Origin of the sequence: Marininema halotolerans, from assembly GCF_900116235.1 — a bacterium.
GTDB classification, from domain to species: domain Bacteria; phylum Bacillota; class Bacilli; order Thermoactinomycetales; family DSM-45169; genus Marininema; species Marininema halotolerans.
The window spans coordinates 57,672-457,888 of the sequence record NZ_FPAA01000002.1 but is presented as its reverse complement, the minus strand read 5'-3'; the positions used below and the strand labels follow the sequence as shown (position 1 = coordinate 457,888).

The following is a 400,217-nucleotide window of genomic DNA, read 5'->3' as shown; positions in this document are numbered from 1 at the left end:
GAGGTAGATCGGTCTGAGGTGTAAGCACAGCAATGTGTTCAGCTGACAGATACGAATCGGTCGAGGACTTCTCCTGCATTCATTCTTAAATGCTTTACTCCAATCCGGTTTTCAGGGTGCAACCCTGTATAGGAAAACCACAACGTTTTCCATCTGTCTGGTGACGATGGCGGAGGGGATCCACCCGTTCCCATCCCGAACACGGAAGTTAAGCCCTCCTGCGCCGATGGTACTTGGGGCGCGAGCCCCTGGGAGAGTAGGGCGTTGCCGGGCAACACACGAAGCACTCACATTGCGTGAGTGCTTCTTTCGTATAGTAGTTAATGGGTAGGAGTTCGCCACTTTTCCTATATAATGAATAGGTGAGTGCAACGAACAGTTTGTGATGCAGTGGAACTGATTCTATATGGATCGGTGTCTGCATTAATTCTATTCAGAAAGAAGGGGACTTTGTATGCTCGTCGTAACCACAGAGAATATCCCGGGTTATAGGGTTGTAGAAGTGAAAGGAAACGCATTTGGGCTGATCGTTCGTGCAAGAGGCATTGGTGGCGACATTATGGCAGGACTTCGTTCACTGGTAGGCGGTGAGATCAAGGAGTACACGAGCCTATTAGAAGATGCGCGTAGACAGGCGATTGATCGCATGATAAAAAATGCCAACGCGATGGGAGCGAATGCCATCGTCATGTTTCGTTTTGATTCAGGTTCCATGGGCAACATGGGTGAAGTTGTCGCATATGGTACGGCGGTGGTCGTAGAAAAGGAGTAGGGTGATGTTATTAAATTTGATTCACTATCTTCCTTTTCAACTGATTGTATTGGGGATTGCGCTGTTATTATCATGGTTCATCGATAAACGTCCCCATGCTGGTCATGATGAAAAGGTGCCGCCTGGATTTGAGTCAACAAATGAAGTGACAATCGATCCTGTCACAAATGAAAAACGCCGCGTGTATTATCATCCAGAGACTGGAGAGCGTTACTATCGCGTAGAGAAGGAATAGTAGGGTAACCATAAAAGAAAGAGTCGTTCCCTATAATGATTTTTTGGGGATGACTTTTTTATTTAAAATTTTTTGCGACTGCGTTTTGTCCATCAATTGATAAAAGAGTTTATTAGACGGAGAATTAATATTTTAGAAATTGGTGTATTTCATGGTTTGTGGTCACGATAGTCAAACCATGCCGCAAGGTACTTTTTTCTTAAATTATATCAAAAAACTTCCTCATCTACGTAAGTTTCCAGACTGAAAAATAGTATTGACACCGATTGCAACCCATGATAACATAGATCTTGTCGCCACTTATAGAGTGGTTGTAGGATAAGAACAATTCTTTCATAATATGACGAAATTTGAAATGAATTACTTGATTTTTTAGTAGATCGATGTTATGATTGTCATTGCGTCCGTTTAAAATACAAGCCATGAAAGTGATTTGGTGCAAACTGAATTATTTGGCTCATTTATTGGGCGGATGTTGATATCATATTCACATTTTTAAGGGTTATGGAGAGGTGTCCGAGCTGGCCGAAGGAGCACGATTGGAAATCGTGTAGGCGGTTACCTCCGTCTCGAGGGTTCGAATCCCTCCCTCTCCGCCATTCACGTTAGGTCAATTTTGATCTTGACTTAACCAGAGGCATCAGTTAAGATAGCTATTACTTGCGGTTCGGTAGCTCAGTCGGTAGAGCAGAGGACTGAAAATCCTCGTGTCGGCGGTTCGATTCCGTCCCGAACCACCATATTTGTGCCGGTGTAGCTCAACTGGTAGAGCAACTGACTTGTAATCAGTAGGTTGGGGGTTCAAGTCCTCTCGCCGGCACCAAATATGTTTTAGGGGCGTAGTTCAATGGTAGAACAGAGGTCTCCAAAACCTCAAATGCGGGTTCGATCCCTGCCGCCCCTGCCATTTAATCAATTGCTTCCTTTTCGAAACGCTTTTCTAGTTGAGTTAACTCACAACGTGCTCGATCAAGCCATTCTTGTTCCACATAATCATCTTTATCGGCTGGATCGGAAAATTGGCTAAAGGTACTGGTTATTAGACCAGCATCAGCGGTTGTGTCTGGACCTGTTTTGAAGGGATGTTTCAATACGAAGGGTTGTCCAATTTGTAGTTGTGCTTTACGAGTACCAATGCTTCCTGATAAGGCAATCACAGGGATACGTAAGTAGGTTTGATGACCTTGGGTTGTTTCCCAGTCGAGAACTTTGTCATAACAAGCATGATCATACTCATATCCACCACCAAGCACAAATCCTTCTTCATTCATCACACGGTCAATGGCGATAAAGGGTCCCTCCTGATTTTCTAGGGAGGAAGGTAGTTGTATCATGGTAAGTCCTCCTTTCGCCTTTAGTTTGTGACATTGGTCTCATCCTCATTCCATTACGGCGGCATAGCCAAGTGGTAAGGCAGAGGACTGCAAATCCTTTACCCCCGGTTCGAATCCGGGTGCCGCCTCCATAATTTGCTTGATTTTGCGGATGTGGCGGAATCGGCAGACGCGCTAGATTCAGGTTCACTCGTTTATTTTGCGAGGAGGTTCTGAATTTTTTTGTATAGTAGCGAGGGTCTATCGAAGCCTATACGCAAGCATTTTTAAGGGTTTTACATTTCGATTGTAACCGACATAAGATTCCCCTTGATATTACGCGGTTTTCGACACTTTTTGTAGAATCTAGCGTAACGTAGGTAACGAATCTTGTGCGTTTATACCGCCTCATAGTCGCTGATTGAAGAAAAAGACGCGATTAGGAGGCGGTTTTTTATGTCCAGAAAACGCAGAGTAAATACCATTCATGTAGGGGAAGATACCCAGGGCGGCACGATTTTGTCCCTTGAAGCAGAAGAGTTTGAGATTGCCTTGAAAACCTTTATTAGAAATTGTCGTATCAAGAATTTAACGGAAGAAAGTATTAAGTACTACCGTCAAGCAATTAATAAATTCGCGCAGGTTTGCGGTAAATCGCGACCTGTGGATATCACTCAAGAAGATGTGGAAAACGCAATTTTAAATATGCGCAGTAAGAAATTAAGTGACTCAGCTTTAAACTCATACATCCGCGGATGGCGCCCCTTTTTTAGGTACCTGCATGAACAAGCCTTCATCCCTGAGAATCCAACCGCGAACATTAAGTTGCTTAAAGCCGAAAAAAAGGTGATTCAGGCATTCAGTAAAGAGCAAATGAAGCACCTTTTATCCATTCCCGATAAAGAAACGTTTACGGGTTACCGTAATTTTTGTATGATGGAACTTCTTTTTGATACAGGAATAAGGGTATCTGAACTTGCAAGCATTAAATTGACCGACATCAATTGGCCTGAAAGATCGATTACGGTATTCGGCAAAGGACGTAAAGAGCGAAATGTCCCTTTCCAATTGACCGTAGAACGTCACTTAAAAGAGTATGTTAAAATTCGTGGACGCCTTGATCACGATTTTCTATTTATTAATATTGATAATAACCCTATTGCGGTTCGTTCCGTTCAAGATGAAATCAAAAAAGTTGGAGACATATCAGGTATAAAGGGTGTACGTGTATCTCCGCATACCTTCCGCCACACCTTCGCGAAATTCTACATTTTAAATGGTGGCGACGCCTTTTCCCTGCAACAAATATTAGGACACACCTCCTTGGATGTTGTGAGGCTGTATGTTTCACTGTTTGGAACAGATATCGCGGGTCAGCATCGAAAATTTTCTCCGCTTGACCGTTTAAATGATTAACATGCTCTCAGCGCTAACCAGAGCCCCGTCAAGCAACGATAGCGTTTTTGGCATATAACTTGTATCACCCTAATTTAAACTAAGCTTAAAACGATTCTCACAAGGAGTTTTGTCAGGAACTGTGCCGCAATCTGGTCTTACCCCCTTTACACTCGCGAAAGCGGGTGTTTTTTTTATGTAAACGCCAAACGTTCCTAAGTGAGAAAAAAACTTTCCCAAAAACACGAAAAAACCTAATCGTATTACGAACTAGATCAGTAAGAGCAAAAACCACTTACGAAAGGAGCCGCCATATGTCCGAAGTATACATTCGCACAGGAACGACACGATCGATGATGTATCATGAAATTTTTGATCTGTACCATCTGCGAAAAAAGCTAAATTCAATGACTCCTAGCAGATGAAGAGAAAATTTCCCAAAAACACGAAAAACCTGTGACTCGCTTTAAACATAGTCAGTAAGAGCAAAAAACAATGACACGAAAGGAGAGCCGCCATATGTCCGAAGTCTACATCCGCACAGGAACGACACGATCTGGTTTTATGTTTTATCCCGGAAATTAATTCGTCAAAAAACGCCAAACAGAAGTGGAAAGTCAAAAACTTCCCTTAAAACACGAAAAAACCTGAACTCATTTCGGACTTAGTAAGTAAGGAACGAAAACACTTGAAAGGAGGCACGCGATGAGCGAACGTATTTTTGTAAAACTCTATATTGATGCAGTTCACGCAGGAATGGTCGCAGACATGGGCGCAGATAATTGGCACACTCTTTGCGTACTTGCTTCGTTCATTGATAAAGACGGAACTTGTTATCCTTCGCAAGAGTACCTAGCTGATCGAATGGGGGTGAAGACAAGAGAAGCGGCTAACCGGCGAATAAAAGCTTTATGTGAATATCGGTGGGAAGGTAGAACTGTTGTGACGAAGGAAAAGGTTCGAGGTAAAGGACAGATGTTCGCGAATAACAAGTATTACTTTACTGAGGTATCTCCCTTTGCAATTAGATAATTAATGTATTTAAGAAAGTGATTTTTATGTACATTTTACCCTCTCGGATCTAAAGGTATATGTAGGGAGAAAGTGAGTTATCAGAACTTAGTATTTAATCGGGTTAATGTATATTTTACGAGTGTCGCATATTGCGGCACTTTTTTTAAAATCAAAATTGAGAAGGGGTTGGAAAAATGAAAAATAAATACCAAGGAAAGACTGACGAGCACCTTTACTTTAGCGACATCAGACGCTACTATGACGAAAATGGAGAAGAGCGTATTTCCGCACCAGCAGACACGCACAAAGTCATTAGCCTTGCGCAGAGTGAGGCTTATAAGCGAAAGGTTGCACTGAAAGATCGCGGTAAGGTGTGGGTTGCGTGCTACCATGAGCCTATCCGCAGTGTAGTAAAGAAATTAACGTTAATCGAGGCAGGGGCTATTATTAAGCTTCTGCCTTATTTGCGCTTTAAGAGTGAGGGGAGGTTGATTAATGAAGGGAAGCCACTGAAACAGAAGGATATTCAAAAAGTGTTAGGGCGCGGTAAGAAGGCGACAAGCTCTATTTTAAACAAGTTAAAGAAGCTAGGTATTATTGAAGTAGACAAAATCGAAACAAGTAATGAGTACCGTTTAAATAGTGGGTACCATAGTATGGGCTTTGTTGAAAAGGCACATTTTACGAAGTTATACCAAGTAAAGACACGAGAAATTATTGAGAACCTAACGATTAGTCAAACAGGCATGCTTTATAAATTACTGCCGTTTTTTCATTATGAAAGGTACTTTCTTTGCGCAAACCCTAATGAAAAAGATCCTGAATTTATTAGACTCCTGACCCGCGAAGACTTAGCGGTACTCACCGGACATAGTCGCGAAACTGTGTCAAGGATGATGAATGCTTTATGTGATGAAGGGGTGATTATGCAATTAAGTACAGCCGGAGTTGAAGCGGTTATTGTACACCCAGATGTCATGTTCCGTCTTAACAGTGAGACCGAGCACACTCGTGTTGTTCGCAAACAGTTTGAGCATTTACGCCAACATCACGAGCAAAGAAACCAAATTAAAAAGTAGACCGTGTGACGAAAACGAACCCTTTCCCCCCATTTTGCGTGACGAAAACGACCCCTTTGAAAAGTACCATAAACCGCGTCATTACAGGCTAAACTAGACTTTTTTGAGTAGATGTTCTCTTTTATCTTGTCAGTATTTCGTTAAGAAGCGAAACATGCCGGGTGGCTTCCAGCAGGCTTATCGGAGACTTTTCGAAGACTTTCCGCAAGTAAAAACTAGGAGGAATTACTTTATGAAAAAAGTTATCGTAGTTGGTGTAATTAGCGCAGTGTTGGCAATTGTCATGGTGTTTGCTGATAAACCGAACAGTGGCGTTCATGTGGCGCAAGATAGACCGGGTGGTAGCGTAATGGTGGCGCAGGATAGCCCTGGAGGACGTATTACCGCAAAAGACAGTATTCAAATGCGGCATAATGATGGGCATTAAGACGTTTAGTTTGTAGGATTTAAAGATTTTTAAATGCTAACTGCACGACGTAAGGAGTGCAATCTTTTGACTTTGTTTTTCGGGCGCCAAATAACAATGGTTGCCCTTATTTTTTTTATTTAACGAGAGGAGAAAAGTTATGAAACGATTAGAAGCGCAACATTACGAAGTCATTAAATATCTAGCGCTACCTATGAAAGGCGGTAAGTCAATTACGGAAATTGCTAAGATGTGGTCGGTAAGAGCCGCAAGACAGTACACCAATGATTAAACAAGCCATTATTCCAGGAGGAATTAAAGCGTCAAACCCTACAGAACGTAGCGAATAAACTGCCGGATGTTCTCGCAAGTGTGCACCATGAAGCATTAAACGGTAGTGCTAAACATGCTGAAATGTTATTAAATATGGCGAATGTACTGAAGAATAACGTTAAAGTTGAGCAGAGTACTAATCATTCCATCGAATTAAGAACAGATAATATTATGCAAGAATTTGAAGAGTATTTAAAGAAGGACGAAACTGATGACGGGAATACCGCGAGTGCTGGGAGTGATGACGAATGAGGATATTAGTGTGTGCGTGGTGTAGAGGAATGGTACGAGTAGAGGAGGTATCAGAAGAAGACGCGAAGAATGGATCGGTGGGTTATTTAACGGTGAAGAACGGAAGAGCGGTATGTAGTCCGAAATGTTTTGCAAAGTATAATTGCGCAGTGGATATGATTGAGTCGCGATTAGAAGAAGAGGAAGAGAATGAGGACGAGGGATAACGTAAGTTAGCGTAAGATGCCGCTGTAGTGGCGGCATTACATATAAAGAAAAAGATAAAAGACAAGAACAAAGTCAAAACATTGCACTCCTAACGTCGTGCAGTTGGCAAGTACAATTCTTACTTACTTATATATTTAACCTCGCGCAAAGAAAGGGGTAAACAAAGAAAGGAGAAGGAGAAAGACTTTATGAAAGAGCATATGGCGACATTCGCGAAGCATATCGTTATTGTTATCGGTAATCCCATCGCTACACTTGCGGAACTGGGGCTTGATGATTGCGGTAGTATTTACAGAACAGAAGAGCGATACTTACCGCGTGTGCTCGTTGATTGCGGAGTGTTTCCGTCTACATCTGCGGTAAGGAAGAATAGAACCGATCTGTTATTGACGTTAGATAAATTGGATTGGTTAACGTTTAGGATCGGTAAGAGATGCGTGGATATCGTTGTGGGCGAATAGTGGCGTAATAAGTGTATGTGTTACATTGCGATAGGGTTGCGTAATGGTAGCGATATATGGCGATAGATGGCGTTATTATATAGAGTGCTACTATAGGAAGGAATAGATTACGTGGGGTGGCGGTAGGGTGGCGCAATGGCGGCGGCTATTTAAAAGCGGGGGAGTATCGCTTAGTAATATGGGGGTACCTTTTATCGCGATAGGGGGTACTTAATTTGCCCGCTGTCCCCTTCTGAAGGACGGCACCCCTAAAATATTTCCGGGTGATTCGACATGACCGTACCTATCCTACTGTAGTGCTACCTTGCGTATGCATGATCCTATACAGTGATACAGGTTGAATTGCGGTAATACAGCGCGGGTATGCGGTAGGGTACGCAGGGGTAGCGGCAGGGTACCGCACCATATATCGTAAGGGATACGCATGGTATAGCGGTATGGTGGCGTGTGGGTAGCGCTGGTGTATATATGTAGGTGCTGTAGTATACCCACTATAGGTATGTGCGATGCTAGGTATGACGCGGGTTGTGCCCGATGCCGAATGTAGCTCAAGTAGATTGAACAACATTCATTATTAATCAAAACGTTTAAATATAAGTTGCTGAATTGCGATGTTATGGCGTAGGAGTGGCGGTAACTAACAAAAAAGGGCGACCCCCAGGCGAAGGGGCGAAATGGGGTGGGACTGGTGTGCGGAAATTGCGTGTTATAAAAATAATGTTTGTAAGGTTGAAGAGGTGCAATTGGCATAATAAATCACTTTCGAAAATAATAGGAAAAGCGATAGCTGCCCAACACATGGATCACATTTATTTATCCGGTCTGTAGAGAAATAATAAACGATCTACTAACCAATATACAAAAGAAAATATAAGAGATGTTAGGTAAATAGAATAGCCTCCATAAATACCAATAATAAATAATACTTTTATCTTACCAGATAATATAAGTAAAAAAAGTGGGGTTGCAAGTGCCCCCAGCCAACATAAACAAAAAGTATATAACGGATTATTATTTGTTAATTTTTCAGCAAAATAAGAGATACTTCCACCATATATTAATGACAACGGCAAAACTAAATAAAAATAAAATAAAATCAAAAAATTACCATTATTATTAAATAATAAAAAAAACAATAGAGAACAGACAACACTGGATATAAACTTTCTCGCTATTATATTCAAATCAATACAACCCCTTTTAAAATGTTATTACGATAATATCAACCACCAAAGAATGTAGAAGATTAATAAAGCTTTACACTAATATAGGATTAGTGTACCATAACTAATAAGATTTGAAAATATTAATAATGAGGTGATTATTATCAAGAAAATAATGTTAGTTATCTTTTTATTTTCATTTTGTTTGACAACTAATGAACCAGTCGTTTATGGAAATAATAGCGAAAATGAATTTAGGAATATTTCTATTAATCCAAATGTTTACAACATAAAAATAAAATGGGAGAATATAGGTGATAATTATAAATTAGACTTAGTTGTAGACAATAATAAAATTAAAGAATACTGGTCCGGTAAGGAAAATAATGTATTAATTGATAAATTGGAAGAAGATCATATATATAAATTTATATTAAAAGCATATGATAATAATGGGAAATTGATAAATTATGCTAAAATAAGCACTAAAACGCTAAAATCAAATAAATTAATGACAAAAAACAAAACATATATAAAGAGTAAATTAGATAAAAACAAAAAAATAAATAGCTTAAATTATCATATGGATAACGCATATATAAATAGTATCATTCAAAATAAATCAACCATATTGAGTTGGTATAATTTACCTAATGATAAAGAGAAGTATAAAGTTTATAAAAATAATAAGCTTATTGCAGAAGTGACAGGAAACAATTTTGTTGATAAAGACATAAGCTATACAAAAATAGATCGTTACAATATAGTTGGATATAAAAATATTCCACATAATGTTGTGGAAGAAAAAAACAAAAAATTAAAGTCAATTGGCGAATCTGTTAGCTCTACAGAGAAAAAAGAATTAAAGCATGAAAGAAAAGAACTTGGAATAATTATCAATCGCGATAATTCAAACAATAAAAACAAAGTAAAAAATAGTAAAAGCAAAATTAATAGGAGTCCTGATATTGAATGGCGTCCTGGATATATACTACAGTATACAACATTCATACCTTTAGAAAGCGCTCCTAATCCATATTGTACTATTATGGGAATTGATGGAGTTGATATTCCCTATTATTGCGCAGATTTTCTTGGTTCTCAAGGTTATGATAGTTTTCATGGTGATGGTAGGACATTTGATCCTTGGACATCAACAAAATTTAGAACCAGGTCAACTGCATATTTTAATTGGGATAATGAAACTGGTGAGATTGTTAAAAAAATAAAACATATTCCAGAGACTGGTGAGACTATAGGATATAAAGATGGTAAGGAAGTTGCTAGAGGTAAAGCACCTGAATCCGATATGAAAATTGAAGATGAAAGTTTCGGAGATGATTGGGCTTCTTTTAAAATGTTCTTAGCATCTAGTAATCCTTTAGTATTAGCTCCTGATATTGATGCATTTTACTATGCTAAAGTCCATAAAAATGGAGATGGTGAATACTATGGTGTTCATGATCAAGCGCCCTCTCACGAATTTTATATGGGAATTGATGCATCTGAATTTTCGTATCCTATCCACCAGCAGGAACATCAAGGGTTTAATTATTTATGGGCATTATGGCCAAGAACAGAGTGGCAAGTTAGCGTTGTAGATTGGGAAGCTACTGGGGATACTCAATATAGAGATGATGAAGAAATAGAAAACTCACAATGGAAAAATATTGGAGATGATAATATAGGTGAACGCTTTTCAAATGTGACTAATACGGTTGATTTCACCGGTGATGATTTTAAAGTGAAATTCTGGAGTTACAACGGAGATATAGAATCAACTTATGAGCTATATGAAAAAGACGAAGAGGGTAATCCGTCAGATTTTATTGGATCGTGTAAAGTGAAAGGTGTGCTTAGTGAGTGCGTATGGAATAATGTTAGTAAGTATATAGATGGAAGTAACAAAAAGGCAGAGTTGTTTTTAAAAAAGAAATCCGATGATAAAAGAACAGATAAAGTCAATTTCTACAGTAGGAGCTGGACAAAGATAGGGGAGGATTTGGATTTTTCATCAGAAAGTAAACGTGTATATTCTACAGGTGGAAGTTTTAAAGTGAAATTATGGTTATCCCCTTCCAATATAACCTCCGGTACTTATGCACTTTACGAAAAGGACGAAGAAGGTAATCCTTCTGATTTTATAGGAAATTGCAAAATTGATGGTAATCCGCAAGAGTGTACATGGGATAATATTGATAAGTTTGTAGATGGTAAAAATAAAAAAGCGGAATTGTTTATAAAAAAAATAGAGGGAAAAAATGATAAAGCAAAAGTATATTTCTATGATTAATTAATTAACAAATAAAATTAACTATTAAGAGTCGCTACTGTGTTGAATGAGCGGCTCTTTTACTTATGTGGGATATTTGTATGGGCTAAATAAGGAGTAACTATGAACGATAAACTAGAAAAATTAGCAGAATTAGAACACGAACAATGGGCGCGCTGGATAATCTTACACCGCAAAACATCGCAAGATGGCGCAGACAGATCGAAACACCATATTCGGATTTAACCGAGAAGGAAAAGGACTCTGATCGTAATTGGGCGCGGAAGGCGCTGAACTTGCTTGATGTATGAAAAACAGCCCTCACGGGCTGTTTATTAGTGGGTTTATATCACTGTTGTGTGGTATACTTTGTGTGCGCTGTATCTTTTTGCGGCTCATCGGTGGCACCCGATGGGTCGTTTCCTGTTTGAGGCGGAGTAATTAGCCCCAACTCTTTTAACTCCTCAGTGATATCTTGACCGGATTTATGTTTCCCAATTAGCTCGCTTGCTTGTGCCTTTGTCAATGCCCACTCGGTGGTATTACAACCAGTCATCCGGTGTAAAGCCATTCGCTGACGGTAGGTAGCTGGATTCTCTGGGTTTTTCATTGACCATTGTTTCTTGGACGAAGCCTCTTCTTTTATGTGTTTCCGTTCTTCATATATCTGGGCGACTGTTTTATGAAACCATTTTCCGTAATCCCAGCTCCCTCTTTCAAAGTTCTCTGGCATCGCCGCTTCTATCTCTGCTCTGGTTTCCCTCGTCCATTCATTTTCTGCGGAAATGTACAAGTTTCCACCACTCAAAATTTCACCCCATTCATCCCTTCGTACCTCTCTAAAAGGATGTATCACTTTTTCGACTGCACCTACAGTGGGAAAATCCGTCCAACTAATTCGAACGCTACTTCCCATACTAAAGTACTCCGATCTTACCGAGAACTTAGCACCAGGAAATTTGTCTTTCAATACCTTCCGCAACTGCTTTGCTACTTCTTTTGCGCCTATATAATCAGCCTCCTAGTGGTTTTATCCTTGGCCCGCGCATGTCATGGCGTGGCTTCCCTGGAATAATGACTAAAATTATTAGCCTCACCATCATTATATGACTAATTATATTAGCCGTCAAGTGGTTTTGACTAATTTATTTGGTCATTGACTATTTATTTTAGCCTGATTACAATGAGGGGAAAGGAGGAGGTGTGGGTGGTTATGCAAAAAGTAAAAATTCGATCAGGGTTGAAGGAATTTGCTGATAGAAGAGGTCTTTCTATTCGTCAAATTGCCGAAGAAATTGGAATGGCGAAAAGTTGGGAATCTGTTCGGCGATTTGCAAGTAATGAGAGTACAAAGTATTCCCGAGACATCTTGGAAAAGTTAATAAGTCGCTACGACTGCGACCTAGAGGAATTACTGATAGTGGAGAAAGTAGAACAAGAATAGAAAGTCGTCCTGTGATAGCGACGGCTCTGTTAATTGCAGTGGAATTTCTGGATTTATATAATAATAAAATGTAGTATTAAGAAGAGGGGATTGCATTGTCATAAATTTATGGTGAGGTGAAATAAGTGATATCTTTTTTAGTGGGTTTATATAAGAAATATCGATTGAAAACAATCTCTACGAAGGCTAATCTCCACTTGGTAAGTTTGAAGGTGAAGCATAAGACGTTGGACTTACTAATTAAAGACTTACCTAAATATCGCGACATCATTACAGATGAAGAGTATAAACAAATGGAACAAAAGCAGTTAGATCAAAATGAATATTTAAGAAAAGGGAATCCATTTGCGATAGATCTTAAAACCTTATCTTATTATGAGAAAGAAAAGGAATGGATTCAGGAAACAAAACAGTACCATGAGATATTAAAAAAATATACAGAGCTAAATGATAGCTTCAACTCGAAATTACACTTACTTGGGGAAGAAAAAGAACGGGTCAACCGTGAGAATAAAAAATATATGGATAGAGTAGGTCATTTTATAGAGGATGTATCCATCGCAAAACAAGATTACTTTACTGCCTCCATGAAGAAACGATTTGAGGCAAACTATTTAGAAGCCTACTCCTATTTAATGACGGAAAGAAATCGAAGGATGTGCGAGTCAGTGAGTTTCTCCAGGTATTCTCGAAACTCAGCGATAAAATATCCAACTGGAACAAGGAATACATAGATCGTGAACTCGAAGAAAATAGGAGCTTATTTGATGACATAGATGGAAAATCACTAGACGCACAACAGCGAATTGCTGTAGTCACGGATGAGGATAGTAATTTAGTGCTTGCTGGGGCGGGAAGCGGTAAGACACTAACGATATCGGGGAAGGTAAAATATCTAGTTGATAAAAAGAAGATTGCACCAGAAAAAATCCTGCTTATCTCATATACGAGAAAAGCGGCGGAAGAGATGACGGATCGCATTGTTAAGAAGCTTAATGTAAATGTACAATCTAGCACCTTTCATAAACTAGGTTTAGAGATTATCAAAGAGTATAGAGGTAATCGACCCAGTATTGCGGAAGAAAATGCTTTGTCAAATGCAGTAGAGCACTATATTGAAAAAGAGTTGTATCAGGATAAAAAACAAGTTGAACGTATTATCAAGTTTTTTAGTTATTACATAAACATACCTAGGGACTATAGTGATTTTAAAACTTTAGGGGAGTACCATGAACACTGTAAAAACTTAGAGTTTGTGCCCTTGAAGGAGAAGGTAAATAAAAAGGTATTTATAGATAATGCAAGTGATACACGTAAGAAAGAATTGAAAACATTAAAAAAAGAGAAAGTAAAAAGTATAGAAGAGGTTATGATAGCTAATTTCTTGTTCCTAAACAGTGTGGAATATGTTTATGAAGAGAATTATAAGCATAAGACAGAAGATGCGCGATTTAGACAATATAAGCCTGACTTTTATTTGCCAGAGTATGATATTTATCTTGAACACTTCGGATTATCAGAAGATGGTCGTGTTCCTTGGTTAAGTGGCGGAGAAGCACAAAAATATCTTGATGGTGTTAAATGGAAACGTAATTTGCATAAAGAGCACGGTACAAAAATGATTGAAACCTACTCTTATTACAACAAAAAGGGGATATTATTTACAAAACTACGTGAAGAACTAGAAAGTAATGGTATAAAGATGTATGAGATTGATTACCAAGAGATTTTTTCTATTATTTTCAATCAAGACCAGAAAGAAAAGCATTTTGGAGATTTTATTAAATTAATATCTACTTTTATTGGATTGTTTAAATCAAATGGATACACAGAAAATACTCTTTATGATTTTATAGAGAAGAATAAAAAGGAAGAGAATAACGCCTTTATTCGAGACAGAACGGACATATTTTTTAATTTCATTAAACCCATTTATATGCACTATGAAGATAAATTATCTGGCAAAAAAGAAATCGACTTCAATGATATGATCAATCAAGCAACTGAAATTATACAATCTGGCGAAGTGACACGGGACTACAAATACATCATGATTGATGAATACCAGGATATATCCCAAAGTCGTTTTAATCTAGTTCAAGCCATACAGGAACAAACCAGTGCTAAAGTGGTGTGTGTGGGAGATGACTGGCAATCGATTTATAGATTTGCCGGCAGTGATGTACAGTTATTTACGGAGTTTGGGAAATTCTTCGGGAATCACGAACTCATGAGAATTGAGAAAACATACAGGAACTCTCAAGAATTAATCGATGTAGCTGGTAACTTTGTTATGCAAAATCCTAGCCAGTTAATAAAGAACCTCACTTCATCTAAACAAGTAGTAGAAGAGAGCCCAATTAAAATTATTGGATTTGATAACAATATTCAGAAAGCCTTGGTGGATGCCATTGATCAAATCGTAACTAATTATGGTGAAGATGCGGAAATCATGTTACTGGGGAGAAATAAGTCTGATTTAGATAAAGTAATTGACTCCGCTGATTTTAAAAAGAAGTATGATCGGAAGGCGAATTTTTTTACTGTGGTATATAACAAATACCATGATGTGAAACTATTTTTTCTGACTGCTCACCGTTCCAAAGGACTTGAAGCAAGTCACGTTATTTTGATTAATGCTGACAATAAAATAAATGGATTTCCTAATAAAATGGTGGACGACCCCATACAGTCATGGGTACTCACTGATAGCGATGATTACTTATACGGTGAAGAGAGACGGCTCTTTTATGTAGCACTTACCCGAACCAAAAATGATTGTTATATCCTGACGCAAGAAGAGAGAATGTCTGCCTTTGTGCGAGAGTTAATCAATGAGTATAAGATTCCTTATCAATCCGTCACAAAAGGGAAAAGTGTCTTAAACAATCCTAATTGCCCGAGATGTAAATCAGGATATCTAACTCGAAAAGAAAAAACTAATTTTATATTCTGTACTAACTTTTCTGGTGGGTGTGATTATAAAGCCCACAATTCAGAGCTAATTGATAACCCGATACTCTGTGATTCATGTGGTGATTTTATGGTTGTTCGGAAAGGGCCAAGAGGCGAATTTTTAGGTTGTAATAACTACCGATTTGAAGTATGTAGCAATTCGAAAGACCTTCCAAAAGGATATAAGAAACGAAAAAGTGCTAAGGGATAGCTTGTAAATGAAGCTTTACGCTTTTACTTAGCAGTTAGAAGAGCAGTGACATTGAAGTTTCCTTTAATTTTTATCGTATCTGTAGTAATGATCGTGTGAGTAATGAATGGAGACGAAATCCTCAGCTGATGCGATATTTGAAACCATTATAGAATTGGTACGTATATGCTATAGCAGGTCAGATTTGAGCGCTTCATATGTTATAGGAGGAAATTAACTCTATGAAAAATCTACAGAAGGTTTGGTTACTTGGATTTATTATTGTATTGATGATGAGTGGTTGCGCTAATGCCACAAAAGAAGCATCTACAAGTCCAACGGGTAAAAGTGATCCCAAAAATCGCAAAGTCGCAATTAAAATTGAGGACATCCTTAAGGGAAAAGAAGGAGAATACGCAGGGGATGGTTACGATAAAAACAAAGTGGAGCAAGAACTCGACAAGATACCGAAGAACGCCTCCGATGAAGAGGTATTTAACCGCATCGTTGCTTTAGTTGGCGAAGACTTTCGTCCCGAGAAAAAAGCTTATGATGAGTTAGATCCTAAATATAATCGGGCAGGGAAAAAGCCAGGCGATGATGTTAAAAAACCGGAACGCAAACCTACAAATATAGCCATTCTGCTAGATAGCAGTGGGAGCATGTCTTCGCAAGTTAGCGGAGGACAAAAAATGACCGTTGCAAAGGAGGCGGTGCAAGAATTTGCTGACAAGGCTCCAAAAGAAGCAATGGTGTCATTAATCGCTTATGGACATAAGGGGAGCAACAGACAAGCAGATAAAAAGAAATCATGCAAGGCTATTGAAACATTGTACCCGTTAAGTACGATAAATAAATCTGAATTTAATACGGCCCTATCGTCCCTTAAGCCAACGGGTTGGACTCCTTTAGCGGGTGCGATCCGTCAAGCAAAAGATGCTTTTGCTAGCAAAGGGATTGATCAATCGGATAATGTTGTATTTGTCGTGAGCGATGGGTTAGAAACCTGCGGAGGGAATCCAGCAAAGGAAGCAAAAAAACTCGCAGAGGCGAACATTAAGGCAACGGTTAACATTATCGGCTTTGATGTGAATAATAAGGAACAACAACAATTAAAAGAAGTGGCTGAAGCGGGTGGGGGAGCGTTTTTTAAAGCGCAATCCAAAGAAGATTTACAAGACTACTTTAATAAGCAGTATGATGACATGTGGCAAAAGTGGATAGATTATAAAAACAATGCAATAGAAAATAATTTAGATCAAAATTCCGACAAAACAAGATCGCTATTAGATATACATGACAGTACAATTGATAAGATGGCAAATGAGTCAGATAGATTCCCAGATGCTATCACGTATATAAATAAAAATAATAATCTTAACAAGTTAGATTATTACAATTCAAAAAGAGGAATTGCCTTAGATTCGTTTTTTTCAAATAGATATGTTGAATTATCAGATAAGAAAAGCAAAAACTACATAGACTCATCTGATCAACTAGATAAAGACGTCAAAGACGGCCTTGACTCCGTAGAAGAAAACAGAAAAGACCAGTAACACTTATTCCCGAAACGGTGAGGGATTCTAAAATAAATGATTAGATAGAGAAGCCTTTCAACCTCTTAACTAGGGATGGAAGGCTTTATACTGTTTTTGAAGTTTTTCTCCTTTTAGAGATTAGATTACTGTATCTTCCAAAGTATATATCTGACACTCTCTCAACTCAAGAAAAACAGGGTTCTACGGGCTTTTAATATAATCCGAATAGTTTTGACATTAAGACAAAGAAAAATAAGCTTAGAAGGGTGCACAGAAGAAGTTTTTACAAACTACAACTCAATGCCTCCGTACACCCGATCCATTTCGTCTTGATTAAAACCGAGGTAGCGGTATGTCTCGCGCTCACTCGAATGGTTCAACGCTTTGGAGATGCGCTGTTTTCTCACCACTAATAAACCGCCAATATGCCCATGTCTTGCGCAGACTGTGGGTATTTATATTGTCTTTAATACCTGCTTTTGTTGCGGCATTCTTCAATGCCCGCCCAGCTTGTACGCTAGTAATCGGTTGATTCATCCCTTTTCGCGACTTAAATAGAAATTCTTCATCAGTCATATCATCAGTCAGAAAGTTGGATAGTTCGCGTTGTATGGCGCCATTCAATAAAAATTTCTTCGGTTTATTGGTCTTTTGTTCGCGGATGGAAAGATGTGTAGCACCACGCACGTCTCTGACTTTGAGCCGCAGGAGATCGGAGATGCGAAGCGCGCTATTGATCCCCATGACGAATAATAGGCGGTCACGTGGCGAGAGATGCCGTTTCATTGCGTTGATTTCTCTCTTGGATCTGATGGGTTCGACGGTTTCCATCATATCACTCGCTCCTTTAACACTATAGAGTTTATCATTTTTTACTAACTAGAGATTACGCCCAGAACCGCAGTTCCCTTACTTTATCGTGTTAGACGAACCGCATCATTACATCTAAGGATCGGAAGTATGGAAAGGTGCGGCAGTGACAAGTCGTAAATACCGCGTAGCCTACACATGGATGTTTCACAACTGGGAGCAAATACCGAGAGACGTACGAATGATTATTGAATCGGCGTTACCGCATTATTCGCTATATCCGACATCGAAAAGAACGTTTCAAGAGTTAAAAGAAGAGATAGCGCCATATACTGTTGAGGACGCGATGAATTTAAAGCGTTGGTAAGCGATAAATGTGATTAGGAGCGGAGGAGAGGCGGTTCATCCGTTTATTGCGCAAATGGCGGCACCCCCTGTATCGTAATTCGAGTAAATCAAACTTTTTTCATCAAAATCGTTGACTTTATCGTGCAAAGAGTGTAATATCAATCTTGCGACTTTGAGGCGCGCTTTTCTGGGGTCTAGCGCATAGCCTATCGGAAGCAATCGGAATTTGAAAGAATCTAGGCGCATAGGGCGAAAAAAGCGCATAGGAAAAACCCTAGAAACGTTGTCACTATGCGGATGTGGCGGAATCGGCAGACGCGCTAGATTCAGGTTCTAGTGGTCATTATGATCGTGGAGGTTCAAGTCCTCTCATCCGCACCAATATGTGCCCTTAGCTCAGCTGGATAGAGCGTCTGACTACGGATCAGAAGGTCGGGGGTTCGAATCCTCCAGGGCACGCCAAAAAACACCGAAATTCGGTGTTTTTTTATTGCTGGAAGTTCTCTGATGGCCTTGTATCATGAGTGTGTTGTTCATCGAAAAAATAAATGATGGGAAACAAAAGAGCAAACGTCGCAAACTAGACGTTTGCTCTTTTTTGCTATCCTTTACATGGAACATTTCGATTACGGAGAGACTAGGTGTTAGCTACTCATCGTGGGGGAATGGACGTGGGCGATAGAAGGCGACATCGGAAGAAAGGAATGGCGGCCGCTTGGAATAAACAAGTGGAGTCTGAACGTAATACCGAGGATTTTGTGTATAGCAGTTATCCCGATATGCTTCGGCCCTATTCGATTTCGTATTATCGTACCTTGGTGAATCACAAAACGTTACACGAAGTGATTTTACCGATCCTAGAAAAAGCCAAATTTTATAACGATGAAACGCTGCGCAAAGCGATGCCTGTCGAAGAAGTGGAGTTAACCCATGATGTGAAAAAGGCACGTGAAAAATTACTGCAGGGTTATGTTCTCGTATTACTGGAGAAAGGTTCCCAAGCGGGAGTGCTCATTCCTGCACCCATCAAGATAGGTCGGTCAGTCACGACGCCTGAGGTGGAATTTACGGTCCTCGGGCCCAAAGAGGCCTTTGTGGAGAGTTTAGATACCAACTTGGGACTTGTACGTCATCGATTGCCAATCACCGATCTGCAGGTACACCACTTTGAAGTAGGCGCTAATTCGAAGACCAATGTTGCGGTGTTATATATTGAAGGGATAGCCAACCAAAAAAATGTCAACATCGTAGAAGAGCGCATTGCTACCATGCACTATGATGAGGTGATGGATAGCTCTTTTGTGGCTCAGATGATTGCCGATAAACCCAATTCAATCTTTCCGCAACTATTGGACACAGAGCGTCCTGACCGGGTAGCGGGAGTACTGGTCGAAGGAAAAGTTGTCATCATGGTGGATGGATCCCCCCAGGCATTGATTGGACCCGCTACTCTCATGGAGTATTTTACGGCTGTGGATGATTATTATATGCCTTGGCAAATTGCTAGTTTTTTTCGTGTGATCCGACTGGTATCCACTTTCCTATCCTTTTTAGGATCCCCCTTATATGTGGCTGTTCTTACTTATCATTATGAACTTTTACCAACCGACCTGATGGGGGTTCTTATTACCTCAAGAGAAACGGTTCCCTTCCCTCCTTTTTTAGAGGCCGTTGTTCTCGAATGGTCGATTGAATTAATTCGAGAAGCGGGTGCGAGGTTACCCACAAAAATCGGTCTAACGATTGGGATTGTTGGCGGTATTGTTATTGGAACAGCCTCAGTAGAAGCAGGCTTAACTAGTAACATTCTATTGATCGTGGTTGCTGCATCGGCTTTAAGTACCTTTACCACACCCATTTATCAAATGGGAAACACCGCACGGTTTATTCGCTTTCCGATTCTTTTGATGGCTCAGCTTTGGGGGCTCCTTGGGGTCGCTCTTGCCTTCTTCTTTTTGATCACGCATTTATTACGACTGACTTCCTTAGACAACCCCTATCTAGAGCCCTTGTATCCCTTACGTATTACTGATTTTAAGGATAGTTTTCTACGGCTCCCCTTTATGTTCCAAGGAAAAAGGCCCATTCAGGTGGAGTCAGAAAATCGTCGACGTAATTCAGGAGAAGATGCCTCACATGGAGGTTCCAATGAATGAGCAAACAAGGAGAAGTCGCTCTTACTAATTTACAGAAACAACAAGATGAAAAGGTATCGGGCATCCATGTCTTTTTCCTGATTCACTCCGTACAATCGGGTGTGGGTGGACTAAGTTTTCAGCGTGAGATTACCGAAGTCGCAGGCCATGATAGTTGGATGGCTGTCCTCTTGGGCGGGGTACTTGTTAATCTTGCTATTTTTTTTATGTACTTAGCTCTTAAGAAGAGGGGGGAGGATGTCGTAGCCCTTCATCAACGCATACTGGGCTCGCGTCTAGGAATGATATTTAGTCTCATGTTTATGGTGTATTTTATATCAACAGGCGCGGCTGTACTACGTACCTATATTGAATTGGTGCAAGTGTGGGTGTTTCCTGAGATATCGACGTGGTCGATTAGCCTTGTGCTTATTTTATTAATCTATTACGTTATATCCGGTGGGTTTCAAGTTGTCGTGGGGATTTCTGTTCTAAGCGTAATCTTGCCTTTCTACCTATTACTGTTGCTGGTTTTTCCCCTCCAACATGCCGATTTCACTAATTTACTCCCGATTGGTCAACTATCTTTTAAGGAATTGATGGGTGCGACAAAGGCCATGACCTTTAGTTACCTTGGGTTCTGTACGCTATTAATGTATTACCCATTACTTAAAGACGGCCCCCGTACGCAAAAGTTTGCGCATATTGGTGCGTCATACACGACACTAATTTATTTTGTTGTCATTTTAATTTCTGTTGCTTACTACTCTGAAAAACAGCTATTAGCCAATGTATGGCCAACCTTTGGTTTATTTAAGATCGTGCGATTTCCTTTTGTTGAACGGTTTGAATACGTTGGTGTGGCGACATGGTCCTTTGTGATCTTGGATAATGTCTGTCTATTGCTTTGGGCGAGTCATCGTGTGTTAAAGCGTTTATGGCCGCAATCCCGCAGCATCCTTTTCATGGTCATCGTGTTGTCCCTCATTTTTTTGGAAAACATTTTGTTAACTGGACGAAGAGACATTGCCACCTTTAATCAGTGGGTGACTTATTGGGGATTGGGAATCAATTTTTTATACCTTCCATTGCTTTATTTACTAGGGCTTGCTAAGGGATGGAGGGGGAGGGCGACATGAAGGGTCAACGAATGAGAAGCTATTTATCCTATATGTTAGCAACCGGATTGATCTTGCTTCCTTTAGGGGGTTGTCTACAGACGAAAGTAATTGATAATCTCGATTATATTACTGCAGTAGCCTACGATTGGGAAAATGAAAAATATATTCGTGGCACTGTGGCTGTGCCGTTTTATTTACCCGACCGCAGTGTGAAAAATGCTACCTATCAAGAAGTGACCCAATTAAGTAAAGAGATGCGAGAGAAGATGAATAAACTGACCCCCAATCCGCTAGTAAGTGGCAAGTTAGAGGTAGGTCTCTTTGGTACGGAGATGGCAAGAAAAAAAGGAATTATGGATGTCCTTGATTCATGGCAACGGGATCCTTTTATTGGGCGACGTGCCTATTTGGCAGTAGTTGATGGCAATGCAGGGGATCTATTATTAAAAGCGATTAAGAAAAAGGAGATTGGAGAGTCGATCGCAAAGTTAATTCAACACAATATTGAGCATGGACGCATTCCGGATACCAACTTTCATCATTTCATCAATGTTTATTATCGCGAAAATGGGGATCCATGGCTTCCCTTGTTAACCTTGGAACAAAGAAAGCCAATGCTTAAAGGGATGGCTTTATTTAAGAAAGGAAAAATGAAAGGGAAGATCGAAACCATCCAGGAAATGGCGATATTCACCTTCATGCACTGGGATCGAACAGAATCAACTGGGGTGAAATTTGTTACGAAGAAGGGGGTAATGGGTTTTCTTCGGGTAACAGAGATTCACCGTAAAATTAAGGTTGTGCAATCAGGCAATATGCCCTCGGTTCATGTGAAATTAGATATTCATGGGAATCTCGAAGAGATTCATGGTGTACGACAAGCGACGGATAAGGTAATTCCGGAGTTAGAACACCTTGTAGAAAAAGAACTGCAGTATCAAGGTCAGAAGCTAATTCAGAAACTGCAACGCTGGAACGTTGATCCGTTAGGCTATAGTGAAGCGGCTCGAATACATGATCGACACTTCGATGCCAAGGCTTGGTCGAAGCAGTATCCACATATTAAGGTGAAGATCACATGTCGTGTTCACATCGATGAATATGGCATTGTGGATTAAATTATTTTTGTTGTGAAAAAGCCTTGACTTAAGGATACGCCTATTATAATATATATCTTGTCGCTGTTGATGAACCAGGCGACGTTGACAAAGACAGATCATAGAAATATGTGCCCTTAGCTCAGCTGGATAGAGCGTCTGACTACGGATCAGAAGGTCGGGGGTTCGAATCCTCCAGGGCACGCCAAAAGCACCGAGATTTTCTCGGTGCTTTTTTTGTTGTGTTGTTTGTTAGGGGTCCTTTGCTAACAATGGCCATACATTCGGGTCTTCTGCACCAAGATACCAGAGCGACCACCTGTGGATATGAGGGTGATCGTGCAGAATTAGTTGGAGCTTAGAATGGATACTCAGCGAGTCGGGAACACATCCCGTGAAGGGAGTAGAGGACTTAACCAATCGATAACAGGGATCTTCCCCATGCTTTGTTTGAAGTGGATGGGCCCCTGCTTGTTGCCATTGTTTTAGTTGATTATAAAGAAGAGGGAATTGACGATTCGTTTTGGACCAGTAGTAACCCTGAGCAGACAAGCTGATGGTGATCTTTTTGTCTGGAATTTCTTGTTCTGCTAGGGTAAGCACGTGTTCAAGCCAGTTCGAAGGAGCGGATGGTCCAGGCTCTCCCCAACTGTAATTCCAAGCCATTATTTTTACATGATCAGCAGCTTTGCCGATTCGCTTCCAATCTTGAGCACGTTGGGGTGCTGTTTCTCCTGGAGTAGAGGTTTTCGGGTGAACAGAAACAGCCAGAGAACGGTGATGTTGATGAAGGGAGAAGGCTAACTCTTCAATAAAAAGACAGAAATAGTCCCGATCTTTTTCGAATAGGGGTTGGAATTGAATCTCCACCCCATCAAAATGATTCCATTCTACCCATTGAGTAATATGATGGACGATTTTTTTACGCTGCTTGTCCGTCTTTAGAAGCGTATGCGTCATGGACGGGGAATTTACGTTTCCCAATACCGGGATAATCGTCATTTTTGATCGGTGTGCGGTTTGGATGACTCTTTTGCTGAGGCTTGCCCCTTTACGTAGATGAATGGTTCCATCAGGCGTTAAATCGTAGCCGAGGGGGTTAATCTCATCAATTTGGGTCGCATGTTTGGTCAAAAGGGTAGATGTCTTGTTACTCTCCCACCAGGGCAGCCAGACGGATAAATGCAATTTTCCTTTGAAGGAATGAGGGAGCGGGTGTTGTTTCCACCACAAAGAGAGTGGAGGTGGATTGGAGGACTGGAACATCGATGGCTGTGGTTGATGTGATTGACTCGGATTTCGCCAGTTATTGTGCAGGATTTGCTGAGTGTTAGGAGGTAGTTCGAGTGGTCTTTTTATGGAGTCCGTTGGCCCAAGAAACGGTGGCCTTCTTCCAGGTGTCCACCAATCGGCGGGGTTATCCGATTCATCGATCGCCATGTTAGGTGATTCAGGTCCACTCTCTTTGATGCGTGGATCATCTAGAGGGTCCGTAGGTAGAGCTCCGTGGGTGGAGATTTTTTGCGGTTCATATAGCTTGCTTGCTATCAAGACTCTTCCAACCCAAAAGCTCCCTCCTAGCAACAACAGGAAAAACAAAAGAAAAAATAATCGTTTCCACCACCCGATCAGCGTTAATCTTCTTTGAGCAGTCTTAGGGGTTTTTGTAGACTTCCGTCGAAGGTCAAAGTGGCTACGCAAAATACGTCCCTCCCTGGATGGGATACACCCTACGATACTTAATAAATCCATTGATTTGTATGTAGTAATTATATAAATAATTGAGTTGGAGTGTGCTTTTATTTTATTGTTGAATTAAATTGGAAATAAAAATAAAATATCCGAATTTATCACTATTTAAAGGGAGGTATTTGGGTATTTTTTATCGTATTAGTAATGGTCTGATGATTCTGGTTTCTATCAAGGGGGACAAACATGAAGAAGAATTGGTGGTTTTCTCTGATTCTGTTGGTATGCATGGTTGCGTTATCTAGCTTTACATCACCGGTCCAGGCGTGGGATCCGAATACAGATGCTGAAGAAAAAAGCGATGGGAAAAGTGGCTACTATTTTGTTGAGTTGAAAAATGAGCCCGTGGCTGATTATAAAGGGGATATTAAGGGATTAAAGGCCACCCGGGTAGCGAAGGGCGAACAATTAAATGCTCAGGAACCCAATGTAAAAGCATATGAGAAATACCTCTCTAATAAACGTGGACAATATAATAACTGGTTAAAAACAAAAGCAGGTAAAGCGAAGGTGGTTGAGAATTACTCCTTGACGTTGAATGGGGTAGCGGTAAAGGCGAATGGGGTTAATCCCGCAGTTTTAAAACAAGGTCCTGGTGTTAAGCGAGTCGTTAAAAGCATCCAGTATCGCCCAGCGATGAATGCCAGCCATGGAATTATTAATGACCGACCCATGTGGACCATGGGGTACAAAGGCGCTGGAGTGAAAGTAGCGGTGATCGATAGTGGTATCGATCAAGATCACCCGTTTTTAACAGATGATTCGTTAAAGATGCCTGAGGGTTTTCCTAAAGTGGGGAAGGATGAGTGGAAAGCTTTCACATCCAATAAGGTGATTGCTGCCCGTGTATTTAGTCCCGATGCCAATGCAACACCGAAAGCAATCGGAAGTCACGGTACGCATGTATCAGGAACGATTGCTGGGAAAAGTGGGTACAAGGATCCCAGTGGAGCAGCGAAGTCACGGCTTTCAGGGGTGGCGCCAAAGGCGTACCTGGGCAACTATAATGTGTTCCCATGTAATGGTTGTTCAGCTGAAAGCATTTATATTGCAGCAGCGATTGAAGCAGCCGTAAAAGATGGAATGGATATCGCAAACATGAGCTTAGGAGGACCTGCAGAGCCAGGATTTGATCTATTGACGGAGATCGTTAACGATGCGTCAGATGCAGGGATGACCATGGTATTATCTGCAGGAAACAGTGGACCAGGACCCATGACAATTGGCTCCCCAGGAACAGCGGAAAAAGCGATCACAGTGGCCGCGGTTGCCAACGGACATTTTATTGGACAATCGATTCAAATTCTTCAAGGTGGTAAGGAACAATCAGTGGCGGTAGCTAATGCTTCTCCAGGAGGGGCAGTCACGAAAGAGATCAAGGGTGAACGAGTAATTGTCGAGGACGGAGATGGCAAAGCCTGTTCGGGGATTGCTGGCGATCTCACTGGGAAAATTGCCGTCATCAAGCGAGGCGATTGTACCTTTACCATTAAAGCGTTTAACGCCCAAGAAAAAGGAGCAGCGGGAGTCATTATCACCAATAATGTGACAGGCGACCCCTCCGGAATGACCATTGAAGAAAAAGTAACCATCCCTGCTGTGATGGTTTCCCAAGAGGACGGAAATATGATTCGTCAGGGAGAAGATGTCTCAGTCAAGATGGCTCCGGATGCTTTACAAGATTTCAAAAGCGAAAATGCTAAAACCTTGGCGTCCTTCTCATCCCGTGGACCTACGGTGAACAATACACTAAAACCAGATGTCGCGGGTGTAGGTGTCAATGTATATTCGAGTGTGGTTGGAGGAGGGCTTGCTTCCTACAATGGTACATCCATGGCCGCCCCTCATGTTGCTGGAGCAGCCGCCTTGTTGAAGGAAGCACGCCCGAATTGGAAGCCCGAGGATATCAAGGCAGCCCTCATGGGGACCGGTCGTAATATTAAAGGTGGGGAAACGAAGCCATTAGAAGTAGGCGGTGGCATTATCAACGTCTTTAAAGCGTTGTACACTCCTGCGATGGCATATCCCTCTAGTTTGAGTTTTGGTTTGGTAGATAAAGAAAAAGAAAAAACCATGAAAATCACCCTCAAAAATACTACGAAAACAGAACAAACCTATCAAATTCGTGTAAATAAACACTTAGCAAAACTGAGCACGACATCTCTCCACCTGGCAAAAGGGAAAAAAGGAACCATTAAAGTAACCATTGCTCCTACGGCAGAGGAAGCCGGTAACGATCTACAAGGGTATATCCATGTACGTACGGAAGAGGGGAACAAGATCCGCATTCCGTTACACTATCGTGTTCAATAAATAGGAAGAGGAAATGCTCCTTGGTTTGGCTAAAACAGCCATCCAAGGAGCATTTTTTGTGCAAAAGCCTTATTACCTTTTATGCAAACCATTTTCTACCGCGTAGACAGCGGCTTGGGTACGATCTTCTAAACATAATTTCGCCAGAATGTTGCTTACATGGGTTTTGACGGTTTTGACTCCAATGTATAAGGTGTCAGCGATTTGTTGATTTGTCTTTGCTTGACCTAATAAAGAGAGGACTTCCCTTTCCCTTTCGGTGAGCTCCTCATAAAGGGGCTTTGTGGAGATTTCTTTCATACGATGAAGGATCTTTTCGGATACACGTGGTTCGATCGTTGCTTGGCCAATCGCTGCCTTACGAATGGCTTCAGCAATCTCCGGTGCCCGTGAAGTTTTTAAGATATAGCTGAACGCCCCGGCTTCTAACACGGGGAATAACTTATCATCATTGAGATAGCTTGTTAAAACAACGACTCGGGTATTTGGACTGACACGAGCAGCTTCCTTGGTTGCCTCAACACCGTCCATGTTCTCCATCACTAAATCCATCAACACCACATCAGGTTGCGTTTTTGAAAGGAGGGTAACGGCTTCATGTCCACTCGCAGCTTCACCGACCAGTTCTATATCGGGTTGTGTCATTAGGTAGGCAACTAAGCCGCGACGCACCATTTCATGATCGTCAACGATGAGTGTCCGAATTGTCATGGGATTGTTCCTCCTTATTCGTACAGGGAATGCGTATTTCCAGCCGGGTTCCCTTTTCTTTTACCGAAAGGATACGGATATCGCCTCCCATTTCTTGCGTGCGTTCACGGATCGTTGCCAATCCATAGGAAGACTTCTTGCGATCACTTTCAGAGAAGCCAATGCCGTTATCTTCAACAACCAGTGAAATCATTCCTGAACGGGATTGTAAGAGAATACTGCCATGGTTTGCGCCGCTATGACGAAGTAGGTTGGAGAGTGCTTCCTGAGTAATACGGAAAAGATGCTCTTCCATTCCCCGGCGGATGGATGGGATCTCCTCGAGCTCCCAATCCAGTTTAATGGAGTACTGATCCGTTAGTTCGGTAAGAAATTGTTCCAAAGCCGGTTTTAGTCCCTGGTTTTCTAAACCGACGGGTTTTAAATGGAGGAGAAGGGCGCGCATTTCATCTTGTGCTTTGACAGCGGTTTCTTCCATCATCTCTAACGGTTGCTTCAGTTCTTTCGGGAATCCTGAGCTGCTTTGCGAGACATTGACGAGGGCAGAGGCTGTCATGGAGATAGCAAAGAGCTGCTGACTGACCGAGTCATGGAGTTCGCGAGCTAAGCGCTGTCGTTCTTCGACAATGGCAAGTTGTTTCGATTGATCAGCTAATTCACGATTACGGGCTAATAGTTTTTGTAGCGTATCCACTTGGGTTTCTAAACGTTCAGCCATATGGTTCCATTGGTTGGCGATATCATCGATAATATCTGCGCCACTCTCTTGGGGAACACGGTGAGAGAGTTTGCCGTTGGCAAGAAATACTGCACCATCCCGTAAAGGTTGTAGATTTTTTTTTAGACGAGAGCTCTCGGAAAGTCCAAAGTAGAGTGCGGGAACGAGGGCTGATAGTATAAGAACACTGTGCATTAATAGAATAGACTGGGTGCTTCTTACTATGAGATATCCACCAATGGAAAGGAGGAGTGCTACGAAGTTGTTCAGCAAAAAGGCCCATAAAAGTTCCCAACGAAGGTTTTTTGTTCGTCTTCGTATCACATTACTTCCTCCTTATACACGGATCACACGGATCTCTCCACACATAATCGATAGATTGAGCACCAATCGTTTTGTAGCCTCTTCAAAATCAGGTGTTTGGGTGTTGGAGTACCGATAAAAGCCAGCATGTACGTTCTCGAGAACTTTTAAGCTTCCTGTTCGGACAAAAGCATCGATCTTAACAGGTACGTGGGAAGGGATATAGACCTGGATTTCACCAAACCAAGCATCCACTGAAAGAGTGACTTCTTCATCAGGAATGATGGCTTGTGTGAGGTTGAGATCGATGGATCCTGCACCCAACCAATATTCTTTATTTTCTAGGTGAAAGGGTTCTTTCCCGATGCGGATTTCCCCTAACATCATGTGATCGCCTCGGTGCGAACGATACTTTCTAGCGGTCTCTCGACACGCTCGATCGGCTTCATGGGCGGCATTGTCGTCATCATAGTGGTGAGCGTGATGAAAACCTCGTCTTCTTGCGTCACGAATCATTCGCCGCATCTTTCTATGATGGTCGCGATGATAACGGTGATCATAATGGCGATGAGGGATGTGATGGTGGAAGAGGAGCCGTAAACCAAAATAGATCATCGCAAGTGGCCATAAAATACTGGCGACAGTTTTCCAATGAAGAAAGGGAAGTTGGAGTTGATCTGCGAGGAAATTCCAACCGATGAGAAAAAGAACCGTTCCCCCAATCAGGGGTCCTAGATCCGGTGGTTGTTTACGAAAAAGAGGTCGCAATCCTTGGAAAAAGGCTGACGTTGCCAACACGAAGAAGATAACGGGCCACCAAGTGGAGAGCAATGTCGTCACATGGACTGGCAACACACCTACATTTTCCAGCAGAAACAATACACCGAGGGTGATAATGATACACGCGAAGAGTGAACCTTTATTAAAAAATAGTCTCATAGGTGTTGCGGTACCTCGTTAGCACGTGCACCGCGCCACTTCCTTTCTATAGTAAATGAGGACAGTACCAAAGAATGTAGTGGGGGTTTAAAGTGATCAGTTCCTAAATGATCGATCTATCGTTAGTTTAGAGGATTGTGAGTGTTTAGGAAAGGGACTACAGAAGGGATCCAACCTCCGTCTGGAGGCGGATCCGGTTGCCATAAAAAGACCCCGTAGAGAACGGGGTCTTTCTTTAAGAAGATATGCGAAAGGGAGCGTCGATGATCCCTCCGCCAAGGCATTCATCACCTTTGTAGAAAACGACAGATTGTCCAGGTGTGATAGCACGTTGCGGCTCATCAAAAAGGACGCGATAGGTTCCGTCTCCTTGCGGCTCGACGCGTACACCCTGATCCTTTTGACGATAGCGAAATTTAGCAGTACAGCTAAAGGGAGTATCGGGTGCCATTCGGTTGGTCCAATGTAGGTCACTTGCCATTAGCCCATCCGAATATAAGGCAGGATGATCATGGCCTTGTTCAACCAAGAGGACATTGCGAGCAAGATCCTTTCCGACAACAAACCATGGATCGCCAGATCCGCCCCCGCCAATGCCTAAGCCCTGACGTTGCCCAAGAGTATAGTACATTAAACCATCATGGGTTCCCTTACGTTCACCGGCTAATGTTTGCATTTCTCCGGGTTGGGCTGGCAGATAGGAAGAGAGAAACTCTTTAAAATCCCGTTCCCCAATGAAGCAGATCCCAGTCGAGTCCTTTTTATTGGCTGTTGGGAGGCCAGCTTCCGCTGCAATTTTTCGGAGTTCGTGTTTTTCCATATGACCAATTGGAAACATCGCTTTAGCCAGTTGGTCTTGTCCTAAGGTATATAGAAAGTACGTTTGGTCCTTATTTGCATCTTTACCACGCAAAAGCTGGTAGGTTCCCTCTATTTTTTTAACCTGGGCATAGTGTCCTGTGGCGATATAATCGGCACCGAGTTGCAACCCTTTATTAAGAAATTCACCAAATTTGATTTCCTTATTACACATCACATCAGGATTGGGTGTCCGTCCCGCTTTATACTCATCAAGAAAGTATTGAAATACCTTGTCGCGGTATTCCTTTTCAAAGTTTACGGAGTAATATGGGATCCCGATATGAGAAGCTACCCGACGAACATCCTCAAAATCTTCCGTTGCCGTGCAGTAGCCATTCTCATCGGTATCATCCCAGTTCTTCATAAAAAGACCGATCACGTCATACCCCTGTTCTTTAAGCAGAAGGGCAGCGACAGAAGAGTCGACACCGCCAGACATACCGAGGACAACGCGTGGTGCTTTTCCACTCATGGGAATTCACCTCTGAATACGAAAGTTCAATGGGGAAACCCCCATTCGTATGATTATACCACAGGTTCAGAATGGAAACCTATTGGCAACAAAAATGAAGCGGAGGAAGAAGTTTCGGTAGTAGAAATATCCTACCTGAGGCAGAGTGGAATTGGGTCAAGGGTAGTATGTTCATCAACCGGCAAATCTGTCACTATAGATAGAGGTCTGAATGATAACTAGATCCTAACGTGAAAGAAATGGGAGGATGGGCATTGGAGGAACACAAGAAAATTCCACTGTTTGACGAGTTTGGTCAACTAATTTGGACGGATCGTGAGGAATTTCGTCTTCGTGTCATACCAGAAAATATACAAGCAGAATGGGACCACCCAGAGAATTTGTATGCCTTTGCTGTCCAACTTTACCGGGATGGCTTTTTAAATGAGGCACTGCAGAGTGTGAATCGCGTATTGGAACTAACTGACCGCGGGGAAGAACCGCTTTTATTGAAGGGTTTAATTCTACAACGTTTTAAAAGTTATCCTGAGGCGGAAACGATTCTAAAAGAATGTATCGATCGATTCCCTGACAGAGGTGTAGCCTATACCTATCTAGCTCGGCTGTATGGTGAGGATAAAAAGATTGAAGATATGGTGGATGCCTTACACCAAGGGTTAAAAAGAGAACCAAACCAAGGGATGGCTCTTCGCATGTTGGCAAGTTCAACGTCGGATTCAGCACAAGCGGCCCGTCTTTTACATGAGTTTACTGAAGATAAAGAGGCGTGGTGGCCTCAGCTAGAATTAGGTCGCGTATATTTACAGGATAAAAGGATTGCGGAAGCCATCCAGCAGTTCCAATTCGCTTTGGATTCGACCCAGGGTTATCGTGAAGTTGAGGAGCTTCCTGAATGGGTAGAAGAGATGGCGCTTATGACTGTGACGACCCTGTTGTTTAGACATGGATTGCGTCAGGAGCTGATTCAAATTGCAGAGAAGTACTGGACTCCCCAGTTTCTTACTCCGTACGCAGGGTTGGATTATGTAGCGATGTTAGAGGAGAAGGGGGAGATCACCCTAGCGATTGATGTTTTGCAAAAGATGGTGAGTCATTGTGGAACGGAGTACCATCCGATCCTGGAACTTCGTATTCATCACTTGGATAAAAAGGCTAGACAATAACGGACATGCTCCCCTTTTATCCAAGGGATGAATCAACGGATTGCTTGCGTAACCCAAAGGACATCGTTATGATGAAAGGAGACCGTGGGGGTGGGGTAAGATGAGTAAGACGACTTACGAACTTGTTTTTGATCAACGTCTTCAAATTAGAAAACCACTACTTCATGTGGACTATGAGGAACTATCCCTAGAAGAACAAGAACAATTTGAATGGCTTTGCCAGGAGATCTGTGCAGAGATCCCTCCCCGTATTCAAGAATTAGAAGCCATTTATATGAAGTCTTTTGAAGTGCTTTATTTTGCAGAAGATGATGCGACATTTTTTCAGTTAACGACAGAAATGAATGAGTTATCCTGCCTCATTGCGGATTTAAATGTCCTTTTCCTTCATATTGAAGGAAAATTTATTCAAACAAGTGTTCATGCTTAAAAGGGAGCAACTTTACATAGATGCCAAAAAACGTGGGGATTCCAACCCCACGTTTTTTTATTGATCTTCTTCTTTGAAAGCTTCTCCTTGCTCGTTGTTTGTCTCCGTGTTATTGCGTAATTGTTTCTGTTCGAGGCGCGATAACTCGATATCAGTTAATTCCCCGCTCTGCTCGTAGGCGAACTGAATGCGATGATGTTCCTCATGATCGTTATCATCACGTTGCTTCTGATTTTTTTCTGCCATCGTCCTCACTCCTAAGCAATATTCGTGAGACGGGCTTTCCCGGCACACAACCTTAACCTAAGGAGATCAGCGGCTAATTATACACAGGATTACAAACGAATAGAAACTTGGTATTCGCGTAACCAAGTATCGGTCTGAACAAGCCGATCCAGGATTTGAATCCATTGGGTGATCTTTTGGCTGGGTGTGGCGGTGGCGTTTAATAGGTTTTGCAGAGCGCTTCGTTGGATGATGGATGTTAATGGTGAGTGGGTATCGTTAATGATTTCCTCCATCCGTGAGCGAAGTGCTGCTAGGTAGGTGGGATTGGTTGTAAAGGGGTATGCGCTTTTTTTGCGTTTGACAACGCCTTCAGGTAATACATCTGCGAAGGCCCGTCGTAGTATACCTTTTTCCATCCCATCGACGTTTTTCATTTCCCAGGGAATGTTCCACACATATTGTACAAGGCGTGGATCACAGAATGGAACACGTACTTCAAGTCCAGTTGCCATACTCATGCGATCCTTGCGATTGAGAAGGACGGGCAGAAAGCGAGTGAGATTGAGATAAAAAAGTTCTCTAATCCGTGCATCATGGGCACTTTCTCCAGGTAGCTTAGGGACTTCGGAGATCGCTTCTTCATATCGTTGTTGGAGGTATTCCTCCCGGTGAAGCACTTCGTTGATTTCAGGTGTGAATAGATCCATTTGATTATGGTTGGATTCCATGGTCACATTCCAGGGGAAGGTTTTTGCTTGTAATACTTTTTCATCATGGAACCATGGATAGCCACCGAAGACTTCATCTGCCGATTCTCCGGATAACGTAACGACCGCATTCTTTCTAATTTCCCGGAACAGCATGTAAAGGGAAATCTCCATCTCTCCCATTCCAGGAAGGTCATGCGCATGAATGGGGACATCATGATTGGCGATCAAATCAGGTGTATCCAACGTGACAGTATGATGGTTGCTTTGGGTATGCTTCACCATGCGCTCAATCCAAGGCGCGTCTAAGCTCTGATGAAGCGGGTCCGCTTGAAAGTCTCGGTCACTTCCTACGAAATCAACCGAATAGGTGTGAAGAGGTTCTTTTCCTTGTTCTCGGTATTCGCGAGCAGCCAGAGCAGTTAAACCACTGGAATCGAGGCCTCCGGATAACAGTGAAACGACAGGAACATCTGCAATCAGTTGTCGTTGAACCGTATCATGTAACAACTCTCGAATATGAAGGGTCGTTTTTTCTAAATCATCTTCATGGGGATGGCTTTCTAATTTCCAATAACGCTCTTCCTTTACCCCCGTAGCGCTGAAGCGAAGAAGGTAACCAGGGCGTACTTCATGGACATCCTGATATATTCCGTGACCCGGTGTACGAACAGGGACGGTGATAAATAGTTCAGCAAGTCCTGTGCGTCCGATTGCAGGGTCAATACTTGGGTGCGATAAAAGCGCTTTCAATTCGGAACCAAAAATAATCGAATCATTTCGTTGTGCATAAAAGAGGGGTTTTACACCGAGTTGATCACGTATGAGTACTAACTCTTGGCGAGCGCCATCCCAAATCGCAGCAGCAAAGATTCCGTTAAATCGACGGGGAGCCTCAGAACCCCATTCGATATAGGAACGAAGAACGACTTCAGTGTCGGAACGGGTCTCAAAGGTATGACCAAGGCCTCTAAGCTCTTCCCGTAATTCACGAAAATTATAGAGCTCGCCATTATATGTAAGGGCATATTCTGCGCCTCGTTCCCGGCGAACCATGGGTTGTACGCCTCCCTCAGGATCGATAACAATCAATCGACGATGAGCAAAAGCAACCCGTTGGCTTAACCAAAAGCCATCATTATCTGGACCTCTCCAATAGATCGAATTCGCCATTTTCTCTAAGGTAGGTTTCTCATTGGATAGGTCACGATTCCAATCAACCCAGCCGGTGATGCCACACATCGTACAACATCTCCTTTAACTAAACATTGGTAATGTTATCCATGGAGGATACCCATATACCGTAACGTTCGGCTTGTAAAAGAGCAAGTCGCATGCGTCCCTCTTTTTGGTGATGAGGAGTAAAAATAGGGGGATAGAGTCTGTTTTTTATTTATTTACGTATTATTAGAGAGTCGAAATAGATAACCCTATGAGGGGAGGAAACAAGAGGGTGATCAAGTTGTTCTTGTTTAGGGTCACTTCATGTCTGATGATTCATCCATCGAATATATATAATGGAATCACACGATCCATTGTACCGAGGAGTTATTTGGAGATAGGATTCTCAAACAACGTGATACCCTTTGCTTTAAAAGAGAATACCTGATTGATTTGTGCGATTGAGGGTAGTAAGAAGGTGGAAACTAAATTGGATGGAGTCATTTGGAGCAGGATGCAACAAGACTTGCTATCATTATGCGAAAATGCGAAAGATAGTGAAAATGAGTGGAAAGGTGGTAGATGATGCGTACGGTTCTCCGGTATAAATGGGTGGTGATTATGGCTTGGATTGGGATGACGATTTTAGCCATCACAACAATGCCCGACTTAGAGCGAATGACCCGGGAATCTGAACCTAAAATTCCAGCAGAATTTTCTTCGCAAGTTGCGAAAAATTTAAAAAAAGAGATGAACAATTCCTCGAAAAGCAGTAAGGATGTGGATGTACTCGCGGTGTTTCACTCGGATAACCCCTTGACTAAGAAAGAACAATCCGAGATCAAGGATGGCATTCATCAGTTACAATCGGACAAGGAATTGGGTGTAAGTAACGTCGTTACGCACTTTGATGAAAAAGAGCTGAAAGATCAATTTGTCTCTCAAGACCAAAGCACAGTAATGGCGCTCTTTACAGTTAACCGTAGTGGGAAAAAGCTTTCTGACGTCCGAGGGGATTTAAATAAAGCCTTGAAATCGGTATCGGTGGAACATTACCTAACTGGCAGTAAACTCATTCAAGATGATTTTGGTCAGACCACGTTAGCAGGGGTAGAGAAAACAGAAACGATTGCTGTTCTCTTTATTATTGTTGTATTGATTGCGGTATTTCGCTCGCCGGTGGCACCTGTCATTTCTCTTCTCTCTGTGGGGATTTCGTACATCACCTCCCTTGCTGCCGTTGCCCATATGGTGGAATGGTGGGGATTTCCCTTCGCTAACTTTACCCAAATTTTTTTAGTGCTTGTTTTGTTTGGCGTTGGTACGGACTATAATATTTTGCTTTTTGCCCGCTTTAAAGAGGAAATTGCCAAACGAAAATCAGTGGCGGAATCCATTGTGGTTACATATCAAACAGCGGGAAAAACTGTATTTTATAGTGCCATAGCCGTTCTTATCGGATTTAGCTGTTTAGCCTTTGCTCGTTTTTCTGTCTATCAGGCAGGTGTGGCCGTTGCAGTTGGGGTTCTTTTCCTCATGGGGTCTCTACTCACCATTGTTCCTTTTTTTATGTCCCTGTTGGGTATGAAAATGTTTTGGCCCATGAGACGGGTAAAAGGAAAAGTGGATAGCCGAATATGGCCAGCCCTTTCCTCCTTCTCCTTTCGACGCCCACTCGTAGGGCTACTCATTGTGGCGCTTCTCTCCGTGCCGATTCTGTTTTTCCATCAAGGGACCTTGTCCTACAATAGTTTGGATGAGGTGGATGACTCCTACGAATCCGTTAAGGGATATAACTTGGTTGCGAAGGAGTTTTCGCCAGGGCAAACCATGCCAGTGGAAGTGGTGTTGAAAAATGACGATCAAAAGCTCGATTCCCCTGAATCCCTTGCTTATATCGATGAACTAACTGATAACCTTGAACGTGTACCGGGTGTGGATAAAGTATATGGCCCTACTCGTCCTAAAGGGGTCCCCATCGAAGAGGCCTATGTTAATAAACAGACGAAAAAAACCAAAGAGGGACTCCATGACGCAGAAGATGGAACCGAACAGATCAAAACGGGTCTAGATGAAGCGGTTGCGAAAATGAACGCCGGTAATCAGGATATGTCCCAAACGGATCAGTTATATAAAGGAACCCTGGCTGCCCAAAATGGGGTTCACGAAGTAGGCAATACTACGAAGAAAATTCAAGTGGGATTAGATCAAGGAGCGGCTGGAGCGGCACAGATACAAGCGGGTCTTTCCGAGATGCATGATCGAATGCAAGCGTTGAGTGAAGGAACGGCGGAATTAACCAATTACTATCAACAATTGCAAGCGGGCTATCAAAAGATGGCAACAGGTTATCGTGCACTTCAGAAAGGAATCAATCCAGGTTTGAAAGCGGTAGTTGTCGCGCAACAGAAGATATTAAGTGAATGGAAAAACCCAACCGGTAGAAAAGACAAATTAGCTCGAATCGCTTTTAAGACAAGTACGGAAGGACTAAATATTGCTGTCAATCAATTAAGTTCAAAAATGATGCTGCTTAACCATACATTTGCGGATACCAATCAGAAGTTGGCTACCCTAAATGGAAAATTCGATAAAATTTCCACAGGACAAAAACAGATGGCTGATGGTCTTGGGAAAATGGAAGTGGAGATGGGTAAGCTATCAGCGGGGTTAAGAGAAGGAAGTGCTGGCGAAGCCAAAGTTACCAATGCCCTTGGTGAAATTGATAGGGGTTTGGGCCGCGTGGCCAATGGACAGAAGAAATTAAATGAAGGGCTCTATGCTATGAATGGAGATTTGAAGCAGTTACAAAAGGGGCTGAGTAAAAGTTCAAAAGGGTTGGGCGAGATCGATCATGGTCTTGAAAACGCGCAAGGATTTTTAGGTGAGGTGTCTGACACCCGTGCTTCCCATACCTTCTTCTTGCCAAAAGAACAGCGAGAGGGGAAAAATTTTCAAAAATCCCTCGATGCGTATATGTCCGATGATCGCCATATTATGAATTTCCGTGTGGTGCTGACGGATGATCCGTATTCTGAGAAAGCGATGAAGACAGCCGGGGAGATCGATCAGACGATGGACAGCAAACTGAAGAAAACACCCTATAGTGATTCGATATACGGGGTAGGTGGGCTTTCATCGCAAAATCGTGATTTAAATCAGTTATCCACGGAGGATTTTTCAAGAACTGCAACGTATATGATGCTAGGGATCGCATTGGTTCTTCTCTGGATTCTACGTTCGTTCTGGAACACGGTCTATGTAATTGCCTCTTTGGTCATTGCGTATTTTAGTGCATTAGCTGCCTCAGAGGTGATCTTCAGAGAAGGATTTGATTACCCTGGTCTTACTTGGTCAGCGCCATTCTTTTCACTTATCATGGTGGTTTCATTGGGAGTGGACTATAGCATCTTCCTGATGATGCGTTACTTAGAATATCGAAATTGTCACCCAGGAAAGGGGATTGTTGAAGCGTCTCGGAAGATTGGGGGCGTTGTTTTTTCAGCAGCCATTATCCTTTCAGGTACCTTTGCTGCGCTGTATCCCTCAAAAATTCTAACCTTGATGGAAGTCGCTACTGTGGTTATCATTGGATTGTTTATGATGGCACTTCTGATGCTTCCCCTTTTCCTACCTGCGATGATGTCGATTACCCGGCGTCTTAACGTAGATCCAGATGAGAAGAATCACCATCATCCAGAAGAACGAAGTGTTTCCTGATGGAGTCATGTTCAAGAATAGAAAGAATGGTTGCATCCTTTGGTATCGAGTGGGTAGACTACCTGTTAAGGATGACAACCATGGAAGGGCGGGAAGCCATGGCTTCCCGCTTTTTTATTTCACGATTAAATTTCCAAATGAATCCGGCATGAAAACGCGAAACAGTCTTTGCTTTCTATTTCAAAAGGATTATTATTAGGTAGGATTGATTATTTGCGGTAGAGAGAGATTCAATTTAATATGAAAAACCGCATGATATTAGGGGGGTTCAGTCTTGATCTTTAATCGTTCCAAGGATTCGGTGTTCTACCATACATTGGTGGAGGCAGCTAGCAATATCGTTGAAGCGATGCAACTTTTCCGTCAGAACGTGGAGACTTTGCAACACAAAGAAGACTATGCCGAGAAGTTGAAGGACTTAGAGAACAAAGGGGACGAGTTTACACATCTGCTCATTCGTGAGTTGAATTCTACCTTTGTAACCCCGATGGACCGTGAGGATATCAAAGAGCTGGCTGTAAAGCTGGATGATATTCTTGATGGGGTGGAGGCCTGTGCTTCCCGATTTGTATATTACAATGTCGAAAAAACGACCCCTTATTTATTGCAATTTGGGGAACTGCTCGAGAAGGTTGCAGAACACTTGCAGGAAGCTTTTATTGCACTACAAAAACGGGACTTCGCAACGATACAAAATCTTGTGGTCGAAATTAACCTGTTAGAAAATCAAGCGGATCGTCTGATGCGTCAATCGGTGGGTTCGCTATTTGATGAACAAAAAGACCCCTTTGAATTGATCAAGATGAAAGAGCTTTATGAAAAGCTGGAAGGTGTGACAGATAGCGCAGAGGATTTGGCTGATGTTCTGGAAAGCGTGGTTATGAAGTATGCTTGACCCGTTAGTTTTAATTATATTGGTTGTCGTTTTTGCCCTGGTATTTGATTTTACAAACGGGATGAATGACTCAGCCAATGCAATCGCTACTGTAATTGGTACACGGACACTCACACCAACAAAAGCGCTACTTATGGCAGGGGTTTTAAACATTGCAGGTGCTTTCTTTTCAACTGCAGTAGCAAAAGCGATCGGTACCAAAATCGTCGACGCTCAGGTGATCACCCAGTTGGTCGTTCTTGCTGCCCTGTTGGCAGCGATAATATGGAATTTAATTATGGCGCGAATTGGGATGCCGGTAAGTTCCTCTCATGGACTAATTGGTGCGTTGGTCGGTTCGGCTGTAGCTTTTAAAGGTTTTGCTGTCTTAAAAGTAGGGGGTCTGCTTGAAATTTTAGTAGCACTCTTACTATCCCCACTCATTGGGGGACTGCTTGCCTTTATAATCATGAAATGTATTCGGGCGTTGTTTGGGAACTCCAATCCATCCAAAGTAAAACGGATTTTCCGCCCTTTGCAAATTCTTTCCTCATCGTTAATGGCTTTTAGTCATGGTACTAATGATGCTCAAAAGGCGATGGGAATTATTACGCTATCATTGGTCGCTGGGGGATACTTGGATTCGGTCAATGTACCCGTCTGGGTAATGATTGCAGCAGGGGTTACGATGGGTTTGGGAACAGCGGTTGGAGGATGGCGGATTATCCGCACTATGGGGATGCGATTGGCGCATTTGGACACGCCCCATGGCTTTGCTGCTGAAACAGCCGCCGCTCTATTGCTTACCACGATCGCGAAAATTGGGATTCCGGTAAGTACAACTCAGACGATGACGGGTTCGATCCTTGGTGTTGGTACAGCGGAACGGGTAAAAAGTGTACGCTGGGGAATTGCAGGAAAAATTTTGTACGCATGGATCTTTACACTTCCAGGGACAGCCATCATGGCCTGGTTGTTTTATCAAGTATTAAAGGTATTAGAGTAGGACAAGCATCTATGAAAAAAGAGCACGCTTTAAGCGTGCTCTTTTTTCATATTAAATTTTGTTCTAGGGAATCGATCACTTTTTGCAACATCCACAAAGACACACACATAACCAAATGGTGTCTGTGGAATTTTCTCTTGTCCATCCAAATTTTAGACAGGTGGTTGATTCTAACAACACGATGTTGAACAGGCGAACGGGCTGTCCTATGCTGACATACTATGAATCAAGTGACTACAAAGGGATGGTTGGAGAATGTCGATTCCAAATTACTCCATCAACAATAGTACGGTGTATAATAATATTACTAACTTTAAAATCAACAGTATTACAGGAGGGATGGTATCGTTAGGAAATGGAATTAATGTAGGTGCTGCCAGTAGTGCAAATGGTGTCGGTGGTTCAACAGTGGTTGGCGATGGCAGCCGCAATATTGATTATGAGCTCAACCGAAACAACACCCAAGGTCCTTCTGGTTTTGAGGACTAACCACTTTATTACACGATGGGGTCTTCTACTTGCGCTTCTAACCCTAAGGATACCGGTTTTCCTATATCATAGGAAATATCGCCAAGCTTTTCAGATACTTCCTCGATGGATGTATCACTCTTCCAATATAAATGAATGAGCCGCAAGAGGGTGGCCGTTTCAGCCAAGGCATTTTCCCATAAAGTCATAAACCTTTCTCGATGACGTTCTGTTGGAACAGCCGGATGAAGCCATTCTCGTTCTTGTTCGTTGAGGTAATCTACACCATCACGAAGGGGACGATAGCGAAAAGGATAGATATACCCAAAAGTAAGTACCAATTTAATTCCCCAGGGATCGTAAAAGAACCTGAGGGCTTTTTTCATGTCATCATAGGCTTGACTCCAATCCTCAGGTCGCACACGTGCCGTTTCTTTTGGGAAGTGAATGCGAGCTATGTTGTGCATGGTGTTTACCCAGGATGATGGTAATTTTGAACCGATATCAATACGTGGCACCACCGGTGTTTTCCAGGTGCGAATATTTCCTAGCCGCTCAGCGAGAAGGGTATCAATAAATACCTCTAACTGCTGATGTTTATGTTTTCCTTCCCCGGAACGATAGACAATATAGGGGTGGGTATGTCGATCAAGCATATGATGTGTTAAAAATCCGGCAACATACTCCTCAAGTTCAGGTTGATTACCGGCTGCTTGAATCAAGTCGACAAGAAAAGGGCCACATTGACGTTTGTGGATCTCATTTCCTAGTTCAACCACATCGTTTCCAAATTTCCATGGCCAAAAATTATGGTATAAGAGAAAGTCAGGCCCCTGACAACCTAATTGAAAAGTACGAGGGTCGCTAGGGATGGGAAGGTCTGCCCGTTTTAACGCAGCATGACCAAAAATAATATGACTCCAGACGTTTGGCATGAAGGTCTCCTTTCTTCCATCAAGGGGCTGTTTTCGATTTCGATAGGGAGGGGCCCTAACTCCTTTTTTAGTGAATCGATTGGGAGTTGCGGTTACCCATGGTATAGTAAGATGGATAATCCTATCATAGCACGGAGGGATACAGATTGAAGGAATTACAGACGGCCATTGATGCGGCTCGTCAAGCAGGAGCGCTGATTCGCGAAAAAGCATTCGTTTCCAAACAAATTGATGTGAAGTCTTCTGCCTCGGATCTTGTGACCGAAGTTGATAAGGAAGCGGAGAAAATCATTCGCAGGTTCATTACCTCTCATCATCCCGATCATGTGATCCTAGGAGAAGAAGGTGTAGATGCAGGGGTGGTTGCTGCCAAAGAAGCGTTAACAAATCATCGTGTTCATGAACATCTATGGATTGTTGATCCCATTGATGGAACGACTAACTTCATCCATGGTTTTCCCTTCTTTTGCGTTTCTATCGCCTATGCGGTCAAGCAAGAAGTTGTTTTGGGGGTCATCTATGATCCGATAAAAGATGAACTGTTCACCGCAGAGAAGGGGAAAGGCGCATGGCTAAATGGGGAACCCATTCAGGTATCGAGTGAGAGGACGCTGGCTGAAAGTTTATTGGCCTCAGGTTTTCCTTCAGGCGATCCCGCTGGCATGAGACAAGTGAATACAGACGGTATTTTAAGGCTTTCTCCCCACGTCCGAAATATTCGTGCTGGAGGTTCAGCAGCACTACATCTTGCCTATGTTGCGGCGGGTCGTCTTACAGGTTATTGGGAGTTAGACTTAAATGCATGGGATTTAGCCGCAGGAGCGATCTTAATCACTGAAGCAGGCGGGATGGTTACTGATACGATCGGTAACCCCTATGAAATTGGAGTGCGACATATCCTAGCAACGAATGGATCGGTTCATGTTGCAGTGAAACAAGCCCTTGCAGAAGCAGGTGCCACTGGTTTTTAACAGGGTACATAGGAGGACGTAAAGATGGCAATTAATTGGCTACAAGAGACGGAAAAGAGACGGGAATTGCTGCTTCAACAATTAACGAAGTTATGTTCGATCGAAAGTGTATTGGATGAATCGACTGCTAACCCAGGAGCTCCCTTCGGAGAAAAAATCGCAGAGGCTTTATCCTATATGTTGAAGCTAGGGGAAGCAGCAGGATTTACTACAAAGAATATTGATGGATATGCCGGTCACATTGAAATGGGTAAAGGCGAGGAACTCGTAGGAGTACTGGCTCATTTGGATGTAGTTCCCACTGGGGATGGATGGATATCTCCCCCCTTTGAGCCAGAGATACGAGAGGGCAATTTTTTTGCACGAGGTGCCCAGGATGATAAAGGGGCAGCTATGGCCGCCTTTGTTGCAATGCAGATGGTTAAAGAATTGGATCTTCCGTTAAGCAAACGAGTGCGTCTTATTCTGGGAACCGATGAGGAATCCCATTGGCGAGATATGGATTATTACTTTGAACGAGAGAAAATGCCGGATATGGGCTTTACACCTGATGCGGATTTTCCCATTATCACTGCAGAAAAAGGCATGATCGATTTTACCTTGACAGGAAAAGTGGATACCAATGAAGCTCCAGCTGACGGATGGCTACTCGAATCCTTTGAAGCAGGTCAACGTTTTAACATGGTGCCTGATTTAGCACAGGCACAACTGCAAGGGGATGGGGATGTTTTTGAACTGAAGGAGAAGTATCAAGATTTCTTATTGTCCAACCGGATTCAGGGGTATGCCGAGGAGTCCAATGATCATCTTACCCTCGTCCTAGAAGGAAAAGCCCATCATGGATCCGAGCCTGAGGGAGGGCTCAATGCAGCACTGCGTCTGGCTGAATTTCTTAGCTCCATTTCGTTAGATACAACAGGTAGCCAATATATCCGTTTTATTGCAGAAAAATTGTGTGGCAGCTTTAAAGGCGAGAAACTGAACCTGGCTCAAAGTGATGATCGGGTCGGTCCTTTGACAGTAAACGGGGGGATCTTCCGTTATCAAATCGGTGGTGAACAGGGTGTCGGATTAAATATCCGCTATCCGATTTCGGGGGAACTAACAGCCATCCGACAGCAGATGGAGACGGAGGCCGAATCCTTTGGATTTACTGTGGAAGTGGTTGATCATAAGAAAGGGCACTTCGTGGATGAGGATCATCAGCTCGTTCGTACACTCTCTCGCGTCTATGAAGAACAGACGGGGGAGAAGGGAGAAACCATGGCGATTGGGGGAGCGACCTATGCCCGTGCCCTTGAAACCGGTGTAGTTTTCGGCCCACTTTTCCCAGGTCGCGAGGAGACGGCACATCAACGGAATGAATATATCGTGGTAGATGATTTGGTGAAAGCGACAGCCCTTTATGCTCAAGCGATTTACGAATTGGCGAAATAAAACAAAGTAAAAGTGACAACAGGTCAGAGACTTCGATCGTCTCTGGCCTGTTGTTGTATAATACGGGTCTTTTCAAGACGATCAAATAACTGTGATTCCAACTGTCCTTAATGGTCCTCCAGCGACTCTCCTTAAGAAGTTTGTTTTACTCACAGCCATAAGAAAATCCCCTAGGGGATCCGATTTAGTCGAATCGATAATCGGATTCTATGCATAATTGGTGAGTACGCCCATATCTCCTTTATCCACTAATTTATGAATAATCAACTGCCTGGGTAACTATCTTTTAATTAACTCAATTTAATGGTTGATACTTTGCTGTTTTTCGTTATATATTGTATATATAAAAAATTTATTTTATGATTTTTTACCATTAATATATCGAATGGATTATGAAATGATCATGGAGTTTTTTGCCCTATACGGGCTCTCTGATGGAATGGAATAAACATACCGATAACACAGAAAAAAGGCTGACACCTGCAACGTGTCCCACCGTATTTGCTGCATTGAAGAAGATGAACTGGCTATAGGAAGCGGATAACTTAACAATTTCAATTGGAGTTGGATGAAATGGAAAAACCTTTTTGCTATCGAACACAGGATCACACACTGATCCATGGAACAATCCACAGTGAACAAGGAGAACCGATTATTTTCCTTCATTACATGGGCGGAAATGAAGCGATTTGGAGTGGGGTGATTCCCTCGTTTACAAACGCCTATCGTGTGATCACCTTAAATTTACGGGGGCATGGAAAATCAGAGGATCCGGGTAAGGGGTACGACTTTGCAACCCTAGCGGATGATGTGGCTATGGCCCTGGATCACCTTGAGGTTCCTGCTGCTCACCTTGTGGGTAGCTCGTTAGGAGCGTATGTTGCGACGTCCTTCGCCGCCCGTTATCCTAAGCGTGTCCTCTCCCTTGCTAATTCGGAAGGAGCCCTACAAAATGATAGGGGCCCAGGTGGGAAGTTTACAGAGTCCAAGGAAGAGCGAATGGCGAAAATACGAAGGAGGAGTGAGACGATTTACCCCTCCAAAGCAGCATATATTGAGTATTTAAGGACGATGTGGCAACCCTGGAGTGAGTTGAAGGAGAAATCATTAGATGGACTTGAGCTAACACAAGGAGAAGATGGTAGTTTTACAACGAAACCCTCCTGGAATTCTTCGATGAAACTACTCGAATCTCTCTTTGATATTCGCTTGGAGAAATGGTATAGCCAGGTTCAATGTCCTGTGCTTTTTCTACCTGCAGAGAAAGAAGAAGGGCTTGAGGGAAAGTTGACATTCATTAAAGACAAGCTGGAGCCAATTCTTACCCGTAGCCAAATCACAGTCATACCAGGTACAACCCATGCGATGATGTTTGATCATTTTGAAGAGATGAGTCATGCCATTTATTCTTTTCATAAAGATGTCGCCAATAGATCAGTAAAAAAATAAATATTATCAATGGAGTTGGATGAAGTGGAGAAACCTTTTTGCTATCGAACTCAGGATCACACACTGATCCATGGAACAATCCACAGTGATCAAGGGGAACCGATTCTTTTCCTTCATTACATGGGCGGAAATGAAGCGATCTGGAATGGGGTGATTCCCTCGTTTACAAACGCCTATCGAGTGGTCACCTTAAATTTACGGGGGCACGGAAAATCAGAGGATCCGGGTAAGGGGTACGACTTTGCTACTTTGGCAGAGGATATCGTATTGGCTTTGGATCATCTGAAGATTGACGCAGCTCACCTTGTAGGAAGCTCCTTTGGATGTTCGGTAGCAACCGCATTTGCCGCTCGTTTTCCTGAGCGAACCCTCTCCCTGGTTAATTCGGAGGGTGCCATGCAAAATGACGCTGGACCTGGAGGAAAATATACCGAGTCAAAGGAAGAGTTTATGGAAGGATTAGCAAAGGGGGCAGAGGTGAATACCTACCCTAGCAAAGAAGCCTTTATTGCTACCTTGAAAAGGGAATGGCTTCCCTGGAATTCGATCAAAGAGAATTCTTTGAAAGGGATCGATCTGGCCTTGCAAAGCGACGGCACCTATGTTCGGAAACCATCCATTGCTTCTTGGTTACAGATAAAAGGTCATCAATTTGATATTCGGTTGGAAGATTGGTATGAAGAAATATCATGCCCCGTTCTATTTCTCCCAGCAGCAGAAGAAGGGGGTCTGGATGGGAAACTCTCTTTCATTAAAGAGAAGATACAGCCCGTTCTTTCTTCGAGTAAAATCGAAGTGATTCCAGGTACAACTCATGCGATGATGTTTGATCATGATCAGGAGTTAAGTGCAGCCATTCTCACGTTTCATAAAGAATGTGTCGGTCTGTCAATGATATAAGCACTGTTGATGCTGAATCGAGTGAATAAGGTGGACAAAAGTAGGGGGACTTGAGGTCCCCTACTTTTGTCCACCTTTACTTTTTTGATGATGATAGGTAGTGCCCCATATCAAGCGAAGAGATGTGAAACGTTTTTGAGTAAATGAGTAGGAGATTATCAAAATCCATGATCAATTACTTCTTTGATAGATAGTAAAAGAAGCGAATCAGTGGAGTTACCGGAGTGTCGAATAGGGGTTGGGTGGGACAATAAAATGAAGAATCATAAATTGTAAACTCCCATATATTATGGAAAAACAACCATTAAGATCGATAAAAGGAGATTGGACCAAGATTCTTTTGTCAGACGATCAATTTTGAATTTGACCAATTTTTATTCAATTCATATAATTCACATATAAACTCAAGGAGGTGATTCTCCCATGATGATCAAAGTAGAAAAAGGCGCAAGCTTGGCTGGCGTAGTGGTTGCTCTTCCAGGTTAATAAGATAGAAAAGTAGATACATGAACTCTCCGCAAATCTCCTGGCGATAGCCACGGAGATTTGCGGCACGTATTTATACGGAGAGCCATGGATCAAATGGGTTGGAGTTACGTCCTTTGCTTTGATAGAAAGGGCGATCCAAATAACTGGAGGAATACGATGAAGCCTAAATTTAAAGAAACGATCCCTGTATTCTGTTGGGGGAATGAGATACAGATTGGTGAGGAAGATGGCGTAGCAGGTATTATTCCTGATCCAAGTGGAAGCATCACCTTGTTGGTGCAGTCGATGAATGGGAAACATACATTGGATGATTTAGTTCAGATCGTTCAGAAACAATTTCCCGAAATTCCACGAGAAGATATTCTTACTTCGATTCAAGCATTGAATCAAGAAGGATACATTGAAGATGCGTCTATTGAACCCAGTCAATTGAAGGATTATGACCGTGAGCGTTACAAAGCCAACATTAATTTCTTCTCGTTGTTTACTTCGCTTGAGGAAAGTAAATATGCGATTCAAGAGAAGATCAATAACTGTAAGATTTCATTACTCGGTGTAGGTGGTTTAGGAAGCCAGATTCTCTATCACTTAGCGGCTTTAGGGTTTCATAATATCCGGGCCCTTGATTTTGATCGGTTAGAATTGAGTAATTTCAATCGGCAATTATTATACTCGGAGTCCGATGTGGGCCAACTGAAAACAGAGATGGCATTAAAACGAATCAATCAATTTAACCCCAATGTGAATCTATCCATTACAAACTGCAAAATTGGCAAACCAGAAGATGTCTATCAACATATCGAAGGAACCGAGTACGTCGTATGTGTAGCCGATAAACCTACCTTGTATATTCAAAACTGGGTGAATGAAGCGGTAGTGAAAGCGGGATTACCCATGGTATCGGGGGGAGTACTGAACACCCGAGGACGATTCTATAGTATGATTCCAGGTGAGACGGGTTGTGTACAGTGCCATGTGGACTCGAAGAAACACAGCGATCATCAGTTTGAACGGCAATTGAACTTTATGGAAGGGATGGACTTCCAGCGAAACAATGCGGCCATCAGTCCCAATGTGGCAATCTTAGCAGGGGCAATGGTCAATGAGTTATTGAAGCTTGTCACAGGTTTCCCAAAACCGATTGCGCTAGGCAAAATGATGGAGATCAACTTTTTTACATTAGACACCAAGGAAATTTCGCGCTGGGAGAAGAACTCCACTTGTCCGATCTGTCACTCAACTCGCAGTAACCGTGCAAAAACTACCTCTACCGAAGCAACACCCCTATAAAAATCGTGGGATAAGAAGAGAGAAGATCCCCTTCGTTTTCCGATTCCCAGGAAATAGAGTGGAATGTTGGGTGAGGAGGAGTGATTATGTATAATAGAATCGACACCTCCCTCACCTATCATTCTCATCCTTTGATTACACTCGGGTCGAAATAAAGAGAAAAGGAGTTGCACGGATGCAAATACCCCTTGTAATGAAAAATAAGAATTATGCGAAGTTACTAGCAGGGATGTCCATCAGTAAACTGGGAGATTCCTTTTTTTTGATTGCGCTTCCTTTGCTTGTTTATGATCTTACGAAATCCCCTAGTTTAATGGCTCTTGGATATGTATTGGAGATTCTTCCAATGGTGTTATTTAGTCTGTTTGGTGGGGCCTTAGCGGATCAACTCAGTAAAAAAATGATTATGGTAATGGGGGATATCACTTCTTCCTTACTTATTCTGATCATACCGTTAGCCAACAGCTTTGGCATGCTGGAGGTATGGATGGTTTATGTGGTCACCTTTTGTATTGCGAGTGTGAGTGCTTTTTATCACCCTTGTTTTGAATCGGTAATTCCTGAAGTATTACAAGATGAAAATTTGGTACAAGGAAACTCCCTGTTTAAACTTGTGGAAACCATTACAACGTTTACGGGGCCTTCCATTGCAGGGGTTTCCATTGCGTTGATGGGTACAGCCAATGTTCTTTATTTGGATAGTGCATCCTTTCTATTTTCAGCGCTGGTTATATCGAGGGTGATGTTACATAAAGTGGAGAGAAAATCAGGGATGCCCGCCATTATTCAGCCGATTAAAGAAGGGCTGCGTTATGTTTTTCAAACCAAGGTGATATGGCTGGGAACCTTACTCATTTTTTTAATCAATGTCGGCTATGGCGCGGTAGAAGCACTTTTTGTATTTTACTTAAAAGGGAATTTGCAGCTCTCGTCTACAACCATTGGGATGGTTTTTTCATGTCAGATGATAGGATCATTGCTTGCGATTTACTTGGCGAATCGACTCAAGCATATTCCCCGGGGCAATCTCATGATTTATGCCGGGTTAGCCATTGGGGTAGGTCAGGTGATGTTGGTAGCTTCCCAGTCATTGGTTATTGGGCTAATTCTCTGCCGAATTGTGATCCTTGGTTCCACTACTTTGCTTGCGATTAATTGGTTTACATTGCGACAAGAAGTGGTGCCGAAGAAACTCCTCGGACGGGTAATTAGTTCGACGCGTATGGTTTCGTTTTTAGCCGTGCCGATTAGTGGAATGGCTGCAGGTGTCGTTGCAGAATTTGTCCAAGTTGGGGTGATATTTTTTTCCTCAGGGATCTTTGTCCTCCTCTGTTCTCTGATTGCATTCAAGAGTATGCTATATCAGCGGAAAAGGAACGATGAAAGTCATCTTTCAACCGACCAACAAGCCGAATCACTCTGACAGATGATTCAGGGTAGCATAGGGCATTGGATCTGCAAGAGTGTGATAGGATCCTTTCCTTGCGATTTCTTCGGCGATGGCTTCTACCTGTGCATAAATCTTTCGTATAGGCCCAGAACCAAAGCTGACACGAGCAACTCCCCATTGCTCGAGTTCTTGGATACTTGGGGAATCGGGGCCCACTAAGATATTGATCGGACCATCAATTGCTGTGACAAAGGATTGAATGATTACAGGATCTTTAATACTAGGGATAAAGATCGAGTCGGCACCAGCAGCAAGGTAGGAAATCGCTCGCTGAATGGTATGATCGTAACGATCCGTTGGATCCCCAATGTGAGCCCAATAGGTATCAATGCGTGCATTAATTACGAGGGGGAGACCCAGTGAGTTGGAAAAGGTGCGAATCGCCTGGATTTTTTCGGACTGATGATCGATATCGGCTAACGTTCCGTTAACGAGGCCATCCTCAATATTGATGCCTACAGCTCCACAGTCAATAATGGATTGTATCGTTTCTAATAAGGGTGTGGGATGCGTACCGTATCCATTGACAATATCCGCGGTAATAGGTACAGATAGCGATTCTGTGATTCGTTTTATGATGGTTATAAATAATTCTTTAGGTACAAATTCTCCATCAGGGTATCCGAGGGAGGCTGCAATTCCGGCACTGGTTGTTCCAACTGCAGAAAACCCTTTGCGTTCAAAAATTTTAGCACTGGCAACATCCCAGGCATTGGGTAGTACGAGAATGTTGGGATCAAAATGAGATTGGCGGAAGGCCTGGGCTTTTTCCAGTTGACTGAGCATGTTTTTCGCTCCTTATGTGGTTACGGGGTTCTTTTTATAACTCTTCTTTTTTAAAAGTGGAAATCCTTTCTTAGCCCGATAGAATGAGGCTAGAAAACAGGAACAGGAATCATTTGCCTAATTACAATCTTCTGATATATTAAAGCTAACCCTTCAAGTTAATTGAAGGGTTATTTGTTTTATCAATATGTAAGGGATGACAGAGAGGATGTGAAGAGATGGAACTACGTAATGGGATTGAGCAGGTGATTGAGGAACATTATCAAAGTCCATCATTTTCTGGTTCGATATTAATCCGGGATGGAGAGCAAATTTTTGAAAAGGGATATGGGTATGCCAATCGAAGTGAGCAGATTCAAAATACGGAACGGACAAGATTTGGGATGGCATCGGGATGTAAAATATTTACTTCCGTTGCGATTGCTCAATTAGTAGAAAAAGGAATGCTATCCTACGAGACGTATTTAAAAGATTGTTTGCCGATTCCTTTTGAACAATTTCACCCCGATATCACGATTCATCATCTGTTGACGCATACATCTGGGATTCCTGATTATTTTGATGAGGAAGTCATGGATGATTTCGAAGAATTATGGCAATCAACGCCGATGTACTTAATCCAGTCGCCTAGTGATTTTTTACCGATGTTCAAAGATCAACCGATGAAATTTCAACCTGGGGAGCGATTTTCCTATAGCAATGCAGGCTACATATTGCTTGGACTGATCGTTGAACAATTGACAGGGTCCAAATTTACGGAGTATGTGGAAGAAAAAATCTTTAAAGCGAGTGGGATGGCCGATTCCGGTTATTATCGAATGGATCAATTACCAGAGGGTACAGCAACCGGATACATTGATCATCCAGAGGAGAAGACATGGAAGGCCAACATCTATTCGGTTCCGATCAAAGGGGGGCCTGATGGGGGAGCCTTTACAACTGTACGGGATATGGAGAGTTTTTGGAAAGCGCTTATTCAATATCAATTAATAGGAAAAGAGCATACCGAAGCGCTGTTGACACCTCATGTCCAGAGTAATGATCATGTTTATTATGGATATGGTGTGTGGATTGTGAAAAAAGAGGGAGAGGTCTTTAAATACCTGGTGTTCGGTAGTGATCCAGGTGTACGGTTGCGTTCGACTTATTATGTGAAATCAACCGTACAAAATCATATATTGGTCAATGTCGACGTGAGTTTACAACCAATCGCAAGCTGGGTAGATGATAGGGTCGCTTGTAAGCATATCCACGGTTAATTCTTACGTATCATAAACCCCTCCTCCTACAATTGGAGGAGGGGTTTATCCTATTCAATGGACTTCTTCCATTTTTTCCAGAAGGGGATGCGACCTTGTACATCATCAATGACGGAAGAAAAACCGGGGGCTAAAGAGAGAAAGAAGCCTGTACAATGATGAGCCTTTTGATATTCCGTATCTTCCATCAGGATTAAATGGGCTTTTTTGATGTGATAGTGAGGGACTGCAGGAAATAGATGATGAACTAAATGATAGGAATTTCGATGGGGGTGAATGAGTTTTCGCTCAAACCAGTTTCCAAAGGAGTTTCTGGATGCAAATAACTCATTGTCCGATTCAAGTCCAGCATGTTCAGCCATTTCAGCCCAATATTTAATAATTTGTAGCGTTGTGAAGAACGGAATGAACCAAAAGAAAATCAATGCTTGCCAAAAATTAAATACAATGGAACAAGTGATAATGACAGCCCAATAGATTCCACGAATGAAAACATCGAGACGAGGCTCATCCTTGGCATACATGGTGACTTTAAGCATCCCCATCAAGTAGATAGGTAAATGGATTAAAAAGATAGGACGTAAACAATGACGCAGTAAAAATTGCATGCGGTTTTTTGGAGGATGATCTAACCCAACCAACTGATATCGCTGAAAATCAGGGTCAATTTCGCTCCATAGATACTTGTGATGAATCATATGCCCTTTACGATAGGCGTGGTGTGAAATAAAGATGGGGAACGCAGCAAAAAAACTTGCTACCCATTTGTTTAATATCCGATTCTTAAAGAGCATGTGATGGCTGGATTCATGCATCATAATATCTAATCCACGCATGCGACTGCCGATCACGGTAATGCTGATCAGGTAGATCCAGTTCGAGGGATATCCATAATACATGGCAATCGCTAAGGAGATAATGAACCAATCAAGACCAATTGCAAAGAAGTTATACCAATTATTTCGTTTTTGTAAATGACGAATTCTCTTAACTAATTCAGGCGCAAAACGATATTTTTGCATCTCTTGATGAGAATGCAAGTGTTCAGTGGTCATACTCATGGTACGGCTCTCCCTCTTCCTCTATCAAGTCATTATTAAAACATCTGTTGATATGATGAAGTTGTACACGCCGCAAAAATATAGGCTATATGATTCACTGGTATATTCGTGCATTAGACCTCCTCATTGGATGTTGGTGGGTATCCTTTATGCATAAACAAAGTCGAGAGGTGCCATAAGTTGATCAATCCGTCGTTCAGTTGGTTGATAAGTCATCCGTCAATCCAGTCGTTTCAGCAAGTGAAATAGAAAAGCGGGTGGAGCAAGTAATTGAGGAGAAGGATAGTGATTCCATCGAGGGTGAAGCACATTTAAGAGGTGAAATACAGAAATAAAAGAATGTTCCGATCACTTAGAGTCTATCAACTTGACTACATCCCTCCTTCATTCCAAAGAGATGATGGTTTCTTCCAATATCATACACGAATGTTGTTAATAAATATAGATGTATTTATTAATAGTCAAAAAATAAATAATGTTATTTTTACTAGCATTGGAAGTGGGCGGTTTGAAAATACCAGCTACTACTTGTGATAGTTGTGTGCCCTAAGGAAAAACCTTGTCAATATATCATAATAAATATTGAATAATAAGGGTAGCATTTCTCAATCGAGATAGGTTATCATGGAGACTGGTAAAAGAAATATAGTTTTCTACATATGGGTTCACTAGGTAAATTACCGTGATTTTCACATTCATGCTGTTCGATCCATCCTTCTCACTATTACCATACCTTATAAGAAACAATGGTACCCCCATGAAGATTGCCCGTTTATATTGGTGATAGACCCCCCTTGTTACTCGACTTTTTTCCTCTAGAGCCTTTCCAACACTACTTGATTTTCCTGATTGTGTGACATTTTTAAGCAAGCGAGTCGACTTGCTCCATGAGAGATTGATCATAGCGATCTCATTCGGGTCACAGTCGATTAACATTCGGACAAACCCCAAGATCCAACCATCATTTTTTGAATGTTATTACAGATGAGTTGTAAATTTGTGTGTGACAAATGGTAGGGAAAAAATGGTGAAAGATCAGGTGATAGGAATCGTTGATATAAGAATTTTGGTTTTGTTTTTATTTAAATAAAAAACATAGCTTCTTTACGGATGATGATATTGAATCAGTGTATATTGGACATGGTGATAGGAGGGCTCAATGATGAAAAAGCACATCGTATTTTGTCTTCCTTATGCAGGGGGGGCATCCTCGTTGTATATTAAGTGGCGTCATCATGTGCATAGTGATGTGGAGTTATATCCCTTGGAGTATGCAGGAAGGGGAAAACGATTTTCGGAACCCTTCTATTCATCGATGGATGAGGCGACCTTCGATCTATTTCATAGGATAGCGAATGAAATATCCCCTGGGGGGTACTCATTTTTTGGACATAGTATGGGTGGATTAATTGCCTATGAACTGTGTAGAAGGATGATGAAAGAAGGGTATCCTCCGCCCTCCCATCTGTTTCTCTCAGGAGTAAAGGCGCCTGATCAGCCGCGTGGAAAATCGATTCATCATTTGCCAAATGAGGAATTTAAAACAGAGATTCAAGCGCTAAATGGAACGCCACAGGAAGTTATTCATCATCCGGAAATATTTGATATTTTTGCTCCGATCCTACGTGCTGATTTTAAACTGATTGAAGAGTATCAACTGATCGAAAAGGAATGGCACATATCGACGCCGATCACTGGAATTTACGGGACGGAAGATGATGTCGATCAAGAGGAATTAGCGCGATGGAGTGCCTTTACCACGGGTGAATTTCATCTCGAGGGATATCCTGGGGGTCACTTTTTTATTCATAATCACCACCAGGAGATTGTAAGGAGAATGTGTGAGAGAGTGGGAGTGAGATACGTAGTAAAAAGATAACCTATATCAGGGAGGTTCTCATGAATGCTACGACATTTCAGTCGATTCCTTTGACCAAAGAAGAAGCGTATTGGTTACAACAATGTTCAGAAGAGATGAGTATCAGTAGTTTTGCTGATTACGAGGGGAACACAGCAGGAAGCATCGATGAAGTCGTTCATCAGCACTATACCCTCCCTACTCCGTTGGCCCAAAAAATCATCGATGTAGGGAAGGGCTCAGACTATGGCATATTTCTCATTCTCATAAGTGGAATGGAATACCTTCTCTCGATTTATACCAGAAATGAAGAGGTATCATTAGGTACCCCTGTCTTAAAATCGAAATCAGGTGTATCTTTTCAAGATCACCCATTGATTCTGAGGCAGCTTATTACTAAGAAGATGAACTTTAAAGATTTATTACTGAGCGTACAACAGCATATGGTGGAAGCAAATAAGCATCAAAAGGCATCCTATGAACAGTTGATTAAAAAAATGAATCTCGATCCATCGGCACAAAATCCCCTCCATCCTCGAACGATTGTCTCCATGAAAAATATTCAAAACGTTGCTCTTGACTACCCTTCCTATGCAGATACAGTCTTTCAATTCAATCGAGAAGGTGAAGTGATCGGATACACCCTTTCCTATAAAGATCCAGCCTTGGGTGACCGAATTCATCGTGTAACGGAGCACTTTCATTGTCTGCTGGCGGCGATGTTAGCAGCGCCTGATCGCAACCTCTCTGAGATGAGTATTCTACCTGATTGTGAACGAGATCGCGTTCTTCAACAATTTAATGAAACCGAGTCCGATTATCCAAAGGAACAATCCGTGGCTGATTTATTTGAGCAGCAAGTGAAGAAGACGCCTGATAAAACGGCAATTGTTTTTCAAGACCGCACAATGACTTATTCGGAACTGAACGCAAGGGCGAATCGAGTGGCTCATTTGTTGGTAAGGAAGGGGATTAATGAGGGGTGTACCGTGGGGATTATGGTAGAGCGTTCCTTGGCAATGCCTGTTGGATTCATGGGGGTTGTAAAGTCAGGAGGCGCCTATTTATCCATTGATCCGGACTACCCAACGGAACGCATTACCCAGCTCTTGCAAAATGCCAAGGTGGATATTGTGTTAAAGACCCGCGATATTACGCGGGAGTTACCCAAGCATATCCAGACGATCGATATTGACAAAGCGATGTTAGAGGGTTCCCCACCTGATGAGGATAATTTAGAGCGATCCTATGACCCAGAAGGACTTATGTATATCCTCTTTACTTCAGGTACAACCGGTGAACCAAAGGGAGCTCGGTTAAAAAGACACGCTTTTGTCAATCTTCTCACTTGGTACGCTCACTATGCAGTGATGGAGAATGTGCTGTTGATGGCTCCGATGACCTTTGACACTGCACATAAAAATTTGTTCGCCCCGCTGATCGCAGGAGGGCAATTAACGTTAATGGATCCTGGAGTGCTTGATTACCATGCGATATCCGATGTGATATCCCACCACCAAATTACTACGATTAATTGTGCACCCAGTGCCTTTTATCCCTTACTTGATTATAATAAAAAATCAAATTATATAAAACTCTCTTCTATACAAAATGTATTTGTTGGGGGAGAGAGGATTAATATTAAAAAATTTCAACCTTGGGTGTTATCTCCCCACTGTCATAGCAAAATTATCAATACTTATGGGCCAACTGAATGTACCGACATTACGACCTTTTATCCTGTGAGCCATCAAGAAGTAAAGGAATTTGCACCCATCCCGATCGGCAAGCCGATCCCGAATACAAAAGTATATATCCTTGATCAGGGGATGAATCCACTTCCTGTTGGCGTAGTGGGTGAATTGTGTGTTGGAGGGATTAGCTTAGCGCAGGGATATCATCAAGCTCCGGAGTTAACTACGAGTAAGTTTGTTCATTTCCCTCATACCCCTGGGGAGAAAATATACCGATCTGGAGATTTAGCCCGCTGGTTACCAGATGGCAATATTGAGTTTGTTGGTCGTGTGGATCATCAAACCAAGATTCGTGGTTTTCGAGTGGAGCTAGGCGAAATTGAAGCGCACATGGTAAAGCATCCATTGGTGGAGGAAGTTGTAGTCATTGGCATGGAGGATGCTAGCGGGGCACAAACACTTGCCGTCTACTTTGTAGCAAATGCCCCATTGCCTTCACAACAACTCCGTTCATTCCTTGCAGAGCGGTTACCTGAATATATGGTGCCTGGCTATATCACTCAACTAAAGCATATGCCATTAAATCAAAATGGTAAGATCAATCGAAACGAACTACCTGCTATCGATGTTCAAGGAGGGGTACCTGCGTCTTCCTATATGCCGCCCCAAAGTGAGAGGGAAAGGCAGATCGCAAAGATATGGAGTGACGTTCTCCAAGTAGAGCAAGTGGGGTTAGATGATAATTTTTTTGAGTTGGGGGGGCATTCCTTAAAGGCAGCTTCCATTCTATTGAAAATGAAAGATCAATTATCAGTGACATTGCATTTGAGTGAGATTTTTAGACAACCCACGATTAGAGAACTTGCTCGTATTATTCCGCATTCCCAGCAACAAGAAAGGGTTACCATTCAACCGACCGCTGAAAAAGAGGATTATCCGGTAACTTCCCAACAAAAGCGTCTATTTATCCTTTGGCAATTGGAACGGACCTCCGTTGCCTACAATTTACCGACGGCCACATTGATTGAAGGGGAATTCGATATCAACCGCTTGCATCAAGGGATTCAACGGATGATTGAACGCCATGATTCGTTACGTACGAGCTTTTCCCTTAAAAAGAATGAACTGGTTCAAAGGATCCATCCCCCTACCGAGATGATGCTGGATTGTATCGATGTGGAGGAGGAAGCGATTAAGGATGTGGCGCAGGGTTTTGTACAACCCTTTGATTTAGAACAATGTCCGTTATTCCGGGTGAAGGTTTTACGAGTGGCCCCGCAAAAGCATCTCTTGTTAATCGATACCCACCACATCATCTTCGATGGGGCTTCGATGGAGATTTTCATGAAAGAACTTGTGGATCTGTATCAAGGAGAAAAACTGGCTCCCCCAAGGTTTCAGTATCGCGATTATGCCGTTTGGCAACATCGCATGAGGGAAGGCGAATCCTACAAAAAAAATGAAGCCTATTGGACGGATGTTTTTCAACAAGATGTGCCTGTATTGGCTTTACACACCGATTATCCACGCCATGCTGAGAGTGACTACCATGGAGAGCGGGTCACAATCGAGACGAGTCACGAGTTGACTGCACGTATCAGGGACCTTGCAACAGAACATGGAACGACCCTATATTCCACATTATTAGCGGCAATCAATGCACTTCTTTATAAATACACTGGGCAAGAGGATATTACCATCGGTTCACCACTGGCAGGGAGAAGCCACCCTGGCTTGGAAGAGATGGTCGGAATGTTTGTTCATACGCTTGTGATGAGGAATGCTCCGAAAGGGGGCGAATCCTTTGCTCAGTTGTTAGATGATGTCAAGGAGCATACATTGGAAGCTTTGGATCATGAAGATTATCCCTTTGAAGTGTTGGTGGATCAATTGGGTATCCAGCGGGATTCAGGAAGAAATCCGCTCTTTGATGTCTTTTTCACCTTAGAGAATGATGCGCGTGCGTTAAAAGCAAAAGGGTTAACTTTCCAACCGATGCCCCTTGAAACCGGTATGACTCAATTTGACCTATCGATCCATGCGTTTGAAAATGAACGAACCATTACGTTTGAATTTCAATACCGTACGGCACTTTTTTCGAGGGAATCGATGAACCGAATGACCCATCACTTTATTCAGTTATTGGAGAGCGTCACACGAGATAAAGCGACTCTCTTGGATGAAGTGTCGCTTCTTACCGAAGACGAAGAGAGTGAAATCTTGTGTCATTTTCATACGACTGCAGGGAGAATCCCTCATCATCTCACCCTTACCGATTTGTTTGCGAGGCAAGTACGGTTGACGCCAACTCAATTAGCTGTTCACTGTGAAAGCGATGTGCTTACTTATAGAGAGCTGGATGAAAGATCCAGTCAGTTGGCCGGTTTCTTAAAGCAACAAGGGGTATGTCACAACGATATTGTGGCGATTATTGCTGAGCCATCCATTGATATGATTCTAGGCGTGTGGGCGGTATTAAAAGCAGGCGGCGCTTATTTACCCATTGATCCTGCCTTTCCGAACGGACGGATCCAGTTTACTTTACAGGACAGCGGTTGTGAAAAAATCCTTATGCAATCGCATTTGAAGGGTCGTCTTTCCTTGGAGCAGGATGTCCTCACCTTTGATGATCAACGCATCGAGCAAGAAAGCGCTTCCTTCTTCACAGGGGAAAGCTCCCCAGAAGATTTGGCTTATGTGATGTATACCTCAGGGACTACAGGTCAACCAAAAGGGGTGATGGTTGAACACCAGCAGATCGTGAATCAGTTAGTAGGATTAAAGGATACCTTGCAGTTGGAAGGACCCCTTCATCATCTACTTCTAGCCAAATTCACCTTTGATGTATCGGTACAACAAATGCTTCTGCCGCTACTAACAGGTGGAGAGTTATTCGTTCCTGTAAAAGAAACGGTGATGGAACCGAAAAAACTATGGCGATATATCGAGGAAAATCAGGTGGATGTGATGGGCGCGGTCCCTGCTCATATGAGTGCATTGCTTTCAGATCTTGAGACACGACCACACCTCCACACGGTGATGGTAGCAGGAGAAGCATTTACCACGACATTGTACAAGCAGTTGCGAGAATCCCTACAGGTAACGAACATAATTAACCTTTATGGACCCACCGAGGCGACCGTGTACGCGACAAGCTATCGCTGCGATGGAGAAGTACAGGGAACGAGTCTGCCGATCGGGAAACCGTTGATTAATTATCACACATACATCCTTGATACGGCGCTACATCCTGTACCCATTGGAGTGATGGGGGAATTGTATATCGGTGGAAGGGGTGTTGCACGAGGTTATCGCAATCGACCGGAGCTCACTGCGGAACGGTTCATTGAAAATCCTTTTTTGACTGGGGAGAAAATGTATCGGACAGGCGATTTCGTGCGATGGCTACCCGATGGCAATATCGAGTACATCGGAAGAGCGGATCATCAAGTGAAAATGAAAGGAATACGGATCGAGCCCAATGAGATAATGGCCCACCTAGTAAAGCACCCTCGCGTGATGGATGCCGTCGTCATTCCGAAAAAAGAACCGAATAACGATGAGTATCTGTGTGCTTTTGTGGTGACGGATGAAAAAATGACCGTTTCGGAACTTCGTTCCTATCTGAAGGAGCAACTTCCGGTTTACATGATCCCGACTCACTTCGTAAGAATGGATCAACTTCCACGGACATCGAGCGATAAGGTGGATATGGCAGCTTTGAAGGGAATGAGGGATGTTCCTCTCATGCTCCAAGGTACCCCGTATGCCAAACCAACGACACAGATAGAAAAAACAGTGGCTTCGATATGGAAAGAGATTCTTGGGTTGGCGCAAATCAGTATACACGATCATTTTTTTGACTTGGGTGGCAATTCCCTCACCTTAATTCAAATGCGCCATCGTCTACAAGAAGAGTTGGATCTCGATATTTCCGTCGTCGAGTTATTCCGATACACGACCATTCAAAGGCTGGTTCATCATATCCAGGCACAAGGGAAACAAACCGATGGCAAGCAGGAGGAGAATGATCGCAGTATGGTGATGGAAGCGTCAAAAAACCGACTAAAACAACGAAGGAACATGAAGCGGAGGTTGACATGAATCATTCGACCAATGGGTTAGAGTTGGCAATTGTCGGGATGGCTTGTCGATTTCCTGGGGGAAGCAGTGTGGATGAATTTTGGCAACTTCTTCAGTTGGGAAAAGAGTCGATCTCCCATTTTACAGAGGACGAACTGCGGGATGCGGGAATCGATTTAGAGACCATCAGAAACCCCCAGTATGTGAAGGCAGGGGGCGTCCTCACTGATACGGAATGGTTTGATCAGCATTTGTTTAAGTACTCTCCTAAGGAAGCAGAATTGATGGATCCTCAGGTGAAGGTGCTCCATGAATGTGCTTGGGAAGCCTTGGAGCACAGCGGTTATTCCTCTGATGAACCTGAAGAATTGGTGGGCGTATATATCGGTAGTGGAACCAACCTGTACTGGATGAATTCGGTGTTTCAACAGGCGCAGGATTTTATCAAAGAGGCTACCTTATTGAATGGATCTCAGTTTTTTAGTACCCGTCTTTCCCACCAACTCAACTTAAAGGGACCCAGCTATACCGTGCAAACGGCATGTTCATCCTCCCTTGTCGCGGTTCATTTAGCAGCACAGGCGCTGCTAAGTGGGGATTGCGATATGGCATTAGCAGGAGGGGTATCGATCACATTACCAGAAAAGCGCGGATATTTTTATCAAGAAGGCTCTATTATGTCTTCGGATGGACGGTGCCGTCCCTTTGATGCGGGGGCAAAGGGTACGGTCAATGGGAATGGGGCGGGATTGGTCGTTTTAAAGCGATTAGATGATGCAATGGCAGCGGGTGACACCATTCATGCAGTGGTGAAAGGGACAGCGGTAAATAACGATGGAGCGGATAAAATTAGTTTTACGGCGCCAAGTGTAGAGGGACAAGCCCAAGTAATTAAGACCGCGCAACAGATCGCGGAAATCGAGCCGGAAAGTATTTCTTACGTTGAGGCTCATGGGACAGGCACAGTATTAGGCGATCCCATTGAGGTAGAAGGTTTGAAAGCGGCTTTTCAAACGAATAAAAGGAATTTCTGTGCCCTAGGTTCTGTGAAAGCGAATATTGGCCATCTTGATCATGCGGCAGGGATTGCGGGATTCATAAAAACCACTCTCTCATTAAAGTATCGTCAAATTCCTCCACATATCCACTTTGAGACTCCCAATGAGAAAATTGATTTTGTAAATAGTCCCTTTTTCATTAATCAACAGGCCATGGAGTGGAAAACGACCGCCTATCCATTGCGTGCAGGAGTTAGTTCCTTTGGCATTGGGGGAACCAATGCCCATGTCATCCTAGAAGAGGCATCAGCGCAAGGAGAATCGGACATCGGTAGAAGCCAACAAGTACTGGCTCTTTCTGCTCAAACCGAACCCTCATTACTCGCTCTAGAAGAGCGACTACATGCTTACCTCGAACAGCATCCCCATACGAAGTTGGCGGATGTGGCTTATACGCTATTACTTGGCAGAAAAAAATGTAAGTATAACCGCGTGTGGGTCGTCTCCACATTAGATGAGGCGAAGAAGCGTTTAGCAGAGAATCAACGAGTAACATCTCCCCCTATTTCCGTTGTGGATTCGACGCGTCCAATCACGTTCATGTTCCCTGGACAGGGTGCCCAATACGTAAATATGGGACAAGAACTTTATCAAGAAGAAGTGACTTTTCGTGCCGAGGTCGATCATTGTTGTGAACTATTCACCAAGTTACAAGGCGTTGACCTTAAAAAAATCCTGTATCCATCAAGTACTGACGAAAGCGATCAAAGGCTGATTGATGAGACGGTTTATACACAACCGGCACTGTTTATTTTTGAATATGCCTTGGCGAGAACCTTGATGAACATGGGAGTTCGTCCGCAACAAATGATTGGACATAGTGTAGGGGAGTATGTGGCGGCTTGCTTATCAGGGGTATTGTCGTTAGAAGATGCGATTCGATTGATTGCCATTCGAGCCAAACTGATGCAGGCGTTGGCACCGGGGAGCATGGTGAGTATCCATGCGCCAAGCCACCAAGTCATTCCGTTGTTAAAGGGGACCCTTTCACTCGCTGCTGAGAATGGACCTTCCCTCTGTGTTGTAGCCGGTCCCGATGAGGAGATGAAAGAGCTTCTTGAGACCCTTATGCAACATGGTTTGAACTATAAGCAATTGAGAACTTCCCATGCCTTTCATTCCCCAATGATGGAGCCCATATTACAAGCCTTTAGAGAGACAGCGATGACCATGGATTTTCATGAGCCTACTATTCCGTATATATCCAATGTGACGGGAACATGGGTGACTGCTGAAGAAGCAACCAATCCAGAGTATTGGGTGACACATCTTCGTCAGACAGTTCAATTCTCTAAAGGCGCGCGCCAACTCCTTGAGAATACCGAGCAAATTTTGATTGAGGTTGGACCTGGACGGACGTTAAGTACATTCATTAGAGAACATTTCCCTCCTTCGTCCAAGAGCATGGTGGTTACCACGATGGTGACATCCCGTGAAAAAAACGCTGACTATCGACACTTCCTTCAAAGTATTGCACAACTTCATGCAACTGGAGTGAAAGTAAATTGGAGACCCCTCTTTGCATCAGAGAGGCGATTCCGTATTCCGTTACCAACGTATCCCTTTGATCGAAAACGATTCCGTCTTACATCAGGGAATCAGGGTTCTTTGGGTCAACGAACGCAAGAAGGAACGACACATCATACTCAACCGATGGGTGTTATTCACGAAAATGGTGCAGAGGAAGGCAGACCTCTGTTAAATCCTGTTGAAGAGAAGGTGGTTGCTGCGTTTCAGGAAGTGATTGGTGTATCCTCTATCCAGCTCGGTGATGATTTTTTCGAATTAGGGGGGAACTCACTCACTGCGATCAACCTGGTCGCCCGATTGCAAAGGGACTACTCTCTTTCCATCAATGATCTCTTTGAAAACCCACGTCCAACGGATCTCGCGAAGCACATTCAATTGCATAACCCTGAACAGCGTGTGAATAAAGAGAAATTAAAACGATATTTACATGGAATAAAAGAGCGAATCCGTCCGGAACGATTGAGCCAACTTGAAGGGGAGAAGGCAAGTCGGTTGTATCATGAACGGAACCAATTCGATCAAGATAAGGATCTTACGAGTAGTATCACGTACACGGATATTTTACTAACAGGAAGTACGGGGTATCTCGGAGCCTACTTATTACGGGATTTATTGATGGATACTGCGAGCCATATCCATCTCATTGTGCGCGGGGAATCCATCGATCAAGCAACCAAGCGGGTGCATGAGGCGCTTAGCGGGACCCTCCATTCATCATGGAAGCAAACCTTCACCGAACGCATCACGGTATATTGCGGAGATGTAACCCAAATCGAACTCGGATTGGATCGGTCTACCTATGATGACTTAAGTCGTACTGTGCAATGCGTTATCCATTCGGCTGCCAATGTGAGCCATTATGGAAAATATGAGGATTCCTATCAGGCAAACACCTTGGCCACACAGCATCTGATCGATTTTGCTTCCCATAGGAACTTGAAAGATTTTAATCATGTATCCACCTTAGCGGTCGCTTCGGGTCAGATTCTTGGCGTGCAGGATCGGCTCTTTACAGAGTTTGATTATGATGTTGGGCAGCAGATCCGTAATCCCTATCCAAAAACAAAGTTTGAAGCAGAAAAGTTACTGATCCGAGCACGAGACAATGGATTACGGGTCAATATCTTCCGTGTAGGCAATATTGCCTTTGATTCTAAGACGGGAAGGTTTCAGAAAAACATTACACAAAATGCGATCTATTCGATGATTCAATCCTATGTAACCCTTGGACGGGTACCTGAAATGGAGCGGGATTTGGATTTCTCCTGTGTGGATGATGTTAGCCGTGCCATTCTGTGTCTATTCAATAAAAAAGAGATTCTCAATGATACGCATCATATTTGTAATCCACAGTGGGTGAGTATTTCTGACTTACTTACCTACCCTGATCTAGGGTTAACGATGAAAAAGGTTTCAATCGATGCATTTATTGACCATATCTTTACCGAAGAAAATAAACAACACTATGAATCTGCCATCTACACGATTCAGATGCATAGTATTGGCGATGAAGTTCCTGAAGTTGAAACGTTAAAAAGCCATACCCTTTTTCATATTCGTTCAGATCGAACGCAGTTGTTATTGGAAAAAGTGGGCTTTCAATGGAGCCCAATCGACGAAGAGGCGACTCGGAAAATGATTCAACATTGTTGGGATGTGGATCTCTTTGTAGGAGAGAAGGTTCATTAATAACCTGAAGACGTTGTGGGTGTTTAAAAATACGGAGAGAAAAGGTGTATAGGCGAAATGGATAACAACAGCCAACAACGCGAGGTTCAATACTATCCCCTGACTCATCCCCAAAAAAGAGTGTGGTATTTAGAGAAGACCTATCCAAATCAATCGCTTCACAATATTGGCGGGACGGTAAGAATCAAAGAAGCGGTCCATTTCGATCATTTGGAAAATGCGATTCATGGGTTTATCCAACAACATGAGGGAGTAAGGCTACGTTTTACCGAGTCGCAGGGGGATGTTTCTCAATACGTGCAAACCTATGAACCACAGCGCCTTCGATTTTATGATTTTAGTAGGAGGGATCATCCAGAAGAGGAATTCAAGCGATGGGTTGATCAAGAAGCAGCCAAGCCCTTTTCGTTGTATCATCATTCACTTTTTGAATGGGTGTTATTTAAGCTGGGGGAAAATGAAGGCGGTTACCTCATCAAAATGCATCATCTTATTTCGGATGGGTGGACGATGAATCTATTGACCCAGCAAATTTGTACCGCGTATCGAAAGTTAGTTGCAGGAGAAAGTCTTGATTTTGAACCTCAGGGGTCCTATCTTTCCTATATCCCACAGGAACAAACATATCGATCGTCTCAACGGTTCTTGAAAGATAAACAATTTTGGAAGGATAAGTTTTCGACCCTTCCGGCATCGATTCAACAAGCGCGTTTTGTTTGTGGTGAAGGTCAGCGAAAAACCTTTGTGTTGCCAAAGGGCCTTTCATCTCGTGTTAAAGAGTGGACATCGGTCAATCAAACGACTCCCTATCCATTTTTTGTCCTTCTATATCTTCTCTATCAATATCACAGAACGGGACATGACGACATCGTACTGGGGATGCCCTTACTCAATCGTTCGGGTAAAGAAAAAAGATTAGTGGGAATGTTTACGAGCACCATGCCCTTTCGATATCGGCTTCAACCAGAAAGTACGGCGACACAGATGTTGGCACAAATCGGGAGTGAACTGAAGCGTTGTTACTATCACCAGCGATATCCCTTTGATTTATTAGTGAAGGATCTGGAATTGAATAAAAAAGGATATCATCATTTGCTGGATACGGCCATCAACTTTTACAACACGGATTTAACCCGTGATATTGCAGGATCATCCATCGAAAATACAGAGTTTCATAATGGGAAACAACTATATTCTTTGCAGCTCGTGATCCGAGAATGGTCAAACACGGAGGATTTCCACTTGGATTTTGATTATAAAGTGGAAGAATACACAGGTGAGCAAATTGAGCAAATGTTCCTTGGAATGGTTCACCTCATGGAACAAATACTGGATCATCCTGAGGAGTCCATCCGTAATTTTACGGTTCTGTCTGAAGAGGAAAAAAGGAAGCTTTTGATTGACTTTAATGCAACAGATAGACGTGATCCACAGGAGAAAAACATGGTTCAACTGTTTGAAGATCAAGTGTGCAAAACGCCTGATAAAGTGGCGGTTCGATTCGAAGCGGCTTCATTAAGTTATAGCGAGTTAAATAGGCGTGCCAATCAGTTAGCAAGAGCCCTGCAACAAAAGGGTGTACAAATTGGAGATATCGTGGGTATATCCACGCACCATTCGATGGAAACCATTCTTGGGATATTGGCAGTATTAAAGGTAAGGGGGTCCTATTTACCGATTGATCCCGATTATCCGCTGGAGCGAAAGGAGCATATGCTTCGCGATTCGGGCAGTCGGATACTTCTGATCAACAAGGGGGGAAGGGATTCAATTCCATTGGTTGAGAACGTGGTGGATCTGGATACCCCTGGGTTATACGGGGGGGAGGATACCAATCTAGCCATCCCTTATCAGTCTACGGATGTAGCTTACATGATCTATACATCGGGGTCGACAGGGTTACCTAAGGGAACGATGATCGAGCAGAGTGGACTGGTTAACTATTGCACGTGGGCAGTGGATCAATATATTGGTTCGAGCCAAGCAGAAGTGTTTCCCTTCTACTCTTCGCTATCCTTTGATCTAACCGTTACTTCAATTTTTCCGCCTCTCATCAGTGGAAATGAAATAATCATTTATCCGCCGGATGATCAGGAGTATGTATTATACAAAATCGTACGCGAACAAAAGGCGACCATCGTGAAGGTAACCCCTTCCCATCTATCCTTGTTAAGAGAGGGAGAGCATACGGCTACCTCCATCAAAACATGGATTGTTGGTGGTGAAGATTTAAAGGTAGACCTTGCGAAGGCGATTCAGGATCGTTTTGGCGAGGATGTGCGGATTTTTAATGAATATGGCCCGACAGAGGCAACAGTGGGGTGCATGATTCATCAGTATGATCGAAAGAAGGATCAAGGCGCATCCGTCCCAATAGGAACGCCCGCATATAACACGCAAATTTATGTTTTGGATGAAAGACAACATCCCGTTCCCTCTGGTGAAGTGGGAGAGATCTATATTTCTGGTGTGGGTGTTGCAAAGGGTTACCGCAACCGAAGAGAGGAATCGAATGACCGGTTTATCCTGAATCCCTTCATGAAGGGATGGCGAATGTATAAAACCGGGGACTTGGCGCGATTTGTTGACAGGAATCATCTGGTGTATATGGGTCGATCCGATTCACAAGTAAAGATTCGAGGGTACCGTATCGAACTTGGGGAGATTGAACAAGCGTTGGTGTCCCATCCATGTATCGTCGATGCGGTCGTTGTATCCCGAGCTTCTGCAACAGGGACCCATAGTCTCTACGCGTATTATGTAGCGAAATATTCCGTTACGCCTTTGTTGTTGCAGAACTTCTTGCATGGACTGCTCCCAGATTATATGATTCCTCTGTTCTTTGTCTCTCTGGAATCGATTCCCCTCACGATCAACGGCAAGGTGGATCAGGAGCGCTTACCCGCTCCTAAAGTGGAGCAGGAAAATACAAAGCGTAGCGATACAGAGGGAGCAGCGCAAAGCGATCAAACAACGACCTTATTATCGATTATCCAGCAAGTATTAAATCGTTCCCAAATTTCAGTGATGGATAATTTTTACCATGTTGGTGGCGATTCAATTAAAGCGATTCAGATTCAATCGAAATTAAATCAAATGGGGTACACCATGAGGGTGCAAGATATTTTATCGCATCCTGTGATCAACGACATGGTGTACTATCTGAATGCCCGTGAACAAGAAGATTCCTCTCCATCGTATCCCTGTGTAGGACAGGCCCCCATACTACCTGCGGCTGCGTGGTTTTTTGCACAGAACTTTCAAGAAAGCCATCATTATACCCAGTCGGTGTTATTGAATGTGGGAGAAGCGTACGATTACGATTGCTTACAAATCGCGCTTCATCTCTTGGTTCATCATCACGATACCCTTCGTTTCAACTACGATTCAGAATTAAAACAGTTTTTCTATAATCCCCTTCATTTAAGAAATTCAGTGTCGTTAGACCGGGTCGATCTATCACATTTATCTTCCAATGAACAACTGGAGAGGCTCACACAGGTAGGGGAAGGCATTAAAGCAAGTTTTCAACTGCATAAGGATTTGCTTTTCAAAGCGTGTCTCTTTCATCTTGGTAATCAAGGGCATCGATTATTGCTAACGGCGCATCATCTTGTTGTTGACGGCATCTCCTGGCGCATTTTATTAGAGGATTTCTTTACCTTGTATGAACAGTTACGTCGACAAGAGCAAGTAACCTTGCCAGAGAAAACGGACACGGTCAAGCGATGGGGAGAAGTTTTAACAGAGTTTAGTCAAGGGGATGCACTGCGGAGCAAAGCTTATTGGCAATCGATCCGTCATAACGATAACAGGGATTGGATGGATTTTGATCACGGAGAGGATCGAATAGAAGATTGTGAGGTGCTTACCCATCAGCTAACGGTCACGGAAACCGAGCGATTGATACGAGAAGCGCCTGGGGCATATCGCACCAAAGTAGACGACTTGATGATCATGGCACTCGCTCTAACCCTGAAGGATTTACAATCATCGAATGAAGTCATTATTGAGGTGGAGGGGCATGGCCGGGAAGAAATTGATGCGACCTCCAATGTATCCCGTACAGTGGGTTGGTTTACTAGTTTTTATCCCGTTCACTTGGCCCCTGAAGGGAAAACGTTGGACATACAGATTAAAGGGTTGAAGGAACAATTGCGCGGAATTCCTGATTCAGGTTTAAGTTATGGTGTTTTAACTTATATGACGAATCAATTGCCAAGCCCTTTGCACAAGTGTGTACGGTTTAATTACTTAGGGGATTTTAGTACGTCATTCCTCCATCAAGAATTTTCCTTCGCAGAGGAAGACTCCGGAAGGGAAAGTAGCTCTTCCAATACTTTTCCTTGTCTGATCGATATCGTAGCCTATGTAATGCATCAGAAACTCTACTTATCCTTTACCTATAGTAGAAAGAAGTTTCTGCATAACACCGTCGTCGCGTTTAAGGAATTGTACCTGCAACATTTACAGAAATTGATTGATCATTGTTGCGCGAAGGAGCAACCTGATTTTACCCCGAGTGATTTTGAAACGACGACCCTATCCAGTGAAGAGCTTGATAGCATTTTTGATTGAAGGAAGAAAGGATAGGTGATCAGGGTGAGTGCAAGATATGTGTGGGTCTTTCTCATTGTGATCCTACCATTTCAATGGTTCATAGCAACTTCCACAGCTTTTGCTGCTGGAGAACAAGCGGCACTGTCCACGAAAGAAAAACACCAGATCGACGCCTTCATCGAAGAGCAGATGGATCAAGGGAAAATTCCTGGTTTAGCGGTGGTCGTGGTCAAAGGGGGACACGCTGTCTATAAAAAGGGGTTTGGGCTTGCGGATGTACAGGCGAATCAACCAGTCACCCCGCAAACGTTGTTTGAAATTGGTTCCAACAGTAAAGCATTTACGGCGGTCGCCATCTATCAGTTGGCGAATAAGGGCCTAATCGATTTAAATAAACCGGTGAGTCACTATCTCCCGTGGTTCCAGATGCGATATACCGGAGTGTATCAAGGCGAAAAAATAAATGGTAAGGTCCCCATTACGATTAGCCAACTGCTTCATCATACGAGTGGGATCCCCTTTCATACAATTGGGGACATTCCAATTGCAACCGATGGTGACGCCCTTGAACGAACCGTTAGAACTTTGGTGAATCAACCGTTAGATACTTATCCGGGAGAGAAGTTTTCCTACGCAACCATCAACTATGACGTACTTGGAATGGTGATCCAGCGTGTCACGCATCAATCCTTTGAAAGCTATGCGAAAGAGCATATCATCGACCCTTTTCATTTAAATCATACCTACTTGTTTCGAGAAAAGGCACCTGCACCAAACATGTCGACAGGTTATAAATTAGGTTTTTTGCATGCAAGGGCGTATGATGCCCCCATGTATCGCGGAAATACGCCAGCAGGGTATTTTATTTCCAATGCAGATGATATGGAGAAATGGCTACAGATTCAGTTGGGGAACAATCCCTTAAATAAGGAAAACAAAAAGGCCATACAACAGACTCATCACGTCGATCGAACCGTTGCCCCTGACGCCGATGGATCTTCCTATGCGTCTGGGTGGCAATCGTATCAGGATGGGAGCGGAGAATATTCCCACGATGGGAGTAACCCTAATTTTTCTTCTCATATGGTTTTCCGACCCGAGGAGAAGATGGGTGTTGCCGTCTTGGCTAACTTGAATTCCAGCTATACACATACCATTGGTCAAGGTGTCGCTAAGCTGTTACAGGGAAAGGAACCCACGTTTCATACTCGAGACATCTATAAGAATATCGATTCCTTTTCGTTTACGGTCATGGTACTGGTGATTCCTTTCATTTGTACAACCCTCACCTTCATTGGGATAACGTTGTATCAACTCCTTCGGAAACAGCGATATCTTGAAAAAAAACCGACAAAATTGGTTGGGGCTCCTCTTTTTTCCTGGATGTTTGCCTTGGTGGCAGGTGTCGGCCTCTATCAAATACCCACTGTCTTTTTCTCAGATTTATCCTGGGAATTTGTTAAAGTATGGGCACCTCCGACATTATGGCTGGCGGTATGGTCTGTATTTATCGCAATCTTGCTGTTTTGTCTCTATTTAACCTTGACGGCTATTTTTCCAGCGCAGAAAGAGAAAAGCTGGTTCCCTCTGATGGTGCTAAGTATCACCAGTGGCTTCGGTAATGCGTTAATTATCTTTATTGTGAACGAAGCGCTCAATCGAACGGACCAGTCAGGGAGTGACTTGTTTCTCTACTTTGTCTTGGGAATTATGATCTATGTGATGGCGCAAAAGGTCGTTCGCACCAAACTCATTCAACTCACCAATACCCTCATCTATGATAAGCGGATGAATTTACTCAATAAAATCTTAACAACCCCCTATGAACGAATCGAACAAATGGAGACGGAGAAAGTTCAGACAACCCTCAATAATGATACCGAGGCGATTAGTAACCATGCGGGTATTTTAATTACCGGGCTGACTGATTCAATTACTTTGGTATGTTGCTTAGTATACCTGGGGATTATCAATATCTATGGTTTGCTCATATCCATTGCGGTCATTTTGGCGGCAGCGGGACTCTATTATGTAGCAGGTCAATCCGCTAATAAACTATGGGAACAGACTCGGAATATTCAAAATGTATTTTTTAGATACATTAATGATTTGGTAGGTGGCTATAAAGAGTTGAGCATGGGTAAGGCAAAAAGGAATGAGTTTAAAGCGGACATGGAAGCGAGTTGCCTTGAGTATAAAGAAAAACGAATCCGTGGAGGATTAAAGTTTGCCAATGTTTTTATCGTGGGTGAATTGCTTTTTACCGTGGTAATCGGTGCTGTTACCTTTCTCTTCCCATTGCTATTTGATAGTGGGCAAAGTGAATCCTTGCGAAGTTATGTGTTTGTGTTTCTCTATATGACAGGTCCCATTCATAGCATTCTGAATGCGATCCCCAATGCAGTTCAAATGCGAATTAGCTGGAAGAGAATCAATGATTTTACCCACTCCATTGCGAACCTTCAGACGGAGCGTAACAGTGAGCACGTAAGAATGCTCCCTTCTCCTGATCTGAAACTAGAGTTGCAACAGGTGGAATTTCAGTATCAGGGTGAGCACGGGGAATCCTTTCATGTAGGTCCGATCAGTAGTTGTTTTATGTCTGGGGAAGTTAGTTTTATTACGGGGGGGAACGGCAGCGGTAAGTCTACCTTTGCAAAATTGATTACGGGACTCTACTCTCCTGCAAAAGGGGAGATTTACTTGAATGATCAGCGGATCGGGTCAGAGGATCTGGGCGAGTTGTTTTCTGCGATTTTTAGCGATTACTACTTGTTTAATAAAATGTATGGCGTTCCATTTGCGTCAAAACAACAGACAGTGGATCACTATCTTCGAAAGTTACGGATTCATGAAAAACTCACCATTGAAAATGGGAATTTTAGTACAACGAAGTTATCGACGGGGCAACGAAAGCGGCTGGCGTTGTTAATCAGTTATATTGATGAAAAACCGATCTATCTCTTTGATGAATGGGCAGCGGATCAGGATCCTGAATTTCGTCGATTCTTCTATGAGGAATTGCTTCCTGAATTAAAGGCGAAGGGAAAATGTATCATTGCGATCACACATGATGATCGATATTTCCACCTTGCTGACAAGGTGATCAAAATGGAGAACGGTAAAATCGTGGAAGAGAGTTGTCTGAATCAAGTGCCTTCAAATTATTGATAGGAAGAAAAATAGGGAGGATTGTCCATGTCCAAATTGGATAGGCAACAGGTCGAGGACATACTTCGTTTAACACCGATACAAGAAGGAATTTTATTTCATTACTTAAAGGATCCGACCAGTGAGGAGTATGTCGAACAGCTTTCCATTGAATTAATGGGGAATATGGACGAGGGGCATGTGAAGAAGGCCTGGGAGCTCGTGATTCAAACCAACGAAATACTACGGACGGTGTTTCGGTGGGAGAAAGTAAAAGCACCGGTGCAGATCATTCTCAAAGAACATCCTGTTCAATGGACCTTTCATGACGTACAAGAACATAGTGACTCGGAAAAAGAAGCGCTACTTACTAAGATTCAACAGCAAGAACGACATAAAAAGTTTGACCTACAAGAAGTCCCTTTCCGAATCTCCTTATGCCGTCTAGAAAAGGAAAAACATGTGCTTACCATTCATCATCATCACATTTTATATGATGGTTGGAGTAATGGGTTATTGTTAAAAGAATTTTGGGATGCCTATGCGTGTGTCTCCCAAGGGAAGACGTATTCCCTTCCTAGAAAGAAAACGTATAAGGAATTTGTGAAGTTTATTCAAGGACAAGACTCCGAACGCCAGCAGCATTTTTGGCAAAATTATTTGGCTGGATTTGACGCTCAACGATCGTTATTTGCTACCCCACTCAATCACGAAAGCAACAGAGAACGTAAGAATCGGGAGAAATCGATACGATTGGACAAGGAGCCCCTTGAACAATTTGCAAGAACCCATGAGGTTACCTTGGCTTCGCTTATCTATAGTGCCTGGGGGATTCTTTTACAAAAATACAAGAACAGTTCCGATGTCCTGTTTGGTACAACGGTGTCGGGACGCTCGGGTGCGTTTCCAGGAATTGAAGACCTTATTGGTCTTTTTATTAATACCATTCCGTTACGAGTCACCTATCAACAGGATGAAACGGTAGCAGAACTGGTCCAACGTATTCACCACACCTTACAAAATCGGTCCGCTATGGACAACACTCCGTTATCCGATATAAAAAAATATAGTGAATTGGATGAACGAAATACCTTATTTGATACCATCGTCGTCTTTGAAAACTATCCGTTGGATCAAGCGTTACAGCACCGTCATGGCGAACATTCAGCAGGGATGTCCTTTGGATCGTATTCCGCCACAGAAGTGACCCATTATGATCTTACCCTCAGTGTAATGGCCTTTGACGAGATCGAGATCGGTTTTAGTTATAACGAGGCGGTCGTGGATTCGGCTGTGATCAACAGAATGGTTACTCATTTACCAATGATTTTACATCAAATCGTCAACTACCCTGAGCGAGATCTTACCCAGTTGGAAATGATCACACCTGAAGAAAAAGATCAAATCCTATCGCACTTTAATCACACGGAGGTGGCTTCTCCCCATTCCTTACGTGTAATCGAACAGTTCGAGCAGCAAGTAAAGAAGGAGCCAAAGAACGTAGCACTGATGTTTGAGGGGCAAGGGATTACGTATCAGGAGTTAGAGCGGCGAGCCAATCGCCTCGGAAATACCCTCATTCATCGAGGGGTTAAACCGGGAGAAATAGTTGCCCTCCTCACCTCTCCATCGATTGAGATGATCGTTGGGATATTGGCAATTTTAAAAATAGGAAGTGCTTATCTACCGTTAGATCCAGCCTATCCCGATACTCGAAAAGCCTATCTATTACAGGATAGTGGGGTGCAGTATTTACTTACCCAGCAAACACTGGCTGAAGAGAGTCCCGTTATCAAAGAGATTCTCTCAACCGATCAACTGGTGATGATAGATGATCCGACTTCCTTTGCGAGGGAGGAGAGTCTTCCTGAATTCTCCTATGATGCTCGGGACTTATTCTGTGTTTTTTACACTTCTGGAACGACGGGACAGCCAAAGGGTGTCATGATCGACAATCGAAGTGTTCTTAATCTAGTGCATTGGTTTGGTAGAGAATATCAAGTGAACCACCATACTCATGTGCTTCAATTGTCTAGCTATACGGTGGATCCGAGTTTAGAAGATATTTTTGGAACCCTTCTTCACGGGGGAACCCTTCATATCGCAGAGCCGGATGTGCTGTGGAATCGACAAGCCTTCTGTGATTATGTCGATCAGCATCAGATTCATCTGGTAAACTTTATCCCGACAGTATTGAAGGAATTGCTACCATCGGATCGAAAGTTAGCCAGTTTACAGACGGTTATTTCCGGTAGTGAAAAATTAGATGATGGGATGAAGAATGATCTGATTCAGAAGGGATATCAACTGTATAACAACTATGGTCCAACCGAGACCACCGTGGATGCATTGAGTCAGCGTTGTACCGAAGCGAAGGTGTCCTTAGGAAGACCCATTGCCAATATGCGTTGCTATATCATGGATGCGCATCATCAACTGGCACCGATTGGTGTGGAGGGCGAAATCTACATTGCAGGTGCTGGAGTGAGTCAAGGGTACCTCAATCGACCTCACTTAACCCAAGAACGTTTTTTACAAGATCCTTATTATCCAGGTGAAAGGATGTATCGAACAGGGGATCTTGGAAAATGGTTAGCGGATGGGCAAATCGAATGGATCGGTCGGATGGACCATCAAGTGAAAATAAGAGGGTACCGCATTGAATTGGGGGAGATTCAAAACCAATGCTATCAGTATGAGTATGTGAAGGATGCTGTGGTGATCGATCTTCTCAATGATTCAGGGAAAAAAGTACTGTGTGCCTATATTGTAGGGGATCAGTTGATTGATGAGCGTCACTTCCGCGACGATTTATCATCGAGGTTACCCAGCTATATGGTGCCCACTCATATTATGCAATTGGATAGGCTCCCATTGACCGCCACGGGAAAAGTGGATCGAAGGGCATTGCCGCGTCCCATGAAGCGGATCGGAAATGAATATGTCGCGCCACGAAACGAAGTAGAGAACGAATTAGTTCAGATCTGGTCGACGGTATTAGGAAGAGCAGAAGAGGAAATTGGGATCGAGGATAACTTTTTTGAGCTTGGTGGCGATTCAATCCTCAGTATCCAAATTGCAGGGAAAGCGATGCAAAAGGGCATTCAACTATCGGTGAACCAGATGTTTCACTATCAGACCATTGCTGATTTGGCACGAGTGGTTCAGTATCAACAAATGGATGAATTGGAGGAAGGAGATACCCCTGAAGGGGAAGTGCCCCTAACCCCCATCCAAAAGTGGTTTTTTGAGCAGAAGATACCCAATATTCATCACTGGAATCAGGCAGTTTTCTTAGAGACACCTCCAGGTACCCAAGCGGAAGGATTGCGCGAAAGCTTTGCTACTTTAATTGACTCCCATGATAGTTTTCGCTTGCGCTATCGCAAGCAGAATGGGAGTTGGGTTCAGGCTTATTCGGCGACAGGGGACCATGGTCAACTTCATGTCTATGATGTAAGCAATCTATCGTCCCATGTTCGTGATGAAAGAATGAAGTCAACCATGGATCACCTGCAACGGAGTCTCCATATCGAAGAGGGCCCTCTCATTCAAGCTGCCTTTTTTTATGGGGGAGAAGAAGAAAGTGGTCAGCTCTTTATCACCGCCCACCATCTGATTGTTGACGGATATTCATGGCGAGTGATCCTGGAGGACTTGCATCATTTTTATGAACAATGGGAGAGACACGGGGCGATCACTCCCTCGCGCAAGACACTTTCCTTTCAGAAATGGTCGGAGCATGTGACCGATTATGCACAATCTGTTGGAATCCACGAGGAGATGAGCTACTGGTTAAAAGAGACAGAGACTTCAGTGGTAACCATTCCGGTGGATAAAGGAGAGGGCTTAAATTCGGAGGGTTCTGCCCACATCCTCTCCTGTTTGTTGAAAGAAGAAGAAACCCATCAATTGGTATATGATATTCATTCTTCCTTTCACACTCGGGTAGAGGAAATCTTGTTAACTGCCTTATCCTGTACGTTAGCGGAATGGACAGGGCAAATCCTCGTCGATTTAGAAGGACATGGACGCGAAAAGTTGATGCATGATCATGATGTTTCGCGAACCATTGGCTGGTTTACTTCCGTGTTCCCCTTGGTATTAGGGAAATGTCATGGAAAGGGTGATCTAGCTGCCCAAATTAAAGGGGTGAAAGAACAATTTCGTGGAATCCCCCGTGGGGGCATTGGTTATGAGATTCTCTATTACCTTGGCAAGGAAGATTTGCAAGAGCAATTAACATCCAAACCACGGGCACCCTTTAGTTTTAACTACCTGGGGCAGTTTGACCAACGTGCACAAAAGGATAGCCGTTTTACTTTAACGGATCTTCCTACTGGATCTTCCCGGGATGAAAAGGCGCTGCGTAGTCATTTAATTGAGATGGATTGCATGATTGTGAACGGGGAATTGCGGATGGATTGGAAGTATAGCATTCATAAACATGAAGAAAAGACCATCCAGCAGTTAGCGGATCGATACTTGGGTCATCTGAAACGGATCATGCAGTGTTGTATGGAACAAGAGAAGGTTCATTTCACACCCTCGGATTTTCCCTTAGCTCGGTTGCAACAAAAGGATTTGGATAATTGGATGGAACAATCTGTGGAGATTGACGATATCTATGCCTTATCGCCGGTACAACAAAGTATGGTTTTTCACCACATCTACTCACCAGAATCCTCTGTTACAGTGGAGCAGATCGTCTTTACGATCAAAAGTGAGTTGGATATGGAAGCGTTTGAGTGGGTCTGGCAACAAATCGCCGCTCGGCATGATAGCATGAGGGCTTCCTATCATTGGAAGGGCATGCAAGAGCCTATTCAATTGATCCATCCGACAGTAAACGTCCCCTTCTCTTTTATCGATTGGTCACGGCTGCAGGAAGATGAACAACAAAATAAATGGAATCACTTGCTCAAAGAAGATCGAAAACAAGGATTTGATCTCTCGATAGCGCCTTTGATGCGTATCTCGGTCGTCAAAAAGTCAGATGCCCATTTTGATGTGATCTGGACCCACCATCATCTGCAACTGGATGGTTGGTGTAACAGTATTTTATTGAAGGAAATCGGGGAGCTCTATGAGGGGTATCGCTCTGGTCAATCGATCGCATTACCGGAGGCCATTCCATTTAAAAATTATATGGAATGGTATCACCATCAGGATATGGAGGATGCAGAGAAATACTGGCGAGAATCCCTCAAGGACTTTCGGACCCCGATTCGCTTTAATAGTATTTTCCCCACAAAGGCCGTACCAAAGGAGGCATCCCCCTTTGGTTATGTAAGAGGGGATATTCCTGAAACGATTCAGCAACAGATGAAGGCGTATGCCAAGCAACACCGGATTACAGTCAATACGATTGTGCAAGGGGCATGGGCGTTACTACTTCACCGTTATTCAGGGGAAGAGGATATTGTTTTTGGAGCGACTTCTTCGGGAAGGCCAGCGGATTTAGAGGGATCCGAAGCGATGATCGGATGTTTTATGAATACCCTGCCGTTTCGTATCCATGCAACGGCTACGGAACCACTTTCCAGCTGGTTACAAGAGATTCAACGAAAACAAGCGCAGATGAGGCAATTTGAGTATACACCACTCGCGGATATTCGAAGCTGGAGTGACGCACCAAGAAACTCGGCATTATATGATCTCTATGAAAGTATCGTGATATTTGAAAATTATCCCTTCGATTTAGCATTAAAAGAAGGGTTGGGGACGTTGCAAGTGGAGTCCATGCAGGTAGAGGAACAATTGGATTATCCACTGACGGTTTATTGCAATCTGCAACCTCATTTTCATGTGAAATTGCTATTTGATTACCGGTATGTGGATCAAAAAGAAGCGGATCGCCTCTTAAGGCATTTGATAGAGATCATTCAAGAGATGATCCAAGCAGATCACGCCACCTTAGAGGAGATCTCCATGCTGACGGATGAGGAGGTGGATCAACTCATCCATAGGAACAATGAAACCGCGATGGATTATCCCAAGGAGGCTGTGTTTACAGATCTGTTTGCCAAGCAAGTACGTTTACATCCTCACCATCCAGCAGTCATGCAAGAAGAGCAACAGCTATCCTATGAGGAACTGAATATCCGTTCGAACCAGTTAGCACATCGGTTAATTCAGTTGGGAGTGGGTCCGGATGTGCCGGTGGGTGTCTATATGGAACGCTCCCTTGAAATGATGGTCGGAATTGTCGGCATTCTGAAAGCTGGCGGAGCCTTCCTTCCCATGGATGCGGAATATCCCAGTGAGCGTATTCACATGATGCTTGAGGATGGGAAGGTTCCCGTTCTTCTCACTCAGCAGCGACTACAAGGGAAGATTCGCTATGATGGAGCCATTCTCTGTCTCGATCCATATGGAATGGAGGAGAGAGTAGTTTCCCCTTCGCAACCCATGGAGCAACCGCGTCCAAGGATCGAACCGCATCAGTTGGCCTACGTCATTTATACCTCGGGTTCCTCAGGGAAACCAAAGGGTGTGATGATGTCTCACGAAGCGTGTGTCAGTCATGCCTTGGATATGATGGAACGATATCAGTTAACGCCTCAAGATCGAGTCCTGCAATTTTCTTCGATCAGTTTTGATATCTCCCTCGAACAAATGCTTTCCACCATGGCAGCAGGCGCGACTCTTGTGTTACGCGATAAGGAGATTTGGACTCCCTATCAATTTTCACAGAAATGTGAGGAGTACGGTCTTACTCTAGTCAACCTACCTACTTCCTATTGGGGAGAAGTGTGCCAGGAATGGTATCACCGGCCCGAGATCATTCCTAGAGAAAAACTTCGTTTGGTGGTTGTTGGGGGGGAACAGATGCCTCCTGAGAAAGTGGCTCTGTGGGAGAAGTTACCTTGTGACCACATCCTTTTCTTGAATGCTTATGGTCCTGCAGAAACAGCAATGACCAGTACCCTTTTTCATGTGTCAGGTCATGGAAAGAAGAGTGCAGACCTTCGCTTTATTCCGGTTGGGAAGCCATTGGCCAACCGCCGAATCTATATTCTAGGAGAGAATATGCAGTTGCTTCCCCAAGGGGTAAAAGGGGAAATTTGCATTGGAGGCATTCCGTTAGCGCGGGGGTATCTGGGCAATGAAGATCTTACAGCCCAGCAGTTTATCAATGATCCCTTTGTTCAGGGGGAAGGGGATCGTTTATATCGCACGGGGGATCTCGGTAGACTTTTGCCAGATGGAAACATTGAAGTGTTGGGGAGAAAGGATGCCCAGACGAAAATACGAGGGCACCGAATTGATATCGGTGAAGTGGAAGCGGTGTTAAATCAAAGTGATTGGGTCAGGGATGCGGTGGTGGTGGTAAAGGACGATGCAAGAAAGGATAAGATGTTAGTCGCTTATTACGTTTCCACGCCTCTCATGGACGAGGGTACACTGCATCTGAAGGAACAGACGCGTCAGATACTTCCAGAGTATATGGTGCCATCGTATTTTATCCAGTTACCAAGGTTACCGATGAGTCCTAATGGCAAGATCGATCGGAAAGAGTTAGAAAGCCGGGTGATTTCGAGAGAGACGACAGAGGTGTATGTACCACCTGAGAATGATGTGCAACAACGTCTTGTGAAGATTTGGGAAAAGGTATTGGGTGTTACAAGGGTAGGCATCGATGATTCATTCTTTGAATCGGGGGGGCAATCACTGAATGCGATTACCCTGGTCTCAGAAATTCATCGAGAATTTGAAGTGGAACTTCCCTTGATAAAGGTATTTGAAAGCCCAACAGTCAGGGAATTATCACTGCTTATTGAAGAGAATGTCGTTCTATACTCACGGTATGTATCCATTATGCCTGTTGGAAACCAAGCATATTACGAAAGCGCTGCCGCCCAAAAACGTCTTTACCTCGTTCATGAGATGAGTGAGGAACGTACAAGGTATAACATGCCAGGTGCAGTGATTCTGGATGGCGTGATTGATTACAAGCGCTTGGAAGAATCCTTTAAACAGTTGGTGGATCGCCACGATGGATTACGCACGTCCTTCTCTCAACAGGGAGAAAAGGTGATGCAACGGGTTTGTGAGGAGAACGAATTCACTCTTGAACCGATTCCGGAGAATGGGTCGGATGTTGAAGACTATATTCAAGCATTTATCCGCCCCTTTGAATTAGCGGTGGCTCCGTTGTTTCGAGTGGGTGTGGTTCAATTATCCGCTGATCAGGTTTTATTGCTGTATGATATGCATCACATTATCTCCGATGGCTTATCGATCAGTATCCTCATGAAGGAATTTGCATCCCTTTATGAAGGGTTGGAGCTTCCTGAGCAACCTCTGCAGTATCGAGATTTTGCTGCTTGGCAGAATCAAGGGATTGCAACAGGGGCGATCCAATCACAGGAGGATTTTTGGCTCCAAACCTTTGCAGGTGAAATTCCATTATTAGATTTGCCAACGGATTTTCTTCGTACAGAAAGAGGATCGATGGCAGGAGATGAAGTGGTTTTTTCATTGAAGAATGAATCTACGGTGAAACTTCATCGTCGGGCATTGGCTCAAGGTACGACGTTATTTTCACTCCTCCTGTCCGCGTTTCATGTGCTTCTTCATAAATATACGGGTCAGCGGGATATTGTTGTAGGAAGTCCAGTCGTCGGACGGCGACATGCAGCGCTTGAGAATATCGTCGGTATGTTCGTCAACACGCTGGCACTACGCAATCAAGTAGGGGCAGGGGATACACTGAATCAGTTCATTGATCAAGTAACGACCCATGCGATTCAGGCGCTGGAGAATCAAGACTATCCCTTTGAGATGTTGGTAGAAAAGTTAGATATTGAACGTGATTTTAATCGGAATCCACTCTTTGATGTCATGTTTGCCTTTGAAAATGTGGATCGAAATCGAATCCAACTACGTGATGTGGATGTACTTCCCTATGCTATGAAGGAGCATGCTGCCAAATTTGATCTCGAATTAAAGGTGACTGAGTTTGAAGGCGAACTAACCTTCACCTTGCAGTTTCGTAAAAGCTTATTTTTAAAAGAAACCATGGAGAGAATGGCCGGGCATTTGAAACGGATTCTTGTCATCATGATGACGGATCAGAATCCCTTTATCGATGAGATCGATCTTCTTTCACAAAGTGAAAGGAACTGGTTATCCCACATCAATGACACAACGAGGGATTATCCCAGTGAGAAAACCCTAAAGGATCTCTTTGAGGAACAAGTAGTCAGGCACCCTCGTCATACAGCGGTGGTATGTGGCACACAGAAGATAACCTATGAAGTGTTAAATCAACGTGCTAACCAGCTGGCGAATCATCTGATCACCCAGGGTGCGAAGACTGGGATGGTGATTGGGCTGATGGCTGAACCCTCATTGGAAATGATCATTGGGCTATGGGCGGTAATTAAGAGTGGTGCGACGTATCTTCCCCTCGATCCTGAACTGCCTGAAGAGCGAATTCATTGGATGCTGGAGAAAAGTCATGCGTCTTTCCTTTTAAAGCAAGGGGATGGACTCGCTATTGAATCCTTTGCAGGAAATACCATCATGATCGATCAGGAATGGATGGAACAAGGGAATATCGGGAATCCGGATACGAGAGTGCTTCCAGAAGATCCGATTTATCTGATTTTTACTTCAGGCACAACCGGAATGCCTAAGGGCGTACCCGTTAAACATCAAAGCCTGGTGAACTATCTCACATGGTTTTCACGTACGGCAGGTATTCGTACAGGGGATAAGACATTCCTACTCTCCTCAATTGCCTTTGATTTAGGGTATACCGCTCTTTATTCTGCTTTACTTAATGGTGGCGAACTCCACCTAGCACCAAAGGATTTCTATGTTCAACCACAAAACTTGCTTCCCTATCTTCACAAACATCAGATCAGTTATCTAAAGCTGACCCCATCCCTTTTTAGTATGATCGTCAATGGGATACAGGAAAATAGAGAGAACTTGCCCTTGGCGTTACGTTTAGTGGTTCTGGGTGGGGAAGAAATTAACCTAGCTGATCTAGTAACATTCCATCGCAGGTATCCTGAGGTACAATGGTTGAACCACTACGGTCCCACAGAAGCGACTGTTGGAGTGATCGCGCACCCCTTGCAGGTGAAAGAGGGGTTGCCACCAATGAAAGCCGTCATCGGAAAACCAATCGATAACCATCAGATCTATCTCTTGAATCCAGAAGGGAAGCCTGTACCAGTGGGTGTGATCGGTGAAATATGCATAGCAGGTGTGGGATTAACGGAGGGATATTTGGGTGACCATGATGGGTTCAATCACGAGCGCTTTGTAGAAGGCACCATTTGGGGACCAGAGCCGATCCGTTATTATCGAACTGGGGATTTAGGAAGATATACCGCGACGGGTGATATACAATTTATGGGACGGTTGGATCAGCAACTAAAAATTCGTGGATTTAGAGTAGAGCCGGAGGAAGTGGCCTCCGTCCTATTGCAACATGAAGGGGTTAGGGAAGCCATTGTGGTCGCAAAAAGGAACGATACATCAATGCCTCAATTGCATGCGTATCTAGTTGCCAACGAGAAACTAGACTCTCAAGCGGTGAGGCGATACCTTACCCAACGAATTCCCTATTATATGATGCCGGTCTCCTTTGTCCAACTGGAGCGCTTGCCCTTAACGTTAAATGGAAAAATTGATGTGCAAAAGCTATTGAGCCGATCCGATGAAGTGGCTACTTCTATGAAAAGTGAGGAGCCACTCGGTTATATCGAGCAGACGGTCGCTGATATATGGGAGGAAGTCCTTGGCGTCAAAGGCATCGGAGCTGATGATCACTTCTTCGCGTGGGGTGGAGATTCTCTCAAAGCGATGCTTGTGATTGCAGCAATTCAAAAGCGGTTACAGGTGAATTTGTTGCTGCGGGAAATCTTCTATGCTCCTACGGTGAGGGAGTTAGCACAATCGATTAAACAGGCAGCCCAACAGCGGATTTATTCCGAGTTAAAACCAATTGCAGATGGTGACACGTATGCTCTTTCCTCAGCCCAACAACGGTTATATACCTTGAACCATATGGATGGAATAGGGACCGCGTACCATTTGCCTCGGGTCATGGTAGTGGAAGGTGAATTGGATCATCACCGCGTTCAACAAGCTTTTGATAAGTTAATCCATCGCCATGAAGCACTGCGAACCTCCTTTGAAATCGTGAAAGGGGAAGTGCGACAACGTATTCATGCACAAGCAAATCTATCATTTCAATATAGAGATATGACACAGGAATGGATGCTAGATCCCACTTTTGAGATGGATGAAGGATTGCAGGAGATGGTGGAGCAATTTGTACAACCCTTTGATCTTAGTCAAGCTCCTTTACTCCGTGTCGAGTGGATACGGATCGCTCAAGATCGTCATGTATTAATGACAGATATGCATCACCTTATTGCCGATGGCTACTCGATTCAATTATTGATTCGTGAATGGATGGCATTGTATCAGGGGCAATCCTTGCCAGAGAATCGATACCAATACAAAGACTTTGCTTCGTGGCAAAATGAGTTCCTGCAGTCGGAAGGGTCCCAGGTGCAAGAGAAATATTGGCTCGATCATTTATCGGGTGAGTTGCCTGTATTAACGATGCCCACGGATTTTCCAAGACCGGTCCTGCAAAGTTTTGCTGGAGATCGTATCCTTTTTCAGGCTGGCGAATCCCTAAAGAACAAGATTGAAGAATTATGTATTGCCACGGATACGACGCTCTACATGGTGTTATTTGCAGCTTACAATACCTTGTTGGCAAAATACTCTGCGCAAGAAGAATTGATTGTTGGTTCACCCGTTCTGGGTCGCACGCATGCAGATCTGCAATCGATCATCGGCATGTTTGTCAACACCCTGGCAATCCGTTCGTACCCGGCAAAGGATAAGTCCTTTAAAGAATATGTGGCAGAGGTCAAAGAGAATCTACTACAAGCGTATGAAAATCAAGACTATCCATTTGACCGTCTGGTGGACCGGTTAGAAATGAAGCGTGATCCATCAAGAAACCCTGTTTTCTCTACCTTGCTTGCCCTGCAAGAATCATATAAAGAAGAGGAAGATGCGATTCCATTCAAAACGATCGAGTATCGTAATTCCATTTCGAAGTTTGATTTGAGTTTATATGGTGAGAAGGGAGAGCGGGATCTTCACTTTGAATTTGAATTTGCGACAAAATTGTTTACCAATCGGACCGTCCAACAATTATCACAGGATTACTTAGCGATACTGGAGGCGGTAACGAGGGATGCGACGATCACCCTCGATGCGATTCCGATTGAAGGATTATCGGTTGAAAATACAGAGATCGAAGAGGTTATATTTGACTTTTCATAACGAACCAGTAAGGGAATTTTTAAGATAGGTTCCAGGAGAACCTATGAGGCACTGAAAGTGCTATTGATAGGTGGTCCATAGCACGATCTGCGACGGATGAAGGAAGTGTGTATGAGAGGTAAACTTTCACACAGCGGGGTTTTAGCATAAATCCATTTGATGGAGCAAACGTAGCATTAGAAGGGTGATCGATCACTTGATAAGATAGGTGCACAGGAACGAAAAAGATAGGAGGTTAACGCGATGAATGCCCCCTTTATTACTTCCATACAAGTAGGTAAACCACAAACCCACTACACATGGAAACGTCCCTGGAAAAGTGGGATTAAAAAAGAGCGAATTTCGGGACCGGTTTATCTTGGGAATACCAATTTAGCAGGGGACGGACAAGAGGATTTAAAAAATCATGGGGGCACTGATAAAGCGGTTTTGGCTTACGGATTGGCCCACTATTCCCTATGGGACAAAGAATTAAGCGGGATGGATCTTGGTCCAGGAGGATTTGGTGAAAACTTCACGATTCATGGACAAACAGAACGAGACGTTTGTATCGGGGATGTTTTCCGAATGGGTGAAGGGGTGTTGCAGGTATCACAAACGCGAATGCCCTGTTGGAAGTTAGATGCTCGCTGGGAAATTGAAGGGCTGTCCACCCGTGTGAAGGAGACCGGACGAAGTGGTTGGTATTTAAGGGTGTTAAAAGAGGGGTTCGTTGAAGAGGGACAGCCTCTCCTTCTTCTGGATCGTCCCCATGAGGATTGGAGCATCGAGGGAGTGAATCGGCTGATTCACGATAAATCATCGCCATTAGAGGAAGTCGCTTCTCTTCTAGCATGCGATTCCTTGGCAGCGTCAATCAAAAGGATGTTAACCAAAAGAATGGAATCACAAGGATAAAGAAAATAAAAGAACCCCTGATCCATAAGCGAATCCATCAGGGGTAGAAATAAAATGTTACGGCCGTTCCACATAGTTGGCTCGGGGAATTAATATTCGATGGTGTTTTAAGGCGGCTTGCAGTTGATTCCAGTAGGTATCGATGGATTCAAGGTTTCTAGACAGTTGGGCACTTTTTAATTGTCGACGAAGCGGAGCGATCGTTTGACTGTAATAAAGATCCGCTTCTTTTATCCATTTTTTCCGAAGGGGGGTTTGCATCTGGGGTTGATTCTGTTTATTCCGTGATCGTTTTTTTACCATGAAAGAGCCTCCTTCAAGAAAAAGCCTTCTCCACTTTATGCGGAGAGGGCTTTTTTAGGTGAAGGGAAAGGCCTAATCAAAGCTCTTCATTGTCCTCTTTTAATATGGCGGCTTGACGTTTGTTGCGGTTGCGTAGGCGAATGAGTCGATAGATATGGCTGACAATCACTTTGAGAATGGCGTAAGTCGGAACCGCAAGTAACAGTCCGAGAAAACCTCCTAAACTTCCTGCCACGAGCAAGATCAGAATAATGGTGAGGGGATGAATGTTGAGTGTGCGACCCATTATTTGGGGAGAGATGAAATTGCCTTCAATTTGCTGGACGACAATGACCACGATTAAGACTAACCAGATCATCGATGAATCCATGGTAAGGGCAACGATGACAGCCGGTACGGTACCAATAAACGGACCGATAAACGGAATGATGTTGGTACACATCGTGACCAATGCAAGAAGCAATGCGTAATCAAGACCGATGATCGTGTATCCGATGTATACAAGAACCCCTACACAAAAACTGACAAAGACTTGCCCTTGAATATAGGAACTTACTGCGCTATCCATATCGTTAAGAATCTTTCGTCCTTCTACGCGCTGGGAAGGGGGGAGAAGACGCAAGAGTTGCTTTGGTGCTTCTTCTCCTTCTTTTAGCATGTAAAATAGAATAAACGGGACGGTGACAAAGACAACGATGATGCTGGTGATGATCCCAATAAAGTTAGCAATGTTGGAAACGATTGACGTGTAACTACTGCTTATATAATTGGTGAACTGGGTGATATATTGATTTAAATTATCTCCTTGGAGGGGGTTTTCCTGATTAATGTAGTTTTTAAGATAAGGATTACTGTGTAGATCCCGTTGTAGATTTTCTAAGTAAGCTTGCAGATTTTTCATCAGGTCCGGAATATTGTTCACTAACATCGTAATCTGTTTGGTTAAGGTGGGTCCCCCTAGGATCACAGCGAGGGTGACCAGACCAATCGCCATTCCATAGATCAATAAGATAGAGGCGACAGGTGGAATCTTTCTTTTTTCAAGGAGGCGCACAACAGGGCGGAATAAATAATATAAGACACCAGAAACTAAAAAAGGAAAGAAGAGTGTCTGAACTAAAATAACAATGGGACGAAAAACAAAATCGATTTTGGTGCCCAGATAGATAATGAGAAAGACCAGTATGATGGCATAGCCAAAACGAAACAGTTTTGATTGAGGCACGACTCCGTTCTCCTCTCATTGCTTGGTGGTTCCCTCTTACCAGTTTACACGATAGACAAAAAAAAATCCCGCTTACCTGTTAGGTAGTGGGAGTTTGTTTGATCGATTCCAATTGAGTCAATCGGTCGTACAACGAGCCCTCAAAGTTAGAACTATCGCCGTTCACACCATCGAAGGGGAGTTGCTGCGATTGATCGGGGTTTTCTGCGTGTGGCTCTTGCTGTGGTTGCTGATCCGGTGTTTCAGATTGCCCTGAATCATGGGAATTTGGCGGCTTTTTCTCGTTATTCTTTGGTTTTTCTTTGGGTTTTTCCTGCTCACTCCGATGATGCTCCGTTCGTGGTTGTGCTTTTTTTTGATGGGTGGAGTCTTTCTCGGAGGAAGTGCTTTTTTTAGTAGGTTCCTGTTCCCTATCATCCACTGTTGTAGGGGACTCTACTGAAGTAATTTCAAAACGAGAAGTCGTTACCGGCTCTTTTTTTGTATTCAAATGAGGTGCCGATGATTCGACTTTCGGAGGATTGGATGTAACTGGCGATGGCCTCTCTACTTTTTTGTCCTCGTGGGTTGGCTTATCTTCTGAGGATAAGCGTATTTTTGTCTTGATTAGGTTGGCGGTCACTTCTTCAGAAGAAGGGGATTGGGATGAAAGAAGATCCATTTCATACCGGGGTGCTTGTGCGATTTGCGGGCTTGTGAAGCCCGTCAAGACTAAGCCACCAACTAATCCTAGAACGGTCACACGATTTTTAGAGGGTTTTCGCTGGAGGGGGCTTGGGTTCATTTTCATGCCATTAACCTCCTTTCATCCAAGCTATCGACAAGGTTCTACATCGTTGTTTAGTGTAACAAAGATGAATGCGCTTGTCTGTAATTTTAAACGAATTTCTACGGATAATTTTCGCTATCAGGATTGAATACGGCGACGTAACTCTTTGAGCACAAGTTCCAATTGAACAACCAGTTGCTCAATCATTTCCAGTGTGGTTTCACATCCAAGGGTGATTCTCAAGCTTTGATGCGCCGTTTCGTCAGGTTGTCCCATGGCTTTCAGTACATGGGAGGGATCTCCTTTTCCTGCGCTGCATGCAGAACCACTGGAGACAGCGATGCCCGCCCGACTTAGTTCTAATAAGATGGCCTGTCCCTCCACTCGATCAAAACGAAGGTTAAGGTTATTAGGTAAACGTTTTTCGGGGTGACCATTGAGAGCCACGTCGGGAATTCGTTGTTGAATTTGTTCCCAAAGGTGATTTCGTAGTTGAGTTAATCGTTCTTCTCGCTCCGGTACTTCCTTTGCCGCCAGTTCTGCTGCAACCCCTAAGCTAATGATCCCAGTCATGTTGTGGGTCGCTGGACGAAGACCACGCTCCTGACCACCGCCAAATAAGATGGGATCAATTCGTACACCTTTACGAATATAAAGTGCCCCAATTCCTTTCAGCGCGTTCACTTTGTGTCCGCTGATGGAGAGAAAATCAACTCCCAGTTGATTAACATCGAGCGGCTTTTTACCAAAGTATTGAATGGCATCGGTGTGGAAGCGAATATTCTGTTCCTGTAATAGGGAAGCGATTTCCTTAATGGGCATTAACGTTCCGACTTCATTATTGGCTGCCATGATACTGACAAGGATGGTTTTCGGTGTAATGGCTTTTTTTACATCCTCAGGATCAACAGCGCCATCACGATCAACAGGAAGTATGGTAAGGTCAAACCCTTCGCGCTCTAATGAACGACAGGTATCAAGAACCGATGGGTGTTCGACCTGGGATGTGATAATGTGGTTTCCTTGTTTTTGAAGTCGACGAGCAGTACCAATAATTGCTATGTTATTCGCTTCAGTACCGCTACTGGTAAAGATAATTTCTCGTGGGGAAGCACCAATGGCGCGGGCGACTTGATTGCGAGCGAGCTCCAACATTTCATTAGAAAATGTTCCCTCATCATGTAAACTACTGGGATTTCCAAAGTGATCAAAAGCATCGATGATGGCTTTTCGCACTTCTGGGCGTAGTGGTGTTGTGGCCCCGTGGTCAAAATATAAGCGCTTCATGGGATCTCCTCCTTATAGTTTGCTCTCACAACCCATTATAGCGTAAGGACGCGGGTTAACACATCACTTTGTGAAATATATCCCATATAGAAAAACTTTTCATTGACAAATAGGCTATAATAGAGACAATTAAGGTGACGCTTTCGTGACAACTATGTGAAAGGAATCACATTATGAACCGGATCACAACGGACTATCTCGTAGTAGGAAGCGGAATAGCAGGATTAACTGCGGCGCTCACATTGGCAACGAAGGGCCGAGTGACCGTCTTAAGTAAAACTGTGTTGAACGATGGGAATTCGGCACGTGCCCAAGGCGGTATTGCTGCGGCAGTGGGTAAAGATGATTCGCCATCGTTACACCGCGAGGATACTTTGCGCGCAGGGGCTGGACTGTGTGAAGAGGATTCTGTGAACGTCTTAGTGAAAAATGGTGCCGATGCTGTCCGTCAACTGGATGCCTGGGGAACACCCTTTGATAGTGGAAGAGATGGATGGAATCTAGGGCGCGAAGGTTCCCATAGTGTCCATCGCATTCTCCATGTGTCAGGGGATGCCACTGGAGCAGCCATTATGGATGCATTGCTTCAACGTGCTGAGGAACATCCTCGTATCCGGCTTCTCGGGAACACACGAGCAGTAGATTTGGTGGTGGAAGAGGGAGAGTGTATTGGCGTCAGTGCTTTTTACGCTGGGAAAGCGGTTTTGTTTTTGGCACGAGCCGTTATTTTGGCGACAGGTGGTTGTGGCCAAATCTATCGCTACACGACCAATTCTCCTGCTGTGACGGGTGATGGTATTGCCATGGCTTGGCGAGCGGGAGCTCAATTGAGAGACATGGAGTTTGTTCAATTCCATCCGACGGCGTTAGCAATTGACGCCAATCCCATGTTTCTGATTTCCGAAGCGGTTCGTGGAGAAGGTGCTTTCCTTGTTAATGACAAGGGGGACGCTTTTATGTCACGAGTTCATGAATGGGGAGATTTAGCTCCTCGTGATGTCGTTTCACGGGCCATTGATAGTCAGATGAGAGCGGGACGAAAAGTGTACTTGGATGCAACTTGTCTTGGGGAGGCTTTTGCAACTCGCTTTCCTACGATTTATGAGCACTGTCGCAAAGCGGGAATTGATCCCTCTGTGGACTGGATTCCGGTTACCCCAGCTACCCATTTTGTCATGGGTGGAGTGTGGACGGATACCTTTGGAAGAAGTTCGATTCCACGCTTGTTTGCAGTGGGTGAGGCTGCATGTACGGGAGTGCATGGAGCGAACCGCTTGGCGAGTAATTCACTATTAGAGGGGACGGTTTATGCCCAACGTGCCGCTCAAGAAGCCCTTACTCTCTCTGCGCCAACCATTCTTCCCAAAAGGTACTCCATGCCGATTTGTTCCCGAGATGAAGGGAAAGAGAAGATATGGAAAGATGAACTTCGCCTTTTGATGTGGGAACATGCAGGGATTATTCGAGATAAAGAAGGTTTGCAGAAGGGACTTGAGAAGCTTACTCGGTTAGAAAGAAAAGTTCCAGTAACCTTTCTTGAGTGTCGGGATATGATCACAATTTCACGAACGGTGATGGAATCAGCACTCTGGCGTGAAGAGAGCAGAGGAGGCCATTACCGAAAAGATTATCCGCAGTCAAGTGCTCAATGGGCAACAACAAGAAGTTTGATGCAAAGGGGGCGTCAGGATGAATCCATTGTGGTTGCAGGAGATTGTACGTGATGCTTTGAACGAAGATATTGGTCAAGGAGATTTGACAACCGAAGCCCTCATACCCAAAGAAGCAAGGGGTCAGGCGGTATTTCTGGCAAAGGGAACCGGTGTAGTAGCGGGGCTTGAATCCGTTGTAGAAGTATACCAACAATTAGACCCCAACATCCGTTTGGATGTGGAACGGGATAATGGAGATCGCGTAGAACCTGGAACCGTGATTGCGCGTGCAGAGGGGAGTATACGTAGCCTTTTAATTGGTGAACGTGTCGCACTCAATTTTTTGCAACGCTTCTCCGGAATTGCAACCGTGACTCGTCAAGTGGTGGATCAATTAGAGGGGCTGTCTTGCCGTGTTTTAGATACAAGGAAGACCACCCCAGGTCTTCGCCTATTAGAAAAGGCAGCTGTATGTGCGGGCGGCGGGGTGAATCACCGCTTTGGACTGGGCCATGGTGTGATGATAAAGGATAATCATATCGCGGCAGCAGGTAGCCTTGCTCAAGCTGTGAAACAGGTACGTAGCCAATTGGGTCATATGGTTCAAGTCGAAGTTGAGGCGGATACCCTCGAGCAGGTGGATGAGATTCTCGCACTCGACGTGGATGCGATCCTGCTAGACAATATGGAGCCCACCCAGTTACGAGAGGCTGTTCGCCGCATTGATGGACGGGTGTGGACAGAGGCTTCCGGTGGGATTACGCCTGACACAGCCCGCGAGATTGCAGCGACGGGTGTTAACGGGATATCCCTTGGATGGCTTACCCATTCACCTGTCGCTTTGGATATCAGTCTTGATTTAATGATGGAGGAGGAGAGTAACCATGAGTGATTCTTTAATGACACTGACAACCAATCCTCAGTTACCGGATGCATATCGTAATTTATCCGATAAAGAATATAATGAGCGCATTCTAGCTGCGAAGGAAAAGCTTGGCGATGATCTCGTTATTATGGGACATCATTATCAACGGGATGATGTGATTCGTTTTGCAGATTTTACTGGAGACTCCCTCGAGTTGGCTCGCATCGCCGCACGGGAAAAACAAGCCAAATCGATTATTTTTTGTGGCGTTCATTTTATGGCTGAGTCTGCAGATATTCTATCTCACGATGGACAATCGGTGATCCTTCCAGATATGCGTGCCGGATGCTCGATGGCGGATATGGCAGATATTGACGAACTAGAGGAAGCATGGGAACTCATTCAACAGGATTTAGGTGATACGGTTCTGCCTGTTACCTATGTAAATTCAACAGCGGCGATCAAAGCTTTTGTCGGTCGCCATGGCGGGACGACGTGTACATCGACGAATGCAAAAGGGGTATTGGAATGGGCTTTTCAACAAAAAAAGCGGATTCTCTTTCTTCCTGATCAGCATCTAGGGCGAAATACAGCCTTTGCTATGGGGATTCCCCTTTCGCAAATGGCGGTGTGGAATCAAGTGAAAAATGAGTGGGAAGAACAAGCAGGCCCGATGGAGGATTGGCGGGTATTGTTATGGAAGGGGCATTGCTCAGTTCATACCAAATTCTCCGTCGAACAAATTAATCGTGTTCGGGAACGCGATCCAGAAGTAAAGGTAATTGTTCACCCAGAATGTACCTTTGATGTTGTGCAAGCCGCTGATTTAGCGGGGTCGACCAGCTATATTATTCAGCAAATCGATCAAGCACCTGCTGGCAGTAAGTGGGCGGTCGGTACAGAGGTGAATCTGGTACAACGGCTTGCGGATACGTATACCAATCAACAAATTCAATTGTTAAGCCAAACCATGTGCCCTTGTCTAACCATGAATCGAATTGATCGCCCCCACTTGTTGTGGACGATCGAAGGTCTAGTGGAGGGTCGCGTGATTAACCAAGTATCAGTAGACGCTGACACAGCCAAATGGTCACGGATCGCTCTGGATCGTATGCTTTCCATCGCTTAAATGTTGCATAAAAAAGACCAATACCCAATTCTGTCCCTTAGACAGAGGGTGTTGGTCTTTTTTTACTGTTCAAATTGCTGATGGTTTACGATTTTTTCGGAGTCCGCGTTGCCCAAAGTACCCAAATAATTAGCAAGGGCTGAAATAGAAGGCGGATCCACAAAGCGACAGGATTGGCCTCATTTTGCCCGGGAAAAGGAACCTGAGCGATGGCCGAGTAGATATTGGCTGGGAAAATCAGTACAAGAAAAATAGCTGACACCCAACCAGCAAGCCTTCGTGTACGAGGAATAAGTAACAGGATTGCCAACAACATTTCAAGAACGCCTGTCACCCAAATCGTTTCGTCACGTAATGGCATCCAAGAAGGTAACATATTTGCGTAATCATGTCCCTTGGTAAAATGGGCAATACCCCCATTGAAAAGGAGAATAGCAAATAAAACAAGCCCAATTAAACGAGGGATGGAGGTGCGACCAAAAGAACGGGCGGTGCTCACGACGGGTCTGCTACCTCTAATTCAACCTCAATGTTTCCGCGTGTTGCCTTCGAGTAAGGGCACACTTGGTGAGCGGCTTCCACTAATTTTTGCGCAGTGTCATGATCGACATCTGGAATGGTTACTTCCAGTTTTACGCCAAGTCCATAGCCATCATCGTCTTTTCCAATGGAGACATGGGCATTGACTTTGGTTTGACCGGCTTTGACACGTTCCTTGCGGATGACTAAGCCAAGCGCACTGTCAAAGCATGCTGCGTAACCTGCGGCAAATAATTGTTCGGGGTTTGTAGCTTCTCCACCAGGTCCACCCATTTCTTTGGGCATACGCAAATCAAGATCAATCACACCATCTTCAGACTTTACCTTTCCTTCCCGACCACCATGGGCGACAACCGTTGCAGTGTATAGGGGTTTCAAAGGGAACTCCTCCTTTTGGTATGTAGGATTTAAATGTCCTTGGATAACGCTTCTTCAATATCTTTCCCTAATGAAGAGGGTTTAGTCGTAGGCGCAAATCGTTTAATTACCTCGCCATCCCGTCCGACTAGAAATTTAGTAAAATTCCATTTCACGCCTTCTCTGATGAGGCTAGGTGCTTTTTTTGTGAGGTGACGAAAGAGGGGATGTGCATGTTCTCCCCGTACATCGGTCTTTTTAAACATGGGGAAGGTGACACCATAATTCACTTTACAAAAGGATTGAATTTCTTCCTCTGTTCCAGGCTCTTGTTTCATAAATTGATTGCTTGGAAAGCCCAGCACTTCAAAACCTTGATCCTGATATTGCTCATAAAGCTGTTGAAGTTCTTCATATTGAGGGGTAAACCCGCATTTACTGGCTGTATTAACGATGAGAAGTACGCGTCCCTGATAATCTGCGAGGGATTTTTCCTCTCCAGTGATTGTTGTCGCGTTAAAATCATAGACATTCATTGAGACAACCTCCAATCCTCGATTTAATTAGTGTGCAAATTAATTGTACACAATCTAAATGAGGGGTTCAAGATCGAAAAACGAAAGCCACTCATTTAATTTCGATTCGCGCCCTTTTAAAGGATAATACCCTATACAATGGAAGGGGATGATTGCCGAAGATCCTTCTGAATTCAAAACTTTGGTCGACACATATACGTCTTAGGTTGTATATTCGAAATAAGTGAATTAGTATATTTTTGTATAAAGACAAAATGAAATGAAGAATGAACAGGAGAATGACTCTTTAGCATCCAACATTACAGGGAGCGGCCCTCGAAGGGTGGACTCATTCGAGGCGGAGGAGTGCATATATGTCTTTAATTCCACGATATTCATTAGGGATGGAGTTGTCTGATTCCCTATTTAAATTGGTTGAAATTCGAAAAGGACTTCGGCAGACGCGACTCACTCAATACGTAACCCATCCGTTGTTACCGATGTGGTCTGGGGAGAGGGAGCTGGCTGAGCGTGAAGAGTTGATTCAATCCATTCGTGATGCGCTTAGAGGGCGCAAGTTTCGCACCACCAAGGTGCATCTTTCTTTAAGTAATCGACATGTTGTGACCGGAATATGGTATGTTCCAGAAATGAGAGCGGGTCGAATGCGCCGGTGGATTGAGAATAAAATTTTTTCAGAATGGGCGCTTCCCTTTGACGATCCCATTTTTGATTTTAAGACCATTGGCCATGTATGGTCGGACGGGGATCAACAAGAGGTGGTTATTGTAGCCACCTCTCGCCGCTATGTGGAAGAAGTGACGGATCTTGTCCGCTGTTGTGGTCTTGATCCCATTTCAATTGGACTATCTTGCCTTGATTTACAACGGTGGATGGATTTTTCGAATGAGACCACGAATCATAAATGGGCAGCCATTCATCTTTCTCGAACAGGGATTGAAGTGAGTCTTTTCTTTCATGGTTTACTTCAAGGGGGATGCTTTCTTCCCCTTTCAATGGAAGAGCATCTTTTGAATGTACCTGATCGTCCAGCGGTGGATCCTCTCACGCCAATGTTGACACAAGAACATCAAGTGGCTTCTTATGGGGATTCTTTATTAAATAATTTAAATAAGTTAGAACCCGAATGGCTTCAGGAGGAATTGTTGCAATCTTCCCGGAGTTGGATGTTATCAGGGGAAGGAGTCGATTTTGATCGCCTAGTGGATTACCTGCGATCCAAAAGCGATCGATCGATTCATTTGAGTCCTACCCCACAAGGGTTAATTAAGGACGAGACGAAATTACATGCATCAAGGTGGTTGGGTAACGCGTTATCGGTTCCTTTGGGAGCAGCGCTAACGGGGGTGAAATTATCATGAATTTAATGCCACCCATTCCACCGGGAAGACGCTATTTTCGAGTTGGATTAGTCGTCATCATTCTATGGTTGTTAAATTTGGCGTTAGTTGCAGGGTGGGTATGGAATGAGCAAGAGGATGTCAACGCTCGTATGGATAAGAAAGTAGAGCAAGGTCATGTGAAACAAGCTGAGGTACGAAAGCGTGTTCATGAATACCAACTGTTTATGAAAGAGTACGGTCCCACCCTCCAATATCGTGATTCAGTTGAAAAACTGGATGAAGCATCGATGATGTGGAGTGATTCTATCGCCATTTTGACGGATCACCTTCCTGGTGGGTCGCAATTGTTTCAAGCAAAAGCTGGACAAAAACAGTTAGACGGTTGGGCAGATTTTTCAACGCGGGAGAATGCCGTACAATATCTTGATGAATTAAAGAAAGATTCACGTGTGAAAGAGGCGTACTTGGATTGTCTGGGAAGTCATTGTGCAGACAAAGACCTTTTATCACTTAAGAAAAGTAAAGGGGCACAAGTTGCCCATTTCCATGTGATTTTACATGTTGGTGAAGAAGATGAGGCTCCAGCCAATTTACCAAGCAGCGATCAGACCCCTACCACCCCACCTCCTTCATCAAAAGAGGAGACGGGTCAAATTAACAAGGGAGGGGGATAAGCTATGAGGAAAGTACGTCCAATCGGATGGTATAAATCAGGGAAGACATTATTGTTAACCTGGGGTTTAGGCACTTTGTGTGTTAGCGGGATCGCCTTTGTATTTATTTATCCGTCATATATGAACATACAAGATGGCTTAAAAGAGATTTCATCGATGAAAGCATTCTATGCGAAACAGGAAAAGACATTAGTGGCTGACGCGAAAAGACCAGTAGCACCTGGATTTGAAGAATTAAAGGGTCTTCAATTAAAGGTGCCAGCAGATGTGGATTCTGCTCGGCTTCTTCACGATTTAAATCAAGCAGTTGATAAGACAAATGCAACTTGGATTGAGCTACGTACGGCTGATCGTCCCACGACACTAAAGCCTTTGGACACGGGAAAGGTAAAAGGTGAAACGACTCTTCTAGACAAAAAAGAAAAGGATGAACAAAACCCATCGCCATCACAAAGCAAAGGAGAGAAACCACCCCCCCTTGCCAATCGTCATCTGCAACGTGAGTGGGGAGATTTATACGTACAAATCAATAATTCAACGGACTTCTCCTCTTTATTAAAAGAGCTTGAGCAACTAGAGCGAATTATTGATGTGGAGGGTTTTGAATACATTGATCAACCGGCTGCTACGACGGGTAATGTACGTATTCGTTTTGCGTATTATGCATATAAGGATCCTGCGGTTACAAAGACTCTGCCTGAAAATGATCCCATTTCACCACCCGAATCAACAGATAAGTCAACAGATAAGTCAACAGATAAGCCACAGGAAACCCCCTCTCCCACTCTGAAAGAATCCGATAAGCCATCAAATGAAAAGAAGGATGACCCGATGAAGCACTAAAAGGAATACCTCTTATTAGTTGGGAGGGTGGAGAGAGATGAATCGTGACTGGCATGCGATAACGGTGCTTGTAAACAAGGATCATCCCCTGCCTACGAATTTTATTCCCAATGGGTTAATCCTTCCTCAAGTAATTTTTACGAGGGAAGAATACCATCCACGCCAGCAGTTACGGGGAGAAGCGGCCATTGCGCTGGAGAAGCTCTTTACCCATGCCGCGGTGATGGGGGTTCATTTAATTGCTGCTTCTGGATATCGCTCCTTTGAAACCCAGACAAAAATTTTTGCTCATCATGTCGAACAACTTGGAATGAAAGAAGCGAATCGAGAGAGTGCCCGTCCTGGAGAAAGTGAACATCAGACGGGATTAGCGATGGATGTGACCGCATCATCGGTTGACTGTAAGTTAGTACAAGAATTTGGGAGTACACGAGAAGGAGAATGGTTAGCGAAGCATGCTCACAAGAGTGGCTTTATCCTTCGTTACCCCAAGGGAAAAGAAATGGTTACGGGTTACATATACGAACCATGGCATCTACGTTATTTAGGAGAAAACCTCGCTTCACAAGTGAAACACCTTGGCCTTACCTACGAAGAATATTTGGATCGTAACAAGTAGACGAAAGTCCTGCTTTCTCTTGAAATGTAAAGAGCTGAGAATGGGATGGATCATCCATTCTCAGCTCTTTTCTATGCTGAACCGTTATCTTTGGGAGGATCTGCGGGATCAAAATCAGCGGTAAAATCAGCATCATTATAATCCGTATGAAATCCCCAGGAAGCGTTGGAATCAAAATCTGAGCCATGGTCAAAGCCGGGTCCAGCATGAGCTGAAGCAACTTCTTGCATCGTGACCGAGGCGGTTTCCCAAGCTTCCCACTCGTGATCTTGTGGGACACGGAAATTTTCAGAAGCAGCCAGTTTTCGTGCGCGTTGTGCCTCGCGCTCCAAGCGATGGGCCAGATGATTAAAGCGTGCCCGTACATTTTGTTCCATGCTTCCATTGGATTGTTGGCGACAGTAATTGAGGCAGTTAGGGCACATCATCCATTTGAGAGCCCCATCAACATAAATGTCGGCAAAAATAGCACCTGGATAAAATCGATCATGAACTTCGCAGAAGTCACAAAACATCTCATTTTGTCCAGTCATAAACCCTAATTTTAGACTGACTTCTCGTTTTTCAAACTCCTCGTCGATATCAGTCTTCTTTTTGGATTCGATAATCCGGAAAAATCCTTCCAACCGTTCTTTCACACGTAAACGGGATAACGGTTTCATCCCTTGTAAACGTCGCAATTGTTCTGTAATCTTTTCAAAGGCCGATTTCCATTTGTGCTGATGGTGGGTACGATCATCATGATGGTGGGTATCTTCTGTACGGTAAAGCGGAATGACCTCGGATGTAGCGGTATAGATCGGATCATCATTTTGATTTCGCTTTTGGTCAGTAGTTGAGGCGCTTGAAACATCGGGATCTTCACGATGGATAGAAGGTTCTGAATCCTCGGTGTCAGGAGTTGGATCCGGTTCATCTTCAAAGGTGTCATCGACAGATTGCGCTTGGTGATTTTGAGCAAGGAGTTCTTTAGCACGCTCAAGTTCTTCATGGGGAAGTAATGTTGCTCCTTCTTTCTCCACTCCACGAAAGATGCCTTCATCAATGGCTTGACGGAGGGCTTCCTCGCTAACCTGCAGTTCATCGGCCGCTTCTTCCAATGTATGAAGAGTCTCTATATCGGGTCGCATGGATTCGTCCATATTCTGATGCTGAAACGGCATGGGCGGTGCCCCTTTCTGTAATATCCATATTTTTATCTTTTCTCTTTCGTAGACGTCGTTCCTTCTTGATCAGCAAATATTCTAAAGGATATCGGCATTACAATGCAAATTGAATCATCTTTCTTGTCAACTAGACAAAATCCGACCTTTCCATGATATGTTATGATAAATACAGGTTGATTTCCATTGTTTCCTTTCACTAATGAGATTTTAATATTGGATTGTACTGTGATGGATATCCCTGATGTGTTGCCTTGGCTATGATCAAGCGCTGTTTTTAAGATAAATATTTCTGTTCTTGACTGAGGGGAAGAAGGTGTCAGGGTTGGAACTGATATTAGATAAACAATTTGCGTCAGCAATAGAGCATATGTCAGAGGGAGTCTGTATTACAGATCCTCGATTACCCGATAATCCGATTGTGTATGTGAATCCGGGCTTTACGCAACTGACCGGGTATACAGCAGAAGAAGCTTTGGGTAAGAATTGTCGTTTTCTCCAAAGTGAAAATACAGATACCACATCCATTGATAAAATACGTCATGCCATTCAACGACAAGCATCGGTTACATCGGTTCTTCTTAATCGGCATAAGAATGGGTCACTGTTCTGGAATGAATTGCGTGTCAATCCAGTTACCAATGAACACGGAGAGCTTATTCATTATGTAGGTGTACAAACGGATGTAACCACCCGTATTGAAGCCAAACGGGATATGTCATTAGCAGCGAAAGTGCAGCGAACCATGTTGCCTACTTCTACGGAAAATAGCCACTTTTGCTTGGAAACGATTTATCAACCGCATTCCTTTATCAGCGGAGATTGTTATGATTATTACTGGGATGAAGAGAAGAAAATCCTTTCAGGATATCTTTTTGATATTATGGGGCATGGTGTGGCAACAGCGCTTCAATCTTCGGCACTGCGCGTTCTTTTTGAACAAGCATCTAAGAAAAAACTATCCCTTGCAGACAAGTTGGCATGGGTGAATGACGCATGCTTACCTTATCTAGCTGATGAATACTTTTTTGCAGCGATCTGCTTTGAGATGGACTTTTCTCAGGGAATGCTACGATATGCTGTCGGTGGCGTCAATTATTTTCTAGCCGAGCGAGATCGAAGGCATGAGATGATTGGTACACCGGGAATGTTTCTTGGTATATTTGAAGGGATGCGATTTAAAGAAGAGTGTATTCCTTTTGCCAAGGGGGATGCTTTTTACTTCTTCAGTGATGGGCTCTACGAGAAAATGCCTTATCCCTTTACCTATGAACAACGTAACTTTGATGAAACCGTTCATTGGCTTAAAGCATTGTCACAGGAACCCAAACGAAAAGATGATGTCTCGGCTCTATGTATTCACGTGAAAGAGGGTAACTAACCAAACCCTACCGCTTCTATTGGCGCGGTAGGGTTTTTCCTGTGGGTTGCATCGTTTATTATGCTTGAGAAAGGGAATAAACCATCACATATCAAGTGAATTCTATCCACAATGAAGAGAGGAGCTCCCCCTCTTGGACTTACTAAATATCCCGCAAAAAAAAGAACGCTATACAGTGACCCGAGCTTGGGAAGAAGTGTCAAACGCCGGTTATTATCCTTATGTTGCTCGACTGCACTATGAAGATGAGAGTTGTGTATTTGATATGTGCTTGACGGCTCAAGAAGCGGATATCTATCAGAATGCTCGAACCCAATACGAAAAAATAAAAAGTGAACATCCTGATCCCCAAGTACACCGCCATTATATGGCTCAAAAATTCATTAGTCTTCATGAGCACTTTGATGAACAGATTCGTATGTATTACGGATTGCGAGATAATGATTCGCGAGCATTAGAAATGACAGAGGAGTATTGTCGTTTGCAAATCGAATATGGCGTGGTTACGATTCGTGCCTATGAGCAGGATCCATTCTTTTCGGGGGAACTGCCTCGGCATGTTGGTTATGAAGTGGCTCTTTCTATTTTAGAAGATTCAGGAAGATTTGAAGAAGCATTCATGTTGCTTCAACAAGTCAAAGAGGAAGGATGGCATGGAAATTGGCTTCACCGTGAGCAACAAATAGAAGAGCGTATGTGTAGATATGATGATGGAGAGATTGCATAGGAGTTATTTCCTATTGTGAATCCGGTTGGGCTTTGTTATGCTCCTCTGATAAAGTAGAAAAGTAAATGATTTTGAGGGAAGAAATATCGGGGGAGGTAAAAGGATGTATCAGGTGATTCTATTTGACGTTGATGGAGTGCTTTTGAGCGAAAAGCGTTGCTTTGATTCAACAACGCTTTCAATCTGGGAAATGTTATACAGTGATCAAGCTCTTGGATTACAGGGAGAATCATTCACGTCCACTCCCCAAGAAGAGGAAATCGAACAAATTCGAGCACAGGTTTTAGACCATGATCGCATTTTGACTTGGTTAAAATCCCAAGGAATGAATTCCAACTGGGATATGGTAAGTCTCCTATTTGGTTATCAACTCCAACGCCTATTGTATTTACTCCATCAAGAAAACCCGTCCTTTGTAGAAGACCTCCTAACCCGTCCGTTGAACAGGCGTTCATTGATGAGCATTGGTGATGCTGTCCGGCGTGCAGAGATTAAGTTTCAACCGGATTTTCCTGGCGTGATTCAAGCGTTACATACGCAAAAGGGGAAGTTAGATCTGTTGGCAAATCTGGATCGACTCGCATGGGAATGGTCTGGAATTGAGACAAAAGCTTTCTCGCATGGGAATTCGCTATGGAAATTAGGACGTGACATCTACCAAGAATGGTATCTTGGTGCGAAGCAATTTGAAAACGTTGAAAAAAAGAAAGCGTTCTATCCCGATAAACTTGGGTTTTTAGATCAGGAGATCCCACTTGCTGAGCCCTCAGCAATCAAAGAAATGCTCTCTGGGCTTCACCAATATGGTATCGCATTAGGGATTGGGACAGGGCGTCCAGATGTAGAGACCAAAGTCCCTTTGACAGCGTTAAATCTTTATTCTCATTTTGATCAAAACCGCATTGTTACAGCAAGTGATGTGCAACGTGCTGAAGAAGTTTATCCAGCATACTCTCCGTTAGGGAAACCCCGACCATTCACCTATGTAAAAGGGTATCTGGGTCGCCATGTTTCCGATGCGAAGTGTGTAGTTGCCCGTCTACCTGTAGCAGATGGAGAGAAGATCTTAATTGTGGGTGATTCCATCGCGGACCTCCTCGCGGCACAAGAGATGGGCTGTGATTTTGCAGCCACACTCACAGGTCCCAGTGGAAGTGAAGCACGAGGCAAATTTGAAGAGCTTCAAGCCGATTATATATTGGATAATGTGACGGATTTGTTGGATGTGATCCATTCTATCCATCACGCGCAACAAGAATCAAAGCCGGAAAATATTGATGCACAAGAGGAGCAGGATGGCGGAAAGAAAAATCCGCAAGAAGTGAACGTGAAAGAGACAAATGAACTGTGAAAAGAAAGATTCTTGTGATCAGTTTCCGTAATGATTGATATTATCGGATGTTTTCTGCATAATAAAAACGGGAAACGGTTGGTAACAGGGTCGCTCAGGATCCTGTTTTCACTCCGACTATCTACATACCGAGGAGGTTTTTTTAATGGCAAAATTTGAACTGCCGGCACTCCCTTATTCCACGGATGCGTTAGAACCGCATATCGATGCTCAAACGATGGAAATTCACCATGGTCGTCATCATAAGACCTACGTCGATAAACTAAATGCGGCGTTGGAAGGGCATGTTGAGTTGCAAAGCAAAAACATTAATGATTTGGTCGCGAACTTGGATCAAGTACCTGAAAGCATTCGTACTGCCGTTCGTAATAACGGTGGTGGGCATGCGAACCACTCACTCTTCTGGGAAATCATGAGCCCAAATGGTGGTGGCGAGCCGACTGGAGATCTAGCGACTGCGATCAATGATACCTTTGGAAGCTTTGATTCCTTCAAAGAGAAATTTGCTAATGAGGGCGTTGGTCGCTTCGGTAGCGGTTGGGCATGGTTGATCGTGAAAAATGATGGATCCTTAGCCATCACAAACACCTTGAATCAAGACAACCCACAGACGGATGGCCACACACCCATCTTGGGACTGGATGTATGGGAGCATGCATACTACCTGAAGTATCAAAACAAACGCCCTGACTACATTAACGCATTCTGGAATGTGGTCAATTGGGATGAAGTAAATAAGCGCTACCAAGCAGCGAAATAAGTTAAAAAGGAGGCTCTGAGGAGCCTTCTTTTTTTTTGCCTTCGTTTAAGAAAAATTTTCCTTACATAACAATCATTGATTGTTGTTCAATATCCTTGTAGCCCTTACAATATTCATTGTGCCATTGAGGCAACGCGAAACCCGATTACGCCGTGAAGGCCACAAGGAGGGAACAATATGAATAAGAAAATCGTAGCGACTAGCATTGCTGCAGCCGTTGGGATATCAGGAATGGTGTTTCCCTTTGGTTTTCTTAAGGAAGAAGCGGGTGCGTTAGGGACAAAGAAGAGTCATAAAAAACAGGTCCGTCAAACGAAGCGGAAACCAGTTGAGACGATAGATACAGATAAGAAACCGAAGGCGACGACTAAGAAAGATGATAAGGAAAAGAAAAAGCCAGTGAAAGTGGCTAGTGAATCCAAAGCAACAACAAAAAAAGTGAAGCATAAAGCACCTGTTGCAAAAAAAGCGACAGCTTCTGTTAGCCAAGAGGATATGACTTGGTTAGCCCGTGCCATTCATGGTGAAGCACGAGGAGAGCCTTACAAAGGCAAAGTAGCAGTTGCAGCGGTGATCCTCAATCGTGTAGATTCTTCTGATTACCCCAATACACCAAAGGGCGTTATTATGGAAAAGGGAGCATTTACAGCGGTATCCGATGGCCAGATTTGGTTGCAACCCAATTCAGAGGACTATAAAGCGGCAAAAGAAGCTGTGAATGGTTCAGACCCATCACTGGGAGCTACTTTTTACTTCAATCCCGAGACTGCGACAAGCAAATGGATCTGGAGTCGCCCTCAAATCACCAAGATTGGGAAACACATTTTCTGTAAATAAATGGGCAGGGAGCACGCGAAAGATGCGTGCTCTTTTTCCTTATTGTTGAAATTTTTGGGGACAGTTGGTTTGATATTGGCATGAAATGTTGTGGCTGTGGTACCATGAATCCATGTCCAGACAAAAGAAGCGGCACGATTGCCCGAAGGAATGGATGGATCGGTTGAAGTTGATGATAGGGCATAATGAGAAAAACCAGAGTGGGGAGGGAGAAACAGCGTGGAACGGGTTTTCATCATAACGATGGGCTTTGGTACAGGGCACAATGCTACTGCAGATGCACTGGCCCAGAGATATGGTCAAGCCAATGTGGCAACAAAAACCGTTGACCTATTGGAATTGACGTCTAGCTTCCATCCTCTCCTGCAGTCTGGTTACAATCAGTTATTGTCTCGTTTTCCGGCCTTATACTATTATCTATATAACCGAACCTTTCATAATCGCTTTGTTCGTTATGTTTCCTCTGAATTGATCGAGAAAATGGGATGGACGATTAGAAAAAAATTGAATCGGATGCTTGAAGAATTTAAACCCACTCATATTGTAAGTACCCATCCCTTTGGTTTTTTGATTTTGCCATCACGTTGGCGTCATCTGCCAACGGTTGGTGTCGTAACGGACTATGAAGTGCATGGGATGTGGTTGGCGGAAGCGCCTGATTTATTGTGCATTCCTCATCGTTTGCTTTCGGAAAAAGAGCGCAAACGATTGGCATGGAAAACGGGAAGTCGCATTATCGAGACAGGGATCCCTAGTGATGCGCTCTTTTACCAGCCAACTTCACGTACACAGGCCCGCATGGAAATTGGATGCCCCTCTGACCTACCGTTGATATTGATGATGGGTGGAGGGATGGGAAGTGGTCCCCTCCCGCTATTGGTTGAAGAATTAGCGCACGTAACTCCAACGATTGAAGTATGGGTGCTGACAGGAAAAAATGAGAAGTTGTATGAAGAACTCACTCAGAAATATGAGGGTACAAGCATTCGTATTTTTCAATATCGAAAGGATATCTCTCGATTAATGGATGCAGCTGATCTCTTAATTACCAAACCAGGAGGGCTTACCGTAACCGAGGCGATGGCAAAGGGATTGCCAATGTTATTATTCGAAGCATTTCCAGGTCAAGAAGCAACCAATCTTAATTATTTATTACGTGAACAAGCTGCATTAGCCATTAATACCGAATCGATTCGAAAAACAACGATGAAACTACTCTCTAATTCATACGAACGAAAAAGGATGTCGGAAGCCTTGATCAATTTGTCTGCTCCTGACGCTACACGCCATGTCGTGGATGAAACCCTTCGGTTAAAATCCTTGGATTCGGCGTTGTAATGGTCCACGAGAGTTAGAGGAGTCCTCGTGCTAGAGGGCTCTTTTCTTATGGAAAAAAGGGTTGATTCTCTTTCTCGGCGAATAACCTCGATATAGGACCGCTACCCAGTTGATTGAAGCTGAAGGAGGATGAATGAATGAAGCTGGTTTCATATGAGCATGTCCAAAATGGACTTACGATAAGCGCACAGGGCGCCTCCGAATGGAGACTGGGCTGGTTAGATCGGGAATGGATTGTGGATGTGGCTTTTGCTCAGGAGTGGGCCACTCTGAGCAAAGGAATTCCTTTGACAAAACTCCATCCAGCTACCATGAATGAATGGCTGGAGGCAGACTCGAAGTTAAAAGAACAAGTCATCCATATTGCAAAAGTCATTCAAGAAGAGGATCTCAGCGCATTAAAAGTGGAGGGAGAGCCCGTTGCTTTACCATTGGAGGCTGTAAAACTGCTCCCTCCAGTTCCTTCCCCCCCGACCTTTCGTGATTTTTATGCCTTTGAGCAGCATGTGAAAACGGCTCGATCCCGTCGTGGATTGGGGATGATCCCTGAATGGTATGAGATTCCTGTTTTTTATTTTTCAAATCCGCATACGATGCTGGGGGCGGATGCTGAGGTGAGTCGTCCGCAAAATTGTAGGGCGCTTGACTTCGAATTAGAAATTGCCTGTGTAATTGGACAACAGGGACGCAATTTTACCCCCCAAGAAGCGATGGAGGCCATTGCGGGTTTTAGCATCTTGAACGATTGGAGCGCGCGGGATATCCAAATGAAGGAGATGAAAGTGGGGTTAGGTCCTGCGAAGGGGAAGGATTTTGCAACCTCTATGGGACCTTGGTTGGTCACTCTGGATGAATTGGAACATCGACGAGACGGTGAGCACTGGAATCTTTCAATGACGGCCTCTGTCAATGGGCGTGAGCTCTCCAAAGGCAATGCCAACAGCCTTACCTTCTCCTTTGCTCAGATGATTGCACGTGCTTCAGAGGATTGTACATTGTATCCTGGCGATGTTATCGGTTCTGGCACAGTAGGGACAGGTTGTATTCTGGAGTTGGGTCCCGATGTCCATCGGTGGCTTGAACCTGGCGATGTCGTTGAACTTTCAATTGAAGGGCTTGGCGTGTTGCGAAATTCGATTGTTGAGTAAAAATTCCTTTGACAGTGGGAGGGTACCTGTTTCATAATAAGGACTAATTAAATTGAATATCTCGTTTGCGATTTCTTATCCAGAGTGGTGGAGGGACTGGCCCGATGAAACCCGGCAACCCATTTGTGACGCTTATGCGTGATAGATAGGGTGCCAATACCTGTAGCGTGAATGCGCTAAGTGATAAGGAGTGGAAGCCTAGATGATTGATGATTCGTCTATACAGCCCCTCCCTATCGAGGGGCTTTTTATGTGTGTTTTAAAGGGTCGCAAAATCGATCTCGAAGGGGCAAAACAACCATGGAGAAAATTGGTGTAGGATTGTTAGGGCTAGGTACTGTTGGGTGGGGTGTGTACCAAGCTTTTCATCATCGTCAACAGGTGATTACCAAAAAAACCAATCGATTGTTTGAGATTCGAAAGGTGTTAGTCAAGGATGTGGAACGGCCGCGCCAAAATCGAGATGTATTCCCTTTACTGACCGACGACTTTTCAGAGGTATTGGATGAAGAGGTGCAAGTGATCATTGAAGCCATTGGCGGCGTAGAACCTGCTCGCCGTTATATTGAGGAGGCGATTATGGCAGGTTGCCATGTAGTCACAGCAAATAAAGAACTGATTGCAAAGCATGGCGTTTCTTTAGAACAACTGGCGCATCGCCATGGAGTGAAATTGCTATATGAAGCGAGTGTTGCGGGCGGTATACCCATTTTGGGAACCATTCGACATTTATTACAAACTAATCACATTCATCGTATTACAGGGATTCTTAATGGGACGACCAATTTTTTGCTGACGGAGATGGAGAAAAAGGGAGTGTCCTATGAAGAAGGAATTGCTGTTGCTCAAGAGTTAGGGTATGCGGAGGCGGATCCATCCAATGATGTGGATGGTGTGGACTCGATGTATAAATTGGCCATTTTGACCCGTTTGGCTTTTGAAGTAACACTTCCTTTTCAGAAGATTCCTTATAAAGGGATTCGAGGGATCAAGGTAGGCGAGCTCATCCTAGCTAAAAAATTAGGTTATGCTGTGAAATTGCTCGCAGAAGTGGGGAGAGAAACGAATCAAGATACGGTTTCGTTACGTGTGGCCCCCATGCTAGTGCCACTTTCTCATCCATTAGCTACAGTTGAAGGTGTGTACAATGGGGTGCATATTGAAGCGGATGGGGTACAGGACATTACTCTTTTGGGGCAGGGAGCAGGCACTGAACCAACTGCGAGTGTCATGCTTGAAGATGTGTGTAACTTATTTCTTCTTCCACCTCCAATGGTTCAAGATGAACCAGAGGCAGTCATTTTGCCGGAGGAACCCTTTGGTGAACGATTTATTTATATGGAGTTTGTTGAGACCATCGATGAAGAAGTGGGGCAACAGATGCAAACAAGACTCGAGAAAATCGGGTTACCCCTTATAAAAATGGAAGCCATCACCTTGCCAGAGGGAGGCGGCGTTGCTTTGTTGTTTGAGCAATGGAATCCCATTTACCAAGGGATCTTGCTTGCAGAAATCGGTATCGAGGTGAAACGGATGTTGGATCGTCCAATTTATCAACAGGCTTCCAATCATGCGGAGACTCAGCGCTTCAAAAAAATTGGTTAAAAAACATAGAAGAAGCCCGGCTGAATATTCAGCCGGGCCAAGGGGGGACTAGCACAACGGTTATTGATTATATACCCCTTTTTCCAGGCTAAAACCTCTTTTTAAAAAATTTTTTTTGTAATTTCATCAGGTAGGGTAATTCCTTCGATACGGATATGTATATGTTCGGTATCTAACCCAGCCATATTGATTAGCGCTTCCCTGACATTATGGAGGGTAGTTTCCCCGATTTGAGGGATATTTTCCCCGTAAATGACCGATATTCGAAGGGATATGCGAATGGAGTTATCCTCTTGCATGTGGACAATGACGCCTTTACGGGAGGAGGCTTGTCCAAATTTTAAAGGATTGCGGTGGGTTTCGTTAATAATGCCAGTGACACCCTTTGTTCTCTCTACCGCAGCAGTAACGATGGTTTCTAGGGCTTCGGTTGTAATCGTATGGTTGGTGTCTGAATATGGAACCTGATTTGTGGCCATAAAATACCTCCTTTTCTTCATACGGTAATTCGTCATCCCCAATTGGATTTCCTTGAACCGGGTAGGGGTTTGTTCTCACTTCGGGTACAATGATAACAATCATACTGATAGAAAAGAAGTGGAAAATAAGGATGAGTAATATGAAGTTAAAACAGGGACAAGTGATTCGCCTTCCGATTCGCAGGATCGGGATCAATGGGGAAGGTGTAGGTTATTATCAAAAGCAAGTGGTATTTGTGGAAGAGGCAATTCCTGGGGAATATGTGTCAGCACGTATTACCGAGGTAAAAAAGAAATTTGCTCGCGGGGAAATTCTTCGAATACAAAAGCGATCCTCCCACCGGATTTCCGCCCCATGTCCCATTTATCGTCAATGTGGTGGTTGTCAGCTGCAACATATCGATTATCCAATGCAATTGCGTTTGAAACGAGAGCTGGTTGAGGAAGCTTTCTCTCGTTATGCAGATAGGACTCCTCTACCGATACAGGAAACGCTAGGAATGGAGGAGCCGTGGGCCTATCGTAATAAAGCGCAATTACCTGTTCAACGCCAGGGAGGAAGAATTGTCATGGGGATGTATAGTCCCTCCTCCCATCGGTTGATCGATATGAAGGGATGCATGGTGCAACATCCAGAGACCAACCAAATTCTTGATATCGCACGCCAAACACTAACGGATCTTTCTATATCCATCTATGACGAAGGAAAGCATCGAGGCGCCATTCGTAATGTGGTTGTCCGTTATGGATTTGAGACCAAAGAGGCACAGCTCGTTTTAATCAGTAAGGAACATCCCATACCCAAGGAAGATGAACTTCAGAAGGAGCTGGTTCGGCGTCTGCCTCAGCTTGTAAGTCTAGTAGTGAATCATAATCCACAACGAACATCCTTAATTTTTGGTGAGCAAAGCCGGGTAATTTGGGGACAGGAAACAATGGCCGAGGAATTGGGGGGACGAACTTATCATCTTTCCGCTCCGGCATTTTTCCAACTCAATCCGAATCAGACCTCCCGTTTATATGAGAAAGTGGCAACAGCTGCGGGATTGACTGGGAAGGAGACGGTGGTGGATGCCTATTGTGGCACGGGAACCATCGGCTTGTGGTTAGCCAATCAAGCGGCTCGAGTGATTGGAATGGATACCGTGGCGGAAGCCATAGCCGATGCAAAGATGAATGCCAAGGCCAATCATATTGACCATGCAGAATATCATGTAGGGGCAGCGGAGGATCTTCTTCCTCAATGGATAGCCGCAGGTTTTCGTCCGGATGTGGTGGTTGCAGATCCACCTCGAACAGGGTTGGGGGAGGCTTTTATCCAGACGTTACTTCGTACTCAGATCCCTCGTTTTGTCTATGTGTCATGCAACCCATCAACGTTAGCAAAGGATTGTTCGGTGTTATTAAAGGGTGGCTATCAAGTGCGTTCCATTCAACCAGTCGATATGTTTCCCCAAACGTCTCAGGTTGAAAGTGTGGTTGTCCTCGATTGGAAGAGGGATTCTTGACATAACCCGGAATGGATAACTTTAAGTCAATAACAAAGTTCTGGCTTCTTATCGTATCCGCACAAACCCCCTTCTTCAACAACGACGAAGGGGGCTTTCATTAAGGAAGAGTGCTTGCGTCAATGGGTGTTCATCGATACAATCGCTGTGAGATCTAAAATATCGCAGAGTAAGAAGGGATTTGCGATGGAGAAACGGTTGTTTATCCGGGGAAATGTGACGACACTGGATCGAGAAACGCCTTGTGTTGAAGCGATTTACACGGAAAATGGATTCATTAAAGCGTTGGGTACTACAGCAGAACTAACGATTCAATTGGGTCGTTCGGATGTTGAAAAAATTGATTTGGAGCAAAAGTATGTTTACCCGGGATTTACGGATAACCACCTCCATCTTTTAGGGCATGGCATTCGTTTATCCCATTTAGATTTTGCCAAAGAGACGAGCAAGCATCGACTGATGGCGATCCTGCAAAAAAAGGCGAAAACTATGCCCCCAGGTCAATGGATTTTGGGACTGAATTGGGATGAAAATCGCATGGAGGGGGGTCCTCCTCTGCGAGAGGAGTTGGATCGCATTGCTCCCAATCACCCCGTCATGTTGACGCGGACCTGTCATCATGTGCAAGCGGTGAATACCTGTGCAATTACTGCTGCGGGTCTAACCATTGATGCCCCCGATCCAATAGAAGGGGCGTATGGACGTGATGGGATGGGGTTATTAAATGGTCTGATCTATGAAAATGCATCCCAACCCTTTCGCCAAGCAATCCCCGCCAATTCCTTCGCAGAAAAAAGAAACTGGGCGCTTCTTGCAGCAAAGGATGTACTCGCTCATGGTATTACCTCTGTACATACCGAGGACGTACGAGAGGCAGGGAGCGTAGCCGAGCTATTGAAAATCTATCATGGGCTACTTGAAGAAGGGATGTATCTACGGAGCCATCATCTCATTTACCATCCCTATGTTGATGAATGGTTGAACATGGAAGTGCCTAAAGGAAACACAGAATGGTTTCAGATTGGAGCCATGAAGATTTTTGCGGATGGTTCCTTTGGTGGGAGAACCGCGTGGCTATCCACGCCGTATGCCGACGACCAAACAAATTATGGACTGCCCACCCATTCTCATGAGGAAATGACCCAATGGGTCAAAAAGGCTTATCATCACGGGATGCCTGTTGCTGTGCATGCGATTGGCGACGGAGCTGCTGAGCAATTTTTAGATGTGTTAGAAGCGGTTACTCCGGCGCCGGGAAGGGTTCCTTTACTGCCAAATCGATTAATTCACGCCCAGGTTCTCCACCCGTCATTGCTCCCTCGAATCCAACGCTTACCAGTGGTTGTTGATATTCAACCCCGCTTTGTTGCGAGTGATTTCCCATGGGTGATCAAACGGTTGGGCGAAGAGAGGCTACCCTTTTCTTATGCTTGGAAAAGCTTGTTATCCGCAGGAATTCCCTGTGGGGGTGGCAGTGATGCACCCATCGAACCCATTAATCCCTTATTAGGGATCCACGCGGCGATTACTCGACGTGATCCATACGATGTGAATCATCCTGGTTGGATTCCAGAACAGAAACTAACGGCACTTGAAGCGCTCCAACTGTTCACCTGGGGCGGGGCTGTCTCCATCGGGGAGCAAAAAGAACGGGGATCGATCACCCCTGGTAAGTGGGCGGATCTTTCCATCTTTGATCAGGATCTATTAGGGCCGGATCCCGATCGTCTGTTGCATACCCAGGCCATGATGACGGTAGTAAATGGTCGCATAGCCTGGCAACGCGAAGCATAAGGCATTCATTTATCGATCAAAAAAGTTACCGTCTAGAGACGGTAACTTTTTTGATCATGATTCAAGAACGTATGCGAGGGCATCCAGCGCTTGATCGGGTGTTTCTACCACGACTTGGGCGCGCTGAGCGAGCTCTTTCAGAGGATGAATCAATTCAGGGGGTCGAACGAGAATGAGTGGCTTTCCAGATTGGAGGGCGACCGCTGCATCCATCGCCGTATTCCATTGCCGATATTTTTCTCCGAATAAAGCGATCACCACATCGGCTTTTTCCATCCAGATGCGGGTACGAAGATTATTCATCTCCGATGCCACATGATCCCGATATTCCTTGGAGGGTTGTGCTCCTTTGATTGTTTCACCAATGGCATCCGAGCGATCATGGTTCTCCTGTGGCCCTTTAAAGGTAAGGGGAAGTCCACGCTCTTCTGCTTTTTGTCGGAGTTGATCACGCCAGTCATCATGAATTTGTCCGGCAAGGTATACAATGAGTTCCATTCAATCGTCTCCTCCTATGCGAATCCATTTCAGTTATCTATCATGGCGACCTTATCGACCATTGTACGGATTGCTCGACTGTAGAGCAAGGAAAGAGTGAGATCTTATTATAACTGCGCTGAATCATTCGTCATGGTGTGATCCGAGGCGGATGGATATTTAACAACCTTTGATCTTAATGCAAGGAGGAGGAGGAAGCAGATCGGAAGCAGCAAGAAGGCAGAAGTCGTTAGGCCCGCCACTTCACTATCCCCCCCTGATAAAAATAAGACTAACATGACCAATGGACCACCGATGACTTCACCAAAGGATGCCAGTTGTCCTTGCATGGAAAAAAGGGTGGCCCGCAGGTGTGGGGTATGAATGGACTCATTCAACCAGGCAGTAAAAAGCGGTTGATTCACCCCACGCAGGATAAAGGTGCTACAGTAGGCTGCTAAAGCGAAGGGGAGGGAGACGGTCCAAGCAAAAAGCAGAATGGTGCCCATCAATAGGAGATGGATGACCAATAAGACCCATCCTTTAGTTAACTTCCCGGTTCGTTGTAATTGGCGTCGTAGCCATTCCACCACCAAAATATTTAAGAGGAGGGAAACGGCGTTAAGCCCACCAAACCATAAGATTTCACCAGATTGACCAAACAACGGTAGCGTAAAGGAGTCCAATAAATGCTTTTGCCACAGTCGATCAAACCCTTCTCCATAGAGACCCATAAAGAGACTCATGATCAACATGATCGTGAGTAAGGAATGATGGCGCACCGTTTTTACTCCTTCTGTAAAAGTACCCATCATCCCCTGCCAGAGGCTTTTTTGCTGACGTGACTGAGGTTGAAACCCGGTCTCAGGAAAAAAAGCCTGAATGACAAGGGAGGTGATGATCAATAGCCCTCCTGCAATTCCAATGGGAAAAGCAAGGGATAGTTGCGCAAACAGGATGCTAACGCCGATTCCTAGGAAGGCGGCAACCTGACCAATTTGTGCACCGCGTAGATAGATCGACTCCATCGAAGCGGTTTTCATCTCATCGGCAATCCAAGCCCGATCGGCTCCACTTTGAAAGGTGTAACCGATGCCCCACAACACCTGACTAATCAGGATGGTTAGCAAAAGGGGGAATAAGCTTGTCAATAAAAAGGCGCATCCCATGAGAAAAAAACCGATGGCCATGGATAAGCGCCGGCTGTACAAATCAGCAACGATCCCTGTTGGTATTTCAAATAAGAAGACGGTAATTTCCAATACAAAACCAACCAGTAATAATTGTGTAGGACCTAAATCAACGGCTTTAATAAAATAGAGAACGGTTGCTGTACTCATCAAGCTAAAAGCAAACGCACCGATTCCCGTATAGAATAAATACATTGGATAAGCGGAAAAGCGCGGCATGTAAAATACAATCCCTTCGTGTTTGTGATCAACACAAGGGGTTCGCTCTGATGAAATGTTTTTGGCAAGCAGAAGTCAGAGAGTAGCCACAAGTGCCGAATGTTCAAGGGGAGCAGGGAAGTAATATAAGGGCACGTGTGTATTTAAGAGGTGTATTTGCATATTCTCTAGCAATAGACATTGCAGAAAAGCCTTCAATACGCCTGCTCCATTACATGACTGGATGATTTTTTAATAAAAAAAAATGGTTGGTTTGCTTCTGGCAATGATAATCCCTCATTTCAACTAATTTATTCTAGTATAGATTGATTTTATCATTATGGCAATCTTCGAAAAATGCAATGTGTCATTAGCACCTTCCTGCGAATAAGGAAAGAAGGAAGGAGGGAAGTAATCGTGAAACAAAATAACGAATGGTACAAAAATGAAAAGAAGAAATGGAATGAAGAACGTATCCATAAAGTCGCCTCTACCTTGTCTGAAAAAAACCCGGATGCGATTATTCAATGGGCTGTTCAAGAGTTTGGTTCAGGGCTTGCATTAGCATGTAGTTTTGGCTTCGAAGATGTCTCGTTAGTTCACCGCATATCTTGTGTGAATAAACAAGCGCGGATTTTTTACTTAGATACGGATCTTTTATTTAAGGAGACCTATGAGACACGAGATCGGCTTGCTGAAGCCTGTGGGGTTTCCTTTATTCGAGTAACCCCTGCCTATACATTAGCGAAGCAGGCACAACTATGGGGCGAAGAACTCTGGAAACGAGAACCGGATCAATGCTGTATGATTCGTAAAGTGGAACCCTTACGTCGCTACTTAGCTAGCTGTTCTGCGTGGATCACTGGAATTCGCCGGGATCAAGCGCCGAGTCGTGCACAAACAGAAGTCGTGGAATGGGATCGTCAGTTTGGTTTGGTTAAAGTTAATCCTCTTGCATATCATTCAGCGAAGGATGTATGGGAATATATTCATCAGCATCGCATTCCTTATAATCCATTGCACGAAAAAAACTATCCCAGTATTGGTTGTATTCCATGTACGCGATCCGTCAAAAAAGGGGAAGATCCGCGTGCCGGCAGGTGGTCAAGTTTTGGGAAGACAGAATGTGGGCTTCATCCCGGAGGAAGGGCAAACCGGAACAAAAAAGTCTGAAAAATCGGTAACAGGGGGATGAATGATGGTTTCTGTGCCTCACGGCGGAGAGTTAGTCCGTCGTTTATGCAGTGGGTTAGAAGAACAAGATGCGCGAAGAAGAGCGCAAGAATACCCTGCGATCACCCTGTCATCTCGAGGGCGATCGGATTTAGAATGCATTGGGACCGGAGTATTTTCACCCTTAGTGGGGTTTATGAACGAAACTGATTATCAAAGGGTACGGGACACGATGCGCCTTGCAGATGGAACGCTATGGAGTCTGCCGATCACTCTTCCAGTGTCCGAAGAGGAATTGAATCAGGTAGTCATGGGTAAGGAGGTTGCCTTAAAGGACTTAGCGGGCAATCTCTGTGGACTCTTAACCGTGGAAAGTATTTATAAGATCGATCCGATGAAAGAAGCACAGCAAGTATTTCGGACAGTGGATACGACTCATCCAGGTGTCGCTTACCTTTTAACGACTTCCCCCTGGATGGTCGGTGGTCCGATTACCTACCTGAATCCAACAGAACGCGGCCCCTTTTCCCAGTATTATACGGATCCACTGGAAAGCCGACAGATTTTTGCTGAAAGAGGCTGGAAGAAGGTAGTTGGCTTTCAAACACGGAATCCTGTTCATCGTGCCCATGAATACATTCAAAAATCGGCCTTAGAAACGGTGGATGGTCTCTTTTTACATCCGTTGGTTGGAGAGACCAAATCCGACGATATTCCAGCGGAAGTACGTATGAAGAGCTATGAAGCGATCTTGGAAGCCTATTATCCAAAAGAGCGTGTTTTTCTCAGTGTGTTTCCTGCCGCCATGCGATATGCAGGCCCTCGGGAAGCTGTTTTTCATGCCTTGGTTCGTAAAAACTATGGATGTACTCATTTTATTGTCGGGAGAGATCACGCAGGGGTTGGCGATTTTTATGGAACCTATGATGCGCAAGAGCTACTAAGCTCTTTCCATCCTGAGGAGTTAGGAATTACCCCCTTATTTTTTGAAAACAGCTTTTATTGCCGACGGTGTGCAGGAATGGCCTCCTATAAAACGTGTCCGCACCCAGATGAAGATCATGTCTCCTTATCAGGAACAAAAGTGCGTTCGATGCTGAAACAAGGAATTACCCCTCCTCCGGAATTTTCACGTCCAGAAGTGATTCGTGTTCTGATGGACGGGATGGGTCAGGGATAAGTGAAGATAGCATGAGCAGCGGACAGGAAAATCCCCCTGTTCGCCGTTAGCGCTCATGGAGTCAGATTGTCCATGTGGGTGAAATAAGGAGTAGTTTTCCAAAGGGAATTCGTGATATAAAGAATAGTAACAAGTGGCAATCAAACGCTGGGGGTAATTCATGAATGGAGGATCAAATGAAAATCGTAAAAATATTGATTCATGCGAGTACATGGTTTGCGCCTGTGTTATTACCGTTAGTGGTATGGCTTCTTGCGAGTGAGCAGGAGCTTAAACGACTGTCTTTGCAAGCCGTGGTATTCCACTTTGTCATCTCCGTATTGATAGGGATCTCATGGGTCCTATCCTTTATCTTAATTGGTATTCCGTTCTTAATCGGCTTTGGCCTAATCGCACTGATTATCCCGATTATTGGTATCATCAGGGCCATCCAGGACCAGGAGTTTCAATATCCAATCGTAAAATCCTTCATCCAATAAAAATAACCGCCTGCATCGCGCAGGCGGTTATTTTTTATCCTGATTTAAAATACTTTCTTCAACAATGGTGGAGTGAGTAGGGTGGTTAAGATGACCACAATAATGGTTGACGTATAAAATTCCTGAGCCAACAGTCCCCGCTCCAAACCGAGGGAAGCGATGATGAGAGCGACTTCGCCACGGGAGATCATTCCTGTGCCAATACCAAAGGAAGACCGTAGATTAAATCCGGTTAAGCGAGCCCCTAACCCACTACCGACTAACTTGGTTGCGACAGCAAGTACAGTAAGTCCAAGAATAAGACCAATCTGATCGCCAAGTCCTGTAAAAGAGACGGATAGACCAATGCTTACAAAAAATACAGGGACAAAAACAGCGTATGCAATTGGCTCTAACTTTTGCTCAACTTCATGCTTATAGGGGGTTTGAGAGATAGCTACCCCTGCGATAAAAGCACCAATGATTCCGGCAACACCCATCTCTTCGGAAAGAAATGCAAATCCAAAGCAGATAATTAAACCGGTGCTAATCACCATTTGTGTAACACGTAAGGTCACAAGCCAGCGCATGAGCCATGGGACGACTTTCCATCCCAAAAGAATGGCAATGAGGAAGAAGGCGATTTTCTTTCCGATCACTAAGCCTAAACTGACATCGCCTGCTCCAACAAAACTCATTAAAAATGCGAGTAAGACGACCACTAGCACATCATCGACAATAGCAGCACCGAGGATGGTGACACTTTCCTTTGTTTTTAGTTTGCCCATGTCACGCAGCGTCTGAACCGTGATACTAACCGATGTAGCAGAGAGTAAAAGGCCGATAAAAAGTGCAGAAGTATCTGAGATCCCAAGAACTTTTCCTGCTAAATAGCCACCGACCATCGGAAGAATAATTCCACCGATGGCAACTGCGAAGGAAGAACGGCGATTTTTATTCAGTTCATTAATGTCGGTTTCCAATCCGGCCAGAAACATCAGAAGAAGTACGCCAATTTCACTTAATTCCTTGATGGTATGGCTATTATCAATCCAGCCCAGTACGGCAGGTCCAATGAGGATACCGACCAACAGTTTACCCAAGACCGAGGGCTGCCCCAACCGAACACTTAGGTCCCCTGCCAGTTTGGTGCTAATCAGGATGATGAGCAATTCGAAAAATAGCAAGGCCTTCATCTCCTTTCCAAGGGTATTGTGTCCTAAAAAAGCATAAAAGGAGCCCTTGGTGACAGGCTCCTCCTAAGAAAACGTTACCTATGCAATTACGTATATTATACACCAAATCTGGGCAAAATGAAAGGCTTTTCAGTGATGAAGTCCTTGTCGGGAGAGCGTTCCCCATGCTTAGTAGGAGGGCTTAAGACAATTTATGTAGAGCGATTTCAGTATATGGGTGGAAGTTCAATAGGAACGGATCGTATATGATTTAATTTGTACGGGTCATGAATGATCAATTATTTTTGCGATAAAAAACGTCCGCGATGTAAGGAAAGGAGAACATGACCAATGAATATCAATGCCTATCTTTCGCGTATTGGCATTCAATCCATAGGAAGTCCCAATCTCCCCTTCTTAACACGCTTACAGGAGGATCATGTCCTTCATGTTCCCTTTGAAAATCTAGATATCATGGCAGACCCACCCGTCCCCATTCAATTATCAATACCTGCGCTGTATAAAAAAGTCGTTGAAAATGGGCGTGGTGGCTTCTGCTATGAATTAAATGGGTTATTCCATGAGCTCCTGCAAGCCTGTGGCTATCAAGTTTCTTATATTTCTGCACGTGTGAAGAATGAAGAAGGCTCTTTTGGCCCTCCATTTGATCATTTAGCGTTACTGGTTTACTTGGATCAACCTTATTTAGTCGATGTAGGTTTTGGCGATCATTATCGTTCTCCCTTACCATTAACGGGAGTAGTACACGAGGATATCAGTGGTTGCTATCGCATCATGAAGTTGGAAGGGTCAAAGGAGTATGAGTTGCAAAAGCAAAAGAATGGCGAGTGGGCAACCCAATACCGTTTTTCGGTTGAACCATGTTCATGGGAGTCATTTAACTCCATGTGTGATTACAAACAAACTTCCCCTCACTCTAAATTTACCCAGAAAAGGATCTGTACGATGGCAACCCATGAGGGTCGTATCACCCTCTCGGATAAGGGGATCACGATTACAAAAGGGAAAGAGAAGACGGAATACCCTTTTACCTCTGAGCAGCCATTGGAGTGGGCACTGCCGTACTATTTTGGCATCGCACTATAAGAGCAGCACTTTCTAAACTAGAAGGAGTGAATCATATTGGCAACGATCGTATTAATCAATGGAAGCATGAATCCTGAATCGACAACGAAACGGACACTACACTTATTTGCCAACCATTTTCAAAATCAGGGGCATGAAGCCAGTCTGATCTGTGTACAAGAAAGTAACTTACCCCTGTTTAGTTTTACCGTTCCACAGACGGAAACCATGCGTAACATCGCTGAGCAAATTAAAGCAGCCGACGCTTTTGTTGTCGGGTCTCCAGAATATCATGGTGGCTATACAGGTGCCTTAAAAAACCTACTCGATTATCAGGATGGCTCTGGATTTAAAGGGAAACCCATCGCTCTTCTTACAGTAACAGGGGGCTTGAAGTCCGGGACATTAACCTTATTAAGTTTGCGTCAAATCTTTCGCACCTTGCACGCCCATGTCATCCCAGAAGAACTTGCCATCTCCAGTAAGCATGAATTGGATCACAAGGGTCAGTTGAATGAAGAGGGTCAGGTTCGAGTTAAGGGAATGGTGGACGGACTCCTTCGTGAGTGCAATTGCCGATCACTCTGACGGGAGTGTAAATCGTTTGAACATGCCTCATACCTTGGGGTTAGGCATGTTCATTCGCGATATCACGCTTAACGTTGGTTCAAAGAGTGGTGAACCATGATCGATAGGATGGGGTTTTCGAAACAAGTAACTTTGTAAAGGAGGGGGGATGAGTTTTATTGTTTTGTGAAAATATTAGGTGAAATATAGGGGTAGACCATGTTGAACAATAAAAATAATTTATTATTTAAAAATAGAAACTATCGATATTTATGGATGGGTCAAGCTGGGAGTGTTATGGGGGATTATTTTAATCAAGTAGCGATCATGTCAACGGCATTGCATTTATCAAATTCCGTGTTATCCATCAGTTACCTTCTCATGTTACGTATGTTGCCCTCTGTCATAATCGGCCCCTTTATGGGTCCACTAGTGGATCGATTCCATAAAGTAAAGACCATGATAATAGCGGACCTGTTCCGTGGGATCGTCACCCTATCGTTTATCGTTGCTTTTTTAAAGGAAGAAATTTGGATCCTGTATGTTGGTTCATTTTTCATCGGTATACTCAGCTCTTTTTTTAATCCCGCCCGACAATCGGTACAACCTCTAATCGTGTCCAGGGATCGTATCGCAGAGGCAAATGCATGGTCGACTGCTACTTATAGCGTGATGACCATCGTTGGATCCATTCTGGGTGGAGTAGTATCGGCGATATTTAGTCCACTACTTTGCTTTATCCTTAATGGTCTTTCTTATTTTTGGTCAGCATGGTGCATCAAAGCGATCCAGTTACCTAAGAAGGGTAAGCCTGATCGACTTCCGTATCGACAAGCATTAATCGAAGGTTTTAAAGAAGCTACACAAAATCGAGTGGTTCGTTCCATCCTTTTAATCGGAATAAGTTGGGGGATTGCTGGTGGAGGATATCTAATATTAATCCCACTGTTAGGGAAAAATGTTTATCAGATGAACGGAATCGGCATTGGTTTGTTATATGGGGTAGATGGCTTGGGAGTATTGACAGGCGCTTATGTTGTAAAGGCATGTGTACGTGATCGACATCAACGGGCAGTGGTGTGGTATGGCGCTTCCTATATTGTACAGGCCGTCTTCTTTGCTTGTTTGACACAAACTTCAACCTTTTTCTTTGGTGTTCTCCTGTTATATGCCATGCGGATCTGTTCGGGGATCATAATTCCGTTGGATACGTATATGGTACAAACGTATACAACTGAATCCAGGCAAGGACGTGTGTTTGCTCTACACATGGCAACCTATGGAGGGGTTATGCAGCTCTCCTACATCGTGTCTGGAGTTGCCTATGAGAAATATGGAATCCCTCTTGTAGGTGTTGGTATCGGAGTCGTCTCCTTGCTTTGTGGCGCAAGTTGGTTAACACAATATTATCAAGGGAAGTTTACCTCCCCAAAATTAAGCATAAGGGAGGTTGTAAAATCATAAGAGGATATGGAAGATCGCGTTTGCCGACCCTCTTTTTTTAAGTCCATCCATAAATAAATGGATATAAATGGACATTTAATACAGCAAATAAAAGTGAATTTTTAATTTTTATTAACACAAGAGGGTCTTAAAATTTATTATATATATAACCACCGCAGCGGTTATGTTCGCTGCAGTGGTTATTTTTTATGGGGAAATTGACAGTCATTTTGTTCAGAAGTGACATTTATAGTAGTAGAGATCAGGTGAGAAGCGAGAAGCTTACTATTTCTAATGACGAGTAGTTCACGATAAGATGTGATTAATTCCTTAGTTAATCGCGGTTGGGCTTGAGTAGATAACTTGGATGATAATGAATGAGGTTACGATTAGGTGAGAAAGTTCGTTGAAGGGAATGGTTAGGTTGAGTAATGACAAATTTGTATTACAATTCACTCACGAAGAGGCACTCGTCCTCTTTGATTGGATTAGTAGATTGAATGAGTTGGAGGATTCATCAACAATTCAAGATCAGGCTGAAAAAAGAATTTTGTGGGATATCGAATCGATGTTGGAGAGATCACTACCAGAAGTGTTGGATCCGGACTATGAATCTCAGTTAGCGGCAGCACGTGAAAAGGTACGAGATCTTGAAGCATGACGGCAGATATCATGGGTCTGTTCGAGAAGAAAAGGATTCTATGAATCGTTTTTTAATCAACGATGTAGGGGTGGGAGCACTGTAAAAAAGCAGTGAGAGAAGATAGCGTCGCTATACTGGGTAAATATCGGTAAAGAGGAGAATCGGCGATGGAATATTTTGATCATGAGGAAATAGCGAGTGTGATCCTGTATGATTTACGGCTTTCAGAAGGGGAATTGATGATTTATGAGGGATGTATAGATTATGTATTAAAACACTGTACAGATGAACAGATTTGTGAAATAGCAGGTTGTGAAGATAAAGAAGAACTAACCATTTTTAAAAACGAATTGAGAGAATTGATAAAGAAGTATGTATGGCCACAATACTTACCAGATAAATACAAGAACGAATCTTAACAGCAAGTTTTTTCACCTGTGTATTCATTTGAGAATGCACAAGTGTTTCTTATGCGTCTACATTTGCCACGGATGTGGGGAATCCAATGTTTTAAAGAATACAAGGCGTATGATGCAAAAGTGACAACAAAAACCGATGGGTGTGCGAATAATATTTTAGGGAGAAAAAATAAGTCATAATAGATGAAATGTATACATAGTAACATGGCTTTTATTTTCAGTATTTGTAAGGGTCGTAGCTAATGAGAAAAGGGGGATCACATTATCTATTAAGCAGTTTCGTATGACAGATAGCCTGAAAACGAATCTTCTTTTTGGTGCAACAACCGATTGCTATCACCAATCATCAATTAGATTTTATGCTACTAGAGCTAGGTGAGTGTTTCACAGTTAATGAGGTAACAAAGGTCACTTTACAAATAAGTAATAGGAAGGAGAAGACAAGCGATGTTTTACCCATGCCCGTGTTGTGGTTATTTAACAAGAATTGAAGAAGAGCATGGAACATATGGTATTTGTCCCGTATGTTACTGGGAAGATGATGAATTACAGTATAGAGAACCCGATTTACCAGGAGGGGCAAATGACGAAAGTTTAAATGAAGCGCGTGTTCATTTTAAAAAATGTGGAGCATGTGCGCCTATGTTTGTAAATGATGTAAGAAAACCACTACCTGATGAAATCCCCATAAATAATAAAAAGTGAAAGGTGATTTTGTAAATGGATTATTTGAAGCATACAGAAATCGCTAGTGTGATCCTTTATGATTTAAGATGGTCTGAATCTGATTTGATGATTTACGATGATTTAATAGATTATGTAGTTGGAAAATGCACAGATGAAGAAATATTAGATATTACCGACGGGGAAAGTAGAGAGGTGCTTCTTTTTCTACAAAATGAACTTAGGGACCTAATAAAAAAGCATGTATTGCCGCAATACCTACCAGACAAATACAAGGACAAATCGTAACAGCAAGTATTTTTCATTAGCGAATGCACATAGGGAAGTGATTGGATGAAAAAGCGATTGGAGAATCTGCTTATTGAACTTTGGGCAGGGATCATCGTGGAGTATTCGATGGATCTCATGAAAAATAAAGTGGTTTTTCTTGTTGATACACTAGATAACGGGATTTTAACAAAATACGAAGCGGTCTTCGAAGAAATATTCTGTTTATGTTACATTAGGGAACCCAACCTATCAGGAGAGTATGTACCTTTTGAAGAAGGGGATATTTGTGAAATGGTTTCTATTCATTTCTCGCCAGAAGGATTAGGGAAAGAGGAACCGAGTGAGTGGGATATGTCTTATGTTAATCAATATAATCAATTCGCTAACTTTGCAATCGAACTACTTGATTCGTCTATGTTGTATATCGGATCGAAGTATATAACGATCAATGGGGAGAGGTTTGAAACGGATTCATTGGCTAAATAGTGATGAGTTTAACAGGGGATATCTCAATAAAGTAATTAATTGGAGAAAAATTTGAGAAATTACAGAAATAAATTCGTATCATATTTAAATACGAACAAAAAGAATAGAATAAAATTAGATTTAATTAGTATAAATTAAAAAATATCATAAATAAACGGAAGTGAAACGATAATTATATGGCACCGTTACGTAACCATATAATTATCGAAAGGAGATATATAAAATATATTTGAAAAAAGTAGGCATTAGATTTGAGAAAGATAATGACTTGTATTTCTCAAAAGCCGTATCAGATCAAGTTATTATAAATAATGGATATAAAGGTTTGAAAATACTTGATATAAATCTGCAGGATGTAAAGATTCTTGATATATTTGATGATATAACCATTCATCATGCTTTCATTAACCACTTAAATAAGGAAATTATCTTAGACTGTCCGGATAATAATTGTATAGTATATATTGATTTAACTTCTGGCTTTTTTAATATAATAAATAATAATAATCATAAATATAAATTCAGAGATGTATATTGTTGGTATGGTGATAATTTCATCTTATCCACTGAGGATGGTTCTCTAGTAAAGTTGAACAAAACAAATAAAGATATATCAAACATAAAAAAAATCAACTTACCATTTACATTTCAGGAGAGTCTTAAGGGGTACCGAGTATCCTATGATAATGTTATTGATTATAATCGTAAGGAAAAGAAATTGGATGTAATTAACTTTTTAGATAGAAACTATTTTTCGATTAAAATTCTTGACTATATGGATATTCATGACTTTGTAATCCGTAAAAATATAATAATTCTAGTTTCAGAAGATGAAATCCTAATCTGCAATGAGAATAAAATAATTCATAAGATAAGGCCTGAGAAACATTATATGTTTATGAGAGCAGTTTTTATAGAAAGTAAAGAATGTGACAGAATTATAATTACATCAACTGACATTAGAGACGTGCATACTAATGCCATGCATATTTTCGAGTTATCCCCATCATTTGATTAGACATTGGACATATGATCCTCAAAGGCATGTTACTTGCTCGAGGTTACTAGGAATATTTTGATCTCCAAAATTTAAATCAGCGATAATAAATAGTAGGATGTACGGATTAACAAGGGGCAGACTTCTTTGAAACCAAGATTGTTAAAATACGATTACTAATAAGGTTTAGAATTTAGGTATGGATAGGCTATAAGAATATATAAATAAGGCCTGTTCATACCTTTATAAATTAAAATCATCGGGGAAATTTATGAAAAATATAAGTTAAAAATTCATATCATGTTTCGATACGGAAAGAAAAAATGAAGTGAAGTTAAATTTAAATGGTTTGGGTTATAAAATATTTGAAATTAACGGAAATAATATCGTTGATTCTAAATCATTTTTTGAGCATGGTATCGTTAATCTACCTCAAGATCCTGTACTTTCAAAAGAAGTAAATCATGATGCATTATTAGATTCATTATTTGGTGGATTAGATGAAGGAGAATACAATAAGGTGGCTATATTTTGGAATGATGCAAACAACATGTTGGAGCATGGATTGGAAGGTCTACTGAGAATTATCACTGTGTTTCAAGTTTTGAAAGATCAAATAATGGATCCACGAACAGGTTTCTTTTCTAAGGAGACAGATCTTTTAATTTTCCTATTTGGTTCAGGAAAGAACTTTGACTAAGTGCATGATGTTATGTACTTTATTCTCTGATTTTAAATATATCATTCTGCCAATAAATTGGAGATCAGTCTCTTGATTAGAGATTATTTTTATTACTTATAAGAACCTTCACTAGCGAAGACCGGGTCATCCATATTTATTCTCTATCCTCGGGGGAAGAAGTAGATCCATAATAGCCAAAGTTTATGCTTGGGGATATCTACACGCATGCGTATTCAGCTAATGATTATGAATAAGTCAATCAATAAGGAAGATATATCTTAAATGTTTGTATCATTAAAGTAATACAAAAGAGGAATAAATTATAATATAATAGATTAAAAGGATAGTTTTTGAATGAATAACCTTAAATGGTTAGAAAAGTGGTACTTATCCCAATGTGATGAGGATTGGGAGCATATGTTCGGAGTGACAGTTTATACTTTAGATAATCCTGGATGGACCATAAAGATAGATCTTGAAGATACTGATTTAGAAAATAAAGTTTTTAGTTACTTGAGAATTGAGAGATCCGAGCATGATTGGGTGTTATGTAAAGTAAGAGAAAATAAGTTTATTGGATCAGGAGGGCCTCTAAACTTGGATGAGGTTATTTCTGTTTTTCGGAAATGGGCTGAGGAACAATCAGATTGAACCGATGATTGATTGTTCATAATTATTCGATGGAATATTGTAATCCGTGGTGATATCCACTAATTAAATAATCCATACGAGAATCAGATGGATAAATATAAAATCATGCACTGAAGTTCCCTTGTGTCAAAACTGCAACGTTTGTTAGCTGGCATGTTGAACAACTAGAAGGAAATGACTTTGAAAAGGTATTCAATGAGTTAAAGTAAAGGAAAATACCATGGGTGAAATTAGGAAATTGTACAAATATGAAATCCATCAGACCATAGACAACAATAATTTTATTGTGTGTATAAATAAAAATTTATCGAATGTATAAAATTATTTTTTTATTTATCATCCTATTTATAGGATGTTTTTTTTATTTTCATTCTTAATGTCTTGGTTATCAAGATGAAAAATAAAATATTATATAAATATTGCAAGAGTTGCTTTTGAAAATAAGTTTTCAAAAGTGACAACAAAAACCGATGGGTCTGCGAATAATATATTGTGGAGAAAAGATAGACCATAATAGATGAAATGTATACATAGTAACACATCTTTTAGTAAGTATTTGTAAGGGTAGTAGCTAAATGCAAGAAGGAGGATCATATCATCTATTAAGTAGGTTAGTAATGACAGATAGCCTAAAAACTAATCTTCTTTTTCTCCCATGAATAAAGGAATAATGCAATACACAAACGGATGTATATTTTTTGTTTAGGAGGAAAAGGGTTGAAAACGAAATGGAGATATATGATAAAAATCTGTTCGCTTTTGCTGTCCTTTACACTAATCGTTACTCCAGATACGGTGTTTGCAGCAAAAGAAGGATATTCCAGTGCTAGATATGGGATGTTATGGACAGGAAATGTAAGTACGGGTTTCTTTGACCAAGTGATAGATGGAATTAAGGGTTCGATTGATGATGTAAAGGAGTGGGTGAATACTGATGAAAAAGCGTCACGGCCACAGGAATTAACTCACTCTTTACCCGTTGTGAATAAAGTTCCAAAAGGGAAAAAACGTGCAGAACCCAAGAGGGTAAAAGAGATTATTGAGAATCGATCGGAAAAATCAAAATCGTACCGATTATCTGACGGTAGGGTGGAAGTAGAAATTAGTGAAGATCCTTTTCATTACAAGGATAAAAAAGGGAACTGGAAGAATATCGATGAAACCATTCGAAAAAGTTCCCAAGAGCCAGGATTTCAGTATGGAAACGAAACGAATACCTTCAAGACGTATTTTGGTAATCAAGCCGATCAATTTATGAAATTTAAGTCGGGAAAGTATGAGTTGAACTTTGGGTTAAATAAAAGCTCAGCGAAGAAAGTAAATCCCACAGTACACAAGAACAAGGTTTCATTTTCTAATGCTTTATCAAATGCCAAATTAGATTATGAGATTGAAAATCAATCTGTAAAAGAAAAAATATTACTGGATAAAATCCCTGAATCCAACGTTTTTACATTTCATTTAGATAGTAAAGATGTCGTAGCGAAGGAAGAAAAGGATGGTTCCATTTCTTTGATGAGTAAAGATGGAGATTATCCCGTCTTCACGATTCCAAAACCCTACATGTATGACAGTCACCCCAATGAGGATTCCCCTCATGGATACAATTGGAGTGACAATGTTACACAACGAGTCAAGCAAGTAGGCTCCGATTTAACGATTACTGTGACAGCTGATTCGAAATGGTTAAAAGATTCTAATCGGAAGTATCCCGTTACGGTAGATCCAACCATTATTATTCAGCCTACCCCTGAAAAGGGTATGGGGGGAAGCAAAGATGCGATGATCGATAGCGCTTCTCCTACGACGAACTTTAATGATTCATGGAAGCTTTCGGTTGGTTCGGACGCTAAGCAAACGTTGCGATCTTTAGTGAAGTTTGATCTAAGTGCCATCCCACAAGGTTCCATCATCGATGCTGCCCGGGTGCAACTTTACTATGACCAGCAATTTTGTAGCCAATGTTCTGGTTCCGAGGATGTGAAATTTTCCTTACACCAAGTAAAGCAAGACTGGGATCCCGCCACAGTCACCTGGAAGGAAGCTAAATCAGGAGAATCCTGGACAACAGCTGGAGGGGTGTTTGATGCGAAACCAGCATCCAGTACCTTCACGGTGGATAATACCGATTCAAAATATGCGTTCCCGAATGGTTCATGGAACCTATCATCTAATGAAAGTGGGGCCCAGGGCGGTAGCTATCATGTGAGTGCAAAAGGATCTGGCGCCGATTCTTTTACTTGGAAGCCCTACTTTTACGAAAGTGGAGACTATAAAGTCGAAGCCTTTAATGTGGGTGCCTTTGATCGAGCGACCAATGCGCCTTTTACCATTAATCATGGAGATGGGGCAACCACTAAGAAAGTTAATCAGAGGGATAGCGGGAAGACGTGGGTCAATCTAGGAACCTATCATTTTTGGCTAGGTGATACCCATAGTGTCGTTCTGAAAGATAACGCAGATAACTATGTGATTGCAGATGCCTTGCGGTTCACGAAAGAGGCCGTTGATGTTAGAAAGCCAGATGATAATAATCATTGGCATGACTTTGCGATTAAACAATTAGCTCAGAAATGGATCGACGGCACAGATCCCAACTATGGGGTACTAATTAAGGGGCAAAATGAAGCAGCAAAACTGGGTGGTGTTAACTATACCGCCAGTAACAACTACGATGAAAATGGTATTCGACCGGTACTTAAAGTGGTTTATGGTAAGCCCTCGGTCAATATGGATGAACCTACGACGATCCATGCCAATGGTGCAGAACTTCAATGGACCAAATATGATGGAGATGACTTTGTAGAGTATCAAGTGCATCGTAGTCGAAATCAAACATTCACCCCAGATGACAGCACCTTAGTAGCGCCGATACAAAATCAAAACACAGTTAAATTTCAAGATACAACAGCAGAACCTACCCCTGCTTATAACAGTCAACCCTTTGGTCAAGCTTATTTTTACATGATTGCTGTGAAAACCAAAGATGGCGAAGTGATTCCTTCACGCACGCAGTTAACACGGCTTCCTAAATCCGGTCAGACATTGAAAATATTTCAAAATGCTGAGGACACTACCCTTTCGAGTGCGCAGCCGACAAGTAACTTCGATAAAATAGGTGCGGAGCCTTGGGTAATGGCAGGAAGTAATAGTGGTACTTATGGTAATTCGCGATCACTATTTCGCTTTGATACCACATCAATCCCTGCCAAAGCCAAAGTGCTAAGTGCAGACCTCAATTTATGGGCATGGTACCAAAACAATACCGGAGGCACTGCAGCGACGTATCAAGCTCATGCTCTAAATAAAGCGTTCTCTGAAAGTGGAGCAACATGGAAGAGTAACGCAACCGGATACAGCAGTTCAGTCTTAGGTTCAGTGACCAAGATTACAAACGACCCCAAGTGGCATTCATGGGCAGTAACCAGTGCTGTTCAATCCTGGGTCAACGGTAACAACAACTACGGATTAATGGTCAAACATAGCAACGAGGATAGTTCAGCTACCAAGGAACGAGTGCTATTTACGAGTAGTGAATTGACTTCTGCTCCTCAGCTGAGACCGCAATTAAAGGTATTGTATATTGATAAAACTGCGGCAAACTCCTACTATGCTCCGAAAACCCCAACAAAAATGCTTGTAGGGTCTACGTATGATGTTGATATCACATTAACCAATGCAACGAACGATCCATGGCAGGGTGCAAAAGATCGAATCTCTTATCACTGGGCGCTGCCAGATGGTACGGACCAAACTACCAAAGATAATCAATTGGAAACGGAATTCAAGCCGCTGGATGCCAATGGAGATGAGGCAACCGATGCAGTCAATATCGCTCCAGGTGAAACGGTGACAGTACGTGCAAAAGTAAAAGCACCTGATCTCAGTGAAATTGGAAAGATTCGCGAAGGGTTCATGTTAAAGTGGGATCTGAAAAATGATGGGGAATGGTTATCTAAAAGTAGCTCCCCAGTCGCAACGCTCAATCAATATATTGTGGTGGAAGATCCGGATGGAGGCAAAAATCTAGGTTTTGAATCCAATCATACGGATTCACAGGACGTAGATACATCCAGTGAAGGGACTGCCAGTGTCAATCTTTACCGTGGGAATGCCAATCTATCCTATAGTTTATTTGATAATCCATCACGGGGCTTATCTACTGGGGTAGACCTAACCTACAATAGCTTGGATACTAGCGAATCGATTTTAGGAATGGGCTGGTCCATGTCTACGTCGAGTTTAGTACGGATGGGTAGCCCTTCTGATAACTTGGTAAAGGTAGATTCCCATGATCAAGTGGTGACGGGTGAAGTCAATCTGATCGATGATGACGGAACGAGCCAACAGTTTATCTTTGATCCCAAAACTAAGAAATTTGTCTCACCAAAGGGTTCTGACTTATACGTTCAATATTTAAGTAGTGGGACTGCGAACAAGAAATGGCTAATCACCGATGATGAACGAAATCAGTATTACTTTGATGATCAAGGCTATGTCAGTGAAATTGACGATTCAGGCGGAGAGTTTTTAAAGTATGCGTATGAAGAAAAGAAAGTAAATAATAAGCCAGAGAAGCTCCTTCGTTATATTACGGACTCTGCCAACCGCAAAACCCTGACGATTGAGTATACAGCGGATGCGAAAGTGGATCAGTTGATTGATGTGTCGGGTCGCGTTGTTCATTTTAGCTATGACCCAGAGGGTCACTTGGAAAAGTTTGTTGATGGTTATGGAAAGGCCGAGGCGAAAACTACGACCTTTTCCTACGATTTACTCTTTAAAAATGTAATTAATCGGGTGAAAGATCCGAGAGGCAATGAAACAAAATTCGACTATTATGTTGATGGAACCAATAAAGCCAAGGTTAACTCGATAACCGATCGCGATAAACAAACGGTGACATTCACATACAATGGAAATGAAAAGATTGAAACGGATGCGTTAGGTCATCAGACAAAATATGCAATGGACAACAATGGTATGCCTACATCCATTACCAATGCCAACAACCAAACGACGAAGTTTCAATATGATGCAGACCAGAATATGACGCGCATGGAGGCGCCCAATGGTGCAATAACGACGTGGAGCTATGACCAATATGGCAACGTATTGACGATGACGGATCCGATAAATAATGCGCTTTCTAACCCATCGGATCGGAAATCAGTAACCTATAAATATCAATATGCTCTGGATAATCATATTGCGGAATTGGTCAAAGAAACATCTCCTGAAGGACGTTGGGCCCAATATACCTATGATGCCTATGGCAATCCGCTCACCATTGAAGATGCAAAGGGAAAAACAACGTATGACTATTATGGGAATACGGGCCTCATTAAAACGATCACGGATGCAGAAGGGCGCGTTACCACTTATGGTGATGCCAATGCATCGAATTATGGGTACTCCGAAACGGGACAAGCCAAAATTGTAAAAGATGCCTTAGGTCAAGTGACCACCACCGAATATGGACCACGTGGTGAAGTGTTGTCCGTAACGGATGCTAAGGGAAACAAAACGACGACTACCTATGATATTTTTGGACGCATACTGTCGGCCAAAATTCCGAAGGATCAAGCGAAGGGTGAGTATATTCAATTGCCGGAACCCAAATATGACGGCAATGATAATATTGTGGAAAAAACCACACCCACCGGCGCTAAGTATCTTTACAAGTTTAACGAGAACGATGATTTGATCGAGGTAACAGAGCCGAAGGATAAATCTACCGATCCTGAAAAGAAAACAACCTATGAGTACGATAAGCTGGGTCATCTGCTGAGGGAGACAGAGCCAAAAGGGAACCTGACTCCTGATGATCCAAATGACTACGTGACCAGATATGAATACGATGATTTGTACCAACTGGTTTCCGTGAAGAACTGGAAAGGTGACAAAATCAGTTATGATTACGACAACGTCGGTAATCAGACGAAAGTCACAGAACCCAAGGGGAATTTAACTCCCAATGATCCAGACGACTATGTGACTACGATGACCTATGATTTGAATAATCGGCCGATTAAGGTGACCGATAGCGATCATAAGTCGAGTGAAGTAAAGTATGATGCGGATGGATTAATTACGCAATCCAAAGATAACGTAGGAAACATCAACTACAATCTCTATGATGAAGTGGGACAACTGATTGAAGAGCGGGACCCTCATGATGGAAACAAGGTTGCAGTAACGAAATATGAGTACGACAAAGTAGGAAATGTCGTCAAAGTGGATACACCCAAGGGCACGGATACGTTAGTTGTAGACGACTATGTTGAAAAAACGGTCTATGACAAGCTCGATCGTGTCAAAGAAGTCATTTTTCCACGGGATCCCCTCAGTGCAGATGCACGGGAATCGACGGAACAAAAAATGATTTACAACTATGATGAAAATGGGAATGTCGTATCCATCAGTACGCCTCCTTCTGAAGGGCAGAATGAACGGAATGTGACATCATTCAGTTACTTTGATAATGGATGGATCAAAGGTTCCAAGGATGATTGGAATCAGGAGACGTTCTATGATTACAATGCGGACGGGCAACAAACCGTACGGACAGTAAAGAGTGGGGATGAAACGGTTGCCCGGAAAATGATGTGGGATTTCTATCCAGATGGAAAAATCAAGCACATGGTGGATGATGGCTTACAAGCGAGTGGTAGCCAAGCGGATGCTGAGAAAAAGGACTTTGAGTACCGCTATGATGTGAATGACAATTTGATTCAAACCGATGACCACAGTAGTGATGCACCGACGGATACATTTAAGACCACGTTTAACGACCTGAACCAAGTCTCCCAACTGGATGAGATCAAGGATGGTAAGGTCAAACGAAGTGTCAAATATGCGTACGATGTGAATGGGAATGTGATCAAACAAGAACTCCCAGAGAATAACAATGAATACACCTATGATCCACTCGATCAATTAACGAAAATCAGCCATCAAAATTTAGTAGGTAATAAAAAGGCGCAGGATACCACCTATGCCTATACCGATAATGGCTTAGTAGAACGGGAAACTAAACCAAACGGTAACGTTACCAACTATTCGTATTATCCGGGTCAAATGCTTAAACAGATGCAAATGAAAAAAGCGGATGGGACCACCCTCCAACAACATGAACTTTCCTATGACCTAAATGGAAATATCACGCAGGATGCATATGTGGGTAAGGATGCGGATAACCATGCGATCAACGATGTATCAAAATATGCCTATGATGCACGGGATCGTCTAACATCCTATCAGAAGACAGGGACACACACGGACAGTGAAAGCTATGTCCTCGATGCCAATGATAATATTGTTAAAAAAGTAAAAAATGGATCGGTCACAAGCTACACCTACGACCGTAACCGACTCAAATCAGAGACCCAAGATGGAGTAGCTTCAACCTATCAATATGATGCGATGGGTCGTTTGGACAAGATTGTATCCGAAGGAAAGACCAAAGAGCAGTACACCTACGACCAATTTGATCGCACAATTGAGCATCAAAAACGAGTCAAAGATGGTTCTGCGCTTACAACAACGAAATTCAAATACGATCCGCTGGATCGAACCATAGCCAAAACCGAACAAGTCGGCACAGAAAATGAAAAAACCACCGCATTTAACTATCTGGGATTGACCGAACAGGTGGTATCCGAAGAAGTTGCCGGAGAAATTACCCGTTCCTATGCGTATACCCCTTGGGGTGAACTGCTCTCGATGTACAAGAAGGATGGGGATGAAACGTCCTATTATCAAGATAACGTCAATGACGATGTGGAACTGTTGACGGATGAAAATGGGAACATTCGGGGGACCTATGGGTATACCCCCTACGGTGAAGACGATAAACAAATGTTTACTGGCGTGGATAAGCCTGATCCGTCTCAGCCAGCCAAAGAAATGTACAACCCCTATCGCTATGGGGAGGATCGATGGGATCCGAACACCGAATCCTATGATCTTGGATTTAGAGATTACAAACCAAGTATCGGAAGATTCACCACGCCCGATTCGTTTACAGATTCAGAGGAACAATTGGAACTGGCGATGGATGGAGATAACTACAACCTTTACGCCTATGCTGCTGGCAACCCCGTAATGAATGATGATCCAGATGGACACTGGTCCCTCAAAGGAATCTACAAAAGTGTCAAAAAAGCAGTGAAAAAAGTCGCCCATAAAGTCAAAAAAGCAGTCGGATCGGCAGTAAGATCCGTAAAAAAAGCGGCTTCCCACGTGGTCAAAGCGACGAAAAAGGTATACCACTCCTACGTCAAACCCGTAGTGAGGTATGTGAAAAAGACGTATAATAGAGTAAAGGCCAAAGTCAAAAAAGCAGTGAAAAAAGCTGTAAAAAGAGTCCGGAAAGTCTACAAAAAAGTAAAGCATACGGTTAAAAAGACGTCGAAACAGATAAAGAAGAGTATCCATCAAATACGTAAACCGACAGCAAAAGATTTAAGTGAAGCGGGCCATACTGTCCTCGATGTAGCTGGGTTAGTTCCTGGTTTTGGAGAAGTTGCTGACGGGGTTAACGCTGGTTGGTATGCGCTAGAAGGAGATTATGTCAACGCGGGATTGTCTACGGCAGCGATGGTTCCTTTAATCGGATGGGGAGCGACAGGGGCAAAAGTTGGTGGAAAAGTTGCTAAAAATCTTTGCTTTGTTGCAGGAACCAAAGTGCTTACCAATGATGGCGATAAGCCGATTGAGAAAATCAAGGTGGGAGACAAAGTCCTCTCAAAGGATGAGAAGACTGGTAAAGTCGGCTACAAGAAAGTAAAGCAGCTCTTTAGACACCAAGCGGATGCGATCTACACCGTTACTGTGGGTAACGAGAAGATTCAAATCACTGCGGAGCATCCTTTCTGGGTCAAAGGGAAGGGATGGGTGAAAGCGAAGGATCTGCAACGGGGAGATCTTCTGGTAACAGATAAAGGGAAAGTTCTGCCTGTAAAGCGTGTCACGATGACACAGAAGCATGTGACCGTGTATAATTTTGAGGTAGAAGATTACCATACGTACTTTGTGTCGGATGACCATGTATGGGTGCATAATAAGTGTTCATTTGCAGACGAAATGTCACCTAGTGAGGCCAAGAGATATAATGAGTATTGGAGCAAGAGGAAGGCACCCCATTTAGGTACACCAGGAGAAAAATATCAGCATTATAGGTGGTACAATGGAAAATGGGAACGTTCTACTGTAATAAATGATCACCTAGGTAGACAAAAGTATCGAATTGATCATAATGATCATAGTATGCCCCAAGATCATTCTGCTCCTCATTTACATGAATTTGAATTTAAACCTGGATATTCATCTAAAGGTAAAGAAACCAGTTATCATTTTTGGGATTGAAATTAATGATCAAGCCCAACCTGAAAGGTTGGGCTTATTTACTACTCTAGAAGGAGAGATTGTATATATGGATAAAAATTTTTTGGATATAAAGGGAATAGGTCAATTCAAAGAAATTAGGTCTGAAAGAGAATTGAATGATCTACTTGATAATGTAGGAAGGTTTCACGATGGCTTAATAAAAGAAATTCATGTGTTAAATGATGCATTTATTTCTTCTGATTCATCAATATACTTGAACTTTCATTATAATTTACGTATGTTGATCCAAAGACAAATGAGCAATCCTTCTGCAATTGAATTTATACTGGGCAATGTGACAAATTTAAAACTACATAAATCAGAAGAGATATGGTCTTCATACTGTAAAGTATCAATAGATGAGACAAATTCCTCACAGCAAATTCTACTTGACCTTGACAATAATCGTTTTATTTGTTCGCGTTTGTTTTATCGAGATGCTTCAAATTGGATGGGTCCTGAAAGTCGGTTTGGTGAAGAGATACTTTTGAAATCACCTTTTAAAGTAGAAAAATTAGAGGGTGGATGGGTCATGTGTACTTATTGCACGGAGACTTGGCAACCCTATAATCGAACTATTTTAAAGTGTCCACGGTGTGGCGGAACTGATGAATGGCACGGCTCAAAATCTGGTCCTATGCCTTTATAACGGTAAGTGGTTGTATGGTGGTTTTCGTGCATAAGTAGAGTCTGATATATATAAATATGCCCAACGAGAGGTAAAATATAATTATTATATGAATTTTTAAATTAAAAATGGGTATTAGAAACAAAGAAGATACTTTCATAATGGTATTTTCTTGAGGGAGACTATGCCAATGAGGCCCTATCTACCGCACGATGGTTCCACTAGCCGGCAGTGCGGTGATTGCGAAAAAATATGGCACAAAGGCTGCTAGCCTATTACGGATGGTAGCTCGGCTGATCTTATAAACTCGGCCTAATTTTACTTCTACGAATGTAATCTTCCATGGATGCTTTAACACAAGGGTTATTCATTGTGAGTTTATTAGGCGGTCTACCTTTAAAGTGAATGATACTGATAGGTAGCTGTAAGCCGAGCCCCATCAAGGAATGAAGCAGACGTCCCTCATCGTGGATAACATCGATTGGAAGGCAAGTGCCACAGAGACAGGGCTTCCTCAACCAAAGATTGAAATCCCCCCCAGACAATGTTTAAACCAACAAATGGTAAGCGTTATTACGATACCCGAAATAGGAATGAAGATCATTCTATGTCTTATCCATGTCCATGCTGTGGATATTTAACAAGAAATGAAGAACAACATGGCACCTTTGGTATTTGTCCCGTATGTTACTGGGAAGATGATGATTTACAGTATAATAACCCAGATTTCCAAGGAGGGGCAAATATCGAGAGTTTAAATGAAGCCCGTGTTAATTTTAAAAAATGTGGAGCATGTGGGCCTAAGTATGTAAATGATGTAAGAAAGCCGCTAATTGATGAAATTCCATTTAATAAAAAAGGGAAACGTGATCAGTAGAGGTGATTATGTAGTAGCAATTTAACTATTCATGGCAGGTATACTTTTTAACAAAGGTATACCTGTCTTTTTTCGTCTAACCATTGTATTTGTTACTATAACGATGGTATATCCATTGAAGAGCCTGTAGAAGTGATTGAAATCGTATTAGATGGGTTTCGCGATAGAAAAGATGATTGAGTGGAGGAAGATATAGCGTATTATCGCGATCCATTGTTTGCTGGTGGTGAATACATAAAAGCTGGGTTAGTCTCCTCGAACAAATAGACAATACAAAAAGCGCGAAGTGCTAAAAGAGATTCTTAGTTTCTTGAGAGGGATCGCTTATTTAATTTACATGATAAGGTTACCGGAAAGAAACAATCGGTTACTCAAAGGGTAGCCAAAAAATCTTAGGAAGTTGGTGGAAGGTGAGTAACATGACTTCGGCAAATAGGATTGAAGTAATTGTAGATGTGGATAGTCTTGCGATGTATTCGAGCGGAAATATTGTGGGTGATATATTTATTACAGAAAAGATGAATAGCTTTCCAGATCAGTATTGGTTTGATTTTCCTATTATCATTCTAGGTTGGTGGAATAGGGCAGTGGAAAGGCTATCTAAAGCAAAAATAGGAAGTACAGAAATTCTTTATTTTATGGATGGTCCATTTCGAGTCAATGCTGCAAAAATTGAAAATAAGAAAGTGAAACTATCTTTTTTGAAATATGATAGGGTGGAGGTGTTCACCTCTATTGTAGACATGGCTTACCTGATCGAACAACTATTAAATGCCTCTCGTAAATTAATTAGGAAAATAAATAATAAAGGATGGTCGTCCGAAGATATTGAAGAGCTTCGAAGATCAGCAAAAAACCTGAAGGAATTGGCACTATAGACACCATGGTTGAAAATAGCATGCTCGAAATTCCATATGTTTTCCACCTTCCCACTTTTAGAATACAAAATGTGAGTGAAATAAATCAAAGGTGGTGTATTGGATGGAAATAAGTAAGTTTGTTATGTCCTATGATTTACACGACAGTAATGTAGAAAAGTACACATATTTGTCCCAGGAACATAAAGTTATTCTAGATATTGAATTATGCAATTGGAGACAAAGAGCTTTTCAAAAAGGGCAAAGTGAAATCACTATGAAAAGACTTATTTTTGATGACGTGGAAGATGTACAGATAGAACCTAGCAATTTGGAAATAAAAGATTTTGAGATATTGACTGTTGATACAACAATGAAAAATAGTAAGTCACTCAAAATGGTATTGCATGATGAAGGTATCATCATAGTCATGGTTATCATTGCAGGTCGTGTTTATTGGGAAAAGTAAGGGTCACCCAGGTGTTTTATAAGATAGAGTCACTGATCCAAAAGATTTAGGCGGTGAAGGTGGCTCAGAAAACGGGACAAGAATGGAGATAGGATATTTGATAAATTTATTTATAAATAATTACATTTAATTGAAAAAATTATAATAATGATGATTAGATGGATTTGAAAAGTGAACTTAAAGACATTTATTAAATAAAATATCTATTAAATGAAGTGATGAGTGATGCAGGAAAGGTTATTTAGTTATGGGAGTGTTTACAATGAAAAAAATCAATCTAGATGACTATATGGAAAATAATTTTTCTGGATTAAAATTGATGTCGCCTCTTTTTTATAACTATGAAATAGGATTAAGGTTTGAGATGAGTGAGGAAGGTATTAAAGAACAGGTATATAGCCGATCTATTTCTCTTTTAAATGAACTGTGCAAACAGGATGATGAACTTATAATAACTATATTTGTAGACAGCGTGGAAGATAATCCTCCTCCTGAAGAAGATGAGGTTATATCTTATTTTTACCGCCATACTAATATAGATAATAAAGAGGTGAAAATAGATAGAAAAACATTCCCTTATCGTTATTCTGAGCCCAGTGATACTGATTCTTGGACATTTCGATACTCTCTTCAATGTAGAACTAGTGATGTAGATATAAAAAATCTTTTAATTACAAATGCTAATCGAAGTTTCGATATTGAGCCATCATTGATAGGTAATATGTTTATAATAAACTCTTCTAAAAATATCATATTCTTTCTATATGATTATAGAGGTATGGATATCATATCTAAAAGTAAGAATCACCTTAAGGATACATTCATTAAATATAATGATTGGATTTTGGATTATGATAAGGATAGAATAAATTCGATATTTATTGATTGATATATTCAAACATCCGCTGCTAAATTGTCTGTAAGAAAGTATCTATAAGTTAATAGGTTGTTATGAAGATAGGGAGCAGTCTTTCCCATTTCCAAAATGAACTGTGAAACATGATATAAAAGTATGTATTGCCAGCAGAGTTACCGGAATACGTACCAGACAAATACAAGAACGAATCTTAAATCTAACTATCTTGCACCTGTGTATTCATTTATGAATGCACAGGTGTTTTCTTATGGAGGGATCCGTAATAAAGCATGATTGGCTTAATAAATGACTCCTTTTTAGGTCTTTTCAATATACGAAGGGATCAACGGTTTCACTTCGTCAATCGAGGAGGCAAAGCTGATGCTCTGAGAGGGATAGACACTAATGTATGGATGCCAATTGATTGCCCCAAAATATATTGAGCAGGTGCCCTTGCCCACCACTATAATTGAAGCCTCTGTCTGATCGTCCCTTAAGGATCTTCCATCCTTAAGGGACGATCTTTGCCACTGATGACATCAAGAGTGACGATATGGTTTAGATGAGGGAATTACCGAGAGCACCTAAATCACTATCATAAGGGCTTCGTTGACACTCCTTGGCGAAGGGGAGTTAGCGTGCTACAATCCTTTCTGGTTCGTGAGACTCTCACGTTTAATGCAGCTAGAAATGAAAGGTTTTACCTGTTGTACAATAAATAAACTCATGATAATTTAAAATGATAAAAGCAAGAAGTAGCTCATCTGAGAAAGGCGGTTCAAACCCAAGATTCCTTAGACTTTTAAGATGGGCGGCTGTCATGCTCCTACAACCATATCATTCGATTGGGTGGATTTTTGCTTTCGATCTGGATTGATAAGTGGATTTATATTCGATAATTATTTTAAATATCGTCGATATAGGGATATTATGTATATTACACAATAATATATTTTGCAAAGGGATTGAAATGATATGAAAAAGCGGTTTAAAATATTGCTGCTATTAATTTGTAGTCCACTTGTTATTGTGGGTGGTTTTCTCGGTTATATGACCATAACGGACTATGTTCCACCCAATTCTCTTTCTATTCCCATTGAGCATAATACCCATCAGCAGTTAGATGTGGGAGTCCCTTTCACAGTGACTTCTTTTAATATCGGCTATGCGGGTCTTGATAAAAAAGAAGACTTTTTTATGGATGGTGGAACGGATTCTCATGGCAGTAGTCAAGAACAGGTCATGAAGAATCTAGAGGGGATCACACAAGTATTAAAGAAAGAGAACTCTTCCTTCTTCTTTCTCCAAGAGGTCGATATTGATTCATCTAGAAGTTTTCATGTGGACGAGTTAGCTCATATAAAAAAACACTTGCCTAATAAAAGTGTAACCTTTGCACTCAACTATACCGTTCCTTGGGTTCCTGTGCCTGTTTTTGATCCGCACGGTTCTACCCAATCAGGGCTCGCCACTCTATCAGAGTACAAAACAACAAAGAGCACTCGCTTTTCGCTGTATGGAAAAGAAGCTTGGCCGCAACAGTTGTTTGATTTAGATCGTTGTATCATGGAAAATCGAGTTCCGTTGAAAAATGGGAAAGAATTACTTATGGTGAATGTTCATCTCTCTGCATACGACAAGGGTGGAAAGGTGAGAAAGCAACAACTTCAATTTCTCCAAGAGTATATGAACAAAGAGTATGCACGAGGAAATTACATCGTGCTAGGTGGCGATTGGAATCATCAAATTCCAGGAACGAATTCAAAACGTTTTAAAACCACAGAAGCTTGGCCGGATTGGATGCAAACCATTCCGAGTAATTTTGCTCCATCCGGCTTTAAATGGGTAGCTGATCCTACGATCCCTACCTCTAGAACGCTAGCCCGTTCTTATCAAAAAGGAGTAAACTTCCTATCCAATATTGACGGCTTTATCGTTTCCCCGAATGTTAAAGTAATGAACACTTATGGACACTCACTTGGATTTGAACATAGTGACCATAACCCGGTTACCACACAATTGGTTTTAAAATAAATCACTTTCGGCTCACGCCTGCTTTGGGCGATAAGTGGTTAATGTGTTGCTATCAAAGATCCTCTGATGATTACCCTGAAAAAGACTGCCTAATCAGCAGTCTTCCTTTATAGAAGGGATCCGCTTAAATTAAGCGGATCCCTTCTAGGTCTTCTCAATATACGAACGTATTAAGGGTTTTATTTCGTCGATGGGGATGGCAAAGCTGATGCTTTGGGAGGGGTAGACCACTAATGTATTGATGCCAATTGCTTGCCCAAAAATATTGAGCAGGGGTCCTCCGCTATTGCCAGGGTTGATGGCTGCGTCGGTTTGAATGACCCGGCTGAAGAAACGGTCGGCCATGCTTAATGGGCGGTCTTTGCCACTGATGACACCAAGGGTGACCGTATGATTAAGTCCGAGGGGGTTACCTATGGCAACTAAATCACCTATATTAAAACGAACACTGGGATTTTACTTTACTGTGATACAGATGCCTAGCCCATATCATTATCTCTCATTACAGTAATATGGATGTTGATTATAAGTGCCGTTGTGAATATGATCTCTAAAGGGTTAAAGATCACAAAAGGAAAAATCACACGTATAATGTTAAGTAAACTAATTTGTGAGTTGCATAATTCAATTCTGAACCCCTTCACAATGAAGGATAGGATAGAGGAGAGTCCTTTGGGTCAAGTAACTTACCTGATGGCAAAAGCCGGAGGGGACAACAGCATATCATAAAAAGCGGAGGGGGAACAGAAAACGTGCAAGACCCGAATACTAAAAAATAAAGGATCAAGACAAAGAAAAACCCTGGTAGTTTTTACAATGTCACGACAAGATCCACAGTGGGAAATTACAACGCCACACGGAATGAAACACTGGAAAGCTGGATGGATAGAGTCATCCAAGGTTTTGTGCTTTTAATCTTTACATATCGGGTTTAAGAGGCGTTGAGGTAGAAATTTCTCTAGGAAAAACACTATGGTGTAAATGGATGATCCCCGTCCCCGTTAGCCAGAAATCTTTCTCTATCATGGCGCTACATTGAGAGAGAGGATACAAATGGGAGGATTATTAATTTGAATCCTTTATTAATGCAAATAGTAAGGAGAACGTCAAATTGACGTCCTCCTTTTTCTGTTCAACTAGGTCATGGATGTTATATTCACTTACTTAAGGCTTTCTCAACTGCCTCTTCTTCTGAAACGGCTAGGACCATGGTATCTGTTCTATGGTTATATTCCTGTTGTAGTAATTCCTCTTTAGCATTTTTCCACTTGTTCAAAGTATCCTTGTCGACCATACATTTTACTTCACCTTGCCAAGATGTTATGCAGACTGCACTCCTTTTTGTAATATCCACGGAAAAGACCTCTTGATCAAGAATTTCCTTAAACATGAGTTTCATCCTCATTTCTCTCATAAAATTTGATTCGATCGGCAACAATTAAATTTGCAACTTTGTGCGGGAGAGTAATTTTACCCCTGCTGATAAATCCAGCTTTTTTAGCAGAAGGAATAATAATTCTGTTTCTTCTATCTGGTTCTCCAATTATTTTCTTTGACTCTTTGTTTCTCTTGAAGACAAAATCGAGTCCTAATTGGAAATAAGGGACTACATATTTTTCTGCTATGTAGCTGCGCTCACCGATCACCACATGTACTCCGATATCGTTAATATCAAAGTCATCATAATGATCTTTTAAGTCTTCATTCCTAACCAGGTATGTTAGTAGAAAAGAGAATGGCTCACCATCTAATTCAAAAATAAAGTGTTCTCGTCCAGGTGTTGATGTTGTCCTTTTCAGATAAGCAGAAAAATCCTCGTTTGATACATCAAGTTTCCAAAAAGGTGATATATAAGGGCGGTGCATCCAATCATGTAACACTTCAAAGTCATTGATAAGATCTAGTTTACGGATACTCATCGTTAACCCCAAATCATCAATATATTTGCTATGAAGTATTCTGTTTTTTTTCATTCACGTCAGATCCTTTGATAGAGTAGTTACTCGTAATTATAATTGAAAAGGATTATCATTATCAACAATAATTTATTTTTTTAAATAGGAATTAAAAAAATAAATTAATTAAAGGGATTTCTAAAATTACTGTACATTCTAATATATTCTATTTCTTTATCACTTCCAATTTTAGCATAGCATACGGACAACTTGAAGAATAGTTCAGCGTATTTATATTTAAGATAATTATTATTGAGCAGACCGAGAGCTTTTTCAAAATACTGGATGGTTTTTTCGTTATCATCTTTTTTATAAAACAAGTCTCCAATTTTTATTAATAAGTCAATATATTTTACACCTGTATAATCTTCTTTCTCACAAAGAGCATTTGCAGACTCATATACATCATGAGTATCCTCGGATTTATCTTGATTCAGCAACAATTCACCTAATGATATATGTAATTGAACTATTTTTGATGTATCAAACCTAACTGTTTTGCAAAGTTGAATTACGGAAGGATACAGATTTTCAGCCAATTCTAATTCGCCCATATCTGCAAATATATCACACATAAGCATGCATATATCTATGTATCTATCAAAACAAGAACAAAGCAAACAATAAGAAAGTCCTATCTTCGCACTTGAAATAGCATTCTTAAAATGCTTTCAAGTCCAAATCCATTGTTTTTTTTGTGAGATATGATCAAAATTAATCTCACGTTTCAAATTAGTGAAATGCAGTATTGATTAAAATTAGCCAATAAATTGATGACGGTGGCTTTGAGGTTGGATGCAAAGTATTGAGACATGAGATCATAAATGTTAATATCTCAAATTATAAAAGATAAAAATATTTTAATTTTGTAATTTGTAAATAATTTATATTGCATTTTTGCATTTTATTAAATTATAATTGGCCATATAGTTGGAGGGTTGGTATTGAATTAAGGGTCTAGAATTGGTTGAAGTAGAGTAATGCGTATCACATAATAACTGCGTGATCATTACTAAATATAGTAGGTGTGCATACTGGTAAGTGATTATCTAAAAGACGGGAAGAATAGGGAGTGATAGAAGCAACAAATGTGACGCCTGAGGCAACGGGGGGGCGTATCAATTTAACACGATCAAGCCCCCTTCATCGAACCCCAACGGAACGAGAGAAGGGAGTAAACGATTAAACCACGTGCTCACAACACTCTCTGGAGACACTTTTCGTGTGTATGATATAGTTTCATGTGGTTTTTAAAAAGACTTCTTAAAATATATTGATATTTTTATTTTACAAATCTTACTTAGAGTTGTATGCTTTAAATGATTATTAATGTTAAACATTGTCTTCATATACTCTATATTTAGAACTTCACTTCTGAAAAAGCCAAGAAATAGAACTAGCAAGAAAGTGTCAAGATCGGGATTATACTATGCTCAGTCTCTTTTTTGACAGTCTGAGTCATCCAGCAACTAAATTAAACGAAGGAGTGACTATGATAAAATGACTTACCCTCATTTAGGAGTCGGTATGCTCGTTCATAATTCCAAGACCTATATGGATTATCTTGATAAATTAGGTGATATATCAGACGTTTACGAGTTACTGTTAATTCAGTATATGAACGAGCCAGACGAGTTAAACAAAATGGCTGATCGACTGGGGAAACCTATAATTGCTCATACAACAAGGTTTTCTTTTGGAACAGACGCTCCAGTTGAAAGAAATTTATTAGATAACATGAATGATCTAATATTTAGATGTAAGGCAAAGTGGTGTGGAGATCATCTATGTTTTACTGGAGTTCCAGGTTTAGGTTCTGGTGGTTTGCTTCCTCCTATTATGAATGAAGAATCTGTTGATGTTTTTGTTCGAGGTATATTAGAAGCCAAAAAGGTGATCAATACACCATTACTAATCGAAAACGTAGTGCAATATTATCAAGTGGGAACTATGTCTCAAGCTCAATTCCTTAAAGATGTGGTAGAGAAGGCGGATATCGGAATTGTACTTAGCATGGAAAATATCAGTACTTCTAAGTCGTTCATGGAATCTGATTATTATGAGTTTATTGATACTATTCCTGTTGAGCGAATAGTTCAGATTCATTGTACAATTGGCAACAGCCAGGAACAGAAAGAGATGAAATCTGATATATTTGGCACTATTTATGACAAGCAAATGATGCAGTACGAAGCGCTGGAATATTTGGTTAAGAAGAGGGGAGTTAAGCCAAAGGCGTTTATATGGGAGTTGGAAACAGAAACTGATTCCCATCCAGAGGTCGAAGAATTACGTCAACGAATGGAATGGGCTAATTCATTGTTCTTTAAGAACAAAGGAGCGGGCTACTAATGGGTGTATTACAATTACAAACCTTTTTGACACGTTATATTAGAGATAAGTCGTTGCGAGAAAAAGTAAAATCACTGCCAATTGAAACCCGGTATTCCGAATTTGGCTTTTCCAAAGAAGAGTTAAAACTAGCTGTATCATTAGACTTCACTCAACTGGATCGTACAGTAAATCAATTAGATCGCGAGCGAAGGGCAAAAAGACGCGCTGATTTTGCTGAATTTACCACAGTTCTACAACAGGTAGGAGTATTTGATTCATTCTTTTCTTCATTCTGTAAACGTTACACAGATGGGTTTCTTACTCCAGATGTAGAGGCTAAGCGATTTTATGACCATGCTCAGCAATATATTTATGACAATCAATTGCCAGATATTCTTGCTGACCTTGCTACATATTCCTTCCAGGTATTCAATGTATCACAAGTATCTTTACAGGATCCATACAATAATATTTCATTAAATTTTGATAGACCATTGTATCTAAAACGTCCTTTTTCTATAAAAACAGTCTCATACAATTTAATTGACATTATTGATAATGATGAAATCAAGAGAATAGAAGATTTGGCAGTGATTCCGAAGAAACAGACAACGTATTTTTTTCAAAAGGATTATTTGAATGCCATAAGCTCAAATATATTTGAAATTGATGATCCTATTTTTTTTCGATTACTTGATAATAACTTAACTGGAAACGAGATTCTTAATAAAGCTGATTCCCTCGAGGAAATGGAAGAATGGAAAAACATGATTTGTGAAATATATGATCTCGAAATAATTGGAATGAGGGACTGAACAAAAAGTGCTATGAAAGGGGGTGAATATCATGAAAAAAGTTCAAACTCGGAACAACCAAGGAAAAGTTGAAAAAAACGCTGGTGGCAACTAAGTGGTAATTAATTGCTGAGAATCAGACATTGAGAGTGCTATAAGAAATGACGAATATAAAGTGCTATGAAAGAGGGTGAATATCATGAAAAAAGTTCAAACTCGGAACAACCAAGGAAAAGTTGAAAAAAACGCTGGTGGCAACTAAGTGGTAATTAATTGCTGAGAATCAGACATTGAGAGTGCTATAAGAAATGACCAATATAAAGTGCTATAGAAGGGGGTGAATATCATGAAAAAAGTTCAAACTCGGAACAACCAAGGAAAAGTTGAAAAAAACGCTGGTGGTAACTAAGTGGTAGTAAAAGCGGGAGATAAATCTCCCGCGTATTTTTTCTAAGGGGGGTTTTTAAAATTTGTGGAATCGTCGGCTTTCATATAAAGGGTGATCGTTATCAATCCTATGTAAAACTGAAAAAATGTACGGGCTCTTTAGTTCATCGAGGTCCAGACTCGGAAGGAATTTATTTAGATGACTTTATGGCTTTGGGTATGCGCAGATTAAGTATTCGCGATTTAGCCTTCGGTGAGCAACCGTATTATAATGAGCGAAAAAATGTTGTTGTCGTATTCAATGGTGAAATCTATAACAATGATCGGTTACGTTGTTGGTTAGAGAGCAGAGGACATACCATTGATTCTCAAAGCGATGGAGCCATTCTTCCTCACCTATATGAAGAAAAAGGGGAGCGCTTGTTTGAAGAATTAGATGGGATGTTTGCGCTTGCAATTTGGGATGCTGAAAAAAAAATATTGTTATTGAGTGTTGATTCAGCAGGAATAAAGCCTTTATACTATACGATTCAATCAGATAATGAGTTTGTATTCGCTTCAGAGATAAAAACAATTCATCAATTTGATAAAAGGCCGTTTGAGTTAGATCCCTCGGCGATAGGGAGTTACCTTTTATTTAAATCAATTCCAACTCCCTATACGCCGTATAAAAAGATCCGGAAACTAAAACCAGGCGAAGTTTTGATTTATAAAACACAAGATCAGAAATTGGTAAGAAAGTACTTTCAGCCACATGTATCAACCATTACAGATCCTTTTAAAGAATTTTTCTACGAACAAGTACGTACAACGATGTTGAGTGATGTAAAAGTTGGATGTATTGCTAGTGGTGGACTAGACTCTAATCTTGTCCTAAAAGCAATGGCAGAACAAATGGATGAACCTGTTCCCGTATTTACAGTCGGCTATCCTATAGAGACAGAGGACGATGAACGGATATATGCTCAGCAGATGACAAAAGAAGTAAACGGGCATTTTCATTCAGTCCTTTTAAATCCCTTAGAAGTTCCAGAAATGCTAGAAGAAGTAATCTGGCATTTGGATGAGCCTAATCAGGATCCAATTACCTTACCGTATTATGCCCTTATGAGAGAAGTCAAAGAGCACTGCAAAGTAGTGTTGACTGGGGATGGTTCAGATGAATTTTTTGGAGGATATAGTCGTTTTCACCATTGGGACAAGAATGTTGGATTGGATGTAACTCAGAGTCAGTATATTTCTGATCTGCTACTTTTCAGTGATACACAATTAAAAGAGATCCTAATTTTACAGAATAATGCTTGGGAGCCATATGCTGAACCAATACAACAACTAAATCAAGTTCGTTCTTTAAAAGGCGCCATGGAGTGGGAGCAGAAGTTTCGTTTACCAAGTTACCATCTCAATCGAGTAGACAAGCTATCCATGGCTTGGGGAGTCGAGGCCCGAGTTCCATTCCTACGACCCTCTATGATTGCGCAGGCTCGATTGCTTTCAACGGGAGATCTCCGTATAGATGGAGTGGAGAAGGTATGGTTAAAAGATCAAGCATCACAATTTATGCCTCGTTGGTTGATAGAACGTAAGAAGAAACCATTTACCTTTCCGATGCAAGGTTGGATGCGTGATCAATGGAAGAATTGGATTTATGAAACTTTGTTTTCTTCAAATTCCATAATTTGTAATTTTGTACATAAAAATTCACTATTATCGATTTGGAATATGCACCAAAAAGGTGCAGACTATAGCCATCATCTGTGGAGTTTTATTGTACTTGAAACATTTCTTCAATTACAGAAAGGATCGTTCAATTCCCTTTATCAAGATCAAAGGGCGGGATAGTTATGTTGATTTATAAACAAAGTACGTTTGTTCCCATTTATATCAGTGGGGTTACTCGAATTGCGGTTATTATTCCTGAGTATGAAATTATCCATGAAGGGCTTTCTCCATTGGAAATAGCCCGGAAAGTGTATTTAGAAAGTAGTTTGATTAATAAACCCACTAATAAATTAATATTTATTCATTCAATCAAAGATAAAAACCATTATATTGTCAAGTTTACTCAATATGTTCCGGAATTTGATCTTATTGACGAAAGCGGCGATTGTGGCAATGCTTTAGTTGCTTCTTACTTATTCTTGCGAGATAGAGGTGATATTGATAAGCTTGCAAAATTTACATCATTAAATACTGGGAAAGTTGTAGAAATAACCTACTTAGGCAGATATTCTAACCAGCATAGGGTGCAGATCTCATTTAAAGAACCTGTACGAACTATTAATGAGAATTTATTGAGTACGAATAAACCGATTTTGCAAATAAAAGATGGAGATATGGATTATAAAGTAACTGCTGTAAATGCAGGAAACCCATATATTTGGCTACGTGCGGGTGACTTGTCTCCACTGGATTTATTTGAATGGAGTCATAGGGAATATTCCTTATTGATGCGGATTAGATCAATAGTCCAGAGAGAGTTAGGAATTAACTGCCACTCTGTATTTCCTAAGGTAGCTGTTGTTGATAAACCAGTGTGTAAGTTTAATCATATACGAACTAGAATGATTACTGTACCTAGTTGGCATGGTAGATTTGCATTAACAGGTGTGACTAATTTAATTGCTGGATTATATACGAATGGTACACTTATGACTCAGGTTGGGAAGACTATGACGCCTTCACTTCCTTATTTCATAGAGATTCCAGGGGGAACGATACAGGCTACTGGGCATGTGAAAGGAGGAAAATTAGAATCTGTAAGTATATTACAAGAAGGATATAAAATTGGGGGAGTCAATGTGCCATGAATCTACAAGAAAAACAGAATTGGGGGATACCAAGCGATTTAATTCGCAGGGAGGCTATAATTTCTGAAAAGGCAGGTAGCTATCCCGAAATGAGTATTCAAACGCTTCTCAGAAAAGGGCTTATGGGGGTATTAATTCCTAAAAAATGGGGAGGGAAAGGGGGAAATATCCTTGAGATGACGAAAATCGCCCTTGTACTAGCAAAGGACTGCCCTTCATTAGCAACAATTTATATGTTTCATAATCAAGTAGTAAAGCGATTATTGGATTTTGGTACCTCTGAACAGAAAGAAAAATGGTTACCACTATTGGCTAATGAATGGGTGGCATCCTCTTCTTGGAGTGAACTGAAGGCGGGTGCAGATAAGTCAGAACTAAATACAAAGGCAAAATGGAAAGAAGGTAAATTAGTTTTGGATGGGAGCAAAGCCTTCTGTACTGGTGCTGGGTTCTCCTCTTTGTATACCGTGCTAGTTAGAACTGGGAATAATTCTGGAGAGGAATTAACTTTTGTCTTACTTTGCAAGGATGACAATGGGGTTTTATTTGGAGCCGATTGGGATGGTTTGGGACTACGTTCGACCTCCACTCGTGAAATTATTTGTGATAACTGTTTGATTTATCCTGATCGTATACTTGGAGGAATAGGGCGCGGAAGAGAAATGATGGAGATCAATCGAGCCAGTGCAATTCATCCTGGGATAATTGGTTTAGGAATTGCACAAAATGCTCTGGATATTTTGCGGGAGGAAATTAAGAATAAGCCTAAAATATGGGGTTTTCAGAATACGCGCTTCATATTGGCTGACTTCTATGCACGAATCCAGGGACTTGAATTGTTGATTTTGGAGGCTGCAAATCTTGCAGATCAACGGAATCCGCGTGCTTCACTATTAACCATGCAATCTAAGCTTTGGGCAGCACAACTATGTAAAGAAGTGACGAATGAGGTTCTCCAACTTTGTGGAGCACAAGGATATGTAAGGGGTCACAAAATAGAAAAATTGGTTAGAGATGCAATGGCGATCGGTATCATGGGCCCTACTACAGAGTTATGTAAAGAATTTATAGCGTCTTCTTGGTTAGGAGGAAATAATGAGTAAACATTGGGATGGTCTTATTTTCGGTGGAACTGCCTTTTTGCCTGAGCCCTTACACAATTCCTATATAGGTATAAAGGATGGATATATAACTTATATAGGTGACGAAAAACCTAACGTTTTGTATGAATGGGAGTATAACGCAGAGGGTTTAGCAATTTTCCCCGGTTTAATTGATACACATGTTCATTTTCGAACTCCAGGACTGGAACATAAAGAAGATTATTTTCATGGTACTCAAGCGGCTGCTGCAGGAGGAGTGACAACGATATTAGATATGCCTAACACTCGACCGCCATTAGAGTATCCACAACAGATTAGTGAAAAGATTGCCAAAGTGACGGGCAGTTCTTATGTAGATTTCGGTTTTCATTTTTTACTTACTAACCGTAATCTTCCTTTTATCAAGGATAGCATTTCTTCGAAATCTGTGGCCTCTGTAAAAGTTTTCATGGCAGGACATGAAACTGCCCATCACACGGTATATGATGAAGAGTATTTGACCAGTGCAGCTGAAATTCTTGCGGAAAAAGGTATAATGCTAACGGTTCATGCTGAGTATCAGCCGTTAATTCAAGGGAGTTCAATACCTATTTATGAAAATCGAGCTGCCGCAGTAGCAGCTGTACAAATGTTGATACGTATAGCTAAGAAAACAAAATGTGCGATTCATGTACTGCATGTGTCGACAATAGAGGAATTACAATTGTTATTTAAAGCTAAAAACGAAAATATCCCTATTACATATGAAGTAATCCATCCCCATTTAGCTTTTACTCATAACGATTATATGAAACTCGGAGAATTATTAAAATTGAGGCCGCCACTAAGAGAGAAAAAAGATGTTGAGTATATGTGGAAATCATTGATCAAAGGAGATATACAATATGTAAGTTCAGATCATGCTCCTCATACAATTAAAGAAAAAAAATCAGATATACCACCTGCAGGGATGCCTGGAGTACAGGAGCTATTACCCATGGTTTATACAGAATTGTTTCAGCGAACTAAAGATGTTACTCGGACATGTAGCTTGATAGCAAAATTATTAGGGGAGAATCCAAGCTATCTCTTTCGGATCGCCAATAAAGGGAAAATAGCTTTAGGCTATCATGCGGATCTTACATTTTTCGATTATAATAAAAAATGGAAATTATCTTCTGAAGTTCTTTACTCTAAATGTGGGTGGTCCCCATATGAAAATATGTATTTCCGTGGACTCGTAGTAAAAACAATGCTCCGTGGAAAAACAATTTACAGTGATGGACAGATGGTAGGGGATGCAATGGGTCACCCTGTCAATTTCAATTAGATTATTAAATTGATAAAACATAATATCGCTATATTACCATATTCATGTGATATATTTGTTAACTATCAAGAGAGTAGGTAAAGGTATGAATAATCAAATACAAGATTACAGTTTAAAATGGGATCTAGATGTCCTTTTTGCAGGTGGAAGTTCTTCCTCTGAGTTTCAGAATTATATAGAGTCCCTTGAAAGGGATATTAAGAAATTTGATGATCTTATAAACACTATTGGACAGCATTCTCTAAAGGAACTTAGTATATGGAAGGATATTCTTGATAGATGGCAAGATCTCTTATGTCGGCTAGGAGAAGCGGAATCATTTATCAGTTGTTTGACAGCTCAGAATATGAGAGATATGGGAGCACAGGGTCTAATTGGACGTTTGTCAATTATTGAAACAATGTATAGTGCTGTGTTGAAAAAGTTGGATCAGATATTTTTTCAGATGAATGAATATGAATGGAGGAATATGCTTGATAGCACTAAATTTTCATCAATTTCGTTTCCACTTGAAGAGAGAAGACAACGAATGTCAGAACTGTTAACGTTGGAAAGTGAAAACTTGGCTAGTGACTTAGCTATTGATGGTTATCACGCTTGGGGGGATATGTATAGTTCAATCGTTAGTCGAATAACCATTCCATTTTCAGAGGATAGAAGGACACATCAATTATCTGTTGGACAAGCAATGAATAAATTAGATAGCACTGATCGTACCATCCGACAAGAAGTGTTCCATTCACTAAATGATGCTTGGCAGAGAGAAGAGGATCTCATTGCGTCTATCCTCAATCACTTAAGTGGGTTTCGACTTAGTTTATATAGGCACCGGGGATGGGATTCCCCACTCAAAGAACCGTTAGATAATAATAGAATATCGGAGGAAACTCTTTTTACGATGTGGGAAGTTATCGATCAAAATAAAGAGAGTTTACTCAAATTTTTAGAGCGTAAAGCCGAGTTACTTGGGGTAAAAAAGCTGACTTGGTCTGATGTATACGCACCAATAAGCAAAAAAGAAATTTCAATAACTTATGATGAAGCTGTAAGTACTTTGTTATATAGACTTCAGCGTTTTGACCCAGAATTAGCAGATTTTGCTAAAGAGGCATTTAAAGAACGTTGGATTGAAGCAGAGAATAGACCTGAAAAACGTGGCGGAGCTTTTTGTACTTATTTCCCTGATAGTAAGCAATCACGTATTTTCACAACTTTTTCGGGTACCTCATCCGTGGTGAGTATGCTCGCCCATGAACTAGGACATGCATATCATCAATATGTTATGCGTAATTTACCCAAATTGGTACAAAGTTGTGGGATGAGTTTAGCTGAGACAGCTTCAACGTTTACGGAACTTATTGTTTCTGATGCTGCAATTGCCGAAGCGACTAGTAAGCAAAAAACTTTACTATTAGAAGAGAAAATAAGACAAGCAGTGTCCTCCTTGATCGGAATGCAAGCTCGATTCCTCTTTGAGACAAGATTTTACAACGAGAGGAAAATGGGATTTGTTAGTGTGAAACGGTTGAAGGAATTAACGGTACAGGCTCAACAAGAGGCGTTTAGTGATTCTCTTTCTGAGTATCATCCATGGCTTTGGGCATCTAGACATCACTATTATATTACACAAGTTCCATTTTATAACTTTCCATATACATTTGGATATCTGTTTAGTACAGGTCTGTATAAGAGATCTATGGATGATGGATTTACTTTTTTCAATAAATACGTGAATCTATTACAGGATACAGGTAACATGCAGGCAGAAAAACTTGCACAGAAATACTTAAACGTGGATCTGACTTCTCCTGAATTTTGGCAAAGCGGTATTGATCTAATTAAGAAAGATATTGATGATTTCCTAGAATTAACCGAGTAAAAATATGATAATGTGGATGGTGAAGTGGATGCAGTTTGATCTATTGCGGAGAAATTCATATTTCCGTTATCTTTGGTACGCCCAGTGGGGGAGTACATTGGGAGATTGGTTTAATCAGGTAGCTTTAATGCAAACTGTATTGATGCTAACTAATTCAATTTCTGCAGTTGGAATATTGTTACTTTGTCGTTCTTTACCTTATGTTTTTTTAGGACCTATATTAAGCCCTCTCGTTGACAAGTGGCCAAAGAAAACGATCATGATTGTTACCGACATCATTAGAGCTTTTCTTGTATTAAGTTTTATTTTGGCCATAAGCTACAAAGCAATATTTGTATTGTATATTTGTTCATTCTTATTTGGCGTGATGAGTGTTTTGTTTGAGCCTGCTAAACAAACACTTCTACCGTTAATCGTTGGCCGTAAGGATTTGGCTGAGGCAAATGCTTTTTCTTCTGCTACAAATGCAACAGTCAATATTATTGGAGCAATTTTAGGAGGAATAGTGTCATCTGTATTCAGTCCAATAACTTGTTTTGTTATAAACTCGCTATCGTTTCTATGGTCATCTCTATACATATACAAGATAAAATACCAAGAAAAAAGAGAATTTGAGGATTCGAAACAACCATACAAAAAACTACTAAAAGAAGGCCTAGTCGAAACCAAACAGAACACCTTGATTCGCTATATTATCTTGATTGGATTGTCATGGGGACTAGTTGGTGGAGGATACTATATTTTAATTCCTTATTTAGGTAACAATGTTTATCATTTGGGTGGACTAGGTATTGGTTTATTATATGCTATAGATGGGTTAGGAATTTTGTTGGGAACTTATTTTGTATCAAAACTGATCAAAGCCAATTTTAAAAGGGCTTTGATCAGTTTTGGAGTAGCATATGCATTCCAAGCACTGTGGTTTTTTCTATTAACACAATCCACTGACTTTTACTATGGAAGTGCCTTCTTATTTTTAATGAGATTTTGTGGAGGAATTATCATTCCTTTAAGCACTTATATGGTACAAGTGGGGACATCTGATGAGATTCGTGGAAGGGTCTTTGCCTTGTATAATTCTAGTTATGTAGGTATAATGCAAATTTCCTACTTCGGAACTGGCTATGCTTACGAACAATTTGGTTTACCAGTTGTGGGATTGATCAGTGGAGTCGTATCACTGCTTTGTGGATTGACATGGCTTTTTCAAGTGCAGAAAGGGAAGTTTTATTTGTCCGTCTCTAAATAAATCTAATTAGGGAATTGGTCTTACTCCTGTTATTCGGTCCATTGTTTATATTCGCCCCAGATACACCTGAGTTTTGCCAAACCCCTCCAAGCATTCGGAGGGGTTTTATACCTAGCCTAATCACCATGACATGGACTTGAGTCAATAAGTGAGACAGTAAAAAGTTAAGTCTAAGCGGTAGCGTGCTTGAGAAACTGCTCTTCAAAGGTTTGTGGCGTTTGGTAGTTTAATTGACTATGAATGCGTTGGCAATTGTACCAACCTTCAATAAATTGAAAGAGGGCATGCTCTTTTTACAGAAGCATTGGATCTCATCGCGAAATACTGGCCAGAGATGCATGACGAGCTACAATCTAACGTGCATCGAATTGTAATGTTGAGCCGCCAGGTCTTCCCTTTTTCTCATAAGCATCAAATATCGCCCACCTTCTACCCCAATCGATCCCATGAGATAATCTCCTCAAGAATAAACGTCGAGGAGGTTTTTTCTTTTGACCCGAACCGAGAAAAGAAAGGCATGGGAAGCACGTGTTGCGTCTTTTCAGGCAAGCGGGCAGAGTGTACCCCCGTGGTGTGCCGTTCACGAGATCAAAGAGCATCAACTGCGTTATTGGCTCAAGAAAGCGGAATCGATTAAGGCGACAGCCTTTTCCTCGCAATGGATGCCGATTGAAGTAGGTGAGCATGCAACTGGCGCGCTGACGATTCGGCTGGGCGCAGCCACAATCGAAGTGGAGTCTGGCTTTGACCCGGTCCTTCTCACAGATGTCGTCAAGGTACTAAGCGATGTTCACTAACACCCGCGCCCAGCGCGTCTACTTGGCTTGTGGGAGTACCGATTTACGAAAGTCCATCGACAGTTTAGCTGTCCTGGTGAAAGAAGGGTTTAATCTGGATCCCTTCTCTCCTTGTCTGTTTGTTTTCTGTAATCGCAAGCGGGACAAACTGAAGATTCTCCAGTGGGATCACAATGGGTTTTGGCTGCATTATCGGCGCTTAGAGCGAGGCACCTTTTCTTGGCCAAAGGAGGGGGCGACGACGCCCCTGATAATTAGCTCCCGGCAATTGCGATGGCTATTGGACGGTCTTCCGCTAGAGCAACGGCAAGCCCATCGTGCGGTCCATGCTCGCACCATTCTATGAAACGTTTTCATTAAAAACAAAGGCAAAACGTTGTGGTTTGTTGTAAAATCGAAGCATGAGAAAAACGACGGCGAAGACCCAACCCACCACCATCGAGGATTTACAAGAACGCTGCGCATCGCTCGAAGAGCAGAACACCTCGCTTGAGCAGCAAAATATCGAATTGGCAGCCAAACTGAAGTGGTTTGAGGAGCAATTTCGCCTCAGTAAACAGCGTCAGTTTGGCACTTCGAGCGAAAAAAGTGATTCGGACCAGCTGGAGCTGGATTTGTTTAATGAAGCCGAAGTGGAAGCCGATCCAGCGATAGCAGAGCCCACGGTGGAAACGATCACTTATCGCCGGAAGAAGACACCGGGTCAGCGGGAAGCCAAACTGGAAAGCCTGCCAACGGAAACGGTAGAGTACCGTTTATCCGAAGCGGAGCAGGCTTGTTCGTGTTGTGGAGAATCCCTGCATGAAATGAGCACCGAAGTGCGGCGGGAATTAAAGGTGATCCCGGCTGAAGTTAAAGTAGTCGAGCATGTTCAACATGTGTACGCCTGTCGTCACTGTGAGCGAACGGATGTACAGACTCCTATCGTGACTGCACGGATGCCAAAACCAGTATACCCCAAGAGTTTGGCTTCGCCCTCAGCGATGGCGTACATCATGAGCCAAAAGTATGTGGACAGTCTTCCTCTTTATCGGCAAGAGCAACAATTTGCTCGCCTTGGAGTAGCACTTTCGCGGCAGACGTTAGCAAACTGGATACTTTACGGAGCCCACACATGGCTCCATCTCTTCTATGACCGGATGCGTGATCACCTTCTGAAACGGGACATCTTGCATGCCGATGAAACGACGCTGCAGGTGTTGCGTGAAAACGAGCGATCTGCTCGAGCCTCATCCTACCTCTGGCTTTACCGCACAGGAAGAGAGGAAGCTGCTGCCGTCGTCCTTTATGACTACCGACAAACCCGGGCGAGTAAACATCCGCGCACGTTTTTGTCAGGGTTTAAAGGGTACCTCCAAGTGGATGGCTATGCCGGGTACAACGGCATAGCCGATGTCACCCTTGTGGGGTGCTGGGCCCATGCTCGGCGTAAATTTCGCGAGGCACTTCAAGCGCTTCCCGACTCGGCGGCCGCTTCATCGGTGACGGCGAAAGAAGGGCTCCAGTTTTGCAACCAACTCTTTGCCATTGAACGGGACACCAAGGATGTCTCCGATGACGAGCGTTACCGGATTCGCTTGGAATGCAGCCAGCCGGTGCTGGGGGCTTTTTCAGCCTGGCTTCGCACACAAATACCTAGAGTCCTACCCAAAAGTGCCCTGGGTCAAACGATCAAATACTGTCGGAATCAGTGGGAGCGATTAACGGCCTTTTTAGCCGATGGGCGATTAGAAATCGATAATAACCGAGGGGAGCGCTCCATCAAACCCTTCGAGGTCGGTCGAAAGAATTGGCTCTTTGCCAACACCGCACGGGGTGCTCAGGCGAGCGCTATCATTTATAGCGTGGTGGAGACAGCAAAGGAGAATCGCTTAAATCCCTTCCTTTACCTGATCTACTTATTTGAAAGGCTTCCGAACATCGATACCAATGAGGAGAGCCAATTCGATCAGCTGCTCCCTTGGTCGCCTGCCCTACCCGACACCATACGCGTCAAGAAGGATAACTAAAGCATACTTCAATCCCCATCTGGCTAACAGGTGGGGATTATTTGACGCTTACAAACACTGGATCTTTGAAGGTGCAAAATGGAACGGGATATTTGCAAGAAGTGACGTTTGAATTTAAAAAACCTGCTTCAGAAGAGGAGATTAATAAGGCACAGGATACTTTAGGAATTACACTTCCTTCTGATTTGCTGGAGTTTTATCGAATTAGTAATGGCGCGTATTTGTTTATATCAGATGATGGATTAGATCGTATAACAATTAACAGTACACAAGATATTGTTGATCGATTGGATGACTTCCCAGATTGGGCGAATGATTGGATTCCGATTGTTAGTTATTACGAACATGAATTTATGATGAATAGGAATGCCATTAATAATCAGAAAAACAACTATCTTTATGCAAGAGATTTGCTGGGCAAAGTGGAAGACGCTATGGACCTAGGAAGAAATTTCGAAATATTTTTGTCGCGACTGATTACTGCTCAAGGTGATGACTACTGGAAATGGCCGATTTATACGGCTGAAAATTTCTATAGAACGCATTCATAATGGTGAACATACAGGTTTAACTCTATGATTTCTGATATCAATGATTCAATCTCGTATGGTTGTTTTGCATCAGGTAGGGGAAGAAGGAAACCAAATTAACATCCAATAAAAAGACTGCCTAATTCCTCGGCAGTCTCCTATAGAAGGGATCCGCTTAAATTAAGCGGATCCCTTCTAGGTCTTCTCAATATACGAACGTATTAAAGGTTTTACTTCATCAATGGGGATGGCAAAACTGATGCTTTGGGAGGGATAGACCACTAATGTATTGATGCCAATTGCTTGCCCAAAAATATTGAGCAGGGGTCCTCCGCTATTGCCAGGGTTAATCGCTGCGTCGGTTTGAATGACTCTGCTGAAGAAACGGTCGGCCATGCTTAATGGGCGGTCTTTGCCACTGATGACACCAAGGGTGACCGTATGATTAAGTCCGAGGGGGTTACCGATGGCAACAGCCCATTCGCCAACTTCTGTGGTTCGAGAGGAGCCAAGGGAGAGAGGACGAAGGGGTGAGGGGGATTTTACCTGAAGGACTGCGATGTCCCGTTCGGCATCTTCCCAGATGACAGTTGCGGGAAGTGAGCGTTTAATATTGTAGAGGTGAATTTGGATTTTCTCGGCGCGCCGGATCACGTGTTGATTAGTGAGGATGTACCCTTGTGGGGAGATGATAAATCCCGATCCGAATTGATGACTGGGGTTTTCTGGTTCAGGAGGAGGTTGCATATCCGTCATAAATCGTTGCCAAAATCCCTGAGTACCCGCTCGTTGGGGTGGTTCTTGGGCGGAGATAGAGACTACGCTATTTCGGACGCGGCGAATGATGGGAACGAAGGTGTTGGCTGGGTGGAGGGCCGCAAGTGATTGAACGTCATGACGTTTTCCATTTGCTTTTCTCATGGGTGGCGGTGTAGGTTCGCCACTTTTGGGTTATTGGGATCCATACACCTTTCCTCCTCTGGAGGTTCTCGTTATACGGTTCGTATCATTGTATGGATATACCCTTGGCATGTTCGGGCTATTTTCTTGGGTTATATCGAGAAATCACGGTTGTTCACCCCGAGGGAGGAATCAAGTCAACTTAGGGTGTTTTTTTGTGTGGAAGGGAGGAGGTGGATGACCGGATAATCAGGGGAATGAGGGATTATCCGCTATCTTCTGTATCGAAAAGTGAATATGCTACAATGAGCAAAAATGAGGAGGACGTAATGGTTAACGCATATGGTGAAAGGGTTAATGAAGAACAGAAGGTGACCAGTCGATAGTGAAATATATATTTATAAGGAGAGAATATGAAAAAAGTTACTATAACGCTATTTATTATATTGATAATGAGTACATTAATAAGTGCTTGCTCAGATAAAAACACTGAAAAATCATTCAAATCAGAAAGGGAAGCTATACAGTATGGTATGAAGACGACCGCTAATATAACCAGAATCATTGGCGAATCGCAGTTCGTAAAAAATGAAAAAATTGTGGTTTATCTTATTAAAAGTGATGGTGATGATGGTATAAGTTCAGCGACTCTTACCCACAAGGGAAAAAGAGTAACCTGGACAACGAATGGCAATCCATTTGTAGTGAGGGATCGAAATAATGAAGACACGGAGGGGAGCATGGTTTTTAATAGTCCATCTGGCAGGAAATACGAACTTTATGCAGGTGTAGCCCATGGGCCACACCCAACTTTCAATACCCAGTATGAGAATGATGTCACACCCAATGTCGATAAGAAATCAAACATCTATTACTATGTAATGCTTCATCACGAAAAATAAGGAGGATGTTACCCAATATGTGAATGAGGAAGTATGGACCAGCTGTTTTCACTTGCCGCAATATGTGAAAGAAATCATAGGTGGGTAATGTTAACAAGGGAATATGATCCGGTTGACAATTGTCAACCGGATTTCTTATGCTGAAGAGACGTAGAAGGATGAGAAGAGGTGTTTTTGGATGTCCAAGAGGACACGTTCTGTACGGGATATGATACTGATTGCTCTTTTTACAGCGTTGATTGCCATTGCGGGTCAAATTTATATTCCCTTAACCGTTGTACCGATTACGCTCCAGACGATGATTGTTTTGCTTGCTGGCTCTGTATTGGGGGCGCGCAAAGGGGCTATGAGTATGGTGGTACTCATTTTATTGGTAGCAGTTGGTGCGCCGGTATTATCAGAAGGGAAAAGTGGACTACCTGCTTTGGTTGGCCCGACCGCGGGTTACATATGGAGTTGGCCCATCGCTGCCTTCCTTATCGGTTGGATCACTGAGCGAATCGCTCCTCAACTTCGTGTTTGGAAGATGGTGTTGGTTCATCTTTTTGCTGGCAGTATCATCATTTTTGCCTTTGGAATTAGCTGGCTTCATTTCATGGCGGGACTCGATTGGGGGAAGGCAGTTGCTGTGGGGTTGCTTCCCTTTATCCCGGGGGATGTAGCGAAGCTGTTGCTGGCTTCGTTTATAGCACCTGCCTTGTATCGTGCATACCCGATTATTCAACCTCGCAAGGCTTCATGAAAAAAAGCTCACCATCAGGTGAGCTTTTTTTGTGGGATTCCATTCAATTATGTGGGAAGGGTAGTGAAATCGGTGTGAGCGGAAAGGTGGCGGATAAAACGGTCGTTGAGGGGAAGGAGAATGTCTGTGGTCCCACGTTCAAAATGACCACTGCGATTAATTACCTTCACCCGGTTCGCAGAAATGCGATAATACTGTTTGGAAAACGCGGGGCGAATCCCCACCTCACTTAAAAAATCAAGGGATTTTGCATCGCGTTCTAATTCAAAGGGAATCATCCCGATTATATCGGTGAGAAGAATTTGATAGGAAGCATGTGGCTTTTGAAAAATAAGTTCTTGGGTGGTTAACGTGTATCGTAGTTGATCTTGTCTTTGATAAACTAGGAGTTCGCCGTGCATGGGTTTCACCTTAATAAATGGGGTGTTTGGCATGGAACCCCTCCTTTTACTCGTTCGGATATGTTTATACTTTAACATAGGGCATTGCCTGATTTCATATCCATTCATTTGCAATAGGAGGCCGCTCAGATGGAGAAGATGCAGACGGTAGGGGATGTACGCCAGCTGTTAAAACAGATGGGAACCGTAATCTACACAGGTGATGTGGAAGCGGATCGTGATTTAATGGAAGCGGAATTAGATGATATGCGAGAAATGGGTTTGCTTGATCAGGAAAGGTGGCTCTTAGCTAGGAGGGTATTGAGGCAATCAGCCAAAGGATGACGATTTCTTCGCCAGTGTACAGAGAGGGTAGAAGATGCTGGTAGGTTGTGGATGAGAAGTTTCTGTTTGACCATTCATCGAACCATACAGGGGTTAAACCAGATGCGGAGTGACATACTTCTAATAGATCATCATGCCGATGGAACGCATGTGGACTGTATGAAGAAACGATCCAATGTCGGACAGATTGGTGGGGCGGAAATGGCGAATCCTTTTTTGCGAACAAAATCAATTGATCACCTACAACAAGAAGGTCTTCAGGAAACGGGATTTAACCGAGTGCTAGGTTTATGGCACTTAACTGCGATTGGGCTCGGTGGGATTGTTGGCGTTGGGATCTTTGTATTGACGGGTACAGCGGCGGCTACCAAGGCAGGTCCTGCGGTTTTGCTCTCGTTTCTTATTGCGGGGCTAGCAAGTGCCGCTGCTGCCCTCTGTTATGCGGAGTTCTCGGGGATGATTCCTGTGGCGGGCAGTGCGTATACCTATAGTTACGCAGTGTTAGGGGAGTTTGCTGCATGGATTATCGGATGGGATCTGCTGTTGGAATATGCGCTGGTGGTAGGAGTGGTCGCCATTGGCTGGTCAGGCTACTTGCAATCCATCTTTGAGCAAATCGGGATTCACTTACCTCCATGGGCCCAAGGTGCTTCAGGGACGGGTAAGGGGCATGTGTTTGATTTGTTAGCCAGTCTCATTAGTTTAGGGATTGCTGCCTTATTAAGTATTGGCATGGAATGGGGGTCGAAATTTAATAGCTTGATGGTTTCGATCAAATTGGGCATTATCTTGTTGATTATTGGCGTGGGTAGTTTCTATGTGAATCCTGAGCATTGGCATCCCTTTATGCCCTTTGGTTTCAATGGGGTTATGGGGGGAGCAGCGTTGGTTTTTTTCGCTGTATTTGGGTACGATACCTTAACGACTGCGGCTGAAGAAGCGAAAAATCCTCAACGGGATTTGCCACGTGCGGTGGTGGTTTCCTTAGGAATCGCCTTAATTCTTTATGTAGGGATGTCCTTGGTGCTCACAGGCATCGTTGAATATTCTACCTTAAATAACGCGGCACCTGCGGCCAAAGCCTTTTCAGATATTGGACTGAAGTGGGCAACCTTTGTGATATCGGTTGCAGCTGTGGCGGGGATTACCAGTGTGCTCTTCTCCTTTATGCTTGCGGGTTCGCGTATATGGTTTTCCATGAGTCGCGATGGATTGTTGCCAAAGTGGTTCTCCCGTGTGCACCCAAAGTACAAAACACCGGCTCGTCCAACTTGGATTATCGGAGTGGTTACGGCATTCATTGCAGGATTAACACCGATCAATAAAGTGGCGGAACTCGCCAATATCGGAACCTTATTTGCTTTTGTGGTGATCTGTTCATCGGTAATTCTGTTGCGGAAGCGTCGTCCGGATATAGAGCGGTCCTTTCGCACACCGATGGTTCCCTTGATCCCCCTCATTGGCATTGGGTTTTCGATTTGGTTAATGGCAAGTCTTCCTGGAGTGACATGGGTACGATTTGTCATTTGGCTCGCTATTGGGCTTCTTATTTACCTCACCTACGGTCAAAGGAAAAGTAAACTTGCCCAAAATGAGCGCAGGTAACACACAAGAAGGCCTTCAGCAGATGCTGAAGGCCTTCTTGTGAAAATGACGATATTATTCTTCTCCTCGTATTAAGGGAAGTGTCGAACACCGGAAGGAACCCCCCGACTTAATAATCTCAGATAGGTCCACTTCGACAACGGTATACCCCCGCTGACGAAGCGCTTCATTCACACGAGGATTGACCGGTAGGCTTAAGATGGTGCGGTTGCCAATGGAAAGAATATTGGTACCTAAAGTAAATTGTTCGGTCTCATCGACTTCGATCAATTCATACCGACTCGCTAACCGCTGTAAATCCTCTTCTTCAAAAGCAGAGGGAAAGATAAGGGCTTCTGTAGGGGAGAGGATATTTAGAATGCAATCCAGGTGGAGGTATTTGACTGGGACGGAGAGAGGGAGGACTTCCATATGGGGAAGCTCTTGTTGGATTTCTGCCATGGCTCGCCGAGAGGTTCTACCGCTATCGCCAATCCAAACCGTGTCCCGATCAATCATCACGTCCCCGCCTTCAATACTCCCTGAACGGATAAATTGATAGGGAATTTGTTGATCGGTGAGCCATCGGGTTAAAATCTGTTCCTCCCCTTTACGGATCGACTCTTCCATTTGGGAGACAAAGAGGTGATTGCCAATGGTAAAGCCAATGTCCCGCGTAAATACTTGATCGGGGTAATCTCTGTCGGGTTCAAGTAAAATGACGTCGACATGATAACGCTGTAAGGTCGCTATTAATTCCTGATGCTGCTCCAACGCTAATTGAGTATCAATCCCATCTTCAATGTAACGGGTTTGCACATGGTTAATCACTTCATCAATTCGCATAAATTGAGGTGGACAGAGAAGCACACGTCGCAGGGGGGCATATTCACTCCAACAAGTTGCTGAGGGCTGGATATCGGTAATCATGGCTTCTTTCCTTCCTTTTAACAGTCTCTTGTTAACATGTGGGGATGTTATCCACTCTATTCCCATAAATGCATGAAGGGACACATGAGTGAATGGAGACAGGACAGAAAATAAAAGACTCCTTGTAACAAGGGGAATTTAGAAGGAAGCCCTTCAACCCTGTTACATAGGAGTAGCTACGATGGATACCATGATTTTCATCCCCCTGAAATCTTTTCTTTCTTTAGAAAGATTACGCTAGCGATAACCAGGGGTCAAGTGTGGATCATCAACAATATAAAAGCATTCCCCTTTACTTGTTGGGAATTGAATACCAAAGGGGTCGGTTTTGCTCATAGTGTTGGATCGATTCGTCCTTTTGTAATGTGATCGCAATATCATCCATGCCGTTGAGTAGACAGTGACGACGATAAGGTTCGATTTCAAAGGATGCAGCAAAACCATGGTGATCCGTGAGGGTACCTTTTTCTAAGTCAACCATTAAGGTAGCGGTGTGCGCAGATTCAATCCGTGAATGGAGTTGGCTCACGAGAGACTGTGGCAACGTGATAGGGAGGATGCCATTCTTAAAACAATTGTTATAGAAAATGTCTGCATAACTCGGTGCGATAATGACGTGAAATCCGGCATCGAGGAGTGCCCAAGGAGCATGTTCCCTTGAGGAGCCGCAACCAAAGTTTGGACCCGTCACGAGGATGGATGCCTTGTCATAGGACGGCTTATTCAGCTCAAAGGTTGGGTCAGGCTTTCCGTTCTCATCAAAGCGCCAGTTATAAAACAAGAATTGACCAAAGCCGGTTCGTTCAATTCGTTTTAAAAATTGTTTGGGGATAATTTGGTCGGTATCCACATTGGCACGATCCAGTGAAGCAACGATTCCTTGGTGTTGTCGGATGGGTTTCACCCTAATCCCTCCTCGATAGTCGGTTCCCATTGGCGAACATCGACAAAGTGACCCTTGATCGCTGCAGCGGCTGCCATCATTGGGCTGACTAGATGGGTACGTCCACCGCGTCCCTGCCGTCCTTCAAAGTTTCGATTGGAAGTGGAAGCACAACGCTCTTTATCGCCTAATGAGTCATCATTCATCGCTAAGCACATACTGCACCCCGAATCTCGCCACTCAAAACCCGCTGCTAAAAAGATGTGATGAAGCCCTTCTTTTTCAGCTGCACGTTTTACTTGTTGGGATCCAGGAACGACCATCGCCTTTACATGGGGGGAAACCTGGCGGTTTTTAACCACTTGTGCAGCTGCACGTAAATCTTCCAAGCGGGAGTTGGTGCAGGATCCGATAAACACGCGATCCACTTGAATGTCCGTGATCGGTGTCCCGGGAGTGAGTCCCATATAGTCTAACGCTCGGCGAACGGATTTTTGTTCGCTCTCGGTGGGGTAGTGCTCAGGAAAAGGCACCTGATTGGTTACTTCCGTTCCCATACCTGGACTGGTTCCCCAGGTGACCTGTGGTGCGATATCGCTGGCGTTCAAGATAACCTGTTGGTCGTAGATGGCACCATCATCGGTAACAAGCTGCTTCCAATCGGCGATCGCTTCTGAAAAAAGCTCTTCCGAAGGTGCTTTCGGTCTCCCGCGAAGATAAGAAAAGGTCGTTTCGTCAGGAGCAATCATGCCTGCCCGGGCACCTGCTTCGATGGACATGTTGCAGATAGTCATGCGCTCCTCCATGGATAGTTGCCGAATCGCTTTCCCGGTATATTCAATTACGGTTCCGGTCGCACCGGCTGTGCCAATCTTGGCAATGACCGCGAGGATGATATCCTTGGCCGTTACACCAGGGGAGAGCATCCCTTCGATACGAACTTCCATGGTTTTGGGTTTTTGTTGTTGAAGGCATTGGGTGGCGAGTACGTGTTCCACTTCGGAGGTACCGATGCCAAAGGCGAGTGCACCAAAGGCGCCATGGGTTGAGGTATGGCTATCTCCACAGACAATCGTCTTGCCGGGTAGGGTAAGTCCGAGTTCGGGTCCGATGACATGGACAATTCCTTGTTCAGGGCTATCCAAGTCATACAGTTGAATGCCGAATTCCTGGCAGTTTTTCACGAGGGCATCCATTTGTGCGACAGAGGTTCTATCGGTGATGGGTTGAGATCGATGAATCGTGGGCACATTGTGGTCCATCGTGGCAGTCGTCAGATCTGGACGGCGGACTGATCGTCCATGAAGGCGAAGGCCTGCGAAGGCTTGGGGTGATGTGACTTCATGGACGAGGTGGAGGTCGATATAGAGGGTGGCAGGCTTTCCCTCCTCTTGTTCAATCACATGCCGATCCCACACTTTTTCAAACAATGTGCGTGGTTTCATTCGTCCTCACCTCGGGGTACTAGATTTTCAACCTATCCTACTGGATGGTTAGTGATTTGTCTAAGATATATAATGTATGAAATCGATAGATACAGACTATGGGGTTGATGAAATGGAGATGCGACTTCTTGAATATGTTGTGGAAGTTTATCAACAGCAAAATTTCACACGGGCTGCGGCTCAGTTACATATTTCTCAACCCTCGTTAAGCCAACAGATTAAGAAGTTGGAGGAAAGATTGGGTGTGCGGTTATTTCATCGTGAACAAGGTGGAATTGTACCTACACTCGATGGTGTTCGTTTCATTGATCATGCAGAAAAGATCCTCCGCATGCGGGATGATCTAGAAAAGGAGATGAGTGAACGAAGCGAGGGGATGAGTCAAGAATTAACGATAGGGGCGCCTGCGATAACTGGGGGACATGTATTGCCACCGCTATTGCGAAAATTTGCGGATGCGTATCCACAAGTACGCGTTCGTTTAGTTGAGGAGTCACCTGAAGGGCTCGAAGAGATGACTGCCAAGGGATTGGTGGATTTATCGATTCTTTCCTTGCCGATTGAAGATACACGGTTGATCTCCGAGCCCTTGATTACAGAGCCTTTGTTACTTGCCTTGCCACCACAGAAGCAAAAATGGATGACAAGGGATGATCACTCCTTACTTTCAGGGGACGACGAGAAATTGCATCATATAAAGCCGGTCTCGCTTTCATTGGTAGCCGATGCACCGTTTATCTTACTGAAAAAGGGATATGGATTTCGCCGGATTGTCTTAGAGCTGTGTGCTGAACAGGGTTTTCAACCCCACATTGTATTTGAGACGAGTAGCATAGAAACAGCCCAATCCCTCGTAGCCCATGGGTTGGGGGTGACCATGGTCCCTGCGATGGTGATGCGAAGGAAAAGTGAACGGGATGCCCCCATTTATCGATCGCTTCAGCCCGAGCCCAAGCGGACCCTGGTTTTTGCCTATTTAAAGGGTCGTTACTTGAGTGTAGCCGCGCGTGCCTTCATCAATTTATTTTATGTGTTGGATAAGGAAGAATAAAAAAGAAACCTGCATGGTAGCAGGTTTCTTTTTTATTGAAACGAAGACTTAGTGTGCTCTTTCAATTTTGACCGAAGACAATTCTAACTCACCATTGGGATTAGCCATGCGGGTCCATTGGAAGGTCACTTTGTTTATGCCTGCGTGGTAGGACTCATAATATTGGCCAGCGCCTGCATCGGATGCAAAGGGTTTTCCTAGCTTTTGCGCCACATCATCATGGGTGACAGACAAGAGCTTGGCATCCTTTGTAAATAAAGAGTGAACCGTTCCCTGTTCGTTGAGACCAAAGGCAATCTTTCGTTTTTCATAGTTGAGGGTAAATTGATCCTGAGATTCTGGTTTTCCCCACTGGCTGATTATACTGCTTTTTTTCGATCCAAGACGAAAGGAACCACTGTTAACTGCTTTACCTTCCTTCGCCAATTTTATCGTTTGTTTCAATACATCCCCTTTTGCTTGGTGATCAGGGGAGGCGTGAGCCGTTGTGTGAAAGAGAGGGGATAACGGAGCCCATGCGCATACTGCGACTACCGCCAACAAAGCAATTAATTTTTTCTTCAACATTGATTCCTCCATTTTAATAATTATCGTCTCACTCGTAAATTTCCACATCACTTACCCACTCAAACCCCGAAATAGATTAAAATTCAATTAGATTTTTGGTAATAGGTGTTTTGTTTTTGGAGAATGCGTATCTTTAAAGGGTGTGTTCTTAGGGGGTCCATCTTTCATCAGGGCGGTGTGTGGGATAGGAACTTCTGCTTATGCGGAGGATAAAAAAGATAGGAGGGAATTGGAGTGCGATACACAGTTAAGCAAGGAAAGAAGATAGCGATTCACCCCCATGTACAGCATCATGCCAAGGGAACGCCTGGCATGACACAAGGGAAGCTGATCTTTATTGGAATTGCTTCCATTGTAGGTGCTGGCTTCTTTCTTGCGACGGGGACCATTTTCAATATCGCAGGTCCAGCGACCCTTTTTGGGTATTTGTTGGCATGGCTCTCTGTAACGACGGTGTTTGCTGCACTGGGGGAAATGGCAGCTGATGAGCCTGGCAAAGGGGGATCCTTTCGGGCTTATATCGGAGAATATTTAGGTAGAGGATACTCCTTTGTGGGAGGGTGGGTGTATTGGACAGCCGGCGTATTGATCATGTCCAGTGAGGTTACCGCGCTTGGACTTTTTACTCAACGTTGGTTTCCTTCGGTACCCTTATGGCTGTTATCATCCCTATTTTCTCTCTTGGCAGTCGGATTAAATTGGCTTGGATCTGAAAAATTTGGTCAAGCGGAATCCCTATTCGCTGTGATTAAAATTGTGGCGGTCATCGGCTTTATCGTGGCGGTGTTGGTGGTGGCTGGGGGAATGGTGTTTAGTGGTGAATACCTTCCCCAAACAAAGGCAGAGTGGTTTCCTCATGGAATCAAGGGGTTGTGGTCATCGATCATTTTAATTTACTTTACCTTTGGTGGTATCATTGCAACGGGATTAGCGGCAGGAGAAATGAAGGAGCCGGAAAAAATTCCGGGGGCATTTCGGAGAATGGTTCTACTGTTGTTGTTTCTCTACCTCATTCCGCTTACGTTAGTTGTTTTAACTGGTTCAACTGGAAGTTTGTCTGCACAACAAAGCCCGTTTATTACCGTGTTATCACGCTTATCCGTTCCTTATGGTGATGAATTACTGAACGGAATTATGATTGCCGCAGCCTTTTCTACAATGGTAGCGGCGATGTTTGCAAGTACTCGGGTTCTTGTGTCGTTAGCAGAAGATGGGGATGCCCCTCGTAAGCTTTTAACAAAAAATAAACGAGAGGTTCCCACATATGCATTATTAGCTAGCTCAGGGGGACTGGTCTTTGCGATTGGAATTTCTTTTTTCCTTCCCAAAGAGGTGTACGAACTGCTCTCTACATCCGCAGGGATTAACTTGGTTTTTCTTTGGATGGGAATCCTGATTTCCCATCACATCTATCGCAAAAAACAGAGAAAAATCAAAGGAGAAAACCATCCGATGTGGGGATATCCTTTACGAACCCTTATTTCTTGCATTATCATTGTTGTGGTTCTAGTCGGGATTTTTCTTGATCGAAAACATATGATTAGCCTTGGGTTTACCCTGGCCCTTATGATCCTCTTCACCTTCTGTTATCAAGTGATGAAGCGTAGGAAAAATACTGATAAAAAAACGATTCGTAACTAGGGAAAGACAGAATCCATCGAAATCGCCCTTGTCAACCAGGGCGATTTTCATATACGATTATAAGAACAAACGTTTGGATTGGGGGAGTGGAATGAATGGAAAATGGGTTGCTTCCCGATCGCTGGTTTCCTGTCCGTCCACGTACGCTGTTAACACAAGTCAAGGAAGAACGAATGCCTTTTTCTTGGTCAATTAATCCCTATCGCGGATGTGGTCATGGTTGTCATTTTTGTTATGCACGACAAACTCATACATGGCTGGGATTTCATACAGATGATAGCTTCCGAAATAATATTATCGTCAAAAAAGAGGCTGCCCAAATTTTGCGAGAAGAGTTGCATAAAGGGAAGTGGAAAGGCGGGGGAATTGCGGTTGGTACGGTGACGGATCCCTATCAACAGATCGAGGGGAAATTAAAAATCACACGGGAGATCCTACGTGTACTCCGTGAATACAGCGTTCCGATCAGTATCACGACGCGGTCACCGCTAATCCTTAGAGACCTGGATTTATTAAGGGATATGAAGATCGATTCGATCAACATCAGTATCAGTACACTTTCTGAGGAGGTTTGGAAGCAGACTGAACCTTCGTCACCGCATCCTAAACAACGGCTGCTGGCTGTAAAGAAATTAAATGAAGCCCGTATTCAAGCGGGGGTTTTCCTCGCCCCGATTATGCCGTACCTAACCGATCAGGATGAGCAATTGGAAGCAGTAATTCGCGAAGCAGGAGTCAATAAAGCACAGTTCCTCATCCCTTCGGTGTTGCGGCTGAAGCCGGAGGTGAAGGACTGGTTTTTTCGCCAAATCCATCGCTCATTTCCTAAGATCTACCCGCGTCTTGTTCGGTTGTATGAAGGAGGCTATGCCCCAGAAGAGTACGTGCGAGGGATCCGAGAGAAAGTCCTGCGGCTTGCTGAAGAGGAAGGGTTACCTACCACCCTGCGCAATCGACGAATGGACCCTACGAAAGATCCATCCAAACATGCTACGGTGGAAGCACCGGTACAACTAAGTCTTTTTTAAGATCTGCGAACGGGAATTCTCCTTATGATGAAAGTGAGCGTTTCTCTGTATCCCCTTGCGGGAATCAGGCATGGAACGTGCCTTCATGGAGAATGCGACGTTGGTCGATTCAATGAAACGAGAAGCTCTGCCATTTCTAATAGCGAGTAGTTCATTAAAACAACTCCCTTTTCGATTACGTTCAACCGTAATCGAAAAGGGAGTTGTTTTAATCTTCGATGCCTAAGACATCGGTATTGAGGGGAGTATAACCCATCTGGCGTGCGATTAAGACAATCTGTCCCTTATGATGAAATTCATGAGTGACGGTATGCATGAGAAGTTGTTGAGGGGAAATCGAGATGGACTCCGATTCATTACGCCATGGAATCGGTCTGACAATGGGTGTTTCCATTTCTATCGGCCCTCGTTCAAGAACTTGTTCAACATAAGCATCCGCTTCTGCAAAACGTGTGACGATCTCCTTCATGCCAATACCCATGCGATTTTCCTTGGGTGTAATCGGTTGCGTGGTTTTTAATAACACATAGGAACCCATCCAAGCATGGTAACATTCTGCAATATGTAATAAGAGATCTCGTACGCTTTCGCTGCCGAATGATTCATTTGTGCGGGTGAAGTCTGCCGGTTCGATTTGGGTACAAAATTCAAGGAGCACCTTGCGTGTCTCTTTTACCCAAAAATATTCCTTCGCATCCAAGCCAGGGTCCCCCATCCGCTTTTATAATGTGTGTATAAAGCTTTGTAGCGCGGTTTACGGTTTACAAGGAAGATCTAATTCTGTACGACGAGGGGCGTTAGCACGATATTGGAGTACTTGAATTCGTTGATGGGTCTTTAACATCCGCCAAATACGAACTTTAAATCGCATGCCGTCACTCCTTAAATAAAAGCAGAAATCAGAAGAATTTGTCGAGTCCAATGAAGTTGTTTTTAGTTTACTTCGAGAAGGTAATCGGCGCAATCAACCCTAGGGTTCAATTTAACAAAGAACCTTCTGACTAGTGTCATGGATAATAACTAGTCTTTGGTACTAGGTCATTAGATAGGGGAGGAGGGATCCTTTGACAATTTGAAATAAAAAAGGATAGATGCATAATAAGATCACTCGAAATATGAAGCAGTTAACTCATTGGAATGTCACGCGTTACTCCGCTTGAAACGGGGAGGAGGTGAAAAAATCCCTCCATCAATTTTGATGGAGGGTGAATGGCGACAACTTATGGTGAAGTGGTGGGGTTTCCAGTAGCAGGTGTGGAGGAATTCGGCTGTTGTGGTGTCATGTTACTGGGTTTATCTGGAATATCGCCTTCATAAGGTTTGCCATCGAAGGTTTGTAAAGGTAGATCGAGTTGCTTACGCAAGGTGAGGCTGACTCGGAGTCGTTCTTGCTCAGATACGTAATAATAATAGATTTTCTGGGCATTCTTCTGGTTGGAATTGTAACCGTGGAGAGTGAGTGTCTCTGTATTCTTTTTCGGAATGCTGCGATAGATGGACTGAAGTTCTAGCATCTCACTCAATTTCATATTGTGGGTGATATTATCCCCCACCGCTTTGAGGACGTCATCCATTTTACCGATCGAGTGAAAGCTCATCGATTTTTTCATCAGTGATTGAATAACTTCTCGTTGGCGGTCATTACGACCGGCATCTCCACGGGGATCCCCTTTACGCATCCGTACATAGGCAAGAGCTTCATGCCCGTTGAGATGAGCAGGTCCCTTTTTGAAATAATACTGTTTATTAAAAACATGCAAATTGAAATCAAAGGGGACATTGACATCTGTACCACCCAAGGTGTCGGTAATATCGATAAATCCATTAAAATTGATTTTTACATAATATTTGATGGGTGTATTTAAGTAACTTTCAAGGGTATATACGGTATTGGTCATGGGACCAACCCCCGCCTTGATTCCATAATAAGGAGCTGCATTAATTTTTGTTTTAAATCCGTTGGGAGTGTTGGCGATGCTTGCGTAGGTATCCCTTGGGATACTGATCATTTTCATTGATTTTTTTTTCGGGTTGATTGCTGCGAGAATCATGGTATCCGAACGCCAGTATTTATTAGAGGCGTCTTTGACATCGGTACCCACCAGAAGTACGGTAAAACTTCCTTGCTTAGCGAGATCCCTTTGTGCTTCTGCAGATTTTTTTCCTCGTTTTATAGGGTCATAAGAATCATGAATTGTCGTTGAAAGCTTAAAGAAGAAATAGGAGGCACCAAGTATCGCCACAATAAGGAGACTCAGTACAACCCATATCCAGCGCTTCTTTCTTTGTCTTTTTTTATGTTGCCGATGGGCACGTGATTGTTCGATGGGTAGACCCCGCCTTTCAGTTACTGAGCATTCTGTTTTTAAATCATAACCTTCTGTATAAACAGAGTCAAAGTCTTTTTATTTTTATTTATAATTAAATTTTAAAATAATAAATAATGCGTTAATATGGTAAATAGGTATTGTTAAAATGAAAAAAAAGGGTTACGAGTGATCGATGAGGAGCAAAAAACCACCCTCCATCAAAGCAATGGAGGGTGGTTTTTTAAATACATGATTATGGTGAAGAGGTTGAATTGCCAGTAGCAGGTGTGGAGGAATTCGGCTGTTGTGGTGTCGTACTACTGGATTTTTCTGAGGAAGAGGATCCGGGTTTCTCTGGAATCTCCTCTTCATAGGGCTTCCCATCGAGGGTTTGTAAAGGAAGATTGAGTGTTTTTCGTAGTTCCAGACTCACTCGTAATCGTTCACTGTCAGAGATGTAGTGATACCAAAGGCCCTGCGGGTTTTTATTGGAATCATATCCTTTAAAGTTGAGGGTTTCCATGTTCTTCTTCGGAATGCTGCGATAGATGGACTGAAGCTCAAGCATCTCACTCAATTTCATATTGTGGGACACATTTTTCCCGACGGCTTTCAGGATATCATCCATTTTACCGATGGAGTTAAAGCTCATGGATTGCTTCATCAACGACTGAATCACTTCCCGTTGGCGCTCATTGCGACCAGCATCACCACGGGGATCACTTTTACGCATTCGTACATAGGCGAGAGCTTCATGTCCATTGAGATGTGCGGGTCCTTTTTTGAAGTTGTAGTACTTATAGAAAAGCCGAATATTGAAATCGAAGGGGACATCCACATCCACTCCTCCGAGGGAATCAGTAACATCGATAAACCCATTAAAGTTAACTTTGACATAGTACTTGATCGGTGTGTTTAAGTAATTTTCAAGGGTTAGTACGGTGTTCGTCATGGGCCCAACCCCTGCTTTGACTCCATAATACGGGGCAGCATTGATTTTCGTTTTAAAACCGTTCGGGGTATTCGCGATGGAAGTGTAAGTATCTCTTGGAACACTTACCATTTTCATTGTTTTTTTCTTGGGATTGACGGCTGCTATGACCATCGTATCTGAACGCCAATATTTATTAGAGGAATCTTTCACATCCGTACCAACGAGAAGGACGGTAAAGCTTCCTTGTTTGGTTAGATCTTTTTGTCCTTTAGATGATTTTCCCTCACGACGTAGAGGATCGTAGGAATCATTTACGGTAGCTGAAATCTTATAAAAGAAATAGGAAGTACCCAGAATGGCGGCGAGAAGAACAATTAATAAAACCCAAATCCATACTTTCTTTTTTCGTCTCTTTTTGTTTATTCGATTGACACGTGACTGCTCGATAGGTCATACCCCACTTTTCAGTATCCAGAATTCTATTTTCAAATCATAACCTTCCCCCAAGCCGTAGTCAAAAAAGGATAATTGACTAAGGCTTGGTATTTTTTAAGGGTACTCCCATTAATTTTAAAACAAGGAAGTATCATGCTGATTATGGGGAAGTTTTTTTCTTTGATAATACCCAGAATATCAGTACACCACCGATGAGAAGGACTGCTAAAAGAATACCGCCAAGGGTGAGCCAGCCCTTAATATTTGGAACGTCAGCCTCGATAAAAATCGGATTCTTTTCCCCGGGTTCGATCTTCCAAGACAATGTTTTCCCGTCATTGGAGATGGAATCTGCATTGTTGCGATCTGGTTTAATAGGAAGAGAAACGGTAAGGTTTAAATTGACTTGGTGAATCAACCGTTGTGCAAGTGGATTATCGATGGACATATTGGCTAAGTCCACGTTTTTACGAAAGGTAATCCGAGAGGTTAAAAAATGGTGTTTGACGGTAAGTGGACCCTTTTTTTGATCATGGTTAAGGAAATCCAAGACACCTGCACTTGCGGTGGCATCTTCATCAGCAAATTTCTTTAACCATTCTTGCCCAGGTGGCTCTTTTGCAACATTCTTTACATCCTTCTCGGCGATCCACCCTTTTTGTCCATTTTCTTCCGTAGGTTTGACCGTATACCCTTCCGCTTCGACTGTTTTACGAAAGGAGCTGAGTTGGTCTGCTACCAGGGGGTTGGTTAGCACTTTCAGACGATACGTACCTGAGCCATCCATATTCAAATCAACATGTAGATCTGCATTTACACAGCCAGAAAAAACGATCATCGATACACATACCATCAGCATGATTGATAATTTCCGGAGTGCTCTCAGTAGGATCATCCCTTTCTTTTATCCATGTCACCCGATCTCATTTTGAGCAAAAAACATTTTCAGAAGAGCAAGATGCATTTGTGTGTGATTACATATCCACGTGGAAGCATGATAGAAGTGAGGTTTGTGAAGATAAAAGAACAGACAGGTATCCATGGTACTTAGTATTAAGCTTTCCCTAGGGTAACTCAAAAATTGCCCAAATGGAATGGAAAAAACGTTGACATCTACCTAATAGAGAAACGATAACTACCGTGAAAAAGGTTCAGTGATAAGAAGCTAGAGGGATAAGCGACATCAATTTAAAATCTAAATGGTCTACATAAGGGAGCGATTAGCAAAATAGAGGCACGCATTCCTTAAAAACGAGAGAAAGAATAATGATAATGGGAAGGGATGGTCAAGTCTTTTCATTGACAAAAGAAATGCGCATTCAGTATAGTGAAGGCATTCGAGCAAGGTTTTTTCTAATGGTGGAAATATATTTGACGATATAGAGAAGTGGAGTTAGCACAAGGGGGAACCCAATGGATTGGGAACCGATCAAACCATTGATCGCAAAAGTCGAGGTTTCATCGAAACCAGGTAATCAACCCGTTTCGGTTACGTTTATTCCAGAAGAGCTAGAAGTAATTGGTATCGGTACAGACGCAGTTGTTGTCCGCCATCACTCATTCCCTACAATTGCTTTTAAAGTATATGTAGAGGAAGAGATTGATACTTGCCAAGATGAGTATGAAGTATATCAAAGATTGCAAGGTTCTTCATTTTTTCCTACTTGTTATGATCGGGATCATCGTGTATTAGTACTGAGTTATGAAGAAGGACTTACTTTATATGATTGTTTAGTCCAGGGAATTCCCATTCCCGAAACGGTTTTGGAAGAAGTGGCTGAAGCACGACGCTATATAAAAGAGATAGGCCTTAATCCACGGGATATGCACTTGAAAAATGTACTTCTACAAGAGGGACATGCGAAGGTTTTAGACGTATCCGAATACAATCAACCCGGTGATGATGGGCGCTGGGATCATCTCGTTCAGGGATATGAACTATTCTATTCATTTTTAGAAGGACGACGGATTCCTGTATGGTTAATTGAACGGGTAAAAGGGGCATATTTGGATCAGATTGGAGAAGAATTCTCACTGGTGGAGTTTGGTCGATCCTTTCTCCAATTTTTCAGTCCAAGTAAGCGGTAATTTATTTGGGAGGCAACACATTCGCTTTAGAATGTGTTGTTTTTCTTTTTTTATCCAGGTAATCTGAAAAGAAAATATAGAGTGAGGGGAATGATTTAGATATGCAATTATTTCATTATCATTATTGGACAGAAAACGTGGAGAAAATGGAGAGATTTTATAAATCAATTGGCTTTACTGTAGCACTTCGAATTGGCTTGGTTGATGGAGATCCACAGACCTTTAATCCGCCATTATCCTGGGAGGATTTTCGCGATCGGGGTATCCATTTTCGTATTATTGAGATGCGAAAAGGGCAGGTAAATGTCACCTTTGGTATGGGAACAAGGGATCGTTTTGATCACATTGGTTTTTTAGTCAATGATAGGGATTATTCGTCCTTAGTTCAGAGGGCCCATGAGCTGGAATGGAAGGTGGATGAGAGCGAGCGACGCACTTTTATTCAAACTCCGTGGCGCTTTCGTATCGAACTACAGCAGCGAAGGGAATTTGTGCTAGAAGAAGAACCACGAATCGATTCCTGTACACTTATGCTCCCTGTTACAGAGAAGATCAGAGATCTGGCAACTTTTCTTGGGGTAACCCCTCTCGATACAAAGGCAGGAGAGATTCAAATGGTATCGGAAGACGGATGGTCACTTACTATCGTGAATGGACCCGTGACTCAATTGCGCTCGATCACTTTTTCCTCAGGGGCGGTTTCGGTGGCAGATCCAGTGGGGGTCGCGCTACATTCCATTTGAAGATCAGTGATTGAACACCCAGCGTATGGGTCTAATCGAACACCTCTTATGATTTTTCATAAAAGGTGTTTTTTGTATACGATTAGCCGTTTTATCATGTTAATTTGGAGTGATTTAATGCTTTACTTACAGAAAATTCAAGAAGGAATATGGTTCATTCCATCGAAAGGGTATTAAAGGATTTTGAAATTAGTATTTATCCTTTATTTACCTTTAGACAAATTGAAAGGGAGGAAGTGGGTTTGAACAAAGCGCGTATGGGCTGGATGGTTGTCGCATTAATATTCGTTTTATCCATTGTCACCCCGGCGGTTTTTGCTGCGAAGGGTCTTCCGATGACCATGGAGAAAAAAGGACTGAATCAATCCTTTCAAAATGCAGCAGATGAATATGATGTGCCTGTGTCCCTTTTGATGGCGATCGGATATGTAGAGACACATTGGGAACAGAATGATGGAAAAGCGAGTCAAATGAAAGGTTATGGCATCATGCAGCTCATGGATGATAAGCAAGGAACCCTTCGTTTAGCCTCTCGTCTAACTGGGGTGAATCAAGACACGTTAAAGAAAGATTCATCGGAAAATATCCGGGGAGCTGCGGCGGTAATCGACTCCTTTGCCAAGAAATCGAACAAGCCACGTCCGCAAACATTGGGTGAATGGTATGAAGTGGTAGCAGATTATGCCGGTTTTAAGGATCCCTCGGTGACACGGATGTTTGCAGATGATGTGTATGATGTCTTGCAAAAGGGCGTATCGCAAAAAGTACATGGCGAGGAGTTATCAATCCATTCGCAGACAGTGAAACCCCACCGAGGAAGTTTGGCACATATCGAAACGACAGCAGGTAAACCTGACTATGAATCAGCCGAGTGGGAACCTGTAGCGGATGGGAATTTTACCGCAGCCAACCGCGGTTCTGAAGATATTAAATATATCGTCATTCATACGACACAAGGCTCTTATTCATCGGCGATTAACTGGTTTCAAAATCCTAAATCAAAAGTAAGTGCTCATTTTGTCCTTCGTTCGAAAGACGGTGAAGTCACACAAATGGTTCACAATCGCAGCATTGCTTGGCATGCAAGGGATTATAATACCCACAGTATTGGCATTGAACATGAAGGGTACGTTGAGAAGTCGGGTTGGTACACGGATAAAATGTACCGTTCTTCTGCAAAGCTGACACGATGGCTATGTGAAAAGTATAAGATTCCAATGGATCGAAAACATATCATTGCCCATAGTGAAGTTCCTGGAACAACCCATACGGATCCAGGTTCGAAATGGGATTGGGATCAGTACATGAAACTGGTAAAGGAATGAATGAAATCTCCCCTGGTTAGAGGATCAAGTGTGTGGATAACCCCTGTTATCGTCGTTTTGGTTATGTAGTCTTGTGGGTTTGTCGACAGCCTCGATCCCCTTCATAGGGGATTTTTTGATGATTAGGGAACAATAAGAGAGGTTTGTGCACAGGTGGTTTATGGAATAAGTATGGGGTGAGAGATTGTTTGCGTAGAGGTGAGACACAGATGCCAGGATTGTTTAGTCCGTTGAAAGTAAAGGGAATGACGATTAAAAATCGCTTGATGATGTCCCCAATGTGTCAGTATAGTGTGGAAGCACGGGATGGGAAACCTGAAGAGTGGCATTATGTTCACTATGTCTCCCGGGCCATTGGTGGAACAGGGCTGATTATGATGGAAATGACGGATATTCATCCCGATGGCCGAATTACGGACCGGGATCTAGGATTATGGAGTGATGAGCAAATTCCTGCTTTTCAGCGTATTATTCAAGCGTGCCAAGGGTTTGATGCAAAGGTTGGCATTCAGCTTGCTCATGCGGGTAGAAAGGCAGAATCGGAAAGTTTATCTCCGGTGGCACCGTCGGCGATTCCTTTTAGTGATCGCTACCGAGTCCCTCATGAGATGAGGGAGGATGAGATTCAGGCGTTAATACAGGACTTTGGAAAAGCAGCTGAAAGGGCGGTACAAGCCGGTGCAGATACGATTGAATTACATGGAGCTCATGGCTATTTAATTCATCAATTTATCTCCCGATTGTCTAATCATCGGAACGATGCGTACGGGGATCCCAATCGCTTTGTAAGTGAGGTTATTCGTAAAGTACGTGCCTGTATTCCTGAAGAGATGCCGTTATTAATGCGTTTATCTGCAGTGGAATATGTAGCAGGGGGTTATCAACTCGACGATACGATCGAGCGGGTTCGCCTCTTTAGGGAAATGGGTGTGGATATGTTTGACCTCAGTTCGGGTGGTGAAGCACCAGGTGGACCTTCACCTGTGCAAGTGTCATCGACGGGTTATCAAGTTCCCTTTGCGGATGCTGTTCGTATGGCAGTCGATGTCCCAGTTATCGCCGTGGGTCATCTGGATGATCCACGAGTAGCCGATATGGTCATTCAAAATGAACTCGCTGATATCGTAGCGATTGGGCGAGGCATGCTACGGAACCCATATTGGGCGAATGAAGCGGCAATCACTTTAGGGAAAGGTCCCATTCTACCGCACCAATATGAGCGAGCGTTTTGATTGAATAAGAAGGGGACGGAATCCCTAACAATCCATTGATTTGAAAAGGAGAGAAACCTGTGAAGGACACCTGGAGCGCTACTACGATGGGGTTAGATATATTATTGATCCTGGTTGTACTGACACCGTTAGTGTTAGTGATCTGGGTCATTATCGTCGATCGCAACCAACAAGAACATTCAATTCTTCGTAATTACCCTTTATTAGGAAAGGCACGATACATTCTTGAAAAGATTGGGCCGGAATTACGGCAATACCTTTTTCAAAATGATACTGAAGGGAAGCCCTTCTCCCGACATCAGTATGAGACCATCGTCAAACGAGGGAAGTACCTGACGGATAAAATTGGTTTTGGTTCGGTGAAAAATTTTGAAGAGGGGGATTGGTATGTGGTCAACTCGATGTTTCCCCGTCAAATGGAGGAACAGCGAGTAGATCGTGAACAATCTCCCGTGACGACATCCATCTATCATATTGAAGATGATGGGCTGTTTTATCGGAAGGAACATCGTCAATCTGTCAAACAAGACCCGTGGTTGTTGCCGGATGAAGATGCAATTGTCGTGGGAAACGCATGTGTTCAACCCTGGCGAATTAAAGGGCTGGTTGGGATGTCAGCCATGAGTTATGGAGCCCTGGGTGAAAAAGCGATTACGGCTTTATCCAAAGGGCTAGGGTTGGCAAAAGGAACTTGGATGAACACAGGGGAAGGGGGATTAACGAAGTATCACTTACAGAGTGATGTGGATATCCTCATGCAAATTGGCCCAGGGTTATTTGGTGTAAGGGATAAAAATGGAGAGTTTGATTGGGGCGAATTAAAAAAGAAAAGTGAAATTGAGCAAGTACGTGCCTTTGAATTAAAGCTGGGTCAAGGGGCCAAAATTCGTGGTGGGCATGTGGATGGTGAAAAAGTTACCCCTTCTATTGCGGAAATACGTGGGGTAGAGGTAGGAAAGGATATCGACAGTCCCAATCGCTTTAGACAATTTGATGACCTCCCATCCCTGTTTGCCTTTATTAAAAAAGTGAGAGAAGTGTCAGGTAAGCCAGTCGGCATGAAAATTGTCGTTGGGAATCGAGAGAATGTAGCGTCCTTGGCACAGGCCATGAAAGAATCCGGGGAAGGACCCGATTTTATTACAGTCGATGGTGGAGAAGGAGGAACCGGTGCGTCTTATCAAGATTTAGCGGACGGTGTCGGCCTTCCTTTGCGTTCTGCACTGATGCTGACGGATCAGGCGTTACGGGAGTATGGTGTGCGTGATCGAGTAAAGATTATTGCATCTGGGAAGCTGATTACTCCTGATACGATGGCTGTGGCCTTAGGTTTAGGTGCGGATTTAATTCATGTTGCTCGTGGATTGATGTTTAGTGTGGGTTGTATACAAGCGCTTCGTTGTCATACCAACCGATGTCCAGTGGGGGTAGCGACAACGGATCCGAAGTTACAACGAGCGTTAGTCGTTGAGGAAAAACAATATCGTGTCGCGAACTATGTGATGTCCCTTCGAAAAGGCTTGTTTCGGGTAGCGGCATCTGCAGGGCTCACTTCCCCTGTGGACTTTGATCATTCCCATGTAGTTTATAAAGATCGAAGAGATCGGGTATTTCCGACTCAAGAGTAATTGAAATCAATTGCTAGCGTTTTTTTAAAAACCTGCGATCCTTTGACGCAGGTTTTTGTTGCGTGTAGAAAAGAGATCCATTTTAATAAAAAGGAGGATAGAGAAGAGGTGAATGAATGGATTTTGGAAATGTGTTGGTTCGAATAGGGATAGGTGCAACGACAGTGGACGCACGCTTAGAAAAGGCAGAATACATTCAAGGAGAAATTTTACGTGGATACATATTGGTTCGTGGCGGTAAATCCATTCAACATATTGAACGAATGTATCTTTATCTAGCAGCAACGACTGGGGAGATGATTGATCGCTTTTCATTGGAAGGGGGGTTTATGATAGCGCCAGGCGAAGAAAAGCGTATCCCCTTTGAACATCCATTGCCTTCGTACATACCAATTACGACTTCCCGTTCTGAATGGGTTCTTCGAACAGGGGCGGATATTGATATGGCAATTGACCCAAGCGATCAAGATCGTATTCGAATTCTCCCCTCACCCGAATTAAAACTGATGTTCCGCTTGTTAAAAAGTGGAGGATTTGAGCCGATATACTGTGGGGATAAAATGGTTAAGGAACATGGGAAATTTGTTCAAGTTTTCGATTATTCTCCGCCAGCTTCTTGGAAAGCCTCTATTCGGCAACTCGAATTAAAAGTGCTTGGTAACGGTTTTTTTACAATGGAGCTGATCAGAAGAGAACTGAGAAATGAACTAGAGACCCGTATTCCCGTTGCGGTTACTGAGGATGATATGAAGGATACGGGGGTAAGCCTTTTTCATCGTTTGATTGCCAGAGTGAAGGAAATAATATAACAAGGGCATAATCACGTAAAGTATCAGGAAGGAGTGCATTCCATGATTGAAAATCCAGGAGATGAACAAATCCGCCAACTTTTAAGTGAGGCGAAAAATATTGCCGTAGTTGGATTGTCAGCCAATCCTGAACGAACTAGCCATATGATTGCGAAAGCTCTTCAAGCGGTAGGTTATCGTATTTTCCCCGTCAATCCCACGTTAAGTGAGCCGGTCTTAGGGGAAAAGCCTTACGCATCGGTTAAGGAAATTCCAGAACCCATTGATATCGTCGATGTATTTCGGCGCAGTGAGCATTGTTATCCAGTTGCCCAAGATGCCGTGGAAGCAGGTGCCAAAACACTCTGGTTACAACAGGGAATTATTAATGAAGAAGCGGCAGCCCTTGCAAAAGAAGCGGGCTTGAATGTGATTATGGATCGGTGTATTAAGGTGGACCATGCGATCCTTCTTCGAGGAGGTAGGCAATAGAAGAGCCCTTTTTTTATTTGGGTGATTCGGGTTGACAATTTGGGTAATGGTGGAAACATAATATATGATACAAGGACCATAAGAAGTAGCCAAGTACCTATCTTTTTCATAAGGGGTGATGGCAGTGGAAACGATGAAACTCTCCACCTTGATCCTGACCGTCTCTCCCGAACTGTATGAATTGCTACGAGACGTTGAGTTAGATTCTGAGGTGATTGTTTCCAATATCCAGGCGATCAATCGTGAAGATGTGAGTGAGATTATTGTTCAGGCGATTGAGCATCATCATTGTCCCCCTTATCATTAAAGGATAAAGAATCGCCTCTATCGTAATACACGATAGGGGCGATTGCTGTTTAAAAATCCCCACAAAAATTGCTTGGCTAGTATCGACGCTTTTTCCTGAATCATGCTATACTGGCATTGGATTTTGGAGCTAGGTTGTAATTCAAGGGGGTACTTGAAGGTTATGCCTCAAGAGCAGACGAAAGATCTTTGCAAACTGACCCGGGATAAGCTGTCCGAGGCAAGTCGGATGTTGGAAGATTTCCTTGATTATGTTCATTTACCAAAGTTGATGGAAGAAAGTGAACAAGGAAAATCTCAAGAACGATTTCTAAAAGAATATCTTTCTGATTTACGACGGTTGTCCGTAACCTGTGAGCAGGGATATGAAAAAGTGAGTCTAGTCTTGCGAAGGGCTAAATTTAATGAGGATTTTGCGGAAAAGGTACTCAATGAAGTGGTTCACACATGTATTTACAATTTCTATTATCCCAAAAATGAGGTGTACGAAGAGGATGGACGTTATTCATACACCAATCATGATGCGATCCAATTTCGTGAAGAACCTCCACAATCCTTAAAAACGATTACCTTTCAATTATCCAAGCTATTTGAAGTGCTACGTGATGAATTAGAGTATTATGAGACCGATTATATTACACGAATTCGCATGCAAACCAAGCGTATAGGCAGCTCTTGATAATAAAAGATTATCCTTGAATAAACAGAAAATCAGCACAAAAAAAAGAGCAAAAAACCTGCTCTTTTTTTTGTGAAGTTCTTGTCGAAAAAACGTGACAAAATATGTCGAATAGGATAAAATCGAATCGTTGATGGGTCGGTACCTCAATGATCTTCATGCATCAGCAGGAAGAAAGAGGAGGAGGAATCGATATGAACGGTGTAGAGACAGTAGTAAATCCTTCGGATGAACAAGAAATGTTACACATGGAAGCAGAAAGTATGATGAATTCCAGAGTGTCGGAATGTTATGAATTAGCAAACGATTTTGTTGCCAATAACCAATATATTGAGGCGGCAGCTGCTGTTGAGGAATTGTTAATGATCGAACCTTCTCATCGTGAGGGTTTGGTATTAAATGTTCGTATTCAAGAGCTATTAGGGAAGCATGAAGGGATTCAGGCAGCCTATTTTAAGATGTTTGAGAATTATCCAGATCGACAAGTGGCTTATCGTGAATTTGGGCAGTTTTTGCGCTTAGCAGATCGCATTCCGAATCAAGTGGAAAATCAACTGTTGAATTGTTTAGCCATTCAGCCGCAGGATGGTTTTGCTCATGTCTTACTCGCGGATGTATACAGTCGGACGAAGCGTGTACGCCAAGCACTTCTTCACTTGGAAATTGCCGTTCGGTACCCGCTTGAGGATGAAGGTTTTCATGATTTAGTCGTTCGTCTGCTTCAACGTTTTCATGAAGAAGGAACAGATACCTCGATGGTTCGGCTTACATTGGTATCCAATGTAGGAAACCGAGGTCGTAGTCATTTTAAACGCGCGATGCGAGCGCAACAAAAGGGAGATCGCACTCGACCTGCCCTATCTCGAATGATCCAACGTGTATGGTTTAAAAGCCGAGCGGCGAAGTAATATAGGAAATACACCGGTTAGTAAGGAATCTTCAAAAAACTGAAGTCCTTATATCGACAAATTTCGAACATTATGTTATAATGAGACATGCAAGCAAGGCTGACCTCCTTGTTTGCTACCACGCTTCTTAACTCCTTAATCTTGACCCTCTTTCATGTGGCCAGGCAAATCCTGGTCTTTTTCTTTGTGTTGAAAAGGGTCATTTCTTTACGGAGTTCCCGATTACTTGTCGAATAAAACCTCCTTGGTGACAAATATTTTCTAAAAGGGTTCCTGATAGAAACCATAATAATGAAGGGAGTTGAAAAATTATCATGGTAAATCCTCTATATCTCGCATTTTTTCAACGGTATCATGAACAAGAATATTGGGAAGCACACGAAGTGTTAGAAGAGTTATGGCAAACACAAAGGGATAATCATTTTTACCACGGATTAATCCAAGTGGCAGCGATCATGCATCAACTTCTCCGAGGAAAAGTACGGGGGGCAAGGAAGCTAGCGACGACAGCCAAGGGGTATTTTTCTCCCTTTCCTTCTTATCATGAAGGCGTTGACCTCGGGAGTGTACGTCAGTGGCTTGACCATTGTTTACGTACATTACCTGAAAATATTTCGTTCATGGATCCGGAAGAAGTAAACAAGCTGAGTCTTTCCATATGCCCTTTACCCACACCAGGGGAATTAAGGCAAATCCATTGTACTTGAAAAGTTGAACCGTACAAGGGGTCAGTGACAAACACTGATCTTTTTTTCTATGTCCAGAAGGCACCTTTTTATCTCGAGCCCATAAAATATAACGATAGAAAGGATTCAAAGGAGGGTTCGGTATGAAAGGGCGCTGTTGGACACAGGAAGAGGATCGACTGTTGGCGGAAACAGTTCTCCAATGGGTCCGAGAAGGAGGTAATCAGCTGGATGCCTTCGCAGAGGTAGGGCGCATGATCAACCGGACTGCAGGTGCTTGTGGTTTTCGGTGGAACGCTGTAGTCCGCAAACGGGAAGAAGAAGCTTTCCGTCAAGCAAAGCAGGAACGGGTTGCGAGTCAATTAAAACGTAAGCGAGAAAATTATTTCTCGATGCGGGATGTGGTGAGTCAATTAAAGGAGTTTGAGGGAGAGTATCGTAATCAAAAAGAACAGCTACGTAGTTTAGAAAAAGTAAAGAAAGATAAGGATCGTCTCCTGAGGGAAGCTATCTTAGAGAATCGGCGATTACAGGAACATTGGTACTCATTCCAACAGTTTCAAGAGGAGATCAAGGATCGTTATACGCGACTGTTAAAGTTATTGGAGACTGCCCGTGTAGCTGAATATGAAGAGGATGAAGAAGGGGAGGAGCTCGAATCCTCTGGGAGTGCGGATGTTGTAAAAGGGAGGGCAACGGTGGATACGGAACGGGAAACCCATTCATAAGATACGTTAGAGTCGGAACAGGAAGAAGGTGCATAGCTTGTCCCGTTCCTGGAACGAAGAAGATGATCGGATGTTATTTTACTGGGTGATGACTTGTAAGCGATTAGGGATGTCTAGGAACAGGACTTTTGTGACAGCTTCCCAAAAATTGGGGCGGAATGAAGAGGAGTGTCTTTTAAGATGGAAGGATCTTTCCTCGCGCGAGGTGAATCCGCCTTCCTACCTCAATCAAAATTGGGCGGAGTTAAACGGCGAGCCCCTTTCTATGCGGGAGCGCGTACAACGGTTGGAAGATAAAATTCATGCCAGTCAAATGCAGGTCGAACAGCTTCTCAAAGAAAATCGCAAACTCCGTGAAGAGATGAAATTTTTTGAAATGTTGTTACTTGAGGAGTATCAGCTTTTAGTGACATTATTAGATAGGAAGAAATCAAAAGCGAAAATACATGGATTCTAAATCATAGAAGAGGACTTTTCGATGACTAATCCCCGTGTGGGATTTTTTGTTTTGCTTTGGTGAGTTGAAATGGGGGAAAATAGAAGTGGATTCATTCAATTGCCAACGTTTCCATGAAGATGGAGTGGCATCAGAAGGAGAGGATCGATGATGGAATGGAAAGAAATAACCACCCTGGATGAATGGCAAGGATATCTTGCTCAGTCAAAGGAACAACCCCTTTTAGTGATGAAACATAGTACGCGTTGTCCTGTGAGTGCCGATGCATGGAAAGAGTGTGAAGCGTTTATCAAGGGGGTTCCTTCTAAGGGAGTGAACTATCTGCTTGTGAAGGTGATTGAATCGAGGGAGGTTTCAAATCAGATTGCTCAAGATCTTCATGTACAGCATAAATCTCCCCAAACCATCCTGGTGAAAAACGGTGAGTCGATATGGAATACGTCCCATTGGCATATTACCAAGGATTCACTTACTGAGGCAGTAACCCCGTTATAAAAAAAAGAAACCCCCATCTGGGGGTTTTTGCTAGCAAATCAGGGCGAAGATCGTGGCTACAACAAGTAAGAAGAGTAAAAGCCGGCGTAGACCAAATCCACCGTATCCGTAACCATAAGCGTAGCTCATTGATTATTCCTCCTTTAAGAAATGTAATGGTTTCACAAGACAAAGGATCCACCCGTAAGGGGTAAGCAGGGTTCAAATGGGTGGGGTCGCCCTTCTTCTTGTGAGAAGTTCTAGGTTATTTCGACATGAAACCTAGCAAATCAATGCGAAGATGGTGGCGACAACGAGCAGAAAGATGAGGAGACGGCGCAGACCGAATCCGCCATAACCATAACCGTAGCCGTAGCTCATGGTTCCACCCCCTTTCAAAGGTATGTTTGGGAGAGGGTTGGTCTCTCCGCCCCCAGATGCGTTTCCTTCCTGGAGTAGTCTTCATGATCAGGGGTAGGAATGTAAGGAGGCTCCACAGTGAGCAGGATTGAGGGAAGTGTTTCGTGCGAGACGAACCACTACGCAGCAGAAGCTTGGAGGGAATGAGCTTTGCGTGTTATCGGCAGTGGTGACAGATTCTTTGCGGCGTCTTCCTTTTCACTCGGATGGTACAAATTATGCGGCAGGCATTTGATGTGTACAGGCGGATATCCCTGCCCGGGAAAATGGTTGTTCGTCTATGTCTTCCTCTTTAGTCCAATGCACCCACATACCAAAAAATTGTGGGGATGATTAAAAGAAAGAGAAGAAGTCGATTTAATCCTAAAGGACAGTCGACAACATACCCTCCTCTATCGCCACCATAGCCATCGTAACCACAGTTATCCCACACGATTCTCCATCCTTTCAATTGATGTGGCTTCGATCAATCATTTCTTCTCCATTACCTTATTCGATCATGGCTGGAATGGATAAGGAGATTGGCCCAATTTCGAATCATCCTGGACGCTTGCCCGCCCCCCCACTTGCATGCTGACATATGGTGGAGGGAGCGAAGCTAAGATCCCGGGGGGATGAAGATGGTGGGTAAAGGACCAAACCATAAGGAAATGACACAGTTGATTAATACGATGATGGGGCAAAACGTCTTAACAGAAAAACAGCTGGGTCAGATTTTAGAGGGTGCGAGGCGGGCAAATGAGCGGGGAGGAATGAGTTCTGTCCTCGACTATTTGATGAAAGTGACCCAAGCGGATGTCGATAAGGATGAGCTGACGGAGTTCGCTGATTCTGTTCGAACCAATCCTCAAGTGGGAATGGATTTGCTAAATGGGAAAAGAGGAATACCCAAAAATAAGGATTAAAAAAGACCGACGGGTTATCCCGTCGGTCTTTTTGATCGATGGGTATAACGAAGGGCAGAGGCGTGAAAATTACTGAGGAGAATAATTGGTAAAAAGGAGGATTAACCATGCAAAAGAAGAGAGGCAAAATAGGTGCACTACCGCTTCTGCCTGAATCTTACTGGATCAATTCAAATGAATGGCCTCGTTTTTCTTCATTAAGTGAAAATATCCATACACAGATCATTGTCATTGGTGGAGGCATTACAGGAATCACAACGGCATACTTGCTCGCGAAGTCAGGTTGTAAAGTTGTATTAATCGATGGAGATCGACTTTTCCATGGTACAACGGGTCATACCACGGCTAAAATTACAGCGCAACATGGTTTTATTTATCATGACTTAATCCGCCAGCTGGGGACGGAGAAAGCAAAGCAATACTATCAAGCGAACATGGAAGCAAAGAAATTTATCGAACAGCAGATTAAGGAAAAGAAAATATCCTGTGAATTTCGTGAGGAAAAAGCGTTTCTATATGCCATGAATGAATCCAGTCGAAGGAAGATTGAGCAAGAAAACCATGCATATCAGCGATTGGGGATAGATGGTCAAGCGACGGATCAGCTTCCCTTGGGCATCGACTCTTACGGGGCGGTTGTGATGAATAAACAAGCTCAATTTCACCCCCTTGCGTATCTAACGGAGTTGGTTTCGAACATGGTGAGGGAGGGGGTACAGATCTATGAGAATACCAAGGCCGTTGATATCGTCGAGGGGTCATCGCCAGAAGTCATCGTAGAAAACGGGAGAAAGATTACAGGAGACCAAATTATTATCGCTTCGCACTTTCCTTTTTATGATGGGGGTGGGCTTTATTTTACACGATTAAAAGCCGTACGTTCCTATGTATTAGCCCTCCGTGGGAAGACAAGGGATGTAGGGGGAATGTATATTAGCGCTGATGATCCCGTTCGATCCATCCGATCAGTTCATTGGCAGGATGAATCCCTAATTTTTGTGGGTGGTGAAAGTCATCAGACGGGGCAAGGCATCGACACGATGAATCATTATGAAGCCTTGGCACAGTACGCAGAAAAGATCTTTGGTGAGGCAACGATTGCTTATCGTTGGTCAGCACAAGACTTAACTTCCTTGGATCAGGTACCCTATATTGGATCGATTACTGCTGGAAAACCAAACATCTACATTGCTACGGGTTATCGAAAATGGGGAATGACTCAAGGGACAATCGCAGCTACTTTGTTATCGGATCAAGTGTTGGGTCGGGATAATTCATATACGGAATTGTATACGCCGTCACGATTCCGTGTAAATCCGAGCGTGAAGCAGGTTACTTTGCAAGGATTAGACGTAGCTGCCCATCTTCTGAAAGGAAAACTTGAAATTCCCACGGCTTCATTGACGGAGATTGGGAAGGATGAGGCTGCCGTAGTCGTGCTCGGAGGGGATCGAACGGGGGCCTATCGAGATAGGGAAGGGACACTTCATCTGGTGGATACAACCTGTACCCATCTAGGGTGTGAAGTGGAATGGAATGATGGGGATCGAACATGGGATTGTCCCTGTCATGGTTCTCGTTTCTCCTTTACGGGTGACGTGATCGAAGGGCCTGCGAAAAAACCACTTATGCGATTGGGTCATTTTGATGGTGACCGAGAGGTTATTTTTACACCTGAACTCGATGCTAAAAAAACAGGTGGTCAGGAAGACGCCGAATTGCCATCATCGTGATAGTCAGGGGAGTGAGTGGGTCTCCCTTATCTGTAGCTTTTAGAAAAAGTACCATGAGCATTTCCTTCGGCCATCAGACGAGGAAGGGAGTGCACGGATCCGGTGACGTTATAAAGATCGATGAAAAGTAAAAAACATGCCGCTAGGGTGAGCTACGGTCGACTACAAGATGACCGTGGCCCCCCTTGGGGGCATATCCTTTCATAGCTTTATGATATTTATAAAATATTAATCAAATACAAGGAAAAGGTTTAATGCTAACCGATACAATAAAGGTGGAAATTTTTATAGGGTTATCGTCTCATACATTTCTCATATCATACGTCTTTAATCAGATCGCTTTTGCCTTAGGACCATTGCTTTCCTAACATATAATCCTTCTAAAGGGTAGAGGAGTGCTTCGATTTATAATCCTACTATCCATGTGGGACTGGTAGTATTGGCATTATTATATTATTTTTTACATTCAGAAGGGAATCAATTTTTTTTGGAGAATATAATTTTTTAGTGTGAGAACCTGAGTGAACATCGATTTGCATTGTCTGAAGTGGTGTCGGTGTCGTGAATTTACGGCAGTGAGTTTGGGCTATGTGGTTCTTTCTATCTCTCTATTTTCATTAATAAAAGAAATAGAAAAATACCGAATAGAAATAACTATTCGAATCATCGCATTTATTGGCGGGTTGGCAGAGAATCGAGGGCTAAATCTTTCATTTTGCGGGAGACGCATATGATTAACAAACTACATCAAGCACGCGCTTTTATTGGTAACACGCCGCTAATCCAATTAGAGAATAAGCGTATAGAAATGTTTGCGAAGTTAGAGTATCACAATTTGATGAACAGTATAAAAGTACGACCAGCCTATCACATACTGAAAACTGCGATACAAAAGGGTGAAATTACGTCGAAAACGACAGTGATTGAATCATCATCCGGAAATTTTGGGATTGCACTTGCTGCGTTGTGTAAACAACTTCAAATTAAGTTTATCCCAGTGATTGATGCCAACATTAATAGTGCCTATGAAGATATACTCTACGCCCTTTCCTATCGTGTGGAAAAAGTGACGGAACGAGATGGGACAGGCGGCTATCTATTAAATCGCTTGCAAAGGGTAGAAGAGCTATTACAGAAAACACCTCATTCATACTGGCCTAATCAGTATGAAAATCCGCTTAATTATGAATCTCACTACTATGGATTGGGTAGTGAGATTGCTCATCACTTCGAAACCTTGGATTATGCGTTTATCGGGGTGAGCACAGGTGGGACGATTGCGGGGATTTCTCAACGTTTGAAGGAGAAATTCCCCCATATCAAAATCGTTGCTGTTGATTTGGTGGGGTCCGTCATTTTTGGTGGGCCACCAAAGATGCGTCATATTCCTGGTATTGGTGCAAGTATGGTGCCCAAACAAATCGAACGTGCGTTGATTGATGATGTGGTGATGGTGGAAGAACTCGATGCAATTAGGGGTTGTCATCGATTATTTGAAGAGCATGGTGTGTTTGCTGGTGGTTCTTCGGGGAGTTGTTATCACGCGATCCATTGCTATTTTTCTAAGATGGAACTGGCTCAGCGTCCAAAGGTGGTCTTTCTATGCCCAGATGGCGGAACCGCCTATGTCAAAACGGTCTATAACGACGAGTGGGTTGCACATTTACGACAAAAAGAGCATGTGACGAATTAACTGCAAAGTAGTTTCTGCTCGTTTTTAGCGATGGTTGCTGCTAATTGATCGTTATGAAAAAAAGGAGAAAACAATGCTTTATTTAAATACTGAAAACATTCAGTCCATTGGGATGGACTGGAGAGAAACCATCCACGTCATTGACCAGACGGTAAGGCATATCCAGCAGGGGGTTTATGACCAACCGATCAAACCCTATTTGCGATTTCCTGATCCTAGCAATCGGATTATCGCGATGCCAGCTTATATAGGTGCAGATATCAACATGGCGGGGATTAAATGGATTGCCTCCTTCCCCAAAAACATTGATCAGGGAATTCAACGTGCCCATTCCTTAACCATTTTGAATAATGCAGAGGATGGGCGTCCAGTTGCGATGGTAAATACAGCTCTTGTGAGTGGGGTTCGTACTGCATCCGTGACAGGTTTAATGATTCAAGAAGCGTTCAAAGTTCGTCCGTTACACCGGGTAAGTGTGGGGATTGTTGGCTTTGGACCCATTGGGCAGTTGCATTTGCAAATGATGACCTCACTGCTTAAGGAGTCGATCACAGAGGTTCGTTTGTATGATGTGCGAGACGTTGATCAGTCTGCAATACCTGCGGCGGTCTTGGATCGTACTCGCATAGTCAATACCTGGGAAGAAGCCTATGAAGGTGCTGATGTATTGATTACCTGTACGGTTTCTTCCAGGGGCTACATTGATAAACCGCCAAAGCAGGGTGCGCTACTCATAAATGTTTCGTTACGAGATTTCAAACCGACGATGCTAGACTACAATCTAGCCATCATTGTGGATCGTTGGGAAGAGGTATGTCGAGCCAATACAGATATTGAAGTCATGCATAAAGAACGGGGATTACAAAAAGAAGAGACGCTTTCACTTACGGATGTGGTGTGTAAGGAAGCCCTACAGAAGATTCCTGCTGATCAAGCGATTTATTTTAATCCGATGGGGATGGCTTCCTTTGATATCGCTATCGCAACGTATTATTACAGACAAGCTGGTGAAAAGGGTGTGGGTCAGACTCTTGTGTGAGGGTGTGATTGAAAATGAGTCAGGTAATCCAGGGGAGTCGGGGAGTTACAGATAATGATGTGATGACGACCTTAACGTTACTTCCCTCCGAGGCACTCTTGTTCCATGAAACCTATGAACAAAAACGATTGAATCGAGTGTGTCAATCGATGTTGGAAGAGGGTGTGATTCGCAACCCAGCACTCGCTATGAAGCTCCCTTCCGGTAAATATCTATTGCTTGATGGTGCTCACCGTGTGATGGCGATGAAGGAACTTGGCTGCAAGCGATTAGCCGTTCAAGTGGTTAGAGATGAGTGGGTGCGCTTAAGTGCTTGGAATCATCTTGTACCAAAAGGTGAATGGTGGAAATCGCTTTGCTGTGATCCATCGATCATCTGTGTAGAAATGAGAAGAGAAGGGCGCTTGCTTGCTTATGTGAAAGATACGGAGGGAAGGGAGGTTTTTCTGTACCCACGTGCTAGGGATCAACGCTTGATTACACACCTGACCGCGTGGCATCGGATTGTAAGCCAGTACCAACACGAGTGTATTGTGCAGCGGGTAGCGGATGGGGACGCGACACGAATGGGGGAGGGACAGATCTTATTCTCCTATCCGAAGTACACCTTAGACGAACTAAAATGGGTGGTGGAAAATGGTCATTTGATGCCCGCAGGCGTTACAAGAACGGTGGTCAACGGTCGACTTCTTAATTTGAACATTTCATTGGATCTCCTACAAGCCGAGTCCGTTGACCAAAGGCGTTGGGAGCAACTACAAGCAAGTTGGGCACGTCGATTGCGACTGTATACGGAACCGGTCTATATTTGCGAAGGCGGGGGAATCGATTAAATCGATGAAGTGACAGCCGATTGGTACAGTGGTTGGTGAGCGATTCGTCTCATGCCATTTTATAAAAGGGTGAGGGATCCTATTCATTATCAAGGAGGGTGTGAACAGCATGAGTACCCATGAAAAAATTCGTCATTATATCGAGAGTAATTTGGTTACCTTCGATGCTTCTGAAGCACCATTTACAGATGATGACAATATCTTTGAAAAGGGATTCTTAAATTCGATGTTTGCGATGCAGATGCTTACCTATATAGAAACGGAGTTCAACCTGACAGTGGACAATGATGATTTGGAACTAATCAATTTTTCCACGGTAAACAACATCGTAGGGCTTATTGAAAAGAAGCAAAGGGGAAGGTCCTCTGCATGAAAACGTTAACGGATGTACTTTCACAAGTGGAACAGTATGCCGCTGCGGAACTTCGGCCTCGTGCTGGAAGATTTGAAGCACAAGAAGCGATACCGCGTGAGGTGCTTCAAGGTCTTGCAAAGCATGGGATATTTGGTGCCACTCTTCCGACTATCTATGGCGGGCTGGCACTGGATCCGATCCAATATGGACAGCTGACTGAAATGGTCGGAAAGGCTTGTAATTCCGTGCGGGAACTGCTGACCGTTCATGTTTCACTTGTCGGAGAGTCGATCCTACGCTGGGGAACCGGGGAACAAAAGCAGTATTGGTTACCGAAAATGGCAACAGGGGAAGTCCTGGCGGCCTTTGCTTTAACGGAACCAGAAGTGGGCTCTGATGCGAATGGGATTGATTCATCCTATCGACAAGAGGGAGATCATTTTATCTTAAATGGTCGTAAAAAGTGGATTTCCTTCGGTGATTTGGCGGATCTCTACTTAGTCCTTGCATCCCGCGGAGATGAGATGACTGCTTTCCTTGTTGACTCTACCATGACAGGTGTCTCAACGACCAAGATGAGCAACTTGCTAGCAAGTAATGCGTCCCATCTCGCGGAAATCCACTTTCAGGATGTCGAGGTTCCTCTAGGGAACGTATTGGGGAGAGTAGGGGGCGGTTTTGCTTATGTGGTGAATTCAGCGCTGGATCATGGTCGGTATAGCATTGCCTGGGCAGGCGTTGCGATTGCCCAGGAAGCCTTGGATGGGATGGTGACTTACGGACGAACACGAAGGCAGGGGGGGCGGGTGATTGGTGCATACGCAGAAGTACAACAAATGATTGCAGAGGCGAGTGTCAATATTCACGCTTCCCGTGCCCTTTGTATTGCTGCTGGGCAAAAACGTAGGGATAAACATCCAGATGCGGTCATCGAAACGACAATGGCTAAATATTTTACCTCGAAAATGGCAATGAAGGTGGCGACCGATGCAGTACAAGTATTTGGCGGTAACGGTTTTTCTCGGGAATATCCAGTAGAGCGTCTGTTCCGTGAAGCAAAGGCGTTAGAAATCATCGAAGGAACTTCCCAAGTTCTTCAACCAGTCATTGCTCAGCATGCTCTTCGTACTTGTTACCAACAGGGGTGGTGGAGGGCGTGATGATTTATCCAATAGAACGGGATGACGTCAACTTTGAAAAAATGAAGGACCTCTATCAATCGTATCCTCGCCATCCAGTCATTCAGGGGATTTTAGCAGGTCATAACAATGGGCGTCTCTTTGTCGATCATCCAAAGAATCCGACCTGTGCGTTGCTATGGGCGGAACAAGAGATTTTTTATCTTCTTGGGGAGCCCAAGGAATCATTTGTAGCGGCCTTACCCACCTTTATCAAGGAAGTAATTGCCCCTGAAGCGATACGGATCGATGATCCATTTTTTCAGGTAGAGTTGTTGCCTGGGGGAAGGCACTCGTTACAGTGGCAATCCATCATCGAGGACCAGTTACAGGCATTTATCCCAAAACCCTATGATCGGGTGATGTTGACCTTTTCACCCGAACAATTTCGTCATCTTTCTTCCATTCCCATCCCGAATGGAATTCGGGTGGAGCGGATTACTACCGAGATGTTAACAACGGCTCCATATCAACAAGTTCGAGAGAGGGTTACTGATTTTTGGGTGACTTCCGAAGCGTTTATTGAGAAGGGCTTTGGTTATGTGGTGTGCCTTGAGGATGAGGTGGTCGGTTGTTGTTTGACTGCCTTTGCCACGGAGACGGATGTAGAGGTTGGGGTTGAGACCTATCATCGTGCCCACCGTGGAAAAGGATACGGGGAATTAGTCACCCGAGCTTTCCTCGAAACTTGCTTAGAAGAGGGGCGGATTCCTCATTGGAAAACCGAGGATTTCCGATTGCCGTCGATAAAACTAGCGCAAAAGGTTGGATTTATTCATCCACAAAGGGTACAAGCCTATGTGTTTTTGTATAACGAACGGGATAATTTCGTATTTACTGCCTATCACCGCCTGCGTTATACAGGGGATGATGTGAAGGCAGAGCATTATATAGATGAAGCCATGCGTCTTGGGAAACTAAAAGGGTGGCATCACTTTTTACTCGCCTGTGGCTATTCATTGGCAAAGAAGACGGAAAAATCATACTCCCATATGGTACGAGCACTTGATTTGGGTTGGCGGAACCTTTCGGATATCCGATATGATCTTGATCTGATTCATCTTCGTCATACGAAAAGGGGGCAAATGTTACTGGAAGCCTTTGAAAGGGACTTGGGTAACGAAAGGGAGGGGACATGATGACAAAGATCGTATGGATGTTCCCGGGAGTGGGTTCCCATTACTCGGGGATGGGTCAGTATTTTTACAAACACTTTAAAATTGCCCAGGAAACCTTTCAAGAAGCAAGTGATACGTTAGGGATCGATATGGTAAGCCTTTGTATGGATAAATCCCGTCGTCAGGATTTAAATACGTTGGAACATTCACAGACTGCATTGGTCACAACGAGTATGGCGGCGGTTCGTGTGTTTGAACAGGAGATTGGATTAACCCCCGATGCCATGCTTGGATATTCCCTCGGTGAGTATACGGCTCTTTGTGCATCCGGGGTGATCGCATTCGCTGATGGTTTGAAATTGGTACACAAGCGAGGATTGATCGTCAGCCAATATGCCTCCTCGATTGATGGCACGATGGCATGGGTCAACAACCTTGACCCCGAGAAGGTGGAACAACTTTGTACAGAGGTGACCCAAGCAGGAGAAGCGGTATATCTGTCTGCTTATGATACGCCGCAAAAGACCTCCATCTCAGGATCACTTGCGGGGATTCGTCTTGCGGGGGAGAAGGTGGTAGAGCGCGGGGGGATCCCCATCCCCCTGAAAATGAGTGGACCTTTTCACTCCCCATTGATGAAACCAGCGGCGGAGCGTTATCGCGAACAACTCGTAGGCATCAAGATACATTCACCGAAGGTGCCAGTGATCGCAAATCGGAATGGACTCCCTTATGGGGATAGAGAAAGCGTGTTGGACAATCTATCACGACAACTAGTGGAACCCGTGCGATGGCTTGATTCCCTTCAGTATTTACTTGATGGGGGGATGAGGATAGCGATAGAGATGGGTCCAAAGGATGTGCTCAAGTATCTACTTCATGCAGTTGATCCCCACCCGATGATCCTCAACTACGAGAAGGAAAAAGATGTACAGAAGACAAATGAGGCGCTTGTCGTACAAGAAACCGATTATAAAGATGTAATTACCCAGTGTTTAGCGATCGTCGCCGGCACACGAAATTATAGTACCGATTGGCTGGATTATGAGGATCGTGTCGTAGGTCCTTTTCATCAGGTTCAGCAACGCGTTGAAGAATGGACTCTCTCAAATACTTCCCCAACCAAGCATGACGTACAAGTCGCCCTACTAATGATGCGAGAAGCACTCAGGGCGAAGCGGATTCGCGAAGAGGAACGGGATCATCATTTGCAAAGGGCTCTGAAGAACAAAGTGTTTCAAACTCATGGATAAATTCGCAAGGGGAGATGCAGCAATGTTCCAAAGAATCGGGATCATCGGTGCGGGTACGATGGGAATCGGTATGGCCGTGGATCTGGTGTTGCATGGGCTCGAAACGGTATTAGTGGATGTTGAGGAGAAGCACTTGCAACGGGCAACGGCAGAGATCTTACAGACGGTGCGTTTTGCCCCGATGTTGAACAACAAGTACCCGCGAATGGCTGAAGATGATGTTCGGTCCTTGCTCCACACAACCACCCAATTACAAGACGTGGAAGACTGCGATTATATCGTAGAGAATGTACCGGAGAATTGGTCGATTAAAGAACCGGTCTATCTCCGCTTAGATGAGATTTGTAGCGAAGAGACCATTTTTGGTGTCAATACGTCATGCATTTCGATTACAAAGGTGGGTGGCATAACCAATCGGCCGGATCGAGTCATTGGTATGCATTTTATGAACCCGGTCTATATGAAGCCTTCTATTGAAGTGATTCGTGGGTACTTTACTTCAGATGAGACGGTGACAAGGGCAGAGTCGTTCCTGGCCCAATTGGATAAAGATGCGATCATCGTGAAGGATCAGACAGGATTCGTTTCGAATCGGATTTCCCATCTTTATATGAATGAAGCCGCTTGGGTTGTGATGGATGGTGTCGCCAACCCAAAACAAGTAGACGATCTCTTTAAAAAATGTTTTGGCCATAAAATGGGTCCGTTGGAGACTGCAGATTTAATTGGATTAGATACGGTGATGCATTCCTTGCACGTTCTTTTCGAGGAATATCAAGATACAAAATTCCGTTGTTGCCCCCTGTTAAAGAAGATGGTGCATGCTGGGGAATGTGGGCGTAAGAGTGGGAAAGGGTTCTATACGTATGCTAAATAAACGCTTTGGGGAGTGTAGCGGGATGGTAGAAACGACGGTGGAGCTAATCATTCATCACTACATTGCTGAACATGTGGACGAGACCTTTGATTATGATACCGAGATTTTTGAAGAGGGGTTAGTCAACTCCTTATTTGCCATTCAATTGATGACGTTTTTAGAAAAGGAGTTTGGAATCAAAATCACGATGGACGATTTGGATATGGACAACTACAAGTCCATTCATGCTATTGGAGAGTTTGTCCGCCGTCGGCAGGAGCGAGATGAGCGATGAGAGGGTATTTGACGTTATCTCAACAAGCAACCTATCACGCGTTTATTGAATTTGTATCTACCTATGTTGAACCCCAGGCGAATCGTTGGGATATCGAGCAAAGGATTCCCTCGGATGTGATTCGTCAATGTGCTGAGAAGGGATATCTTGGTGCAACGATGCCACAAGAGTATGGTGGACAGGGGTTTGATTATCTCACCTATGGGGCATTGACAGAGGCCATCGGGAGAGGAAGCATCTCTTTATCCGGCCTATTTAATGTTCATACGATGGTAATGGAGTCGATATTGAAGTGGGGTTCCCAGGAGCAAAAAGCAGATTGGCTACCGTTGTTGGCCGCTGGTAAAAAAATTGGAGCACTGGCGATGACCGAACCGAGTGCGGGCTCTGACTTAATGATGATGCAAACATCCTATCACCAACAAGGGGATCGATTCATTCTGAATGGTCAGAAGAAATGGATTACCTTCGGTGCAGCGGCAGATGTGTTTTTGGTTTTTGGGAAGCTAGCAGGGACAGAACCGATTGCTTGTCTGGTCCCGAAGGAGAGCCCTGGGCTCTCGATTACTCCGATTCGTGACATGCTCGGTTTTAAAGCCGCCCACCTGGCTACCTTGGATTTTGATCAAGTAGAAATTCCAGTCACTCATATGATAGGTCGTCCAGGGTTTGCCATCTCCTATGTTGCTCCCTATGCTTTGGAATTTGGGCGAGTTTCCATCGCCTTTGCTTCCTTGGGACTGCTTCGTGCTTGCCTTGAGACATGTGGCCCCTATGTAATGGAGCGGAAGACCTTTGAAACGGCGCTCATTGATCATGGCATGATCTCTCATATGATCACGGACATGGGAGTCGATTTGGAAGCGGCTACCTTGCTAGGCCTAGAAGCAGTGAAAGCAAAGGACAATCATTCGCCAGATGCTACCGAAAAGATCATGATGGCTAAGTATTTCACATCCCGCGCGGGCACCCGCCATGCTACCAACGCTGTGCAGATCATGGGTGCCTTAGGGTGTAATGAGCATCACGCCGTTGCCCGCTATTATCGAGATGCCAAGACGATGGAAATCGTTGAAGGGAGTAATCAGATCCACCAACGATTGCTAGGTAAAGAGTTTGCCAAAAGGGCCAAGCGTAGAATGCAAAGGTCAGAAGTGGCAAAAGAGGCGCAAGAAACCCGATGAAATCACTCGTGCATCTTTATTTTGAAGCCCAGGTAAAACGAACCCCCGATGCGGTAGCGGTGGTATTTGGTGAGCAATCCCTCACTTACAGCGAGTTAAACATCAAAAGTAACCAATTAGCCGCTTGCCTTCGAAAACAAGGGGTTGGACCAGAGACGATTGTGGGTGTGATGGTCGAACGTTCTCTCGAGATGATCATTGGTATCTTTGGCATTTTAAAGGCAGGGGGAGCCTATCTTCCACTCTCTCCTACTTATCCAAAGAAACGCCTCCAATATATTGTAGCGGATTGCGGGATGTCGCTTGTTTTGACCCAGAGTCAATTTCTTTCCATGTGGGAAGAGTCACTAAAGGCAGAAGTTTGGGCATTGGATGAACCGTCCTTGTACATGGGTTCAGGTGAAAATCTTCCTTGTTTAAATCATCCATCAGATCTCGTGTATGTCATCTATACATCGGGCTCGACAGGGACACCGAAGGGAGTCATGATCGAACATCGAGCGTTAGTCAATCGTCTTGAATGGATGCAAGAGGTCTATCCAATTACCGGAGACGATACCCTCCTCCAAAAGACCCCCTATACCTTTGATGTATCCGTTTGGGAGATCTTTTGGTGGGCGATGGTGGGTGCAAAGGTATGTGTTCTAGCTCCTGGGATGGAAAAATTTCCACAAGCGATCATCCAGTCCACTCTGAGGGAGCAAGTAACGGTGATGCATTTTGTTCCTTCCATGATGAGTGCCTTCTTACATTACATCGAAGGGAAAGATGAAATTCAACATCTAGCATCCCTGCAACGGGTATTTGTGAGTGGTGAAGCATTGCTATCCCAACAAGTGATGAAATTTAATGAACTTCTTCGTCAGACAAATGGTACAGATTTAACGAATCTCTATGGCCCCACAGAAGCCACGATTGATGTAACCGCCTATGATTGCCCGCCAGGCCTTACCCTGGAAGACAATATACCGATTGGTCGTCCGATTCGCAATATGGAGCTTTCCGTAGCGGACGAAGAAGGCAACCAACTTCCTCCAGGTCAAATCGGAGAGTTGTGCATTGCAGGGATCGGTTTGGCCCGTGGATATGTGAACAATCCTATCTTAACCGCTGAACGGTTTATTGAGAATAAAAAAGGGCAGCGAATCTATCGAACGGGCGACTTCGCTCGATTACGTACCGATGGCAATATGGAGTATCATGGCCGAATGGATCAACAGGTAAAAATCCGTGGACTGCGTATTGAATTGGGGGAAATTGAATCCTGTGCTATGGCTTGTGAAGGGGTGCAACACTGTGTAGTGATGGTACATAGGGAATCAGAAACGGTAATGAAGCTGGTTGCCTATTACGTGGCATCCGAGGATGTTCAGAGAACGGATTTAAAAAACCACCTTCGTCTACATTTGCCCGACTATATGGTGCCAAGTCGATATATCAAGCGTCAACGCCTACCATTGACGGAGAATGGGAAGGTGGATCGTAAAGCCTTGGCGTCTTTGATCGATACAGAGAGTAAAACGGGAGGAGGGGTCTCTTGATGACGGAGGCAAGGAAAATCCGAAAGGAAGAGGTCGAAGATGTCCTGGCATTGACGCCACTTCAAGAAGGATTGTTTTTTCATTATTTAAAGGAACCATATAGCAACATGTACTGTGAGGAACTTCGTCTTCATTTGTCAGGTGAAATCTCGAGGGTGTTGTTTGAGAAGGCCTGGCAGCAAGTGGTTCAGGCGAACGAAATGCTTCGTACGGTATTTCGTTGGGAGGGAGTTAAGCATCCAGTACAGATCGTACTCAAGCAACAGCCTCCTCGAATCCTGTTCAGTGAGGGTGAGGTGATAGGAGATGAAGAGGCGTATGATTTACAAAAGGTCCCCTTTTCTGTGGAGTTGTGCCGTTTGGGGGAGACAGAGTATGAGATGATTCTTCGTCACCACCATATTCTTTTTGATGGCTGGAGTAATGGGATCATCCTTCTGGAGTTTATGAATGCCTATCGTGCACTGGTACAGGGTCACTCGCCAACCGTACCTGACAAAGCAAAATTTAAAGAATTCATCCGTTGGCTACAAAGCCAGGACCGATCACAACAACAACATTTTTGGCAAACCTACCTTGCGGGATTTGAAAAGCCTGTTCCCTTATCAAGCACCCCGTCGACGGGATTAGCAGCGCGAACCTATACCCAATTCCTTAGTGAGGATCGGAGTGCTAGAATCAGAGAATTTACGAGCAATCAGGGAATCACCTTGGCAACACTGTTTTATGCCGCTTGGGGAGTCTTTTTACAGCGGTATCAAAATTCTCAGGATGTTCTCTTTGGTACGACTGTATCTGGGCGGGGAGGTACCTTTCCAGGTGTGAAAGAGATGGTGGGGCTTTTTATTAATACCCCACCGCTTCGCGTTACCCATCGCGAGGGGCAGAAGGTAATGGATTTGTTGCAGCAAGTCCATCAAGATCTACTGAAGCGGTCGGAGTATGAAAGTACTTCTCTCGTCGATGTCGATCATTCCTTTGACACCATCGTTGTGGTAGAAAATTACCCCTTGGATATTGAGCAATTGACTAAAGAAGATGAGATTTTAAGAGTGACCGATTATCACATGCATGAGCTAACGAACTTCGATCTTACGGTGTCCATTGAATGCTTTGCGTCAATGAAGTTAGTGATGATGTGGCCTGAGGGTGTTTTTGAGGAAACGATGGTATCCCGAATGTCGGATCATTTTCTCGGACTTCTAGACGAAATGATCGCGGATGATATGCAACTTGTCGCATCCCTATCCATGATGAGCCAGGAGGAACAGAGGGATTTGTCACAAGGGGGATTGCAACCGGAAGTAACCTACCCTGCGCTGACGATTCATGAATGCTTTGAGCAGAAAGTGAGGGAGAACCCTGAGGAAATCGCGCTAACTTATGGTCAGGAGCACATGACCTATCGTCAATTGCAGGAGCGAGTGAATCGAGTAGCGGGTTTCCTTCAGCAACGGGGTGTGCAACCTGATTCACTGGTTGGGGTGATGCTGGAACCCTCCTTTGATATGATCGCAGTTCTGCTCGGGATCTTGAAAGCGGGTGGGGCGTATGTCCCGATAGAACCGGACTTTCCTGAGGAGAGGGTTTCCTTCATCCTTGAGGACAGTGAAGCAAAGTGGTTGATTACTTCAAAGCAATTTCAGAAGAAGGCAACGTTTGCAGGGGAGCTTCTAACGATCGAGGACTTTTCTACTGGTTTCGAAGAAGAGGCTTTAAAGGGAACGGTTTTACCAGAGTCTGATGGGGATCCCTCCCATCTAGCTTATGTGATCTATACCTCAGGGACGACGGGTCGTCCCAAGGGTGTGATGATCGAACATCGTAATGTGATACAGCTGGTCATGCATCATCCCAGCCAGTTTCATTTTTCCAAGCACGATACGTGGATGTTGTTTCACTCCTATTGTTTCGATATGTCAGTTTGGGAGATGTATGGGGCGTTGCTACATGGTGGTCGGTTGGTCATTGTGCCAAAAGAGACCCTCCGCGATACCTATCAGCTTGTAAGACGAGTGGCGGAAGAAAAAGTAACCGTATTAAACCAAACTCCCTCTGCCTTTTATCTCTTCCAACAGGTCGTAGAGGAGTTTCCTGATCAAACCTTTGCGCTCCGCCTTATCACCTTTGGTGGGGAACGGTTGAAACCGGGTTTACTCCAGAGCTGGCGAAAGCGATCTCCTGAGACGGTGCTAGTCAATATGTATGGGATTACAGAAACAACTGTCCATGTCACGTATAAGGAGATTAGCGATAAGGAAATTCAAAGCAATCAAAGTGCGATTGGCGTCTCCTTGCCAACTTATGCATGTTATGTGCTGGATGCACAACAGCGCTTGATACCTCGGGGGATGCAGGGCGAATTATATGTAGGGGGCGGCGGTGTTGCCCGAGGCTACTTAAATCGTCCTGAATTAAATGCGACCCGTTTTATTGAAAATCCCTATCGCCCTGGGGAAAGGTTATATCGATCAGGTGATCTGGTGTGCTTATTGGAAAACGGTGAAATGGAGTATATCCGTCGAATCGATCATCAAGTGAAAATTCGTGGTTATCGCATTGAGACCGGCGAAATTGAGCATCACTTACAACAGCATACAGCCATCAAAGAAGCCGTGGTCGTAGCCATGAGTGATTCAGCGGGCAGTCAGGAATTGTGTGCCTATGTGGTCACCCATCGAGAGATTTCCCATGAAGCACTGCGTAAAAATTTGGGAGAGAAAGTCCCTACCTATATGATCCCTGCTTATTTTGTTTTCCTGAAGCAGATTCCTCTTACCGCCAATGGAAAAGTGGATCGCAAGGCATTACCACCCTGGAAGGAAGTTCAGCAGAATCACGGGGGACATGAACAAACCCAGGATGATGTGGAGTCCACTGTGGCAAAGGTATGGCAAGATGTGCTCGACTTGCAACATGTGGGCCTCCATGAAAATTTTTTTGATGTGGGTGGTAACTCGCTGAAAATGATTCGTCTATTATCACGACTTCGTAGCACCTTTACCAAGGAAATGACCATGACCACCCTCTTCCGTTACCCCACCATTGATGACCAGGCTAGTTATTACCGGGGAGGAAGGAAGAAAGTACTCACTCATTCAACGCCGATCCGATCCGATCACTGTGATGTGGCGGTAGTTGGCATGGCGGCTCGGATGCCTGGCGCCTCCGATGTAGGAGAGTTTTGGCGGAATTTGCAACAGGGAGTCGAATCGATCCGTGTATTTACGGAGGATGAATTACGCCAGGCGGGCATCCCCGAGGAACAACTGCAATCATCTAATTATGTGCGAGCAAAGGGTTATTTAGAGGATACCGATGCCTTTGATCATCAGTTCTTTGATTATGGGGTGAAAGAAGCCGAATGGATGGATCCGCAACTCCGCATTCTCCATGAATGTGCCTGGGAAGCGTTGGAGCATGCTGGGGAGTCTGAAGAAAGCCAGGGAGTACGGGTCGGTGTGTATGTCGGTGGCTCCCCTAACTTTCATTGGTTACGCTCGGTGGCTGGGAAGAGTACAAGTTCCCTCGATGAATTTCAAGCGATGTTGCTCAATGAAAAGGATGTCTTTGCGACCCGTCTCGCTTACAAACTCAATCTAACAGGACCTGCGGTTACCATACAAACGGCATGTTCCACTTCCCTTGTGGCAATAGAGAAGGCCTGGTCGGATCTGATTCATGGACAATGTGATGCAGCACTTGCTGGTGGAGTCAGTGTGACCTATCCCACCAAAGCGGGCTATTTGTATGAGGAAGGGATGATTCATTCGCCGGATGGTCACTGCCGCGCTTTTGATGAAGAAGCGGCTGGAACCGTCGGTGGCAACGGTGTCGGAGTAGTTCTGCTCAAGCGGCTAGCGGATGCCAAACGCGATGGTAATACGATCTATGCAGTGATCAAAGGCGCCGCTGTCAACAATGATGGTGCACGTAAGGCTGGATTTACAGCCCCTGGTGTAGAGGGGCAAGCTGCTGTGATCCAAGCGGCACAACAAATGGCTGGAGTAAAGCCAGAGGAGATTTCCTATGTTGAGACCCATGGAACAGGCACAACGCTCGGGGATCCCCTTGAAATAGAAGCCTTAACCCTGGCCTTTGGTGAACAAGAGCCAGGGCGTGTATTGATTGGATCGGTAAAGACAAATATTGGACATTTGGATGCAGCAGCAGGGGTTGCTGGGTTGATTAAGACCGTTTTAACCCTTTATCACAGGCAAGTACCCCCTAGCCTTCATTATCAGCATCCCAATCGAAGGATTGATTTTGGGAACAATCCCTTCCGCGTTAATACAACATTATCTTCCCTCGGTGATGGTGTGATTCGAGCTGGAGTTAGCTCCTTTGGAATGGGGGGAACCAATGCGCATGTGGTACTCGAATCGGCACCGGCACCCGAGTATTCGGTATCATCCCAGAAACGAGCGTGGCAGTTATTGACTCTGTCAGCGAAATCGGAAGCGGTATTGGAAGTGATGACGGAGAATGTAGCCAGCGATTTAGAAAAAGAACCGGATAAAAGGCTGGCTGATGTGGCGTATACCTTGCACGTCGGCCGGCAGGACTTCCCTTATCGTCGTGTGGTTGTAGCGAAGGATTCAGGGGAGGCCATTGCCCAATTACGTAGTGTGAAGGAAATGGCTCATGCGACCTCAACTCGTCCCGTTATGTTTCTCTTTTCTGGTCAGGGATCCCAGTATGTGAACATGGCTCGTGATCTGTATGATCGTGAACCTTTTTTTCGAGAACAAATGGATCGGGGTTTTGTGTTGTTAAGGAAGCACCTTCAGTTGGATGTGCCTTCGATCCTATATCCAAGTAAGGGAGAAGAAGATCAAGCAAACCAGCGGCTAAAAGATACAAAACTAACCCAGCCGATTCTCTTTTTGGTGGAATATGCATTGGCTACGCTTCTGATCCATTGGGGTGTTGTTCCACAGCGGATGATTGGGCATAGTGTTGGCGAATATGTGGCGGCCTGTGTGGCCGGGGTGATGTCGTTTGAGGATGCGCTTCATCTGGTAGCTGTTCGAGGGAAATTGATGCAATCACTCCCTACAGGAGCCATGTTGAGTGTGAATCGATCGGAGGAGGAGATAAAGGAACTGTTAAGGGGCGAGGTCGATCTTGCTGTAGTGAATTTACCGAGTGAGGTCGTTCTCTCAGGTCCGACAACGGCTATTGAAAGGTTGGATCGTATCTTATCTGAGCGTGGTGTAAAGACCAGGGTGCTATACACCTCTCATGCCTTTCATTCTCGTATGATGGACCCGATTCTTGCTCCATTTGAGAGAGAAGTAGAGAAGGTTCGCCTCTTCCCTCCCCAGATCCCCTACATTTCCAATGTGACCGGGACATGGATTGCCCATGAACAAGCCACTTCGCCAAACTATTGGGTGCAACATTTACGGGGAACCGTCCAATTTTCCAAGGGATTGTCGGAGCTTCTCAGTACAGCGCAAGGGGTCTGTCTAGAAGTGGGGCCAGGACGTGTATTGTCGACCTTTGTTCAGATTCATCCCCATCGAACCAAAGAACAGACTTCCCTGCACCTTCTACGTCACCCCCTTGACTTGGTGCATGATCAGGCTCATTTACTCAAACAAATTGGTCGTTTGTGGATGCTGGGAGGAGGGGTCGATTGGCGAGGGTATTATGGAGATGAAAAAAGGCAGCGATGTTCACTACCCACCTATCCCTTTGAGAAAAATCGCTTCCCCACGGATCCAAAGCAGTCGCCTTCACCTCAGAGTCATCGCGGAGAAAAACGGAGCAATATGGATGAGTGGTTTTACGTACCCTCGTGGGAGCGGAGTTCCCTCCCTACTTCCTCGTCAGTGCGAACAAACGAAGGCGAGCAGGCGGTTTGGCTTCTCTTTATCGATCACCAAAATCGCTTAGAAGCCCTCATGAAGCAATTACGATATCAAGGGAAGAGGGTCATTGTTGTACGCCAAGGGGAATGGTTTGCTCGTATAGCAGAAGATTCCTATACCCTTCATGGACAACAAAAAGCGGACTATCGAGAGCTTTTTGCGGATTTAGAACGAAGAGGCTCTCTTCCGCAAAAAATCCTGCACGCATGGAGCTGTCACCCAGTTGAGGAAGAAATATTGTCTGAACAACGGATGAATCAAGCAATGACTCACGGGTATTACTCTTTGCTCTATTTGGCACAGGCCCTTGGCAAGTATGAAGGAAAGCGGCAACTATATGTGCTGACCGAGGGTATGAGCGAAGTGACCGGGACAGAAACTGCCCTTGCTCCCGAACGAGCGACGATCTTGGGCTTTACTAAAATCTGTGGTCTGGAGTTCTCTTCTGTTAGCTGTCGCACGTTGGATATGGACCAAGGGTTATCAGAACCCTTTTTTATCCATGCGATTATCCAAGAGTGCCAAAGTGATGCCTCGGATTTAGTGGTGGCCTATCGTGGTCGCCATCGCTGGGTACCAACGGTTCAGCAAACTTTTCTTGAGCAGGCCGAGGAAAGAAGTCCCCGCTTACGTGAGGGAGGCACTTATCTAATTACAGGGGGACTTGGGGGAATTGGCTTTGCTATTGCTAGGGATCTGGCTCAGAAAGTGCCGGGTGTCAAATTGATCTTATTGGGACGCTCAGCGTTTCCAGCTCGCCAAGAATGGGATCGTTGGATAACAAAGCAAGAAGAGCAGGATGTGCATATGAGGACGGTTATTCATGCCATCCGTGAAATGGAAAGCCAGGGCGCCGAGGTGTTTGTTGGACAAGGGGATGTGGCACAAGAAGCCGACTTGCATCGCGTGCTTAGTAAGGCAAAGGAGCGATTCGGTAGTATCCATGGCGTCGTACACGCCGCGGGTGTTGCCGATTACCTAGGTATTCTTATGAATCGAGATAAGGAGAAAAATGATGCCATCCTCGCACCGAAGGTGACGGGTACATTGCTTCTGGACTCGCTGCTCAAGGAAGAACCCCTTGATTTCTTTGTCCTTTGTTCATCCATTGGCAACATTGCTTACCATATGAAATTTGGACAAAGCGGATATAGTGCTGCGAATGAATTTTTAGATGCTTTTGCCGTCTATAAAACTCTACGAGATGGGATTTATACCGTATCGATCAACTGGCCTGACTGGCAAGAAGTAGGGATGTCGTTGCAATCTGCAAAGATATGGGCCAAGCAATTAAACACCGATGTGCAAAAAGTGTTGGGGGATGGAGTGACCGTGGAAGAAGGGGTGAAGGTTTTCCAGCGTATTATCAGGCACGATCATCCCCAAGTGGTAGCATCTCCAGTGGATCTACATTGGAAATTAACTGAAGGGGTGAGGCATTATACGGAACTGCTGGATCAAGGGGGAAAAAATCAACCGAAACAAAAACGGACGGATCTTCTCGTCGACTTTGTTGCCCCATCCAATGAAATCGAGCAACAGCTAAGTGAATTAATACAACAGTTGTTTGGCTATGAGCAGGTGGGGATCCATGATAATTTCTTTGATTTAGGAATGAGCTCCCTTGATCTAGTACGTGTCAATACCAAAATAAAGGATTTGTTCCAATGTGAGTTACCCGTAGTCACCCTGTATGAGCATTCGTCGATTCATGCCCTTGCCCAATACTTGAGCCGTCGTGGGCACAGGGAAGAGTCGACGTCGTCTAGCCAAGAGATCGGCAAAGGAAAGGCCGTCATGAAAAATACATTGGCTCGCTTGAGTAAACGACAGTAGTTAAGGGAGGGAAAATCCATTGAGCCACCTAGGCGATCATGGGAAAACGGGGTTGGAAATCGCGGTTATCGGGATGAGCGGCCGCTTTCCAGGAGCGAAGCATCTTGATCAATTTTGGGAAAACCTGAAACAGGGTGTTGAATCGATTTCGCAGTTTAGTGAGGAGGAACTGATTGAGGCGGGGGTTGATCCCAAACAGGTAAAGAAGCCTAATTATGTAAAGGCCAAGGGATATCTTGAAGATATCGAAAAGTTCGATGCTTCCTTTTTCTCATACTCACCACGGGAAGCGGAGATTACGGATCCGCAAATCCGCATTCTGCAAGAAATTGTTTGGGAAGGACTTGAGATGGCAGGGGTTGATCCCAAAACTTATCCGGGACTTATTGGCCTATATGTGGGTGCCGCTACCAATTTTAATTGGATGAAGCAAACTCCCCTTCTCAATAGTAGTAGTGCCGCTGAGTTTTCCGAAGCAGGGACCTTGTGTTACAAGGATGCAATCTCCACGCTAACCTCCTACAAACTGGGGCTGAAGGGACCCTCCTTTACGCTATATACAGCATGCTCAACCTCTTTACTCAGTGTTCATCTGGCAAGTCGATCCTTGTTGACGGGAGAATGTTCCATCGCAGTAGCTGGGGGTGTACGGGTCTCTTATCCTACGAAGGAGGGTTACCTCTACGAAGAGGGGATGACGGCATCCCCTGATGGAAAGGTCCGTGCCTTTGATGCGGGTGCCAAGGGAGCAATTTTTAGTGATGGAGCAGGGGTTGTTGTGCTCAAGCGATTGGAGGATGCCCTGGAAGATGGCGATACCATTCATGCCATCATCAAGGGATCTGCAGCCAATAATGATGGCGAGCGCAAAGTGGGATATACTGCGCCGAGTGTTGAGGGACAAGCGGAAGTGATTCGAGCTGCCTATCGCTTTGCTGAGGTCGAAGCAGAGAGCATTTCCTATATTGAAACCCATGGGACTGCGACAGCACTAGGCGATACGATTGAGATTGAGGCAATTAAGCGCGCGTTTTCTGATACAAAACGAAAAGCATTTTGTGGGATTGGCACTGTAAAGAGTAATATCGGTCATTTAGATACAGCGGCGGGTGTCACGGGGTTAATTAAAACGATCCTTTCACTGAAACACCAACAGTTGCCGCCTAGCCTTCATTTTAACCAGCCAAATCCGAAAATCGATTTAGTAGATAGTCCCCTCTACCTTACGAAGGAACTTGCCTCATGGAGGACAGATGGAATCTATCCCCGTCGTGCAGGGGTGAGTGCCTTTGGATTTGGGGGCACCAATGTCCATGTAGTTCTGGAGGAAGCACCTACGATCACAAGTGAAACAACAGCGACGGATCAACATCTTTTGCTACTCTCTGCTCGTAGTGATAAAGCGTTGTCCCAGATGGCGAAGAATCTAGCTGCGTATTGTGCTGCGCATCCGGAAATTTCCCTAGCCGATCTTGCGTATACCCTGCAGGTGGGACGGCGTGAATTTCCTGTTCGTCGTTCCTTTGTGGTAAAGGATATAGCGGATGTGATCAAACAATTACGTTCGTCTCCTCCATCAATGGAATTCACTCAGGCGCCTACAGAGGGGCAGCCGGTTGCCTTTCTTCTTCCTGAGCATGCTGAGGAAGGGGTTAAACTGGCCCTCTCGCTATCGGATCGGGATCGGGGATTTCGTCACGAGCTAGAAGCGATTTGCAATCGGGCCTCTTCCCATGTCGGATGTAATCTTTTAGAAATGATTCGATCTGGGGAATGGCCTGTGACCCTTGAGGGGGTTGTTGTGATTGTGGTGGGTGTTGCATTAAGTACGTTTCTGGGCAAGTGGTTATCTACCCCATCCCTGATCGGTTTTGGTGTTGCTGAATTAGCAGCGGCTACCCTTGCAGGGGTGATGGAATTAGAGGGTGCATTGACCCTTGCGACTCTCCATCAGCCAGCGATGCTTGAACAGCAGGGACATTCCATCCAATACAATCCACCAACGATGCGTTTCCTGTCGAATCAAACAGGAGAGTGGATATCCCGTGATCGCGCTGTCGACCCGATGTACTGGGCAACGCTTGCCAGAACGATGCCGACTCAAAGCAGGAAGGACATCCACAAGCTCCTTAAGAATCATCTCGGTCTTACTATGGGAGAGAGTTTGAATCATCCTCAGTCAGAATGGGCATCCAAGGTGATGGTTTCACTGACGGAGGATGTACTATCTACACTGGGTCGTTGCTGGGAACAGGGGGCTGGCGTGAATTGGGAGGCGCTTTATGAAGGTGAACGACGCTTAAAAGTTCCCTTACCAACGTATCCCTTCGAAAAACAAAGGCATTGGCCGTCCAATGTTTCCGAGGGGATCAAGTCCAATCCCAATGAAATAGAGAAGCGGTCCGACATGGCTGACTGGTTCTATCAACCGGTATGGGAGAAAAAAACGTATCCTCACCATTTGCTAGAGAAAGGAGGAGGGTCTCCTGCCACCTGGCTTCTCTTCGTTGACAAAGAAGGAGTCGGGAAAAAAGTGGCAGCTGGGTTACAAGCTGAGGGACATCAGGTTGTCCTTGTATCGGCGCAAACATCCTTTGTGGATCATGGGCATGGAAATTATGGAATGGATGCAACGAAGGAAGAAGACTATCAGTCCTTGTTCAAGAAATTGCGTAAGCGAGGCGTGTTCCCTGATCGAATCGTTCATTTTTGGAATGTATCCCATGAGGATGAAGGGCTCACGTTTTTGGAGACAGGCTTTTACAGCATGATTCATCTAGCTAAAGCACTTAGCGCTCTCCATGTGATTCATCCCCTTGAAGTCACGGTTGTAACCAATCAGATGCAAAGGGTACGTGACAATGAACCAGTGTGTGCTGAAAAACAAACACTTCTTGCACCTGTAAAAGTATTGCCCCAGGAATATCCAAATGTTCGTTGCCGGAGCGTAGATATTGAGTTAACAGAGGTAGAAAAGACGCTTCCCCATTTACTGGCAGAATTACAGGGACCGATTATTGATACGGTGCTGGCATATCGAGGCGATCAACGATATATCAGTACGTTCAAAACACTACCGAAAAAAGAAGTTCAAGGTGCCTTGAAATTGGGTCCGACTGCGATTGCTCCGCAGCTTCGTGAACATGGCGTCTACCTGATAACCGGTGGGCTTGGCGGCATCGGCTTAAAGTTGGCGGAATACCTCGCCCGCTCGGTAAAGGCAAAGCTGGTGTTAATCGGTCGACATGGATTACCCCCACGGAGTGAATGGGAGCGAATTCTTACGACGCATTGCCAAGATGATCGATTGGTTATCCGGATTCGTGCCGTGTTAAAACTGGAATCTTTGGGGGCGGAAGTCCTTGTATTGGGGGCGGATGTTGCTGATGTAGGGGAGATGCGAAGGGCGCTTGATCTTGCTGATAAGCGTTTTGGTCACATTCACGGCGTGATCCATGCTGCAGGGGTGCTTCGCGTGCGTTCCGCTCAATGTGTGATGGCGACCATTACCCGGGAGGAGTGTGAAGAACAGTTTCGACCCAAAATCCATGGGTTGAAGGTGTTAGAGGAGTTGCTGGGTGGGCGTGAACTGGATTTTTGTCTCTTTGTTTCCTCCTTGTCTCCTATTCTAGGTGGGCTCGGGTTTGTTGCCTATGCTGGAGCCAATCTGTATATGGACGGTGTGGCGGATCGATGGAGCAATCGAGCAAACAATCGCTGGATGAGTGTCAATTGGGGGGACTGGCAATACACAGGCGAAGCCTATGAAAAGCCGATGTTGGGAGAAATGCTTGAACGCCTCGAACTCACTCCTGAAGAGGGAATCAAGACGTTTCAGTGTGTCCTTGCTCTTTCCCAGCGGCAGCGGATTATTATTTCCTCAGGGGATATGGAAAGCCGATATGAACAGTGGATTACGATGGAAGGTCAGCGCGAGCAAGCGTCACTTCTCGTGGATCCATCCTCGCAAACCTCGAGTCATCTCCATCAAAGGGGTCATCGAGATCACTTTGATCAATCCGAGGTTGAAGCAATCATTGTTGCGATATGGAAGGAGTTTTACCGTCAGGACGATGTAGATGTGACGCGGAATTTCTTTGATTTAGGGGCAACATCCCTGGATATGATCCAAATTCATAGCAAGCTTATCAAGCGATTAGAACGTCACATTTCCATTGATGTGATGTTTGAGCACGCGACTATTTACTCTCTTGCTACGTATCTAAGCAGTGGCGACGAAGGACCGTCGTTACAAGTTTCCTCTCAGCGGCAATTAAAGGGGACTGTGACGGGGGATATTGCCATCGTAGGCATGGCGGGTCGTTTCCCAGGTGCTCAGAATATCGAGGAATACTGGAACAATCTGATTACGGGTACCGAGTCGATTCGCTTCTTCAGTGAACATGAGCTATTGGAAGCAGGTGTGCCGGAAAGGGATGTGACCCATCCCAATTATGTCAAGGCAAAGGGTTATTTAGCAGGGGTGGATCACTTTGATGCGGCGTTCTTTGACTATACGCCCCGGGATGCGGAATTGATGGATCCACAATTACGTGTTTTCCATGAAGTCGCTTGGCACGCCTTAGAACATGCAGGATATGAAGGAGAGTCTTACCCGGGTCGTGTGGGTGTATATGCTGGTGCTTCTCCGAACCTTTACTGGCAGGTACTTTCCACCCTCGCAGAATCGAGGGAACCGTCGGGTCAATTTTTGACTTCCCTACTAAATGATAAGGATTCGCTGACGACTCAGATTTCGTATCGATTTAATTTGAAAGGGCCCAGCACCAATATCTTTACAGGGTGTTCCACCTCCTTAGTAGCGATTCATACAGCTGCCCAAGCGCTTTTGAATGGGCATTGTGAGATGGCCCTTGCTGGGGGGATTACCTTGGCGCTGCCGGATAAAGCGGGTTACCTCTACCAAGAGGGGATGCTTTTCTCCGCGGATGGTCATTGTAAGCCCTTTGATGAAAAAGCAAATGGCATGCTCTTTGGTGACGGTGTAGGGGTCGTGGTGTTAAAGAGGCTGGATGATGCGATAGCAGATGGGGATACCATTCATGGTGTCATGAAGGGAAGTGCCATCAATAATGATGGGAGTAACAAAATTGGCTACACCGCTCCAAGTGTTGAAGGACAAGTTGACGTGATTCGTACGGCCCATGAAGCTGCAGGAATTGAAGCGGATAGCATCTCCTATATTGAAACCCATGGAACAGCGACCAAATTGGGTGACACCATTGAGGCGAGGGCACTTGGGCAGGTTTTTGAGGAAAGGGAAAAACAAAGCCTTCCCATTGGCTCAGTAAAGTCAAATGTGGGTCATCTCAATGCGGCTTCTGGCGTTGCTGGATTAGTAAAAACCTTGTTAGCGATGAAGCATCGTCAACTTCCTGCGAGCTTAAATTTTGATGAACCCAATCAGGCGATTGACTTTGCGAACAGTCCTTTCTATGTCAACACAGCCCTACAAGACTGGCAAAGTAGGGGGGGCATCCTGCGGGCAGGGGTGAGTTCCTTTGGTATAGGGGGCACGAATGCGCATGTGGTCCTTGAGGAAGCACCTCCTCTTCCCCCGACTTCTCCAGGTCGTCCCTATCAAATCCTGACCTTATCCGCCAAGACAGAGCAAGCGCTGGATCGAATGACAGCGAACTTAGGTCAATATCTGAAGGAACATCCAGCAATCGATCTTGCCGATGCTGCTTATACTCTGCAGGTAGGGCGGAAGGAGTTTAGCTACCGGCGTGCTCTTCTTATCTCCACAGCAGAAGAAGGGGCAGAGTGGCTTCAGGATAGGGAATCCCGTAGAAGTCATGATCACCATGTGAAAGAGAAGCACCCGAAGGTGGCCTTTTTATTGGCAGGAAATGGTTCGCAATATGTCAATATGGGACGGGATCTTTATCTCAATGAACCGGTTTTCCGAGAAGCGATGAATCAATGTTTTGCAATCCTGTCGCGCTTGACAGGAAAAGATCTGCAAGAAGTGATCTATCCCCAGGTTGCAACGAGTGTCGAAGCAAAAGAGAAGCTGATGAAGATGGAATATTGCCAACCGCTGATCCTCTCTTTTGAGTATGCGCTAGCGACCTTATTACAGCATTGGGGGGTTGTCCCCTCTGCTCTTTTAGGCTACTCCTTTGGTGAGTATGTCGCTGCTTGCCTAGCTGGGGTGTTTACACTGGAGGAAGCGCTCCGTCTCATTGTCATCCGGGGTCGATTGATGAGCTCGTTACCGGATGGGAGCATGCTTTCTGTCCCCCTTGGCGAAGAAAAACTACAGCCAATGATCGAATCATTTTATGAGCAAGGGGGAGGCCCCTTATCCCTTTCGATCGTGAATGGACCCTCCTGCATTGTGGCAGGTACGCCTGAGACGATTTGCGAGTTTGAAAAGTGGTTACGTAATCAGCGGTTATTGAGCATGCGTGTCAACATTGAGGGAGCCGCCCATTCGCATCTTCTTGAACCGATTATGGATGAGTTTGCTGAACAGGTTCGTCAGCTACATTTGCAACCACCATCCACTCCATTTATCTCCTGTATTACAGGCACATGGATTACCGATGAACAGGCCGTAGATCCCGCCTATTGGGTACGCCATATGCGTGAAACCGTACGCTTTGACCAAAGTATTGAACAATTAAAAAGAGAGGGGATCCGACTCTTTGTAGAAATTGGACCCGGACGAGACCTGAGTGTCATGGTGCAGCGTTCTCTTAGTAACGACGAACATGCACCGAAGCTATTTAATACCACCCGTCCTGAGCAAACCAATTTAACGGATGAGCAGTATCTCCTCAATCAAATCGCTCACCTCTGGACGGTAGGGGTATCGATCCATTGGAAAGCCTTCTATGAAGGAGAGCAGCGTCGCCGTATTCCCCTTCCCACCTACTCCTTTGAGGCCGTATCCCACAAACTACAAGGAAATCCCTTTGATATCGGTAGCCAGCTTCCGCATGCGACAAAGCCGCAGCGGGCAGGGAAGAAAGCTGATTTAGATGAGTGGTTGTACGTCCCCCAATGGACCACGACGATGCCGCCACAACCGGCCACCCTTGTAGAGGAACGTTGGTTGATCTTTGCTGATCGTTGTGGAATTGGAGATAACATGGCGAGGGCGCTAAGGGATACGGCGGAGGTCCATGTGGTTTACCCTGGGGATCATTATGTGAAACAAGAGAACAAGGTGTATCAAATTAACCCAGCGAAACCTGATGACTATGCGTCCTTGTTAAAGGATACAGGCGTTCCGGCTCGGATTGTTCACTTATGGAGTGTGACAAAGGAGACGCGGGAGAGGGATCGTGACCAAGTAGCAAAGATACAGGAGAGTGGTTTTTATGCGCTCTTCCATCTAACGAAGGCCCTGAGTCAACACCAAGTGATCGATCCGATTACCTTATGTGTAGTAACCAATGGTGTGCAGTCCGTGACTGGAGAAGAAGAGCTTGTTCCTGAAAAGGCTCCCATACTGGGTGCCTCCATCGTACTGCCCCAGGAAGTTTCTTACTTGAATAGTTTCAGTATCGATGTCTCGCTTCCCCAGAAAGGGACTCAGCAAGAGCGTCGGTTGATTCAGCATCTGATCGCAGAAGCAAGGGTGGAAAGGGGTGAGGATAAAGCGATTGCCTATCGCGGCATGTCACGTTTTGTGCAACGGTATGTACCTCTTGTGACGAAGCAAGCAGAGGAAAAGGAGCTCCCTTTCAAACAAGGAGGCGTCTATTTAATCACAGGGGGACTTGGTGGGATCGCACTGATCCTTGCGCGTCATCTCGTGAACCAAACCCAAGGGACAATTGTTCTAACCTCTCGTTCGGGACTTCCACCACGAGAGGATTGGGATCACCACCTTCATGAAGAATCTACCCGAGCAGCAACGATTCGTCACGTGTTGGAACTCGAAGAGCTAGGTGGAAGAGTGGATATCCGGGCAGTGGATGTGAGTGACCGCGGGGGCATGGAAGAATTGGTTGTCGATGTGGAAGCTCGTTATGGTCCGATCAATGGTGTGATCCACGCAGCGGGGATCATTGGTGGAGATACCTTTAACCTGGTCAGAGAGTTAAGGGTGGAGGATTGTGAAGCACATTTTACTTCCAAAGTCTATGGTCTTTTGGTATTGGAAGAAGTGCTACGCGAAAAAAAGCTCGACTTTTGTCTGTTGATGTCCTCCATCTCTGCTGTTCTCGGAGGATTAGGATACCTTCCCTATGCTGCTTCCAATCGTTATATGGATGCATTTGTTAGCCATTTCAACCGTGAGGCAGAATGTCCTTGGCTGAGTGTCAACTGGTCAGATTGGAAGTACTGGAAGGAAGACGATAAAACGCTGCAGATTGGTGCTTCGGTTCATGAATTGTCCATGACACCAGAGGAAGGGGTGGACATGTTTAATCGTGCGCTCACTTGGCATCAAGGCGATCTTTTAGTCCATAGTCCTGGAGATTTACAAGCGCGTATTGATGAGTGGGTCCATTTGCAGTCGTTACAGGAGGGAGAGGAGGCGTTAGAGGATATAGAGTTCTTCCATCCTCGGCCCCCTTTGTTAACGGAATTAATCCACCCGCGTACAACGATGGAGGAAAAATTAGGTAGCATCTGGCAACGTGCCTTCCGAGTACAACCCATTGGGGTTCAGGATGATTTTCTCGAGTTAGGTGGCGATTCGCTGAAGGCGATTACGATTGTGTCACGCATTCATAAGGAGCTAAACGTAGAGATATCCGTGGCAGAGATGTTTAACCTATCTACCATTGCAGGACTGGCCAAGAAAATTGAAGATCGCGCAGAAAGTCAGTATCACGCGATTATGCCTGCGCCTAAGAAAGCGTACTATGAACTTTCCTCACTGCAAAAGCGGTTTTATATTTTACATCGTTTGCACCCCGATAGCACTTCGTACAATGACACATCCGTTATATTACTCGAAGGAAAAGTGGATAAAGATCGACTGGAGGAAGGGTTCCAACGCCTTGTCCAATACCATGAAATCTTCCGCACCACGATTGAGATGGTGGATGATGTACCCAAGCAACGGATCCATCCCCATGCCGAGGTGGAGGTTGCCCACTTTACAGCGATGGAGTCAGAAGTGGATGAAATGATTCATGGGTTTGTCAGACCCTTTGATTTTAATCACCCACCCTACCTGCGAATTGCTTTAATTCAATTGGAAGAGGAACGGTATGTTTTGGTGATTGATCTGCACCACATCGTTACGGATGGTGTCTCCTATGACATATTTGTTAGAGACTTTTTGACTCTTTATGCGGGGGAACAATTGATGCCGCTACGCCTCCAGTACAAGGATTATGCGGAATGGCAAAACAGTGAGGAAGAAAGAGATGCGATGAATCGGCATCGAGCGTATTGGATGGATCAATTTCTTGATGCAATTCCTAGTTTGCAATTCCCGCTAGACTACCCGCGTCCAGAAGCACAGAGCTTTAAGGGAAGCACCGTTTATTTTACCCTTGGGGAAAAGCTCACTCAAAAGATCCGCAAGTTGGCGATGGAGGAAGAGACGACGCTCTTTACCCTTCTCTTGGCAAGTTATTATGTCACCCTTGGTAAATATAGCGGCCAAGAGGATCTCGTGATCGGTACCCCGGTAACCGGGCGTCCCCATGTCGATCTACAACCGATTATTGGTGGTTTTATCAATATGTTGCCTCTGCGTAATATGCCGAGGGCCGAGCAATCCTTCCAGAATTTCCTTCATGCAGTTCGGAACCATGCGTTTGAAGCCTTTGAACATCAAAAATACCCCTATGAAGATTTAATTCTCGAGCTGGGTTTACAAGGGAACCTCAATCGCAACCCATTGTTTGATGCGGTGTTTGTACTGCAAAACATGGATACAGAAAAGATGGAAGTGGAAGGGCTTTCTGTTTCATCCTACGATTACGATCATCAACGGGCGCAATTTGATCTGTTACTTCGGGCCAACGAAGGGGATCAGACCATCGACATGGCGTTGGAGTATGCGAATGCCTTGTTTAAACGAGAATCGATGGAGAAGTTTTGCCAGCGGTTGATGGAAGTGTTAGAACAAATCTCTTCGAATGTAGAGATTCCCATCCGCGAAATAACAGTCCAACATGAATTGAAAGAGTTACAGCCAGTACGGACAGCAAAGGATTTTGACGATTTTAATTTTTAATCGCAAAACAAGGAGTGGTTGCGAACTATGGCAACGCGAATCGTCACAGAAGATCTCATCATTGCAAGCCATCAAAAGGACACCGAACGTCGCTACTGGCTGAAACAATTGGCAGGGGAGCTAGCGGATAGCCGATTTCCTTCGGATCAGGTGGTGGAATTGGAGGGAGTAGAAGGTTTTTCCACGATCCCCTTTGAATGCGATGAGGTTTTGTCGGATCGACTTGGAGAAATTTCCAACCATTCGGATATCCGGCTGTTTATGGTGCTAACGGCTGGATTAACGCTTCTTTTAAATAAATACACCGGGGTAGAAGATGTTCTCGTGGGTGCACCGGTCCACCGTCAACAAGAAGAGGCGGATTTTATCAATACGATCCTCATCCTACGTCAAAGGGTGAAGGAAGAGTGGGATTTTAAGCAACTTCTCATGCAGACACGTGACACAATCTCTGATGCGATGCAACATCAGAACTTTCCCTTAATCACACTGCGTGATCAGTTATCGAAAGAGCTGCCAGAGGGCCGTTCATTTCCCTTTCGAACAGGGATCGTCCTTGAGGAATTACAGGACATTCAGTACTTGGAACCTGCTGATTCTGAATTAATCTTCTCCTTTTGCCATAACAATGGTCGCCTTCAAGGAGCCCTTCACTATCAGGTGGAACGATTTCACGCTGATACGGTGGAACGTTTGGGACAACATTATATTGCCTTGCTTACGGAGGCAGTAAAACATCCAGAAGTACCTCTTATGGAGCTGGATTGGATCACTCCAATGGAGCAAAAACAGATCCAGCAGTTTAATGCGACCGAAGCGGATTATCCCCATGAAAACACCCTCACCCAGTTATTTGATCAACAGGCGTCGAAAACACCCGAGCGACTGGCGGTGGTATCAGAGGGGCGTTCCCTTACCTACGCAGAGCTTAAGCAACAGGTGGATCAAGTGGCCACTGCATTACACCACAAGGGGATTGGTTCAGGTCATATCGTGGGCCTATTGCCGGAACGGACGTCGGAAGCAATCATTGCTCTTCTTGGCATCATGAAGGCAGGGGCAGCCTATCTGCCGATATCACCCCATTGGCCAAGTCATCGTGTCCAGGAAATTCTTGAGGATTGTAAGGCTCCCTTGTTAATTACCTCCACCGAATTTCAGCATTTGCTTGCAGTCAAGGCAGAGGAAGTGCCCCTTGGCGGCCACTCAGCGGACCTGGCCTATGTGATTTACACCTCCGGTTCTACAGGGAAACCAAAAGGAATCTTGGTCGAGCATCGGCAAGTGGTTAACTTTACATGGGGAATGTGGAGAGAGATCTATTCCCATTATGAGGATCCCTTTCGGGCTGCGCTCGTCTCTCCCTTTGAATTTGATGCTTCCATTCAATTGCTTTTTGGAACCCTTCTATTCGGTCACACCCTTCATATCGTGCCAGAGGAAGCGCGATTAAATGGCGGATTACTCCTTGAATTCCTTCGTCATCATCAAATTGAAGTGATGGATGGGACCCCCACTCACCTTCGCCATATGATGGATCATTTGCAAAAGGGTGAGGGTCTTGCGCTTCGACATCTCATCATTGCCGGCGAAACATTATCGCCAGTGCTTGCAAAAAGTTTTCTTGAGGGATTTGCCGACAATCAACCACGGCTAACGAATGCCTACGGACCCACTGAGGCCACTGTTAATGCTAGTTCCTATTCCATCCCCTATGAAAACCTAGCCACCATGCAACGGGTGCCGATTGGGTCACCATTATCAAACTATAAGATCCTTGTGCTCGGTCCATGTAACCAACTTCAACCCATTGGCGTGCCAGGGGAATTATGCATCGTAGGGGATGGATTGGCCCGTGGCTATCTCCATCGTCCCGAGCAAAATCAAGCTAAATTTCAGAAGTATGGTGAAGATCGCATGTACCGCACAGGCGATCTTGCATGTTGGTTACCCGATGGGAATTTGGACTATTTGGGTCGAATCGATGATCAAGTGAAGGTGCGTGGTATGCGAATTGAACTAGGGGAAATCGAGAGCCGATTGCGTGCACACCCATCGGTACGTGATACCGTGGTTACCTTGCAACCAGTGAAAGATGAAGAGCCGTACCTTTGTGCCTATATGGTACTGGAACCCTCTTGTGACCTGACAGATATCCGTCGTTCCTTGGTCGCCGAATTGCCCTATTATATGGTCCCTACCCATTTGATTCCGCTAGAGAAGATTCCAGTGACCTCCAATGGAAAGATTGACCGAAAAGCCCTCCCTATACCAGGGGAGAACCCGTCGAATCATACTTTTGCAGCACCAGTGAATGAGATGGAGAGGGCATTGGCAACTATTTGGTGTCAGGTGCTTGGGATTGAGAAGGTCAGCATCCACGATACTTTTTTTGAACGAGGTGGAAATTCGCTACAGATAACGACGATGGCGGCTCATATCAAACGGGATTTGGGTGTGGATATTCCCTTGCGCGAAGTATTCCTAAAACCGACGATTCATGATTTAGCGAAGTTGGTTCAGTCAGTGAAGGAACGGAGTTTTACAGGAATATCGCCTCAGGGGAAACAAGAAAGCTTCCCCGTTTCCTCCGCTCAAAAACGCTTGTATGTGCTAAACCGGTTTGAGAACGTGGGTACCGCGTATAACCTTCCAGGCGTGTTACAGGTAGAGGGGCCCTTTTCCGTAGAAGGAGTAGAAGCGGCGATTCAATCTTTGATTGAGCGCCATGAATCCCTTAGAACATCCTTTCACTTTCAGAATGGACACCCTGTTCAAGTCATTGCAGATCCGTTTCCTTTTCAGGTAGAACGATGGGAAGGTATCGAAAATAAGGAGATACCAGGTGTAATTCAGTCCTTTATACGCCCCTTTGATTTGACAAAGGCACCCCTTATTCGAGTGGGACTAATTTCAGTGTGTGGTCAATCGAATCTTCACTATCTACTCTTTGATTTTCATCATATTGTTGCGGACGGAGTCTCCCTTGCGTTGCTAGAACAGGAGTTTATCCGTTTGTACAATGGTGAACGCCTTGCACCGTTGCCTCTGCAATATAAAGACTACGCGGTCTGGCAACAAGAGCAGAACGAGAGCAAGGCGATGAAGGAACAAGAGCGCTACTGGCTTCATCAAATGCGCGGTGAAGTTCCTGTACTAGAGCTACCAACGGACTTTCCTCGCACATTAAATAAACATTTTGCTGGGGATCGTTTGCATGTTGAAATCCCAAGCACGTTGACAAAGCAATTGAAAACCTTTGCTGACAACCATGGCGTAACACTGTATATGGTTCTTCTGGCAACCTATAATGTGCTTCTTCATCGCTACACGAAGCAAGAGGATATCATCGTAGGAACTCCTATAGCGGGTCGTTTGCACAGCGATCAGGAATCGATGGTGGGTATGTTTGTCAATACGCTGGCGATGCGTAATTATCCCACCGGGGATCAAAGCTTTATCCAGTTCCTCGATGAAGTGAAGAAACAGGCAATTGATGCCTATCAACACCAAGAGTATCCCTTTGAGGAGTTAGTCGATCGTTTGCAACTCGAACGTCATTCCAGTCACAATCCTTTGTTTGACACGATGTTATTTATGCAGAATTACACCCGACAACCAGGTGAAGTGAGAGGGGTAACCTTTACACCGTATCCCTTTACACACCATGCGGCAAAATTTGATATCACGCTGGAGTTTCACCAAGAGGAAGAGGATCTGTTGATGGCGGTGGAATATGCAACTGCACTCTTTAAGCGGGATTCCATGGAACGATTCGCAGAATTGTTTCTGAGGATATTAGCAGATGTGATTCAAAATCCCGATCAATCCTTACGGGAGATTAATTTGATCGATGAAGAAGAGAGGCACAAGGTACTTACTACTTTTAATCAAACATCCCGTGTTTGGGAAGATACCCAACTCGTCCATCAATTGCTAGAAGAGCAAGCGAGTAAGTATCCAGATAGCGAAGCGCTTGTTTCAGAGCAGGGTTCGTTAACCTACGAAGAGCTGAATGCGAGAGCAAATCAACTCGCGCGCAATCTTCGTGAACGAATCGTAGATACAGAGGGTCGTGTCGGGCTACTTCTGCACCGTTCACAGGAGTTGGTGGTTGCGATCTTTGCTGTACTCAAGGCGGGAGGGACGTATGTACCGATTGATCCAGAATTTCCGCAGGATCGTATACGCTTTTTGCTCAAGGATAGTGGAGCAACCATTCTATTAACCCAGAATGGTTTGCATGAAGAGGTTGATTTTGCAGGCGCCAGGATGGATGTAACTGATGAAGGATACTATCAGGGAGATTCTAGCAACTTATCTCCGATTACAAACACGGAGCACCTCGCCTATATCTTATATACTTCAGGGTCGACGGGTCAGCCCAAAGGGGTCATGGTGGAACATCAGAGTATACTCAATTTCATATATGCCATGCAACAGGATTACCCAATGACGGCCGCTGATACCTTTTTGTTAAAAACACCCTATACCTTTGATGTATCGGTTCCAGAGCTGTTTGGTTGGACGGTAGTAGGGGGACGGCTTGCCATTCTCAACGAAGGTGAACATCGTCATCCAAAGGCCATCCTACGCGCAATTAGCCAGTACCAAGTGGGGTTACTCAATTTTGTCCCCTCGATGTTTGGCGCTTTTCTACATGCAATTGGTGGGGATAGCGAAGCCCTGTGTCCACTTCACTATTTGCTACTCAGTGGGGAAGCTGTGACCAAGGATCTCGTCGAAGGATTTCATCGTTTGAATACGACGGTTCAGTTGGACAATCTTTATGGTCCAACGGAAGCGACGGTCTTTACCACAAGGTATCCTCTCAACAGGGTAGAGAATTCGGCCCGCGTCCCGATTGGTCAACCGATTGCCAATGTCGAGGTTTATATTCTCGATGAACAGGAGAAGCCGGTTCCGATCGGGGTAGTCGGCGAATTATACATTGCAGGAGCCGGCCTTGCCCGGGGGTATCTCAATAATGACGAGCTGACAGCAAAAAAATTTCGCCCCCATCCCTTTATTGAAGGAGAACGGATGTATCACACTGGGGACCTTGCCCGTTGGCTTCCAGATGGTAACGTGGAGTTTTTGGGACGAATTGATCACCAGGTGAAAGTGAATGGCTTTCGGATTGAGCTGGGTGAAATTGAAAATCGACTCTACCAAATCGAGGGGATCATCGAGGCGGTTGTTGTTGATCGAACTGATACGCTAGGCAATAAACAATTGGTTGCTTTCTATGTTTCAGATCGTATAATGGATCCTTCCGCTCTGAAAGCTCATGTGAGTCGCTTTCTACCCAGCTTTATGGTGCCAGCATTTTATCATCCACTCACCGAAATGGTGCGAACCTCGAGTGGAAAGATCGATCGCAATTCACTTTTGACGATTCCCGTAGAGGCTGAACAAGCGGATGTTGCTGTAACACAGCCACGTACCGATCTAGAGCGCAACCTTATCCGTTTCTGGAAGCAGTTGTTTAAGAGAGAGGCGATTGGGATTGATGACGATTTCTTTGAATTGGGTGGAAACTCATTAGCAGCTGTGGAGCTTGATCTCGCTTTAGAAGAGAAAGGTGTAGTTGAAGAGGCAGAACTATTGGTTTATGAACATCGCACCATTCGACTTCTTGCAGACTATCTGACGGGTAACCAAGTACAAAACCTGCGAGGAGAGGATGAATGATGGAATTTTGCTGGGGATTACCTGTCATTCCAACTCCTCAAACCAAGGATCTCTTGGATGCCTATATCGATCAGTCGAAGCGCGCAGAGGCGAACGGTTTTGATTCCGTACTCGTTTCGGTTGCACCGACCTCAGTCGATCCCTTCGTTGCCAGCACGTTAATCGGCATGAACACCGAGAGCATCAGAATTCTTGTCGCCCAAAATACAAACCAAATGCTCCCTACAGTGACAGCGAAGGCGGTCCATACGTTGAATCAGCTGATCGGGGATCGGGTAGATGTCAATGTGGTGACAGGGAGTGCCTCCATGGTACTCGCTCGTGATGGAAAACCGGAGCCCCATGGTGTTCGTTATCAGCGGACAAAGGAGTATATCGATCTTATTCAGCAGTTACGTAGGGGCGTTACGACTTATGCGGGAAGGTTTTATCAGGTAGAGAATAGCGATATCTATCCAAAGGAGAACCCGGAACATCGGGCCCGTTACTTTATCGCAGGCTCCTCGGAGGCAGCGATGCAGGTAGCTGCTGAGCATGGTGATGCGTATATTCTCTATGCCACGGATCGTAACACCCTTAAAGAACACTTTACCAAGGTGCAAAACTATGGAAAAGAATATGGTCACTCAGACATTCCATGTGCGGTACTCGTGGATATCATTGCCCGAGAAACTACAGAAGAAGCCTTTCAAACGGCAAATGAATTGCTTGAGAGAACCCCTACTACCCTAAAACGAATGACAAAATTGTTTTTAAAGAATGCAGACTCGGTTGGGCTCAGTCGCTACAAAAATCTGCGCAAAGAAGATGATTACTGGGTCGACGAACATTTGTGGGGTGGGCTGAGTGTCGTCAATCCATCCAATTCGGTATCAATTGTAGGAAGCTACCCAGATGTCATCGCTACCCTCCTTGATTTTAGAAGGGCAGGAGCGAGTTATTTTCTCCTTACCTCTCAAATGAGTGACACTGAGATTGAACGCATTGGTCAACACGTCCTACGCCCGTTGAAAGAGACTGCTATAAAATCTCCCGTCTAATATAACGACGACGGGAGAAGCATCACAGGTGAGATGCAAATGTCGTGTTCCTTTGAGTCACTAGTCCTTGTGCTGAACAATCACAAAGGATGATCTGGATGAGGAAGAGGAGGGAAGCCCGTGAGTAAAGAGATCAAATGCGTGGTATGGGATCTCGATCATACGATTTGGGAAGGGGTATTACTAGAGTCCTCTCATGTTACCTTGAAGCCAGGCATCACGGAAATTATCCATGAACTGGATCGGCGGGGGATTCTACAATCCATTGCAAGTAAAAATAATCGTGAAGATGCCTTGAAGAAGTTAAGGGAATTCGGGTTGGCGGAGTACTTTCTATACCCAGAAATCCATTGGAATGCCAAGTCCACCTCCATCGAAGCCATTCGCATCCAGTTAAATATTGGGCTGGATACCTTTGCATTTATTGATGATCAACCCTTTGAACGAGAAGAAGTGAAGAGTGTCCATGAGGAAGTACTCTGCATGGATGCAGTGAAGTACAGAGAACTCCTTCATCTGTCACGTATGCAACCAAAGAGATTGACAGCGGATTCCTCTCGGCGCCGTTTAATGTATATCGAGAATATGAAACGGCAGCAGGAGGAAGAAATCTATGAAGGGCCGAAGGAAGCGTTTTTATCCTCTCTCAAGATGAAATTTGTGATTAGTGAAGCACGGGAAGAAGATCTACAGCGGGCTGAGGAGTTGACCCTACGCACTAATCAACTGAACTCTACAGGGATTACCTATGACTATGATGAGCTTAACTTTTTTCGCCAAGACCCGAATCATCTTCTACTTGTATGCGAATTGACGGACCGATACGGTTCCTATGGAAAAATAGGATTGGCCTTGATTCATAAAAGAGCAGAAGCGGACTATTTAAAGCTCTTACTGATGTCCTGTCGCGTCATGTCTCGTGGGGTGGGTACGGTACTTCTAACCCATTTGATGCAACAGACAAAAAATGCTGGTAAACGTTTTTTGGCGGAGTTTTGTCAAACCGACCGGAACCGGATGATGTTTGTCACTTATCGTTTAGCTGGATTTAAAGAGGTCGATCAGCGGGGCGATATCTCGATCCTAGAACACCCACTAGAAAAGCTTTATCCATTCCCTTCGTATATGGATGTGCAAGTGCCCGAGTCTGTGAGTCGATCATGACAATCGATACGTTCAGAATCAATCGCACTGCCAAGAGGTAAACCTCACGCTTTTACCAACTGTGTTCAATAAAACAATAGCGGGGTGGTTTTAAATGGGGCAATGTACACCACTCGATATTACCCCTTATGTAAATAACCGGGGGGTGACTCAAGCGGATGTGGACCATCAGATTGGATTTATCACCACGGGTGGGTGTTCACTTCCCTTTGAGGAAATTCCAATCGAAGCCGGCTTGATTATTGAGGGAGTTCCCTTTCAATTCAGTTACACCGATGAGGGAGACAACATCGAACTAGAAGGACAAATCCTTCGCTTTTCTCCAGTGACTGCCCGTAAAATTCATATCCTCGGTGTCTCAACAAATGGGAATTTTTTTGACCGAATTCAGTTTCTTAGCGAAGAGAGACTGATCCACACAGATCGCCTCGCTTTAACCAACTTTATTGAGCGAGAGCCATTTTTCCCGAAAAACCGTGTGGCTTTGCAATTTACTTATATGAATACACGGGTAGGACCTAGGAATTCGCTACATCCTATTCTTTGGCATACGGCCCTTGATTTCGAGAAAGAACGTTCCTTTGACACGATCATCTTGGAGGACAACCCCTCCATGCATATCTTTGCGATTACATTCGAAGGGGGAGGCGATCATTAATGGGAGAGGTTACAGCCTATATCGATTCCAATAAAAATTGCTTTCACCTCGTATTAGCCGCGATTCTGAAGAGAAAGGGGATTCATCCCGACTATGCATGGAATCAAGCCGGTCTTTATTATGAAGACTTGGGAGACGAATGGAAATTAACGCCTTACTTTGAAAGTGTGGACAACTGTCTACATGGGGTACAGGTACGGTCTGAATCCTTTTCGACGAGTGATCATCTCATCGAGCGCCTGGATGCATTGTTAACACCCGAGCGGACGGTGGTCGTGGGGGTTGATATTTATGAATTACCCTACTGTCTGTACTATCAGGAAAAGCATGCGCCCCACAGTATAGAGATCTTACGGCGAGAAGATGGAAACTATCAGATTTGTGACCATTTTTTTCAATTTATTGATCCCCTCTCTCGTAGTGATCTGAAAAAGGCACTCGATTCGTATGAACAACATTGTTTGTTAAAAACCAACCTTCATTATCTTCAACTTTCTGAAAGGGAGTGGAAACTTCCTGACTTAGCGGATGCAATGACGGTGATGAAAAAAAATTGTGCGATGATGGAGGGGGTTTTACTGGAAGGAATGGAGCCGCTCGGATCAGGGATCTATGGCTTTCAAGTAATTGACCACTTAATGCATCGATTGGATACGATGTTGTCCATGGAAGAGGTAGTTGCGAAGGAGATCATGGAAGAGATGTATTGTAATTTGAAAGAAATTTCCCATTCCCGTGATAACTATGGTGCGTTTTTAAAGCGGATGGGATTGGAAGAATTGATATCGCCAATCGAGGAGGCGGGTCAATGTTGGAAGGCGGCGGCAAATATGCTATTGCGCGCCAAGGTAGCAGGAAACCATGAGGGGATGAAACCACGAATTTTTAAACGGCTCGAACGTGTGAAGGAACAAGAACGCTTAGTAGTGGAGCAGATCGGAAACTATCTGGCGGTTACCGGGAAGTAACATTGGTAGAAAGGCGGGATGTGTGATGAAAAGACATCTTATTACCCTCGCAGATCTTTCGGATCAAGAGCTACGATACTTAGTAAAGCGAGGCGTGGAATTTGCTCAGGGTCACGTGCAGACGAACCAGCCGTTGCTGGGGAATGTGATTGGCATTTATTTTCGTAAAACTTCTACCCGAACTAGAACCGCGTTCTCTGCAGCAGCACTGCGATTGGGCGCCCAAATTATTTCATATGGACCCAATGATTTGCAAGAAAATACGGGGGAATCGATTGATGATACAACACGCGTACTTTCACGAATGTTAGATGGGTTGGTTGCGAGAACCGCAGGAAGTCCTCAAGAAATGAAGACCTTTGCCTCCCAAGACCGGATGGCCGTGATCAATGCGATGAGTGCAGATGAACATCCGACGCAAGCGTTGACAGATCTCACAACGATGCACCAACACTTTGGTGAGATCAAAGGGCTTCGCGTACTATACCTTGGAGAAGGAAATAATTCAGCCGCTGCCCTCGCTCTCTCTTTGTCCCGATTTCCTCATACAACACTCCATCTGCTGACGCCAGCGGGATATGGCTTATCACCATCAGTGCTTGAACAGGCGCAATTTTATACAGGTGCCTCCCAAGCCAAGGTGATCGAAACACATGATCCCTCCCAACTACCCGATGAGGTGGATGTCATCTATACGACTCGGTGGCAGACAACCGGCACAAGTAAACAAGACCCAACTTGGCGCGATAAGTTTCGCCCTTTTTCCGTAACCGAAGCATTGCTCAATCGTTACCCCAGTGCAATTTTTATGCATGATCTACCCGCCCACCGCGGTGATGAAGTAAGTGCTGCTGTCCTAGATGGCCCTGCCAGTATTGCCTTTGATCAAGCTGAAAATAAGTTGCATAGTGCGATGGCAACACTGGAATGGTGCTTAGGGAAGGGTCAACGATAACCAAAAATATAGTGACTGAACTACTTGACCCTATACGAACCCATTCAACGCAGTGATAAGTAGGAGTGCCCAGGGTGTGGCGCTCCTATTGTTATGATCCATGCAAAAAAGACGGAAACATCCCTCATATTTAAGGAGAAAACTGAACTATTTATTTTTTAATTGATACAATAGAAATTGTCATTAGATAGATGGCGAAAATTTACTTCGTTATATTTTCATTACATGTAAATAAGTGAATAAAAGACGAAAAGGAGAAGGTTGAAATTGGCAAACAATCAACATGGTTACTTAGGGTACAAATACGTAAAACCTGGCGAAATCATTCCTTTCGGATCGTATCCGCAAACGGGGCAGGGCTTAGATAGAACACCGATAAAGTGGCGAGTGCTACAAAATTCAGACAACATGTTATTGATGGTAAGCGAGTATATTCTGGACTGCAAGCGGTATCACGGTGAATGCGTGGATATTACGTGGCGTGACTGTGATTTGCGCAAGTGGTTGAACGGTGAATTCTATCATACTGCATTTAATGCCACCGAACAGGCATTGATTAAGACAACGCATTGTACAAACAATGGAGAAGGTAGCTTCGATACGGAGGATCAGATCTTTTTGCTAAGCGCTACTGAGTTAAAGGATTTGTCGGATATACACGGCAAGGATATGCGGCGTGCAGTTGGAACAGACTTTGCAAAGGCAAAAAAAGCCGATGGATGTCGCTTATATGTATATGACAAAACGAACAAAGATAACTATATCATCAAGAATGGAGAAGAAGTTGGCTGTTCCTGGTGGTGGCTACGCACACGAGGAAACAAACCGTCTCGGGCGTATTTTGTCGGTCCACGATGGAGTATTCGCAGCTATGCGAATGTCAATTTAGCCCGTGACGGTGTTCGCCCTGCTCTAATGATTGAATTTCAGCGGGATTCGCTCTATGAATGAGTAAGGATCGATCGTTATTTGACATAGAACCAAATGGTTTCGTAAAATGAACATGAAACCATTTGGTTTCATGTTGCTCAAGTGAACATTCAAAGATCGAGGAGGATGGGTTTGATGATGGAGGAAAGCAAGGAATCATTACCTGAGATTCGGAAAAGCCTTTTGTTGAACGCTCCGATTCAGCAGGTATGGGAAGCGGTTGCAACTGCAGAAGGGATTGCTGCTTGGTTTATGCCCAACGATTTTCAACCGGTAATGGGATATCAATTTCATTTAAATGCAGGTCCCTTTGGAAATTCTCCCTGTCACGTTACAGAACTCGAACCGCCTCATCGCCTGTCGTTTCGATGGGGAAAAGACTGGACAATTACTTTTCTTTTAGAGGAGCAGGAAGCTGGGACGAAATTTACCTTGATCCATGCAGGGTGGAACATGGATGAAGTAACAGAGTTTGGAGAAACCCATCGTGTGGTTCGCGATCGGATGGATCAAGGGTGGGACAAGCTGGTTAAGAAATTGGCTGAGATGGTTGAGGGTGACGCTTAATATGGCGACACCTTTAAAGAAGCACGATGTTTTTCAAGCGATTGCTGATCCAACCCGTAGACAGCTTCTTCATGTGCTAGCTGAACAAGAGATGCCAATCACACAAATTAGTAACCGATTTCCAATGAGTCGGACAGCTATCTCGAAGCACTTACGGGTATTGGAAGAAGCAGGGCTTGTCCAAAATCGAAGAGTCGGACGAGAAAAGAGATACCGTATGCAAGCAGAACCATTGCTTGAGTTAAAGCGGTGGTTATCCTTTTATGAGCGATTTTGGGATAATAAATTGGTGGCTTTGCAGCGTTTTGTGGAGGATGGACAAGAGTGATTAGGTCTGTTGTGAAGGACTTGCTAACAACGTAAAAAAGAGCCCTTGTATCAGACAGGGCTTTTTTGTTATGCAATCAGACGAATTCATTGAAAAAAATTTTTACTTTTTCAATAGAAACGTTAAAATAGAAATACCTTGTCCTTAATCATAGGTTTATTTTGTGGTGATCAACTGTTGTCATTTTGTTGAAAGTCCTATTTTTTTACATGGAAGGATGGGTTTGATGGACGAAATGAATAAGGAATTGATGGCAATCGTTCTTCAAATGATTAAAGAAGTGTATCAAAAAACGATTCAATTGGAGGAAGTTCTCCATTCCGGAAGTGTGCAAATCCTTTCGCGTTCCTTTGATCCACTCAATGAAATGCTAAATGCGATTCAATATCCTCCTTCAAAAATAACATTGGTGTATGAGTTGATCCAAGTTTACTTGGAAGATGAGATGACATTGCAAGAGATTATGATCGGGATTGAAAATGGTCGGAAAGAAGCATTGGAAGAAGTGACGACTTAATTCATGTACGTTGAAAAGAGACTAGGAGTATCCTGGTCTCTTTTTTTTTGCTAGGTCAAGGGGAAGGGAATGAATGATTCTTTTGTTCAGTAATTAGAAAAGTAAGGAAGAGATCCATCGCTTTCGTATGAAAGGAGGAGGCGCGTGTCAGTGCGTAAAAATGGCGATGCATTCTGTATCCGTGGATTCGAATGGTTTTCAAAGTATGAAGGCGACGTTCTTTGCGAATGCACCAAGGAGAGAGAATGGTGACACCCAAACCAGACTCCACGGATTCTTTAATGACTTGCGTACTTCCGAATTCCAATATGTTCTTTGGTGAAAGATCCGTATCAAGGAAGAATTGATTGGCGACTTCCCTTGTACCCGAGCCTTCTTCACGAAGAAGCCATTGTTCATGCGCCAGTTCATGTACATGAATGGTTTCTTTATTAGCGAGCCAATGATTCGTTGGAACCGTGAGAAAAAGTTCATCCTCCGAAACCGGTTGGACTTCCAGTTCTGGGTGGTCCAGCCTTCCTTCAACAATACCGATATCCAACATTCGACGACGGACTTCTTCGCCAATTCGATAGGTATTGTGGATGGTTACTTTGGGGTGAATTTGGGGATAGTCTGCACAAAAGTTTGCGAGCATCGGAGGGAGTACATATTCACCAAATGTGTAACTGGCTCCTAAGGATAGGGGACCACTTGCGGATTGTGTTAGATCGTCAATTAGCCGTTTGGTTCGGGCATATTGATTAAGTATTTCTGACCCCTCCCGAAGGAGGATGTTCCCTGCGGGGGTTAGTTCCACCGATTTATTGTTCCTTTCTAAGAGACGAGCGCCATAGCGAGTTTCGAGGGCGCGAATTTGCTGACTGACAGCGGGCTGGGTTAAATGCAATTCCTCAGCAGCACGAGAAAAACTTCGTGTTTTTGCGACGGTGATAAAGATCCGTAATCCTTGTTCCATCATGGTGCCCCCTTAGTGGATAAGTAAATCTTATAATAAGCATTAAATTAATCAATTTTACTTATTATTTACATGCGTGTACGCTGAGATAAAGGAGTGTACGCGATGAAACGAATCCTTAGTCTTCCTCAATCGGATAGAGCAAAACAAACGACCCGGGAAAAGGTAATTCGGGGACTGCTTGGTGTATTCTTTACCTTGATTTTGGCGGCAGTATCTTTTCCGTTAGCGCGGTTACCCGGACTTGAAAAAGTGGGTCCTTTAATTGTGGCTTTGATTTTAGCAGCTCTCTGGCGCCATCGAATGGGTTACCCAGTGCAATGGGAAGCAGGGATCCGTTTTTCATCGGCTAAACTGTTACGCATCGCCATCATTTTATATGGCTTTCGTTTAAATATAGGCGAAGTATGGAATCAAGGGATGGGAATCATGTTACGAGACAGTCTGGTCGTAGCGGCTGGGATTGCCTTCGTGCTTTTTATTTCCCATCGCATGAAGGCGGATCGTGAACTCAGTGTGTTACTTGCGATTGGAACCGGAATTTGTGGAGCCGCAGCCATTGCCGCTGTATCGCCCATTCTTAATACAAAGGAAGAGAAAACGGCAACGGGAGTCGGTTTGATTGCATTGATGGGGACGCTCATGACGCTACTCTATACCGTATTGTATCCCTGGTTGCCCCTAAGTACTGAGCAATACGCCCTTTGGTCGGGGTTTAGTCTTCATGAACTTGCCCATGTCGCAGCAGCGTCCTCTCTAGCTGGCCCGGATGCCCTTTCGGTGGCTCTATTAACAAAACTGGGTCGTGTCTTTTTACTGATACCGGTTTGTCTATTTTTGCTCGCGTGGAAACGACGCAAGCAAGATCATCCAATTCAAGGATCCTTTCCTATTCCATGGTTTCTGGTTGGTTTTATAGGCGCCAGTCTGCTTGGTTCTTTCATCTCCATTCCACCCTTTTTGATGGATAAATTAACGGGTATGGGAACCTTTTTGTTGGCAGCAGCGATGGCGGGTCTTGGATTTCATATCCGTTTCGATACGTTGCGAAAACAAATTTCACGCCCCTTTCTTGCTCTTGTAGGGGGATCTTTCCTACTCTCCCTTTGGGCCCTATTGCTTGTGCTGTAAGTCATATTTTAAGCATAAAAAAACCCCTGTAACCTGTACAGGGGGGAGCCCATGTTTCTTACATTTGTAGGCTCGTCCATACTTCCAATTTGGTTTGAATTTTATTAATAACTTCGTTGGTAAATTCGGTTGTTGTGGAGCTTCCGCCCAGATCAGAAGTACGAATACCATCTTTTACGGTTTCAATGGTAGCCTCATAGATCGCTCGAGAAGCTGCTGGAGCCTGAGGATGATCCAAGTGGGTGAGTAGGGATGCACTGGCTAGGATCATCGCCATGGGGTTGGCTACATTTTTACCAAAGAGCCCAGGTGCAGTTCCATGAGGAGCTTCAGCCATAATCGTTTTTGGATTAAAGTCATCATCGAAGCTCATCAGAATGGATTCGGAACCTGCGATGGAACCAAAGAGTTGTAAAACCATATCACTGAGGCAATCGCCATCGCGGTTCAAAGCAGGGATGACTAAAGGATCGCCTGGGTTGTTCAAAAGAAGCGCATAGGTCGCATCGATCAATTGGGGTTCATAAGCCACATCAGGATAGCGTTTGCTAGCTTCGTCCATCTCTTCTTTTAGCATGCCTTCATAAATCGGGCTTACCGTGTATTTAGGACCGCCGAATACTTTGGCACGCGTCCGTTTAGCATGGCGGAAAGTGTATTCAGCCACTGCACGACAGGTTTTTCGGTCGATGGATTCTGTCCGATAAGAAACTTCATTCACGCCTTCACCTTCACGCCATTCCTTCGCACCGTATGCATCACCTACCGCCATACGAATCACAGAGATCGGAGCGAATGTACCAGCGATGGGGACCACTCCAGGAATACGACGTCCAGAACGGACAATCACTTTCCCGTCAATTTCTTTGCGCAAAATCGCGTTAGGGCTTCCTACATCCCCTTTAATTTCCGGGGTAATCGTAGCTGCTTTTAGTCCATAACCCGCTTCTTTCATGGCACGTGCAGCCTCGTGAACAACTTCATTTTTCGTTTTTCTGCGGTTTTCCAGACTCAAGTCAAAGTGCTTAAATGCAAGATCAAACCCGATCACGTCGGGGGAAAGGACTCGAAGGGCTTCTTCAAGTAATTCTTGTCCGGTTTGGTCCCCTTCAAGAACCACAATCATATTCTTTTCGTTCAACATAATCACCTCATGACATATTATCCTTCCTCATTATACAGGGAAGGTTCTTTACATACCACAGGATCGAAGATTCGGAAAGTAAAGATATATTATAAAGACAGAGGAATGGGTACAAATGGATGCAACACCCTAAGGTATAATAGAGGGTACTGAATCTCTGATTGTGATCAAGGAGTGATAGTATGAAAATAATTCCAGCCTTTAAGCGATGGGGATGGTTATGGGTAAGTGTCCTACTCATTGTGGTTTTCGGTGTGATCTACTTCATTAATTTTACCTCGGGTCCATCCTCTCAACCTAAGGATGCGTCCCAGGACAAAATGAATGAATCAAGCAAACAAAAGGATGACTGGATAGACAAAACCATTGATCGGATGACCTTAAAAGAAAAAGTGGGTCAATTATTTATTGTTGGTTTTCATAATGAAGAACAGCCGGCTTACGAAATGAATCAACAGGCAAAGCGTTTAATCCAACAAAAACATGTCGGTGGGATTATTTTATTTGACCGAAATATATCGTCACCACAGCAGGTTGGTAAGCTTGACAATCAATTACAGGAGACTGCTCGAGCCTCATCCTCTGGCATCCCCTTATTCATCTCTGTCGATCAGGAAGGCGGAGTAGTCGCCAGGCTTAAAAAAGGGGTGACGCTTTTTCCGGGAAATATGACGTTAGGTGCTACCCGTGATGAGAAATTAGCTTATCAATCGGGTAAAGTCATGGGGCAGGAACTACGAGCAATGGGAATCAATATGAATTTTGCCCCATCCCTTGATATTAATAACCGGCCTTCTAATCCCATTATTGGTGTTCGTTCTTATGGAAGTGACCCTGCTCTTGTCACAACGATGGGGATTGCTCAAATGAAGGGTTTTCAAGCGGGGAATGTGCTCTCGGCTATCAAACATTTCCCGGGCCATGGTAACACCTCGACAGATTCTCATATTGGTCTCCCCACTGTTGACCAGCCTTATTCTCGACTGGATCAAGTCGAACTGGTTCCTTTTAAAGCGGCGATAAAAGAGGGGGCGGATGTCATCATGTCCGCTCATATTACCTTTCCAGCCATTGATTCCACGCCAGGGTTACCTGGAACTTTATCCAAAAAAGTATTGACGGGTCTTTTGCGGGAACGTCTGGGGTATCAGGGGGTTATCGTTACAGATGACATGGAAATGGGTGCCATTGTGAAAAACTTTGGAGCAGCCGATGCGACGGTCCGTGCTGTAAAGGCGGGAGCAGATCTTATCCTCATTTCCCATGATCTTAAAAGACAGGAGCAATCCATTGATGCGGTGATCGATGCTGTTCACAAAGGAACCATTTCTGAGAAGAGGATTGATGCGTCCCTGCGACGAATCTTGAATTTGAAAGCAAAAAGATTTGATCAAAATGCGATCGTATATTCGCCAAAGGCTTCGATTGATGAAATTAATGATCAAATAGGAACTTCAGAGAATCATCAATGGGCACTACAAGTTGCGCAAAAGGGAAGTACGCTTTTGCGAGACAAGGAGCACGTGCTTCCGCTTTCGCCAAAAAAAGCACATAAACTGCTGGTTACTTCCCCGCTTGAGACGGACACGATGGCAAAAGCCCTACGAAATAAGGGGTTTGAAACCGTTGTACGTCCGTTAACACCGAAGATGGAAACAACGGGTATTTCCGAAGTCGTGCAACAGGCGAAGGGCGTGGATGCAATCATCCTCGGTGCTTTTCAATGGAAGGGGCATCCCGATCGTGTTCAGTTAGCACAAGCCCTACAAGAGACAGGGAAACCGGTTATTGTGGTGGGGATGGATACTCCCTATGATTTGATGGCGATGCCTGAAGTCAAAACGTACCTAGCTATGTATAGTTTTCGTCCTGTAGCGATGGAGGCGGCAGCCGAAGTGATCACAGGGAACATTCAAGCAAAAGGGAAATTGCCTGTCTCGATTCCAGATATGTATCCTGTGGGGACATCAAGCCTACCAACAAAATGAGAGACGATGGAACATCATTTCCATGTTTTAACGGGAGAATGGTTGGGTAAAACCGAAATACGGGAGGAGGAAGCCAGTTGATTATGGATATCAGCATTGCGGTTGTTGCTGTCGCATTTGTGGCACTTGTCATTGCGCTAGTCATGACATTAAAAAGGGTTATGAAAGTACTTGATTCTGTGGATCACACGCTTAAAGAGGTAGAACCTCAAGTGGAAGAAGTAATCGCACGAACCAAGAGAACGCTCGATGAAACCAATGCATTATTAGAAGACATCCGTGAGAAAAGCCGAAAAACGGATAGCCTTTTTCAAACGGTCGATCATATTGGAAATGGGCTTCAGGAATTATCCTCTACCCTCACCAGAACGGCAAGCGCTCAAAAAGAACGGTTAAGTAATGTGACCGCACTATTTAGTTCTGGATGGGATCTTTTTCGAAAACGGCGTTCGGAACGCTCATCAGAGCCACATCAACGGGTAAAATGAACATCCCTACACAAAAACGATCATATTGGAGTTGAGGATATGGGGAAGAATAGTGGTATGAGTGGGAAAGACCTATTTATCGGTGCTGTCATTGGAGGGGCTCTGGGTGCTGCCGCTGCCTTATTACTTGCACCACAATCAGGAAGGGAAACCCGACGGGACTTATCGAAGGGATTGGAAACGGCACGGGACAATTTTAAAGAGCAGGGGAGTCAAGTGTCAGGAAAAGCTATTGAAATGAAAGAAGCAGCAACGGATCGTTGGATTGACATTCGTGAATCGACTACAGAAGCAGCGAAGGATGTTGTATCAACGATGGAGGGCGTTGGGAAAAAGTTAGAGGAGATTGGTGAAAAAGTATCCAAGTTAAAATCTTAATTAAAAGGAGACGCCATCCTGTCGGGATGGCGTCTCCTTTTAATTAGGATTGCCTGTCCTAATCGCACTGTTGCTTACATATAGATGATGCAAAGAGGGTGAAGCAGGAGGCGGACAGATGAGCCGTGAAATGATTTATGCATTATTAGCAGCTGCTTGCTTTGGAATTGCTCCTGTGTTTGAAAAGCTGGGACTTGTTCGGACAGAACCGACGATGGCGTTATTTTTGCGTGCGTCTGTTACAACCATTTTAGTTACCGTATATCTCGGTTGGAATATCAGAGAGACCGGGTGGCAATTCCCTGATTCAAAATCGCTGATCTACGTAATACTAGGAGGGGTTTTTGGGGTGCTTTTTGCCCAGTATTTTTATTTTAAAGCGCTGGAGTTGGGTGAAGTAGGGAAAGTGATGGCGGTGGTAGGAAGTTTTCCTGTGTTGGCCTTTCTTTTATCGGTCATTATTTTTGGTGAATCCATCACCATGGGGAAAATTGGTGGAATCGTGCTAGTTGTTGCCGGAATATTTCTTCTAGGCGATTGACTGCAAATATAATGGTATGATGGCGAATGGTAGAGCATAATTAGCCACAGCATAGCCCAGGCAGTTCCATGAGGGTTGTGCTTTTTTTATGGACATGTTCTCCTAATCATAGGTAGGAATCGAATGAAAAATGATCGATCGATCTTTATATATGGATGGTTATTAAACGGTTTGGGGTGATTGTGCCCCGAAACGATGGAAGCAGGAGGTTGCCATGAGTGTGGAAAATACGCCGCGAAAGTCGATAACGGATGAGTTTTTGGCACGTCTAGAACAACATCGGCGGTACCTGTACCACATTGCTTATAGACTAACGGGTAATACGGAAGATGCGAAGGATCTTATGCAGGAGACGATATGGCAAGCCCATCGGAAATCGAATAAATATGTTTATGAAAAGTCTCTAAAAGCTTGGCTACGGACGATGATGACCAATCGTTTTCGTGATCAAAAACGGAAAAAAAGCTTGAAGCTGGTTGCGCTTGAAGATGCGTTTATTCAATCAGAACCTCATACAGCGCAAACCAAGTCGGTTGAGGAGCAGGTCGAAGAACGAATGATGTTAGAGCGCGTGAAGGATGAAATTTGCGAGTTACCGGATATCTATCGTCGGGTAATCGTGCTTCGTCACTTTAAAGGCTACTCCTATACTGAGATTAGTGAAGCATTGGACATACCTGAAGGGACGGTGAAGACCCAACTCTTCCGAGCACGGAAAATGCTGAAGGAACGACTCTCCAAAAAGTAAGGGGATCGGTCAATGTCTTGTAAAGATATGGATCGGTTGATCCAACTCTATGTGGATCAGGAGATCAATGAACAAGAACATGAGGAATTAAGGCATCATATCGCGGGTTGTGAATCCTGTCTAACCAGCTTGACAGAGATGGTTACCCTTGTCTCTTCTTTAGATGAGATTCGGCAACATGAGTTGTCGAATCGACCTGTGCCCTTCGTTAATCATTTTCTTAAATGGATGGTCGTTACGGCTGTGATCTTGTTATTTGTTACGGGAGGACCATCCTTGTTAACCCACCGTAATACGGGTTTAGATCAGGAAGCAGTAACCCTCGATGATGAAGTGGTTTTGCCATCGAAGATCACCGTTTTGGCAACAAAAAAAGAGGATCTTCATATTCCTGAGAGTGGCAATATTGAAGTGATTAGTCCTCGGCTTCAACCGCTAAAAAGTATAAAAATTGGAGGGCAGACCGCGTTGATCTATCCGAGCGCGATGCCTTTTTTAGCAGATAAAGATCAAAACTGGGTACGGAGCATGAAGCGTCTTGTCTTTGTGCATGTTCCTGATCAGGAGACATTAGAACATCTATTCTCTTCTGTCGGAATTGCTATGGAAGATAAGGATGCAAAAGGGATGGAAGAAACTACGTTTCCTACCTCCATTATTTTAACAACCGGCGATCATCCGAGATGGAGAACCTTTTCCTTTCCTGAAAATAAGCAAAAGGTCGTTCATTGGTTTGATAAGGTAGCATCAACTTCCACGATCCATTAAATTGTTCCGCGAGGAAGGATTTAATGGGTATTTTTATATTTTTTTCCTGGTTTTATTAACGCGAAAAACGGTGACAATCTACCAGAAGCTTGTTATAATGAACGGTAAAAATTTTGAGATGTTGGGAGACGAGATGAGTATGAGCGAAGAATTGAACAAGCTGAGAGCACAGATCGATGAAGTGAATGGAGAGCTATTGACCTTATTGAGTCGTCGGGCAGAATTAACCAAGCAAATTGGTGATGTCAAAGTAGCCCAAGGGGTAAACCGCTTTGATCCTGTCAGGGAGCGCGATATGTTGGATATGATTGTCGCATCCAACCCGGGTCCCTTTGATAACGATACAATCCGACATTTGTTTAAGCAGATTTTCAAAGCTTCTTTGGATCTGCAGCAACAGGATCATCAAAAGGTTCTTTTAGTTAGTCGGAAACGACAACCAGAAGATACAGTGGTAGCGATTGGAGATACCGTGGTCGGTGCAGGGGAAAAAACGATTGTAGCGGGACCTTGTTCAGTTGAGACGGAAGAGCAAGTGATGAAGGTTGCCCAATCCTTAAGCGAACAAGGCGTGTCATTGTTACGAGGTGGGGCATTTAAACCGCGTACATCACCCTATGATTTCCAAGGTCTTGGAGAAACCGGTCTAGCTATCCTGCGTCGTGCAGCGGACGCCTATGGGTTAAAGGTAATTAGTGAGATTGTGAATCCTAGTGATATGGAGATGGCTGCCCGCTATGTGGATGTCGTTCAGATCGGTGCTCGCAACATGCAAAACTTCGAACTGCTCAAAGCAGCAGGTGACTTAAATTTACCTGTATTCTTGAAACGTGGGATGTCGGCAACCGTAGAGGAATTCCTCTTTGCTGCGGAGTACATTGTTTCAAGAGGGAACTCCCAAGTAATCTTGTGTGAACGAGGTATCCGTACGTATGAAAAATGGACGCGGAACACATTGGATATCTCGGCGGTGCCTTTGTTAAAACAAGAAAGTCACTTACCCGTCTTTGTCGATATTACCCATTCGATTGGGCGGAGAGATATACAAATTCCGATTGCAAAAGCAGCATTGGCTGCAGGTGCAGATGGGTTAATGTTAGAAGTCCATCCAGATCCGGCAGTTGCATTATCGGATGCCAATCAACAAATTGATATTCCACAGTTTGAATCCTTTATGGATCAAATGTACTCCTCTGGTTTGGTTCAAAGAGAAGATAAACTTGTCCGAAGCTAATGTGAGTGGTGAATCGGCATAAATATGCCGATTCTTTTTTGTTATGAAGGACAAACTAGGAATGCCAGATGTGCTTCCGATTGATTGAGAACAGGATGTGTACGGAAGTGGTCCGGCAGAGGAATATATTACGAAGGATAAGGGTAGGAAATCCCATAGGCTGTTCATGGTACGGTGTATGAAGATATTTGTAATGACTTCCACCGTTTTGCGTGGGCTTCAGTTTGGGATTGATCACTAGGGCACTCTTGACTTGAAAGGTCCATGATAATTCTTGGATTCGTCAAGGATTTATCGGTTTAGTCACTAGGAAGAGGTTGTAATTTGTAATATCCTTATAAAAATATGACAGTAAGATAATGAACTATGAAATTAGGTGTGGATACAACATGGGTAAGAAAAAAGAGACCATTACCATTTATGATGTCGCTCGTGAGGCGGGGGTTTCCATGGCAACCGTTTCGCGTGTTGTAAACGGAAATCCCAATGTCAAGCCCATCACGCGCAAGAAAGTGCTTGATACCATTCAAAAGATGGGGTACCGTCCCAATGCGGTAGCTCGAGGGTTGGCAAGTAAAAAGACAACAACCGTTGGCGTTGTTATTCCTGATATCTCCTATGCTTTCTTTGCTGAATTGGCACGCGGCATTGAAGATATTGCAAATATGTATCATTACAATATCATCCTGTGTAATTCTGATTTGAAAAAAGAAAAAGAATTACAGTTAATTAACGCGTTGCTCGAAAAACAAGTGGATGGACTGCTTTTTCTTGGTGGTGAGGTAACAGAGGAACATCGTGAGACTTTTGCAGGTTCACAAGTGCCAATTGTACTGGCAGCAACCCGTGACGATGTCGACACGAAGCGCCCCTTCGTGACCATTGACCAAGTGCAGGCAGCAAAAGATGCTACGCATGTGTTGCTAAAAGAAGGGCATCAACGAGTAGGGCTGATTGGGGGTCCTTTGACGGACCCTATTATTGGATACCCCCGATTTTTAGGGTTTAAGGAGGCCTTAGCCGAGGCGAACGTAGATTTTGATGAGGAGCTAGTGCGCCTGGGTAATTTGCGCTATGATTCTGGCCTTCAGGCCGCGAAGGAGCTTCTTCAATTAGACGATGCACCGACCGCCCTCTTTGCTGTGAATGATGAAATGGCTGTTGGCGCGATCCATGCTGCCCAGGACTTAGGGAAAAAGGTGCCGGAGGATGTATCGATCATTGGCTTTGACAACATCTCCCTCGCCTCACAAGTGCGACCGCTTTTGTCTACGATTGCGGTACCGATGTATGATATCGGGGCAGTGGCTATGCGGTTGTTAACCAAGTATATGAATGATGAAGAGATCGAAAGCAACCAAGTGTTGCTCCAGTACCGGATTCATTTGGCGGATTCAACAACCTTGGCGGAAGTGGAATAGAAAAAATTACAACCGATAAAAAAAGAAGCCCCCACGCGATTCTTCGGGTGGGGGCTTCTTTTTTGTAAATCATCGATGGGATTTATGCATGAGTAACGATCGGAAGAATCAATGGTTGACGTTGTAACTTCCTACTTAAGTAGCGATCAAGGCGCTGTGAGATTTCGGCCTTCCAGCGATTTTGCGAAGTAATATTTCGCTCTAAGCAGGAGTCTAAGGTCTCTAAAACGATGGTACGCATATCATCAATCAGCTTTTCAGACTCCCTTACATAGACAAAACCGCGGGTGATAATTTCAGGTCCACCCCGTAAGATCGGTTTCTTCCGATCGACCGTGAGTAGGACAAGAACCAAACCACTTTCTGCTAATCGCCGTCGATCTTTAAGGACAATGCCGAAGTTGTTTTCAACGCCACTTCCATCAACAACGGTAAGGTCGAGGGGGATTTTTTCTCCTCGTCGTCCGCGTTTGCGAGTTAACTGCACGGTTTCCCCGTTTTCTAATACAAAGATATTGCGGGGGGGAATCCCCATGTCTTCCGCTAATTGTGCATGGGCGACCTGCATACGATGTTCCCCGTGAATGGGGATAAAGTAGCGGGGCTGAATTAACTGTAGCATGAGTTGCTGGTCAGTTTGACTCCCGTGCCCTGACGTATGAATGTCCACCTCGGGTCCATAAACGACCTCGGCTCCTGCTCTGAACAATCGATCAATGGTTCGGTAAACCTTGCGGGTATTACCGGGGATCGGTGCTGAAGAAAGAATGACCGTATCACCAGGGAGTAACTCCACAGAGGGGTGAGAGGCTGTGGATATCCGGGCGAGAGCAGCACGAGGTTCACCTTGACTCCCTGTACAGAGAATGACGAGCTGCTCTGGTCGATATTTTCGTAAATCCTTCGCATCGATTAACATGCCCTTAGGAATTGTCAAATGGCCAAGTTCTTCACTGATACGGAAGGCCTTGTCCATACTAAATCCAAGCACAGCCACTTTACGGTCCGTAATATGGGCGGCATCCACCACCTGTTGCAGCCGATAGACATTGGATGCAAAGGTGGAGAAGAAGATCCGTCCCTTTGCTTTTTGAAATAGGCGATGGATGGATTCACCGACGGTAGAATCAGAAGGAGTTGCTCCGACCCGTTCACTATTGGTACTATCCGAGAGCAAAGCTAGCACCTTTCCTTTACTCACCTGGGCAATCGCACCAAAGTCGACACCCGGTCCCGACGGAGGTGTCATATCAAATTTAAAATCACCCGTATGAACTACAGCACCTTCGGGCGTATGAACCACTACACCTAACGAATCGGGGATAGAGTGGTTCGTGCGGAAGAAAGAGATGGATATTTTATTAAATCGAATCGTTGAGTGATCGTGAACTTCCTTTAGTTTGACATTGCGTAATAGTCCGTGCTCTTGAAGAGCGGACCGAGCAAGTCCAATCGATAAAGGCGCACCAAATACGGGTACATTAAGGCGTGGAAGAACATAGGGCAAAGCGCCAATGTGGTCCTCATGTCCATGGGTAATGAAAATGCCTTTTACAAGCTCCTTATTTTCGAGCAAATAACGGATGTCCGGTAGGATGGATTCGACACCAGGGTGTTCTTCATCGGCAAATTTACGTCCACAATCAATGACGACGATTTCATCATCATAGCGTACGACGTACATGTTTTTTCCGATTTCTCCAAGGCCGCCCAGGGAGAAAATCGTTACAGAGTCGTTCAACTCACTCTTCACCTCCATAGGGCTTTATGTGTTCATCATCAGATACACGGGGTACCGATGATGGCTTAACAAGTAAGGCAGATGCTAAATACCATGATTCTTTTTTGAGAAGGAACCGAGTCAATTATGTAAGAAAACGAGTGAATGAGATTGGAGGATCCATTCAAATAAAGAGGGGTCCGCGTGAATCATGCTTCATGGAGAAGAATAGCACAGCCAGAAGGGGGACTCAAGTCCATCCGTGGTGGAATGATACCCTATTGTGGAATGATTCATTGAATGGAAAAGAAAGATGCCCGGAATAGGCGGGTATGGTATAGTGAATGGGAGATTTTGCAATAGAAAGGGTCGACCTATGGGACGCTATACTGAAGAAGTCGAAAAAAGACGTACATTTGCTATTATATCCCACCCCGATGCGGGTAAAACGACGCTGACTGAAAAGCTCCTTCTTTTTGGTGGGGCCATTCGTGAGGCGGGTTCGGTGAAGGGGAGAAAAGCAAATAAACATGCAGCATCCGATTGGATGGAAATCGAGAAGCAACGGGGAATCTCTGTAACCTCGAGTGTACTTGAATTTCAATACAGGGGTAGTCATATCAATATTTTGGATACACCGGGACACCAAGATTTTAGTGAAGATACCTATCGAACCTTGGCTGCAGCTGACAGCGCGGTGATGCTTATTGACTGTGCAAAAGGGGTAGAGCCCCAGACGATTAAGCTATTTGAAGCGTGTCGCATGCGGGGGATTCCAGTGTTTACGTTTGTAAACAAGTTGGATCGTCAAGGGAAGGACCCTTTAGAATTACTGGAAGAGATTGAAGAGGTACTAGGGATGCGTTCATGTCCAATCAATTGGCCAGTGGGTATGGGGGCTGATTTTTGTGGGGTATATGACCGCGAACATCAACGTATCTATCGGTATGAACGCGGTCAAGATTCCTATGTTCTTGAGACAGAGGGTGCCGATGACGAACGCATCCGTGAAGATGTGGGAGATGCGTTAGCGGATCGACTGGCAGAAGAAATCGAACTATTGGATGTTGCTGGCGATCCCTTTGACATGGATGCGATCTGGGCGGGTAAGCTTACACCCGTTTATTTTGGAAGTGCCGTGACCAATTTTGGGGTTGAACCCTTCTTGGAATCTTTCTTAGATTTAGCTCCCGCTCCTGGCGCTCGTGAATCCGATCAAGGGTGGATCGAACCTGATCAAGAGAAATTCTCTGGGTTTGTATTTAAAATCCAGGCAAATATGAACCCTGCTCATCGGGACCGAATTGCTTTCCTGCGCATTTGCTCAGGGAAGTATGAGCGTGGCATGGCGGTTAATCACGTACGGACAGGGAAAATGATTAAGTTGGCTCTTCCCCAGCAGTTTATGGCCCAGGACCGATCAGCGGTAGAGGAAGCTTATGCAGGGGATGTTGTGGGTCTTTTTGATACCGGAAACTTTCAAGTAGGGGATACCCTTTGTGAGGGGGGGAAATATCGCTTTGAACGGTTACCCCAATTTCCTCCTGAACATTTTATCCGCCTAACCAATAAAAACGCGATGCGCTATAAACAATTCCAAAAGGGTATCAACCAACTGGTCGAAGAAGGTGCGATCCAGTTGTATCGTACATTTATGGAAGGGATTGACGAACTATACATTGGTGCTGTTGGTGAATTGCAGTTTCAAGTGTTTGAGCACCGGATGAAAGGGGAGTATAACGTGGATCTCCTTATGGATCGTCTCCCCTATCGTTTTGCTCGATGGGTATCAGGTGAAGTGAAAGATCCATCCTCCCTTGTCTATCGTGGGCATACACGATGTGTGAAGGATTCTAGAGATCGCTTGGTTGTTCTCTTTACCTCTGAGTTTTATTTATCCACATTAGAGCAAGATCATCCCGAACTGACCTTTTTGAAATTGGCAGAGTAAGGGAAGTTGGGAGCTTCGTAAAAAAGGCTGAAACGGTTAACGTTTCAGCCTTTTCATGTTACAAAAACTTAAGACCTAATTGGGATCGTCCATCAGTTATGCTAAGAGATTCAAGGGAAATATTGCAGCGCTTGGTCAACGATGAGGGAATTTTTTTTGCTGATCTCATCACGGTTCGGTATGGGTCGAAAACGACGGTTTTGATCGTGAAGGGTGGTAGGAAGGTCATCTGGACCGATGTCTCCCCAGCGATCAAACCATTCCTGTGGAATATCGGCTTCTCCGAGAGGTTGATGGGAGAGTTCAGCCCATAGGTATGTCCAAGCACGAGGAACAACACGCCAAATATCGTATCCCCCTCCACCCACAGCGACTAAACGACCTTGACAATATTCATGGGCAAGTTCATGAATGAGTCGTGGGATTTCTTGATAGATATCCATGGTAGCAGCCAGATGGGTAAGTGGATCGTATCGGTGAGCATCACAGCCATTTTGTGAGATGATAATGTCGGGTTGAAAAGAGCGGGTGACTGTTGGAAGTACACGATGGAGCGTGTCCATGAAGGAGTCATTTTCCGTAAATGCCTCCAGTGGAATGTTGACAGTGGTACCGAGTCCGGCTTTTTTTCCACGCTCATATACATTGCCTGTACCAGGGAAAAGGCAACGTCCAGTCTCATGAATAGAAAGCGACATGACATTCGGATCATCATAAAAGGACCATTGCACGCCATCTCCATGATGAGCATCCGTATCGATATACATCACTCGGGCATCATAGTGCTTTCGTAGCCATGCAATCGCGACAGAGGCATCATTATAAATGCAAAAACCAGATACACGATCTTTAAACCCATGATGGAGGCCACCTGAAAGATTGAGGGCGTGATTGGCTCGTCCGGACATGACTGCTTCGGCGGCAGTAAGCGTTCCCCCCACAACGAGAGCAGCTGCTTCATGCATGCCAGGGAATACGGGATTATCCTGGGTGCAAAGGCCGTACTCTTCGAGTTCTTCTTGGGGGCGTTTTTTACTATTAGCATGTTTGATGACATCGATAAAGGTAGGATCGTGGGCGAGAGCTAATTCCTCGTCCGTTGCCATACGAGGGGGGATAATGTCTGATTCATTTAATAAGCCGAAGGAACGAATCATATCCAAGGTCAATTCTAACCGTTGGTTATTAAATGGATGCGTATCACTAAAACGATACTTTAGAAAATCATCACTGGTGATCATTACGGCTTGATTATTCATCAATGGTCTCCCCCAGCTTTACGTCCGTTCGTGGCCAAAGAACCTGATGACCAGCATGCTCGATTTCCTGAATTAACCCACGTAAATCCATTGCTTGTACACGATAAATCAGACGCAAACGCTTATTTTCCTCATGTTTAATAAGGAGGCTATGGATATTGACACGGTGGTCACCAAAGATTTTAGAGACTTTTGCCATGATCCCAATTTTGTCTTCCACAATGACATGGATTGGTTGGCTGGGATGATTCACATCAAAGCTTTCCATTAATCCTTGCAAGGTGTCTTTCTGGGTGAGAAAACCGACGAGTTCATCTCCTTTAACGATGGGAAGGCACTCAATGTCGTTATCTGATAGACGATGGGCGGCATCTTCGATACATTCTTCTGGGTCAGCCGTAATCACTGGTTGCGTCATGATCGTGGAAATGGGTTTATCAAAGGTATCTGAGCGGGTATTTGCTTCAAAAGAGGAAGCATACACTTGATGAAGATCATCATCGGTGATCACACCGATAAGACGGTTCTCTTGTGTAATAGGAAGAAAGGAACTTTGTTGATGGATCGCGAATAAACTTGCTTCACGAATGGTCATTGAGGGTGGAATGCTATGTATGTTTGTTTGCATAATCTGTTTGATAAGCATGATGGGTCTCCCTTAACAATGGATTTATAACGAGAGAAGTTCTACCCTGTATTATAGGTGGGGTTGGTCAGTCGGGCAAATCACCGATGAGCGATGTGCACGATCGGTGTCTATGTTATAATTTTTTGTACCTAATGAATTCGCTTACATTCAGAATTCAGTAAAAAAAGAGGAATCAACTTCTCGCAGGGTATTCTATCAGTCGCATGAGGAGGTATTCGAGATGAAAACGACGGAACTCATTGAAGCCATGACAACCGGTCATAATATGGAATCCTACGAACAAACCTATGCGTCTTTTCAATGGGAAGAAGGAGAAAAAGCTTTCTCTTGGTACAAGACAGGGAAGGTGAATGCCGCACACGAAGCAATTGATCGCCATGTTGAATCGGGTCGAGGAGAGCACCCTGCATTACTCTATTCGGATCCCGATCGTACCAATCAGTATACCTTCCGTGAAGTAAAGGAACAATCCGATAAATTTGGTAATGTCCTCAGAAAGTTGGGGATTGGTAAGGGAGAACGCGTCTTTATTTTTATGCCACGGACGCCGGAACTCTATTTTAGTTTCCTTGGTACTTTAAAGGTGGGTGCCATTGCAGGTCCTTTGTTTGAAGCCTTTATGGAAGGGGCTGTAAGGGATCGTTTGGTGGATAGTGAAGCGATTGCACTGGTGACGACCCCTGACTTATTATCACGTGTTCCCCATCACGAGCTCCCTGCCCTAAAACACATTATTTTAGTGGGCGGCGAAGCCGATGAGGCTCATGGATTTTACAGCTTTGAAAAAGAGATGGATGCTGCCTCTTCTTCCTTCGAGATCGAGTGGGTAGACAGGGAAGATGGAATGTTGATTCACTACACCTCCGGATCGACGGGAAAGCCTAAGGGTGTTTACCATGTACACAATGCCATGCTACAACATTATCAAACGGGGAAATGGGTGCTCGACTTACAATCCGAGGACATCTACTGGTGTACAGCGGATCCAGGGTGGGTAACGGGAACCGCCTATGGTATCTTTGCCCCATGGTTAAACGGGGTAACCAACGTTATTCGTGGGGGGCGATTTAGTCCAGAGGATTGGTATCAAACCCTTGCCAAGAATGGTGTGACCGTTTGGTATAGTGCCCCAACAGCCTTTCGGATGTTGATGGGGGCGGGTGAAGAACCCATCAAACAAGCTGATTTATCCAAACTGCGCCATGTGCTGAGTGTTGGCGAGCCGTTAAATCCGGAAGTGGTACGCTGGGGATTGAAAGCCTTTAATCAGCGGATTCACGATAGTTGGTGGATGACTGAGACGGGTGGAATATTGATTTCAAACTATCCAACGATGGAAATTAAGCCGGGCTCGATGGGTAAACCCTTTCCTGGTATTCAAGCGGCAATTATTGATGATGAAGGAAGGGAACTTCCTCCCATGCAGATGGGTAACCTCGCCATCCGTACTCCCTGGCCATCATTAATGCAAAAGATCTGGAAGAATAAAGCGAAGTATGAGGAGTATTTTCGCGTGGAAGGTTGGTATATTTCAGGGGATTCTGCTTATCGTGATGAAGATGGGTACTTCTGGTTTCAAGGGCGTATCGATGATGTGATCAATACCTCTGGCGAACGGGTGGGTCCTTTTGAAGTAGAGAGCAAATTGGTGGAACATCCAGCTGTTGCAGAAGCAGGGGTGATCGGAAAGCCAGACCCCATGCGTGGCGAAATTATTAAAGCCTTTATCGCCTTACGGAAAGGGTATGAAGCATCAGACGAATTGAAAGAAGAAATCCGTCTATTTGTGAAGGAAGGATTAGCAGCTCATGCTGCACCACGGGAGATTGAATTTAAGGATAAGCTACCCAAGACGCGTTCAGGGAAAATTATGCGTCGGGTGTTAAAGGCTTGGGAATTGGACCTTCCTACCGGCGATCTTTCCACGATGGAGGATTAAGAATAAAAAGACGGGCAATCGCCCGTCTTTTCTTATGTGTAGAAACGATTACCCATTAACCGGAAACACTGCTGACGGATTCAATTTATGAACGATCCTGTCCAGTGGATTTTTTTCTTGGAATAGCAGTCGCAGGGTCTGATTCCATTCCAGCTACATCGACTGCTGTCATCGTATATTCTCCAGGTGGACCTGTCCAAGAGAGTGAATTTCCACTGGGGATACTGGCTACGAGGTTCCCCTTTTCATAAATCCTCCAGCCAGCCACATTGCCTCCGCCTTCCCTCCATTGCAGATGAATGTTGCCAGAGGCGAGTGGGGAAAGGTGAACATGGGGAGGAAATGGGGTCTCTCCCCCCAACCTTGGATCCATTTTTGTCGGAACTTGATTCCCTTTATACCAGCGAGCAGCAGAAGATTCAGGTGCGAAGTGGGCTCCCCAGCGCTCTTGTACCAGGTCGGTGGGGGTGTGGGGATTGGCGATATAATCTTGATTCCCGATCTGGACAACATTTGCATGCATATGAAGAGGGCATTCTACAGTGGGTGCCTCTTCTTTCCGAACCCAATCTTTCTTGGTTTCGTGGGCCATCCGGCATGCTTCTGTTGCCTGTAGGCCCGATAATGTACAGGTCTCTACCTGCTCTAACGTATCAGGTGGGGGAAAGGTGGCGGTTTTAGTGATGAGATCGGGTCGTGCTTTTGTCATCGCCTGAAAAAGATGAGACCAAACTCGCTTGGCGCGTCGATCATCGGTGAGAGGATGGTTTATATCGTATCCGACCCATACACCAAGGGCGACTTGTGGCGTGGTCCCGATAAACCATAGGTCATGACCATTTTGTGTTGTTCCTGTTTTACCGGCAAGATCGTAACCGGGAGAACGGTACCCTACCCAACGCCCTGTCCCCTTCCGCATCACATCCCGCAACATATCAATTGTGAGAAATGAAGCTTCATGGGAATAGATGCGTTGGGGAGATGACGTATAGCGATAGAGGATGTTTCCAGAAGGATCCATGATTTGACGAATGAGGTGAGGGGGTTCCCATATACCGTCATGGGCAAGAGCCGCATAGCCACCCGTCATTTCTGCCACTGTAAATCCGCGTGTAAACCCTCCGATAGCCGAGGCTTCTCCATCTTGTGGCTTAATAGGAAAGTTCATTTTTTTTAGGGGAGTAAACGCTTCCTCCTTTCCTAGCTGGCGAAAAAGTTGAAGTGCAGGGATGTTAAGTGACCAAGTCAATGCTTGTCGAGCCGTGACAGGACCCTGATATTGGTTGTTATAATTTTTGTAGGTTTTTTCACTCCCATCCCCATTCATCGTTGTTAGTGGTTCATCCATGAGGGGTGTGCCTGGAGTAATTAATCCGGCTTCCAGTGCAGGAGCATAATCGAGTAGGGGTTTAATGGTCGAGCCGGGTTGTCGACGAGCGGATAGCGCATGATTGGTTTGTCCATTGGTAAAATCACGGCCACCTACAAAGGCAAGGATGCTATTATCCTTCGTATTCAGTACAACAGAGCCAACTTCCTCAAGGGCATTTTTAATGGTTCGTTTTTTTCCGCTGATTAATGCCGTGTATTGAATAGGATGGGCGTATAGCCGTGAGTTTGTTGCGGCTTGATTCATCGCGGCATCCAATTTTTGATCAATGGTGGTTTCAATTCGGAGTCCACCTGTTAAAACACGTTTGCGATATTGCTCCATTGTGGAGCGATAACGACCTTGTTTCGAAAGACTTTTTGCATCAAGTCCATCTTGTTTCATCAAGATTTTAGCAGCTTCCTCTTCCACCGCCGTCATCAAAAAGGGATGACGGCGAAAGGTGCTTTCAATGGGAGGATGATTGAGTGTAGGGGCAATGTTGGTAGCGACGGCTTGATCATAAACCGAAGGTTGAATGACACCGGTGCTTACCATTGACCGAAGAACTTTCTTCATCCGTCGTTCACCCGCAGCAAGGGTATCAGAATGATAGGGGTTATAAGCAGAGGGGCGTTGAATCATCCCTGCAAGGTAAGCGGCTTGAGGGAGTGTGAGATGATCAGCGTTTACACCAAAAATCTCCTTGGAGGCGGCCTGTATCCCCAATAGATTACGGTGATGTTCTCCCTGTCCGAAATATAGACTGTTTAAATAAAAGGTTAAGATTTCATTCTTCGTAAACATCCGTTCCATGCGTAGAGAGATCACCATCTCTCTTAATTTTCGTTGCAACGCTTTTTCGCGATTTTGTAACACCATGTTTTTTACAAGTTGTTGTGTGATCGTGCTACCGCCGCTTGCCATTTTCCCTTGAAACACATTATCGCGGGCGGCGCGGAGGATGCCACGTAGGGAAATGCCCAAGTGATCGTAAAATTCTCGGTCTTCTGTTGCAAGCAAGGCTTGAATAAAGAGTGGACTTACCTGCTGGATAGGGATTGTGCTCCGGTCAGCATCGGAGCGGAGTGCGCCGATCTTAGAACCATCAGCAAAAAAGGCATGGCTGGTTTGGGAGAGGTTATCGAATTGTTGAGCCGTCTCTTGTCGCGTGCGGATGGGTTCTTTCTTGGCAACCACAGCAAGGTATCCAAGAAGGCTCCCAGCCCCAACAAAGGAGAATAGGACTAACAGTAGGGAGAGAATCAGTACTGACCGTGAAAATACACGCCAAATACGATAGGGTAGGGAAGATTTATCCTTATTTTGTGGCGGTGGATGAGCCATAGCTTGATCAGCCTCACTTTCTCGGTTAATATGAAAACAGCAGGAAAACAAGAATGAAATAGGATTAGCGAAGATCAGGTAACAGTAGTTAATGGAGAGTGTCTGAAGAGAGCTGGTGGTTGGTGCAAACCAGTGAACTCCCATCTAACGAAATACAGCCTGTGAGCTCCGTTTATCTCAATGGGATAGATGGCGGGAACCCTTTCCCGTTATGCTGAGAAGTGGGAGGCATGAAGCCTTCAACAAGGGTGGTACCGCGGGTAATCGATAAACCCCGTCCCTTATTTTTGGGACGGGGTTATTTTATGGAATAAAGTGCTCTTTTAACAAAAAAAAGTGATGGGTAGGATGGTGACGGATATGGATAAGGAATTGAGTCCAGAAGTGAAACAAGAAGTGGAGCGGCAACTCGCGATACTCCAACGTGGCGTAGCAGAAATTTTACCTGCGGCGGATTTAGAGAAAAAATTGATTCGGTCAGTGACAACGAGAAAGCCCTTAAAGGTAAAATTAGGACTGGATCCGTCGGCTCCCGATATTCATCTAGGCCATACCGTGGTGCTTAATAAATTACGCCAATTTCAAGACCTGGGGCATCTCGTGCAATTGGTTATTGGGGACTTTACTGGCCGCATTGGGGATCCGACAGGGAAGTCTGAGACGCGAAGACAATTGACTGAAGACGAAGTAAAGGAAAATGCCCAAAGCTATGCGGACCAGTTATTTTTGATTTTGGATCGGGATCAAACCGAAATCCACTTTAATAGTAAGTGGCTCTCTCCCCTTGACTTTACCGCGGTTGTAGATTTGGCGGCAAAAACCACAGTAGCCAGAATGTTGGAGCGGGATGATTTTTCCAAAAGATATCATAGTGGACAGGCCATTAGCGTTCATGAATTTTTCTATCCTTTAATGCAAGGATACGATTCCGTTGCCTTAGAAAGTGATGTGGAACTCGGCGGGACGGATCAAACCTTTAATTTGTTAATGGGTAGACAACTTCAACCCCACTATGGGCAAGAGGAACAGGTGATCTTAACCATGCCGTTGATTGAAGGGCTGGACGGAGTGAAAAAAATGTCCAAAAGCCTTGGTAACTACATTGGGATCCAGGAGCCCGCAGCGGAGATCTACGGAAAGGCAATGTCGATTCCCGATGAGTTAATGGTGAAATACTATGAGTTGGTGACTAATTTTCCCCTCGATCAATTGGCGGCAGTGAAAAAAGGTCTAGCCGAGTCCACGCTTCATCCTCGTGATGCAAAAATGGCGTTAGCTCACCGAATCACGGCGATGTATCAAGGGAATGCAGCCGCGGATGAAGCCGAGGCTGGCTTTAAGCGAGTCTTTCAAGAGCGCTCGTTACCCAAAGATATCCCATCAAAAACCATTGCAAGCACAGATTTAGAAGATGGGAAGATATGGATTGTACCCTTGTTGGCGAAATTAGACCTGGTGGCATCCAATGGTGATGCCCGCCGGATGGTAAAACAAGGAGCGGTTAAGGTTGCTGAGGAGAAAGTAACCGATGTTGATGCTCGAATCGAAGTGACTGAAGGGATGATTATCCAAGTTGGTAAACGGAAATTTGCCAAGGTCATGATGGGTGAATAATCAAGCAAAGTGGGATCGCTTCAACCATTTGAGGCGATCTTTTTTTGTTGAATCGTAGCAGAATAGGACCAACAGCCCTCACCTTAAAGGAAGAATGTGCGTACCTTGTTGCATCCGTATGGGAATAGAAAGGGAGAAGCTGATGGGACTGCAGGATCGAAGAAACAAGAGAGCGATCTTGGATCATTTGGCAAAGCGCGCAACGACCGCTCAATTCACGCCAGAAACTAGGAAATTTAGCCGAGTCGCGTTAGCTCAAATGGTGCAAAAGTACCCGATTCTTTATTTAAAACCAAACCAAGGGTATCAAGGAATTGGCGTGCTGCGAATTACACGTGATGGAAATGGATTTATTGTTGAGAGCAAAAGTAAAAGCCGGATGGCGACTTTTGATTCGCTGTGGAACTATCTGTCTTCGTGGACAGCCCGCAACGGCTTTTTATTACAGCAGGGAATCGATAGTGTTACGCGGAATCGACGCCCTTTTGATGTTCGAATTCATATGCTAAAAGGAAACAATGAGTGGATGGTAGGAGGAATCGTGGGGAGAGTAGGTCCTGCTGGCGGAGTAACGGCTGGCATTATTGGAGGAGGGAAAGCTGTACCGCTTTCGACATTGATACGTTCACACTTGGTATGCCCACCTGAAAGTCATGAACGGATTCAGAGACAGCTAAATCAAGCTGGAAGAGCGGCGGCAAATGAGGTCGGACGGTTAATGCCAACGGATTTTGAATTTGCAGTGGATGCAGGTATTGACTCCAGAGGGAGGGTATGGATCTTTGAAGTCAATTATGTACGGCTTAATTTAAACCCTTTTCTCTTAGGAGATCCAGCGGCGTATCGACGGATTGTGGCCTATCGAAGAACATTTCGAAAAAAATTCCCCCAACGTCATCGACCTAGAACGTATAACAAGAAAGCGTTGAAAAGAATGCTCAGCAAGTATCGCTAAAATAAGCCGCCCAACAATGGGGTGGCTTTTGATTGGTGAAGTCAACAATATTAATTGTTAATTGATATTAAAATGGGCGATTTTTAGTCATTTGACAACCTTCCATGACAGTTCCCATGTACATAAGCTATCGTGGTACGTTATTTTGGAAGGAGCAGGAAATATGGGGAATGTGCAAAGACTATGTACACGTCTTGCCAATATCATTGGCGCAGATAGCCAAATACTTAACGGGACGTGTGTCGTTTTTAATCGTCGGACTTTTCGTTTAACCGTGGATAATGTGCAGGTACACGATCCCCTTGCCAACTTTTTTACCTTTGAACCCACTCGTAAAGCTGGACAAACACTCAATCTAGGAACGGTAGCGGTTCGTGATCGCGAGATCACCCCATTTGTAAATGTGATCAAAAGACAAGGTGGTATTGAGGTATCTGCAATTGGAAATAACGTTATTCTAGCCAATCCTGTCTTAAACAATGTCTATCTACAAAATGTGGGGAATCCCATCACCTTTGCTCGAAAAGTTCGTAATGCCCTTGATGTGCTACCGCAGGTAGCTAAACTTGAGCCACCTAAACCCACCCGTGCTTTTCAACTGTTATGCAATCGTTTTTCGCAAATTATTGGTGGTTCTCCCTTCATTAGTTTTAGTACCACCTGTGTATCCATTAGAAGTCGCTCGCTTACGACCACCATTCAAGGGGAGCCGACGGAGTCCATTATAGCAATTCCATCAATTTTTCGTTTTGAAAGTCCGAAAAATGGGATAGCTTTAAATGGAGGTACCATTGGCGTTTTAGAAAGGGAAGTAAACACCCTTCTTCAGGCCGTTCGAAGGCAAGGGGGTCTGAAGTTTTCCACATTGGATCGGCGATTCCTCTTCCAGGATCCACAGATTGTTACCCTTGATTTTATCAATAAAGGCAACCCACTTGTGTTTGCCCGCAAGGTCGCTCGTATTTTTAGTGCCTTGGGTTCAAGGTAGTCGATACGGGAGTACTTTTTCCAAACAAAAAAAGCCCCCTTCAAGTGTTACTCAAAGGGGGCTTTTTTTAAATAGGAACGCGCTTTTTATCCGATAGGATTAACGGCTGTAGAATTCAACGATTTGACGTTCGTTGATTTCAGCAGGTAGTTCATCCCGTTCTGGCAAACGAGAGAAAGTACCTTCCATCTTGTTCTCATCAAAGGTCAGGTACTCAGGTAGGAAGGAGCGTTCTGCCAATGCTTCTTTAACAATGGTCAGATTGCGGCTTTTTTCCCGGAGGCTGATTGCATCATTAAGGCTCACTTTGAAAGATGGACGGTCGACCTTTTTGCCATTAACCGTGATATGTCCGTGAACGACCAACTGACGCGCTTGAGAGCGAGTACGAGCAAAACCAAGACGGTAAACAAGGTTGTCAAGACGGGATTCGAGCAACTTCATGAAGTTTTCCCCATGAATCCCTTTCATTTTGCCAGCTTTATTAAAGAGGGTACGGAATTGTTTTTCATTCAAACCGTACATAAAGCGAAGCTTTTGTTTTTCTTGCAACTGAATACCATACTCAGAAAGCTTACGGCGTTGGTTAGCACCATGTTGCCCTGGTGGGTAAGGGCGTTTGAGTTCTTTACCGGTACCGGAGAGAGAGATCCCCAGGCGACGGCTCAATTTCCAACGAGGTCCTGTGTAACGTGCCATGTGAATTGGCTCCTTTCAATTTGCGTACTGATGCAAACAACCGGGTATGGCTGGTCGGCTCGGATTGCCTTCACTTTCCGGATAGCGACGAAAAGTGGGGCACTTGCAAAAAAAAATCGTTGCAAGGCTGACCAGTGAGGGTGATTCCATCACCGTTCGTTGCTGAGCTATCCTCGGGTTCCCCTAGAAAGGAACACGTTGAGTCATACAAAACTATATTATATCGGACATACAAAAAAAGTCAACCAAGCGTTATCGATCAACGAGGTTGTGCACGGAGGAAATATATCGGCATTCCTTGGGCCGTAAATTTCTCTTCGTACTCCGTCGGGATATTTTCCTTCACAAGGGGTGTTTCATAAAGATCCCGTGTCTGTTCTACAATGTGAAATCCATGGTTCGGTAGTTCTTCAAGTGAGAAGTCGAATAAATGTTCGTTGTCCGTCTTTAATTGTAAGTACCCATCCTGCTTTAATACCTGTCGGTAAATGGCTAGGAAGCTTCGATAGGTAAGGCGCCGCTTCTGATGGCGTTTCTTTGGCCACGGGTCGCTAAAATGCAGGTGAATGCGGTCCACTTCCCCAGGGTCAAACGCTTCGCCGAGATCCTTAACATCCATCCATAAAAAGCGGAGATTGTGAATAGAGGATGGAGGGTGTTCAAGGGGGTTGCTTTTTTGCAAGGCCTGGAGCAGAACTTCTTCAATTCGTTCGACTCCAATCCAGTTAATGTCTGGATATTGGTTATGAGCACGGGAGAGAAACTGCCCTTTACCTGTACCGAGTTCTAAATAAAGGGGATGATCGTTACCAAAGAGGGAGCGCCAAGATCCACGTAATTGGGTAGGATCTAACACGACTTGTGGGTGGTTTAAGATCATCTGTTTTGCCTCAGGATTCCGTCGCAGTCGCATGGTTGTCTCCTTGTTTATCAATTTTGCTTTTTAAATTTAAGCCATGACATCTCATGCGTCAACTCCATCGAATAGTCTGTTTGTAACGACAGGGAGAAATCTTGCTTCCCCTACAATGGAAGCTTGGGGTAGCTGACAGATTTGCATGGGGAGTATGAGAGTAGATGGGCTTGTTATACAAGAATGAGACGGGGGAGTTTTTATGGCAAGTGTAATTAGTAAAATCGGTAATGTCATGTTATTAAAGAAAAATGCATTAACATCCGCTCATGTTCCGGCAACGAAGTGGTTGGAATTAAACAGTTTGACCCACATGCTGAATCAATATCCTAGCGTATATGTGAAGCCCAACGATTGTGCAAGAGGAAGGGGGATCATTCGAGTGGATCGCCTGGGGGCAAAACACTATCGGGTACGTACGCGAGAAGGAGGGTCTAGCTTCCATTCAAGTACTTCCGCTGTTTTGGGGCAAATTCGTCGTGTCCAGATCAAACGCCGTTATATTGTACAACAAGGGATCGCGAGTCTGACGAAGGATGGAAATTTCTTTGATATTCGTGTACATCTTGTTCGAATTAATGGCAAATGGCAAATGGCTGGGGCTGTGGCAAAGGTTGCAACGAAGAGCCGGATTGTCACAAATCGCCATAGTGGGGGTACACCGGTTTCAGTCGATGAGATCTTAGAGCGTGGGTTAGGTTATCATGCGATGGAAAGACATCGAATGATGAAGAATATCGAATCCGTCTGCGTAGGGGCGGCTCGTACCATCGGTCGATCCTTTCCTAAATGGAGAGAGTTTGGTGTCGATCTTGGCATTGATGCAAAGGGGCATATTTGGATTTACGAGGTGAATATCACGCCTGGTTTGATGGTCTTTAAGCATGGGGATCTGCCTGCCTTTTACCGTGTGTTAAAATTAAGAAAGCAAGCCGGATAAGTATGGAATAGTTAGCGAAACGGTTCGCATTTTATAGGGGATAGAGAAGAGTTGCCTTTGATAAAAGGGGGCGTTTTAACGCTTCCTTTTTTCATGATTGACCAAGTGTGTTGGGCAAAGGAGGGGTGAAGCATCAAGGGGACTTCTGGGGAATTAATAACCCCAATGTCTGTAAGGGGTTGTGTGTACATATAGTCAAGAGGGGTCGATTTGCGAATCATTCAAGGAGGTGGGCAGATGACAACCATTCGTTCAACGAAAGAACTGGCTTTGATGAGGGAAGCCGGTAAGATTGTCGCGGAGTGTCATGCTTTATTGGCAGAAAACATACGACCGGGTGTTCAGACGAAGCAATTGGATCGCTTGGTCGAGGATTGGATACTCAAACGGGGGGCAAAGCCGAGTTTTAAAGGTCATCATGGTTTCCCTGGATCCATCTGTGTAGCGATTAATGATGTGATTTGTCATGGCTTTCCGACAGAAGTTCCTTTAGAAGAAGGAGATATCGTGACATTAGATGTCGGTGCACAATATCAAGGCTATCATGGAGATTCTGGCTGGACCTATACCATTGGAGAGGTAGCACCTGAAGTGGATCGATTGTTAAAAGTGGGTCTCGAAAGTCTACACCGTGGAATCGAACAGATTCGTCCAGAAAATCGAATTGGTGATATTGGGTGGGCGATTCAATCCTATGCAGAGGCAGAAGGGTATGGAGTCGTACGAGAGTTTACAGGGCACGCGGTTGGACAGAACTTGTGGGAAGAACCACCGATCCCTCATTTCGGTCTTCCGCATACCGGACCTAAGATTCAGGCGGGTATGGTGTTAGCAGTAGAGCCGATGATTACCGCAGGAAATTGGCGGGCACGGGTGGATGCAGATGGTTGGACCGCACGGACGGTGGATGGATCCCTATGTGTTCAGTATGAACATACCATTGCAGTAACGGAAGAGGGCTATGAGATCTTAACGAAGTTATAAAAGGGGGATAACGCCTAGGGACTGTCCCAGGCGTTTTTCATTTTTCTTTTGTATAATAAGGGAAAGGAGGGTTACACCATGATGAAGTGGCAGCGCGTTTTATTTTTTATTGTAGCTAGCTTATTGGTCTTATCAGCCTGTACGCCACAACCAAGCTTAGAAGATGATATCAACGCGGGTGTGAAAAAGGTCATCGATAGTGACGGGGGCGCCACAGGAAATGGACTTTTGCGGATGAGTTACGTGGCGAGTAATTTTAAATGGGACAGGCTATATATCTTTCCTCCTTATACTACAAAGAAGGCAATGAATAAATGTTTGGGCTTTGAATGGGAGGGACTAAGCAGTGGGATGGATGACGATCAATACAAATACCTCGTTTTTGTCAAAGGGGATGAGGTTGTGCGTACTGTTAAACATCACCGGAATAAGGGAGACTTTGACCCGATATCGAAGGGGCTGACTCCCAATACAGCAGTGTTTCTAGCCAATAAAAATAAAGAAGGCAATTGGGAGCTTAAACCAGCAGGTTCGGCGGATATCGGGAATTAAGCCTTGGGATCCATGTACATCAATAAAAGATGGAAGGTGGAAGAGCATTCGATATGGAGACGCACGTATACTTAATCCGTCATGGTGAAACCAAGTGGAATCAAGAGAAACGGCTTCAGGGGCATCTGAATATGCCCCTTTCTTCTGTAGGTAAAGAACAGGCCCAACGGCTAGGGAAGCGGTTTTTAGGGAAAAGGCTACAGGGTGTCTATGCAAGTGATCTTGACCGAGCCATAGAAACCGCCGTTCCCATCGCTGAAGGAAGTTCTCTTTTTGTTCAGACGTTTAACGATTTAAGAGAGCGGAAAATGGGAGAATGGGAAGGGAAGTTAATATCAGAGATTAAGGAAAACTACCCCGATGCCTGGGAGAGGGTGTGGCAACACGGGGATGAATTTGGCGTGGAAGGAACTGCCTCCACGCAACAGCGCATGCTCCATCGGTTAGAGGCGTTAGCAAAAAAACACCCGGGTGAAGCGATCGCTGTAGTGAGTCATGGTGGGGGGATTAATACGGTTCTTCACGCAATCAGTGAGGGGGCACATGGGCCGGGTCTTACCAAGATTGACAATACATCGGTGACACATCTGATCTACGATACATATACCGGCTGGAAAATCCATCGCATCGGATGCACCCATCATCTAGTCCATGAAGACTTCAAGTTTCCAGTAACGAAAGAAGTGACCCTTTTTCTTGTACGTCACTGTCAAGCAACCGACCAAGCAGCAGAAGCTACTTTAACTGCACAAGGACGGGAGCAAGCGAAGAAATTAGGGGCATTTTTAGCCTCCTTTAACCCCAAAGCGATTCTCGCGAGTCCCTGGAGGCGGACGATGGACACAGCAACCCCCTTAGCTCAACGTCTGGGTCTACCCATTCAAACTGATGAACGTTTGACAGAAAGAGTATTGGCAGCGGAATTACGAGGCGACTGGCTTGATCGCTTACGAGAGTCCTATGAAGACTTTAATTGTCGCTTGCCAGGGGGTGAATCCAATCAAGAGGCGATGAATCGAGGAGTCGCAGCTTTGACTGACTTTTTGGAACAAGGTTGGGATCGAGCAGTTATTGTCGGACATGGAGGGATCACCACTGTGCTTCTTTCCTACTTTAATAGGCTCTACGGATATACAGAATGGCAACAAATGAGTAATCCGGACGTGTTTAAAGTAACGCTTACCCCAAAACAAGCAAAGATAGAACGGATCTGGGACGATTCTATGTTGAGCGGATAACGGGTTGATGTCTATTTTTAAATGCAAGCGGGTATTGAAAAAATATGAAGTGAAACAAGGTGTCCCAATTGGGGGGATGCAAGTGAACATCCGAAACAAAAAGAATGGACCTTGGCTCCTCATTGTTTTCTACATTTTGACGCTTTCTTTAACTGTTATAGGGATGAACCGTTTTTTGAAAGTAGCCGAAGAGGTACAGGAGCGGGAAGCATGGGGTATCGACAAGATATGGATTGACGAGGCCAAGCAAATCGCTTCGCCAGAGTTAACGGCGATGATGAAAGATATTACAGAGTTGGGATCCGTTCCGTGGTTGTTAACGGGTACGGTACTCATCATTGGATTCTTCTTCATTCGTCGGCAATTTCGCTTCGCCATGCTGTTTGCGATGGGAATGCTGGGTACCTCAGTGGTAAACACGGTGTTGAAGGATGTTTACGAGCGTACACGTCCGACACCATCATTGATCGAAGTTCAGGGGTATAGCTTTCCAAGTGGACATACGATGGGAGCCCTTTCGTTTTTTGGACTGATACTCTATGTAACCATGAAAAGTACCCTTTCTTATCGAATCAAGGCGATGGTTGCTGGAACGTGTCTCCTCCTCATCTTATTAATTGGCTGGAGTCGTATCTATCTTGGGGCACATTATCTGACCGATGTTGTGGCAGGATATGTGGCAGGAACAATGATCCTCATCCACTGTATTGTGATTAACGAAATGGATGGTTATCTTCAACGGATAGCAACGAGAGGATAAGTTCCTTGAATACCCCATAGGGGTATGTTATGATTTTTGTATTAGGAATTTACAAAAGGAAAAAACCTTACACGATACCGGGGTCGGTTTTTTCTTTGATGAAATACATACCCTATAGGGGTATATGGAGGTGTGATGATGGACAAAAAAACGACGCTGCAAATCAGCGGGATGACTTGTGCGGCTTGTGCGAATCGCATTGAAAAAGGAATTAGTCAGATGGAAGGGATTGCGTCGGTTCATGTGAATTTAGCGACGGAAAAGGCTTCCTTACAATACGATCCAGACCAAGTGACCTTGTCACAGGTGGAAGACAAAGTAAAGGATCTAGGTTATGACACGGTAAAAGAGAAAATCGACTTATCGATTCAGGGGATGACTTGTGCATCATGTGCGCAGCGAATTGAGAAGGGCCTTAAACAATTAGCAGGTGTCAATTCGGTCCATGTGAACTTGGCTACGGAAAAAGCGCATGTTACCTATTCCCCTGGGGCGATTCAAAGGAAGGATTTGATCGCAAAGGTTGAACAATTAGGTTATGAGGCTACGATAAGAAGTGAGCAGGAAGATGAAACCAGTCCGAGCCAAACCAACAGCAACGTGAAGGGGCAACAAGTCAAGTTTTTGATCGCATTGCTTCTCTCTTTCCCACTCGTATGGACCATGGTTACTCATTTTTCTTTTACTTCATTTATCTGGGTTCCTGATCTGTTTAACGACCCTCGTTTTCAATTATTGCTGGCGACACCCGTTCAGTTTATCATCGGTTGGCAATTTTATCGCGGAGCGTATAAAGCATTAAAAAATGGCAGTGCCAACATGGATGTTTTGGTGGCACTTGGAACCTCAGCGGCTTATTTTTATAGCTTGATCCTTACAATACAAGGCTGGGGTCATGGATCTCACGGGGGGCCCCTTTATTTTGAAACCAGTGCAATCCTAATTACGCTCATCTTGTTAGGGAAGTTATTAGAAGAAAATGCGAAGGGTCGCACCACAGAAGCACTGAAGAAGTTGATGGGGCTGCGTGCTAATACAGCCACTGTACTTCGAGGGGATAAGGAAATGAGTGTGCCCATATCAGAAGTAGTGATTGGCGATCTGGTTATGGTGAAACCAGGAGAAAAAATTCCAGTGGATGGTGAAGTGCTTCGAGGGGTTTCTGCCGTTGATGAATCGATGTTGACGGGGGAGAGTCTACCGATTGAAAAGCGTCAAGGTGATCAGGTGATTGGCGCAACGGTAAATGGAAATGGAGCCCTACGGATTCGAGCAGAGAAAGTGGGCGAAGAATCGACTTTGGCGCAAATTATCCGGGTGGTTGAGGAAGCACAAGGATCAAAAGCGCCGATTCAACGGATTGCTGATCGTATTTCAGGTGTGTTTGTCCCTGTGGTGATCGGGATTGCGGTGCTCACTTTTTTAATTGGGTTCTTTGCCGTAGATCCAGGAAATTTTGCCAAAGCACTGGATCATACGATTGCGGTGTTGGTAATTGCTTGTCCCTGTGCGCTGGGTCTGGCAACACCGACTTCCATTATGGCAGGTTCGGGTCGGGCGGCGGAACTAGGGGTTTTATTTAAGGGTGGCGAACACATCGAAATTGCCCATCAAATGGATGTGGTGGTGTTTGATAAAACAGGGACGATTACCAAAGGAAAACCCGAGCTGACCGATGTCCATTCCTTTGAGATGAAAGAAGAGGATCTCCTTTATTGGATTGCCTCTGCCGAAAAGGAATCCGAACACCCAGTAGCTGAGGCGATTTTGCAGAATGTGAAGGAGAAGGGAATTCAACCCACCTCACCGGAGGAATTTATCGCAATCCCAGGGGAAGGTGTACGCGTAACGGTTTCTACGAAGGAAGTAATGGTAGGAACGCGCCGCTTGATGAAGCGATATGGAATTGAGATTTCCCAATCGGAACCAATCCTTCGTACCTGGGAGGAGGAAGGGAAAACTGCGATGTTGGTCGCAGTGGATCAGCGATTAGCGGGGATCATCGCCGTGGCAGATACGGTGAAGGAATCCTCTAAAGCAGGAATTGCACGCATAAAAGAATTAGGGCTGGAAGTTCGGATGCTAACGGGTGACAATGAACGTACTGCACAAGCCATCGCAGAGGAAGTGGGCATTCCTTCAGTCATCGCAGGAGTGCTTCCGGAACAAAAAGCAGCAGAAATTAAAAAATTACAATCATCGGGATATAAAGTGGCGATGGTTGGGGATGGCATTAATGATGCCCCTGCCTTAGTCACTGCAGATATTGGTATGGCTATGGGAACAGGAACGGATATTGCGATGGAAGCGGCGGATGTTACCCTCATGAAGGGTGATTTGCAAAGTGTAGCCGATGCATTTGCCATGAGTAAAAAAACAGTGAGCAATATTCGACAAAATCTATTTTGGGCATTGGCGTATAACGTCATCGGTATCCCTGTGGCTGCTGCGGGATTCTTAGCCCCATGGTTAGCAGGCGCTGCAATGGCATTTAGTTCAGTCTCAGTCGTCCTCAACGCTTTGCGATTACAACGGGTGAAGTTAAAATAAGACGATTGAATCAGGATTATATCAGTCAAAAGGGGGAGAGCTTTATGGAGAAGGATGAAGAATTGTGTGGGATGGATGGAAGCACCGAACGGAAAAGCCATCATTCCGAAAAGATGAAGAGCAATTTAACGGCGCGTCTCAATCGAATTGAAGGACAAATTCGAGGTGTCCGTCGTTTAATCGATCAAGATACCTATTGTGATGATGTCCTGACACAAATTGCTGCTGCGCAATCGGCTCTAAACAGTGTGAGTCGTCTCTTACTCGAAGGACATATGAAGCAGTGTGTCGTTGAGCGTGTCCGTGAGGGTGATGACGAGGTAATTGATGAATTGCTGGTCACCATACAACGACTGATGAAAAAGTGACAGTTTTGTGTGAATAAGTAGGCGCTCTTTTCCATTTGGAAGAAAATTAGTTTACAATGAAAGGGTGTCTCATTGTATAGTGAAGAGAAGAGTTTGCTACTGTGGGCAATGAAGGAGTGGAATGACGATGGCGAATGCGCACCCCTATCAGGTGCTTCTATATTATCATTATGTACCGATTGAAGACCCCGAGAAGGTTACCGATGAACACCTTCGTTTTTGTAATGAGTTGGGGTTAAAAGGACGGATTCTCATTGCTTCAGAAGGGATCAATGGGACCGTTTCAGGACCTGTGGAGGCAACTCAAGCCTATATGGATGCGATGCATCAGGATCCACGATTTAAAGATATGGAGTTTAAGGTGGATCCCCATGAAGGTCATGCTTTTAAAAAGATGCATGTACGGCATAAGAAAGAGTTAGTTACCTTCCGCGTCGATAAGGAACTGGATCCGAATCAACGGACAGGAACACGTCTTTCCCCTGAAGAGTTCTACCAAGCGATGCAAGATGATGAAGTAGTCATTCTCGATGGTCGCACGGGATATGAATTTGATTTAGGGCATTTTACAAATGCCATTCGCCCGGATGTCGACTCTTTTCGCGAATTTCCTCAATGGATTCGGGAAAATTTAGGGGATAAAAAAGATAAAAAGATTTTGACCTACTGTACGGGTGGAATCCGCTGTGAAAAACTGAGTGCTTTTATGCTAGAGGAAGGTTTTTCTGACGTATCGCAATTGCAAGGTGGCATCGTCACGTATGGTAAGGATGCGTCGGTAAAAGGAGATAAGTTTAAAGGCAAGTGCTTTGTTTTTGATGAGCGGATTTCTGTAACCATTAATCAGGTAAACGAAACGGTTGAAGGGCGTTGCTGTCATTGTAATCAGCCCACCCACCGCTATGTCAATTGTTCAAATAACGATTGTCACGATCTTCATTTCAATTGTGAAGAGTGTGCAAGGGAGTATGATGGTTATTGTAACCTGTGTAACGATCAAGCGCAGGCTGCGACAAAGACTGCTGAAGTGCAAGCATAACACCCGCGATCATGCGGGTGTTTTTTGTATGGGGAAAAGGGGGGCACCACAAAAAAATCCTTCCAGCTAAGCTAGAAGGAAAGATGGGGTCATCAACACGTATGGAAACAATTACTCTTCCTCTACACCACCATCAAAAAGAATGACATTGATCACTTTTGTTTCACCTGCGCGAAGACAAAAACGGCGAATGGCTGTTCCTTTATTAGGGAAGGAGTATTCTCCGATATAACAACCCGGGGCGAGATTACTGACAAAATACCTGCCAATTGCATTGGTGGTGACTATCCGTACCAATACCGGCTCAGTATCCTTTACGGATCCTTTTGGCGGACGACTTGGATCGGTAAAGATTTGAATACGCACGTTAAATATGGGTTCTAATCGTTCGTCCCGTACGGTTCCGCGTAATGCACCAAATAAGGGAGTGAGAAGAAAATCGACACGGGATGTTTGGCCGGGATCCGGGTTGGATGATTTTGCAGCGGATCCAAAATTAGGAGAGGAGACAGTGACTGAAACACGATCGGCTGTGAGCCCAGCCATTGCGAAATAACCCTCCCCATTGGTTACCGTTTCACTGACTAACACTCCCATGGAGTCAAGCGCTTGAACAGTCGTACCCGGGATAAATGCCTGATTTTGTTGATTACGTACTGTCCCTTCAATCTGAGCGGGATTTCTCCGTAGTGATAAATTGATGGTTTCCGTTTCACTGCTGGTTAATTCGCGTGTGGCAGAGGCGGTTTGATAGCCAGGGTTACTCGTTGAGATTGTGTACTCCCCAAGTCGAAGCTGGCTAAATCGATAAAATCCATTTTCATCGGTTTGCGTCGTGAATAGTAGGGATTGATTGAAGCTAAATAGATCCACTTTGACGTCGATAAGTGGCTGATTGGTTTGGTGGTCGCGTATGGTTCCTTCGATGGTGGCTAAGCTGACAGGTGTCGGCGTAAAGGGTGGCTCTGGTGGAGTCGGTGGAGTTGATGGAGTGGGAGGGAGATTGTCAGCTTGTTGTGGACTCAGGGCAGCATCGATTGTAATTGTGTCGCCTCGCGGAACATTTCCTGAGTTGGTCACTTCGTTAAAATTGGATTTATTAAAGACAAGGACATAGTTGGCAGGAAGTAACTGGGTAAATTCATATTGACCCTGGTTATCGGTGAGGATGGAGTCGATACTTACGCCAAAGGAATTAAAAGGTCGAATTTTTACACTGGCTTCAGAAAGAGAATTCGAAGTGGCCGCATTGGTAACCGTACCATCAATGGCTCCAGGTAAAGCGCTTAAAGCAAAGCTGAGACGAGTGGTTTGATTAGATGTAATGATCGCCCCGCCTAGTTGACTTTGAAATCCAGAGGCGGTGGCAATAGCGATATACGTACCCGGGACGAGGTCAGAAACGAGATATTCTCCTTGAGTATTACTCGGTGTCGCTGCGTTAAAACTTCCTTTGGGATCATAAAGGCGAATGGTAGCCCCTGGGATAGCAGCCCCAGAATCTAAGGCAGTGACAAAGCCGAATAAAGAACCTGGGTTAGGAATTAATGAAATGTCGGTTTGGGTTGTTTCACCAATGTTAAGAACGACTCCGATAGAACCTTCACCAAAACCACTAGCCGCTGCGGTTAAATTAAAACTACCTTCGGGGAGGCGGTTAAAGAGAAAGCGACCATCTCCACCACTGACCGTCTCGGCAAGGACAATGTTATCATTGCTATTATATAGGCTTAATTGGGATCCGGATATGCTTTGGCCCGTTACACGATTAACAACTTGGCCGGTTAGCGTTGAAGGCTGTTTTTGTAAGGAAATCGTTAAAGGGGTCGTCATATTGCGAACGACAATCGCTGAAGCGGTATTCTGCACAAAACCGGTAACGGTGATATTGATTAAGTAGCTGTCTGGGCGTAAATTATCAAAGAGGAAGGTCCCGTTGGATTGTGCCACAATCGCGCGTAGCAATTGATTATGGTTGTCAAAGAGACGGACTTGCAAGTTGTTACCAGTAATAGGGTTCCCTTGTTCATTAATTATGCGACCCGAGATGGCTCCAGGGAGGGGCGCAAGGGATACATTGGCTCCTGTCTCCATATTACTGATGACGGGAGCGCCGATGATTTTCGTCTCAAATCCATCCGCTGATGCGATGACATCATAATTTCCTGGGGTAAGATCCTGGAAGATATAATTGCCATATAGACTGGTGGTTACGGTTCCGATAATTCCCCCTTCACTGTCTCGTAGAAAGACCGTTGCACTGGAGATGGGATCCCCTGTATCCTCGTCACTAACATGACCGTTAATCTGCCCGGGATTGGGTTGTAGCGTAAAATTGACGCCTGTTAAGGTGTTGCCAGGAGTCAGTGTTACCGTATCAAATATGTTTTTATAGGATGGGGCACTGACTTGAATAATCCGTATACCTGAAGGTAATCCATCCAGAGTATAGTGGCCATCACTATCAGCAAAGGCAGTGGCAAGAATGGTTTCATTGAGATCCAGGACACGAATAACCGCTTGATTGATGGGATTCCCATTGGTATCGGTAATACGTCCTGTGATTCCCGCTGGTTCGGGTACGAGGGAGATCGCTACCGTCGTGGTTTGATCAGAATTAACAATGGCTCCAATCCGTTGGGTGATAAATCCAGGTTGGGTTGCGGTTAATATATAGTTCCCGGGAGCAAGCCCGGTGATAAAAAAATGTCCATTTGGATCGGTGACTAAGGTGACCAAAAAGATATTGTCCCCTGTGTACATTTTCACTAGGGTGCCATTGGTGGCGGGACTCACCGTTCCTTGCAGAGTACCGGGATTGGGTTGTAAAACGATCTGGGTAAGGGTCATAACATCGGAGTTGACGATCGCTCCGATAATTTGATTTTGGAAAAGGTTTGCATGGGCATTAATCGTATATTCGCCGGGTGGTAGTTCATTAACCATGAATACACCGTTTTCATCGGCAAGAGTATAGGCGATTAAAACGCCGTTTTTATCGGTAATGCGAAGAATTGCACCACTAAGGGGTGTGCCTGAAGTGGATAGGACGGACCCTTGGATGGAACCAGGATTAGGGAATAACTGAAAATTCAAGGTCTCTTCTTCTCCAGGTGTGAGGGTCACACTCCCGCCAGCGACTTGAAATCCAGGTGCACAAACAATGACATTGTAATTGCCAGGCGCCAATTGATTAAAGAGATACTGACCATTGATGTCACTAAAGGACATGGCCACCAAGGCACCTCCTGAATTGATCACACGAATGGCGTTGTTTCCTCCAGTGATGGGCGTTCCGTTGATATCAGTGATGATCCCTTGTATGGATGCGGGATTGGGAGACAATGAAAAATTGACGACGGTTTCTTGATCAGAGCGTATCGTAACCCCAGTAAAGTCCGTTTGATAGTCCGTTGCAAAAACGGTTATTACATAGGTTCCGGGACCGAGAAGTGGGATCGTATAACGCCCCTCCGAATCTGTTAGGCTACGAGCGATGATGGGACCGGTAGAAATGTCCGTGCGGACATTTAACCCTGCGCCAGCAATCGGGTTTCCAGCCTGATCGGTCACCCTTCCTACTAGAGTGCCGGTATTGGGCGTTAAGAAAAAGTTTTGCACAGTTTCTTCGAAGGGCTGAATAATGGCCCCAAGGCTGACACGAGAAAAGCCGTCGGCAATAGCAACCGTCGTATAGATGCCAGGAGCGAGGTTTCCTATTAAATACTTACCGTTTGCTTCGGTTATCGTCGAAGCGATGAGCGTGTCGTTAAGATACACTCGTAGGGTTACATCAGCAAGGGGGGTTCCCCCTGTGTCTAGTACGGTACCCGAGAGCGTGCCAGCAAGTTGATTCAATGTGACAGGGAGCGTGGTGGTTTGATTCGATTCGATAATGACTGAAAAGGTTTTGGAAGCAAACCCATCCATTTGAATGGTGACTGTGTACACACCTGGGAACAAGCCAGTCACTGAGAAACCACCATTGAGTGCTGATTGAGTTTCAGCCACTGTAATGCCTTCTTGGGAAACCACTTTGATACTTGCGCTGGCTAATGGGGAACCTGAATCGGCATTGGTAACAGATCCAGAGAGTAAACCTGCATTGGCTTGAAGTGCGAAATCAATGCGTTGGGAACTACCTGCTGCCACATCCACACGTAGAAATGAAGTGGAGAACCCTGCGATGCTAGCTTGGATCCGATAGGCTCCTGGGCTTAATGTGTTGATGGTATAGTTACCAGCGCCATTGGTTGTGGTGGTGCTAATCAGGATACTGGATGCGGTGTATACGGATACAAGTACCCCGGCTAATGTCGCTCCGCTATTGGCATTGGTGACTGTACCGAATACCGTTGCTGGATTGGGAGAGAGGGTGAAGTTATCGGTTTGGGTTTCATTGGCAGAGAGAATAATCGCTCGAGTCTCCGATTGGAAATTAGGGAAACTGACCGAGAGGGTATACGCCATAGGAAGAAGTCCAGTAAAGCTATAAAAGCCGGCAGCATCGGTGGTTGTTGAGTTCGTCTCAACACCTAGTGAATTGATTAACCGAACAACTGCTCCTTGTAAGGGTCCACTTCCCTGTCCAGTGACGGTACCGTTTACGGTTGCGGGTAAGGGAGAGACTAGCACATTTTGTGTGGTTCCAGTCCCTGCACTCACTTGGACTGTGGCGCTACCTAAGCTATAGTTTGTTAGGGTTGCTGTCACGGTATAGGAACCAGGTGTTATATTGGAGAATCCATAGCTTCCGCCACCATTGGATACGGTGGAGGCAACGGGGTTATTCCCTGCATCCAATAAGGTAACCGTGGCGCCTGGTAGGGGAAGGCCAGTTGCTTGATCGATAATGAGCCCAGAAATGTTGCCGGTGGTGGGTTGTGCATTGGATGTAATCGTAATTTGATCGGATGCAATGGGGGTATTTCCCCCTGTAAAACTATCGACGCCTGTGACGGTGACTTCATCGAGGGAGTGTTGTCCGGTTTGTTGTAAGGTGCCGGAAAAAGTGAATAACAGGGTGGCAGAGGCCCCTGCAGCAAGGTTACCAATGTTCCAACTAAGTATTTGGGTCAGGGGGGCATAGACCGCTGTGCCGATGGACGTGCTCGTAATCTGTACATTGCCTGTCTGCGCCGTCTTGAGGGGAATTTGGACAAAGATGGTGGTGGCTGTACTTTTGCCTGTATTGGTTACGTTGACTTCTTCTGTCCAGGTTGAAATCTGTCCAGCAGTAATGGTTGTAGGTCCGGAGACGATACGTTTTTTTACAGATAATTTAGCGCGCACATCTGCTTGATTAAACGTGAGTAAATCAGAAGAAGCATTCTGAAAGGCATATCCTTCATTGAATTGCAGGGAATCCTTATTGTAGTTATTGTTATTTGTCGCAGTGAAAAAGAGCGTTCGAATCTGTGTCGCTGCGGTGATCCCAAGAAATGAGAATAAGGTGGACGAAGCAATAAAAAAGTCAAGAAAATAGTCGGGATCCCCATCAAAATTCGAGTCCGCGACAGTGACTCGGGCAATATCATAGTTGATAATTGGTAGGCTAAAATTGGGTGTTCCTTTCCCATCGGTTCCTTCAGCGGGATCATTCCACGTATTGGGGATCGGATGGGTGTTTTTAATTAAATCTAACCGTTCGTTTAATCCATCAATTGCGAGTACCCATTCATAAGTGGCAGGATTGCCATCGGTTTCAAATAAAAGTCCCCAGGCAAATTGTGTAAATCCTGTTTTGAGGCGTGGATCGGCATTCAGGCGTAATCGAAAAAAAGCATGGGTTCCATCGAAGGCGTAGTAGGCTGCGGGAAATTGGGTGGTTCCTACAATATCTGTTTCCTTTGGATTAATATCCCCAATATGATCAAATAGGACGGACCCTTGAAAGGGGATGGGTTGAAACTGGATCGAACTTGGGAAAAGCATTCATGTTCACTCCCTATTGTGATAAACGGGTGGGTGGGTAATCGATACACTATATGTGGAAGTGCGAAGGAAGGTACAAGGGGGCGATAATCCAACGCACTCTTCTCATGGAAAATTCATTTGCCATTTCTGGGACATGTTCTATGATAAAGTCATTGATGTGAACGGAAGGGGAGAGATTTTATGTCCACCGTCGGCGTACATGAAATCGGTGAGATCATTCGTAAGATCAGAAAGGAACGAGGATTGCGAATTGACGATGTTGCCGATGAAAACATTTCTCCGGCAACCATTAGTAATTTAGAACGAGGCGTCCCCCATGTAAAACAAGAAAAACTAACCTATCTATTAGAGAAATTAAATGTATCCATGGAGAAACTTCCTCAGTTAATGCTTGGAGAACAAAAAAAATTGGAAGAATTACGGTTTCAGCTGAATGCAATTGAGTCCTTAAAACGGATTGGACAGAATCGTCAAGCACTCCTCGAATTGGAGAAAATTGAAAAGCCGGATGATCATCCCTATGCAATGGAAATTTACTGGCTCAAGGGTGTCTGCTATCTAAATGAAAAGAATCACCGGCGTGCTGAAAGAGAACTAACCAATGCAATCCGGTTGGCAGCACATAGTCCGTTAGCCCAAGCCGATAATATCGAAGCGTATACATTTAATGCATTAAGTATTTGTTGTTATTATCGAAATGACCTAGATGCAGCGTTGAAATATACCGAACATGGCCTTCAAGTATTTAACCCTAAGGGTGAACGTACATATATCAAACATATATTGATGCGAAATAAAGCCTTTTATTTGGAACGAATGGATCGTGTCATGGATGGGCTGAAAGTGGTAGAGGAGGTATGGGAGGATATCGACCATATCAAGAAGATGGATACCATTCTTGGCCTGTACTGTATCCGAGCGGAGTTACTTCGAAAAAGTGGATCCCTTGATGAGGCCATTTATTATGGAGAAGAAGGAATGAAATTAGCGGGGTTAAATGATAAACCCACCTTTGTTTTTGATTTTTGGGTGGTGTTAGGAAGCATATACACGATGAGAAAAGAGTACACAAAGGCGGAAAAATGCTTTCAAATTGGCATGACGATTCCAGAAGAGGATCGAGGTCATGGGAGTTATGTGCGTGCATGTATTCAAATGGGCTCCCTGTATATTGAACTGAAAAAATGGGTCGAAGCAGAAAAGATTTTAAAAATGGCCATTGATAAATCGGAAGCGATGAATAGCCCGCAAAATCTAACGGCATCCATCATATCCATGGGAAGTTGTCTCTTAAAACGAGGGAACATCACTGAGGCGATTTCCTATTTGCGTCGAGGAATTGAATTGGCACAACAATTTGACGATCACGAACAAGAATATCAAGCATGGTATCAGCTGGCGAAATGTTATAAAGAACGAAATGTTGAGGAATTTCAACGGTGTACAGTACAAATGTTTCAGGTACAGGATCAGTTGCTCGATCAAGAGGGGATTGGGGATGAAAAAATCGATGGTTCCCTTTCTTAATACAAAAGGATACAAATAATCCTTTTGCTTGTTGTCATACATAGGAGGTAAGAATATGGCTGTGTTATGGAGTGGAGAGACAATCATCGGGATTTTTAAAGAACGTCCCAATCGCTTTCAAGCAATCGTTGAAATTGAAGGGGTTCTCGAAACGGTACATGTACCCAATACGGGTCGGATGAGTGGTCTTTTAGCTCCAGGAACGGAAGTCTTATTAGTACGTTCAAATAATTCAAAGCGAAAGCATCGCTTTAGTCTTACCCTTATTAGGAAACAAGGGCAGTGGGTATGTGTCTATTCAGCCTTAGCCAATCGGGTTTTTGAGGATGGAGTACAACTTGGAAAAGTGAGGGGGATCGATGGCACTTTGCAGCGTGAGGTGAAGATAGGGGAAAGTCGGATTGATTTTACCTTCGAGGGAGAATTTTCTACTTTTATCGAAGTGAAATGTGTGACTTATGAAGAAGATGGTGTAGCAATGTTTCCCGATGCGCCAACTCTTCGGGGAAGAAAACATATCGGTGAATTGATCAGGGCAACAGAAGAAGGTAAGCGAGGGATGGTCGTCTTTATTATTTTTATGAAGGGGGTTACATACTTTACTCCCCTTGAAGCTGTTGATCCCCTTTTTGCAGAAGCGCTGAAAAAAGCTAAGCAGGCGGGAATTGAACTGCGTGCTTATGATTGTACCGTCAATCAAGAGGGAATTGAGCTTAATCAAGCGATACCAATTCGCTTATGAACCTTCGTATGGAATGATGGTCCTTGGGGAAGCTATGGGCGAAAAGGAGGCGTTATCATGAAACAGCAATCCCGGAGTCATAAAGAAGTTCGTCAAGGCAGTGGCGAGCAACAACGGATGGAAGCAGAAGCAAAGGATGTTCGAAACGGGATTCAAGTTAATGCAGATGGCGCTGGCGACAAAAAGTTAGAAGGTCCAGACCGTCCAAGCACCTAAGAGGGTATTCGAGTGAAAAGGCCACAAACTGTGGCTTTTTTTATGGGAAAAAGTGTGTACGACACTCCTCATCTGAATAGGAGTAATAGTGTGATATGATGAGTAAAGGAGGTGTGACTTGGTATGAATCGAAAATACTTCAAAGAGTTTTTTACTTTCCCGGATATTGTTATCATGGGATTGCTTTTCATTGTAGGGATTGCAATCATTGCTCCGAGTACAGAACGGTGGGCGGTTTGGGTGGGTATTGGAGTAGGGATGATTGGCTATGCCATGAGTGAATACCTCATCCATCGGTTTCTGTTTCATCTAAAACCCCCTAAGAATCCACACTTCCTAAAATTGTTAAAGCGATTGCACTATGATCATCATGTGGATCCAAATGACTTGAAGCTACTTTTTCTTCCTGTGTGGTATAGCATTCCTTTGATTGCCTTTACTTCTGCGATCGTATACGGGATTACAAGGGATGGGATTGTAACCGTTGCCTATAGTGTCGGGGTGATTGGATACCTTCTCTATTATGAATGGAAGCATTACATCGCTCACCGCCCAATTAAACCCTGGTTCCCTTGGGGGAGGTACATGAAAAAAATGCACCTGTGGCATCATTTTAAGAATGAAAAATTCTGGTACGGGGTGACCAATCCCTTGATGGATAAAGCGATGGGAACCTATCCTTCCGAAAAAGAAACAAAACGAAGCGATTCAGTGAGGGACTTAGAGGGACGGTCTACACAAGACGTAGGTTAAATGTAAGCGCTTACGGTTTACGTTTGATTTGAAAGCATCAAGTGCTACTTGCAGATGATTGAACCCATCGGATATAATTAAACCATTGATAGGACGAAAGGAGTGAAGGAAGCGTGCGAACCGGAACCTTGAGCGTGATGGACTGGTTTACTGTTGTGGTTTCTGATATTACTTATCGGAAAGTTGCCAACGGGATAGCTGTGTCCAAATTTAGCAATAGGAACCGGGATAACACGTAAGCTTCCTTCACCGCTCCGCAAAAATGTACGGGATTTGCGAAGCCACAGGGCTTACCTGTGGCTTTTTGTGTTCCCTAAAAAGGAGAATGTCCTATGATTATTTGTGCAACGAATCAAGTTGGCAAACAAATTGGAACCCACTGGGTGATTGAAAATATAACAATGGATATCCACGAAGGGGAAAAAATAGGTTGGGTTGGACCCAATGGATGTGGTAAAACCACATTGCTACGGATGTTAGCAAAAGAAGAAACACCTGATCGGGGAGAAATTTTTCATCGCAAAGGAGCGAGAATTGGCTACCTTGCTCAGGTCCCCTCATTTACAAAGGAAGTGAGTATTCGAGAGGCATTGTTGGATGCTTTTGTAGCAACACAATCCCTTCAAATAGAGATGGATGATCTCTCAAACCGAATGGGGGATCCGTTACTTGCACCAGAGAAACTGACGCGCTTGTTGGCACGTTTTCAACTTACTCAAGAAGCTTTTGAACGAGCAGGTGGTTATGAGAATGAGGCCAAGGTGCGGAAAGTAGCCCATGGACTAGGTTTTGCGGAGAAGATGCTCGATACTCCCTTTCATACCTTAAGTGGGGGCGAAAAAACAAAGGTAGGTCTTGCACGTATTTTGCTTCAAGAGCCGGATCTCTTGTTGTTGGATGAGCCAACAAACCATCTGGATCTTGCTGCAGTGGAGTGGTTGGAAGATTATTTGAGTCGAATACCTGCAACCGTGATCGTTGTTTCCCATGACCGCACATTTTTAGATCGAGTTGTGCACCGCATTTTTGATTTGGAGGGTGGCGAACTCGTCCTTTATGAAGGGGGATACTCTTTCTTTGTAAAGGAAAAGGAAAAGCGCCTTCTTCTGGAGTTTGAAGCCTATCAAGAGCAACAGAAAAAAATAAAAAAGATGAAGGAAGCGATTAAACGGCTTCGCGAATGGGCAAACCGAGCCAATCCACCAAATGATGGAATGCATCGGCGAGCTTCGAGTATGGAGAAGGCGTTACAGCGTATTGAGCAACGAAAGAAACCCGTACTTGAACGGAAAAAAATCGGTCTTCGCTTTGAAATGGAGATGCGAAGTGGAAATGATGTGCTGATAGCAGAGGATGTTTCAAAATGGTTCGGGGAACGTATTGTGCTAGAGGCTGTGGATTTAAGAGTTCGCTTTCGTGATCGTGTGGCAATCGTAGGGGGAAATGGCTCGGGAAAAACAACGTTATTACGAATGGCAACATCGCAAATGGAACCGGATATAGGAGAAATTCGAGTAGGAAGTGGTGTGAAAGTGGGTTATCTGTCCCAGGTAGGTTGGGAAGGAGATAGCCAAATGACTGTGCTTGAAGCCTTTCGTGAAGAGGTGCCTGTGGAAGAGGGTGAAGCAAGGCATCTATTGGCGAAGTTTTTGTTTTATGGGTATGCGGTATTTCGTCCCGTTCATCATTTAAGTGGTGGTGAACGCATGAGACTGCGTTTGGCACAATTAATGTATCAAGGTGTTAATTTTCTCATTCTGGACGAACCAACCAATCATTTGGATATTGATGCTAGAGAAGCGCTGGAAGAAGCCTTGATGGAATTCGATGGAACAATCCTGGCAGTTTCCCATGACCGCTGGTTTTTAAATCGTTTATTTTCACCCGTCTATTGGCTTGAAAAAGGGGCATTGCAACGCTTCGAAGGGAATTACGATGAGGCAAGGGAAAAAAGAAATCAATCAACGAATCGAATCAAATGGTAAGGTGTCTGAATAACGGTTTACTTTTTTTGTAAAGAGGGAATGAATCGGATAAGGAGGTGTTCCCTATGTTCGATCTTGAAGAAGGGAAACCGTTGTCCGAAGGATTGCATGAAGATTTCGATGGGGAAATCAATCCTGATTTAGAATCACAACCGGAAGCGCTATCCAAGCGAAGTTTTGATCAACGGAATAAGTGGAAGGATCTCATATAAAGAACACCCGTCGAAGGTTGACGGGTGTTTTTTAGTTAAAGGAGGAAGTTCATGTAATTATCCAACTGACGGCGACATATAGGAGAAGGCTTGCGATACCCACAAGAAGTGAAGCTTTTAATTTCATACGGGAATATTTCATTAAAGGTAGTTTCATGACAGTAGCCATTGCGACAGTGTTATCACTTAGAAGGGAAGCGAAGCCGCCAAATGTCCCACTAGCAAAGACCGCGCCTGCAATTAAAGGTAGAGGGACAGCGGTACCTGCGGCGAGAGAGAAACCAAGGGGCATCAAAATTGCCCATGACCCAAAACTAGAACCTAGAATGTATGCAATCACACATCCAATGAGAAAGAATGCGGGGGTTAACCAAAGGGCAGGTAGGGATGAACCAATTAGATTTTTGGTATAGGGAATGAATCCAAGATCGGTTGAAACCGCGGTTAATGCCCAGACGAGGGCAAGTAAAAGATTGACTCCCATCATCTCGTTGCCCCCTTGCATAAAACCAAACAAGAGCCGAGCTAATGGTTGTCTGAACAGCGTGTACCAAATCATCATTAGCAAAAGTGTAATGAAGATGGCTTCCAACATTGCTTTACTTGCATCGGCTTTAATGAGGGCACCCCAAAATGTCGATGCTTTTGATGCGCCGTCCCACCATGTTAGGAGAAAGGTGAGGCAAAGAAGAACCAACAGGGGTACGACTAGGTGAATGGCACGTGGGGTTACAGTTTCGGAAACAATTTCGATCGGATCAGGAAAATCGCTATCGGGTTCGTGTTCACTACTCGCGCCGGATATTTTTTTTTGTGGTGTTTTTTCTTTTATTGTGTCTTGCGGTGTTTCTCGCAATTGATTCATATAGGCAACCTGAGGTGAAGCGCGAAAAGGTGTCTGAATTGTAGGGGGGCAATCCTTTTGATTCTCTTGATCCTCGGATTGACACGTATCCTTATTGCCTGTGAAAAATGTGAGATACAGCGCATAGAGCAACATGAGGATTGCAAAAAAATTGTAAGGAAGGCTTTGTAGTAAAATCTCGTAGGCAGTTTCCCCCAACCGTATATGGCGAGCGGAACTGGCAATCAGCCCCACCATGTATCCAACAAATGCAGTGCCAATCGGAGTTAATGCAATTAAAGGAGTGGATGTTGCATCAATAATAAAGGCAACTTTAGAGTCAGGAACCTTCAAACGCTGAAAAACTCGTTGCATGACAGGCCCTACCGTAATAATGCGAAAATCAGGTGCCATAAACGTGGCTAAGGAGGAGAGCCATGTAAGGATAAAGGCGCCACGCACTGTTTGAATACGTTGGTTCATCCAATTAGCAAAACCAGCAACGCCACCCGTCACCCTGATCAATCCCACAAATGAACCAAAGCCATAAAGGAAGACCAGTAAACGAACATTGTTGGAAACAGCAATTTCTTTCAATAGATAAAAAACGGCTGCATCCAATCCACCAAGAATATGAGGTTGCATCATATACGAACCAATCAATAGACCTACTACGAGTCCAGGCAAAACCTGGCGTGTGAGCAGAGCAACAGGTATAACGGTTAAAAAAGGGAGGAGCGACCAAAAGGTAGGGTGCATCTATCTTCCTCTTTTCTCTAGGACGATACCCCTAATAATCTGCTCCAAAAGGTCAGGAACATGCGCGGATTTTATTTTTCAAGGGCAATTCAAGTGCTATCTGCCTTTCCGATTGCATCATGACATTCATAGATTGAAAGAAAATGATGTAATCATATTGAAGGAAGATGCTGTATGCCCAAAGGGAATCGGAATGGAAACCTAAACCATTCTTTGACGCATAAGTACGTGCAAGGTGAATTGTTAGTCAAATTTCATGCGCATGCTTCAAAAAAGGATATTTATTCGTTATTAGGAAAAGTAGAAGGTCACCCCATGCCCGGGAATGTAGGTGGAGTAGCAAGAGTTCGTATTAAACGCCACATTGAGGATTCGTGGAAGCATCTAGTTAATCATCATATGGTTGAATTTGCTGAACCAAACTATCTCATGAAGGCAAGTTTTATTCCGAATGATCCCCTCTTTCCTCGGCAATATGGACTGCGACAAATTAATGCTCCCTTGGCTTGGAATGTGACCCGTGGGAGAAGAGCGGTTTTTGTGGCAATTGTTGATACAGGTGTCCAAACAAATCATCCTGATTTACGAACCAAGTTATTGCGTGGGTTTAATTTTATCTCTGGTAATACCAATACGAATGATAATAATGGTCATGGTACCCATGTGGCTGGAATTGCTGCTGCTGCAACGAATAATGGAATCGGTGTAGCTGGAACCGGATTTAATATACGGATCTTGCCAGTCAAAGTATTAAACAGTCAAGGCGTAGGTACGTTATTTGATGTCGCGAGAGGGATTTTATATTCCGTTCAACGGGGAGCAAAGGTGATCAATTTGAGCCTTGGCGGGCCAAACACCAGCGCAACCTTGCAAAATGCAGTCAATACAGCCTGGCAAAGAGGGGTGGTTGTCGTTGCTGCTGCAGGCAACAATGCGAGTAGCGTTCCGGAATATCCTGCATTCTATACCAATGTGATTGCTGTGGCAGCAACAAATGCAAGAGATCGCCGGGCCTCGTTTTCGAATTTTGGGAGCTGGGTAGACGTTGCGGCTCCAGGTGTTAATATTCTCTCGACAACAGTCGGCAGTGGATATGGATTCAAAACAGGAACTTCAATGTCCACCCCCTTTGTGACGGGATTGGCTGGCTTGCTGGCCAGTCAGGGACGAAATAATGTGCAAATCCGACGTGCCATCCAACAAACTTCCAATCGAAGCATTCCTGGGACCACTTACGGTCGAATTAATGCCAATCTATCCGTACGTAGTTGACGCTAAGCGAAGATCCCGATCTTCTATTCCGAAAAGAATTCTTTATTGATAAACCTCTTAACTAGGAGGTTTATTTTTCGATGTTTGCAAATTATTCGGAGACTCCCTTGTATTTTACTTGATACATGGTTGTTAAGCAGGAGTGGAACTCTTGTTTATCAATGAACTCCCAGCATTGCGCTAGAAGAAAAAGAATATTCACTTTTTTATCCGTTAGCTTATATTGATCGGATATGGTTAGTGCTTCTTGTAAATAGGAAATCGCAGTTTGTTGATCATCCTGAATTCCGTGGTATTTACCCAAGAGGATCAGTGTATCCACTAAACCCGGTATTTCATTCATTTGCTTAAATAGAAATAAAGCTTCATTTATAACATGGTAACTTTCCTTAAAGCGTTGTTGTTTCATATATAGGGTGGAGAGGTTCAGCTGTGTGCGGGCGATATCACTTGGTTGAATTTTTTTGCTTTTAATGGATAAGGCAATCTGATAGCAATCTTCCGCCTTTGTAGCATCCATATTTCTGTGATGAATATCTGCTAAACGATTCCATAATGTGAATAATTGATGGGGATGACCGTTAATCCTAGCAATTGAAATCCCTTCATTACAATAATTAGCGGCTAAATCAAATTGACGTAAACGAGACAATAGTTCCGCGCGCCACCCATAAAATCCAAGAATCACATTTATATCATGGGACATCAACATGGGATCCCAATAATCTTCAATAAGTTTTAATGCTTCGCCTACCCTCCCTAATTTTTCTAGAAAGCCGACTTTTTTCTCGATCAGTTTAACCTTTAAGTGTTTTTTTTCTTCCCCCTCTTTAAAGGCCCCTAGACCACTTTCAATATAATCCAATGCTTGCTCGGTTTGATGGTTCTGGGAACTAATCATTCCTAACACATAAAAGCTAGCCGCTTCAATATTACTTTTCTTTCCATAGGGACTTTGACTGGAGAGGCGGATGGCATCAAATAAGCATCGTTGTGCTTTTTCAAGCTGTTGTAACTGATTGAAACAGGTTCCTGTTAAAAAATAGATGTTGGCCGCATAAGGGTGGCTATCATCTAATTGCAATGTTTTTAATTGTTGGAGTGCATCATCAATATTGCCTGCGTCACGCATGGTTTCAATCATAAATAACTGAAATGTTAACTCATGCAATGCTTCTTGTTCTTGAATAATAAGATGGGGGATATCCTCTAATCGGATGTCTAACTTCTCTAATAGATAAGTCGCACGTTGTGGATTAACATGGGGAATTCCTCGTTCAATATTACTGATAGTAGCAGGGGAGATATTTTCGTCTGCCAGATCTTCTAAGCGTAACCCTTTTTCCTTCCGTACTTTTCGAATAATTTCGCCAATCTCTTGAATCTCAAATGTGTTCATCATAATCACCTTCCATCTCAATTCTTGTAAGACATGGCTATTTTATACCAAAAGTAGAAAATTGGAAATCATTCGAAGGTTTTTTTGTGATGTTTTTTTGTATGGTGGTTAAAAAACGGAATAATAATAAAAATTTTTATTATTTATATTTGATTATTGTCTTAAAAAACAAGTTAGGGAAAAATTATCTGTTTAATAATTAATAATTTTTTATGGGAGTTTCAGATGCTGAATCTGTACTTGTTTCTGCCTTCATGCTCTCCATTAGGAAATCGATCAAATGAAGGGCTCGAAGCTGATTCTGGAGGCGAGCTCGATGAATCCCGATGGTTAATTGAAGAAGACAACCCGGATTGGATGTCACAATCGTATTTGCTTGAGTATGGCGAATGCGCTCCATTTTTTCATCGAGAATATGAAAGGATGTATGCGGGTGAGTCAGATTATAGATACCCGCTGAACCGCAGCAACGCTCGGATTCAGCAAGTTCAACGAGCTCGATCTTTGGAATCAAGGAGAGGAGGTTAAGGGGTTCCTTTTCCACTTTCATGCCATTTTGTAGATGACAGGATGACTGATAGGTCACTCGCTGCTGGAGAGGGTGTAGGGTTAGTGGTCGCCCAGCAAGAATCAACTCACTAATGTCCTTCACACGGTTAGCAAAGGAATGAGCGAAAGCTTTCCACTGTGGGGAATTTTTTAGTAAATAGGGATAATCGATAAGGTGAGCACCGCAGCCTCCCGCATTGGAAGCAATCCAGTCAATATCCATTTTTAAAAATAAGTCGATATTTTCTTTTGCAAGCTGATGCGCTTTTTTCTCTTCTCCAGCATGGGCATGAAGAGCACCACAACAGGGTTGTTTGTTGGGGAGGATCACGTCGTATCCAGCTGCTTGAAGAATCTGAACCGTATGGGTGTTGGTTTGTGGAAATAGGACATCCATAATGCATCCTGGGAAAAGAGCGACACGTCCAATCGCAACCCCATGAGCGGGATGAAAATCCGTTTTCATTCGTTCACGAACACCACGGTGGCTGGCTAAGGGGAGCGCCTTGTCCATATGAAGTAGGTGAGAAGGCAGTATTTTTTTGGCCAACCCTGAACGAAGAAAAAGGGTTCGTAGACCCAGTTGTTGATAGACAAAGAAAAGGACGGCTACGATACGAAGACGACTTCGGTGGGGAAGCAGTGTGTGAAAAAAAAGTCGTCTTATTAATTTGTTCCATAATGGAGTAGGTACATGGGAGGTAATAGCTGCTCGCGATTGCTCGAGAAGGTGACCAAAGCGAACGTCTGCGGGACATGCGGGTTCACATGCTCGGCAGCCAAGGCAATAGTTCATCTGTTTTTGAAAGGTAGGATCCGGGCTTATTTTCCCATCATGAATCGCTTTCATAAGAGCAATTCTTCCTCGTGGAGAAGCGGCTTCCTTGCCAGATTCTTGGTATGTGGGACATGAGGGTAAACAGAAGCCACAACGCATACAACGGGTGAGTTCTTCTTCATCCAGTGTCTGACGAAGTGTCTCTTCAAGGTCGTTCCATGGATTTGTGGACACATGAATACCTCCTTGGTTCTTACGACCGAAAAATTTTACCTGGATTCAATAGGTTGGTGGGGTCCAACGCTTTTTTTATCGCGTGAAGAGCATGGTACCCTGCATGACCCACTTTCCATTCGAGATAAGGAGCTTTAGCAAGGCCTACGCCATGTTCGCCTGTAATCGTACCGCCGAGGCGAATCGCTGCAGCGAAGATGTCGGCAAGGGCTTTTTCCACTCGAGGAAGCTCAAGGGAATCGCGTGCATCTGTGAGAATGGTTGGATGCAAATTACCATCCCCTGCATGACCAAAGGTACAGATGGTCAGTTGATGATGGTCGGCAATATCTGTGATAATTTTTACCATCGTAGCAATTTGTGAACGAGGGACTGTAATATCTTCTAATATAAGAGTGGGTCGACACCGAGCGAGTGCAGAGAGAGCATTTCTCCGTGCTGCCATTAATTTTGTGCCCTCTGCAAGATTTTGTGCTACATGGGTGTGTACAGAACCAAAGTCGAGACAGATTTGGTTAATTTTTTTTAAATCGTCTTCGACAATTGAAGGCGATCCATCCTGTTCAATTAAAAGTATGGCTGCCATATCCCGGGGGAGTCCAATCTTTGCATGATCCTCTACCACTTGTATCGTTCGTTGATCCATAAATTCCAGGGTGCACGGAATGATTCGAGCAGCAATAATTGCAGAGACCGTACGGGCGGCAGAATCGATATTGTTAAATTGAGCCATCATGGTTTTACGCGTTTCAGGAAGCGGGATGAGTTTGAGAATGGCTTCCGTAATGATGGCAAGGGTTCCCTCTGATCCAACCAACAGGCGAGTCATGTCATATCCTGCGACATCCTTTACAAGCTTCCCTCCTGTACGGATCACTTCACCGTTTGCAAGTACTGCCTCCAGTCCAAGAACATAATCGCGCGTTGTTCCATATTTAAGTCCACGTAATCCGCCGGATCCCTCTGCAATGTTCCCTCCAATCGTTGAAATTTTCATGCTACTTGGATCGGGAGGATAGAAGAGCCAATTTGCTTCGACTGCTTCATGAATGGCTTGGGTTAGCACACCGGGTTGGACGGTTATCGTTAAGTTCTCTTGGTCAATTTCCACAATGTTATTCATCCGGGTCATTACCATGACCATTCCTCCTTGATGGGGGACGGTATCAGCAGCCAGGTTTGTACCAGAGCCGCGACCAATAACGGGAATGTGATGTTCGTTAGCCAGTCGAAGGATTTTTTGGACATCTTCAGTCGTCTTAGGAAAGACTACACCATCAGGAAGTTCTTGATAGAGGGGGGTAGCGTCGTAGGAGTAAGTGATACACGTTTCTGTATCGTCGCAAACAAATTCGTTACCCAAGATCCTGATTAGTGATTCTTTTATCTTTGTGCTAAACACGAAATCATCTCCTTTCCCTTATAAGTTATGAATATTCTGCCGATCACCTTCACAAAAGAAAACATCATTCTGTTAGGGTGGAGTGTTACATCGAAAAACGAAAACATCGCCTTATTGAACATGTTAGCATTGTTGCTTTTGGGAATGTGAGTTACATAGAAGGTGTAGGAGGAAGAGGGATGTTAAATTCCTTCGCATTAGATGGATATCATTTAAGCAGACTGCTTATTACAAGGGTAGATGGAATATCGAGAATGTGAAACCTCCACAGACCTGGGCTTTGGAAAGAGAGAGGGATCGTGATGATAAATCAGCAGAATGACCGCAAGACAGGGTTTGTCCCCTATGTGTCTGCGGATAAGACATTGCCAGAATTAACCTGGATGGCATGTGTACTTGGAATCGTGTTAGCTGTTGTTTTTGGTGCAGCTAACGCCTACCTGGGGTTGAAAATTGGATTAACGGTTTCCGCTTCGATCCCAGCTGCGGTGATCTCTATGGGAATTTTACGAGGGATCTTTCGCCGGGAGTCTATCTTAGAAAATAACATTGTACAAACGATGACAACTGCTGGAGAAGCGATTGGTGCGGGGGCGGTTTTTACGCTACCCGCCCTATTCCTGTGGGATTTGAATCCGAACCAAGGCATGATTGCCTTTATTGCATTAACGGGTGGATTTCTTGGGGTATTTATGATGATTCCTCTCCGGCGGCTTTTAATTGTCAATGAACACGAAACGCTTCCCTATCCTGAAGGAACCGCCTGTGCTGAAGTGCTGAAAAGTGGTGAAACTGGCGGAAAGAACGCCCGCTTAGTAGGGGCAGGTTTCTTGGTTGGGGGGATCGTGAAGGCGTTAGGCGACGGGTTTGTGTTATTTAAAACGGAGATTGAAGCTCAAATCAGCAAGTTCAAAAATGCTGTGATAGGCCTCGATATTTATCCAGCGTTGCTCGGTGTAGGATATATCATTGGGCCCCGCATTGCGGGTCAGATGATGGCAGGTGGCCTTCTCGCCTGGGTCGTACTCATTCCCTTAATTAGTTTCTTTGGTGCAGGCTCCTCGCAGACGATCTTCCCGGCTGCGGCCCCGATTGCAGAATTGGATGCTTGGGGAATATGGAAAGGGTACATTACTTATATTGGTGCTGGTGCTGTAGCAGTCGCTGGATTAATCACCATGGTGAAGACCCTTCCAACCCTGATTTATTCCATTCGCGATACCATTCAAAGTGCACGTAAAAATCAGTTAGGTGGACAAGGGTTAGCAAGAACCGATCAAGATATCCCATTAAAATGGGTTGGCATCGGTGTATTTGTAATCGTCTTGATTTTGGCTTTTGCCCCTCTTACGAACATTGGAGTGATTGGCGCACTCTCGATTGCGGTGTTTGGTTTTTTGTTTGTCGCAGTTGCTTCACGCATTGTAGGGGTAGTGGGAAGTTCATCCTCCCCAGTTTCTGGGATGACCATTGCCACCATCCTCATTGTCACCTTTATCTTTAAGGCGACAGGGTTAAGTGGAATACACGGAATGATCGCTGCTCTCATCGTCGGGGCAATCGTTTGTACCGCGTTGGCGGTGTCCGGGGATATTTCTCAGGATCTAAAAACAGGGCATTTAATTGGAGGGACCCCTTGGAAGCAACAGATTGCCATGATGATCGGTGTCGTTGCCTCAGGACTGGTGATTGGTGTGGTTCTTGTTATTTTAAACGAAGCCTATGGAATGGGGTCGAAGGAATTACTTGCTCCAAAGGCGGTGTTGATGAAGACGATCATTGAAGGGATGATGAGAGGCGATCTCCCTTGGGACTTAATCTTTCTCGGAGCTGGTATTGCCATCGTTATTGAATTTTTAGGTCTCAATTCGTTGGTTGTCGCAGTGGGGGTATACTTGCCGATTCATGTGAGTGCACCCATCATTGTCGGTGGTGGGATTCGTTGGATCATTGATGCGACGACGAAGGATTTCGATCTTCGTAAAATGCGTAATGAAGCAGGGGTTCTCTTTGCGTCGGGCCTTATTGCAGGGGAATCGCTTATCGGTGTAGTCATTGCCATTCTGATTGTCAGTGGCGTAAGCATCCCATCATCACCGATGAGTGAAAATATGTGGATCTCCCTCGGCGTGTTTGGTGTCGTAGGGTTACTTTTATGGTGGGTTGCCTATCGCTCAGCGGGAAGGCGGCTGAAGCATGGAGCTAAATAAGACGGGAGATGGTGATCATCCATGGTAGGGAATAAGCCGTCAAATTTGCTTACCATGTTACCGATTCTTAAAGAGCCCTTCACACTTGCGCGGACAGAGGATATAGAAGCAGACTTAGCAACGCTAATTATTCCGCGAAGGGGATGGTTGGAGAGATTATCGATTCGCTTGTTCAATCAGCCTGCAACCATCCGAGTTCATATGGATGCCCTGGGTAGCTTTGTTTTAAGGCGATGCACAGGGAAGATGACAGTAGAGGAGCTGGCTCTGGCTTTGGAGCAGCATTTTGGAGATCAGGCCGAACCGATTTTGCCACGGTTAGTAACCTTTCTACAAATCGTTGAGGGGAATGGTTGGATTCGTATGAAGAGCAAGGAATGATTCCGTCGAGGTAGTTAAAAGCCCCGTGCAATTGTGCACGGGGCTTATATTAATCATGGGTACTAGCGGAAGGTGAGAAGGATAAAAGAAAGTGCGAGATCGACCAAGCCTATGGTGAGGGTCAGTGTAATCAGCATCTGTGAAGCCCAAGCCTTTCGTTCTTCGCCACTGTCTCCACCATCAGGCGAATCATCAAAATCATCGTTCATCGGGTTATTTGACATGATTTTAAATAATTTTGAAAATCCACGGCTAAAGTTGTTGAAAAAACCGCCATTGACTACAAAGTAAGTCGCAGCAATCAACATGGAGATGAGGCCAGTCATAAAGAGTGCATTAATCCAACGAATGGTTGATCCATTACTTAGTAACCAGGTTACTAAAATACTGAGTAATGAAACAAATACGCCCCATAGATAACGATTGTTGAGCATAAAATCCTCCTCCCTGAGACTTCAAGTTTATCCCAAAGTGAGTGAAGGCGCAATTTTCGACAAATCAAATCAATTGTCCCTGTTTTTTGACTTCTCTTTTTTCGGTAGTGAATATCATTTATAATTAAGTGTGCCTTCATATGTTGGATCAATTATGGGAATGAGTGAAAGCGTAATCATGATGCTACGTAAGGGATTTTAGATTCAGGGGGGAAGTACGACGATGATCAAAGGGCTTAAGGTAAGTTTGATCGGGTTTTTAGGATGTAGTTTGCTGCTGTCTGCTTGTGGTGGAATTAATGGTGGGCCGGATGGCGGGGATCTGGGAGGAGCCGCCGATACTAAACAAGTGCTTGATATTACTGCTGCCGCAGAGCCAAGTAGTTTAGATCCATCAAAAGCGGTAGATACCGTCGCATTTGATGTCTTGAATAATGTGAATGAAGGATTGTTTCGCCTTGATCGAGATAATCGACCAGAAGAAGCCATCGCATCCAGGATGGAAATCTCAGCAGATAAAAAGGTGTACACATTTGTTTTGCGAGATGCAAAATGGAGTGATGGCAAGCCTGTGACGGCAAAGGATTTTGAGTATTCATGGAAACGAACACTCAATCCTAAAACGGCATCGGAGTACAGTTATATTTTATACGTAATTAAAAATGCTAAAGACTATAACTTGGGAAAAAAATCAGAAAAAGAAGTAGGTATCAAGGCAATCGATGATAAAACGTTACGGGTGGAATTGGAAGAACCAAGTCCATTCTTTCAGGGATTAACCGCATTTCCGGTGTTCTTTCCACAACGAAAAGATGTGGTTGAAAAATTCGGCAATCAATATGCTACCGAGCCTGATCGGATGGTAACGAATGGGCCTTATACTCTATCGAAATGGCAACATGAGCAACAGATGACACTGAAGAAGAGTAAAACGTACTGGGATCGTAGTGGGGTGAAGTTAACTACGGCCAATATGTATATTATTAAAGATACCGCCACCGGTGTGAATCTTTATAACACTGGCAAGACGGATATGACTCAATTGGACTCCGCCCTTTCGGATGCCTTCAAGAAAAGCCCCGAATTCACTCCCTATACTGGGGCGATTAGCCAATATGTCGTCTTTAACACAGACAAAAAGTTTTTTTCCAATACAAAGATACGTAAAGCAATCAGTTATGCGATTGATCGGGATACCTTGGCCAAATTGCTGAAAGATGGATCAAAGCCAGCCACTGCTTTTGTTCCGCCAACCATTACTGGGACAGATAATGAGTCCTTCAGAAAGCATGCTTCCCAAGGGCAACTATATAACCCAACAGAAGCAAAACGTCTATTGAAAGAAGGAATGAAAGAGGAGGGCATTATTTCCAAGCCGAAGCTTTCTCTATTAAGTTATGATGATTATCGCAAACAGGCAGCGATATTCATTCAAGATCAATTAAAAACACTCCTTGGGATCGATATCGTAGTAAATCCACAGCCGATGAAACAAAAGACAGATAAAGAAAGCAAAGGTGAATTTGAGCTTTCCCTAGCAGGCTGGGGAGCTGATTACAATGATCCGATGACGTTCCTTGATACCATGTTATCGGATACCTCCTTTAATTATGGAGACTGGAAGAATAAAGAGTATGATTCCTTGATCGAAAAATCGCAAATCAATCCCAATTTTAAAGAACGTGTAGAAGATATGACAAAGGCAGAGGAAATCATGTTAGAGGATGCTGCGATTGCCCCTGTACTTTATGGGGGGAAAATCTACCTACAAAAGCAGTATGTAAAAGATGTTATACGACATCCTGTCGGGGCCGAACTAAGCCTTAAGTGGGCCTATCTCGATGGTAAATCTAAGTAAAAATTTAATATTCATTGAAAAAAAAGTGTAATTCCCCTAATGAAATTGCGCTTTTATGGAGATTACCACACATTTTATCCAATATTTTCTCGTTTGATTTTAAGGATAGCAACGGTTATGATAATCTTAGCTTATCCAAAAGAAGTCGAATAAAGTGTGTAATCGTTTTCCCTTTTTCAGCTTGCTTGAAACGGGATTTCTCGAAAAAGACGGAAAAAATCCGCGGATCAAGGGGGAATTTCGGGAATTGAGTCGAATCAATATGCCTTGGGCAATAGAATCCGAATATTCCCTTTGTCGGAGAATCATATACCGTCTACAACGTTGGTGTTATAGATCCTAAGGATCATAACAACATAGAAATATTTCTCAATTCCCAAGGGGGGAAACTCATGCGTAGAAAGTTATATCTCTCACTCACTAGCCTAGTGGTTGCTAGTCTAGCGTTGAGCGCTTGCGGTGGTGTCCAAGATGATACCGCTGGAAAAAAGAAGCAAATTTTTAACATGGTGGATGTTTCAGAGCCACCTCAGTTGAATAGTGCAAAGACATCTGACGCGTCATCCCTGTACCTTCTTAACAACGTCATGGAAGGTCTCTATCGTATGGATAAGAATAATGAGCCAATCCCAGCGATAGCGAATGATGTAAAAATTAGCGGAGACAAAAAAACTTATACCTTTACCCTTCGTGATGCAAAATGGAGCGATGGGAAGCCCGTTACTGCTAAGGATTTTGAATTTGCTTGGAAAACTGCCCTAGATCCGAAAACGAAAGCTGAATATAGTAACATTTTGTACCCGATTAAAGGTGCAGAAGCTTTTAATATGTCAAAGGGTAAAGAAAGCGATGTAGGAGTTAAAGCGATTGACGATAAAACCTTAAAAGTAGAACTGAAAAATCCGGTTCCGTACTTTCTCAATTTGACGACCTTTGGTACCTTTAAACCTATTCGTCAAGACATCTATGAGAAATATGGTAGCAAATATGCGACCGAGCCGGATAAAATGGTTTACAATGGTCCCTTTGTTATGTCCGAATGGAAACACGAAAAAAGCTATGATCTCAAGAAGAACGACAGCTATTGGGACAAAAAGAATGTCAAGCTAGCAGGGGTTCATACGGATATCGTGAAGGATCAGAACACTGCTCAGAACTTGTATCAAACAGGTAAGACGGATTTCACTTCTTTGAGCCAGGAATTTGTGGATAAGTGGAAGGGTAAGCCAGAGGTAATGCCTTTCAAAGAAGCAACTACCTTCTATTTACAATTCAACACCAAAAACAAATTCTTTAAAAATGCAAAGATCCGGAAAGCGATTTCCATGGCAGTTGATCGGAAGACAATGACGGATAAGATTGAGAAGAATGGATCAAAGCCTGCTGGGGCACTAGTTCCACCGAATATCAAAGCAACAGAGGATCAAATGTTCCGTGAAATGACCAAGGAATATGTAAGCTATGATAAAAAAGAAGCGAAGAAGCTCTTAAAAGAAGGGATGAAAGAAGAAGGAATTAAAAAGATCCCGTCGATTGAGTTATTAGGCTATGATTCAAGTAATGGGAAGAAGGATCAAGAGTATCTGAAAGAACAATTGAATGATGTACTCGGGATTGACGTGGATTTGCGGCCAATGCCTTTCAGTCAAAAATTGGATCTTGAAAATAAAGGAAAGTTCCAAATTACCTTTGCGGGTTGGGGTGCCGATTACAATGATCCGATGACCTTCCTCGACATGTGGATTACTGGAAATTCGTTTAACCGTGGGAAATGGAGCAACAAAGAATTTGACAAACTGATTAAAAAATCACAAGCCAATCCTGACTTTAAACAGCGAATTGAAGACTTGAAAAAGGCCGAAGCGGTGATGATGGATGAAGCACCGATAGCTCCTCTTTATTATCGCTCCCGCCTATATCTGAAGAAACCCTATGTGAAGGGTCTCGTCACCCATCCCTTTGGTGCAGATTTCACCTTTAAGTGGATGTCGATCGAAGAGAAGTAAGACAATCTATACCAAACAACTAAAATGGTGCGCGAGAAGGTATATGCCTTGGGGGTATATACCTTCTGTGCGCTAACCATTCATCTGTAGAGCGATTGTGACTATTATGAGAAAGGAGTGTTGTGTGATGGGCCGTTATGTACTTCAGCGGATGATGTATATGCTTATTACGTTGTGGGTCATTATTACCCTTACCTTTTTTCTAATGCACTCGATGCCAGGCTCTCCCTTACAACATGAAGATAAAATTCCTGTCGAATTGAAGGAACAAATTCTCAAACAATATGGGTTGGATCAGCCCTTGCCTGTCCAATACGTTAAATTTTTGGGTAATCTATTTCAAGGGGATTTGGGAACTTCCTTTAAATATGATGGTCGGAGTGTTACGGAGTTGATCTTGCAAGGGTTTCCTGCTTCCTTACAATTAGGACTTCAGGCGACAGCAGTCGGTGTTTTGTTTGGTCTCCTCTTGGGATGTATTGCAGCACTGCGACGGGGAAGTTGGGTGGATAACACAGCGAACATCTTCTCAATTCTCGGCTATTCGGTACCCAACTTTGTCTTGGCAACACTACTTGCTTACTTTGTGGGGGTAAAGCTCGGATGGCTTCCAGTAGGGTTATGGCATGGCCCTGAGTATAGTATCCTGCCAAGTATATCGTTGGCCGTGTTAGTGATTGCAACCATGGCGCGCTATATCCGTACGGAGATGCTGGAAGTTTTGGGTCAGGATTATATGAAGACTGCCAAAGCGAAGGGACTCAGTGCAAGAACGGCAATTACTAAACATGCACTGCGGAATGCATTGATTCCAGCAGTGACAGTACTCGGCCCACTCGTGATTAACTTGATAACAGGTTCTCTGGTTGTGGAACGGATATTTGCAATACCAGGGATGGGCTGGATGTTTGTCGACTCCATCCAAATACAAGACTACACGGTCATTATGGGTGTGACAATTTTTTATAGCGCCTTGATTATTGTGACCATGTTTTTGGTGGATGTTCTCTATGGAATTATTGACCCTCGGATTCGTATTGGAGGTGTGAAGGAGTGAACACCATGAATTCATCAACGCAAAAAATGACTCCTGAAATGTTTGAACCCGTAGCAAAGGATACCCTAGCACAAGAGGGGGTAGCAAGTAAAAAGATTACCTTCTGGGGCGATGTATGGCGTCGCTTTCGCCAGAATAAAGGGGCTTTACTCGGCGTATTGCTATTAGTAATCATTGCTGTGTTAGCAATTGTAGGACCGGATATTAACTCCTATTCCTATCGAGCAACTAACTATGAGATTACGAACCAAGAGACGGTGGGTGACCATTGGTTTGGAACGGATGGTTTAGGGCGTGATATCTGGACAAGAACGTGGTATGGAGCTGGAATCTCGTTGCTGATTGCTTTATTAGCCACAGGATTTGATCTCTTAATCGGTGTTCCTTATGGCTGCATATCAGGCTATTATGGTGGGAAAGTTGATAACTGGATGCAACGGATTATTGAGGTACTGTACGGCATTCCTAATTTGATTGTCATTATTTTGTTATTGCTGTGGTTGAAACCTGGGATTATTGCCATCGCTTTGGCATTGGGGATTACGGGTTGGATTACCATGGCGCGGGTGGTTCGTGGCCAAATGCTGAAACTAAAGTCTCAGGAATATGTGTTGGCAGCTCGCACATTGGGAGCAAGCACCCGACGGATGTTGACGAAACACATGCTTCCTAATGTACTTGGTCCTGTGATTATTACAGTAATGTTCTCGATCCCAACAGCGATCTTCTTTGAAGCGTTTCTTGCCTTTATCGGCTTAGGGATTCGACCGCCCCAAGCAAGTCTAGGTGTGTTGATCAATGATGGTTACCAGGTACTGCAATTGTTCCCTTATCAGTTGTTTTATCCCGCGCTGATTCTGTCATTGATTATGTTGAGTTTTAATCTTGTTGGGGATGGATTGCGTGACGCGTTGGATCCGAAGTTGCGTCAATAAACGAAGGAAGGAGGAGGAGTTTCATGGATCGTAATAATGTGCTCGAAGTAAAAGATCTTCATGTCTCGTTTCATACCTACAATGGAGAGGTACAAGCTGTTAGAGGGGTCTCCTTTGAGGAGAAAAAGGGTGAGACGGTTGCCGTTGTAGGGGAATCAGGATGCGGAAAAAGTGTGACTTCCCAAAGTATCATGCGGTTAATTCCTCAACCACCCGGTGTCTTTAAACATGGAGAAATTTTGTTCGAAGGCAATGACTTAACGAAGCTTCCTGAAAAGCAGATGGAAGGGATTCGTGGGAAAGATATTGCGATGATCTTCCAGGATCCGATGACATCTCTCAACCCTACCATGACGATTGGTAAACAAATCATGGAAGGGCTAGTTAAGCACCGAAAGTTAGGGAGAGCCGAAGCAAAAGAAAAGGCACTTGAGATGCTGCGCCTAGTAGGAATTCCTAGCCCCGGATCGCGAATTGATCAATATCCCCATCAATTTAGTGGTGGGATGAGGCAACGGGCAATGATTGCGATTGCTTTGGCGTGTGCTCCCAAACTGTTGATTGCGGATGAACCGACAACCGCCTTAGATGTGACCATTCAAGCGCAGATTTTGGATCTGATGAATGATTTGAAGGAGAAGATGGACACTTCCATCATCTTAATTACCCATGATCTTGGTGTGGTAGCTGAAACGGCAGATCGTGTTGTCGTGATGTATGCAGGGAAGGTGGTAGAAACCGGGACGGTGGAGGAAATATTTAATCGTCCGCGTCATCCCTATACATGGGGTTTGATGGGCTCGATGCCCCGCATGGATCTCTCAAGGGATACTGAATTGACACCGATCCTAGGAGCTCCACCGAACCTTCTCTCTCCACCAAAGGGTTGCCCTTTTGCAAGTCGCTGTCCTCATGCGATGAAAGTATGTAAAGAGCAAATGCCAGAAACAACGGATGCGTCCGGTACCCAACGTGTAGCTTGTTGGTTAGAACACCCCATGGCGCCATCGGTTGAAATTCCTCATGACTTGGTAGGAGGTGCTTCCAAATGAGCAAAGTCGAACCGAAAGTGGAAAAGATTCTCGAAGTTGAACAGGTCAAAAAGCACTTTCATGTCGGACGAGGACAACTTGTTCAGGCGGTAGATAATGTTTCCTTTGAAGTATATAAGGGTGAGACCCTGGGTCTCGTTGGTGAATCGGGTTGTGGGAAGTCCACCATTGGACGCACGATCATCCGTTTGTATGATGCAACGGATGGGGATATTCGTTTCAAGGGTAAAACCACCAAAGATCTTAAAGGGAAAAACCTAAAGCAATTTAACCGAGAAATGCAAATGATCTTCCAAGATCCCTATGCCTCATTGAACCCGCGTATGACAGTAGGGGATATTATCGCGGAAGGGTTAGATATTCATGAATTGGCAAAGGGAAAAGCTCGTCAGGAGAAAGTAGTCGAGCTCCTAAAGACCGTTGGACTTAACGAAGAGCATGCGGATCGTTTTCCTCATGAATTCTCCGGTGGTCAACGGCAACGGATTGGAATTGCACGTGCCCTGGCAGTCGATCCAGAATTTATTATTGCAGATGAGCCGATTTCGGCGTTGGATGTTTCGATTCAGGCTCAGGTTGTTAACTTGATGAAGAAGCTGCAACGGGAAAAGGGACTCACTTATCTATTCATCGCCCACGATCTATCCATGGTTAAATACATCAGTGACCGTGTAGGTGTGATGTATTTGGGAAATATGGTTGAACTAGCGGATAGTCAAGAGCTTTATGATAACCCTCTCCATCCTTATACCGAGGCACTCTTATCAGCTGTTCCGATTCCTGATCCGGATACGGAAAAACGTAGAGAGCGTATTATCTTGAAGGGGGACGTTCCAAGTCCGATTGACCCTCCAAGTGGTTGCCGTTTTCGTACACGTTGTCCCAAAGCGATGGATATTTGTGCAAAGGAAGTACCCACGTGGCAGGAAGTTCGTCCACTCCATTGGGTATCCTGTCATTTATACCAAGAGGAGTCCTTGAAAAAGGAAGAAGGAATGAAGTAAAGCGCATGAGTAACTTAAAGACAACCGCTTCCCAGAAATAAATTCTGGGAAGCGGTTGTCTTTGTCCACAAAAATACCGCTTCTTGATTAAGAAGCGGTAGGGCTGATAAAAGGACGTGATTATAATACTTGTTCGACTTCCGTGACACCAGGAACTTCCTCGACCAATGCACGCTCGATTCCTGCCTTAAGGGTGATGGTAGAGCTAGGACAACTACCACATGCGCCGAGAAGACGTACTTTTACGATTCCATCTTCAATATCTACGAGTTCAACGTCACCACCGTCGCGTTGAATGAATGGGCGTAGTTTATCTAAGACTTCCTGTACTTGTTCTCTCATGGATATGACTCCTTTCAGCAAAGGTCCCTAACAAACTGGACGGTATTTGCTCACCATTTATTTTAAAACGAAGTGAATATAAAATCAATCAATGGACGTGGAAATTAAGGAAATGCCCATTAAACCTGTCATGAAAAAATCCTTTCCAACTGCTATAATACTTTAACACAGTAATCGGATTGTTTTTATCGGAATGAAAAACATGATAGGATAAGGTGGATATAATACGTATGAACCTGACAAAAAAGCGCAAGAGAAGAGGGCTGATGGATGAAACACGTTTATGACGATATAAAGGATTTGATTGGCCAGACTCCGATTGTTCGCATTAAGCGCTTTACCTTACCCGAAGGGGTACAGATTTTTGCTAAATTGGAATCCTTCAACCCAGGTGGAAGTGTGAAGGATCGTTTAGGTATAGCGCTCATCCGAGCGGGAGAAGAAAGTGGTCAATTAAAACCAGGGGGAACCATTATTGAGCCAACTGCAGGAAACACGGGGATTGGCCTTGCTCTCGCTGCTGTGGGCACGGGGTATCGGGTCATGTTCGTTGTCCCAGAAAAATTTTCACAGGAGAAGCAACAATTAATGCGTGCCCTTGGAGCTGAAGTGGTAAATACCCCCACTTCCGAAGGGATTAAAGGTGCAATCAAGAAAGCGAAAGAACTTGAGTCCGAGGTAGAGAATGCCTATTGTCCACAGCAATTTCAAAATCCAGCCAATCCAGCGATTCACTATGAGAGTACAGGACCTGAGATTTGGGAACAGATGGATGGTCAAGTCAACGTATTTGTAGCAGGTGCAGGATCCGGCGGGACGTTTATGGGGTGTGCTCGCTATTTAAAGGAAATGAATCCGTCAATTAAAACCGTGATTGTTGAACCGGAAGGGTCGATTTTAAAAGGAGAACCAGGTCCGCATAAGACCGAGGGTATTGGGATGGAATTAATCCCATCTTATATGGAGCCCTCATACTTTGATGATATTCACGTGGTTACCGATGATGAGGCGTTTCGTCGGGTAAGAGAGCTGTCGCAATTGGAAGGGTTATTGGTGGCAAGTTCATCAGGAGCTGCCTTTAGTGCCGCGCTACGAGAAGCTGAAAGAGCAAAGCCAGGTACGAATATTGTTGTGATTTTCCCGGATAGTAGTGAACGATACTTAAGTCAGCAAATTTATTCTGAGGAGGGTTAAGATCATGCGCTTGGATACAAAATTGATTCATGGTGGAATTATGGGAGATAAACAAACGGGGGCGGTTAGCGTTCCGATCTATCAGGTGTCTACGTATCAACAAGAGGCGATTGGTAAGCATCGTGGATATGAATACTCCCGTACAGGGAATCCGACACGAACCGCGCTAGAAACCTTGATTGCAGAGTTGGAAAATGGAGTACGGGGGTTTGCTTTTGCATCGGGGATGGCGGCTGTCTCAACGGTTGTCTCCATGTTTAACCAAGGAGATCATTTAGTTGTGGGTGACGATATTTATGGAGGAACGTATCGGGTTCTTTCTAAGGTGTTCAATCGATTGGGCATTCGCAGTACCTTTGTCGACAGCAGTCGACCAGAAGAAGTTGAGGCTGCAATTTTACCAGAGACCAAGGCGGTTTATATTGAAACGCCGAGTAACCCACTATTAAAGGTAACGGATCTTTCTAAAATGACTTCCATTTGTCAATCAAAAGGGCTTCTCTTGATCGTAGATAACACCTTTTTGACACCGTATTGGCAAAATCCATTGGATTTAGGTGCGGATATCGTACTGCACAGTGCCACAAAATACATTGGTGGACATAGTGATGTAGTCGCAGGTCTTGTGGTTGTAAACAGTGAGGAAATGGGTGAGCAACTTCATTTTCTACAAAATTCAATAGGTGCTGTCTTGGGGCCACAGGATTCCTGGCTACTGATGCGGGGATTGAAGACGCTTGGTTTACGTATGCGCCAACATGAAAAAGGAGCTGCCCAGCTGGCAAAATGGTTAGCGAGTCGAAAAGATATTGAAAGTGTATTTTACCCAGGATTAAAGGATCATGTGGGTCATGAAATTGCCCGTGCACAAGCGCGTGGTTTTGGTGGGATGATCTCCTTTGATGTGGGGAGTGGACAACGGGCAGAAGAGGTACTCTCTCGTACAAAGTGGTTTACTTTAGCAGAGAGCTTAGGAGCGGTAGAGAGCTTAATTTCGGTTCCTGCTCGGATGACCCATGCATCGATCCCTGAAGAACGTCGTGCGGAGCTTGGAATTGTAGAGGGTTTAATTCGTATATCGGTGGGAGTGGAAGATCCAGAGGACCTCATCGAAGATTTAGAACAGGCTCTTCAACCTTAATTATGCATGAGGCTATATGTGAAGAGAAAAGAGGTGTGAAGATGGATATCCCAATAACCTTACGAGTCTATGGTGCAGAGGAGCGATGCGCAAGCTGTGTCAATTTACCGTCAGCAAAGGAGACGGCAACGTGGTTAGAAGCGGCATTATTTCGACGCTATGGAGAGCAAATCCAGGTTCGGTATGTGGATATTAATCAACCCTATGAAGAAGAAGAAATTGTTTTCTCCAAACGGGTAATCGAGGAAGATCTCTGGTACCCTGTGGTGGTACTACAAGGTGAGATTGTTGGGGAAGGTAACCCACGGTTAAAGGATATTCAACGTAAGCTGGACGCCCTTGGCGTAACCGTTAGAGCAAACGGCTCAATCCCTTCCTAGGAAGGGATTAGCCTAAAATGCAGGGGTGATTGTGAACGACGGATCTTTAAGTGGTCATGGTGAAGCCTTGAGCCCTTTTTGGGGATAAAAAACAGCCCCTTTTCATTTGGAGGAGATGTTCCTTGGATGAAAGGAAAGGGCTGTTTGTTGTTATTTTTTCACCGGCGCTCGATCGATCAGATCGCCGCGAATAATATATCGTTGAGGTGCGCTTCCAACCATATCAAAGGGATAACAGGTAATTAAAGAGATGTCAGGTTTGTTATGGGGAACGATGACTGTGCGATCATCTGCATCGACGATAAATGTCTTACGTACCTGGTAGGTATAGACCCACCCTGCACGTTTGATATAAAGGCGATCCCCTATTTTCAGTTTACCGGCCTCTTTGAATGTGGTTTCCCGATGTCCCGCTAGAACAGAATGACCATTTTCGCCTGGAAGCACCGTTCCATAACCAATGTACTGTCCGACCCCTTTGGCTAACTGAGATTTCTCAGTTCCATAGACGAGGGGAAGAATTGCGCCAATGCGTGGGATAATTAATTCGCCGATAACTTGCCCTCGCTCTGGCTTTTTTAAGGGGGTTTGACCCTTTTGTAAAGTGGGCTCAGGGTGACGATCATCCCAGTCATTTGCAATCGTCATCGCCAATTTGGGATCATGGACTGCGACATGGATTTGATCCCACCACTGGTAGGCATGGTAGATAACCATGGCACTACCAATAAGAATAAGAGAAAGTGCAAGGGGACGAATCAAAGAAGTAGACCTCCATTAACCATTAAATTCAGTATAAGTATCGTACCATATTTGGAGATAAATTAGTTCAATCGCTATGAGTCGATAACGTTTTATTTGCCATTCAGTAGAGGGAGAAGGGTGTATCGGCTCCAAAATATGGTGGTTTACGCTTTATAAGATGGGTATCTTGACTTGTTCGTTGAAAAAGTTACAATGAGGTGAAGTAGATGGTCCTTACATCAGGGAGGCTGTTTTTATGCAACCCATGGTAGAGTTCTGCATCAATCGATTGACAGAGGATGTAGAAAGCTTACGGGTCAAACTAGAACAAGATGATGACATCGAAGTGCTTGAAACAAGTTGTTTAGGGCACTGTGATATATGTGCAACTTCTCCGTATGCGATGGTTAATGGGGAGATTGTAATTGGCGAGACGGCTGAAGAATTAGAACAGCATATTTATCAAGCGATTGCTGAACATCAAAGGAAAATGAAGGATCTATTTGATTTGTTGTAATCCATTAATGTCCCATTCAAGGGTAAGCACCTCCATGAACGAAGGTGCTTTTTTCTATGGATTCGATTTGAATTAACGGATCTTTTCTGGGTAATCGGGTTGTGTTATGTCTATTTTTTGACAAATAGATAATGATAAGGGGACGAAGATACTTAATGCGACATAAAAGGAAGGAAACGGGTGTTCTGTTATCGAATAGGTAGAAGATAGTAAGGGATAAACTTTAGGCTGATGGATCAATTAATCCATTCTAGTTTTTTAAGAAATAGGTTTTGTCAATGTGAAAGAGAGGGTATCAAACAGTTAACATGACAGGCAATGGAGTCCTATTTAGGGGGGTCGTTCCAGATGGAGCGAGATCATCTGAAACAGAAAATAGAAAGAGTCCGTAGACACATGGAGAAAATGGCTCGTGAATTAGGTTTTACACATCCAAGTGTTGTTAAAATCAGTCAACAATTGGACGAGCTATTGAATGAATGGCATCGTGATGAGTCGATCAACGATCAAGGAATTTATATTATTCGGCGATATACTTTTACGATTCGTGAAGGTGCGATTTGTAGAGCATAAGCAATTGAATGAGAGGTTCGACAGGTGCAGTCTCAATTCCTTCGTTGTAGGTGTTGGTTGTGCCAAAAACTCCTTCCCGGTATAATCTATAGGGAAGGCAGTTAATTTTAAGGCGCAAACTGACGCTGATATTAAGGAGGGGTTCGAGTGATCGAGCTTTCCGAACAAGCAGGACTCAAAGTCCAAGATATGTTAAAGGATGAAGAACATCCAGAAAAACTTTACCTGCGCATCGGCGTTCAAGGCGGCGGATGTAGCGGTTTTACCTATGAGATGGGCTTTGATGAAGAAAGAAAAGAGAACGATTCCTTACTGGAGTTACATGGCATTCGCATAGTAGTCAGTGAAAAGGATGCACCTCTTATTCGAGGATTGCAAATTGATTATAAAGAGTCGATGATGGGTGGCGGATTTACCATTCATAATCCTAACGCAACCGCTACCTGTGGATGTGGTACATCCTTCAGAACAGAGACAAATGAAGGAACCCCTGAGAAGTGCTAGGATGAGTTTTCAGGTTCAATCGTTGTAAATACAAACCCCCTACGGTACGAATTACCGTAGGGGGTTTGTATTGGGAATGAAAGAAGGATAAATCCATATATAAAGACGTTGGGAACCAACGCCTTTATTTTAAACGGTACTAGCCACGAAGGATAAATACCGTATCAATTTTTATATCTTCAGCGGCGTTGTTTGTAATGGATAGGACAGCCGGCTCATTTTGTGGTGCATTAAAGCGGAAGGTGTAGGTGGCATATTGCCCAAGAGCTCCAGCGATGGAACTAGCTTGATAGCGACGGAGAACATTACCCACACGAACATCAATGGTACCCGTATTTCCGCTGAGGGTAGAGAACCCTGCAGTAAAGGTATAACTTCTTCCAGCGCGCATGGGCTTTAATGTTTGGGATATGGCAGCGCCAGAAGATAACAGTGCAGCAAAATTTCCTTCTAACTGAGAACCCGCACTTATAACGAGGGTTGTGTTAGTGGATGACCAAGGTGCTGAAACAGGTTGACCCAATGTCTGGTTTTCAAAACCGTTGTCTTTTACTCGGTTTTTGGACACGAACTTCACCTCCAATGTTTCTGAGGTACTATTACTATATGTAGGAAATAATGAGATGGTGATAGGTTATTTCTCCTATGTGTGGAGGACAATCCTTACTGATTGTGATCGAATTAAAGGGAGAAGTGCGAGTTCACTCAGGTTTTAACCTGAAGAAAACGTGGAAAATCCATTAGTAAGGGTAAAGGATTGATGGGTTGGATGAAAACGTAAATAATCGACCGGTGACAGGATAGGAATGGGAGTGCCATTCTCGGTGAAAACTAGCCTTGGAGGTGGATATACCGATGACACGGCATAACCAATCGGATGAAAACAAGGAAATTAAACGGATGGTTGATGAAGGATTGGGAGCAGGTAGAGTAAAAAGCGATGTTGCTCAAGAAGAACAAGCACGCCAAGAACGTAAATACCTAGCAGAAATGGCCAAAGAGAAGGACGTGGATGGACAAGGAAGAGAGCGTTTTGATTTGGATGTCGATCGGATGGTGAATGAGGGATTAGGTGGAGGAAATATTTGTGAGGGAAGTGGCTTAATTGAAGAAAGCCATGTCCCTGAATTAAGGGCGAGCGAAGAAGGTGAATAAGATAAAAAATAAAGAGGGGATGTCGCTTAGCGGCTTCCCCTCTTTATTTTATTCAAGGTGGATAAGATAAGATTGAATCTGTTCTTTTCTCCTTGTAAGATGGGGAATGAACGTAGTCAAAAGCAGGAACTGGGAGGGTTTTTCTGTGGGTGTGTTGGTATTTATTTTCTTTATTCAGATTGCGTACGTAACCTTATCCACCATTCGGTTAATTGTCATGATGAAAGGCAATGCAAAGCTGGCTTCATTGGTTAGCTTTGTAGAAATCTTCATCTATATGTTAGGACTTGCGACAGTGTTAGATAATATTGATGCTTGGTATAACTTAGTTACCTACTGTTTAGGATTTGCACTGGGTGTATATACAGGTTCAATTATTGAAGAAAAATTAGCGATGGGCTATGTAACTGTGCAGGTCATTACAAGAAAAGAAGATTCCGATATGCCACAACAGCTTCGCAATGCGGGATTTGGGGTCACTTCTTGGGTGGGCGAAGGACTAAGTGGTGAACGGCTCGTTTTAATGGTTTTGACCAAGCGACGGAGACAAAAGGCATTGGTGGAGAAGGTAAAAGAAATTGATAGCCAAGCCTTTGTGGTATCTAGTGAACCAAAAACATTTATCGGAGGGTTCTGGTTACGTCGTGTGCAATAATTGGTAAAAAATACGCCTACCAGGGCGTATTTTTTATCATGATGGTTACATGTAGATTTCGTGTATATAACGTATTTCTTCAGAGCCACATTGGGAACAGTAGAGGTGATGGGGACATAAATGAAGATAATTCATGGAAAAGGGTTGGGCCTGCTTTAACTCGTCAATGGAATCATAAGGACTATAGGCCGCGAAGTCATCAAAATAGCGACCCCGATCATCATACCAATCCCCACATTGAGGACAACTCGCACATAAACTTTCGAAGCCATTACATATAGGGCATCCCGTATTGGATTGCGTCATCATCATGATCCACCCAATCTCCTGTTGACTATATAAAGGGCAAAAATAACTTCTTTGCTATGATTTCACCGATGGATAAAAACATGTATACCTGGTTGAGCTGAAAATCCCCACAAAGATGCAGGCGATGATCGTCCTTACTTCTTTGTGGGGATTGGTTTGTGGATGTGATCATGAGATGACGATTAGATGTTCATATTGGAGCTATGCCCGGGTTGGAGGCGTGCTTCCGGGTCAATGTATTGCTTTGCATTATTAACCGCAGTAGGGGCTTCTCCGAAGCCAACAGCGATTAATTTTACTTTTCCAGGGTAGGAAGCAATATCCCCTGCAGCATAAATACCAGGAATATTGGTCTCCATACGGGAGTTGACAAGGATAGAGCCTTTTTCGATCGCTAATCCCCATTCTTGAATGGGTCCGAGGGATGAAACAAAGCCATAACTGACGATGACATCGTCCACAGGTAGCTCTTCAACAATGTTTTGCTTACGATCTGAGATAACAGCCTTCTCAATGTTCTCTTCGCCATGTAATGCCATAATCTCCCGTGGGGTAATAATATTCACGCTGGAGTTTCGCATCGTATCGACGCTGGTTTCATGAGCGCGAAATTGATCTCGACGATGGATGATAGTGACTGAGGATGCAATGGGCTCAAGCATATTGGCCCAGTCCACTGCAGAATCTCCTCCTCCGGCGATTAATACATTCCTACCACGAAATCGATCTAAATCCGTGACAAAATAATGGAGGTTGGTACCCTCGTATTTCTCCGCTCCTGTGATGGATAATTTACGGGGTTCAAAGGCTCCACAACCGGCTGTAATAATGACCGATTGAGAAAGGTGAACTTGTTTATCAGTTGTAATCTCAAATAAGTTATTCGAATTCTTTTCAATATGCAAGACCTTTTCATCTACGCAAAAGGTAGGCTCAAACAGTTTACATTGCTCGATCAAATTATCGACAAGCTCTTGTGCACGAACACGGGGGAAACCCGCTACATCATATATGTACTTCTCCGGGTAAAGGGCCGAAAGTTGACCTCCGAGCTGAGGCATGCTTTCGATTACCTTGACGGTCGATTTGCGCATCCCGGCGTAGAAGGCTGCGAAAAGCCCGGTTGGCCCACCGCCTATAATTGTAATCTCTGATACATCCGAATCGGTTTGATTAAAGTTAGTTGACATGATTCGTTACACCTCCAATCGGATTTAAAAAAGCATAAAGAAAGGGCCTTTGCTAGAACAGTACCTTCTAGTCGGCTATTTAATATACTACCACGAAGCGAAGGGGGAACCAACTGCCTGAACAGGTATAAAAGAAAATGCATTTTCCATTTATACCCTAAGTTTCCACTCATCATTGATCATGTAATTCTTGTCACTTTTCCTTCGAATAAAAGGTTCTACAAAAGAAATTGGATTCCGTGCGAGATTGTGACGGCATTCACCTAATTGTGTGTAAGGATAAGGTGAGTGGGTGGGGGAACAATGTGTTTAGGTGAGATCATGAAGAAGACCCCTTGTCAAACGGATAGGAAAATCTTATCATGGTTTATAGTGTCCGACGGCACGGATGAATTTATTGTGAAATATTTAACAATTGGATGTGGTAACTATGGGACTTCCCAAAATTGTAGTATTGGGAGCCGGTTTCGGTGGTTTAATGACCGTCCGTGGTCTTCAAAAACAATTAAACCATCAGGAAGCGGAAATTACGTTGGTCAATTTGAATCCCTATCATTATGTAACGACTCAGTTGCATGAACCAGCTGCAGGGACTCTTGATCCTGATCATACACGTGTTGCATTGGAGTCATTGATCAATCGTGATAAGGTTCGTTTGATTCAGGACAAAGTGACCGGATTTGATCCGAAAGAGAAGGTGGTCCGTCTTGCTGGAACGGATGAGCCTTTAGCTTATGATTATCTCGTGTTTGCATTGGGTGCTCATACGGAAACCTTTGGCACCAAAGGGGTATTTGAAAATGCCCTCCTCATTAATAACTTAAATAGTGTACGGATGATTCGTGAGCATATTGAATACAATTTTGCTCGATATCAAGCCAGTGACGTGAAAAATGAGGATCTGCTTAAGATTGTAATTGGTGGCGCTGGTTTTACCTCGATTGAATTTGTTGGAGAACTAGTGGATCGCCTCCCTTATCTGTGTAAAGAATTCGATATTCCACGCGAGAAAGTGCAACTAATTAATATTGAGGCTGCACCTACCGTTATGCCAGGGTTTGATAAAGAACTGGTTGACTATGCGGTGAACTACCTCAGTGGAAAAGGTGTCAATTTCCGCATTGGAACGCCTATTCAAGAAATTACGGAAGATGGTGTGATTCTCAAGGGCGGTGAAGAGGTTAAAGCGGCTACGGTTGTCTGGAACTGTGGTGTACGAGGAAACGCACTCCTTGAAGAGTCGGGTTTAGAAACCATGCGCGGTCGTATTAAAGTGGATGAATTCCTCCGTGCTCCTGGGTACGAAGACCTCTTTATTATTGGGGATAACTCCCTTGTCTTTAATAATGAAGAGCGCCCGTATCCTCCAACTGCTCAAATGGCCATGCAACAGGGTCAACACTTAGCTAAAAACATGGTTGCTATGCTCCGTGGTGGAGAAATGAAACCCTATCGTTATGCTCCAAAAGGGACTGTAGCATCCCTGGGCCGTAACGTCGGTATTGGTACCATTGGAAACAACAATAAGAAAGTGTTTGGTAGAAAAGCGAGTTTGATTAAAAAGTTGATTGATGCGCGTTGGTTCTTTATTCTAGGTGGTTTCTCTCTTGCACTTAAAAAAGCCAAATTCTAAATGAAGTTAAAAAGACCCCTTGGATTATTTTCCAGGGGTCTTTTGGTTTTATTTTAAAAATTGAAATGAAAATGATCGGGATCTTGACCGGTTCTCTCCCCCGTATGTAAATGATCAATTTGCGACATTTCCTCTGCATTCAGTTCAAAATCAAAAACATCGGCATTACTTAAGATCCGTTCTTTCTTTACCGATTTGGGGATGGTGACGATGCCATTTTGCAAATCCCACCGTAGGATGATTTGGGCAACCGTTTTGTTGTGTCGCTGAGCAATTGATTGCAAAAGGTTGTTATCTAAAATTCGTCCACGCATGAGAGGAGACCATGCTTCCAATTGGATATGATGAGTCTTGCAGAATGCTAAAAGTTCCTTTTGTGTGAGGCGGGGATGAAGCTCTACTTGGTTAACCATTGGAGGGATGTTGCTACGGGACATAATATCCTCCAGATGATGGATGTGAAAATTAGAGACGCCGATAGCGCGTATCTGTCCTTCTTCATAGAGTCGTTCCATCGCACGCCAAGTTTCTTTATATTTCTCTTTGACAGGCCAATGAATGAGATAAAGGTCAATGGGCTCCATGTTTAGCTTCCGTTGACTTTTTTCAAAAGCATACAGGGTTTCATCGTATCCCTGATCCGCATTCCAAATTTTCGTGGTTACGAAGATCTCATTTTGAGGAATGCTTGATTCTCGAATAGCGCGGCCGACACTTTCTTCATTTCCATAAAGGGAAGCGGTGTCGATATGACGATACCCATGGTTTAATGCGACTCGAACTGCGTTTTCGGTTTCACTCCCCTCTTCTGCTTTATAAACACCAAGTCCGAACCATGGCATTTCTACGCCATTATGTAAGAGGGTCTTCGCTTGCAGATGGTTCATTCGTAAAATCCTCCTAGTAGTATCTAAGAATTCCTGTCAGGGAATACTATACCCTAGGAAGGCTGTTGCCAAGCAAGGGGGATGTGAACAACCGCTTGCAAAAAGATATATAAAAGGAGAAAAAAAGAGATATCATAAAATGATAGCGCTTACATGAAGGGTGAGCCTCGTTCATTCCAATTGTTCCCTCTTTCCTTTTTTCTTTTCATCCTGTAATATTATCTGAAAATTAACGATAAACAAAATACGATAGGGGCGATCATCCGATGAGAGGAAACCGATGGATTGGCAAAGGAGAACGATGTATTTACTGTGAAGGCCGGGGCTATTATCAACTGCTGCTTGGTGGATCAGAAACCTGTGGTTGCTGTAAAGGCAGTGGGAAACAGCCTAAGAAATAAAGAACACCTGACCAAATGGTCAGGTGTTTTAATAAGCAATTAGAGGGTGTTCAAGCAATCCATTACATCGGAATGATGGATGCAGGTGAACATGGGGACATCACGAAGCGTATAGCGGCTCGCTTCGGTCTCCCTTAGCTCTTGCACCAGTACGGAAAAATCGGTGATCTCATCCGTTTCAAATGCAACGACAAATTCATGATCATCGATGCCGAAGCTATAGGTCGTATTCAGTTTTACTGATGGGAACTTGCTACCTACTTGGATATGCTCGTCCATCATCCCTTGACGGGCAGGATAAGAAAGTTGATACCAATCCCGGGTTTTAATAAAGGGATATACAAATAAGTATTTTTTCATACCGGGGATGATGTAGACCCGTGGATTCTGATGTTCAGGATCCATTTTATCTACATACACACTCCGTTTGGTATAGGAGAGGTAGGAGTAGGTAATCTCCAGATACTTACCAAGGCCGGTGTGAAGAAGTTCATGGCTCATCTTTTGGAAGGTTTCTACGTCCTTGGCAATCCGCCATAAGACAAAATCAGCATCCGAGCGAATGCCAACAGTCGAATACGCGATGACCATGGTTCCGCCACCTTGATACTCTTGAATGACGGCGGCAAATTCTTCTTTTCCTCGTTCTTGCTCTTCCTCGCTTAGGCGGCGGAAGGAAGGATCGACCTTAAAAAATACAAAGTTAACAAATTGAGTCGGCAGCTTCGGTTTTGGTTGATCACTGCCTGTTTGTGCGCCGGTATTCATACCTGGACGCCCCATTGGAGGTCTTCCTCCGCTTTGTGGACGCATGCTGTCATCCCCTTTTGTTACTACGTTCCATTTCATTGTAATGCATGTCGAATGCCCTCGCAAATAAAGGGGAGAAGTTTCAGTGGACTGCCACAAAGTCGAGATAATTGACCCGTACTGGCTAATCGTTTAAACTATTGCTTGATTGAATATTTTGTAGGCGATCTTATCAATGAGGTGAGTGAACTGTGAATGTGCTTCAACTAATCATCGCGATACCACTGTTCACATTTATGGGGTTTGGAATCTCTTTTATTTTAAATATGATCCTAAAAACCACATGGGTGCCATTGGTTCTGTATGCGGGTTTGTTGGCCTATTTTTTCATCACCAAGGGCATGTTGCTCGGTGGAGATTACTTAATGTTGACGATGGGTCTATTGGGAATTCTCAGTGGTGGATGGACCATTCGTTATTTAAGAGTCAATGGTTATCGCATGTTTTGAAACCGGTTACACTCTTTGAGAAGAAAAAGCCTCCGTTTTGGAGGCTTTTTTTATAAAATGGATAAGGAAAATAACTAAAGTAAAGGTTGTTGGGGATCAGCGGATGAAAAGTGATCGGGGTATAGAAGGTGAGCGAGGTGACGAATTCCCGTTAGAATTCGTTGAGAAGGTCGACAATACCAACCTTCCTCTAGGATATGAATGGTCTCATCTTGGGCGAAGGGAAGCCCTTGCCACTCGGGACGTTTGAGAATCACGTGTTTTTTCACGCGCTCAATCGGTACCCCTGTCCAAGCGACTAATGTGTAATCAGGCTGACGGGTGGCAACATTTGTCCAATCTGTTTGAACAGTCTGCCCCTCTTCATCTCCAAAAATGTTAACACCCCCAACGATGGCGCTTACATCCGTTAGCCAGTTATCTTTCCCGGGTGTAAAAACAGGCTTTGGCCACCATTCCCAATAAAGGCGGGGTGTTGATCGATCTCGAGGAATACGAGTGATAATCTCATTTAATTGCTGGTTAAAGGCGTCAGCTACTTTTTTGGCAGTCTCTTCAATTCCCGCACGTTTTCCTACTTTAATGATGTCCTGGGGAATATCTTCGATACCGCCAGGGTAGAGGACTAAGTAAGGGATTCCTGCCTTTTCTAAGCCGTCAATGTTTTTTTCCATTCCTGGGACACTGAGGGAAGCGAGTACCCAGTCTGGTTGTAAATTTTGCAGTTTTTCAATGTCGATATCAAGATCAGGACCTAGGCGTGGCAGATGACGAATGGAATGAGGCCAATCGGAGTAATTGTCAACACCGACAATTTGGTCACTTAGGCCCAGTGCATGAAGAATTTCTGTATTACTCGGGCAGATGGAGACAATGCGTTGCATATAAGCTCCCCCTTCCTAAATAACATTCATCAGGTGATCGTTAAATCCTACCGTAGGTGATTAGGACCATAGCCAAAAAAGGAAGAGAGCGATCCCAACACCAAACCATGCTCCAACAAAAACTTCAATGGGCTGATGCCCTAGAATTTCCTTTAACTTCACCCCTGTTTCTCTTGGCGACTTCCGATTAATATGTCGGAGTTCTCCAAGGACCTGGGTAAAATCTTCAGCAAGTTGGTTAAGGGCTTGGGCGTGCATCCCCGCTTGTCTACGTACCCCTGTAGCGTCATACATCACAATGAGCGCTAAAATGGTTGTAATCGCAAAGAGAGGGGAAGCAAATCCATGCCATAATCCGATGGAAGTTGCTAGGGAAGTTACTGCAGCAGTATGACCACTGGGCATTCCTCCTGTGTTAAGAACCCAGTTCCAATTCCATTGCCGAGTGACGAGATAATTCCATGGTACTTTGAGTAACTGCGCCAAGGTGATGGCGATAAGCGATGCCCAAAGCGGATAGTTTTCAAATACAGTATTCACCATCAATATGTGTCGTCCTTTCGGTATCAGATCATTTTAAGGGTTTTCAGAATGATAATCTCTTATAACATGAAGGGGGGGTGAATAAATTTGTGAAGGGTAAGCGATTTTTATTTTACCGTTTCTTAAGCGGGAAAGAAAGACAAAACCTATGGTTGTGGAAATCAGATTAACAATGAAGGCATGATATTGATGATAGGAGCTATTGATGAAGCGAACCAGGGTTCGGGGGAGGCGTATAAGTGTGGGCCAAGTAATTAAGGATGGCGATTTATTTTTATTTACCGATGATAAAGGGGATCTGCCTCGGCAACAAGGTGGATTTGGGCTGTTCCGACAGGATACTCGATTTCTGCATCGACTGGAGTGGTCTTTAGGCGAGGAGATTCCTTTACGAACACTTTCGGTTGAAGCCGACGGAGCAGTAAGCTTTTATCGCTGGACACAAGAGAATGGATTGCAAATATCCGGAGAATCCATTCAGAGAAATACCTTGGAAATTACACGGCGACGAATCGTATACCGGGGTGTGCTATATGAGACATTTACTTTTCTCAATCGAGGATCAAAACCGGTAGCCGTCCCCTTACACCTTCAATTTGATGCGGATTTTGCAGATCGTGAGGATTTATGGGGGAATGAGAAGGGGGGATTTGGACAGCGAGAGCCTGTCCGCTGGTTAAATACCGGACTCATCTTTGATTATTTAGGAGGAGATGGTGTGCAGCGCTCCTTGGAAATCCAAGTGACTCCAGCTCCTGATTCGCCAGGAGAAGGCGGCTCCCTGCGTATTCCCCTATACATCGAACCGAAAATAAAGAAGAAGGTCCACTTGCGTTATTACCCACGTATCGATGAGGAATCCCTTGAAAATTTTGAGACCCATGTAGCAGAAGAGGCTGTTCGGAAACAAATGCAAGAATGGATTGATCAAGCTCCCAAGGTGGATTCTAACCTACATGATTTTAATGCCCTTTATTTGCAGAGCGTAAAGGATACTCGGTTGCTCTTGATGGATTGGGGTGAAGGGTTCATTCCCATGACTGGATTGCCTTGGCATGCTGCTCCTTCTGGGAGGTGGAGCTTGATTGCATCCTTACAAGCCCTTAGTGTAGATACTGAAATGGCAAAAAATACGGTTCGTACGCTGGCTCGATACCAAGGCAAAAGGTTTCAACCATCCGAAGGTGAAGAGCCCGGAAAAATCCCCAATCAATTTCGATTTGGTGAACGGAGCGCCATAGAAGGTGTGTCCTCATCCTATGATTTTACAGCGATTGACACAACAGCGCTTTTTCTGATTTGTATTGCTCAGATTTATCGCTGGTCAGGAGATATTCAATTTGTCCGTGAAATGATGCCTGCAGCACAGAAAGCGTTAGATTGGATGGATACATATGGAGATCCAGGTGATTTTGGCTATATAGCCTATCAGCCTGGATTGGAATCGACTGAGACTGATCAAGGGTGGAGGAGCGAAGAGACGACTTCCTATCAACAAGGGGAATCCCTACAATCACCGTTGGCTCTCATTGAGGTGCAAAGCTATGTTTATCGAGCCAAGTCTTTGTGGGTAGAATTGTATCAACAAGTGGGCAATACCGAGGAAGCACGACGCCTCCATCGAGAAGCAGAAGCATTGAAAAAGCGATTTCGTCAGGATTTTTGGAGTGATGGAGGGATTCCTGTTTCAGGGTTGGATTCAAACAAGAAGCCCCTCATCAATGATGTTACCAGTAACATCGGTCATGGATTATTAGGTGGGTTATATGATCAAAAGGATGCAATGCGAATTGTCGAGCGTTTATTTGAAAGGGATATGTTTAATGGGTGGGGGATACGAACATTAAGTAGCACGGCAGAAAATTATAATCCCATTCATCCCTATCATGGATCAATATGGCTACACGATAACGCCTATATATTAATGGGTTTGCAGGAAATGGGTTTTCATGTTCAGATGAATCAGATGATTAAGGGTCTTTTAAATGCTACTCGTTATGTGAATCATTATCGATACCCCGCATTTTTTTGTGGTTATGGAGAAGAGGAAGGGGTACTTACCTCGGATTCATGGGCTTGTTCCCCCCATGCAGGATCAGCAGGGTTGGGATTTGTAATTCTTCAGGTCATACTGGGTATCCATCCGGATGCCAGCCGACGTCGATTGCAACTTTCGCCACGTTTGCCTGATGGAATGGATCGCTTAACCGTTCAGGGGTTGAAAGTAGGGGAAGGCTATCTTGATGTGGAGCTATCCCGAGTGAATGGTGCTACCTTCCTTCGCCTAATACAAAATACAACAGGCTGGTCCATCAACTGCGCGACCGTTTCATAGTAAAAAAGTACCGTCTGTTAAGACGGTACTTTTTTGTTACTCATGTCGCTTGCCGGTATCCTGGGGAAGTTTCATGGTATAGAGTCCTTGAGTACGCCAGAGGTTGGCTAGGCTGATGAGGAAAAGAGAAAGCCCACTGAGAAGCATCCACCCTCCACTTGTGTAAAAAATAAGCGATTCCCAATCGCTAATGGCAGTTTTCGGAGGTTCTAATACAGTAAAGTAAAACCCGAACAAGAGAAGAATTAATCCAAAAGCATGGGCGACGACCCAAATTGATCGACCAGCACCTCGAAAAAGATTGTGATCTGCTCTCATTCCTTCGACCACCTTTCCATGGCCGTCCTTATGACAGAATATTTACTCTTATCACTATATATTCCACTTTCCCCCTGAGAGTCCTTTCAATTTGATTACATTTTATTTTTCCATACAGCAAGGTTTATTGCCTAAGGGTGTACGGACAGAATAAAGGAAGTCCCTGTGGTAAATCATCCTACCCGAGTCCTAAGGAAAATGAGGACTTTTGGCGGATAGCGACTTATCGGAGATTGGATTATGCTGAATAAATAATTGCCCTTCATCAAAGAGAGCCATTTAACATACATGGGGATCATTGTTATGAGGAGGGGGAGCCAATCATGTTAGAGGAGAAAGAACGTGCGCTATCGTTATGGAAAGTGATTGATCAATGCCTTTCGAATCGTCGCGTGGCTCAGGAGCATGGAGATCGTCAAGCCGTCCTTCAATTGACCGAAGATATTGCGTACTGGCAAGAAGAATTAAACCATCTATACGTACAGATCGGTTCCTGGAGTGTTGAACAAGAGATTAACTAAGGTTGGCAATTGCGTCAAACCTATTGTGATAAAAATGATACCGTGGATGACCCTTACCCAGAAGTATATGTAAGAAAAGGAGGCACACCTAAGAGGTGATATCCTCCTTTTTTGTATGTCCATAACACTTTTGGTCTATATTTTTGATAGGCATGCCGTGATGGAGGATAAGAAAGGACATTGGATAAGAAAGGACATTATACAACACATCACGTTCATGGTTAAAACTATGGAAGCAGCTAGGAACTTTACAGTATAGTGGATAAAGAAAAGTAGCGTACCTTAGCACAAGGAGAGGCTCTCATGAAGAATCAACTAACTTTCCTCAGCCAAGTGGGGATTGAAAAAGTAAAATCCCGCCCCACAGATGATTGTCCCTTTTGCAATCGCTCAGGATTGACAGGGATTATTGCCGAAGATGGGCCAATCTTGCTGGTTGAAAATAAATATGCGACGATCAGAGATACCTATCAAACCGTGCTGATTGAGACGGATTGTTGTGATGTGGGAATATTGGAATATAGCTTGGACCATGTTATCCGCTTGCTCCGTTTTGGGTTGAAGCACTGGGAACGTATGAAGCAGAGTGGAGATTTTCAAAGTGTGTTATTTTTTAAAAATCATGGTCCTTTATCAGGGGGGTCGGTTGCACATGCTCACATGCAACTCGTTGGATTAAAACATGTAGACTATCGAAATGAGATCCCCATGGATACCTTTACAGGCGAAACGATTATACAAGATGGTTCGGTTCATTTTTCACTTTCGACAAGTCCCTTAGCTAGTTTCTCAGAATTTAATCTAATCATTGGGGATACAAAAGAGTTGGAAAAAGTGGCCATCCATCTTAAGAATGCGGTGGACTACATATTGAATAAAATGAACTGTAGAAGTTATAATCTGTTTTTTTATGATATGGAAGGGAAAATTTATTTGAAGGTAGTCCCGCGCTATCCTGCTTCTCCTTATACAATTGGTTATCATTTAAAACAAGTGAACGATAATATTGGGGATAAGGCTAGAGAAATAGCTCAAGAGTACTATTTGAATATGGGTTATGGAGGAAGGTGATCTCGGGTAGGATGACGATAGGCATTTTTACGGAGTGTCTTCATCATGATCGATTAGCGATCGGACAAAAAATGGGGTGAGCATATGGTGGCCACGCTTGGCGAAATTCAGGAAATGGTTTCATCCGATATCTTTAAAAGAGGAATGGCATATTACCAGGGTGGCCATGTGAAAATGGTAGAGTATAGCGAAGAAGATGCCTCATACCATGCTACTGTTGTCGGGGAAGAAGATTACGAGGTTGCAATTTTGTTGAGTGAGAAGGGGTCACTGGAAGAGTCTTCATGTGAATGCCTTGCTTTTAAGTTGTATCGAGGGTATTGCAAACATATTGTGGCGGTGTTGCTTCTTCTCCATTTTGCAGAAAAAAAAGGGGAATCGACTTTCCAAAATCTGATCCGCTTAACAAGATCGGAGCAAGAGCAAAGTCGTTTTCTACAAGAGATGATGGATCGTTTCCAACAACTTCATGTCGAGGATCATGAGGAGGCACTGCACCCACTTACCGTTGAATATGAACTGGAATTTCAGCCAGCATGGTATAAAGGCTGGATGGTATTTGCATTACAGTTAAAAGTGGGACCGCAACGTCGCTATGTGGTGAAAAATATTCGAGAGTTTCTCCGTGCCTTTACGGATGAAGTGACACTCCCCTTTACGAAGACCTTTACCTATGATCCCGAGATTTTTTATTTTTCGTCTCACGATCAAAAAATGCTTCGTTTTCTTTCGTCCGTTGCGGATAATGAACAAGTTTACCAAAGCATGCGCAATCCGTGGCAATCGAATCATCACCGGATGGATCCACGCATCTTACTGATCCCACCCGATAAAGTGGGAGATTTTTTACAGACGTTGCCTGAGGGACAATTTGTGTTAAAAGATCATGAGGATGTAGTTACTGAATTGACAATCAATGAGGGGGTCTCCCCTTTTTCCTTTTTACTGAGTAAACAAGGTAGAGCCTTTGCTCTTGAGTCACCTGGATCGACTGCCGACCCCACTTTGTTATCTGAAGACGGCTATTGCTACTATAGGGGAGTCATTTATCGGCTTAATAAAATGCAGCGAAAGCTTGTTTTGCCGCTATATCAAGAGCTTCATAACCAACAAAACCAACGATTCATTATTCAGCCCGAGCAAATGGATACCTTTGCCTCGACATTATTGCCGTTAATGAAGGATGATGGAAGTTTAACAATGGATAATCACGTAACCGAACAGATTATTCAACCAGATCTTCATACGGAAGTAAAACTTCATCTGTTTGAGAAAATAGATGGGGAAGAGCGATTGACTGCAAGAGTAACCTATACCTATGGTGATCAAAGGGTTGATCCTTTTGTTTCCGATGGAACAAGGGAAGATGGTACGATTCTCATTCGTGATCTAGCAAAAGAGAAGAAGATTATGGGCCTCTTTGAGGAAGCAGGTTTTCACTACCATAAAAAAGAGCTCTACCTTGAGGGGGAAGAGGCACTCTATCATTTTATGCAGACCCAGCTTCCTCAGCTACAACAGTTGGCCAAAATTTATACGGCGAACATTTCTGAAGGGATGATTCTACCTCGTGTCGCTCCAACACGGCTGGAGTTAGACGAGGGGACTCACTGGCTAGAGATCTCCTTCGATTTGCCCGATGTTGATGAGACAGAGCTGGAGGATTTTTTGCAGGCCATCATTGAAAAGAAGCCTTACCTTAGGCTGACGGATGGCTCCTTTCTCTCCCTAGAAAACCATGAAATGAATTCGCTCCGGATGGTTCTTATGGAAGAGGAGTCGTTGAATCGTTATCTGGATGGGGAAAAGGTGAAGTTACCTGCGCTGCGTGCGTTGCAATTGGATGCACTCTTAGAGGGGAATTCCGAACAAGTAAAGGTGGGCCAGCGTTTAAGGCGATTGCTTCGAAATATGCGGGATCCTGAAAATCTCGATTTTCCTATACCCAAGCAGTTACATGCTACGTTGCGGGACTACCAACGTTTTGGTTTTCATTGGATGAAAACCTTAGCTCATTATGGCTTTGGGGGAATATTAGCGGATGATATGGGCTTAGGCAAAACCATACAAGCACTTACCTTTTTACTATCGGAGCGAGATCATAGTGAACCCGCACTTGTAATTGCACCCGCTTCCTTAATTTATAACTGGGAGAGTGAATGTCGACGATTTGCCCCTGAGTTAACAACGATGGTTGTCGCTGGAACCCAAGATGAACGTCAAAAATGCTTGGATCAGCTAATGGGAGTCGATGTCGTTATCACTTCTTATCCCCTTATTCGGCGAGATGTTCGAGCCTATGAGCCTCATCACTTCCGTACATTAATACTGGATGAAGCACAAGCCCTGAAAAATCCACATTCACAAACCGCACAGGCTGTGAAGTCATTACAAGCTCAGGTTTGTTTTGCTCTAACCGGAACGCCGATTGAAAACAATCTTAATGAGTTAAACTCCATCTTTGATGTAACGCTACCTGGACTATTTCCAAATCGACGGCAGTTTCAAAAGCTCTCCCCTGAAGCTGTAGCAAAGCGGGTGCGCCCCTTTATTCTTCGTCGAATGAAGGAGCAAGTACTCAGTGAGTTACCAGATAAAATTGAGACAGTTCAGGTGTCAGAGTTAACTCCGGATCAAAAGAAGCTCTATCTTGCTACCTTGAATCGTATTCAACAAGAGACCCAACAAGCGATTCAAGAACAAAGTTTTCATAAGAATCGAATGAAAATTCTCGCTGGATTAACCCGGCTGCGGCAAATATGTTGTCATCCGGCACTCTATATTGAGAACTATACCAGTGACTCTGGAAAGAGTGAGCAGCTATACGAGCTTTTGGAAGAATTAAGAGCCAATCAACGAAGAGTCCTTGTCTTTTCCCAATTTACCAGTATGCTCGCGATCATTCGTGAAGAATTGGACTTAAGTGAAGTTCCCTATCATTACCTAGATGGTCAGACTCCTGTAGTGGAACGTTTAGAAATGGCGAACCGATTTAATGCGGGGGAGAAGGATATTTTCCTCATCTCATTAAAAGCAGGGGGAACTGGGTTAAATCTGACTGGCGCAGATACGGTGATTCTCTATGATTTATGGTGGAATCCTGCGGTAGAACAGCAGGCGGCAGATCGGGCCCACCGCATTGGGCAAAAGAAAACGGTTCAAGTAATTAAGTTAATTGCCAAGGGAACCATTGAGGAAAAAATACATGAGCTGCAACAAAAAAAGAAAGCGCTCATTGACCAAGTGATTCAACCTGGAGAACAATTGCTGTCTTCTTTACAGGAAGAGGACATTCGCGAAATATTAAACTTGTAATTACTTGGGTGGTAACTCCAGTAAGGATATGGGAGAGTGAGAGAATTGAATGAAAGTCATTCTACGTTGGAGTCAAGATCGAAGTGGGCCACATTGCATTCGGTGAGTATAGCGGAAATTTCCCCACCCCACCATCCCATTCACAGTGATTTAATGATCCCTGGAAGTAAGAGCGTAACAAACCGGGCTCTTATCATGGCAGCAATGGCCAAGGGAACTTCGATTCTAAAGGGGATTTTAAAGAGCGACGATACCTATTGGTGTATTGAAGCATTAAAAGCATTGGGTGTGACTATCGAAATAAACGGCAATACCGCCATTGTACATGGAGTGAATGGAAAATGGCCCCATTCGGATGGAACCATCTACGTTGGATCGGCAGGGACGGCGGCTCGCTTTTTGCCGGGTGTCCTTGCGGCTTCGCAAGGTCGATGGATGATTCGAGGGAGTCAGCAGATGATGAGTCGACCCATTTCTCCCTTAATCAATGCTCTCAATCAGATCGGTGCACAGATTGGCTATGTAGAAAAGGAGGGCCATCTACCCATTGAAGTGATTGCTGACGGGATCCGGGGAGGAGAGGTTCCTATATCGGGTCGCACGTCGAGCCAGTATATTAGTGGTCTATTGATGGCGGGGGCATATGCGAAAGAATCCATGAACATTCGTATTGAAGATGGACTGGTACAACCGGATTACGTCAAGATTACGATGGATTTGATGCGCATCTTTGGAGCGAATGTGAGAGATCGTTGTAATTTTACTGAGATCCAAGTGGATCCGACAGGTTATGTAGGGGAAGAAGTTCAGTTAGACGCTGATGCTTCTACAGCTGGATATTTTCTTTCTTTGGCTGCAGTTACGAACGGAAACATTCGAATTAATAATTTATCCTATGATTCCCTACAACCCGATGCAAGATTTGTGGACGTTTTAGAAAAAATGGGGTGTGAGGTAGAGAGGGGAAGTGGATTCATTCAACTACAGGGAACGAACCAGCTCCGAGGTGGATTTGAAATATCGATGAGGGAAATGTCAGATCAAACCTTGACTTTGGCGGCACTCGCTCCATTTGCGGATGGTCCCATATCGATGGTGGATGTCGAACATATCCGAATGCATGAGTGTGATCGAATCAAGGCGATATGCGAATCGTTATCCAAAATGGGGATACGCGTTGAGGAACGTCAAGATGGTCTGACGATTTATCCAGGAGATCCGCGCCCTGCGGAGTTAGATACCTATGATGATCATCGTCTGGCGATGTCACTTACACTCATCGGTGCGAAAGTAGCGGGAGTCCGTCTAAAAGACCCAGGGTGTGTATCAAAAACTTGCCCTTCGTTTTTTGCGGAGATGGAGAGATTAGGGTTAACAATTAGGATGGAGGGAAATTGAACTAACCATTATAAAACCATGGGAATATCCTTGAGAACGAATAACGCCCAGCTACGTTGGATCAAGGCTGGGCGTTATTCGTTCTACTGTCTGTGAAGGGATAGCAGTAGGGGGCGGTTTATAAAGAGGATCTTAACCAACAGAAAGGTATAAAGAAATAGAGTAATCCATATAATGGGATGTGATAACACTGAAGGAGACATTCATCCATGTTGGAGTCAGCCTCGCATCTCGTATTTCTTGATGAATCGGGTGATCATAGCTTAGAAAAGATTGATCAACAGTTTCCTGTCTTTGCATTAGCTGCCACGATATTCGAGAAAGAATACTATCTTCAACAGGCGAATCCACTCATCGATGCCCTTAAGTATAAATACTGGGGACATCGAGGGGTTATTTTTCATTCCATCGAACTGCGGAAGGCACAGGGAGTGTTTACGCTTTTAGAACCTAAAGCACGAATGAGTTTTATGGAGGACATGTATGGACTCATTGATAATTTACGATTTCAAATCATAGCCGCTGGTATTCACAAAATGGATCATACCCAGGATTATAGAAGCCCTCGGTCTCCCTATCACCTTACCCTTGAGTTTATCATGGAGCGCTTGTTTTTTTACTTTAAGTTTACGTCCCATCGTTGTTTGTTAATTGCCGAGTCGAGAGGTCAAAAGGAAAATCACGATCTTTATCAAGTGTTTCATCAACTGATGCATAGGGGCAATGATAATTTGACAGCGACGGAATTTCAACAATGTATTGTGGATATGATGTTTATACCCAAAAGGTATAATGAAAATGGCCACCAAATCTCTGACTTGATGGCTTATCCCATAGCGAGGAAAATTATTGACCGAGCCAATAACTATATTCCCTATGAACAATTAAAGGGAAAATTTTATGCTCGACCCTGCGGAGATTATTGGGGATATGGCTTCAAAGCATTTCCTCAATCGACCAATTTACGAATGAAACAATCAGGATTTTAAGTGATTTCTGGATTGAACATAAGAAGTTTCAAGTGACTGTTCTTAAATGGATGGGTGATGGATCAAAGAAAAAAAGGATATTGAAAAAACCAGCGGAGATTACCGATATGGCGATCTCCGCTGGTTTAGTTTTTATCCGTGTGAAAGAGTTTGTTTTGTAATGGTTCGAATAATGGATTCCCATTCATCGGGGGGGATTTCATGTCCGACCCCTTCTAACATCGTTAACGTTGATTGAGGAATTCCCTTAGCCAGTGCGATGCCGTGTTCGGTTGGAAGTACAGGATCATCAGTACCATGGATCACGAGGGTGGGTACGGCGATGTCTGATAGTTTACCGGTAAAGGAGGTGTCTTCTTGCAAAAGACCATGGTTAAACATACTGGGTAGATTTTCTGCGCGGTTCACTTCGAGGCGAGCAAGGTCATACGCTCTCTGTTTATCAAAAGGATAGCGTGAACCGGACAACAGCGTCCACCCATCAGCAAGGTATTGAACCGTAGCCTCTTTATCAGACCAGTTGATGGTGGCCCCCTTTGTATGATGGGCGATAATCTTCTCATCGATGGGGGGAAGGTCATGATGGTCATGATTGTCTGTTGCGAAAATGCTAGTCATGAGCAGGGTAAGGGAGAGAACCATTTGTGGATGGGTCAGCGCGATGACTTGCGCAATCATCCCACCAAGGGACATTCCAACAATGTGGGCTTGCTCAATGTGGTAAGCATGAAGTACTCCGATTGCATCCTCAGCCATATCACGGACTGTATAGTTTAAGGTACCCGGTTCGTATGTCGTTGAACGTCCCACATCACGGTTATCAAAGCGAATGACATAATGACCCGCTTCGGCTAACTGTTTGCAAAATTGTTCATCCCACCAAATCATTGAAGCAGTGGCTCCCATAATCAATAATATAGCGGGGTTGTTTGGGTTTCCGAAGCTTTCTGTGCATAGATAAACATTCTTGTTTTTGATCATCTTCTCATTCATTGTTATACTCCCCTTTGGAAAAATGATGAAAATGTCAATAGTTGAGCAAAAGGATATGAATGAATTAAAAGATCATCATAAACACCCCACGGTTTAAAAATAGCAATACTTATTACATAACCCTTTTCTGTGATGATCGCACGATCTCCTTTACCAATGGTGATTTTATAGAAAAAACGTTGTTAGCGCCATGAAATGATCGATATGAAACCCATTAAGTAAATAGGTAGATGATTGAATTGTGTTACTGTTGTGCACCAATCTATTAAACGTGCATATTCTATAAGTAGGTTTATTGATTGATAGAGGGGTGTCAAAGTGGGTCGAGATAACCCAAACTATAAATTATGGTCTCAACTTCCGTATGCAGGGGAAACAAAACCTCCGTCCAATCCGGAGGAGCCTCTTGCAGGATCATGGCCATTGTTTTTTTTAAAACGTGAAAAACATCATGGGGAAACGGTCTTTACGGATGATAAAGGTAATCCCTTACAATTGATTAAGGATCCTAACCAGATCAACTTTGAACAAGAGCTAAAGATTGTTCAAGAAACACTAGCCAATCTCACGCCACAGCAAAAAGCCATTGCAAGATATTGGGGTACAGGTGTAGCTACCAAACAATGGACGCCGATCATTGATCGGCTCATCGACACCTACAATACCGCAAACCTAATTAACCTGTTGGTATCTGCGCCGCGGGCAGCTCGAATTTTAGCTTCCGTGCAAGCGGGTATCAATGATACGTTTGTTGTCACTTGGTATTTAAAGTATAAGTACAATGTAGCCCGGCCCAATCAATTAGATCAGAACCTTGCTACGTTACTTTGTACTCCTCGCCATCCCTCCTATCCATCAGGACATGCTGCAGTTGCCGGTTGTGCCTCCACGATCCTCAGTTATTTCTTTCCTGGTGAAAAAAACCGACTGACTGCTCTAGCCGAAGAAGTCGCTCAATCCCGTTTATTTGCTGGAGTCCATTTTCCAAGCGATAATCATGAGGGTTTACGACTGGGACGTGAGATCGGGGGGGCTGTAATAAACGTATTAAAAAAGCAAAAGGATGCAGAAGGAAATCCAGTCGATCAACCGATTCAACAAAACTTAAACGCTGCTTTACCTCCTCCACCATATCAGCAAGTCATTCCATTTAACTTCCCTGACTTTTGCCAATCAAAAGTGATGGATGACGATTAAAATAAATAAGAGAAGGTCACCCACTGGGGTGACCTTCTCTTATTTTATTGTGTGTTAGTAAGGGGGTCTAACTGTGTCCGGTTGGAATCGTTTAATGGGGTTGTTTTATTGTCCTTTTGCAAGGGTATAAATCAAAAGGCAAGAGGAAAGATAGAAGGGATTATGGAGGGGTAGAGGTTTTTCTTACAAAAAAATATGGTGAAGATATACAGCATACAAGAATTAAAAATGAGAGTGTTAAAGGAGTTGAAAGCATGATGAAAAAAGTACTATTTGTGATCACGAGCCATGATAAAATTACAGAGGACATCATTACGGGCTTTTGGCTAGAGGAGTTGGCAACACCATATAAAATCTTCAAAGAAGCCGGATATGAGATCACCCTAGCTAGTCCAAAAGGGGGCAAAGTGCCAATTGATCCCAATAGTATATCCAGTGATCAAGAACTAGCCGATGCCCAAGAAGTGATCAATCGATGCGAAGATACCCTTCCTTTAGCTACAGTTGATATTACTCCCTTTGATGCGATCTTCTTACCTGGTGGCCATGGAACTATGTTTGATTTCCCAGAGAATCCAGAGCTTATCCATGCTATCGAATCTTTTGCCCAAAATGATAAGGTGATTGCTGCGGTATGTCATGGACCAGCCGGTCTTGTTAATGTGAAAGACCCATCGGGTAAACCTCTGGTTGCAGGGAAGAAAGTAACTGCATTTACAGATTCAGAAGAAGCGGCAGTAAAAATGGTGGAGTATATGCCATTTTTACTTGAATCGAAACTGCGTGAGGTAGGCGCTGAGGTGATTACTATCGATGATTGGCAGGATCATGTGGAGGTTGATGGGAAGCTGGTAACCGGTCAAAATCCACAATCCAGTCAAAGTGTAGCCAATGAAGTGGTTAAGCTGTTAAATCAGTAATTCCGTGTTCAATTAAAAGAGTTGATCAGATTATCTGATCAACTCTTTTTTAATGGTTCTTCCAGCGGTCAATGTAATGCATTAGTAAAAGATAGGGCCACATCATCATAAAAAAAGTACTCAGTATCAGGTACGCCCTTTTATTATCGCCAATATGGTTAAAAAAATTTAGCAAGTCCATTCGTAATTTATCCTGTAAATGCCGTGTCTCATGATCATGATCTTCCTCCGATAAAAAAGCTTCGATCTCCGATTCCAATCGTTTAAAGAAGAAATAGCCAATGACTAAATATATGGCTAAACAAAGATAAAACCATTGCAGAATGATGCCCACCTACCTGACTTCATGATATAAGGATGATTCAGTGGTCCGTTCATGATACGTTATTCTAGGGATCGATCAATTGTTCGGGACATGCTACCTATCAGGAGAGAATGGTCTTTGGTACGTTACAAAAAGGGTGCCATTTACCCTAAAACGTGACCCTTAGATAAGATCCATCGCGTCAGAACATGAAGGAAGTGATTTGACTCGGAATCGCTTTTTCCTTGACAACTATTCTTGTTGTAACTATAATAGTTACAACAGATGGTTTGTTGACCATCACTTGGCTGCTGATACGCAGCCAATCTTATTGGTTTGGTTGTAACTATAATAGTTACATTGACTATGCACTTTTAACATTCAATGGTTATGGAGGAGAATGAAATGAAAATAGGAATTATCGGCGCGAGTGGAAAAGCAGGGAATGCAATATTAAAGGAGGCGCTTGATCGTGGTCATGAAGTGGTAGCGATTGTCCGTAATGCTTCTAGCATGACAGATGATGTGGCCATCATTGAGAAAAATGCACTGGATCTAACCAATCAAGATTTGTTGAATTTGGACACCGTTGTTAATGCATTTGGGGCCACTCCTGGTTTAGAGCATTTGCATGTGAAGGTAGGAAATGTGCTCATCGAAGCTTTGCAGAATACCTCTACACGTCTTTTTGTCGTGGGTGGAGCAGGAAGTCTCTTTGTAAATGAAGAAAAAACAACGCGGGTAGTGGATACCCCAAACTTCCCCGAAGAATTTAAAGCCACAGCCCTAAATCAAGGGGAAAATTTAGCGATCTTACAACAGTCCGAAGGGATTTCATGGACATTCCTGAGTCCGTCGGCTCTCTTTACCCTAGGGAAGCGCACAGGTCATTTTCAGCTAGGCAAGGATCATTTGTTGGTGAACTCAACAGGAAACAGTTATGTAAGTTATGAAGACTATGCCATCGCTGTTCTTGATGAAATTGAGAATCCACATCATATCAATCAACGCTTTACGATTGCTTCGGAAGAGGCATAACTAATTTAGGATCTATTTTATATATAAATAAAAAGCGTTCATTGGTTAGATCATCCAATGAACGCTTTTTATTTTAAACTTTCTGGTTTTGTTAAACACCTTTATCCATCCAGGGTTAAAGATAGAGTGAAAATTGTTTTCTAGGAGTTATTGATCTGAATCTCATTCTGTAAGTCAGTAACTAAATCTTTGATTGTGATGTGGGCGAGTACCTGCTCCATAGCGGACTGAGCATTTTTCAAAACGATATCAAGTACGGTTTGGATATTCCCTCCAACTGGGCACTCTGGGTTTGGACTTTCATGGATATGAAAGAGTTCTCCCTCTTCAACGACATCCACTGCGCGGTAGACATCAAGTAGGGTAATATCCTCCAGCTCCTTAAGCAAATAAGTCCCGCCTGTGCCTGGACGAACCGTTACGAAGCCTGCTTTTTTCAGGTATCCAATAATTCTACGAATGACAACTGGATTGGTATTGACACTCCCTGCAATCCATTCCGATGTGTTTGTGGAACTTTTTTCAATGGCAAGGAGGGATAAGATATGAACCGCGATAGCAAAACGACTACTGATCTTCATATGGCATCCCCTTCTTTATGCCTTTAGTATAGGGACAAGAAGGGGAGTGTGCAAGTGATGATCACACGAAGAAGAGGTGTAGACCGTGATATAAGCACAGGGTTCGTTTATCGCTAATTTGTGCCATCGTTGCTCGAACCACCCCCCATAAAGCCGACCTCAGCACGTCTTTCTAAGCCCTCTACATCGGGTTTTCTTCGGGGGCGAGTGGTTGTATCCCCCCGACTGTAGAAGAAAATTAACACACCCATGCCGATTAACGCAGCAATTCCAATGTACATTTCCAATTAAAATACCCCTTTCCTTTTTATTACTATACAAGGTGTGCAAGCACTTGTCGACATTCTTGTATTAAATTTAATTTATACCGATCAATTTTGTAACAATGGGAGAACGTTAGGATGGGGATATGAATGGTGTATTCAGTTTTTTCTTGATTGACTGACCAATGATGACCAAGGGAGTAATAAGAACATTTTTTATAAAACAAGCCAAAAAATAATTGCTGTATTTTTTAATAAATAAAGAAAATTTAAAAAATATAACTGATTAATGCATTGCTTTAAGTAACCCGGATCAACGGTTGATCATATCGTGAAAAATTTTATGTTTATTTATTAATTTTCCATTGATGTTATTCAGTTGACACAAAGAATTCCGTTGAGTATGATAATTCAGCTGTAAAATTTTTTTCGAAAGGGAAGAAATATAAAATGAAAAATAGGTTGATATGTGTAGGGATGATTTGTGTGTTCATGTTGTTTGCGTGGGGTGTAGTGCCTCCTACAGCCTCTGCCAATTCATTGGTTTCGAGTGATCAATTGGAGTTTGCTTTTCAAGGGATCTCGATAGGAGATTCAGCAACGGATGTTACTTCAACGCTTGGTGAACCACAACGAACAACCGTGAGTCGGTATGGGTTTGAGTGGAGAACTTATCATAATAATTATAATGACTTTGTCATGGTTGGCATTGATGATCAAGATAAAGTAGTCGGACTTTATAGTAATTCTACCAATTGGACTTCCAAAAGTGGCATTCATGTGGGCTCATCGCAAACCGAAGTGAGAGAGGCCTTTGGTACACCCCTTACGTATATTTTTAAATCGGGTACAAATTATAAAATCGATGATTGTACAAAATGTGATGTTTATCAATTGGAAAACAGTTATGCGACCGTGTTCTATGACCAATATCAAGATTACCAAGTCACATCGACTCTCTTAATTGACTATGATGTCGAGCAAGCTTTTCGGTGGTACGATGCTCTGAATGTTCCTAATTTAGAGGAGAGTCTGAGGGTCCAGAATTTTGATTTAGTAAATGCCGTTCGTGTCCGCGAAGGATTAACCCCTTATATCTGGGATGATAAAATTGCAGGAACTGCTCAAGATCATAGTGAGGACATGGCAACAAACAATTTCTATAGTCATGTCAATAAAAATGGAGAAGGCGTTGCCGATCGAGTAAAGCAGGACGGCATAAGTTTTAAAGTGGTAGGTGAAAACATCGCCATGCTTCCCAGAAGTGCTATTTATGTCCACGAAGGGTGGATGAACTCTTCAGGGCATCGGTCTAATATTTTAGGTTCCTATCAATATATCGGCGTTGGGGTCGCCGCCAATAGGGGGGGGAATCTATACTGGACACAGGATTTCTACACCTCTCCATGATCAAGGATGTTTAAAAAATAGAAATCAGAGCATGAGGAAAGCACCGGAATAAGGGGGCTTTCTCTTATCATAAAAGAGGATGTTAGAAGGACAGCAGGATAGCGACCCGAAATTATTCTCGGGTCGCTATCCTTTATGGTTACAACATAAATATTTCCTCGCATCGTACACGAATCCATCGTTTGAAAATGGATGAGATATTTCGATTTCGCTGCTTGGGAAACAACCCGTCGTGTGTATTTCCTAGATAAGATTAAACATGATTACCGATCATGAACTTCACAATTCCAAGAACAACACCATGCAATTATTGCCCCTTCTTTAGCACAAGGCTTGTGTTGATGCCCCCAAAGCCGAAGGAATTGCTAAGTGCAATGGTTGAGTTGCAAGGAATCGTTGTTCTACTAAAAGCGAAATCGTCTTGAATGGGGTGTGCGAGATTGGGATTGGGATGGATAAATCCCTCATTTAATTGGAGCAAGGTTGCTACTGCTTCTACCACACCTGCAGCGGATAAGCTATGTCCGGTTAATTCTTTCGTAGAATTTATTGCAATCTTAGGTACATGCTCCCCAAATACTCTCCGAATAGCTTGAAGCTCTGTCTGATCGCCGAGGGGGGTGGAGGTACCATGTGTATTGATATACTCCACATCGCTAGGTGAGAGATTGGCTTCTTGTAAAGCCGCTTCCATCACGGCCATTTCTCCCTCTTCACTGGGGTTAGTTGAACGATTGCCATCCAGTAATGCCGAACCTCCTAATACCTCCCCCAACACATGGGCTTGCCGTTCCCTTGCAGTCATAGCAGATTCAAGGATGAGGCAGGCAGCCGCATGACCATAGATAAATCCTTCATGATCGCGATCAAAAGGGCGACATGCAGCATGGGGCTCATTTGCATATTTTTTGCCGCCCATTGCCCCGAGGTTATAAAAACTCATTAACTCAATCGGTGATAGATCGGTCAGAGTACCTATCACCATACATGCATCGACAACGCCTAGTTGGATGAGTTGCTTCCCTTTGATAATGGCCATATTTCCACTAGCAGATGCACTGCCTACGCTAAACCCTTCCCCATGAATATGAAATAATTCACTGAGTGTACCTACATGATCGGTATCAAAAAAGCGAGAAATATAGCTTGGCGTCACATACCCAGGAGACTGTTGAAATCGAGGATATTGAGCGAACTGCAAGTGTGGAGATCCATTGCTTCCAGCGACGATCAGTCCGATACGGTTACGAGGGAACGAGTGTGTATCGAGCTTCGACATGTGCCATGCGTGCATTCCTACTGCAATGGAAGCTTGTACAGAGTAGGGCGCGCGACGTGCACTTTTCGTTACGTTGGCTTGCCATTCTTCTGACAAAGTTCCTAGTGATTCAAGAGCATGAGTGAGTGAAAAATCGGGGATATCGGCTACCAATTTGATGGGTAATCCTAAAAAACCATCTTCATGGCCATGGATACCACTCACCCCATCGCGTAGAGCTTGGGCGAAGGAGGTGATCCCATGGCCGATGGAACTTACAATTCCCATTCCGGTCACGGTTACTCGATGTAGGGATTGAGAATTATGATTGTTGAGCATGTAGGACATCGACCAACTCTTTAAGATTAGAGACCTGACTAAATTGTACGAGGGGGATATTTACGTTCAGTTTTTCCATAGTATCGACAATGATGTCCATCCGATCAATTGAATTAGCACCTAGATTTATCATGCTATTGTCTAACGTTATGTGTTCTGGATTTAGATCAGGTAGAATTTCTAAAATATTCCCCTTCAATGTTTCGAAAATTTGGTTTTTATTCATGATGATCCTCTTTTCTATTAAAAATCTACTTAACATCGTTCAATATCCCTAATCAAAAAATGTTTATAATGTTTATACAATGTTTAGATGATTATTGGAAATTAAAAAGACCCTGCTGGTTTTTTCTCATACGAAACTTAACAAAGTATTCTCTACTTAATTGAAAATAGATATTGTTCCTAAATAAGACGTGAAGAGGGCAACCTGGGGATGTTCGATATTGGTGTCCTGGATAAACCTTGACATGGGGGGGAGCAACACTTTTTATTTTTTGAAAGCTGTCATACATGGTATGAGCATCGCTTGCAGTTGGACATATACCACATCCTTCAATAAAAAGGGTATCTCCCGTGAACAAACTATCTGCAAGAAGAAAACACGCACTGCCAGCAGTGTGACCGGGTGTTAATAAGCAAGTGATTCGAGTTTGACCAAGGTGAAGAATATCGAGATCGGTAAACGGATGTAAAGAAGGGCAAGTAAATTGATAGGTTTCTATTTCCTTGAGTGACATGTATACGTGGGTTTGATAGCGTTCCGCTAGAGGATGAACCAATTGAACATGGTCAATATGGGAATGTGTTAACAAAATAATTTGCACGTCCACTTTTAATTGGTTGATGAGAGTGGTGATCGTCCCGAATTCCCATGCAGGATCCACCAGTGCAGCCTGACGAGTCACTTTGTCAACAATGAGATAGGTAAAATTGTGGTGAACTTTGATTGGATAGACCTCGTAACTAATACGCACACCTCCCACTCTATCAAAATCAATATATAATTAATTAATACTTATTAAAAAATAATCCCTTAAATAGGCGTGATCCGGTTGGAAGCGGGAGGCAGTGTGTGATCGCGAAAGTGGGAGCATATCGATTAACACGCCAACACGGCTTCATCAATTATAAATAAGCATTCACTCTTTTTACATTTGTTTTAAATTTGTTGCAAAATAGAAAATACGGAATGAAATGTGTTATGATAATAATGCTTATATTTCAAGGTTCTACTGGTACCTGTCTAAAACCTATATAACATCGTGATTGACCCCCTTTACTATTTTTCAATAGCTTTGAAATAAGTCAACTCCGGATTTTGTCCTAATTATACCAAAAGTGTTTCTGCAAATCATCCCTATAAAAATGTACTATAGATACTCCTGGTGCTATATTAGAATCTGTTTTTTTAACCTTCAACACACTTGTTAGAGAAATTGAAAGTGCTCTTGTATAAGGACTTCCTTACAGGGAATACATTTCTTAGCGCCATGGATTGGAAACAATGATTCCACCTTACTTTTAAGGAACTAACCGTACGTGAAAAAGTAGGGGGTTTTTGTTGATTTTAATTACTATTCCTTCTGAGTCAATCGATGGATTTCACATATCCTCTTAAAATGCGGATTCTATCAATTCTATCTGCATAGGTTTTTGCTCCTTTATTTACTTACAAAGCTTGGCCATTCATTAAAGGAGATGAATTCGAATGAATTGGTATGCGCTTTTTGTTGAGTTAGGAAAAGAGGAAGTCGTGAAAAAAAAATTGGATTACTATTTTGATCCAGAAACTCTCTATTCTTTTATCCCAAAGCGAAAGATTCTGGAGAGGAAGAACGGACATACATCGTATGTAATCAAAAAAATGTTTCCTAGTTATGTACTGATTCGAACAAAAATGCGCACAGAAATCTTTCATGTATTACAGGAAATTGAGGAAGTGCATCGGTTGTTAAATACGGGGGCGTATTTTTCAAAAGATACCGGTGTTTTTTTTTCTAAGATTGATGATGAGGAAATGAGAGTGATTACAAAATTAGCGGCTAATAATGGTATCGTTGATTCTTCGAAAATTTATATTGAAGGCTCCGGGGTCCACGTTGAATCGGGTCCATTAAAGGGACTTGAAAATTCGATAAAAAAGATAGATCGACGTAAAAAACGCGCCAAAATAAAAGTGAACTTCATGGGAAAAGAAAGTACTTTCGATGTCAGTGTGGAAATATCGAAATGTAAAAAGCAGTAATAGGGCAAATGGATGTGTAGACGAATGGGTCCTTGATGGACCGAATAATCGAAAAATGTAAGAAGGGGAGAGGGGGGCAATAAACTTTACGCTTGTTTAAGCGGTGGATGAGGTGAGGAAAATGGTTAGGGTCCATGTTAATGAAACCTCATTCCGAAGAAATTCGCTTCTGTTGGTTCTTTTAAAGCGAAGCATCTTCTTACATCTTTTCCGTTGGTATGACTGTACTTTCGTACATCCACCTCCGATTTCTATATGATAATTGCACTGATCTGCAGTAAAATGGTAATGAAAGTGAGTATATATTACAGTAATAAAAAATATTTATAGTTAATTAATAAATTTGAATTTATCTTTTTTTGAATATAGAAAATCCATCTTGTTTGTGTTTTTTTGTTTCATTTTCCAATAGAAGAAGTAGATTACACAGCATAAAATATTTTCAAATTTTATTTATTGACATTTGTTGTCGTTTCATGCATATTAATATCATAAGAACCAAAAAGAAATTTAATCACTGTAGAAATTCAATCGATGTTTCGGCACGTTGGATAAATCTGCAGTGTACATAGTATTTTGTGACTTTCTGTGCATTTTGCAATACGGATAGCTTTCCGATATAGAGTGAAGCTATCTATTTTAAATATGTCCAATTACAATATTTTAATTATTTAGATAATTTATATAATTAAAATATTGTAATTGGAACTTTTTTTATTGATGTCCAGATACTCATTCCAAATGATTTCTTTATGTACTTCTTTTGGGAGGGAAGAGGTTTGCACGATTGTTGGAAGTTGATGTATAACATTCCCTTATTACAATGGAGGTTACCACGATGAGTGTAAATATTTCGCCGATTTATCTAAAAGATATGACTGATTTGCAATCCAAACGTGATCAATGGGAGCCCTATGCTTGGTTTCATAAGATGAGGAATGAATCGCCTGTGTTTTATGATGCAAATCAGGATGTATGGAATGTTTTTAGATATCAAGATGTTAAGCGTGTTCTGAGCAATTATGAGCTCTTTACTAGCAAACGGACGAGGAGTTTCTTCCCGGTTGCTCATACCACGGAAAACAGAAGTACTGTAAATTTTTCTGATCCGCCGGTACATACTCACCGTCGTGGCTTTTTATCAAAGGCGTTTAGCGCGAAGAACATCTCCAATTGGGAGAGTCGAATAAAAAAAGTGATCGATGAAATTATGACGCCGATTCGAGACCAAGATCAATTTGATATGGTAGAAGATTTTGCTATTCCACTTCCAATTATCGTGATGGCAGAATTATTAGGAGTTCCCTCACGTGATCGTGAGTTGTTTAAAAGATGGTCAACTACAATGTTTCTTCCTCACGATAAAGAGAAGCAAAGTGAGATCATGCAACAAAAACAGCAATGCCTAAAAGAATTTGCTCAGTATATGATCCCAATTGTTCAAGAAAAACGAAAGAACCCAACAAATGATATTATCTCTGATTTAATCGTTACTGAATGCGATGGAGAGCATTTAAATGATCAAGAAGTATTATCGAGCTCGATGGCGCTATTAGGGGGTGGATTTGAGCAGACGACCAATTTGATAGCGAATTCCTTCTACTGTTTTCTAATTGATCAAAAGGGGATCTATCCAAAGCTACGGGAAGAACCTAATCTGATTCCTCTTGCAATGGAAGAGGTTTTAAGGTATCGCTTTCCGGTTTGTTTGGATCGTCAAGTTGCGCAGGATACGAATGTGTTTGGTCATGAAATGAAAAAAGGGCAAATGGTTGTCGCGTGGGTGAGTGCAGCAAATCGTGATGAGCAAGAATTCCCTCATGCTGAGGAGTTTGATATTCATAGAACCGAGAACAAGAAGCATCTTTCCTTTGGTGCGGGGGCGCATTTTTGTCCTGGGTCAGCGCTTGCACGTCTGAAGGTGAGAGTTGCTTTAACGACAGTGATCGAACACTTTGCAGATATTCGACTTCCAGATTCTTTTTGTTTGGAAGATCACCTGATTGAGTCGGTGCTTGGTCAATCGCTGAAGAGCTTACCGGTGATTGTTCAAATGGATTAGGCTGAAGGATAGTGGGGTGATTTGAATGGGAAGCAAGTCAACCGTGTTCTTATTTTCAGGACAAGGTTCGCAGTACTATCAGATGGGTCAGCAGCTTTTTGAACAAAATGAAAATTTTCGTTCATGGATGGTTACACTGGATCAAGTCGCACAAAGGATACTTAACGAATCGATCCTGAACAAGATTTATGATGATAAAGAAAAAGGGTTAGCATTTGACCGCACGTTGTATACTCACCCTGCAATTTTTATGGTTGAGTATGCCTTGGCTCGTACGTTAATAACAGAGGGTATCATGCCTGATGTCGTTCTCGGATGCAGTCTGGGTGAATTTGCTGCAGCGACTATAGCGGGTGTTATCCATATGGAAGAAGCGCTTGAGTTGGTGATCCATCAAGCGCTTCTTTTCGAAAGAAAATGTGAGCCAGGCAGTATGCTTGCGGTTTTGCATGAAATCCCACTCTTACATGAGATTCAAGCAAAGTACCCGATGATCGAACCGGTCGCTGTAAACTACGATGCTCATTTTGTTGTATCCGGTAGTAAAGGGGATATTCATGCGCTGTATACCGATCTGAAAAATAAAAACATTTTATGTGATCCATTACCTGTATCCTTTGCTTTTCATTCCTCGTTAATTAATGAAATAGCGAATGATTACAAAAAAATGTTGCAGAAAAAAAATTTTCTCTCTCCGAATATCCCTATGATGTCCTCGGTTGATGGGAATTTTGTAAATAAGTTGTCAGATGATTATTTCTGGCAGGTAGTTAGAAAGCCCATCCAATTTGCAAAAGCGCTACAACCATTGGATAGGGTGTCTCATCGCCATTATATTGATTGTGGACCGGGGGGGACCCTCGCAAATTTTACTCGTCGAAATATCAAGTCCGATGCCACCTGTCATGCAATTGTAACCCCCTTCAATCAGGAGATTAACAATCTATCACGGATCAGTGAGTGGTATGCTTCGATCAATCTTTGATATGCAAATGAATCATATGAGGTCAAGAATGACCGGAAGGGAATCATATGAAAATACAAGAGCAATTAAAGCGTAGTGCTGGTGCCTGGTTGTTATCTGCTGGGTTATTTTTGCTTTTGGCCCAGGCCATTTTATATGTTGCCATGGATACAAGTAGCATCGCTTCTACAGTGCAGAGCCCATTTAATGTGTATTATAATATGCTGAATTTATTTGGCTATATTTCCCTGTTGGTGGGTTTACAAGGGTGGGCACTACAATCTCGTTTTGGTGTAGGTAAGTTTGCGATGGTTCGATGGCTGATCACGATGGTGGGTACGCTTTTGGTATTTGGTGATGTATGGTTTGAATCCTTCGCAGTACCTTCCACTGTAAAAACAGCACCTGAGCTATTAAATGTGAAACCGGGTGTCACCTTAATTACTGGAATGCTGATTACTGCGCTTTTCTTCTCGCTAGGGTGGTTAATGATTGCCTTGCATGCGATTATTAAAAAGGGTTTACCACTATGGTGTGGCATTCTCCTTGCAGTAGGTTCATTATGTAGTTTCTTCCCATTGATCGCGCTGCATATCGTGCCGTTTGCTATTTCGATCGTGATTATTGGGTGGAAGTTGTATGGTGATCGGGAGCAAAGTGTTTCATCAAAAGGGAATGAGTTAAGCATGTGAAGCAAAGAGTGTGGTCAGGATGCTAACAAATGGATCGATCGGGCGCTAGGATTTCCCTTACATGGTTGTCCTGTCAACTTTGTTGTTATATAAATGGAACGGCTATATACAGAAGTGAACCAGTAGAAGAGGAGCCAGATCATTACTAAAGTGGTTCAATGATCGCTCCTTATCTTAGCTTCAAGTCAATAAACACTTTTTGACTCAGCATCTATCTTAGAAGGGAGTGAACTCATTTGAGTGTATATGTCTTCCCAGGACAAGGCTCACAAGCAAAGGGAATGGGTGGTACTTTATTTGATGAGTTTCAAGATTTTACTCAAAAAGCGGATCAAATTTTAGGATACTCGATTAAGAAATTGTGCTTAGAAGATCCGGAACACCAATTGGGTCAAACCCAATATACTCAGCCAGCGTTATTTGTTGTGAATGCACTTAGCTATTTAAAAAAATTGCAGGAAAGTGGCAAGCCAAATTATGTAGCGGGTCATAGTTTAGGAGAATACAATGCGCTGTTTGCAGCGGGAGCGTTTGATTTTGAAACAGGATTACAATTGGTCAAAAAAAGAGGGGAACTGATGAGTAAAGCTGCGGGAGGTGGAATGGCCGCAGTAATTGGGTTTAATGCAGAAGAAGTACAACGTGTTTTAGTCGATTATCAAATAACAGGGATCGATATCGCGAATGATAATGCACCGACTCAAATAGTGATTGCAGGTCTAAAAGAGGATATCGCTTCTGCACAGGAGACCTTTGAAAAAGCCGGTGTCAAAATGTATATCCCTTTAAATGTTAGTGGGGCTTTTCATTCTCGGTATATGGTAGAAGCGCAAAAAGAATTTATTGAATTCATAAAAGATTATCACTTTTCTAAACTTAATATTCCGACGATATCGAATGTTGAAGCCATGCCCTATGAACAGGCCAGTGTGACCCGTAATTTAACAAAACAAATCACCCATCAAGTAAAGTGGACCGATACGATCCGATATATGATGGGTCTAGATGAAAATGAGATTGAGGAGATTGGTCCTGGTGACGTACTCACAAGGTTAGTTGCGCAAATTAAAAGAAAAGCAACTCCACTGGTTATCCCTCCACGGGTTTCTCAAGCCACTACGACAGTGAGAACGAGACCGCTCGTCGAATCGAACGCAAAAAAATCCAATGGAATCACCGCCCATACACTGGGTAGTGAGGAATTTAAGAGTGATTATGGACTTCAATATGCGTATGTAAGTGGTGCGATGTATCGGGGAATTGCATCGGAGCAAATCGTAGTAAGAATGGGCAAGTCAGGACTGATGGGCTTTTATGGAACGGGAGGACTATCGTTAGATAATATCGAGCAAGCCATCCTTCATATTCAATCGCAACTGAATAATGGAGAGGCTTATGGAATGAATCTGTTGCACAATCCGATTCATCCCAAAATGGAAGAGGATACGGTTGCCTTGTATCTTCGATATGGGATACGGAATGTTGAGGCTTCCGCCTATATGAGTATGACTCCTGCTCTCGTGATCTATCGAGCAAAGGGTCTGAGAAAAGAAAGAGATGGTCGGGTAGTGGCTGATCATCGGATTATCGCGAAGCTTTCCAGACCGGAAGTAGCCGAGGCTTTTCTAAGCCCTGCTCCGGCCTATATCGTAGAGAAGTTAGTTGCAGAGGGAAAGATTTCGTCAACAGAGGCGGTCCTGTTGAGAAGCGTGCCGATGGCGGATGATGTGACCGTAGAGGCGGATTCTGGTGGCCACACGGATCTTGGTGTGGCTTATACGTTGATGCCTGCGATGATCCACCTTCGTGATGAGATGATGAAAAAGTATAACTACTCCAAAAGGATTCGAGTGGGTGCAGCGGGTGGAATTGGAACGCCGGCTGCAGCTTCAGCTGCTTTTATTCTAGGGGCGGATTACATTGTTACGGGTTCGATTAATCAATGTACTGTGGAAGCCGGCACAAGTGATGCTGTAAAAGATTTGTTGCAGCAAGCCAATGTACAGGATACGGAATATGCGCCAGCAGGGGATATGTTTGAAATGGGTGCGAAGGTTCAAGTATTAAAGAAGGGATTGTTTTTCCCAGCTCGAGCAAATAAACTGTATGATCTCTATCGAAATAATCTTTCAATTGATGATATTGATCATAAAACAAGGAAAATGATAGAGGAAAAATATTTCCGCCGATCCTTTGATGACATTTACAACGAGATTAAAGAAACATGTCCCAGTCATGAAATTGAGAAAGCAGAAAGAAATCCAAAGCATAAAATGGCGCTAATTTTTCGGTGGTACTTTGGCTATACCACTCGTCTAGCATTAGGGGGGGAACGTGATCAACAGGTAGATTTTCAAATACACTGTGGACCAGCGATAGGCTCCTTTAATCGATGGGTGAGAGGAACGGAGTTAGAAGATTGGCGGAAGCGTCACGTGGATGAGATCGGGATTAAGCTAATCAGTGAGACTGCCGAGTTATTAAATGATCGGTATGGTTTATTAACTACGTAATTTATGGGAGAGAATCAATCGATGAGAATAGAAATTATAAAGCATCTACCCAAGAATGATTCGTTCTTGCCCCCGTTGTTATTTGTCCATGGAGCGTCCCATGGAGCTTGGTGCTGGGAGGAGAACTTTCTTCCCTTTTTTGCAGCGCAAGGCTTTCCAGCTTATGCGCTTAGTTTCCGTGGGCATGGAGAGAGTGAAGGCAGGGACCAATTAAATGAATTTTCGGTTGATGATTACATTGAAGATGTCTTGCAGGTACTGGAGGAATTGAATGAGCCACCGATCTTAATTGGACATTCATTAGGTGGAGCGGTTGTGCAGAAGGTGATGCAAACGAAAGGGGACTTATTGAGAGCCGTTGTACTCATGGCATCTTCCCCGCCAATTGGCATGATGAAGGAATGGGCGAAAATCGTGTTGACCCGATTTAGAAGTGTATATCAGATGAACTTGTTCAATAAGGGGAAAACTCAAGAATTTCCGATGGATCTTTTATTTCCACCAGATTTACCTGAGGAAATGAAGAAGCGGTATGCAAAGTTATTGCAACCGGAATCATATAAGGCTGCTGAAGATATGATCCGCCTAAATATTGAAGAGGATTCCATTCGCAGGGATATCCCGATCATGGTAATGGGTTCTAAAGATGATCGTTTTTTCTCCTATAAAATCGCGTTAAAAGTAGCAAAGTACTACCATGTTGATCCGATCATACTCAGTGGTGTGTGCCACGATATGATGCTGGACCCCCATTGGAAGTCGGTTGCTGAGCCGATGCTTAGTTTCTTTCATGAGAACGTACCTTCATATGTATAGGAGCGTAAAACTATGACGCAAACAGGTTCTTATCACGTGGAAACCATTGCGAGCAACATGGAAGCTGAGATCGAACGTTTAAAATCACAAGTAGATCTGTTTTGGGATAAAGAAGGAAAACATTATATCGAATATGGTTTGAAGGATGGGATGTCCGTGATCGAGTTAGGGTCTGGACCTGGATATCTTCTTGAAAAACTTCTAGTCACTTTCCCACACATTCACGTGACGGGCTTGGAAATTGACCCGATTTTGTTCAACTATGCAAATGCCAATGTGGCAAGTCATGAGGCGGATCGATGCCAAATGGTTGAAGGGTCCATTATGGATACGAAACTGAATGAGGGCTCCTTTGATTTTGCGATTACAAGGCTCGTATTAGAGCATTTACCTGATCCCATCGGAGCAATAAAGGAAGTTTTTCGAATATTGAAACCCGGTGGGAAAGCGGTTTTTATCGACAATGATTTTGAAATGCACATCATGACCCATCCACATATTTTTGAGCTGAGGGCTCTTTATGATGCTTATTGTGAATCACGTTATGCAGAAGGGGGAAACCCAAAAATCGGAAGGGAATTGCCTCGCTTATTAAAGCAGGGTGGCTTCTCAAAAATCGATTTTGAGGTCATTAGTGCCCATAGTGATATTGTTGGGGATGAAAAGTTTTTTAAGTCCGAAGGAATTGGAATTCCGTCAAAGTTAGTGCAGGATGGTTTCTTACCCAGTAAGGTGCTCGGGGAAATCTCTATGAAATGGAGAAATATGATTCGAAAGGATGATCATTCAATGGTTCGACAGCTCTATATGGCCTCCGGAGAAAAACCGCAGTAAAGGGGAAAGAATCCTATGAATAAAGTAGAGTGGCATGATTTTTTACAGGGAACCATCTCACGATTAAAATTGATTGTTGCGAATCTATTGAAGGTGCAAAGAGATTCCCTCAATACCGATCATAGCTTTTTGGATATGGGAATCAATTCGATACTTTCAGTTGAGTTGATCGAGGAAATTAACGATGAATTTGGGTTGAATATTGGAGTGGATGCGGTTTTTGATTATCCGGATCCAACTCGATTAGCCATCTATATTGCTGAGCTCCTACAGGTTGAGAAGGGGGCAGACAAATACAAGAATGAAGGTTTAAATAGCCGTCGCAAAAATATCGAATACTCGGTGATTAGGGTAACGGCTGATATTTTACAAGTCGAAAGTGATCGGTTGGATGTGGAGAGTAGTTTTCTAGAATTAGGAATTAATTCAATGTTGGCAGTGGATTTGGTCGAGTCGATTAATGAAAAGTTTAATTTGGATTTAGGTGTGGAAGTCGTTTTTGATTACCGAAGTATTAAAGAGTTAGTTACTTATATTGAATCAATAAATCATTCTAAAATCAATGATGAAAGGATGAATCAAGAACAAACCCCTTCACTGATGACGGATATAAAGGATAAAAATAAAGACATTGCTATTATTGGAGTGTCTGGTAAATTAGCTGAATCAAAAACCATTGAAGAATTTTGGCATACCCTCCAGTCTGGAACGTGTAGCATAAAAGAAATTAATCGAACATTATGGCAGAACCGCCGATATGACCGGTTTGACTCAGGTGAAAAAAATCAATCAATGAGTAGGGGGGGAGCGCTCAAAGAGATTGATCGATTTGACGCCTCTTTTTTTCATATACCTCCCGAAGAAGCGAAGGGGATGGATCCGCAACAGCGATTATTTTTAGAAGAAGCATATAAAGCGGTTGAGGACGGGGGCTATGCAGGAGAAAAGCTATCCGGGAGAAAAGTTGGTGTCTTTGTGGGCGGCCGTCCCTCGGATTATCGACAGCGGGGGTCAGAACATGAGCAATCCCCCCATACGTTTCTTGGAAATGAGATGTCGACGTTAGCGTCACGGATCTCGTATTTTTTTAATTTACGGGGTCCAAGCCTTGCGATTGATACAGCGTGCTCCTCTTCCTTAGTTGCCATCCATCTAGCCTGTGAGAGTATACGTCGAGGAGAATCTGAGATGGCCTTGGCTGGTGGTGTTTTTGTTATGAGCTCACCAGAATTTTTGCAAATGTCTTCACAAGCGGGGTTGCTCTCACCCGATGGAAAGTGTCATACCTTTGATGAAAGTGCGAATGGGATGGTATTGGGAGAAGCGGTTGGGGTTGTTGTCTTAAAATCCTTGGATGAGGCATTGAGAGATAACGACCATATCTACGGAGTGATTAAAGGTTCTACGGTAAATCAAGCTGGCAAAACCAATGGCTTCTCCTCTCCAAGTATGCTTTCTCAAAAGGAATTGATTGCTGAGTGTTATAAAAATGCACAGATATCCCCTGAGACCATTAGTTATATCGAAGCTCATGGTACGGGTGCGAAAATAAGCGATTCGATGGAAGTTAAGGCATTAATTGAAGCTTTTCAAATGCAGACGGATCGTAAGCAATTTTGCGCGATTGGCACCCATAAGCCCAATATTGGCCATACAGCAATGGCTGCGGGAATTGCAAGTCTGTTTAAGGTATTGATGGCAATGAAATATCGTGAAATTCCACCGACGATCAGTGTCAAAAATGTTAGTGAAATGATCCATTTAGAAAATAGTCCCTTTTATCTCACCACAAAGCCGATCCCTTGGAAGAGTCAAGACCATGCTCCCTTACGAGCGGGAATCAGCGCGCTAGGATCGAATGGGACCAATTGTCATCTGATTGTCGAGGAGTCCTCCGTAAGAAGATCTTCAGTGGAGCCGCTGGATTACCCCGCATATTTGTTTCCTTTCTCTGCAAAAACGAAGGAGAGTTTGCAACAAAGAATATCCGATATGGCGACATGGTTAGAAAGGGAATCGGCACAAAGTAGGGTACAGGATGTCTCGTATACATTGCTGACAGCTAGAAGCCATTTTCCCCTTCGTTGTGCGTTTGTCGCAAGGGATTTTGAGGAGTTAAAAGAGCAATTCATTGTTTATTTAAGTCAAGGTGTTGTCCCGGTGAAAGGGATCCATAAGCGGTTGCATGGGGAGCGATCCCTTCAACAATATGGTGATCATTGCATAGACCAATTAGTTACGCATACGGGTTCAACAAAGGATTTTATAGAAAAGTTGCATGACATAAGGGATTTATATCATGACGGCTATCAATTTGATTGGGGAAGTTTATTTAGCCGTGGGGAGTGCTCAAAAGTCCCGCTCCCTTCCTATCCATTCAGTGGGGATAGCTATTGGCTTTTTGATAAACCTCAGAGTTCCAAGGGAAGGACACTCCCCTTTTCTGTAACGTCTGCTCGTGGCTTGCATGTGAAAGAGATGGATGAATTATTCAGTAAATTGTTATGGGGACAGCTACAATCGGTTGGTATGTTTACCGCCAATCCGACTCCAATTTCTACGTTGATCAACCAATCAGGGGTGAAGGAAAGATATTTTCGTTGGTTTAAGGAAACGATTCGTTTTTTAGTACAATATCAGTACCTTTCTTTGGATGGAGAATGGTGTGCGATCAAAAACGATGAACACATTGAGCCAGAGGAGCTGTGGGCGGAGTGGGATCGATCCAAAGTCCGTTGGCTTAATGATCAGGATACAAGAGCGCAGGCGATTCTAGCAGAGACGATGTTACGAGAATTACCTGAGATTATTACGGGTAAGAAGTTGGCTACGGATATGATGTTTCCCAATTCTTCGATGGAGCTAGTTGAGGGGATCTATAATGGGAATCCTGTAGCCGATTACTTTAATGAGGTTCTTGCCGATCAGTTAGTGGCTGATGTGGAGAAGCGTCTGCAACAAGATCCTTTTGCAAAAATTCGCTGCATTGAAATTGGTGCAGGTACGGGTGGAACCAGTGCGGTGATATTGAAGCGGCTTCAACCCTATCAAGAACAGATTCAAGAATATTGTTATACGGATCTTTCAAAGTCGTTCCTCATGCATGCGGAGGAGAAATTTGGCAACCAGTATCCCTATGTAACCTACCGTCTATTGGACATAGAAAAGCCAATGATCGAACAAGGCATGGATATCGGTAAATTTGACTTCGTTATTGCAACGAATGTATTGCATGCTACCCAAAGCATGCGAACCACCCTGGAACATGCCAAGTCTCTTTTAAAGAATCAAGGACTCCTTTTATTGAATGAGATCAGTGGAAATTCCTTATTTCTTCATTTGACCTTTGGTCTTTTGGAGGGGTGGTGGCTGTACGAAGATCCTGAGTTACGGAGGGAAGGTTGTCCGGCACTTTCTCCCCATTCATGGAAATCTGTTCTTTATGAGAAAGGTTTCAGCACGGTTGGTTTCCCTGTAGAAGAAACCCATTCATGGGGACAACAGATTATCGTAGCCGAGAGTGATGGTGTGATTCAACACATTTTGCAACCGACTAAAGGAACATTGGACAAAGAAGTCGATCAGCAAATCGTATCAATAAGCCATCATGGGAGAACCGCTGGGGATGATCGAGATTCAGAAACCTTGGATTACGTGAAAGGTGAGATCGTTGCTGAGTTGTCCAAAGCATTAAATGTAGCCAAAGAGATGGTTGATGAGGAATCATCTTTCCGCGATTTTGGAGTGGATTCGATTACCGGAGTCAGATTGGTACGTAGCCTGAATGAGAGGTTCCAAGTCAATATGGAAACCATCATTCTTTTTGACTATAGTTCGGTTCAACAACTGGCTGCTTACATCCTATGCGAATATCCAGATGAAATCGCCGTGGTTGTTGGGGAAAATAACCGCTTGCTGGCATCGTCAAGAACTGATGAACACGGGGATCAGAAGGCGATTGGCCAACCTGTTCCCGTAGAAGATTCTAAAAGGGATCTGCAATCGTTAGCCTCCGAACCGATTGCGATTATTGGCATGAGTGGTCGATTTGCACAATCAAACAATGTGGATGAGTTATGGGAGCACTTAGAAAATGGTAGGGATTTGGTTGAAAAGGTTACACGGTGGGATTTATCAAAGTATTACGATAATAATCAACCTTATTGTAAACATGGAAGTTTGCTAGAGCGAATTGATCAGTTTGATCCACTCTTTTTTAATATCTCAGGCACCGAAGCGGAATACATGGATCCGCAACAACGGATTTTTCTTGAGGAGTCATGGAAAGCATTAGAGGATGCTGGGTACGCAACAGGAGCAAAGGGGCGCGATTGTGGCGTCTATGTAGGGTGTGATCAAGGAAATTATCAACAATTGATTGATGATCAAGCACCCCCTCAATCTTTCTGGGGGAATCTGGTCTCTTTAATTCCTGCCCGCATCGCGTACCACTTGGATTTACAGGGACCCGCTATTTCGGTAGATAGTGCTTGTTCGAGTTCGTTAGTAGCGGTTCATCTAGCCTGTCAGGGCTTATGGATGAAGGAAACAGATATGGCCCTAGCAGGTGGGATTTTTATTCAATCGACCCCTGATTTTTATCAAGGGGCCGATCGAGCAGGGATGCTGTCGCCTTCGGGGCGTTGTTATACCTTTGATGAACGTGCCGATGGGATGGTGCCAGGGGAAGCGGCGGGAGTGGTCGTGCTTAAACGATTGTCGGATGCCGTAAGGGATCACGATCATATCTATGGTGTGATCAAAGGCTCCGGAATTAACCAGGATGGAACGACGAATGGGATCACCGCTCCCAGTCTTCGTTCCCAGGAGCGATTGATAAGGAAAATCTACGAGAAATTTGGTATCGATGCCGCAGATATTCAGATGGTAGAGGCTCATGGGACCGGGACAAAGCTTGGAGACCCTATTGAATTTCATGCGCTGAGTCGGGCATTTCGTCAGGATACCGATCAGGAAGGGTATTGTGCAATCGGGTCCATTAAGACAAACCTTGGACATACGCAAATTGCTGCAGGGATTACTGGCCTGATTAAGGTCCTGTTGTCCTTAAAATATAGGCAAATTCCTCCTGCTCTTCATTTTGAGTCAGGAAATGAGAATATCCATATGGAAGGAAGTCCTTTCTATGTCAATACCCGCTTAAAGTCCTGGGAAACTGCTCCAGGAGAAAAACGATTGGCAGCATTAAGTGCTTTTGGAGCCAGTGGAACCAATGCACACATGGTCATCGAAGAAGCTCCCACGCAACAGAAAAAATCACCAGAGAAACCCGTGTATTTCATCCCATTATCCGCACAAACATCTGAACAGTTGCGACAACAGGCAAAACAGTTAATCACTTTTTGTAAAAAGAATCCAAGTGCGGATCTTGGCAATATGAGCTTTACCTTGATGCTGGGTCGTAAGCATATGAAGGAGCGTTTAGCCTGTGTAACAGAAAATATCCAAAGCCTTGTATCGCAATTAATGACGTGGTTGAAAAAGGGAGAGGCATCCCAGGTTTTTGTGGCGGATAGCATCGGAAATCCCTTAAGCAAGCGTCCATCCTTAAAGCGGTATGGCAATCAATGGATTGATGATTGTCAAACCTTACAGAATGCGGAAGAGTATCGGGAACAATTGTCCGCAATCGCGGATCTTTACGTGCAAGGGGTTGAGCTATCCTATGGGAACTTGTTTGCTGATAAAGGATACTCAAGAATGCCCCTACCAACGTATCCCTTTGCAAAGGAGCGTTATTGGGTAGAGGGGAAACCGATTCATCAGCCGGATGGGATCTCATCCGTTGAATTCCCTCAAGGAAACGAGACGGTCGTATCCATATCTCCCATCGGTTCAATTGACTCCAAACCTGCTTCATTAATGGAGAACTCCTCCACTCGAACTGACTTCACGAAGGATCATTCAGTTAAGAAAATGGTTTTTGCAGAAAAATGGAAAGAACAGTTGACGGACATCGTGGGAGAGAGTGCTTACCCTCAGAAGCTCGTTTGTTTCCTCTCAAATGCAGAGCAACAAGAAGCCCTGCGACAAGGGATTCAAGCATTATCCCCTGAGACGAGTGTGGTATTTATAGCAAAAGGGGGTCATAGCGAAAATCGAGCACTCGATTCCTCGGTCTATGATGTTGACGGTGGGGAGGCTCCTAGTTATCAGGCTGTTTTTGAAAGAATTCAAGAGGCCAATGGAGAGATCGATGCAATCGCTTATTTATGGCCGCTGGAGGAGAAAAAACGAGTCAAGGATTATGATACCCTGCTTGCATGGTTTCAGGGCATGATTGCTGCGGGGGTACGGCCGAAGCGTCTCCTTTTGGCAGGCGCTTTTACGCAACGGAGTGAGCAGACTTATCTGGAATCCTGGATCGGTTTGGAGCGATCGCTTCAGATGGTGCTCCCAAAAACCCATATGAGTCTACTGATCGGTGAATCGACTACATCTCCGTTATCTCATGTCGATATGAATGAGTGGGTTCCGCGTGTGTGGCAGGAGCTGATTAACCCAAGCGGAAAAAGTGTTCTTTATTCTAGGGGTACTCGATATGTACGCCGGATCTCCCAGTTGGAAGTACCTGTGCAGAAGAGCCTGCTGAAAAAAAGAGGGACCTACCTAATTACGGGGGGTGGCGGCGGTCTAGGGTGGCTGTTCGCCCACTATCTAGCGAAAAATTACAAGGCCAACCTGATACTTACGGGTCGTACTGCGCTCACGAAAGAGATGCAGGAACGTTTAGGGTCTCTGGAAGCGTTGGGCAGCCATGTGCACTATTTTCAAGCGGATGTGTGTGACATCGAAGGGATGCGCACGGGTTTGGTTAAGGCACGTCAGGAGTTGGGTTCAATCCATGGTGTGATTCATGCCGCGGGTGTGCTTGGGAAACAGGTGCTCAGTGAAAAAACGAAGGCGGAGTATCATCAGGTACTTGACCCCAAAATCCAGGGGACTCAGATTGTCGATGCCCTATTGGCTGAGGAAGCCCTTGATTTTTTCTGCCTCTTCTCATCTTCCTCTGCAATTCTCGGAGATTTTGGAAGTGGCGATTATGCAATGGGCAATTGCTTCCTTACGGCGTTTGCAAACGAGAGAAATGAGAAGTGTGCGAGTGGAGAGCGACGAGGGAAAACCGTTGCGGTTCAGTGGCCCCTATGGCGAGAGGGTCGCATGGGACATGATAACGACTCGATGTATCTTCAGGCAAGTGGACAGCGGTTTTTAGAGGCAGAGGATGGACTTGCTTTCTTTGAACAGTTCATCGCTGCTTCCGAGGAGGCACCCCTGGTTTTGGTTGGCCAACCGCATCGTGTATACCGCTTTTTAGGACTCGATCAAGAAGAATCCCTTCTCCCCGAAGAAGCACCTGCTATTACCGAAGAGCATTGTAAGCGGCTTCCAGGGGCGGGGCGTACACCAGAAATGAAGGGATGGAGTACAGAACAGTGTGTGGAATGGGTTATCACTGATCAGGTAAGTCGTCTTTTAAAAGTAGGGCGAGAGAGGCTTGATCGTAGGGTGAATCTGACTGAGTTCGGTTTTGATTCTCTCAGTTTAATGGCTTTTGCAGAACAGCTTGCCGATCATTTCGCCATCGAGATTACCCCGGCAGTGTTTTATGAACATACCTCGCTCGCTCAAGTGACGTCTTATTTACTTACAGCACATGCAGATGCCGTTGCGATGTTATATGGTGAGGCGATCGAGCCACACGTTTCTTCGAAGGTTGAACAAGATTCTCTGGCTTCATCGAGGGGTCCACTTGTTCAACAGTCCATTGAAGAAAAAGCTCCGTATGAGGCACACCATTCAGCATGGTCCACTCAATCATCGGAAGATAAGTATGAGGATCGTGTACGCGTTCCTGAACCGATAGCGATTATCGGGATGAGTGGGCGTTTCCCTGGGGCGCGCAACATTGATGAATTGTGGACTCATCTCGCTGAGGGGCGAAACCTGGTAACGGATCACCCTACGACTCGCTTTCCAGAGGAAAAACAGCGTCGCTGGAAGGGTGGCTGGATTCCCGAAGTGGCTGAATTTGATCCGATGTTCTTCGGGATTTCGCCAAAGGAAGCCATCACGATGGACCCTCGGCAACGATTGCTACTCCAGGAATCCTGGAACGCCTTAGAAGATGCGGGTATCGGATCGACGCAGATTGAGAAGGGTCGCATCGGCATGTTTGTCGGTGTTGAACAGGGGGACTATCAAAAGTTGGTTAAGGATGAGGGGAGTATTACCGCGAACAATGATGCGATTTTGGCAGCGCGGTTAGCTTATTTCCTTAACTTATCGGGACCTGTTCTCTCCATCGATACAGCGTGTTCCTCTGGATTGGTGGCGGCTCATCAAGCGTGTCAGAGCTTACGAAACGGGGAATGTGAAACCGCGATTGCTGCAGGAGTCAACCTGATTCTATCCACAGAGACATTAGAAGGAATTGATCAAGCGGGAATGTTCTCGGAAGATGGGTTCTGCTATGCCTTTGATAAACGCGCCAACGGGATGGTGCCAGGGGAAGCGGTTACCGCGGTGGTGTTAAAGCCGCTGTCCAAAGCCATGATGGACAAGGATCCCATTCATGCAGTGATCCGGGGCAGCGGGATCAACTATGATGGCAAAACCAATGGTATTACCGCACCCAATGGGGCAGCCCAGACGGAGTTAATCAAGCACGTTTATGACCAGTTCCAGGTAAACCCCGAGTCGATTCACTATGTGGTGGCACATGGGACCGGAACAAAACTAGGCGATCCGGTAGAAGTGAATGCGTTAACCCAAGCCTTTAAAAGCCGTACGGATGAGACGGAATTTTGTGCATTAACTTCCGTGAAAAGCAATGTGGGACATACCTTCGCAGCATCGGGTCTGGTTAGTCTGATCAGCCTTGTCCAGGCGATGCGTCATGGCACGATCCCGGCAAGCCTTCATTGTGAAGAGGAGAATCCTTTTATTCAATGGAAGGATAGTCCCTTCTACGTGAATAAAACAGCGAAGGCATGGCCCGATACGACAGGGCAAAAGCGTTGCGGGGCGGTTAGTTCCTTTGGCATGAGTGGTACCAATGCCCATATGGTTGTGGAAAGTTATCCATCAACCAACCTTCAGCATAACCCTTCCCCTCCATGCCATATGCTAGCGTTATCGGCACAGACGGAAGAGGCACTACAGGCGAAGATCCATGACCTGCTCGCCTTTTTACAGCAAACCCGTGATCTTCCGTTGACAGACCTCAGTTACACCTTGCTACAGGGGCGACATCATTTTCGTTATCGTTGTGCGGTTGTTGTGCATAACTGGGAAGAAGCGGTTCTTGCGTTACAACAGGTTGTAAATAACGAGAAATGGCCACACTTGTTCAAGGGCATTGTTGATCGTGATTTTGCAGGATCGAAAGTGATGGAGCTCTTTGCAGAGGAATTAGTAGGGAAAACTCTCCTGCTTCAAACGGATTCGTCAACCTATCGCGAAACCATGGCGGCACTCGCTGATTTATATTGTCAGGGTTATGTCATTGATGGCGATCGACTTTTTACAGGAATGGCAAGTGTGCGTGTTCACCTACCCACGTATCCCTTTGCCGGGGATCATTATTGGGTGCAGAAAAAGGAGAATCCCACATTAGATCATCGAGTCAGTGAATCGACAATCGCTATCAGAGCACAAGTTGTTCCACCGAATGTGGAATTAACACCGGAAGCCCCATCGAAACAAGCAAACAAAATTGTATTACCTGTTCTAACGGATGCGAATGCACCGTTAGTGAAGTCCACGCCCCCACAAACCATTCGATTACAAGGGAATTCGAATGAACAAGTGTTAGAGGAGCAAGCGCCTACAACGGGTGAAATGGATGTTCATTCTAAACAATTAACGGATGGGCTGAGAAAGAATCTAGCAGACGCTTTGTATGTGGAAGAAAGTGAAATTGATCTTGATACGAACTTTGTTGACATGGGGCTTGACTCGATTATTGGCGTCGAATGGATTAAGACAATTAATAAGGAACATGGCACATCCATACCGGCGACCAAAATTTATGATTACCCCACGTTGCGAGAATTCGTTCACTATATCCGTCAGCAAATCAAAGGGGAAAATCAGAGTGAAACCCCAGCGATCCCTTTAAAACCGGTCATGGCGAAGGGCTCATCCGCACCGGTTGCTCCGGAAGGGGTACTTTTGACTTCGCATCCTGAGGAGCCAGCCAAGATGGATGTAAAAACATTGGAAAAGGAGTTAGCGATCAGTCTAGCAGATGCTTTGTATATGAAACAAAGTGATATGGATCTGGATACCCATTTTGTTGAGTTAGGACTTGATTCAATCATCGGAGTGGAATGGATCAAGTCGATAAATCAGCAGTACGGTACCTCGATTACCGCGACCAAGATTTATGATTATCCAACGTTGCGTCAATTTGTTCTCTATGTGAGTGAAGAGATGAATCAGAGCGAGCAGCGACAACCCATTACGGTTACTCCGTTGGAATTGATGCCGGATCGTGATGAGGATTTATTGGAGACACAAAGCAAAGGGGCTATCGTCAAAGAGAAACCCGTCTGTTTTTCTCAGCCAGAGGATCTTGGTAACGCGCTATTTCGAGAACGTTATCGATGCAAGTGGAATTACTATGCCGGTTCAATGGGACAAGGAGTTGCCTCTGAGCAATTAGTTGTGACCATGGGACAAGCTAAATTACTCAGTGTTTTTGGGAGTGCAGGGTTTCGTACGGAGCAAATTGAAGCATCCATTCAGCGCATTCAATCACAGTTACTTCCAGGACAACCCTATGGAGTGTGTCTGATCGCGAATGTGCATAATCCAGCAGAAGAGATGAGACAAGCGAAGTTATTTGTAAAATACGATGTACCTGTTATTGAGGTGGCAGCATTTGCTTCGATCACAGAGGCATTGGTGTATAGCCGAATAAAAGGAATTACCCAGCAAAATGGTCGTATTATCGTACCGCGGCGCTTAATCGCAAAATGTTCACGTATCGAAGTAGCGCAACGCTTCTTTTCACCTCCACCCGTTGATCTAGTGCAAAGCTTACTTGAATCAGGGTGGATTACGGAGGAAGAGGCAAAGTTATCCCAACGGATTCCCATCGTAGATGATCTGGCTGTTGAAGCTAATTCGGGGGGGCATACGGATCAAGGCGTCAATGTGACACTTCTTCCTGCGATGAATGCGTTAAGGGATGAAATGATGAGTCAATATGGTTATGAAGAAGAAATTATGATTGGCTGCGGTGGGGGTATTGGAACACCGGAGGCTGTGGTTTCTGTCTTTACACTAGGAGCTGACTTTATTTTCACAGGTTCGATCAATCAATGCACGGTTGAAAGCGGTGCACATGATGTCGTTAAGGACATCTTGAGTGATGTGAAAATACACGATACCGCCCTCACCATCGCAGGTGATATGTTTGAAATTGGAGCCAAAGTACAAGTTGTGAAGAAAAATAGTCGTCATGAAATACGAGCGAAAACGTTATATCAACTCTATAAACAGTACCATTCCATCGAGGATATTCCGCAGTCCGTGACGGTGGACCTTGAGAAAAACTACTTCAAGCGAAGGATGAATGAGGTATGGGATTTAGTCTGTCGATATAAGAATCAGCATAATCCCGAGCAGATTATCGAAGCCAAGCGAAATCCGCGCGTAAAGATGGCGCTGATCTTTAAATGGTATTTTGCCCATTGTGGTCATGTCACGCAAGAGGGTGACTTGTCAGAGATTGATAACTTCCGCATTTTCTGTGGACCGGCGATGGGTGCCTTTAACCAGTGGGTCAAGGGAACACCCTATGAAAATTGGCGCAATCGCCATGTTCATGAAATCGCTGAGTTCTTGATGGTGAATGCTTGCCAATATGCCCAGACCCGATTGGTATCATCTGCTGATCTCATTACGCAGAAGCAGGTCTGTGCAACAAAGGAACATCCATGGAAGAGAGAAGATGACTCGGCAATTGCGATCATCGGAATATCTGGACAGTTTCCTCATGCGAAAAATCTCGAGGAGTTTTGGCGCAATCTTGAGGAAGGAAGAGACTGTATCTCAGAAGTTCCTGCATCGCGTTGGTCTGTGGATCAATACTACGATCCGGATCCGGAGACCCTGGCGAAGTCACACTGCAAATGGATGGGTGTATTGGAGGATGTTGATCAATTCGATCCAATGTTTTTCAAAATCACCCCTGCAGAAGCGGAAGTAATGGATCCGCAACAGCGGCTGTTTTTAGAAAGTTGCTGGACGGCTATAGAGGATGCAGGGATGGATCCTACCTCTTTGTCTGGAGAACGAGTGGGTGTGTTTGCAGGCTGTTCAACCGGGGATTATGGGAAGCGCGTTAGCAAGCAAAAATTAAATACACTGGGCTTAATGGGAGAGACAACCTCCGTTCTCGCTGCTCGAATTTCCTATTGGTTAAACCTAAAAGGGCCCAGTATGGCAATTGAGACGGCTTGCTCTTCTTCATTGGTTGCCATTGCACAAGCTTGCAACAGCTTGCTGTTACACAATTGTGATCAAGCATTGGCAGGTGGCGTTCATGTGTTAGAGGGTCCCTCTCTTCACATCATGACAAGTAAAGGCGGAATGTTGTCAGAGGATGGTCGCTGTTATACCTTTGATGACCGAGCAAATGGGTTTGTTCCTGGTGAAGGAGTAGGGGTACTTCTCTTAAAGCGTCTATCCGATGCGGTCAAAGATGAAGATCCGATTTATGGAGTGATCCGGGGTTGGGGTGTCAATCAGGATGGGAAGACAAACGGAATGATGGCCCCAAGTGCCAATTCCCAGCGTGATCTTCTGCAACATGAGGTATATGATCGGTTTGGAATTGATCCTGAAAAAATCACGATGATTGAAGCCCATGGGACAGGGACGAAATTAGGTGATCCGATTGAAGTGGAGGCACTCACAGAAGCTTTTAAGCACTATACGGACAAGACAAACTACTGTGCACTCGGGTCCGTAAAAAGCAATATCGGTCATTTATTGACGGCGGCAGGGATTGCTGGTGTATTGAAGTCCGTTTTGGCCCTGAAGCACCGGATGCTACCGCCTACGATTAACTTTTCGAAGCTGAATGAGCATATTTCCTTAACGGATAGCCCCTTTTATATCAATACTGAGTTGCGTCCGTGGAACATCCATCCTGGAGTTCCACGATGTGCAGGGGTTAGCTCTTTTGGTTTTAGTGGAACCAATGCCCATTTGGTCATTGAAGAGTATGTACCAAAGGCGCCCCCTGAAAAAAGGATCCAGGAATCGGTTCTCTTTGTTTTATCGGCGAAATCCAAGGAACAATTAAAAATGTATGCCGATTCGATGAGAAATTGGCTAGCGGAAAATCCAACCCTTGAATTGGAAGATGTGGCATACACATTGCAATTGGGCCGAACGGCGATGAGTGAGCGATTGGCGATTGTGGTTGAATCGAAGGAGGATTTGTTGCAGGAATTGGATGCGTTTATTAATAATCAGGCGACTTCCCAAGCGCTGATTCCTGAGGCGAACAAGAATAACGACCTAAGGGCTCTCTTCGAAACCGATGGAGAAGCCAAGCAGTTACTTGAAGTGTGGATGAAGCAAAGAAAATTCGTAAAGGTTGCCCAGCTTTGGGTAAATGGATTGGACGTGAATTGGAATGGGATGTATTCGGAATTTCGACCCAGAAAAATCCATTTGCCAACCTATCCCTTCGCCAAAAGACGGTGTTGGGTAGAAGAAAGTACGGAAGAGATAGGGAATGCTGGCATGGATCGAACCAAAATGAAAGTGGAAGGGGACTTGAGCCTCTCTTTTAAAGGAGGTTCCCAAGAACCCGTTCCAGTCACTACCCTTCCGGTTACCTCATCGCCAGTGGTCATTGAAAAACCACGGGGAATTTCGTTAAGTACCTTATCGAACAAATCGGATGCTCCACAGCATGGAAAGGAAGAAAATCCTACAGATCGCAATGTAACGGTGACGCTAAACCCCATCGAAGGTCCTATCAAGTCGGTCTCTTCGAAGGTTGATTCGGAAGCAACACGGGTTTCTTTAATGGAATCCCTTGGGGCAAGCTTGGCAGAGGCGTTATTTACAGAAGTGGATGATATCGATGTGGATACCAAGTTTGTGGACATGGGGATGGATTCAATCGTTGGGGTAGAGTGGATTCGTTCCATTAACAAAATCTTTGGTGTTTCATTAATGGCAACGGCGATTTACGATTACTCGACACTACGCCAGCTCGCTGAATATATAGCAAATGAGTTGAACCAAGGGGAAAAAAGGGCAACATCGTCTGAACCTTCCCCCCATTCGGTTCCGGATGGAGAAGTGCCGCCCATCTCAATCGCTACAGAGGAACTGCTGGAAGAATTGTTTCAAAGTCTATCTGAGGCGCTATTTACAGAAGTGGATGATATCGATGTGGATTCTAAGTTTGTGGATATGGGTATGGACTCGATCGTCGGGGTAGAATGGATCCGTTCAATCAATAAGAGGTATGGGATTTCGTTGGCGGCAACTACCATCTATGACTTTTCGACGTTGCGTGAGTTGGTAGATGATCTTCGCCAACGCTTTGAAGAGAGAGGATTTGTCCATCCTGGGAAGACAAATCAGAGGGTTCGCTCTTCCATGTCGACCGGATCAGATAGAAATGGTTTAAACCAGGTTCCGGTTATCGATAGGAAAGATCATCCGACTTCTGTAGAACCTTCAACCCGATCAACGGAGCGTCAGGGAGCGATTGCGATTGTAGGGATGTCGGGTCGATATCCAGGTGCAAGCCATCTCGATCAGTATTGGCGAAACCTTGCGAGAGGAAAAAATTCGGTCCGAGAAATCCCAAAAGAACGATGGGATGTCGATACCTATTATGATGAACGTCCTTTTCAACAAGGGAAAATCAACTGTAAGTGGATGGGGATGTTAGATGATATCGATTGTTTCGATCCATTGTTTTTTAACATTTCCCCAAGTGAAGCGGAAGTGATGGATCCCCAACATCGTATTTTTCTAGAAGAAGCTTACAAAACATTTGAGGATGCAGGTTATCGTCCCCAATCCCTCGATAATGAGAAGTGTGGAGTCTATCTTGGGATGATGAATCATGAATACGGCAAGATGGTCACACAAAGCGAAGCAGGTATTGCCAATACAACGGGCAATAGTTATGCGATTGCTTCGGCTCGTATTCCCTACTTTCTCAATTTAAAGGGACCTGCGATTTCGATCGATACAGCATGTTCCTCCTCTTTGGTGGCAACACATCTAGCGAGTCAGGCGCTACGGAATCATGAAATCGATATGGCGCTAGTGGGTGGTGTTACATTGTATCTCAGTCCTGAGGGATATGTGGATATGTGCGCAGCAGGAATGTTATCACCCGATGGTCAATGCAAAGCCTTTGACAACCATGCAAATGGTTTTGTCCCAGGGGAAGGGGTAGGGACTCTTCTTTTAAAGCGATTGGAAGATGCTGAAGCGGATCAGGATCACATCTATGGTGTAATCATTGGCTCAGGTATTAATCAAGATGGGAAAACGAATGGGATTACTGCCCCCAGCATGAATAGCCAGATGGAATTGATCCAGGAGGTCTATGAGCGATATCAAATTGATCCTGAAAGGATCAGCTATGCGGAATTACATGGAACCGGCACCAAATTAGGTGATCCGATTGAATTAGAGGCCCTTTCCCGATCTTTTCAAAAAGGGACAAGTAAGAAGAACTTTTGTGCCATTGGTTCGGTCAAGAGTAATATTGGGCATACCTCAGCTGCTGCAGGGGTGGCCAGTGTCCAAAAGGTACTATTATCTTTGAAACATCAACACTTGGTCCCTACGTTACACGTCAATCGTGCAAATGAGCATTTTGATTTTGAACATTCGCCATTTTATATTAACGACCAATTAAAACCTTGGGAAACCCATCATGATGAACCTCGTCGTACTTGCATTAGCTCCTTTGGATACAGCGGTACCAATGCCCATCTGGTGATCGAAGAGTATCAACCAACGTTAAAGGAAGAAAAGGAAAGGCTCGCTAGCCAAAAGGGTGAACCCTTTCTTTTTACACTGTCTGCCCAAAGTCATGATCAATTGCGGATCTATGCAATACAGCTAAAGGATTGGATTTCCAATCAGGCAAACGTCAATCGAATGGATTTGGCATATACATTGCAGATCGGTCGAGATGAAATGGATTGTCGATTGGCATGGGTAGCCACATCGCGTGAAGAGATGTACCAAGCGTTAAGTGATTTTATCGATAATGGGTCGATTAAGGCGGGGTTTGTGGGTCAAGTGAATCGAAATCGTAACGGGATGGCAATCGTCGCGGATCAAGTGGAAAAGGAATCCCAGTTAACGCATTGGCTTCGAGAGAAAAAACTAACTCTCATTGCTCAGGCATGGACGGAGGGGCTTGGTATTGATTGGGAGATGCTTTATTCCGACAAAAATCCACGTCGGATTAGCCTACCCACTTATCCATTTGCAAGAGAGCGCTTCTGGTTAGCCCAGGTCCCGAGGGTCCCAGCAAGTGGTGGTGATGGAGTCCATGTTCTTCATCCACTCCTTCATCAAAATATTTCCACCCTCAAGGAACAACGCTATCGAACCACAATGACAGGAGAGGAATTTTTCCTGACGGATCATGTTGTAAAGGGGAAGAAGACCTTATCAGGATCAGTTTATCTTGAGATGATTCGCGAAGCGGTGCTCCAAGCCGTAAGTCCTCTGGATACGGATGCGAATGGTATTCAACTCAAAAATATGGTGTGGATCCAGCCGCTTGCCTTTGAAAGTGAGGAAGCCATTGAGGTAATGGTGAGGTTATTGCCAAGGGATCATGATGGACTGGCTTTTCAAATCGATAGTAGGCCAATAGGTGGACAAAGGGATGCGGTGGTGCATTGTCAAGGAATCGCTGTCGTTCAAGCTAAACCGCAACCCCAAGAGATCAACTTGGACACCCTCCGTAAACAATGTGATCAGAAGAGGTTATCGGGGGTGGAATGTTACGAAAGCTTTAGGGATATCGGGATGGAGTATGGTGTGGGTTATCAAGGAATCCAAGAACTTTACACCGGGGAAAATCAGGTTCTTGCGAAGCTTCAATTGGATGGGGCATCGATGGATAAGGATGATGGGGGGCGTTATGTGCTACATCCTGGCTTAATCGATTCAGCTCTACAAGCATCCATTGGATTACATTTAGGCAAAGAGAAGGGTGAGACATTCTTGCCCTTTTCACTGGATGAATTAAATGTGATCGAAGCCTGTCCAATTGGGTCACCCGTCTGGGCATGGATGCGAATCTGTGATGCGGCGGAAGGTCCCATGAAATTGGATATGGATGTGTGTGATTCTCGTGGAAAAGTATGTGTGCGAATGAAGGGATTTTCCCTTCGGGAAGTGGGTAATGGAAAAGAACAGACAAAGAGGTCCCCTTCTGGGACGCTGATGCTCAAACCGAGTTGGCAAGAACGACCTCTAACACCACCAACGAAAGCCCACCATTTTGTTGAGCGTCGTGTGATTGTATGTGGATCCGACATAAAGCTACAGACGACTAAAGACGGTCTGAAGGAGGTGCACAATCTTGCTTTCCGAAACGAATGAAAAGAACACGGGAGCCCAATTTCAATCTTACGCAGTGCAAGTATTTGAAGAAGTCCAACGGATTTTGCATGAGAAACCAAAGGGGAAGGTGCTTGTTCAATTAGTCGTTCCCTATCAATCCGACAGGTGGCTGTATGCCGCCTTGTCGGCGTTGTTAAAAACTACACAATTGGAAAATCCCCAGTTTATCGGTCAGGTTATTGAAGTGAATCCCGAGGATCGCCAGCAAGAAATTGAGGCGAAGTTAGAGGAGAATCGGCATCATCCAGAGGATCATTGGATTCGTTATGAGAATCATCGTCGCTATGTTGCAGGGTGGAGTGAGATGGAAGTATCTTCACCTGAGGAGATATCCATTCCTTGGAAGGATGGTGGAGTCTACTGCATCGTTGGAGGTGTAGGAGGGTTGGGTTTTCTCTTCGCCCAAGAGATTGCTCGTCAGGTGAAAGAGGGTGTCCTTCTTCTTATTGGCCGATCTCCTTTGGATGAAGAGAAGAAAGAAAAATGTAAAGAGCTCGAAGATCGAGGAGTCCGAGTGGTATATCAACAGGTGGATATCAGGGATGAACAGGCCGTCGTAAACTTCTTCACGTATGCAAAGGAAGAGTTTGGTGGTATCCATGGCATGATTCACAGTGCAGGTGTTCTTCACGATAATTTTATTATCAAGAAAACAAAGGAACAGTTTTTGGATGTCTTAGCTCCGAAGGTGACCGGCTTGATTCATTTGGATCAAGCCAGCCGGGAGTTTGACTTGGATTTTTTCATCCTTTTCTCTTCTACCGCAGGTAGCTTTGGCAATGTGGGTCAGGTCGATTATGCGACTGCCAACGCCTTTATGGATGCTTATGCACAACATCGAAATGCCTTGGTCGCTCGTAACGAACGGAAAGGGCGGACGCTCTCGATTAATTGGCCATTATGGCGAGGGGGAGGCATGGGAGTCGACCCAGAAAAGGAAGAGTGGATGGAAGTGCAATCCGGGATGGTTGCGATGGAGACTGCCTCTGGAATCGAGGCTTTATATCGGAGCCTTGCATCAGGGGAGGATTCCGTAGCGGTGATGGAAGGGAATGTCGAGCGATTGCACCATAACTTCGTGACTCACGAACGGTCTTTGAAGGAAGAGACCAACCATGATATTGATGGATCCAAGGATAAAGAGGACTCTTTCCTTTACGATAAATTGCTCGCTTTTTTAAAAGGCATGTTGTCGAAGGTTACGAAATTACCCATTGAACGCATTCGCCCTAAAATGAATTTCCAAGAGGTTGGCATGGACTCGATCATGGTGATGAAGTTAACCAATCGATTAGAAGAGACCTTTGGTACGTTATCGAAAACTTTGTTTTTCGAGTATAAGAACCTGGATGAAGTAAGTAACTATCTTATGGAAGTGCATCGGAAAACCATCGTAGATAAATGGGCAGCACCCGATCCGATTGCGATTCAACTTCAAGAACCTGCCTCAATCCTTCAGGAATCAACGATGACACATCCGTCGAATCAAGTGAAGGAGCAGCCGGCAAAAGAGAAACGTGTCGAGCATGTGCGGGTCGAAGGAGGTAGGAACGAAGCAATCGCCATTATTGGACTCGCTGGTCGCTATCCAGGAGCCAATAATGTACGGGAGTTTTGGCATAACCTTTCCGAAGGAAAGGATTGCATCACTGAAATTCCATCGGAACGCTGGGATTCATCACAATATACCGACAGTAAGTGGGGGGGCTTTTTAGAGGGAGTGGATCAATTTGATCCTCTCTTCTTTCATATTTCACCACGTGATGCAGAATTGATGGATCCGCAGGAACGGCTATTCTTGCAATGTGTCTATGAAACTATCGAAGATGCGGGCTATACCCGGGATACGCTCGCCTCCTATCAGGGCAGTGGAGGCCAAGGAAGTGTGGGTGTGTATGTCGGAGTGATGTATGAGGAGTATCAGTTGTATGGAGCAGAGGAGCAATCAAAGGGGCAAAGGATTGCATTATCCGGCAATCCATCTTCGGTGGCGAATCGAGTCTCCTATTTTTTTGATTTTCATGGTCCGAGTATGGCGATTGACACCATGTGTTCCTCCTCACTAACGGCCATCCATTTGGCATGCCAGAGTATCCAGCAGGGTAATTGCGAGCTGGCGATTGCTGGTGGAGTCAATGTCTCTATTCATCCGAATAAATACCTTGCATTGGAACAGAGTAAATTTGCTTCGAGCAAGGGACGTTGTGAAAGTTTTGGTGAGGGTGGAGATGGTTATGTACCCGGTGAAGGAGTCGGGGCCGTTTTACTCAAACCGTTAACCCAGGCAATTCATGACGGGGATCACATTTATGGAGTCATTAAAGAAAGTACCATTAATCATGGTGGAAAAACGAACGGGTATACCGTGCCAAACCCAAACGCCCAAGCAGAGGTGATCGGACGAGCACTGAATCAGAGCGGAACTGACCCACGAAGGATCAGCTATATTGAAGCCCATGGAACAGGGACCTCCTTAGGAGATCCCATTGAAATTACTGGTCTAACGAAAGCTTTCCGTTCCTTTACTCAGGATAATGGCTTTTGTGCGATTGGATCAGTAAAGTCCAATATTGGACATGGAGAAAGTTCAGCAGGGATAGCCGGTTTGACGAAAATCCTTTTACAGTTAAAGCATCAGAAACTAGCTCCATCTCTACATTCAAAGGTGCTCAACGCCCATATCGACTTTACCAGTACGCCCTTTGTTGTACAGCAGGAGCTTGCTGATTGGAAACGCCCGATCCTTGAGCATGACGGGGTGACTGGGGAACATCCTCGGCTGGCAGGTCTCTCTTCCTTTGGAGCAGGGGGGTCAAATGCCCATCTTTTAATTGAAGAATATATCGGAGATCTTCACAATCATCCTCATTCGAATGGGAAGCCAGAAGTTCCGTTTTTATTAATGGTGTTATCCGCCAAAAATAGGGAGCAGCTTCGGGCACAAGCGGCACGTTTATTAGAAGCAATCCGAGAGGGAGCCATCACAGAGGAAGATTTGTCTGCAGTCGCTTATACCCTGCAGGTGGGACGCGAAGCGATGGAGGAGCGTCTTGCAATGCGAGTCGAATCGATCCAAGAGTGGGTGGAGAAACTCCAAGGATTTATTGACGGCGATGAGCCTTCGGAGGGTATCCATGTTGGACAGGTCAAAATGCATCAAGATGCACTCCATGTCTTTTCAGATGATGAGGATATGGAGCAAACCATAAACGCTTGGATGAAGAAGGGCAAGTATCACAAGCTGTTAGAAAGTTGGGTAAGAGGACTCCGTATTGATTGGGATGGGCTGTATAGCAATAAAAAACCGGGTCGAATTAGTCTGCCAACCTATCCCTTTGCCACCAAGTCCTATTGGATATCGCGTTCAAAAAAACCTGTCGATCACGCGATCATTGTTCCACCAAGAACAGAGGAGAACCCTTCTAACAAGCGAGGTGGAATTTCTCTTACGCCACTTTCTGCTGAAGGCGTATCAACTGAACAGGGACCGTCTGTAAATGCCACGTTAAAGAGTGGCCGAACCCTTACTTCGATGAACGGGAAGGACACGCCACGCATTCGCTTGTCTACCAATGAAGGGGAGTCGGTGCAAGAGCAAAGGTTACCGATATCGGTATCGGCACAGCATTCCCATCTCCAACTACTTGAAAAAAGGAATCCTAGGATATCCCTAGTAGAGATACAAAAAACATTAACCATCAGTTTGAGTGAAGCCCTCTACTTGGAGCAAAGCGAGATTGATCTCGATCAACAATTTATTGATTTGGGTATGGATTCGATTGTGGGTGTTGAGTGGCTGCGTGATCTGAATAAGACGTACGGGACTTCCCTCGTCGCCACAGTCATTTATGAATATCCAAGTGTACGTGAGTTTGCGCGAATGTTACAAAAAGAGCTGGATAAAATCGATGCTCCACCTTTTAATCAAATGGAGGCGACTACTGATGAGGTGAACATGCCATTCGTAGAAGAGCTCCCGAGGGAAGATGCATATGCAAAGCCTTGTCCGCCATTTGAAGTGAATGAGCAAGAAGAGCGTGTGTCGAATGAAGATGGGACACAGACGGATAAAAGTGTCCCACTAAATAAGAAACAAGCGCCAGCAGGTACAAAACGTGACGTGATTGCAATCGTAGGGATGTCCGGACGGTATCCAGGTGCCCGAAATTTAGATGCGTATTGGGATCATTTAGCCCAGGGGCACGATGCTGTCGGAAAGATACCAAAGGAGCGTTGGGATGTGGATCAATACTATGATCCACAACCGGGGAAAAAAGGGAAGATGTATTGTCAATCACTTGGAGCATTGGAGGATATTGCATCCTTTGATCCTCTGTTCTTTAATATCTCACCAAATGAAGCCGAGTGGATTGACCCTCAGCAACGAATCTTTTTACAAGAAGCCTATCATGCCTTTGAGGATGCTGGTTATAGCCCAGAAGCTCTCTCCAATCGAAAGTGTGGAGTTTACTTAGGAATCATGGGCAATGAATACAGTCGAATGGCGAAAGAAAGTCAAGGGGGGGTTGCTAGCACCACAGGAAATAGCTCGGCAATTGCAGCAGCTAGGATTGCATATTTTCTAAATTTAAAGGGGCCAGGGATCTCCATTGATACAGCCTGTTCCTCCTCCTTAGTCGCTACGCATCTTGCTTGTCAGGCGCTAATCAATAAAGAGATTGATATGGGCTTGATTGGTGGTGTCACGCTATATCTAACACCGGATAGCTATATCGATATGTGTGCAGCAAACATGTTGTCCCATGAGGGACGTTGTAAAAGCTTTGATAATCAGGCGGACGGATTTGTTCCTGGTGAAGGAGCGGGTGCCTTAGTCTTAAAGCGGTTAGAAGATGCTGAGGCAGATCATGATACCATTTATGGACTCATCGTTGGCTCGGGCATTAACCAGGATGGAAAAACCAATGGCATCACCGCTCCCAATATACAAAGTCAAATCGATCTTGCCCGTGGGATTTACGAACGTTACGGGATTGATGCAGAAACGATTAGCTATGCAGAGATGCATGGGACAGGAACCAAGCTAGGAGATCCCATTGAGTTAGAAGCGCTTGCAAAGGTTTTTAAAGAGGATACTACTGCGAAACAATACTGCGCGATTGGGTCTGTAAAGAGTAATATCGGACATACATCCGCTGCTGCGGGTGTAGCGGGAATGCAAAAGATCCTCCTTAGCCTTCAGCATCAACAATTGGTTCCATCGATTCATTATCATCAGCCCAATGAACATTTTAACTTTTCAGATTCACCCTTTTATGTCAATACAAACTTACAAACATGGCAACCAACGGCAGCAAATACCCCACGCCGCAGTTGTATTAGTTCCTTTGGTTATAGTGGGACGAATGCGCATCTAGTGATTGAAGAGTATCAACCGCAGGCTGGGAAGGAACCGGGTGTGCCTCAAATCAATGCGGAGCACCCTGGGCTGTTTGTGCTGTCTGCCAATAGTGAAGATCAATTAAAGTTGATCGCCCTAAGGATGAAAAACTGGTTAGGGTCGAATACGGATGTTAACCTACTGGATGTTGCCTATACGTTGCAGGTGGGTCGGGCGGCGCTTGATTATCGATTGGCATTGATTGCCACCTCGTTGTTGGATGTCCATCAACAGCTGACAAACTTTATCGAACAGCGTGCTTCGACTAAGCAATATATTGGCAAAGCAAAGAAAAGTAGCGCGCAATTGTATGAGTTGGATGAGGGCGCGTCGGCGCAACTACAAGCCTGGTTACAAACTAAAAATCTCGAGAAGTTGGCAGAGGTATGGACGATGGGGGTTGCTGTCGATTGGCAAGCGCTATATCCACACCAAAAACCCTATCGAATGAACTTACCAACCTATCCCTTTGCAGAGGAACACCATTGGTTAGATCAGCCGTTGGGAGAGAAGAACCCAACGACGACCATGATTCACCCACTCCTTCATCAAAACCTTTCTGATTTCTTAGGATTTCGTTTTCGCTCGTATTTGACAGAGAGGCAAACCGTCTTGGCTGATCATGTCATCAATGGAAAAAGGGTGTTATCGGGTGCCGCACAATTGGAGATGGTGCGAGCGGCTTTTTCCCAGGTTGTTGGGAGAGAGCTGGGTGAGGCACCGATACATGTGAAAAATATGGCTTGGTACCATCCAGCCACCCCCACAGAAGGGCAGCTTCAAGTGGATATCGGGTTGTCACGGAATCAAGATGGAACGGTAACCTTTGAGATCTATCGCCCGTCCAATGAGAAAAGTAGGGAAGAAAGAAGGCTGTATAGCAAGGGGACTGTAGCGTTAATTGAAGATGAGCAAGAGAAGAATGTATTGAATCTATCTTCCCTTCAATTGGCATGCAATCAAAGGGTTCTTTCTGGACACCAATGTTACGAGCAATTTAAGCGAATGAAGATGGAGTACGGTCCCAGTTATCAAGGAATTGAGCAGATCTATGTAGGAAGAGGTCAGGTGCTTGCGAAGCTATCCTTGCCATCCTTTGTGGATACAACGGAGGGTTATATGCTTGATCCGGGTATGGTCGATTCGGCTCTCCAAGCCTCTCTTGGCTTAGCGGATCTTGACAGCGATTTTTCAATGTCCTTGCCAAGTTCATTGGATGAAGTGCGAATGATTGGAGGAACGTGTCCCTCTTCGATGTGGGCATGGGTACGGTTAGACGAGGAAAGTCATGGCCAGGACCGAACACGGAAGCTGCATATCGACCTATGCGATGAAAGGGGTTTGGTCCAGGTGCAATTCCGTGGACTTTCCGTTCGTGAGGTCGGGCAAAAGGAACCTCAGGCCTTTAAACATGTTCAAGAAACGAATTCATCGCATCGATTCTATAAAAAGCTGGTAGAACAAGTGGAACGCGGGGAACTTTCAGCAGAGGATGTTGGCAAGTTGCTACGGAGCGGGATTGTGGAGGAGGGGCGGCATGCGTAACGAACTACAGTCGTTGGTGCAAAAAATCAAAGAGGGTACACTGAGTCACGATGAGGCAGCAGAACAATTTCGTCGGTTAGAGGAAAAATTAAAAACAACCACTGCGGATGATCGTGAACAAGGTGCAGTCTTGAGGGAAACCGCCGTTCCAACGGACGCTACAAACATCGCTGAGCGTAAATGGCATGCTGTGCTCAAAGAGAGGATCTCCCATCTACTTCATGTAAGGGAAGAAGATATCGAAGATACCGCTTTAGTCGATCTTGGACTGGATCCGATTCAATGGAATGAGCTTGCTCACCTTCTCAATCAACAGTATGACTTGACGCTAACTTCAGCGGCCCTCATGGGGTATTCATCCTTAGACGAGCTCGCTCAATCATTGGGAAGGGAACAGGGTGTTGGAGTGGATCTCAAGCAGGTGAAAGAAAATGATTCTAGGGATCAGGATCACAACGTATTAGAGGGGCAAGAGGTTCAGGAAGAACACCTGTGGCAGAAAGCAATCGAGTATGTAAAAGGGATCTTGTCTCCGGTTATCAAATTGCCGGTTAGTCGAATTCAAGCAGAGGATCCGTTAGAGAAATTCGGTATCGACTCGTTGATGGCTCTGCAACTAACGGATCAATTGGAGAAGCCATTTGGACCTTTGCCAAAAACCCTCTTCTTTGAATATCAGAGTGTCCGAGAACTTACTGGATATTTTATGGCGAATTATCGGGAACCATTGATGGATCTGCTTGGGTTACAACCACAAGCTCCCGAATCGACGCTTGCGATCCCTGTAAAAAAAAGCGCAGACCCATCGGGTAGAAGGGTTGCTCAAGCGGTTGGCACTTCGGTGAGAGCGGTGTCTGCGCCTGTCTCCGAATCCTCTTTGGATATGGCGATCATCGGTTTATCGGGGCGGTATCCGGGTGCCAAAAACATGCAGCAATACTGGGAAAATCTACGTAATGGTAAGGATTGTATTACGGAAATACCAAAGGAGCGATGGGATCATCGCTCTTATCCTTATAGTAAGTGGGGCGGTTTTTTGGAAGAGGTGGATTGCTTTGATCCCCTCTTTTTTCGCATTTCTCCCCGGGAAGCTGAGTTAATGGACCCACAGGAACGTTTGTTTATCGAAAGTGTCTATGAAACCTTGGAGGATGCAGGGTATACACGTCAGTCGCTTAGTGAGATCCAACAGGATGGGCTTGGGGGAAGAATGGGTGTTTTCGTAGGGGCGATGTATCAAGAGTATCAATTATATGGTGCGCAAGAACAGATTCAAGGCAATCCCCTCGCACTTTCAGGCAATGCCTCTGCGATAGCCAATCGGGTCTCTTATCTATGTAATTTTCATGGACCGAGCCTGGCTGTGGATACCATGTGTTCCTCTTCGCTTACAGCGATCCATTTGGCCTGTCGGAGTATTGGGTTGGGGGATTGCGAAATGGCGATTGCAGGGGGCGTAAATTTATCGATTCATCCCAACAAATATTTAGCGCTCTCCAAAGGGAAGTTTGTTTCAAGCAACGGGCGATGTGAAAGCTTCGGACAAGGTGGCGATGGTTATATCCCCGGAGAGGGTGTCGGGTCGGTTCTAATCAAACCGCTATCCAAAGCAATTGCCGATCATGATCATATCTATGGAGTGATTAAAGGAAGTGCTATCAACCACGGGGGTAAAACCAATAGTTTCACCGTGCCCAATATCAATGCACAGGCAGATGCTATTCAACGGGCTTTACATCAGTCAGGTGTCGATCCGCGTGCGATCAGTTATATGGAAGCGCATGGTACAGGCACTTCCTTAGGAGATCCTATCGAAATCGCTGGCTTGACAAAGGCCTTCCAAAGGAAGACAACGGATCGCCAATTTTGTTCAATTGGGTCTGCTAAATCAAACATTGGCCATTGTGAAAGTGCGGCGGGGATTGCAGGGCTGACTAAAATACTTCTTCAAATGAAATATGGTCAACTCGTCCCGTCGCTCCATGCGACAACATTAAATCCCCATATCGACTTTATGAGTACGCCTTTTCATGTGCAACAACAGTTGGCTGAATGGAAACGTCCTGTGATTGAGAAGGACGGGGAGAAGAAGCAATATCCACGAGTTGCAGGACTTTCTTCCTTTGGGGCAGGAGGTGCGAACGCCCATATCATCGTCGAAGAATATAGAAAGGCAGAAGAAGAGCAGTCAAAGGTTACCGTATCTTCGGAGGGCCCTTCCATTGTTGTGCTATCGGCAAAAACAAGGAAACAACTACGTTTGCAGGTAGAAAGATTGCTTACAAAGGTGCAAGAACCGGTGTTTTCAAATAATGACTTAGTCTCCCTTGCCTACACGCTCCAGACAGGTCGGGAGGCGTTGGAAGAACGGTTGGCAATGACGGTAAATTCCCTGGAGGAATTAGAACATCAATTACAAGCCTTCCTGGACCACCGTGAGGTTATGGAGGGTCTGGTTGTCGGACAGGTGAAAAGACAAGAGGATACCTTATCCATCTTCGAGGATTCGATTTTACAGGAGTCGGTGGATCAATGGATTCAGTCCTTCCAATACGATAAGATTGCCGATTTATGGGTGAAGGGATTTTCCTTTGATTGGCATCAAATTTATGGGAAGGAGAAACCCTACCGCATCAGCTTACCCACGTATCCCTTTGCAAGAGAGCGGTTTTGGGCTCCACAAAGAGTGGGTGATCAAGTCATGCCCCCTCGATGGATGATGCCTCTTCATCCATTCGTGCACCAAAATACGTCTCTCCTTTCGAAACAGCGATATCGATCTTCCTTTACAGGGAGAGAGTTTTTCCTAGAGGATCACGTCATTCATGGCCATCGGATGATGCCAGGTGTCGCCTATTTGGAAATGGCTTGTGCTGCGACAAGGGAAGCGCTAGGGGAGGGAGCAGCGGATTTTGATAAACCATTCCTGGGCATGCGCCTGCATCAAGTGGTTTGGGCACGTCCAGCATCCGTAGAAAAAGATGCCCTTTCCTTGCATATTACTCTCTCACAAGCGAGTGACGAGGGAATTAATTATGAAATTTATAGTGAGTCACATGAAGAGCAAGAGACGGTCTTACATAGCCGTGGCTATGTGGAGGTCGTGGAGGAGAAAACCTCGCCACCCACGCTTGATTTATCGCAGCTTCAGGCGGAATGTTATGGGCAGGAACTCTCAGTAAAGGAATGTTACGATACGTTTCATAATCTGGGGATTACGTATGGTCCTCGGCATCAAGCACTGAAAGAGCTCTATAAGGGAGATGGCCAAGTGTTGGCTAAACTCTCCATACCATCAGCTGTGCGGGATACTCTTGATTCCTTTCAACTCCATCCGAGTATGATCGATGCGGCGTTCCAGGCGATGGTGGGTTTACAGGAGCATACGAAGTTAGAACGTGTATTGCCCTATGCGCTTGAAGAAGTGGAGATCTTTAGTGCCTGCACCCCAACGATGTGGGCGTGGGTTCGAAACGCTGGTAGGAAAGTGGATATCGATGTGTGTGATGAGCAGGGGAGATGTGTTGTTCGGATAAAGGGTATCTCCTGTCGCGCTGTCCAAAATCCAGTGAGGGAAGCTTCTGAGTGTGGGGTCTCTTCTGAAATGTTAACCCTTTATTCCGATTGGAAGGAACAGTCCCTTCAATCAAGCCGATCTAGCCCCGCCTATGGTGAACACTGGGTACTTGTTTTGGGAGCGGATGAAGCATTTTGCCAGCGCATTCAACGGGAAATGAGCCGTGCACAATGTATACCGCTTTTGACCGATGCGACGCATCTCGGTGAACAATTCCAACAGTGCGCCACCCAGGTATTTGAAAAGGTTCAAGGGATGTTACAAGACCATCCGAAGGAGAAGATCCTGCTTCAGTTAGTGATCCCTACTAAGGAGGATCGGGTACTGTTTACTAGCCTGGAGGGTCTCTTAAAAACCGCCAGTTTGGAAAACCCACACCTTCTTGGCCAAGTGATCGAGATCGAATCCGTACAGGATAGCGATTCAGTAGTAAAGGCGGTGAAGGAAAGTAGTTCTTATCCAGAACAACAACGGATTCGGTATCAAGGTGGTAAACGTGAAGTGGAATGTTGGCGTGAGATCGATCGCAGTACTGAGGAAAAAATGCCTTGGAAACAAGAAGGTGTTTATCTGATTACGGGGGGTTTGGGAGGTCTTGGCGCCCTTTTTGCGCAGGAGATCTCCCAGGTTGTCACAGAGGGCGTGCTCATTTTAACGGGTCGCTCAGAATTAAGCAATGAGAAAAAAGCGCAACTTGAGAAATTTGCATCTTCGGGGACGAGGGTGATTTATCAACAAGTCGATGTGATGGATCAAGTGCAGGTTGAGCAGTTGTTCAAAGAAATTAAGCTGAATTTTGGTAAGCTAAATGGCATTATTCACAGTGCAGGAGTGGTACGGGATCGTTTCATTATTAAAAAGACAGCTGCTGAATTTAATCATGTGATGGGTGCCAAGGTGACAGGGTTGGTCCATTTGGATGAAGCCAGTCGAGGTTTCGCCTTGGATTTTTTCGCCTTGTTTTCTTCCATTGCGAGTGTCAATGGTAATCCAGGACAAGCCGATTATGCGACGGCCAATGCCTTCATGGATGCCTACGCAGGTTATCGCAATCGGTTGGTGGCAAACCATCAGCGAAGCGGTCAGACGGTTTCGATCAATTGGCCGTTATGGAAAGAGGGGGGCATGAAGGTTCCTGAGGAAACCGAGGCGCGCATTCAAAAAAGAACAGGGTTGATCCCCCTTCGAACAGCGACCGGTATACAAGCATTCTATCGCAGTGTGACAGCAAACTATGATCGTGTATTGGTATTCGAAGGAGAGACTCAAAAGATCAAAGAGGTGTTCCCCTATTCCACGGATGATGGAATGGAGAAAAAAGAGGATGAGTTAACGATGTTCGAAGCGATTGCAGAGGGAAGTATGACGGAGGAAGAGTTTGAGGCGTTTCTTTATGCAACATGAAAGAGGTGAAAAGTACGATGAACCGGGATATCCAATCACTCTATCAACAGATTAAGAGGGGAGCCATTAGCCGGGAAGAAGCAATGCATAAGATTCGCGTGATCCGTGAGCAGGCATCGTCAAATCAGAGTCCCCTAGAGCAACCCCTTGATGCCCAGTGGAACAAAGAGGCTTCCACCTCGTTTCTTGAGGGAAAAATGCTCCAATTTTTGATGGGATTGTTGTCATCGGTCTTAAAACTATCCATGGATCGTATCGATGCCGATACCTCCTTTGAGACCTACGGGATCGATTCCGTGATGGTGATGGAATTAACAGATGAATTGGAAAAGTCCTTTGGGAATTTGCCCAAAACCTTGTTTTTTGACTATCAAACCCTTCGTGAGTTGACGGAGTATTTTATCAATAGTCATCGGCAACGACTTATTGAATTAATGGGTGAGAAGCAACCTTCTTCCAAAAGCCATAAAAAGGGTGAAAAGAAGACTCCCTCGAGAAGAGATAACCGTCAGCAGGTACAGCCTGTTAAAAAGATGCCGACTGTACAGGAGAAAAAGGCTGACGAAACATTGGATGTAGCCATTATCGGTCTCTCTGGGAGGTATCCTGGGTCGGATCAATTAGATCAGTTCTGGCGCAATCTCCGCGACGGGAAGGATGGAATTACTGAAATTCCTAAAGAGCGTTGGGACCATCAATTATTTTATGATGAAGAGAAAAATAAATTAGGTAAAACGTATAGCAAATGGGGGGGATTTATCAATGGAGTGGATCAGTTTGATCCACTCTTCTTCAATATTTCACCGTTAGAGGCTGAACGATTGGATCCGCAAGAACGTCTATTTTTGGAAAGTGTTTATAGTACGATGGAGGATGCAGGTTATACAAGGGAAGTTTCTGGGCGTTTCCAAGGGGCTACCTTGGAAGGGGACGTCGGTGTTTACGTAGGGGTGATGCATGAGGAGTATCAGTTATACGGCGCGGAAGAACAGGTGAGAGGAAATGGAATCGCCCTAGGAGGGATTTCCTCTTCGATTGCCAATCGTATCTCTTATTTCTTTAACTTTCGGGGTCCCAGTATTGCGTTAAATACCATGTGCTCCTCTTCATTAACTGCGATTCATTTGGCATGTCGAAGTTTACAACAAGGAGAGTGTAGTGCGGCCATTGTGGGTGGTGTCAACGTATCCGTACACCCCAATAAATATTTATTACTAGGGCAAGCCAGTTTTGTGTCAAGCAAGGGCCGATGTGAGAGTTTTGGTGAGGGTGGCGATGGTTATGTGCCTGGAGAAGGCGTGGGATCGGCATTGTTAAAACCCTTAGCTCAGGCGATTGCCGATGGGGATCATATTTATGGTGTGATTAAAGGCACCGCGATCAATCATGGAGGCAAGGCGAGCGGTTATACCGTGCCAAAACCGAATGCACAAGCAGAAGTTATTACCAAAGCCTTTGAGCAATCAGGTGTCCATCCCCGTACGGTTAGCTATATCGAAGCACATGGTACGGGAACGTCTTTAGGTGATCCAATTGAGATTGAGGGCTTGAATAAAGCATTCCGTAAGAATACAGAGGAAAATTCGTATTGTGCAATCGGCTCGGTAAAGTCCAATATTGGCCACTGTGAAAGTGCTGCGGGGATTGCAGGATTAACAAAGATTTTGTTGCAGATGAAACACGGTCAACTGGTCCCATCCCTTCACTCCCAGGTTCTTAATCCGAACATTGACTTTGCGAGCTCCCCTTTTACCGTTCAACAGGAGCTTCATGAGTGGGAACGACCGGTTGTTGAGCTGGAGGGAGTGAGTAAGGAGTATCCGCGAATTGCTGGATTATCTTCCTTTGGAGCAGGAGGCTCTAATGCTCATATGATTGTCCAGGAATATACTTCTGTGGCTCAAGCGGAAGGAGTATTCGATGCGGATCCAGCATTGATCGTGCTATCCGCTAAAAATGACGAACGGTTGCACGAGAGAGTGCGTCAATTAATCACCTTCATCGAGGAACATGACTTGTCAAAAGGAGCCTTAGCAAGGATTGCCTACACCTTGCAAATGGGGCGGGAAGTAATGGATGTACGTCTAGCATTTGCCGCTGAATCGATCCCAGAGATGAAGAGGAAGCTAGAATGGGTGTTAAATGGACAAGCGTCAGAAACGATATACCAGGGGCACGGAAAGGCACCAAAAGAAACACTGACTTCACTTGCAACGGGCGATGAATTAAATGAGATGATGGATAAGTGGTTCGCTCAGCACCATTATGGCAAATTACTCGCGCTTTGGGTAAAGGGTTATCCAATCAATTGGGATCGGTTTTATGGTGAAGAACATCCACAACGAATGAGCTTACCGACCTATCCATTTGAACAAAAGAGATACTGGGTGCCACGTGGGGACGTTACGAAACAATCCACCCAGGAATGTGTACACCTTCATCCTTTAGTTCATCAAAATACCTCAGACCTTTCCGAACAGCGATTTACCTCGACGTTTACAGGAAAGGAATTCTTCTTGAATGGCCATAGCGTGCAGGGAAAAAAGCTGGTGCCAGGAACCGTCTTTTTAGAAATGATTCGGGAAGCAGTCACGCGTTCGATCAACGTTAGCGATTCGAGCCAAGTGGCGATCCAATTGAAAAATACCACCTGGCTTCAACCGGTGTTCATCGAAGAAGAGGAGATTCAGCTTCATATTGCCCTTCATGCCGAGGATCACGATGAAGCAATTGGGTTTGAAATATATAGCGTGCGACAGGGACAAGAAGAAGCGAGCATCCATTGTCAGGGTAGCGCACAGGTTGTTGCGAAAGAGAATCATAGTTCTGTGGTCGATCTAACGTCGTTACAAAGGAACTGTAATCGAGAAGTATGGCAGGGTAAGGAATACTACGAGCGTTTAGATACGGTCGGAATCCATCATGGGGCGGAACAGCAAGGTATCCAATCCATCCATGTGGGTGAACGTCAGGTATTAGCAAAGTTAGTTCTCCCTACGATCGCCACTCGAACAACCAATGATTTTGTTTTGCATCCAAGTATGTTGGATGCGGCTGTGCAGACATCGATTGCCATGCGTATGGTAAATCAAGAGATGAGAGCGGTACCCGCTACCTTTACACCGTTTGTGCTTGAAGATGTGCAGATACTCACTCCTTGTTCTTTAGAAATGTGGGCGTGGGTTCGCCCAAGTGATGGGAGTGGGAATCATGACCGGTGGGAAAGTTTTGACATTGATTTGTGTGATGAGCAGGGGAATACCAGTGTGCAAATGAGAGGCTTTACCTTCGTAAAAGGAGAGACGATGTCTCCTCATTTAGTAGAGGGTGGAGCCTTATTGCAGTGCCCCATGTGGAGAGAGTTTACGCCTCAGAAAGTGGGACAATCGCCAGCGCCGACGGATCATGTTGTCGTAATCAATGGAGATCCTGCAAGGTGGAGGGCATTATCGTCCATTTTCTCGAATGGGAAAAGGGTCGATCTGTCTAAGGATGCAACGGTTGAAGACATTGTAAAGCAGTTTGATCAACTTGAAGGAATGGATCATATCATTTGGCACCCTCCCGATCATGAACGATCGACGGTGATTTCTGATACCGTTTTGGAGGATCAGGAAAGTGGTGTGCTACAACTTTTCCGCATCGTCAAGGGGTTATTGCACTTAGGGTATGGGATGAAGGAGCTTGGCTTTACGGCGTTAACTGTACAAGCTCAATCGGTACAAAAGATGGATAAGGTTGATCCGACCCATGCAGGTGTGCATGGATTGATTGGCTCCATTGCGAAGGAATATCCACATTGGCGGTTTCGTCTGATCGATCTTCCGGCAACGGAGGAGTGGCCATGGACCGATTTATTTTCAATTCCGACGGATTCTGAGGGGAATGGCCTGGTCTATCGAAATAACACATGGTATCAACAACGGTTGCTGCCCGTCCATGAAGGCGGGTCCGGTCAGAGGTTGTACCGCACAGGTGGAGTCTATGTCGTCATTGGTGGTGCGGGTGGGATCGGTGAATTGTGGAGCGAGTACATGATTCAAAACTACCAAGCACACATCTTTTGGATTGGTAGAAGAGCGAAGGATGAGGTGATTCAGGAGAAGATCGACCGGCTCGGACATCAAGGTCATGCTCCTGAATATGTGTCAGCAGATGCATCCGACAAGAAGGCATTAGCAGAGGCATACCGTGTGATTCGTGCAAAAGCAGGTCAGATCCATGGCGTGATCCATTCAGCAGTGGGTCCCTTGGATCAAAGCCTAGCAAATATGGAGGAAGAGCATTTTCGAGAGGGCTTAACAGCAAAGGTGGATGTCAGCCTTCGAATGGCGCAGGTCTTTGCCCAGGAAGATCTCGATTTTATTCTCTTCTTCTCATCCATTGGCGCATTTGGAAAGTCCGCAGGGCAAAGCAGTTATGCTGCGGGTTGTACATTTGCGGATACCTTCGCTCATCGGCTCGCTCAGGAATTATCCTGTCCGGTAAAAGTGATGAACTGGGGGTATTGGGGCGACGTAGGGATCGCTAATGATGTTCCCCAGACCTTTAAAAATCGGTTAGAGCAAAAAGGGATTGGTTTTATTAAGCCATCGGAGGCCATGCAGGCATTAGAGTTGCTTGCCGCTAGCAAGATGGATCAATTAGCCATGGTAAAGGTAACAGACCCTCTTCTGATCACAGAGGATGAGTCTCTAATTGGTTATTCATGGAATCAGCCGTCTGTATTGAAGGCGTTCCATCATATGACTCCGCAAATCCATGCGCAGTATGGCGAAGAAGTAGAGAACCTTCGACAGTCCGGTCGTGGACTCGAAGAAGAACTGGACGGGCTTTTGTACCCATTGATGGTGGGGTATTTACAATCCAGTGGATTACTAAAGGATGATCGAAGGGTAATCCCTCTCTACCGGCGTTGGTTTGAAGAAACAAAAGAACGATTGACAAAGGCTTCGTTGAATGTGGATGAGCCGGTGGATGTGGATGCTATCTGGCAAGAGTGGAATCAAAGAAAAGCGAACTGGTCGGATATTGGGGCACAGTTAACCTTATTAGAAGCGACGCTCCCATCCTTGGCGCAGATTGTAACCGGGCAGATACAAGCCACAGATGTGATCTTTCCAAACGCTTCTCTCGATCTTGTGCAGAATGTGTACAAGGATAATGTGGTAGCCGATCTATTTAACGATGCACTTGCCCAGGTGGTTGTGATGTGGATCAAGGAGCGTCTGCAAAGGGATCCATCCTCTCCGATACGTATTCTCGAAGTGGGAGCAGGAACCGGTGGGACGAGTACGGTTCTATTTAAAGCATTGAAACCCTTTGAGAACCAGATTGCTGAATATTGCTACACCGATCTTTCTCAGGCGTTTTTGATGCACGCTGAAAAGGAATATGGACCCCAAAATCCCAAGTTGACCTATCGTGTTTTTGATGTGGAAAAACCCATTGCTGGGCAAGGGATCCATGTGGACGACTATGATATGGTCATCGCTGCCAATGTGCTTCATGCGACGAAGAATATTCGCCAGACACTCCAACATGTGAAATCCACAATGAAGACCCATGGGTTACTTGTACTCGGAGAGTTGACGGAGGATAGCCTATTTACGCATTTGACCTTTGGTCTATTAGAGGGTTGGTGGCGGTATGAGGATCCAAACCTACGTATTCCAGGATGTCCGGGATTGTATCCTGAGCAATGGCAATGGGTACTGGCAGAGCAAGGTTTTCAAGAAATTCAATTCCCGATGGCACGGGCACATGATCTTGGCCAACAAATTGTGATCGCGGAAAGTGATGGGGTAAATCTCAGCCAGAAACCTGAGAATGCACTGACCACGGTAAGTAATGAAACCTTCTTGGTGCGAGCAGATCGCAGTCAAAAGAAGGCTTTGAATAACAAAACCTCGATTCCAGCGGGGGAAACCGACGATTTTGAGCATGAATTACGCGAAAAGAGTGTGGTGTTTTTTCAAAGATTAGTTGGCGATTCCCTTAAAATTCCCTATAAAAAAATTGATCCAGCAGAACCCTTGGATCAGTATGGCATCGATTCCATTTTGATTGTGCAGATGATCAATGTACTACGTAAAAGTTTTAGCGAAGTCAGTAGTACGTTGTTCTTTGAACATCAAACGTTGAATGCCGTGATTGATCACTTTTTACGTACGGAACGGGGGGCTCTCATTGCGCTAGTTGGCTTACAGGAAGGAGTTTCGGTAGATCAATCAGCACAAGATTCCGGTTCCTCCCCATCGTCAGCGATTCAAATGCCAGCTGCTAGAAAAAGAGGTCGTCGGGCTAATGGGATCCAACCACTTGGGAAAAATGATTCCTCCAACCCTACAGAGAGAGAGCCCATCGCGATCATTGGTCTCACTGGGCGTTATCCAAAGGCGAAGAACGTTGCAGAGTTTGGTAGAAATCTAGAAAATGGCCAGCACTGCATTAGCGAAATCCCTGAGGATCGGTGGTCCTTGGAGGGATTCTTTGAGGAAAATTCACTCAAAGCAGCGGAACAGGGAAAAAGTTATAGCAAGTGGGGAGGATTTATTGATGGATTTGCGGATTTTGATCCCTTATTTTTTAATATTTCTCCCCGTGAAGCACTGGGAATCGATCCCCAAGAACGCTTGTTTTTGCAGGCCTGTTGGAATGTATTAGAGGACGCAGGCTATACTCGTGAGCGATTAAGTACCCAGCATCAACGTCGTGTCGGTGTGTTTGCAGGGATCACAAAAACAGGATTTGAATTGTGTGGTTCTGATGAATGGAAGCGTGAAGAACAGATTTTTCCTCATACTTCCTTTGGTTCGGTTGCCAATCGCGTCTCTTACCTATTCAATCTACAAGGCCCTAGTATGCCCATTGATACAATGTGTTCCTCGTCTTTGACAGCGATTCATGAGGCTTGCGAGCATTTGTATCGAAATGAGTGTGAGCTAGCGATTGCGGGTGGGGTCAACCTTTATCTTCATCCCTCAAGCTATGTGGGTCTTTGTGCGCAAAATATGCTCTCTATCGATGGAGCATGTAAGAGTTTCGGGTATGGGGGAAATGGTTTTGTACCCGGTGAAGGTGTGGGTACCGTCCTACTGAAACCACTGTCCCGTGCCATCGCCGATGGTGATTCCATTCATGCCTTGATTCGGGGGACGGGAATCAATCATGGAGGACGAACCAATGGGTATACCGTTCCCAATCCAAAGGCACAGGGAGAGCTGATTCGCCAGACGATGGATAAAGCAGGCGTCGATGCTCGGTTGGTCAGTTATATTGAAGCCCATGGAACGGGTACCGAGTTGGGCGATCCCATCGAAATTGCTGGACTGAGCCAAGCGTTTGCAAAGGATACAAAGGATACCCACTTTTGTGCCATTGGTTCTGTCAAGTCCAATATTGGGCACTTAGAGTCTGCAGCAGGAATTGCAGGAATTACCAAAGTGATTTCTCAAATGAAAAAGAAGAAGTTATATCCCAGCCTGCATACGGACCAATTGAATCCAAACATTGATTTTGCAAAGACGCCTTTTAGGATTCAGCAGGAATTGACAGAGTGGAAACGGCCGCAAATATCCAAGGAGGGAATGAACCGAGAATATCCGCGGATCGCAGGGATTTCTTCCTTCGGGGCAGGGGGCGCAAACGCGCACGTTATTCTGGAGGAGTACATTCCAGAAAGGGATGGGTCATCTCAAGAATCTAAGAAGAGACCTGTGATGGTCGTACTCTCGGCCAAAAACAAATCCCGCCTCAACGATACCGTTGAACGGTTGCTTGCCTACATCGACGAAGAACATCTGACGGATGATCACTTAACAGACATTGCCTATACTTTGCAAGTCGGGCGGGAAGCGATGGATGAACGGTTCGCATGGATCACCTCCTCCCTAAGCGAGCTGAAGAGGCAATTGAAAGCCATCCTGGATGGCAAATTGGATCAAGAAGAGATTTTCCACGGAAATGTGAAAGCTCATAAGGAAACGATGTCCTTACTTGCAGATGATGAGATGGGAAATGTGATGAGCCGTTGGATCGAGCAAAGGAAATATCGCAAGTTATTAGAGCTTTGGGTAAAAGGGCTTCCCTTGGATTGGGAGCAGTGCTATGGGGATGTCAAACCACAAAGGATCAGCCTCCCCACGTATCCCTTTGCAAGTGAACGTTATTGGATGCCAGTAGAGGAGAATCGTGTCGGTGCTGTGTCAACAACAACGAACCCAGTGGCTACAACATTCCTTCATCCTCTTCTCCATCAAAATACATCGGATTTTTCTCAACAACGGTATACCACTCATTTTACTGGGAAGGAAAATTTTCTAGCCGATCATCAGGTCCAAGGAAGAAAGTTTTTACCAGGTGTTGCTTATCTTGAAATGGCCCGTATTGCTGTAGAAAAAGCGCTTGGGGAATCGTTCTTTAAGGAACGAGGGACGGGTGAACGGGGAATTCAACTAAAAAATGTGGTGTGGCTACAGCCGATTATCGTCGGGGACGAGGGTGTCTCCATCGATGTTGGTTTGCAACCGGATGAACAGGGTGACATTCATTATGAAATTACCAGCAGACCTTCAATCGAGCAGGAATCGGTCGTTCATTGCCAGGGGATCGTCAGTCTGGATCCCATTAAAGAACCCTCCGTTGTGGATTGGGTGGATGGTCAAAAACAGTGTACACACCGAGTGGATGCTAAGGAGATTTACCAAGCATTTAACCGCATGGGAATGGAGTATGGACCAAGCCATCAAGTGTTAGAACACGTTTTCGTGGGTGAACATTTACTGTTTGCCAAATTATCGATGCCTGCTTCGACACTGGCTAGTCATCAAGAATTTGTCTTGCACCCCAGTATGATGGACGCAGCTTTACAGTCACCCCTCGCCTTCATTCTGGGCTCGGATCAACCCCGAGAAGTCAAGCAGGAAGTGCCATTTACTTTACGAAGACTGGAAATTTACCGTCCGTGTGTGCGGACAATGTGGGCGATTGTTCGACCCGGTCGTGAAGAGAAACGTTTCTTAGACATCGATTTAATTGATGAACATGGGAATGTATGTGTACGGATGGAAAGATATATCTCACGCCCGATTAGTGAGGGAGGGATCGCCCCTCACGAAACACATGCTACTGGGAGCACGGTCTTGTTTACGCCGACCTGGAAAGAAGAAGGGTTAGTGAAGGTGGATGAGCCTATCCATTGTAGGAAGCATCTCTTCTTGTGTGAAATGCCAACCATTGATACAGACAGGCTGAGTAAGCGATTGGGTGGGGCAAGGTGTACCCATCTCCATAGGGAAGGGTATCCCGTTCAGGAGCGGTTCCTTATGTATGCCGTGCAAATGCTTGAGGCAATCAAGAAGATCATCGAAGATGAACCAACGGATCCACAGCTCATTCAATTGGTGGTCGATGGATCAGAAGAGCACCAAGGGCTTACTTCTTTGTATGCGCTATTACAATCGGCTCAGCAGGAACATGAGGAAATCATCGGACAGTTGATTATGGTTGAAAACACAGAGGATCTTGATAGGATTGCGCTAAAGCTGACGGAAAATAGCCAAAACCTAAGGGAGATGCGTGTTCGATATCAAGGAGAACAACGTTATATCGCTGAGTGGGAAGAGATTAAACCGTCTCAACCGGATGGCCAAATTCCTTGGAAGGAACAAGGAGTCTATTTGATCACAGGTGGGGCTGGAAGACTTGCTCAATTGATCACGTCAGAAATTACACAACGGACAAAAGGAGCAAGAATTATTCTTGTGGGTCGTTCCCCCCTCGACATGGGGCGTCAGGAGATGCTCCATGAGTTCGAACATGCAGGTGCAGAGATCGTGTACCAACAGGTAGACATTTGCGACCGTGAAGCAGTCTCTCGTTTAATCAAGCAGATTTGTGATGATTTTGGTGGGTTGCATGGCGTGATCCATACAGCAGGAGTCATTCATGATCAAGTGATTCCTAAGAAAACGGAAAAACAGGTCAGGGAAGTGTTCGCTCCCAAGGTAGATGGCGTGATGTATTTGGATGAAGCGACGAAGAATCTAGAACTGGACTTTTTCGTCATTTTCTCATCGTTAGCCGGGGCGACAGGGAATAGAGGTCAGTCGGATTATGCCGCTGCCAATGCCTTTATGGATCAATACGCTGCTTTTCGTGCCGCCCTTGTGCGAAAAGGGGAGCGTCAAGGCCATACGCTTTCACTGAATTGGCCCTTATGGAAAGAGGGGGGAATGGCTGTAAATGAAGAGTCTCAGCGATGGATGCGCCACCATTTCGGGTTGGTTCCGTTGTCTTCATCCGTTGGGATGAATGCGCTTTATCAAAGTTTTGACACGGGTAAACATCAAGTGATCATCTTGGCTGGGGATGAGAACAAAATAAAGAGGACGTTTATTCCATCGCACTCCAATGTAGAAAAGCACGCTGAGGTGAGCACACGGACAGCCCTCGCGGATGGTGAAAGGGATTGGATGGAGGAGATGATGGACATTCTTCTCCATACAGCTTCGAAGTTGTTAAAGGTGAACGCTGAGGATATTGATGTGCAAACCAACTTAAGTGAATATGGGTTTGATTCCATTTCCTTCACAAAGTTTGCCAATGAGCTGAATCAGCGCTACGGATTAGAGCTGACACCTGCAACTTTCTTTGAATATGTGACCTTAGAAAGCTTAGCGGCCTATTTAATTTCGGAGTATTCAACCACCTTGACAGACAAATTAGCCCCGTCAAATGAAGCAGCTAATCATTCACCCGTACGAGTTGAGGAGAAAAAGGGGGGCTTCGAGAAGAAAGAGGTGCCAGGGAATCGCTTCCGCCTAGGATCCTCTCCGGTTAATGAACCAGAGGAGGAGAATCAAGAATCCAATCCCATAGCCATTGTCGGGATGAGTGGGAAGTTTCCAATGGCTGAGGATCTCTATCAATTTTGGGAAAACCTTCGAACAGCAAAGGATTGCATCAGTGAAATTCCAAAAAATCGATGGGATTGGCGCAAGTATTTTGGAGATCCAACAAAAGAGGTGAACAAGACCAATATCAAATGGGGGGGCTTTATTGACGGGGTGGATGAGTTCGATCCGTTGTTTTTTGGAATATCTCCTCGGGAAGCCAAATTGATGGACCCCCAACAGCGTCTACTCATGACCTATGTATGGAAAGCGATTGAAGAGGCGGGAATTTCACCCCAATCCCTCTCAGGTACCAAAACAGGGATATTTGTGGGAACCTCTTTTAGTGGCTATAACGGTCTGATTATGAAGGCGAATTGTCCCGTAGATAGCTACTCCAGTACGGGTCTTGTTCCTTCAGTAGGTCCTAATCGGATGAGCTATTTACTAAATCTTCATGGCCCAAGTGAACCGATTGAAACCGCATGTTCCAGCTCATTGGTGGCGATGATACGAGGGGTTCAAGCCATTGAAAATGGCAGTTGTGATATGGCTGTGGTAGGCGGTGTCAATTCCATTGTGACGCCAGATGGTCATATTAGCTTTAATAAGTCGGGCATGCTTGCTCTTGATGGACGTTGTAAAACCTTCTCTAATGATGCGAATGGCTATGTCCGGAGTGAAGGTGTAGGGATGCTATTCCTAAAACGGTTGAAGGATGCGGAGCGGGATGGGAACCACATCTATGGCTTAGTTCGGAGTACGGCTGAAAATCATGGTGGCCGTGCCAATAATTTAACCTCTCCCAATCCCAATGCACAGGCTGAGCTACTGACAACTGCCTACACGAAAGCGAATATCGATCCACGAACAGTGACTTATATGGAGGCGCATGGAACAGGGACCCATCTTGGGGATCCCATCGAGATCAATGGGTTAAAGACGGCTTTTAAAGGGCTTTATCAAGGGACTGGGAATGGGCAGATGGTGGAAGCGCACTGTGGACTTGGCTCTGTGAAATCCAATATCGGGCATACTGAATTGGCTGCGGGGGTTGCTGGTGTAATCAAAGTGTTGTTGCAACTTCAACATAAAACACTGGTGAAAACCCTCCATTGCGAGACGGTGAATCCCTATATTCAACTGAAGGACAGCCCATTTTATATCACGCAACAAGCAAAAGAGTGGCAGGCAGTCCATGGAGATGATGGGGAGGAGCTTCCCCGCCGAGCCGGAGTTAGTTCCTTTGGATTTGGTGGTGCAAACGCCCATGTAGTCATCGAGGAGTATATCCCCAAAACGGGCTCCACCTCCGTTGCTACGGTGAATCCGGACCGTCCTAAGTTGATTGTGCTGTCAGCAAAAACCAAAGAAGCTCTCCGAGAGCAAGCGCGTCAGCTCATGGATTTTATTCGTTCTCAATCGATGACCGATGATGCGCTGGAAAAAATCGCCTACACCCTTCAGGTAGGTCGCGATGCGATGGAAGAGCGTTTGGCGGTATCGGTCCGTTCCATCCAAGAGCTCATTGGAAAACTGAGTTCATTTGTAGAGGGACGGAGCGACGATGGGGGGATCTATCGAGGGAAAGCGAAGAAAAGTAAGGGAGTCGGAGTGGATGCCTCGCATTTGGTAAGGGAATGGGCCGAGAGTGGACAGGTTGATCACCTTCTTGGTCAATGGGTTGAGGGACTGTCTGTGGATTGGAATCAAGGGTATGGAGATCATCGACCTCCTTTGATCAGCCTTCCAACCTATCCCTTTGCAAAGGAGCGATATTGGATACTGGAGGATGAAGAACCGAATCCCTTGTCAAAGGATTCCCACCCTCTTCTACATTTGGATCAATGCGATTCTACTGAGCTTCGGTTCCAATCACAGTTTACAGGGGATGAACCCTTCTTTACTGACCATCTCGTACAGGGAAGAAAAGTTTTATCCGGAGCGGCCATTCTTGAAATGACGTTGGCTGCGGTGCAACGAGTGTTGGTGAAAGAAGGAAAAGAAGATCCATCGGCTTCAATCCGTTTGCAGAACATTATCTGGTCGCAACCCATTGTGATGGAAGATGGTTTGCTCACGATTGACACGACCCTTGTACCGAAGACGAATGGGGATATGGCATTCACTATTTGCCGTGCATCCGCTCATCATGATGATGAAAAGCCCGTTGTGTACTGTCAAGGATATGTGGCGACGGGGAAAGCCCAAGAAAATTCTCCTCTTTCGATCCCGGCCTTACAATCACGATGTTCTCAGAATCAGTTTCATCATAGTGATTTGTATGAAGCCTATGAAACAATCGGAATCCAGTATGGTCCCACCCATCGAGCCGTTGATAAGATTTTTGTAGGGGAAGGGGAGTTGCTGGCCAAGTTATCCCTCCCACCGGCTGCTACAAAGGTAAATTCGGCTTCATTTTTGTTACACCCGAGTCTATTGGATGCCTCCTTGCAAGCATCTATAGGGTGGATGCTCCCAGAAAAAGAGTCGTCATCCTTTCCATTGCTCTTACCTTTTGCTTTGCAACAACTGGAGGTTTTTCGTCCCTTCACCCCCTCGATGTGGGTCTATATTTGCCATAGTCACGAAGGCAGTACAGAAGGACTGATTCAAAAGCTAGACTTGGTGCTGACTGATGAAGATGGGCAGATCATTGCTCGCCTTGATGGTTATACTTCCCGCGTATTGGAGAGGGAGAAACAACCGCCTTCCACAGAGGATGAGAGCTCATCGTTGTTTACACCCTCATGGTTGCCGAGAGAAGTGGATAACGGAGAGGAGCCTTCCTTTGGAAAACGCGTGGTGATCTTGTGCGAACCAGAAACGATCAACATGGATCAATTCGCTTCAATGATGTCTGGGGTACAATTAATCCATTTACAGTCGGATCGACAAGGGATTGCCTTACGGTATGAAGATTATGCCATTCGTATCTTGGAGGAAATGCAGGCCCTTATAAAGGATCGATCTTCTAGCACATTGATCCAGTTTGTAAATGTTGCCGAGCAGGAACGACAACTGTTCACAGGGCTTTTTGGCATGTTACAAACCGCAGGGCTCGAACATCCAAATCTATCCGTGCAATTGATTGAAGTAGAGGGTACAGAGGATGCCACTGGGTTAGCGAAAAAGTTACAAGAAAACAATCGCAATCCCCTCGATCTGCGAATCAAGTACCAGGGAAATGTTCGTCATGTGTTTACGTGGAAGGATGCTCCTCCCGTAATATCCAAAAAGGAAGAGACCCCATGGAAAGATCACGGAGTGTATTTGATCACAGGAGGTCTGGGTAAACTCGGGATGATCTTTGCAAGTGAAATTGCTAAAAAAGTGCAAGGGACGACACTCATCCTGACTGGACGCTCCGCACTCAGTGTAGAGAAGAAGAATCAAATTCATGAGTTGCAAATGCTTGGCGCCCAAGTCATTTACAAGCAAGGGGACGTATCCAATCAACAGGTCGTCGCTGACTGGGTTCATTGGATTTGTCAACGGTTTGGAAGGATTCATGGGGTTATTCACAGCGCCGGAGTGCTTCAGGATCGTTTTTTCATACAGAAAACGGAGGATCAATTGCGGGCGGTTCTTTCGGCAAAGGTTGCCGGAGTGGTTCACTTAGATGTGGAAACACAACACATCCCCCTCGATTTCTTTATGGTGTTCTCCTCGCTTGCAGCGGTGACAGGCAATTATGGTCAAGCGGATTACGCGACTGCGAATGCATTTTTGGATGCCTATGCAGCCCTTCGCACCCAAATGGTTGAGCAAGGATTTCGATATGGTCGCACGTTATCGATTAATTGGCCACTATGGGAAGAGGGTGGAATGAGTATTCATCCCGAGATGAAACAGATGATTCGACAGGAAATGGGGATGACCAGCCTGTCGACATCCAAGGGATTAGCTTCATTTTATCGGTGTGTTGAAAGCGATGCCCCACGGATGCTGGTGGTACAAGGGGAAAAGGAGCGTATACATGCCATGTTGTCGACGGCAAAGGATCTTTTGGAAACCCCTTCACCAGCAAATGAAGCGACCCGCCCTGGGGAAAAGGTGGATTCTACCACGGAGGCTCTTTATGGGATGGCTGTTCAATACTTTAAACAACTTTTATCCAATGCGATCAGCCTACCTGTGGAGCGGATTGACATTCATGCCTCATTAGAGAGGTATGGAATAGATTCACGGATCGTGATGCAACTGAACAATGATTTGGAGATGGAATTTGGCTCCTTATCGAAAACCCTTTTCTTTGAGTATCAAACCCTTAGCGAGTTAATTGATTACTTCCTGATCTCCCATCGCGAACAATTAAGGGTGGTTGTAGGGATGCCGCTAGAGAAGAATGAGACGAGTTCATCTCCATCGCCGGCACCGGTGCTGGTTCAACACCCCGATGCTGTGGCGAAGGACACGGTTGTGCCTGTCGCGAAAGGAGCCACCGACAAAGAATCCTCAGCCTTAGATATTGCGATTGTTGGGGTAGCGGGTCGTTATCCGGGGGCACGTGATGTGGATCAATTTTGGGAAAATCTAAAAACGGGGAAAGATGGCATCTCGGAAATCCCTAGAGAACGCTGGGATGCCCATGCGTACTATGATGCAGATAAAACAAAGGTAGGAAAAACGGCGAGTAAATGGGGAGGGTTTATCGAGGGAGTCGATCAATTTGATCCTCTATTCTTCCGGATCTCTCCTCGAGAAGCGGAGATCATGGATCCCCAGGAACGTCTATTTTTACAATGCGCCTATGAAGTATTAGAAGATGCAGGCTATACCCGTGATTCCCTTAGCAACAGGAAAGGACATTTATCCGGAGGCAATGTGGGTGTCTTTGTGGGAGTGATGTACGAAGAATATCAGTTATATGGTGCTCAGGAGCAGATTCAGGGTCGGCCGATTGCGCTTGCTGGAAGCCCTGCTTCCATCGCAAATCGTGTCTCCTATTTTTGTAATTTTCATGGGCCAAGTGTTGCATTGGACACGATGTGTTCTTCTTCGTTGACAACGATTCACTTAGCATGTAGTGCATTGCTTCGGGGAGAATGTGAGTCAGCAATTGCTGGGGGAGTGAATGTATCGATCCACCCCAATAAATATCTGAATTTAGGTCAAGGGAAGTTTGTATCGAGTAAGGGGCGTTGTGAGAGCTTTGGCGAAGGTGGCGATGGATATGTACCAGGTGAAGGGGTAGGAGCGGTTCTCCTTAAACCCCTTGCCAAGGCGATCGCTGATGGGGATCAAATCTATGGGGTCATTAAAGGAACGGCAGTCAATCATGGGGGGAAAACCCATGGTTATACGGTTCCTAATCCCCATGCTCAAACCGATGTGATCAGCCGTGCCCTACGGGAAGCAAACATCGATGCTCGAACCATCAGTTATGTGGAAGCCCATGGTACGGGGACTTCGTTGGGAGATCCCATCGAAGTGACGGGTTTGTCCAAGGCCTTTCAACAACAGACAATGGATACGCAGTTCTGTTCGCTAGGATCAGCCAAATCCAATATTGGGCATTGTGAAAGTGCGGCAGGCATTGCTGGATTGACGAAAGTGTTATTGCAAATGAAGCATCGTCAATTGGTGCCATCCCTTCATTCAGAAGTGTCGAATCCCAATATTACTTTTGCACAGACTCCCTTTTTCGTACAGCAAAGGTTGATGTGTTGGAACCGTCCAAGGATTGAGGTCGATGGTGACATCAAAGAATATCCCAGACGTGCGGGTATTTCTTCTTTTGGAGCAGGAGGATCGAATGCCCATATTGTCCTCGAGGAATATATCCCCAATACAAGTACCCTTCGTCATCATCAAGGAGATTCCACTCATCCAGTCATGGTGGTTCTGTCTGCAAAAAGTGAAGATCAGCTTAAAAAACATGCCGCAAGGTTACTCCAGCGGGTGAAGACGCAGAATTTTCCCGACACGAGGTTAACCGACATCGCCTACACGCTTCAAGTGGGTCGGGAGGCCATGGATGTACGGACAGCATTTCTCGCTCATTCCATCAACGAATTAACAGAGAAGTTACAGATGGTCAGCGGAAATGATCAAGGAGAAGGAATCTACCGTGGACGGGTAAAGGTTGGTGAGGTTTTACCCATTCGTATCACCAAAGGTGGAGGAAGTGACCAAGATGGGCTGTGGGTGAAACCAGAAGACTATAGGGGAATTATCCAGTCATGGGTGAATGGAGGAACCTTCGATTGGGGCCGGTTATACCCCGATGGGAAACCTCAGAAAATCAGTCTCCCAACCTACCCCTTTGCTCAGGGGCGTTATTGGGTGCCTACGATGAATGAGCCGAATGCAGATTTTATGAATCAGCCTCTTTCAAGTGAAAGCCATCCTGCGTTGACAACCGAACAAGAGGAAGTGGTGAGGGTTTACTCTGAAACCCATTCTTCAGGAATGGCTACCATGCAAGAAAAGATGCGAAGGATGGAAAAGATCCCTCGTCCCAAACTCTTTTAGACGGACAGGAAAATGCTAGGTAGTAAATAATAAGGGGCTAGAGGGAGACGGAATCGGATTCCTCTAGCCTACTATTTTCATAGATAGAGGAGGTTTGTTGATGAAACAGATGGATCTGCTTTTGAGCAAATTGCTCTTAAAGCAGCTGCGAGGGATAGGCTTATTGGGCGATCAATCATTTACGGTCACTGAACTCTCAGCAAATCATCCTTTACAAAGCCGATATCGATCATGGTTTGAAACCACGATCCTATTTTTAGAGAAGGAAGGTCTCATTCATCGGAATGGAAACCGTTTGACAATCGTAGATTCTGACGAGCAGGATACCCACGTTTTGTGGAGAGAATGGGAGCGAGAGAAGGAAGTCTGGTTACAAGAACCCTTGGTACAGGCCCAGGTAAAATTGGTGGATGCAACGATTCGTGGGCTACCCGATATTCTTCTCGGGAAAAAGCGAGCCACGGATATGATGTTTCCGAATGGGTCCATGGAATTAGTAGAGGGAATTTATAAGAAGAATGAGGTAGCCGATTACTTTAATCAGGTGTTGAGTAATGCACTTGCCCTATTTATAGAAGGAATGATTGAACAAGATCCGTTGTCGCGGATTCGGATCATTGAAATTGGGGCTGGAAGTGGGGGTACCAGTGAGGCCGTATTAAAAGGGTTACATTCCTTGCGGGAGCATATTGAAGAGTATTGTTATACCGACATTTCGCGAGCATTTTTGCTCCATGCAGAAAAGGAATATCGTCATGACTATCCCTTCTTGACGTGTAAAATCGTGAATGCAGAATTGCCGCTTAGCCAGCAGGATGTTTCTTTGGGTGAATACGATATTGTCATCGCATCCAATGTGTTGCATGCGACCAAGGATATAAAACAGACGTTACGCAATACGAAGGCGCTTTTACGAAAAAATGGGTTGTTATTGCTCAATGAAATTAGCGAGAATTCATTATTTTCTCACTTAACCTTTGGTCTTTTGGATGGTTGGTGGCTCTATGAAGATCCTGAGTTGCGCATACCTGGGTGTCCGGGGCTTTATCCGGATGTGTGGAAGAATGTAATGGAGAGTGAAGGGTTTCGCAGTGTCTTTTTTCCAGCTGAGGAGTCCCATGACCTCGGGCAACAGATTGTTGTTGCCGAAAGCGATGGTGTTGTCCATTTACTTACCGAACCCGTAAAAAATCAAGATGAGAAGGTACGGACTAGAGGAAAAGAAAGGGATGCTGAGGAGACCCGTCAATTTCATGATCGTGATGATCGTCAATATCCACGGGTTGAGGAGTATGTGCAGGATACGCTATTAAAGAAATTGTCTGAAGCATTAAAGATTGATGAGACGGAGTTGGATTCGGATCAATCCTTTGCTGATTATGGGCTTGACTCGATCCTTGGCGTTAATTTTGTACAAGGAGTATCTGAGGAGTTAGCGATTGAATTAGAGGTTACCGATGTATTTGATTACAGTACGGTGAACCAATTGTCCCGGTATATTGCCTCGGAACATCAGCATGCGATCCTCAAAATCCTGACGCCAACAGAAAGCGAAACGGCGGAAGGAATGGAATCGACTATTTCCCAGGAAACGAAGGATTCTCCTTCAAATGATGAAATGCAAGGAAAGGAAATCGGCACCGGTGGGGCTCTAGAAAAGGAACCCATTGCGATTATCGGGATGAGTGGACGGTTTGCACAATCGAACAATGTGGATGAATTGTGGAAGCATTTGGCGAATGGGACGGATTTGGTTCGTAAAGTGAGCCGATGGGATTTATCCCAGTATTATGAGGAAAATCAAGCCTATTGTGAAAATGGGAGCTTACTGGATCGAATTGATCAATTCGATCCCTTCTTTTTTAATATTTCGGGAGCTGAAGCAGAGTATATGGATCCACAACAACGCATTTTTCTTGAGGAGTCGTGGACGGCACTTGAGGATGCGGGGTATGTTGGCGAAGCTGTTAAAGAGGTTCGCTGTGGGGTATATGTAGGAGGTTCAGCCGGGGATTACAATACATTGTTTACTGAAAATCCTCCTCCACAAGCGTTATGGGGTTCGTTAAATTCGGCAATTGCAGCACGTATCTCCTATATCCTTGATTTACAAGGGCCAGCGATCGTGGTGGATACAGCCTGTTCTAGTTCCTTAGTAGCGGTTCATCTCGCCTGTCAGGGACTATGGACGAAGGAGACGGATATGGCTTTGGCAGGTGGGGTTTATATTCAAGCCACACCCCAATACCATTTGTTAGCAGATCGAGCCGGGATGTTGTCACGCAGGGGTCATTGCCACACCTTTGATAACCGTGCGGATGGGATGGTGCCAGGAGAAGCTGCAGGGGCGGTTATTCTCAAGCGTTTGTCCGATGCTGTGGCGGATGGGGATCATATTTATGGAATCATTCGTGGGTCCGGGATCAATCAGGATGGGACAACGAATGGGATTACAGCCCCGAGCCTTCGCTCCCAAGAACGCTTAGAACGACAGGTCTATGAAGAATTTGGCATTCATGCTGGGGATATTCAGATGGTGGAAGCCCATGGGACCGGGACAAAACTAGGGGACCCGATTGAATTTCATGCACTCAGTCGGGCATTCCGTCAGGATACGAATGACGAGGATTACTGTGCAATTGGCTCGATCAAGAGCAATCTTGGCCATACTCAGATTGCAGCAGGTGTTACCAGTCTGATTAAAGTTCTCCTGTCGCTAAAGCACAAGCAAATTCCTCCCTCCCTTCATTTTGAGACGGGAAATGAAAATATTCGTTTTGCCGGGAGCCCGTTTTATGTAAACACGAGCCTCAAAGCATGGGATGTCGACCCAGGAAAAAAACGCCTTGCCGTATTAAGTGCCTTTGGAGCAAGTGGTACCAACGCCCATATGGTGATCGAAGAAGCTCCCCCTGCCCTACAAAAGGCACCTGAAAAACCCGGATACATGATTCCTTTGTCTGCACAAACTCCCGAGCAATTACGGCAACAGGCAGAACAGTTGATGGATCACTGTCAGAGGAATCCCACGTTGGATTTGGGGAACATCAGTTATACGTTGATGATGGGTCGCAAACCGATGAAGCACCGTTTGGTCTGTGTATCCCAGAGTACCGAGGCGTTAGTCACGAACCTGATGAGATGGCTTGAGGCGGGAGAGGCACCAGCAGTTTGTTCCTCAGATCGCTTCGAGGGCAGTCAACGAAAGCATTCTTCTTGGAAGCGTTACGGGAACCAGTGGATCAAAGATTGTCAAGGGATTACCAATGCTGAGGAATATCGTGAACAGCTGTCAGCAATTGCTGAATTGTATGTACAGGGGTATGAGTGTTCCTATCGCGATTTGTTTGCGGATGGAGGGTACAAACGGGTGCCACTACCAACGTACCCCTTTGCTAAAGAACGGTACTGGGTGCAAGAAAAGGCATTGCCACAAAAAAAGATTACCCAAGATCAAGAAGTTGCAGCGCTTGTTTCTGATTCCAACAACTCCATCGTCTCCTCCCCGGATGCCATACCCTCCATGGAATCAGTTTCATCACCCCATTCATCTCCCGTGAAAATCGACTCAATGAATGGGGAGGAGCCTCTTCGACAGATGATTTTCTCTGAAAGCTGGGAGAAGAAATCGAGGGAAGAGGGAAAAGGAACCCCTCCACGGACGCTGGTTTGTTTTCTTTCAGAGCCTCGTCGACAACAAGCGATGCGTCAGGTCTTACAAATGAATTCTCCCCATACCCAAATCGTGTTTATTTCTAAGAATCAACTGGAGGAATATGCTCATTCGTATCACGCCTTATTTCAAGAGATTGAAAGAACCCTTGGGACAGTCGATGCCATCGCGTATTTATGGCCCTTGGAAACCATAGAGGATATCCAGAATTATGACAGGCTCTTCGATTGGCTTCAGGGTATGAGTAAGACTAAGATACGTCCAAAGCAACTCCTCCTAGCAGGGAGCTACACGGAGCCGCGGGAGCGGGCGTATTTGGAATCGTGGATCGGTTTAGAGCGCTCATTGCGCATGGTGCTTCCAAAAGTACAGGTAAGTGTCCTGATCGGTGAACATGATCCCAGACGCGATGCTTATTCGTGGATGGACCGTGTATGGCAGGCGCTACAAAATCCAGGAGAGAGTCTAGTCTATCAAGGAGAACATCGGTATATCCGCCGAATTCGCCCTATCGAGATTCCCTCACAGGATTCCCAATTAAGAATAGGTGGAACTTACGTAATCACGGGTGGCTTAGGGGGGTTAGGTAGGCTCTTCGCCCAGCATCTGGCCCAACACTATCAAGGGAGACTAATCCTTACGGGCCGCTCTTCCCTCACCACAAAAAAGCAAGAGCAATTGAAAGCGCTAGAAGATTTGGGGGGGCGGGTGCGTTATATTCAGGCGGATGTGTGCGATCAAGAAGCGATGCGTCTTGGGCTGGAAGCGGCTCGTCATGAATGGGGACCGATTCATGGGGTGATCCATGCGGCTGGTGTGCTTGGGAAACAAACGATCTTTGAAAAAACTAACGATCAGGTTCATCAAGTGCTTTCTCCAAAGGTGAAGGGGACACTCGTTCTTGACGCACTCCTTGCCGAGGAAGCCCTTGACTTCTTTTGTCTCTTTTCCTCTACCTCTGCAACCCTCGGAGATTTTGGAAGCGGTGATTATGCCATGGGCAATCGTTTTCTCACAGCCTATGCGAGGGAGAGAAATCAGCAATGTGAGTTAGGGAAGCGACAAGGAAAAACGGTGGCGATTCAATGGCCATTATGGCGTGAAGGTCGTATGGGTACGGATGACAATACAGACATGTACCTAAGAGCAAGTGGACAACGGTTTTTAGAAACTACTGAAGGATGGGACCTCTTCAAACAGTTGATTTCCTCATCCGTGGATGCTCCCTTGGTATTAGTCGGTCAACCAAGTCGAGTACATCGCTTTTTAGGAGTCGATCTGGATCGACAGGATCCTTCGATGGCTCGTGATGAATCTGTTCCAATGGAAAGTGACAAGACAGAGGCTACCTTTATAAACGCGGGTCCCCCTGCGAAGGACAGCCAAAAGCCAATGCCTCAGGGGATCGGGCGACGTCCAGAGATGAAAGGATGGAGTGTAGCGCAGTGTGTGGAATGGGTGGTCACCGAACAAGTAAGTCATCTGCTAAAAGTGGATCGAAAGAAACTGGATCGTGAAGAAAATTTGACTGAATTTGGTTTTGACTCGATCAGTTTAGTCGATTTTGCTGAACAGTTGGCCCATCATTTCACCATCGAGATCACCCCAGCGGTATTCTATGAATATGCGACCATTGCGCAAGTGACAGACTATTTGCTAACCTCCTATCCGGATGCCGTGACGACCCTTTATGGAGAAGCAATCGAGACACCCGTGGCTCCGTCGAGTCAGAAGGAGCCGGTTACACTGCCCAGTGAGACAATCCAAGTGGATTCACTTGTGGAGTCTGTTCAAGAGGAAAATCAACAGGACCTCGTTGCCTCGATCTCCTCGGTTAAAGATTTGCAGGCACCTGACAAAACAATGACCCCTACGTTCCATGCTTCATCCGTTCCTGAGCCGATAGCGATTATCGGGATGAGTGGGCGTTTCCCTGGGGCGCGCAACATTGATGAACTGTGGACTCATCTCGCTGAGGGGCGAAACCTGGTAACGGATCACCCTACGACTCGCTTTCCAGAGGAAAAACAGCGTCGCTGGAAGGGCGGCTGGATTCCTGAGGTAGCTGAATTTGATCCGATGTTCTTCGGGATTACGCCAAAGGAAGCCATCACGATGGACCCCCGGCAACGATTGCTACTCCAGGAATCCTGGAACGCCTTAGAAGATGCAGGAGTGGAACCAGAGAAGGTTGAGAAGGGTCGCTTAGGCATGTTTGTCGGTGTTGAACAGGGGGATTATCAGTATCTTACAGGAATGAACGCGCCGATTACCGCGAATCATGATGGCGTTTTAGCGGCTCGCCTCTCCTACTTTTTAAATGGGAGAGGGCCTGCGATGGCGATCAATACAGCGTGTTCTTCTGGATTGGTGGCGGCTCATCAAGCGTGTCAGAGCTTACGAAACGGGGAATGTGAAACCGCGATTGCTGCAGGGGTCAACCTAATTCTATCCTCTGCTACATTGGGGGGCATTAGCCAAGCGGGAATGTTCTCGGAAGATGGGACCTGCTATGCCTTTGATAAACGAGCCAACGGGATGGTGCCAGGGGAAGCGGTTACCGTGGTGGTGTTAAAGCTGCTGTCCAAAGCCATGATGGACAAGGATCCCATTCATGCAGTGATCCGGGGCAGCGGGATCAACTATGATGGCAAAACCAATGGTATTACCGCACCCAATGGGGCAGCGCAGACGGAGTTAATCAAGCACGTGTATGACCAGTTCCAGGTAAACCCCGAGTCGATTCACTATGTGGTGGCACATGGGACCGGAACAAAACTAGGCGATCCGGTTGAAGTGAATGCGTTAACCCAAGCCTTTAAAAGCCGTACGGATGAGACGAAATTTTGTGCATTAACTTCCGTGAAAAGCAATGTGGGACATACCTTCGCAGCATCGGGTCTGGTTAGCTTGGTCAGCCTTGTCCAGGCGATGCGTCATGGCACGATCCCGGCAAGCCTTCATTGTGAAGAGGAGAATCCCTTTATTCAATGGAAGGATAGTCCCTTCTATGTGAATAAAACAGCGAAGGCATGGCCCGATACGGCAGGGCAAAAGCGCCGCGGGGCGGTTAGTTCCTTTGGGATGAGTGGTACCAATGCCCATATGGTTGTGGAAAATTTCACACCTGTCGAGGAGAAAACGCCCTCCGTAGAGCGTCCCTATCATTTATTGGTTTTATCAGCAAAAACCGAAGAAAGCTTACAGATGAAAGTACAAGAGATGGTAGCTGCCCTACAGGGGGAAGAGGGGACAAATTGGGATCTCGCGTCAGTCGCGCATACACTGATGACTCGGCGTCATCATTTTAATCATCGATGTGCCCTGGTCATTCGAGATCAGGAAAATGCCATTCATCTTTTGCGTCATGCGGAAGAGAAGGAGAAAGTGCCTAATCTGTTTTATGGAAAAGTCCCTCGGGATTTTTCTGGCATTAAGGTATTGCAACATACCATTCGTGAAATGTTGGTGCAATTACAATCCGCAACCGACCATGATCGTGTGCTAGAAATGCTCCAGGCATTAGCGGATCTGTACTGCCAAGGCTATGATATCCCTTGGAAAAAGATGGTTGGCGAATGGGAGCCCCAGGGGATTCACCTCCCCACATACCCCTTTGTCCGTGGGGATTATTGGGTGAAGCAACCGCAACCGATTTCTGAACCCGTATCGACAAGTCAATCGCTAGATCCGATGACAAAATCGAGTGGACGACGAACTCTGGCCTTGCCCGAACAAACATCGAGTATGACGGAGATGCCAAAGGCACCTGTTTCAACATCCTTACAGAAACCTACCCAGGTCATCTTAACAGAGACGGGTGAAACCACCAATCCATGGGGAGGCAATCCGACAGAACAAAAGCCTTCAATTAACTTGGCACTGACAGATCAGAGGATCCGAGAAGATAGCAAAACGGAAGGGGAAGGATTATCACAGGAATCCAGGGTAGATCATCCAATCCCTTCACAAGAAACTATTCCATATACGCGTCTTCTTGAGGAAGTGAGACAAAGTCTTGCAGATGCTTTAATCATGGAACGTGATGAAATCGAAGGGGACATGGACTTTATCGATCTGGGTGTCGATTCGATTATTGGTGTCGAATGGATTCAAGAGATTAATCAGAAATACGGAGGATCACTTACGGCCAATGTCATCTATGATCATCCGAATCTGCACTTGTTTACGCAATATTTGCATAGGGAGTTACAGCAATGGACACCCGACATGCCACTGGATTCCGTCCAACCAAGGGATGAAAAGGCATTCGTAGCGAAGAGGGTAAATGGGTCAGCAAAAGAACCTTCGATTCCCCGTGAGACATCAACTCCCGTTCAGGAAAGCCTTGGTGAGGCAGAACTAGCGAAAAAACTCGCTCATTTGCTAGCAGAGGTATTAGTGATGGACTTAAACGATGTGGATGAGGGGATCGACTTTATTGACATGGGGGTAGATTCTATCATTGGAGTCGAGTGGATCCAAGCAATTAATACGGAGTTTGGCGTCTCGCTTAACGCTAATGCCATCTATGATTATCCCAATCTTCGTGCCTTTGCGACCTATTTGAGTCATCAGTTATCGAAAGCGATGCCTTCATTGTCTGATGTACTTGCGCAAGTTCAGAATGGTGAGATGGATGTAGAAGTGGCGGATCAATTGTTGCAACAGATAGCAGTGTCTACCAACAATCGAAATGAATCTCCAATCTAGGCAGTAAATGGTGGACAAGTAGATAAAGAAAAGTATAGGATTTAATAGAGGAAATCCTATACTTTTCTATTTAAATGATTATATAAATAGGAGGAATCCATAATGGCTTCCGTAGGGATTGAAGCAATGAACGTTTTTGGTGGGACGACCTATTTAAGTGTCATGGAACTGGCTAAACATCGTCAATTGGACACCACTCGTTTTGAAAACTTATTAATGAAAGAAAAAGCAGTGGCTCTCCCTTATGAAGACCCGATCACCTTTGGTGTAAATGCTGCGAAGCCGATTGTTGATCAATTAACTGAAGAAGAAAAAAATCGAATTGAACTATTAATTACCTGTACAGAGTCAGGAATTGATTTTGGAAAATCGATGAGTACCTATATCCATCACTATTTAGGCTTAAATCGTAATTGTCGATTGTTTGAATTGAAGAACGCCTGCTATGCAGGGACAGCTGGTTTTCAAATGGCTGTTAATTTTATATTATCCCAGGCTTCCCCTGGAGCGAAGGCGCTTGTAATCGCAACGGATATCTCACGCTTTTTAGTCGCTGAAGGTGGGGATGCGTTGACGGAGGATTGGTCCTACGCAGAACCCAGCGGTGGAGCTGGAGCGGTAGCGCTCCTAATTGGCGAGAACCCACGCGTGTTTCAAGTGGATGTTGGTGCCAATGGTTACTATGGTTATGAAGTCATGGATACTTGTCGACCGATTCCGGATAGCGAGGCTGGAGATGCGGACTTATCACTGTTGTCGTATCTCGATTGTTGTGAAAATGCTTTTCTGGAGTATCAAAAACGGGTGGTTGACGTTAACTATCGCGATACCTTTCAATTTCTCGCCTTTCATACTCCCTTTGGTGGGATGGTGAAGGGGGCCCATCGTACGATGATGCGTAAGATGGTAAAGGCAAAGCCAAGGGAAATTGAGGAGGACTTTCATCAACGGGTATTACCTGGGCTGAACTATTGTCAACGTGTGGGGAACATTATGGGGGGGACGGTGCTACTATCCCTCGCAAGTACAATTGATAATGGAACCTTTGATCAATCAAAGCGAATAGGGCTTTTTTCCTATGGTTCAGGTTGCTGTTCCGAATTTTATAGTGGTGTGGTGTCAAGGCAAGGACAAGAATTTCAGCAGCGTTTTCAAATTGAAACACAGCTTAACGAACGCTATCCGTTGAGCATGGATCAATATGATGCCTTGTTGGTGGGAAGTGACGCAGTCAAGTTTGGAACAAGAAATGTGAAATTGGATGTGGATGTTTTGCCTGAGCCCTATAGGGCGTCGCAAGGTAAGGGGAGACTATTTTTGGAGAGTATTCGCGAATTCCATCGTGAATACAAATTTGTCTGATGAATTACACAACGATTAAGGTACGAACCCAACATCCCATTTGTTTTATCCAGTTGTATCGCCCAGATGCAAATAACACCATCAATCATCAATTGATCGAAGAATGCACCCATGCTCTTCGGTCATGCGATGAACGAATAAAGGTCGTCGTTTTAGAAGGGTTACCGGATGTCTTTTGTTTTGGTGCTGATTTTCAGGAAATGCGTAACCAAGCGGTTAGTGGGTTGAATACGGAAAATGATCCTGAACCGCTCTATCAATTGTGGCAAACCCTGGCTACGGGTCCCTTCATCACCATCTCTCATGTACGGGGAAAAGTGAACGCTGGCGGGGTTGGTTTTGTCGCTGCCAGTGACATCGTGATTGCCGATGATCAGGCAACTTTCAGCCTTTCTGAATTGTTATTTGGCCTTTTTCCAGCTTGTGTGCTCCCCTTTCTGATTCGTCGGATGGGTTATCAAAAAGCTCATTATATGACACTCATGACGCAGCCTATATCGGTAGAAAAGGCACACGATTGGGGGCTGGTTGATGCATACGATTCGCAAAGTCAATCCATGTTACGTAAGCATTTGCTACGCCTTAAAAGGATGCCAAAGGCAGGCATCCTCCGATATAAACGCTATATGAATGAATTGGATGATGTATTGCAACAATCAAAGGCCCCTGCTTTAGCAGCGAATCGTGCCATCTTCGCGGATGCTACCAATCTTGAAAATATTGTTCGCTTTGTCGAACAGGGACAATTACCTGGGGAGAATGAGTAACGATGGATAGTACTGTGGTTTCATTTCATGAAGTGACGCCCGAAATCGTACAAATAACGATGGAAGATCGTATTCATAAAAACACATTTTCAAAATCGCTAATCGATGGTTTGACGCAGGCTTTTCAGAGAATTGAAGATCACCCGCATTATAAATGTGTGATTTTAACGGGCTATGATAGCTATTTTGCCTCAGGGGGGACGCAGACGGGGTTACTCTCTATCTTTGAAGGTAAGGAACAGTTTACGGATACCAACATTTATAGAATGTCCCTCGATTGCAAAATCCCAGTGATTTCAGCGATGCAAGGGCACGCAATCGGGGGAGGATTTGCGATGGCATTGTTTGCTGATTTCGTAATTTTTAGTCGAGAAAGTATTTATACGACCAATTTTATGAAATATGGATTTACACCGGGTATGGGAGCGACCATGATTCTGCCGAAAAAGTTAGGGTTTAGTTTAGCAGAGGAAATGTTGATCAATGCCGCGAATTACCGTGGAGCTGAGTTGGAAAAACGGGGACTTCCCTTCCCTGTTGTGCCACGGGCGGAAGTGATGGGACGTGCACTGGAACTTGCGCATCAAATTGCAGAAAAGCCTCGATTTTCTTTGATCACATTGAAAGAGCATCTCGTTCGTTCAATTCGTGAGGAACTTGCCATGGTGACGGAACAGGAGCTATTGATGCATGAAAAAACCTTTCACCGCCCAGAGGTGAAAGAGAGAATCCATGATTTATTTGGAAAGTGATAGAAGCTGACCCTAGGAACATGGAGGGAGTGAAAGCAGGTGGATGTTAGAGCAACTTTACTTGCGCTTCAACGGGGAGAGATCGAGCCTGAAGAAGCACAGCAAAAAATTGAAGGATTGATGGATCACCCATCCGAAGCAGATACAAAACCGACTTCTACTCTATCAGAAGAAGTATCAGACCCCGATGTGGTAGAAATAAAAGAGATCGAACCAGGAATTGCTCTCATAACCATGCAGGATCGTGCCAATAAAAATATGTTTACCCTCGAACTAATTACAGGGTTGTTTAAAGCATTTGAGTGGATTAAGCAACATACCGAGATGAAAGTAGCCATCCTAACGGGTTATGACACCTATTTTGCATCGGGGGGCGGTCGCGAAGGATTGCTGGAACTTTATGAAGGTAAATCGAAAATGACGGATTTAAATTTATACACATTGCCGATGGAATGTGAAATTCCTGTGATCGCAGCGATGCAGGGGCATGCGCTCGGTGGTGGTTGGTGCTTTGGGATGTTCAGTGATTTTGTATTAATGAGCGAAGAGAGCTTTTACACGTGTAACCATATGAAATATGGCTTTACACCTGGAGACGGTGCGACCTTGATCTTTCCCGAAAAATTGGGTTATTCCATAGCCCGGGAGGTTCTTTATACGGGAAATCGTTATCGAGGAAAGGAATTGATTGCTAAAGGGGTTACGACACCGATCATTCCGCGTAAAGAAGTGATGAATGAAGCCATACAACTTGCTAAGGATTTAGCACAAGTGCCTCGAGAATCCTTGATCCTTTTGAAAAAGCATATGACGGATCCCATTAAAGAGCGCCTTGATGAAACGCTTAAAGAAGAGTGGGAGATGCAGGAGAAAACCTTTGTAAATAAGCCAGAGGTTCTCAAAAAGATTCTCTCCACTTTTGACCAATCTGCACCCAGCACTGCTTCAGCTTCATCCACCAGAACAGCATCCCACCAAGAGTTGATTCATTTAAATAAAATCGTAGAGGGAAGCCCCGTTTTTTGGATTCATTCCGAAGGAGGGGGAGTAGAAGGGTATCAAATGTTTTCACAAAGCTTAACACGCCCTTTTTATGGTATCCAAGCTCGCGGGAGAATGAATGATCATCCTCCGATTCACAGCATTCCGAAGATGGCTGAATATTACATCGAATTAATTCGTAGGGTTCAGCCAACAGGCCCGTATGATTTAGGGGGGTATTCACTGGGTGGTGCCATTGCTTATGAAATGACACGTCTATTACAGGAAAGAGGAGAAACTGTCCGTACCCTGGTGATGATCGACACATTGGATACCAATGGTATGCAAAATATTGAACAATCCAAGCATTCGAAGCGACTGCAAGCGGTTAATTTGTCGATTATCAACCGAGTGCGTCGGGAGCCTGAGTTGTTATTTAAGCGGATGATCCATCAAAAAGAGGTTAATTTTGAGCTGCAACCGGATGCATTTTTAAATCAATTGATACAATTGGGTACACAACGTGGATTATCCATGGCGAAATCGGAAGCGGAACTGACTCGTATCTTTGAAAAGAACTTGCTTATCCAAGAAGCCTTTGAAGAAAAAGCCTTTAAGATCTTGCCTTTATCTGATCCGGATTCCGTAACGGCGTACTATTTCCGCAATAACAGTAACGCTTTTTATGGAGATTTTGAACCCTATTTTGTCCATCCTAGCAGTGACTGTACGATTGATCAGATTGAGTACTGGAAACAATGGGAGAAACAGTTTGGGAATTGGCATCCAATTGATGTCGATGCATCAAATCACTTTTCGTTGTTATTTGAATCACCTGTGTTTGAAGTGATCACGAGGTGGTGTGATAAAATCTACTCCCTCGAACATTGATAGGAGAGGAAGTACACCCCTTCATCAATAAAGAATCCCCTTTAGTTAAAGGGGATTCTTTATTATTTAGAGATGCCACGCCACTCGACAATAATTGAAAAGCCTCCCTGTATGGTTGAAATGGATAGGAAACTTATCATTTGATAGGGGTTGTCGAATTAGCAAAAAAATCACTACAATAAAAAATCATATAATAGAGTATTTTAATTAACAAGTCAATTGTAAATCCTAGCCAATTTTATTGTCAAGGACGTCGAGCGACACAATAAATAAAATCAATCATGAAGGATACAATGTATGAATTGTATTTTGTATAGGGATCGTGTAGTGTCACTCTTAAAAATAAATTTACAATCAAAATAATGCGAAAAAGAGAAAGGGATTTAATAATGGATCCCGAATCTTTTTATACACGAAGTAAAAAAAGGAAACTACCCAACTTCATACTTGGCTGTATTTTTTTGTTGACTATTAAACTAAGAGGAGAATGAATGAAAATGGAACAGACAAAGAGATTGGGTGAAGAAAAGGTTTATAAGCTAATTCTTCAGTTTTCGATTCCTGCTATTATAGCGATGTTGGTCGGTGCTCTCTATAATGTGATCGACCGAATTTATATTGGAAATAGCGCGATTGGAACCCTAGGAATTGCGGGAATTACGATTTGTCTGCCTGTCATGTTATTGATTTGGGCATTTGGAACATTAATTGGAGTGGGTGGCTCCTCGTTAGTTTCGCTGAGGTTAGGTGCTAAGAAACAGGATGAAGCCGAAAAGATTATGGCACAATCACTCATTTTGTTGATTGGTGTCTCAATTTTAATTACCACAATCGGGTGGATCTTTCTGACACCGATATTGAAATTCTATGGTGCAAGTAGTGACGTGTTGCCCTATGCGAAGGATTATATGATGGTCTTTCAGTCGGGAACCATTCTTGTACTCGTGGGTTTTGGGTTAAACCAATTTATCAGGGCAGAGGGTAACCCGAAAAAATCGATGACAACGATGTTAATCGGACCCATACTCAATATTTTCACAGCACCGATCTTTATTTACATTCTAAAATGGGGAATGATGGGTGCTGCGTTAGCCACGATTGTGGCACAGGCCATAGCAACGATCTTTATCGTCGCTCATTTCTTTAGTAATAAGAGTGTGCTAAAGTTTCGGGCCAACTATTTCAAACCGGATGTCGCCGTATTTGGTAAGATCCTAGCGTTAGGGGCGGCGCCTTTTTTAATGCAGTTGGTGCAAAGTATCGTCACCGTGTTGGCGAATAATAGTCTTGCAAAATATGGTGGTGACATCGCGATCTCTGCGATGGGGATTGTAGGAAGTATTCAAATCTTGATTACGATGCCGATTATGGGGATCAATCAGGGTATTCAACCGATTATCGGTTATAACTATGGAGGAAAGAGTTATACTAGGGTAAAAGATACACTAAAATACGCCCTAATCATATCGACATTTATAACGGTCACCGCTTATATTGTAACCAGGTTATTTTCCGAAGAATTGGTTGCTATTTTTAACAACGACAGTCAAGAACTTATTCAATTTGGAAGTCACTTCATGATCGTCTATCTTTTCTTATTACCGTTGATCGGTATGCAAATTGTTGGAGCGGGTTACTTTCAGGCCATTGGCCAGGCGCCTAAGGCCATGCTCGTCAGTCTATGTAGGCAGGTGCTAGTTTTCATTCCTGCGTTGTTGATCCTCCCTCTTTACTTTAAAGTGGATGGGATTTTATATGCAGGTCCGGTCGCTGATTTCGTCGCTTTTGCCATCTCTGGAACCATGATATGGATGGAGATGAGGCGACTCGATAGCCAAAGTAACATCAAGAGTGGAGCGGTTGTAACGGATGGGCAATAACTCGATGGATTTCTCTTTTTCTCTATACCATCGCTTCTCTAAGCAGGAATCTATTAAAAATGGGATAAGGGGATGCTAAGCGAGCAACAGTTTGATATAGTAACGCATGAGTGAAACTC

The 400,217-nt window shown here is 44.1% G+C and carries 280 protein-coding genes, 8 tRNA genes, 1 rRNA gene, 2 pseudogenes, 1 riboswitch and 1 other annotated feature; of the genes and pseudogenes, 220 read left to right on the top strand and 71 right to left on the bottom strand.

Going from position 1 to position 400,217, the window contains the following annotated elements; genetic code table 11:
• Positions 1-156 precede the first annotated feature (156 nt).
• The 7 genes from rrf (at position 157) to CHX35_RS04275 (ending at position 1,914) form a co-directional block, all read left to right on the top strand.
• A 5S ribosomal RNA gene (gene rrf, locus CHX35_RS04305) occupies positions 157-273 on the top strand.
• 181 nt (positions 274-454) lie between these two features.
• The gene (locus tag CHX35_RS04300) at positions 455-772 is read left to right on the top strand and encodes a heavy metal-binding domain-containing protein (protein WP_091834429.1); all 318 of its coding nucleotides are present in this window, start codon (positions 455-457) and stop codon (positions 770-772) included.
• A gap of 4 nt (positions 773-776) precedes the next feature.
• Positions 777-1,007 (top strand): hypothetical protein, encoded by a 231-nt coding sequence (locus CHX35_RS04295; RefSeq protein ID WP_091834426.1) that lies wholly within the window; start codon positions 777-779, stop codon positions 1,005-1,007.
• A gap of 506 nt (positions 1,008-1,513) precedes the next feature.
• Positions 1,514-1,606: transfer RNA gene (locus tag CHX35_RS04290), tRNA-Ser, on the top strand.
• A gap of 65 nt (positions 1,607-1,671) precedes the next feature.
• A tRNA-Phe gene (locus CHX35_RS04285) sits at positions 1,672-1,747 on the top strand.
• A 7-nt stretch (positions 1,748-1,754) separates the two neighbouring features.
• A tRNA-Thr gene (locus CHX35_RS04280) sits at positions 1,755-1,830 on the top strand.
• Between the two features lie 10 nt (positions 1,831-1,840).
• Positions 1,841-1,914 (top strand) — tRNA-Trp (locus tag CHX35_RS04275).
• A 1-nt stretch (position 1,915) separates the two neighbouring features.
• On the opposite strand, the gene CHX35_RS04270 is transcribed toward CHX35_RS04275, so the two are convergent.
• Complete coding sequence (locus tag CHX35_RS04270) at positions 1,916-2,341, bottom strand: YugN family protein (RefSeq protein WP_091834424.1); 426 nt, start codon at positions 2,339-2,341, stop codon at positions 1,916-1,918.
• Between the two features lie 57 nt (positions 2,342-2,398).
• On the opposite strand from CHX35_RS04270, the gene CHX35_RS04265 reads away from it, so the two are divergent.
• The 9 genes from CHX35_RS04265 to CHX35_RS04230 all read left to right on the top strand — a co-directional run bounded on the left by CHX35_RS04265 (position 2,399) and on the right by CHX35_RS04230 (position 7,467).
• Positions 2,399-2,472, top strand: a tRNA-Cys gene (locus CHX35_RS04265).
• 304 nt (positions 2,473-2,776) lie between these two features.
• Positions 2,777-3,736, top strand: coding sequence for a tyrosine-type recombinase/integrase (locus CHX35_RS04260; RefSeq protein ID WP_091834421.1), 960 nt, complete (start codon positions 2,777-2,779; stop codon positions 3,734-3,736).
• A gap of 684 nt (positions 3,737-4,420) precedes the next feature.
• On the top strand, positions 4,421-4,747 hold the full coding sequence (locus CHX35_RS04255) for a helix-turn-helix domain-containing protein (protein ID WP_091834418.1): 327 nt from the start codon (positions 4,421-4,423) through the stop codon (positions 4,745-4,747).
• A 176-nt stretch (positions 4,748-4,923) separates the two neighbouring features.
• The gene (locus CHX35_RS04250; RefSeq protein WP_091834415.1) at positions 4,924-5,808 is read left to right on the top strand and encodes a helix-turn-helix domain-containing protein; all 885 of its coding nucleotides are present in this window, start codon (positions 4,924-4,926) and stop codon (positions 5,806-5,808) included.
• A gap of 232 nt (positions 5,809-6,040) precedes the next feature.
• Positions 6,041-6,235 (top strand): hypothetical protein, encoded by a 195-nt coding sequence (locus CHX35_RS04245; RefSeq protein ID WP_091834412.1) that lies wholly within the window; start codon positions 6,041-6,043, stop codon positions 6,233-6,235.
• 139 nt (positions 6,236-6,374) lie between these two features.
• Positions 6,375-6,506: a hypothetical protein gene (locus CHX35_RS17980; RefSeq protein ID WP_281252049.1), complete on the top strand. Its 132-nt coding sequence runs from the start codon at positions 6,375-6,377 to the stop codon at positions 6,504-6,506.
• Positions 6,507-6,586: 80 nt separating this feature from the next.
• Positions 6,587-6,799: a hypothetical protein gene (locus CHX35_RS04240; protein WP_091834409.1), complete on the top strand. Its 213-nt coding sequence runs from the start codon at positions 6,587-6,589 to the stop codon at positions 6,797-6,799.
• Positions 6,796-7,005, top strand: a complete 210-nt coding sequence (locus CHX35_RS04235; RefSeq protein WP_091834406.1) for a hypothetical protein — start codon at positions 6,796-6,798, stop codon at positions 7,003-7,005. The genes CHX35_RS04240 and CHX35_RS04235 overlap by 4 nt, the downstream gene beginning before the upstream one ends.
• 201 nt (positions 7,006-7,206) lie before the next feature.
• On the top strand, positions 7,207-7,467 hold the full coding sequence (locus CHX35_RS04230) for a hypothetical protein (RefSeq protein WP_140413542.1): 261 nt from the start codon (positions 7,207-7,209) through the stop codon (positions 7,465-7,467).
• Positions 7,468-8,276: 809 nt separating this feature from the next.
• On the opposite strand, the gene CHX35_RS17225 is transcribed toward CHX35_RS04230, so the two are convergent.
• Positions 8,277-8,651 (bottom strand): hypothetical protein, encoded by a 375-nt coding sequence (locus tag CHX35_RS17225; RefSeq protein WP_140413541.1) that lies wholly within the window; start codon positions 8,649-8,651, stop codon positions 8,277-8,279.
• Between the two features lie 154 nt (positions 8,652-8,805).
• Here CHX35_RS17225 and CHX35_RS04225 point away from each other — a divergent pair, with 154 nt between their 5' ends.
• The gene (locus tag CHX35_RS04225) at positions 8,806-10,923 is read left to right on the top strand and encodes a DUF3238 domain-containing protein (protein ID WP_091834400.1); all 2,118 of its coding nucleotides are present in this window, start codon (positions 8,806-8,808) and stop codon (positions 10,921-10,923) included.
• Between the two features lie 328 nt (positions 10,924-11,251).
• On the opposite strand, the gene CHX35_RS04215 is transcribed toward CHX35_RS04225, so the two are convergent.
• Positions 11,252-11,911 (bottom strand): LPD29 domain-containing protein, encoded by a 660-nt coding sequence (locus CHX35_RS04215; RefSeq protein WP_281252051.1) that lies wholly within the window; start codon positions 11,909-11,911, stop codon positions 11,252-11,254.
• Positions 11,912-12,115: 204 nt separating this feature from the next.
• Between CHX35_RS04215 and CHX35_RS04210 the strand changes: the two genes are divergently transcribed.
• The 4 genes from CHX35_RS04210 (at position 12,116) to CHX35_RS04195 (ending at position 17,047) form a co-directional block, all read left to right on the top strand.
• A complete protein-coding gene (locus CHX35_RS04210; protein ID WP_091834393.1) occupies positions 12,116-12,346 on the top strand; it encodes a helix-turn-helix domain-containing protein in 231 nt (76 codons plus the stop codon).
• 227 nt (positions 12,347-12,573) lie between these two features.
• Positions 12,574-13,080, top strand: a complete 507-nt coding sequence (locus CHX35_RS04205) for a hypothetical protein (RefSeq protein ID WP_140413539.1) — start codon at positions 12,574-12,576, stop codon at positions 13,078-13,080.
• Positions 13,005-15,512 carry a UvrD-helicase domain-containing protein gene (locus CHX35_RS04200; protein WP_091834387.1) on the top strand — a complete coding sequence of 836 codons (2,508 nt, stop codon included), beginning with the start codon at positions 13,005-13,007 and terminating at the stop codon, positions 15,510-15,512. The genes CHX35_RS04205 and CHX35_RS04200 overlap by 76 nt, the downstream gene beginning before the upstream one ends.
• 221 nt (positions 15,513-15,733) lie before the next feature.
• On the top strand, positions 15,734-17,047 hold the full coding sequence (locus tag CHX35_RS04195) for a vWA domain-containing protein (RefSeq protein WP_091834384.1): 1,314 nt from the start codon (positions 15,734-15,736) through the stop codon (positions 17,045-17,047).
• 345 nt (positions 17,048-17,392) lie between these two features.
• Here the strand turns inward: CHX35_RS04195 and CHX35_RS04190 are convergent, their stop codons facing one another.
• Positions 17,393-17,863, bottom strand: coding sequence for a tyrosine-type recombinase/integrase (locus CHX35_RS04190; protein ID WP_091834380.1), 471 nt, complete (start codon positions 17,861-17,863; stop codon positions 17,393-17,395).
• A 617-nt stretch (positions 17,864-18,480) separates the two neighbouring features.
• On the opposite strand from CHX35_RS04190, the gene CHX35_RS04185 reads away from it, so the two are divergent.
• The 6 genes from CHX35_RS04185 (at position 18,481) to CHX35_RS04160 (ending at position 22,748) form a co-directional block, all read left to right on the top strand.
• A tRNA-Leu gene (locus tag CHX35_RS04185) sits at positions 18,481-18,568 on the top strand.
• Positions 18,569-18,572: 4 nt separating this feature from the next.
• Positions 18,573-18,649 (top strand) — tRNA-Arg (locus CHX35_RS04180).
• Positions 18,650-18,858: 209 nt separating this feature from the next.
• Positions 18,859-20,343: a spore germination protein gene (locus CHX35_RS04175; RefSeq protein WP_176391878.1), complete on the top strand. Its 1,485-nt coding sequence runs from the start codon at positions 18,859-18,861 to the stop codon at positions 20,341-20,343.
• Positions 20,340-21,461: a GerAB/ArcD/ProY family transporter gene (locus tag CHX35_RS04170; RefSeq protein ID WP_091834374.1), complete on the top strand. Its 1,122-nt coding sequence runs from the start codon at positions 20,340-20,342 to the stop codon at positions 21,459-21,461. The genes CHX35_RS04175 and CHX35_RS04170 overlap by 4 nt, the downstream gene beginning before the upstream one ends.
• Positions 21,458-22,561: a Ger(x)C family spore germination protein gene (locus CHX35_RS04165; RefSeq protein WP_176391877.1), complete on the top strand. Its 1,104-nt coding sequence runs from the start codon at positions 21,458-21,460 to the stop codon at positions 22,559-22,561. The genes CHX35_RS04170 and CHX35_RS04165 overlap by 4 nt, the downstream gene beginning before the upstream one ends.
• Before the next feature lie 110 nt (positions 22,562-22,671).
• Positions 22,672-22,748 (top strand) — tRNA-Arg (locus tag CHX35_RS04160).
• A 44-nt stretch (positions 22,749-22,792) separates the two neighbouring features.
• Here CHX35_RS04160 and CHX35_RS04155 read toward each other — a convergent pair.
• Positions 22,793-24,241 carry a glycosyl hydrolase family 18 protein gene (locus CHX35_RS04155; RefSeq protein WP_176391876.1) on the bottom strand — a complete coding sequence of 483 codons (1,449 nt, stop codon included), beginning with the start codon at positions 24,239-24,241 and terminating at the stop codon, positions 22,793-22,795.
• 234 nt (positions 24,242-24,475) lie between these two features.
• Between CHX35_RS04155 and CHX35_RS17975 the strand changes: the two genes are divergently transcribed.
• Positions 24,476-26,602, top strand: coding sequence for a S8 family serine peptidase (locus CHX35_RS17975; RefSeq protein ID WP_091834365.1), 2,127 nt, complete (start codon positions 24,476-24,478; stop codon positions 26,600-26,602).
• 72 nt (positions 26,603-26,674) lie between these two features.
• Here the strand turns inward: CHX35_RS17975 and CHX35_RS04145 are convergent, their stop codons facing one another.
• The 4 genes from CHX35_RS04145 to mnmA all read right to left on the bottom strand — a co-directional run bounded on the left by CHX35_RS04145 (position 26,675) and on the right by mnmA (position 30,606).
• Entirely contained in the window at positions 26,675-27,313 is a 639-nt protein-coding gene (locus tag CHX35_RS04145; RefSeq protein WP_091834362.1) for a response regulator, read from the bottom strand.
• Complete coding sequence (locus CHX35_RS04140) at positions 27,288-28,355, bottom strand: sensor histidine kinase (RefSeq protein ID WP_091834360.1); 1,068 nt, start codon at positions 28,353-28,355, stop codon at positions 27,288-27,290. The genes CHX35_RS04145 and CHX35_RS04140 overlap by 26 nt, the downstream gene beginning before the upstream one ends.
• 12 nt (positions 28,356-28,367) lie before the next feature.
• Complete coding sequence (gene liaF / locus CHX35_RS04135) at positions 28,368-29,273, bottom strand: cell wall-active antibiotics response protein LiaF (protein ID WP_091834357.1); 906 nt, start codon at positions 29,271-29,273, stop codon at positions 28,368-28,370.
• A 235-nt stretch (positions 29,274-29,508) separates the two neighbouring features.
• Entirely contained in the window at positions 29,509-30,606 is a 1,098-nt protein-coding gene (mnmA, locus tag CHX35_RS04130; protein ID WP_091834355.1) for a tRNA 2-thiouridine(34) synthase MnmA, read from the bottom strand.
• 254 nt (positions 30,607-30,860) lie between these two features.
• Between mnmA and CHX35_RS04125 the strand changes: the two genes are divergently transcribed.
• Together CHX35_RS04125 and CHX35_RS04120 are read left to right on the top strand one after the other, a co-directional pair.
• On the top strand, positions 30,861-31,769 hold the full coding sequence (locus CHX35_RS04125) for a tetratricopeptide repeat protein (RefSeq protein ID WP_091834352.1): 909 nt from the start codon (positions 30,861-30,863) through the stop codon (positions 31,767-31,769).
• 100 nt (positions 31,770-31,869) lie between these two features.
• Positions 31,870-32,199 (top strand): hypothetical protein, encoded by a 330-nt coding sequence (locus tag CHX35_RS04120; RefSeq protein WP_091834346.1) that lies wholly within the window; start codon positions 31,870-31,872, stop codon positions 32,197-32,199.
• Between the two features lie 57 nt (positions 32,200-32,256).
• Here the strand turns inward: CHX35_RS04120 and CHX35_RS04115 are convergent, their stop codons facing one another.
• Both CHX35_RS04115 and asnB (CHX35_RS04110) read right to left on the bottom strand, forming a co-directional pair.
• Entirely contained in the window at positions 32,257-32,445 is a 189-nt protein-coding gene (locus CHX35_RS04115; RefSeq protein WP_091834343.1) for a hypothetical protein, read from the bottom strand.
• Positions 32,446-32,534: 89 nt separating this feature from the next.
• Positions 32,535-34,376, bottom strand: coding sequence for an asparagine synthase (glutamine-hydrolyzing) (asnB, locus tag CHX35_RS04110; protein ID WP_091834339.1), 1,842 nt, complete (start codon positions 34,374-34,376; stop codon positions 32,535-32,537).
• A gap of 504 nt (positions 34,377-34,880) precedes the next feature.
• On the opposite strand from asnB (CHX35_RS04110), the gene CHX35_RS04105 reads away from it, so the two are divergent.
• From CHX35_RS04105 to CHX35_RS04090, 4 genes are all read left to right on the top strand, one after another.
• A complete protein-coding gene (locus tag CHX35_RS04105) occupies positions 34,881-38,015 on the top strand; it encodes an MMPL family transporter (protein WP_176391875.1) in 3,135 nt (1,044 codons plus the stop codon).
• A gap of 274 nt (positions 38,016-38,289) precedes the next feature.
• A complete protein-coding gene (locus tag CHX35_RS04100) occupies positions 38,290-38,910 on the top strand; it encodes a DUF47 domain-containing protein (protein ID WP_091834333.1) in 621 nt (206 codons plus the stop codon).
• Complete coding sequence (locus CHX35_RS04095) at positions 38,903-39,895, top strand: inorganic phosphate transporter (protein ID WP_091834330.1); 993 nt, start codon at positions 38,903-38,905, stop codon at positions 39,893-39,895. The genes CHX35_RS04100 and CHX35_RS04095 overlap by 8 nt, the downstream gene beginning before the upstream one ends.
• A gap of 255 nt (positions 39,896-40,150) precedes the next feature.
• Positions 40,151-40,384, top strand: coding sequence for a hypothetical protein (locus CHX35_RS04090; protein WP_091834327.1), 234 nt, complete (start codon positions 40,151-40,153; stop codon positions 40,382-40,384).
• Between the two features lie 8 nt (positions 40,385-40,392).
• On the opposite strand, the gene CHX35_RS04085 is transcribed toward CHX35_RS04090, so the two are convergent.
• Positions 40,393-41,298: a zinc dependent phospholipase C family protein gene (locus CHX35_RS04085; RefSeq protein ID WP_176391874.1), complete on the bottom strand. Its 906-nt coding sequence runs from the start codon at positions 41,296-41,298 to the stop codon at positions 40,393-40,395.
• Between the two features lie 146 nt (positions 41,299-41,444).
• Here CHX35_RS04085 and CHX35_RS04080 point away from each other — a divergent pair, with 146 nt between their 5' ends.
• The 6 genes from CHX35_RS04080 (at position 41,445) to CHX35_RS04055 (ending at position 49,257) form a co-directional block, all read left to right on the top strand.
• Positions 41,445-42,269 (top strand): inositol monophosphatase family protein, encoded by an 825-nt coding sequence (locus tag CHX35_RS04080; RefSeq protein ID WP_091834323.1) that lies wholly within the window; start codon positions 41,445-41,447, stop codon positions 42,267-42,269.
• Between the two features lie 24 nt (positions 42,270-42,293).
• Positions 42,294-43,706, top strand: coding sequence for a dipeptidase PepV (gene pepV, locus CHX35_RS04075; protein ID WP_091834320.1), 1,413 nt, complete (start codon positions 42,294-42,296; stop codon positions 43,704-43,706).
• A 573-nt stretch (positions 43,707-44,279) separates the two neighbouring features.
• On the top strand, positions 44,280-45,155 hold the full coding sequence (locus CHX35_RS04070; protein WP_091834317.1) for an alpha/beta fold hydrolase: 876 nt from the start codon (positions 44,280-44,282) through the stop codon (positions 45,153-45,155).
• A gap of 24 nt (positions 45,156-45,179) precedes the next feature.
• Positions 45,180-46,055, top strand: coding sequence for an alpha/beta fold hydrolase (locus CHX35_RS04065; RefSeq protein WP_176391873.1), 876 nt, complete (start codon positions 45,180-45,182; stop codon positions 46,053-46,055).
• A 645-nt stretch (positions 46,056-46,700) separates the two neighbouring features.
• Positions 46,701-47,834, top strand: coding sequence for a HesA/MoeB/ThiF family protein (locus CHX35_RS04060; protein WP_091834311.1), 1,134 nt, complete (start codon positions 46,701-46,703; stop codon positions 47,832-47,834).
• A 175-nt stretch (positions 47,835-48,009) separates the two neighbouring features.
• Positions 48,010-49,257, top strand: a complete 1,248-nt coding sequence (locus CHX35_RS04055) for an MFS transporter (protein ID WP_091834308.1) — start codon at positions 48,010-48,012, stop codon at positions 49,255-49,257.
• Here CHX35_RS04055 and CHX35_RS04050 read toward each other — a convergent pair.
• The gene (locus tag CHX35_RS04050) at positions 49,249-50,070 is read right to left on the bottom strand and encodes an isocitrate lyase/PEP mutase family protein (protein WP_091834305.1); all 822 of its coding nucleotides are present in this window, start codon (positions 50,068-50,070) and stop codon (positions 49,249-49,251) included. The two genes, CHX35_RS04055 and CHX35_RS04050, sit on opposite strands and share 9 nt — an antisense overlap.
• Before the next feature lie 218 nt (positions 50,071-50,288).
• On the opposite strand from CHX35_RS04050, the gene CHX35_RS04045 reads away from it, so the two are divergent.
• The gene (locus CHX35_RS04045) at positions 50,289-51,329 is read left to right on the top strand and encodes a serine hydrolase domain-containing protein (protein WP_091834302.1); all 1,041 of its coding nucleotides are present in this window, start codon (positions 50,289-50,291) and stop codon (positions 51,327-51,329) included.
• Between the two features lie 50 nt (positions 51,330-51,379).
• On the opposite strand, the gene CHX35_RS04040 is transcribed toward CHX35_RS04045, so the two are convergent.
• Positions 51,380-52,384, bottom strand: coding sequence for a fatty acid desaturase family protein (locus CHX35_RS04040; protein WP_245838632.1), 1,005 nt, complete (start codon positions 52,382-52,384; stop codon positions 51,380-51,382).
• 1,168 nt (positions 52,385-53,552) lie between these two features.
• Between CHX35_RS04040 and CHX35_RS04030 the strand changes: the two genes are divergently transcribed.
• From CHX35_RS04030 to CHX35_RS04000, 7 genes are all read left to right on the top strand, one after another.
• Complete coding sequence (locus CHX35_RS04030; RefSeq protein WP_176391872.1) at positions 53,553-54,269, top strand: thioesterase II family protein; 717 nt, start codon at positions 53,553-53,555, stop codon at positions 54,267-54,269.
• A gap of 20 nt (positions 54,270-54,289) precedes the next feature.
• The gene (locus tag CHX35_RS04025; RefSeq protein WP_091834288.1) at positions 54,290-60,046 is read left to right on the top strand and encodes a non-ribosomal peptide synthetase; all 5,757 of its coding nucleotides are present in this window, start codon (positions 54,290-54,292) and stop codon (positions 60,044-60,046) included.
• Positions 60,043-64,302 carry a type I polyketide synthase gene (locus CHX35_RS04020; RefSeq protein ID WP_091834285.1) on the top strand — a complete coding sequence of 1,420 codons (4,260 nt, stop codon included), beginning with the start codon at positions 60,043-60,045 and terminating at the stop codon, positions 64,300-64,302. The genes CHX35_RS04025 and CHX35_RS04020 overlap by 4 nt, the downstream gene beginning before the upstream one ends.
• A gap of 57 nt (positions 64,303-64,359) precedes the next feature.
• Positions 64,360-68,880, top strand: a complete 4,521-nt coding sequence (locus tag CHX35_RS04015) for a non-ribosomal peptide synthetase (protein ID WP_091834281.1) — start codon at positions 64,360-64,362, stop codon at positions 68,878-68,880.
• A 24-nt stretch (positions 68,881-68,904) separates the two neighbouring features.
• Positions 68,905-72,033 (top strand): cyclic peptide export ABC transporter, encoded by a 3,129-nt coding sequence (locus CHX35_RS04010; RefSeq protein ID WP_245838615.1) that lies wholly within the window; start codon positions 68,905-68,907, stop codon positions 72,031-72,033.
• Positions 72,034-72,060: 27 nt separating this feature from the next.
• Positions 72,061-84,342 carry a non-ribosomal peptide synthetase gene (locus tag CHX35_RS04005; protein WP_091834278.1) on the top strand — a complete coding sequence of 4,094 codons (12,282 nt, stop codon included), beginning with the start codon at positions 72,061-72,063 and terminating at the stop codon, positions 84,340-84,342.
• A 243-nt stretch (positions 84,343-84,585) separates the two neighbouring features.
• The gene (locus CHX35_RS04000) at positions 84,586-85,239 is read left to right on the top strand and encodes an MOSC domain-containing protein (RefSeq protein ID WP_091834275.1); all 654 of its coding nucleotides are present in this window, start codon (positions 84,586-84,588) and stop codon (positions 85,237-85,239) included.
• 57 nt (positions 85,240-85,296) lie between these two features.
• Here the strand turns inward: CHX35_RS04000 and CHX35_RS03995 are convergent, their stop codons facing one another.
• The 4 genes from CHX35_RS03995 to CHX35_RS03980 all read right to left on the bottom strand — a co-directional run bounded on the left by CHX35_RS03995 (position 85,297) and on the right by CHX35_RS03980 (position 88,823).
• A complete protein-coding gene (locus CHX35_RS03995) occupies positions 85,297-85,542 on the bottom strand; it encodes a hypothetical protein (protein WP_091834272.1) in 246 nt (81 codons plus the stop codon).
• A 76-nt stretch (positions 85,543-85,618) separates the two neighbouring features.
• Positions 85,619-86,767, bottom strand: a complete 1,149-nt coding sequence (locus CHX35_RS03990) for an AI-2E family transporter (protein ID WP_091834269.1) — start codon at positions 86,765-86,767, stop codon at positions 85,619-85,621.
• Between the two features lie 79 nt (positions 86,768-86,846).
• The gene (locus CHX35_RS03985) at positions 86,847-87,557 is read right to left on the bottom strand and encodes a hypothetical protein (RefSeq protein WP_091834266.1); all 711 of its coding nucleotides are present in this window, start codon (positions 87,555-87,557) and stop codon (positions 86,847-86,849) included.
• A 117-nt stretch (positions 87,558-87,674) separates the two neighbouring features.
• The gene (locus CHX35_RS03980) at positions 87,675-88,823 is read right to left on the bottom strand and encodes a cysteine desulfurase family protein (RefSeq protein WP_091834263.1); all 1,149 of its coding nucleotides are present in this window, start codon (positions 88,821-88,823) and stop codon (positions 87,675-87,677) included.
• Between the two features lie 173 nt (positions 88,824-88,996).
• On the opposite strand from CHX35_RS03980, the gene CHX35_RS03975 reads away from it, so the two are divergent.
• From CHX35_RS03975 to nadA, 3 genes are read left to right on the top strand one after another with little or no spacing between them, the layout of a single operon-like run.
• The gene (locus tag CHX35_RS03975; RefSeq protein WP_091834260.1) at positions 88,997-90,547 is read left to right on the top strand and encodes an L-aspartate oxidase; all 1,551 of its coding nucleotides are present in this window, start codon (positions 88,997-88,999) and stop codon (positions 90,545-90,547) included.
• Positions 90,513-91,367, top strand: coding sequence for a carboxylating nicotinate-nucleotide diphosphorylase (gene nadC / locus CHX35_RS03970; RefSeq protein ID WP_091834257.1), 855 nt, complete (start codon positions 90,513-90,515; stop codon positions 91,365-91,367). Before CHX35_RS03975 ends, nadC begins: the two co-directional genes overlap by 35 nt.
• Positions 91,360-92,469: a quinolinate synthase NadA gene (nadA, locus tag CHX35_RS03965; RefSeq protein WP_176391871.1), complete on the top strand. Its 1,110-nt coding sequence runs from the start codon at positions 91,360-91,362 to the stop codon at positions 92,467-92,469. Before nadC ends, nadA begins: the two co-directional genes overlap by 8 nt.
• A gap of 85 nt (positions 92,470-92,554) precedes the next feature.
• Here nadA and CHX35_RS03960 read toward each other — a convergent pair whose 3' ends face one another.
• From CHX35_RS03960 to CHX35_RS03950, 3 genes are read right to left on the bottom strand one after another with little or no spacing between them, the layout of a single operon-like run.
• Positions 92,555-92,968, bottom strand: a complete 414-nt coding sequence (locus CHX35_RS03960) for a DoxX family protein (protein WP_245838613.1) — start codon at positions 92,966-92,968, stop codon at positions 92,555-92,557.
• Positions 92,965-93,387 (bottom strand): organic hydroperoxide resistance protein, encoded by a 423-nt coding sequence (locus tag CHX35_RS03955; protein WP_091834254.1) that lies wholly within the window; start codon positions 93,385-93,387, stop codon positions 92,965-92,967. The genes CHX35_RS03960 and CHX35_RS03955 overlap by 4 nt, the downstream gene beginning before the upstream one ends.
• A gap of 29 nt (positions 93,388-93,416) precedes the next feature.
• Positions 93,417-93,902, bottom strand: coding sequence for a glutathione peroxidase (locus CHX35_RS03950; RefSeq protein ID WP_091834251.1), 486 nt, complete (start codon positions 93,900-93,902; stop codon positions 93,417-93,419).
• Positions 93,903-94,255: 353 nt separating this feature from the next.
• On the opposite strand from CHX35_RS03950, the gene pilM reads away from it, so the two are divergent.
• The 4 genes from pilM to CHX35_RS03930 are packed head-to-tail and all read left to right on the top strand — an operon-like array spanning position 94,256 to position 97,381.
• On the top strand, positions 94,256-95,263 hold the full coding sequence (gene pilM, locus CHX35_RS03945; protein WP_091834248.1) for a type IV pilus biogenesis protein PilM: 1,008 nt from the start codon (positions 94,256-94,258) through the stop codon (positions 95,261-95,263).
• Complete coding sequence (locus CHX35_RS03940) at positions 95,260-95,919, top strand: hypothetical protein (RefSeq protein ID WP_091834244.1); 660 nt, start codon at positions 95,260-95,262, stop codon at positions 95,917-95,919. The genes pilM and CHX35_RS03940 overlap by 4 nt, the downstream gene beginning before the upstream one ends.
• 3 nt (positions 95,920-95,922) lie before the next feature.
• The gene (locus CHX35_RS03935; protein WP_091834241.1) at positions 95,923-96,762 is read left to right on the top strand and encodes a hypothetical protein; all 840 of its coding nucleotides are present in this window, start codon (positions 95,923-95,925) and stop codon (positions 96,760-96,762) included.
• Positions 96,763-96,799: 37 nt separating this feature from the next.
• Positions 96,800-97,381, top strand: coding sequence for a M15 family metallopeptidase (locus CHX35_RS03930; protein WP_091834238.1), 582 nt, complete (start codon positions 96,800-96,802; stop codon positions 97,379-97,381).
• Between the two features lie 71 nt (positions 97,382-97,452).
• On the opposite strand, the gene CHX35_RS03925 is transcribed toward CHX35_RS03930, so the two are convergent.
• Positions 97,453-98,544, bottom strand: coding sequence for a helix-turn-helix domain-containing protein (locus tag CHX35_RS03925; RefSeq protein WP_091834235.1), 1,092 nt, complete (start codon positions 98,542-98,544; stop codon positions 97,453-97,455).
• Positions 98,545-98,869: 325 nt separating this feature from the next.
• Between CHX35_RS03925 and CHX35_RS03920 the strand changes: the two genes are divergently transcribed.
• The 8 genes from CHX35_RS03920 (at position 98,870) to CHX35_RS03885 (ending at position 107,691) form a co-directional block, all read left to right on the top strand.
• Complete coding sequence (locus CHX35_RS03920; RefSeq protein ID WP_091834232.1) at positions 98,870-99,925, top strand: PP2C family protein-serine/threonine phosphatase; 1,056 nt, start codon at positions 98,870-98,872, stop codon at positions 99,923-99,925.
• Positions 99,926-100,058: 133 nt separating this feature from the next.
• Complete coding sequence (locus CHX35_RS03915; RefSeq protein ID WP_091834229.1) at positions 100,059-100,652, top strand: hypothetical protein; 594 nt, start codon at positions 100,059-100,061, stop codon at positions 100,650-100,652.
• A 103-nt stretch (positions 100,653-100,755) separates the two neighbouring features.
• Positions 100,756-102,003, top strand: a complete 1,248-nt coding sequence (locus tag CHX35_RS03910; protein ID WP_091834226.1) for an HAD family hydrolase — start codon at positions 100,756-100,758, stop codon at positions 102,001-102,003.
• A 145-nt stretch (positions 102,004-102,148) separates the two neighbouring features.
• Positions 102,149-102,763, top strand: coding sequence for a superoxide dismutase (locus tag CHX35_RS03905; RefSeq protein ID WP_091834223.1), 615 nt, complete (start codon positions 102,149-102,151; stop codon positions 102,761-102,763).
• A 177-nt stretch (positions 102,764-102,940) separates the two neighbouring features.
• A complete protein-coding gene (locus CHX35_RS18140; RefSeq protein WP_091834220.1) occupies positions 102,941-103,600 on the top strand; it encodes a cell wall hydrolase in 660 nt (219 codons plus the stop codon).
• Positions 103,601-103,819: 219 nt separating this feature from the next.
• Positions 103,820-104,938 carry an MGDG synthase family glycosyltransferase gene (locus CHX35_RS03895; protein ID WP_091834217.1) on the top strand — a complete coding sequence of 373 codons (1,119 nt, stop codon included), beginning with the start codon at positions 103,820-103,822 and terminating at the stop codon, positions 104,936-104,938.
• A gap of 137 nt (positions 104,939-105,075) precedes the next feature.
• A complete protein-coding gene (locus CHX35_RS03890) occupies positions 105,076-106,086 on the top strand; it encodes a fumarylacetoacetate hydrolase family protein (RefSeq protein ID WP_091834213.1) in 1,011 nt (336 codons plus the stop codon).
• Between the two features lie 72 nt (positions 106,087-106,158).
• A riboswitch (SAM riboswitch) is annotated at positions 106,159-106,276 on the top strand.
• A gap of 110 nt (positions 106,277-106,386) precedes the next feature.
• Entirely contained in the window at positions 106,387-107,691 is a 1,305-nt protein-coding gene (locus tag CHX35_RS03885; protein ID WP_091834209.1) for a homoserine dehydrogenase, read from the top strand.
• 101 nt (positions 107,692-107,792) lie between these two features.
• On the opposite strand, the gene CHX35_RS03880 is transcribed toward CHX35_RS03885, so the two are convergent.
• Positions 107,793-108,170: an Asp23/Gls24 family envelope stress response protein gene (locus tag CHX35_RS03880; protein WP_176391870.1), complete on the bottom strand. Its 378-nt coding sequence runs from the start codon at positions 108,168-108,170 to the stop codon at positions 107,793-107,795.
• 140 nt (positions 108,171-108,310) lie between these two features.
• Between CHX35_RS03880 and rlmD the strand changes: the two genes are divergently transcribed.
• Together rlmD and CHX35_RS03870 are read left to right on the top strand one after the other, a co-directional pair.
• Positions 108,311-109,678 carry a 23S rRNA (uracil(1939)-C(5))-methyltransferase RlmD gene (rlmD, locus tag CHX35_RS03875; RefSeq protein WP_245838611.1) on the top strand — a complete coding sequence of 456 codons (1,368 nt, stop codon included), beginning with the start codon at positions 108,311-108,313 and terminating at the stop codon, positions 109,676-109,678.
• Positions 109,679-109,864: 186 nt separating this feature from the next.
• A complete protein-coding gene (locus CHX35_RS03870; protein WP_091834200.1) occupies positions 109,865-111,472 on the top strand; it encodes an amidohydrolase in 1,608 nt (535 codons plus the stop codon).
• Positions 111,473-111,526: 54 nt separating this feature from the next.
• On the opposite strand, the gene CHX35_RS03865 is transcribed toward CHX35_RS03870, so the two are convergent.
• Positions 111,527-111,970 (bottom strand): YtoQ family protein, encoded by a 444-nt coding sequence (locus tag CHX35_RS03865; RefSeq protein ID WP_091834196.1) that lies wholly within the window; start codon positions 111,968-111,970, stop codon positions 111,527-111,529.
• A 107-nt stretch (positions 111,971-112,077) separates the two neighbouring features.
• Entirely contained in the window at positions 112,078-113,358 is a 1,281-nt protein-coding gene (locus CHX35_RS03860) for an MFS transporter (RefSeq protein ID WP_091834193.1), read from the bottom strand.
• Between the two features lie 396 nt (positions 113,359-113,754).
• On the opposite strand from CHX35_RS03860, the gene CHX35_RS03855 reads away from it, so the two are divergent.
• From CHX35_RS03855 to CHX35_RS03845, 3 genes are all read left to right on the top strand, one after another.
• The gene (locus tag CHX35_RS03855) at positions 113,755-114,510 is read left to right on the top strand and encodes a phosphoadenylyl-sulfate reductase (protein WP_281252047.1); all 756 of its coding nucleotides are present in this window, start codon (positions 113,755-113,757) and stop codon (positions 114,508-114,510) included.
• A 22-nt stretch (positions 114,511-114,532) separates the two neighbouring features.
• Positions 114,533-115,690 (top strand): sulfate adenylyltransferase, encoded by a 1,158-nt coding sequence (gene sat, locus CHX35_RS03850; protein ID WP_091834187.1) that lies wholly within the window; start codon positions 114,533-114,535, stop codon positions 115,688-115,690.
• Between the two features lie 176 nt (positions 115,691-115,866).
• Positions 115,867-116,169, top strand: coding sequence for a magnetosome magnetite crystal formation protein family (locus CHX35_RS03845; protein WP_342743092.1), 303 nt, complete (start codon positions 115,867-115,869; stop codon positions 116,167-116,169).
• A 44-nt stretch (positions 116,170-116,213) separates the two neighbouring features.
• On the opposite strand, the gene CHX35_RS03840 is transcribed toward CHX35_RS03845, so the two are convergent.
• Entirely contained in the window at positions 116,214-117,344 is a 1,131-nt protein-coding gene (locus CHX35_RS03840; RefSeq protein WP_091834181.1) for a cation:proton antiporter, read from the bottom strand.
• Between the two features lie 330 nt (positions 117,345-117,674).
• Here CHX35_RS03840 and CHX35_RS03835 point away from each other — a divergent pair, with 330 nt between their 5' ends.
• The 18 genes from CHX35_RS03835 to CHX35_RS03750 all read left to right on the top strand — a co-directional run bounded on the left by CHX35_RS03835 (position 117,675) and on the right by CHX35_RS03750 (position 140,362).
• Positions 117,675-118,430 carry an arylamine N-acetyltransferase family protein gene (locus CHX35_RS03835; protein ID WP_091834178.1) on the top strand — a complete coding sequence of 252 codons (756 nt, stop codon included), beginning with the start codon at positions 117,675-117,677 and terminating at the stop codon, positions 118,428-118,430.
• A gap of 36 nt (positions 118,431-118,466) precedes the next feature.
• Positions 118,467-118,997, top strand: coding sequence for an NADPH-dependent FMN reductase (locus CHX35_RS03830; protein ID WP_091834175.1), 531 nt, complete (start codon positions 118,467-118,469; stop codon positions 118,995-118,997).
• A gap of 201 nt (positions 118,998-119,198) precedes the next feature.
• On the top strand, positions 119,199-120,440 hold the full coding sequence (locus CHX35_RS03825) for an MFS transporter (protein WP_217895864.1): 1,242 nt from the start codon (positions 119,199-119,201) through the stop codon (positions 120,438-120,440).
• A gap of 403 nt (positions 120,441-120,843) precedes the next feature.
• Entirely contained in the window at positions 120,844-121,080 is a 237-nt protein-coding gene (locus CHX35_RS03820) for a hypothetical protein (protein ID WP_140413537.1), read from the top strand.
• A 149-nt stretch (positions 121,081-121,229) separates the two neighbouring features.
• Positions 121,230-121,481 (top strand): hypothetical protein, encoded by a 252-nt coding sequence (locus CHX35_RS03815; protein ID WP_091834166.1) that lies wholly within the window; start codon positions 121,230-121,232, stop codon positions 121,479-121,481.
• Between the two features lie 447 nt (positions 121,482-121,928).
• Positions 121,929-122,186 (top strand): CPCC family cysteine-rich protein, encoded by a 258-nt coding sequence (locus CHX35_RS03810; protein WP_091834163.1) that lies wholly within the window; start codon positions 121,929-121,931, stop codon positions 122,184-122,186.
• 15 nt (positions 122,187-122,201) lie between these two features.
• Positions 122,202-122,453, top strand: a complete 252-nt coding sequence (locus tag CHX35_RS03805; protein ID WP_091834161.1) for a hypothetical protein — start codon at positions 122,202-122,204, stop codon at positions 122,451-122,453.
• Between the two features lie 45 nt (positions 122,454-122,498).
• The gene (locus tag CHX35_RS03800) at positions 122,499-122,921 is read left to right on the top strand and encodes a YxiG family protein (protein ID WP_091834159.1); all 423 of its coding nucleotides are present in this window, start codon (positions 122,499-122,501) and stop codon (positions 122,919-122,921) included.
• 229 nt (positions 122,922-123,150) lie between these two features.
• Positions 123,151-123,939 (top strand): hypothetical protein, encoded by a 789-nt coding sequence (locus CHX35_RS03795; protein WP_091834157.1) that lies wholly within the window; start codon positions 123,151-123,153, stop codon positions 123,937-123,939.
• A 307-nt stretch (positions 123,940-124,246) separates the two neighbouring features.
• Positions 124,247-124,618 carry a hypothetical protein gene (locus CHX35_RS03790; RefSeq protein ID WP_091834154.1) on the top strand — a complete coding sequence of 124 codons (372 nt, stop codon included), beginning with the start codon at positions 124,247-124,249 and terminating at the stop codon, positions 124,616-124,618.
• Between the two features lie 336 nt (positions 124,619-124,954).
• Complete coding sequence (locus CHX35_RS03785) at positions 124,955-125,251, top strand: immunity 53 family protein (protein WP_091834151.1); 297 nt, start codon at positions 124,955-124,957, stop codon at positions 125,249-125,251.
• A gap of 717 nt (positions 125,252-125,968) precedes the next feature.
• On the top strand, positions 125,969-134,620 hold the full coding sequence (locus CHX35_RS03780; protein ID WP_176391869.1) for a DNRLRE domain-containing protein: 8,652 nt from the start codon (positions 125,969-125,971) through the stop codon (positions 134,618-134,620).
• A 67-nt stretch (positions 134,621-134,687) separates the two neighbouring features.
• Positions 134,688-135,290: a hypothetical protein gene (locus CHX35_RS03775; protein ID WP_091834145.1), complete on the top strand. Its 603-nt coding sequence runs from the start codon at positions 134,688-134,690 to the stop codon at positions 135,288-135,290.
• Between the two features lie 586 nt (positions 135,291-135,876).
• A complete protein-coding gene (locus CHX35_RS03770) occupies positions 135,877-136,146 on the top strand; it encodes a CPCC family cysteine-rich protein (protein ID WP_091834142.1) in 270 nt (89 codons plus the stop codon).
• A 419-nt stretch (positions 136,147-136,565) separates the two neighbouring features.
• Positions 136,566-137,024 (top strand): hypothetical protein, encoded by a 459-nt coding sequence (locus CHX35_RS03765; protein WP_091834139.1) that lies wholly within the window; start codon positions 136,566-136,568, stop codon positions 137,022-137,024.
• Positions 137,025-137,127: 103 nt separating this feature from the next.
• Positions 137,128-137,472, top strand: a complete 345-nt coding sequence (locus CHX35_RS03760; protein WP_091834136.1) for a hypothetical protein — start codon at positions 137,128-137,130, stop codon at positions 137,470-137,472.
• A 262-nt stretch (positions 137,473-137,734) separates the two neighbouring features.
• A complete protein-coding gene (locus CHX35_RS03755; protein ID WP_176391868.1) occupies positions 137,735-138,361 on the top strand; it encodes a DUF3885 domain-containing protein in 627 nt (208 codons plus the stop codon).
• A 942-nt stretch (positions 138,362-139,303) separates the two neighbouring features.
• Positions 139,304-140,362 carry an endonuclease/exonuclease/phosphatase family protein gene (locus CHX35_RS03750; RefSeq protein ID WP_091834131.1) on the top strand — a complete coding sequence of 353 codons (1,059 nt, stop codon included), beginning with the start codon at positions 139,304-139,306 and terminating at the stop codon, positions 140,360-140,362.
• A 144-nt stretch (positions 140,363-140,506) separates the two neighbouring features.
• On the opposite strand, the gene CHX35_RS03745 is transcribed toward CHX35_RS03750, so the two are convergent.
• From CHX35_RS03745 to CHX35_RS03730, 4 genes are all read right to left on the bottom strand, one after another.
• Entirely contained in the window at positions 140,507-140,797 is a 291-nt protein-coding gene (locus CHX35_RS03745; protein WP_091834128.1) for a S1C family serine protease, read from the bottom strand.
• Between the two features lie 721 nt (positions 140,798-141,518).
• The gene (locus CHX35_RS03740) at positions 141,519-141,752 is read right to left on the bottom strand and encodes a hypothetical protein (protein ID WP_091834125.1); all 234 of its coding nucleotides are present in this window, start codon (positions 141,750-141,752) and stop codon (positions 141,519-141,521) included.
• Positions 141,745-142,335 carry a GNAT family N-acetyltransferase gene (locus CHX35_RS03735; protein ID WP_091834123.1) on the bottom strand — a complete coding sequence of 197 codons (591 nt, stop codon included), beginning with the start codon at positions 142,333-142,335 and terminating at the stop codon, positions 141,745-141,747. The genes CHX35_RS03740 and CHX35_RS03735 overlap by 8 nt, the downstream gene beginning before the upstream one ends.
• Before the next feature lie 104 nt (positions 142,336-142,439).
• Entirely contained in the window at positions 142,440-142,856 is a 417-nt protein-coding gene (locus CHX35_RS03730; protein WP_176391867.1) for a tetratricopeptide repeat protein, read from the bottom strand.
• A gap of 961 nt (positions 142,857-143,817) precedes the next feature.
• Between CHX35_RS03730 and CHX35_RS03725 the strand changes: the two genes are divergently transcribed.
• The 12 genes from CHX35_RS03725 to CHX35_RS03670 all read left to right on the top strand — a co-directional run bounded on the left by CHX35_RS03725 (position 143,818) and on the right by CHX35_RS03670 (position 157,539).
• On the top strand, positions 143,818-144,669 hold the full coding sequence (locus tag CHX35_RS03725) for a multinuclear nonheme iron-dependent oxidase (protein WP_091834118.1): 852 nt from the start codon (positions 143,818-143,820) through the stop codon (positions 144,667-144,669).
• Complete coding sequence (locus CHX35_RS03720) at positions 144,669-145,466, top strand: hypothetical protein (RefSeq protein WP_091834114.1); 798 nt, start codon at positions 144,669-144,671, stop codon at positions 145,464-145,466. The genes CHX35_RS03725 and CHX35_RS03720 overlap by 1 nt, the downstream gene beginning before the upstream one ends.
• A gap of 411 nt (positions 145,467-145,877) precedes the next feature.
• Positions 145,878-147,674, top strand: coding sequence for an asparagine synthase (glutamine-hydrolyzing) (gene asnB, locus CHX35_RS03715; RefSeq protein WP_091834110.1), 1,797 nt, complete (start codon positions 145,878-145,880; stop codon positions 147,672-147,674).
• 2 nt (positions 147,675-147,676) lie between these two features.
• A complete protein-coding gene (locus CHX35_RS03710; RefSeq protein ID WP_091834107.1) occupies positions 147,677-148,642 on the top strand; it encodes a diaminopimelate epimerase in 966 nt (321 codons plus the stop codon).
• The gene (locus CHX35_RS03705) at positions 148,639-149,745 is read left to right on the top strand and encodes an acyl-CoA dehydrogenase family protein (protein ID WP_091834104.1); all 1,107 of its coding nucleotides are present in this window, start codon (positions 148,639-148,641) and stop codon (positions 149,743-149,745) included. Before CHX35_RS03710 ends, CHX35_RS03705 begins: the two co-directional genes overlap by 4 nt.
• A complete protein-coding gene (locus CHX35_RS03700; protein ID WP_091834101.1) occupies positions 149,738-151,054 on the top strand; it encodes a dihydroorotase in 1,317 nt (438 codons plus the stop codon). The genes CHX35_RS03705 and CHX35_RS03700 overlap by 8 nt, the downstream gene beginning before the upstream one ends.
• An 85-nt stretch (positions 151,055-151,139) precedes the next feature.
• The gene (locus tag CHX35_RS03695; protein ID WP_091834098.1) at positions 151,140-152,933 is read left to right on the top strand and encodes a M3 family oligoendopeptidase; all 1,794 of its coding nucleotides are present in this window, start codon (positions 151,140-151,142) and stop codon (positions 152,931-152,933) included.
• Positions 152,934-152,937: 4 nt separating this feature from the next.
• Positions 152,938-154,182 carry an MFS transporter gene (locus CHX35_RS03690; protein ID WP_091834095.1) on the top strand — a complete coding sequence of 415 codons (1,245 nt, stop codon included), beginning with the start codon at positions 152,938-152,940 and terminating at the stop codon, positions 154,180-154,182.
• 491 nt (positions 154,183-154,673) lie between these two features.
• Positions 154,674-154,979: an IS66 family insertion sequence element accessory protein TnpA gene (tnpA, locus tag CHX35_RS03685; RefSeq protein WP_091834092.1), complete on the top strand. Its 306-nt coding sequence runs from the start codon at positions 154,674-154,676 to the stop codon at positions 154,977-154,979.
• Positions 154,969-155,325, top strand: a complete 357-nt coding sequence (tnpB, locus tag CHX35_RS03680; RefSeq protein ID WP_091834089.1) for an IS66 family insertion sequence element accessory protein TnpB — start codon at positions 154,969-154,971, stop codon at positions 155,323-155,325. Before tnpA ends, tnpB begins: the two co-directional genes overlap by 11 nt.
• Before the next feature lie 55 nt (positions 155,326-155,380).
• Positions 155,381-156,988, top strand: a complete 1,608-nt coding sequence (gene tnpC, locus CHX35_RS03675) for an IS66 family transposase (protein ID WP_091834086.1) — start codon at positions 155,381-155,383, stop codon at positions 156,986-156,988.
• A 41-nt stretch (positions 156,989-157,029) separates the two neighbouring features.
• Positions 157,030-157,539 (top strand): SMI1/KNR4 family protein, encoded by a 510-nt coding sequence (locus CHX35_RS03670; protein ID WP_176391865.1) that lies wholly within the window; start codon positions 157,030-157,032, stop codon positions 157,537-157,539.
• Between the two features lie 174 nt (positions 157,540-157,713).
• Here the strand turns inward: CHX35_RS03670 and CHX35_RS03665 are convergent, their stop codons facing one another.
• On the bottom strand, positions 157,714-158,439 hold the full coding sequence (locus CHX35_RS03665) for a S1C family serine protease (protein WP_091834080.1): 726 nt from the start codon (positions 158,437-158,439) through the stop codon (positions 157,714-157,716).
• Positions 158,440-158,831: 392 nt separating this feature from the next.
• On the opposite strand from CHX35_RS03665, the gene CHX35_RS03660 reads away from it, so the two are divergent.
• Together CHX35_RS03660 and CHX35_RS03655 are read left to right on the top strand one after the other, a co-directional pair.
• Positions 158,832-159,320 carry a hypothetical protein gene (locus tag CHX35_RS03660; RefSeq protein WP_091834076.1) on the top strand — a complete coding sequence of 163 codons (489 nt, stop codon included), beginning with the start codon at positions 158,832-158,834 and terminating at the stop codon, positions 159,318-159,320.
• 178 nt (positions 159,321-159,498) lie between these two features.
• Entirely contained in the window at positions 159,499-160,062 is a 564-nt protein-coding gene (locus CHX35_RS03655) for a biotin transporter BioY (RefSeq protein ID WP_091834074.1), read from the top strand.
• 47 nt (positions 160,063-160,109) lie between these two features.
• On the opposite strand, the gene CHX35_RS03650 is transcribed toward CHX35_RS03655, so the two are convergent.
• Positions 160,110-160,496 carry a hypothetical protein gene (locus CHX35_RS03650; protein ID WP_091834071.1) on the bottom strand — a complete coding sequence of 129 codons (387 nt, stop codon included), beginning with the start codon at positions 160,494-160,496 and terminating at the stop codon, positions 160,110-160,112.
• 96 nt (positions 160,497-160,592) lie between these two features.
• Here CHX35_RS03650 and CHX35_RS03645 point away from each other — a divergent pair, with 96 nt between their 5' ends.
• Both CHX35_RS03645 and CHX35_RS03640 read left to right on the top strand, forming a co-directional pair.
• Positions 160,593-160,787 carry a YqgQ family protein gene (locus CHX35_RS03645; RefSeq protein WP_245838608.1) on the top strand — a complete coding sequence of 65 codons (195 nt, stop codon included), beginning with the start codon at positions 160,593-160,595 and terminating at the stop codon, positions 160,785-160,787.
• Between the two features lie 201 nt (positions 160,788-160,988).
• On the top strand, positions 160,989-162,392 hold the full coding sequence (locus CHX35_RS03640) for an amino acid permease (RefSeq protein WP_091834477.1): 1,404 nt from the start codon (positions 160,989-160,991) through the stop codon (positions 162,390-162,392).
• Positions 162,393-162,446: 54 nt separating this feature from the next.
• On the opposite strand, the gene CHX35_RS03635 is transcribed toward CHX35_RS03640, so the two are convergent.
• From CHX35_RS03635 to leuC, 3 genes are all read right to left on the bottom strand, one after another.
• On the bottom strand, positions 162,447-163,301 hold the full coding sequence (locus tag CHX35_RS03635; RefSeq protein ID WP_091834068.1) for a dimethylarginine dimethylaminohydrolase family protein: 855 nt from the start codon (positions 163,299-163,301) through the stop codon (positions 162,447-162,449).
• 292 nt (positions 163,302-163,593) lie between these two features.
• Positions 163,594-164,205 carry a 3-isopropylmalate dehydratase small subunit gene (leuD, locus tag CHX35_RS03630; protein ID WP_091834065.1) on the bottom strand — a complete coding sequence of 204 codons (612 nt, stop codon included), beginning with the start codon at positions 164,203-164,205 and terminating at the stop codon, positions 163,594-163,596.
• On the bottom strand, positions 164,202-165,629 hold the full coding sequence (gene leuC, locus CHX35_RS03625) for a 3-isopropylmalate dehydratase large subunit (protein WP_091834062.1): 1,428 nt from the start codon (positions 165,627-165,629) through the stop codon (positions 164,202-164,204). The genes leuD and leuC overlap by 4 nt, the downstream gene beginning before the upstream one ends.
• 76 nt (positions 165,630-165,705) lie before the next feature.
• Here leuC and CHX35_RS03620 point away from each other — a divergent pair, with 76 nt between their 5' ends.
• Positions 165,706-166,680, top strand: coding sequence for a LysR family transcriptional regulator (locus tag CHX35_RS03620; protein ID WP_245838605.1), 975 nt, complete (start codon positions 165,706-165,708; stop codon positions 166,678-166,680).
• A gap of 48 nt (positions 166,681-166,728) precedes the next feature.
• Here the strand turns inward: CHX35_RS03620 and CHX35_RS03615 are convergent, their stop codons facing one another.
• Positions 166,729-167,244, bottom strand: a complete 516-nt coding sequence (locus tag CHX35_RS03615) for a DUF4309 domain-containing protein (protein ID WP_176391864.1) — start codon at positions 167,242-167,244, stop codon at positions 166,729-166,731.
• A 237-nt stretch (positions 167,245-167,481) separates the two neighbouring features.
• Between CHX35_RS03615 and CHX35_RS03610 the strand changes: the two genes are divergently transcribed.
• Together CHX35_RS03610 and CHX35_RS03605 are read left to right on the top strand one after the other, a co-directional pair.
• Positions 167,482-168,888 (top strand): amino acid permease, encoded by a 1,407-nt coding sequence (locus tag CHX35_RS03610; RefSeq protein WP_091834055.1) that lies wholly within the window; start codon positions 167,482-167,484, stop codon positions 168,886-168,888.
• A gap of 95 nt (positions 168,889-168,983) precedes the next feature.
• On the top strand, positions 168,984-169,916 hold the full coding sequence (locus tag CHX35_RS03605; RefSeq protein WP_091834052.1) for an SPL family radical SAM protein: 933 nt from the start codon (positions 168,984-168,986) through the stop codon (positions 169,914-169,916).
• 208 nt (positions 169,917-170,124) lie between these two features.
• Here CHX35_RS03605 and CHX35_RS03600 read toward each other — a convergent pair whose 3' ends face one another.
• From CHX35_RS03600 to CHX35_RS03585, 4 genes are all read right to left on the bottom strand, one after another.
• Positions 170,125-170,616, bottom strand: a complete 492-nt coding sequence (locus CHX35_RS03600; RefSeq protein WP_091834050.1) for a DinB family protein — start codon at positions 170,614-170,616, stop codon at positions 170,125-170,127.
• 520 nt (positions 170,617-171,136) lie between these two features.
• On the bottom strand, positions 171,137-172,159 hold the full coding sequence (locus CHX35_RS03595; protein ID WP_091834047.1) for an LCP family protein: 1,023 nt from the start codon (positions 172,157-172,159) through the stop codon (positions 171,137-171,139).
• Between the two features lie 319 nt (positions 172,160-172,478).
• Positions 172,479-173,330 carry an LCP family protein gene (locus CHX35_RS03590; protein ID WP_281252046.1) on the bottom strand — a complete coding sequence of 284 codons (852 nt, stop codon included), beginning with the start codon at positions 173,328-173,330 and terminating at the stop codon, positions 172,479-172,481.
• A gap of 424 nt (positions 173,331-173,754) precedes the next feature.
• On the bottom strand, positions 173,755-174,453 hold the full coding sequence (locus CHX35_RS03585) for a DUF3153 domain-containing protein (protein WP_176391863.1): 699 nt from the start codon (positions 174,451-174,453) through the stop codon (positions 173,755-173,757).
• 554 nt (positions 174,454-175,007) lie between these two features.
• Here CHX35_RS03585 and CHX35_RS03580 point away from each other — a divergent pair.
• The 14 genes from CHX35_RS03580 (at position 175,008) to ytxJ (ending at position 186,149) form a co-directional block, all read left to right on the top strand.
• A complete protein-coding gene (locus tag CHX35_RS03580) occupies positions 175,008-175,682 on the top strand; it encodes a protein kinase family protein (protein WP_091834039.1) in 675 nt (224 codons plus the stop codon).
• Positions 175,683-175,783: 101 nt separating this feature from the next.
• On the top strand, positions 175,784-176,425 hold the full coding sequence (locus CHX35_RS03575; RefSeq protein ID WP_091834036.1) for a VOC family protein: 642 nt from the start codon (positions 175,784-175,786) through the stop codon (positions 176,423-176,425).
• 242 nt (positions 176,426-176,667) lie between these two features.
• Positions 176,668-177,750, top strand: a complete 1,083-nt coding sequence (locus CHX35_RS03570) for an N-acetylmuramoyl-L-alanine amidase (protein ID WP_176391862.1) — start codon at positions 176,668-176,670, stop codon at positions 177,748-177,750.
• 209 nt (positions 177,751-177,959) lie between these two features.
• On the top strand, positions 177,960-178,982 hold the full coding sequence (locus CHX35_RS03565) for an NADH:flavin oxidoreductase/NADH oxidase (protein WP_091834030.1): 1,023 nt from the start codon (positions 177,960-177,962) through the stop codon (positions 178,980-178,982).
• 86 nt (positions 178,983-179,068) lie between these two features.
• On the top strand, positions 179,069-180,610 hold the full coding sequence (locus CHX35_RS03560) for an FMN-binding glutamate synthase family protein (RefSeq protein WP_091834471.1): 1,542 nt from the start codon (positions 179,069-179,071) through the stop codon (positions 180,608-180,610).
• 116 nt (positions 180,611-180,726) lie between these two features.
• Positions 180,727-181,419 carry a sporulation protein gene (locus CHX35_RS03555; protein WP_091834026.1) on the top strand — a complete coding sequence of 231 codons (693 nt, stop codon included), beginning with the start codon at positions 180,727-180,729 and terminating at the stop codon, positions 181,417-181,419.
• 42 nt (positions 181,420-181,461) lie between these two features.
• Complete coding sequence (locus tag CHX35_RS03550) at positions 181,462-181,890, top strand: CoA-binding protein (protein WP_091834023.1); 429 nt, start codon at positions 181,462-181,464, stop codon at positions 181,888-181,890.
• A gap of 124 nt (positions 181,891-182,014) precedes the next feature.
• Positions 182,015-182,197, top strand: a complete 183-nt coding sequence (locus CHX35_RS03545; protein ID WP_091834020.1) for a hypothetical protein — start codon at positions 182,015-182,017, stop codon at positions 182,195-182,197.
• Between the two features lie 162 nt (positions 182,198-182,359).
• Entirely contained in the window at positions 182,360-182,875 is a 516-nt protein-coding gene (locus CHX35_RS03540; RefSeq protein ID WP_091834018.1) for a DUF3907 family protein, read from the top strand.
• 194 nt (positions 182,876-183,069) lie between these two features.
• The gene (locus tag CHX35_RS03535) at positions 183,070-183,783 is read left to right on the top strand and encodes a tetratricopeptide repeat protein (RefSeq protein WP_091834015.1); all 714 of its coding nucleotides are present in this window, start codon (positions 183,070-183,072) and stop codon (positions 183,781-183,783) included.
• Positions 183,784-184,097: 314 nt separating this feature from the next.
• Complete coding sequence (locus tag CHX35_RS03530) at positions 184,098-184,490, top strand: DUF309 domain-containing protein (protein WP_091834012.1); 393 nt, start codon at positions 184,098-184,100, stop codon at positions 184,488-184,490.
• Positions 184,491-184,612: 122 nt separating this feature from the next.
• Positions 184,613-185,197 (top strand): hypothetical protein, encoded by a 585-nt coding sequence (locus tag CHX35_RS17970; RefSeq protein WP_091834009.1) that lies wholly within the window; start codon positions 184,613-184,615, stop codon positions 185,195-185,197.
• Positions 185,198-185,234: 37 nt separating this feature from the next.
• The gene (locus tag CHX35_RS03520) at positions 185,235-185,654 is read left to right on the top strand and encodes a hypothetical protein (RefSeq protein ID WP_091834006.1); all 420 of its coding nucleotides are present in this window, start codon (positions 185,235-185,237) and stop codon (positions 185,652-185,654) included.
• Between the two features lie 147 nt (positions 185,655-185,801).
• A complete protein-coding gene (gene ytxJ / locus CHX35_RS03515) occupies positions 185,802-186,149 on the top strand; it encodes a bacillithiol system redox-active protein YtxJ (protein ID WP_176391861.1) in 348 nt (115 codons plus the stop codon).
• A gap of 691 nt (positions 186,150-186,840) precedes the next feature.
• Here ytxJ and CHX35_RS17410 read toward each other — a convergent pair.
• The gene (locus CHX35_RS17410; RefSeq protein ID WP_176391860.1) at positions 186,841-186,981 is read right to left on the bottom strand and encodes a hypothetical protein; all 141 of its coding nucleotides are present in this window, start codon (positions 186,979-186,981) and stop codon (positions 186,841-186,843) included.
• Between the two features lie 190 nt (positions 186,982-187,171).
• Here CHX35_RS17410 and CHX35_RS03510 point away from each other — a divergent pair, with 190 nt between their 5' ends.
• The 25 genes from CHX35_RS03510 (at position 187,172) to CHX35_RS03390 (ending at position 231,241) form a co-directional block, all read left to right on the top strand.
• A complete protein-coding gene (locus CHX35_RS03510; protein ID WP_140413536.1) occupies positions 187,172-187,453 on the top strand; it encodes a hypothetical protein in 282 nt (93 codons plus the stop codon).
• Positions 187,454-187,560: 107 nt separating this feature from the next.
• Positions 187,561-189,186 (top strand): FAD-dependent oxidoreductase, encoded by a 1,626-nt coding sequence (locus tag CHX35_RS03505; protein ID WP_091834000.1) that lies wholly within the window; start codon positions 187,561-187,563, stop codon positions 189,184-189,186.
• A gap of 730 nt (positions 189,187-189,916) precedes the next feature.
• On the top strand, positions 189,917-190,879 hold the full coding sequence (gene sbnA / locus CHX35_RS03500) for a 2,3-diaminopropionate biosynthesis protein SbnA (RefSeq protein ID WP_091833997.1): 963 nt from the start codon (positions 189,917-189,919) through the stop codon (positions 190,877-190,879).
• Positions 190,880-190,952: 73 nt separating this feature from the next.
• The gene (locus tag CHX35_RS03495; protein ID WP_091833994.1) at positions 190,953-191,918 is read left to right on the top strand and encodes a 2,3-diaminopropionate biosynthesis protein SbnB; all 966 of its coding nucleotides are present in this window, start codon (positions 190,953-190,955) and stop codon (positions 191,916-191,918) included.
• A 14-nt stretch (positions 191,919-191,932) separates the two neighbouring features.
• The gene (locus CHX35_RS03490) at positions 191,933-192,751 is read left to right on the top strand and encodes a ParB N-terminal domain-containing protein (RefSeq protein WP_091833991.1); all 819 of its coding nucleotides are present in this window, start codon (positions 191,933-191,935) and stop codon (positions 192,749-192,751) included.
• Between the two features lie 109 nt (positions 192,752-192,860).
• On the top strand, positions 192,861-193,124 hold the full coding sequence (locus CHX35_RS03485) for an acyl carrier protein (RefSeq protein ID WP_091833988.1): 264 nt from the start codon (positions 192,861-192,863) through the stop codon (positions 193,122-193,124).
• Entirely contained in the window at positions 193,121-194,266 is a 1,146-nt protein-coding gene (locus CHX35_RS03480) for an acyl-CoA dehydrogenase family protein (RefSeq protein WP_091833985.1), read from the top strand. Before CHX35_RS03485 ends, CHX35_RS03480 begins: the two co-directional genes overlap by 4 nt.
• Entirely contained in the window at positions 194,266-195,423 is a 1,158-nt protein-coding gene (locus CHX35_RS03475) for a GNAT family N-acetyltransferase (protein WP_091833982.1), read from the top strand. The genes CHX35_RS03480 and CHX35_RS03475 overlap by 1 nt, the downstream gene beginning before the upstream one ends.
• The gene (locus tag CHX35_RS03470) at positions 195,423-196,655 is read left to right on the top strand and encodes an ACP S-malonyltransferase (RefSeq protein ID WP_091833979.1); all 1,233 of its coding nucleotides are present in this window, start codon (positions 195,423-195,425) and stop codon (positions 196,653-196,655) included. Before CHX35_RS03475 ends, CHX35_RS03470 begins: the two co-directional genes overlap by 1 nt.
• Positions 196,656-196,677: 22 nt before the next feature.
• Entirely contained in the window at positions 196,678-197,532 is an 855-nt protein-coding gene (locus CHX35_RS03465) for a 3-hydroxyacyl-CoA dehydrogenase family protein (protein WP_091833976.1), read from the top strand.
• A 22-nt stretch (positions 197,533-197,554) separates the two neighbouring features.
• A complete protein-coding gene (locus CHX35_RS03460) occupies positions 197,555-197,806 on the top strand; it encodes an acyl carrier protein (RefSeq protein ID WP_091833973.1) in 252 nt (83 codons plus the stop codon).
• Positions 197,803-198,990, top strand: a complete 1,188-nt coding sequence (locus CHX35_RS03455) for an acyl-CoA dehydrogenase family protein (protein ID WP_091833970.1) — start codon at positions 197,803-197,805, stop codon at positions 198,988-198,990. Before CHX35_RS03460 ends, CHX35_RS03455 begins: the two co-directional genes overlap by 4 nt.
• Positions 198,987-200,531 (top strand): non-ribosomal peptide synthetase, encoded by a 1,545-nt coding sequence (locus CHX35_RS03450; RefSeq protein ID WP_091833967.1) that lies wholly within the window; start codon positions 198,987-198,989, stop codon positions 200,529-200,531. The genes CHX35_RS03455 and CHX35_RS03450 overlap by 4 nt, the downstream gene beginning before the upstream one ends.
• Positions 200,531-208,243, top strand: a complete 7,713-nt coding sequence (locus tag CHX35_RS03445) for a hybrid non-ribosomal peptide synthetase/type I polyketide synthase (protein ID WP_091833964.1) — start codon at positions 200,531-200,533, stop codon at positions 208,241-208,243. Before CHX35_RS03450 ends, CHX35_RS03445 begins: the two co-directional genes overlap by 1 nt.
• A 73-nt stretch (positions 208,244-208,316) precedes the next feature.
• A complete protein-coding gene (locus tag CHX35_RS03440; protein WP_091834465.1) occupies positions 208,317-218,420 on the top strand; it encodes a type I polyketide synthase in 10,104 nt (3,367 codons plus the stop codon).
• A 27-nt stretch (positions 218,421-218,447) separates the two neighbouring features.
• Positions 218,448-224,114: a non-ribosomal peptide synthetase gene (locus tag CHX35_RS03435; RefSeq protein WP_091833961.1), complete on the top strand. Its 5,667-nt coding sequence runs from the start codon at positions 218,448-218,450 to the stop codon at positions 224,112-224,114.
• Positions 224,111-225,154 (top strand): LLM class flavin-dependent oxidoreductase, encoded by a 1,044-nt coding sequence (locus tag CHX35_RS03430; protein ID WP_245838602.1) that lies wholly within the window; start codon positions 224,111-224,113, stop codon positions 225,152-225,154. The genes CHX35_RS03435 and CHX35_RS03430 overlap by 4 nt, the downstream gene beginning before the upstream one ends.
• A gap of 120 nt (positions 225,155-225,274) precedes the next feature.
• Positions 225,275-226,318, top strand: a complete 1,044-nt coding sequence (locus tag CHX35_RS03425; protein ID WP_091833958.1) for an HAD-IIIC family phosphatase — start codon at positions 225,275-225,277, stop codon at positions 226,316-226,318.
• Positions 226,319-226,412: 94 nt separating this feature from the next.
• Complete coding sequence (locus CHX35_RS03420) at positions 226,413-226,976, top strand: hypothetical protein (protein ID WP_091833955.1); 564 nt, start codon at positions 226,413-226,415, stop codon at positions 226,974-226,976.
• Positions 226,976-227,944 (top strand): BtrH N-terminal domain-containing protein, encoded by a 969-nt coding sequence (locus CHX35_RS03415; protein ID WP_091833951.1) that lies wholly within the window; start codon positions 226,976-226,978, stop codon positions 227,942-227,944. The genes CHX35_RS03420 and CHX35_RS03415 overlap by 1 nt, the downstream gene beginning before the upstream one ends.
• A gap of 25 nt (positions 227,945-227,969) precedes the next feature.
• Positions 227,970-228,899: an ornithine carbamoyltransferase gene (locus CHX35_RS03410; RefSeq protein ID WP_091833948.1), complete on the top strand. Its 930-nt coding sequence runs from the start codon at positions 227,970-227,972 to the stop codon at positions 228,897-228,899.
• Between the two features lie 267 nt (positions 228,900-229,166).
• Entirely contained in the window at positions 229,167-229,850 is a 684-nt protein-coding gene (locus CHX35_RS03405; RefSeq protein ID WP_091833945.1) for a DUF6273 domain-containing protein, read from the top strand.
• Between the two features lie 114 nt (positions 229,851-229,964).
• Positions 229,965-230,396 carry an SRPBCC family protein gene (locus CHX35_RS03400; protein WP_091833942.1) on the top strand — a complete coding sequence of 144 codons (432 nt, stop codon included), beginning with the start codon at positions 229,965-229,967 and terminating at the stop codon, positions 230,394-230,396.
• 1 nt (position 230,397) lies between these two features.
• Positions 230,398-230,724: an ArsR/SmtB family transcription factor gene (locus CHX35_RS03395; RefSeq protein WP_091833938.1), complete on the top strand. Its 327-nt coding sequence runs from the start codon at positions 230,398-230,400 to the stop codon at positions 230,722-230,724.
• A gap of 226 nt (positions 230,725-230,950) precedes the next feature.
• The gene (locus CHX35_RS03390; RefSeq protein WP_091833935.1) at positions 230,951-231,241 is read left to right on the top strand and encodes a hypothetical protein; all 291 of its coding nucleotides are present in this window, start codon (positions 230,951-230,953) and stop codon (positions 231,239-231,241) included.
• A 55-nt stretch (positions 231,242-231,296) separates the two neighbouring features.
• Here CHX35_RS03390 and CHX35_RS03385 read toward each other — a convergent pair whose 3' ends face one another.
• Complete coding sequence (locus CHX35_RS03385; protein ID WP_091833931.1) at positions 231,297-232,199, bottom strand: LysR family transcriptional regulator; 903 nt, start codon at positions 232,197-232,199, stop codon at positions 231,297-231,299.
• A 105-nt stretch (positions 232,200-232,304) separates the two neighbouring features.
• Here CHX35_RS03385 and CHX35_RS03380 point away from each other — a divergent pair, with 105 nt between their 5' ends.
• The gene (locus CHX35_RS03380; RefSeq protein ID WP_091833928.1) at positions 232,305-233,330 is read left to right on the top strand and encodes a YeiH family protein; all 1,026 of its coding nucleotides are present in this window, start codon (positions 232,305-232,307) and stop codon (positions 233,328-233,330) included.
• A gap of 58 nt (positions 233,331-233,388) precedes the next feature.
• On the opposite strand, the gene CHX35_RS03375 is transcribed toward CHX35_RS03380, so the two are convergent.
• Complete coding sequence (locus tag CHX35_RS03375; RefSeq protein ID WP_176391859.1) at positions 233,389-234,474, bottom strand: isocitrate/isopropylmalate family dehydrogenase; 1,086 nt, start codon at positions 234,472-234,474, stop codon at positions 233,389-233,391.
• A gap of 182 nt (positions 234,475-234,656) precedes the next feature.
• On the opposite strand from CHX35_RS03375, the gene nagZ reads away from it, so the two are divergent.
• From nagZ to ccpA, 8 genes are all read left to right on the top strand, one after another.
• Positions 234,657-236,462 carry a beta-N-acetylhexosaminidase gene (gene nagZ / locus CHX35_RS03370; protein WP_091833925.1) on the top strand — a complete coding sequence of 602 codons (1,806 nt, stop codon included), beginning with the start codon at positions 234,657-234,659 and terminating at the stop codon, positions 236,460-236,462.
• Positions 236,463-236,545: 83 nt separating this feature from the next.
• Positions 236,546-236,950 (top strand): DUF948 domain-containing protein, encoded by a 405-nt coding sequence (locus CHX35_RS03365; RefSeq protein ID WP_245838627.1) that lies wholly within the window; start codon positions 236,546-236,548, stop codon positions 236,948-236,950.
• 39 nt (positions 236,951-236,989) lie between these two features.
• Positions 236,990-237,328 carry a YtxH domain-containing protein gene (locus CHX35_RS03360; protein ID WP_091833919.1) on the top strand — a complete coding sequence of 113 codons (339 nt, stop codon included), beginning with the start codon at positions 236,990-236,992 and terminating at the stop codon, positions 237,326-237,328.
• Positions 237,329-237,446: 118 nt separating this feature from the next.
• The gene (locus CHX35_RS03355; RefSeq protein WP_091833916.1) at positions 237,447-237,869 is read left to right on the top strand and encodes an EamA family transporter; all 423 of its coding nucleotides are present in this window, start codon (positions 237,447-237,449) and stop codon (positions 237,867-237,869) included.
• A 214-nt stretch (positions 237,870-238,083) separates the two neighbouring features.
• Positions 238,084-238,617 (top strand): RNA polymerase sigma factor, encoded by a 534-nt coding sequence (locus CHX35_RS03350; protein WP_091833913.1) that lies wholly within the window; start codon positions 238,084-238,086, stop codon positions 238,615-238,617.
• A gap of 12 nt (positions 238,618-238,629) precedes the next feature.
• Positions 238,630-239,385: an anti-sigma factor family protein gene (locus tag CHX35_RS03345; protein WP_091833910.1), complete on the top strand. Its 756-nt coding sequence runs from the start codon at positions 238,630-238,632 to the stop codon at positions 239,383-239,385.
• 139 nt (positions 239,386-239,524) lie between these two features.
• Entirely contained in the window at positions 239,525-240,619 is a 1,095-nt protein-coding gene (locus CHX35_RS03340; RefSeq protein WP_091834456.1) for a bifunctional 3-deoxy-7-phosphoheptulonate synthase/chorismate mutase, read from the top strand.
• A 389-nt stretch (positions 240,620-241,008) separates the two neighbouring features.
• Positions 241,009-242,040: a catabolite control protein A gene (gene ccpA / locus CHX35_RS03335; protein ID WP_091833906.1), complete on the top strand. Its 1,032-nt coding sequence runs from the start codon at positions 241,009-241,011 to the stop codon at positions 242,038-242,040.
• Positions 242,041-242,122: 82 nt separating this feature from the next.
• On the opposite strand, the gene CHX35_RS03330 is transcribed toward ccpA, so the two are convergent.
• Positions 242,123-243,793 (bottom strand): ribonuclease J, encoded by a 1,671-nt coding sequence (locus tag CHX35_RS03330; RefSeq protein ID WP_425435291.1) that lies wholly within the window; start codon positions 243,791-243,793, stop codon positions 242,123-242,125.
• Positions 243,794-244,136: 343 nt separating this feature from the next.
• On the opposite strand from CHX35_RS03330, the gene CHX35_RS03325 reads away from it, so the two are divergent.
• Positions 244,137-245,711: a peptide chain release factor 3 gene (locus CHX35_RS03325; protein WP_091833900.1), complete on the top strand. Its 1,575-nt coding sequence runs from the start codon at positions 244,137-244,139 to the stop codon at positions 245,709-245,711.
• Between the two features lie 110 nt (positions 245,712-245,821).
• Here the strand turns inward: CHX35_RS03325 and CHX35_RS03320 are convergent, their stop codons facing one another.
• Together CHX35_RS03320 and CHX35_RS03315 are read right to left on the bottom strand one after the other, a co-directional pair.
• The gene (locus tag CHX35_RS03320) at positions 245,822-246,970 is read right to left on the bottom strand and encodes an acetoin utilization protein AcuC (protein ID WP_091833897.1); all 1,149 of its coding nucleotides are present in this window, start codon (positions 246,968-246,970) and stop codon (positions 245,822-245,824) included.
• Positions 246,963-247,616, bottom strand: a complete 654-nt coding sequence (locus CHX35_RS03315; protein ID WP_091833894.1) for a CBS domain-containing protein — start codon at positions 247,614-247,616, stop codon at positions 246,963-246,965. Before CHX35_RS03315 ends, CHX35_RS03320 begins: the two co-directional genes overlap by 8 nt.
• Before the next feature lie 223 nt (positions 247,617-247,839).
• Here CHX35_RS03315 and acsA point away from each other — a divergent pair, with 223 nt between their 5' ends.
• Positions 247,840-249,558 (top strand): acetate--CoA ligase, encoded by a 1,719-nt coding sequence (acsA, locus tag CHX35_RS03310; RefSeq protein ID WP_091833891.1) that lies wholly within the window; start codon positions 247,840-247,842, stop codon positions 249,556-249,558.
• A gap of 85 nt (positions 249,559-249,643) precedes the next feature.
• On the opposite strand, the gene CHX35_RS03305 is transcribed toward acsA, so the two are convergent.
• Positions 249,644-252,274, bottom strand: a complete 2,631-nt coding sequence (locus CHX35_RS03305; RefSeq protein WP_176391858.1) for a transglycosylase domain-containing protein — start codon at positions 252,272-252,274, stop codon at positions 249,644-249,646.
• 61 nt (positions 252,275-252,335) lie between these two features.
• Positions 252,336-252,559: a binding site (T-box leader), on the top strand.
• A gap of 75 nt (positions 252,560-252,634) precedes the next feature.
• Between CHX35_RS03305 and tyrS the strand changes: the two genes are divergently transcribed.
• The 3 genes from tyrS (at position 252,635) to CHX35_RS03290 (ending at position 255,831) form a co-directional block, all read left to right on the top strand.
• A complete protein-coding gene (gene tyrS, locus CHX35_RS03300; RefSeq protein WP_091833885.1) occupies positions 252,635-253,888 on the top strand; it encodes a tyrosine--tRNA ligase in 1,254 nt (417 codons plus the stop codon).
• A 142-nt stretch (positions 253,889-254,030) separates the two neighbouring features.
• Positions 254,031-254,843: a YheC/YheD family protein gene (locus CHX35_RS03295; RefSeq protein ID WP_176391857.1), complete on the top strand. Its 813-nt coding sequence runs from the start codon at positions 254,031-254,033 to the stop codon at positions 254,841-254,843.
• A gap of 163 nt (positions 254,844-255,006) precedes the next feature.
• Positions 255,007-255,831, top strand: a complete 825-nt coding sequence (locus tag CHX35_RS03290; protein WP_091833879.1) for a DUF1259 domain-containing protein — start codon at positions 255,007-255,009, stop codon at positions 255,829-255,831.
• Between the two features lie 99 nt (positions 255,832-255,930).
• On the opposite strand, the gene rpsD is transcribed toward CHX35_RS03290, so the two are convergent.
• Positions 255,931-256,530, bottom strand: a complete 600-nt coding sequence (rpsD, locus tag CHX35_RS03285; protein ID WP_091833875.1) for a 30S ribosomal protein S4 — start codon at positions 256,528-256,530, stop codon at positions 255,931-255,933.
• A gap of 259 nt (positions 256,531-256,789) precedes the next feature.
• A complete protein-coding gene (gene trmB, locus CHX35_RS03280; protein ID WP_091833872.1) occupies positions 256,790-257,443 on the bottom strand; it encodes a tRNA (guanosine(46)-N7)-methyltransferase TrmB in 654 nt (217 codons plus the stop codon).
• 202 nt (positions 257,444-257,645) lie between these two features.
• On the opposite strand from trmB, the gene CHX35_RS03275 reads away from it, so the two are divergent.
• The 8 genes from CHX35_RS03275 (at position 257,646) to trhO (ending at position 265,874) form a co-directional block, all read left to right on the top strand.
• The gene (locus CHX35_RS03275; RefSeq protein WP_091833869.1) at positions 257,646-258,383 is read left to right on the top strand and encodes a YheC/YheD family protein; all 738 of its coding nucleotides are present in this window, start codon (positions 257,646-257,648) and stop codon (positions 258,381-258,383) included.
• A 237-nt stretch (positions 258,384-258,620) separates the two neighbouring features.
• Positions 258,621-259,367, top strand: coding sequence for a type I methionyl aminopeptidase (map, locus tag CHX35_RS03270; RefSeq protein WP_091833867.1), 747 nt, complete (start codon positions 258,621-258,623; stop codon positions 259,365-259,367).
• A gap of 78 nt (positions 259,368-259,445) precedes the next feature.
• Positions 259,446-259,919 (top strand): hypothetical protein, encoded by a 474-nt coding sequence (locus CHX35_RS03265; RefSeq protein WP_091833864.1) that lies wholly within the window; start codon positions 259,446-259,448, stop codon positions 259,917-259,919.
• Between the two features lie 53 nt (positions 259,920-259,972).
• The gene (locus CHX35_RS03260) at positions 259,973-261,157 is read left to right on the top strand and encodes a 2-carboxy-D-arabinitol-1-phosphatase (RefSeq protein WP_176391856.1); all 1,185 of its coding nucleotides are present in this window, start codon (positions 259,973-259,975) and stop codon (positions 261,155-261,157) included.
• An 82-nt stretch (positions 261,158-261,239) separates the two neighbouring features.
• Entirely contained in the window at positions 261,240-261,917 is a 678-nt protein-coding gene (locus CHX35_RS03255) for a phosphatase PAP2 family protein (RefSeq protein WP_176391855.1), read from the top strand.
• Positions 261,918-262,055: 138 nt separating this feature from the next.
• The gene (locus CHX35_RS03250) at positions 262,056-264,467 is read left to right on the top strand and encodes a heavy metal translocating P-type ATPase (protein WP_091833854.1); all 2,412 of its coding nucleotides are present in this window, start codon (positions 262,056-262,058) and stop codon (positions 264,465-264,467) included.
• Between the two features lie 44 nt (positions 264,468-264,511).
• Positions 264,512-264,835 (top strand): metal-sensitive transcriptional regulator, encoded by a 324-nt coding sequence (locus CHX35_RS03245; RefSeq protein ID WP_091833851.1) that lies wholly within the window; start codon positions 264,512-264,514, stop codon positions 264,833-264,835.
• Positions 264,836-264,962: 127 nt separating this feature from the next.
• Positions 264,963-265,874 carry an oxygen-dependent tRNA uridine(34) hydroxylase TrhO gene (gene trhO, locus CHX35_RS03240; protein ID WP_091833848.1) on the top strand — a complete coding sequence of 304 codons (912 nt, stop codon included), beginning with the start codon at positions 264,963-264,965 and terminating at the stop codon, positions 265,872-265,874.
• A gap of 111 nt (positions 265,875-265,985) precedes the next feature.
• On the opposite strand, the gene CHX35_RS03235 is transcribed toward trhO, so the two are convergent.
• Positions 265,986-271,808, bottom strand: coding sequence for a carboxypeptidase regulatory-like domain-containing protein (locus tag CHX35_RS03235; RefSeq protein ID WP_091833845.1), 5,823 nt, complete (start codon positions 271,806-271,808; stop codon positions 265,986-265,988).
• 183 nt (positions 271,809-271,991) lie between these two features.
• Here CHX35_RS03235 and CHX35_RS03230 point away from each other — a divergent pair, with 183 nt between their 5' ends.
• From CHX35_RS03230 to CHX35_RS17400, 7 genes are all read left to right on the top strand, one after another.
• Entirely contained in the window at positions 271,992-273,338 is a 1,347-nt protein-coding gene (locus CHX35_RS03230) for a helix-turn-helix domain-containing protein (RefSeq protein WP_091833842.1), read from the top strand.
• A gap of 55 nt (positions 273,339-273,393) precedes the next feature.
• Complete coding sequence (gene sfsA / locus CHX35_RS03225; RefSeq protein WP_091833839.1) at positions 273,394-274,080, top strand: DNA/RNA nuclease SfsA; 687 nt, start codon at positions 273,394-273,396, stop codon at positions 274,078-274,080.
• Between the two features lie 57 nt (positions 274,081-274,137).
• Positions 274,138-274,296 (top strand): hypothetical protein, encoded by a 159-nt coding sequence (locus CHX35_RS17405; RefSeq protein ID WP_176391854.1) that lies wholly within the window; start codon positions 274,138-274,140, stop codon positions 274,294-274,296.
• Positions 274,297-274,419: 123 nt separating this feature from the next.
• On the top strand, positions 274,420-275,049 hold the full coding sequence (locus CHX35_RS03220; protein WP_091833836.1) for a sterol desaturase family protein: 630 nt from the start codon (positions 274,420-274,422) through the stop codon (positions 275,047-275,049).
• 113 nt (positions 275,050-275,162) lie between these two features.
• Complete coding sequence (locus CHX35_RS17965) at positions 275,163-275,288, top strand: hypothetical protein (protein WP_281252044.1); 126 nt, start codon at positions 275,163-275,165, stop codon at positions 275,286-275,288.
• Between the two features lie 93 nt (positions 275,289-275,381).
• A complete protein-coding gene (gene abc-f / locus CHX35_RS03215; RefSeq protein WP_245838600.1) occupies positions 275,382-277,034 on the top strand; it encodes a ribosomal protection-like ABC-F family protein in 1,653 nt (550 codons plus the stop codon).
• A 65-nt stretch (positions 277,035-277,099) separates the two neighbouring features.
• Positions 277,100-277,246: a hypothetical protein gene (locus CHX35_RS17400; RefSeq protein WP_176391853.1), complete on the top strand. Its 147-nt coding sequence runs from the start codon at positions 277,100-277,102 to the stop codon at positions 277,244-277,246.
• A gap of 49 nt (positions 277,247-277,295) precedes the next feature.
• On the opposite strand, the gene CHX35_RS03210 is transcribed toward CHX35_RS17400, so the two are convergent.
• Positions 277,296-278,849 carry a Na+/H+ antiporter NhaC family protein gene (locus CHX35_RS03210; protein ID WP_091833833.1) on the bottom strand — a complete coding sequence of 518 codons (1,554 nt, stop codon included), beginning with the start codon at positions 278,847-278,849 and terminating at the stop codon, positions 277,296-277,298.
• A 174-nt stretch (positions 278,850-279,023) separates the two neighbouring features.
• Here CHX35_RS03210 and CHX35_RS03205 point away from each other — a divergent pair, with 174 nt between their 5' ends.
• Complete coding sequence (locus tag CHX35_RS03205; RefSeq protein WP_091833831.1) at positions 279,024-280,121, top strand: S8 family peptidase; 1,098 nt, start codon at positions 279,024-279,026, stop codon at positions 280,119-280,121.
• Positions 280,122-280,212: 91 nt separating this feature from the next.
• Here the strand turns inward: CHX35_RS03205 and CHX35_RS03200 are convergent, their stop codons facing one another.
• The 3 genes from CHX35_RS03200 to CHX35_RS03190 all read right to left on the bottom strand — a co-directional run bounded on the left by CHX35_RS03200 (position 280,213) and on the right by CHX35_RS03190 (position 284,483).
• The gene (locus tag CHX35_RS03200) at positions 280,213-281,520 is read right to left on the bottom strand and encodes a helix-turn-helix domain-containing protein (RefSeq protein ID WP_176391852.1); all 1,308 of its coding nucleotides are present in this window, start codon (positions 281,518-281,520) and stop codon (positions 280,213-280,215) included.
• Positions 281,521-281,719: 199 nt separating this feature from the next.
• Positions 281,720-283,081 (bottom strand): (Fe-S)-binding protein, encoded by a 1,362-nt coding sequence (locus CHX35_RS03195; protein WP_245838599.1) that lies wholly within the window; start codon positions 283,079-283,081, stop codon positions 281,720-281,722.
• A gap of 19 nt (positions 283,082-283,100) precedes the next feature.
• On the bottom strand, positions 283,101-284,483 hold the full coding sequence (locus CHX35_RS03190; RefSeq protein ID WP_091833824.1) for an FAD-binding oxidoreductase: 1,383 nt from the start codon (positions 284,481-284,483) through the stop codon (positions 283,101-283,103).
• A gap of 305 nt (positions 284,484-284,788) precedes the next feature.
• On the opposite strand from CHX35_RS03190, the gene CHX35_RS03185 reads away from it, so the two are divergent.
• Together CHX35_RS03185 and CHX35_RS03180 are read left to right on the top strand one after the other, a co-directional pair.
• Complete coding sequence (locus CHX35_RS03185; RefSeq protein ID WP_091834448.1) at positions 284,789-286,693, top strand: OPT family oligopeptide transporter; 1,905 nt, start codon at positions 284,789-284,791, stop codon at positions 286,691-286,693.
• A 21-nt stretch (positions 286,694-286,714) separates the two neighbouring features.
• Positions 286,715-287,074 carry a PqqD family protein gene (locus CHX35_RS03180; protein WP_091833821.1) on the top strand — a complete coding sequence of 120 codons (360 nt, stop codon included), beginning with the start codon at positions 286,715-286,717 and terminating at the stop codon, positions 287,072-287,074.
• A 62-nt stretch (positions 287,075-287,136) separates the two neighbouring features.
• Here CHX35_RS03180 and CHX35_RS03175 read toward each other — a convergent pair whose 3' ends face one another.
• Positions 287,137-287,508, bottom strand: coding sequence for a DUF3899 domain-containing protein (locus tag CHX35_RS03175; protein ID WP_091833816.1), 372 nt, complete (start codon positions 287,506-287,508; stop codon positions 287,137-287,139).
• Between the two features lie 223 nt (positions 287,509-287,731).
• On the opposite strand from CHX35_RS03175, the gene CHX35_RS03170 reads away from it, so the two are divergent.
• The 6 genes from CHX35_RS03170 to CHX35_RS03145 all read left to right on the top strand — a co-directional run bounded on the left by CHX35_RS03170 (position 287,732) and on the right by CHX35_RS03145 (position 295,420).
• Positions 287,732-289,366: a peptide ABC transporter substrate-binding protein gene (locus tag CHX35_RS03170; RefSeq protein ID WP_091833813.1), complete on the top strand. Its 1,635-nt coding sequence runs from the start codon at positions 287,732-287,734 to the stop codon at positions 289,364-289,366.
• 392 nt (positions 289,367-289,758) lie between these two features.
• Positions 289,759-291,372 carry a peptide ABC transporter substrate-binding protein gene (locus CHX35_RS03165; protein ID WP_091833809.1) on the top strand — a complete coding sequence of 538 codons (1,614 nt, stop codon included), beginning with the start codon at positions 289,759-289,761 and terminating at the stop codon, positions 291,370-291,372.
• 127 nt (positions 291,373-291,499) lie between these two features.
• Entirely contained in the window at positions 291,500-292,429 is a 930-nt protein-coding gene (locus tag CHX35_RS03160; protein WP_091833806.1) for an ABC transporter permease, read from the top strand.
• A 5-nt stretch (positions 292,430-292,434) separates the two neighbouring features.
• Complete coding sequence (locus CHX35_RS03155) at positions 292,435-293,364, top strand: ABC transporter permease (RefSeq protein WP_091834446.1); 930 nt, start codon at positions 292,435-292,437, stop codon at positions 293,362-293,364.
• 23 nt (positions 293,365-293,387) lie between these two features.
• Positions 293,388-294,416 (top strand): ABC transporter ATP-binding protein, encoded by a 1,029-nt coding sequence (locus CHX35_RS03150; protein ID WP_091833803.1) that lies wholly within the window; start codon positions 293,388-293,390, stop codon positions 294,414-294,416.
• The gene (locus tag CHX35_RS03145; RefSeq protein WP_091833800.1) at positions 294,413-295,420 is read left to right on the top strand and encodes an ABC transporter ATP-binding protein; all 1,008 of its coding nucleotides are present in this window, start codon (positions 294,413-294,415) and stop codon (positions 295,418-295,420) included. Before CHX35_RS03150 ends, CHX35_RS03145 begins: the two co-directional genes overlap by 4 nt.
• Before the next feature lie 120 nt (positions 295,421-295,540).
• Here CHX35_RS03145 and CHX35_RS03140 read toward each other — a convergent pair whose 3' ends face one another.
• Entirely contained in the window at positions 295,541-295,762 is a 222-nt protein-coding gene (locus CHX35_RS03140; RefSeq protein ID WP_091833797.1) for a NifU family protein, read from the bottom strand.
• Positions 295,763-296,032: 270 nt separating this feature from the next.
• Here CHX35_RS03140 and CHX35_RS03135 point away from each other — a divergent pair, with 270 nt between their 5' ends.
• Genes CHX35_RS03135 through CHX35_RS03125 form a run of 3 tightly spaced genes read left to right on the top strand, consistent with a single transcriptional unit; the run spans position 296,033 to position 298,477 of the window.
• Positions 296,033-296,956 (top strand): PLP-dependent cysteine synthase family protein, encoded by a 924-nt coding sequence (locus CHX35_RS03135; protein WP_091833794.1) that lies wholly within the window; start codon positions 296,033-296,035, stop codon positions 296,954-296,956.
• Positions 296,957-296,960: 4 nt separating this feature from the next.
• A complete protein-coding gene (locus tag CHX35_RS03130; protein ID WP_091833791.1) occupies positions 296,961-298,097 on the top strand; it encodes a bifunctional cystathionine gamma-lyase/homocysteine desulfhydrase in 1,137 nt (378 codons plus the stop codon).
• A 47-nt stretch (positions 298,098-298,144) separates the two neighbouring features.
• Positions 298,145-298,477 carry a DUF1462 family protein gene (locus tag CHX35_RS03125; RefSeq protein WP_091834443.1) on the top strand — a complete coding sequence of 111 codons (333 nt, stop codon included), beginning with the start codon at positions 298,145-298,147 and terminating at the stop codon, positions 298,475-298,477.
• A 150-nt stretch (positions 298,478-298,627) separates the two neighbouring features.
• Here CHX35_RS03125 and CHX35_RS03120 read toward each other — a convergent pair whose 3' ends face one another.
• On the bottom strand, positions 298,628-299,239 hold the full coding sequence (locus CHX35_RS03120) for a sortase (protein ID WP_091833789.1): 612 nt from the start codon (positions 299,237-299,239) through the stop codon (positions 298,628-298,630).
• Between the two features lie 238 nt (positions 299,240-299,477).
• On the opposite strand from CHX35_RS03120, the gene CHX35_RS03115 reads away from it, so the two are divergent.
• The 3 genes from CHX35_RS03115 to CHX35_RS03105 all read left to right on the top strand — a co-directional run bounded on the left by CHX35_RS03115 (position 299,478) and on the right by CHX35_RS03105 (position 300,815).
• Positions 299,478-299,738, top strand: coding sequence for a DUF1450 domain-containing protein (locus tag CHX35_RS03115; RefSeq protein ID WP_091833786.1), 261 nt, complete (start codon positions 299,478-299,480; stop codon positions 299,736-299,738).
• Positions 299,739-300,086: 348 nt separating this feature from the next.
• Complete coding sequence (locus tag CHX35_RS18085) at positions 300,087-300,311, top strand: aspartyl-phosphate phosphatase Spo0E family protein (protein WP_091833783.1); 225 nt, start codon at positions 300,087-300,089, stop codon at positions 300,309-300,311.
• Between the two features lie 147 nt (positions 300,312-300,458).
• Complete coding sequence (locus tag CHX35_RS03105; RefSeq protein ID WP_091833780.1) at positions 300,459-300,815, top strand: HesB/IscA family protein; 357 nt, start codon at positions 300,459-300,461, stop codon at positions 300,813-300,815.
• Between the two features lie 139 nt (positions 300,816-300,954).
• On the opposite strand, the gene CHX35_RS03100 is transcribed toward CHX35_RS03105, so the two are convergent.
• Positions 300,955-301,383 (bottom strand): hypothetical protein, encoded by a 429-nt coding sequence (locus CHX35_RS03100; protein WP_091833777.1) that lies wholly within the window; start codon positions 301,381-301,383, stop codon positions 300,955-300,957.
• 287 nt (positions 301,384-301,670) lie between these two features.
• On the opposite strand from CHX35_RS03100, the gene CHX35_RS03095 reads away from it, so the two are divergent.
• Complete coding sequence (locus tag CHX35_RS03095) at positions 301,671-301,970, top strand: hypothetical protein (protein WP_091833774.1); 300 nt, start codon at positions 301,671-301,673, stop codon at positions 301,968-301,970.
• Positions 301,971-302,115: 145 nt separating this feature from the next.
• Positions 302,116-302,625, top strand: coding sequence for a DUF2179 domain-containing protein (locus CHX35_RS03090; protein ID WP_245838597.1), 510 nt, complete (start codon positions 302,116-302,118; stop codon positions 302,623-302,625).
• A 491-nt stretch (positions 302,626-303,116) separates the two neighbouring features.
• Here the strand turns inward: CHX35_RS03090 and CHX35_RS03080 are convergent, their stop codons facing one another.
• Positions 303,117-304,124, bottom strand: coding sequence for an NAD(P)/FAD-dependent oxidoreductase (locus tag CHX35_RS03080; RefSeq protein ID WP_091833766.1), 1,008 nt, complete (start codon positions 304,122-304,124; stop codon positions 303,117-303,119).
• 430 nt (positions 304,125-304,554) lie between these two features.
• On the opposite strand from CHX35_RS03080, the gene CHX35_RS03075 reads away from it, so the two are divergent.
• Positions 304,555-305,757 (top strand): NAD(P)/FAD-dependent oxidoreductase, encoded by a 1,203-nt coding sequence (locus CHX35_RS03075; RefSeq protein WP_091833762.1) that lies wholly within the window; start codon positions 304,555-304,557, stop codon positions 305,755-305,757.
• A 53-nt stretch (positions 305,758-305,810) separates the two neighbouring features.
• On the opposite strand, the gene CHX35_RS03070 is transcribed toward CHX35_RS03075, so the two are convergent.
• Positions 305,811-306,644 carry an aldo/keto reductase gene (locus tag CHX35_RS03070; RefSeq protein WP_091833759.1) on the bottom strand — a complete coding sequence of 278 codons (834 nt, stop codon included), beginning with the start codon at positions 306,642-306,644 and terminating at the stop codon, positions 305,811-305,813.
• A gap of 266 nt (positions 306,645-306,910) precedes the next feature.
• On the opposite strand from CHX35_RS03070, the gene CHX35_RS17395 reads away from it, so the two are divergent.
• The gene (locus CHX35_RS17395) at positions 306,911-307,045 is read left to right on the top strand and encodes a YuiA family protein (RefSeq protein WP_176391850.1); all 135 of its coding nucleotides are present in this window, start codon (positions 306,911-306,913) and stop codon (positions 307,043-307,045) included.
• Between the two features lie 39 nt (positions 307,046-307,084).
• Here the strand turns inward: CHX35_RS17395 and CHX35_RS03065 are convergent, their stop codons facing one another.
• A complete protein-coding gene (locus CHX35_RS03065; protein ID WP_245838595.1) occupies positions 307,085-307,858 on the bottom strand; it encodes a chlorite dismutase family protein in 774 nt (257 codons plus the stop codon).
• A gap of 188 nt (positions 307,859-308,046) precedes the next feature.
• On the opposite strand from CHX35_RS03065, the gene CHX35_RS03060 reads away from it, so the two are divergent.
• Positions 308,047-308,304 (top strand): YuiB family protein, encoded by a 258-nt coding sequence (locus CHX35_RS03060; RefSeq protein WP_091833753.1) that lies wholly within the window; start codon positions 308,047-308,049, stop codon positions 308,302-308,304.
• A gap of 74 nt (positions 308,305-308,378) precedes the next feature.
• Here CHX35_RS03060 and CHX35_RS03055 read toward each other — a convergent pair whose 3' ends face one another.
• Together CHX35_RS03055 and CHX35_RS03050 are read right to left on the bottom strand one after the other, a co-directional pair.
• A complete protein-coding gene (locus tag CHX35_RS03055; RefSeq protein WP_091833749.1) occupies positions 308,379-309,188 on the bottom strand; it encodes a cobalamin-binding protein in 810 nt (269 codons plus the stop codon).
• Between the two features lie 60 nt (positions 309,189-309,248).
• The gene (locus tag CHX35_RS03050) at positions 309,249-309,731 is read right to left on the bottom strand and encodes a divergent PAP2 family protein (protein WP_176391849.1); all 483 of its coding nucleotides are present in this window, start codon (positions 309,729-309,731) and stop codon (positions 309,249-309,251) included.
• 241 nt (positions 309,732-309,972) lie between these two features.
• On the opposite strand from CHX35_RS03050, the gene CHX35_RS03045 reads away from it, so the two are divergent.
• Positions 309,973-312,066, top strand: coding sequence for an amylo-alpha-1,6-glucosidase (locus CHX35_RS03045; protein ID WP_176391848.1), 2,094 nt, complete (start codon positions 309,973-309,975; stop codon positions 312,064-312,066).
• A gap of 36 nt (positions 312,067-312,102) precedes the next feature.
• Here CHX35_RS03045 and CHX35_RS03040 read toward each other — a convergent pair whose 3' ends face one another.
• The gene (locus CHX35_RS03040; protein WP_091833743.1) at positions 312,103-312,384 is read right to left on the bottom strand and encodes a hypothetical protein; all 282 of its coding nucleotides are present in this window, start codon (positions 312,382-312,384) and stop codon (positions 312,103-312,105) included.
• Positions 312,385-312,707: 323 nt separating this feature from the next.
• Between CHX35_RS03040 and CHX35_RS03035 the strand changes: the two genes are divergently transcribed.
• From CHX35_RS03035 to CHX35_RS03015, 5 genes are all read left to right on the top strand, one after another.
• Positions 312,708-312,905 carry a hypothetical protein gene (locus CHX35_RS03035; protein WP_091833740.1) on the top strand — a complete coding sequence of 66 codons (198 nt, stop codon included), beginning with the start codon at positions 312,708-312,710 and terminating at the stop codon, positions 312,903-312,905.
• A gap of 303 nt (positions 312,906-313,208) precedes the next feature.
• Complete coding sequence (locus CHX35_RS03030) at positions 313,209-313,976, top strand: DUF4931 domain-containing protein (protein ID WP_091833737.1); 768 nt, start codon at positions 313,209-313,211, stop codon at positions 313,974-313,976.
• 87 nt (positions 313,977-314,063) lie between these two features.
• Positions 314,064-317,291, top strand: coding sequence for a DEAD/DEAH box helicase (locus tag CHX35_RS03025; protein ID WP_176391847.1), 3,228 nt, complete (start codon positions 314,064-314,066; stop codon positions 317,289-317,291).
• Between the two features lie 45 nt (positions 317,292-317,336).
• The gene (gene aroA / locus CHX35_RS03020) at positions 317,337-318,689 is read left to right on the top strand and encodes a 3-phosphoshikimate 1-carboxyvinyltransferase (RefSeq protein ID WP_091833729.1); all 1,353 of its coding nucleotides are present in this window, start codon (positions 317,337-317,339) and stop codon (positions 318,687-318,689) included.
• Positions 318,690-318,898: 209 nt separating this feature from the next.
• A complete protein-coding gene (locus CHX35_RS03015; RefSeq protein ID WP_091833726.1) occupies positions 318,899-319,678 on the top strand; it encodes a DUF3800 domain-containing protein in 780 nt (259 codons plus the stop codon).
• A 132-nt stretch (positions 319,679-319,810) separates the two neighbouring features.
• On the opposite strand, the gene mle is transcribed toward CHX35_RS03015, so the two are convergent.
• The gene (gene mle, locus CHX35_RS03010) at positions 319,811-320,671 is read right to left on the bottom strand and encodes an alpha/beta fold macrolide esterase (RefSeq protein ID WP_091833722.1); all 861 of its coding nucleotides are present in this window, start codon (positions 320,669-320,671) and stop codon (positions 319,811-319,813) included.
• Positions 320,672-320,989: 318 nt separating this feature from the next.
• Here mle and CHX35_RS03005 point away from each other — a divergent pair, with 318 nt between their 5' ends.
• Together CHX35_RS03005 and CHX35_RS03000 are read left to right on the top strand one after the other, a co-directional pair.
• On the top strand, positions 320,990-321,868 hold the full coding sequence (locus CHX35_RS03005) for a vanadium-dependent haloperoxidase (RefSeq protein WP_091833718.1): 879 nt from the start codon (positions 320,990-320,992) through the stop codon (positions 321,866-321,868).
• Positions 321,869-322,122: 254 nt separating this feature from the next.
• Positions 322,123-322,788 (top strand): type 1 glutamine amidotransferase domain-containing protein, encoded by a 666-nt coding sequence (locus CHX35_RS03000; RefSeq protein ID WP_091833715.1) that lies wholly within the window; start codon positions 322,123-322,125, stop codon positions 322,786-322,788.
• A 49-nt stretch (positions 322,789-322,837) separates the two neighbouring features.
• On the opposite strand, the gene CHX35_RS02995 is transcribed toward CHX35_RS03000, so the two are convergent.
• Positions 322,838-323,122 (bottom strand): hypothetical protein, encoded by a 285-nt coding sequence (locus CHX35_RS02995; protein ID WP_091833712.1) that lies wholly within the window; start codon positions 323,120-323,122, stop codon positions 322,838-322,840.
• A gap of 375 nt (positions 323,123-323,497) precedes the next feature.
• Between CHX35_RS02995 and CHX35_RS02990 the strand changes: the two genes are divergently transcribed.
• Complete coding sequence (locus tag CHX35_RS02990; RefSeq protein ID WP_091833709.1) at positions 323,498-324,130, top strand: NAD(P)-dependent oxidoreductase; 633 nt, start codon at positions 323,498-323,500, stop codon at positions 324,128-324,130.
• Between the two features lie 140 nt (positions 324,131-324,270).
• Here CHX35_RS02990 and CHX35_RS02985 read toward each other — a convergent pair whose 3' ends face one another.
• Positions 324,271-324,711, bottom strand: a complete 441-nt coding sequence (locus CHX35_RS02985) for an Rrf2 family transcriptional regulator (RefSeq protein WP_091833706.1) — start codon at positions 324,709-324,711, stop codon at positions 324,271-324,273.
• A gap of 113 nt (positions 324,712-324,824) precedes the next feature.
• Positions 324,825-324,998 carry a hypothetical protein gene (locus CHX35_RS17390; RefSeq protein ID WP_176391846.1) on the bottom strand — a complete coding sequence of 58 codons (174 nt, stop codon included), beginning with the start codon at positions 324,996-324,998 and terminating at the stop codon, positions 324,825-324,827.
• A gap of 468 nt (positions 324,999-325,466) precedes the next feature.
• Between CHX35_RS17390 and CHX35_RS02980 the strand changes: the two genes are divergently transcribed.
• On the top strand, positions 325,467-326,384 hold the full coding sequence (locus tag CHX35_RS02980) for a CAP domain-containing protein (protein WP_176391845.1): 918 nt from the start codon (positions 325,467-325,469) through the stop codon (positions 326,382-326,384).
• A 307-nt stretch (positions 326,385-326,691) separates the two neighbouring features.
• On the opposite strand, the gene CHX35_RS02975 is transcribed toward CHX35_RS02980, so the two are convergent.
• The 3 genes from CHX35_RS02975 to CHX35_RS02965 form a co-directional block, all read right to left on the bottom strand.
• On the bottom strand, positions 326,692-327,990 hold the full coding sequence (locus tag CHX35_RS02975; RefSeq protein ID WP_091833700.1) for a beta-ketoacyl synthase N-terminal-like domain-containing protein: 1,299 nt from the start codon (positions 327,988-327,990) through the stop codon (positions 326,692-326,694).
• Positions 327,965-328,207, bottom strand: a complete 243-nt coding sequence (locus CHX35_RS02970; protein ID WP_091833697.1) for an acyl carrier protein — start codon at positions 328,205-328,207, stop codon at positions 327,965-327,967. Before CHX35_RS02970 ends, CHX35_RS02975 begins: the two co-directional genes overlap by 26 nt.
• A 91-nt stretch (positions 328,208-328,298) precedes the next feature.
• Positions 328,299-328,958 carry an MBL fold metallo-hydrolase gene (locus tag CHX35_RS02965; protein ID WP_091833694.1) on the bottom strand — a complete coding sequence of 220 codons (660 nt, stop codon included), beginning with the start codon at positions 328,956-328,958 and terminating at the stop codon, positions 328,299-328,301.
• Between the two features lie 734 nt (positions 328,959-329,692).
• On the opposite strand from CHX35_RS02965, the gene loaP reads away from it, so the two are divergent.
• From loaP to CHX35_RS02880, 17 genes and pseudogenes are all read left to right on the top strand, one after another.
• Positions 329,693-330,229 carry an antiterminator LoaP gene (loaP, locus tag CHX35_RS02960; RefSeq protein WP_091833691.1) on the top strand — a complete coding sequence of 179 codons (537 nt, stop codon included), beginning with the start codon at positions 329,693-329,695 and terminating at the stop codon, positions 330,227-330,229.
• Between the two features lie 838 nt (positions 330,230-331,067).
• A complete protein-coding gene (locus CHX35_RS02955) occupies positions 331,068-332,291 on the top strand; it encodes a cytochrome P450 (RefSeq protein ID WP_091833688.1) in 1,224 nt (407 codons plus the stop codon).
• A gap of 25 nt (positions 332,292-332,316) precedes the next feature.
• Positions 332,317-333,276: an acyltransferase domain-containing protein gene (locus CHX35_RS02950; protein WP_091833685.1), complete on the top strand. Its 960-nt coding sequence runs from the start codon at positions 332,317-332,319 to the stop codon at positions 333,274-333,276.
• 47 nt (positions 333,277-333,323) lie between these two features.
• Positions 333,324-333,947, top strand: a complete 624-nt coding sequence (locus CHX35_RS02945; RefSeq protein ID WP_091833682.1) for a hypothetical protein — start codon at positions 333,324-333,326, stop codon at positions 333,945-333,947.
• Positions 333,948-334,183: 236 nt separating this feature from the next.
• On the top strand, positions 334,184-336,460 hold the full coding sequence (fabD, locus tag CHX35_RS02940; protein WP_091833679.1) for an ACP S-malonyltransferase: 2,277 nt from the start codon (positions 334,184-334,186) through the stop codon (positions 336,458-336,460).
• Between the two features lie 21 nt (positions 336,461-336,481).
• Positions 336,482-337,276 (top strand): alpha/beta hydrolase, encoded by a 795-nt coding sequence (locus CHX35_RS02935; protein ID WP_176391844.1) that lies wholly within the window; start codon positions 336,482-336,484, stop codon positions 337,274-337,276.
• A 12-nt stretch (positions 337,277-337,288) separates the two neighbouring features.
• On the top strand, positions 337,289-338,110 hold the full coding sequence (locus tag CHX35_RS02930) for a class I SAM-dependent methyltransferase (protein ID WP_091833673.1): 822 nt from the start codon (positions 337,289-337,291) through the stop codon (positions 338,108-338,110).
• 15 nt (positions 338,111-338,125) lie between these two features.
• On the top strand, positions 338,126-355,759 hold the full coding sequence (locus CHX35_RS02925) for a PfaD family polyunsaturated fatty acid/polyketide biosynthesis protein (protein ID WP_091833670.1): 17,634 nt from the start codon (positions 338,126-338,128) through the stop codon (positions 355,757-355,759).
• Positions 355,740-362,570: pseudogene (locus CHX35_RS17960) on the top strand (SDR family NAD(P)-dependent oxidoreductase); the annotation flags it as partial. The gene CHX35_RS02925 and the pseudogene CHX35_RS17960, both read left to right, overlap by 20 nt.
• Before the next feature lie 358 nt (positions 362,571-362,928).
• Positions 362,929-367,410, top strand: a pseudogene (locus CHX35_RS02915) (SDR family NAD(P)-dependent oxidoreductase); the annotation flags it as partial.
• A gap of 314 nt (positions 367,411-367,724) precedes the next feature.
• Complete coding sequence (locus CHX35_RS02910; protein ID WP_281252043.1) at positions 367,725-385,079, top strand: SDR family NAD(P)-dependent oxidoreductase; 17,355 nt, start codon at positions 367,725-367,727, stop codon at positions 385,077-385,079.
• Between the two features lie 100 nt (positions 385,080-385,179).
• Positions 385,180-393,465 (top strand): SDR family NAD(P)-dependent oxidoreductase, encoded by an 8,286-nt coding sequence (locus CHX35_RS02905; protein WP_091833659.1) that lies wholly within the window; start codon positions 385,180-385,182, stop codon positions 393,463-393,465.
• Between the two features lie 102 nt (positions 393,466-393,567).
• Positions 393,568-394,827 carry a hydroxymethylglutaryl-CoA synthase family protein gene (locus CHX35_RS02900; RefSeq protein ID WP_091833656.1) on the top strand — a complete coding sequence of 420 codons (1,260 nt, stop codon included), beginning with the start codon at positions 393,568-393,570 and terminating at the stop codon, positions 394,825-394,827.
• Positions 394,827-395,594, top strand: a complete 768-nt coding sequence (locus CHX35_RS02895; protein ID WP_091833653.1) for an enoyl-CoA hydratase/isomerase — start codon at positions 394,827-394,829, stop codon at positions 395,592-395,594. The genes CHX35_RS02900 and CHX35_RS02895 overlap by 1 nt, the downstream gene beginning before the upstream one ends.
• 2 nt (positions 395,595-395,596) lie before the next feature.
• The gene (locus CHX35_RS02890; RefSeq protein WP_091833651.1) at positions 395,597-396,346 is read left to right on the top strand and encodes a polyketide synthase; all 750 of its coding nucleotides are present in this window, start codon (positions 395,597-395,599) and stop codon (positions 396,344-396,346) included.
• Positions 396,347-396,385: 39 nt separating this feature from the next.
• The gene (locus CHX35_RS02885; RefSeq protein ID WP_091833648.1) at positions 396,386-398,218 is read left to right on the top strand and encodes a polyketide synthase; all 1,833 of its coding nucleotides are present in this window, start codon (positions 396,386-396,388) and stop codon (positions 398,216-398,218) included.
• Between the two features lie 491 nt (positions 398,219-398,709).
• The gene (locus CHX35_RS02880; protein WP_217895861.1) at positions 398,710-400,098 is read left to right on the top strand and encodes an MATE family efflux transporter; all 1,389 of its coding nucleotides are present in this window, start codon (positions 398,710-398,712) and stop codon (positions 400,096-400,098) included.
• Positions 400,099-400,217: the final 119 nt, after the last annotated feature.

Coding starts and splice junctions, on each gene's coding strand:
- acsA (WP_091833891.1), top strand. CDS start 247,840: ATGAAAACGACGGAACTCATTGAAGCCATGACAACCGGTCATAATATG.
- CHX35_RS03035 (WP_091833740.1), top strand. CDS start 312,708: ATGTTAGAGGAGAAAGAACGTGCGCTATCGTTATGGAAAGTGATTGAT.
- CHX35_RS03265 (WP_091833864.1), top strand. CDS start 259,446: ATGATGAAGTGGCAGCGCGTTTTATTTTTTATTGTAGCTAGCTTATTG.
- CHX35_RS04040 (WP_245838632.1), bottom strand. CDS start 52,384: ATGACCACTGAACACTTGCATTCTCATCAAGAGATGCAAAAATATCGT.
- CHX35_RS04015 (WP_091834281.1), top strand. CDS start 64,360: ATGGATAACAACAGCCAACAACGCGAGGTTCAATACTATCCCCTGACT.
- sbnA (WP_091833997.1), top strand. CDS start 189,917: ATGATTAACAAACTACATCAAGCACGCGCTTTTATTGGTAACACGCCG.
- CHX35_RS04115 (WP_091834343.1), bottom strand. CDS start 32,445: ATGGCAGAAAAAAATCAGAAGCAACGTGATGATAACGATCATGAGGAA.
- CHX35_RS03935 (WP_091834241.1), top strand. CDS start 95,923: ATGAGGAAAGTACGTCCAATCGGATGGTATAAATCAGGGAAGACATTA.
- CHX35_RS04235 (WP_091834406.1), top strand. CDS start 6,796: ATGAGGATATTAGTGTGTGCGTGGTGTAGAGGAATGGTACGAGTAGAG.
- CHX35_RS03465 (WP_091833976.1), top strand. CDS start 196,678: ATGTTCCAAAGAATCGGGATCATCGGTGCGGGTACGATGGGAATCGGT.
- CHX35_RS02925 (WP_091833670.1), top strand. CDS start 338,126: ATGAATAAAGTAGAGTGGCATGATTTTTTACAGGGAACCATCTCACGA.
- CHX35_RS17980 (WP_281252049.1), top strand. CDS start 6,375: ATGAAACGATTAGAAGCGCAACATTACGAAGTCATTAAATATCTAGCG.
- CHX35_RS03890 (WP_091834213.1), top strand. CDS start 105,076: ATGAAGCTGGTTTCATATGAGCATGTCCAAAATGGACTTACGATAAGC.
- CHX35_RS03480 (WP_091833985.1), top strand. CDS start 193,121: ATGAAAACGTTAACGGATGTACTTTCACAAGTGGAACAGTATGCCGCT.
- tyrS (WP_091833885.1), top strand. CDS start 252,635: ATGGATAAGGAATTGAGTCCAGAAGTGAAACAAGAAGTGGAGCGGCAA.
- CHX35_RS04300 (WP_091834429.1), top strand. CDS start 455: ATGCTCGTCGTAACCACAGAGAATATCCCGGGTTATAGGGTTGTAGAA.
- CHX35_RS03455 (WP_091833970.1), top strand. CDS start 197,803: ATGAGAGGGTATTTGACGTTATCTCAACAAGCAACCTATCACGCGTTT.
- nadA (WP_176391871.1), top strand. CDS start 91,360: ATGAGTGATTCTTTAATGACACTGACAACCAATCCTCAGTTACCGGAT.
- CHX35_RS03565 (WP_091834030.1), top strand. CDS start 177,960: ATGCCAGGATTGTTTAGTCCGTTGAAAGTAAAGGGAATGACGATTAAA.
- CHX35_RS03725 (WP_091834118.1), top strand. CDS start 143,818: ATGACTTACCCTCATTTAGGAGTCGGTATGCTCGTTCATAATTCCAAG.
- CHX35_RS02910 (WP_281252043.1), top strand. CDS start 367,725: ATGAACCGGGATATCCAATCACTCTATCAACAGATTAAGAGGGGAGCC.
- CHX35_RS03095 (WP_091833774.1), top strand. CDS start 301,671: ATGACACGGCATAACCAATCGGATGAAAACAAGGAAATTAAACGGATG.
- CHX35_RS04255 (WP_091834418.1), top strand. CDS start 4,421: ATGAGCGAACGTATTTTTGTAAAACTCTATATTGATGCAGTTCACGCA.
- CHX35_RS03180 (WP_091833821.1), top strand. CDS start 286,715: ATGGTAGGGAATAAGCCGTCAAATTTGCTTACCATGTTACCGATTCTT.
- CHX35_RS03290 (WP_091833879.1), top strand. CDS start 255,007: ATGGGGAATGTGCAAAGACTATGTACACGTCTTGCCAATATCATTGGC.
- CHX35_RS03650 (WP_091834071.1), bottom strand. CDS start 160,496: ATGCCAAACACCCCATTTATTAAGGTGAAACCCATGCACGGCGAACTC.
- CHX35_RS02900 (WP_091833656.1), top strand. CDS start 393,568: ATGGCTTCCGTAGGGATTGAAGCAATGAACGTTTTTGGTGGGACGACC.
- CHX35_RS03535 (WP_091834015.1), top strand. CDS start 183,070: ATGAACGGTGTAGAGACAGTAGTAAATCCTTCGGATGAACAAGAAATG.
- CHX35_RS03275 (WP_091833869.1), top strand. CDS start 257,646: ATGGCAAGTGTAATTAGTAAAATCGGTAATGTCATGTTATTAAAGAAA.
- CHX35_RS03490 (WP_091833991.1), top strand. CDS start 191,933: ATGAGTCAGGTAATCCAGGGGAGTCGGGGAGTTACAGATAATGATGTG.
- CHX35_RS03590 (WP_281252046.1), bottom strand. CDS start 173,330: ATGGTCATAGCAGCCGTCAATCCCAAGAAAAAAACAATGAAAATGGTA.
- CHX35_RS03635 (WP_091834068.1), bottom strand. CDS start 163,301: ATGATTACCGATATCCAGCCCTCAGCAACTTGTTGGAGTGAATATGCC.
- CHX35_RS03375 (WP_176391859.1), bottom strand. CDS start 234,474: ATGTTGAACGAAAAGAATATGATTGTGGTTCTTGAAGGGGACCAAACC.
- CHX35_RS03340 (WP_091834456.1), top strand. CDS start 239,525: ATGAGCGAAGAATTGAACAAGCTGAGAGCACAGATCGATGAAGTGAAT.
- CHX35_RS04190 (WP_091834380.1), bottom strand. CDS start 17,863: ATGATGGAAACCGTCGAACCCATCAGATCCAAGAGAGAAATCAACGCA.
- CHX35_RS03880 (WP_176391870.1), bottom strand. CDS start 108,170: ATGGCCACAAATCAGGTTCCATATTCAGACACCAACCATACGATTACA.
- CHX35_RS03245 (WP_091833851.1), top strand. CDS start 264,512: ATGGAGAAGGATGAAGAATTGTGTGGGATGGATGGAAGCACCGAACGG.
- CHX35_RS03380 (WP_091833928.1), top strand. CDS start 232,305: ATGAAACGAATCCTTAGTCTTCCTCAATCGGATAGAGCAAAACAAACG.
- loaP (WP_091833691.1), top strand. CDS start 329,693: ATGAATTGGTATGCGCTTTTTGTTGAGTTAGGAAAAGAGGAAGTCGTG.
- CHX35_RS03400 (WP_091833942.1), top strand. CDS start 229,965: ATGATGGAGGAAAGCAAGGAATCATTACCTGAGATTCGGAAAAGCCTT.
- CHX35_RS04245 (WP_091834412.1), top strand. CDS start 6,041: ATGAAAAAAGTTATCGTAGTTGGTGTAATTAGCGCAGTGTTGGCAATT.
- CHX35_RS03840 (WP_091834181.1), bottom strand. CDS start 117,344: ATGAAGGCCTTGCTATTTTTCGAATTGCTCATCATCCTGATTAGCACC.
- CHX35_RS03765 (WP_091834139.1), top strand. CDS start 136,566: ATGACTTCGGCAAATAGGATTGAAGTAATTGTAGATGTGGATAGTCTT.
- CHX35_RS04145 (WP_091834362.1), bottom strand. CDS start 27,313: ATGACAATTCGGACACTCATCGTTGACGATCATGAAATGGTGCGTCGC.
- sat (WP_091834187.1), top strand. CDS start 114,533: ATGATGGTTTCTGTGCCTCACGGCGGAGAGTTAGTCCGTCGTTTATGC.
- CHX35_RS03200 (WP_176391852.1), bottom strand. CDS start 281,520: ATGAACACATTTGAGATTCAAGAGATTGGCGAAATTATTCGAAAAGTA.
- tnpC (WP_091834086.1), top strand. CDS start 155,381: ATGAGAAAAACGACGGCGAAGACCCAACCCACCACCATCGAGGATTTA.
- CHX35_RS03235 (WP_091833845.1), bottom strand. CDS start 271,808: ATGCTTTTCCCAAGTTCGATCCAGTTTCAACCCATCCCCTTTCAAGGG.
- CHX35_RS04230 (WP_140413542.1), top strand. CDS start 7,207: ATGGCGACATTCGCGAAGCATATCGTTATTGTTATCGGTAATCCCATC.
- CHX35_RS03835 (WP_091834178.1), top strand. CDS start 117,675: ATGAATATCAATGCCTATCTTTCGCGTATTGGCATTCAATCCATAGGA.
- CHX35_RS03360 (WP_091833919.1), top strand. CDS start 236,990: ATGGGGAAGAATAGTGGTATGAGTGGGAAAGACCTATTTATCGGTGCT.
- CHX35_RS03740 (WP_091834125.1), bottom strand. CDS start 141,752: ATGTTTAAGGAAATTCTTGATCAAGAGGTCTTTTCCGTGGATATTACA.
- CHX35_RS04260 (WP_091834421.1), top strand. CDS start 2,777: ATGTCCAGAAAACGCAGAGTAAATACCATTCATGTAGGGGAAGATACC.
- CHX35_RS03665 (WP_091834080.1), bottom strand. CDS start 158,439: ATGAGAAAAGCAAATGGAAAACGTCATGACGTTCAATCACTTGCGGCC.
- CHX35_RS04270 (WP_091834424.1), bottom strand. CDS start 2,341: ATGATACAACTACCTTCCTCCCTAGAAAATCAGGAGGGACCCTTTATC.
- CHX35_RS03205 (WP_091833831.1), top strand. CDS start 279,024: ATGCCCAAAGGGAATCGGAATGGAAACCTAAACCATTCTTTGACGCAT.
- CHX35_RS02990 (WP_091833709.1), top strand. CDS start 323,498: ATGAAAATAGGAATTATCGGCGCGAGTGGAAAAGCAGGGAATGCAATA.
- sfsA (WP_091833839.1), top strand. CDS start 273,394: ATGGCTGTGTTATGGAGTGGAGAGACAATCATCGGGATTTTTAAAGAA.
- CHX35_RS03080 (WP_091833766.1), bottom strand. CDS start 304,124: ATGTCAACTAACTTTAATCAAACCGATTCGGATGTATCAGAGATTACA.
- CHX35_RS03845 (WP_342743092.1), top strand. CDS start 115,867: ATGAAAATCGTAAAAATATTGATTCATGCGAGTACATGGTTTGCGCCT.
- CHX35_RS04225 (WP_091834400.1), top strand. CDS start 8,806: ATGTTAGTTATCTTTTTATTTTCATTTTGTTTGACAACTAATGAACCA.
- CHX35_RS03355 (WP_091833916.1), top strand. CDS start 237,447: ATGAGCCGTGAAATGATTTATGCATTATTAGCAGCTGCTTGCTTTGGA.
- CHX35_RS03810 (WP_091834163.1), top strand. CDS start 121,929: ATGTTTTACCCATGCCCGTGTTGTGGTTATTTAACAAGAATTGAAGAA.
- CHX35_RS03365 (WP_245838627.1), top strand. CDS start 236,546: ATGGATATCAGCATTGCGGTTGTTGCTGTCGCATTTGTGGCACTTGTC.
- leuC (WP_091834062.1), bottom strand. CDS start 165,629: ATGAAACCACGCACATTGTTTGAAAAAGTGTGGGATCGGCATGTGATT.
- CHX35_RS17970 (WP_091834009.1), top strand. CDS start 184,613: ATGAAAGGGCGCTGTTGGACACAGGAAGAGGATCGACTGTTGGCGGAA.
- CHX35_RS03325 (WP_091833900.1), top strand. CDS start 244,137: ATGGGACGCTATACTGAAGAAGTCGAAAAAAGACGTACATTTGCTATT.
- CHX35_RS04055 (WP_091834308.1), top strand. CDS start 48,010: ATGCAAATACCCCTTGTAATGAAAAATAAGAATTATGCGAAGTTACTA.
- CHX35_RS17395 (WP_176391850.1), top strand. CDS start 306,911: ATGAGAGGAAACCGATGGATTGGCAAAGGAGAACGATGTATTTACTGT.
- CHX35_RS03450 (WP_091833967.1), top strand. CDS start 198,987: ATGAAATCACTCGTGCATCTTTATTTTGAAGCCCAGGTAAAACGAACC.
- CHX35_RS04045 (WP_091834302.1), top strand. CDS start 50,289: ATGGAACTACGTAATGGGATTGAGCAGGTGATTGAGGAACATTATCAA.
- CHX35_RS03950 (WP_091834251.1), bottom strand. CDS start 93,902: ATGAATGTCTATGATTTTAACGCGACAACAATCACTGGAGAGGAAAAA.
- CHX35_RS03230 (WP_091833842.1), top strand. CDS start 271,992: ATGTCCACCGTCGGCGTACATGAAATCGGTGAGATCATTCGTAAGATC.
- CHX35_RS03390 (WP_091833935.1), top strand. CDS start 230,951: ATGGACGAAATGAATAAGGAATTGATGGCAATCGTTCTTCAAATGATT.
- CHX35_RS03140 (WP_091833797.1), bottom strand. CDS start 295,762: ATGAGAGAACAAGTACAGGAAGTCTTAGATAAACTACGCCCATTCATT.
- CHX35_RS03165 (WP_091833809.1), top strand. CDS start 289,759: ATGCGTAGAAAGTTATATCTCTCACTCACTAGCCTAGTGGTTGCTAGT.
- CHX35_RS03445 (WP_091833964.1), top strand. CDS start 200,531: ATGACGGAGGCAAGGAAAATCCGAAAGGAAGAGGTCGAAGATGTCCTG.
- CHX35_RS03585 (WP_176391863.1), bottom strand. CDS start 174,453: ATGCTGATGGTATGTGTATCGATGATCGTTTTTTCTGGCTGTGTAAAT.
- CHX35_RS03295 (WP_176391857.1), top strand. CDS start 254,031: ATGGGACTGCAGGATCGAAGAAACAAGAGAGCGATCTTGGATCATTTG.
- CHX35_RS04210 (WP_091834393.1), top strand. CDS start 12,116: ATGCAAAAAGTAAAAATTCGATCAGGGTTGAAGGAATTTGCTGATAGA.
- CHX35_RS04170 (WP_091834374.1), top strand. CDS start 20,340: ATGAGCAAACAAGGAGAAGTCGCTCTTACTAATTTACAGAAACAACAA.
- CHX35_RS02945 (WP_091833682.1), top strand. CDS start 333,324: ATGAAAATACAAGAGCAATTAAAGCGTAGTGCTGGTGCCTGGTTGTTA.
- CHX35_RS03940 (WP_091834244.1), top strand. CDS start 95,260: ATGAATTTAATGCCACCCATTCCACCGGGAAGACGCTATTTTCGAGTT.
- CHX35_RS03495 (WP_091833994.1), top strand. CDS start 190,953: ATGCTTTATTTAAATACTGAAAACATTCAGTCCATTGGGATGGACTGG.
- CHX35_RS02935 (WP_176391844.1), top strand. CDS start 336,482: ATGAGAATAGAAATTATAAAGCATCTACCCAAGAATGATTCGTTCTTG.
- CHX35_RS03605 (WP_091834052.1), top strand. CDS start 168,984: ATGGAAAATGGGTTGCTTCCCGATCGCTGGTTTCCTGTCCGTCCACGT.
- CHX35_RS03905 (WP_091834223.1), top strand. CDS start 102,149: ATGGCAAAATTTGAACTGCCGGCACTCCCTTATTCCACGGATGCGTTA.
- CHX35_RS03350 (WP_091833913.1), top strand. CDS start 238,084: ATGAGTGTGGAAAATACGCCGCGAAAGTCGATAACGGATGAGTTTTTG.
- CHX35_RS03550 (WP_091834023.1), top strand. CDS start 181,462: ATGATTGAAAATCCAGGAGATGAACAAATCCGCCAACTTTTAAGTGAG.
- mnmA (WP_091834355.1), bottom strand. CDS start 30,606: ATGAGTGGAAAAGCACCACGCGTTGTCCTCGGTATGTCTGGCGGTGTC.
- CHX35_RS03385 (WP_091833931.1), bottom strand. CDS start 232,199: ATGGAACAAGGATTACGGATCTTTATCACCGTCGCAAAAACACGAAGT.
- CHX35_RS03995 (WP_091834272.1), bottom strand. CDS start 85,542: ATGGTAAAAAAACGATCACGGAATAAACAGAATCAACCCCAGATGCAA.
- CHX35_RS03485 (WP_091833988.1), top strand. CDS start 192,861: ATGAGTACCCATGAAAAAATTCGTCATTATATCGAGAGTAATTTGGTT.
- CHX35_RS18085 (WP_091833783.1), top strand. CDS start 300,087: ATGGAGCGAGATCATCTGAAACAGAAAATAGAAAGAGTCCGTAGACAC.
- CHX35_RS03435 (WP_091833961.1), top strand. CDS start 218,448: ATGGCAACGCGAATCGTCACAGAAGATCTCATCATTGCAAGCCATCAA.
- CHX35_RS03415 (WP_091833951.1), top strand. CDS start 226,976: ATGGGAGAGGTTACAGCCTATATCGATTCCAATAAAAATTGCTTTCAC.
- CHX35_RS03985 (WP_091834266.1), bottom strand. CDS start 87,557: ATGAAAATGAACCCAAGCCCCCTCCAGCGAAAACCCTCTAAAAATCGT.
- CHX35_RS03980 (WP_091834263.1), bottom strand. CDS start 88,823: ATGAAGCGCTTATATTTTGACCACGGGGCCACAACACCACTACGCCCA.
- rpsD (WP_091833875.1), bottom strand. CDS start 256,530: ATGGCACGTTACACAGGACCTCGTTGGAAATTGAGCCGTCGCCTGGGG.
- CHX35_RS03930 (WP_091834238.1), top strand. CDS start 96,800: ATGAATCGTGACTGGCATGCGATAACGGTGCTTGTAAACAAGGATCAT.
- CHX35_RS03170 (WP_091833813.1), top strand. CDS start 287,732: ATGATCAAAGGGCTTAAGGTAAGTTTGATCGGGTTTTTAGGATGTAGT.
- CHX35_RS03910 (WP_091834226.1), top strand. CDS start 100,756: ATGTATCAGGTGATTCTATTTGACGTTGATGGAGTGCTTTTGAGCGAA.
- CHX35_RS03420 (WP_091833955.1), top strand. CDS start 226,413: ATGGGGCAATGTACACCACTCGATATTACCCCTTATGTAAATAACCGG.
- CHX35_RS03050 (WP_176391849.1), bottom strand. CDS start 309,731: ATGGTGAATACTGTATTTGAAAACTATCCGCTTTGGGCATCGCTTATC.
- nadC (WP_091834257.1), top strand. CDS start 90,513: ATGAATCCATTGTGGTTGCAGGAGATTGTACGTGATGCTTTGAACGAA.
- CHX35_RS17405 (WP_176391854.1), top strand. CDS start 274,138: ATGAAACAGCAATCCCGGAGTCATAAAGAAGTTCGTCAAGGCAGTGGC.
- ccpA (WP_091833906.1), top strand. CDS start 241,009: ATGGGTAAGAAAAAAGAGACCATTACCATTTATGATGTCGCTCGTGAG.
- CHX35_RS03770 (WP_091834142.1), top strand. CDS start 135,877: ATGTCTTATCCATGTCCATGCTGTGGATATTTAACAAGAAATGAAGAA.
- CHX35_RS04105 (WP_176391875.1), top strand. CDS start 34,881: ATGCGTACGGTTCTCCGGTATAAATGGGTGGTGATTATGGCTTGGATT.
- CHX35_RS02950 (WP_091833685.1), top strand. CDS start 332,317: ATGGGAAGCAAGTCAACCGTGTTCTTATTTTCAGGACAAGGTTCGCAG.
- CHX35_RS17400 (WP_176391853.1), top strand. CDS start 277,100: ATGTTCGATCTTGAAGAAGGGAAACCGTTGTCCGAAGGATTGCATGAA.
- CHX35_RS03470 (WP_091833979.1), top strand. CDS start 195,423: ATGACAAAGATCGTATGGATGTTCCCGGGAGTGGGTTCCCATTACTCG.
- CHX35_RS04120 (WP_091834346.1), top strand. CDS start 31,870: ATGAGTAAGACGACTTACGAACTTGTTTTTGATCAACGTCTTCAAATT.
- tnpB (WP_091834089.1), top strand. CDS start 154,969: ATGTTCACTAACACCCGCGCCCAGCGCGTCTACTTGGCTTGTGGGAGT.
- CHX35_RS03660 (WP_091834076.1), top strand. CDS start 158,832: ATGAAAAAAGTTACTATAACGCTATTTATTATATTGATAATGAGTACA.
- CHX35_RS03015 (WP_091833726.1), top strand. CDS start 318,899: ATGTTGGAGTCAGCCTCGCATCTCGTATTTCTTGATGAATCGGGTGAT.
- CHX35_RS03805 (WP_091834161.1), top strand. CDS start 122,202: ATGGATTATTTGAAGCATACAGAAATCGCTAGTGTGATCCTTTATGAT.
- CHX35_RS03640 (WP_091834477.1), top strand. CDS start 160,989: ATGGCGAATCCTTTTTTGCGAACAAAATCAATTGATCACCTACAACAA.
- CHX35_RS03700 (WP_091834101.1), top strand. CDS start 149,738: ATGAGTAAACATTGGGATGGTCTTATTTTCGGTGGAACTGCCTTTTTG.
- liaF (WP_091834357.1), bottom strand. CDS start 29,273: ATGAGACTATTTTTTAATAAAGGTTCACTCTTCGCGTGTATCATTATC.
- pepV (WP_091834320.1), top strand. CDS start 42,294: ATGGCAATTAATTGGCTACAAGAGACGGAAAAGAGACGGGAATTGCTG.
- CHX35_RS03575 (WP_091834036.1), top strand. CDS start 175,784: ATGCAATTATTTCATTATCATTATTGGACAGAAAACGTGGAGAAAATG.
- CHX35_RS04060 (WP_091834311.1), top strand. CDS start 46,701: ATGAAGCCTAAATTTAAAGAAACGATCCCTGTATTCTGTTGGGGGAAT.
- CHX35_RS03475 (WP_091833982.1), top strand. CDS start 194,266: ATGATTTATCCAATAGAACGGGATGACGTCAACTTTGAAAAAATGAAG.
- CHX35_RS03130 (WP_091833791.1), top strand. CDS start 296,961: ATGCGCTTGGATACAAAATTGATTCATGGTGGAATTATGGGAGATAAA.
- CHX35_RS03320 (WP_091833897.1), bottom strand. CDS start 246,970: ATGAATAATCAAGCCGTAATGATCACCAGTGATGATTTTCTAAAGTAT.
- CHX35_RS03160 (WP_091833806.1), top strand. CDS start 291,500: ATGGGCCGTTATGTACTTCAGCGGATGATGTATATGCTTATTACGTTG.
- CHX35_RS03695 (WP_091834098.1), top strand. CDS start 151,140: ATGAATAATCAAATACAAGATTACAGTTTAAAATGGGATCTAGATGTC.
- CHX35_RS03885 (WP_091834209.1), top strand. CDS start 106,387: ATGGAGAAAATTGGTGTAGGATTGTTAGGGCTAGGTACTGTTGGGTGG.
- CHX35_RS02930 (WP_091833673.1), top strand. CDS start 337,289: ATGACGCAAACAGGTTCTTATCACGTGGAAACCATTGCGAGCAACATG.
- CHX35_RS04000 (WP_091834275.1), top strand. CDS start 84,586: ATGAATGCCCCCTTTATTACTTCCATACAAGTAGGTAAACCACAAACC.
- CHX35_RS03505 (WP_091834000.1), top strand. CDS start 187,561: ATGCAAAAGAAGAGAGGCAAAATAGGTGCACTACCGCTTCTGCCTGAA.
- CHX35_RS03755 (WP_176391868.1), top strand. CDS start 137,735: ATGAAAAAAATCAATCTAGATGACTATATGGAAAATAATTTTTCTGGA.
- CHX35_RS02890 (WP_091833651.1), top strand. CDS start 395,597: ATGGATAGTACTGTGGTTTCATTTCATGAAGTGACGCCCGAAATCGTA.
- CHX35_RS04020 (WP_091834285.1), top strand. CDS start 60,043: ATGAATCATTCGACCAATGGGTTAGAGTTGGCAATTGTCGGGATGGCT.
- CHX35_RS04250 (WP_091834415.1), top strand. CDS start 4,924: ATGAAAAATAAATACCAAGGAAAGACTGACGAGCACCTTTACTTTAGC.
- trmB (WP_091833872.1), bottom strand. CDS start 257,443: ATGCGACTGCGACGGAATCCTGAGGCAAAACAGATGATCTTAAACCAC.
- CHX35_RS03410 (WP_091833948.1), top strand. CDS start 227,970: ATGAAAAGACATCTTATTACCCTCGCAGATCTTTCGGATCAAGAGCTA.
- CHX35_RS03735 (WP_091834123.1), bottom strand. CDS start 142,335: ATGAAAAAAAACAGAATACTTCATAGCAAATATATTGATGATTTGGGG.
- CHX35_RS03155 (WP_091834446.1), top strand. CDS start 292,435: ATGAATTCATCAACGCAAAAAATGACTCCTGAAATGTTTGAACCCGTA.
- ytxJ (WP_176391861.1), top strand. CDS start 185,802: ATGATGGAATGGAAAGAAATAACCACCCTGGATGAATGGCAAGGATAT.
- CHX35_RS03145 (WP_091833800.1), top strand. CDS start 294,413: ATGAGCAAAGTCGAACCGAAAGTGGAAAAGATTCTCGAAGTTGAACAG.
- CHX35_RS04070 (WP_091834317.1), top strand. CDS start 44,280: ATGGAAAAACCTTTTTGCTATCGAACACAGGATCACACACTGATCCAT.
- rlmD (WP_245838611.1), top strand. CDS start 108,311: ATGAAGTTAAAACAGGGACAAGTGATTCGCCTTCCGATTCGCAGGATC.
- CHX35_RS03150 (WP_091833803.1), top strand. CDS start 293,388: ATGGATCGTAATAATGTGCTCGAAGTAAAAGATCTTCATGTCTCGTTT.
- CHX35_RS18140 (WP_091834220.1), top strand. CDS start 102,941: ATGAATAAGAAAATCGTAGCGACTAGCATTGCTGCAGCCGTTGGGATA.
- CHX35_RS03030 (WP_091833737.1), top strand. CDS start 313,209: ATGAAGAATCAACTAACTTTCCTCAGCCAAGTGGGGATTGAAAAAGTA.
- CHX35_RS03870 (WP_091834200.1), top strand. CDS start 109,865: ATGGAGAAACGGTTGTTTATCCGGGGAAATGTGACGACACTGGATCGA.
- CHX35_RS03540 (WP_091834018.1), top strand. CDS start 182,360: ATGCCTCAAGAGCAGACGAAAGATCTTTGCAAACTGACCCGGGATAAG.
- CHX35_RS04090 (WP_091834327.1), top strand. CDS start 40,151: ATGTCGATTCCAAATTACTCCATCAACAATAGTACGGTGTATAATAAT.
- CHX35_RS03000 (WP_091833715.1), top strand. CDS start 322,123: ATGATGAAAAAAGTACTATTTGTGATCACGAGCCATGATAAAATTACA.
- CHX35_RS03075 (WP_091833762.1), top strand. CDS start 304,555: ATGGGACTTCCCAAAATTGTAGTATTGGGAGCCGGTTTCGGTGGTTTA.
- abc-f (WP_245838600.1), top strand. CDS start 275,382: ATGATTATTTGTGCAACGAATCAAGTTGGCAAACAAATTGGAACCCAC.
- CHX35_RS02975 (WP_091833700.1), bottom strand. CDS start 327,990: ATGTCCTACATGCTCAACAATCATAATTCTCAATCCCTACATCGAGTA.
- CHX35_RS03580 (WP_091834039.1), top strand. CDS start 175,008: ATGGATTGGGAACCGATCAAACCATTGATCGCAAAAGTCGAGGTTTCA.
- CHX35_RS03055 (WP_091833749.1), bottom strand. CDS start 309,188: ATGCAACGCATTGTCTCCATCTGCCCGAGTAATACAGAAATTCTTCAT.
- asnB (WP_091834339.1), bottom strand. CDS start 34,376: ATGTGTGGCATCACCGGCTGGGTTGATTGGAATCGTGACCTATCCAAT.
- CHX35_RS03345 (WP_091833910.1), top strand. CDS start 238,630: ATGTCTTGTAAAGATATGGATCGGTTGATCCAACTCTATGTGGATCAG.
- CHX35_RS04005 (WP_091834278.1), top strand. CDS start 72,061: ATGTCCAAATTGGATAGGCAACAGGTCGAGGACATACTTCGTTTAACA.
- CHX35_RS03040 (WP_091833743.1), bottom strand. CDS start 312,384: ATGAGAGCAGATCACAATCTTTTTCGAGGTGCTGGTCGATCAATTTGG.
- CHX35_RS17975 (WP_091834365.1), top strand. CDS start 24,476: ATGAAGAAGAATTGGTGGTTTTCTCTGATTCTGTTGGTATGCATGGTT.
- CHX35_RS03175 (WP_091833816.1), bottom strand. CDS start 287,508: ATGCTCAACAATCGTTATCTATGGGGCGTATTTGTTTCATTACTCAGT.
- CHX35_RS02905 (WP_091833659.1), top strand. CDS start 385,180: ATGAAACAGATGGATCTGCTTTTGAGCAAATTGCTCTTAAAGCAGCTG.
- map (WP_091833867.1), top strand. CDS start 258,621: ATGACAACCATTCGTTCAACGAAAGAACTGGCTTTGATGAGGGAAGCC.
- CHX35_RS02970 (WP_091833697.1), bottom strand. CDS start 328,207: ATGAATAAAAACCAAATTTTCGAAACATTGAAGGGGAATATTTTAGAA.
- CHX35_RS04025 (WP_091834288.1), top strand. CDS start 54,290: ATGAATGCTACGACATTTCAGTCGATTCCTTTGACCAAAGAAGAAGCG.
- CHX35_RS03135 (WP_091833794.1), top strand. CDS start 296,033: ATGAAACACGTTTATGACGATATAAAGGATTTGATTGGCCAGACTCCG.
- CHX35_RS03305 (WP_176391858.1), bottom strand. CDS start 252,274: ATGGCTCATCCACCGCCACAAAATAAGGATAAATCTTCCCTACCCTAT.
- CHX35_RS03220 (WP_091833836.1), top strand. CDS start 274,420: ATGAATCGAAAATACTTCAAAGAGTTTTTTACTTTCCCGGATATTGTT.
- CHX35_RS03560 (WP_091834471.1), top strand. CDS start 179,069: ATGGGGTTAGATATATTATTGATCCTGGTTGTACTGACACCGTTAGTG.
- CHX35_RS03430 (WP_245838602.1), top strand. CDS start 224,111: ATGATGGAATTTTGCTGGGGATTACCTGTCATTCCAACTCCTCAAACC.
- CHX35_RS03395 (WP_091833938.1), top strand. CDS start 230,398: ATGGCGACACCTTTAAAGAAGCACGATGTTTTTCAAGCGATTGCTGAT.
- CHX35_RS02985 (WP_091833706.1), bottom strand. CDS start 324,711: ATGAAGATCAGTAGTCGTTTTGCTATCGCGGTTCATATCTTATCCCTC.
- CHX35_RS03710 (WP_091834107.1), top strand. CDS start 147,677: ATGTTGATTTATAAACAAAGTACGTTTGTTCCCATTTATATCAGTGGG.
- CHX35_RS03690 (WP_091834095.1), top strand. CDS start 152,938: ATGATAATGTGGATGGTGAAGTGGATGCAGTTTGATCTATTGCGGAGA.
- CHX35_RS03555 (WP_091834026.1), top strand. CDS start 180,727: ATGGATTTTGGAAATGTGTTGGTTCGAATAGGGATAGGTGCAACGACA.
- CHX35_RS02895 (WP_091833653.1), top strand. CDS start 394,827: ATGAATTACACAACGATTAAGGTACGAACCCAACATCCCATTTGTTTT.
- CHX35_RS03975 (WP_091834260.1), top strand. CDS start 88,997: ATGAACCGGATCACAACGGACTATCTCGTAGTAGGAAGCGGAATAGCA.
- CHX35_RS03860 (WP_091834193.1), bottom strand. CDS start 113,358: ATGCCGCGCTTTTCCGCTTATCCAATGTATTTATTCTATACGGGAATC.
- CHX35_RS03865 (WP_091834196.1), bottom strand. CDS start 111,970: ATGGAACTCATTGTATACCTTGCCGGACAAATTCATGATGACTGGCGT.
- CHX35_RS02880 (WP_217895861.1), top strand. CDS start 398,710: ATGAAAATGGAACAGACAAAGAGATTGGGTGAAGAAAAGGTTTATAAG.
- CHX35_RS03620 (WP_245838605.1), top strand. CDS start 165,706: ATGAAATCGATAGATACAGACTATGGGGTTGATGAAATGGAGATGCGA.
- CHX35_RS03315 (WP_091833894.1), bottom strand. CDS start 247,616: ATGCTTATCAAACAGATTATGCAAACAAACATACATAGCATTCCACCC.
- CHX35_RS03645 (WP_245838608.1), top strand. CDS start 160,593: ATGGAGAAGATGCAGACGGTAGGGGATGTACGCCAGCTGTTAAAACAG.
- CHX35_RS04050 (WP_091834305.1), bottom strand. CDS start 50,070: ATGCTCAGTCAACTGGAAAAAGCCCAGGCCTTCCGCCAATCTCATTTT.
- CHX35_RS02955 (WP_091833688.1), top strand. CDS start 331,068: ATGAGTGTAAATATTTCGCCGATTTATCTAAAAGATATGACTGATTTG.
- CHX35_RS03210 (WP_091833833.1), bottom strand. CDS start 278,849: ATGCACCCTACCTTTTGGTCGCTCCTCCCTTTTTTAACCGTTATACCT.
- CHX35_RS02980 (WP_176391845.1), top strand. CDS start 325,467: ATGTTGTTTGCGTGGGGTGTAGTGCCTCCTACAGCCTCTGCCAATTCA.
- CHX35_RS04195 (WP_091834384.1), top strand. CDS start 15,734: ATGAAAAATCTACAGAAGGTTTGGTTACTTGGATTTATTATTGTATTG.
- CHX35_RS03655 (WP_091834074.1), top strand. CDS start 159,499: ATGTCCAAGAGGACACGTTCTGTACGGGATATGATACTGATTGCTCTT.
- CHX35_RS03070 (WP_091833759.1), bottom strand. CDS start 306,644: ATGAACCATCTGCAAGCGAAGACCCTCTTACATAATGGCGTAGAAATG.
- CHX35_RS03460 (WP_091833973.1), top strand. CDS start 197,555: ATGGTAGAAACGACGGTGGAGCTAATCATTCATCACTACATTGCTGAA.
- CHX35_RS03260 (WP_176391856.1), top strand. CDS start 259,973: ATGGAGACGCACGTATACTTAATCCGTCATGGTGAAACCAAGTGGAAT.
- CHX35_RS03815 (WP_091834166.1), top strand. CDS start 121,230: ATGGAATATTTTGATCATGAGGAAATAGCGAGTGTGATCCTGTATGAT.
- CHX35_RS04095 (WP_091834330.1), top strand. CDS start 38,903: ATGCTTGACCCGTTAGTTTTAATTATATTGGTTGTCGTTTTTGCCCTG.
- CHX35_RS04030 (WP_176391872.1), top strand. CDS start 53,553: ATGAAAAAGCACATCGTATTTTGTCTTCCTTATGCAGGGGGGGCATCC.
- CHX35_RS04165 (WP_176391877.1), top strand. CDS start 21,458: ATGAAGGGTCAACGAATGAGAAGCTATTTATCCTATATGTTAGCAACC.
- CHX35_RS03750 (WP_091834131.1), top strand. CDS start 139,304: ATGAAAAAGCGGTTTAAAATATTGCTGCTATTAATTTGTAGTCCACTT.
- mle (WP_091833722.1), bottom strand. CDS start 320,671: ATGAATGAGAAGATGATCAAAAACAAGAATGTTTATCTATGCACAGAA.
- CHX35_RS03115 (WP_091833786.1), top strand. CDS start 299,478: ATGCAACCCATGGTAGAGTTCTGCATCAATCGATTGACAGAGGATGTA.
- pilM (WP_091834248.1), top strand. CDS start 94,256: ATGTCTTTAATTCCACGATATTCATTAGGGATGGAGTTGTCTGATTCC.
- trhO (WP_091833848.1), top strand. CDS start 264,963: ATGGCGAATGCGCACCCCTATCAGGTGCTTCTATATTATCATTATGTA.
- CHX35_RS03440 (WP_091834465.1), top strand. CDS start 208,317: ATGAGCGGCCGCTTTCCAGGAGCGAAGCATCTTGATCAATTTTGGGAA.
- CHX35_RS04085 (WP_176391874.1), bottom strand. CDS start 41,298: ATGCCAAACGTCTGGAGTCATATTATTTTTGGTCATGCTGCGTTAAAA.
- CHX35_RS03250 (WP_091833854.1), top strand. CDS start 262,056: ATGGACAAAAAAACGACGCTGCAAATCAGCGGGATGACTTGTGCGGCT.
- CHX35_RS03800 (WP_091834159.1), top strand. CDS start 122,499: ATGAAAAAGCGATTGGAGAATCTGCTTATTGAACTTTGGGCAGGGATC.
- nagZ (WP_091833925.1), top strand. CDS start 234,657: ATGAAAATAATTCCAGCCTTTAAGCGATGGGGATGGTTATGGGTAAGT.
- CHX35_RS04295 (WP_091834426.1), top strand. CDS start 777: ATGTTATTAAATTTGATTCACTATCTTCCTTTTCAACTGATTGTATTG.
- CHX35_RS03720 (WP_091834114.1), top strand. CDS start 144,669: ATGGGTGTATTACAATTACAAACCTTTTTGACACGTTATATTAGAGAT.
- CHX35_RS03785 (WP_091834151.1), top strand. CDS start 124,955: ATGAATAACCTTAAATGGTTAGAAAAGTGGTACTTATCCCAATGTGAT.
- CHX35_RS03065 (WP_245838595.1), bottom strand. CDS start 307,858: ATGCGTCCACAAAGCGGAGGAAGACCTCCAATGGGGCGTCCAGGTATG.
- CHX35_RS03925 (WP_091834235.1), bottom strand. CDS start 98,544: ATGCCGTTTCAGCATCAGAATATGGACGAATCCATGCGACCCGATATA.
- CHX35_RS03530 (WP_091834012.1), top strand. CDS start 184,098: ATGGTAAATCCTCTATATCTCGCATTTTTTCAACGGTATCATGAACAA.
- CHX35_RS03705 (WP_091834104.1), top strand. CDS start 148,639: ATGAATCTACAAGAAAAACAGAATTGGGGGATACCAAGCGATTTAATT.
- CHX35_RS03760 (WP_091834136.1), top strand. CDS start 137,128: ATGGAAATAAGTAAGTTTGTTATGTCCTATGATTTACACGACAGTAAT.
- CHX35_RS03775 (WP_091834145.1), top strand. CDS start 134,688: ATGGATAAAAATTTTTTGGATATAAAGGGAATAGGTCAATTCAAAGAA.